The sequence below is a fragment of the Pseudomonas sp. B22129 genome (assembly GCF_044218875.1).
Classification (GTDB): Bacteria; Pseudomonadota; Gammaproteobacteria; order Pseudomonadales; family Pseudomonadaceae; genus Aquipseudomonas.
Genome location: NZ_CP162592.1, coordinates 6074649 through 6531278 on the forward strand (window position 1 = coordinate 6074649; position 456630 = coordinate 6531278).

The window sequence follows — 456630 nt, forward strand, 5'->3', positions numbered from 1 at the left end:
TGTTTCGCCGTAGCGGCTGGCTAGGTCGCCAAGCACGCGCATGGTCAAGGCCTCGCCGGACGCCGTGCGCATGTGGCAGAACGTGTCGCTGCCCAGATGTTCACCGACGTCGGCAGTGACCTGCAAGGTGCAGTCACCAGGCATGGCCAGTTCTAAATGCTCCGGGCGAATACCTTGAGTCACCGCGCCACTGACACTCAGGCTGGCGCAGCTCACTCGCAATGTGATGCGGGTGCCGGCATCCAGCAAAACTTCACAGCCCTGGCGCTCGACAAGGCTGACGCTGCTCTTGAGAAATCCCTTTTTCGGCGTGCCGAGAAAACCGGCGACGACCAGGTTGGCCGGCTGGTGGTAACGGTCCAGACGCAAGCTGACCTGCTCGATCCTGCCACCATTGAACACCACTACCTTATCGGCCATGGTCATCGCTTCGACCTGATCGTGGGTCACGTAGATCATGGTCGCTTGCAAATCCTTGTGCAGGCGTAGCAGTTCAAGGTGCATCTGCACCCGCAGCGCGGCGTCGAGACTGGACAGTGGTTCATCGAACAGGAAAATTTTCGGGTTGCGCACGATGGCCCGGCCAATCGCAACGCGTTGCCGCTCGCCACCGGACAGTTGCTTCGGCTTAAGCTCAAGCATCGGCCCGAGTTCGAGAATACGTGCCGCTTCACTGACTTTTTTTAACACTTCGGCTTTTGGCACCCCGGCTAGGTCGAGGGCAAAGGACATGTTCTTGCGCACGCTCATGTGCGGATACAGGCCGTAGGCCTGGAACACCATCGCTAGGTCGCGCTTGGCCGGGCTGACTTCGGTGATGTCGCGGCCAAGCGCGATGGTGCCGCCGCAGACTTCCTCAAGGCCGGCAATCAGCCGCAACAGGGTGGACTTGCCGCAGCCCGCGGGGGCGACGAAGACCACAAACTCCTTGTCGGTCACTTCCAGGCCGATGCCCTTGATGATGGAAAAGCCTTCGAAACGTTTTTGCAGATTCTTGATTTTCAGTTTGGCCATGGTGGGCCTCCATTTGAACTTATTTGGTGCGCCGTGCAGGATTTTTGTGGGGGCGAGCCTGCTCGCGACTATCCTTCAGACAACGGGTTATCATTGACATCTATTGCGAGCAAGCCCATTCCCACAAGGGGATTTATGAACAGCGGGCTTATTTCACTGCGCCGAAGGACAAACCGCGCATTAGCTGTTTCTGGCTGATCCAGCCAAAATTCAGGATCGGCGCGCAAGCCAGGGACGACACGGCGGACAACTTGGCCCAGAACAAGTCTTCGGGGCTGGAGTTGGAGGCGATCAGCGCAGTTAACGGCGCAACGGCCAACGAAGTCAGGCTCAGGACTAAAATGCCTCGTTCCAGCACAGGATCAGCGACAGCAACACGGTGGAGGCCAGGCCGCCCTTGGCAATCGGCAGCAGAACGCGGACCATCTCCTGCCAGAGTGTGCGCAATCCAGGGGGCAGCTTCGAGGATGTCCTTGAAGTAGGTGTAAACCATCCACACCACAATCGGCAGGTTGATCGGGTCGTAGGGGGTCAGCGAAAAGTACAGGGTCATGCCCAGCGGCACGATCATCCACAACAGCAACAAGGCCACCGAGGGACTGACCAGAAACCGGCCAAGTTTGGCCACGCGACTTGATATCCGGGTGAGCTTTGGCATTTGAAATATTCATGGCGTAAGAACCGAGTCGTGTAGACCAGTGAAGTTCCAATGTGGGAGCGGGACTGCGTGGTTATTTCGGGTACCCGGCGCGCTTCATCTCCCGTTCGGTGGCCTGCTGGGCAGCGGCCAGGGCCTGGTCGATCAGCGCCGAGAACAACAATTTGCCGACCTAGATGCCAATGCCCAGGAACTCCGGGATGATCACTAACTGAATGCCGATGTACTGCACCGGTTTGGCGCTCGGCTTGCTCGGGGCCGCGGCTATGAGCAACTCCAGCGTGACTCTGACAAATGGCGCGGCGTTCAAGCACGCCTCGCTGTAGGCCGAGGCTCGGCTACCGGGCGGCTCGTTGGCGACGCCATCTTTTCCGCGACCAACGCCCCGAACTCCTTGAACGTAGCCCAGGCACTGAAGGTTTTTGCCGCCTCCTTGGCCTTGTAGCTGGTAGGGATCGCCAATGCCCAGAAGTACAACCAGGCCGAGCCTTTGTCGGTAACCTCGTGGGGCGCATGGCTCAAGCCGACGTGGTCGCTGACCTTGCTTTGGATCTTGTCGGTGACGAACGAGCCGGCGACACTGGCATCGACCCAGATTACGCATTTTTCGCTGTTGAACAGCGCAAGGTTTTCGTTGAGATCGTTGCTTGACGCCACCTGTGTGCCGGATTTTTTCATGGTGTTGACGTTGTTTTCGTATCTTTCGACGGTTGGCAGAATATGCGCTAATTACAGACTTCAATTGCGGGCAAAACAAATCATCCTTCGCATTTAGATTGATATTATTTTGCACTTAATTTTACAGCGAACGACACAGGGAAGGGCTGTACAGCGATGACAGACGATCGAATTCGTATAGGTTATCGGGTTGAAATACAGCACTCGTGGGAGCGAACTCAACTTTGGTTTTGCTCGGTCAACCGCTGCACCACCAACCGCCGGTAATGCGAAGGCGTCATGCCCTTCTGCTGCTGAAAGCGCCGGTTGAAATTGGAGATATTGTTGAAGCCTGATTCGAAGCACACGTCAGTTACCGATTTAACGCCATCGGCCAGTAGCTCGCAAGACTTGCTGATTCGCAGGCGATTGACAAACTCGATGAAACAGCGCCCGGTGGCCTGCCTGAACACCCGGCTGAAGTAGGTCGGTTTCATGCCCAGGTGCTCAGCCACTTCCTCCAGCGACAGATCCCGGGCGTAATGGGCAAAGATGTAATCCACCGCTCGATTGGTACGATCGATGTGGTGCTCGTCGGCCAATTGCAGCGTCGTCGCACCTGATAAAAGTTGATAATCTTCGCAGGCGGCGAGCAACTCCAGGAGTATGAAAAAGTGTCCGAGGCGGGTCATACCTCGGGTGCTGGCAATGCATTGCATCAGGTCCATCGCCATGCCAATCGTGTGCTTGCAACGAAACTCGATGCCGTACTGCGCACGCTTCAACAGCGGCACCAGGATCTTGAGCTCGGCAAACACCTGATGGCCTTTGTCGAACAGTTCATCGGAAAAGTTGACCAACATGTCGCGCTTGGGCACCACTTCACCTTCGACAATCTGGCTGATCCAGTTGTGAGGTAGGTTGGGGCCAGTCAGGAACAGGGTTTGCGGATAGAAATTGCCGATGTAATCGCCGATGAACACCTTGCCGGAGCTCGCGACTATCAGGTGCAGTTCGTACTCCTTGTGGAAATGCCAACGCACCAGCGGGCAGGGAAATCCGTGCTGGCGATAGATGATGGACAACCCGTTGTGGTCGTCCATCAGCTCGAAGGAAGGGTCAGTAATTTTCGCTGAGCGGTTCACATTAGACTGCTTTTTGTTTTATTGCATCTTACAAGGTCTATTTTCGCGACAGTTATAGCCACACCATTCGTCCAATCGCGCATATGCCACAGAGTAACAACGCTTAGCCTAACGGGCTAACAAGCATGATAAACTATAGGAGAGCCTCTAGGGATAGCCTGAAACAGCCAAGCATTTCTAGCTTTCTTCAGATACCGTCAGCTTTGAACACAACGATGGATCAAAGACGATCAGATCACCGGTTAATTTCTGGATTTTTTAGCCACCGCAAGCGCCTCGTAGACACACCTCACCAACACCCGCCAGTAAATATCTACGCTTTATGAACGGCGGCACCAACAGTGCCGCAGCTTTGCCCATACCACGAAAAAGCTCCTCGCATGACTGAATTTGCACCTAATTGCCCAGAACGGAGCTCAACCTTCGCTCTGACGGCACTAGCTTTGCTTCTTTAATTTAGCATTTGGTTTCGTACGGAATCAGCGTTTGCCCAGCTTTCCCGTACACGCCACGCCGGGCGTCAATCTACCACATGGCGACCTTAACGCTCAGAGCGCGTTCTACTCCGGTTCCAGCAACCGACGGAAGTTGAAAATAATAATTTCATACGCGCCTCCTTCAACGCCAGAACGCTGTAGCCGACCAGTTTTGCATCAAATGAATACGCAGCATCATCATCAGGGGATAGGTCGGACGCTAACCACTCCCCTTCGGATGATGCGGCTCGATCAGGGCAAATAAATCCTTACACAGGACGATCCTATCCATCTCGGCGGGAATAATACTTTGCGGCCTGCTTGCGCACTCCAAAGTACTCGGCAGGGGCAAAGGCAATTTGCTTCATCGGAGAGGTAGCGGGTGAAGCCCCGCCATTTTGCCAAGCTCAAGAAATCTTCATCAGAGTTCCCCTAGGAACCTGCCGTCCAATACTTGGGCACGTCATCGCATTTTTCAACCGACGATCAACGGGACATACTATTTCCTCGCGGCGTCTAATCTTCTTTGCAAAAAACTCTGATTGCGCGCATTAGCTCCAGCAAAAGCCGCGCTTGGGCGCGGAAATCCGCACGCTAGCTAGCTGTCAGTATTCGACCAGTATAGCTCGCGACAAACGCATGACGCAGAAGAGATCGCAGATCATCCTCCACTACATTGAACCATCGCACTATACCTTAGCCCCCGAGCAACGCCAGCAGATCAGCAACAAGCTGATCATGCGTCCGCAACCATTTCCTTGCACGGGATGACGAAGGAGCAGGGCCTGTATAAGGGCATGCAATTATGGAGCGGCTCCAATTCCACAACTACAAAATAGTATCAGTTTTCGTGCTCATACTTAGTAGCAGTTATCTTTTACACGATGAGATCCTTGCAGTATTACCTGCCGATTTCGCTACAGCCTCTTCGGCGTTGTTTAACTTACAAATACAATAAAGGAAAGCGTTATGGCCACTCGCCAAGCGTCCCGAGGGCTGCTGTTCGGCATGCCTATATGTCTTATCTGGGGTTACGTCGCCATTGCCCTATTTATGTCTGGGGATGGCATTGAACTCGCCTTCCTGTCTCGTTACATTGTCGATCTCGGCTTCTCCCCCACCCGAGCATCCTTTCTTTTTACTGTTTATGGTCTGCTCGCCGCTTTGTCCAGCTGGAGTTCCGGCGTGCTGGCCGAAACCTTCGGTCCGCGTCGAATCATGTTGATCGGCGTCGTGGCCTGGCTGATCTTCCATGCGCTATTTCTGACGCTCGGCCTGAGCGCACAGAACTACCCATTAATGGTGCTTTTTTATGGAATTCGTGGGCTTGCTTACCCCTTGTTCATCTACGCATTCCTGGTCTGGATTGCTCAAGTGACGCCCGGGGCCCGCCTTGCTTCAGCGATGGGTTGGTATTGGACCATGTATTCCATCGGTATCGGTTTTCTCGGAATGTATCTGCCGAGCCTGAGCATTTCGCGGATTGGCTTTATCGGTACACTTTGGATGGCAACATTGTGGGTCGCGCTGGCTGCGGTATTGATTGTGTTCGCAGTTGAGGATCAAGGCAAGGCACGGGAAGGCACGCCGGCAAGCTTCGCCGACCGTTTGCGCGACCTGAGCCGAGGGGTGACCATCCTCTTCGATCAACGCAGCATTTTGATTGCAGCCATTGTACGGGTCATCTGCAACCTGACCTTGTTTGGATTCCCTGTGATTATGCCGCTTTACCTCACTTCGGAAGCCGTAGGCTTCACCATGGAGCAATGGTTGTATCTGTGGGGGCTGATGTTCGTTGTCACCATTTTCACTAACGTGATGTGGGGATGGATCGGGGACCGAATCGGCTGGCTATGGCAGATGCGTTGGTTCGGCTGTGTTGGCTGCGCGCTGGCGACCCTGGCTTTCTATTACTTGCCTCTGATGTATGGCGCTCACTTCGGACTGGCCAGTACCGCCGCAATTGCACTGGGTATTTGCGTCTCAGCGTTCGTTCCCATTGGACCTGTATTTCTTGCCATTGCCCCGGAGCAGCAAGGGGCGGCTATGTCCGCCCACAACCTCGCCGCTGGAATGTCGAACTTTATGGGGCCGGCCATTGCAACGCTAACGATTTCCTGGCTTGGAGTCCAAGGGGTGGTGTGGGTCTATGCTTTGCTGTATCTGGTGGGCGCGGTATTGACATGTTGTATTCGAATCGACCAGCCAAAGCTTCAGACGGACGAGGAGCCAGACCGTCATTTTTCAACTCACGCCACTGCCAACGAAGTTATTTTAACGAGGAAATAGTGCCAAGCAGTTATAATCTTCAATAAACAGAGCTAAAAAGAAGAGAAGAGTTATATTGACCTAGCTGCAATTATGAAGACACTAGTAAATACTATATCTATGCGACGTAATGGCAAAAACTTATGCACCCAACAATCACGCCTTACGCGATTAAACCGGTTGCCATTTGTGCGGCAACAACTAATCGATCTCACACGCCAACTGAGAGGCAGGCGTGTGAGCCATAAGCATATGGATGATACTCACTCACGAAGGACTTCAATCAACTTGCCGCAAAACGTCGCAAAGTCGAAAGTTCGTCTGAATGCATCAGTATTTTCGAAAAACAGGTTTGATAGCATCTCGACGAGCGTGCTCGCTGGCTTTTCTGTTTTGAGCGCGCAGCTCGCCCGCCCCATCAGCTGTTTTCGAGCCATCCATGGTTTTGCTGGGCGTACAGTGTGCTCAACTGAGCCGTATTCTTCGTCAGGTAAGAAAGCTTCGGACAAGTTGATCAAGAACATTGGTCGTCCGTTCCACCCAATCCAACGAGCCATCGCAGCGACGCCCGGGCCGACGGTTTTATGTCGCCATCGCCAACAAATGTAGTCACTAAGGTGCGTTTCGTGTTCAGCTGGATATTCAACATTACTTCGTCAAGGATGAGCGAGCATTTCTGCCCACCTGTAGCTCCTACGGTGAGGTAAACAACCAAGGGGGCACTCTATTGACTGATCACGCACTCATAAATATCCATTGCTGATGGTGATTTACAGCAGCCTACTTCAAAAGGCCTCCGTCACCACCGCATCACGTCAAAGGTCGCGTCGCGAAGTCGAAAAAACCACTGATTTTAGGTGTCAATCTGCGGTCGGGTGTGAAGAGTAAATGCAAGGGCCGACTCGGCGGCGGGTAGTCGGGCGGCAACGCGCTCAGTTCACTTTGCTGCTATGATTTGCGCATAAGCTCCACGGGTTGAAGCATTCTACCCAATCCGGCCAGCGCATAGAAGTGGCTCGCCGCGATAAACCGGCTGCCCGCCGGAACAGTAACCTTCCCTTCAGCTGCGTTAAACATCCAATGGGTACGCAGCTCAATATATGAAAACCCCGGGCACTCATGGGACTGAGGGTCCCACGGTATTTCAATCGCAGGCTTGCCTTTCGAGTAAGACGGCACGCCACACAGAATGAACCTTTAGGGCGTCGACGGCCTACGACCAGGCCGCTGTCCGAGAGCCACCCATCGGCCGCCCCCCCCCTCCTTTGATCTATTGCCATGCCGACTGGACAGAACAATAGCGACTGGAAGCAGGGGTTTTCACCACCTCGCCTGAACGCATGATCGCGCCCGCGTCAACATGGCGCCTACCAGCAGATGATTTCGGAAAGCCGGAGCGGGATTGAGCGGGCCACGGCCCAAGGATCACCCTACTTTCACACGTCGTAAGCCTGAGGCAGGCTTTGTGAACGTCGACATGGCGCTTGCGGAGCCATGCTTTTTGATCATACCACGAACGATTGGCGAGACGTCATTCAATTCAAAATTGATGTTTCAACGGCGATTTTCACAGGGAAGTACAGCGATTGGCTGGGCAGTCTGCAATGGATGAGCCATGCCATCAATGACGCGGCGCTGAATGTTTACAGCAAAGCCGAACCAGGCAACCTTCAAGAATCCGGAGAAATTCCCGCCGATCTGTTGGCGCTTCTGGACACTCCCTGAGTCAAGCCCGAGCCCTCTCCTAAAAGCAGCGCGGTCGCAAGAAAAGTCCGCGACAACACCTTGTACGCCAAGAGTGCGACGCTCTATTGCCCAGCTGAATGCTCCTTTTTATCAACCGGGATTTTTTTGAGCCACTGTAGTGGCCAATCCATCCCGGACACAGTTTTGAGTTTTTCTTCAGCTTTCGCCGGAGCCAGTCCATCGTTGAAATGATGAAGTCGGATCCAGTTTTAGTGGCTCATCAGGTATTGGCCAATGTCTCGTTGAGCTTGCTGCCCGGTCAGGTAGCCCGTGGTCGGTATCCACACTGATTTCAAGCTGCGAAATACGCGCTCCATCGGTGCATTTTCCCAGCAGTTGCGTCGGCGGCTCATGCCCTGGCGAATGCGGTAGCGCCACAGTCTCTGGCGGAACTGGCGGCTGCCATATTGCGATCCCTGATCGGAGTGGGACATTAGCCCTTGAGGCTTTCCACGTTGTTCGTAAGCGACATCCAGCGCTTTGACCACCTGGCCTCCATCCGGCTTTTCTGATAAGGCCCAGTCAACCACTCTGCGTGCATAGAGATCCAAGACAACTGCCAGATAGTGCCATTTGCCCTGTGCCCAGACGTAAGTGATGTCTCCACACCAGACCTGATTTGGCGCTTCGACATCAATCGCTCGGTTCAAGGTATTCGGAATATCTGGCCGCTCCGCTGTGGCCATTTTGTACGCATGTGATCCTGGCTGCTTGCTGATCAACGCCAGCACACGCATCAGGCTGCGTACCTTGAACCGCCCGATTTGCTTACCCTCTTCTTGCATCATTGCCATGATGGTACGGCTGCCGGACGCACTTCGACTTCTCGTGAACAACTCATTCACTCGACTGGGCAACCGCAGTCGCTCAACGTCCGGAGTTCGCCTTAATTAACGGGCTCATGATCGTTGAGCTGGCGGATCAGCGCGTACGCTCGAGATCTTCCGACATCAAGAGCGCGGTAGCCTTTTTTAGTATCGATTTCTCGCGTTCAAGGCGCGTGATTCGGGCTTCCAACTCTTAAATTTTTTGCTGCTCTGGCGTCAACGCTTTGCTGGCCGGCGTAACGCCGCCGCGCTCCTGCTGAAGCTAATTACCCCATCGGCGCAGTGCCGACTCGACCAAACCGAGCGAACGGGCCGCTTCGGCATGGCTGTAACCTTGATCGAGCACCAAGCAGGCAGCTTCGCGCTTGAACTCAGGGGTAAAGGTACGGTGCTGCTTGGTCATCGGAAACCTCTCTGTGGCGAGCATTCTTGCCTAAATGGGTGTCCGGGGTTAGTAGACCGCTACAAATATCGTTATCTGAGTTCCGAGCCCCCCCTTTAAGACCGCTCCTCCCATCGCGGGCATTTCTTTGTCTGAAATTCGCCAAAGGCGCTTGTGGCCAGGTGATCTAAGCTTCATCAATGAATAGGTCAGGCTCCCCTGAATACTCACCGCACGGCATCCCTTTGTAATGGTCAAGCCGAACTCTAGACTGGCGGTCCTAGCTTGTTGGGTGTCACTAGATAATAATCGCTATACTTAACAATGCCTTAACATTGGATGGCTGTAATGCAATCTCCTTTGGAAGCATCCCTTTTGCCCGTTCCCGCGGGCTTTTTTTTGAGCTCTATTAGTAAATGCACGAGCAAACCGTCTTGCAGGATTAAGCCGGAAGCCACCTTTGCGGCGGCAGCGCTGCAATCTCACCTGTCCGCTGCGTAGGCGGGCGTGTCGGTACATCCTTCAGGTAGGCATCGGGATCATGCCCACGGCTCCGGACCGATTGAATCAAACTTATGATCGCATCGCCGCGCTTGCCGCTGCGTAGCGACCCTGCAAAGAGCCAGGCCTTACGCCCCGGCGCCCAAGGCAGTACCTGGTTCTTACACCAATTATTATCAATGGGCACGGCCCGGTCATCGCGGTAGCGCCATAGCGCCATCCAGCGTTTCAAGCTGTTATCCAAGGCTTTGCCATTGGTCGAACCGTTGTGCACGGTATCGCGCAGGGCAACCATCAAGGCACACAACACACCCATCACCGGAACTGCCTTTTCTTGCAGTATTCGGCGGCATATGTCCGACTCCAGACCCTTGATTTCCTCCTCGCTCTATTACAGCGGCTGCATGTAACGCAACTTGCAGCGACTCCAGTTCCGCCTCAATGGCAGCGAAATCGGTATCGATCAGATCGTCTGAGTCAACCAACCTGTTCCGGGCTCATTTGCTCCTTACGTTTGGCGAACTTGGAGTGCTTGAGCTGGGCGATCTCGTGGCTGAATTTTTCGATCACCGTTTTGTCGTGATCGCTCTTCTTGTCCATGACCTGGGAGGTCTTGCCCATCGTTTCGAACTGCTCGTCGAGCCCCGAGACGCGTTGCAGCAAATGCTCCGCAAATGCACGCAATTGTTCGGGGTTCAGTTGGTAGAGGTAGGGGACCAAAGTTATGCAGCCGATCTTGCCAGATCAGCGTAAACACAACGATAGGCTGATCAGACAATTACGCAACCGGATAGGGCATGGTTCAGCTTAGAGGATGGAAATTGCGTTTCCGAGGCCAACTCTCTGCCTTGGCAGACCCAGTATCAAAGCGTGCAGCTGTCAGGTGCTCAGCTCCATTTGTGAACCGTGAGGCATACTAGACCAAGCGAGTTTGCCCAGGTGGAGCCGCCGTGCCGCCAACCCGATGCCCAATCCGTTGCGCACCAGGTCTTTCATGCGGTTAGCGCGGCAATTGGCGAACAGATAAGCATAGTGCGGCTGCGCCGCACCGAACACTGAAATCACTCGGGCACTGACGGCGCCGGTGCCTGCATGCATGTCCATCGGCTCGGTGGTGAGCCAGGTGATACCGATGCGAATCATCGCAACAGCTCTCGAAGAAAGTTCGTGCAGGTGGCAGCTTTTTCCACTGGCCAATTCATCTTTATGGGAGTGGGCGGTGCAGGATTGGAAAACTGATACCGGACGGCTGAGCACGCGTTCCAGCATCAAGCACCTGAGGATGCAGCGGGATGAACGTAGGCTGAAGAGCCAAGGCTTTTTGATTCTACAACCGAATCCATTTGTGGACGACGTTGGCATTGAGGCTGTAGCTCAAGACGATGTTTGCGGTGGAGGCCTGGGTTCGGAGCACTTCCAATGACCTGGGCTTTGAAAGATTTGCTGTAGGTACGGCGTTGAGGGCGCATAAAAAATTCGCTTGATGGATCAAATATAATGTCCACTTAAGTGGACACCAAGGCTTTCGGCGGTTGTGTCAGGAAGATGTTTTGGTCGGACGGATACCTCTATTTACCGTTCTCATCCCAATAGATCGTGGGGCTCCGCTTTGACTGCGCTAGTCATGTCCAGGCAGTGACAGCGGGCCGATAAGACAGTACTCGATGCAGGATAAACCTTCTCCATTCATTCCCAGTAACATATCCCGCAAGCCCCATATCGTCCGCTACACCATGTCTTTGCTTTTTGCGGCTGGGTAGAGGACTTGGTCGGACGGCTACGTATTTCCTGCTGAAACAGAATCATAGTTTCGCGAGGGTTTACTCGATCTCGTGCCCCCCATAAAATGACCGATCCGTGATATCCGCCCATTGCTGCGGGGCCGCTCATTCTGCGCGCTATCATCGCGCTCCGAGTACCAGTTGCCGACTCTGTCTCGCACCCTGATGGACCCTCAGAGAAAGTGTCCATCGACGCCCTCCAGAGCAGTGTGAGTACGATCGACGATGGACTCGACATGGCGTATGGCAGCCAGCAAGCGCTATCGAGCCGCATCGACGCTGTGTAAAGCAGGACAACGCAGGCCCAAGAAGCTGCAACTTACGTCATTCGTTCATTCGAAACTGCTGGCGATCTCTTGGTAGTGGAAGCCAACCTTGAGTCGCTTGACGGCAAACTGCAGAAAATGAGCATACCTCAGGCTCAAGCGATCCCAACCGCCCTCAAAGCCCCTCCCTATAAATCGAAACTCGCACCGATAGAAGCCCCGCCCATCCTGCAAGACCCTCAGCCTTTCAGCTGGTCGGTCTCGAACACCGAGGCGCAGGGCCCTTCCTGTCTATTACCCCCACCGGAAGCACGCGATTGATTAATATCTACCTGACTCGGCCAGGCGAGGTGATCAGTGACAGCACCTGACGCCTCAAGGTAGTAGATGAGCGAAGAGAAAACCTTCGACCCCGGCGGGACAACCAGAACCCAGTGCATCCGGCCATGAGTACAGCGTCATGAAGCTACCGATCGTTCGAACCATCATTTACGTCAAGCATTCACTGCAGTGGGCATTGGGCCCACACGATACGTATCGCACCATGGGTGGCGACCGCTAGTGTTCAACAGTTCACTACCAAAAGCACGCTGTCCCCGGACAACCTTCATGATCAATCAGCGCCGGAGTGGGGCATGGCTGAGGCATCAATTTAATAGAGTGCCGATGTCCGGAATGTGGGGTCAAGTCCACTTCGATGATCCGATAGAACCCCGGCATCGCCTCCAATCGGTCAAATTCCACTGTACGAATTTCCGTAAGAATAAAACGGGCCGGCGGGGTTTATCCAGTGGCGGTTTTTTCCTAAAGTGCGCCACAGCACACGCAGAGTCGCCCACGGGAGCTCGTACCAGAGTGGCCACGAATGGACTGTAGGGCATTAGCTTAAGTGCCGGCAGGCAAAACGCAGATAGCTAATCGCGGGATTTTTTAAAGCCAAAGTGGCGCCGATTGGTCAGCGAGTTTTGTCAGAAATTTGCTATAGGTATAACCGAACAGACGCCTACTATTGCCCACCTCGCCGCCTGGCGAGGCGCCATTATCCAGGAGACCCTAACCCTCTTACCTTACCTGTACACCTGAATAAACCGAACTTCGCTGCGAACTGAATTCAATTTAGCGCCTCACTGTGCGCGTCATTTGAGAAGACCGATGAATACAATTCCTAAGTTGGCTGCTGTGCTTATTTGCACATTCCCTATCTTCGCCCACGCTTCCGATGGCGCCGAAGCCTTGGAACGCTTTCACGAAAGAACCCGGGCGATGTTCGCCAGGCAACTTGAAGACACCCAGCAACAACCCGCTCAACAACAGGATGTTAGTAAACAGGAAGTCAGCAAACAGGAAGTCAGCAAACAGGAAACGGAAAAGAAACAGGCCCCCGGCATAAATCCATTCAACGACAGACTTCCCAGCCACTAACACTATTATTCCATACACTATGAGTTAGGATGATCCTGTGCGCGTCAATTCAGCCAGCATTCCCGTAATCATCACCACCGCGCTGTTGCTCAGTGCTTGCAACCAAAAACCCAACCCGCCCACCACCAACAGTGCCCCAGTCGTCGAGGCCAAACACGTCCGCCTGCAGAAGGTCATGACCTGGGACAGCTTCAATGGTCGGGTTAGCGCCGTGGAAACCGTGGCCATCCTGCCACGGGTGGATGGTTATATAACTCAAGTGGGCTACCGCGAGGGTAGCGAGGTGAAAAAGGGCGACCTGCTATTCGTGATCGACCAGCGTCCCTACCGCTCCGCGCTGGACAGCGCCCGAGCCCAACTAGAACGGGCCCGCGCCGCGCTGGCCTTCGCCGACCAGCAAGACGGACGGGCCCAACAACTGCTCAAGAGCAATGCGGTATCCCGAGAAGAAGCTGAGCAGAAGCATACCGCCCACGAGCTAGGTCTGGCGGAGGTGCACGCCGCCGAGGCGGCGGTGGCCAATGCCACGCTGAACCTGCAGTTCACCGAGGTGCGCGCTCCCATCGATGGCCGCACCAGCCGAGCCCAGTTGACCCTTGGCAACTTGGCCGTAGCAAATCAGTCGGTACTGACATCATTGGTGTCGCAAAATCCGGTACATGTCGATTTCGACCCTGACGAACACAGTTACCTCAACTATCAGCAGGCGCTGAAAAACTCTGGAAAGGCCTCAGTGAGGATTGGCCTGGCCAACAGCGAAGACTTCCCGTACCAAGGTGAGCTGAGCTTTATCGACAACCAGGTCAATGCGAGCACTGGTACGGTACATGCCCGCGCGACAGTAAACAATGCCGATCGCCTACTAATTCCGGGCCTGTACGCCAGGGTGCAACTGTCCGTTGGTGAGCCTGCAGTGGCCATGCTAATCCCCGACCGTGCGATCCTGACCGACCAGGACAAGCATTATGTTTACGTCTTAGGCAAGGACAACACGGCGGAAAAACGTTATGTCAAAACCGGAAATCTGATCGACCGGCAACGCGTCATCACAGCTGACCTAGAACCCGACGACAGCGTAATCGTCTCCGGCCTGCAGAACATCCATGCCAGCGGCACGACCGTCATACCCCATGTCATGCCAGCAGACAAAAGCGAACTCAACATTCCCAGCTTCGCGCCAAGCGCTAAGTAACAGTCAAGGGTTCCAGCCATGGACTTTTCCAAGTTTTTCATCGACAGGCCGATCTTCGCGATAGTCCTGTCGATCATCATTTTTGCCGCGGGCTTGGTGGCAATTCCGCTGTTGCCAGTGGGTGAATACCCCGAAGTGGTGCCCGCCACCGTGGTAGTGAAGGCCACCTACCCTGGTGCCAATCCCAAGGAAATTGCCGACTCGGTCGCCGTGCCCCTCGAAGAGGCGATCACCGGCGTAGAAGACATGATCTACATGAAGTCCGTCTCCAGCTCCAACGGCACCCTGCAGGTGGTCGCCACCTTCAATGCCAAGGTCGATCCGGATACCGCCGCGGTGCGGGTGCAGAACCGCGTCAGCCAGGCACTGTCGCGCCTGCCCGAGTCAGTGCGCCAGTATGGTGTCACTACCCAAAAACAGTCGCCGACGCCACTGATGTACATCGACTTGTTCTCGAACAGCGACAAGTATGATGAATTATACCTACGCAACTACCTGCGCCTAAATGTCAGGGACGAACTGTCGCGCATCCCCGGCATCGGCGATGTGATGCTCTTTGGTGGCGGCGACTATGCAATGCGCATCTGGCTGGATCCGAACAAACTGGCCGCGCGCGACCTCACTGCGCAGGACGCAATTAACGCGGTCCGCCAGCAGAATGTGCAGGTTTCTGCCGGTCAGCTGGGCGCTGAACCATCGCCGCAGGATAACGAATTCCTGATTTCCATCAACGTCCAGGGACGCCTCAAGACCGAGAAGGAATTCGGCGACGTCATAATCAAGACCGGCAGCGACGGCCAGGTTACCCGGCTCTCGGATGTGGCACGAGTGCAGCTGGATTCGGGCGATTACACGATGCGCGTGTTCCGCGGCAAGGAACAGGAAGTAGCGGTAGGCATCTTCCTCACCCCAGGTGCCAATGCCCTCGAAGTGGCCAGTGCGGTGTACACCAAACTCGATAGCCTGTCCAAGGACTTTCCCGAAGGTGTGCAGTACAAGAGCGTCTGGGACCCCACGGTGTTTGTGCGCGAGTCGATCAACTCCGTGCAGCATACCCTGCTCGAAGCAATGATGCTGATCGTGCTGGTGGTGGTACTGTTCCTGCAGACCTGGCGGGCATCGATAATCCCACTAATTGCGGTACCGGTGTCGATCGTAGGTACATTCGCGTTCCTTTATCTGCTGGGATATTCGATCAACACGCTGACGCTGTTCGGGTTGGTGCTGGCGGTCGGCATCGTAGTTGACGATGCCATCGTGGTAGTAGAGAACGTCGAACGTAACATTGAATTGGGCTTCAAGCCACTAAAGGCGGCCCACCAGGCTATGCGCGAAGTTTCGGGACCGATCCTAGCCATCGGGCTGGTGTTGTGTGCGGTGTTCGTTCCGATGGCGTTCATGAGCGGCGTCACCGGTCAGTTTTACAAGCAGTTCGCCGTGACCATCGCAATTTCGACGGTGATCTCTACGATCAATTCGTTGACCTTGTCGCCGGCACTCGCAGCCAAGCTGCTACGTGGCCATGACGTACCACCGGACCGCCTGACGCGCTGGATGAACGTTGCCCTGGGCTGGCTGCTGCACCCGTTCAACCGTTTCTTCAACCGCAGTTCGCACCGCTATGAGGGCTGCATTGCTCGAATCCTGCCACGGCGCGGACTGGTGTTCGCGATCTATGCTGTATTGCTGCTCGCAACCGGTGCGCTGTTCAACGCAATCCCCAGCGGCTTCATCCCGAACCAGGACAAGCTTTACCTATTCGCTGGCGCCACGCTCCCTCCAGGGGCTTCGCTGGCCCGCTCTGAAGCGGTCGCCCGTGAAATGGCGGAAATAGCCTCGACCGTCGACGGGGTAGACTTTACCAAATCCAGCGTTGGCATGAATGCGATACAAAGCACCACAACGCCCAACCTAGTGTCTTCCTATATATTGCTCAAGCCGTTCTCGGAGCGTAAGCGTACTGCGGAGGACATCAATGCCGAACTCAACCGAAAGTTCGCTCAGATCAAGGACGGCAGTGCCTATGCACTGTTGCCGCCACCGATCGAGGGCCTCGGCAACGGCTCGGGCTATTCGTTGTTTCTGATAGACCGCGGCGGACTTGGTTATGCGGCCCTACAGAAAGCACTGGAGGCATTCCAAGCAGAGGTGAGCAGGACGCCGGGAATGACCTTTCCAGTAAGTTCCTATCAGTCGAACATTCCGCAACTTGAAGTAAAGCTGGACCGCACCAAGGCGCAGGCTCAGGGGGTGGAGTTGACCGCAATCTTCGAGACCCTGCAAACCTATCTGGGCTCGGTCTACGTCAACGACTTCAACATACTCGGTCGCGTGTATCGGGTAGTGGCACAGGCTGACAGCCGCTTCCGCCAGACCCCAGCCGACATCGGTAACTTGCGGGTGCGCAATGTGCACGGGGAGATGGTACCGATCAGCGCCGTTGTCGATATCGTACCAACATTTGGCCCCGATCCAGTGATGCGTTACAACGGCTTTCCCGCAGCGGACCTGATCGGTGACGCCGACCCCCACGTATTATCCTCCGGTGAAGTCATCGAGAAGCTGCAGGAGATCGCCGCGCTTACGCTGCCCAAAGGCATTGAACTGGAGTGGACCGACCTGAGCTACCAGCAGGTGAACCAGCGCAACACAGCAGTGATCGTTTTCCCAATTGCGGTGCTGCTGGCCTTCTTGGTATTGGCCGCTCTCTATGAGAGCTGGACGTTACCGCTCGCGGTGATCCTGATCGTACCGGTCTGTATGTTCGCGGCTCTCAGCGGCGTCTGGCTGGTGGGCGGTGACAACAACGTCTTCGTACAGGTGGGTCTGTTGGTGCTAATGGGCTTAGCCTGCAAGAACGCCATCCTGATCGTCGAGTTCGCCCGCGAACTGGAGATGCAGGGTCAGAACACCGTTGCCGCAGCGCTGCAGGCCTGTAACCTGCGCCTGCGACCGATCGTAATGACCTCGGTGGCCTTCATCGCCGGCGCCGTCCCCCTGCTGGTCAGCAGCGGTGCCGGCAGCGAGGTACGCCATGTCACCGGTGTCACGGTGTTCTGCGGCATGCTCGGGGTGACACTATTCGGCCTGTTCCTGACGCCGGTATTCTACGTGGTGCTGCGCAAGCTTGGCGCCACCCTGCCCGACCATCCTTCCAACCTGACGCCATATCCCGAGGAGGAACCGAGCCATGGCTAAGAAGCATAGCGTCCTGCCGCTGCTGCTGGTCCTGCTGCAGAGCTGCACGGTGGGACCCAACTTTCACCGGCCCAAGCTTCCGGAGCTACCCAATGCCTTTGCCCACGAGGACAATTCGACTAAAGTGCAGGCACCGACCACCGCAGCCGACGACGCATTCTGGCAGCGCTTTGCCGACCCGCAGCTCTCGGGGTTGGTAAAGGCCGCACTAGCGGCCAACCCCGACCTGCGCACGGCCCTGGCCCACTACGATGCGGCCAATGCGTTGCTGCGCGAGGTCCGATTCGACGAGATTCCCACGGTCACCATGTCGGCCCAGGCCGGTCATCAGCGAGTCAGCAAAGACGAGGCCAATGACGCGGCCCGCAGCCATGATCTCTATGGCAACAAAAGTTCGCTAACCTGGGAACTGGACCTGCTAGGGCGGGTACGCCGCTCGGTGGAATCACAACGCTCCGAGGTCGCGGCCCGGGCCAACGAACTGCAAGCCATGCAGGTCACTGTGGTCAGCGACGTGGCCAACAGCTATATCGACCTACGGGCCGCGCAGAAAATGCTCAGACTCTCTAGGGCCAATGCCGACAGCCAGCGGCAGACGCTGGCTATCGTGCAGGGCCGGCTGGATGCCGGGCGCAGCTCGACCTACGACCTGTCCCGGACCCAGGCACAACTGGAGACCACGCTGTCGCGCATCCCGCAGTTGCAGGCGCGGATTGCGGTGGATCGCCACCGCCTGGCGGTACTTGCCGGGCTGACACCGACAGCGCCGGATGCGCAGTTGCAGCAAGACAGCGACATGCCAGCGATCCCGGAGGATATCGAGCCCGGCACCCCTGCTGAGATCATCCGGCGCCGACCGGATGTCGCCGCCGCCGAGCACCGGTTGCACGCCGCCACCGCGCGGGTCGGCGTGGCCACCGCCGACCTTTTCCCCCGCGTCAGCCTTGGGGCGGCCCTAGGCACTTACGCGTTCCACGGTGGTGGCCTATATGCCGCTGGCAGCGAGTCGAACCTAGCGTTGCTGGGCATCGACTGGTCGTTCCTCGATGTCGGCCGGGTCAGGAGCCGTATCGCCGCCGCCGATGCAGAGGCCGCCGCCCAACTGGCCAGCTACCAGAAGACCGTGCTGGGGGCGCTGGAGGATGTCGACAATGCCCAGGCGCGGTTTGCCAGAAACAAGGAGGAAAATGCCCGGCGCCTAAGCGCGGCGAACGATTGGAAAACCGCCGCGACTCTCTCCAACGCCCGCTACCAAGCCGGTGCCATCGAGTTGTTCGAGTTGCTGGATGTACAGCGTTCGATGTACGACGCCCAGCTCTCGCAAGCCGATAGCCAGGCTCGCAGCACTTCCAGCGCCGTGGACCTGTTCGTCGCCCTAGCCGGCGGCTGGCCGCAGTACCTGCCAAGCCAGCACTGACCCACCGGCTCTGCGTGCGATACCCAACTACCGAACGCAGCAGTTGCCGTTATAGCCCACTGGCCACTTTCCTCGAACCAGGATCGTGGCCTTATGAGCACCCTGCCAGCCCCCTTGGGCCCCCTTCAGCACTAAGCAAATACAGGCCGGATTCCTGTTCGCCGCGCCCCACCCATCGTGTAGGTGTCACAGGAACTGGTACTGCGGCGCGCGACATCCAAGCAGCCGCATTGCTGCTCAAGGGCCAGAACACGCCCACTAAAAGCCTCTGGCCGAGAAAACCGGATACGCTGCAAGGCTAACGCTAGACCCACCTGTCCGATCTTCAGTTGCATCGTTTTCCCGAAGCTCGCAACTCATCCTGCTCAAGGCTGATCAGACGCGTGCAGGGAACGTTGCGGGACACACCCCTGCCAGCGGTGGACCTCAGCGCCCTGGCCACGACGATCAATCACTACGGCGACGCCATACTCAAAGTGTTTAAATCAAAGCTGGTGGCGTTCTGGGACGAGCCGGTGCCCGAATCTGCACGCAATGTCCCAGGATCGGATACCTAGCTGCCTGACTGGGACAGGCATTCGTCAGCAGTGTCAAGCCGCTGCGCGGCTCTCTCCAACCTGCAGTTCGCTGTCATGTGCGGCAACTGCGGCTATCCCAACACCCAGGCCTTCAGGCCAGTTAACTATCGCTCAAGGCACTGGTCAGAGAGAATGAGGTGATGCGCAATAGCCTGCTCGGCCTGCATCTAACTCGTGCCAGAATTCAACACAAAAGCAGTCAGTCAAACCATTGAAACCGGACAATCAGTCGGGTATCTGTTTCAGTGCTTTTACTGCATGAAACACTGGGTCGTGTTAGGCCTAACCTTGCTCTATCAACCCGCACTCATCAAGAGCGGCTTTCTGGTCGCAGACCTAGCGGTGTCGTGGTTCTTCACCGTTACTGTCCGCTGCTTTGTTAGCGGGATTGTGTTCAAAGTCTTCCTTCTTGCGATGGGATCGAAGATCGAAGAAAAAGAGCTTATGGCGCTGTTGGCTACAGATAAAAGCCAGCAGCAACCCTGATTCCTGGCCCACGCATTGCACCTGCCGACAGAGCTGCGCACGTGAGCAGTGAGCAGTGAGCATGCCTAGCTCATTGAATTGGCATCCGTTAATGCGGCAATAGTTGCTCAATCTCACTGGCTTTCTGCGTCGGCAACCGCATCAGCACATCCTTGAGATATGCATACGGATCATGCCCGTTTATGCGCGCCGACTGTATCAGGCTCATGATCGCCTCAGCTCGCTTACCGCTGCGCAGCGATCCAGCGAAGAGCCAGTTCGACCTACCGAGCGCCCACGGCCTGATTTGGTTCTCCACGGCGTTGTTGTCAATAGGCCCAGCACCATGATTCAGGTAGCGCGTCAGCGCTACCCAGCATTTCAGGCTGTAATCCAAAGCCTTAGCTGTAGCCGATCCTTCAGGCACAAGCTCGCGTTGAGCCAGCATCCATTCATGCAGTTTCTTTGCGATGGGCGCTGCCATTTCCTAGCGTAATCGCCTGCGATCTTCATCGCCCATTTCCTTGGCTTGCCGCTCAACCTCGTACAAACCGCCAATCGAGTGCAGTGCCTGCTCTGCCAGTTGGCTTTTGTTCGCCACATGCAGGTCGAAGAACTTGCGGCGGGCGTGGGCCATGCAGCCGATTTCGGTGATGCCCAGCTCGAAGCTGCCTTGTAACCCGTGAAGTCATCGCAGACCAGTTTGCCGTTCTACGTGCCAAGGAAGTTACGCGCATGCTCACCAGCGCGGCTGGGGCTGAAGTCGTAGACCACCGCTTTCAGTGCCGAGCACGGGGTGGTGCAGTAGGCCCAGACATACGCCCGGTGCGTTTTCTTTTCGCCCGGTGCCAACATCTGCACCGGTGTTTCATCGGCATGGACGACTTGCTGGGCCAGCACTGCTTCGCGCAATGCATCTACCAGCGGTTGCAGTTGTGCGGCGGTTTGGCCGACCCACCGAGCCAGCGTCGAGCGCGGGATTGCCAGGCCGGCACGGCCGAAGATCTTTTCCAGCCGGTACAACGGAAGGTAGTCGGCGAACTTGGCCACCATCACGTGGGCCAACAAGCCGGCAGTGGGGATGCCTTTGTCGATCACCTGTGCCGGCACCGGCGCTTGAGTCAGTGTTTCGCACTGACGGGAGACCCACTTGCCACGCACGTGCTGCTCGACGGTGAACACGCCTAGCGTGTAATCCAGTTTCTCGCTGACGTCTTCGCCGATGCGTTGAAGCTGGCAGCCGCAGGTACACTCGGTGTTCTCCGGCTCGTGATGGATAACGGTACGTGGGAACTGCGGTGGCAACGGCGCGCGCTTGGGCTGTTGGCGTGAATCGTCCGGTGCCGGGGCAGGACGAAGGGCTTTCAACTCGGCGCCGATGGCTTCAAGGTCGGTGTTGAGCACGTCATCCAGCAAGCTGCCTTGCGCCGGGCTGATCTACTCACTGCGCTTGGCGAACTTGTGGCGTTTGAGGGTGGCGATCTTGTGAGAGAGCTGCTCGATGATCGTCTCGTCGCGTTGGATCTTTCTGCCCATGGTATCGACCTTCGACAGCAACTGCATAGCGAGTGCGCGCAGTTGATCGGGCGTCATCTGGTCGAGATTGGGCGAGGAGGTCATGCTGTGGATTTTACCAAAGCAACTCATCCGCCACCGCTGAAAGGCAGGACTAAATCAAGGTAATTACGCCGCTTGTACCGACCCGTTGCCACGGCAAACCAAGCACCAACGTTTGCAGTTGTTCGGTGTAGAGTTCAACTTCATGACCTCGATGCGCGCCAGGCCAATGGAACTTGCCCTGGTTCAGGCGGCGTGCGGCCAGCCAGATACCCACGCCGTCGTGCACAAGTACCTTCATCCGATTGGCGCGGCGATTGGCGAACAGATAAACGCAGTGTGGCTTCGCAGCCCCGAATACGGCGACCACGCGGGCAAGGGCTGTGTCCGTGCCGGCGCGCATGTTCATGGGTTCGGTGGCGAGCCAGATGGCGTCGATGCGCATCATCGGGAGAGGCTGCTGATGAAGCGGGCGCAGCCGTCCGGGTCGGAGGTCGGCCAGTTCACAGTGAATGTTCGCTGCCCGGAAGAAATATCGATGCGGGCTACATCCTGCCGAGCAGGCGTCGCCGCAGCGGTCTCAAGTTTCAACGATACAAATGCAGGCAAGGCGCAAGCCTGCTGGTCACGATAGATAGGTATCCACTTGCGAACTAGATTAGCGTTGATGCCGTGCCGCAGTGCCACGCTGGCAATGGATACATCGGGGCCCAGGCATTCCTGGACAAATTGGGCCTTGAAGGGTCTGGGATAAGGGGTGCGCTGACGCGTGGTGTTCCTTGAATTAAGGGCGATGGTGTCCACGTATTTTTGAACTGACCCCCAAAGGCTGGACACAACCTTTGGGGGCGTCATGGGTAAGTACACAGAGCAAGCAAAACTCGCAGCAGTGCAGGATTATTGTTCCGGTGGCGCGGGTTTGAGGGATGTTGCACACCGTCACAATGTGGACTTTTCATCCCTTCGCCAATGGGTTGCGGCCTATCAGGTACATGGCGCTGCTGGGCTGAAACAGAAAAGGCTGCAGCGCTACAGCAACAACTTCAAACTGTCTGTTTTGAAGCGTATGCGTGAGGAGCAGCTGTCCTATCGACAGACGGCGGCCTTGTTCGATATCCGTAAATTCGACATCATCGGTCTCTGGGAGCGCCGCTATGATGAGGGCGGTTTTGATGCCCTTACCAAGCAGCCTGATAGAGCCGGACGTCCGAAAAAAATGCCAACCTCCATTCCTCCTGTTCAACCCAACTCACCTGATGACGAGTCGCGCTCACGCGATGAATTGCTTGCTGAAGTGAAGCAGTTGCGGATGGAAAACGACTACCTAAAAAAGCTCGATGCCTTGGTCCAGGAGAAGAAACGAGTAGCGCAGCAGAAAAAGCGCAAATCGTAATAGGACTGAGGCCGCTGCACTCTCTAGAAAGTCTGCTGACGTTTGCCGGTTTGGCACGCAGCACCTTTTACTATCAGCAAAAGGCGCTGCAAGCGGCTGATAAGTACGCCGAGCTGAAAGACAAGATTCGTTCTACGTTCGATGAGCACAAGGGCCGGTATGGCTATCGTCGGATAACGGCTGCGGTACGAAGCGCCGGCCATCTCGTCAATCACAAGACGGTTCAGCGACTGATGGCACAACTTCAGCTCAAGAGCTTAGTGCGTGTGAAAAAATACCGAGCTTACAAAGGCGAGGTAGGCAAGGCAGCGCCTAATCTTTTGAAGCGAGAGTTTGAAGCGCCGTCCCCCAATCAAAAGTGGGTGACCGACGTTACTGAGTTCAAAGTTGGAGGTCAGAAGCTTTATCTGTCTCCCGTTTTGGATCTGTACAACGGCGAAATCATTTCCTACGAGATTGCCAGAAAGCCGCTGTTCGACATGATCGGGAAGATGCTCAAAGGTGCATTCAAGCGGCTTCAGCCGCATGAAAAACCGGTTTTGCATTCAGACCAGGGCTGGCAGTATCGAATGCCAATTTATCTAAAGGCTCTTAAGGAACGCTCAATCACGCCAAGCATGTCGAGAAAAGGTAACTGCTACGACAATGCGGCCATGGAGAGTTTCTTCGGTACGCTGAAGTCAGAGTTTTTTTATCTAAATAGATTTAGCGATCTGGATGAGCTTCAGACAGGCATCGACGAGTACATCCAGTATTACAATCACTCGCGTATCAAGCTGAAGCTAAACGGCCTGAGCCCTGTTGCATATAGAACTCAGGCCGTTCAGGTATAGGCATGTAATCGTCCAGCTTTGTGGGGTCAGTTCATTTTTAGGTGGACACCATCGCCTTTGGCGTCGGGGCCAGGAAGGTGAGTTGGCCGGGCGCTTACGCGGCAGCGTACTAAATAGACCATTTACCTTATACAAACGTGTGGATTGAAATCAATCGCATGACTTATCTGCATTAATTAACTGCATTGACATATGAAATTTCGGGAGTTACTGGAGCCACAGCAAACGTCTAGGCTTGAAATCCAGCAGCTCTTTAGCGCGCAAATTTGAGGCACCACGAATTGCTTCATTGTAGAATAAAGCTTCTGAGCCAACGGTGCGCAAGGCTTGTTCTGCTGTTATGGAGCCAGGTAATGGCGCTCCCACCCACTTACTGAACGCCGGTAGCCACTCACTAACTGGGAGTGGGTTATCATCGACGATATTGTATACTCCGCACTCACTGTGTAGCGCTGCCACGGTCGCTTCGATTGCATCATCCAGGTGAACAAATGACCACACTCCGTTCCCTCGGCCGATGATCACCGACTCACCCTTCCTCGCTTGCTCTGCAATAGCGCCTGTCGGGTGGTACCAAGTACCAGGTCCGTAGAAGAATCCGTACCGCAGCACTACCCCGGTCAGAGCTTGGCTTGCCAAAATCTCGTCTTCATATGCCTGAAAGGTTCTTGCACTTTCTCCAACGACGCCAGGTGCATCAATGCACAACTTGGCGTCTTCAGCAGCTAACTCGCCTTCTGCCGCTTGGAGATAGAACCCGCGCGATTGCATGATGTAACGCTTAACCCCAAACTCTTCAGCTGCAGAGAGCAAATTCTTCCCACCTATTTGATGCAGCCGAGTGTCATTCGGCATGTACTTAATGAGTTCGGCAGGATCTGCAGGGAGGAGAGTCAATTGGTCAATGACTACGTCAGGCTTGGCGTCCCGGATAGCGTCACGCACTGATTCCGTGTTAAATACATCAACGACGACGGGTTTTGCGCCGATCCCTCGAAGAATATCTACCCCAGCACCTGCTCGGGTGATGCCAGTAACTTCATGACCAGCTGCGCAAAGCAGCCGAGTCAGTGGGACACCTACAGCGCCAGTTGCTCCAGCGATCAAGATTTTCATAGTTCGTATCCTCAGTGATGGTCCAGCAAGGCTTGCGGTATGTTCCGGAAGCTAATAGCCATTCTGTTGTAGGAATTCATCAAGCTGACAGCGATTGTGAGATCCACCAGCTCACGCTCCTCAAACACTTTCCTTACTGCAACATATGCAGAGTCAGAAACCCCCGTATCTGCGACCTTAGTGACCTGCTCAGCCCACGCTAGAGCTGCTTGCTCACGGGTGTCGAAAAGATTACCTGCCTCAGTCCACGCTTGGACTAACGCTATTTTTTCGACCTTAACGCTTTTTTTGATCAGGTCGCGGGTATGCATATCCAAGCAGTAAGCGCAGTTGTTGATTTGCGAAACGCGCAGATAGACCAGATCAACAAGTACCTCATCCAAGCCACTTTGCATGACGTAGCCGTAGACACTGCCCAGCGCTTTCACTCCTGCAGGGGCGAGTTGGTTGTAGTCGAGCCGCCTAGTCATGAGGTTACTCCTCACCCTGGTTTTTAACGGGGGTTGTGAGCGCTTTGTCATTGGAGTCAACGACGAATACCGCAAGTAGTTTGGCCGGTTCGGTCTTGCTTGCGTTCCGGCTCACAGGATGACGGGAGCCTGGATTTTCAAACCAGCTTTCGCCTGCTTTAAAGATCTGTTTAGGTCCGTCATTCACCTGCGACTCGATCGACCCCGACACTACGTAGGCGTAGATGAAAGCGGATTTCGCATGAACATGGGATGGCGAGGCAGCTCCTGGGGCGTATTCAACCTCAACTGCGACCAACGATTTTCCTGGAATATTCGGTATGGCGTGCTCAAAGTTTGGCTTCACCACTTCACTCTGGCCATGCGCTTGAGCCGACATCGCGCTTATGAGCAAAACGCCACTGAAAAGAGCAACTGTGAGATTGAAATGCTTCATTATTGCGTCCTCATGGACTGGGTGGAAGCTCAGTATTCACACTAGCTGGTGTATGAAAAAGCCCCAAAAAAGCATTATTTTTTTGTACCACGCCGACCTCCCAGGTCTAACGGAACGGAACGCATGACTCTAAATTTTCAGCTCGACCGAACCATACGCACACCACTGACCGAGCAAATCCAGCGATCAATCACAAAAGCCATTGAGTCAGGAGTATTGTCTCCAGGTGCACGGCTTCCCTCTTGGGTTGACCTAGCAGCGCAGCTTGGGGTGTCGCGAGGCACAGTGCGCGCTGCGTATGAAATGCTAATGGATGCACAGTTGGTGGTTGCATCCAGAAGCGCTGGAACGAGGGTTTCTGATCGCCCGGCTATTCTTTTGAAGGAAACTATACAGCCGCCTGATACAGGGTTCATGGAACTCTACAAGGAGTTTACGGCAGGTCCGGCCATCTTCCAGTTAGGTGTTCCGGCTCATGAAACCGTACCTGCGAAGCTGTTCAGTCAAATTCGGTCCCATGCAATGCACTCAGAGCGTCGCGGTTCGGCCCTGTACCCGGATCCACGCGGTGAGTTCGAATTACGACGGGTGATCGCGGCATACCTTGCCATTGCTCGAGGCATCGAGTGTCTTCCATCTCAGATCATCATTACCAACGGCTTTGCCGGGGGGCTAGGTTTGGCATTACAAGCGCTGGATCTAAGAGGCCGTAGCGCCTGGATTGAGGACCCATGTTTCCCATTTTCTCGAAAAGGTTTAGAGCTTGCCGGTCTTAAGCCCATTGCCATCCCAGTAGATTCGGAAGGCCTAGATGTCGAACAGGCGAGGAAGCTCGAAAGTGATGTCGCATTGGCGCTATTGACCCCTGGCCAGCAGGCTCCTTTGGGTATGACGCTTTCATTAGCTAGACGCCTGAGTCTGCTGAGGTGGGCAACAGAATCTGGTGGTTGGATCATTGAAGATGACTACCTAAGCGAGCTGCAGCTGGAGAGCCGAGCCGCTTCTGCGCTCGCTTCGCTGGACCGCGATGGCCGTGTCATTCACATCGGCTCCTTCAGCAAAACGTTGAGCCCAACGATTCGCTTGGGATTCGTGGTAGCGCCTCCAACTTTGGCTCCGAGATTGAGTGAAATTGCTACATGTCTTAGCCCAGCACCAGGACCCGCCGTCCAGCTCGCCACGGCGAAATTCATCCACCAAGGCCATTACCTCCGACATCTGCGTCGGGCCAAAAGGCTTTACTGCACCCAAAGAGATGAGCTGCTGAAAACAATTGCCAACAGCGACGTACGTGCTGAGATCTCCACCGCAGGCTTAGCTGTGCTACTGAAACTGCCAACAGGGTCTCCAGATCTTAAAATCGCTCGGGAGGCATCAATCTTTGGGATGTCTCCAGGAGCCCTTAGCCCTTGGTACTCATGTCCAGAGCGTGCTGAGGCAGCTTTAATGCTCGGCATTACAACCAGCTCGAACCGACACTTAAAAGTGTCTTGCGATCGACTCAGTGAACTCATTCGTCGCCACACTTGAGCTCACGTTCATTCCGATAGCGACCATAATGGGTCGTTGGCCATAAGCGTGGTCACCCAATCGGTAAACGCACGAACTCTAGCAGAGAGATGCCGGGTGTAAGGGTACACTATCGATATAGGCATGCTAGTCATATGCCAGTCAGCCAGCACTCTTACCAGGGCCCCAGTATTGAAGTGAGGGACGGCCTCAGCGGTGGGAAGAAATGCGATACCCAGTCCCGCGACGGCTGCGGCGGCTGTTGCGCTGCCATTGTTGAAATACATGGATGGTTGGTGATCTAGGGTGAAGCTTTCGTCTCCCCGCGTAAGAGTTGGGATAAAACGCTTATCTGTCGCCGGAAACTTGAAGCCCAAGTGCTTGTGATGTGGCAACTCTGCCGGACTCTGGATAGGACCAACGCCAGCTAAGTATGTTGGAGAGGCGCAAAAACAGAATCTCATCTGCCCAATCGCGCGAGATACGAGATCCTGGTCCATAATCATTCCAGCTCGGATGGCGCAGTCTACGCCTTCTTGGACCAAATCGACGACACGTTCGCTACAGCCTATATCGAGGCGAATCTCGGGAAACTCTGAAGCGAAATTCGAGAGTGCAGGGATTAAGAAGAAGATCCCAACGGGAGACGCCATCTCGACACGCACTCGGCCCCTCACGACATATCGGCTCTGTGATGTCGACGCCTCCAGTTCGTCTACATCGTCTATCACCGCTCGCGCTCTTACGTAGTAGGCAGCACCCTCTGGTGTCGAGGATACCTTTCGGGTGGTGCGGTGCAAGAGCTTGACACCAAGCAGAGTTTCCAGGGCCAGCACCTGACCCGAAATGGTCGTCTTGGCAAGGGACAAGGAGTCTGCTGCTCCACTGAAGCTTCCAACCTCTATTATGCGGCAGAACGCTCGCATCGCTGCCAGTCGATCTAGCGCCATTGTCTGTCCATCCGTACAAATAAAACGATTTTACCTAGTTTATCCGAGATCATGGTTTTACTAAACTTTCCCTATGCCATCGATGTGGCGGATAACTGGAGTATATTATGAGCAACAAACGTATCAATTACTATGAAGCTGCCCCTCAGGCAATGAAAGCCATGATGGGTCTGGAAAAGGCGGTCTCCCAATCTATACTGCCAGCGTCGTTGCGAGAATTGGTTCGGATTCGCGCTTCGCAGATCAACAGCTGCGCCTACTGCATCGATATGCACACTGCCGATGCTTCGAAAGCAGGTGAAACCACACGCCGCCTGATGGCAGTGAGTGCCTGGAAAGAGACTCCTTTCTTCGATGCCCGCGAGCGCGCTGCACTGCTGTGGACCGAAACACTCACCCTTGTCGCGGAAAAGCATGCGCCCGACGAGATTTACGATGAGGTGGCCGCTCACTTCAACGAGCAGGAGTTGTCAGAGTTGACGTTTGTGATTGCAGCTATCAACGCTTGGAACCGTTTCGGCGTCGGCTTCGCCATGCAGCCGAAGTAATACCCTCTCCAAAATTTAGGGTGTTTGGTAGTTCACGATAACTTTCCTTCCTGCCAATAGCTATCAAACACTTTCTATAACATAATTTTTTTGATTTTGCGTACTTCTGTGAGCAAAATTTTTATTGAGTTATTATGCAAATTATTGCTAAAACATTCGCTGTTATTGTCTTGGCGCTGCCAGTGTTTGCACACGCATCAGACGGTGCAGAAGCCGCAGAGCGCTTCAAAGAGCAAAAAAAAGCCACTTTCGCTCAACACGCGAAAGTTCGGGCGGATCGCGAAAAGCGTGAACTGAAAGTTTCTAAAGAATTGACCAAGAATGCTAGCAGCGCAAGCAGCCAGCGTGAAGGAAGCTCTGCTGAGTAATTTTAAATTTTTGATCACCCTATCGATGTAAAAAGGAAAACTCCGTGCGTGCCTCCTCAGTCGCAGCTACTAGCTTAGCTGCCACTTTTCTGCTTATCAGTGGTTGTAATAAAGAAGCTGAATCAAAACTACTAGCAGCCTCTCCGGCTGTTGATGTGGTCAGTGTAACCGTCCAGCAAGTAAAACCATGGGATAAATTTAATGGCCGTGTTGGAGCTGTGGAGACGGTTTCGATCCTCCCTCACGTCAGTGGTTATATCACTAAGGTCGCGTACCAAGAAGGAAGCGAAGTAAAAAAAGGGGACCTTCTTTTCATCGTTGACCAGCGACCATATCGAGCCGCATTGGCCAGTGCCCAAGCTCGATTGGAGCAGTCCCGCGCCTCCCTCGCTTTTGCGAAGCAGCAGAATCATCGAGCTCAACAGCTCGTCAAAACTAATGCCATTTCCACGGAAGAGGCTGAGCAGAAGCTTGCAGCCTATGAGCAAGGCGTCGCAGAAGTGCATGCTGCTGAAGCCGCAGTAACAACTGCAACCTTGGATCTTGAGTTCACCGAGGTCCGTTCGCCTATTAACGGGCGCACGAGCCGAGCACAGCTGACAGTAGGGAATTTGGCGGTCGCCGACCAGTCAGTTTTAACGTCTGTAGTTTCTCAAGACCCTGTCTATGTTTATTTTGATCCAGATGAGCAGAGCTTCCTGAGTTACCAGAAGCGGCTTAAAGCGTCTCAGGCAACCAGCGTGCGCATTGGTCTGACAAGCGATGAGAACTACCCGTATGAAGGCGACCTCACGTTTGTCGATAATCAAGTTGATTCCGCCACCGGTACTATCCGAGCCCGAGCGACTTTGAAAAATCCAGACAGAATGTTGACACCTGGCCTTTACGCCAAAGTCGAGCTTTCCGTTGGCGGCTCTGAAGAGATGGCGTTGGTGCCCGAGCGAGCGATCTTGAGTGATCAAGATAAGAAATACGTCTATACATTGAGCGACGACAATAAAGCCGAGAAGCGCTATGTCGAGCTTGGAAAGCTAGTTGGGCATAAGCGTGTTATCACCTCCGGTCTAGAAAAGACTGATCGAGTGGTGGTTTCCGGCCTTCAACAGATTTATGCAACCGGAACACCTGTCTCTCCCAATTTACTTGGTCCCGAAAATATCGGCATAAAAGTTTCTAGTGCCAACGAAAGCTCGAAATAAACTGCAAAGGCCAGCCCCATGGATTTCTCAAAATTCTTTATTGACAGGCCAATCTTCGCGATTGTCCTGTCGATCGTTATTTTCGCAGCTGGGTTGATAGCAATCCCGCTGTTGCCGGTTGGCGAATACCCAGAAGTTGTTCCGCCGACCGTGGTGGTCAAGGCGACATATCCAGGTGCTAACCCCAAAGAGATCGCGGAATCGGTGGCGGTGCCGCTGGAGGAAGCCATCAATGGTGTGGAGGACATGGTGTACCTGAAATCGGTTGCCAGTTCCGATGGCACGCTGCAGGTTGTCGTCACCTTCAATTCAAAGGTGGACCCTGACACGGCCGCTGTGCGCGTCCAGAACAGGGTAAGCCAGGCTCTTTCACGTCTGCCCGAATCGGTGCGCCAATACGGTATAACTACGCAGAAACAATCTCCGACACCGCTAATGTACGTGGACATGTATTCCAGCAGTGAGAAATACGACGCTCTGTATCTGCGAAATTATCTCCGCCTACATGTGAAGGATGAGCTGGCTCGTATCCCGGGGATTGGCGATGTTGTGCTTTATGGCTCCGGTGATTATGCAATGCGGATCTGGCTTGATCCAAATAAGCTCGCAACACGCGGCATCACTGCTCAAGACGCGATCAATGCCATTCGCCAGCAGAACGTCCAGGTCTCAGCGGGGCAACTCGGTGCTGAACCTTCTCCACAAAATACGGATTTTCTGATTTCCATCAACGTCCAGGGCAGGCTGAAAACGGAGCAGGAGTTTTCCGATATCGTCCTGAAATCAGGACGTGATGGCCAGATTTCTCGGCTCTCCGATGTCGCACGTATTCAAGTGGATTCTGGCGATTACACGATGCGAGTATTCCGGGGGAAAAATGAAGAGGTTGCAGTCGGAATATTCTTGACACCTGGGGCTAACGCAATTGACGTCGCCAACAAGGTCTACTCGAAACTTGACGCGTTGTCGAAAGACTTCCCAGAGGGGGTCAAATACGTGAGTGTTTGGGACCCAACTTTGTTCGTACGCGACTCGATTAGCGCGGTACAGCACACGCTGTTCGAGGCCATGATCCTGATCGTTTTGGTAGTAGTAATCTTCCTGCAAACGTGGCGAGCCTCGATCATTCCATTGATCGCTGTGCCTGTGTCGATCGTTGGCACCTTCGCCTTCTTGTACCTGTTCGGCTACTCAATTAACACACTCACACTGTTTGGCATGGTTTTGGCGATTGGCATCGTCGTCGACGACGCAATCGTGGTAGTCGAAAACGTTGAGCGAAATATCGAGCTTGGCCAGACGCCGCTACAAGCCGCGCACCAAGCTATGCGGGAGGTTTCGGGTCCGATTCTGGCGATCGGCCTAGTTCTGTGTGCAGTCTTCATACCCATGGCATTCATGAGCGGAGTGACAGGCCAGTTCTACAAGCAGTTCGCTGTCACCATCGCAATTTCAACGGTGATATCGACGGTCAACTCCCTGACCCTTTCCCCAGCACTCGCAGCCAAGCTGTTGCGCCATCACGATAGCCCGAAAGATAGGCTGACCCGATGGATGGATTTTTCTTTGGGTTGGCTGCTGCGGCCGTTCAATCGATTTTTCAATCACAGCTCGGAGCGTTATGAGAGCAGCATCGCCAGGTTGCTTCCGCGCAAAGGACCAGTTTTCGTTGTTTACGCCGCACTATTAGGTGTGACTGGACTGCTCTTCAACACAATCCCGACCGGCTTCATTCCCAATCAGGACAAGCTTTATCTCTTTGCAGGTGCGACTCTACCTCCCGGAGCATCGCTCTCTCGCTCTGACGCTGTGGCCCGAGAGATGGCTGCAATCGCTATGACTGTTGATGGAGTGGACTATGCCAACTCGTATGTTGGCTCCAATGCGCTGCAGAATACTGCAACGCCGAACCTGGTAACGTCCTATGTCCTCCTCAAGCCTTTCAGTGAGCGCACACGAAGCGCAGAGGACATCAACGCGGAACTGAACACAAAGTTTGCAGCGATCAAAGACGGTGCCGCCTATGCGCTATTGCCCCCGCCAATCCAGGGTTTAGGTAATGGTTCGGGATATTCGCTGTTCCTGACGGACCGTGGTGGCCTAGGGTATGCCGCGCTGCAGGAGGCGCTGGATAAATTTCAAGCTGAAGTAGCTAGCACTCCGGGCATGACTTTCCCAGTCAGTTCCTACCAATCCAATATCCCTCAATTGGAGGTGAAGGTTGATCGCATTAAAGCTCAAGCTCAGGGCTTAGAGCTGCCTGCAATTTTTGACACTCTTCAGACCTATCTGGGATCCGTTTACGTAAATGACTTCAACATGTTTGGACGGGTCTACCGCGTCGTTGCTCAGGCCGATTCCAGCTTCCGACAAACCGCTGAAGACGTCGGTAACCTTCGCGTTCGTAATGCTCAAGGGGGCATGGTGCCACTGAGCGCAGTAGTTAATATTTCTTCGACGTTTGGGCCCGACCCGGTCATGCGCTTCAACGGTTTCCCCGCAGCTGATTTGATTGGCGATGCAGATCCCAAAGTCATGTCATCCGGCGACGTTATCAAGAAGCTTGAAGAAATCGCCGCTCGCACCTTACCTCGAGGCATCGACCTAGAGTGGACGGACCTCAGCTATCAGCAAGTAACCCAGAGCAACACAGCCATCATTGTGTTCCCCATTGCAGTATTGCTTGCATTCCTGGTGCTGGCTGCACTATACGAAAGCTGGACGTTGCCATTAGCAGTCATTCTGATTGTGCCGGTCTGTATGTTCGCTGCACTTGTAGGCGTCTGGCTTGCGGGTGGAGATAACAACGTCTTCGTCCAAGTCGGCCTAGTAGTACTAATGGGGCTGGCGTGCAAGAACGCGATTTTGATCGTCGAATTTGCTCGCGAGCTGGAAATGCAGGGACGTGGGACCATCGAAGCGGCGCTAGAAGCATGTCGACTGCGCTTGCGACCCATCGTCATGACATCGATCGCGTTCATTGCCGGCGCCGTACCGCTCTTAATCGGGGCCGGAGCAGGTAGTGAAGTTCGTCACGCGACAGGCGTAACTGTTTTCGGTGGGATGCTGGGTGTGACCATTTTCGGCCTTTTCCTGACCCCAGTGTTCTATGTGGCGATGAGGAAGCTTGGTGCAACTATTCCTGACCACCCATCAAGCATGGCGGCACATGAGAAGGAGAGCCTCACTCATGGTTAATCTCAAAAGCTACTCACTCCCAGTGCTGTTAGTGTTGTTAGCCGGATGCACCGTGGGGCCAGATTTCTCCCGGCCCGAAACTACTGCTTTGCCACAGTCCTTTACAAATATAAGCGGTCCGAACGTGGCCTCGCGCGATGAGGCCGCAGACTACCAGTTCTGGAGGCAATTCAATGACCCCCAGTTGACTGAACTGGTGGAGCAAGCTTTGTCTCAGAACTACGACCTTCGCACGGCGTTAGCGAACTTTGATGCGGCAAATGCTCTATTACGCGCCGCCAAGTTTGACCAGATACCAACCGTCACAATGTCGGCAGATGCGGGGCATCAGCGACTGAGCTCAGATGAAGCCAACGGGACCTCCCGCAGTAATGATGTTTACTCCCACAAAGCCTCACTTAGTTGGGAGCTAGATTTCTTTGGCCGAGTAAGGCGGTCATTGGAGTCGAAGCGATCGGAGGTGGAAGCCAAGGCGAGTGATCTCAAGGCAATTCAGGTCGTGGTGGTAAGCAATGTAGCCACGACTTATATAGATTTGCGTGCGGCCCAACGGATGCTCGAACTGTCGAAGGCTAACGCAGTAAGTCAGCGACAAACTTTGGATATCGTTAAGGGACGGTTGGATGCAGGGCGGGGATCAACTTACGAGCTGTCTAGAGCGCAGGCTCAGTTGGATACTACCCTTGCGCGCATTCCACAGTTCGAGGTGAAAATCGCCATCGATAAGCACAGGCTTGCAGTTCTGACTGGTATGAGTCCTGCTTCGTATGATTCGTTATTGCCAGGTGAGGCTGCTATGCCGTCAGTGCCTGAGACAATAAAAGCAGATACCCCAGCGAACGTCATCCGCAGGCGTCCTGACGTCGCTTCGGCCGAACATACTCTACACGCCGCTACAGCACAGATCGGGGTAACCACTGCCGATCTGTTCCCAAGGGTTACCCTAGGAGCCGCTATCGGTACGTATGCTTTTAACGGAAGTTCGCTCTACTCTAACTCCGCAGAGTCCAACCTAACCTTGCTTGGTATTGACTGGTCGTTTCTCGACGCGGGGCGAGTGAAGAGTCGAATCGAGGCCGCGGACGCTGAAGCAGCCGGTCGGCTGGCGAATTACCAACAAACCGTGTTGATGGCTCTTGAGGACGTGGAAAATGCAATCGTAGGCTTCTCACGGATTAAGGATGAAGATGCCCGCTTGACTAGCGCTGCCGTTGAATTGAAACGGGCCTCGGATCTCGCTGGTGACAAATATCGGGCTGGCGCTATCGAATTATCCGAGCGATTGGATGTTCAGCGTGAGCTATACAGCGCACAAATAGAGCAGACCTCCAGTCATGCGAGGAATGCAGCTGCTGCAGTGAATTTGTTCATCTCGATAGCTGGAGGTTGGTCTTGGAACGTCAAAAAGAGCTAGTGTCACTGATGTAAACCTGTATGCAGCCCGGGTGCGTCGACACCATTCCGGGCTGCAGTCCACGTATCCTTAGCCGCGCGTGCGCCTACACTTGATATAAGGCCTTCATTAACTTCAATTGAATCGCCTCGGTTTTTTTAGATATGCTGCAAGCTCATTGCACTGTCCCCACGACATTATAGACATTTCTAGCCTACGCTTTGAGCATAGGAGGAAGTTTAGAGCACTTAACGATTCATGCCGGAATTCAAAGCAGAAGCCGTCAGGCAAGTCATTGAACGCAGATATTCCGTTGCGGAAACGTAACCGTCTGGCCAACTCACCTCTCAGCACGCAGACCAGCTCAGACAAAAACGGGTGGAAAACAAAGCCTTGCCCGCAGGTATACCCATTGAATAAGCCTGTATCTGACGTAGCTCATGCAGAGCCTGCCAGCGGGTCGCAATCGACGATGGCTTCATTGTATACTTTTGCTCCGCATACCCCTTGAGCTACAGGAACATCAGCATGACTGTACTCCAAACGATCTACTGGCAGCCTACGCCGCCTTAGCGCTACGCCCCCTCGCAACAACCTGCTTCCGCTAGCCTCGCTTGCGGGTGCGCACTGCTGTACGCCTGGTTTACACCTTAAGCGCACAGCAAAAAAATCCTCAAAATTTGAATTTGTATCGATTCGCTCGCCATTTCCTTGGCGTGCGCGATGCTTTGCCTTGGATATTCATATGCTGCAAAAACTTAGACAAACGTGGTTTTCCAACGTCCGTGCCGACGTGCTCGCGGGGCTGGTGGTCGCACTCGCGCTGATCCCGGAAGCCATCGCCTTTTCCATCATCGCCGGGGTAGATCCCAAAGTCGGTCTCTACGCCTCCTTCTGTATCTGTGCTGTCATCGCCTTTGTCGGCGGGCGCCCCGGAATGATCTCGGCGGCGACAGGCGCCATGGCACTGCTGATGGTTACGCTGGTAAAAGAGCATGGACTCCAGTACCTGCTGGCCGCGACTCTACTATGTGGTGTACTTCAAATCCTTGCCGGCTACCTGAAGCTTGGCTCGTTGATGCGCTTTGTTTCACGCTCGGTAGTCACCGGCTTCGTAAACGCATTGGCGATTCTGATTTTTATGGCGCAATTGCCTGAGCTGACCAATGTCACCTGGCATGTCTATGCCATGACCGCTGCGGGCCTGGGAATCATCTACCTGTTTCCGTATGTACCGAAAATCGGCAAGCTGATTCCCTCTCCATTGGTGTGCATTCTGACGCTGACTGCCATCGCCATTTACCTCGGTTTGGATATCCGCACCGTCGGTGACATGGGCCAACTGCCTGATACGCTCCCGATCTTCCTCTGGCCTGAAGTTCCGCTGAATTTTGAAACCCTGCGCATCATTTTCCCGTACTCGGCTGCGTTGGCAGTAGTGGGGCTACTCGAATCAATGATGACCGCGACCATCGTCGACGACCTGACCGATACCACCAGCAACAAAAACCGCGAGTGCAAAGGCCAGGGTGTGGCCAACATCGCTGCCGGCATGCTTGGCGGCATGGCAGGTTGCGCCATGATCGGCCAGTCGATCATCAACGTGAAGTCTGGTGGCCGCACCCGTCTCTCGACATTGTGTGCCGGCGTTTTCCTGCTGCTGATGGTGGTATTTCTTGGCGAATGGCTCTCCAAAATCCCTATGGCGGCACTCGTGGCTGTGATGATTATGGTGTCCATCGGCACCTTTAGCTGGGATTCCTTGCGCAATCTGAAAGAGCATCCGCTGTCGACCAACCTCGTCATGGTGGCGACCGTCGTGGTCGTCGTGGCCACTCACAACCTAGCCTACGGCGTACTGCTAGGTGTGCTGCTGGCTTCGCTGTTCTTCGCCAATAAGGTTGGGCACTACCTGGATATCAAGAGCACTCTGGAAGAGACGGAATCGCATCGGACTTACCACGTCGTGGGCCAGGTGTTCTTTAGCTCTGCGGACAAGTTCACTGAAGTTTTTGACTTCAAGGAAGCGCTCAACAAAGTCACCATCGATCTCACACAGGCGCATTTCTGGGATATCACCGCCGTAGCAGCGCTGGATAAGGTCGTGATCAAGTTCCGCCGTGAAGGCGCGGAGGTTGAAGTGCTCGGTCTCAATGAAGCCAGCGCAACAATCGTTGACCGCTTCGGCGTGCATGACAAACCCGGTGCCATCGACAAGCTCATGAGCCACTAAGGAGAACGACAATGACCCACGTAATGGCATGCATTGATAACTCACAATCCTCATTGACGGTCTGCGATTACGCAGCATGGGCCTCGCAACGACTCAGCGCCCCCCTGACCTTGCTTCATGTGCTGGATAAGGAGAAATATCCTGCATCCGCTGACCTCAGCGGAAATATCGGTCTCGGTAGCAGAGAACATCTACTGGAAGAGTTGGCCACGCTGGATGCGCAGCGTGCAAAACTGGCCTTGGAGCATGGGCAGCATATGCTTGAAAAAGCTCGCGAGCGAACAGTCATCTGTGGCGCCATGTCACCTGATTTGAAGCAGCGCCATGGCCATCTCGTCGAGAGCCTGAGCGATCTCCAAGACGATATTCGATTACTGGTGATTGGAAGAGTCGGTGAGGACAGCACGCGCAGTGCCCAAAGTCTTGGCAGCCAGATTGAAGCGGTAGTCCGAACTATCCACCGCCCCATCCTGATTACAACCAGCCACTTCAGGAAACCTGAAACGGTCATGGTGGCATTTGACGGCAGCGCTACAGGCCACAAGACCGTACAGATGCTTGCTTCAAGCCCGCTGTGCGAAGGCCTGCCAATTCATATCGTCATGGTTGGTACGGACTCTGAAGAAAATCAGAACGAGCTGGAGAAAGCACGAGCCACACTTGCCTCTTTTGGCTCGCTGGTGCATGCCGAGATCCGCTCAGGCGAAGTAGAGTCGTTACTGCATGCGTATCAGGCAGAGCACGGCATTGACCTCTTGGTCATGGGGGCGTACGGGCACTCACGCATCAGGCAGTTTCTGGTAGGCAGCACGACCACGACGATGCTGCGTACATCCACCGTACCCGTATCGCTGCTTCGCTGAGCCAGTTCCACTGGCCAAAGTATTTCCAGGGCTGCGGAAATACCGCGGCCACCCTGACGATGACTAACTGATTTTGTCGTAACGAGACCACATGCAACTCATAACTGAAATTGTTTACCCCCAGCTGAAATCCAAGCAGGACAGAGTATTCCGTCGACATGCATCTCGCAGCATCGTGATGCGGGGTGAACAGATCCTGTTGCTGTTCACCAAGCGCTATAACGACTTCAGCTTTCCTAGAGGCAGCCTTGATGGTGACGAGGACATGTCACAGGCCTGAAGCGCGAGCGTGAGGAAGAGTTTGGTGCTCGTGAAATACAGGTGCTCCAGCGCTACGGTTAAATCGAGGATGTGCCGTCCTACTGGAAGCCACAGTACGATCTGATGCAAATGACCTCGGATTATTATCAATGCGAAGTAGCGCCCCCCCCGCCAGAGCCCGTGAGAATGGAAAGCCACGAAATCGCTAATGGTATGCGGCCAGCATGGATCAGAGGCGCATACGAGCGAGGAATAATGGCGGTACATTCTGCCGCGGGGAAACCCTGAAAGTCATACAAAGTAAACAACCTTAAATACCGAAACCATAATTATCCTGAAGTGGTACTATTAGTTACATCTAAAGATTGCTGATGCCTCACTAAAACTATCTACTTTATGAATGCGGTTGAAAGCACACACTGAGATCGACCAGTCAAGCATCATTGTACGATTTTCCGTAAGGACAAAACGAATTGGGCCAGTTTATCTAAGTGCCTAGAGCTCCTAAAATGCTGCTTATAACATGAGGGAACGGTATCAGTAGCTAACATCAAGCCAATCACCGACCTGTAGTATAGTAAAAAAATCTGTGTATACCGATGCCGATTATACGGAAGTCGACAAGCAGGATGAGGATTTGACCGAACAGCTATCTGGGAGGACGGACGACACCGTAACTATTCTAAATAGGGAGTGGAGCCTGGCCCCTAAAGCGAAGCGTAGTAGTGGGTGCTTGAGACATATACGCAAACTAAGAAAAAGCCCAAAAGTCGGTTTCGGGGTAAGGAGAAGGGTCAGGTCAGCCATATGAATGTGCGACTTTTCGGATTGACCTAACACGTTGATTGCGCCGTACATCCCATGAGTGGCAAGTAAGCAGCTGTTAGGCACAGGTAGTGGCGCCAGTAAACGCGCAAATCGCGCCGAAAAGTGGGGTGATAACCATGTACAGCCTATCGGACGCTTCAAATTGATAACGCTCTGCGTTAGCGCGCTTAGGCTGAAACCGCGGATTTTATCGGAGCTCCCCTAGTTCCAAATATGGGCCTACGAAATCAAGGTGTGCAATCTAACTGCAAAGACTGGGTATTAGCGGTGTCTAAAATTCATTGAAGACGTTTGTTTGAAAACCGATACATTATCTAAAAATCAATAACGCACAGTAAAATGTTGGTACATAACTGTTTTTTGGGGGATCCCTAATGAAACTAGGTACATTCTGCACACTAGCCATAATATGTATACTAACCGGTTGTTCAACTCCTGTCGCACCACCAGCAATTGTGCTACCAGATAATGTTCTGGGCATTTCTATGAACCGCACTAAAGAAGACTTCATACCGACTGGCGATCAGATTTCTATAGGAGTGATACTTAGCGAAAATACCCAAACCAATCTAACGTATCTACGACAATACCATAACAGCGCGGGTACTGGCTTCGGCAAGAATCTCCTAGTAGAGTCGATTCGTGACGCATACATATCAACATCAGACCCTCGTCTGGCGGTAGACTGGCTAAAGGCCTCTCTTCGACGGGAGTTCGGCCAAGTGAAAGAATATCCGGATGTGCTGAGCCTAAAAGCAGCGAAACCCGATATTTTGGTAGTGGTCGACTTTCGTTTTCAACTTATCACCTCTCGAAACTCCGAGATTAAGGCGAATGTAGCGGCACATTTCTACGATAGAAGCTACAATCATCTCGGAACGGCAAAAGGAATTGATGAAAAAATACTCTCCCCTATTTGGGCAGGCAACAAACGCACCGAAGAAATTGTTTCTGACATTTATGAGCAAAAGAAGGTGCAAATCAGCGCACTACAAAAATTTGATCGCTCACTGAAAGACTTGTTAGCGCATAAGAGTGATAAGATCTAAACAAATAGCGCCTTTTTTACACGAGCACGGTAAGTGCCTATTACTTCAAAAATATTGCAACGCTACGCCTTAACGGTTGAGAAGGATCGTTAAAACCACAAACTCAAAAGATTCACTGTTAGCTCCAGCGACGCTCGAAATCATTCCTCAAAAAGTGGTCAGTTAAGGCATCAACGAAAACTCTGACCTTGTTAGGGAGGTACTGCCGTGTCTGATAGGCGATATTCATAGTAAGGCGCGGCAAGTCCCAATCATTAAGTAATGTAATAAGCTCTCCCCTCTCAATATGATCATAAATAGCATATTTTGGCTGTGCCAAGATACCCATTCCATGCAAAGCTGCATTAATGGCTATTTGGCCATCATTCGTACGCAACGAAGAGTTAACATTCACGATTACTTTTTGATTACCCTTTTCAAAAGGCAACTCATTGGGATTGTTCGCATAACTGTAAATTAACATTTTATGTTTGGTTAGATCCTCTGGTATAACAGGCATACCATACGTAGAGAGATATTCTCGAGAGGCAGCAAGAACTCGTTTTGTTACAGCAAGCTTTCTGATGGTCAAATTGCTGTCTGCTTCAAATTCACGTGTACGAATTGCCAAATCCACATTATTTTCCACAACGTCTAAGTACTGATTAGCTGCGATAATATCGACACTAATATCTGGATAGGCTTTATTAAACTCAGGTAAAAGCGGCTCAATATGCAACAAGCAAAAAGAAAGGGACGCAGTGATTCTTAATGTTCCACGAGGATTACCAACCGCATCCTTTGCAACTGCTTCAGCCTCGCCTAGGTCGGACAAAACGTCCTTGCAACGACGATAAAATTCCATACCGACCTCTGTCAACGCAAGGGAGCGAGTGGTGCGATGTACCAGGCGCACTCCGAGCCGCGTCTCAAGCATGCTTAGGTGGCGGCTAGCACTGGATACCGGTAGGCCCAGGACGTCAGCAGCACGACTAATGCTTGCTGCCTCTGCCACGCGTACAAAAAGTTCAATTTCGCGAAAACGGTCCATGCCAGTATTCCACTGAGTAGAAAGGTGTTTGCCAGAACTCTGTCTGTTTCTGCGTGTTTAGAAAGAATAACATTGCGGTGCGCCTTGCAAAAGAGCTACTCGCGAGTCATTGCAAATGATGTATCTTACAAAAATTACAGGAGGCAACAATGATATGCGTTAAGCACCATGTGCTCATCGGAGGCTTTCTGAGCTATATGTTCGATGCATTAGAGATAGTTATACTGGCCATTGCGCTACCTTCAATCATAATCGATACAGGGATATCGCGGACAGACGCGGGGCTGCTAGTAACAGCTACTTTATTAGGGATAGGCCTGAGTAGCGTTACAGTCGGATGGATGTCAGATAAATTTGGAAGAAGGCGAGCCCTCCTGTCATCGTTAACCTTCTTTGGATTATGCACCTGCATTATGGCAGAGCTTCACTCCTGGGAACAAATGTTAGTGCTAAGGTTCGCCGCAGGACTCGGGCTCGGTGGTGTCTGGAGCATTGTGTCCGCTTACATCTCCGAAACCTGGCCAAAGGAGAAACAGGCTAGAGCCACGTCGTTAGTGTTGAGTTCATTCCCTCTAGGCGCCGGGTTTGCCGCAGTGCTCTCAGCGCTTATTTTACCTGATTACGGCTGGAGAGCACTGTTCTTCACCTGCGGTGTTTCTACGATCATTCCAATCATATACGTTTTCTATTTTGTACCAGAATCGCCAAAATGGATTTCCGAGCGTGACGTTACTGCGACCGTTGAAAACACTTCTGGACCACTTGAGATTTTCAGTGGAAATTTTTTGCGCCAGACAATGTTCGCCACGTTATCAGCATCATCTTCACTCCTCGCGTACTGGGGGGTAACATCTTGGTTACCAACCTACTTGGCAGCAGAGCGAGGCTTTGATCTCAAATCAATGTCGGGATATTTATTTGTATTGAACGCATCCACATTCATAGGTTATTTGATTTTTGGTTTTTTTGCAGACCGTTATGGAAAGCGTTTATTAGTCGTGCTTTCGCTGCTCGCGACCGCCATGGTTCTTCCATTCTTTGCGTATGCTGAAGATCGAGCGACCCTCATGGCGCTAGGAGTTACTTACGCTTTCTTTCTAGTGTTCCCAGGGCTTTATGGCTCCTACTTTGCGTCACTATATCCGACTCATATCAGAACGACTGGTGCAGGATTTTGTTTCAACATAGGTCGTGGCATTTCAGCGCTGGCACCGTTTGCGCTGGGTTCTCTTTCGAACCAGATCGGCTTTTCATTGGCACTTTGCCTATGTGCGGCGCTTTACTGCGCCGGAGCAATTTTCGCGTTTTTTTTGCCCAGCAAGCCAAGCTGGTAAACCGAAGAGCTCTATAAATCAATTAAATTTACGAAACCCCATAATGCAGCTAAAACCGGTCCGTTTACCGTCAATGGGAACACAAACGAATTTAACGTCCACTTATTTAGTCTGTTCAAAACGATAATTTTTTTGCAAATCATCCGCAGGCTGATCAAGAATTAACGAGCTTTCAGCTCCCCAAAACAATACTAAGGATTCAGCGATGAAAAAAAATAGTAACTCAAACTATGAAAGTACGTTATTAGAAAATTTTACATATGCAACGTTTCCACAACGTGTTCTATTCGGTGCTGGACGCTTAAGCGAACTCCGCGCAGAAATCGATGTTTTAGGGTTTACACGTCCGTTACTCATTAGCACACCTCGCCAGAGGCCACTGGCCGAAATGGTGAGTGTAATCCTCGGAGCCCAAAGGGTGGCAGGTATCTTTGACCGCGCGGCAATGCACGTTCCCCTCGAATTAGTGCGTGAGGCATGTGCGTTAGTGAAAAGAATAGGAGCTGATGGTCTAATCACCATCGGTGGCGGTTCTACCATAGGTTTGGGAAAAGCCATTGCCCGTGAGTTAGGCATTCCAACGGTAGCGATTCCCACAACGTATTCAGGGTCGGAAATGACCGCGATATACGGTATAACTGAGGCTGGGATAAAAAAAACTGGCACAGATCCAAAAGTATTACCTCGGACCGTTTTGTACGACGCTGATTTGACTTTAGAGTTACCGATAGACATTAGCATCACCAGCGCCTTAAACGCTATTGCTCACGGCGCTGAGGGTCTGTATGCCAAAAATCGAAATCCAGTCACGAATATAATGGCTGAAGCGGGTATAGCCGCTCTGGCTCGCGCAATTCCCAAATTCCGCAAAAATGATGGCAACTTCTGCAGCACTGGTGAAATGAGAGTTGCACGTTCCGATGCACTCTATGGGGCTTGGTTATGCGGGGGTGTACTCGGCAGTGTGACAATGGCCCTCCACCACAAACTGTGTCATACCCTCGGTGGCAGTTTTAACTTACCACATGCTGAAGTTCATTCCGTCATTCTGCCACACGCACTCGCCTATAACGCAGAAGCCGCGCCAGAGGCGATGGAAATTATCGCACGGGCCATCGGCACCGAAAGTGCCCCTGCCGGAATATACGATTTAGCTTCAAAAAACGGCGCGCCAACATCACTTCGGGATATTGGCATGCATGAATCAAATCTTTCACTGGCTTGCGAGCTAGTTCTGAGTAATCAATATCCGAATCCACGCCGCCTCGAAGCCGAACCAATACACCGGCTACTCCGCGACGCATTTGAAGGTAACGCACCCTCTCCTACTACATGATGACGAACATAAAACATCAAGAATAATTCGAAATACTCAGCGTAGAATCCTCACCCAAAACTAGTGCTTCAACCACCGAAAAAGGTAATACAAAATGAGCCGTATTTATTCTATCGCGATTTTAATTGGAAGCTTAAGAAGAGACTCTACTAATCGAAAGATTGCTACCGCACTTAATGAACTGACAGCCGGAAAACTGACCCTCAACATCGTGGAAATCGGAGACCTGCCACTCTACAACCAAGATTTAGATGGAGATATTCCACCACCCTCTTACACATCATTTCGAAATGCACTGTATAACGCTGATGGCTTCTTGTTCATAACGCCGGAATATAATCGATCAATACCAGGAGCGTTAAAAAACGCTATTGATGTAGGATCACGGCCTTACGGCAAAAGTGCGTGGGGTGCCGCAAAACCCGCTGCCATCATTACTACTTCGCCTGGTCAAATCGGTGGGTTCGGAGCGAATCATCATCTTCGCCAGTGCTTCGTTTTTCTTAACCTACTATGTATGCAGCAACCCGAGGCCTATCTAGGTAATGCAGGTAGTTTCTTCGATGAACACGGAATCCTGAATGAAAACATCAAGTCCTTTTTACAAAACATAATGGACGCTTTTTTCACTCATATCGAGTCCTCTTTAAATTCATAATATGCCGCGAAAACATCCCTAACACGCGACACTTAAGGGCGATAGTACCACAAACATCTGACTGACTTACCCTCTTCAACTCATGAAATTCTGTGGACACCAAAGTCGCCCTTAATTACACGCAACGCTTAAAAGCTATACACTTAAAAGCCTAGAGCACGAAACACAACGCACGTAAAAGAGATCACATCACAATCAGCTTTCAAATTAAAAATTGGATACTTCATATTTTTTGAGTCAACACATCAACCCTGCCCCCCTTCCCTTACCACAAACTTAAGATTTGAGGATTATCATGAACACTACTGAACAAATCGAGTCAACTATTCGCGCTTTGGAAAATAAGCGCTATGATGCAGTAATGAACAAAAATCTTGAGGAGCTCGCCAAACTTGCACATCCAAAACTTTCCTACGCTCATTCTTCTGGCGGAGTAGACACTTTAGAAGAATACCTTCAAAAAATTAACACAGGCTTCTATGTATACAAAAAAATCGAACATCCAATTGATTCTTTTACCATCCTAAACAATATAGTATTGGTTCGCGGAGAAATGAATGGAGAGATAATTGTAGGGGGTGAAAAGAAAACTCTAAAAAATAAAACACTGACTGTATGGGTATATATAGCTGAAGAGTGGAGGTTCCTTTCATACCAACCTACGCCAACTATCCGAATGCCATTCATATCATAAACAACTCCCGAGCCACATTATGATACTTTTTTAGACTTTATGGCGATGGACACACGCTCATACCCATTGCCATATTTAATATAACCCACCTAATTGCAAATTTTAGCGGCGAGAGAGAGCCGATCTTCACTCAGCGCATCCAATAACGCTCGTAGCGTTCTTTTTGAAATCTATTTGCCAGAAACTCAATAAACAACCTCGTTTTTGCAGGCATATAACGCCGCTCTTGAAAGGCTATATTTATAGTCAACGTGGGAAGACTCCAGTCGTCCAGCACCGGAATTAAACGTCCTGCTATTAAATCGTCATGAACTATATATTTCGGCTGCACGAGGATGCCCGCACCAAAAATTGCCGCGGATCGTACAATCTGGCCATCGTTAGTTTCTAGAGTCGGATCTATCTTTATAGACTTGCTCACCCCTTCTTTCGAAAAATTCAAAATCCGAGGTTGATATGCATGGTTATATAAGAGCATATTGTGATTGTACAGATCTTCCACATCCGTAGGAGCACCTCGACTTCTTAGGTAGTCAGGGGAGGCGGCAAGTATTCGGCGAGTATGTGCTAAACGTCGAATAGTTATGTTTGAGTCTATCTCAAACTCCCTTATCCTTATAGCCAAATCAATACCACTATCGATGATATCGCAATAATGATTCTCCCCAAGAATTTTAACATTTATTTTTGGATAAGCCCTTTTAAATTCAACCAACAGTGGTGAAATATGAAGCACCGCGAAAGAAATTGATGACGTAATTGTTAAAGTACCCATTGGCTCAGCTAACGAAGTAGTGAGAGACGCCTCAGCATCACGAAGTTGACCTAGCAGGCTCTTACAGTGACTGTAAAACTCATGCCCTGCCGGAGTAAGCGATAATCTTCGCGTATTCCGTTCTATTAGCCTCACACTTAAACGTTTTTCCAGTGCGGCGAGGTGACGCGTAGCTGACGCTGTAGATATATCAAGCAACTCTGCAGCTTTACTCAACGTACCCAGTTCTGCAGTATGAACGAGTACTTCGAGTTCAGTTAGTCGATCCATATCTTGACTCCTTACAGACGGCTTGCTGCTTCAGATGTGAAATTGACAATTTCGATTTTACTATTTTATTTGCGTGATGGACACTATAATTTATTAGAGCTTTTTCAAACTGCTTTTCCGATAAAACATTATTTACCCACCGAAACGACGAATCAGCAATTTAACAAAAATATTAGTAGGAGTGGCCTCATGCGAAACCTAGATGAACAAACCATCACCCAAGCTGTGCTTGCGCGTAATGCAAGCACTGAAGATCACCGCCTTCATCAAGTGATGACTAGCTTAGTTCAGCATATGCATTCTTTCGCAAGAGAGGTTAATCTTACTGAGGGTGAATGGCTTAAAGGTATAGAGTTTCTCACTGCGATAGGCAAGATATGCTCCCCCACAAGGCAAGAATTTATTTTGCTTTCCGACACTCTAGGTCTCTCCACGCTAGTCGTCGCTCAGAATCATAAAAAGCCAGAAGGCTGTACTGAGGCAACGGTATTTGGCCCTTTCCATGTCACTGGCGCCCCCCGCTATGAACTCGGTGCTGATATCAGCAACGGAATGCCAGGTACTTCTTGGTGGGTCAGCGGAGTGATTCGGAATCTAGATAACGAGCCAATCCCTTATGCGGAGTTAGAGGTTTGGCAGGCAGACGATCTTGGATTCTATGATGTACAAAACGTTGAATTTACGGAATATCAAGGCCGTGCAGTATTGCGTGCTGACGCTCAAGGAGCCTACCGATTTCGGACCATAGTTCCTAACGCCTACCCGATTCCGCATGATGGTCCAGTTGGAGTAATGTTAAAAGCTCTGAATCGTCATCCTTGGAGGCCTGCCCATTTGCATTTTATGATTTCGGCTAAAGGTTATGAGCGTTTAGTGACGCATGTGTTTCGCGAATCCGGTGAATACTTAGACTCTGATGCTGTTTTCGGTGTCCGTTCATCCCTCATTGCCGAGTGGCAATACCATGGCACGGGAGTAACGCCCGATGGTCGAAACTCTGACACCCCCTATTACACTTTAGAATTTGATTTTGTACTCAATGCGACAGGCCTAGAACAGTGAATGACACAAAAACCACTCGACAAATCAAACGATGCCATCAACATTACAAAAAACTTACTGATCTATAATTGTTGAGTTGTGATCGCCAACCATTTAGGCTGGCTTTCCTGCCTATCACTGCAATGTCAACAAACGTGTCATACTAAACTCCGAAGACCACTAAGATTGAGTTTAACGAAGTGTACCACTGAGCATCCACATAAGGCATACGGACAATCCTCCACAACTCTTAGATTATAAAAAATATACAGATAAAATTGCTAACAAATACTAATAATTCCAGATTCATATACTTATTTAAAGAGGAAAATATAAAATGAATATGAATATTCCCCCTGCCATCGGAGAACTATGGAAAAGTCAAGGCGGTGTTTATGCTGGCGTGATACGTGGAGAGATAGGGAAACTGGATTATCATTTAATTATACCAACACAGTGGTCTCTAGTTAATAAAATATCTGCTTATGGTGGTTACGACATCGATGAGCCAAAAGCTGCTAGTCGTTTTGACGGACTCGCTAATACGCGTTATTTAATTAATAGCGCTCAAGGAAATCATCCAGCTGCTAGGTTATGCGCTGGCTTGGTATTGGAGGGCCATAATGATTTTTACTTGCCATCAATTAATGAGCTCGCGCTATGTATGGCTAACGTTCCGGATTTGTTTGAAAAAAAATGGCATCTAAGTAGTTCACAGCTTTCAGCAACACACGCATTGGCACTATCTTTCGACGGTGGTTCCCAGATCGGACTAGACAAATTCCTTGAATTACAGGTCCGACCTGTTCGAAAGTATACTCTTGATTATCTTTTCAGCGAAAAAATTCAGGGTGCGAAATTAGTTTAATCCGATACAACCGAAAAAATCTTCCGATCACGCTTAATTTCACTTCGCTCTAGCATACGCGAATAACTATTAAGCATAATAGACCCGCTACGCACTATAGAAGCTAGTTGACTCTAAGCTCAGCAGTTACAAATTCCACAAATTCTCGCACAATTGTAGATCTTCGCATATTAGGGTGATAAAGCACCCAAAGATCATGCCCAAAGTTTGTTGGTGGACCATCAAGCTTTACTAAAGATGCCCTAGCATTACCGACAAAACACGGTAGATAGCCAATACCAAATCCGGATTCGATGCTGTCTGCAAGCGCTAATACGGAATTAACCGAAAAAGTTATTCGTTCAGCCGACACATTTTTTTTAACAAATTTTGATGAACGCAGTGAGGAAAGGTTATCGCAGAGCGTAACCCAGTCACATTGAAATAATTCAGTATCTCGCGGCTGGTGGGAGTTGATGTAGTCTAGCGCTCGTCCGTACAAAGCCCATTCAGTACGCCCTAAGCAGCGCCCCACTAAGTTCTCCGGTGGCGCATCAGTCGCTCGCAAAGCTAAATCGGAATCGGAAGTTGATAAATTTAAAGCGCTATTATCAATTGTTACTTTTACTTTAATTTTTGGCTTCCGTAGTTTGAATATCTCGAGCATCGGCATTAATATATGGAAAAGTAATGTATCATTTGTGGTCAAGCGAAGCTCGCCTGCAGGGTGAGCGTTTTGGTTAGACAAACTTTGCACCACACCGTCGATGTCCTCATCTATTCGATGAGCAAGCTCCACAATCGCGATACCAGCAGCAGTGAGCTCATAACCTCCTCTGTGGCGCTGGAAAAGAGGCGTTGCCAGCTGAATTTCAAGCTGTCGTAGTCGCCTGAATACTGTCGAAGAATTGACTGCAAGTCTCGTCGAAGCCCTCGCTAAACTTCCTGTTTCAGCGACGGCCATGACGAGCTTTAGATCGTTCCAACCTAACCTGTGTGAAAGACTACTCATCATGCCCCACATTCAGAATGTGAATAAACCTAGATAGTAGAGCATGTTCGACATATCTGTGTAGTATTTTATGGGCATATTTTCAGCCTTAAACGACATACGAGATATTAACATTTAGCTTATGATTCCAGTAATTCCCCGGCTGCAGCGCGAATTCGCCGGGCCGAGTTCTGAGCGTCATTGATTATTCTAGTCTCGTCGTAACCTATGAGCCGCCCACCACGCTTCACAATTTTACCGTCAACAATAACCGTATCCACATTATTGGCTGTTGCGCTTTGAACTACTGCAGTCTCGAAATTGCTGACTGGTGCTATATTTAAATCATTCGATCTAAGCATGATAATATCAGCGCGTTTACCCTCGCTAATAGAACCAACCATGTCGCCTAATCCGAGCGCAATCGCTCCATTAAGTGTAGCCATCTGAATTACTTCATGCACACTGATTTTACTAGCACCGGAATTTTCCGTTCCTACCCAAGGGACACCTAAATTCCATGTAAATCGCATCATTTCAAACATGTCCGGCGGAGCGATTGAAGTAGCATCGGATGAAAGAGATATACAAAGTCCTGCTTCACGCATCTTCATAATCACGGCTCGCGCATCTCCCGTGCTGCTCAGCCTGAGCTCCGAATGAGTTGCTATCGTGATTGGCGTTTTGGTCCTGGCCATGGCTGCAAGATCGTCGTTACTGGCAGATATGTAGTGTGCAATCAAAAAGTCCGGCCCGAGGTATCCGCGACGCTCGTATTCAACCGCATCTGCTGTGTTAGGAGTTTCTTGCGGTGCATGGATGGCTACTGGAAGCCCTACTCGCTTCGCATACTCCATCTCCTTATAAAAAGTTGCCTTGTCACTTTGAAGTGTACCTCTTAGATTTAACCCCAGGTGCACCATCCCTTCAAATTTGTCATTCCTGCCGAACCATTGACTTTGAACCCTATCAATATCGTTGTAAGGGTTTACTTTATCAGGCCCGAGACGATCAACATGGCCGTATGAGTATCTGGCCCTCATGTGAGAATTTTCGAGGGCCTGTAACTCTGCATCCGCATGTTCGGGCGACCTAGTATTATGGGACCAGTTATGTACCGTTGTAGTTCCCCCATTCACTAACTCTACCGATGCCAACATAACACTGTTATAAAAATCAGTTGGTGTGTAAAGTGCTGAAGTAGCAAACTTTGCGGGATAGTAAGAAAACCCTTCTTTCCTAGCCGTAAAGCTTCTCCCAATAGCGCTCCACATATGATAGTGCGAATTAACAAAGCCAGGCATTACTATCATGTTCGTTGCGTCGATAATATCGGCATCTTTTTCTGTAAGGTTTTGCCCTACACGTTCGATTATGCCATTTCTAATCAGTATATCGGCGTTGGGAAGAGTTCCGATATCTGGATCAACCGTTATAACCGCCGCATTTTTTATCAAATATAATCCGCGCTTAATTTGTTTTTTGCTGCTGATCCTGCTGGGCTTACCCAGCGCAGTTGTAGAAAAAAGGGGACCTGCGAAGCTAGCAAGTGCACCTACGCCTATGATTTTCGAAAAATTTCTTCTACTGAAATTCATGCTATATCTCTTTTTTAGATTTATTGGATATAAATGAAATCAACCAAACGATTGCATGAGGTCATAGAGCTTAAAACTCAGCCATCCTTTGATGGCGTTCCACCGTATTTATACACTAGATGTGATCTCTCAAATTTGCATTTCTGCAATTTTCGTTTTGCATTAATGTAGGACGCGACTTCGTGATCAAGGAACTGCTATACCCTCCCTATCTCTGTGGAGGAATCACAGCACCGCCCACGGAAAGGCGCAGCACGCTGATATAGACACATTTAGATTCTCGAAATCGGGTGGTACCGAACCGTGGCATGCATCTAGTATCAGGTCAGCATCCAGGTGGCTTACAACACAACAAAACTTCGACCGAGCTTTCAATCAGGTATGTCAAATGCATCATGCATCCTCCCGTCGATAAGTGGCCGTTAATACTGTTTCTATCCGACCAGAGATTTTCTCCGACTCAAGCTTTGATTGGGGAGGTTAACGACTCGGGAAGTGGCGAAAAACAATGCTTTAACTATGAAACACAACGCAGTCGGCGCGTGGTATTTAAACCAACGCTGATGTGGTGCTCGGGCAATGGGGCATACATGACACCAGTGAGCTGATAGAATAACGTACGACAATCTTGCCCCCCGCTCGGGGTCGACCTCAGATCAGAAGCAAAATTCTTAGTCTGCAATCTGCCTCCAATAGCTGCCGGGTGATTTTTCCAGTTTGGTCGACACACAGACTTGGGCTACGGCTTTATTCGGAGTCACAACAACGATCTTCGGCGTCAAAGCATCCGATTCAGCATGCGGCTTGAGCGAAATCGATCAAGGCCCAGTTAATTGCACGCGGATTGGAAGCTGCAGATCGAGAAAATGAAGAACAGAGTCGCTTGGCAGATGTGACAACCAGATTTACAGGAGATAAAACCTTCCGACCAAAACACCTTTTCGGCACAGTGATTTGAGTTGACAAACCCAACCCAAACGACACAAAACCAGACTCATTAACTGAACAGTGAGCGACCACCGAGTCGTGCTTTGAGAAAGAGCTTGAGCTCTATACGCTACAAGGTGGGCGTCCCTCAAAGGCATTGCGTAGCAACACGCTAAAAGCATTTATTTCAAGCCCGCGCAGATTCACATGCTCACTCATCATGACTAGTTCCCGCGCGCGTATTAGATCCGATTCTCGCATGCCAATATCGCGTAAGGCTGTAGGGGCACAGTTACTGAATGCCAAATCGTACATCCCCTGAGGAGCATGCGGCGCGCTGATGGCATTCACAATGTTATCCATGGCCTCTGGCTCGAAGATTTCGTTGTAGGCTAGCACATGAGGAACAATCACTGAGTGAACATCAACATAAGATAAGTTGAAGCCTCGACAAAGTATTTGGCACAGTTGGTAATGCAGGGACATCGTAACTTTATTACGCACACTTCCACATAACCAGGCACCATAAAGTGCATTGGTGCGTGCCGCCAGAATATCGCCCATTTCACTGATACCGTCGCCGTACCTACGCAATGTAGGTATCGCACGAGCAAGGGCTTTTATACCAGCTTGTGCAATCAACTTAGTTACTGGATCATGGCTTTTTGAATATAGACCTTCGGCCCCGTGAGCGATTGCGCTAATAGCGCTAGAAATGCTAAAATCTAAAGGTAAATCAGCGGTCAACTCTGGATCATACAAAACTGTACGAGGCAAAATCTCGTTATTTGATATAGTTTTTGTAGTTTCCCTGTCATTTAAGTCGAACGCATTAATCATTTCTGATCCAGAGTACGTTGTTGGAATTGCGAGAGTGGGTAAATTTAACTCTAGGGCAATAGATTTACCGACATCAATAGCTGCGTCGCCCCCCTATGGCAACTACTCCATTCGCTACACATTTCTTTGCCAAAGAACATGCTTCGCGAACATTTTCTGTAGATATATTCGTTGTAGGCTGGTCAAAAATACCAGCTACTTGTTCGGAGCCGATTGTTACCTTTACTAATTCAGCGAGTGCTCGCAGATTAGACGTGCAAAGAATCAGTACTCGCGTAATCCCCAATGCTTCAATTTCAACTCTTAGTTTCCTTATGCTGCCTGCGCCAAAGACAACACGCTGTGCATTTTTTTTGTGATCAGAATCTGCTACCGAACGCTTTTCGCTGCTGTGGCGATCTAAAGTTTCCACTATGTACTCTCTGGGCCCACAATCAGTGCCAGTTTGGGATCTTTGCGCGAAATGACCGAAGCCCTCTCACGATGGGGCTAAATTCTTATGGCTGGTCACTTCAAATCCAGTGGATATCACGCCTCGATTATCTGAACATTAAAAATATCGCCCCAACAAACCCATCAGGTCTTCTGTCTTAGCAAGCCCCTCCATTGACGGACCTCCCCCATCAGAGAAGAGGCGATAATTAGCACAGCCCCATGAAATGTCCGTGTTAACGATTATATTTTTTGCCCGCTCTCTATTCAGCATATTACTCACCTCGAGCGATATCCAGACAAACCGTGAGGACACTAACTCCGCTTTAAACACTATTTCGGAGCCCACAGAGGATCTTTCGCGATTAAGGTAGTAGCCCAGTCGGCAAAAGCCCGAACTCTTGCCGAAAGGTCACGGGTCGCGGGATATACCAATGAGACAGGCAGGCTCGCCATTTGCCAGTCAGCCAACACTTCGACCAGACTTCCTATTCTCAGATGTGAATCGGCTTGCGCCCTAGGAAGAAACGCCACACCTAGTCCCGCCACAGCGGCTGCAGCTGCAGCTGCGCCGTTGTTGAAATACACCGTTGGAGGGTGATCAAGAGTGAAACGCTCTTCTCCGCGCACAAGTGTAGGCAGATGCCGCCTATTAGTAGCCGGGAACTTGAAACCTAGGTGTTTATGCTCAGCAAGATGGGAGGGGACATCAAGGTTCGGGGCGCGAATCAGATAGGAAGGAGAAGCGCAAAAACAGTAACGCATCACTCCGATTGGGCGGGAGATCAGATTTTGATCCGAAACGCGCCCGACGCGAATGGCGCAATCCACGCCCTCCTCTACAAGATCTATGACGCGCTCATTGCAACTGATCTCCAGGTGTATCTCAGGAAACCTGGCAGCGAAGTCCGGTAATGAGGGAGCTATCAACAAAATACCTACTGGGGACGGCATTTCGATCTTGATATGACCGCGAATTGCGTTGCGATTTCGAGAAACAGAAGCTTCAAGCTCGCTGACGTCCTCCAGGACAATTCGAGCGCGGCGGTAGTAGGCCGCGCCTTCGGCAGTCGTGGAAACCTTTCGGGTCGTCCGATGCAGTAACTTTATACCAAGTAGGTTCTCTAGAGCCTGAACCTGACCTGAAATCGTCGTCTTGGCCAGATTCAACGACTCAGCAGCGCGACTGAAACTGCCCACTTCAACGATTCGACAAAATGCTCGCATCGCTTCCAATCGGTCAAATGCCATTGTACGGGTTTCCGTAAAAACAAAACGTATCATCCAGTTTATCTGAGTATCGTTTTTTTCTAAAGTACACGTATCCACAGCTCGATCGAACACCCAGCCCATACGTAGAAACCGCCGTGCATCTTTCTAACGTAAAGCCCAACGAGGGCATAGGTACAAAACACTTCGATTGGATCAGGCCGCCTCGCTAATAGCACTAAGATACACAGTCTAAATTAACCGCTGTACCTAGTCATGTACGCTAATGGCATACCGTGAGCACGGCTGAATTCCACGAAAGCTGCTGCTCGTCATCCACGCAAAAAAGAAGCCTTATAACGACAATCAGCGCGCTAGTATTGACTCACAACCATGAACCTTACCAACATCACAGTAGAGATAACGTTGCGTTAATACCGTACAGACAAAAATCCAGAACTAAGACCCCGTAAACTTCTACTCGAATGCATCTTCCCTCTTTGAACTTAACACTTTCTCTCAGGAGAGGTTTCCCGTACTCGCTTATTGAGCCTTGATTACAAACCTACACCAAGTGCATATCCAACCTGAATTTTATCTGGCGCTTCATTGCGCATCAAACCTGAGGAGACACCATGAAATATTTTCTAAAGATTGTTGCAATGCTAATTTTAACCCTCCCTTTTTTCGCTTATGCTTCTGACGGCGCGGAAGCACTGCAGATCTTTCATGAAAGGACTAGGGCATTTTTCGTTCAACAACAGGCGGAAATTGCAAAGCACGAAGAGAAAGATCGCGAAAAGGCTGAACAAGAAAAAAAGAAGCAACTAGCGCCAATCAATCGACCGACGAGAAATCCCAAAATTGGAAACTAGCCTACTCGTGAATAAATATTAGAAATGTACTTCTGTTCGTGCCAATTTAATAACCATAAACGGAGTTCTCGCGACTATATTGTTAATCCGTGGTTGCCGTATGAAGCCCGATCAAGCCCCCTTCCCTGTCGCGATGACCAGCGCATCCCTTCAAATGGTAAGAACCTGGTATAATTTCAATAGACGAGTAGCTGCTATTGAAACAGTAGAGATTCGCCCTCGTGCTAATGGCGACATCACTCAGACAGATTACCGGGAAGGCTTTGAGGTCAACAACGGTCACCTGTTTTTCGTCACCGATTAACGCCCTTTGCATCGAGTTAGTATAGAACACGAACACAGCTAGCACGTGCTCGTGCTTCGATTACACTCGCCAGCCAACAGGACCTACGCGCAAAACAGCTGGTCATCGGCGCTGTATCGAAAGAAAAAGCGCAACAAAAGAGTGGCGCTAACGTTCAGAGCCTTGCCGAGGTGCATGCGAACGAATCCATGTTGACCGCCGCCGCAATAAACCTCGAGTTTACTAAGGCCCGCCCGCCAATTGACGGCCGCATCAGCCGGGCGCAACTCACACTCGGTAGCCTCGCCGTTGGCGATCAGTCCGTTCTTACATCAGCCGTATCTCAACACTCGGTTTATGCTTAATTCAATCCGAACGAACATATTTTCTTGAATTACCAGAGCACATTGAAACATTCCGAAAAACCGCCGTGCGAATTGTTTGTTGGCGCTGATTGAAAACTGCGCCAGGGGGATGCAGCGAAAATCTTGGACTACTTGGAAGTAGCTCATGTATTCATACGGAGACTCCATTCGAGCGGTCGAGCTCTACATAAAAGTGGGAAAACGCATTGGGGTAACGATTCTTCAGTTGGGCTACTCTGCGAAGAACTTTTTGAAGAGCTGATATGCAGAGTATTAGTGATGTCTCGACCTGGCGCGTGGCTACGAAACCTCGAAGTCGAAGTACTTACTGGTCCAAAGGAACAGGCTGTCGAGTACATTCTCGAACACAGCTGCAACATCGTCGCTACAGTCCAGGCGCTGGGCTACCCGGCACGGGATTCGTTGCGTGCCCGGATTTACGAATTGCACCCCCGAGTTACATATGCGTGTTGTTGGGCGATCTGACGGGTTGACTCGCCCGCCAACGATGAAGCAAGCGGCGGTTATCGCGCTGTGCACGCGAAAAGAAAGTGCGAAAGCCCTGGCTGAAAAACTATGCGTATGTAGGCCGACCTTGTACAACCGAAAAAAAACCAACGACTCGGCCCAGACGTATCTGCATCCATGAAGCGCCGACTAGAATCTCCATCCTCACCGGACCGGAGGAATTATAACGACAACTCGAATCTCTCAGGCTCGACTTGCGCGGCTGTGGCTTGAACACGACCTGTTGATGAGGGCGAATAAACTCATAAAAAAGACACGGGGGTCGACCAGAAAATCCTGACCAACCGGGAGAAGACATTGATGGCTGATGTACTGAGGCAGACACACTCCTTTTCTGTAGTGGTCAACAATTCCCGGACACGGAATTGAGTTTTTCCTCAGCAACCGCCGGCGGCACAAAACCGTTGTACTGATGTGGCCGCGTCCAGTTATATCGCTGCATGAGGTATCGACCAATGTCCTGCTCGGCCAACGCCGTCGTCATGTACCCGACCGTCGGCACCCACTCGGTTTTCAGGCTACGAAACAGCCGTTCCATTGGCGAGTTGTCGTAGCAATTTCCCCGTCTACTCATGCTTTGAGTCATCCGATAGCGCCACAGTCGCTGGCGGAAACTGCGGCTGCCGTATTGGCTTCCCTGATCACTATGAAACATGACATCTCGTGGCCTGCCACGCATTTCATAGGCTCTGTCGAGCGCCTTGATGACCAGATCGGCATCGGGTCTGGAAGACATCGCCCAACCCACCACCCTGCGACTATACAAATCCAACACAACGGCCAGGTAATGCCATCGCCCTTGCGCCCAGATGTAGGTGATGTCGCCGCACCAGGCCCTGTTCGGTGCTGCCACGGTGAACTGCCGATCAAGGAGGTTGGGAATGTCAGGACGTTCAACTGTCGCTTTCTTGTACGCATGAGAGCCGGGCTGCTTGCTGATCAATCCTTGCTCCTTCATCAAACCTCTGACCTTGAAGCGTCCCACCTCGATGCCCTCGTCGCGAAGCATGGCAGCGATACTGCGGCTACCGGCAGAACTACGGCTTTGGCTGAACAGTTCGTTGATGTGGCTGCGCAGGCTCACCCGGCGAACATCGATACGACGCCGCCGGGCCAAATGGGCGTAATAACAGGATCGGGGCAGCTCGAACACTGAACACAACAGTTGAACGGGATAGTGCTTGGCCAACTGCCGAATCGACCTCAACGTCTGCGCCCGTGTTCCTCGGCCATCAAGAGCGCAGTGGCCTCCTTTAAGATTTTCTTCTCAAGCTCCAGCCGGTTGATGCGGGCCTGAAGCTCCTGAATCGTCTGCTGCTCCGGTGTGAGCGCCTTGGCAGTCGGCGTAACTCCTCCACGCTCCAGCTGCAACTGGGCGACCCAGCGCCGTAATGCCGTTTCCCCTACATCAAGGGGTTTGGCGGCCTCAGGGCAGCTATAGCCTTGGTCGAGCACCAGGCTGGCAGCCTCGCGCTTGAAGGCAGGGGTGAAAGTACGTCGTTGTCTGCTCATTGAACACCTCTGTGTGGCGATCATCTTCGCCTAAAAAGGTGTCCGGGGTTAGTAGACCACTACATTTCTGAGCTGCTTAGCCCGAAATCCCTATTACTATCATCGAGCCCGAATGCAGGGCGCGGAAAACTACACTGAAGTACATCGCGCCATGGCAGAAATCTTCGTGCATAATCATCGCTGCTATGGCTACCGGCGTATGAGGGCTTCGCTGAACCGGCAACGGTGTGTCTGCCAGATAAGGTTATGCAGCGCTTGATGAAGCAGGATTGCCTGGCCGTCGTCAAGGCAAAACGGTCTCGATACGGTTTCTACCTCGGGGAGATCATTCGCGCGTCGGAAAATCTCGCGAACCGCGACTCCACAGCTGTTGCTCCGAATGAGAAAAGACTAAATGACATCTCAGAGTTCCAGATCCCGGCTGACAAGGTGTACCTGCCTCCCGTCATCGACTGCTTCGATGGGAGGTCCATCAATTGATCGATCGGCACGCGTCCCGACGCCGAACTTGTGAGCACGATGCTAGACGCTGCCGTCGAAATGGTGGCGGGCAACGATAAACGGCCTGTGGTTCACTCCGACCGTGGAGCGCACTACCGCTGGCCCGGCTTGTTATTCCGCATCGCTGATGCGAAGCTGATTCGTTCGATGTCGCGCAAGGGCTGCCAACCTGATAACGCAGCTTGTTTGACCGGCTGAAAACAGAGCTGCTCTATCCTCGCAACTGGCAGTCAACGAGCATCGAGCAGTTCATTCAGGCCCTGAACTCATACATTCGCTGGTATAATCAATATTTCCCCTCGGCGCTCTCAGTCCCGTTGAGTATCATGAGAGCCTGGAGTTCGTTGCATAAACAGTGCAGATTTTGTCCCCCCTGGGTCAGTTTTCGGTCAGCGGCAACACATGCTAGTTTTAAGGTGCAGAGGTACAGTCCTTAGGCTCCATGAGATGTCGTGCGAGTAAGCCCGCATGCGGCGTGAGCGTTGAAAAATCACGCGCACAAAGATGGAGTTCCCTAAGCGCCCAACTGTCTTGCAGCGGCACCATCGTCAACGCAAAGCCTTCCAAATCCCCTACAGAAGCCCTTGAAAAAATAGCGATACCAATACCAGACGCGACCATCATTGCCATGTGCTCGATTCGTCTGAGTTGAATACGGTAGTGAATTTGCAGTCCTAACCGAGTTGCACGTTCCTCTAAGTACGCTTCCAACGCCGCATCGGACAAGCCGACAAAAGGCTCACCCACAACCTCTGCAAAAGCAAGCGAAGGTCGTTTGCAGAGATGATGCTTTTTGCTCACTGCAACAACTAGCTGGTCTTGTTTAATCATTCGTGTCTGCAATGATGCCAAACCCGCCGTGTAGGTTACGACGCCTAGATCGGCACGCCCCTCCAGAATGGCCCGGACAATTTCTGTGCTTGGCCGCTCATAGAGATCAACAGACAAGTCTGGATGAGCCACTAAAAAACTGCTGAGTCGACGCGGCAGGAAAGCAGCCAGTCCAGCAGTGTTCGACAAGAGCCTAATACGCCCTTTCAGACCAGCGCCGTAGCTACGCAGCTCTCCACGCATCTGGTCAACTTGAGCAAGGATCAGACGAGCATGGCGGACCAAGGCATCACCGGCCGCAGTTGTTGTTACCCCGCGACTGTTTCGCTCCAAAAGCAGTGCACCCAATAAAGACTCCATTCCGGAAATGCGTTGGCTTACGGAAGCAATCGCTAAATTCATGGCTTCGGCGCCCTTTGTGAGGCTCCCTTGTTCAGCCACGGCCAGGAACAACCGCAGATCCGTCAAATCAAAGCGCATTTTTCTTCCTTCGGTTTTACCGAACGTTAAAATCGGAAATTCCCAATTGTGGCATAAAAGCGGCGAGAATAGACTGGATTACGAAATAGCCCTTCGTTTCGGTCAGAAAAATAATTCTTCATGCTTTTTTGCGTGATTTTTTAAATATTTGTAACCTTAAACACATGCTAGTTTGCCATCAATTTATTTAAACATACACACAACAGAATCCAATTGGGTGTCAAAATGTTCGATTACCTTTCGCCACATGTACTGATTGTCGTAGCAACATTCTTCTTTGCCGGCATCGTTAAAGGCGCGTCCGGAATGGGCCTGCCAACTGTTGCCATGGGGGTCCTTAGTGCCATTATGCCGCCGGTCAGCGCAGCTTCGCTTTTGGTAATTCCCTCATTCGTCACCAATTTTTGGCAGCTATTCACAGGGCCCGATTTTTTAGTCCTGGTGAAGAGACTTTGGTTGATGATGCTCGGAATCGTGGTTGGCACGCTCGCGGGCTCGTGGCTTCTAACACATGCCAATACGAGTTATACAAGCATAGGGTTGGGCTCCGCCCTGATTTTCTATGCAATACACGGTCTGTGGGCCAAACCATTATCGGTCCCTGCGCGCATTGAGCGCCCCCTATCGCCTGTAGTCGGATTGCTCACCGGAGTAATAAACGGAGGCACTGGGATTTTCACACTTCCCGCAGTTCCTTATCTCCAAGCCCTTGGTTTTTCCAAAGATGAACTAATCCAGGCATTAGGACTATCGTTCACTGTATCTACAGTTGCACTCACAGCGGGCTTAGTTCACGGCGGAATATTCCAACTTGACAACATCTTGCTGTCTACTCTCGCAGTTATTCCCGCATTGATTGGCATGTCCGTTGGAACAACTGTACGGAAGCGTATAAATCAAGCGACTTTCCGGCGATGGTTTCTGATCTTCATCGCAATCCTTGGTTTGGAACTCGTGCTTCATCCTTTCTTACTTTGAAGGGGAAGACGTTTCGATAGCAACGCAACCATGCAGGAAGTAATTTTATTAAGCGGGAGCAGCGATGTTCTCCCCGCAGAAAGGCGTTATAACAATTAACTTTTCGTGAGTTATCATTCCCTATTCAAGTATCTCATTACCAAACATTCCGCTCAGCACCCCAGACCCTATAAAACACACACCATCTGGTTTACGTACTTCCACTTTCGCGCCCCCAAGAGCAATCGATTCACAGGAATTACTTCTGAAGCTATGCTACCCATTACACAGTTATAATGTCACACAAAAAACTAAATTACATTACCTCCAAAACTTATAAGCCTATTTTGCCAAAACACTTAAAAGCCCATAACTTAATAAGGCCCTTGCTGTGCGTGCGGGATGACGCCCTCCCCTAGGATGATACAACTTTTACTCAACTGAGGCAAACTCTTCATGCAAATCATAGATGCGACACCGCTAGTTTCACACCTAAAATCTATTGACGCTTCTTATGAGAACTTGATCAAGCGAATTAGAGCTGCCGATAATAAGGCCGCACAATTGTCGAGTGCCCAGCATAGCGAACTTATGGATGCGATTGTCAAAGCTCGCGAAGACTATATAGCAAAACTGGTTGCGCTATCATATTTAGTCAGAATCCAGCTGAAAAACCGGTAACTATCATACGCCTTTCTCCAAGAGTGCGATTACACCATCCAATTCAGTGCGCCATATAATTACTGATGACGACATTTCAAGTAATAATATGGACAGTAGCTTTAGATGAGTTAAGATTTGTGAGCGCACTTCCACAAGAGGTAGCACGCCGCATAAAAAGCCCATCACCCACTAACAGCCACCGATAATAAAATCCCACCCTTGATATTTTCCACAAGCCACAAATTTCAAATACATGATATAGCGCGATGAACAAAAATAAACTTCCACGCCGCATTGCATATGGGATAATTTCGGGAGTAGTTGTGGGATGCGCATGTCATTTTTTGGCTAATAGCCCAGACCCAGCTAAAGAAATCGCCTCTTATTTCTCCCTCATTACTGATATCATTCTTGCGGATGATCAAGATGATCATCGGCCCGTTTGTATTTGCAACTTTGGTTGGCGGAATGGCCAGCATGGGCACTTCACGCTCAGTGGAACGAGTGGGCGCGCGCGATGGTGTGGCTCATTATCGCCTCTTTTTCTTCAATTCTGACAAGCATAATTCAGGCCAACTTTTTCAAGCCAGGGGCCGAACTCAATCTGTCTGCTATTTCTGAGGCTGGCAGTGCTACATCCGTTGCAGGGAGCGACCTGAGCATCAAGGTTTTTATCAGTCATGTGTTCCCTCGCAACTTTGCCGGGTCACTAGCTAACAACGAAATTTCTCAGATCGTAGTGTTTTCAATTTTCTTTGGTTTCGCCACCGTGGCCCTCAAACGTGCGAGCCATTCGGAGGTGGCAGATTGCATTGACGAACTGGCCAAAATCATGCCAAAACTCACTGAGCTATACCATGAGTTTCGCGCTATTTTGGGGTGTTTGCGACGATCGCATCAGCATTGTCGACTGAAGGCGCCTCGCTGTTATGGGCTACGGAAAACTTATCGCGCAGTTCTAATTGGGAATTTCCGCACTGTGCCTTTCTCACTTTTGTCGCGGGCTATTTCTTCCTCGGCAATTCAATCTTCAAACTAGCAAATCTCATTCGCAGCCAATGCTGCAGGCGTTCTCCACTGCGAGCAGCGAATCGGCCTATCCAAAGACTATGGAGACACTTGAAAAGTTCGGAAACCCAAAGCGGGTTTCCAGCTTTGTGTTGTCCGTGGGTTACTCATTCAACCCTGACGGCTCGATGATGTACCAGGCGTTTGCAATACTCTTTATCGCCCAAGCTTATAACATTGAACTGAGTATAATGCAGCAGTTCCTGATCCTGTTGACCTTGATGGTAACGAGCGAAGGGATAGCCGATATCGCGCGTGCGGCATTCGTTGTCGCGACCTCTAGTCTAGCTATGTTCCACACCCCCGAGGCAGACCTATTGCTCATCCTTGGTGTGGAGCAATTCTTGGACATCGGGCGGACAGCTACCAGTGTTGTAGGTAACAGTGTCGCTACTGCTGTCACTGCCTAGTTTGAGCCAGAAAAACGGCAAGACTCACCGCCAGAAACCATACAGCCACGCCAATAAAAACAATCTAAAGATACACTTACCAGATACAAGACAAATTCAAACACCCGAATTAATCTTCCAAAAAATAGAGACAAAATCAAATAAATCAAATAAATCAAATAAATCAACATGCAAGTCAGAAAATACACCGACAACAAAATTAAATCATAGGTAAATTCCCACACAACCTAAAGCGCACTACAACGAGCTCGCAATGAATATAACAAAACAACAAAACTAGCCCTACTAATTCTCCTGATAACAGTAACGGGTAACTGCTCGTCTAAGACAAACAACAGCACCACTCCACCACCAACCACTTTAGATCTAGCCGACTCTCACTTTCACATTTCAAACTATTCTTTTCAGAGTACAACTTTACGGAACCTGGCAAGCAAATACATGACGACCCGCATTGCTCGCTCCGTCGTCATGCCACTCCCATTGCTACAAAAATTGGACAGCTTCGAAAGTTACTAAGCCGACTCCAAAGGAGCTGCATTTGGAACTAACCATTATACCAGACCAAAATACAGACTCTATTATTATTCATTGGCCGACGCCATGTACGCTAAAGAACATCTTGAATTACGTGAAAATTATCAAGAGCGACTAAACCTCATAATCACCCGATTTAACCCGATGGGCCGTCATGCTAACCAACACTTAAAGATAGCAATATCTTACATACCCAGGTTCACTTTTTGGAGTTAGTGAATTTACAATCCACACAGAATTAGTCTCAATATAATCGCTGAAGACCCAGTCTAACTCACTGCAAAGGAGCACACTCCAAGTGGCATTCACCGCGCTGATGGGACAATGTCTTTATCGGCCGAATCGCTTTCTGATCTACTTTAGGAGGCAGGCAAGATACGTCTTGTTGCGACTCTTCATAATGTCATATATAACTCTGATGGAACCCACACCGGCGAGATAAAAACACTTCATCTTGAACGAAATTATGAAGCAGAGTTAACATCACTTTTTCGAACGCACCTGACACGGTTACGATTTTTGCTCACACAGGCTTGGGACGGTTTGTAAAACCAACCAAAGCCCCCTTGAAAACTGTTAGTCGGGTATTAGAGAGCTGTAATAACTGGGTGGTAATCATTTCATGGTACCGTGCAGGAAACAACTATTCACCCTAGTCCAACAATGCCTTCTACTGATGAGTGGGTCGTATTTTAAGAAAAACATCAGGACCGAGCGCCTTGTGGATCTGACACTGTTATTTTTGGACGAAACAAATTTGATGGCATTGCTGAGCCCGATATCGCAGTCATACCCGATAAGTTGATGAAAGCCACGGACTATGGGAGCGTTTCTCATATTCCCGAGTCGGTATTTTCAAAGCTATCACCCCAGGCCTCCTCGAAGACAAGGTTTGATAATTATGTTCGCATTTTTAACATGCTCGTCCAAAGGTGCGTAATTGGGAGCACCTCCACAAAAAGGATGAAGTATCCCAGCGATTCAGCAGGCTCGGAGCTTGGCCGGCTTCTCAGGCTGCCTGGCGGCAGTAGGCTTCTGAGCGACAGGCCGTATCGATAGCCTTCCATTTGGAGTCGGGACTGTGTTTCATACTTTGGACACGAACACTCCTTCGGCTCGATCTGAGCTTACTCGAAGTGTTGTTGTTAACGGGGTGGACCCCCTACTTGATGGGAACGCCATCCATTACCTACTGTTGGGCGAACTTACCGCGTTTTCCTGACCTTGAATCATCTGAGAAACAGACACTTCTATGGAAAGAGAACTGAACGAAGCTCAACGCCTCAGCGAGATGAGGGCTGAAGCTAAGCACCCTGCCGCAGGCAGTTCACCCCAAGGGCCTGCAGCGAGTAATTTCTGTAGGGACTGTGAAAAGGACCGAGGTCAACGGTTCGTATTACCCTGCCTTCTCTAGTGGCGCGACGCCGACACGCGAGTTTCTTAGACATTGCACCGTGCACCTGAAGGATTGCGATTCGATCAACGGTTACACCGTCAGTCCATAAAATGGAGATCCGTCACAACCAGACACTTCGACTATATGTAACAGCATGCGCTACGAACCGCTCAAGATGCCGGCGAGAGTGTAATAGTAGATCGCGAACGACCAGGTCTACCTCCAAGAGTAGAGCCGGTTGTATAAGGCCTAAATATGCACTGCCGGCCTTTTTTTTGGGCGCAGAGCTCTAGTTTTGGTCCCATTGAGCAAAACTCTGCTCCCTGCCCAGCTCCACCATCCGAGAGCGCTCTGTTCCGTTACTATAGTCTGCAGAAAACCCTAGAGAATACCGCAAATCCTCGGTTTCAAGGCGCCCCTCACAGTAAGCGAGGCTGGCCACCACTCGACGACAACGGATGGTATTCACCGAGCGAGACCTTTGGAGCCATTCACCGCAACGCACGGGCACATTCTATTTCGTGATCGCCTGGCCACTCCAGGTTTGCCTTACGGCTCGCGGGAGTTTGGTATGCGGACTCTACGGCTATTTTCTGACATTAACCCAGGCGCGCTGAGTCTCAGCCTGCCTCTGACTTTCCGCAAGCCTCACGCAACAGCGCCATGGCATCCGGCGCCATGGGCGCGGTCATCAACGATCTGTAGGTCCAGCACGCATCGCTCTGCTGGCGCGCAGGACGCAGCTCCGAGGGGCTGTCGGAGCAACCCGCGAGCTTGGCCAACAGGGCCGGTGCGATCCATGGCCTCATGCCATTGCTCAAATGTCTGGTGTCGGACGGATGATAAGTCATGTTTCAGGGATGCACTGGTGTCCATGATCCGGAACAGCGCGTCCCGATTTCGGTGCTATTCTTCTCTCGTCGCCCCAGCGAGAATATCCGCTCCTTCCCTGCTCGGATTCAACTCTCATGCCTATGCTGCTGACCTCGGACACCGTTTCCCTGCACTACAATGACTGGGGCCACGGCCGCCCCGTGGTGCTGATCCATGGCTGGCCGATGTCGTCTGCCAGTTGGGATCACCATGCCACCCGCCTGGCCGAGTCCGGTTACCGCGTAATCAGTTATGACCGCCGCGGTTTCGGACGCTCCGACCAGCCTTGGAGCGGCTATGACTACAACACACTCAGCGACGACCTCGCGCAACTGATTGAGCACTTGGACCTGCAAGATGTCACGCTGGTGGGGTATTCGATGGGGGCCGGCGAAGTGGCACGTTACCTGACCCGTCACGGCGACCGCCGCATCGCAGCGATCGTGCTGCTGGCTGGGGTGACACCGCAACTGGCCAGTTCCCCAGGCAACCCCGACGGCATGCCGCCGGCAGCCTTCGACGGTTTGATGCAGGCGTTGCGTCAGGATCGACAGCGCTTCTTTGGGGACTATGCGCAGGCCTCGTTCTCGGAGCCGGGGCTGCGCAACTGGTATCTGGCCCAGACTTACCAGTCCTCTGAGCACGCTATCGCAGCCTGCGCCCAAGCCTGGTACGCCACCGATTTTCGCCAGGACTTGGCTGGAATCAAGGTGCCGACCTTGATCCTGCATGGCGCCCGCGATGAGAGCGCCCCACCTGCGACTACCGGCCGGCTGGCAGCGCAGATGATCGGGCATTCGCAGTACCTCGAATATCCCGAAGCCGGCCATTACCTAATGATCGAGCAAAAGGGCGCCGTGCTCCGCGATCTGCTGGCGTTTCTTGCGGGCGACAGGTCAATCGACTGAGAATCCGTGACTGAGCGTCTGATCGGGGAAGGCTTCGCACAGGTAATCGGTGAACGCCGAGACTTTGCGACTAACCAGCCGACGCGAGGCATGCAGGGCCCATAGCTCGATCGGCCTGTCGGGCATGCGCCCCCAGATCGACAGCTTCGCCAATTGCTCATCGCGCAGCAACAAGGATCGAGGGATCAACGCGGCCCCCGCGCCGGCGAGCACCGCATCCCGGATCATGATCAACGATGACAGGCGCAGGCGCACATTAGGCATCACCGCGCCTAGTGCGTCACCGTCCTGGTAGTACCAGGGCCCGTTATCGAACCGGTTGGCCAACGCCACGACCGGTACCTCGGCAATCTCGCCGCTGCTATATGCGGTGGGTCGAGGCAAAGCTGCCGGCGCCACGAGCAGCATGTCATCGCGGGCAAAACAGCGCCCCACCAGCAGTGCGTCCGCCCTGGGATTGACGCGGATCACTACGTCGTAACCTTCCTCGACCAGATCGACATTGCGGTCTTCGGCGGTGATATCCAAGCGTACTTGCGGATAGCGTTGGGCAAAACCTACAGCCAGGCGCCCAAGCAAGGTATGGGAGAACAGTACCGGGGCACTGACCCGCAGGTGACCGCGTGGACCGCTCTGCCCTGCCGACACAAGTTCACCCGCCTCGACGATATCGTCGAGCAAGCCTTGGGTGCGGTCGTGCAGCACCTGTCCCTCCTCAGTCAGGCGCAAAGACCGTGCCCCGCGCTCCAGAAGCCGAACGCCCAAGCTTAGCTCGAGGTCCATGACACGCCGCGAAAGCGTGGCCTTGGGACGTCCACTGAGGCGGCTGGCCTTGCCGAAACCGCCATGGGCTGCAACGAGGTTGAAGTCCGCCAAGGCTGAAAGGTCCATCACTGATCCATTTATGAGACATTAAGTCCAAATATTAAACCCTACTCACAGAATACGGAACAGAATAATCTGTGTCTCACGCGTACGCTTCACCTCAACTCATCCGCAGGAGATACCTTATGACCTCGCTCTGGGACCCTATCCAGCTCGGCAACCTCAACCTGACACATCGCCTGGCCATGTCACCCTTGACCCGCAGCCGTGCGCTGCCCGGCGGCACTCCAGGCCCGTTGGCCGCGGAATACTACGGCCAGCGCGCCTCACTGGGGCTGTTGATCAGCGAAGGAACACAACCCAGTGCCGATGGCCAGGGCTTTCTCGACTCCCCGGGGCTGCACAGCGATGCTCACGTGGCTGGCTGGCGTCAGGTCAGCGATGCGGTGCATGACGGCGGTGGCCATCTGTTCATCCAACTGATGCATGCCGGCCGCATGTCAAATCCATCCAACACCGCCCACGGCCGTCAGGCTCTGGCGCCATCGGCGATCGCTCCAGACGCGCAGATCTTTACACCCCAGGGCATGCAGCAAGTGCCAGCGCCGCGCGCCATGAGTGAGCAGGACATTCGTACTACTGTGAGCGATTTCCGTCAGGCTGCAGCCCGTGCCATCGAAGCGGGTGCTGACGGCGTGGAGATACACGGCGCCAATGGTTACCTGATCCAGCAGTTCCTGGCTGTCAATGCCAACCAGCGGGACGACGCCTACGGCGGCTCGATCCTGCGACGCCTGCGCTTCGCGCTCGAAGTGATTGATGCCGTGGTGGCCGAGATCGGCGCCGAGCGTACGGGAATTCGTCTATCGCCGGGTTCAGCACTGGGTGGTATCGCAGAAGGGCCGGAGCACGCCGAGCTATATCGTACGCTGGTTGCCGAGTTGGCACAACGCAACCTGGCGTACCTGCACCTAGCCCACAACGGGGATGACGTCCTACTCAAGACGCTGCGCCAGGCATGGCCAGGCGTACTGCTGGTCAATCGGGTGAACCGCGCCCGCGAACACCTGGCAGCCGACATCGAGGCCGGGCTTGCCGATATGGCACCTGTCGGGCGCTGGGCGCTGGCGAACCCAGATCTGGTACAGCGTCTGCGTGATGAGCTACCGCTGAACGAAGCCGACCCGCAAACCTTCTACGGGGGCGGCGCGAAAGGGTATACGGATTATCCGTTACTGGAGACCTAATCAGACGGCTCGAGGATCATGGGAAGTCCGTATTTCTCTGCTCGGTATACGGACTTGCATGGATAGTCATAGCTTCTCCACCAACACCGTATCGACCATTACCGTGAAAAGATGGATGATCAACTCCCTGGCATAGTCCTTACTGAAAGAGGTGTAACATTAATAGAATAGCCGATCAGTTTGTGGACTAGGACCTGGCGCTGGCGATCCGGGGATCGTTGCTAGTGAGATCAGATTGCCAGTCGGACCGTCGAAGTAGATTGGGAAATTGCTCGACGGCTTTGACGACCACGGCCTCGCTCGAACGACAGGAGAGGAAGTGGAACAGCATCCAATTGCGGTGCAATTCGTAGAGCGTTGTCTGGATGACCAGCATATCTCGAATGAGCGGGGAGCCCTCGAAAGTGTAACTGCTCAGGATGGTGTCGATAGTCGCGCCTCGTATGAGCGCCGCCATCATATGGGGCTTCTGGCGCAGAACCTCCGTTAGGGCATCGGAGATCGTCGGATGGGCGAACGTCCATTTTGATCCGGGAAGCTTCAAGAACAAGCCCTTCAGCTCAGCGAAACAATCCTGAATCTTAGTGAGAGTGTATCCAGTCAGCTCAGCGACCGCCTGTGCGGCCGAAGGATCATGATCGCTAGGATCTAATCAGGCCTGATGGACATACACGAGGATGAGCGCGGCCTGCAGGATCATCTAAGGCGTTGACGGTAACAATAAGCGCTCTGTCGGCTCCCTCATAAAGCGCACGAGTGAGCTTTCGCTGGGCGCTAGGCCCTAGGTGAAGCTTGGGCCGCCAAGACGTGCGGCGACCCAAGGGGGGGGAAATCGCGAACCGTAGCGACAGCGGTTAGATTCTCGAACGCCAGCTCTGGCTTTGCTCACCAAAATTTACATGATTATAGAGAATCTGCGTCTTCTCTTCGAACGTCGACTCGCCGTCATCCACCACGGCGCTAAGGCCTGCGAATTAGGCAAGGTTGCGCTGCCCGAGCTGGCGCCGCGCCGCTTCATAGATATGTTTTCGGAAAGTTAGAAGAAATCGATTGCCATGCTTGATCGCGGCCCGCAACTTGGAGAAGGCAGACGTCCAGTCCTGCACATATTCGTCGCGCAGCACACTGGGGCCGAAGGCATCGTCGATCCAGAAGAAGCGCTCTGGATCATTAGGATTCCAACCGGCCTCAAAGTCGCGCGGTCCGGTTAGAGCAAGTACGGTATTGTCTGGATTTTCCGACGCCATGGTCGACACGATGGCGCCAATCGCGGATCTACCGGGATTACCGAGTAGCAGTACAACTCCGTGCTCAGAGCTCGCGTCAACCGCATCCCGATGAGCCTAGGTAGGAACATAGGTGCGAAGCTTTGGAATTCAGCTGTCAAGCAACGCCCGGCTCTGTTCGCTGAGCCGCTCATCTACGATCGAGGTGAGGTCGCCTAGGCCGTAGACCTGCGGAAAGAGGGCCCGGAGGCGCGAGCTGCTCCTGATAATACGTACGACATACTAGCGACCGAGAATGTGCGGCTTACGCACACCAATCGCGCGGAATTTAGCACGCATTGCGGCTGCCACGGGCGCATCTACACTCATGTTCGTCATGAAGGCGTAGGCCTCGGCTTGACCGGCTTTGACCAGCTCCTCGACATGGGCAATTTCGGTAGCGATATCACTGAGCTTCAATGCCTTTGTTGCATCGGACGCTGACCGCCGTCTTGATCTTCGCGGAAGATTTCCACGGGCCGGCCAAGCACGACTTCGCATACCCGGGAGCATAGATGCTGAAATGCGCACCAGCCGATGGTGTGAAGTGCTAGGTCGCTCCAAGGACCGTTTGCTCTACGTTCGGGCAGTACAGGAGACCTGATTAACAGAGTCTCTCCCGTCATGATGTGGCAACAACACGAGAAATGCCAAGCGGCGCAAGAGAGATTCGCCCGCCTGCGGGGACGCAATCGGCATCCAAACTAAAACGATATTTACAGAAGCAACGCAATGCCACCTCTCTAGCTGACGGCAGACTATTAGGAGGATCCATGAAAAGCCTAACGCCGCACGCTAGTAGTCGAGTGATTGTCTCAGGCGCCAAGCAACCCCACGGAGAAATACCTCCCCTTTGATTCGTATGCGATTTCGTCGCACCAGTTGATCGCATTGGTAGCACTCACCGGTGCTCCACACTTTGGCTTTCTCGAAGCCCCTCTTCCCCGATCGGCGACCAGCCGCAGTATGTGAATCATTGGTCTTATCAAATCTATCCTCCCTGACCTTGATCGCATAGCCTGAATCGGACTGCTAATCAGCAGCTACGCGCTTCAAGCTCATACAATCAGTTGAATGTCGTCCGATTTCCGACATGTAAGCTTCAGGTTCAGGGAGCGGAACGCCTACCTCCAGCGCATCTAATAAGTCCGCCCAGTATTGCATCATCCTACGTCTCGGCTCGACGTATTCTGCATGATTGTAAGCAGCCCGAATTTGGTTGGCATCAGCGTGGGAAAGCTGCGCCTCAATCCACTCTTCTACAAAGCCAACCTCGTTGAGCGCCGTCGAGATGGTGGCTCTGATGCCATGACCGGTGAGCCTTCCTTTGAAACCCATCCGACCAATCGCGGTGTTAAGGGTATTTTCACTAATCATTTCCTGCGGCTCGTATCGGTGAACCAGGAGATACCGTGCGCCGCGCATCCTTAATTGCATCAGCCGCCGCACGATTGTAATTGCTTGAATAGACAGCGGAATCACATAAGGCGGAATCTCATTTCCCTGAGTTCGCACACGACTTCGGAGCTGCTTCACCCCCTCCGGCGGCACTAGCCAGATCCCCCTATCGAAGTCGAATTGGTCTGGCGTCGACGCCCGCAGCTCTCCTGTACGCACGCCCGTCAGAAGCAATAGACGAATACCAAGCCGTGTCTTTTCCGCACACTCACAGTGGGTGACGGCTCTGAGCAATCCTGGAAGTTCATTAACTTGGAGGAAGGGATTATGGCGGATCGGCCTCGGCGTCTCGGCAACGATATCAAGGTCTGCTGCTGGGTTCACATTAATAAGCCCTTCCGCCATAGCAAAACGAAAGATATGGTTGAGCCAGGTCCGCACCTTTCGAGCAGACACCAGCGCTCCTCTGCGCTCAATTCGTCGAATGAGCTCCAGCACGTCGCCACGAGAAATATCCGCGATCGGAAGATCGCCCAAACACGGCAACATGTCCTTCTTTAGGTATTTGCTGGCTTGCTCCGCACTGCCCTTCTTGCTTTTCGTCAGCTTTTTACTTCGGAACTCATGCCAACGATCAGCAACCGCTTCAAACGTGTTGTTGGCGGCACGGGAGGCTCTCTGCCTCTCGGCACGACGATGCGATCGGGGATCGATATTGTTGGCCACCAGCACACGTGCAGCCTCTCTCCGCTGACGAGCCTCCTTTAGACTCACGTCGGGATAGATGCCGAGGGAAATACGCAATTGTTTGTCATGCCAATAGAAACGGAAATGCCAACGCTTCGAACCCGTCGGGGGCACTTGCAGAGATAAGCCATCCCCATCAGTTAACGTATAAGGCTTGCTGGCGGGCTTGGCTTGCTTGATCGCTGTATCTGTCAGAGCCATCAGACACCTCCTTTTGCATCAAGGAGGGGAATACAACCCAGTGGTAGACGAACCAATACGAAAATTGATGCGCAAGGAATCGTAAAAGGCTGTGCCAGCGGTGTACTTAAATGTGTACTTAAAAACCGTGGCTGGAGATGGATCCCAATGGAATTCAGAAAACGAAAAAAGCGACTCAAAGCCGCTATTTCCGGCACTTCCAAGCGCTCAGTGAGCCTTAGTGGAAGCAAATGTGGCGCAGCGGACGGGACTCGAACCCGCGACCCCCGGCGTGACAGGCCGGTATTCTAACCGACTGAACTACCGCTGCGCGTAACACATGAAGCGAATGGTGGGTGATGACGGGATCGAACCGCCGACATTCTGCTTGTAAGGCAGACGCTCTCCCAGCTGAGCTAATCACCCTTCGTTTCGGTGTGGGCGGCATCATACACCAAAAATCTGCAATGTCTTGATTTAAATGCACTTTATTTGAAATATTTTGCATGAGGCCGCCAATACCCCCGAAAACACGGATTTATGCCGGCCAAACGCGAATCTATTGCGTTCACCAGGCGCTTGCCCGCACAATTAAAAACCATTCTCAATAACGCCTGAGCCACGCCTATGTCTGTGGGTGAACCGCCATTTCAACGGGAAATAACCCTGCTCTACAGCGAGCATCATGGCTGGCTGCTGGCGTGGCTGCGGCGCAAGCTGGGTTGTCGCCAGAACGCGGCCGACCTGGCGCAAGACACCTTCGCGCGCCTTCTCAATGCGCGCGAATCCGTGGCGGCCATTCGCGAACCACGGGCGTATTTGAGTACGACGGCCCGGCGCCTGATTATCGACCAGGCCCGACGCAGGCAAATAGAGCAGGCCTACCTGAATGAACTGGCACTGACGATGGATGCCCTTGAGGGCTTCCAGTCTCCCGAGCAGATCCACGCCACCCTCGAAGCGCTTGAGCACATCGCGTTTATCCTCGAAGGCATGCCTGTGTATTCGCGCCAGGCGTTTGTGCTGTATTACCTCGAAGACATGACCCAACAGCAAATCGCCCGGCAGCTCAAACTGTCGGAACGTACGGTGCGCAAATACCTGATCCAGGCTTTGATGCATTGCGGCCACAGCATGGATACTTGACCCGGCCATGCCCGAACAGATCGAAGAACAAGCCGCCGAATGGATGCTGCGCTTGAGCGAAGGTGAATTGAGCGAAGCCCAGCGCCAGGCATTCGAGCGCTGGAAACAGCAAGGCCCGCAATACGCCTCAGCCGCCGCGCGCATGGAAGCGGTCATCTCACGGATGCAAGCGCTGCGTGGGCATAAAGCCCCGGCGCGAGCCGCATTGGGCGCGGCATTCGCTCATCAGCACGCGCGACGCCGCAAAAACACTGTGCGCGCCCTGCTGCTCGCCGCCAGCCTCGCGATTCCGGCGGCAGCGGTGGTTGTCAGCCCGTATCCGCAACGGTGGATGGCGGATGTGCGCAATGGCCCCGGCCAATGGCAAACCCTGCACTTGGCTGACGGCTCCACCCTGAGCCTGAATGGCATCAGCGCAGCGAACCTGCATTTCGACGGCGAACAAAGGCGCATCGAATTGCTGCAAGGCGAGATCTTGGTCGACGTGGCCCACGATCCCGCACGGCCGTTTATCGTGCAGACTGCTCAAGGCACCTTGCGGGCATTGGGCACGCGATTTGTCGTCAAGCGCGAGGGCGATGTCACGGTGCTGAGCATGCTGCAGTCACGCGTCGCCGCGCACAGCACCCGTGGCCGGCAGACACTGGAGGTCGATGCCGGCGCCCGGGCCTTGATGAGTGCTGACAACGTGCAACTGGCGGGCACCGTCGATCCGTCGAGCATCAACGATGCCTGGCGGCGCCATCAGTTGGTGGTGGAAAACCGGCCCCTGCCCGAAATCCTGGATGAAATCGGGCGACATCGTTCCGGCCGCCTGCAGTTCGATCGTGCCGCACTGCAAGGCCTGCGCGTGTCAGCGGTGATTCCTCTGGACGACAGCGACCACGCCTTGCAATTGCTCGCTCAAACCTTGCCGATCACGCTGCGCAGCTTCACGCCGTGGCTGATGGTTGTGAGCCCGGCAGGCATCGCCAATAAATAATTATTCGCATTGGCTTCCGGTTTTTTTGAGGCTGCCCGTCAAGAGTGGTAATTCGACACCTAAAGGATTGCCTTCAACCATGCACACCCCTTCCTACTCCCGCGGTCGCTTTAGCCTGCTGAAAGGCGCGCCATTGTCCCTGGCCATCTTCACCGCCACGGCGTTGAGCAGCCTTGTGGCCCAAGCGGACACGACCACTACCGCCGCCCAGGTTTATGACATTCCAGCCGGACCGTTGGGCGCCTCGCTTAACCGGTTTGCCCAACAGGCGGGCGTGGCCATTGTGTTCCAGGCCCAGGCACTGCAAGGCCTCAATGGCCCCGATCTGAAGGGTCACTACGCGATACAGGACGGCTTTGACCGCTTGCTGCAAGGCAGTGGTTATCGCGCGGTGAAAGGCGATCAGGTCTACGCCTTGCAACCCGCCCCGGTTGCCGGCGACGGCCCCATGGAGTTGAACCCCACCGAGGTCACCGCCAACCAGTTGGGCAACGTCACCGAAGGCACCGGCTCCTACACGCCAGGCACTATTGCGACGTCCACTCGACTTATTCTGACCCCAAAGCAAACACCCCAATCGGTCACCGTTGTGACCCGCCAACACATGGATGACTTTGGCCTGAACAATGTCGACGATGTGATGCGCCATACACCCGGCATCACCGTGTCGGCCTTCGACACCGAGCGCAGCAACTATTACGCCCGGGGTTTCTCCATCAATAACTTTCAGTACGACGGCATTCCTTCCACCGCGCGCAACGTCGCCTACTCGGCAGGCAACACGCTGAGCGACATGGCGATCTACGACCGTGTGGAGGTGCTCAAGGGCGCCACCGGCCTGCTGACCGGCGCCGGTTCGCTAGGCGCGACAATCAACCTGGTGCGCAAAAAACCTACCGCAGATTTCCAGGGCCATGCCAGCCTGGGTGCCGGCTCCTGGGACAATTACCGCAGCGAGCTCGACGTAAGCGGCCCAATGACCGAAAACGGCAATGTGCGTGGCCGGGCGGTCGCCGCCTACCAGGACAAGCAATCGTTCATGGACCACTACTCGCGCAAGAGCCCGACCTACTACGGCATCCTCGAATTCGACCTGTCGCCCGACACCCTGCTGACCGTCGGCGGCGACTACCAGGACAGCCTGCCCAAAGGCTCCTCCTGGTCCGGCAGCTTCCCGCTGATCAATGCCAACGGCGATCGCAACAGCGTAAAACGCTCGTTCAACAACGCCGCCACCTGGAGCAGTTGGGAGCAATACACCCGCACCGTGTTCGCCATGCTCGAACACGACCTGGGCAATGGCTGGGTGACCAAGCTGCAACTGGACCACAAGATCAACGGTTACCACGCGCTGATGGGCTCGATTCAGGGCGACGAGCCGCGCGCCGACGGCACAGCGAATATCACGTCGGGCAAATACACCGGCGACACGGTCAGCGACTCGGCGGACCTGTATGCCAGCGGGCCCTTCAGCCTCGGTGGTCGCGAGCATGAACTGGTACTGGGCGGCTCGATCAGCGCGTCCGAATGGAAAGGCAAAGGTTACTGGAACCTCGCGCCCAACATGGTCGACTTCAACAACTGGCACGGCCACGCCACGATGCCGGACTGGGGCCAGGCGCAATCGCGGATCGACGACACCGTGCGCCAGACGGGCGTGTACATGACCACCCGCCTGAACCTGGCCGATGACCTCAAGCTGCTGCTCGGCGGGCGCGTGGTCAATTATCAGGTCACCGGCTACAACCCCAATTACCGCGAGTCCGGGCGGTTCGTGCCTTACGTCGGTGCGATCTACGACCTCAACGAGACCTACTCGGTCTATGCCAGCTACACCGACATCTTCATGCCGCAGGAAAGCTACAACCGCGACCGCAACAACAAACTGCTTGAGCCCGACGAAGGCCAGAACTACGAGCTGGGCCTGAAAGCCGACTTCTTCGACGGCCGCCTGAACGCCAGCGCCGCGTATTTTGAAATCCACGAAACCAACCGCTCGCTGTCCGACGACGACTACAACAACCAGAAGCCGACCCCGAGCAACTATGCGTTCAAGGGTACCAAGGCGGTGACCAAGGGCTACGAGCTGGAAGTCTCCGGCGAGCTGGCGCCCGGGTGGCAGTTGCAGGCCGGCTACACCCACAAGATCGTGCGCGACGACAAAGACGAGAAGATTTCCACGTTCGAACCTGAAGACCAGGTCAGCCTGTACACCACCTACAAACTCAAGGGCGACCTGGACAAGCTGACGGTTGGCGGCGGCGTGCGCTGGCAGAGTGTGGGCTGGCAGGACATCTACAACACACCGCACAAAGGTTATGAAGAGTTTTCCCAGGACGCGTACTGGCTGGTAGACCTGATGACCCGCTACCAGATCACCAAGAACGTGTCGGCAACGCTGAACATCAACAATATCTTCGACAAGTCCTACTACACCAATATCGGCTTCTATAACTCCGCCGCTTATGGCGAACCGCGCAACGTCATGGTGAGCACGCGCTGGGATTTCTGACCCGCCAATAAAAAACGCCGCCGATCATCGGAAATGATCGGCGGCGTTTTTGATATCGACGGGCTTTTGCGAACCCCGGACAGCAAAAAGCCCGCTCAATGAGCGGGCTTTCCGTGGTGACCTGGCGTTCAGTGTTCCAGGTTACCGAATATGGCGCAGCGGACGGGACTCGAACCCGCGACCCCCGGCGTGACAGGCCGGTATTCTAACCGACTGAACTACCGCTGCGCGTAACACATGAAGCGAATGGTGGGTGATGACGGGATCGAACCGCCGACATTCTGCTTGTAAGGCAGACGCTCTCCCAGCTGAGCTAATCACCCTTCGTTTCGGTGTGGCGCGCATTCTACGGAGCGACCTTAAGTCTGGCAAGCACTTTCTTAAATCTTTTTTTTGAGGCCTTCCAATGGCTTAGGCAGGGTTGGCCTCAGCCCGGATCAAGAGAATAATGCCCCCCTTTGTATAAAGGAGAGACTCACCCCATGTGGTTCAAGAACCTGCTTATCTATCGCCTGACCCAAGATCTGCCTGTTGATGCCGAGGCGTTGGAAGCGGCCATGGCCACCAAGCTGGCGCGCCCTTGTGCAAGCCAGGAGTTGACCACTTACGGTTTCGTCGCCCCTTTTGGTAAAGGTGAGGACGCTCCCCTGGTTCACGTCAGCGGTGACTTCCTGCTGATCGCCGCGCGCAAGGAAGAACGCATCCTGCCGGGTAGCGTGGTGCGTGACGCACTGAAAGAGAAAGTCGAAGAAATCGAGGCCGAGCAGATGCGCAAGGTCTATAAGAAGGAACGCGACCAGATCAAGGATGAAATCATCCAGGCCTTCCTGCCGCGCGCCTTTATCCGTCGTTCGTCGACCTTCGCCGCCATCGCGCCGAAACAGGGCCTGATCCTGGTCAACTCGGCCAGCCCGAAACGCGCCGAAGACTTGCTGTCCACCCTGCGTGAAGTGATCGGCACCCTGCCGGTTCGCCCACTCACCGTAAAAACCGCACCAACCGCAATCATGACCGACTGGGTCACCACCCAGAAACCGGCCGACGACTTCTTCGTCCTTGACGAGTGCGAGCTGCGCGACACCCACGAAGACGGCGGCATCGTGCGCTGCAAGCGCCAGGACCTGACCGGCGAAGAAATCCAGCTGCACCTGACCACCGGCAAAGTCGTGACCCAATTGTCGCTGGCCTGGCAGGACAAGCTGTCGTTCATGCTCGACGACAAGATGACCGTCAAGCGCCTGAAATTCGAAGACCTGCTGCAGGATCAGGCCGAACAGGACGGTGGTGATGAAGCGCTGGGCCAACTGGATGCCAGCTTTACCTTGATGATGCTGACGTTCGGCGAATTCCTGCCGGCGCTGGTTGAAGCACTCGGCGGCGAAGAAACCCCGCAAGGCATCTAAGCCCTGTGAAGATCAAACTGTGGGAGCGGGCTTGCTCGCGAATGCGGTGGATCAGTCAATGTATCTGGTGACTGACACTCCGCATTCGCGAGCAAGCCCGCTCCCACATTTGATTGCATTCCACTTCCACAAACTAATAGCAAGGACATCCCCATGCGCGCACTCGCCGCCCTGAGCCGCTTCGTCGGCAATACCTTCGCCTACTGGGTATTGATTTTTGCGGTGCTCGCCTTCCTTGAGCCCGGCTGGTTCATCGGCTTGAAAGGCGCCATCGTGCCGCTGCTCGGCCTGGTGATGTTCGGCATGGGGCTGACCCTCAAACTTGAAGACTTCGCCGAAGTCGCTCGCCATCCGTGGCGCGTGGCACTGGGCGTGGTCGCGCATTTCGTGATCATGCCGGGCGTGGCCTGGTTGTTGTGCCAGGCCTTCCACCTGCCGCCGGAAATTGCCGTCGGCGTGATCCTGGTCGGTTGCTGCCCGAGCGGCACTTCGTCCAACGTGATGACCTGGCTGGCCCGGGGCGACCTGGCGTTGTCGGTGGCCATCGCTGCCGTCACCACCCTCCTCGCCCCGCTGCTGACGCCCGCGCTGATCTGGCTGCTGGCCTCGGCCTGGCTGCCGGTATCGTTCATGGAATTGTTCTGGTCGATCCTGCAGGTGGTACTGCTGCCGATCGTGCTCGGCGTTATCGCCCAGCGCGTGTTGGGCGAGCGCGTTCGCCATGCGGTGGAGGTGCTGCCGCTGGTGTCGGTGGTGAGCATCGTGATCATCGTCGCCGCAGTGGTGGCGGCGAGCCAGGCGAAGATTGCCGAGTCGGGCCTGTTGATCATGGCCGTGGTGATGCTGCACAACAGTTTCGGTTACTTGCTGGGCTACTTCACCGGCCGGCTGTTCAAATTGCCGCTGGCGCAACGCAAGTCGCTGGCGCTGGAAGTGGGCATGCAGAACTCCGGGCTGGGCGCCGCATTGGCCAGCGCGCACTTCTCGCCTCTGGCGGCAGTGCCGAGTGCGCTGTTCAGCGTCTGGCACAATATTTCCGGGGCTTTGCTGTCGACCTACTTCCGCCGCATGAGCGAAAAGGAAGACCGCCGCATCTTGGAAAACACGCCGCAAACTTGATCGTCCGATCAATATTCGGCACTCTACCGGGCTTCGCGGGGACGACCCCGCGACGCTCTCAAGCGCCTAATCCGGGGACGACCCCACGTCTATTTTATAGAGAGGGTCAGCATGTCCTGGATCATTCTGTTTTTTGCCGGGTTGTTTGAAGTCGGCTGGGCCGTCGGCCTGAAGTACACCGACGGTTTCAGCAAGCCACTGCCCACCGCCCTGACGATTGCCGCCATGGCCATCAGCCTCGGCCTGCTCGGGCTGGCCATGAAGGAACTGCCGCTGGGCACCGCCTATGCAATCTGGACCGGTGTGGGCGCCGTGGGCACGGTGATTGCGGGGATTATTCTGTTTGGGGAGTCCATGGCGTTGTTCCGGTTGGCGAGTGTGGCGTTGATCATTTGCGGGCTGGTTGGCCTCAAGATCAGCGCTTAGGCCACTACCGCTATCGCAGGCAAGCCAGCTCCCACATTGAACTGTGAACACGGTCCAATGTGGGAGCTGGCTTGCCTGCGATGAGGCCCTCAGGCCTTACCTTTTACTCCCGCGCAACACACCTACCACCTCCTGCAACCGCGCCGGCGTCGGCCCCTCGACCGGCTCACCCGCCACCAGCACCACCCGCGACCAGATCCGATGAAAAACCCCTTTGTTCGGATCGCGGCTGAAGAAACTCCCCCACAACCCCTGCAACGCCAGCGGAATCACCGGCACCGGCGTTTCCTCCAGAATGCGCGTCACGCCACCGCGAAACTCATTCATCTCACCATCAGCCGTCAGCTTGCCCTCGGGGAAGATGCACACCAACTCGCCGTCCTTCAGGTACTGCGCAATCCGCGTGAAGGCCTTTTCGTAAATCTGGATATCCTCGTTGCGCCCGGCAATCGGAATCGCCCCCGCTGTACGGAAGATGAAATTGAGCACCGGCAAACGGTAGATCTTGTAGTACATGACAAAGCGAATCGGCCTGCGTACCGCGCCACCGATCAACAGCGCGTCGACAAAGGAAACGTGGTTGCACACCAGCAACGCCGCGCCTTCATCCGGAATTGCTTCCAGGTTGCGATGCTCCACCCGGTACATGGAATGGCTGAGCAGCCAGATCATGAAACGCATGGTGAATTCGGGGACGATCCTGAAGATATAGGTGTTGACCGCGATGTTGAGCAGCGACACCACCAGGAACAATTCGGGGATCGACAGCTTGGCCACGCTTAACAGCAGGATCGACACGATGGCCGAGACCACCATGAACAACGCGTTGAGAATATTGTTGGCCGCGATCACCCGCGCCCGCTCGTTCTCGGCGGTGCGCGACTGGATCAGTGCGTACAGCGGCACGATATAGAAGCCGCCGAACACGCCCAGGCCAAGAATGTCGAACAGTACCCACCAGGCTTTGCCGTAGCTGAGCACGGCCAGCCAGTCGTTGGCCTGCACGTTCTGCGGGAAGCCGCCGGAATGCCACCACAGCAGCAGGCCAAACACGGTCAGGCCAAAGGAGCCAAACGGCACCAGGCCGATTTCCACCTTACGCCCGGACAGCTTTTCGCAGAGCATCGAGCCCAGTGCAATGCCCACCGAGAACACCGTGAGAATCAGCGTCACCACGGTTTCGTCGCCGTACAACCATTCCTTGGCGTAGGCCGGAATCTGCGTCAGGTAAATCGCCCCGACAAACCAGAACCACGAGTTACCGACGATGGAGCGCGAAACGGCCGGCGTCTGCCCCAGGCCCAGGCGCAAGGTGGCCCAGGATTCACTGAAGATATTCCAGTTCAGGCGCAACCCCGGCGTGGACGCCGCCGCCCGCGGAATGCTGCGGCTGGCCAGATAACCCAGCACCGCCACACCAACAATCGCACCCGCCACAACCGGTGCGTAATGGGTGGATGACATCATGATCCCGGCGCCGATGGTGCCCGCCAGAATCGCCAGGAACGTGCCCATTTCCACCAGGCCGTTGCCGCCCACCAACTCGTCCTCATGCAGGGCTTGCGGCATAATCGAGTACTTCACTGGCCCGAATAGCGCGGAGTGCGTGCCCATGGCAAACAGTGCCAGCAGCATCAGCTCCAGGTGGTTGGTGAGGAACCCCGTGGCCCCCACGGCCATGATCACGATCTCGCCGATCTTGATCGCGCGGATCAGCGCATCCTTGTTGAATTTCTCGCCAAACTGCCCGGCCAGCGCCGAGAACAGGAAGAACGGCAGGATAAACAACAGCGCACAGAGGTTGACCCAAATAGAGCGGTCACCGTCGATGGTGAGTTTGTAGAGAATCGCCAGGATCAGCGATTGCTTGAAGATGTTGTCGTTGAAGGCGCCCAGCAACTGGGTAATGAAAAACGGCAGGAAACGCCGTGTGCGCAGCAAGGTGAATTGTGAGGGGTGGCTCATCGTCCGTGTTCCTGCGTGGCCTGAAGGCTTTTGTGTTTTTTCAGGCCACGACTTTACCTAATCCCGCTTACTTATTCGCTAGTCCTGCAATGCATGGCGAAACAAAAAGCTCACCTTTATAGGCACCTTGTACGGTGCGCTTGGCCACGATCAGCCACATCAACGCCAACGCCACCACCAGCACGCTGCCCAAGACACTGAAAAACCCCAAGTGCAGCAGGCTCGCCAGCTTCAGCGTGGCCAGCGCGTACACACCCAACGGAAAGGTGAAACCCCACCAGCCGAGGTTGAACGGGATACCGGCGCGCAGGTAGCGCAGGGTGATCAGCACCGCGATCAACATCCACCACAAGCCGAAGCCCCACAGCGTGATGCCCGCCACCAGGCCGAGGCCGTTGGCCATTTCACCCACACCGGGCAGGCCATTGGCAGCGAAGATCGCCGGCGCGTCGCCGCCCAGCAACAACATCCCCAAGGCGCCGGTGCCGATAGGGCCAAGGGCCAGCCAGCTCGACGCGGCCATATTGGCGTGGGGCAGTTTATGCAGGGCCATGCGCAGCATCAGGATGGTCAGGATGCTGAACGCCACCGGCAGGGAAAACGCCCACAGCACGTAACTGGTCACCAGCATCACCAGTTGCGAATGCGCGCCCGCCAAGTGCGGCGCCAGCAGGCCACCGCTGGCGGCCGCGACTTCAGCGGCGACCACCGGCAGCAGCCACACGGCGGTCATCTGGTCGATGCTGTGTTCCTGGCGCGTGAACATCATGAACGGGATCAATACGCCGCAGGCCAGGGCCATCGCCACGTCCAGCCACCACAAGGTTTCGGCCAGCGGCACCACATCGCTGCCCCAGCGCGGCAGGCCGAACAACAGCAAGCCGTTGAGAATGGTCGCCAGGCCCATGGGGATGGTGCCAAAGAACATCGAAACCGTGGAGTGCCCGAAGATCCGCCGTGCCTCGTGGAAGAACATCACCCAGCGCGCGGCATACAGCACGCTGAACAGCACAAACAGGCCAATGGTGAAAAACCACAGCCCTTCGGCGACGGCGTGCAGGCCAGGCAGATTGACCGGCAGTTGGGCCAGTGCCAACGCCAGCACGCCGGTGCCCATGGTGGCGGCGAACCAGTTGGGGGTAAACTGGCGGATCACTTCCCGTGGACGGGTCAGGTGACTGAAGGGTTTGTAGCGAATGGTATTCGAGCAGGTCATGATGGCAATCCTCTTCCTCGCATGAGGTTGAGACCATGGTAGAACCCTATCGAATATCTATATAACGGGTAATATCTCTATCTGTTATCTACTTTACCGATATTAACGCCAGCTAAACCGTTGCCTTGGCTCGCGCCGCTCCCTGCATCAGCAAGCCTGCCAGCGCGCCGACCGCTAACAAAATGAGCACTGCGCCATAACCGTCGGTGGTGGCGATCAGGCCAAACACTCGGCTCAGGTTACCCGCCAACAGGGCCGGTACGCAGAACGCCAGATAGCTCAGCACATAGAACGCCGACATCAACCCGGCCCGTTCATGGGGCAACGCCAAGCCGACGATACTGCGCACACTGCCCATGAACCCGCCACCGAAGCCAAAACCTGCAACCACACTGGCGGCAAAGAACAGCCACAGGCTGGCGCTCTGCACCGCGACCAGCAACACCGCCACGCCCACGGCCAGCAGGGCCGCCGAAAGGCGCATGACTTTGTCTGCCGGGTGATTACGCAGGCTGTAGATCATCACCGCGCCACTCAAGGTCACCACTGCAACCAGGCCGCCGCCGATCAAATGCGAGGTCGAGCCGGTCGCAGCCCGCACCAGCGACGGCGCCAGGGACGAAAAGAACCCGCCCAGCGCCCACACCGCCACATTCAGCGGCATCGCCAGCCACAAGGCCCGACGCGCCTGCGCGGGTACATGCAGGGTGGGCGCCAGCGACTTCAAGGCACCCGGTAGGCGGCTGACGGTTTCAGGCAAGCGCCACACATAAAGCGCCTGCAGCACCATCAGGCCCAGCAGGGTGAAGTAGATCAATTGGGTCGGGCGTGGCGCGTATTCCACCAGCAAGCCACTGCCCGAGGCGCCGCAAGCCATACCCAACAGCGGCGCGAGGCTATTGAGCATCGGCCCGCGCAGGCGGTCGGTGTCCAGCAGCGTCGCCGCCAGCACCGCGGTAGCCGTGCCTGTGGCGAAACCTTGCAGCGCCCGGGCGGCAATCAGGTAGCCAGTGCTGTCAGCATTGATAAACAGCAACATCGCCACACTATTGAGCAGCAGCGCGACGAAAATCACCGGCTTGCGCCCCACGTGGTCTGACAGCGAACCGACAGTCAGCAGCGCGGCCAGCAAGCACACTGCGTACACGCCGAAGATCACCGTGAGCATGGCTGCGGAGAAATGCAGGCTGTCCTGATAGACCTGATACAACGGCGTCGGTGCGCTGGATGCAGCCAGGAAGGTCAACATCGTGATGACCAGGAACGCCAGGCTGGAACGTTGAGAAATGACGCTAGGCATGTGCACACTCCGCTAAAGCTAATATTTTGCTTTTGCAGAGTGTGCTACCCATAAGCGCTTAAAGCAAATTCTTTGTGTTAAGGTTTTACCCATGGCGATTAAAGAAGGCCTTCGCCCGGGGGGCCGCAGTGCCCGGGTTCAAGAATCAGTGCATAACGCCGCGCGCGAATTGCTGGAAGCCCACGAGCGTTCCAGCGTTACCGTGCCGATGATTGCTGCGCGCGCGGGCGTCACGCCCTCGACTATCTACCGCCGCTGGGGCGACTTGTCTGCGCTGCTCGCCGACGTGGCGCTGGAACGCCTGCGCCCGGACAGCGAGCCTGCCGACACCGGCAGCCTGCGCGGCGACTTGCGCGCGTGGGGCGAGCAATACCTGGACGAAATGAGTTCGGAGCTTGGGCGCAACATGATGCGCGACGTGCAGTGCAGCCGCCCCAGGGACTATTGCAGCCAGATCCTGATGGGCCAGTTGCAGATTATTCTCGACCGTTACCAAAGCAGCGTTGATGTGCGACCGACCGTGGACAGGTTGTTGAATCTGATTGCTGCGCCCACGGTGTATCGCAGTCTGTTTTCGAGTGAGCAACTGCCGGTAGAGGAGTTGCACGCATTGATCGAGTTGGCGCTGAAAACCTGAGCAGAAAGGTTAAGGACCAGACACCGATAAACATGTGGGAGCTGGCTTGCCTGCTCCCACATTGCCCTGCGTATATTCAATAAAAAACGGCCTCACAGGGAGGCCGTTTTTTATGGCGGATCTGCGCTTAAGTGCGCATCCCGCGTCCGCTCACCAGCAACCGTGCGCAACCGATGTAGAGCACGACGGTGGCCACCAGCATGAAGGTGATCGCCACGCTGATCTTGATATCCGACACGCCCAGAATGCCGTAACGGAAGGCGTTGACCATGTGCAGCACCGGGTTGGCCAGCGACACGGTCTGCCAGAATGGCGGCAGCAAGGTGATGGAATAGAACACCCCGCCCAGGTAGGTCAGCGGCGTCAGCACGAAGGTCGGGATGATCGAGATGTCATCGAAGTTGCGTGCGAAAACGGCGTTGATGAACCCCAGCAGCGAAAAGATCGTCGCCGTCAGTACCACCACCAGAATAGTGACCCCGAGGTGATGCACCTGCAGGTGGGTGAAGAACAGCGACAGCAGGGTCACGATCACACCGACCATCAAGCCGCGCAGCACACCGCCCAGGGTGTAGCCGATCAGGATGGTATGGGGCGACACCGGCGACACCATCAGCTCCTCGATGGAACGCTGGAACTTGCTGCCAAAGAAACTGGAGACCACGTTGCCGTAGGAGTTGGTGATCACCGACATCATGATCAGGCCCGGCACGATGTACTCCATGTAGGTGAAGCCACCCATGTCGCCGATCTGCCGGCCGATCAGGTTACCGAAGATCACGAAGTACAAGACCATGGTGATCGCCGGCGGCAGCAGGGTCTGCGGCCAGATTCGGGTAAAGCGCTTCACTTCGCGATAGACGATGGTTTGCAGCGCGACGAGGTTGGGTTGCAGTTCGGAACTCATACCGCCACCTTCGCCAGATTTTTCTCCACCAGGGACACGAACAACTCCTCAAGGCGATTGGTTTTGTTACGCAGGCTCAGCACTTCAATGTTCTGGGCCGCCAGTTGAGTGAACAGCGCGGTGATGCCCATGGCCTTGTCCACCTGCACTTCCAGCGTGTGGCTGTCCACCAGGCGGCTTGGGTAGCCGAGCAATTGCGGCGGCGCCGACAGGTTGTTTTTCAGGTCAAGCAGGAAGGTTTCCACATGCAGCTGGCCCAGCAGGTTACGCATGCTGGTGTTCTCGACGATGGTGCCGTGGTCGATGATGCCGATGTTGCGGCACAGCTGCTCAGCCTCTTCCAGGTAGTGGGTAGTGAGGATGATGGTGATGCCCTTCTCGTTCAGCTCGGTGAGAAAGGTCCACATCGAGCGACGCAGTTCGATATCCACACCCGCCGTCGGCTCATCGAGGATCAGCAGGCGTGGCTCGTGGACCAGAGCGCGGGCGATCATCAAACGGCGTTTCATGCCGCCGGACAGCGAACGAGACGGCACATCGCGCTTGTCCCACAGCCCCAGCTGGGTCAGGTACTGCTCGGCGCGTTCCTTGGCGACTTTCGCCGGGATGCCGTAATAACCGGCCTGGGTCACGACGATGTCGAAGGTCTTTTCAAACTGGTTGAAGTTGAATTCCTGGGGCACCACGCCGATGGAACGCTTGAGCGCCGCCGGGGACTTGTCCAGGTCATGGCCAAAAATATTCACCGAGCCGCTGGTCTTGTTGACCAGGGTCGAGAGGATGCCGATGGTGGTGGATTTGCCGGCACCGTTGGGGCCGAGCAAAGCGAAGAAGTCACCTTCGGCCACGTCCAGATCGATACCACTCAGGGCCTGGAAACCGTTGCCGTAGGTTTTGGTTAGCTGCCGGATGGACAGAGCGGAACTCATATCGGAATACGCACCAAAGAAGGGAATAGAAAGAGTAGATGACGGCGCAGCCCACGTAGTTCAACGGCGGCGCATGACAAGCATGGTGCTTGCCCGCGCCGCACAAGTACAGTCACCCGTATTAATAGTGGGTATTAAGTCAACGCGGTCATCACGGCTTTGCGGTACGCCGGACGCTGCTGCAGACGCTGGTACCACGCCTCCAGATGAGGCATCGACGGACGCTCGATGGGCATTTCGAACCAGGCGTAGATGAAGCAGCCCAGCGGGATATCGCCCATGCCGAACTCGCTGCCCGACAGGTAGGGCTGATCGGCGAGCGCCTTGTCCACCGTGCCGAGGGCGTCGATGCAGGCCTGGCGCCCGGCGTTGATGCTGTCCCAGTTCTGCTTTTCAGGAGGGGTGCGCAGGATGCCCCAGAACACTGCCTTGAAAGGTTCGGCGAGCGTCGAGGTGGTCCAGTCCATCCACTTTTCCGCATTGGCGCGGGCTTGCAGGTCGGCGGGGTAAAAACCTGACGCCTGCTTGGCGCAAAGGTAGCGCACGATGGTGTTGGATTCCCACAGCACAAAGTCGCCGTCTTCGATCATCGGCACCCGGCCATTGGGGTTCAAGGCCCTGTATTGCGGGGTGTCGACCACACCAAAAGCCCCGCCCGCATCAATTGCTTCATAGTCCAGGCCGAGTTCCTCGGCGCACCACAGTGCCTTCCTGACGTTTGACGAATTTTTACGACCCCAGATTTTCAGCATGACCGCGCCTTATTGTTGATGAACATGGCTTGATGAACGCAGCAGCATACGCCGGTTCACGTGCGGCTTAAATCACTCTGCATGTCGCCCAGCAACGCCGGCATGTCCTCGGCGAACAAGTGCGGGTAACACGCCTGAATATGGGCGAAGAAAAACGCCTCCGGCACGTCAGGAAATTGCCCATGATCGGTCACGTATTCCATGGAACGCAGGCCTTGGCGATTGAACGCGTGAAATACGCTGTCATTGATCCCGTCGAATGCCAACGGCGGCACGTCGAACAGTTCACACAATTGGCTATTGAAGGCTGGGGTGGCCTTGACCCAACGCCCGCGCAGGTACAGCTCGGTGTAGCCGTGCATGGCGAACACATCGCTTTTGAGCAGCGCGATCAGCCGGGGCGTCGACAGGTGATTGCGCACATCCGCCAGGCCGATGCGCGCCGCAATCCCGCAATGGCGGGCGCAGGCGGCCAGCAAGGTGGCCTTGGGCACACAGTAGCTCTCGCCGGTCGCCAGCGCGAAGCTGGCCTTGAGCGTGCCTGGATCGCGGCTGAAGGTGTACGGGTTATAGCGAATCGCCTCACGCACCGCGTAGTAAAGACTGACTGCCTGGTCACGAAAATCCGCGCTGGAGCCGCGATGTTTTTCCGCGAACTCCACCACCGCAGGGTGGTCACTATCGATGAAGCGGCTGGGACTCAGGTACGTATCCATGAGCTTTATCTCCAAGACAAGCCTTGAGTGTAACGACAGGCCTGCCAGGGAGATAACGACGATTCGGCCAAATCTCGTTACACCCTGATCACCGCGCTTTTTCGGATGCCGACTAAGCTCCATGGTGGTTTCGCCCCTGGTTTCACGGAGGATTGAATATGCTGTTGTTGTGGATACTGGTGCTGGTGGTCGGCATTGCCTACCTCGCACACCGCCGCGTCGCCCCCCTGCCCGCCCTGGGCGTGATCGCCGTTTACCTGCTGGCGATGGGCGCCTGGAGCCACGCACCGGGTTGGCTGCTGCTGATCTTCTGGGTGTTGATCGCCCTTGTGGCGGCCCCCTTGCTGTTGCCCGACCTGCGCCGCCAATACTTCACCAAACCGCTGTTCAGCTGGTTTCAGAAAGTCCTCCCGCCGATGTCCGAAACCGAGCGTGATGCCATCGACGCCGGCACCGTGTGGTGGGATGGCGAGCTGTTCAGCGGCCGTCCCGACTGGGACAAGCTGCTGGCCTACCCCAAGGCGCAACTGACCGAAGAAGAGCAGGCGTTTATCGACGGCCCCACCGAAGAACTCTGCGCCATGGTCAGCGACTGGGAAATCGGCCAGGCCATGGACCTGCCGCCCGCCGCCTGGGAGCACATCAAGACCCACGGCTTCTTTGCGCTGATCATTCCCAAGGAATACGGCGGCAAGGGTTTCTCTGCCTACGCCCACTCCCAGGTCGCGATGAAACTCGCCACCCGCAGCGGTGACCTGGCCTCCACGGTGATGGTGCCCAACTCCCTCGGCCCGGCCGAGCTGTTGCTGCATTACGGCACCGAAGAACAACGCAATCACTACCTGCCGCGCCTGGCGCGTGGCGATGATATTCCGTGTTTCGCCCTGACCGGCCCGCTCGCTGGCTCCGACGCCGGCGCCATGCCCGACACCGGCGTGATCTGCAAAGGCGAATGGGAAGGTAAGGAAACCCTCGGCCTGCGCCTGAACTGGGAAAAACGCTATATCACCCTCGGCCCGGTCGCGACCTTGCTGGGTCTGGCCTTCAAGGCACATGACCCGGACCATCTGCTGGGCGAAGAAGAAGACCTGGGCATCAGCCTTGCGCTGATCCCCACCGACACCCCCGGCGTGGAAATCGGCCGCCGCCACCTGCCGCTCGGCGCCGCGTTCATGAACGGCCCCAACTCCGGCAAAGACGTGTTCATCCCCCTGCAATTCCTTATCGGCGGCCAGGAGATGCTCGGCAAGGGCTGGATGATGTTGATGAACTGCCTGTCGGTGGGCCGTTCGATTTCCCTGCCTGCCGTGGGCACCGGCGCGGCCAAGTTCACCAGCCTGGTCACCGGCCAATACGCTCAGGTGCGCGAACAGTTCAACGTGCCGCTGTCAGCCTTCGAAGGTATCCAGGAAGCCCTGGCCCGCATCGGCGGCAATGCCTGGCTGATGGACAGCGCGCGGATGCTCACCGCGAATGCCGTAGACCTGGGGGAAAAACCCTCGGTGCTGTCGGCCATCCTCAAGTACCACCTCACCGAGCGCGGCCGCGAGTGCATCAGCCACGCCATGGATGTGCACGGCGGCAAGGGCATCATCATGGGCCCGAACAACTACCTGGGCCGCAACTGGCAAGGGGCGCCGATCTTCATCACCGTGGAAGGCGCGAATATCCTGTCGCGCAACCTGATGATCTTCGGCCAGGGTGCCATCCGCTGCCATCCCTTCGTGCTCAAGGAAATGGCGTTGGCCGGTCGCGAAGACCATGACCAGGCACTGAAAGAGTTCGATGGTTTGCTGATGCAACACATCGGTTTCGCCGTGAGCAACGCCGCCAGCACCCTGGTGCTGAACCTCGGCTTCGGCCACTTCGAGAAGGCGCCAGGCAACCGTCTGAGCCAAGGCTACTTCCGTGCGCTGAACCGTCAAGCCGCTGCGTTCGCCCTGCTGGCCGACCTGAGCATGATGCTGCTGGGGGGCGAGTTGAAACGTCGCGAACGCCTGTCCGCGCGCCTGGGTGATGTATTGAGCCACATGTACCTGGCGTCGGCGGCACTCAAGCGCTACCACGACCTGGATTCGCCCGACCACCTGGAGCCGCTGTTCGCCTGGGCCATGGAAGAAAGCCTCGGCGAGTCGGAACGCGCGCTGGATGAGTTGCTGAGCAACTTCCCGAACAAGATCCTCGGCTGCTTGCTGCGGGTAATCGTGTTCCCGTTCGGGCGTCGGCATACCGGGCCGTCCGATGCGCTGGATGCTGAAGTCGCTGCCGTGATCGGCCGCGCCAAGGGCGACCCGACCCTCGAAGAACTGCTGGCGGGCTGCTACCGCCCGCAATCGGCGGAAGATCCGGTGGGCGCCCTGCAACATGCCTATGACCTGCTTGGCGCCAGCCACCCGCTGCAGAAAAAACTGCACAGTGCGCTGAAAAGCGGCCAGATCAAACCGACTGCCGGCGAGCATGCCATCGACGCGGCATTGCACGCGGGCGTGCTGCAACCGGCCGAAGCGCAGACCCTGCGTAACGCCGAGGCAGCGCGGCGCAAAGTGATCGACGTGGATGATTTCAGCAAGGAAGAGCTGACCCACACTGAAGGCAAAGTCCGCTGATACCAGCGGTCATATAAATACGGGCGCGGGGGCTATATACTCTCGCGCCCGTTTTTGCTTTAGAGGACTTATCTCGTGTCCAACGTCGTTGCCGATCATCTCGTCTTGCTCGACCACCTGCGCAGCATCCTGGTTGCCGTCGGCGAAGCCGAACAGGTGCCCGAGGAAAGCCACACCCTGTTCCTGGAACGTTTCGACGAATTGCGCGCCCTGCTGCCGATCGACCCGATCGAAAGCCAGTACCTGGGCCAGGACCTGATGAGCCAGGTCATCCTGCGCTACCCGCAAATTGCCCACTTGGTCCCGCGCGACCTGCTGTGGTTCTTTGGCGGCGACTGCCTGCACTTCATGCCCGACGAAGAACTGGACCTGTACCAGGCCCTGGAAGAGCGGCGTTTTGAAGCTGAGCAGAACGACGAACCGTTCGACTGGAACCAGGAAAAACAGCTGCTGGCCATGCCGCAGGACCAGAGCAAGCACTGATTTTCAGACCTGCACAAAACCAAATGTGGGAGCTGGCTTGCCTGCGATGCGGGCAACTCGGTCTGTCAGCCAAACCGGGGTGATGCCATCGCAGGCAAGCCAGCTCCCACATTGCACCGCATTGCAACCCTACCTTCGGCGCAGTGTGGGTTCACGCGCCATACACTCCACCAGATAATCAATAAACACCCGCAACTTGGGGGGCAAGTACCGCGTCGGCGAGTGCAGCAACCACGCCTCGCCAGTGTAAGACGCAATAAAATCCCACGCCGGCAACACCTGCACCAACTGCCCCGTCTCCAAGGCATGGCGCGCGGTGAAGTACGGCAGGCTGCCAATCCCCACATGTTGCAGCACCGCATCCAGCCGTACGCCCGTGTGGTTCGCCGCATACCGCCCACGCACGCCCACCGTTACGGCCTTGGCGCCCTGGCGGAATTTCCAGCGTGAATCCCCTGGGGTTTCTCCGAGATAAATACAACTGTGCTCCAGCAAATCATGGGGGTGGCTGGGTGTGCCGTGCTCGGCCAGGTAGTGCGGCGTCGCGCACAGCAAATGCTCGATGGGCAATAATTGACGGCCAACCAACCCCGGCGGCGGGCTGTCGGTGATGCGGATACTCAGGTCGACATTGTCATCGATCAAATCCACATGCCTGTCCTCAAGGATCAATTGCACATCAACCTTCGGATAGCGCCGCAAGAACTCGGGCATATGCGGGTGCACCACAAAGCGCCCTACCGCCTTGGGCACACTGACCCGCACCAACCCCTCGGCCTCATGCGTGAACTGGCCACTGATTTCCATCACCGAACGCGCCGCGTTGACCATCTCCTGGCAACGCTTGAACACCTCTTCACCGCCTTCGCTCAAGCGCAACTTGCGTGTGGTGCGTTGCAGCAAGCGCGTGGCCAAGGCCTTTTCCAGGCGTGAAATGCTGCGGCTCACCGCCGAAGGCGAAACGTTCAGTTGCCGCGCGGCCTCGGAGAAGTTACCGGTTTCCACCACTTTGACGAAAACCGCCATTTCACCCAACAGCGGCAAAGGAAGATTGATGCTCATGACGCACAGGTCCATTGATAATTGAACGGATTATCACCCATCTACGCACTATTTATACTGCCCGTAGAACCCTGATGCGGATGTAAATGATGACCGAGCGCCTGTTTTTCACCCACGACCACCTGACCGCCGAGCTTGAAGTGCTGGCCTGCACGCCGCACGAAGGCCAGTTTGCGGTCACCCTTCAATCAACGATTTTCCATCCCCAGGGCGGCGGTCAGCCGTTCGACACCGGCTGGCTCGGCGACAGCAAGGTCATCCGCGTTATTCAGGAAGCAGACCGGGTGGTGCACTACGTGGACCAGCCCGTGGAGCCCGGCGCGATCATTGCGCGGGTCGATGAGCAGCGCCGCGCCCTGCACACGCGCCTGCATTCCGCCGGGCATTTGATCGGCAATGCCGGGGAAGCCTTGGGCTGGATGCCGATCAAGGCCCATCACTGGCCGGGCGAAGGCAAAGTCACTTTCATTCGTGGGGAGGCCGCCCGAAGCATGGATGCCGAGGTGATTCAGCAGCAGATCAACCAGTGGATCGCCGCTGGCTATCCACGGCATATGAACCTGGAAGACGGCAAACGGGAAGTCGGCTTTGGCGAGTTGCCCGCCTATGCATGTGGTGGCACTCATGTGCAGGCGTTGAGCGAGTTGGGCCAGGTGACAATTCTGGCCCTGTCGGAGAAAAAGGGCGCGCTGTCGGTGCGCTATGAAGTCGACTGACAGCGCGCACTCGCTGTTGTGACTACAGGAACGCTGAAGCCGAACTCGGCCGAATGTGGGAGCTGGCTTGCCTGCGATGGCATCAACCGGGTGTGTCTGATGTACCGAGGTGCCAGCATCGCAGCGGTGCGACGATTCGACAAGCCAGCTCCCACAGAAAGGCGCAGAAACCTATACCGCTATCGCCCCTGCCCGCCCCGCCTCCACCACAAACGACTTGAGTGTGGACACCGGGGCCAATGGATCACGCGGGTCCGTAATCACGCGAAAATCCGTCAGCATCTTCTGTTCAGTCAACGCCACCGATACATACCCGCGCTGGCGGCTGTCGAAAAACTTCACATGCGGGTTGAGCGGCAGCAACTGCGAGAACGCATCAAAAGGCGGGCCGTCCGAGGTGACCGACGAGCCGACAAACTCAGTGGCGACCACCGGCGAGTTCAAGTTATTGGCGTCGGCATGCAAATCCGTGGTCCAGAACGAATGGATATCACCGCCCCAGAACACCGGGTTTTTCACCTGCCTGCGCGTAATGGAGGCCAGCATCCGCTCACGATTGGCCATGTAGCCATCCCAACCATCGGTCCAACGCCCGGGCTCCTGAGTGACCGGGTCACGCTGGGTCAGCGGCGCTACCAGCAGGTCCTGGGCGATCACGTTCCACTGCGCCGACGACTCGGCAAACCCCCGGTCAAGCCAGGCTTCCTGTTCCCACCCGAGCATGGTGCGGCGCGGGTCGCGCAAGTCGGTGCAGGTGTTGTCGGCGATATGCCCCTGATGGCTGCCATTGGCTGGAATGCACGGTTGCTCGGAGCGGTATTGGCGGCCATCGAGCACGTGAAAACGTGCCAGGCGGCCGTAGTCCAGCCGCCGGTAAACGCGCATGTCCGGCCCCTTCGGCAGGCTGCTGGTGCGCAACGGCATGTGCTCGTAAAACGCCTGATAGGCCGCCGCCCGCTGCTTGAGAAATTGCGCCACCGGGATTTTCGGGTCCTGGGACCAGCGGTTGGCGTAGTCATTCTGCACTTCGTGGTCATCCCAGGTCGCCACACTGGGCGCGGCGGCATGCAGCGCCTGCAAATCCGGGTCGGTTTTGTACAGCGCGTAACGGTTGCGGTAATCGCGCAAGCTCACCGCATTGCCGCTGCCGTGGGGCCGGATGATCTTGCCCGAATCCAGCGCGTAGGAACTGTCGTAGATATAGTCGCCGAGGAAGAACACCAGGTCGGGCTGCTCCGCCGCCAGATGACGATAGGCGCTGAAGTAACCGCGTTCCCAGTGGGAGCAGGACACAAACCCCAACCGCGCCGAGGCCATGGCCTGCAAGGGCGGCGTGGTACGTGCCTGCCCCACCGGGCTTTGCGCGCCCAAGCCTTCAAACTGATACCAATACGGCCTGCCCGCCTCCAGCCCCGCAACCTCCACATGCACCGAATGGGCGAAACGTTCGCTCGCCGTGGCCTCGCCCTGGCGCACGATGCGCGTCATCGCCGCATCGCTGGCGACTCGCCAACGCACCGGCACCGCCTGGCGCAACCCGCCACGGCCGTCTGCGGCGTTGAACAAGGGGGCCAGGCGCGTCCAGATCACAAAGCCGTCGGGTAACGGGTCGCCCGACGCCACGCCCAAGGTGAAGGGGTAATCGATGCCGGCACTGCGCGCAAACGGGCTGAGGATCGAAAACGCCGTGGCAACCGCCAGCCCGCCCAGTACGCGGCGCCGGCCATGATCCACGCCACTCACAAGCAGCGCTCCCAGTCTTCGCGCACGGTGGCAAAGCCCAGCAAATCCTCATACACACCGTTTTTGAGAAAGGCCTGGCGCAGGCATCCCTCAAAACGCAGGCCGATTTTCTCCATGACCCGCGCCGATTCCTTGTTGCGGCCAAAGCATTGGCTGCCCACGCGTTGCAACCCCAACTGAGTGAACCCGAACGCCATCATCGCGCTCGCCGCCTCAGCGGCGTATCCCCGGTTTCGACAGTGTGCCGCCACCCAGCCACCGAGGTGGCCATAGTGATGGCGCGCATTGATCCGCAAGCTGACGATACCCACAAACTCACCGGTTTCGTGCACATGCATGCCCAGGTTGAGCAATTCGCCCGCACGGTATTTTTCCTCGATCGCGGCAATAAAGCTTTGCGCCGTTTCCAGGGTATAGGGCGATGGAATATTCGCCGTGTTATCCGCAATGTTCGGTCCGTTGGCGAGGGTAAAAAGCGCCTCGGCCTGGTCGCTTTCCAGCGCCCGCAAGAGTAGTCGCGATGTGGTCAATCGAGGCAATGCAGTCGGCATACGAGGTGGCTCGGAAAGTAAATTCTCCGAGAATGTACGTTCATTGTGTCAATTTCACTACGTCACAAAACTGCAAGGTAAATCTCCTGAAAGACGTTTCCTAGAGCCTTCAAAACGTAAATTAAAGTTAACCAATCGGTCATTTTTGGTTGTTAGCGTGTCGCCCCTAATTCAATGACGGGGTAACGGAATGAGAACCTGGGACGAACCCAAAAAACGCAAGGCGCACATCGAACTGATCCCGATGATCGACGTGATGATGTTCCTTTTGGTGTTTTTCGTACTGGTGAGCCTGAACGTGATTCCGGCCCTCGGCATGAAGACTCAGCTGCCCAGCGCCAGCAGTTCGCAGCAGCTCAAACCACAGAACAAATTCATCCTGACCCTGGGCCTGGAAGGCCAGCTGCAACTGGATGGCAAAGACCTCACGGTGGATGCCTTGGTACCGGCGTTGAAGGCGGCCGAGAAGCCGGACACCAAGTCGACGATCATCGTCAATAGTGACAAGGGCGTCGAGGTTTCGCGCCTGGTGGAAGTGATGGACACCCTGCGCCTGGGTGGCTTCACCTCCGTGTCCATTGCCACGCGTAAGTCCTGATCATGTACGCCTTGTTTCGTGCGCGACAGCTGCTGGGCAGTGTCCCGGCCCTGATCGCCCTGGTGCTGATTGCAATGGGCATCCAGTCACAGACATTGAAGGTCGAGCCGGTCTACGACGAGTCGGCAGTCGAGCTGGCGCTGGTCGAGCCCGAGCCGGAAGTGGTCCCGGAGCCGGTGGTGGAACAGGAGCCGCCACCGCCGGTGATCGAGGATGAAGAGGCCGAGCCGGCGCCTCCTCCACCGCCGCCCAAACCACTGCCTAAACCCAAGCCTGAGCCCAAACCCAAACCCGTGCCCAAGCCCGTGGTTGCCAAGCCAGCCCCAACGCCGACGCCGCCCCCGGTTGCCGCCAAACCGGCCCCCGCCGCTGTGGCACAGACCGCGCCGGCACCTGCACCGCCAGCGCCGCCGAAGGTCGATGGCCAGGCGCTCGAAGGCGGTTACCTCAAAGGCCTGCGCAACGAGCTGGACACCTACAAGCAATATCCCACCGGGCGCCAGGCGTCCCTCGAACGCCCCAGCGGCGAGGTGGTGGTGTGGTTGTTGGTAGACCGCCAGGGCCGGGTGCTGGACTCCGGCATACAAACCCAGACGTCAAGCATGCTGCTCAACCGGGCCGCTACCACCAGCTTGCGTCGCATCAAGCAAGTCAAGCCGTTCCCCGAGCAAGCCTTCGGGGGGCGCAATGAGCAGCGCTTCACCGCCACCTTCAACTACAGCGTGCAATAAGCACCCGACACCAGGACGACAGTGATGAGGTTCACACGGATTCATCTGGCACTCGTTGCCGCAAGCATGGGCCATGGGTTCGCCATGGCAGACACCGGCGACAGTGACGTCGGCACGATTGGCGTGCAGGGCAAGGCCACCTCCGGCGGCGGCTACATGGTGCAGGAAGAAAGCATCAAGGGCCGCTCCACCGTGACCAAGGAAGCGCTGGATAAACAGACCGCCACCGGCAACGCGATCGACAAGCTCAAGTACACCCCGGGCCTGAACATCTCCAGCGAAGACAACACCGGGCTGTCGGGCTTTCGCTTCACCATGCGCGGGCTCAACTCCGACCAGGTCGGGATGTCGGTGGACGGCATGCCGATCAACGACTCCGGCAACTACGCGCTGTATTCCAACCTGCTGGGCGACCCGGAAAACATCGACCAGATCTTTGTCACCCAAGGCTCGTCCGAGGCCGACGGCCCGCACATCGGCTCCAGCGGCGGCAACATCGGCATCGTGACCATTCGCCCGACCAAGGAAACCGGGGCGTTCGTCAAACAGATCGTCGGCAGCAACGCTACCCGCAAGACTTTTGCGCGGCTCAACACCGGCGAGGTCAATGGCCTGAGCAACTGGCTGTCGGTGTCGCACACCGAAGGTGACATGTGGCGCGGTTCGGGCGCGGTGCGTGCGGACAAGGTCGAGTGGAACAGCTTCTTCGACGCCGGCAACGGCAATACCGCCAACCTGATCCTCAAATACCACGAGCAGGACAACAACAGTTACAGCCAGCTGACCAAGGCGCAGTTCCAACAGTACGGGCGCAAGTACGACCCCTACCCCGCCAACCCGGCCCTGGGCAGCAACGGCAAGGTCAACAGCTACTACGCCTTGGCGCAGAACCCGTTCCAGACCTTTACCGGCGTGCTCAACACCCAATTCAAACTGGCCGACAACCTGGCCCTGTCCGTCATCCCGTATTACTACTGGGGCAACGGCAGTGGCGTGGGTTCGTCCAGCTATGCGCTGAACCGCGGCTCGAACCAGGGCGGCGTTTTCGACCTGGGTAACCTGCCCACCGCCGCGCAATACAACGCCGACGGCTCCTCGACCACTGGCGTGTACTACCGCCCTTCGCGCACCCAGACTTGGCGCCCGGGCATCACCACCAAACTGAACTGGGACCTGGGCGACCACAGCCTGCAATTCGGCTACTGGTATGAGCGCGCGCGCCAAAGCCAGACCCAGCCGTTCATTGCCCTGAAGAACAGCGGCAAACCAAGCGACACCTGGCCTGACGGCAACGCCGTGGTCGACGCCAATGGCAACACCGTGCAGGGCCGCGACCGCTTCACCATCACCCCGGCGCAAAAGGTCTGGGCCCAGGACACCTGGTACATCAATTCGGACTGGACCCTGATTGCGGGCCTGGCCTACATGAACGTCAAACGTGACGGCACCAACCACGGCAGCCTCACCGAGCAGCCGGAAAAACGTAACCAGAGCTACAACAAACTGCTGCCCAACGCGGGCCTGAAATACCAGCTGGATGAGCGTGACCAGTTGTTCTACAGCCTGTCTCGCAACATGCGGATTCCGCAGAACTACGTGCTGTACGACAAGGGCCTGGACTCGATCAACTCCAAGCCGGAAACCAGCTGGAACCATGAACTGGGCTGGCGCTTTACCGATGAAGACATGACGGTCGCGGCTACCTTGTTCTACATGCAGTTCAAGGATCGCCAGGTCTCGTCCAAGGACATCAACGGTGACTTCGCCGACATCAACGCCGGCTCCGTCAACAACAGCGGCCTGGAACTGGAGTGGAGCGGCCTGCTGCCCAACCACTTCAACTACTACACCTCCTACACCTACACCAAGGCCGAGCAGCAGGACGATTTGACCGTCTACAACGCCGGTAAGGCCATCGTGTTGCCCACCAGCGGCAAGCAGTTTGCCAACGTGCCGAAGAACATGCTGGCGGCCAACATCGGCTACGACGACGGCCGCTTCTACGGCACCTTCGGCGGCAAATACACCAGCAAGCTTTTTGGTGACTTGACCAACGATGAGGCGATTTCCGGCCGCACCATTTTCAACCTCGGCGCCGGTATCTACCTGCCCGTGGACAAGAAAGTGGTCAAGGACGCGACCCTGCGCCTGAACGTCGACAACCTGTTCGACAAGAAATACCTGGACGGCGTGTACACCACCAAGACCAACGCGGCCTCCTACAGCGGCTTCCGCGACGGCGACCCGGCGTACATCGTTGGCCTGGACCGCACGGTAACGGTTTCCCTGGAAGCCAATTTCTAATTGCGAGGTTAAGCAAACATGGACATGAACCTGCTCCACGACATCACCTTCTATGTGATGTACGCCGCCATGGCGATTGCGATCTTTATCAGCATCGAGCGCGGTATCTACTTCGCCTATGTGCGGCGCCAGGCCCGCGCACTGACCGAAGTGCTCGGCGCCAACGTGCACAGCGAGCGCGACCTGCCGGAAAGCCTGACCCGTCGCGACAGCCTGCCGCTGAACATGGTGCGCCCGATCCTCGCGCAAAAGGCCAGCCATGGCTCGCGCAAGGACCTGGACGATGAAATCGAAACCCAGTACCTGAAGACCCGCGCACCGCTGTCGCGCAGCCTGTGGATCATCGAAACCATCACCACGGCCGCGCCGCTGTTGGGTTTGCTGGGCACCATCCTCGGCATCATCGACACCTTCAAGGCACTGGCGTCGGCTGGCGTGTCCGACCCGGGCCAGATCTCCGGTGGCATCGGTACGGCCCTGTTCGCCACAGGCCTGGGGATTGCCATCGCGCTGTTCTGCGTGGTGTTCCACAACTTCTTCCAGGACAGCCTGGAGCGCATCAACGACCAGCTGAAAATCCTGCTGATCCGCGCTGCCACCGGTGCCCGTGTGCAGGGTGAAGTGCCGCACCTGGTGCCGACCCCGCTGCACAGCCGCACCGCCTGACCCCCATGTGGTGAGCGGGCCTGTTGTGGTGAGCGGGCTTGCCCCGCGTTGGAGTGCGAAGCGCTCCCAATTCAAACGACGCGGTGCAACTGGTAAACCGCGTCGTCAGGTTTTAGGGCTGCTTCGCAGCCCAACGCGGGGCAAGCCCGCTCACCACAGATGCTTCGTTCACCGCGTGATCTTAAGTAATTCACCCGCCTTTTTACCCGATGAGACGCCCCATGCCCCTCTCGATGAAGTTGCGTATCGCAGGCCTCGCCGCCTCTCTCCTCAGTCCGCTGGCCCAGGCGGACTTTTCGATTCCGGGGTTTGAACTGGTGCACACCGTGCCGGTGGACACCGCGCTTGCCAGCGCCGATTTGCGCCAGCCGGGGCCCGTCTGGATAGAGCTGTTCGATGGCGCAAAAAGCCACATTGATATCGGCCAGTTCTACGCCGCCGACCACCCCGGCTCAGTGATGGACACGGTGATCGAACACCTGGAAGCCGCCGGCAAACGCGGTGTGAAGATTCGCTTTCTGCTGGAAGAAAAAGGCATCAAATTGTCGGACGCTTCCACTCTGGAACGCTTGCGCGCAATCCCCAACCTGACCTTTCGCGTGTTGCCCTACAGCCAGTTGAGCGGCGGAATCATCCACGCCAAATACATGGTCGTCGACGGCAAGCAGGCGTTTGTCGGCAGCCAGAATTTCGACTGGCGCTCGCTGGAACATATCCACGAAACCGGGCTGCGCATCAGCGATGCCACCGTGGTCGGCCAGGTGCAGGCGATCTTCGATCAGGACTGGAATGCCCAGGCGGCGCTGAGCGCCAACACACCCGTGCCGCTGCCGGCAGCAGGCCAAGAACCTGCGCGCACCGGCAATTATCTGGTGGCCAGCCCGCAACGCTACAACCCGCCCGGCGTGGGCGACTCACAACTGGAACTGCCGCGTCTGCTGGGCGAAGCGAAAAAGGAAGTGCGCGTACAGCTGCTGGACTATGCGCCCCTGTCCTACGGGCCCGATAAAACCCGCCCCTACTACGCCGTAATCGACAACGCCGTGCGCGCCGCCGCTGCACGCGGGGTGTCGGTCAAGCTGATGGTGTCCAATTGGAACACCGACGCGCTGGAACTGCCCTACCTCAAGAGCCTCGCGGTGCTGCCCAATATCGAGGTCAAGATCGTCACCCTGCCCGAAGCCAAACAAGGGTTTATCCCGTACGCGCGGGTGATTCACAGCAAGACCCTGGAAATCGACGGGCAAGTGGCGTGGGTCGGCACCAGCAACTGGCTGGGCGGCTACCTGGATAACTCGCGCAACCTGGAAGTGGTGATGCGCAGCGAGGCGATGGCCAAGCGTATCGGGGAACTGCATGAGCAGTTGTGGGATGGGCCGTATGCCAAGGCGCTGGACGTAGCGGCGCAGTATCCGGAGCCACATCCCGGCAAGCCTTAATCCTTCATGCACCACAAATCCCCAGTGGGAGCTTTTGTGGCGAGGGAGCTTGCTCCCGCTGGGTGCGCAGCGCCCCCAAAAGCTTGCGACTGCTACGCAGCCGAGCGGGAGCAAGCTCCCTCGCCACAACAAGCCCGCTCCCACATTTGGACATTCGACATTCCTGGCATTCGAGTACGACATTTCCCACACCAACGTCTCCCAATCCCGAGCGTGGTGATGGTAGTGTGTGAAAATGTTTCTGACAGTTCGATCAGAAACCCCTTACTCACGACCTGCAAAGGAATGCTCTATCCATGCACTTCCCACTGAAAAAAATCGTGGCGGCCACCTTGTTCGCCGCCAGCCTGTCGGCCGTCGCCAGCCCTGCTTTCGCCAACATCACCGAGCAGCAAAGCGCAGCGATTTTGAAGAGCTTCAGCGAAACACCCGTCACTGATTTCCGTGTTTTCCTCGGCACCCTGGCCAAGGGCGACCTGGGCAAAACCGCTGACGTGGCACCGGCCATCAGCGCCTTTCTCGACAACAAAACCCTGAACGCCGACCAGCAGAACGAAATCAACCGCCTGCTCGGTATTTATACCCGCGTGAAATACGGCAAGGCCGCCCTCGAAACCCTGCGCGAACTGGTGGAAATCCCGACGTTCAACGTCGACGGGCTGCCGCAGTACAAGAACCCGGAATTCCTCAAGATCGCCGCAAAGATTGAAGCCTTGGCCAAAGCCTTTAACCTGACCTTCCGCAACATCGATAACCGCGTCTACGAGATCAGCCTGGAAGGCAGCGGCGATGAAGTGGTGGGCATTCACGCCCACGCCGACGTGGTGCCGGTCACCCCGGAAAACTGGGTGCTCAAGGACGGCACCAAACTTGACCCGTTCAAGGTCACGCTGATCGGCGACCGCATGTACGGTCGTGGCACCGAGGATGACAAAAACGGCATCGTCGTGGCGATGTATGCGATGAAAGTGATCAAGGAAGAGAAGCTGCCGCTGGCGCGCAACTTCAAACTGCTGGTGGACACCACCGAAGAAACCTCCGGCGACGCGATCCCCTACTACTTCGAACACAACCCGACGCCGCAATACAACCTGGCGCTGGACGGCGGCTACCCGGTGGTGATCGCCGAGAAAGGCTACGGCACCGTCATGGCCACCTTCCCGGTGCGCAAGGGCGAAGGCAAGGGCGCGGAGATCATTTCGATGACCGGCGGCATGGCGACCAACCAGATTCCTTCGGTGTCGGTTGCGACCCTGGTCAGCGACAAACCGGCTGAATTGGCGGCCAGCCTGGAGAAAGCCGGGGCGGATTACGCCAAGGCCAACGGTGGCGATTTTGAAGTCGCCGCCACCGTGGTCGGCAAAGACGTCAAGCTGACGGTCACCGGTGTGTCGGCGCACTCGTCCGCGCCGCAAACGGGCGTCAACCCGGTCGCGCGCATGCTGGAGCTGATCCACAGCGTTGACGGCAAGATCGCCCTCAAGCACAACCACATCACCGACGCCGCGCGTTATGCCGCCGACAACTGGGGCCTGGACTACCTGGGCGGCAAACTGGGTGTGGGCTTCTCCGACGATTTCATGGGGCCGCTGACCACCTCGCTGACCTTTGTCGGTCAGGATGCCAAAGCGTTCAAACTGGCGGTGAACCTGCGCGTGCCGAAGGGCAAGTCGCCGGAGAAACTCAAGGCTGAAATCGCCGACAAGCTCAGCGCCTGGGACAAAAAGTCCAAGGTGAAAGTGGGCTTCACCTACTCGGTGGCCGCGCCGATGTACCGCAACCCGGAAGGCGAATGGGTCAAAGCCCTGCTGGCCGTTGCCACTGAAAACCTCGGCATGGAGCACAAGTTCGGCACCTCCGCCGGCGCGACCTCCGTGCATGAGCTGCCCAACGGCGTGCAATTCGGCCTGGCGCGCCCGGAAGAGAAATACACCGGGCACACCGACGGTGAGTTCAAGACCGTCAACCAGTTCCTGCTGGACCTGCAAATCGTCACCGAAATGATGGGCCGCGTCGGGCAGTTACCGAAGCTCTGACACCTTTTGAGCCCGCCGCAATGGCGGGCTCATCGCATCAGGATATCTTCGAAAAACGCGCCGATCGGCAAAGTGGGGTGGCAGAGTTGAATCTCCAGTACCCACACCATTTCACTGGGTGTTATCTCAAGGTCAGCCAAATCCGTATTGCCGAACAACGCATGGGGAAAGTCCGCGATGCGGTGGCCTGCGAGGTTGCGTGACAGGCGCCAGCCTTTGGACACGGCGCGGTCTTCGGCAAAGTCGTAGAGCTCGCAACCGGTCATGCCATGCAGCCAGGCTTCGCGGGTTTCATCAAAGACTTCATGCAACGCCTTGCGGCAAGCCAGGTGCAGCGGCGCCTCACCGAAGATGAAGGTATCGCCGTAGTCACCCTCGTAGCCATCCCACACCGGGCCAAGGTCCACCACCACGATGTCACTGGGGCGCAGGGTGCGCAGCGGGTCGATCCCTTCCCGGGGCGGGCGCACCGTGTCGTCGCCAAAGCGGATGTAGGTCGGGTGCCAGGTATGCGAGGCGCCCATGGCTTGCAGCGTTTGGCTGGCCATTTCCAGGGCGGCGCCGGTGGTCATGCCGACCTTCAAGTGGCTGGCGATGGCGGCCAGCGCGCGCACGGTTTTTTCACGGGCGGCGAGCATGCCGTCCAGAGAATAGCGGGGCCCGACTTTTTCCCAGGTTTCATCCAGTGAATCGAGCAGCGTGCCGACGCTCTCCTGGCCGCTCGGTACAAAGGCTTCGGCGACAAACCGATGGCTCGGCAGACCAGCGGCCAGGCAGTCCGTGCGTGCCTGAGCAATCATGGCGCCGTTACCGCAGGCATACACCTGGGCTGCGGCCCAGTGATGGCCGTGGCTCAGCGCAACTTCCTGCAGCCGACCTTCGGATGCCAATACCGGGTGCCAATGAAAACGCGGGTGGTCGATCACCGATTGGTCGAGAAATGCGCGGTCGTAAAAGTCAGACGCCTGCGCACCGCCCCAGTAAAACGTCACCTCCACATCGCGTTTCAAGGCCGTCTGCAGAATCGGCTTGATACCCGCGTAGCCGGTGCCCGTGGCGAACAGTACGACGGGCGCGGCGTCATCGTCCTGCCAGGTGCAGGCACCAAACGGCCCTTCCAGTTGCAGCAGGTCGCCCGCCTCAAGGTCGCCCAGAATGGCCTCGGAAAACAGGCCGCCGCTCACCCGGCGAATCTGAAACACCAGGCGCCCGTCGCCCTCGGCCGGCAGGTTGGCGATGGAGAAGCAGCGCGAGTCGCCACCGGCCAGGCGGAACTTGAGGTACTGGCCCGCCCGCACGGCCAACGGCAAATCCGGCATCACCACCAGCTCAATGATGCCGGGGCTGAGTGCGCGTTTGCTCAACACCGTTGCTTCGACGACCAGCGCGGGCGTGTCCAGCGACCAGCCGGGAATCTCCAGGCGCATGTCGCCGCAGGCGTGGCTTTGGCACAGCAGCATTTCATTCGCCGCCAAGGGGTAGCTGGGTGCCGGGGCGCCCGGTGCCAGTGGCTTGGCCCGGTATTCGCCCTGCGCGACCACGACCTTGCAGGAACCACACGCCCCGCGCCGGCAAGAGAACGGCACAGGCAGACCGCTGGCGAGCATGGCGTCCAGCAACAGTTCGTCGCCCGCCTCAAAGGTCGTGCCCGAGGGGGAGAGTTCGATGACATGGTGTGGGTTCATAAAGACCTCGGGATGGGTGAGGCCTTGATTGTTGCGCTAGACTGGGCCCATTAGAACCTCCAGTTTTGGATACTTCAGATGGTCCAGATGCGAAAATGGCGCCCCTTGCTCAAGCTGGATGAAGGCGCAGCCCAGGCGACCTATCGCAAGATCACCGAAGGCCTGGTGGCCGCGATTGTCGAGGGGCGCCTGCCGCCGGGCACCCTGCTGCCGGGCACGCGGGAAATGGCGCAGCTGCTCGACGTCAACCGCAAGACCGTGATCCTGGCCTACGAAGAAGCCTTGACCAAAGGCTGGCTGGTCAGCGAGCCGCGTCGCGGTACGTTCGTCAATACGCAACTGGCCGCCAAGCCCGCTGCCCGCCCCGCGCAGCAGTCCTTTGCACCGCGAATCCTGGACCAGGCCGTCGTCCCGTATTTCACCCAGAACGCCCAGGTGATTGCCTTGCAGCATCGGCATGATGCGCTGTTTTTCGACAACGGCGCCTGCGACCATCGGCTGTTGCCGCAAGCCGTTTTGCATCGTTATTACCGCAATGCCCTGCGCAGCAGTTTTGCCTCCAACACTGTGCGCTATGGCAGTGAAGGCACGGGCTATCACTTGCGTTGCGCGCTGGCCGAGATGCTGCGCAGCAACCGTGGGCTGGCGGTCAGCGCCGAGAATATCTGCCTGACCCCGGGCACCCAGGTGTCGCTGTTCCTGACCGCCAGCCTGCTGATCAAACCCGGTGACGTGGTGCTGGTGGAGCGCCTGAGCTATCCGCCGGCGTGGGAGATTTTCCGCAGGCTCGGCGCGCAATTGGTCACCGTCGACATGGACGAGGAAGGCTGCCGCACCGACCACGTTGAACAGCTGTGCCAAACCCACGAAGTAAAGCTGATTTACCTCACCCCGCACCATCAGTTTCCCACCACCGTGAGCCTGCACGCGGCGCGTCGGCAGCAGCTGTTGGCGCTGGCGGCACGGCACAATTTCTGTGTGATCGAGGAAGACTACGACCACGAATATCACTTCAACGGGCGACCGTACCTGCCACTGGCCAGCGACAACGCGCAGCGCCATGTGGTCTATATCGGCTCGCTGTCCAAGGCCCTGGGTTCGACGTTTCGCTGCAGCTACGTGGTCGCCCCCACGGATGTGATCGAGGCCCTGCAAGGCAGCGCCGCACTGGTCGTCGGCGACACCGACGCCGTCGCACAGAAAATGCTGGCTGACTTGATCAACGACGGTGAATTGAAGAAGCACCTGCGCCGGGTGTCGAAAGAGTACGCGGCACGCCGCGAAGTGTTGCAGGGCTGCCTGCATGAAGGCTTCGGCGAGCGTATCCAGGTGCGTGAGCCGGAAGGAGGCCTCGCGTTGTGGGTGCGCTTGCGGGATGCAACCGATGTGGACCCGTGGGTGACACGCGCCCTGGACCACGGGGTGGTGGTGCGCAGCGCCCGCCAGTTTTCGCCCTTGGGGTTACCGGAAAATGCACTGCGCCTGGGCTTTGCTTCGCTGGACCGGGATGAGATTCGCCAAGCCACGCTGCGCCTGGCGAGGGCGCTGGACGCGCGTTGAAGGTACCGATAAACAAAAACGCCGGTCATCACTGACCGGCGTTTTTGTTTAGAGAGGGAGCAGGAACCGCGACTTCTCTTCGGCCCGGGCGAGTTCGGGGAACTCCAGCAACAACGCTCTGTTGCCCCGGCCAATGTGCGCCATCACCGCCCGGGTAATGTACTCACGCACCATACCGGTGGAGACGTAATACATGGCCCAGGCTTGTTCGGGCGTACAGTGACCGATCTGTTCCTCAATCTCCGAGTACGCGTTGTCATCATCCGGCTGCACGCCGCGCTGATAATCGATTTGGCCCATGCTTTCTCCCCCTCACTGGCGCGCCTGAATCAGTCGCCGATCACGTACCGCTCTTCACCTTGGTCCAGACACGTGTGCGGATCCGCTCCAGTTTCAACGGCAGCGGTTCCAGTGGAACCAGCGTGGCGATGGTTTCTTTGGAGGGATAAATCCAGGGGTTGTCGCGCAACTTCTGTTCGACAAGCACCGTGGCATCCTTGTTGGCGTTCGGGTAAAGCGTGTGGTTTGAGCTCTTGGCGATCACTTGCGGTTCAAGCATGTAGTTGATGAACGCCAGCCCCTGCCGGGCATGTGGAGCGTCTTTGAGCAGCACAAAGTTTTCAGACCATACCAGCCCGCCTTCGCGAGGCAGGCTGTAGGCAATCTTGCGCCCGGTGTTGTTTTTTTCGTTGATGGCCTGCGCCGTCAGCGCCCCGCTCGCCCAGCCCACGACCACACAAATATTGCCATCGGCAAAGTCAGCGTCGGTTCTGGAGGAGTCGAAATAGAGAACGTAGGGGCGGATTTTCAACAGCAGCGCCTGGGCCTTCTGGTAATCCTCAGGGTTCTGGCTGTTGCTCGGCAGCCCGAGGTAATGCAAGGCGATGGAAATGATTTCGCTCGGTGAGTCGAGCATCGCCACGCCACACGACTTGAGCTTGCTGATGTTCTCTTCCTTGAAGATCAGGTCCCAGCTGTCCACGGGGGCGTTATCGCCCAGTGCGGCTTTGACTTTATCAACGTCGTAACCAATGCCGGTGGTGCCCCACAAATAAGGCACGGCGTACTTGTTACCAGGATCGTTGGTCGCCAGCAGGGCGAGCATTTCCGGGTCGATGTGGGAGAAGTTGCTCAACTGGCTACGGTCCAGCGGCGCCAGCACGCCCGCCTGGATCAGGCTTGGCAGTACATTTGAAGTGGCGACTACGACGTCATACCCGGTGCGCCCGGCCATGACTTTGCTCTGCATGATTTCGGCGCTGTCGAAGGTATCGATGTGGATTCGAGTACCGTCTTTTTGCTCGAATTCCTTGGGCGTTTCCGGCGCGATCAACCCGAACCAGTTGTACAGATTCACCCTGGATTCAGCCGCCCTGGCGGGCGCACTCACAGCAACGCAAACAAGCGAGGCCAATAAAATGGCTCGCAAATGTGATTGACTCATCCAACTTTCCTTGTCAAAACGACAGGCCTTCATGGCCCTTATCCATTGGGTGGTGAATATACCCGGCAGCGTCGAATAGTAAATACCTACAAATACTTAGCTTTGAGCCAAGAACACCTAACCCTAAAGGGGTAGAACATGTCACTCGACCTTCATAACCTCGCCTGGCATCGATCCGCCGGGATGCTGATCATGCAGTTGAACCGCCCCGCCTTCTGGAGCTCGCTGGTTCGCGTGCTGAATGAATATGTGCAGATCGATAACTGGGTTGTCCTGGTGTTCAGCGATCAACAAGTCAACGTTGTCAGCGTGACTGAGGTCGCCGACGCGGAGGAGCTGGACGCCCTGACGCAACGCTATGTCAAAGGCCTTTATCTGCTGGATCCCTTTTACATTGCCAACCGCGAGAACCCCCAGAGCGGTTTTTTCCACCTGTCCGACATTGCGCCCGAGCACTTCATCACCACCGAGTACTACCATCAGTATTTCGCCCAATACATCAGCGCGGATGAAGTGCAATACAACGTGCAACTCGACGCAGATAGAACCCTGTGTATTTCATTTGGCAGCAACGCGCGATTCAGCCCGGAGCAGATCGCCACACTGGAGATCATCAAGCCCTGGGTGCTGGCCTTGATGCATCAGCGTATGTGCTTTGAGATTGACGTCGAAAAAAACCTCAACGAGCCGCCCCCCTGGTCGGAAGCGATCCTTCAACTGGGCACGCAGATCACCGCTCGTGAAAAGGACGTCCTTAAATTATTGCTGAGCGGTTTCTCAAATAAAGAGATTGCCGGCAAATTGTCGCTCTCGGCCGAAACCGTAAAGGTGCACCGGCGTAACCTCTACAACAAGCTGAGCATCAAGTCACAGTCCGAATTGTTCGCACGTTTTTTCATGCCGAAACAAGATGCCCACGCGGTGAATTAAATTCGCTTCATTCAGTTCGCCGCGCCAAGGAACGGCAGCGCCAGGTACAACTTGATCACAATCGCGTTGGTGATATCGATGAAAAACGCCCCCACCATCGGCACCACCAGAAAGGCAATCTGCGAAGGGCCGAAGCGTTGCGTCACCGCCTGCATATTGGCAATGGCGGTGGGGGTGGCACCCAACCCGAAGCCGCAGTGCCCTGCCGCCAAAACGGCTGCGTCGTAGTGGCTGCCCATGACCCGGAAGGTGACGAAAATCGCGAACAGGGCCATCAGCAACGCCTGCGCTGCCAGCAGAATGACAATGGGCAAGGCCAGTGCAGCCAGATCCCAGAGCTTGAGCGACATCAGGGCCATCGCCAGGAACAACGACAAACTGATATTGCCCAGCAGCGACACCTCACGCTCGAACACCTGATGCCAGCCGAGTGCCGACAAACCGTTGCGCAGCACCACACCCACAAACAGCACACAGACAAAGGTTGGCAGCTCCCACGCCGAGCCTTGAATCAACCCGCTCAGGAAGGTACCGACCTGCAAGCTGATCGCCAGCAAGGCCAGTGTTTCGATAAAAGAGAATGAGGTGATCATGCGTTCCTGATGAGGTTGTTCAAACCCCTTTGGCAGGCGCGGTTGTGCATTCTCGACACCGGGTACCCGGACCCGTTTTATCAGCAGGCGCGCCACTGGGCCGCCGATCAGGCCACCCAATACCAGCCCAAAGGTCGCCGAGGCAATGGCCAGTTCAGAGGCCGAAGCCAGGCCATACTTCTCACTGAAGACTGCCGCCCACGCGGCGCCGGTGCCATGCCCACCCGACAAGGTGACAGAGCCTGCCAACAACCCCATCAACGGATCCAGGCCCAGCACCTGTGCGAGTGCAATGCCCATGGCGTTTTGCATCACCAGCAAACCCGTCACGACCAACAGGAAAACCCCCAGCACCCGCCCGCCTTGTTTCAGGCTTGCGAAGTCAGCGTTGAGGCCAATCGTGGCAAAAAACGCCAACATCAGGGGGGCCTGCAACGAAGCGTCGAACCGGACTTCGATACCTGCCAGCACGCGCAACGCCAACAGTAACGCAGCGACCAACAACCCTCCCGCCACAGGCTCGGGAATGCTGTAGGTGCGCAAAAAACCGATTCGGCCAACCAGCCAGCGCCCCAGCAACAGCACCAGGGAGGCCGCGACCAGCGTGGAATAGAAATCAAGTTGAAGCATGTGGGCAGCTCTCTGGTGTCAGCAAACAAAAGAAGCTGGCCAGAGTAGAGATCATGAAGCAGGCGCACACCTGCACAACTGTAAGTACAGATTATTTCCAGGCACCTGGAAATCAGTCCTACACGCGAGTCAGATAAAAAGTCAGCACAAACAAAAACGCCGATCATTGCTGATCGGCGTTTTCGTTAAATATGGAGCGGGAAACGAGACTCGAACTCGCGACCCCGACCTTGGCAAGGTCGTGCTCTACCAACTGAGCTATTCCCGCAAATGGCGTCCCCTAGGGGACTCGAACCCCTGTTACCGCCGTGAAAGGGCGGTGTCCTAGGCCACTAGACGAAGGGGACACACAACTGAAACACATGGTATGTATTTCAGTGTCCAGAGATTAAATCCGAAGATTATGCCCTGGTTTCACTCAGTGCCACCCTAGGGCAACACTGCTTAAATTTGGAGCGGGAAACGAGACTCGAACTCGCGACCCCGACCTTGGCAAGGTCGTGCTCTACCAACTGAGCTATTCCCGCATATTGGCGTCCCCTAGGGGACTCGAACCCCTGTTACCGCCGTGAAAGGGCGGTGTCCTAGGCCACTAGACGAAGGGGACACACGTACAACATTCACTCCCTACCGCGTTTCGCTGTGTGCTTTACGCTGTAAGTGGCGCGCATTCTATGGATGGATTGAAAGGTCGTCAACCCCCAAGGATAAATTTATTTAAATCAATGACTTCGCCCCTCTTTCCGGGCCTTTGCGCCACGTTGCCCTGTCCGGACCTTGACGCCTATATTCTGGCGCCCGACAAGGCGCTATAGTTCGCTCGGGCAAATGATGGCAATGTGCATCCACACGGATAACGCCTACCTATATAGAAGAAACTCCCTGGGCAACTGGTCGAACAGTCCTATCCGCCAGGTGGCCCAGTCACTACACTCAACAGCAAACCCTATAAAGAGGTCACACCGGTGACACCACTCATGATCACCCTGCTGGTAATAGCCGGGATCGTAATACTGATCGCCATTGGCTACATGAACCACGTGGTGGAAAACAACAAGCTGGAAAAGAAACGCACCGAGATCGAGCTTAATGATCGGCTGCGTCGTTGCGGGGAAATCACCGAGACCTTCCCTGGCCAGTTGATGACTCCAGCGCTCAAGTTGTTGCTCACTCGTCTGGAACTCAACGTCAACCAGCGCCTGCTGGCCCTCAACAAGTCCAGTGCACCGCTCAAGGCGCGCATCACCGAATTGAATACGCTGGTGGCTCAGGGCGAATCGATCCCCGTCACCAACCCGCCCTCCCCGATCCAGACCGAAGCCAAGGCCAAGGACGTGCGTTTCCTGCTGGAAGCGCTGCACGGCCAGGTAACCCGTGCCGCCCAGGACGGTTTCCTGCCGGCCAACGAGGCCAAGCACTGGATCAAGGAAATTCGTCATATTCTGGTATTGCTGCACATCGAGTTCTTCAACAACCTCGGCCAGCACGCCCTGCAACAGGGCCAGCCGGGCCAGGCGCGCCTGGCCTTTGAACGTGGCGTGCAGTACTTGCGCAAGCAGGCGGAACCGGTGGTCTACAGCGCCCAGCTGCAATTGCTCGAGAAACAACTGGCCCGGGCCAATTCGACCGTGCTGACCAACAGCAAACCGGCGGAAGATGAGGTCAACGAGCTGACCGAAGGCCTGAAAGTGGTAGACACCGACGCAGACTGGAAGAAAAAAGCCATCTACGACTGATCGCCCTTCCCCCAATGTGGCGAGTTCCTCGCCACATGCCATCAAATTGCACCTATCCCCTCGCCCCCGACTAGCGTAAAAAAGTGCCCCTCACTCCGTGAAGTTAGAGGCCTGCTATGCCCGTCGCCGTGATTGATGGACAACCGCTGCATTATCTCGACCAGGGCACCGGCCCGGTCGTTCTGCTGGGTTCAAGTTACCTGTGGGGCCATGAGATGTGGGCCCCGCAAATCGAGGCTTTGTCGCAACAGTATCGTGTAATCGTTCCCGAACTATGGGGGCATGGCGAATCCGGCCCGCTGCCTGCGCAAACAAGCTCCCTGGACGATCTGGCGCGCCAGGCCCTGGCCCTGCTGGATCAGTTGGACATTGCCCAGGTCAACCTTGTAGGCCTTTCGGTCGGCGGCATGTGGGGCGCACGCCTGGCACTGCTGGCCCCCGAGCGCGTCAACAGCCTGGTGTTGATGGACACTCATTTGGGTGCCGAGCCCGAGGCCACGCGCCAGTACTATTTTTCGCTGTTCAAGATGATCGAAGATGCCGGCGCCATTCCTGAGCCGTTGCTGGATGTGGTCGCACCCATCTTCTTCCGCCCGGGTATCGACCGCGAATCGGCGCTGTATCAGGATTACCGCCAGTCGTTACAGGCATATTCCCGGGAGCGCCTGCTGCACAGCATCGTGCCCCTGGGCCGTGTGATCTTCAGCCGCGCCGATATCCTGGACCAGCTGCCGCACCTGGACGCCGACACCACGCTGGTCATGTGCGGCGAGCAAGACAAGCCCCGCCCACCCGCCGAATCACAGGAAATGGCCGAGCTGATCGGCTGCAGCCTGATTCTGATTCCCGAAGCCGGGCATATCAGCGCCAGGGAGAACCCGGACTTCGTCAATGAAGCACTGCTGACCTTCCTCGCCAACAACGCCTGACACGCTCCCCTGTGACCGCTGCATTCAAGCGGCGATCACAGGCGGAAATGCCCCACCATCCCCTTGAGCTCGGCCCCCAACTGCGCCAGTTGGATGCTCGACGCGGCATTGCCCTGCATGCTCAACGCCGACTGGTCGGCACTGGCGCGAATGCTGGTGACGCTGCGGTTGATCTCTTCGGCCACTGAGCTTTGCTCTTCAGCGGCAGCGGCAATCTGCTGGTTCATCTGCTGGATCAACGACACGGCGGCGGCGATGCTGCCCAAGGCACTTTCGGTTTCCAGCGCATCACTGACCGCCAGTTTCACCAGTTCACCGCTGTGCTGGATTTGCTGAACGGACGATTGCGCGGCATTGCGCAAGGTACTGACCAGGCGTTCGATTTCTTCGGTCGATTGCTGGGTGCGCTTGGCCAACGCACGCACTTCATCGGCCACCACCGCAAAGCCACGGCCCTGTTCACCGGCACGGGCGGCTTCAATGGCTGCGTTAAGGGCGAGCAAATTGGTCTGTTCGGCCACGCTTTTGATCACACTCAACACGGTGCCAATGTTCTGTATCTCCGTACTCAAGCTTTCGATGCTGGCACTGGCGCTGGTGCTGGAGGTAGCAAGCAACTCGATACGCTGCAGGCTCTGGCGCACCACCTGCTGACCGCTGTCGACCTTGTCGTCGGCTGTCTGCGCGGCTTGCGCGGCCTCTTCGGCATTGCGCGCCACGTCGTGCACGGTGGCGGTCATCTGGTTCATCGCCGTGGCGACCTGTTCGGTTTCTTCCTTCTGGCTGCTGACCTCGACGTTGGTCTGCTCCGTCACGCTGGACAGCGAATGCGCCGAGCTGGCCAATTGCTCAATACCCGCCTGCAACCCGCTGACCATATGGCTCAGGCCGTTGCCCATCTGCTGCATCGCCTGCATCAACTGGCCGATTTCATCACGCCGATTGACCTCCATGCGCCCACTCAAGTCGCCGGAAGCAATTTGCCGGGCGACGGCGATAACGCTGCGCAGGGGCGCGACAATCAACCGGGTGATGACCCACGCCGCAATCAGGCCCACCAATAACGCCAGGGCCGAGGAGCCGATGATCAGCAGCGCGCTTTTCTTCAATTGCGCCTGCATCGACTCATCTTCAGCGGTATAGGCCTGGTTGACCCGGCTGACCACGTCGTCAGCGCGATCATGCAACTGTTTGTAGACCGCCTTTTCCTGTGCCAGCAGCCCGGTGTACTCGCCAAGTTTTTCGCTGAATGAGGCGATATGCCCGGACACTTCATTGAGCACGGTCTGGTAACCGGCATCCTTGACCGAGGTTTTCAGCAGTTCCACCTGAGCCAGGGCCTGGTCAGCCTGCTCGATCTTGCCCTGCCCGGCATCGTCGGCATCCGCCTTGCGGCTCTGGTCCAGGCGCACCCGCGCCTCGTTCATGGCTTGCAACATCAACCGCGAAACCTGGCTGACCTGGCCCGCCTGTTCGATAAACTCGGCGCCGTCCTTGCCCTGGCTTTCCTTGAGGCCATAGGCACCATCGTCTGCCAGGCCGGCCTGCAATACATCAAGGTTGTTGGCCACGCTGGACACCGACCAACTGGCCATTTCCAACGCGAGGTCTTTGGTCTGGGTCAATTCGACAAACTCGTCGAACGCCTTTCGATAAGCCGCCAGCGCGTGTTCGACGTCGGTCATCACCGGCACGTTGGCCGCAGACTGCGCCTTGAGGCTGGCGGCCAGCGCCGCGAGGGCATCCACATTTTCATGCAAGGCATCGACGGACTTGGGGTCAGCGTGCAGCGCGTAATCCTGCTCGATCAAGCGCACCTTGAGCAGGCCGCTGTTGAGCGAAGACATCGCCTTGAGCCCTTCGAAACGCTGGCCAACCGTTTGCAGGGACCACACGCCGATGGCGGCCACCAAAGCCGTCAGCATCAATACCAACAAGAAGCCCAAGCCCAGTTTTTTCGCCATACCGAGGTTGGCGAAGCGTCGTTGCACGGCCGAAATCATTGCACTTGATCCTCTTGCAATGGCAGATGCCATCAAGCCCGGTTTCCATGAGGCGAGATTCGCAACCACGCGCCACCGACACAAGGGATTGGCGCCACAATAATGGCAAAAAGCTACACGCCCGTCGTTTTCAGAATGGTCGAGGTCGATCTGGCGGGCCCCATGGCGCGGAACAGCGCGAGTGCCCGCTGATCATCCGCGCAGGCCACATTGATGCGTAACCAATCGCTGTGTTCGCCCGTTGGGCTGAACAGGGCTGCGGGCGACAACAGGACGCAAAGTCGCCGGGCGCTGGCCTGCAGGCGTGTGCGGTCGCCAGCGCCAGGGCGGGCCCATACAAACATGCCCCCCGCAGGCTCGGCAAACACTTCCCACTCCTCGTCCTCCAGCACCTGCAAGGTAGCGGCCATTTGTGCATTCAAACGCTTGCGCAAGCGTTGCACCCACTTACGGTAAGTGCCATTGGCCAGCAGCGTAGCCACCACCGATTCGGCAAAGCGTGATGTGCTGATGCCCGTCAATGTCTTGAGGCTGGCAATTTGCGCAATGAGTGTGGCATTCGCGCTGAGGTAGCCCACGCGCAAGGCGCTGCTGAGGGTCTTGGAGAAACTTGAGACGTAGATCACCCGCTCCTCATGGGCCAGTGCCGACAGCCGCGTGCAACTCGCGTGCTGGAGGTCGCCGTAGACGTCCTCTTCGATAATCAGGAAGTCGTCACTGTGCGCCAGTTGCAGCAAACGCTCGGCGACAGGCCGGCACAGGCTGGTCCCCGTAGGGTTGTGATACAGGCTGTTGATGAACAGGCATCTGGGACGATGGCGTTGCAGCAGGGCCTCCAGTACCCGGATATCCGGGCCGCCCGGGATACGCGGCACTTCCAGCAGTTTGACGCCATGGCGCTCCAGTTGGCGATACAGGTTGGCATAGCCCGGGGTCTCGACCACGACAGTATCGCCGGCCTTGAGCAGTGTGCGTATCAACAGGTCCTGCGCATGGCTGGCACCGTGGGTGGTGAGGATGCGATCAAGGCTGGTGGTCACGTTCATCCGGGTCAGCCGCTTGAGCAGTTGTTCGCGCAGCGCGGGCAGCCCCAACGGCGTGCTGTAGCCGAACAGCCCGGCCGTATCGGTACGGCTGACTTCGCGGATCGCGTAACAGAGGTCATCGCTTTCGCGCCAGGCGTCCGGCAGCCAGCCACAGCCGAGTTTCAACTCGCCCAGCGGGCTGTCGAGGTAGGCCCCCCACCCCAGTTCCGCACCTTCATACCACTGGCTTTCCTGGAAGACCGGCGGCTGAGCCACCACGAACCCTGACCCCTGCTTGGGCTCCAATACCCCTTGGGCCACCATTCGCTCGAACGCCTCGATCACACTCGACTGGCTGAGCAAATTGTCGAGGGCCAATTGCCGGATAGACGGCAAGCGGGTACCGGGCCCTGCCCCGCTAGTGCGAATCCATTGCGCCACTGCACTGACGATTTGCTGAACCACCGGTACAAGGGCCTGTCGATCGATCCCTAAATCCATGCGCCACTCACTTCAACTGTCTGTTATTCAACCTCAAACAGTTAAGCACAGAAGCCCGGTTCAGCCGGCCGCCAACATTTATTAAAGTATTGATTTTGCTTGATTATTTACCTACTGATACACATTCTGAACAGGCCATGTGCCAGCCATGGAAAGGCCCCACAACCTCCCTATCCTTTTTCGAACAGGGAGCGATACACAGTCCTAGATAGCCGTCGCGCCACCGTCCACGGCCAGTGCCTGGCCAGTGGTGAACGCCGCGCCATCGCTGCATAGATACAGCACGGCACTGGCGATTTCTTCGACTTTGCCGATCCGCCCAACCGGGTGCATGGCGGCAGCGAATTCGGCTTTGCGCGGATCGGCTTCATAGGCACGGCGGAACATATCGGTGTCGATCACCGCCGGGCACACCGCGTTGACGCGGATCTTCTTCTTGGCGTACTCAATCGCCGCCGATTTGGTCAGGCCGATCACGGCATGCTTGGACGCCGCATAAATACTCATCTTCGGCGCCGCCCCCAACCCAGCTACCGACGCGGTGTTGACGATCGCCCCACCGCCCTGAGCCAGCAACAGCGGCAACTGGTGCTTCATGCACAGCCATACACCCTTGACGTTAACGCCCATGATCGCGTCGAACTCATCCAGGCTGCCATCCGCCAGTTTGCCCTTCTCGATCTCGATCCCGGCGTTGTTGAAGGCGTAATCGAGGCGGCCGTAGGCGGCCACGGTCTGTGCCATCAATTGCTGCACGTCGGCCTCGAGGGTGACGTTGCACCGCACGAACAGCGCCTCCCCGCCGGCTTGCAGGATCTGCGCGACCGTCCCCTCGCCGCCCGCCACATCCAGGTCGGCAACCACTACTTTCAAGCCTTCAGCGGCGAACGCCAGCGCGGTGGCGCGGCCAATACCGGCGGCGGCGCCAGTCACCAGGGCAACCTGGCCGGAAAACGTCATGCTCATGGGGGAGTCCTATGGAAGAAATAGCCGTGGGCCGAGTCTAGCCAACCCCGGGGCGAGCGTGGCAGCACTATCAGAACACCGGTTGGCACCCCATGAATCACAGTGATAAAGCGCCGGGGCTTATTATCATTCAGAGCTATCGACGGGCATTCGCGCCTCCGGCACCACCTTGTGTCCAGGGCGTTGAGGGTCTATCACTCAAGGTTCATTTCTAAAGAGTCCCTGCCATGACTGCCCAGACCAACCGCCAATTCCTCCTCGCCAAACGTCCGGTCGGCGCGGCCACGCGGGAAACGTTCACCTATCAGGAAGTGCCGGTGGGCCCCCCCGGCGATGGGCAAGTCCTGGTGCATAACGAATACCTGTCGCTCGACCCGGCCATGCGCGGCTGGATGAATGAAGGCAAGTCCTACATTCCGCCGGTCGGCATTGGCGAAGTGATGCGCGCGCTGGGCGTTGGCAAGGTGATCGCGTCCAACAACCCGAAATTTGCCGTCGGGGATTACGTCAACGGCGCCCTGGGCGTGCAGGATTACTTCCTCGGCGAGCCGCGCGGTTTCTACAAAGTCGATCCGAAACTCGCGCCACTGCCGCGCTACCTCTCAGCCCTGGGCATGACCGGCATGACCGCCTACTTCGCCCTGCTCGACACCGGCGCACCCAAGGCAGGTGAAACCGTGGTGATCTCCGGCGCCGCTGGCGCAGTGGGCAGCATTGCCGGGCAGATTGCCAAAATCAAAGGCTGCCGTGTGGTCGGCATTGCCGGCGGTGCCGACAAGTGCAAGTTCCTGGTGGATGAGTTGGGTTTCGACGCTGCCATCGACTACAAGAGTGAAGACGTGCCCGCCGCGCTCAAACGCGAATGCCCCAAAGGGGTCGATGTGTATTTCGATAACGTCGGCGGCGACATTCTTGACGCGGTGCTCAGCCGCCTGGCACTGAAGGCCCGTGTGGTGATTTGCGGCGCGATCAGCCAATACAACAATAAGGAAGCCGTGAAAGGCCCGGCCAACTACCTGTCGTTGCTGGTCAATCGCGCGCGCATGGAAGGTTTTGTGGTGATGGACCATGCGGCGAATTTCGCTGCGGCCGGGCAGGAAATGGCCGGCTGGATGGCGCAAGGCAAGCTCAAGAGCAAGGAAGACATCGTGGAGGGGCTGCAGACGTTCCCGGAGACACTGATGAAGTTGTTCAACGGTGAGAACTTCGGGAAGCTGGTGCTTAAAGTCAGTTAATCCACGCTGGATCTAAATGTGGGAGCTGGCTTGCCTGCTCCCACACTTTTTAGGGTGTTCGCCCTGGAATCAGGCGATCTCGGCGACCACTGCCGCCAACGCCTTGGCCGGATCCGCCGCCTGGCTGATCGGGCGACCGATCACCAGGTAATCAGAGCCCGCGTCCAGCGCCTGGCGCGGGGTCAGGATGCGGCGTTGGTCATCCACCGCACTGCCCGCCGGGCGAATCCCCGGTGTTACCAACTGCAGCGACGGGTGCGCAGCTTTCAGGGCCTGGGCTTCCAGCGCCGAACACACAAGGCCGTCCAGGCCGGCTTTCTGGGCCAGCGCCGCCAGGCGCAACACCTGCTCCTGCGGCTCGATATCCAGGCCGATGCCCGCAAGGTCTTCGCGTTCCATGCTGGTCAGCACGGTCACACCGATCAACAAGGGTTTCGGGCCGCTGCGCTGTTCCAGCACTTCACGGCAGGCGTTCATCATGCGCAGGCCGCCGGAGCAGTGCACATTGACCATCCACACGCCCATCTCGGCGGCGGCCTTGACCGCCATGGCCGTGGTGTTGGGGATATCGTGGAATTTCAGGTCGAGGAACACCTCGAAGCCTTTGTCACGCAGGGTGCCGACGATTTCTGCGGCGCAGCTGGTGAACAGTTCCTTGCCGACCTTGACCCGGCAAAGCGTGGGGTCCAACTGGTCAGCCAGCTTCAGTGCGGCGTCACGAGTGGGGTAATCCAGGGCGACGATGATAGGAGTCTGGCAGACGGACATTGGAATGGGCTCTCAGGCAAGTCGAAATCGGCGCGGATTGTAGCGCAAGCGACGGCTTTGCGGGATCCGATGATCGGTAAATACTGACAGGCCGCCTTGGGGCGGCGATTTCGGCCTATTGTATCGATCCCGATACATTCACGACATGCCCCCAACACGCCCCGCCGCTAGCCTCGCGCACATGACCGACCGTCCAGCACTTCCAGCCATGGGGCTGGGCGCCTATGCTGACAGCAACAACCAGGCAGATGATCGCACTATGCATATTTCTTCAGTCTCTGTGAACGACGAGCAAAAAGGCGCGGTGATCGCCGATGAGAAGCGCTGGAACACCCGCGCGCTGATCGTTGACGACGACGTGCCGATCCGCGAACTGCTGATCGATTACCTGGCACGCTTCAATATTCTCGCCGTCGGCGTGACGGACGGCGCGGCCATGCGCACGGCCATGCAGGCGGAAACCTTCGATGTGGTGGTGCTCGACCTGATGTTGCCGGGCGAAGACGGCCTGTCGCTGTGCCGCTGGTTGCGCGGCGAATCGGACATCCCGATCCTGATGCTCACCGCCCGCTGCGAACCCACCGACCGCATCATCGGCCTGGAACTGGGCGCCGACGACTATATGTCCAAGCCGTTCGAGCCGCGCGAGCTGGTAGCCCGCATCCAGACGATCCTGCGCCGGGTGCGCGATGACCGCACCGAGCAGCGCGCCAACATCCGCTTCGACAACTGGCGCCTCAATAGCGTGCTGCGCCAACTGGTCGCCGACGATGGCTTGGTGGTGCCGTTGTCCAACGCCGAATTCCGGCTGTTGTGGGTGTTTATCGAGCGTCCGCGCCGCGTGTTAAGCCGCGAACAACTGCTGGATGCCGCCCGTGGCCGCTCCATCGAAGCCTTTGATCGCAGCATCGACCTGCTGGTCTCGCGCCTGCGCCAGAAACTGGGGGATGACCCCAAGGCCCCGCAGCTGATCAAGACCGTACGAGGCGAAGGCTACTTGTTCGACGCCCGGGATATCGGCTGATGCGCAACGGCTTCAATACGCTGTTCGGAAGGTTGTTCGGCGTATTGCTGATCGCCATTGTGCTGGCTCACGTGTTGGCGATCTTCTGGTTTCACCATTACGGCCCGCAACCCCCACCTCCCGGTGAAATGTTTGTGCAGCAAGCAGACGGCACGTTTACCCCACTGCATAAAAAACACCCGCGCCCCTGGTTCGGCGGGCCGGTGGTGCCGCTGACCTTTCAGTTCATTTCACTGATCATTGCTGCCTGGTACGGCGCCAAACTGCTGAGCCGGCCGATCCAGCGCCTGAGTGCGGCGGCGGAACGCTTGAGCGTCGACCTCGACAGCCCGCCGCTCAATGAGTCCGGGCCCCGGGAGGCGCGCCAGGCCGCCTCGACTTTCAATCTGATGCAAAAACGCATCCGCGAACAGGTCAGCCAGCGTGCGCGCATGCTCGGCGCGGTTTCCCATGACTTGCGCACCCCGTTGTCGCGCCTCAAGCTGCGCCTGGAACAGATCGAAGACACCAAGCTGCAAGGCCAGATGCGCCAGGACCTCGACGACATGATCGGCATGCTCGACGCCACCCTCAGCTACCTGCACGAACAACGCACCAGCGAGACCCGCCACTGGCTCGACGTGCAGGCGCTGGTGGAGTCCTTGAGCGAAAACGCCCAGGACCAGGGCTCCGATGTGCAGTTTTCGGGCACCTGCGCGCCCTTGCAGGTGCAGCCGATGGCATTGCGCTCATGCCTCAATAACCTGATCGACAATGCCCTGCGTTATGCCGGCACGGCGCGTGTGGAACTGGCTGACAGCCGTGGCGCCCTGGTGATTCGCGTGATCGACCATGGCCCGGGGATTGCCGCCGATAAGCGCGAAGCGGTATTCGAACCGTTCTTTCGCCTGGAAGGCTCACGCAATCGCAACTCCGGTGGCGTCGGCCTGGGCATGACGATTTCCAAGGAAGCCGTGGAACGCCTCGGCGGCCACCTCAGCCTGGAAGACACCCCAGGCGGCGGCTTGACCGCCGTGATGTGGTTGCCGAGGGCTTAAAGCGGTTTGTCTTCGCGGCGCACTTGCGCCTGGGTGGCGCTCCAGTCCGTCAACAGGCTGTAGGCCACTGCCAGCAAGGTCGGGCCGATAAACAGGCCGATAAAGCCGAAAGCGATCAACCCGCCGAACACCCCCAACAGCACAATCACCAGCGGCAGGTTGCCGCCCCGGCTGATCAGGTAGGGTTTGAGCACGTTGTCCACGCCGCTGATGATGAACGTGCCCCACACCCCCAGGAATACCGCGTAGGTGTAATCACCCTTCCACGCCAGCCAGGCCGTGGCCGGTATCCACACCAGCGGCGGGCCCATGGGGATCAGGCTGAGCAGGAAGGTGACAATGCCCAGCACCAGCGCACCCGGCACACCGGCGATCAGGAAGCCGATCAGCGCCAGCAGGGCCTGGGCGGCGGCGGTGCCGATCACGCCATTGACCACCCGCTGCACGGTGCCCGCCACCAGTTCGATGTAGTAACCGGCGCGATCGCCGATCAGGCGTTCCAGCAGACGATGCACAAAAGTCGCCAGGCGTGGCCCGTCGCGGTAGAAGAAAAACACGAACACCAGGCTCAGGGTCAGCTCAAGAATGCCGCCGCCGATTTGCGCACTGCGCGCCAGCAGCCAGTTACCGACCTGCCCCAGGTAGGGCTTGATGCTGACCATCAGCGCCGCGCCTTGCTGGTCGATGCTGTCCCACGTCGCCACCAGCCGCTCGCCCACAAAGGGGATCGACCCCAGCCAGGTCGGCGCGGCAGGCAAGCCGTCCACCTGGATATCCTTGATCAGCCCCACGGCATCGCGAACATGATCGGCCAGGTTGAAACCCAGCCACACCAACGGCACCGCCACCAGCAACATCCAGCCCAACGTGAGGATGCCCGCCGCCAGGGATTCGCGGCCGCCGAGCCAACGTGTCAACAAACGCATCAGCGGCCAACTGGCAAACGCCAGCACCGCGCCCCAGAACAGTGCCGACCAGAACGGCGCCATCACCCAGAAGCTCGCACCAAACAGCACCAGCAGCAGGATTTGCACCAGCAGGCGATCGTTATTGAGCATCGGGTATCTCGAAAAGTAGGCTGTAGGAAGAGAGCTTAGGCGAACGGCACGGGTCCGTTCGCCTTGAGGTGCCTAGCGTATCAGATGCAGGTGCAGGCCTTTGGCGGCATCGGTACCGGTTTCCAGGCGCGCGGCGCGCACACCGCTGTCGATCAGGCCCTGGCGCCAGGCTTCAGCGGTGGGCCCGGTCAGGCTGACGCGCAACGTGGCGTCGAGGTTCAGCCCACGGGAAATCAGGGTCAGCCAGGTGGCGTCCGGTTCCGCACCGAGTGTGGGGAAGTCCAGCTCGCCGGTGCTTTTCAATTCACGCAGTAAGGTGGCCGAGGTCGGCAACAGCGCTCCCAATGGCGCGCCCGCATCCAGTTGCTCCACATGCAGATAGGCGCGGCGGTTGCCACGGGTGATGCCGTACAGCGCCACCAGGGAATTATCCTGGGGTGCGGCCAGGCGCAACAGCAAGTATTCCTGCTGACCGTCGGCGCCCACCAGCTTGGCGTTGCCGAACACTTCATTGGCCCACAAGCTGCTTTCGCCGCAATCGCGCGCCTGGCACCAGAACAACAGTTGCGCGCCCTTGGCTTGCAACGCTTCGCGCGTCGCGGTAAAGGCAGCGCTGGACGTGTGCTCCGGTGGCAGCTCATAGGTAATGGCCGTGGCTTGGCCGCGCGCGGTGGCCTGGCCTTCGTAGCGCAACTGGCCGCTGATCTTGCGGATCGCGCCCATGGGGTAGATGCGTTCTTTTTCTTCAGCGGGGCGGTAATCGACGATCTGTGCGTCGACCTGGCGGGAAACGGCGGGTAAATCCTGACTGCCCGGCACGTCGGCGGCGAACACCAAGGGGCTCAAACAGCACAGCCCGAAGGCACGTATACAGCCTTTACGCAGGCTCATCGGATGAGTGAGCCCTGGCCATTGGAGGTCGCAGCAGTGTTGAGGTGGTTCATGGTTGACTCCCTTTCAATCCGCCCAGCCTCGGCAGTTGACCCCGCCAAGTCAAGGCGTGGAGAAGAACCGATTGAAACAGTCTGCAACAAGAGCTGCGCCGGGCTCATCATTCAGGTGTAAATGATGGCCGCCTGGCAGCGTGGTCACCGTGAAGGGTAGCTGAGAAAGCAATTCGGAATGTTTCGCCAGCATACCGTCAGCCGCGACCACCAACTGTGTAGGGCACCCCACGCGCTTCACGAAAGCCATCGCCTGTTCATCAGTCAGACGTATCGGCGACGCCAATGTCAGGCGGCTGTCCGTGCGCCAGGTATAACCCCCCGGCACCGGCATCAAACCGCGCTGGGCCAGCAGTTCGGCGGCTTCGCGGCTCACGGCCACCACACCTTTCATGCGTGCTTCTACCGCGCGATCGAGGGTGTTGTAGACCGGTTTCTTTTTATCGCGCAGGTTCAATTGCGCCTGCAACGCCATGCCAAGACGCTCGGCGGCGTTCTCGCCACTGGCGGTCGGCGGGATCACGCCGTCGATTAAACCCAGGTGCGTTATCCGCTCCGGCAAGGCACCGGCTAACACCAGGGACACGATGGCGCCGAGGGAATGGCCAAGTAATGCAAAACGTTTCCAGCCCAGTTGTTCGGCCACCTGCAGCACATCAGAGACGTAATCCCACAAGGCATAACCGGCCCCCGCAGGGCGATGTGCGGAATGCCCGTGCCCGGCCATGTCCAGGGCAACAATGCGCAAACCCGTCAGCTTAGGCGCCAGCCGCGCAAAGCTGTTGGCATTGTCCAGCCATCCATGCAGGGCGATCACCGGCAAACCGTCCTCGGGGCCAAACAAGTGAGCCGCCAACTCGATGTGCGGCAGGCTCAGGCGCACTTCCTCCACCGGCGTACTCATGCGCAATCGCGCTCACGGGCTGCCCAGCGGAAGAACAGGTTTTTGATCAAGGTGGCGGTGTCCTGCGGGCGTTCAAGGGGAAACATATGGCCACCGGGCATGGTGAGCATTTCGCCCATCGGCAGGCGGTCGACGCCACTGGCATGGTGACGCATCACCACGCGGCTCTGGCGGCCCCGCACCACCGCCAACGGCACTTTCAACTGGCGCACCTGGCCCGGGCTGGTGTGAGGCACGCCCCGGTAAATGCTGATTTCGGTGGCCGGGTCAAAACGCAGGCGCAAGCGGTCGCCCACTTGTTGCAGGCCGTGTTGCAGGTACGCGTCAAAGCATTCCGGGTCGAACCCGCGAAACAGGGTTTTACCGGCAAAGTAGCTGCGTGCGCTGGCCAGGTCGGTGAACTCTTCACGACGGCCCAGGGTGCGCCCGGCCGGGGTCAGGCGGTCGATAAAGCCGAAGCGTTTGGCGGCGCGGATCACCCAGCGGTCGGCGCGGGTCAGCACGGGCGAATCGAGCATCACCACGCCACGGTACAGCTGCGGGCAACGCATGGCCGCGTGCAAGTGCAGCACGCCACCCAGCGAATGGCCAACCCCCCACACCGGTTCCGGCTGTTGCTCCAAATGGTGGATCAGTTCGTCCACCAGGTTCTGCCAGTTGTCATCCACAGGAAACCTGGGGTCGTGACCGTGCTGCGGCAAGTGAGCCACCGCATATTCCGGGGCCAGGGCGGCAAACAACTTGCCGTAGGTGGCTGAGGGGAAGCCATTGGCGTGGGCAAAAAACACGTGCTGCGACATACCGGATCCATCAACAAAAACAGAAGTGGATTGTCACCAGCTCCGGGCAGCTCAGCAATGACTGTAACTGCCAGGAATGATGACACTCACGCCACGCCTATCGCGCCGGCGGGTTCTCGCCCAGCGGCACCACGGCCATGGTCAGGCGCGACACGCAACTGGCCTTGCCGTCATCACTGGTCAGGCGGATGTCCCACACCTGAGTGGTACGGCCGATGTGAATCGCCCGCGCCACCGCCGTGACCCGCCCGCTGCGCACACCACGCAGGTGGTTGGCGTTGACCTCGAGCCCCACGCAATAGAACTTGCTGGCATCGATGCACAGATAAGCCGCCATGGAGCCGACACTTTCGGCCAGCACCACCGACGCGCCGCCATGCAACAGGCCGTAAGGCTGATGGGTACGATGGTCGACCACCATGCTGGCCGTCAGGGATTGATCGTCGAAGCTTTCGAAGCGGATATCCAGCAATTCACCGATGGTGTTTTTCTGGATGGCGTTGAGTTGCTCGATATTCGGTTGGGTGCGCCACAGGCTCATGCAAGTGTCCTTATTGGTTTTATTACGGCCCTAATCCTGCCACAAAATGGATTCGCTGCGCTCGCTCCACGCGCGAAACTCTGCGCCGTAGGTCGACTCGATAATGTTGCGCTTGATCTTCAAGGTCGGGGTCAGAAAGCCGTTGTCCACTGCCCAGCTGTCTTTGACCACCACCAGTTGGCGTAAACGCTCATGTTTATCCAGTGCCCCGTTGACCTGTTCCAGCAGGCGTTCAAGGCTGGTGCGCAGCGCGTGCCGGTCTTGCTCACCCGCCGACAGCACGCACAGCCCCATTGGCGCAGACAAACCATCGCCCACCACACACACCTGCTCGATGCGCGGGTGTTCAGCCAAACGGTTTTCAATCGGCGCAGGGGCGACGTACTTGCCCTTGCTGGTCTTGAAGATTTCCTTGAGGCGCCCGGTCAGACGCAAGCGGCCGTCGGCGTCCTGCTCGCCTTTGTCGCCGGTGCGCAAAAAGCCGTCATGGGTGAGGGTTTCGGCGGTTTTCTGCGGGTCCTTGAAATAGCCGAGCATCGTCGCGCCGCTGCGCACCTGTACTTCGCCGCTGGCATCAATGCGCACCTCAACGCCGGGGCATGGCAAGCCGATCCAGCCGAGGGTTTGCTGGCCCGGGCGGCACACGTGAGAATAACCGCAGGCTTCGGTCATGCCGTACACCTCCAGCACGTCCAGCCCCAGCCGCTGATACCAACGCAGCAAGGTTTCAGGCACGGGCGCAGCGCCGGACAGTGCAATGCGCAGTTCGTCCAGCCCCAGGCCGGCGAGGACTTTATGCCCCACGCGCTTGCCGATAAAAGGCAGGCGCAACAGCCTGTCCAAGCGTTTTTCCGGGATTTTGGCGTACACGCCCATCTGAAATTTGGTCCAGATCCGTGGCACACCAAACAACGCGGTGGGCCGTGCCCGGCGCAAGTCAGCCAGAAACGTGTCGAGGCTCTCGGCAAAAAACACGGTTTGCCCGGTGTAGATCGACGCCAATTCCACGAACATCCGCTCCGCCACATGGCACAGCGGCAGGTAGGACAAAAGGCGGTCGCCCTCCCCCAAACCAAACAGCTCGGTACCGCGCGTGGCGGCAAAACCCAGGGCGCCAAAGGTTTGCATCACGCCTTTGGGCAACCCCGTTGTGCCGGAGGTGTAGACGATGGTGGCCAGGTTCGAGGCCTCAGGCACGGGGTTGTCCTGAATGGGTGAACAGGCTTGAAGGTCGGCCCAGGTGAAATCAAACGCCCCTGCCGGGCACAGCGGCAGGCTGACGGTCGGTAAGCCTTGCGGGATGCCCGGCGCCATGGCCGGCCAGTCGTCCAACTTGCCGACCAGCACCAGCGCCGCCTCGGAGTGGGTCAGCACATGGGCCACGGAATCCGCGGTGAGGTTGGGGTACAGCGGCACCGAGACGTGCCCGGCCATCCAGATCGCAAGGTCGGCAATGATCCAGTGGGCAGCGTTTTTCGAGATCAGGGCAATGTGCGAGCCCTGGGGCAACTCGCGGGCGCGCAGCCAGTGTGCAGCCCGGCGAGCTTGCTGGCCGACGTCTTCCCACGTGAGGGTCTGCACTTCGCCGCCGCCGATGGGCTGTACGAGGAAAGGTTTGCGCGGGTGCCGCGCTTCACGTTCGAAGAACACCTGCAACGGCAAACGAAAAGCGACGGGCATTGGACGCGCTCCTGTGTGATCCGATGATAGCCAACCAAGCACTTGCTTGGTTGACTATATAGCACACAAAAAAGCCGCGATCGTTCCTACGGATTCTTCACACTGACCAGGCTCATCAGCCCCGCCAGCGGAAAGTCGCCTTCAAGCTCCGCCAGGCTGGCGGTGTGCATCGGCTGCGGCTGGCGCACATGGCCATGCTGCAAAAAGCTGATCAGGCTGCCCACCAATGGCTGGTGGCTGACCAGCAGCACGTTGTCATCGGTGTCGAGTTTATCGAGCACCTGAAGCGGGCTGCCTTCGGGCGTCAGCCAAGGCACCGTGCGGATTTGCGGTTCGAACCCCAGCGCGTCGCGCACCAACTGCGCGGTTTGCTGCGCCCGAACATAAGGGCTGGCGATGATCGCCTGGATGGGCTGGCCGATCAGGTGCGCAGCACTGCGCAACACTTCGCCACGCCCATGTTCCGTGAGGTTGCGTTCGGCATCGGTGCGCGCCTGCCCTTCTGCCTCACCGTGGCGCAGTATCCACAGCTTCACAGTTTTGGCTCTTCATCACGCACCGGGTGCGGTGCCGGCGGCACGCTGTGGGCGGCTTCGCCTTCGGGTGCACGCGGGGTTGGCCAATCGGCAAATGGCCAGGGTTTCTGATCACTGTGGAAGCTGCCGAAGCGGCCGATCTGCGCGAGGAACTGGCTGAGGCTGTCGCCGAAATTCATCAAGCCCAGGTTCGGTGCACCGTAGATCGGGCGGTAAATCAGCTGCACCACCACCAGCGCGCCGAGCAGGAATTGGGCCACTTGCCACACCAGGGCAAATACCAGCATCCACAGAATGCGCAGCAGAATGGACTCATATTTGGGCGCTGCTTTCGGATCGTTCATGGCGCGTTCCTCAGTTGAAACCGCTGGTGGAAATAAAGTCGACATCGGTTTTCGGCTCGGCGCGCATCAGCAGCTCGATCACCTGGTTCAAGGTGCGCCCTTCAAACAGGATCGCGTGCAGCCCGGCGACCAGCGGCATGTACACGCCCACTTCCTGGGCCTTGGCCTTCAGCACTTTAAGCGTATTCACGCCTTCGGCCACTTCACCCAGGCGCGTGACGGCATCGTCCAGGCTCAAGCCCTGGCCCAAGGCGAAACCGACCTGGTAGTTGCGGCTTTTCGGCGACGAGCAGGTCACGATCAAATCGCCTACGCCCGCCAAACCGAGGAAGGTCATCGGGTTGGCACCCTGGTTCACCGCAAAGCGGGTCATCTCGGCCAACGCGCGGGTGATCAGCATGCTCTTGGTGTTTTCGCCCATGCCCAGTGCCACGGCCATGCCGGCAATGATCGCGTAGACGTTTTTCAACGCACCACCCAGCTCAACGCCGAAACGGTCGCCACTGGCATACACACGGAATGTGCGGCCATGCAGCACAGCCTGGACGCGTTCGCAAAGCGCTTCATCTTCACTGGCAACCACGGTGGCCGTCAGCGCGTGCTCGGCCACTTCCCGCGCCAGGTTCGGCCCGGACAACACGCCGATGCGCGCCTGCGGAGCGATTTCCTCAAGGATTTCGCTCATCAGCTTGAAGGTCTGCGCCTCGATACCTTTGGTCAGGCTGACCAGCAACTTGCCCGCCAGGCGTTCGGCGTGGGGCGCCAGCACCGAGCGCAAGGCGCTGGAAGGCAGCGCCACGAAACACAAGTCGCAGGCGGTGAGGGTTTCGAGCAAATCGGTGACCGGCTCGACCGCCGGGTGAATTTTGATGCCTTTGAGGTAGCGCGGGTTTTCCCGGTGGACGCGAATGGCCTCGGCCTGTTCGGGATCACGCATCCACTGGCGCACCGCGTGGCCGTTCTCGGCCAGCAGGTTAGCCACGGCGGTACCAAAACTTCCGCCTCCCAGGACCGCAATCGGGCGCTGTTCAGTCATATGCAATCCGTTAATCCATACCAGTGGCGATGGCGGCATTATACGGGGCGACCCGCTTGCGGCCAGCCCCCGTGTCAATTCATACGTTTGTCGGAAAATGCGACAGTTGTGTGAAGTAATAGCCAGTACGACGACTGGCAAATGGCCGGTCCTCAGTTAACATGGGCGGCTATCCGTAATTATCAAGGCCGTGCCGTGTATCTGGGCCCTCCTCCCCGTTCATCCCTATTGTTGATGCTGTTAGGCATGCCGTTGTGCAGTAGCCCTGCGCTGGCTGATGATTTGTTCCTCGACAGCCAGCCGCTGCCGCAAGTGCTGACCGCCACGCGCCTCAAACAATCGGCCGCCGCCGTGCCCGGCAGCATGACGGTGATCGACAGCGAACTGATCAAGGCCAGCGGCGCGCGGGATATTGCCGAACTGTTGCGGCTGGTGCCGGGGATGATGGTCGGCTACACCACCGGCAACCAGGCGGCGGTGAATTACCACGGTACCAGCGCCAGCGATGCACGGCGCATGCAGGTGTTGATCGACGGGCGGTCGGTGTACCGCGCAGGCCTGGCGACCGTGGACTGGAGCGACATTCCGGTGGCCATGGAGGATATCGAGCGGATCGAAGTGTTCCGTGGCCCCAACACCGTCAGCTACGGCGCCAATGCGCTGATGGCGGTGGTCAATATCCTTACGCGCTCACCCGCCAACAGCCAGGGCTCGCGGGTGAAGGTCATCCGTGGCGCGCGCGGGATCAACGATTTTTATGCCAGCCAGGGCGTGGGCTGGGAGACCGGTGACTTGCGCCTGTCCCTGTCCGGGCAACAGGACGACGGGTTTGACAGCGACGCCGCCGGCGCCGACCGCCGGGACAGTCGGCGCCTCAGCCGATTCAGCCTGGCGGTGAGCCAGATCCTGAACGCAGAACAGAGTCTCGACTGGCAGTTCGATGCCAAGGAAGGCAGCAATCAGCGGCCTTATACCTACACCCCGGTATTTGCCGGGATTACCGAAGGCGGTACCAATTCCGACGTGACGGCGAAGGACTATGCCGGCTCGGTGCGCTGGAACTACGAGTTCAACCCGGAACACAGCCTGTATATCCAGGGTTCGGCCCAGCAATGGGACCGCCAGCAAGTCTGGAAGGCGTGTGATGCCAAGGTGTCGTTCAGCCCGGAGCTGACCCAGTTGTGGCAGATCAACCCCAACTATGCCGAACAGTTGGCCCGGCACATGGACACCTACAGCCAAGGCACCGCCCCACCTGGCACCGCTGCCGAGCAAGCACTGGGCAACCAAGTGCTGGATCAGTGGCGCAATGGGGCCAGCCAGAGCGTGTGCGGCGATATCGACCAGAGCACCCGCGAAAGCCGCTACGACATCGAAATCCAGGACACCCTCAGCCTGTCCGACAGCCTGCGCCTGGTCAGCGGCATGAATTATCGCTACGACCGCGCCGACTCCGACACTTACTTCAACGGCACCCTCGACGACACCACTTGGCGCCTGTTCGGCCACCTGGAGTGGCGCGCCAGCGAGCACTGGCTGCTGCAAGGCGGTGCGATGTATGAAGACACGCACCTGAGCGGCAACTCGCTGACACCGCGGGTGGCCGTCAACTATTTGATCAACCCGCGCCACGGCCTGCGCGCGGTGTACTCCGAGGCGATTCGCTCGCCGGACATGTTTGAGAACAACGTCAACTGGAGCTATCGCGTCACCAACCTCAGCTCGCCGGCCTATGGGCAGAACTCCGGGCAATATTTTGTGGTAACGCGCGGCCCCGGCAACCTTGATAAAGAGTTGATGCGCTCGCGAGAGCTGGGCTACAACGGCTTCTTTGCCGACCTCGGATTGAATGTCGACGTGAAACTGTTCTATGACGAAATCACCGACATGATCAGTTCGCCGCTGCGCAATAACCAATACATTGCCAGCAACGCCAACAGCGCACGCTTTACCGGGGCCGAGTCGCAATTCGACTGGCGCATGAGCAACGCCGACCGCTTGCGGCTGACCTATGCTTACGTCGACGCCACCGCCAGCAACCCCAAGGACAAAGCGCAAACCGCGCGCAACAGCGGCTCCGCCGGCTGGTTGCGTGAGTGGGGCCAGGGCTGGTCCAGCGCGCTGTTCTACTATGGTGACGACGCACTCAATCAGTATCGCTTCGAACGGGTCGACCTGCGGGTGGCCAAGCGCATTGCCTTGGGCAAAGCCAACGTGGAGCTGGCCGGCATGCTGCAACAACGCCTTGATCACCAGCCCACCACTTGGGCCGACAACAATTACGACAGTCGCCATGTCCTCTATTTCAGCGCGGAGCTGGAATTCTGATATGGGCGATCAGTCACGGATGACCCTCCATTACCTCTCACGCTGCTGGCGACGCGGCCTGTTACTGGTGTGCCTGCTGCTGACGGCGCCCGCGTGGAGCGCCGACATCCTGCTGACCGCTGCCGAAGACGGCGCCGGCGTGCAAGCCTTCGCCCAAGCCCTGGCCCGACAACGCCCGCAGGACCACGTCACCTTCACCGCGCTCAAGGACCTGCCCGCCCCGAGCCAACTGCCGGCCAGCACCCGCCTGATCCTGCTGGACCTGCCCGGCCTCGACTGGCGGCTGCAAGATAACCAGGGCCCGCCAACCCTGGTGCTGCGTATCAGCCGCTTGCAAGCCCGCCAGCGCCTGGGCAATGCACACCCGGCAAAAATCAGCCTGTTGTGGAGCGACCCGCCGCTGGAGCGCCAACTGAACCTGATCGTCGGTATCCTGCCTCAGGCCCGGCGCATCGGCGTGCTCTACGGCAGTGACAGCGAGTTCCTGCTGCGTGAGTTGACCCAATACGCCGCGCCTTTGGGGCTCGAGATCGTGCCGCAGCTGTGGGACAACACCAATGACAGCCGCCCGCTGCAGAACCTGTTCAAGAACAGTGACGTGCTGCTCGGCCTCGATGACCCGCAACTGTACAACCCGAAAACCGTGAAGAACCTGTTGCTCAGCAGCTATGCCCAGCAGTTGCCGCTGGTGGGCCCCAATGCCGGGTTCGTCAAGGCCGGCGCCCTGGCCAGCACCTACAGCGACCAGGCTGACTGGCTGGATGTACTCGGCCGCCTGCTGGACCATTCACCGGCCAGTTGGCCACGCACCTTGTACCCGGAACACTTCAAAGTCGTGGGCAACCCGCAAGTCGCGCGCTCACTGGGAATCGAACAGGTGGACGAAGCCGCCGTCGCCGCCCGATTGGCTGAAGGAGAGAAACGCCCATGACCTTGCGTCGTCGTTGGGACATCAACACCCGCACCCAGCTCATCACCCTGGGCCCGGCGCTGTTGCTGACGTTGCTGTTGATCAGCTTCTTTACCTTCGTGCGCATTCAGGACCTGCGTCAGGAACTGGACCACACCGGCCAACTGATCGCCAACCAGCTCGCACCCGCCACCGAATACGGCGTGATTTCCGGCAACAACGACGTGCTCGAGAGCCTGCTGCGCGCCACCTTGGCCACCCCGCATGTACGTTTCCTGGAGATTCAGGACAGCGCCGAAAATATTCTGGTGTACGTCGAGCAGCCCTCGGAGAAGCATGACCGCTCGTTATCGGTGAAAGTGTTCCAGGCACCGATCCGCTTGCAGCATATCCAGCTGGGCACCGATTTTTTCCAGGACAACCTCAACGAACCCAAGGCGCCGCGTGCGGACTACCTGGGCCGGGTGATCGTCGGCATGTCCAACGACGCCTTCAGCCAACGCCAACAGGAAATCCTCTTCAAGGCCGGCATCCTCGCCCTCTTCGCCCTGCTGTTTACCTTTCTGCTGGCGCGGCGCCTGGCCGCAAGCCTGTCGCAGCCGATCAGCGCCATGGGCCACGCGGTAAAAGCCATCCAGCAGGGCGACTACAAAACACCGCTGCCGATTGTCGATGACTCTGAGCTGGGCGACCTGTCGCGGCATATCAACAACCTCGCCGAAGGCCTCAACCAGGCCAGCCGTGAACAACAGCAAGCCATGGCCCAATTGATCCAGACGCGCGAGGAAGCCGAACGGGCGAACAATGCGAAGTCGGACTTCCTGGCGATGATGAGCCACGAGCTGCGCACGCCCATGAACGGCGTGCTGGGCATGTTGCAGTTGCTGGAAACCACCGAAATGACCGAGGAGCAGACCGAGTACGCCGCACTGGCCTCGGAGTCCACCGAGCACCTGCTCAAGGTGATCAATGACATTCTCGACTTCTCGCGTATCGAGCGCGCCGCGCTGGAGCTGGAACATATTTCGTTCAACCTGGCGGACCTGATCAGCAGTTGCGCCCAAGCCTTTCAACACAGCGCCCAGCAACGCGGCCTGGCGCTGGAACTGCCAATCCCCCTGGGCATGGACGCCTTGCGGGTGCAGGGCGACCCGACGCGTATCCGGCAGATTCTGGTGAACCTGATCGGCAACGCGCTCAAATTCACCGAGCACGGCACCGTCACCGTCGAGCCCCATTGGCAAACCCTGGACCATGAGCTGGTGTGGTTCACCTGCACCGTAAGCGACAGCGGCATCGGCATTTCCGCCGAGCGCCTGGAGCTGATGTTCGACGCGTTCCAGCAGGCCGACAGTTCCATTTCAAGACGTTACGGCGGCACCGGCCTGGGCCTGCCCATCGCCCGCACTTTGGCCGAACGCATGGGGGGCACCCTGCGCGCCCAAAGCGAAGAAGGCCGTGGCTCGGTGTTCACCCTGGAAATCCCGTTGGCCATTGACCAGCAAAGCCTGCCGGCGATTGCGCTGGACGCCGAAGGCAAAACCGGCGCGGGTGATGGCCGCCACGTATTGCTGGTGGAGGACAACCCGGTCAACCGCACGGTGGTCGAAGCCATGCTGCGCAGCCTGGGGTTTGAAGTGAGCCTGGCCACCGACGGCGCCGAAGCAATCCGCAGCGCCGAAAGCCTGATTTTCACAGCTATCCTGATGGACTGCCGTTTGCCGTTGATCGACGGCTACGAGGCCACGCGGCAGATTCGCCAACTGCCCGGCTGCGCCGATCTGCCGATCATTGCACTGACGGCCAACGCGTTGCAGGGCGACCGTGAAGCCTGCCTGGCAGCTGGAATGAACGATTACCTGGCCAAGCCGTTCAAACGTACGGATTTGCAACAAATACTGCAGCGCTGGGTGCAATAGCGCCACGCCATCAACCAACTGCGACTGGCGTGAAAGACGAAAGTGCGGCAGTCTTAGGCACCCGAACGGACCTATAAACAGGCCCGGTTTAAAATTTCAGTGAACAAGTGTACATTCAGTGCCTTGACGCTGTGACTTTCACTACAACGCAATAGTCTACGTGTAGGCTGCTGACCTGAGGCATGAACGCTTCAGTCGGTTGGGAAGATTTGCCCTGCCCCGCCGCATGGGATTATTGAGGAGCTCGCATGACCAAACAAAACGCCTTTACTCGGGAAGACCTGCTGCGCTGCAGTCGCGGTGAGCTGTTCGGCCCAGGTAACGCGCAACTGCCCGCCCCGAACATGCTGATGGTGGATCGCATCACCCATATCAGCGAAGAGGGTGGCAAGTACGGCAAAGGTGAATTGGTCGCCGAGCTGGATATCACCCCTGACCTGTGGTTCTTCGCCTGCCATTTCGAAGGCGACCCCGTAATGCCGGGCTGCCTGGGCCTCGACGCCATGTGGCAACTCGTCGGCTTCTACCTGGGCTGGCAAGGCCTGCCGGGTCGCGGCCGCGCCCTGGGTTCGGGCGAAGTGAAGTTCTTTGGCCAGGTCCTGCCGACCGCCAAGAAAGTCACCTACAACATTCAAATCAAGCGCGTCCTCAAGGGCAAGCTGAACCTGGCCATCGCCGACGGTTCGGTGACTGTCGACGGTCGCGAGATCTATACTGCCGAAGGCCTTCGGGTCGGCGTATTCACTTCCACTGACAACTTTTAAGGGTTATCCGCATGCGCCGCGTCGTTATCACTGGTCTGGGCATCGTTTCTTGCCTGGGCAATGACAAAGAGACCGTCACCGCTAACCTGCGTGCAAGTCGCCCTGGCATCCGCTTCAACCCGGAATATGCCGAAATGGGTCTGCGTAGCCAGGTTTCCGGCTCCATCGACCTGCCCCTCGAAGAACTGATTGATCGCAAGATCTACCGCTTCGTCGGCCACGCTGCCGCCTACGCCTACCTGGCCATGAAAGACGCGATCGCCGACTCAGGCCTGAGCGAAGACCAGGTATCGAACGTACGCACCGGCCTGATCGCCGGCTCGGGCGGCGCATCGACCCTCAACCAGATGGAAGCGCTGGACATCCTGCGCGAAAAAGGCGTGAAGCGCGTCGGCCCGTACCGTGTTACGCGGACCATGGGCAGCACCGTTTCCGCCTGCCTGGCCACGCCGTTCCAGATCAAGGGCGTGAACTACTCGATCTCCTCGGCTTGCGCCACCAGTGCTCACTGCATCGGTACCGCCGTTGAGCAGATCCAGCTGGGCAAACAGGACATCGTCTTCGCCGGCGGCGGTGAAGAAGAACACTGGAGCCAATCGTTCCTGTTCGATGCCATGGGCGCGCTGTCCACCCAGTACAACGAAACCCCGGAAAAGGCCTCCCGCGCCTACGACGCCAAGCGTGACGGTTTCGTCATCGCCGGCGGTGGCGGCATGGTGGTGGTCGAGGAGCTGGAACACGCTCTGGCCCGTGGCGCGAAGATCTACGCGGAAATCGTCGGCTACGGCGCCACGTCCGATGGCTACGACATGGTTGCGCCAAGCGGCGAAGGCGCCATCCGTTGCATGCAGATGGCCATGTCCACCGTGGATACCCCAATCGACTACCTGAACACCCACGGCACCTCGACTCCGGTCGGCGACGCCAAGGAAATGGAAGGTGTGCGTGCGGTCTTCGGTGACAAGGCGCCGGCCATCAGCTCCACCAAGAGCCTGTCGGGTCACTCCTTGGGCGCCGCCGGTGTTCACGAAGCGATCTACTGCCTGCTGATGATGGAAGGCAACTTCATGGCCGGTTCGGCCAACATCGACGAAATTGATCCGGTTGTGGCTGACATGCCAATCCTGACCAAGACCGTTGAGAATGCAAAAATCGACACCGTGATGAGCAACAGCTTTGGCTTTGGTGGCACCAACGCCACGCTGGTGCTGAAACGCTGGCAGGGTCAGTAAGACCTGCAGGTTGATCACCTGAAAAAGCCCCGACTGGTTCGGGGCTTTTTTGTGGGCAACTGGATGAGACCGAGCCGCCTGCTTCGCGAGCAAGCCCGCTCCCACATTTGACCGAGTACGTCCTGAATAAATGCGATCAAGTGTGGGAGCGGGCTTGCTCGCGAAGGGGCCACCTCGGTTTCAAGCCCTACACCGAAAACCGCGCCACCATCGTGTTCAAATCCACCGCCAACCGCGACAGCTCCTGGCTCGCTGCACTGGTCTGGTTCGCCCCGGTCGACGTCTGATGCGCCAGATCGCGAATATTCATCAAATTGCGATCCACCTCCCGCGCCACTGCTGCCTGCTGCTCCGACGCACTGGCAATCACCAGGTTGCGCTCATTGATCAACGTAAACGCCGACGCAATCTCCTCCAACGCCATGCCTGCCGACTTGGCGATATCCAGCGTGGAGCGTGCGCGGCTGTTGCTCAGTTGCATGGAACTTACGGCCTGATCCGTGCCCTGCTGAATCCCGCTGATCATCACCTCGATTTCCTGGGTCGACTGCTGCGTACGATGGGCCAGCGCCCGCACCTCATCCGCCACCACCGCAAACCCGCGTCCGGCGTCCCCGGCCCGCGCGGCTTCAATCGCCGCGTTCAGCGCCAGCAAATTGGTTTGCTCGGCAATCGAGCGAATCACATCCAGCACCTTGCTAATGCCATACACCTTGTGTGCCAGGTCCTCGACCTGAGCCGCGTTGGCAGTAACATCGGTGGCCAATGCCTCAATCGATTCCACGGTTTGATGCACCTGCTCACGCCCCTGCTGGGCAATCCGGTCGGACTCTCGCGAGGCCTGCGACGTGGCCACGGCATTGCTCGCCACCTCCTCCACCGCCGCCGTCATCTGGTTAACGGCCGTGGCGGCCTGTTCAATCTCTTGATTTTGCTGGTGCAGGCCGCGTGTGGCGTCCTCGGTGACGCAGCTAAGTTCTTCGGAAGCCGACGCCAGTTGGTTTGACGACTCGGCAATGCGCCGAATGGTGTCGCGCAGGTTTTCCTGCATGCCTTTGAGCGCCTGCTGCAAACGCGCAGGCTCATCATTGCCGGACACGCTGATCTCGCCCGTCAGATCGCCGCTGGCGACGCCCTGGGCGACTTTCAGCGACTGCGCCAGCGGCAACACGATGCTGCGCGTCAGCCACAGCGCAAGCCCGATGGTGACCAGCGCCGTGAGCACAATCATGCCGACCACCCAGGTGCGCGACTGCGTGAACACGCTTTGCGCCAGATTCGCCGCATGGTTGGCATTGGTTTTATTCAACTCGACCAGATCGTGCAGGGTGCCAGCCATTTCGTCGGCGAGTTGATTCATCTCGCCATTGACCACCCTCACCGCTTCTTCCAACTGGTTGGCCCCGGAAAACCCCATGACTTGTTCCTGGCGTTGCAGATATTGCTGCTCCTGAGCCTTGAAGCGATCGAACAGCGCACGCTCTTCGGGCAGCACGATCAGCGCCTCGTAAAGCGTTTGCGCCTTGTGCAGGCCGCTTTTGAGTTCGGTGAGTTTTTGCTCGTTTTGCGCCAGTGCCTGTGGGTCGCGGTTGACCAGCAGGCGCAGGGTCAGCGCGCGCACCCGCAGCAGGTCCTGGCTCATCTCCCCCACCGCCATCACGCTGGGTAGCCAGTTGTTTTCCACCTGGTCCGACTGCTGGCGCATATTGGCCATCTGCAGCAGGGCAAAGCCGCCCAGGGCGAACACCATCAACGCCAGCACGCCAAAGCCCAAGCCGGCGCGGGGGGCGATATTCAAACTGCGGATACTCATGCCCGGATTCCTTTCATGTGCGCTGCATCCACCTGCAGCAGGTCTCATCAACGGTATCGGCCCTTGTCCTTTTTTGCGTAAGACGAAAACGCGATATCAATACGCAGCGCAATCGCGACGGCATTGAATGGATAAATACGGAACACCCAAGTGCCAGCATGCTCTATAACTTCATGACCCTTTCTCCTGCCGCCCTGTGAGGTTCACCATGCCTGTTACCGTCAATACCCTGAACCACGACAACTTTCGCCACAGCGTGAATATCAATAACCACGAACTGTTCACCGACCTGCCCAAGAGCCTGGGCGGCGACGACTCGGCGCCCTCCCCTCATGACTATTTCGATGCCGCCCTGGCGTCGTGCAAGGCCCTGACCGTCAAGCTCTACGCCCAGAAGAAAGACATCCCCCTCACCGGCGTCACCGTGGAAGTCACCCACGACAGCACCGAGGAGCAAAAGGGCAAATACAAGCTCAACGTCAAGCTGACGCTCAAGGGCGTGCTCACCGATGAGCAGCGTGATGAACTGCACCGCGTGGCCGATCGCTGCCCGGTGCACAAGCTGATGACCACTGCAGAAGTGACCATCGAAACCCAATTGTCCGAAGGCGCTTTCAGCCAATAACGCCAACTGCCTGTCGGGCGGGTTATGCTCAGTCACATCTAACCCGCTCAGACAGGGATGCCCATGACCACCGTGATCCGCCCCCGCGCCGAAGATGTTGAAGGCCAACCCATCCTGCGCCCGCTGCCCTCGCGCGAATGCCGCAGCGTTGGGCCTTTTGTCTTTTTCGACCACATGTTGCTCACCCGCTATGCGCCGGGGGCAGGCATGAATATCCGCCAGCACCCGCATATCGGGCTGTCTACGCTGACGTACCTGTTTGAAGGCGCGTTGCAACACAAAGACAGCCTCGGTTCGGACCAGGTGGTAGAGGCCGGTGATGTGAGCTGGATGACCGCCGGCAGCGCGATTGCCCACGTCGAACGTACACCCGAGGCGCTCAAGGCCAGTGGGTTCAGCCTGCACGGGCTGCAAGTGTGGCTCGCGTCACCCAGGGATCACGAAACCGGGCCAGGGCATTACAGCCATCACCCGGCGGCGAGCCTGCCGGTGAGCGACAACCTGGGTGTGCAGATTCGCCTGATCGCAGGCAACGGGTTTTGCCTCAAGTCGCCGGTGCCTGTGTTGTCGCCCACGCTGTACGCCGAGGTGCGGATGCAGACTGCCACCACTCTGCTGATCGCGGATGAGCATGAGGAACGGGCGGTGTATGTGCTGGAAGGCGAGGCACAGCTGGATGGCGAAGCGCTGGAGGTGCACAGCCTGGTGGTTTTGCCGGCCGGCCAGGAAATGACGCTGTTCGCCGAGAGCGACTGCCATTTGGTGGTGTTTGGCGGCGCGCCACTGGATGGGCCACGGCGAATCAACTGGAATTTTGTGGCGAGTGATCCGGCGGTGATCGAGCAGGCCAGGCAGCGCTGGGCGGCCGGGGATTGGCCGACGGTGCCGGGTGAATCAGAAAGGATTGAGTTGCCGGTGAAATAGCCTTCGCGAGCAAGCCCGCTCCCACATTTTGATTTGTGAATACATTCAAATGTGGGAGCGGGCTTGCTCGCGAAGAGGCCAGAACAGACGCTAAAACTTTAGCCCCCGAACACTTCATCCAGCAAATCATGCATCGACTTGAACGCCCGCGTGGCGGTCTTCGCGTCGTACATCGCCTTGCCCGGCACATTCGCGTGCGGGTCGGTGAAGGAATGCACCGCGCCACCGTAGCTCAGCAATTGCCAATCCACACCGGCAGCGTTCATTTCAGCTTCGAACGCCGGCAGTTGCTCTTTCGGCACCAGAGGGTCGGATGCGCCGTGCAACACCAGCACCGAGCCCTTGACGTGCTTCGCACCTGCCGGGTTCTGCGTGTCGATGGTGCCGTGGAACGATACGGCAGCTTTCAGCGGCGCACCGGTACGCGCCAGCTCCAGGGAGCAGAAACCGCCAAAGCAGAAACCGAAGGTCGCCAGCTTCGAGGTATCGACTTCGGCCTGACCCTGCAGCTGTTCAAACGCCGCCTGCAACAGTTTGAGCAGCTTGGCGTTGTCATCCTTCAACGGCATCATCGCCGCGCCGGCTTCATCGCCATTCGAGGGGCGCACAGCCTGCCCGTACAGGTCGGCGATCAGCACCACGTAGCCTTTGCCGGCCACGCTCTTGGCAATCTCTTCGGCACCCGCACTCACGCCCATCCAGTTCGGCGCCATCAGCAGACCCGGCAGCGGGCCTTTGTGGCTGGCATCGAACGCGAGGCGGCTTTCATAAGACTGGCCATCAATCTGATAGACCACGGAACGCACAGTGACTTGGCTCATCATTTACTCCAGTTGAGGTGCACGAGAACAAAAAAACCCGCCGAAGCGGGTTTTTCTACAACGGTGTCAGACCGACAGTTCCACCAACAGCTTGTTCAGTCGGCGCACGTAGGCAGCCGGGTCTTTCAAGCTGTCGCCAGCGGCCAGGGCCGCCTGGTCGAAGAGGATGTGCGACAAGTCGCCAAAACGCTCTTCGCTCTGCTCGCCGTCGAGCTTTTCGATCAGCGGGTGAGCCGGGTTGAATTCGAAGATCGGCTTGGAATCCGGAACCTTCTGGCCGCTGGCCTCGAGGATCTGGCGCATCTGCATGCCCAGGTCCGCTTCGCCGATAGCCAAAATCGCCGGGGAATCGGTCAGACGGTGGGAAACCCGCACTTCGCTGACAGCCTCGCCCAGGGATGCCTTGATGCGCTCAACCAAACCTTCTTTGGCCTTGGCGACTTCTTCGGCTTCTTTCTTCTCTTCCTCGGAGTCCAGGTTACCCAGGTCCAGGTCACCACGGGCCACGTCGACGAAGGATTTGCCGTCGAACTCGTTGAGGTAGCTCATCAGCCACTCATCGATGCGGTCGGTCAGCAGCAGCACTTCGATGCCTTTCTTGCGGAAGACTTCCAGGTGCGGGCTGTTCTTGACCTGGGCGTAGGTTTCGCCGGTCAGGTAGTAAATCTTGTCCTGACCTTCCTTGGCGCGTGCCAGGTATTCGGCCAGAGACACCACCTGCTCGCCGCCCTCTTCGTGGGTCGAAGCAAAGCGCAGCAGGCCGGCGATTTTTTCCTTGTTGGCGAAATCTTCAGCCGGGCCTTCTTTCATGACCTGGCCGAAGTTTTTCCAGAAGCCCTTGTATTGCTCAGGCTCGTTCTTCGCCAGTTTTTCCAGCATGTCGAGCACGCGCTTGGTCAGCGCCGACTTCATGGAGTCAATGATCGGGTCTTTCTGCAGGATTTCCCGCGACACGTTCAGCGACAAATCGTTGGAATCGACCACACCCTTGATGAAGCGCAGGTACAGCGGCAGGAAGGATTCTGCCTGGTCCATCACGAACACGCGCTGCACGTAAAGCTTCAGGCCTTTCGGCGCTTCACGCTGGTACAGGTCGAACGGCGCACGGGCCGGTACGTAGAGCAGCGAGCTGTATTCCAGCTTGCCTTCAACCTTGTTGTGGCTCCAGCTCAGCGGGTTCTCGTAGTCGTGCCCGATGTGCTTGTAGAACTCCTGGTATTCCTCGTCCTTGATTTCGGTACGCGGACGAGTCCACAGCGCGCTGGCGCGGTTGACGGTTTCCCATTCCAGCGCAGGCTGCTCTTCGCCTTCGGCAGCGGCCTGCTCTTTAGGCAGCTCGATCGGCAGAGCGATGTGGTCGGAGTACTTCTTGATGATGTTGCGCAGGCGGTAGCCGTCAGCGAACTCATCTTCTGCGGATTTGAGGTGCAGCACGATACGGGTGCCACGGTCAGCCTTGTCGACAGTGGCGATTTCGAATTCGCCCTCGCCTTTGGACGACCAATGCACACCTTCGCTGGCGGCAAGGCCGGCACGGCGGCTGAATACTTCAACCTTGTCGGCCACGATAAAGGCCGAGTAGAAGCCCACGCCGAATTGGCCGATCAGGTGCGAATCTTTTTTCTGATCGCCCGACAGGTTCTTCATGAAATCTGCGGTGCCGGATTTGGCGATGGTACCCAAGTGGGTAATCGCGTCTTCGCGGCTCATGCCGATGCCGTTGTCTTCGAGGGTGACGGTCTTGGCGTCCTTGTCGAAGCTCACACGGATTTTCAGTTCGGCGCCACCTTCCAGCAACTCGGGCTTGGACAGGGCTTCGAAACGTAATTTATCGACAGCGTCAGAGGCGTTCGAGATCAATTCGCGAAGGAAAATTTCCTTGTTGGAATACAGCGAATGGATCATGAGGTGCAGCAGTTGCTTCACCTCGGTCTGGAAGCCCAGGGTTTCCTTTTGAGTTTCCACACTCATGGTCATCAAACTCCAATTGGATGGCAGTGGCCGCGCCCTTAAGGGTTGGCGGCGGGTTGTCATCAAAGTTGGGGGCTAAGACAGGGATTTCAAGGGCGTGCCAATTCCTCAATCTTGAAATGTGCGCGGGCGGTGGCAATCGGCTCGGCCGGGGTGCTCTGCCAGGCGGTGATCGCCACGTTCGCGACGCGCCGGCCCTGGCGCCACACCTGGCACGTGGCGTAGGTGTCGCGAAACTGCCCGGCACGCAGGTAATCCAGGGAAAAATCGATGATTTTCGGAATGCCGGGGGCCCCCGTAAAAACCAGCAGGTGCAGCGCTGCCGACACCTCCATGAAGCCTGCAATCACCCCGCCATGGAGCGCCGGCAAAATTGGGTTACCAATGTTGTCCTTGTTGGCCGGCATCCTGAACAGCAATTCATCGCCCAGCCGGGTGCATTCAATGCCGATCAGTTTGGCGTAGGGGATAAGGTCCAGCAGGGCTGTGTAATCACCGCGCGCGTGGGCTTGTTCGAGGCGGGTCTTGAATCGGTGCGTCATGCCCGGTCTCCCTTGATGGTGCTGCCCAGCCCCTGCGTGCCTTTGAGCCGCTTGCCCATGCGCATGAACGTGCCGACCACATGGGCAATCGGCTGTTGCGGATCGTCCTGGTAGGCAAAGCCGCGGGTGAAGATCACGTCAGTGGTCACGCGATAGCATTGGGCGAAACCGTAGACCGGTTTATGCGGCTCGGCGGCATGCATGTAGTCGACGCGCAGGTCGAGGGTCGGGCACACCTCGAATTCCGGCAACACGCACAGGGTGGCCATGCCGCAGGCGGTGTCCATCAGGGAGGTCAACGCGCCGCCATGAATGACGCCGGTTTGCGGGTCTCCGACGATGCACTCGTCATACGGCAGAAGCAGCGTCATGCCCTCCTCGCTCGCCGCATGCACAGAAATGCCCAACACCTGGCAATGGCGCAAGGCTGAAACGAAGCGTGTGGCACGCTCTAACAAGGGGTTTTCGGTCATTGTTTGCAGACTCTTATTAGTGTGATTTCGGCTGAAAGTGGCGACCGAGGAAAGTTCCTTTTCAAAAACCTTTATATATCTGTTGGATAAAAGGAACTAATGCTGGCCCCTCAAGCTCGAAAGGCCAGTAGATATATCCATAAGGAGAAACACCCCATGCGCAAGACTCTCGCTATTTCCATGATGCTGGCCGCTGCCCTCGGTCTCGCTGCCTGCGATAAAAAATCCGAAGACAAAGCCCAAGACGCCGCTGCACATTCCGAGCAAGCTCAGAAAGACATGGCGAAGGCTCAGGATAAAGTGAACGACGCTGCGAAAGAAAACGCCGATGCTGCCAAAGCTCAGGCTGAATCGAACGAAGCCGCCGCGAAAGAAGCAGCACCTGCCGCTCCAGCAGAACCAGCCAAGAACTAATCAGCTGGCTGTCGCTGCAAAAAGAAAGCCCGCTTACATAGCGGGCTTTTCTTTGCCTGCTGTTTTGTCAGGCAAACAAGTTGGACTAACCCTGGCGCGCCTTAATCAAGTCACGGCCTCTTTAGGCGCTTCCGGGCTGTCAGTCGGCGTGTACACCATCACCTGCAGTACGTCGGAATGAAACTCCCGACGATACAGAACCAACACCACCGCGCTACTCATCAACATGAATAACCACGGGCTGACGAACCAGGCCAGCATGGTCATGCCGAAGTAATAAGAACGCAGGCCAAAGTTGAATTGGTTCGCCGCCATCGAAATCACACGCGCTGCCCGCAGTGCGAATGCCTTGCGCTCCTGCTCCGACACCTGCCGCTCCCCGATCATCGGCGCCGAGCCCACCAGCACCGCCGCAAAATTGTATTGGCGCATGCACCAGCTGAACGTAAAAAACGCGTAGACGAACACCAGCGCGAGGCACAGCAGCTTGATCTCCGACATGCCCTGGGAGGCCTGCTGCACCAGCGGAATGTCCGCCAGCAACGACACAGCCCTCTCCGAAGCGCCGAGCACGGTGAGAATGCCCGCGAGGATAATCAAGGTGCTGGACGCAAAGAACGAGGCGTTGCGCTCCAGGTTGCCGATCACGCTGGCGTCGGCAATGCGGTTATCACGCAGCAGCATGCGGCGCATCCAGTCTTCACGGTACAGGTGCAGCACACTGGCCAGGCACGCGGTATCACGGGCTTTCCAGGTGGCGTAACGGGTATAGCCGCCCCAACAGAGGGCAAACCAGAACGCGGCGAGCAAGTGGATCTGGTTGGTTTCGATGAACGACATGCGGGTCCTGTTACACAATGAAAGAGAGCGAGCACGGACTAAATGTGGGAGCGGGCTTGCTCGCGAAGGCGGCGTGTCAATTTATACATCTGGCACTGCCGCATCGCTTTCGCGAGCAAGCCCGCTCCCACATTTACAGAGTTCCAACTGTAGAACGTATAGCCTCGCAGACATAAAAAATGCCCCGTATCGATTGATACGGGGCATTTCGGTAAAACGCGAAAACCGTATTACGCGATGGCTTCGCTGCGCTTGCCGAGCATGCGGTCAACCACCACCGCCACGACCAGCGTCATCACCGACGGCACCAGCCACGCCAGGCCCTGCTCGCTCAGCGGCAAGTGCGCCAACTGCGAAGGCATCCAGTCTGCGAGCCCTGCGCCCTTGAGCGCGTCGATGCAGCCGAAGATGAACGACACCAGCATCACCGGGCCGACGATACGGCCCTGCTCCTGCCAGAAGTCTTTGCAGAAGCTCAGGGCCACCAGCACGATGCACGGCGGGTAGATAGCGGTCAGCACCGGGATCGAGAACGCGATCAGCTTGGTCAACCCCAGGTTGGACACGAACAACGAGAACAACGCCAGGATGACCACCAGCGTCTTGTAGGACAGTGGCAGGATTCGGCTGAAATACTCGGCGCAGGCACAGGTCAGGCCCACCGCTGTGACCAGGCACGCCAGGGAGATCAGCACAGCCAGAAAACCGCTGCCCAACGAACCAAAGGTGTGTTGCACATAGGCGTGCAGCACCGCAGCGCCGTTGCTGGCACCAGCGGCCACCGCGTGGCTGCCCGAGCCCAGGCGGAACAGGCTGACATACACCAGCGCCAGGCCCACACCGGCAATCAGCCCGGCAATGATGGCGTAGCGAGTGATCAGCTTCGGCGATTCAACACCACGGGAACGAATGGCGTTGACGATCACGATGCCGAACACCAGCGCGCCCAGGGTATCCATGGTCAGGTAACCATTGATAAACCCTTGGGAGAACGGCGCAGCGACGTATTCCGGGGTGGCAACCCCCACTTCACCGGCTGGCAAGGCAAACGCAGCGATGCCGAGAATGGCCAGCGCGATGATTTTCAGCGGTGCCAGGAAACGGCCGACGGTGTCGAGCAACCGGCCCGGGTACAGGGAGACAAAGAACACCACCAGGAAGTACACCGAGCTGTAGAGGAACAGCGCCAGCGGGCTTTCGCCGGTCAGCGGCGCCAGGCCCACTTCAAACGAAACGGTCGCGGTACGCGGGGTGGCGAACAGCGGCCCTACCGCCAGGTACGCCGCCGCCGCGAGCACGCCACCGGCGATCTTGCCGATCGGGCTGCTCAACGCGTCCATGCCGCCACCGACCTTGGCCAGTGCGATCACGGTGACCACCGGCAAACCCACTGCGGTGATCAGGAAACCCAGCGCAGCCATCCAGACATGAGGCCCGGACTGCAAACCAACGATGGGCGGAAAGATGATGTTGCCGGCGCCAACAAACAGCGCAAAAGTCATAAAGCCCAGCGCCAGGATGTCCTGGCTTTTCAACACTTTCATTTGAGGAAATACCACACTGCTGAATCGGAATTTAGAGAGGGCTTCCCTATGGATGAGGGAAATGCTGCCGGCCCTTTTGGGAGCCGACCGGTCTAGCGCGGGGCTTCCTTTTGGGATGCGCACGCATAAAGAGGCGGACAGGGTACAGAAATAGGCTGACAAACGCACTGTTGCGGGGCGTACTGTCCGATAAGCGACATTCTTATGTCGCGTTTTCATACTTAATTTGGCAATCCAATCCAATGTGGGAGCTGGCTTGCCTGCGATGCAGCCACCTCGGTCTTCCATTTACACCGCGGTGATGCCATCGCAGGCAAGCCAGCTCCCACATTGAACCGAGTACCCTTCCGAAAATGGGTATACCCAGAATGCACAAAGGCCACCCGAAGGTGGCCTTTGTGTTGGTGTAGCGTCAGCTAAGCGCGAGGCTTATTTGACAGCCCAACCGGTCAGCTCGGACAAAGCCTTGCCGATGTCTGCCAGCGAACGCACGGTTTTAACGCCTGCGTCTTCCAGGGCAGCAAACTTCTCGTCTGCAGTGCCCTTGCCGCCAGAGATGATTGCGCCAGCATGGCCCATGCGCTTGCCAGCAGGGGCAGTCACACCAGCGATGTAGGAAACAACCGGCTTGGTCACGTGTGCCTTGATGTAGGCAGCCGCTTCTTCTTCAGCCGAACCGCCGATCTCACCGATCATGACGATCGCTTCGGTCTTCGGGTCTTCCTGGAACAGCTTCAGGATGTCGATGAAGTTCGAACCCGGAATCGGGTCACCACCGATGCCGACGCAAGTCGACTGACCGAAACCGGCGTCAGTAGTTTGCTTAACAGCTTCGTAGGTCAGGGTGCCGGAACGGGAAACGATACCGACCTTGCCTGGCAAGTGAATGTGACCTGGCATGATGCCGATCTTGCATTCGCCTGGGGTGATCACGCCTGGGCAGTTAGGGCCGATCAGGGTAACACCCAGCTCGTCGCACTTAACTTTAGCGTCCAGCATGTCCAGGGTAGGAATGCCTTCGGTGATGCAGACGATCAGCTTGATGCCGCCGAACGCCGCTTCCAGGATCGAGTCCTTGCAGAAAGGAGCTGGAACGTAGATCACGCTGGCGGTGGCGCCAGTGGCAGCTACAGCATCTTTCACGGTGTTGAACACTGGCAGGCCCAGGTGCTCGGTGCCGCCTTTGCCTGGAGTTACGCCGCCAACCATCTTGGTGCCGTATTCGATGGCTTGCTGGGTGTGGAAACTACCTTGCGAACCGGTAATACCCTGGCAGATAACTTTGGTGTCTTTATTGATCAGGACGCTCATTATTTGCCCTCCGCAGCTTTGACAACTTGTTGAGCAGCGTCGGTCAGGCTGGTAGCCGCGATGATGTTCAAACCGCTTTCTGCCAGTACTTTAGCGCCCAGTTCAGCGTTGTTACCTTCAAGGCGAACAACAACCGGGATTTTAACGCCAACTTCTTTCACTGCACCGATGATGCCTTCGGCAATCATGTCGCAACGAACGATGCCGCCGAAGATGTTGACCAGTACTGCAGCGACGTTGGAGTCGGACAGGATGATCTTGAACGCTTCGGTAACACGTTCTTTGGTAGCACCGCCGCCTACGTCGAGGAAGTTGGCTGGTTTGCCGCCATGCAGGTTGACGATGTCCATGGTACCCATGGCCAAGCCGGCACCGTTGACCATGCAACCGATGTTACCTTCCAGGGCTACGTAGTTCAGTTCGAACTTGGCAGCGTGCGCTTCGCGCGGATCGTCTTGCGACGGATCGTGGAAAGTCTTCAGCTTAGGCTGACGGTACATGGCGTTGGCGTCGATGTTGATCTTGGCGTCCAGGCAGTGCAGATCGCCGTCAGCCTTGATCACCAGCGGGTTCACTTCCAGCAGGGCCAGATCGTGATCCTGGAACAGTTTGGCCAGACCTACGAAGATCTTGGCGAACTGGGCAACTTGCTTGCCTTCCAGGCCCAGCTGGAAAGCCAGCTCGCGACCCTGGAATGGCTGAGCGCCAACCAGTGGATCGATGGTGGCTTTCAGAATTTTTTCTGGGGTTTCTTCGGCGATCTTCTCAATGTCCACGCCACCTTCGGTGGAGGCCATGAACACGATACGACGGCTCGAACGGTCAACGACAGCGCCCAGGTACAGCTCTTTAGCGATATCAGTGCACGATTCAACCAGGATCTTGGTGACTGGCTGGCCATTGGCATCAGTCTGGTAAGTCACCAGACGCTTGCCCAGCCACTGCTGTGCGAAGGCCTTGGCGTCTTCTTTGCTGCGAACCAGCTTAACGCCGCCCGCTTTACCGCGACCACCAGCGTGGACCTGGGCTTTGACAACCCACTCAGTGCCGCCGATTTTGTCGCAAGCTTCTGCTGCTGCTTCCGGGGTGTCTACTGCGTAGCCCTTGGAAACTGGCAGGCCGTATTCAGCGAACAGCTGCTTACCCTGATACTCGTGAAGATTCATGCTTTTTACCGTCTTCGTTAGGTACTGCGCATTCGGCGCTGCGCTCGTTATGAGTGCCGCGCCACCTGTGACTGCTGCTCGCGCAACTTGCGGGGCTTAATGCCCGTAAAGCTGCGCAAGGCTGCGTCCGGCGGATATTCCGCGGTGAGTCTTGCGCGCAAGGCTCACGACGGGCAACTCCGCCGTGGTTTCTTATTATCTTGCTTAGCGCTTCTTGCGGTTGGCGATGTGGATGGCGCCGCCATTCACTGCCAACGCTGCTTCGTGCAACGCTTCGGACAGGGTCGGATGGGAGAAGACCATCATGCCCAGGTCTTCGGCACTGGTGCCGAATTCCATACCGATCGCGCCTTGCTGAACCAGTTCTGCAGCGCTCGGGCCAATCACGTGGACGCCCAATACGCGGTCAGTCTTGGCATCAGCGATGACTTTGACAAAACCACCGGTGTCGTTGGCTGCCATGGCACGGCCAGAAGCGGCGAACGGGAAGGTGCCGACGTTAACTTCAACGCCTTCAGCTTTCAACTGCTGTTCGTTCTTGCCGACCCATGCAATTTCCGGGTGGGTGTAGATAACCGATGGGATCAGGTCGTAGTTCATCTGGGTTTTGTGGCCCTTGATGCGCTCGACAACCATGATGCCTTCTTCGGAAGCCTTGTGCGCCAGCATCATGCCGCGAACCACGTCGCCGATGGCGTATACGCCAGGCACGGTGGTCGCGCAGTGATCGTCAACGTGCACATAGCCGCGCTCGTCGAGGGTCACACCGCTGTCGGAAGCCAGCAGGTCGGTCGTCACTGGACGGCGACCAACAGCTACGATCAGCTTGTCGAAAGTGATGGTTTTTTCGCCATCCTTGTCGGTGTAGTTAACAACGACTTCTTCGCCGTTAACTTTCGAACCGGTTACGCGAGCGCCCAGCTTGATGTCCAGACCTTGTTTGGTCAGGGTTTTCAGCGCTTCTTTGGACACGGCGGTGTCGGCAGCCAGCAGGAACGTGTCCAGGGCTTCCAGGACAGTCACTTCAGCACCCAGACGGGACCATACCGAACCCAGTTCCAGGCCGATCACGCCAGCGCCGATCACGCCCAGACGTTTTGGAACCGATTGGAATTCCAGGGCGCCGGTCGAATCAACGATGACGTTGTTGTCGACTGGAGCAGGCGGAATGTCGATTGGGCGCGAACCTGGCGCCAGGATCACGTTTTCAGCTTCGATGACTTCAACCGAACCGTCTGGCTTGGTGATTTCGATCTTCTTGCCGGCCAGCAGTTTGCCGTGGCCTTGCAGGGAAGTCACACCGTTGGCCTTGAACAAGGTCGCAACGCCAGACGTCAGGCCCTTAACGATGTTGGCTTTACGGCCGACCATTGCTGGCACGTCCATGGTCACGCCAGCATGGTTGATGCCGTGGATCGCGAAGCCGTCTTGGGCTTCGTGGAATTTCCAGGAGCTGTCCAGCAGCGCCTTGGAAGGAATGCAACCGACGTTCAGGCAGGTACCGCCCAGTGCCAGTTTGCCTTCCTTGTCGGTGTATTTTTCGATGCAAGCAGTCGAGAGGCCCAGTTGTGCGGCCTTGATGGCGGCAACATAGCCGCCAGGACCTGCACCAATCACTACAACGTCAAATTTCTGCGACATGAAAATAGTTCCTCTATTTAGCAGCAAGCTTTCAAGCCGCAAGCCCAGGGTCAAGCTGCCTTGACTGGCAGTTTGCCCCAGGGCCTGCAGCTGCTTCTATCAGATATCCAGCAGCAGACGAGCCGGGTCTTCCAGCAGGTTCTTGATGGTCACCAGGAAAGTCACGGCTTCTTTACCATCGATCAGGCGGTGATCGTAGGACAGCGCCAGGTACATCATCGGGCGGATCACGACCTGGCCGTTGATGGCCATAGGACGCTGGATGATGTTGTGCATGCCCAGGATCGCAGCTTGCGGTGGGTTGACGATCGGGGTCGACATCATCGAACCGAAGGTACCACCGTTGGTGATGGTGAAGGTACCGCCGGTCATCTCGTCGATGGTCAGCTTGCCGTCACGGGCTTTCTTGCCGAAGCCGGCGATGCCGCCTTCGATTTCAGCCAGGCTCATCAGCTCGGCGTTACGCAGAACCGGTACCACCAGGCCACGGTCGCTGGACACGGCAACGCCGATGTCTGCATAGCCGTGGTAAACGATGTCGCTGCCGTCGATCGAAGCGTTGACGGCCGGGAAGCGCTTCAGCGCTTCGGTGGCCGCTTTCACGAAGAAGGACATGAAGCCCAAACGTACGCCGTTATGGCTCTTCTCAAAGAGATCCTTGTACTTCGAACGCAACGCCATGACTTCGGTCATGTCGACTTCGTTGAAAGTCGTCAGCATCGCCATGTTCGACTGTGCTTCAACCAGACGCTTGGCCACTGTGGCACGTACGCGGGTCATCGGTACGCGCTTCTCGGTGCGGTCGCCAGCGGCGAACACAGGTGCAGCGGCAGCCGGGGCAGCAGCCTTGGCAGGTGCGGCAGCTGGAGCGTTTTTCTTGGCTTCAACAGCAGCAACCACGTCTTCCTTGGTGATGCGACCGTCTTTGCCGGTGCCTTTTACGGAAGCCAGGTTGATGCCGTTCTCTTCAGCCAGCTGACGGGCAGCCGGTGCAGCGATCGGGTCTTCAGCGCCAGCAGCCGGAGCAGCGGCGGGTGCAGCGGCGGCAGCCGGAGCAGCAGCGGCTGGAGCGGCAGCAGCAGCGCCGCCCTCTTCGATCGAGCCCAGTACCTGGTTCGACAGGACGGTGGCGCCCTCTTCAGCAACGATCGCGCCCAGCACGCCGTCAGCTTCGGCCAACACTTCCAGAACGACTTTGTCGGTCTCGATGTCGACGATCAGGTCGTCACGCTTGACGGCCTCGCCTGGTTTCTTGTGCCAGGTGGCAACGGTGCCATCGGCAACCGATTCCGGGAATGACGGGGCTTTGATTTCGATAGCCATTATCTGTGGGTCCTTAAAATTCGGTTTCAGTCAGCGCGAAGGCGTTAAACAGTGAAAGCATCTTGCAGCAGTTTTTCCTGCTGCTCGGCGTGCATCGACGCATAACCACACGCAGGTGCAGCAGAAGCATCACGACCGGCGTACTCCAGGCCAAGACCTGTTTTGTGGTTACCGATGCTGCGACGCAAATGATGCTGGCTGCTGTACCAAGCGCCCTGGTTCATCGGTTCTTCCTGACACCACACGGCATTCGTGAGGTTGGTGTAAGGCGCGATGGCCTCCATCAGGTCGTCTTCCGGGAACGGGTAAAGCTGCTCGATACGCACGATGGCGATGTCTTCGCGGCCTTCCGCACGGCGTTTTTCCAGCAAGTCGTAGTAAACCTTGCCGCTGCACAGGATCAGGCGAGTGACCTTGGCGGCGTCCAGCGTGTCGATTTCTGGAATAACGGTCTGGAACGAACCATCCGCCAGATCTTCCAGGGTCGAGATGGCCAATTTATGACGCAACAGCGACTTCGGCGTCAGCACTACCAGCGGTTTGCGCAGCGGGCGGATCACCTGGCGACGCAGCAAGTGGTAGATCTGGGCCGGGGTAGTCGGCACGCACACCTGGATGTTGTGCTCGGCGCACAGCTGCAGGTAACGCTCCAGACGGGCCGAGGAGTGCTCAGGACCCTGACCTTCATAACCGTGTGGCAGCAACATGGTCAGACCGCACAGACGGCCCCACTTGTGCTCGCCGCTGGTGATGAACTGGTCGATCACCACCTGAGCACCGTTGGCGAAGTCGCCGAACTGGGCTTCCCAGATCACCAGCGCGTTAGGCGTGGTGGTCGAGTAGCCGTATTCGAACGCCAGCACGGCTTCTTCGGACAGGAACGAATCGTACAGGTCGAAACGTGGCTGGCCTTCGTACAGGTTCTGCAACGGGATGTAGGTGCCCGCATCTTTCTGGTTGTGCAGCACAGCATGACGGTGCGAGAACGTACCACGGCCGATGTCCTGGCCGGTCATGCGGATCGGGTGACCTTCGAACGCCAGGGTCGCGTACGCCATGGTTTCAGCGTAACCCCAGTTGATCGGCAGGCCGCCGGCTTGCATCTTCTGACGGTCTTCGTAGATCTTCGCAACCTGGCGCTGAACCACGAAGCCTTCCGGAATTTCCAGCAGCTTGGCGGACAGTTCCTGCAGGGTCTTCAGATCGAACGAGGTGTCGTGACGTGCAGTCCAGGTGTGACCCAAGTACGGACGCCAGTCAACGAACAGCTCTTTGTTCGGCTCTTTAACCAGGCTTTTCACGACGTGCAGGCCGTTATCCAGCGCGTTGCGGTATTCATCGATCTTCGCCTGAACACGCGCATCGTCAACCACACCGGCCTTGATCAGGCTGTCGGCGTACAGCTCACGGGTAGTGCGCTGCTTGGTGATTTGCTGGTACATCAACGGTTGGGTGCCGCTAGGCTCATCCGCTTCGTTGTGACCGCGACGGCGGTAGCAGACCAGGTCGATGACCACGTCACGCTTGAACTGCATGCGGTAGTCGATGGCGAGCTGGGTCACGAACAACACGGCTTCCGGATCATCACCATTCACATGGAGGATCGGTGCCTGGATCATCTTGGCAACGTCGGTCGCGTACTCGGTAGAGCGCGCGTCCAGCGGGTTGCTGATGGTGAAGCCCACCTGGTTGTTGATGACGATGTGAACGGTACCGCCGGTCTTGAAGCCGCGAGTCTGCGACATCTGGAACGTTTCCAGGACCACGCCTTGGCCGGCGAATGCCGCGTCACCGTGGATGGAAATCGGCAGAACCTTCTCACCGGTAGAATCGTTGCGACGATCCTGGCGAGCACGTACCGAACCCTCGACCACCGGGGAAACAATTTCCAGGTGGGATGGGTTGAAGGCCATGGCCAGGTGAACTTCACCGCCGGTGGTCATCACGTTGGACGAGAAGCCCTGGTGGTATTTAACGTCACCGGAACCCAACTCAACCTTCTTCTTGCCTTCGAACTCGTCGAACAGCTCGCGCGGGTTCTTGCCGAAGGTGTTGACCAACACGTTCAGGCGACCACGGTGAGCCATGCCGATCACGATTTCCTTGGTGCCGTAGGAACCGGAACGCTGGATCAGCTCGTCGAGCATTGGAATCAGGCTTTCGCCGCCTTCCAGGCCAAAACGCTTGGTGCCCGGGTATTTAGTACCCAGGTATTTCTCGAGACCTTCAGCTGCGGTCACGCGCTCCAGCAAGTGGCTGCGTACATCGGCAGACAAAACCGGACGGCCACGCACACCTTCCAGGCGATGCTGGAACCAGTGGCGCTGCTCGGAATCGGTGATGTGCGTAAATTCAGCGCCGATGGTGCGGCAATATGTCTGCTGCAACGCTTCGTGAATTTCGCGTAGGCTCGCTTCCTCTTTGCCGATGAACAGGTCGCCGGCACGGAAGGTCGTATCAAGATCGGCATTGGTCAAGCCGTAATGATTGATCGACAGGTCTGCAGGTGCAGGACGCTTCCAGAGCCCCAGCGGGTCAAGCTGGGCCGCCTGGTGGCCGCGCATCCGGTAGGCCTGGATCAGTCGCAATACTTCAACTTGCTTCTTCTCGTGCTCGCTGCTCACGCTACCGGCGGAAACCGGTTGGGCGCGGCGCTGGTTCTTTGCCAGCAGCACAAACTGATCGCGAATTGTTGCGTGCGATACATCGGTGGCAGCGTTGCCGTCTGAAGACAACGTCTGAAATTTGGTGCGCCATTCTTCTGGCACAGCGTTAGGGTCGTGCAGGTAGAGCTCATAAAGCTCTTCCACATAGGCAGCGTTACCACCTGAAAGATAGCCGCTGTTCCACATGCGCTGCATCACGCTTTCTTGCATGCTTGGTCACCCTCGATTTGGGGACACCACCGGCGAAAACACCGAGTTTGCTTGCAAAAGGCCAAGTGCAGCGACCAAAACAAGCCACTTAGGATCACGCTGATAGTTCGGGTACCAACCCGAATGCCCCTGCTTGTCTCATTTCTTCAAAATAAGAGCTGCGGCTTTGTAAGTCGCTGCTCAAGTTAAAACTACGGCGCCGGTTGAAGCCTGCGCCGTAGCATTTACGGGCACAACGGTCCTGCTTTTACCACAACGCCAGTTACACGCCGCTCTGCAGCAGCATGTTACGGATGTGACCAATGGCCTTAGTCGGGTTCAGGCCTTTGGGACATACGTTGACGCAGTTCATGATCCCGCGGCAGCGGAATACGCTGAACGGGTCATCCAGTGAAGCCAGGCGCTCGGACGTCTTGGTGTCACGGCTGTCTGCCAGGAAGCGGTACGCTTGCAGCAGGGCAGCCGGGCCCAGGAACTTGTCCGGGTTCCACCAGAAGGACGGGCACGAGGTCGAGCAGCAAGCGCACAGGATGCACTCGTACAGACCGTCGAGCTTTTCACGCTCTTCAGGGGACTGCAGACGCTCGATGGCCGGAGCCGGCGTGTCGTTCTGCAGGAATGGCTTAACTTTCTCGTATTGCTTGTAGAAGATGCTCATATCGACAACCAGGTCACGGATAACCGGCAAACCTGGCAGTGGACGAACGATCAGCTTGTTGCCTTTCACAACAGCGGACAGCGGCGTGATGCACGCCAGGCCGTTTTTGCCGTTGATGTTCATGCCGTCGGAACCGCAAACACCTTCACGGCAAGAGCGACGATAGGAGAAACCCTCGTCCTGCTCTTTGATCAGGGCCAGCACGTCCAGCACCATCAGGTCTTTACCACCGGTATCGACCTGGAATTCCTGCATGAACGGCGCGGCGTCCTGATCAGGGTTGTAGCGGTAAACACTGACTTTCAACATGGCAGCCACCCTTAGTAAGTCCGAATCTTCGGTTCAAACGTCGGAACCGTCTTCGGTGAGAAGTTCACGGCACGCTTGGTTACGCGCTTGTCACCCGGGAAGTACAGGGTGTGGCACAACCAGTTTTCGTCGTCGCGGTCTTCAAAGTCTTCACGAGCGTGAGCACCACGGGATTCTTTACGAACCTCGGCGGCAATCGCAGTCGCTTCAGCCACTTCCAGCAGGTTTTGCAATTCAAGGGCTTCGATACGAGCGGTGTTGAACGCCTGGCTCTTATCGTTGATCTTGACGTTGGCGATGCGCTTGCGCAGGTCAGCCAGTTGGGCAATACCCTTCTGCATGTATTCGCCGGTACGGAACACACCGAAGTAGTTCTGCATGCAGCTTTGCAGCTCGCGACGCAGGGTAGCTACGTCTTCGCCATCAGTGCGCTCGTTCAGAGCGTTCAGACGGGCCAGTGCAGCTTCGATATTGGCGTCGGTCGCGTCATCGTATTCGATGCCGTCGGTCAGCGCTTTTTCGAGGTGCAGGCCGGCAGCACGGCCGAATACCACCAGGTCGAGCAGCGAGTTGCCGCCCAGACGGTTGGCACCGTGTACCGATACGCACGCCACTTCACCTACCGCGAACAGACCGTGAATGATCTCGTCCTGGCCATCGGCGTTCTGGGTGATCGCCTGGCCATGGATGTTGGTCGGCACGCCGCCCATCATGTAGTGGCAAGTCGGAACAACCGGAACCGGAGCAACCACCGGGTCAACGTGAGCAAAGGTCTTGGACAGCTCGCAGATACCAGGCAGGCGGCTGTGCAGTACTTCTTCACCCAGGTGATCGAGTTTGAGCAGTACGTGGTCGCCGTTCGGGCCGCAGCCGTTGCCGGCGATGATCTCTTTAACCATCGAACGGGCTACAACGTCACGACCGGCCAGGTCTTTGGCGTTCGGAGCATAACGCTCCATGAAACGCTCGCCGTGCTTGTTGATCAGGTAACCACCTTCACCACGGCAACCTTCGGTCACCAGTACACCGGCGCCGGCGATGCCGGTCGGGTGGAACTGCCACATTTCGATGTCTTGTACCGGTACGCCGGCACGCAGTGCCATGCCGACGCCGTCACCGGTGTTGATCAAGGCGTTGGTGGTCGACGCGTAGATACGGCCTGCACCGCCGGTCGCCAGAACAGTAGCCTTGGCGCGGATGTAGGTGGTTTCACCGGTTTCGATGCAGATGGCGATCACACCGACGAACTCGCCTTGTGCGTTCTTCACCAGATCGACAGCGTAGTACTCGTTCAGGAACGTGGTACCGGCTTTCAGGTTGCCCTGATAGAGGGTGTGCAGCAGCGCGTGACCGGTACGGTCGGATGCAGCACAGGTACGGGCAGCCTGGCCGCCTTTACCGTAATCCTTCGACTGGCCGCCGAATGGACGCTGGTAGATACGGCCTTGCTCGGTACGCGAGAACGGCAGACCCATGTGGTCCAGCTCGAACACGGCGGCCGGGCCTTCCTGACACATGTATTCGATAGCGTCCTGGTCACCGATATAGTCGGAACCCTTGACGGTATCGTACATGTGCCAGCGCCAGTCATCGTTCGGGTCGGCAGAGGCGATGGCGCAGGTGATGCCACCCTGGGCCGAAACGGTGTGGGAACGTGTCGGGAACACCTTGGTGATCACGGCAGTCTTGTGACCACCCTGCGCCAGCTGCAGCGCTGCGCGCATGCCGGCACCGCCGCCACCAATAATGATGGCGTCGAAGGAAATAGTTGGAATGTTAGCCATGAATCAGATACCCCAAAGAATCTGCACACCCCAGACGAAGTAAGCGAACATCGCGACGCCGCATACTGCCTGGAAGAGGAAACGGACTGCAGTCGCGGACTTGCCCAGCGCCATCGGCGTCAGGTAGTCGGTCGCGATGGTCCACATGCCGACCCAGGCGTGTGCGCCCAGGGCTACAAGGGCCAGCAGACTGAAGATTCGCATCGCATTGTGGGCGAACAGGCCATGCCATTGTTCAAAGGTGATGCCCGGGTGTGCGACGAGGTATCCGATCAGGAAAATGAAATAAGCCGCGAGAACGACCGCAGACACACGTTGTGCCATCCAGTCATAGAGGCCCGAACGCGAAAGGTTCGTAACGCTGGTTACCATATCCAAACTCCTGCCAGAACGATCAGCACCACGGAAATGGCGATGATGATTTTCGAGCCCAGGCGGCCGCCTTCCAGCGTCTCACCGATACCCGCATCCATGATCAAGTGGCGCACACCGGCAACCAGGTGATACAGCAGAGCGGACAGGAGGCCCCATGCTACGAACTTGGCCAGCGGGCTGGTCAAGCATGCCTTCACCTCGGCGTAACCTTCCGCGGAACCCAGGGATTTGCTCAATGCATAAAGCATGATGCCCAGGCCCAGGAACAGGATGATGCCGGAAACACGGTGCAGGAACGACGTAACGCCGGTGATGGGGAGTTTGATGGTCCTTAGGTCTAGGTTTACAGGTCGTTGGCTATTCACGGCTTTTTTTCACACTGAAGAGCCCCTAACAATCAGGGCAAAGTTGTTGGGGAGTGCACTGGTCAGGTAAGCACCACCCAGGGAGTGCGACCCCCAATGAAAGCAAGCCCAAAAGCCCTTGGCGGTCGGTGGCCGAGTATAGACAGTTAGGTTACTAATGACAACGCGCGCTCCTCACCCTAATAGCTGATTGCGTTAGCGGGATAAAAGGCGTAAATGGCAGGCAATTTCGACGAAAAAGTACGGTTAAAGCCTTCTGGAGCAAGACTTTAGGCAAATTGACATCTGGATTTATATCAATATAGTGGTGCGGGCCCTGCGTGGGGGGTCTGTCTGATGATTTGAAGCATAAATAGGAGGCCACATGGCTGACAAAAAAGCGCAGTTGATCATCGAGGGCGCAGCCCCCGTCGAGCTGCCCATTTTAACCGGCACCGTTGGTCCCGATGTTATCGACGTACGGGGCCTGACGGCCACGGGCCGTTTCACATTCGACCCAGGCTTCATGTCGACCGCCTCTTGCGAGTCGAAGATCACCTATATCGATGGTGACAATGGCATTCTGCTGCACCGCGGCTACCCGATCGAGCAACTGGCCGAGAAGTCGGACTACCTGGAAACCTGCTACCTGCTGCTCAATGGCGAACTGCCAACGGCCGAGCAGAAAGCCAAGTTTGTCAGCAATGTGAAGAACCACACCATGGTTCACGAGCAGTTGAAGACCTTCTTCAACGGCTTCCGTCGCGACGCCCACCCGATGGCCGTCATGTGCGGCGTGGTCGGCGCCCTGTCGGCCTTCTATCACGACTCCCTGGACATCAATAACCCGCAGCATCGCGAAATCTCCGCGATCCGCCTGGTTGCCAAGATGCCGACCCTGGCCGCGATGGTTTACAAGTACTCCATGGGCCAGCCCATGATGTACCCGCGCAACGACCTGTCGTACGCGGAAAACTTCCTGCACATGATGTTCAACACGCCGTGCGAGATCAAACCGATCAGCCCGACACTCGCCAAGGCCATGGACCGGATCTTCATCCTCCACGCCGACCACGAGCAGAACGCCTCGACTTCTACCGTACGTCTGGCGGGCTCTTCGGGTGCCAACCCGTTCGCCTGTATCGCCGCCGGTATCGCTGCACTGTGGGGCCCTGCCCACGGCGGTGCGAACGAAGCCGTATTGACCATGCTCGATGAAATCGGCGATGTCTCGAACATCGACAAATTCATCGCCAAGGCCAAGGACAAGAACGATCCGTTCAAGTTGATGGGCTTCGGTCACCGGGTCTACAAGAACCGCGACCCGCGTGCCACCGTGATGAAGCAGACCTGCGACGAAGTACTGAAAGAACTGGGCATCAAGAACGATCCGCAGCTCGAACTGGCCATGCGCCTGGAAGAGATCGCCCTGACCGATCCGTACTTCATCGAACGCTCGCTGTACCCGAACGTCGACTTCTACTCGGGGATCATCCTCAAGGCGATCGGCATTCCAACCAGCATGTTCACCGTGATCTTCGCCCTCGCACGTACCGTCGGCTGGATCTCGCACTGGAAAGAAATGCTCTCCAGCCCGTACAAGATTGGCCGCCCACGCCAGCTGTACACCGGCTACGAGTCGCGTGATATCACCAAACTGGAAGATCGCAAGTAAGCATCTAACTATTTGGTCTTAAAAACGGCCTCCTTTTACAAGGAGGCCGTTTTTATTTGTGCAGATTCTGAGAAACAGTTTTGTGATATCGACTCACAATAAAAGCAAAAAAATGCCCCGATCTCACGACCGGGGCATTTTTTTTGTAACGGTTACAACGTTTAGTGGTTAACCGCCCCGCTCGCCCCCAGGCCAGTCTGCGAACGCACAAACTGCGGGAAGTACAACGCACGCTCTTTCTCAGCCGCCGCCGACTTGTCGGTGATGGAGAAGAACCAGATGCCGACGAACGCAATGATCATCGAGAACAGCGCCGGGTACTCGTACGGGAAGATGGCTTTTTCATGGTGCAGGATCGAGACCCAGATGGTCGGGCCAAGGATCATCAGGCCGACGGCACTGATCAAGCCCAGCCAGCCGCCAATCATCGCGCCACGGGTGGTGAGGTTTTTCCAGTACATGGAAAGCAGCAACACGGGGAAGTTACAGCTGGCTGCAATGGAGAACGCCAGGCCCACCATGAATGCGATGTTCTGGCTTTCGAACAGGATACCCAGGCCGATTGCCAATACACCCAAGGCCACGGTGGTGATCTTCGAGACGCGAATCTCATCCTTGTCGTTGGCCTTGCCCTTCTTGATCACGCTGGCATACAGGTCGTGAGACACCGCCGAAGCACCGGCCAGGGTCAGACCGGCGACCACCGCGAGAATGGTGGCAAACGCCACAGCCGAGATGAAGCCCAGGAAAATACTGCCACCCACTGCGTTGGCCAGGTGCACCGCCGCCATGTTGTTACCGCCCAGCAAGGCGCCTGCCGCATCCTTGAACGCCGGGTTGGTGCTGACCAACAGGATCGCGCCAAAACCGATGATGAACGTCAGGATATAGAAGTAGCCGATGAAGCCAGTGGCATACAGCACGCTCTTGCGCGCTTCCTTGGCGTCGCTCACGGTGAAGAAGCGCATCAGGATGTGCGGCAGGCCAGCGGTACCGAACATCAGTGCCAGGCCCAGGGAGAATGCCGAGATCGGGTCTTTCACCAGGCCGCCAGGGCTCATGATCGCTTCACCTTTAGGGTGAACCTTGATCGCCTCGGAGAACAGCATGTTGAAGTCGAAGTTGACGTGCTTCATCACCATCAGCGCCATGAACGAGGCGCCGGACAGCAACAGCACAGCCTTGATGATCTGCACCCAGGTGGTCGCCAGCATGCCGCCGAACAACACGTACATGCACATCAGGATACCCACCAGAATCACCGCAACGTGGTAGTCCAGGCCGAACAGCAGCTGAATCAGCTTGCCCGCGCCCACCATCTGCGCGATCAGGTAGAACGCCACCACCACCAGCGAGCCACAGGCCGACAGGCTGCGGATCTGGGTTTGCCCGAGGCGATAGGAAGCCACGTCGGCAAAGGTGTACTTACCCAGGTTACGCAGGCGCTCGGCGATCAGGAACAGAATGATCGGCCAGCCCACCAGGAAGCCGATCGAGTAGATCAGGCCATCGTAGCCGGAGGTGAACACCAGCGCGGAAATCCCCAGGAAGGACGCCGCCGACATGTAGTCGCCGGCAATCGCCAGGCCATTCTGGAAGCCGGTGATCTTGCCGCCCGCCGCATAGTAGTCTGCCGCCGACTTGTTGCGCTTGGACGCCCAGTAGGTAATGCACAGGGTGGCGCCGACAAACGCGATAAACATCACGATGGCCGAGATGTTCAGCGGTTGCTTATGCACTTCACCGGTCAATGCATCCGCCGCCCAAACGGCCGGAGCAAACAGCGAAGCGCCGAATACAGCCAATAGACGCCGGATCATTGCGCAGCCTCCTTGAGAATCGCATTGTTCAGGTCGTCAAATTCGCCGTTGGCCCGGCGTACATAGATACCGGTCAGGATGAAGGCGGACACAATCAGTCCGACGCCCAGGGGAATGCCCCAGGTAATCGAGGAACCGGGGCTGATCTTGGCCCCCAGCACTTGTGGCCCGTAGGCGATCAACAGGATGAAAGCGGAGTAAAGCCCTAGCATGATCGCCGAGAGAATCCAGGCGAACCTTTCCCTTTTTCTGACCAGCTCCTTGAAACGCGGGCTGTTTTGAATCGAGAGGTAAATGCTGTCGTTCATTGTTTTTATCCTCGCAGCACAGCTTTTTATTATTTTGGAACGTATCCACTGTATGCGGCTGCCGTAGAGGTTCCAGACGACCTTAGTCTTAGATCGAGTGTAGCGAGGGATTGTCAGAGCGCAGGAGGATTTGCAGGCGGTGAAAGTCATGTGGGAGCGGGCTTGTGTGGGAGCGGGCTTGCTCGCGAAGGCGTAGTGCCAGTCAATACATCTGGTGACTGAACCACCGTATTCGCGAGCAAGCCCGCTCCCACACAAGCCCGCTCCCACATCAGGTTACAGGTGAATGGTTATTTGGCGGTCCATTCGGCTACACGCTCAGGGTGCTTGGCCACCCAGTCTTTGGCCGCCGCGTCAGGCTTGGCGCCCTCTTGGATTGCCAGCATGACTTCGCCGATTTCGTCCTTGGAGGCCCACTGGAATTTCTTCAGGAAGGCCGCAACTTCCGGCGCTTTCTTCTCCAGGTCCTTGCTGCCGATGCTGTTCACGGTTTCAGCAGCACCATAAATCCCTTTTGGATCGTCGAGGAAACGCAGTTTCCACTTGGCGAACATCCAGTGTGGCACCCAGCCGGTGACCGCGATGGATTCCTGTTTGTCTTCGGCACGGGTCAGTTCAGCGATCATTGCCGCGCCGGAGCTGGCTTGCAGCTTGTAGTCCAGACCGTAAGCCTTGATGGCCTCATCCGTCTTGAGCATCACGCCTGAACCGGCGTCGATGCCGACGATTTTGTTCTTGAAGGTGGTGTCGGTCTTGAGGTCTTCGATGGACTTGGCCTTGACGTACTCCGGCACGATCAGGCCGATCTTCGCGTCCTTGAAGTTGGGGCCGTAGTCGACCACCTTGTCCTTGTTCTTGGCCCAGTACTCACCGTGGGTCACGGGCAGCCAGGCGGAGAGCATGGCGTCGAGCTTGCCGGTGGCCACGCCCTGCCACATGATCCCGGTGGCGACGGCCTGCAGTTTCACGTCATAACCGAGCTTTTGCTTGATCACTTCCGCCGCTACGTGGGTGGTGGCCACGCTGTCGGACCAGCCATCTACATAGCCGATGCTCAGGGTTTTGCTGTCGGCGCTGGCCAGTGTGGAGCTCATCGCAACTACCAGAGTGGCAGCTGCGCCCAAGAGTCGTCGCATCTTCATCGTACTTCCCCGAAAGTGCTGCGCCCGGCGGATGCCGAGCGACGTCAACCTAGTTGTTATGGTGGTGCACCGCGCCCCCTTCACGCGCATCGATCCGGCTGCTGCCCCATCAGTGGAGTGCTGATGCTTTGATCATCAACCTGACGGGGCTTGCAACCTGCTCTGACTGCGACCTCAGGTAAGCAAGAAACGACATCACATCGCCAGCAGGACGCTTCGTAGGACTTGGCGTCAAAATCCCGCCCGAACTTTGCATGTCAAAATTATGCAGCCCCACTGGGAGGGGACAAATCCGGGTAAGATGCGCGCCTTTGCTCCCCCAGATAAGCCGACCATGCCCGCGAATGCCCGCTTTCCTGCCCTGCCCTATTTTTTCGCCCTGATCCTCGGTGTGCTGGCCCTTGTCGGCTATTGGTATGGCCTCGGCCGGCCGGTGGTGCTGCCGGATGTCGCCAGCGCCAGCCACAAGATGCAATGCGCGTCCTACACGCCGTTCGACAAGGACCAATCGCCCTTCGACCAGCCGTTCAAGCTGCGCCCCGAGCGCATGGACGCCGACCTCGCACTGCTGGCCACCCGCTTTGAGTGCATTCGCACCTACTCCATGACCGGCCTGGAAGCGTTGCCAGACCTGGCCCGCAAGCACGGCGTGAAGTTGATGATCGGCGCCTGGGTCAGCAGCGACCCGGTGGCGACTGAGAACGAGGTCGACCAATTGATTGCCTCGGCCAATGCCAACCCGGATGTCGTGACCTCGGTGATCGTCGGCAACGAAGCGCTGCTGCGCAAGGAAGTCACCGCCAAACAGTTGGTGAGGTTGATCCACAAGGTCAAAAGCCACATCCAGCAACCGGTGACCTACGCAGACGTGTGGGAGTTCTGGCTGAAACACCCGGAAATCGCTCCGGCGGTGGACTTCCTGACCATTCACCTGCTGCCGTACTGGGAAGACGACCCGTCGGGCATCGACCAGGCGCTCAAGCATGTGGGCGAAGTGCGCCAGACCTTCGGCAATAAATTCGCCCCCAAGGATGTGCTGATCGGCGAAACCGGCTGGCCCAGCGAAGGCCGCCAGCGTGAAACCGCCGTGCCGAGCCGGGTCAACGAAGCCAAATTCATGCGCGGTTTTGTGGCCATGGCCGAAGCCAATGGCTGGCGTTACAACCTGATCGAAGCGTTTGACCAGCCGTGGAAGCGTGCGAGTGAGGGTGCGGTCGGGGGTTACTGGGGACTGTTCGATGCAGACCGCCAGGACAAGGGCATTCTCGCCGGGCCGGTAACCAATCTGCCGTACTGGCCGCTGTGGCTGGGCGTTGGCGGGATCATCCTGCTCGGTACGCTGGTGCTCGGTGGTCGCGTACGCAGCACCCGTGCCGCCATGGCCTTGCCGTTGCTCGGCGCTGTCGCTGCCTGCTCCATCGGCACTTGGGCCGAGCTGACCCGTGTGACCGCGCGCTTCAATGATGAATGGGTCTGGGCCGGCTTGCTGGTGGTGCTGAACCTGCTGGTGCTGGCCCACGCGGCGCTGGCCTTGAGCTCACGGGAAGGCTGGCGCGAGCGCGCCTTCAACTGGCTGGAGAAACGCGCAGGCTGGCTGGTGGCGATTGCCGGCTTCGCCGGTGCGGTAATGATGCTGGCGCTGGTATTTGACCCGCGCTATCGCAGCTTTCCGAGTGCCGCACTGGTGTTGCCGGCGCTGGTGTACCTGGTTCGCCCGGTGGCCGGGCCGCGTCGGGAAATTGCGCTGCTGGCCTTTATCATCGGTGCCGGCATTGCGCCGCAGTTGTACCGTGAAGGCCTGTTGAACCAGCAGGCTTGGGGTTGGGCAGTGGTGAGTGTGCTGATGGTTGCAGCTTTGTGGCGTTGCTTGCGGGTGCGCAAGGCTTGACACCGCTTTCGCGAGCAAGCCCGCTCCCACATTTGACCGTGTTCACAAATAGAACTATGTAAACCCAATCAAATGTGGGAGCGGGCTTGCTCGCGAAGAGGCCCTGTCAGGCTGCCCTTGGCTTCCTGACCAACCGCAACCCCGCAATCACCACCGCAAACACCGCAAACGTGGTGTTGTACAACGCCAGCGCCGGCAACCCGAACACCATCCCCAGTACCGCCAGCCCCCAGCCCGCACGGCCAGGCACAAAAAACGCCAGCACTGCCGTAACCAGCGCCGCCCAACCCAGCACCTTGAAGTGGATCATCAGCCCCAGGTTCGAGCGCAACTGGCATTCCCAGCGGCTGGCCTCATCGGCGCAGATGCCGACCCACTGACCGTCCTCCATAAAGCCATAACGTGCGCCATAACTGGCAGCCAGCCATAGCGGCAGGGCAATAAGCAGCAGGATCCAGGGCAAACGACGGGACATTGGAGTACTCCGAAAGGCAAAAACGGCGCTCAGCTTAATCCCCCGGCGGCCATTGGCAAGGTGCGTACGCAGATAAGTGTTCAACAAAGCGTCGCAAAGTGTATCGTCTGGCTACTATTACCCCGAATCCGACGTTTATTTCCGACTTTTCGTGCCGAGTGCTGGCACTTCGGCGATAGCGCGGTGGTCATAGCCTGCGAACTTCATTCAGCACCTTTCCTCTTAGGGATTAAGTCATGCTCCGTTCCTTGCGCTGTGTTGCCCTGTTGGGCAGCCTTTTTCTGAGTGCGTCAGCACTGGCGGTCGACATAGACCAAGCCACCTATGGCTACCCTTTGACGAACCCGTTCGAAGCGACCATCGCGACCACGCCACCGGACCTTCGGCCCAAATTGCCGAGCGACGACGAAATCAACCAGTCCGACTACACCCTGAACATGCGCCCCGAGCGCGAGTTCAGCCTGCCGGATAACTTCTGGGCAGTGAAAAAGCTCACCTACCGCATCGCCAAGCAGGACCACGCTGCGCCGCTGATCTTCCTGATCGCAGGCACCGGCGCGCGGTTTGACAGCAGCATCAACGAATACCTGAAAAAGCTGTATTACCAGGCCGGCTACCACGTCGTGCAACTGTCGTCGCCGACCAGCTTCGACTTCATCAGTGCCGCTTCACGCTACGCCACGCCTGGCGTGACGCAGGAAGACGCCGAAGACATGTACCGCGTCATGCAAGCCGTGCGTGCGCAAAATGCTTCACTGCCGATCACCGACTTCTACCTCACCGGCTATAGCCTGGGCGGCCTGGATGCGGCATTTGTGAGCAAGCTCGACGAGACCCGCCGCAGCTTCAACTTCAAGAAAGTGTTGCTGCTTAACCCGCCGGTCAACCTCTATACCTCGATCACCAACCTCGACAAGCTGGTGCAGACCGAAGTCAAAGGCATCAACAACACCACCACCTTCTATGAGCTGGTGTTGAACAAATTGACCCGCTACTTCCAGCAGAAAGGCTACATCGACCTCAACGACGCCCTGCTCTACGACTTCCAGAACTCCAAGCAGCACCTGACCAACGAACAAATGGCCATGCTGATCGGCACCTCGTTCCGCTTCTCGGCGGCCGACATCGCCTTCACCTCGGACCTGATCAACCGTCGCGGCCTGATCATCCCGCCCAAATACCCGATCACCGAAGGCACCAGCCTCACGCCCTTCCTCAAGCGTGCACTGCAATGCGACTTCGATTGCTACCTCACCGAACAAGTGATCCCGATGTGGCGCGCCCGCACCGACGGCGGCAGCCTGTTGCAACTGGTTGACCAGGTCAGCCTGTACGCCCTCAAGGACTACCTGCACAGCAGCCCGAAAATCGCCGTGATGCACAACGCCGACGACGTGATCCTGGGCCCCGGCGACCTCGGTTTCCTGCGTAAAACCTTCGGCGATCGCTTGACCGTCTACCCGCTGGGCGGCCACTGCGGCAACCTCAATTACCGCGTCAACGCCGACGCCATGCTGGAGTTCTTCCGTGGCTAAATATCTTCTGCTGCTCGCTGCCCTGATGTGCGCAGGCGTTGCCAATGCCGACAACAGCAAGGCCCACGAACCGGTCAAGGTTGACTCTGACGGCTTCAAGGAACCACTGACCAAGCTCAAGTTCAACCCGGGCCTGGACCAGCGTGAGTTCGAACGTTCGTCGCTGACCGCGCTCAACGTCTACGACCCGCTGGAGTCGTGGAACCGTCGCGTGTACCACTTCAACTACCGCTTCGACCAATGGGTGTTCCTGCCGGTGGTCGACGGTTACCGCTACGTCACGCCGAGCTTTCTGCGTACCGGCGTGAGCAACTTCTTCAACAACCTGGGCGACGTGCCCAACCTGTTGAACAGCCTGCTGCAACTCAAGGGCCATCGCTCCCTGGAAACCACCGGGCGCCTGCTGCTCAACACCACCATCGGCATCGCCGGCCTGTGGGACCCGGCCACCGCCATGGGCCTGCCGCGCCAAAGCGAAGATTTCGGCCAGACCCTGGGCTTCTACGGCGTGCCCGGCGGCGCCTACCTCGTGCTGCCGATCTTCGGCCCCTCGAACCTGCGCGACACCACCGGCTTGGTCGTCGACTACGGCGCGGAAACCGAGGTCAACTTCCTCAACGTATCGAAAGTCAGCGAAAACCACCCGGAAATCTGGGCCCTGCGCGCCGTCGACAAGCGCTACCAGACCAGCTTCCGCTACGGTCAGATGAACTCGCCGTTTGAGTACGAAAAAGTGCGCTACATCTATACGGAATCGCGTAAGTTGCAGATTGCCGAGTAAACCGGGCGCCACAAAAAAAGGCCATTCGAATGAATGGCCTTTTTTATTGCCTGCAATTATTCAAGCCTTCAGGGCTTTCCAGGCTTTGCCGGTTACGCTGACCACCGCCAATACAAGCGCCCCCGCAGCGACCCCCGCCACCGCATTCAGCAAGGTCGGCATCAACCACGCCAGCCCGCCAGTGTTCTGGCTCACTGCGTCAATCCAGTGATGCACCGCCGGCACGCCGTGGGTCAGAATGCCGCCGCCGACCATAAACATCGCCGCCGTGCCGATCACCGACAGGCTTTTCATCATGTAAGGCGCTGCGCGCAAAATCGCCCCGCCGATACTTCGCGCGGCCTGGCCGGGCTTTTGTGTCAGCCACAGGCCTAGGTCATCCAGCTTGACGATACCGGCCACCAGCCCGTAAACGCCGATCGTCATGACGATGGCAATGCCCGACAGTACGATGACCTGTTGCATCAGTGGCGCATCGGCCACAGTGCCGAGGGTGATGGCGATAATTTCGGCCGAGAGGATAAAGTCAGTGCGGATCGCGCCTTTGATCTTGTCCTTCTCAAACGCCACCAAGTCAGTCGCCGGGTCAGCCACGGCCTCAACCAGATGTGCCTGCTCTTCGGTGCGCTTATGCAAAAAGCTATGCGCGAGCTTCTCAAAGCCCTCAAAACACAAATACGCACCACCGAGCATCAACAACGGCGTCACCGCCCAGGGCGCAAACGCACTGATCAACAGCGCAGCCGGTACCAGAATCAACTTGTTAACAAACGAGCCCTTGGCCACCGCCCACACCACGGGAATCTCCCGCTCGGCCCGCACCCCGGACACCTGCTGGGCATTGAGCGCCAAGTCATCACCGAGGACACCGGCGGTTTTCTTGGCCGCCATTTTGGTCATCAACGCCACATCGTCGAGCACGGCGGCGATATCGTCGATCAGTGCCAACAAGCTGCTTCCTGCCATGATTCGGGCATCCTGCGTTTAAAGTGCCGCGAATATAACGCGAGCGTTACAACGGAATATAGATACCCACACAAACAACGGACGCTGTTGCTCTGCTTTTGATCTGGCTTTTGATCTCAGACGCCCCGTTAACCACGCTGGCCGCACGCCGAGCCTAAGCGAGGTGCCGAGTGGTGGGGCGGAGCGTTTTTGGTTACTTTTTGCGCTCTTCAAAAAGTGACCCGCTGTAAAAGCGGAACCAATTCCAGCCGTTACCGCAGCAATGGATATGTACTCCGCCCCAAGAGATGTAGCGCCTGCTACACCGCCTTCGCGAGCAAGTCGAATCGTCGCACCGCCGCTCCCACATTTGGATCGTGGGGCATCAGCAAGACAGTGGGCGATCTGAAGGCCACCATCGCAGGCAAGCCAGCTCCCACATGGGGGCACCGGTGAATCAGGGTTGCCAGCCGCCGCCCAGGCTCTGGATCAACGCCACACTCCCCTGACTCAACTGCCCCTGGGTATCGCGCAAATTCTGCTCGGCTTGCAGGAGCACAAGCTGCTGAGTCAACACAGCCTCCCGGCTGACAGTGCCCGCCCGCAACTGCGCCTGCTGGCTACCAAACAACTGCTGATTGCGCGCAAACACCTGCCCAAACGCATCAGCCTGCGCCTGCAGATGATTGATCGCCGACAAGTTGTCCTCCACATTCTGCAACGCACTGAGCACCGTGCCACGGTAGTTGGCCGCAATCTGGTCATAACTCGCCTCAGCCTGCTTGACCGCCGCCTCGCGGGCGCCACCATCAAAAATCGTCTCAGCCAGCGCAGGCCCAAGGGTCCAGATGCGATTGGGCAACGAAAACAACCCACCCAACGCACTGCCGCGATAGCCCGCCGACGCCGTAAGGTCCAGCGTCGGAAAAAACGCCGCCTGCGCTACTCCGATCTTGGCGTTCGCCGCCGCTGCCGAACGTTCGGCCGCCACCACATCCGGCCGCCGTTGCAGTAACGTCGACGGCAACGACAACGGCGGGCGCGGCACCACGAAAGCAAAATCGGTACGCGGCGCCACACTGAACTCACTCGGCGCCACGCCCACCAGCACCGCCAGCGCATGCTCGTATTGTTCACGGTCACGCAGCGACGTCTGCAAGTCGGCAATCGAAGTGGTCAGTTGGTCCTGCGCCACCAGCAACTGGTCGTTGGTCGCCACGCCCTGGGTAAACTGCGCCTGAATCATGTCGAGCAATTGTTGATTGATCGTCTGCTGCTGTTGCAGCAAGCGCACATCGATATCCATCTGCCGCAGCGCCAGATAGTTACTCGCTACGCTGGAACTGATCGACAGGCGGACACCGGCCAGCAACGCATCCGATTGCTGGGCGGTGGCCTGGCTCGACTCAATCCCCCGGCGCACCAGCCCCCATAAATCCGGTTCCCAACTGGCCGTCAGGGTCGCGCTTACGCTGTTTTTCACACCGGTCGACGCGGTGGTGCCGGAACTGCTGCTGCCATCACCGCCCTCCCCCCGCGAGCCCGACAACCCCACGCCCACCGTCGGCCACAACCCGGCGCGGCTCGACGCCACCTGCGCCTGGGCCAGCCGGTACGCTGCCTCCGCCGCGATAATCGACTGGTTGGCTTTGGCCGAGCGCGCCACCAAATCGTTCAACACCGGGTCCTGATAGGCCAGCCACCACTGGCTGTCCAGCGCGCCTTGCGGGTTGGACGCCGCGCGCTGCCACTGCGCGCCTTCCTTGAACGACTGCGGCAGTTCCATGGCGGGCTTTTGATAGTCCGGCCCAACCATGCAACCACCCAGCATCAGGCTGACCACCAGCACGCTAACTCTGAATTTCATGACCTTGCTTCCTTGTGCCGCCCCAGGCGTTGCGACGCCCGGTCGAGCCAGAGGTAAATCACCGGGGTGGTGTAGAGCGTCAGCACCTGGCTGAGCAGCAACCCGCCAATAATCGAAATGCCCAAGGGCCGGCGCAGTTCCGAGCCATAGCCCGTGCCGAGCACCAGCGGCAACGCGCCGAGAATTGCCGCCAGCGTGGTCATCATGATCGGCCGGAAGCGGATCAGGCACGCGCGGCGAATCGCCTCTTTGGCACTGAGGCCAAACTCACGCCGCTCAGTGATCGCGAAGTCGATCATCATGATTGCGTTCTTCTTCACGATACCAATCAACAGAATCACCCCCACCAGCGCAATGATCGACAACTCAGTGCCCGTCAGCAGCAAGGCAATCAACGCGCCGACACCCGCCGAGGGCAAGGTGGAAAGAATGGTCAGCGGGTGCATCAGGTTTTCATACAGAATGCCCAGCACGATGTACACCGAGAGCAACGCGGCAACGATCAACAACGGCTCACTGGCCACCGAGGACTGGAACACCTGGGCCGTCCCGGCAAACTGCCCGGTGACGCTGGCCGGCATGCGCAACTGCTTCACCGCGTCATCCACCAGTTCGGTGGCCTGGCCGATGGACGTGCCGGGCGCCAGGTTGAACGAGACAGTGACCGCCGGAAACGTGCTTTGGTGACTGATGGAAATAGCGGTGCGTGCCACTGCGTTATCCGCCAGCGCCGACAGCGGCACCAAGGGGGCCGGGCTGGCCAGATTCGGCACGGCGGTGGTGCCCCTGGCCGACACTGCCTGGCTGCCGCTCGGCACGTAAATGCCCTTGAGCGCTTGAGGGTCGGTCCAGTATTCGGGGGCGATTTCCATCACCACGTGGTACTGGTTGGCGGCGCGATAAAGCGTCGACACCTGACGCTGGCCAAAGGCGTCATAAAGGGTTTGATCCACCGCCGACATCCCCACGCCGAGCCGCGCGGCCGTGTCACGGTTGATGTGCACATTGGCCAACAGGCTGTTGTCCTGCTGGTCGGTGTTGAGGTCCGTCAATTGCGGCAGCTTGTGCAGCACGGCCACCACCTTGGGCACCCATTCGTCCAGCGAGGACTGGTCGTCGGCGGTGAGCGTGTATTGATATTGCGCCCCACTTTGCCGCCCACCCACGGTGATGTCCTGGGCCGACTGCAGGAACAGCTTGGTCCCTGGCAAATCACCGAGGGTACGGCGGATCTGCGCGATCACTTCGGTGGCGCCGTCCTTGCGCTCGCCCAATGGCTTGAGCAACACAAACATCTGCGCACTGTTGACCGCCCCGCCGCCACCGCCCCCACCGCCGACAAACCCGGCAGCGGTTTCCACGTTGGGGTTTTTCATGACCTTGCGATTGATCTCGGTGAAGTCCTTTTGCATTGCCCCGTAGGAAATGCTCTGCGCCGCAATGATGCTGCCCTGCAGGCGCCCGGTGTCTTCCTGGGGGAAGAAACCCTTGGGCACCAGCACGTACAACACCCCCGCCAGCACGATGACCAGCACCGTCACCAGGCCCATCAGGATTGAGTGGTCGATGACCCAACCCAGCGTGCGGTCATAGAAGCGATGAAAGCGCGAATCCGGGTGTTCGTTACCCTCATGAACCTCCTTCGGCGCGCGCAGCAACACGCTGGCAAGCATCGGCGTGACCGTCAGCGAAATCACCATCGAAATCACGATGGCCACCGACAACGACACCGAAAACTCGCGAAACAGCCGCCCGACAATCCCGCCCATCAGCAGCAAAGGAATAAACACTGCCACCAGCGACACACTGATGGTCATCACCGTGAACCCGACCTCCTGCGCCCCGGCCATTGCGGCTTCCACCCGCGTCTTGCCGCGCTCCAGGTGACGCATGATGTTTTCCACCACCACGATGGCGTCGTCCACCACAAAACCAGTGGAAATGGTCAGCGCCATCAGCGACAGGTTGTTCAGGCTGTAGCCGAGGAAATACATCGCGCCAAAGGTACCGAGTAACGACAACGGCACCACGATGGCCGGCACCAGCGTGCTGCGCCAGTCGCGGAAGAAACCGAAGGTCACCAGCGTGACCAGCAGGATTGACGCCAGCAACGTCATTTCCACGTCATGCAGCGAGGCGCGGATAGTGGTGGTGCGGTCCATCAGCAGGTCCAGCTTGATCGACGCCGGAATCGAGCTTTGCAGAAACGGCAACGAGGCTTTCACCGCGTCCACGGTGTCGATCACGTTCGCGCCCGGCTGCTTGAACACCACCAGCAGCACCGCCGGCTTGCCGTTGGACAGGCCGAAGTTGCGCAGGTCCTGCACGTCTTCGCGCACGTAGCCCAGGTCCGAGATGTGGATCAGGTCGCCGTTGTGCGCCTTGACCACCAGCGGCCCGTAATCATTGCTGTCGAGCAGTTGATCATTGGCGCTGATGCCGTAGGAGCGGTCGCCCACCGCCACATTGCCTTTGGGCAAGTTGGCGTTGGAGGCACTGATGACCTGACGCACTTGCTCCAGGCTCACGCCATATTGATTAAGCCGGTCCGGGTTCAGCTCCACACGCACCGCCGGCAGCGCACCGCCGCCCACGGTCACATCGCCGACGCCGGTGGTTTGCAGCAAACGCTGTTCCAGCACGGTCGAGGCCGCGTCGTACATCTGGCCGGGCGTGGCGCTGTCGGAGGTCAGGCTGATGATCAGAATCGGCGAGTCCGCCGGGTTGACCTTGCGGTAGGTCGGGTTGCCGGACAAGTCACTCGGCAAGTTGCTGCGCGCGGCATTGATGGCGGCCTGCACGTCCCGCGCGGCGCCGTCGATGTCGCGGCTCAAGTCAAATTGCATGGTGATCCGCGTCGAGCCGAGGCTACTGGCGGAGGTCATTTGCGTCACGCCGGCAATCTGCCCGAACTGGCGCTCCAGCGGGGTGGCCACGGAGCTGGCGACGGTGGTCGGGTCGGCGCCGGGCAACGAGGCGCTGACGCTGATGGTCGGGAAATCCACTTCCGGCAGCGGCGCCACCGGCAACAAATTGAAGGCCAACACCCCAAACAGCGCGAGCCCGGCCGCCAGCAGCGTGGTGGCGATGGGGCGGCGGATAAACGGCGCGCTGAGGTTCATCGCATCAATCCACGGCAACCGGACGACGGCTGAAACGCTCGCCCAGGCCGTGCATGGCGAGGAAAATCACCGGCGTGGAAAACAGCGTGAGCAACTGGCTCAGCAACAGGCCGCCGATGATCGCGATGCCCAGCGGGTGGCGCAGCTCAGAGCCGATCCCGGTGCCCAATGCCAACGGCACCGCGCCGAACAGCGAAGCCATACTGGTCATCAGGATGGGTCGGAAACGCAGCTCCGCCGCCTGGCGTATCGCCTGAACCGGGCTCAAGCCGCCCTCACGCAACAGCTCGAGGGCAAAGTCGACCATCATGATGCCGTTTTTCATGACGATGCCGATCAGCAACACAATGCCGATCAGGCCGATGATGTCGAACTGCGTGCCCGTGACCAGCAGCGCCAGCAAGGCGCCGAGGGCCGCCGAGAGCAGGGTCGACAGAATCGTCACCGGGTGCACGAAGCTTTCGTACAGAATCCCCAGCATCAAATACACCACCACAATCGCCGCCAGCACCAGAAACACCTGGTTGGACAACGACGCCTGGAAGGTCGCCGCCGCGCCTTCGAGGTTGGCCTGCACCGACAGCGGCAGCCCGACTTTCGCCTCAATAGCCTGCAAGCGCGTCACCGCTGCGCCCAGCGTCTGGCCGGGCGCGAGGTTGAACGACACGTCCGCGTAGGGAAATTGCCCCAGCCGGTTGATGGTCACCGGCGCGCGCACCACGTCCATGGTCGCCATGCTCGACAGCGGTGCCACGCCGCCGCCGGGAATGTCCACGTACAAACCGGTCAGCAAATCCGGCAGGTTGCGCGGCGGATGGTCGGTGGCGATCACCACGTGGTACTGGTTGAGCTGGGTGTAGATGGTCGAGACCTGGCGCTGGCCGAAAGCGTCGTAGAGCACGTCGTCGATGGCCTGCGGCGTGATACCAAGACGCGAGGCCGTGGCGCGGTCGAAGGTCAGCTTGATCTGGTTGCCGAACTGCATCGCCTGGCTTTGCACGTCGGTGAACATCGGGTCTTTTTTGATCGCGGCGAGCAGCTTGGTGGTCCACTGCTCCAGCTCGTCCGGGTCGGTGGCTTGCAGGCCGAGGCGGTAGCTGGTGGTGGACACGGTGGCGTCCAGCGTCAGGTCCTGAACTGAATGCAGGTACAAACGGATGCCGGCGTCGTCGGCATTCGCGTCGGCCAGGCGGCGGATCACTTCGGTGCTGCTGTCGCGCTCGCCACGGGGCTTGAGGTTGATCAGCAAATTGCCTTGGTTGATAGTCGGGTTGGTCTGGTCGATACCGACGAACGAGGACAGACTCGCCACGGCCGGGTCCTTGAGAATGCGCGCCGCCAGGCGTTGTTGCTCGGCCTGCATCTGCTGGAACGACACGGTCGGCGCGGCCTGGGAAATGCCCTGGATCAGGCCCGTATCCTGATCGGGGAAAAAGCCCTTGGGCATGATCACCAGCGTGAACAGGGTCAGCGCGGCGGTGAGCACCACCGAAATCAGCGTGAGGGTGCGGTGCGCCAACACCCAATCCAGCCCGCGTACGTAATGACCGTTGATACGGTCGAAGAAGTCCGCGCGGCGTTCCTCGTGCCTGGACTTGAGCATGCGCGCGCACATCATTGGCGTGAGCGTCAGGGAAATCACCGCCGAAATCACAATGGTCACCGCCACGGTCATGGCGAATTCACGGAACAGCCGCCCGACCACATCGCCCATGAACAGCAGCGGGATCATCACCGCAATCAGCGCGATGGACAGCGAAATAATCGTGAAACCAATCTGCTCCGCGCCCTTGAGCGCGGCTTGCAACGGCGTGTCGCCCGCTTCCAGGTAGCGCGTGATGTTTTCGATCATCACGATGGCATCGTCCACCACAAAACCGATGGCAATGGTCAGCGCCATCAGCGTCAGGTTGTTCAGGGAAAAGCCCAACGCATAGGCCACTGCCAGTGTGCCGATCAGCGTCAGCGGAATGGTCACCGCTGGAATGATCGTGGCCGGCACGTTGCGCAGGAACGCGAAAATCACGATCACCACCAGCAAAATCGCCAGCCCCAGTTCGTACTGCACATCGGTGACCGAGGCGCGGATGGTTTGGGTGCGGTCGGTCAGCACCGCCACCTTCAAAGTGCCCGGCAAACTGGCGCGCAATTTGGGCAGCAGTTGCTGCACGCGGTCGACCACTTCAATCACGTTGGCGCCGGGCTGGCGCTGGATATTCAGCACAATCGACGGCGTATCATCTGTCCACGCCGCTTGCCTGGGGTTTTCCGGGCCCTGGGTGGACGTGGCGATTTGCGACAGGCGGATGGGCGCACCGTTTTTGTAGGCAATCACCAAGTCGCGGTATTCCTCGGCCGACTGCAACTGGTCGTTGGCGCCGATGGAATAGGCCTGGAACTTGCCGTCGATATTGCCTTTGGCCTGGTTGACGTTGGCAGTGCCCAAGGAGGTGCGCAGGTCATCCAGTGACAGGCCCAGATTATTCAACGCCGAGGTGTTGGCCTCGACCCGCACCGCCGGGCGCTGGCCGCCGCTGATGGTGACCAGGCCGACGCCGGTGATCTGCGAAATTTTCTGCGCCAGCCGTGTGTCCGCCAGGTCTTCGACCTTGGTCAGCGGCAGCACGTCGGACGTCAGCGACAGGGTCAGCACCGGCGCATCCGCCGGGTTGACCTTGCTGTACACCGGCGGGTACGGCAGGTTGGCAGGCAGGAAGGTGCCCGCCGCGTTGATCGCCGCCTGCACTTCCTGCTCGGCCACATCCAGGGACAGCGACAGGTCAAATTGCAGGGTCACCACCGAGGCGCCGTCGGAGCTGGTGGAGTTCATCGACTTGAGCCCCGGCATCTCGCCGAGCTGGCGCTCCAGCGGCGCGGTGATCGAGGAACTGACGACGTCCGGGCTCGCGCCCGGGTATTGGGTGAACACCTGAATGGTCGGGTAGTCCACTTCCGGCAACGCCGACACCGATAACAAGTGGTAACCCAACAGGCCGAGCAACAGCACCGCCACCATCATCAGCGTGGTGGCAACGGGGCGTTCGATAAAGGGCCGCGAAATATTCATGCTCGGCAGCTCCTCACTGGGCGACGACTTTTACCGAGGAACCATCATCGAGTTTGTCGGCGCCCTCAGTGATCACCTGCTCACCGGCCTTGACCCCGTTGTCGAGCACCGCCGAGACATCGCCGGTGGAAGGCCCCGTCTTGATCGTGCGCAGACTGGCCTTGCTGCCGTTGACCACAAACACAAAGTCACCCTTGCTGCCGTGCTGGATCGCACGGGTTGGCACCACGGCAATCTGGCTCAATGTGTCGGCCTTCAGCCGCGCGTTGACGAACTGGTTGGGGAACAGCGCGTTGCCCGAATCATCGAACTGCGCCTTGACCTTGATCGTGCCGGTGCTGGTGTCCACTTGGTTATCCAGGGCCAGCAGACTGCCGGTAGCCAGCAGGGATTTTTTATTGCGGTCGTAAGCCAGCACGGTGACGGTGCCACGGGCCAGGACCTGATTGATCGCGCCGAGGTCATCTTCGGGCACGGCGAACACCACCGTGGCCGGGTTCATTTGGGTGATGACCACAATGCCGGTGGTGCTGGCCGTGGTGACGTAGTTGCCGGGGTCGACCAGGCGCAAACCGACCACGCCATCCACCGGCGAGGTGATCGTGCAGTAACTCAGTTGTACTTCGAGGTTTTGCACATTGCCCTGGTCGGCGGCGACGGTCCCTTGTTGCTGCTGGACCAGCGAGGCCTGGGTGTCGAGGGTTTGCTGGCTGGTGGAGCCGGCCTTGACCAGATCGCGGTAGCGCGCCAGGTCGCGCTGGGCGTTGCTCAACACCGCTTGATCGTGAGCGAGCGTGCCTTTGGCGACCGCCAGTTGCGCCTTGAGCGCACGGTCGTCGATGCGGGCGATCACCTGGCCTTTACTGACGTGCTGGCCTTCCTTGAATTCCACGCTGCTGAGAATGCCATCGACCTGGCTCACCACCGTGACGCTGCGGGTGGGGATGACCGTGCCGAGGGCGTCGATGTACACCGGTACATCCTGCAAGGCCACCGGCACCACGGCGACCGGCTCACCGGGAGAAGGCGGCCGGCCCTTGTGGGCCCCGCCAAAAAAGAAGTGCATGCCCAAAACCATCACCAACGCCACCAGCAGCAACACGCCAATGACCCAGGCAAACGTACGTCGTCTGCTTTTCTCCACGGTTTCTCACTCGAACGCCGAATACAGGACAAAACGACCGACGTTATCGCCGTGTCGCTGACCTGAACTCTAGCAGTGCGCCCGGCGCAAGCCTGTACTACCGTGAATGCGTTCAGCATCAAGACAGACAAACTCTCTGTAACGCCCGTGATACAAGGGCTGCACCTGTATTCTTGAGCGCTGCGTCAAGCCGGTGCTACCATGCCCGACCGCCTGTCATGGCAAGGAAATTCCTGGTTTATGAGCACCATTCGCGAGCGCAACAAACAAATGATCCTGCGGGCGGCCAGCGAGGAGTTTGCCGACAAGGGCTTCGCCGCGACCAAAACCAGCGACATCGCCGCCAAGGCCGGGCTGCCCAAGCCCAATGTCTATTACTACTTCAAGTCCAAGGACAACCTCTACCGCGAGGTGCTCGAAAGCATTATCGAGCCGATCCTTGCCGCTTCCACGCCGTTCAACCCCGACGGCGAACCGTCGGTCGTGCTGAGCAACTACATCCGCTCGAAAATCCGCATCTCCCGCGACCTGCCATTTGCCTCCAAAGTGTTCGCCAGCGAAATCATGCACGGCGCGCCGCACCTCAGCGCCGAGCAGGTTGAACAACTGAATGCCCAGGCCAAGCACAACATCGACTGCATCCAAAGCTGGGTGGACCGCGGGTTGATCGCGGCCATTGACCCTAATCACCTGATGTTCAGCATCTGGGCAGCGACGCAGACGTACGCGGATTTTGACTGGCAGATTTCGGCGGTGACGGGAAAGGCGAAGCTGGATGAGGCGGATTATGAAGCGGCGGCGCAGACGATCATTCGGTTGGTGCTGAAAGGGTGTGAGCCGGACTGAAAGACCTAGGTGTCTGCAAGATTCGCGAGCAAGCCCGCTCCCACAATTAATCCTCGCAAGACATAAATTGTATGAACACTGCAAAGCCCCTGTGGGAGCGGGCTTGCTCGCGAAAGCGCCCTCCCGGACACATCCTGCCAAAAGCCTGCCGATCAGCATCAGCCACAGAGATCTAGCCTCTCAGAACACCATCTGAACAGAGGCCAAGGAATGCCTGATCTAGCCCAATCACACCGCCTGCGCATCGGGCGGTTCAGTGAGCCGAACTGCACTTACCTGATCACCACCAACACCCACGAACGCGTGCCGATATTCAATGACTTTCATCTGGGCCGCCTGGTGGTCTGGCAATTCAGACTTGCCCAGTATCAGGGGCTGGCTAACTCACTGGCTTGGGTAGTGATGCCTGACCATTTCCACTGGTTGGTGGAACTGCAAAAGGGTTCGCTGGGGGATTTGATGTGCCAGGTGAAATCCAAGAGCACGCGAACTGTGAATGGGGCGACTGGTCGCAAGGGCCGGTTATGGCAAACCAGTTTTCATGATCGTGCACTGCGCAAAGAGGATGATCTGGTGAAGATGGCCAGGTATGTGGTGGCCAATCCACTGCGCGCCAAGCTGGTCGAGCGGATTGGCGACTATCCGTTGTGGGATGCGGTTTGGGTTTAGCGCTGAGACCGAGTTGCCGCCTTCGCGAGCAAGCCCGCTCCCACATTTTGAACTGTGAACACGGTCAAAAATGTGGGAGCGGGCTTGCTCGCGAAGAGGCCCTAACAGTCAATAAAGATCAAGCCGACCCCCCCGCATCCGCCAACAACCCCACCCCCTCAATCGCCGTAATTGCACACTGCTCATCAATATCCGACGTATCCCCGCTGATCCCGATCGCCCCCAGCACCACGCCCTCCTGGCTTCGGATCAACACCCCACCCGGTGCCGGCACCACGCTGCCCTGCCCCAGGCTGTTCAACGCGGCAATAAACGCCGGGCGCTGCTGCGCGTCCAGCGCCAGCAAACGCGAGCCTTTGCCCATGGCAATCGCGCCCCAGGCCTTGCCGATGGCGATTTGTGGGCGCAGCAGGCTGGCGCCGTCTTCACGTTGCAGGGTGATCAGGTGGCCGCCGCTGTCGAGCACCGCGATGGTCAGCGGCGCCGCTGCGATCGTGCGGCCTGCGGTGAGGGCCTGGCTGGCCAGTTGGGTGGCGAGTTTCAAGGTTAAAGCGCTCATGGTGCCGTCCTTCTTTTGTTATTGGGAAAGCGGTGGAGGTCTGAAGAATCAGATGCTCGATCAAACAAATAGAACACAATGACATTTGTTTTTGTATACAATAATTTCAAACAAAGTCTCCACATGTCGAAAAAAGCGTTTCAGACGAACGTAAACGCAGGTTTATAAAATCCATTGACCTGCGCCGCTCGCCGTGAATACACTTTGACCAGACACAACTTGTATACAATTACAAAACGCAAGAGGCACCAAAACCATGAGCAAAATGAGAGCAATCGAAGCCGCAGTCCTGGTGATGCGCCGTGAAGGTGTCGATACCGCCTTCGGTATCCCGGGCGCCGCGATCAACCCGCTGTATTCGGCCTTGCAGAAGGTCGGTGGCATCGATCACGTCCTTGCTCGCCACGTTGAAGGCGCCTCGCACATGGCCGAGGGCTACACGCGTACAAAGGCCGGCAATATCGGCGTGTGCATCGGCACGTCGGGCCCGGCGGGCACCGACATGGTCACCGGCCTTTACAGCGCCTGGGCCGACTCGATCCCGATCCTGTGCATCACCGGCCAGGCACCGCGGGCCCGGATGCACAAGGAAGACTTCCAGGCCGTGGACATCACCAGCATCGTCAAGCCGGTGACCAAGTGGGCGACCATGGTGATGGAGCCCGGCCAAGTGCCATATGCGTTCCAGAAAGCCTTCCATGAAATGCGCTCCGGCCGCCCTGGCCCGGTGCTGATCGACCTGCCGTTCGATGTGCAGATGGCCGAGATCGAATTCGACATCGACGCTTACCAGCCGCTGCCGCTGGCCAAGCCACTGGCCACACGCATCCAGGTTGAAAAAGCCCTGACCCTGCTGGACCAGGCCGAACGCCCGTTGTTGGTCAGCGGTGGCGGCGTGATCAATGCCGATGCCAGCGAGCTGCTGGTCGAGTTTGCTGAACTGACCGGCATTCCGGTGATCCCGACCCTGATGGGCTGGGGCACCATCCCCGACGATCACCCACAAATGGTCGGCATGGTCGGCCTGCAAACCTCGCACCGTTACGGCAACGCGACGCTGCTCAAGTCCGACGTGGTGCTCGGCATCGGCAACCGCTGGGCCAACCGCCACACCGGTTCGGTGGACGTTTACACCGAAGGCCGCAAATTCATTCACGTCGACATCGAGCCAACGCAGATTGGCCGCGTCTTCACCCCGGACCTGGGCATCGTCTCCGACGCGGGTTCCGCACTGACCATGTTCATTGAAGTGGCCCGCGAGTGGAAAGCCGCCGGCAAGCTCAAGGACCGCAGCGCCTGGCTCAATGACTGCCAGCAGCGCAAGGCCACCCTGCACCGCAAGACCCACTTCGATAACGTGCCGGTCAAACCGCAGCGCGTGTATGAAGAGATGAACCAGGTGTTCGGCAAAGACACCTGCTACGTCAGCACCATCGGCCTGTCGCAGATTGCCGGCGCGCAATTTCTGCACGTGTACAAGCCACGTCACTGGATCAACTGCGGCCAGGCCGGCCCCTTGGGCTGGACGATTCCGGCAGCGCTCGGCGTGGTCAAGGCGGACCCGACGCGCAAAGTCGTGGCGCTGTCCGGCGACTATGACTTCCAGTTCATGATCGAAGAGCTGGCCGTGGGCGCGCAGTTCAAGCTGCCATACATCCACGTGGTGGTGAACAACTCCTACCTGGGCTTGATCCGCCAGGCCCAGCGCGGTTTCGAGATGGACTACTGCGTGCAGCTGTCCTTCGACAACCTCAACGCCCCGGAACTCAACGGTTATGGCGTGGACCACGTCGCCGTCGCCGAAGGCCTGGGTTGCAAGGCCCTGCGCGTGTTCGAGCCAAGCCAGATCGCGCCGGCCCTGCGCCGCGCCGAGGAATTGATCGAAGAATTCAAGGTTCCGGTGATCGTTGAGATTATTCTGGAGCGCGTGACCAATATTTCCATGGGCACCGAGATCAACGCCGTCAACGAATTCGAAGATCTGGCACTGGTCGGCAACGATGCGCCGACTGCCATTTCCCTGCTCGATTAAGGAGAACCCTATGCCGCGTTTTGCTGCCAACCTGTCCATGCTGTTTACCGAGCAGGACTTTCTCGCCCGTTTCAAAGCGGCCGCCGATGCGGGCTTCCAGGGTGTGGAATATTTGTTTCCGTACGAGTTCAGCTCCGCCGAGATCAAGGCGCAACTGGACGCCAACGGCCTGACCCAAGTGCTGTTCAACCTGCCGGCCGGTGACTGGGCCAAGGGCGAACGCGGCCTGGCCTGCCACCCGGACCGGGTCGAGGAGTTCCGCGCCGGGGTCAAGCTGGCCATCGCTTACGCCGAGGTGCTGGGCAATACCCAGATCAACTGCCTGGCGGGGATTCGCCCCGCCGGTGTGGATGACGAGACCGTGGAAAAAACCTTCGTCACCAACCTCAAGTACGCCGCCGAAAAGCTGCAGGCGGCGGGCATCAAGTTGGTGATGGAGATGATCAACACCCGCGACATCCCGGGTTTTTACCTGAACAACACGGCGCAGGCCCTGTCGATTCGCGAGCAGGTGGGCAGCGCCAACTTGTTCCTGCAATACGACATCTACCACATGCAAATCATGGAAGGCGACCTGGCGCGGACGATGGCCGCGCACCTGGGTGAGATCAATCACATCCAACTGGCCGATAACCCGGGGCGCAACGAGCCGGGGACCGGGGAGATCAACTATCGCTTTCTGTTCGAGCATTTGGACCGGATTGGCTACACGGGCTGGGTCGGCTGTGAGTACAAGCCGTTGACCACCACGGAAGCGGGCTTGGGTTGGCTCAAAACCCACAACGCGATCTAACAGAACAAACACAGAACTAAATGTGGGAGCTGGCTTGCCTGCGATAGCGGTCATTCAGTCACAGATTGATTGCCTGACACACCGCTATCGCAGGCAAGCCAGCTCCCACATTAGATCTTCTGTGTCTTGGCTGGCTGAGACAGGCCTGCCTACCTAATAAAAAGAGGATTTTGATCATGGCTAAAATCGGCTTTATCGGCACCGGCATCATGGGCGAACCCATGGCCGCCAACCTGCAGAAAGCAGGCCACCAACTGTTCCTTTCCGAGCACCACGGCAAGGCCCCGCACGCCCTGATCGACGCAGGCGCCGTGGCGTTGGCCAACCCTCAGCAGGTCGCACAGGAAGCCGAGTTCATCATCGTGATGGTACCGGATACCCCGCAAGTCGACGACGTGCTGTTCCGCAAAGACGGCGTGGCCGCTGGCCTGTCGCCAAACAAGGTGGTGATCGACATGAGCTCGATCTCCCCTACCGCCACCAAAGCCTTCGCCGCGAAGATCAACGAGACCGGCGCGCAGTACCTCGATGCGCCGGTGTCCGGTGGTGAGGTCGGTGCCAAGGCGGGCACCTTGAGCATCATGGTCGGTGGCGAGCCGCAGACCTTCGAACGCGCCCTGCCGCTGTTCCAGAGCATGGGCAAGAACATCACCTTGGTGGGCAGCAATGGCGACGGCCAGACGGCCAAGGTCGCCAACCAGATCATCGTCGCGCTGAACATCCAGGCGGTGGCCGAAGCGCTGCTGTTTGCTTCGAAAAACGGCGCCGATCCGGCCAAGGTACGTGAAGCGCTGATGGGCGGCTTCGCTTCTTCGAAGATCCTGGAAGTACACGGCGAGCGCATGATCAAGGGCACCTTTGATCCCGGTTTCCGCATCAACCTGCACCAGAAGGATTTGAACCTGGCGCTGGCCGGGGCCAAGGAGCTGGGGATCAACCTGCCGAACACCGCCGGCACCCAGCAAGTGTTCAGCACCTGCACCGCGCTGGGCGGCGGCAACTGGGACCACTCGGCGCTGATCAAGGGCCTGGAGCATATGGCGAATTTTTCGATTCGCGATAAGTAACCCAACACCGCTCTCCCTTTGAAATGCACTCCAAATGTGGGAGCGGGCTTGCTCGCGAAAGCGGTGTGTCAGTCAGCACGGATGCCGAATGGTAGACCGCTTTCGCGAGCAAGCCCGCTCCCACATTTTTGATCGCATTTCATATTGAAATTGCTGCACCTCTAATAACAAGAATCCCCCCGGGAGCCCGCTTATGTCGGTCGATCCGCAACACCTGCTTCGCGAGCTGTTTGCCACAGCCATCGACGCCGCCCACCCCCGGCTCGTCCTTGAACCCTACCTGCCCGCTGACCGCAGCGGCCGCGTGATCGTGATCGGCGCCGGCAAAGCAGCCGCCGCCATGGCGCTGGTCGTGGAAAACAGCTGGCAGGGCGAAGTCACTGGCCTGGTCGTGACCCGCTACGGCCACGGCGCGCCCTGCAAAAAAATCGAAGTGGTCGAAGCCGCCCACCCGGTGCCCGATGCCGCCGGCCTGGCCGTGGCCAAGCGCGTGCTGGAGCTGATCAGCAACCTGGGCGAAGACGACCGCGTGATCTTCCTGCTCTCCGGCGGCGGCTCTGCATTGCTCGCGCTGCCCGCCGAAGGCATTACCCTGGCCGACAAACAGGCCGTCAACAAAGCCTTGCTCAAATCCGGTGCGACCATTGGTGAGATGAACTGTGTGCGCAAGCACCTTTCCGCCATCAAGGGCGGCCGGTTGGCGAAGGCTGCATGGCCGGCGACCGTCTACACCTACGCGATTTCCGACGTGCCGGGCGACCAGGCCACGGTGATTGCCTCCGGCCCCACGGTCGGTGATCCGAGCACGTCGCAACAGGCGTTGGCGATTCTCAAGCGCTACAACATCGACGCTCCCGCTTCGGTGCGCAGCTGGCTGCAAAACCCCGCCTCGGAGACCGTCAAACCTGGCGACCCGGTACTTTCCCGCAGCCACTTCCAATTAATCGCGCGCCCGCAGCAATCCCTCGAAGCCGTGGCCGTCAAAGTCCGCCAGGCCGGGTTCAGCCCGCTGATCCTCGGCGACCTGGAAGGCGAAGCCCGCGACGTGGCCAAGGTCCACGCCGGTATCGCAAGGCAGATCGTGCAACACGGCCAGCCACTCGCGGCGCCGTGCGTGATCCTCTCCGGCGGCGAAACCACCGTGACCGTGCGCGGCAATGGCCGTGGCGGGCGCAACGCCGAATTCCTGCTGAGCCTCACCGACAGCCTCAAGGGCCTGCCGGGGGTGTATGCCTTGGCTGGTGACACCGACGGCATCGACGGTTCCGAAGACAACGCCGGCGCGATCATGACGCCGTGCAGTTACTCGCGCGCCGAAGCCCTGGGCCTGTCGGCCAGCGACGAACTGGACAACAACAATGGCTACGGCTACTTCGCCGCCCTCGACGGTTTGATCGTCACTGAGCCGACGCGCACCAACGTCAACGACTTCCGCGCCATTCTGATCCTTGAGAGCTCCGCACATGACGCCTGACAAGAAAGTCAAAATCCTCGCCACCCTGGGCCCGGCCACCGACGGTATCGATGACATCCGCGAGCTGGTGGAAGCCGGGGTGAATATTTTTCGCCTCAACTTCAGCCACGGTGACCATGCCGATCACGCCCAGCGTTACCAGTGGATTCGCCAGGTGGAGCGCCAGCTGAATTATCCGCTGGGCATCCTCATGGACCTGCAAGGGCCGAAGCTGCGTGTCGGCCAGTTTGCCGAAGGCAAGGTGCAACTGGTGCGTGGCCAGGCGTTGCGCCTGGACCTGGACCCGACGCCGGGTGACCAGTGCCGGGTCAACCTGCCCCACCCGGAAATCATCGCGGCGCTGGAACCGGGCATGGACCTGCTGCTGGACGACGGCAAGCTGCGCCTGCGCGTGATCACCAAGCACGCCGACGCCATCGACACCACGGTGCTCAATGGCGGCGAGCTGTCTGACCGCAAAGGCGTGAACGTGCCACAAGCGCTGCTGGAACTCAGCCCGTTGACCGCCAAGGACCGCCGCGACCTGAGCTTCGGCCTGGAGCTGGGCGTGGACTGGGTGGCGTTGTCATTCGTGCAACGCCCGGAAGACATCCGCGAGGCCCGCGAGCTGATCGGCGACAAGGCCTTTCTGATGGCCAAGATCGAGAAGCCTTCCGCCGTGCAGCGCCTGCAGGAAATCGCCGAGTTGAGCGACGCAATCATGGTGGCCAGAGGGGATCTGGGGGTGGAAGTGCCCGCCGAAAGCGTGCCGCAGATCCAGAAAGACATCATCAGCACCTGCCGCCAACTGGGCAAGCCGGTGGTGGTCGCCACGCAGATGCTCGAATCCATGCGCTTCTCTCCAGCGCCCACCCGCGCTGAAGTCACGGATGTGGCCAACGCAGTCGCCGAAGGCGCGGACGCGGTGATGCTGTCGGCGGAAACGGCCTCGGGCGACTACCCGCTGGAAGCCGTGCAGATGATGAGCAAGATCATCCGCCAAGTGGAAAACGGCCCGGATTACCAGACCCAGCTGGACGTGAGCCGGCCCAGGGCGGACGCCACGGTGTCGGACGCCATCAGCTGCGCGATCCGCCGTATCAGCAGCATCCTGCCGGTGGCCGTGCTGGTGAACTACAGCGAGTCCGGCAGCTCCAGCCTGCGCGCAGCGCGGGAGCGGCCGGTGGCGCCGATCCTCAACCTCACGCCGAACCTGTCCACGGCGCGGCGTTTGAGCGTGGCGTGGGGCGTGCATTCGGTGGTCAATGACCGGCTGCGGCAAGTGGATGAAGTGTGTTCCACGGCGCTGGAGATTGCCCAGGCTCAAGGCATGGCGCAGCGCGGGGATACGTTGGTGATTACCGCCGGGGTGCCGTTCGGGCAGCCGGGGTCCACTAATTCGCTGCGCATAGAGACGTTGATTTAGCGTCTGCTCGGGCCTCTTCGCGGGCAAGCCCGCTCCCACATTTTGATGTGTGAATACATTTAGATGTGGGAGCTGGCTTGCCTGCGATTGGGGGGCAACTCGGTATCACTGACTCACACAAAATGCACAACCAAACCTGCCCCGACTGGGCCGAAGCCCTGCTCAATGGCTTCAGCCAGATCTTCCTGCAGCGCCAGCCCCTGTGCGGCCTGCTGTGCCTGCTGGCCATCCTGATCGGCGCCCCGGCGCTGCTCGGCGGCGCACTGCTGGGCGGTGTCGCGGGTTTGCTCACGGCCCAGCGCCGGGGTTATCCCAAGGCCGAGCGCCAGGCCGGGCTGTACAGCTATAACGGCGTGCTGCTGGGTTTGTTGATAAGCCAGCATTTCGCCTGGTCGGCCCTGCTGCCGCCACTGATTCTCGCGTGCGGTGGCTTGAGCGCAATTCTCACGCGCCAATGGTTGAAACACACCACCCGGCCCGATGACTTGCCGGCCTACACCGCACCGTTTGTCGGCCTGGGCTGGTTGCTGATGGGCACGGTACCCGAAAGCACCTTTGCCCTGACCGATCCCGATACCCTGGGCATCCTCGTGGCACCCTTTACCGGCCTTGCGCAAATCATGCTGCTGGACCAGCCCCTCGCCGGCGCGCTGATTGCGCTGGGCGTGCTGCTCGCCAACCGTCGCGCCGCCTTATGGGCGTTGACCGGCGCCAGCGCGGGCGTGTTCGTTGCCCTGCTGCTCGGCGAGCCCGCCAGCGCCCTCCTCGGCCTGCACAGCTATAACCCGGCGCTGGCGGCTTTGGCGTTGAGCCAGTCGCGCCGCCAACCCTGGCTGCCACTGCTTGGCATCCTTTTAGCGATCATCCTCACCCCCGGTTTTGCCGCGCTGCACCTGCCCGCGCTGACCGCGCCGTTTATCCTCGCCTGCTGGCTGGTGCGCGCCAGCGGGCGGATGTTCAAAGCCCGCGTGGACAGCCGGTTCGAATCCCCCTAGGCTCTCTCGATATTCGATTCGGGCGGGCTTTATGGACAGCAACAACGACTGGCGTCAGCGGCTCTACGTCATGGTTTTCCAGAGTGACACGGTCGCCGGGCGGCGCTTTGACGGCATCTTGCTGCTGATCATCCTCGCCAGCATCGTGATCGTGATGCTCGACAGCATCGACCAGATCCACCAGAACTACGCGAACCTGCTGGCCTACATCGAGTGGGGTTTCACGCTGATCTTCGCCATCGAGTACGGCTTGCGCCTGTATTGCTCGCCCAAACCGTTACGCTATGCCTTCAGCTTTTATGGGTTGGTGGACTTGCTCGCCATCGTGCCGGGCATTCTCGCCCTGTATTACAGCGACGCGCAGTACCTGTTGATTATCCGCATCATCCGGATGCTGCGGATTTTCCGCGTGCTCAAGCTCAGCCCCTACCTCAAGCAAGCCAATTACCTGATGGCCGCGTTGCGCGGCAGCAAGCAGAAGATCGTGGTGTTCCTGGTCAGCGTGTGCACGCTGGTCACGGTGTTCGGTACCTTGATGTACGTGATCGAAGGCCCGGAACACGGCTTTACCAGTATCCCCAAGGGCATCTATTGGGCCATCGTGACCCTGACCACCGTAGGCTTTGGCGATATCGTGCCGAAGACGCCGCTGGGCCAGGTGATTTCGTCGCTGGTGATGATCACCGGTTACTCGATCATCGCCGTGCCCACCGGGATTTTCACCGCCGAACTGGCAAGTGCCATGCGCGGTGAACAGCTGCAGCACGACTGCCCGGTGTGCAAGAAAAACAGCCATGAACCCAACGCGGCATTCTGTTCGCGCTGTGGCAACAACCTTTTCCGCAAATTGGAATAAGCACAGAGCGTTTTAATCTTTAAACGTCTATGCGGTGCCCGTTATAGTCGATGGCAAATTGCCCCCACTCAACCGATCACCTTCTCGAACAACAAGGAATGAGCAGTGAAAAAACTCGTTAGCGCCTCTCTCCTGGCCGCCGGCCTTGCCCTGGCGGGCGCCGTTCAGGCTGCCCCCGTCACACTGCTCAACGTCTCTTACGACGTGATGCGCGATTTCTACAAGGACTACAACGCCGCCTTCCAGAAGCACTGGGAAGCTGAGCACCCGGACGACAAGCTGACCTTGCAGATGTCTTTCGGTGGCTCCAGCAAACAAGCGCGTTCAGTGATCGACGGCCTGCCGGCTGACGTGATCACCATGAACATGGCCACCGACATCAACGCCCTCGCCGACAACGGCAAACTGGTGCCGGACAACTGGGTCACCCGCCTGCCGAACAACAGCGCGCCGTTCACCTCCGCCACAGTTTTCATTGTGCGCAAAGGCAACCCCAAAGCCCTGAAAGACTGGCCGGACCTGCTCAAAGACGGCGTGCAAGTGATCGTGCCCAACCCAAAAACCTCGGGTAACGGCCGCTACACCTACCTGTCGGCCTGGGGCTATGTGCTGAAGAACGGCGGCGATGAAGACAAGGCGAAGAAATTCGTCGGCGACTTGTTCAAACACGCGCCAGTGCTGGACACCGGTGGCCGTGCTGCCACAACGACCTTCATGACCAACCAGATCGGCGACGTACTGGTGACCTTCGAGAACGAAGCCGAAATGATCGCTCGTGAATTTGGCCGTGATCAGTTCGAAGTGATTTACCCAAGCGTCTCGGCTGAAGCTGAGCCGCCGGTGTCGGTGGTCGACAAGGTGGTCGAGAAGAAAGGCACCCGCGCCGCTGCCGAGGATTACCTGAAGTACCTGTGGTCGCCAGAAGGCCAGGAAATCGCCGCCAATAACTACCTGCGCCCGCGTGATCCGAAAGTGCTGGCCAAGTACACCGACCGCTTCCCGAAAGTTGACTTCCTGTCGGTGGAGAAGACCTTTGGTGACTGGCGCACCGTGCAGAAGACCCACTTCAATGATGGTGGGGTGTTTGACCAGATCTACAGCGGCCAGTAACTGAGCGAACGCAGTAAAAACTGTGGGAGCGGGCTTGCTCGCGAAAGCGGTGGTTCAGTCGATTGATTCGGTGACTGACACTCCGCATTCGCGAGCAAGCCCGCTCCCACATTTGTATCTGCGCCAGACTTTACATCGGCGGGGTTACGCCATCCTTGCCCGCCGAGATAGCCTGAGCCGTCACCGTCCCATCCGCCGCCTGCGCCGCAAACAACACCACCTTCGTGCCCACCTTGAGCAAGCTGCGATCCCCCGGTTCCAGGTTCACAATCGGCACATCATCCGGTACTACGATCTTCTGCTCGCCGCCTTTGTATTTGACGGTCAGGGTGCGCCCGTTGCTGACCACCAGGTCGCCGACGGTGCCGTTGGTCATGCTGCTGCCTTCTTTCAAGTCAAACGCGCGGTGCCCGTCGCCGGTACCCGCCATGGCCGGGGGGAACACGTGAACTTCCAGCGCCGTCAGGGTGCCGTCGGCATTGGGCATCGCAGCGGAGCCAATGTAGCTGCCGGGCTTGATCTCGTCGATTTTGGCCAGGGTCACGGCACGTACCTGGGTGTCTTTGGTGAGGTGCACGGTGACGTCTTCGCCACTGTTGACCTTGACGTGGATCGCGTCACCGTCGACCGCCGTGATGGCGCCGCGCACGCCGACGCGCGGGGCTTCGGCGGCGTTGGCCAGGCCAATCGCCATGGCGGCGGCAAGGGTTGAGGCCAGGATCATCTTGTTCAGCGTGATTTTCATGAAAGTGGATTTCCTGTTTCGGCAGTTGTGGCTGAATGTATCATTGCCGTTCGACCCGAAAGTTAACGATTCAGTCATTAATTTGCGGCATGAGTGATATCACTGTCAGCGCTCTACCCCGGCCACGGCGTTGTCTTTACTCTGCCACGCCCTCCTCCTTCGCTTTAACGAGAACACCATGACCGCTACCCCACACGCTGCGAGCACCATGACCCGAGGCATGGTGATGCTGTTTGCGTTCTGCTGCGGCGCCATTGTTGCCAACATTTACTATGCCCAGCCGATCATCGAATTGATCGCCCCGGACATCGGCCTGACCCCGGCGATGGCCAGCCTGATCGTATCGCTGACCCAGATCGGTTATGCCCTGGGCCTGTTCTTCCTGGTGCCGTTGGGCGACCTGTTGGAAAACCGCAAGCTGATGATCACCACCACCGTGGTTGCCATTGCCAGCTTGTTGGGCGCAGCGTTCACCCAACAGCCGAACCTGTTTCTGCTGGTGTCGCTGTTGATCGGTTTCAGTTCGGTGTCGGTGCAGATTTTGATCCCGCTGGCCGCGCACCTGGCGCCCGCCGAGTCCCGTGGCCGTGTGGTGGGCAGCATCATGGGCGGTTTGCTGCTGGGCATTCTGCTGGCTCGACCTGTGTCGAGCGTAGTAGCGGACCACTTCGGCTGGCGCGCGATGTTCATGGCAGCGGCTGCGCTGATGGCGTTTATCAGCGTGGTGTTGCTGCTGACCATCCCCAAACGCCAGCCGGACCACAGCGCCAGCTACGGCCAACTGCTGCGCTCACTTGGCACCCTGCTGCGCAAGCAACCGGTACTGCGCCAGCGCGCGTTTTACCAGGGCTGCATGTTTGCCACCTTCAGCCTGTTCTGGACCGCCGCCCCACTGGAGCTGGCGCGTAACCACGGCCTGAGCCAGAGCGAGATCGCGCTCTTTGCGCTGGTGGGTGCCCTGGGCGCGATTGCCGCACCAATCGCCGGCCGCCTCGCCGATGCCGGCCACACCCACCGCGCCTCTTTGCTGGCAATGCTGTTTGGCGCCTTGAGTTTCCTGCCGGCCTTGGTGCACCCGCTGTACAGCGTGATCGGCCTGGCGGTGACCGGCGTGATCCTGGACTTCTGCGTGCAGATGAACATGGTCCTCGGCCAACGCGCCATCTACGCCCTCGACGCCAACAGCCGCAGCCGCCTGAACGCGCTGTACATGACCAGCATCTTCATCGGCGGTGCCTTCGGCTCGGCAATTGCCAGCAGCGTGTACGAACACGGCGGCTGGCTGGGCGTGATGCTGGTGGGCAGCGCGTTCCCGCTGGTGGCCTTGTTGCGCTTCCTGAGCGCTTCGCGCCAGGCCGCACCGGCGGTGGCATAACGGGATCTTGTGGGAGCTGGCAGATCCAGGGCAAGCCAGCTCCCACATGGATCGCGTTACGAACGCACCAACTTCTCCAACGCCGCATCCGCCAGAAAGGACGAGCGGCTTTTGACCTTGTGCTCGCGCACATAGCGGTCGATGCGCTGGATCACATAACCGGGCAAGGTCACATTGACCTTCTCGGTCTTACCCAGATAGGGCGAGATGTCCAGCTCCAGCATGCCCCAGCCCATGCCCGCGTAGTCCTCATGGGCGTGGTGATTGGCGACTGACGTTGGCATCGGAATCGGCCCACCCTCTGCCGCAATCTCCTGCAACATGATGTGCGCCACTTCCACGGCGGCGTTGTACGCCTCTTCAAAACTGTCCCCGGCGGTGACGGCGCCCGGAATGTCAGGGATCTGAATGCCGGTGGCGGTGAAGTCATCGCCCCATTCGATACAGATTGGGTATTGCATGGATACTCTCCTTAAAACTCAAACAAGCCGGCGCGTTTCTTGATGCTTCGAACAGTGCCCAACGGCAAGTCCTTCTTGGGATGGGGCACCGGGATCGTGTACGGGCTGTAACGGTGAGTGAAAATATGATGACTGCCGGTAACCCGATCCAGCACCCAACCCGCCTCTTGCAGTTCCTTGATCAATAACCTGCTTTGCACCCCAGCCTCCTTGGCTTGGCCTGAATAAAAGTAACCCTAGAGTTATATTTACTCAAGCACAGAATGCGTGACTCTGATCGACGGTTGTTTTGCGGGATGTGAACCAGTACACCTGAGAACGAAGCAGATCAAAATGTGGGAGCGGGCTTGCTCGCGAAAGCGGAGTGCCAGTCACTGAATCTATCGACTGAACCTCCGCTTTCGCGAGCAAGCCCGCTCCCACATTTGAACCGCAGTAACTTCCGGAACGTGGCTAAATCACACGGCCGTCCCAGCCGACGGTGACGTGGCTGGGCAACTCGCGCCGATGCTGCAACAACCACGCATCCAGCGTATGCCCCACATGAGTCAGCACACCCAGCTCAGCCCCCAGGTCCTCAATACTCTGCAACGCCAGCGTCAGGTCATTGTGATTGCGCGGCGGTTGGGGCTGGGGCGGCATGGAACAGTCCAGCACCAGCACATCCAGCGGTTTGCGCTGCAGCCAGGCGAGGGTGTCCGGCGGCAGGCCAACCGTGTCGGTGAGGTAGGCGATGCGCCGCCCTTCGCCTTCAAACAGGTAACCCAGGGTCAGTTTGGAATGCTGCAATGGCAACGCGGTGACGCTCAGTTCGCCGAACTGCCGCGTTTCAAACGCGGCGAACGGCTGGCTGAAATCCAGGATGCCGGGGTGTTTGTAGAGGTCTGAAAGCCCCTCCGGGTCCGCCGGGCCGTGCACCGGAATCACCAGCCCCTGGCCCCAACGCAGGTGCAGCAGACCCTGCGCGTGATCGGCGTGGTAGTGGGTCTGGAAAATCCCGTTGAAGCTGCGCGGCGGGAAGCGTTCGGTGAGGTCGGGCAAGCCGCTGTCGACCAGCCAGCGCTGGTCACCGCATTCGATCAACGCGCTGCACGGGCGGCGGCGCAGGTGTTCGTCATGGCGGGCCAAGGCGCAAGCGGGGCAGTCACAGCCGTACACCGGGACTTGCCGCGCGTCACCGGTGCCGAGCAAGGTCAGGCGCATGCCGAGTGCCCGTGATCAAGGCAGCACAGCAGGCGCTCGACGGTGTGTTCCAACGGGCCGGAGTTGTCCAGCACGAACAAGCCCGCAGCATTGCCCGAAATCAGTTCGGCGGTGAAACGCGCATTGCGCGCTAGGCGCTGGTCGATATCCGCCAGCGACTCACGCCCTCGCGCAATCAGGCGCTGGCGCAACACGGCTTGATCCACCGTCAGCAACAGCGCCAATGAGGTTGGGTAGCGCTCGCGGGTCTGCGCCAGGTGCGCGCGGGAGCCGTTGACCAGCACGTCTTCCCCCGCCGCCAGCCAGTCGTCGATCTCGCGCGGGATGCCGTAGGAGAGCCCATTGGCATACCAGCTGAGGGCAAACGCGCCCTCGGCTTCCATCACCGCGAACTGTTCCGGGCTCACGCCTTGCGCCGCCTCGCCCACGGCTTCCGCCGAGCGGGTGATGACGCGGCGCACAATCCGGCAACCGCGCTCGGCCAAACGTGGGCGCGCAGCGTCCAGCAGGCTGTCTTTGCCCGAACCGGAAGGCCCGATGAGATAGATCAACCTGCCTGCCATCAAAACACCCTCTTCGCCTGTCGCCAGACTTGTTGCACCACAGGAAGCCCTTCGCGGCTACGGGCCTGTACCAGGTCCGCACGCAGGCCAACGGCAATTTCACCGCGATCATGCAGGCCCGCCGCTTGGGCGGGCGCCAGGCTGATCATCTTGACCGCCCGCGACAAGTCGCCGCCGTCCTGCTGGTCGGCCAGCACAAAGGCGGCTTGCAACAGGCTGGCCGGGTAGTAGTCGCTGGAAAGTATATCCAGCAATCCGTCGGCGGCCAGGCCGGCGGCGGCCACATTACCCGAGTGCGACCCACCGCGCACCACGTTCGGCGCGCCCATCAGCACTTTCATGCCCAGCGCCTGGCAGCCCCGCGCCGCTTCCACGGTGGTGGGGAATTCGGCGATGGTCATGCCGTAGCGCGCCGACTCTTCCACATGCGCCAGGGTTGCATCGTCGTGGCTGGCCACCGACAAGCCGCGCTCCACGCAATGGGCGACGATAGCCGAACGGTAGCGGTCGCTGTACTCCTTGGAGTTGGCCATTTGCAGCACGATGAATGCGTCCATGGTTTCGTCGTTCAGGTGGTACTTGCCCATGTAGTACTCACGGTACTTGGACTCGAGCACGAACTGGCGCTGGCCCGGCGAGTGGTCCATCACCGACACCAGGCGCACCAGCGGGTTTTCCACCAGGTCGCGGAACACGCTGAGGGTGTCGGGGTGGCACAGCTCGCAGCGCAGGTGCAGGTGGTGCTCGGCACGGGTCAAGCCGGCGTCTTCCGCCGAGGCGATGGCATCGAGCATCGCCGGCAGTTTCTTCATGCGGTTGCCCTTGGGGTTCACATCACCGATGGACACCGCGTCGAACACCGTGGTGATACCGGCCGCAATGATCTGTGCGTCATGGCTGAGCACGGCCGAAATCGACGGCCAGTCCACGCCGGGGCGAGGGGTCATGTGTTTTTCCAGGTTGTCGGTGTGCAGTTCCACCAGGCCCGGCAACAGGAAATCACCCTCCAAGTCCTGCGCCTGGGGCAAGTGGCTGCGGCCCTCGGCGAGGTCGACGATCTTGCCGCCGCGCAGCACCACCGAGCCCAGGAACATGCGATCAGCCGTGACGATCCGGGCATTACTGAGGATTTGTTCAACGGGCATGGGCGTATTCCTCTTGGGCAACAGGCGATGGGGTCATGTCGAAATGGCGGTCGGCGACCGCTTCACGGGCGGCGCGGTCGTGGAAGATGCCGATCAGCGCGGCACCGGCCGTCTTGGCTTCGTTCATCAGTTCCAGCACCACCTGGCGGTTGTTGTCATCGAGGGATGCGGTGGGTTCATCCAGCAACATCACCGGCCACTCCACCATGAAGCCACGGGCGATGTTGACGCGCTGCTGCTCGCCCCCGGAAAAGGTGCCGGGCGCCAGTTGCCACAGGCGTTGCGGAATGTTCAGGCGGGTCAGCAAGTGTTCGGCGCGGGACTGCGCATTGGCCTTCGACCAGCCACGCGCCAGTGCGGGCTCCATCACCACGTCCAGGCAGGCCACACGCGGGATCACCCGCAGAAATTGGCTGACGTAACCCAGCGTCTGCTGACGCACCTGCAAAATATCGCGCGGCTCGGCGCCGACCAACTCCAGCCACTCGCCTGCGTGCTGCACACGAATGCTGCCGCCCGCCGGCAGGTAGTTGCCGTACAGCGTGCGCAGCAAGGTGCTTTTACCCGCGCCCGACTGGCCGTGCAGCACCAGGCATTCGCCGCCCTGCACGCTGAACTCCACGCCGCGCAGCACGTTGAGCACCACGCCGTGTTGCTGGTGCAGGGTGAAGGTTTTCGAGAGGTCACGGACCTCAATCAGAGCATTCGTCATGGCTGCAATACCGAAGACACCAGCAGTTGAGAGTAAGGGTGCTGTGGATCGTCGAGGATCTGGTCCGTCAGCCCGGTTTCCACCACATGGGAGCGGCGCATCACCATCAGGCGGTCGGCCAGCAGGCGTGCTACGGCGAGGTCGTGCGTGACGATCACCACCGCCAGATCCAGCTCGCGCACCAGCCCGCGCAGCAGGTCGAGCAAGCGTGCCTGCACCGACACATCAAGGCCGCCGGTGGGTTCGTCCATAAACACAAGACGCGGGCTGGAGACCAGGTTGCGGGCGATTTGCAGGCGCTGCTGCATGCCGCCCGAGAACGTGCGCGGCAAGTCATCAATACGCTGCGGGTCGATTTCCACCTGGCCCAGCCAATCCAGCCCGGCGCCGCGCAGTTGCTCGTAATTGCGCACGCCCTGGGCCATCAAACGCTCGCCGATATTCGCCCCGGCCGACACACCCATGCGCAAACCGTCACGCGGGTTTTGCTCGACAAAGCCCCACTCGGTGCGCAGCAAGGTGCGGCGCTCGGCTTCGCTGGCGCTGTAGAGGTCCAGCCATTCGCCGTCCTTGCTGCGGTAGCCGATGCTGCCGGCCTGCGGCGGCAAACGCCCGCTCAACAGCGAGAGCAAGGTGGACTTGCCCGAGCCGGACTCGCCGACGATGCCCAGCACTTCGCCGGGGTAAAGATCGAAGCTGACGCCCTGGCAACCCTTCTCCGGGCCGTAGAGCAACGACAAGTCGCGTACTTGAAGCAATGGCTGGCTCACTGGTTGTTCTCCTTCACCCGTTGGGCGCAGTACCAGGTGTCGGAACACACGAAACTCTGGGTACCCGCATCGTCGAGAATCAGCTCATCGAGGAACGATTCATGGCTGCCGCAGATGGCGCAGTTGTGTTCCCACTTCTGCACTTCGAACGGGTGGTCTTCAAAGTCCAGGCTGTGGACCTGGGTGTAGGGTGGCACCGCGTAGAGGCGCTTTTCACGACCGGCGCCAAACAGCATCAACGCCGGGCTCATGTCGAGTTTGGGGTTGTCGAATTTGGGGATCGGCGAGGGGTCCATCACGTAGCGCTCGTCGACCATCACCGGATAGGCATACGCCGTGGCGATATGGCCGAAGGTGGCGATGTCTTCGTAGAGTTTTACGTGCATCACCCCGTAATCATTCAGGGCGTGCATGGTGCGGGTCTCGGTTTCCGACGGCTCGATAAAACGCAACGGCTCGGGAATCGGCACCTGGTAGACCATGATCTGGCCGGCCTGCAGCGGGGTTTCCGGAACGCGGTGGCGGGTCTGGATCACCGTGGCGTCCGGCGTGGCCTCGGTGGTGGCGACGCCTGCGGTGCGCGCAAAAAAGCGCCGGATGGACACGGCATTGGTGGTGTCATCCGCGCCTTGGTCGATGACCTTGAGCACGTCGTCATCCCCCAGGATCGCGGCGGTCAACTGCATGCCGCCGGTGCCCCAGCCATAGGGCAGCGGCATCTCGCGACCGCCAAACGGCACCTGGTAACCGGGGATCGCCACGGCCTTGAGCAAGGCGCGGCGGATCATGCGTTTGGTCTGTTCGTCGAGGTAGGCGAAGTTGTACGCCGCATCGCGCACGGCCGGTTGGGTCAAGTCATTCATGGCGGGTGCCCTCGGCCGGTTGGCGCAGTTTGCGGATCAGTTCCAGTTCGGCCTGGAAGTCCACGTAGTGAGGCAATTTGAGGTGCGAGACAAAACCCGCCGCCTCGACGTTGTCGCAGTGGGCCAGCACGAATTCCTCGCGCTGGGCCGGCGACACCACTTCTTCGTTGTATTCCCCGGCGCGCAGCGAGCGGTCCACCAGCGCCATGCCCATGGCCTTGCGCTCGGCGTGCCCGAACGCCAAGCCGTAGCCGCGGGTGAACTGCGCCAGCTCGGTGGCCGAGCCGACAAACTGGTTGACCATCTCGCACTCGGTCACTTCGATGCTGCCCAGGCAAATCGGGAAGCCCAGCTCTTCAGGGTCGATCCACACTTCCACGTCGCCGATGCGAATCTCACCGGCAAACGGGTGGTTGCGGCCGTAGCCGCGCTGGGTCGAATACCCCAGCGCTAGCAGAAAACCTTCGTCGCCACGAGCCAGCGCTTGCAGGCGTTCGGCGCGGCTGGCCGGGTATTCCAGCGGGTCGCGGGTGATGTCGGCGATGCTGGCGTTGTCGTCGGTTTCGTTCTTGATCAGGCCTTCTTTGGCGAGCAAACCGAGCACACGCGGGCAGGCGTCAATGCGCGCTTCAGGCGTGGTCTGCGGGCCGGGGTATTCACCTTCGGCGAGCAGGGAAAAATCCAGCAGGCGGTGGGTGTAGTCGAAGGTCGGGCCGAGCAACTGCCCGCCGGGCACGTCCTTGAACGTGGCTGACAGGCGCCGGCTCAAGGACATTTGCGAGGTATCAATCGGCAGGCTCGGGCTGAAGCGCGGCAACGTGGTGCGGTAGGCGCGCAGCAGGAAGATGGCTTCGACCAAATCCCCCGCCGCTTGCTTGATCGCCAGCGCAGCGAGTTCTTCATCGAACAGCGAGCCTTCGGTCATCACCCGCGCCACGGCCAGCGGCAGTTGCTCGCGGATTTGCGCCACGCTCAGTTCAGGAACAGCGGTATCGCCCCGGCGCTTTTTCGCCAGCAGGCGGTGGGCATTGTCGATGGCCTGTTCGCCACCTTTGACGGCTACGTACATCAGGCACGCTCCTGTGCGACACGGCTGCTGCGCGGCAGGCCGATCAAGTGATTGCCGGCGGTGAACAACAGGTCCAGGCCACGCGGGAAGGCCTCACGGCGTTGACGCTCCAGCCAGAACGCTTGCGGCACCGGCAGGTGCACCTCGCGCTGGGTTTTGATGCCCGGGCCGCGCCAGAGCAGGCCGCGGCCGGCTTCCAGGTCAGTGAGCTGCACGATCAACGTGCAAGACTGGTCGGGGTAGCGGTCGTTGCCGTGGTCGAAGCCGCTGAGGTCGAGCAGGTCCGGTTCGCCGAGCAGCGCAAACGCGGCGTCTTCACGCTTCGTGGTCAGCGGGCAGCCGCAATGGAACGCCAGGTTGGCGCGGATCAGTGGCGTGTCAAAACTCGGCGCCAGCCACAGCGGTGTGTCCATATCGAGCATGGCCAGGCACAGGGCGTAAGTGGCGGGCGCGAGGCCGTCCAGGCGTGGCGCGGACGGCAGGTACTGGATCAAACCCGGTTCGGCCAGGGCCTTGAGCGCGGCGCGAAAACCGCGCTGGGCGTCCAGAACCGGGTCGACGAACGCCGGTTGCAACAGGTGCGCATTCATCAGTTTTCTCCTCGAACCAGGGTGAAGAACTCGACCTTGGTGGCGGCGGTGTCGGCTTCTTTTTGCGTGCGGCGGGCGGCCTGGGCGTTGGCCAGCGCGGTGATCAGGTCGCTGAGCCACAGGCTTGGCTGCGTGCCTTGCAGGTGGGCGTCAGCCAGGGCGGCCAGCTCGGCGTGCAGCTTGTCGCGCCCTGCCAGGTAGCTGTAGCCGGTGCGGCCGTCGGCCAGGCGTACCACGCAGCGGGTCACGCTCATTTCACCGACGTTAAACGGCGCGCCGTTGCCGCCCATGCGGCCACGCACCAGGGTCATGCCTATTTCCGGGGCGCGGATCAGTTGGTAGTCGGCGTCCTTCAAGGCCGCTTCATGGGGTTGCAGTTCACTGAGTTGGGCGCGGGCGAGCACGCCGATCCAGTGTTGACGCGGGGACAAGCTCATTGAGGACTCCATTCAAGTCACCACTTGGTACTGGAAGCGATCCGAACGGCTGGTGGACTGCGCCAGCTCCACCGGGCGGCCGTCGCGATCGCAGGAAAGAGTGAATACGGTGAGGGCCGGCAAGTGCCGAGGCATCATCAGCAGCGCGGCTTCATCACGGTTGGGCAAACGCGCACCGATCAGGCTTTGGGTGCGGGTCAGCGGCAGGTCACGCTCGCGCAGGTACTGGCGCAACGAGCCGCCGTTGTAGTCGGCCAGCAACGGCGCGCGGCTGGCGCAGTAGCGATGGCGGATCAGGCTGACGGGCTGGTGGTCGAGCTTGCGCAGGGTTTGCAGTTCGATCATCGGCGCCATTTCGGCGATGCCCAGGTGCTGGGCTTCGTCGCGGCTGGCGTAGCAGTAGCGGCGTTTGAGCAACACCGCCTGCACACCGACGCCCTGGGCCGACAGCGATTGGCTGTAGGAGGTCTCGGCGCCCATCGAATAAATCAGCGGGCGGTCGAGCACCTGGGTGCCCTTGCCCTGGCGGCGCAACAGGCTGCCTTCGAACACCAACTCGTCGATGGCGCGGCGCAGGGTGTGACGGTTCACACCGAAGCGCTCGGCCATGTGCACCTCGCCGGGCAGGAAGTCGCCGGCGCTGTAGCTGCTCAGTTCGCGGCGCAAAATATCCGCAAGTTCGCGGTACACCGGCTCATCTTGTCTAGACAACTGCATGCTTAAAAAAAGCGCCTCGCGGGCACCCCTCCGGCGTCAGATGAACTGCTTGCGCAGGCGTTGGGACAGCACGTCGATACAGCTCACCACCACGATGATCACCAGCAGCACCGCGCAGGTTTGTACGAACTGGAAGGCGCGGATGTTTTCCCAGAGGATCACGCCGATACCGCCCGCACCGACCATCCCGACCACCGTGGCCGAACGCACGTTGGCTTCGAAGCGGTAGAGCGCGTAGCTCACCCACAGCGGCATCACTTGGGGGATCACGCCGTAGATCACTTCCTGCAAGGCGCTGGCGCCGGTGGCACGCACACCCTCAACCGGGCCCGGGTCGATGGCTTCGACGGCTTCGGCAAACAGCTTGGCGAGCACGCCGGTGGTGCTGATCCACAGGGCCAGAACGCCGGCAAAAGGACCGAGGCCGACGGCGACCACGAACAGCATCGCGAACACCATTTCATTGATGGAACGGAAGGCATCCATCACACGGCGCAGCGGTTGGTGGATCCACCACGGGGTGATGTTTTCAGAGCAAAGGATGCCCAGCGGCACCGAGCAGACGATCGCCAACACCGTGCCCCAGAGGGCGATTTGCACGGTGACGATCATCTCGGTGAGGTAGGAGCGCCATTCGTGGAAGTCCGGCGGGAAGAAGTCGGCGGCGAAGGTCGCCATGTTGCCGGAGTCGCGGTACAGCGCCAGCGGGTTCATTTCAGCGCCGCGCCAGGCCCAGGCCAGCAGGAGCAGGAACAGGCCCCAGCCGAGGTATTGCGGCCAGGTTCTTTTACCCACTGCTTCAGCGTGCAAGGTTGTCATTGGATCGCCTCAATCTAAGTGTGGGAGCAAGGTTTATGTGGGAGCCGGGCTTGCCCGCGATAGAATCGACTCGGTTTTACTGTCAGACCGAGTTGCCTGCATCGCGGGCAAGCCCGGCTCCCACAAAAGCCAGGGCCCACAGGGGTTAGCCGTTTGCTGCAGTTTTCTTGTCGAGCTCGGAGATGCGCTGTTGCAGCTTCGCCAGGTCGGCGTCGATGTCAGCCAGCTTCTTGGCCTTGTCGGCCGCTTCCAGGTGGTCATCCGCGCTGATGGTGGTGCGCTGCTTGAACAGTTCCAGTTGGCGGATCGGCAGCAACTGATCGTCGTTCGAGGCCAGGAACTTGCCGAGCTGCATGTTCTTCAGCACCGCTTTCTCTTCATCGGTGTTGCCGTAGTTGGCGAAGAAATCACGGATCTTGGTCTTCTCGCTGTCGCTCAGCGCCTTGCTCCACACCATCGGGTCAGCGGGGATCAGCGGGGATTTCCAGATCACTTTGAGCATCGCGGCCTTGTCCGGCTGGGTCACTTCCAAGCGGTCCCAGCTTTCGGTGTTGAAGGTGGCCACGTCCAACTGCCCTTTGGCCACGCTCAAGGCGTTCACTTCATGGCTGGAGTTGAGGGTGCGTTTGAACGCGGTGGCGGCGTCCACATGGTTCTTGGCGAACACGTAGTAGCCCGGTACCAGGTAGCCCGAGGTGGAGTTCGGGTCACCGTTGCCGAAGGTCAGGTTCTTGGCGTTCTTGAGCATGTCGTCGACGTTGTTGATCGGGCTGTCCTTGCGCACGATCAGCACGCTCCAGTAACCGGCGGCGCCGTTGGCGGCGGCGGTCTGGGCGAAGATTTCGCCGTTGGAACGGTCCACCGCTTCCATCGCGGCCTTGTTGCCCAGCCAGGCCACGTCGACCTTGTTGAAGCGCATGCCCTGAATCAGGCCGGCGTAGTCAGAGGCGAAGGTGGCGTTGATGGTCAGGCCGGTCTTCTTGTGCATGTCATCCAGAAACGGCTGCCAGATGCTCTTGAGGTTCTGCGAAGACTCGGTGGACATGATGCCGAAGTTGATGGCTTTATCCGCCGCATAGGCATTGCCCATCGCGACACTGGCCAACAAGGCGGCTGACAAAAACACGTGGCCGATACGGTTCAACATGGAAGGCGTTCCTGTGGGTCGTGAGTAGGGTTTCAAGCGCGCGCCAGGGCCAGCCGGGGCATGGCTTCGGCGTGGCGGGTCTGGTCGGAAAACATCAGGCTGGTGTCGACGTCGGCACCGTACAAATCGTTGAGGAACTGGCTGCTCATGGCGCTGCCCTGCCCGTCGAAATGAATGCGCCCACCTTTAAGGGCCACGGCACGCGGGCAATAACGCATGGCGTAATCGACTTGATGCAGGGTCACCACCACGGTCTTGCCGTCGCGGCGGTTGATGTCGGCGAGGATCTCCATGACCTTGCGCGCCGACTCCGGGTCCAGCGAGGCGATGGGTTCGTCGGCGAGAATCACTTCGGCGCGCTGGGTCAAGGCGCGGGCAATCGCCACACGCTGCTGCTGGCCACCGGACAAGGTGGAAGCGCGCTGCCCGGCCAGGTCAGCCAGGCCGACGCGGGCCAGGGACTCCAGGGCAAACGCCTTTTCCTCGGCATTGAACAACCCCAGGTTGCCACGCCAGCGCGGCATGCGGCCCAGGCAACCGAGCAGCACGTTGTCGAGCACGCTCAGGCGGTTGACCAGGTTGAACTGCTGGAAGATGTAACCGATGTCCGCACGCAACCGCCGCACTTTGCCATTCAACCGTCCACTGGCCTGCACCTCCCGGCCCAGCACCTTGATGCTGCCGCCGTTGCTCTTGTCGCAACAGGCCAGGCCCGCCAAGTGACGCAACAACGTGGACTTGCCCGACCCGGAAGCGCCAATCAGCGCGACCATCTCACCGGCAGCAATGGTGAGTTCGAGGTCGACCAGTGCGGATTTCTTCGCAAAGGTCTTGTTCAAGTGATCGACATGAATAGCGTGAGTCATGGGCTTCTCTGTCTGGTTTGAACAGCCTTGGGAGGGCTGCGTTTGAGTTCAAACGACAGTAGGCGCGCCAGGTGTCAGTGCTATTACTTGCACATGACTGCCGGGCGGCGGTTTGATGAAGGTTTTGTGAAAGGTTGCAAAGCCACCGCAACCTTATGTGGCGAGGGAGCTTGCTCCCGCTGGGCTGCGAAGCGGCCCCAAACCGACCGGCGCGGTGTGTCAGGGGTAATTGTGGTAACTGGATTGGGACTGCTGCGCAGTCCAGCGGGAGCAAGCTCCCTCGCCACAGGGGGTTGGTGTCGCTTCAGACAACTCAGGACCTTTCCTACAACCTCTGTGGGTTGCGGTTGCTATAACCCACCGTTAGCCTCTCGCAGTCGCTGCTCATCAGCGATCGGGCTTGGTCGCCTGGGTTAGAATGGCGCACAGTGCCGCGCAAGCGGCATTATTGTGTTCGCGTTATGGCGAGCTGTGCGTGGGAGGGCTTAGGCCCTGCCGGGTTTCCATTCCCTGGTCGACCAACCTGCGTACAGCTCGCCACCCTTCTGCTTGGTCGCGGACGTGGTGAGCTCCAATTGAATGGAGATTTACTGCATGAAAAAAGTCACGCCCAATCCCCCGTCATCCACCCCGGATCAAACCCCACCCGACATCATCTTCACCGTCCGTCCCGGCCTCAGTACTGAAGTTGCCTTGAGCAACGCCAGCGAGATACTTGAGTCGGCAACTGTCTGTGCGTACGACTGCGCTGAACGCGTGGAAGGTTCAAACCGCAAGCAGGTATTGGCGGTGGTGCAGATGATTGAAATCGCGCAGTTGTTGGTGAATGAAACGCTGAATCAGGAGTGTCCCGTGGCTTGATAGCACAGTGATCCCCTGTGGGAGCTGGCTTGCCTGCGATGGCGGTGGGTCAGCTGACAGATAGTTGGCTGACACAATGCTATCGCAGGCAAGCCAGCTCCCACACAAGCCAGTGCCCACATTTGTTCCGCGTACATTAACGCAGGCGCGGGGCTACGAAATCCAGGAATGCGCGCACTTTCAAGGGCAGCGGCGCCTGCCCTTTGTGTACCAGGCTGATGGGCAAGGCGGCTGATTCGTAGGGCTGCAGCACCACCTGTAGATCGCTCTTTTGCAACGCATCCGCCACTTGATACGACAACACGCGAATCACGCCGACGCCCAGCGTCGCTGCGGTAATCGCGGCTTCCGCGGTGTTCACCGACAGCCGCGAATGCACCGGCACGGTCTGTTGCGATTTGCCACTTCCAAACACCCAGGCCCCCACCGAGGCCAGCACGTCGAAGGTGATGCAGTCGTGGGCGGCCAAATCCTGCGGCGTGGCCGGTTCGCCGTGGGTTTGCAGGTAGCCGGGGCTGGCACACACCACGCGCCGTACATTGCCCACGTTGACAGCCTTGAGTGAACTGTCCGGCAAGTCACCGATGCGCACGGCCACATCACATTGCTCTTCCATCAGATGCACCACGCGATCGGTGAGCATCAGGTTGACGCTGATCTCGGGGTATTGCGCCAGAAACTGCGCCACCACCGGCACGATGTGCAAACGCCCGAACACGATGGGCGCGGTCACCCTCAACTCGCCTTTGGGCACGGCATATTCGCCGGTTGCCGCACGCTCCGCCTCACCAATCTCTTCCAGAATCCGACGGCACGCCGCCAGGTAGGAAACGCCCACGTCCGTGAGCGACAGCTGCCGCGTGGTGCGGTGCAACAGACGCGTGTTCAGGTGGGTTTCCAGCTCCGTCACTTTGCGGCTGACGGTGGCCAGCGGCATGTCCAGCGCGCGCGCCGCCGCCGACAGGCTGCCCGCGTCCACCACCGTAACGAACACTGACATCGACTCAAGACGGTTCATGGCGCCCTATCAAATTATGGAAGGATGATTCCCGATCCTAGGGGATTATCGACATAAACGCGACTGCGTAAGGTTGGTCACTCTTCCCCTGCCCCCTAAGGAGCGCGCCATGAGCACAGCCGAGAGTCACCCGCCGCGAGGCAAGATCATCATGATGGCGGTGATCGCCGGCGCGGTGGTTACCAACATTTATTGCACTCAACCCGTGTTGCCGCTGATTGCTTCGGACATGGGCGTGGCGGTGTCGACGGTCAACCTGGTGGCGGGCGCGGCACTGCTGGGGTTTGCCACCGGCCTGGCCCTGTTGCTGCCGATGGGCGACCGTTTTGACCGGCGCAAACTGGTGCTGGGCCAGATCGCGTTGGCGTTCTGCTTTGCACTGGCGGCAGCATTTGCGCCGAGCATCTGGGCGCTGATCGGCGCGTCATTCGGCTTGGGTATCGTGTGTTGCGTGCCGCAACAACTGGTGCCGTTTGCGGCGGTGATGTCCCAGCCCCATGAACGCGGGCGCAATGTGGGCACGGTGGTCAGCGGGATCATGCTGGGGATTTTGCTCGGGCGCACCATCAGCGGCGTGGTCGGTGAGGCGTATGGCTGGCGCGCGGTGTACGGCATGGAAGCCGCCTTCATGATTCCGGTGTGGTTGATCGCGGCCAAACTGTTGCCGCCTGGGGTGCCGAGCAGCACGTTGTCCTACCCTCGCCTGCTGGCTTCACTGTGGCCGTTGATGCGCGATAACAGCCCGATCCGTCAATCGATGATGGTGCAGGCCTTGTTGTGGGCATGCTTCAACGCGTTTTGGGTGAATCTGGCCGGGTTGCTCGCCAATGGGCCATGGCAATTGGGCAGCGCCTGGGCCGGCGGCTTCGGGATTATCGGTGCGGTGGGCGCGTTCGCAGCGTCGTACGGTGGGCGCGCGGCGGACAAGGTGGGGTGTCGCAAGGTGATCGGGGCCAGTGTCGGCATTGTGACGTTGGCGTTTCTGTTACTTGCCGGGGCGCAGACTTCGCTGATCTTGCTGGTTTTGGGAGTGATCGTGCTGGATATCGGCGTGCAGGCAGGGTTGGTCGCGAACCAGACCCGCGCGTTTGCGGTGGACCCGAAGGCGCAGGGGCGGATCAACAGTTTGTACATGACCGCGACGTTTGTGGGCGGGGCGATTGGGGCGACGGTGAGTGGGTGGTTGATGGCGCAGTTTGGCTGGGTGGGAATTGTAGAATTTGGGGTTATGCTGGGGGTGCTTGCGGGGTGTATCCATTGGCTGGGTGCGCCGCGCAGGGCTCAAGAGCTGGCATAAACTCCGGATCAAAAGGCGATTAAAACTGTGGGAGCGGGCTTGCTCGCGAATGCGGTGTATCAGTCAACCTATTCAGTAGCTGACACTCCGCCTTCGCGAGCAAGCCCGCTCCCACATTTGATCTCCAGTGTTTGAGAGATTGGATTCCAAAGCGCAAAAAAGGCGACCTGTAATTGGTCGCCTTTTGTCATTGCGCGTATTGCTTGCTCAACCCCGGCGGCACGCCTTGCACGTTGGTCTCTTCCCACGGCCCGTTCGGGCTGATCGAGCGGCTCCAGCCGTTGCTCCAGCGGTAGTAGGTGCGCTGGCGGTAGAAGGTGTCGGGCTGTTCTTCCAGCACATACACCTGCATCTTGCCGTCCCAGTGGCTGGCGGCGCCCGGTGGCGGGGCGAAGGTCGGCGAGGAGCTTGGTACCGGCTTCGGCGCCGGGGTCACCGGGCCGGAAGGTTTGGTGCTCGGCTGGGTCGACGGGCCTGACGGCGGGATGGTCGGCCCGGTTGGCCCGGTGGGTGGCCGGTGGACCGCACAAGCGCTCAGGCCGAGTACCAGGCTGAGCAGGGTGATGCGTGCGAGTGCGGGCATGGGCGTTTCCTCGATTTACTTGTCCGGACTGTCGATGGTCAGCTGCTGCAGTGCAGTGGTGCTGCTGGCCAAGGGTTGGCTGCGGCCGATCCACTCGCCAGTGGTCGGCTGACCGGCCCGGGATATGCGCGCAACCAGTTGGACTTCGGGGAAGTTCGACAGTTTCAACTGCGGCATCATTGCATCGCTATCGCCCAGTTCGACGGTGATCGGCAGCTGGGCGACGGTGACGCGTTTGGCCGCCAGCGGTGCCGGTGGGCCGTTCACCGCACGGGCGAAGATGAACACGCTGTCGCTCGGCAAAGCCTTTGCCTTCACGTCAGCGCTCAGGTCCACACGCACTTTCATCGCGGATTTTTGAGGCGCGACGGTGCCGCCACTTTCCTTGAGTTTCTCGGCTGCGCGGTCAATACCGCCTTGCAGCGCTGCGCGGGAGTTGTCGTCTGGTGGCAATTGGGCCAGCAGGCGGTTCCAGTAGTCGATGGCCTCTTGGTAACGCTGACCTTCAAAGGCGGCGATACCGAGCAGGCCAAGGCTGGTGACTTCCTTCGGATCGAGCTTCAACGCTTCGTCCGTCAGCGCCTGCACTTTGGGCGACCACTGTTTGTTGTCGGCAAAGTACTGCGCCTGGGCCCACTGGCCGAGCAGTTCCGGCTGACGCCCGGCCAGGGCCACGGTGCGTTCGAAGATTTTCGCCGCATCGGCCGAACGGTCTTGAGCCATGTAGGCGCGGCCGAGGAAGTACAGGCCTTCCGGCGAATCCGGCTGGGCGGCGGCGGCGCGTTCCAGGCGGCGGGTCATGTCTTCCATGGACACCGGCGGCTGGGAGAATTCGCGGGTCAGCTCGACCTTGTCGCTGGCGCCGTAATGCAGGTACAGCGCCACGCCGAGCACCGGCACCAGAAATGCCGCCAGAAACGGCAGTGGTTTGCCGAGACGCGATTCACGGGGTTTTTCCACACCTTCGGTGTCGGCGAGCAATTCGCGCGCGGCTTCGGCGCGGCCGGTGTCGAGTTGCGCGGGGTTCAGTACGCCTTCGTCCTGCTGCACTTGCAACTCGGCGACGCGTTCCTGATACAGCGCCACGTTCAGCGCGGTGCGGTCCTCTTCACGCTGGGCACGGCGGTCGCGCAACACAGGAATCAACAGGAAACTCAGGGCAATCAGGAGCAGCAACCCTGCTGCGAGCCAGAAATCAATCATCAGTCTTGGTGTCCAGCAATTGGTCGAGGCGTTTGCGCTCGTCAGGGGATAGCGCGTCGGAACCATCAGTCGGCGCGGCGCGGCGGCGGCGCACGATCACGGCCATCACCACCACACCGGCCAGCAACAGCCCGGCAGGGCCGAACCAGAGCAGCGCGGTCTTGCCGGTGAGGGCCGGTTTGTAGCGCACGAAATCACCGTAGCGGTCGACCATGAAGTCGATGATCTGCTGGTTGTCCTTGCCCTCCCCCAGCATGCGGAAGATCTCTTTGCGCAAGTCGGCGGCGATGGGCGCGTTGGAATCGGCAATGTCCTGGTTCTGGCATTTGGGACAGCGCAGTTCCTTGGTCAATTCGCGAAAACGCTCACGGTCACCCTCTTTGGCGAATTCGTAGGTATCGATGGCGGCGTGGGCCACACCGACCAGACCCAGCGCCAGCACAGCAGCCGCTAACAGACGCTTCATGGTTTGGCCTCGTCGACCAGGGCCTGGTACTTGGCGGCCAGTTGTTCGCGCCAGACCACTTCGTCGATCACGCCGACGTACTTGTCGCGGATCACGCCTTTGGCGTCGACAAAGAAGGTTTCCGGGGCGCCGTACACACCGAGGTTCAGGCCGAGGTTGCCGTCTTCGTCGCGGATATCCAGCTGATACGGGTTGTGGAATTCCGCCAGCCATTTCAGCGCGGCGGCGTTGTCATCCTTGTAGTTGATGCCGTAGATCACCACGCCTTTTTCGGCGAGCTTGTTCAGCACCGGGTGTTCAACGCGGCAGGAAATGCACCAGGTGCCCCACACGTTGACCAGCGCCGGCTTGCCCAACAAATCCGCTTGGGTCAGGGTCTTGTCGCCCTGCACCGTCGGCAGTGAAAACGCCGGGAATTGTTTGCCGATCATCGCCGAGGGCAATTCCGCCGGGTCCAAGTACAAGCCGCGATACAGGAACACCGCCACCACCAGAAACGCCGCCAGCGGCACTACCATCAACCAACGCTTCATACTGGCGCTCCTTGCAGGCCGAGGGCTTCGCGCACCCGGCTTTTCACCTTGACCCGATAACGCCGGTCCAGCGCAGCCAACAAACCACCGAAACCGGTGAGCAGGCCGCCGAACCAGATCCAGCGCACAAACGGTTTCACGTGCACGCGCACGGCCCAGGCGCCGTCACCCAAGGGTTCACCCAGCGCTACGTAAAGGTCACGGGTGAAACCGGCGTCGATGCCCGCTTCGGTCATCATCGAACTTTGCACGGTGTACAGGCGTTTTTCCGGGTGCAGCACGGCCACCTCCTTGCCGTTGCGCACGACGCGCACGGTGCCTTTGTCCGAGGTGAAGTTCGGGCCTTCGAAGTGCTTGGCGCCTTCGAAGATGAAGTGGTAACCGGCCAGGTCCATGGACTCACCCGGCGCCAGGCGCAGGTCGCGCTCGGCGCTGTTCTGGCTGGAGAGCACCACGCCCAGGGCGCACACGGCAATGCCGATGTGGGCGATTTGCATGCCCCAGTAGCTGCGGGTCAGGCTTGGCAGGCCTTTGATCAGGCCCTTGTGGCGGGTCTTGTCGACGATGTCACGCACACCGGCCAGCAACACCCAGGCGGCGAGCAGGAAGGTCGCGAGGACCGCCCAGTTGAAATCGCCATAAGCGAACCCGGCGATCACCGCCAACGCCACGCTGCCCAGCAGCACCGGCATCAGCATGCCCGCCAGCCATTTCACCGGAGTGTCTTTCCAGCGCACCAGCACGCCGACAGCCATCACCACCATCAACAGGCCCATCAGCGGGATGAATAACGCGTTGAAATACGGCGGACCGACGGACAGTTTGGCGCCGCTCAGCGCATCCAGCACCAAGGGATACAGGGTGCCGAGCAGGATCATCGACGCGGCCACCACCAGCACCAGGTTGTTGCCCAGCAACAGGGTTTCCCGCGACCACAGGTTGAAGCCGACCTGGCTTTTGACCACGGGCGCGCGCAGGGCGAACAAGGTCAGCGAGCCGCCGACCACAAACAGCAGGAAGATCAGAATGAACACGCCGCGCTCCGGGTCGGAGGCGAACGCATGCACCGAGGTCAACACGCCCGAGCGCACGAGGAAGGTGCCGAGCAGGCTGAGGGAAAATGCAGCGATGGCCAGCAACACCGTCCAGCTTTTGAACACGCCGCGTTTTTCGGTGACGGCCAGCGAGTGAATCAATGCAGTACCGACCAGCCAGGGCATGAACGAGGCGTTTTCCACCGGGTCCCAGAACCACCAGCCACCCCAGCCGAGTTCGTAGTAAGCCCACCACGACCCCAAGGTAATGCCGATGCCGAGGAAGGCCCAGGCGACGATGGTCCATGGCCGCGACCAGCGCGCCCAGGCGGCATCGAGACGCCCGCCGAGCAAGGCCGCGATGGCAAAGGCGAAGGCCACGGAGAAACCCACATACCCCATGTAGAGCATCGGCGGGTGCACGATCAGGCCGATGTCTTGCAGCAAGGGGTTGAGGTCGTGCCCGTCCACCGGAATCTGCGGCAGGATGCGGGTGAACGGGTTGGAAGTCATGATCAGGAACAGCAGGAAACCGATGCTGATCATGCCCATCACCGCCAATACGCGAGCCAGCATGACCTGCGGCAGTTGCCGCGAGAACACCGACACGGCGAAGGTCCAGCCACCGAGGATCAAGGCCCACAGCAGCAACGAGCCTTCGTGGGCGCCCCATACCGCGCTGAACTTGTAATACCAGGGCAACGCGCTGTTGGAGTTATTGGCCACATAGGCGACGGAAAAGTCGTCGGTCATGAAGGCGTAGGTCAGACAGCCAAACGCGAAGACCAGAAACGCAAACTGGCCCCAGGCGGCTGGCTGCGCCAGGCTCATCCACAGGCGGTCGCCGCGCCAGGCGCCGAGTAATGGCACCACGGCCTGCACCACGGCAAAACACAGGGCGAGGATCATCGCCAACTGGCCCAACTCGGGAATAAACAGTGCTGAGGTCATGGCTTAGCCCTCCTTGGCTGGGGTCGGGGCAGTGTGGCCGCTGTCTTTCAACGCTTTGGTGACTTCCGGCGGCATGTATTTCTCGTCGTGCTTGGCCAGCACTTCATCGGCCACCACCACGCCGTCGGCGTTGAGCTTGCCCAGGGCGACGATGCCCTGGCCTTCGCGGAACAGGTCCGGGAGGATGCCGCGGTAGGTGATGGTCACGGCTTTGTTGAAATCGGTGACCACGAAGGTCACGTCGAGGGAGTCGGACGAACGTTTCAGCGAGCCCTTTTCCACCATGCCGCCGGCGCGGATGCGCGTGCCCACCGGGGCTTCGCCGCTGGCGATTTGCGTCGGGGTGTAGAACAGGTTGATGTTCTCCCGCAGGGCGCTCATCGCCAGGGCCACGGCAATACTCACACCGGCCAGAATGGCCAGGATGATCAACAGACGCTTTCTACGCAGCGGATTCACTTATCGGTCTCCCGGCGCAAACGGCGCGCCTCTTGTTGCAAGTAACGCTTGCGGGCCAGGATCGGCGCGGCGACGTTGAGGGCCAGCACCGTCAGGCAGATGCCATAGGCCGTCCAGACATACAGGCCATGATGGCCCATGGCGAGAAAATCACTGAAAGACGCAAAGCTCATCCACGGGCTCCCAGGCAGGCTTGCACTTCGGCCTTGACCCAACTGGCGCGGGCTTCACGCTTGAGCACTTCGAGGCGCATGCGCATCAGCAGCACGGCGCCGAAGAAGCAGTAGAACCCCAGCACCATCAGCAGCAACGGCGCCCACATTTCCACGGGCATCGCCGGTTTTTCGGTGAGGGTGAAGGTGGCGCCCTGGTGCAGGGTGTTCCACCACTCCACCGAGTATTTGATGATCGGGATGTTGATCACGCCGACGATGGCCAGCACGGCGCAGGCCTTGGCGGCGCTGTCGCGGTTGCTGATGGCATTGCCCAGCGCGATCAGCCCGAAGTACAGGAACAGCAGGATCAGCATGGAGGTCAGGCGCGCGTCCCATACCCACCACGAACCCCAGGTCGGCTTGCCCCAGATGGCGCCGGTGACCAGCGCCACGGCGGTCATCCACGCGCCGATGGGCGCGGCGCATTGCAGGGCGACGTCGGCGATTTTCATCTTCCACACCAGGCCAACCACGCCGCACACCGCCATCATCACATAGCAGGACTGGGCCAGCATGGCGGCGGGCACGTGGATATAGATGATGCGAAAGCTGTTGCCTTGCTGGTAGTCCGGCGGCGCAAAGGCCAGGCCCCAGACCAGGCCGATGCCGATCAGCAAAATGGCAGCGATGCTCAGCCACGGCAGCAGCTTGCCGCTGATGCCGTAAAACCATTTGGGCGAGCCGAGCTTGTGAAACCAGGTCCAGTTCATTGCTGTTTCCATCACGGTGGCCTCCTGTCTTGGCAGGAGGCTCTCAGGGTCTTTACTGGCTAAGACATAACGCTTGGCCAGACCTCATTATTCGCCGACGCTGATCTTCAGGCCAGCCGCTATAGCAAAGGGTGTCAGGGTTACCGCCAGGGCGGTCAGGCTGCCAAGCCACAGGAGGTAACCGGTCGCCGGCATGCCCATGAGCGCGGCCTGCAAGGCGCCGCTGCCCAGGATCAACACCGGGATGTACAAAGGCAAAATCAGCAGGGCCAGCAACAGGCCGCCCCGTTTCAAACCGACGGTCAACGCTGCGCCCACCGCCCCCAACAGGCTGAGCACCGGCGTACCGAGCAACAAAGACAGGAGCAACACGGGCAGGCATTCAAACGGCAAGCCCAGCATCATTGCCAACAGCGGCGAGAGCAAGACTAGCGCCAAGCCGGAAAAAACCCAGTGTGCCAGCACCTTGGCCAGTACCAGAAGTGGCAAAGGGTGCGACGAAAGGACCCACTGTTCAAGGGAACCGTCTTCGAAATCACTGCGAAACAGCCCGTCCAGCGAGAGCAGAACCGATAAAAGCGCGGCCACCCACACCAGTCCCGGGGACAAGGTTTGCAACAGTTTAGTCTCGGGGCCGACCGCCAGCGGGAACAGGGCGATGACGATGGCGAAGAATACCAGCGGGTTGGCCAGCTCGGCCGGGCGACGGCACAACAGCCGCGCTTCGCGGGCGACCAACAGGGCGAAGACACTCATGCCGACCACCGCCCTAAATCCAGGTCGCGGTAGCCGGCAGGCATGCGCGCCAGCGTGTGGTGAGTAGTAAGGACGACTAAACCGCCGCTCTCGCAGTGCCGGGCCAGGTGTTCTTCGAGCTGGGCGACGCCTTGTTTGTCGAGGGCGGTGAACGGTTCGTCGAGAATCCACAGCGGCGGGCCTGGCAAATACAAACGCGCCAGGGCTACGCGACGCTGCTGGCCGGCGGACAGGGTGTGGCAGGGAACGTCTTCAAACCCTTTGAGGCCAACGGCGCCCAGCGCTTGCCAGATGGCGTCACGGGAAGCCGGGTGATGCAGGGCGCTGAGCCAGCTAAGGTTTTCTTCCGGTGTGAGCACGTCCTTGATGCCGGCGGCGTGGCCGATCCAGATCAGGTTGCGTGCGAGTTCGGTGCGCTGCTCGCTCAAGGGTTTGCCGTTGAGTCGCACCTCACCGGCCGTCGGCTGCATCAACCCGGCCAGCAGGCGCAGCAAACTGGTCTTGCCGCTGCCATTGGGGCCGCTGACTTGCACCATGTCGCCGCCCGTCAGCCGCAGCTCGAGGTGCTCGAACAGCAGGCGCAGGTCGCGTTCACAGGAGAGCGCTACGGCTTCAAGAAGAGGGCTGGTCAAAAGATCGCGGGCCTTTACGGTTCAAGTCGGCGGTGCAGCAGCCGTTATAGAGAAAAGCACAATAACGGCTTTGGCGACCGATTTTAGAGAGCTGGATCAAATAGTTGTGAGGTTTTTACCGCTCTCGTTGCAGACGGGCGGCATTATACATGTGATGCCCTACTCTAAAGAGGGCAATTTCCCCCGAGACGACGCGCACGATGACCGGTGAAATCAACCTTCCTCCGCTGCCTCCCGCTCCAGTGGCCGGGCCTGCCCCGCTGCCGCCGACCGGCGAGCTGCTCAAACTGCTGGAGCCGCAGACAGGCCTGATCGACCCGGGAAAAACCGTAAACGCCGAGGTCATCGCGCTTAAACAGGGCGGCGATGCCTTTCAGTTGTTGCTCAAGCTGACCCTCGAAGGAGGCCGCCAGACACTGGTTCAGGCCAGCAGCGCCCAACCGTTGCCACTGGGCAGCAATGTGGCAGTCAGCCAGACGCCCACCGGCAACCTGACCATCAGCCTGCAGCAAGCCTTAAGCGCCAACGTGGCCGCCCTCACCCGCATCGACACCACGCAAATGCCGGTGGGCACGCTGTTGCAAGCCAAGGTGCTGACCACCCAGATGCTGCCTCAGGGCACCACGCAGCCGGCGATCTACCGCTCGTTGGTGACCGTGTTGACCAATGCCATGGCCGGCGCGACGCTGACCGTCGAAAGCCCGCAACCGCTGCGTGTCGGCAGCTTGCTCAGTGCCGTGGTACAGAATGCGCAGACTCTGAATTTCGTGCCGTTGAGCGGCCGTCAGGATCAGCTGGCGGTGAGCCAACAGTTGGCCACCCAGCAAAGCCGCCAAGGTTCACTGGACGCCGTGTTCACTGCCATCCAGAACCTGCCCGCCGACGACACCACCTCCGCCGACCTGCGCGCCGCCGCCGACCGCTTGCTCGCCGCCCTGCCCGACCTGGCCCAGGTGAGCAACCCGAAGGTGCTGGCGCAAGTGATCCAGAACAGCGGCGTGTTTCTTGAAGCCAAATTACTCGCCGGGCAAAACCCGCAGATACCGCCGCTGGACATGAAAGGCGCGCTGCTGCGACTGGTCGCGGACTTGTTGCCCGCCCTGCCCGCCGGCACCAACCTGAATGCCATTCTTGCTGCGAATACCCTGGCCCAGGTGTTGCCCAACTTTGTGCGTAACCCGTTGAGCACACTGGGCCAGATCAGCGCCCGCCCGGCGCCCGCAGGTTTCCCGCTGCCCGATCGGTTGATGGCAAAACTCGAAGGCGAAGGCGACCTGGAAAACCTGCTGCGCCTGGCCGCCGCCGCGATTTCCCGCCTGCAAAGCCACCAGTTGTCGAGCCTGGAACAAACCGGCACCACCGCCGATGGCCGCCTGCAAACCACCTGGCAGCTGGAAATCCCCATGCGCACCTTGCAGGACATCGTGCCGCTGCAGGTCAAGTTCCAGCGCGAGGAGCCGGCGCCGGACAAGGACCAGCCCGAACGCAAAACCCAGAAAGACCCCAAGCAGATGCTCTGGCGCGTCGAACTGGCCTTCGACATGGAGCCGCTGGGACCATTGCAGGTTCAGGCGCAATTGACCCAGGGCAAACTCTCCAGCCAGCTGTGGGCGACACGGGCGTTTACCGCCAGCCTGATCGAAAGCCACTTGGGCAGCCTGCGCGAACGGTTGGTGACCTCGGGCATCAACGTGGGCGACCTGGATTGCCACCTCGGCACCCCGCCGCGCGGGCCGCGAACCGGGCTGGAGCAACGCTGGGTGGATGAAACCGCATGAAGAACCAAAGCCCGCCGCGCCAAGCCATTGCCCTCAAATACGACGGCCAGCAAGCGCCCACCCTGACCGCCAAGGGCGACGATGCCCTGGCCGAAGCCATTTTGAAGCTGGCACGGGAAAATGAAGTACCGATTTATGAAAACGCCGAGCTGGTGAAGCTGCTGGCGCGCATGGAATTGGGGGACAGCATTCCGGAGGAGTTATACCGCACGGTGGCGGAGATTATTGCGTTTGCCTGGACGCTCAAAGGCAAGTTCCCGGTGGGGTATGACCCGAATGCCGAGCCGGTGGAGCGGGATGTGACGGCGCGTGGCGACGACTACTGAGTAACCCAAGCCCTACACAAAACCAAATGTGGGAGCGGGCTTGCTCGCGAACGCGGTGTATCAGCCAGTACATTCATCAACTGACCCTCCGCATTCGCGAGCAAGCCCGCTCCCACACAAGCCCATCCCACAAAGGATTCGTGTTTAGTTGAGGACTTCGCTTAGGGGAATGAAATTGACCCGGTCACCCATCGTCAGCGTCGTGCCTTCCAACACCTCCACAAACCCTTCCGCCCACGCCGCGCTGCGCAGCACGCCGGAGCTCTGGTTGCGGTAGATGATCGCCTTGCCGTTCTCGATTCGCCCACGCAAGTACTCGCGGCGGTTGCCTGCCTTGGGCCACACAAAACCTACCGGTACTTCAAAACGCAGCGGCTCCACATCCGCCACACCCTGGCGGCGCAGCAGATACGGCCGCGCGAGCAGCGCAAAGGTCACCAGCGTAGACGCCGGGTTGCCGGGCAGGCCGATCACCGGCACGCCACGGAAATGGCCGAAGGTCAGGGGCTTGCCGGGCTTGATCGCCAGCTTCCACAGCGCCAGCTCGCCCTCTTCGCGCAGGGCGATACCAAGGAAGTCCGCCTCGCCCACCGACACACCGCCGGTGGACAGGATCAGGTCGGCATCTCCCAGGCCCGCCAGCCGCGTGCGGGTCTTTTCCAGGTCATCCGGCAAAATGCCCGCGTCGATCACTTCACAGCCCATGCGCGTCAGCCAGGAGCAGAGCACGCGGCGGTTGCTGTTGTAGATCTGCCCCGGGCCCAGCGGCAGGCCGGGTTCGATCAGCTCATCGCCGGTGGACAGCACGGCCACACGCACGCGGCGCACCACGTTCAGGCGGTCATGACCCAGTGAGGCGGCGAGGCCCAGTTCAATCGGGCCCAAGCGGGTGCCGGCGTTCAGCACCAACTCGCCGACGGTGGTTTCCTGGCCTTGCGGGCGGATGTTCTGGTTAACCTGCAACGGCTCGGTAAAGCTCACCCGCTCGTCCGCCTGGACCACAGCGTTTTCCTGCATCTCTACACAGTCCGCGCCTTCGGGTACCGGCGCGCCGGTAAAGATGCGCGCACAGGTGCCGGCGGCCAGCGGCTGCGGCACCTGGCCGGCGAAAATGCGCTGGCTGACGGGCAGCGGCTCGCCGGCCCAGTCCGCCAGGCGCAACGCGTAACCGTCCATGGCACTGTTGGGCCAGGGCGGCAGGTCGAGGGTGGAGACCAGATCCTGCGCCAGCACGCGGCCATCGCAGTCAGCCAGCGCCAGGGTTTCCTGCTCGCGGATCGGCGCGGCTTCGGCCATGTCCAGCAACTGCTTGAGCGCTTGTTCGACCGGCATCAACGCGCCGGTTTTGCCGGGCTTATCCACGGGTTTCGCAGGGTTCGGCCTGCTTCAAGTGGGGCACGAAATTGCACGGGCGGTGACGGTTGTCGAGTTGCTCGGCGAGGATGCCGTCCCAACCGGTGCGCACGGCATTGGTGGAACCCGGCAGGCAGCACACCAGCGTGCCATTGGCCAGGCCGGCCAAAGCGCGGGACTGCACGGTGGAGGTGCCGATATCGGCCACGGAAATCTGGCGGAACAGTTCACCAAAACCATCGACCTGTTTGTCCAGCAGGCAACTCACGGCTTCCGGCGTGCTGTCACGGCCGGTGAAGCCGGTGCCGCCGGTGATCAGCACCACTTGCACCACGTCTTCGGCGATCCAGTGGGCGACCTGGGCGCGAATTTTATAGAGGTCGTCCTTGAGCAGCACGCGCTCGGCGAGGTTATGGCCGGCGGCGGTGAGGCGGTCGACGAAGGTCTGCCCGGAGGTATCGGTGTCGAGGGTGCGGGTGTCGCTGACGGTCAGTACAGCAATGTTCAGGGGTACGAAGGGCGCATCTGCCTTGGCTTTCATGGCACGGTCCGGTTGTCGAAGGAACAGCCCGATGTTATATCACAGGGCCCTGTTTACCTGCTGCTGCGGAACCGCCATGTCTCTCGATTCTTCGCTTTTGCCTTGTTCGATTTTGCTGCTGGCCGGTGGTCGTGGCCAGCGCATGGGTGGCCAGGATAAAGGCCTGCTGCCGTGGCACGGCGAGCCTCTGATTGCGCATTTACACCGCCTGACGCGGCCACAGACGGATGACCTGATCATCTCGTGCAACCGCAACCATGACATTTACGCGCCCTATGCCGACCAGTTGGTGAGCGATGACAGCCCGGACTTTCCTGGGCCATTGGCGGGTATTCGCGCAGGTTTGGCGGCTGCGCGGCACGAACACTTATTGATATTGCCGTGCGATGTGCCGCAGATCGATGCGCCCTTGTTAGCCGAGCTGCGCGCAACAGCGCTGCGCAACCCGCAACTGCCACTGATGGTGCGCCATGGCGAATTCTGGGAACCCTTGCTCTGCATCATCCCCACCCGCCTGCGAACCGAGGTAGAACAGGCGTGGGACGCGGGGGAACGCAGCCCGCGCAAAATCTTCATGCGATTGGGGGGAACAGGCCTGGAATGCCCGGCAAATGACCCGCGCTTTGCCAACCTGAACACACCCGAGCTGTTGCACCCGGGGTCCGGCGTGTCAGAATGAACCTCGCACAAGGAACTTTGTCGACGCCACGCGCGTCACAGAGTCAGCACTTCAAAAAGTATTCTCTCGGAGACAAACTCATGACTCAACGGACCATCGCCGCTCTCATGCTTGCACTGGGCCTGGCTACTCTCGCCGGTTGCGCTTCGCCTACAGTGATCACCCTGAATGACGGTCGCGAAATCCAGGCCGTCGACACCCCTAAATACGACAAGGCTTCGGGCTTCTACGAGTTCGAACAACTTGACGGCAAGCAGACCCGCATCAACAAGGATCAGGTTCGTACCGTTAAAGACCTGTAAGTCTTGACGCTGGACCCACAAGGCCCGCCTCGCGCGGGCCTTGTCGTTTCCGGGGTTTACCAGTCGAGGGTAATGTGGCTGCGAAAACTGCGCTCTTCGCCTGTTACCGGGTCGATAAAACGTACGCCCTGGGCCAGCAGTTTGAGCGGGTTGGCGTAGTCGTCTTCAACGTCCTTGAGCACGTCGGGGTAGAAAGGGTCATTGCAGATGCTCGCCCCCAGCGCGGTCATGTGCACACGCAACTGATGCTTCTTGCCGGTCACCGGGAACAGGCCGTAGCGCCATAAATCGCCGTTTTTTTCGCGCACTTCCACCGCCGTTTCAGTGTTGCTGGCGCCGGGCCCCTCTTGCATTCGGAAGAACGGCTCGCCATCCACCAGACGGCTTTTGTGCACCCTGGGAAACGTCAGCTCAGGCAAGGCCGGGGCGATGGCCTCGTAGAATTTGTCGATACGTCGCGTGGGAAACAGCTGTTGATACGCCGAGCGAGTGGCCGGGTTGGCCGAAAACAGCACCAGCCCAGCAGTGTGCCGGTCTATTCGGTGCAGGGGGACCAGCGAAGGGTTATCGAAACGGCGAATCAGGCGGCGCAGCAAGGTTTGCTCGACGTACTCACCGGCCGGCGTCACCGGCAGAAAATGCGGTTTGTCTGCGACCACCAGATGCTCGTCGGCGTACAGGATGGTTTCCTCGACCGGAATCACTTTCTCATTCGGCACTTCGCGAAAGTAATAAATGCACAGGCCTTCCTTGTAGGCCAGGACCGGCGCGATAGGGCTTCCGTTGATATCCAGAACACGGCCACGGGCGATGCGGTCCAGCCAGTGTTCGCGGCTGATGGCCGGAAAATGCTCACACAGGCAGTCCAGCACAGTCGCCCAAGGGCCAGGTGGCAAATACAAAGTACTGGCTTGGTGCCGGGACGCGGAAAAACCGGAAGTGGACATGAAATGCTCGAAGCCTGAAAAACAGGCGGGCATTATCCCGCATCAAGCGGGATGCAGCCTAGGGCGGATCTCAGGCCTTGGCCAATTGCGTGCGCAGGACCGGCGAGGCACTGGCCGCCTCGGTGAACTCCTTGAGCCAGCGCAACACGTCCACCGCTTCCCAGCGGCCCGGATCGTATAAGGCGTACAACAAGCCCTGGTAACCCACTACATCCAGCTGTTTGTGATAACCGGCGCGCTGGAACAACGCTTCGATCTCGGCGAAGCAGGTATTGAAATGCACTTTGTTAAACGGCGTCTTGCCTTCCGTGACCAGGCCGTCGAGGCGCAGCTCGTTCACCGCGTCGCGCACGACGTCGGCGGACATGCGATTGACGCTGCTTTTCAGTTGTTCAACATTCACCACGGGCGTTCCCTCTATTCAATCACTGTACAAACATACAGTAACGTAATATTTGGAAACCCGCTATCGGATAAAGCCTAAAGCAAGAAGGACACCACCTGCTCAGTGTCGAATGGCCAATCCAGTTCGGCCCCGGTGTCTACCCGGCGAAGCACCGGAATACGCAGGCCGTAAGCCTCGGTCAGATCATCGGGATCGGTGATATCCACCAGTTCCACCAACAACCCATGCTCGACCAACGGCATGAGGACGGCCTCGGCAACTTCGCAAAGATGACAGCCCAGGGTGCCGAACAGCTGGCATTCAGGAGGCATGGCTAAGAGACCCGATCAGAAGTAGGTGATCATTCTAAGCCTGCCAAATTCCCGTGGCGAGCCGATCAATCCTGGCTGACGGCGCCAATCTTGTGGATGGACAGGTCTGCGCCGTAATACTCCTGCTCCTGGCTCAGACGCAGCCCGTGCACGCGCTTGATCACGCCGTACACCAGCAGCCCGCCGATCAATGCCACCGCCACGCCGAGAGCGGTGCCGATGAGTTGGCTGATCAGGCTGACCCCACCCAGGCCGCCTAGCGCGGTCTGACCGAAAATGCCACAGGCGATGCCGCCCCACACGCCACACAGGCCATGCAGTGGCCACACACCCAGCACGTCATCGATTTTCCAGCGATCTTGGGCGGCGATAAAAAACCACACGAACAAACCGCCAGCCACCACGCCTGTCACCAGCGCGCCGACCGGGTGCATCAGGTCGGACCCGGCACAAATTGCCACCAGCCCGGCCAATGGACCGTTATGCAGGAAGCCCGGGTCATTGCGGCCAATAATCAGCGCAGCAACGGTGCCGCCCACCATGGCCATCAGCGAGTTGACTGCCACCAGACCGCTGACGCCATTCAGGGTTTGCGCGCTCATTACGTTGAAGCCAAACCAGCCGACAATCAAAATCCACGAGCCCAACGCGAGGAACGGAATACTCGAGGGGGCGAACGCCACCAAACGCCCTTCCCGGTAGCGCCCGTTACGCGGCCCGAGCAACAGCACCGCCGCCAGCGCCAGCCAGCCGCCCATGGCGTGCACGACCACGGAACCGGCGAAGTCATGGAAGCTGGCACCAAACTTCGCCAGCAGCCAGGCTTGCAGGCCGAAGTTGCCGTTCCACACCATGCCTTCGAAAAACGGGTAGATAAACGCCACGATCAACGCAGTGGCGCACAGCTGCGGAGCAAACTTTGCACGCTCGGCAATGCCGCCGGAAATGATCGCCGGGATCGCAGCGGCAAACGTCAGCAAGAAAAAGAATTTCACCAGCCCGTAGCCGTGATCGGCGCTGATGACCGCCGCCGGCTGCAGGAAGCTCACGCCGTAAGAGATCCAATAGCCTATAAAGAAGTAGGCCAATGTAGAGATCGCGAAGTCGCTGAGAATCTTCGACAGTGCGTTGACCTGGTTTTTCTGGCGCACCGTACCAACTTCCAGAAACGCAAAACCGGCGTGCATGGCCAGGACCATGACCGCACCGATCAGAATAAACAGGGTGTTGGAACTGTGGACAAGGGTGTCCACCGCACTTTGCAAATTTTCCATGGAGGTTGGCAGGCCTGCATTAAAGGCAAAAAGCACCAAAGCGGTTCAAGCCAGGGTTGAGCGCACTAAATTGGCACCTGCGGCTGCGCCCCTCTTCAGAGGGCGTGAACCGCTTTAGCGCAGCGATCAACACCAGAGGCCGTGGCCGACAGGGTTTTTCCGCGAGTTTCAATTATTTAGGGTAAGGTTTTTCAAGGTTTTAGCCCCGACCGCCCGGATTCAGCGCATGCCACGGGGCGTGCGCACCAAGGCAAAGCAAAAGCTGTACCACACGATTGCACTGAACCTTCGCCGATGCCGGTGACTCGAAACCACATCGACCTACACACGTACACATCAGCCACTCACGGAGATAACCATGGCCAGAAAAACAGCAAAGACTGCTCAAGAGATCCTGCTGGAAGATTTTCAAACCCTGGTAAGTGACACCGAAAAGCTGCTGGACGACACCGCCGTCCTGGCCGGCGACCAGGCAGACGAGCTGCGCACCAAGATCCATGACAGCCTGCTCAAAGCCCGTGAAACCCTGCAACTGACCGAAGATTCCCTGCGCGAACGCGGCCAGGCGGCAGTGACCGCCACCGAAGATTATGTGCAGGCCAACCCTTGGCAGTCCGTGGGCATAGCGGCCGGCGTGGGCTTTTTGATCGGCCTGCTGGCTACAAGGCGCTAAATCATGTCTATCGGCGAATCCGGCTCGACTACGGGCTCTACCTCAAGGCGTCTGGGCGCAGCGGTGTTGGGCTTGCTGCACAGTCACGTCGAGTTGTTTGGCATCGAACTGCAGGAGCAGAAGGCCCGTACCGTCAGCCTGCTGCTGTTTGCCGGTTTGGCGTTGGTATTTGCCCTGCTGCTGTTGGTGGGGCTGTCGACGCTGGTGATGATCCTCGTGTGGGACACCGGCTACCGGCTGACCGGGATTATCTGCCTCTGCGTGTTCTACACCCTGGCCGCCGCCTTCTGCGGTGTGCGTTTGAAAGCGGCGGTGTTCGATGAGTCCACGCCTTTCCACGCCACCCTCGAAGAGCTGGCCAATGACCGGGAGCGCCTGCTGCCATGAGCCTGACTGAAGTTCCGCAAACCACCTCGCGCCGGGAAATGCGCAAGGCGTTGATTCGCCTGCGCATGGAAATGCACCGCCAGGAAATCCGCCACGAGTCCCAGCAACTGATGGCACCGCTGCACAAGGTGCGCAATATGGGCAGCAACTGGCAGGACAGCCTGGGTATCAAGCACGCGCCACTGTGGGGTGTGGCGGCGGTGACGCTGATGGGCTTTTTTACCGGCAAAGGTGCCAAGGGCGGCGGTATCAGCAGCCTGACGCGCCTGGTGCGGCTGGGTGCAGGTTTGATCCCACTGATCAAATTAGCCATGGCTGGCCGCAAAGGTTAATCGCCGCTGGCTGCATTCTTGCAAACAGAATTGGCCCGGCCTTCGTCATTGAAGGGCGGGCCTTTTTTTTCGCCGACGCTTCCAAGGAGGCCCCGTGATCGACGGGCAACCGCTCGCCTGCTTCCAACCCTTTATCGACACCGCCACCGGGCGCATCGCCGGCGTCGAAGCCTTGGGCCGCCTGCGTCAGGCCGACGGCCGCTTGCAGTCTGTGGGGCCGCTGTTTGCCGACCCGCGCACACCGGGCCTGACCCTGCGCCGTCTTGACCGGCAAATCCGCGACAACGCCTTGAGCCGCCTGCATGAAGCCCCGCGAGACTGGTTTCTCAGCCTGAATATCTCGCCGCGCTGGATTAACCGCCTGCGCCCCGGCCAAGCCTTGCCCAGCCTCAAGCAAGTGCAGGCGCATGGTGTCGACCCACAGCGCATTGTGTTTGAGATCACCGAATTGGGCGGCGATATTCAGCGCTTGGCCGATGTCGTGGCGCGTTATCGCCAGGCAGGTGCGCGTATTGCCATCGATGACTTCGGCGCCGGTTATTCCCAGCTTGACCGAGTGCTGGCGTTGCAACCGGATATTCTGAAGCTGGACATGCGCTTGTTCCAGGAAGCGGCGCGCGGCGGCCCGAGCAGTGAAGTCGTGCGTGCCCTGGCACAAATGGCCGAGAAAACCGGCTGCTGGATCATTGCCGAAGGCGTGGAGACCGAGGCGCAATTGAGCTTCGCCCTGGAATGTGGCGCGCGCTATGTGCAGGGTTATCTGTTTGCCCAGGCCCAACTGGACTGGTTTGCCACGGACGCCTTCGTACCGCGTTTCGCCCAGTTGCGCACCGCCTATGTGCAGCAAAAACTCGCAGAGCGTGGGCGTGTCATGCAACTGCGCCTGCAACTGGTGGCGTTGATGAAGATTTTGCAAAGCTGGGCCCAAGGCCGCGCACCGCTCAATCAGTTACCACAATTGCCAGACTTTCCCTGGCTGCTGCGTTTCTATCAGTGCGACCGCCATGGCACCCAGCTGACACCCAACTTCGAATGGCGCCAGGACGCCTGGCAAGCCGACAGCCGCTACCTGGGTCACAACTGGTCGTGGCGCCCCTATTTCTACCACCTGCTTGCTGAAGGCTGGGAAGAACGTCGCCTGATTCTGTCTTCAACCTATCGAGATGCCACGACGAACCAATACTGCCTGACCGCAGGACAATTCTTCGATAACGGTCAGCGTTTGCTGTTAATCGATATCGACGCGGCCGGTCTGTAGATTTTCGCTTGCCCCACCGCAGCGGAACCGGGAAGCTGGGGGATGTCATTCACAGCACGGAGAGTACTCGCCTTGGATTGGCCCACCCTGCTTACCCGCGAACGTCTTGGAAAGCCCCTGCACAGCCCGGAAGAACTGGGCCGCAGCCCGTTTCACAAGGATCACGACCGTATTATCTTCTCCGGCGCATTTCGTCGCCTGGGCCGCAAGACCCAAGTACACCCGGTGTCGAGCAACGACCATATCCACACCCGCCTGACCCATTCGCTGGAAGTCAGTTGTGTCGGCCGCTCCCTGGGCATGCGTGTGGGCGAAACATTGCGCAGCGCCCTGCCCGACTGGTGTGACCCCAGCGACCTGGGCATGGTCGTGCAGTCCGCTTGCCTGGCACATGACATCGGCAACCCTCCTTTCGGGCATTCCGGCGAAGATGCCATTCGCCACTGGTTCCAACAGGCCGCCGGACGCGGCTGGCTGGACGACATGAGCAGTGCCGAGCGCAATGACTTTCTGAACTTCGAGGGCAACGCCCAGGGGTTTCGCGTGCTCACCCAGCTCGAATACCACCAGTTCGATGGCGGCACGCGGCTGACTTACGCCACACTCGGCACCTACCTGAAGTACCCGTGGACTGCGCGCCATGCGGATTCCCTGGGCTACAAGAAACACAAGTTCGGCTGCTACCAGAGCGAGTTGCCGATTCTTGAGCAAATCGCCAGCAAGCTCGGCTTGCCGCAATTGGAGGAGCAGCGCTGGGCGCGCCACCCGCTGGTGTACCTGATGGAGGCGGCAGACGATATCTGTTACGCCTTGATCGACCTCGAGGACGGCCTGGAAATGGAGCTGCTGGAGTACGCCGAGGTCGAATCACTGCTGCTCGACCTGGTCGGCGACGACTTGCCACAGACCTATCGGCAACTGGGCCCGCAAGACTCCCGCCGGCGCAAGCTGGCAATCCTGCGTGGCAAGGCCATCGAGCACCTGACCAACGCGGCCGCAAGGGCCTTTGTCGAACAGCAGGATGCTTTGCTCGCAGGAACCCTCCCGGGCGATCTCGTGGAGCACATGCACGGCCCGGCCAAGCGCTGCGTGCTGGACGCCAAAGACATGGCGCGCAAGAAGATCTTTCAGGACAAACGCAAGACCCTGCATGAAATCGGCGCTTACACCACGCTGGAAATCCTGCTGAATGCCTTCTGCGGTGCGGCGCTGGAACAGCATGGCGGGCGCACGCCGTCGTTCAAAAACCGTCGCATCCTCGACTTGCTCGGCAATAGCGCGCCAGACCCGGCGTGGCCCCTGCACGCTTCGTTCCTGCGCATGATCGACTTTATCGCCGGGATGACGGACAGCTACGCCACCGAAATGGCACGCGAGATGACCGGGCGCTCCAGCCCGCAATGAACAAGCCGGTCACGCCGCCTGTTGCCCGAACAGAATATGCCTACGACGGGAACAGAGCGGCCTGATCGAATTCGCACAACCATTCGAAGAATAATCGCGCACGCTTCTGGCGGACCTGGCGAGCAGTTCCTACACCCCCCATCGACGCTTGACTGACCCGTGTACCTTATATGCGCAGAAACCCCCTTCGAATCCTGTTGGTGGAGGATCACCCTTTTCAACTCCTGGCCACTCAGTGCCTGCTCAAAAGCTTCGGCTTCGACCAATTGACCTTCGCAGAGAATGCGGAGCAAGCCATCCGCTCAATGTCCCAGTCACATGAGCCGTTCGACCTCTTGCTATGCGATCAGTGCCTGCCGGACTTGCCAGGGCTGGAGCTGGTGGAAATTGCCAGCCGTCGGCACTTTATAGTCGGCGCCATTATCTTGAGCGGGCTCCCTCAGGGCGAGCTTCTCTGCCTGGCAGCCCAGGCCTTGCAGCGAGGCCTGCCACTGCTGGGCTGTTTATCAAAACCGCTGAACAAAGACGAACTGTTCAGGCTGACAGCCCCCCTGTGAATACAAGATTCAAACACTGCAAACCTGCAAACGTTTATTTAAAACCACTGCCTTAGCACCCCTCAATGATTACCGTCATTAAAGGCCAGCTTACATCTAACGTAACAATGCCTTATCAGCCGGTAGGTCATTACCTTTTTTATTGTGGGAATTTTCCTGTTTTATATTTACTCGCCCCAAGGCTCATGCTCCTCCCGCATCTTCTGAGCTAATGTGCCCGCTTTATTTGCACTTGCATGGAATGTGATTATGAACACGGTTTTTATCATTGATGACCATCCTGTTATCAGGTTGGCGATTCGAATGTTGCTGGAGCACGAAGGTTATAAGGTTGTCGGCGAAACGGATAACGGCTGTGACGCAATACAAATGGTTCGCGAATGCCTTCCAGACCTGATCATTCTGGATATCAGCATTCCGAAACTGGACGGGCTTGAAGTGCTCTGCCGATTCAACGCCATGAGCACCCAGATGAAAACGCTCATCCTGACCGCACAGTGCCCAACCCTCTTCGCTACGCGTTGCATGCGTTCTGGCGCTGACGGCTATGTGTGCAAGGAAGGAGACTTGAGTGAACTGCTCAGCGCGATTCGCGCCGTATTATCCGGCTACAACTACTTCCCCAGCCAGGCGCTGAATACGAGCGGGCCGGAAAGCAACTCCGAGGAACTGGAACTGTTCAGGGCGGTGAATGACCGAGAGCTAATGGTTTTGCAACTTTTCGCGCAAGGCCGAACAAACAAGGAAATTGCCAAAGGCATGTTTCTAAGTAATAAAACCGTCAGCACTTACAAAAAGAGGCTCATGCAAAAACTCAAAGCCAAATCCTTGGTAGAACTTATCGAGATGGCAAAACGAAACGCGCTAGTGTGAGAAAGCGGATGCCCAGGCGTATAAAGGACTATTTGATTATATTGGTTGCCGGTATGTGCATCAGTACTGCCGTGCCCGCGGGCCCTCCAGCCAGCCCGGAACTTTTCACCTTATTGAGTCGTGAGAGTGCCGTTCAACTGGACATTCAACTGGACAAGGCTCAACGCCAGTGGTTGCAGAACAAACGCGAGTTGGTGCTAGGCACTGCGATTCCCGATTACCCTCCCTTCGACCTGACCTCCAGCGGCCGCGACTACGAGGGCCTTACCGCCGATTACGCAGGATTGCTGGCCAAGGTCCTGTCCTTGCCGATAAAAGTGTTGCGCTACCCTACGCGTGAGGCGGCGATTCGTGCCCTGGAAACCGGCGATATCGACTTGCTGGGTTCATCCAACGGTTATGAGGCTTCCAACCCAAACCTCACACTGTCAGAACCCTACGCCGTGGATCAACCGGTACTGGTCACCCGTGAAGGCGAAACACGCAGCCTCGCTGATGGCCTGGCCGGGTTACGCGTGAGTCTTGTCTATCACTACCTGCCGCTCAATGAAGTGGAGAAGTTGTACCCCCGTGCGGTCATCCGCGCTTACCCCTCCTATCAGAATGCGTTGAATGCAGTCGCGTTCGACCAGGCTGATGTCTTCCTGGGCGATACCATTTCCACCCACTACATGATCAACAAGGGTTACCTGAAGAACATCCGCATGGCCAATTTCGGCAAGCATGAGGCTTATGGATTCAGCTTCGCCATGCGCCAGGATCAGCGCACGCTCCTGAGCATTGTCGACACGGTGCTGATGGCCGTGCCCTCCAACAAGCGGGACAGTATCGCCAAGCGCTGGAGCGCGGGCAGCGACATTCTGTTGACTGACCAGAAGTTGCAACTGACACAACGCGAAGAACGCTGGTTGCAAGACCATCCGGTCGTGAAGGTCATCGTCAACGAAACGCTTGCACCGCTGACATTCTTCGACAGCGACGGCAACTTTCGTGGCATCACCGCAGACCTGCTGGAATTGATTCGCCTGCGCACCGGGCTGCGTTTCGAAACCGAGCGTGCCCGGGATGTGAATACGATGATCGAGCAGGTGGACAGTGGAAGAGCCGACATCATCGGGGCCATCGTGCCGAGCATCGAGCGCGAAGCACAACTGAATTTCAGCCGCCCGTATCTTGAAAACTCCTACGTATTGCTGACACGTAAAGAGCTGGGCGCCCCTTTAAACCTGGAACAGATGAACGACAAGCGCCTGGCCATTACCCAGGGCAACCCGTTGAGCAAACCGCTGCGTGAGAACTTTCCCAACATTCATCTAGTGGAAATCAGCGACACCTTCAAGGCCTCGGAGCTGCTGGCTCAAGGACAGGTGGACGGCGCGGTGAACTCTCTGGTCATCGCCAATTACTTTCTCTCATCGCAAGTGTTCCAGGACAAGTTGCAGATCAGCGCCAGCGTGGGCACGCTGCCAGCCACTTTCGCCTTGGCAACCTCTCGCCGGGCGACTGAATTAAGCTCGATCCTTGACAAGGCACTGCTCAGCATCGCCCCGGATGAGCTGGGCATCATCAATAGCCGTTGGCGAGGCTACACCGCCGCCCACGATAGCTACTGGCGCAATTACCATCAGCTGATTGCACAAATCATCATGGGCACCGGGCTGCTTTTGCTGATTTCCCTGACCTGGAACGCCTACATGCGCCGCCAGATCAAGCACCGGAAAATGGCCGAACGAGCCCTCAACGACCAATTCGAGTTCATGCGAGCACTGGTCAACGAGACCCCGCATCCGATCTACGTGCGTGATCGCCGGGGCTTGCTGCAAACCTGCAATGACAGTTACCTGCAAGTGTTCAACGTCAAGCGCGAAGACGTGATCGGTAAAAGTGTGATTCAGATGGACATGGCCCTCGAAAAGGAAGCGTCGCAATACCACGCCGACTACCAACGGGTGGTGGCCGAAGGCAACCCGCTGATTCTCGATCGCACCCTGCATATCCATGGAAAAAAACTGACGATCTACCACTGGATCCTGCCCTACCGAGACTCTGTAGGCGAAGTTCAGGGCATCATCGGTGGCTGGATCGACATCAGTGAACGGCGCCAGCTGTTTGATGAGCTGCGCGCAGCCAAGGAAAGGGCCGACGAGGCCAACCGCGCCAAAAGCACCTTCCTTGCCACCATGAGCCATGAAATCCGTACGCCGATGAACGCAGTGATCGGCATGCTGGAGTTGACGCTCAAGCGAGCCGACCAGGGCCACCTCGATCGCCCGGCCATCGAAGTGGCCTACAACTCCGCCAAGGACCTGCTGGAGCTGATCGGCGACATTCTGGACATTGCTCGCATCGAGTCAGGCCGCCTGAGCCTGGCGCCGGAGCGTGTGAACCTGCGGGAAGTCATCGAGTCGGTGGCGCGCGTCTTCGACGGCCTGGCACGCCAGAAAACCCTCAGCCTGTTGCTTGAGTTCAAGCCGGAGCTGGACGATACCGACGTATTGATCGACCCGCTGCGCTTCAAGCAGGTGCTGTCCAACCTGGTCAGCAATGCCATCAAGTTCACCGAGCGCGGGCAGGTCAAAATCAGGGTCGATGTGCAAACCACAGAGCTGCCGCAACAAGTCGAGATGAAACTCGTGGTGGAGGACACCGGCATCGGCATCAGCCGTGATGACCAGTTACGCCTGTTCGAACCCTTTGCCCAAGCCGACAACTCCGGGCAACTGGCCCGCAGCGGCGCAGGCCTGGGCCTGGTGATCTGCCGCAGCCTGTGCGAAATGATGGGCGGGCAGCTAAGCCTGAGCAGCGTCCCCATGGTCGGCACCCAGGTGCATGTCGATTTGAAAATGACTCGCTTGCTGCCGATTCAGCCCCAGAATGAGCAAAAACCGGTAGTGCCTGCTCTTGCGCCGGTACTCAACGTATTGGTCGTGGATGACCACCCGGCGAACCGGCTGTTGATGTGCCAGCAACTGGGCTACCTGGGGCACCAATTCACTGCGGCCCCGCATGGCGCTGCGGGCTTCCATGCCTGGCGCCAGGAACGCTTCGACCTGGTCATTGCCGACTGCAACATGCCCATCATGAACGGCTACGAGCTGAGCCGCTCGATCCGTGAATATGAACAGCGGGAACAACTGCCCCCCTGCGTCGTACTGGGTTTCACCGCCAACGCACAACCGGAAGAGAAACTGCGTTGCGCCGAAGCAGGGATGAACGACTGCCTGTTCAAACCGATCAGCCTCACGGCGCTGGAGCGCCAATTGGCCCAGATCAAGCCGCAGCCTTGCGGCATACAGCTGGACCTTGGCAGCCTGGATGCGCTGACAGGAGGCGACCCACAGCTGAGCCGCCGTCTGCTTGAAGAGCTATTGAGCAGCAGCTGTCACGACCGTCAGGAATTGATGGCCTTGCTGGCTCGGCAGGCTTCACCGCAAGAAATCATTGACCAGGCCCACAAGATCAAGGGCGCCGCACGCATCGTGCAGGCAGGCGTGCTGGCCAGCGAATGTGAAGCGCTGGAGCAGGCGTGTACCCAGGGACTTGATCAGCCGGCAATCGAGACCGGCATCAAAACCCTGGAAAAATGCATGCTTGAACTGGAGAGGATGCTGCAGTTGCGCCTCGATAGTCTGGGCGCCACACCGTAAGCAGGAGCGAATGTATCCATTCGCCCCTGCAACCGTTGATCAACAGTCGGTCAAGCGCAGAAAGATCGCCGCCAATTGCTCGATACCCGCCTGGTCCTGCTGGGTGAAGCGGGCCAGCGAAGGGCTGTCCAGGTCGAGGACGCCAATCAGCTGGCCATCTTTGACCAACGGGACGACCAACTCGCTGTTGGAAGCGCTGTCACAGGCGATGTGCCCCGGGAAAGCATGCACATCCTCAACGCGCTGGGTTTGCCGGGTGGCCGCCGCCGCTCCGCAAACGCCACGACCAAAGGGTATGCGCACGCAAGCGATCTGGCCCTGAAAGGGGCCAAGCACCAACTCTTCATTGCGATTGAGATAGAAACCCGCCCAGTTCAAGTCGTCCAACTGGTTGAATAAAAACGCGGAGAACTGCGCGCTGTTGGCGATGAAGTCACGCTCATCGGCCAACAGTGATTCAAGCTGCGCACACAGCATGGCATAGCCATCCAGGCCCGTACCGGCTTGTTGTAAATCGATCATGCCTGACGCTCCAGCAATTTGAGGCCCACCCAGTAACGGGCGAATTGATAGGCGCAGCGGCCGTTGCGGTTGCCGCGCCCGGTCGCCCAGCGTACCGCAAGGATGTCGAGCTGTTCATCGCGCTGCCACTGCAAACCGGCCTTGGTGGCCAGCTCGCCGATCCAGTGCTCCACCACGTCCAGGAAATGCTCCTGGGTAAATGGGTAGAACGACAGCCACAAGCCGAAGCGGTCCGACAGGGCAATCTTGTCTTCTACCGCTTCGCTTGGGTGCAATTCGCCATCCACGCGCTTCCAGTTGTCGTTGTCGCTCTGGTTTTCCGGCACCAGGTGACGACGGTTGGACGTGGCATACAACAACACGTTTTCCGGCGCCTGCTCCAGCGAGCCGTCCAACACACTCTTGAGTACGCGGTAGTCACCCTCACCCGCTTCAAACGACAGGTCATCGCAGAACAGGATAAAGCGTTGCGGCAACTTGAGCAGTTGCTCGACAACCCGCGGCAGATCGGCCAGATGGTCGCGCTCAATCTCGATCAGGCGCAAGCCGGCCTTGGCGTGCTGAGCGAGCAAGGCACGCACCATCGACGATTTGCCGGTGCCCCGTGAGCCCCACAGCAACGCGTGGTTGGCAGGCAAGCCGTCGAGAAACTGTTGGGTATTGCGGGCCAGTGTTTCACGCTGCTTGTCCACGCCGATCAAATCGGACAGGCGCATGTCCAGGCTCACTTCCAGCGGAAGCAAATAGCCACTGCGGCCTTCTCGCTGCCAGCGGGCAGCCAGGCATTGATTCCAGTCGATGGCCGGACGCAGCGCGGGCAACAAGGGTTCCAGTCGAGCAAGTACCGCATCGGCACGCTCAAGAAAGGCATTCAATCGAGAATCCACGATTATTCCTCTGGCAAGTTCTTGCAAAAGATGGCGTATTGGCAACCCTGCGGCAGACCGCAGAAGGCTGCGTAAAAAATCGATTCATGCCGGGCAAGCCAGAGCCTGTGGATGTTCAGCTATGCTTGCCGGGCGAAGGAAAACGTGAAGTGGTTCAACACCCAATGGATATCAAGTTCGCCCACCGCTTGTCTTATAAACAAGCCCGATTGACTGTGCTGGTCGGTTTCGTCTTGGGAACCTTGCTCAGCCTGATCCAAATCGGCATTGATTATGCCAGTGAAGACGCATCCATCAACCGTGAAATACGCTCGCTGATCGAAATCAGCCATAACCCCGCCTCACGTATCGCCTACAACATAGATGCCGAACTCGCCCAGGAACTGACGCTGGGCCTGCTGCACTCCCCGGCGATTACGCGCGCGCAGTTGATCGACAACAATGGCGTGGTGCTGGCCGACGTCAATCGCCCACGCAAGGAAAGCACCTACCGGCCTATCAGCGACTTCCTGTTTGGCGCCAACCGTGAATTTGAAGACCGCCTCTATCTGAGCCACATGCCCAATGACGCCCTCGGCGTGTTGCGTCTGGACGTGGATACCTACGCCTTCGGCAGCCGCTTCCTGCACCGCGCCGAGATCACCCTGCTCAACGGCTTCGCCCGCAGCCTGCTGTTGACGGGGATCTTGCTGGGCCTGTTCTACGTGATGCTCACCCAACCGCTGGTGCGCATTATCCGCGCGCTGAGCACCAGCAAGCAGGCCAAACTGGACTGCCCGCCCGGGCATGAACACGATGAAATCGGCGTATTGGTCAGCGTCGCCAACCAGCAATTCGAAAACATGGAGACCGAAATCCAGCAGCGGCGCCACGCCGAAGACCGCCTCACCGAATACCTGGGGCAACTGGAAGATATTGTTTCCGCACGCACCCTTGAGCTCAAAACCAGCAACCAACGGCTGAGCCAATCCAATGATGAGCTGGAAGCCGCGAAGATGACCGCCGTGGGCATGGCCCAGGCGCGAGCGGCATTCCTGGCCAATATGAGCCATGAAATCCGCACCCCCCTCAATGGCTTGCTGGGGATGATTGCGCTGTCACTGGATAGCCCGCTAAACGCCGAGCAACGCCAGCAACTGTCGATTGCCCATGACTCCGGCAAAGTGCTGGTGGAGTTGCTCAACGATATCCTGGACCTGTCCAAGTTCGACGCTGGCCAGCTGGAACTGGAGAAGATCCCGTTCGACCTCGGTTCATTGGTGGAAGATACCGCCAACCTGCTGTCGCAAAACGCCGCACCGAGCGTGGAGCTGACCTGCCTGATTGACCCGCTGTTTCCTGCACAGGTGATTGGCGACCCTACCCGCGTGCGGCAAATCGTCAGTAACTTGCTGTCCAACGCCTTGAAGTTCACCCGCTTCGGCCGGGTCGACGTACGCCTGAGCGCCCACGAGGGCCGGGTAAAAATCGAAGTGTGCGACACCGGTATCGGCATCGCCCAGGATGCCCAGGTAAAGATTTTCCAACCCTTCACCCAGGCGGGTGCCGGCATCACCCGCCAGTTTGGCGGCACGGGGCTGGGCCTGGCGTTGACGCACAACCTGTGCGAAGCAATGAAGGGCCGCCTGAGCATCAGCTCGGAAGTCGGCTTTGGCAGCCAGTTCTGCGCCGACCTGCCGCTGCCTGTCCATTTGCCTGCCGCCCGGTTGGCGCCTTTGGCGGGTGAAGTCATCGCGATCACCAGTGCCGACAGCGGCCTGACGGAACTGCTGACCACCCTGCTGCCCCATTGGGGGCTGACGCCTCGCTGCTACGCCCGCGATGCAGACCTGAGCGGGCAAACGCCTGACCTGTTGATTACGGACTGCCCGGAATGCCTGTTCCGTTTACGCCCCACGATCAGCGCGCCAATCCTGCTGGTCACCGCCTACGGCAATTTCATGCCCAGCGAGGAAGTCGCAGCCCTGGGGCCACTGCAGCAGCAGGCGCGACCCTTGAGCCGTAATGCGCTGTACCAGATTCTGCAACGCACCCTGCGCAGCGACGAACAGTTGATCCTCGACCCCATCCAGATGGAGGCCGCGCCCCTCGCCCACCGCGCGCGTATTTTGCTGGTGGAGGACAACCCGGTTAACCAACTGGTGGCCAAAGGCATGCTCGGCAAGCTTGGGTGTGAGGTGATCGTGGCCGCCCACGGTGGCGAAGCGCTTAAACGCCTCGAAGAACAGCGCTACGACATGGTGCTGATGGACTGCAACATGCCAGTCATGGACGGTTACGAAGCCAGCCGGCAGATTCGTCGCAGCGGGCGCTGGCCCGAGCTGCCCATCGTCGCCTTGACCGCCAATGCCCTGTCGGAAGAGCGTGAACGCTGCCGTGCGGCGGGTATGGACGACTACCTGGCCAAGCCTTTTCGCCGCGAAGAACTCAAAGCCTTGCTGGACCTGTGGGTGCCTAAGACGACAAGCCTTTGATCTGTGCCAGCAACTGATCCAGGCCGCTTCGCAGGGCATCGGCCCGATTCAGGTCGACGCCGGCGTCACAGAGCAGCCGGGTTTTCAGGCTGTGGGCTTTATCGTGCAGCCTCGCGCCCGCCTCGCTGACGTCCAGATGCACTTCGCGCTCGTCTATCGCACTGCGCTGGCGCCTGACCAACCCCAGTTGCTCAAGGCGTTTGAGCAACGGAGTCAGGGTGCCCGAGTCAAGCATCAGCCGCTCGCCCAGCGCCTTGACCGTGGGTTGCGCAGGCTGTGCGGCCTGCCATTCCCACAACACCAGCATGGCCACATATTGCGGGTAGGTCAGGCCCAATTGATCAAGCATCGGTTTGTAGGCTCGGGTCACCGCCCGTGAGGCAGCGTAGAGCTTGAAACACAGCTGATCGTCCAGAGCCAGGGACACGATGGGAGCGTCGGTCATTTGAGCAGGGCTTCGATCTCTTGGGTCAGGTCCTGGGGCTTGGTGGTCGGGGCGAAGCGCTTGACCACCTGGCCATCGCGGCCGATCAGGAACTTGGTGAAATTCCACTTGATGCCCTTGGAGCCCAGCAGGCCCGGTGCCTGTTTTTTCAACTGCACGAACAGTGGGTGGGCGCCGTCGCCGTTGACGTCAATCTTCTTGAACAATGGGAAGCTGACACCATAGTTCAGCTCGCAAAACTCGGAAATCGCGCCTTCGTTGCCGGGCTCCTGCTTGCCGAACTGGTTGCAGGGGAAGCCCAGTACGACCAGGCCCTGGTCCTTGTACTGCTGCCAGAGTTGTTCCAGGCCTTTGTACTGTGGGGTGAAGCCACACTTGCTGGCGGTGTTGACCACCAAAATGGCCTTGCCGGCGAAGTCGGCCAGGGTCTTTTGCTCGCCCTTGATGGTGGTGCACGGGATGCTCAGCAGTTTGTCGCTCATGGCAGTGCCTCGACTCTGGATGAAGAAGGGGAAAACATAGCTTGCGATTCAATTGTGTGCAATTCAATTGATCACAGTGATAGGGCGTACTCGGTTCAAATGTGGGAGCCGGGCTTGCCCGCGATGCAGGCACCTCGGTCTCTCAGCCGCACCGGGGTGCCCGCATCGCAGCATAGATCTCTACACAACTTTGGACATTGCGCTGGACCGGTGGCGAGAGAGCTTGCTCTCGTGTCGGCCTGGCAGTCGAGCGAGTTTTACCGGGTGTACATCGGTTCAAGTGTGGGAGCGGGCTTGCTCGCGAAGGCTCCCTATCATGCGGCCAAGTCTTATCGGGTGTACGCGGGCCTAATGTGAGGGCTGGCTTGTCAGGTCCCCGCATCGCTGCGATAGCGATGTGTTAGGCGCTGAGGCTTTTTGACCGGAGTACATATCCGTTATTTAGGTAACGGCTGATTAGGGTTCCGCCCTGACGGCGGCTCACTTTTGAACAGCGCAAAAGTAAGCAAAACGCTCTTGCCCCACCACTCGGCACCTCGCCTAGGCTCGGTGTGCCCGAACGCAGGCTTGAATCCGTGGGCCGCCGCCATGGGCCATCCCTGGCCCATCGCGGCTAACCCGGCGTCCTGCCGGGTTACCCACGGATTCAAGCCTGCGTTCGGCCAGCGTGGTTTAACGGGGCGCCTAAGATCAAGATCAAAAGCTAAATCAAGTGCCAGAGCAGAACCTACAGGCTTTGCCAGGACCAATAGTTGTGTAGATACCTATGCGCATCGCAGGCAAGCCAGTTTCCACACCCGCCATCTGCCCTAGCGCGGCACGAGGTCCAGGCACACCGAATTGATGCAATACCGCAGGCCGGTCGGCGGCGGGCCGTCCGGGAACACATGCCCCAGGTGCGCATCGCACTTGGCACAGGTGACTTCGGTGCGGATCATGCCGTGGCTGACGTCACGGATCTCGATCATCGCGCTGTCGGCAATCGGCGCGTAGAAGCTCGGCCAACCGCAGCCGGAATCAAATTTGGTGGTCGAATCGAACAGCGCTTCGTTACAACAGATGCAGTGGTACACGCCATCGGTCTTGGTGGCGTTGTACTTGCCGGAAAACGGGCGCTCGGTGCCCTTCAGCCGACAGACCTGATATTGGGCGGGGTCGAGCATTTCCCGCCATTCCTCCAGCGTTTTATCCAACTTTTCCATCGGTACACCTCGGCAACTGAAAAACCCTGATCTGTGTCTTTTCCATGGATCAGGCGGCACGTATGATTGCGCCTCTTCAAAACGCCAGTCTGGCACCCGCGCTACCGGCATTCAAACGTATTTATGGGTGCGGGCCCCGCAGGTTTCGCAGTACGGTAGTGTCCACACCGTCTGGATCGTTCATTTTCAGGATCACATCGCCATGCAGGTCAGCAAATCGAACAAGCTCGCCAACGTCTGCTACGACATTCGCGGCCCGGTGCTCAAGCACGCCAAACGCCTGGAAGAGGAAGGCCATCGCATCCTCAAGCTGAACATCGGCAACCCGGCGCCTTTTGGTTTCGAAGCGCCGGACGAAATCCTCCAGGACGTGATCCGCAACCTGCCGACCGCCCAGGGCTACAGCGATTCCAAAGGCCTGTTCAGCGCGCGCAAAGCCGTGATGCAGTACTACCAGCAAAAGCAGGTCGAAGGCGTCGGCATCGAAGACATCTACCTGGGCAACGGCGTGTCCGAGCTGATCGTGATGTCCATGCAGGCCCTGCTCAACAACGGCGACGAAGTGCTGGTGCCGGCACCCGACTATCCACTGTGGACCGCCGCCGTGACCCTGGCCGGTGGCCACCCGGTGCACTACCTGTGTGACGAAGGCGCCGACTGGTTCCCGGACCTGGCCGACATCAAGGCCAAGATCACTCCGAACACCAAGGCCCTGGTGATCATCAACCCGAACAACCCGACCGGCGCGGTGTACTCCAAGGAAGTGCTGCTGGGCATGCTCGAACTGGCGCGCCAGCACAACCTGGTGGTGTTCTCCGACGAGATCTATGACAAGATCCTCTACGATGATGCCGTGCACGTGTGCACCGCCTCGCTGGCGCCGGACCTGCTGTGCCTGACCTTCAACGGCCTGTCCAAGTCCTACCGCGTGGCGGGTTTCCGCTCCGGCTGGATCGCCATCTCGGGGCCCAAGCACAACGCCCAGAGCTACATCGAAGGCATCGACATGCTGGCCAATATGCGCCTGTGTGCCAACGTGCCGAGCCAGCACGCCATCCAGACCGCACTCGGTGGCTACCAGAGCATCAACGACCTGGTATTGCCCCAGGGCCGCCTGCTGGAGCAGCGCAACCGGACTTGGGAATTGCTCAATGCAATCCCGGGCGTCAGCTGCGTGAAACCCATGGGCGCGCTGTACGCCTTCCCGCGGATCGACCCGAAAGTCTGCCCGATTCTGAACGACGAGAAGTTCGTGCTCGACCTCCTGCTGTCAGAGAAGTTGTTGGTCGTTCAAGGAACAGCGTTCAACTGGCCGTGGCCTGACCACTTCCGCGTCGTTACCTTGCCGCGTGTGGATGACCTGGACATGGCCATTGGTCGCATCGGTAACTTCCTGAAATCCTATCGCCAGTAACGAATATTGCGCTGTACGACCGGCATTCGGTCGTACAGCGATTATCTGGCAACACTTCTCTGCCCTTCACCTCTGCTTCCCCGCTGCAGCACGCCAAGGATCGGTCAGCCCCTATAATTGCGGGACGGCAAGGCAAAAACCCGGTGAAATCGGTCGATTTTCCAGGTCGGAAAATCCCTTCAAGGCTCTACATTCAGGCTGTAGGACACAGTTTGAAATAGTCGCTCGGTTGAATCACCCCAAGGCGCACCTTATATACCCCGCAGTACGCGACATATTAAGCATGAGGAGAACTCTACAACCATGATGCGCATCCTGCTGTTCTTGGCCACTAACCTGGCGGTCGTGCTGATTGCCAGCATCACCCTGAGCCTTTTCGGCTTCAACGGGTTCATGGCGGCCAACGGGGTTGACCTGAACCTCAATCAGCTGCTGGTTTTCTGTGCGGTCTTTGGTTTTGCCGGCTCGCTGTTCTCGCTGTTCATCTCCAAGTGGATGGCGAAGATGAGCACCAGCACCCAGGTCATCACCCAGCCACGCACCCGTCATGAGCAATGGTTGCTGCAGACCGTGGAGCAATTGTCCCGCGAGGCCGGCATCAAGATGCCTGAGGTCGGGATTTTCCCGGCCTATGAGGCCAACGCCTTTGCCACCGGCTGGAACAAGAACGACGCGCTCGTAGCGGTCAGCCAGGGCATGCTGGAACGCTTCTCCTACGATGAAGTGAAGGCCGTGCTGGCCCACGAGATCGGCCACGTGGCCAACGGTGACATGGTCACCCTCGCGCTGGTACAGGGCGTGGTGAACACCTTCGTGATGTTCTTTGCACGAATCATCGGTAACTTCGTCGACAAGGTGATCTTCAAGAACGAAGAAGGCCGTGGCATTGCCTACTTCGTGGCGACTATCTTCGCCGAAGTGGTACTGGGCTTCCTGGCGAGCGCAATCACCATGTGGTTCTCGCGCAAGCGCGAGTTCCGCGCAGACGAAGCCGGCGCCCGCCTGGCCGGTACCGGGGCGATGATCGCGGCGCTGCAACACCTGCGCTCCGAACAAGGCCTGCCGGTGCACATGCCGGACAGCCTGACGGCGTTCGGCATCAACGGCGGCATCAAGCAGGGCATGGCGCGCCTGTTCATGAGCCACCCGCCGCTGGAAGAGCGCATCGACGCACTGCGTCGTCGGGGCTGATAAGCCACGGGTGACACAAAAAGGGGCGATCTTATCGCCCTTTTTTGTGGGTGCTGATATCGCCATCGCAGGCAAGCCAGCTCCCACAGGGGACTGCATTTCAACCGGGGAATGCAGCCAATGTGGGAGCGGCGGTGCGACGATTCGACTTGCCCGCGAAGGCGCCAGCAAATTCAGCGCTTGACCAACTGATACACGCGCTCTTCAAGCCGCGTAACGCCATCCTGCACAAACTTCCAGCTCTCACCCAGAATGTCCTGCTCTTCCAACACATCCAGCGTCCATCGCACGCCGAACAACAGCCTCACTTCATCATCCGTAACAGCAAACGGCGGGCCGGCCTTCTGCGTCTGGTCGTAATCGAGGGTGATCAACAGCCCCTGACAACCAGAACCCAGCACCTTATCGAGATGCGCCACATACTTCGCACGCATCAGTGGCGGCAAAGCGATCAGCGCGGCGCGATCGTAAAGTGCCGTGCACTGCGCCACTGCATCAGCGTGCAGCGCAAAAAAGTCACCGCACCAAAGCTCGATCTGCTCCGTCTGGTAGACCTTGAAAGCGCCCTGCTGGCTGATCCGCGGCACGAGTCCCTGCTCATCGAAAACCGCCTGTACAGCCTGTTCCGACAGTTCTACGCCCATCACCCGATGGCCAACACTTGCCAGCCAGACCAGATCCAGGCTTTTGCCACACAGAGGCACCAGTACCTTCGAGCCTTGCGCCAATGCCAGTTGCGACCAATGCCTTTGCAGATAAGGGTTAACCTCAGGCAAATGAAAGCCGATCTGATTACTCGCCCAGCGCTCCTGCCAAAATTTAGGCTCCATAAATCACTCTGAAAATTCGATCAAAAAGGGTTAAAACTTATATTAGATTTAGATCAATGATCTGATTGAAGATGGGCCCATATTAACGCTCAGGACCCCGATTATGCTCCCCAGCCTGTTTATCTCCCACGGCTCCCCCATGCTGGCCCTGCAGCCCGGCGCCAGCGGCCCTGCGTTGCAGCGCCTGGCGGCCGAACTGCCGCGCCCGAAAGCGATTGTGGTGGTGTCGGCTCATTGGGAAAGCCACGAACTATTGGTCAGCGGCAGTGCCGCCCCAGAAACCTGGCACGACTTTGGCGGCTTCCCTCGCGAACTGTTTGCCGTGCAGTACCCGGCCCCGGGCGACCCGCAACTGGCCGGCGATATTGTCGAACTGCTTCACGCGGACGGTTTGAGCGCACGTATCGATGATCGCCGCCCCTTTGACCACGGCACCTGGGTCCCGCTGTCGCTGATGTACCCGGCGGCGGATATCCCGGTGGTGCAGGTTTCCCTGCCCAGCCGCATGGGCCCCGCCCTGCAGACACGCGTCGGCCATGCCCTGGCCAGCCTGCGCGAGAAAGGCATGCTGTTGATCGGCTCCGGCAGCATCACCCACAACCTGGGCGAGCTGAACTGGCACGCGGGGCCTGAGAGCATCGAGCCCTGGGCGCGAGACTTTCGCGATTGGGTGGTGGATAAACTCGCTGCCAACGATGAAACCGCCCTGCACGACTATCGCCGCCAGGCACCCCACGCCGTGCGCAGCCATCCCAGTGATGAGCATTTGCTGCCGCTGTATTTCGCGCGCGGGGCCGGTGGTGATTTCAGCGTGGCGCACCAGGGGTTCACCATGGGCGCCCTCGGGATGGATATCTACCGTTTTGGCTGACACAGATCTAAATGTGGGAGCGGGCTTGCTCGCGAAGGCGGTGTGCCAGCAAAAAATGTTTCGACTGACACAACGCTTTCGCGAGCAAGCCCGCTCCCACACTTGATAGAGGTTGATCCTGAATTGAGCAGGCAAAAAAAATCCCCGAACAGGTCGGGGATTTTTTATGTGCGATCAATCAGCCCAAGGGCGGATCAATCCTCGCGGTAGCGACGCAGCTTCAGCTGCTTACCGGCAACGCGAGTGTCTTTCAGCTTGGCCAGCAGTTTCTCCAGGCCATCTTCCGGCAGCTCCACCAGGGAGAAGCTGTCACGCACCTGGATGCGACCGATCGCTTCACGTGCCAGGCCACCCTCGTTGAGGATAGCGCCCAGCAGGTTCTTGGCAGCGATACCGTCACGCGCGCCCAGCGCGGTACGGCAGCGAGCACGGCCTTCAGCCAATGGAACCGGAGCGCGACGCTCACGATCACCACGGTCCGGACGGTCGCCGGAACGCTCTGGACGATCACCGCGTGGCGCGCTGTTCGGGACCAGTGGGCGTTCTTTCTCGATGGCTGCCAGGGTCAGGGCCTGACCGTTGGTAGCTTTGCGCAGCAAGGCTGCAGCCAGGGCACGCGGGGTGCAACCGATATCGGCGGTCAGGCGGTCCAGCAGGTCGCCGTGGGTCGATTCAGCATCAGCCACCAGTGGCGCCAGGCTGTTGGTCAGTTTCTTGATGCGGGCATCCAGAACAGCCTGGGCATCCGGCAGGCGGACTTCAGCAACTTTCTGACCGGTTACACGCTCGATCACTTGCAGCATGCGGCGCTCACGTGGAGTCACCAGCAGCAGTGCACGACCTTCGCGACCCGCACGGCCGGTACGGCCGATACGGTGAACGTAGGACTCTGGATCGTAAGGCATGTCAACGTTGAACACGTGGGTGATACGTGGAACGTCGAGGCCACGAGCGGCAACGTCGGTCGCTACAACGATGTCCAGACGGCCATCTTTGAGGGAGTCGATCACGCGCTCACGCTGGTTCTGGGCAATGTCACCGTTCAGCGCAGCGGCTTTGTAGCCTTTGGCTTCCAGGGCGCTGGCCAGGTCCAGGGTCGCTTGCTTGGTGCGCACGAACATGATCAGGGCGTCGAAGTCTTCGACTTCCAGCAGGCTCAATACAGCCGAGGTCTTCTGGTCAGCGTGAACCAACAGGTGAGCCTGTTCGATCGCGGTAACGGTCTGAGTCTTGGTCTGGATCTTCACGTGTTGCGGATCGCGCAGGTGGCGCTCGGCAATGGCACGGATCGACTGTGGCAGGGTGGCCGAGAACAGTACGGTCTGACGGGTCGGTGGCAGTGCCTTGAAGATGACTTCCAGGTCATCCATGAAGCCCAGCTTCAACATTTCGTCAGCTTCGTCGAGAACCAGGTGGTTCACGGTCGCCAGAACTTTTTCGTCACGACGCAGGTGGTCGCACAGACGGCCCGGCGTGGCGACAACGATCTGTGCGCCATTACGGATTGCTTTCAGTTGTGGGCCCATAGGCGCGCCGCCGTAAACGGCCACAACGGTTACGCCCGGCATTTGCTTGGCGTAGGTTTCAAAAGCGGTTGCTACTTGCAGCGCCAACTCACGGGTTGGCGCCAGGATCAGGGCTTGCGGCTCGCGCTTGGCAGGATCGATGCAGTGCAGGATTGGCAGAGCGAACGCGGCGGTTTTACCGGTACCGGTTTGCGCCTGGCCAATCATGTCTTGGCCGGCCATGATGATCGGGATCGATTGCTGCTGAATAGCCGAAGGTTCTTCGTAGCCAGTCGCGATGACGGCAGCAAGAATGTTCGGGTTAAGATTAAAAGCGGCGAAGCCGCCGGTTTCCTGGGTCATGGGTCTGCCTCTAAGTGCATCCGCAAAGACCCATGCTCCAAAGCTGCGCATGCCGTGTTGAGACTCAAGAGTCGCCCTGGCTGCTTTGTCGGCGGGGATTTGCGAAAACGAATGAATGAAAAAGATTCGTCAAGGAAGAGTCCGCTGTGCGGACGTGCAGCCGAAGCTGACTTCGGGGAATTGCGCTACCTAAACGCGGCCCGGTTAAAGGCCGGCGCGCACTATACCGGAAATACCTGAAAAAGGGAGCTTTTTTTATCGCAAAGCACCGATAAACCGCGCTGCGTCACAGCCTTTGCAGATAACGGTGCCAGGGTCTATTTTTCAGAAGCCCGGCCCTGTTGGCCCTATAGCTTAAACGCTTCACCTACCGCTCAAGACCTTTGGTCTGAAACCCTACCCGCGCCCGAGGGCACACCCGATGAATCAAGCCAGCAGCAGTCGTGTCAGCCGTGAATTACAGGGTCATGTCTTGCTGTTGGGCCTGGACCGGGTCGCCAAGCGCAACGCCTTCGACCTGGACTTGCTCAATGAACTGAGCCTGGCCTATGGCGAATTTGATCGAAACGACCAAGCGCGGGTGGCGGTGGTGTTTGCCCACGGCGACCACTTCACCGCCGGGCTGGACCTGGCGAATGTCAGCGGCGTGATGTCGGGAGGCTGGCAACCGCCGCTGGGCGGTTGCGACCCATGGGGCGTGTTCGCCGGCCCCAGAGTCAGCAAACCGGTGATTGTGGCCGCGAAGGGTTACTGCCTGACCATCGGCATCGAGTTGATGCTGGCCGCGGACATCAATATTTGCGCGAGCAACACACGCTTTGCGCAGATGGAGGTGCAGCGCGGGATCTTTCCTTTCGGCGGCGCGACCCTGCGTTTTCATCAAATTGCCGGCTGGGGCAATGCCATGCGCTGGTTGCTGACCGGCGACGAATTTGACGCCCATGAAGCGCTGCGTCTGGGATTGGTGCAGGAAGTGATGGCCAGCGAAGACTTACTGCCGCGCGCGATCGAACTGGCCAATCGCATTGCACGCCAGGCGCCGCTGGGCGTGCAGGCCACGTTGATGTCAGCACGCTTGGCGAGAATGGAGGGTGAGGCCGTGGCGGCGGCCGCGTTGCAGCCTGTTGTCGAGAAGCTGTTGGACAGTGAGGATGCCAAGGAAGGTGTGCGGGCGATGATCGAGAAGCGGCCCGGTGTCTTCAAAGGTATTTGACCGACTTGAAGATGCCATCGAGGGCAAGCCCGCGAAGGCGTCCGCCCGGGCAACTAAGTCGCCGGGCGAATCACCTTGATCAGCGACTGCAACGAGTAACCCAGGCGCGGCGCCAAGGCTTCTGCGCGGGCCGACAGCGCCGGAATATCAAGCTCCTGATCAAGCTCCGAAGGCACCAGCAGAATCACATTGCCCTCCTTCACCGGCAGCTCCCAGTAATGCCGGTGGTACAACCCGCGCAGCAATGCCGCCCCCAACGGTTTGCCATCGTCGGTCGCCCACTGGTTGATCACCAGCCAGCCACCGGGGTTGAGTTTCTTCTGGCAGTTTTCCAGGAAGGTCCAGGCCAGGTGCCCGACGCCCGGGCCGACGTCGGTGTAAAGGTCGACGAAAATCAGGTCGGCCGATTCGGCGCTATCCAGCAATTGCAGGGCGTCACCGACCCGAATGTACAAGCGCGGATCGTCATCCAGGCCAAGGTATTCAATGGCCAGGCGCGGCACGTCGGGGCGCAACTCGATCGCTTCGACATCTTCCAGCGCCAGGAACTTGAGGCATGCCTGGGTCAGCGTGCCGGCGCCCAGCCCGAGGAACAGCGCGCTTTCCGGCTGCTCATGGCACAACGCGCCGATCAGCATCGCGCGGGTGTAGTCGTACTCCAGCCAGCTCGGGTCGGCGGTGAATACGCAGCTTTGCTCGATGGCGTCGCCGAACTCGAGAAAACGGTAATCGGCCACTTCGAGCACACGGATCATGCCGAAGTCATCATGGACTTCAGCCAGCAGGCGCTCGACACGCTCCTCGGTCATCACTACTCCTAAAAGGTTTACCGCACGGCAAAGGCGCGATTGTCGGCCAACCGGCGGCAACAGGTCACGCACTAATTGCTGATAACATTGGCGCCCGACCGTCAATCAACCTATCGAGTTCATGATGAGCCAACCCTGGAGCCCCGACAGCTGGCGCGCCCTGCCGATCCAGCAACAACCCCAGTACCCGGACGCTGCGCACTTGCTGCAAGTGGAGCAGAACCTGGCCAGCTACCCGCCGCTGGTGTTTGCCGGGGAAGCCCGCGAGTTGCGCCGTCAGTTTGCCGAAGTGACCCAGGGTCGCGCCTTCCTGTTGCAAGGTGGCGACTGCGCCGAAAGTTTTGCCGAGTTCTCCGCCGCGAAAATCCGCGACACCTTCAAAGTGCTGCTGCAGATGGCCATCGTGATGACTTTCGCTGCCGGCTGCCCGGTAGTGAAAGTCGGGCGCATGGCCGGCCAGTTCGCCAAGCCGCGCTCGGCCAATGACGAAACCATCGACGGCGTGACCCTGCCCGCCTACCGGGGCGATATCGTCAACGGCATCGGCTTCGACCTGAAAAGCCGCGTGCCGGACCCGGACCGCTTGCTGCAGTCCTATCACCAGTCCACCGCCACCCTCAACCTGCTGCGCGCCTTTGCCCAGGGCGGTTTCGCCGACCTGCATCAAGTGCACAAGTGGAACCTGGACTTTATCGCCAACTCCGCATTGGCCGAGAAATACAGCCAGTTGGCCGATCGCATCGACGAAACCCTGGCCTTCATGCGCGCCTGCGGCATGGACAGCTCGCCGCAACTGCGCGAAACCAGTTTCTTCACCGCCCACGAAGCGCTGTTGCTCAATTACGAGCAGGCCTTTGTACGCCGCGACAGCCTGACCAACGACTACTACGACTGCTCGGCCCACATGCTGTGGATCGGCGACCGTACCCGTCAGCTGGACGGCGCCCACGTCGAATTCCTGCGCGGGGTGAATAACCCGATTGGCGTGAAAGTCGGCCCGAGCATGAACCCCGACGACCTGATCCGCCTCATCGACATCCTCAACCCGGACAACGACCCCGGCCGCCTCAACCTGATCGCGCGCATGGGCGCCGGCAAGGTCGGCGACCACCTCCCCGGCCTGATCCGCGCGGTGCAGCGCGAGGGCAAGCAAGTGCTGTGGAGTTCAGATCCGATGCACGGCAACACCATCAAGGCCAGCAGCGGCTACAAGACCCGCGATTTTGCGCAGATCCTTGGCGAGGTGAAGGCGTTCTTCCAGGTGCATCAGGCCGAGGGCAGTTACGCCGGCGGGATTCATATCGAGATGACCGGGCAGAACGTCACCGAATGCATCGGCGGCGCGCGGCCGATCACCGAAGACGGTTTGTCGGACCGCTACCACACCCATTGCGACCCGCGAATGAATGCCGATCAGTCGCTGGAGCTGGCATTTTTGATTGCCGAGACGTTGAAGCAGGTCAAACGCTGAGATTTTGGTTGTCTGGGCTGACGCCTTCGCGGGCAAGCCCGCTCCCACATTTGTACGCGTACATCCTTTGAAATGCGGTCGAATGTGGGAGCGGGCTTGCTCGCGAAGAGGCCCTAAAAACCACTATCCATGTTAGTCAGTGCCACCCTTAATCGGTCAGCACTTGGCCGCAGACAGTTGAGCTGAACCTGTTCCAGCCCCAACCAGCCAGCCATCTGCCGCAGGCGCAACGCCAACGCCAACATGCCCTCGTCATCCAGCCCCGACTCTTCCTCATGCACCGCATGCACCGCCAACCGCCCGTTGGCACGTTCGGCGCGCAGGTCGATGCGCGCGGCGATCCGTTCGTTGTGCAAAAACGGCAACACGTAATAGCCGAATACCCGCTTGTCTTGCGGGGTATAGATCTCCAGCCGGTAGCGGAAATCGAACAACCGCTCAGTGCGGCTGCGCTCCCAGATCAGCGAATCGAAGGGCGACAGCAAGGCGCTGGCGGGCACTTTGCGCGGTACTTTTGGATCAGGCAGACAGAACGCCGGCGCTTTCCAGCCCTGCACCCGACACGCCAGTAACTGGCCGTCTTCGACCAATTCGGCAAGGCGGTTGCGGCTATCCGCGGGGTCGAGGCGAAAATAGTCGCGCAGGTCTTTTTCGGTCGCTACGCCCAACGCCGTTGCGCTGTGCAACAGCAAACCGCGCTGCGCCTCGGCTTCGGTCAATGCGGTTTGTTGAAGGATTTCGTGAGGAATGACTCGCTCCGGCAAATCATAAAGCCGCTCAAAACCACGCCGCCCCGCGACGGTGACCAAACCTGCGGCAAACAACCATTCCAGCGCGTGTTTTTCATCACTCCAGTCCCACCAGGGCCCGGCGCGTTCCTCGCGGGTCGACAAGCTGCCGGCGCCCAACGCGCCCTGCTGTTCGACAGCCTGTAACACCCGCTGAATCGTGGCCTGCTGCTCACGGCCAAAACGCGCCATCTGCGAATAGAAGCCCTGGCCGCGCTGCGCCCGCTCCATGCGCCAGCGCATCAAGGGGTACAGCGCCATCGGCAGCAGCGAGGCCTCATGCCCCCAGTACTCAAACAACGAACGCCGACGCCCCTGGCTCCAGGCGGCTTGTTCAAGCTGTACCGCAGGGTAGTTGCCCAGACGGGAAAACAGCGGCAGGTAATGGGAGCGAACAACCGCATTGACTGAATCGATCTGCAACACGCCCAAACGCTCGATCATGCGGTTCAGATGGGCGGCCTTGATCATTGCAGGCGGCTGGCGCCCGGAAAAACCCTGGGCCGCCAGCGCCATGCGGCGTGCTTGCTTGAGTGAAAAAGACAGGTCGGCGGGCATGCGTTTCTCCTTGTGGGCGCGCCGACCACCCTACCCCATCGCGGCTCATTTTCGCAGCGGGTCTTGCCAGAAATGCTGGTGGCGCTCCTGCTCGACATCGCCACGGTTGAGCCCGATGTCCTTGAGCGCCTCATCGCTCAGGCTGGCCAACAACTGGCGTTCATGGTGCAGTGTCTGCCACCGGGCAATCGTGTGAAACAGCCCGGCAAACGGACGTTTCGCCATCAATACAAAACCTTTCTGACCTTTCATCTTCTCGCCCTCCAGTGGGGATGACGCGAGTGTGTGCCTTACCCTATGATCAATCCAACGAATGTTTCTTATGCAATACATCTCGGAGATTGATCAATTGTCCAGCTACCCGAGCATCGACACCGACGTGCTGCGCACCTTCGTCGCCATCGCCGATCAGGGCGGTTTTACCCGCGCAGGCGAATTGGTCAACCGCACCCAATCAGCGGTGAGCATGCAGATGAAGCGCCTGGAAGAAGACGTGCTGCAACGCAAGCTGTTCGAGCGCGACGGCCGCCAGGTTCGCCTCACGCCCGAGGGCCAGGTGTTGCTGGGCTATGCGCGGCGCATCCTGAAACTGCACAGCGAAGTGTTCAATACCCTGCGCGAGCCACACATGGTCGGGTTGGTGCGCATCGGCACGCCGGACGACTACGTGATGCGTTTTTTGCCGGGGATTCTCAAGCGGTTTTCCAAGGCCTACCCGCTGATCCAGATCGAGATGCACTGCGAGTCATCGCACGTGCTGATGCAGCGCCGGGACCTGGCATTGACCGTGATCAGCCGTGAGCCCGGCAATGAACACGGCGAACTGTTGCGTACCGAGCGCATGGTGTGGGCGGCGGCGCCGTGCTTTTGCGTGGACGAACACGACGCCCTGCCCCTGGCGATTTCCGGTGTCGACAGCTTCTGCACCCAGTGGACTCGCGCGGCGCTGGATGCCGCAGGGCGCGACTATCGCCTGGCCTACCACAGTTCCAACGTGGCGGCGATTCAGGCGGTGGTCAGCTCGGGCCTTGCGGTGATGGTCAGCATGGAAAGCCTGGTGACAGAGGACCTGCGTGTACTCGGCACTGAGGAGGGTTTTCCGCCGCTGCCGTCGATGAACCTGCGCCTGTTGCGCAACCCGGCCATGACCTCGCCGATTACCGACTGCCTGGCGGAATACATCATTGAAGGCTTCAGACTTTAAAGGTCAGCATCACCGCGCAGATCGCCAGAAAGCCGCAAAACAACCCGCGTAATACACGTTCGGGCAACGCGTGGGCGACCTTGACGCCCCAACTGATACTCAGCAGGCCGCCGACGGCCAAGGGCACGCCGATCGTCCAGTCCACTTCGTGGTGCCAGGCGTAGGTCACAAGCGTCACGCTGGTGCTGGGCAACGCCAACGCCAGTGACAAGCCTTGTGCGACCACCTGCGTGGTGCCGAACAAACTGGTCAACACGGGCGTGGCAACCACTGCGCCGCCAACACCAAACAAGCCGCCCATCGACCCGGAAGCCGCGCCAAGCACACCGAGCCATGGCCAGGAATAACGCATCTCGGCCGTCGGCGGCGCGTTGCGCGTAAACATGCGCAGCAAATTGTAGGCCGCCAGCGTGAGCAGAAACGCGATAAAGCCAACGCGCATGGCCCCCGCGTCCAGGCCCACCGCCCAGATCGAACCCAGCCACGCAAAGCTGAAACCCATCACGCCCAGCGGCAGCGCGTGGCGCAATTCGATGCGGTTGCGCTGGTGGTAACGCCACAGGGCGAGCATCACGTTGGGCACCACCATCACCAACGCCGTGCCTTGGGCAAGCTGTTGGTCCAGGCCGAACAATACGCCCAGCACCGGAATGGCGATCAGCCCGCCGCCAATGCCGAACAGGCCGCCCACTGTGCCGAGGGCCGCGCCCAAAATCAGGTAAATCGCCAGATCCAACACCGCTCGCCACTCCAAAAGCCCAGACCCTGCATGCTACGCAGTCGGCTCTGGCGCGGAAACGCACAGCAACGCACAATGGCTGTGCCGACCTCGCATAAGCACCCGCCATGAACCCAAATACGCTGACCGATCAACTCGGCCTGTTTCTCGATGTACTGGAAACCGGCAGCTTTTCCGCCGCCGCACGGCGTCACCCGCTGACGCCCTCCGCAGTCGCCAGGCGCATCGATAGCCTGGAAAGCTCAGTGGGCAGCCGCCTGTTTCAGCGCAGCACCCACGCCGTAGTCGCGACCCCGGCAGGGTTGGCGTTTGCCGAACGGGCGCGGCGGATCGTCAGCGAACTGCAATTGGCGCGGGCCGAGGCCGTGTCCCTCAGCCACGCGCCGGAGGGGTTGATTCGTGTGGATGCGCCGGCAGCCTTCGGCCGACGGCATCTGGCGCCAGTGATTGCCGACTTCCTGAACGTGTATCCGGGGCTGGATGTGCACCTGCACCTGATTGACAGCTTTGTCGATATGCAGGGCGCCCACCTGGGCAAGGTTGATCTGGTATTGCGCGCCGGGCATATCGTCGACACCCGGCTGATCGCCACGCCACTGGCCAGCATTGTGCGCATCGCCTGTGCGAGCCCGGCCTACCTGAAGAGCCGTGGTACGCCGACCCATCCCCGCGAGCTGAGCGAGCACGACGGCCTGGATTGGGACGGCCTGGCACCGATGTTCGCCTGGCGCTTCGAGCTGGATGGGCGTCGCGCCACCTATCGGCCACGGCGCATTCGCATGAGCGCGAACAACGCCGAAGCGCTGCTCTCGGGCGCCCTCGCCGGGCTCGGGATCGCACATTTGCCGACCTGGTTGGCCAGCGAATACCTGGTGCGGGGTGAACTGCTGCCGCTGTTTTGCGAAAACGGTTTGCCCAGCCCGGAGACCAGTGGCATCTACGCGTTGCGCCTGGAGCAACACGCCAACGCGCGCAGCCGTCTGCTGCTGGAATACCTGAAGTCACGTTTCAGCCCCGTACCGCCTTGGGATCTGGCGCTGCAAAGCGGCTTGGTCTGACCGCCGGGGCAGAATTATCTGGCGCATTAAAGGTTTGCCCGCTAGATTCCAGCCAAGACACGCTTTTTTAAGGCAGCGCCATGAGCAAAAACCCTGACCCGTGCGAATCCCTGATGCTGGATAACCAGCTGTGCTTCGCCCTGCACTCCACCTCGCTGTTGATGACCAAGGTCTACAAGCCATTGCTGCAAGCCCTCGGCCTGACCTACCCGCAATACCTGGCCATGATGGTGTTGTGGGAAGAGGATGGTTTGACCGTCGGCGAAATCAGCAGCCGCCTGCTCACTGACCCCGGTTCGCTGACGCCGCTGCTCAAGCGCCTGGAAGCCGAAGGCCTGCTCAGCCGCACCCGCAGCCGTGAAGACGAACGGGTGGTGGTGGTGGAACTGACTGACGCCGGGCGTGCCTTGCAGGAAAAAGCCATGGGCATTCCGCAGTGCATCCTGGGGGCAAGCGGCCTGCAGCTGGAGCAATTGCGCAAGCTGCAGAGCGACCTGGTCGCGCTGCGCAGTAACCTGCAGGCCAACGTCTGACGCGATAGAACCCGCCGCCCAATCTCTAATGTGGGAGCTGGCTTGCCTGCGATTACGGTACATCAGCGATGAATGAATCGACTGACACACCGCTATCGCAGGCAAGCCAGCTCCCACATTTTGGTTGTGGGGACTAAAAAATTTGTAAATTTATCTTGCGCGCTAATTATTAGCGCTATACATTCACCTCACCAACTACTTAGCGCGCAAACATTTAGCGCTAACAACCCAAGAGGAAAACGCCATGCAAACTCTCTACACCGCAGTAGCCACCGCCACCGGCGGCCGTGATGGTCGTGCCGTATCCAGCGACAACATCCTCGACGTCAAACTCTCCACCCCCAAAGAACTGGGCGGCGCCGGCGGTCAGGCGACCAACCCGGAACAGCTGTTCGCCGCCGGTTACTCGGCCTGCTTTATCGGCGCACTGAAATTCGTCGCCAGCCAGACCAAACGCAAAATCCCGGATGACGCTTCGATCACGGCCCACGTGGGTATCGGTCAAATCCCCGGCGGTTTCGGTTTGGACATCGACCTGAATATCAGCCTGCCAGGACTGGCTCAGGACGATGCGCAAAGCCTGGTCGACGCCGCTCACCAAGTCTGCCCGTACTCCAATGCCACCCGCGGCAACGTGGATGTACGCCTGCACGTGACTGTCTAATGCCCTCTGCCGCCCCAGGAGAAGAAAATGAACACAATTGGTAAAGCGCTCACCGGCACCCTGCTCGCCCTGTCCATCACCCAGGCCTTCGCGGCAAACGGTGACGTAGAGCACAACACCCAGGCCTTTCTGGACGTGTTGAACGCCGGAACCGGCAAGCCGATGGAACAACTGACGCCAAAAGACGCCCGCGCGGTTTTGACGGGGGCACAGGCCGGCGTGAAGCTGACCTTGCCTGCGGCGGATGTGAGCCAGAAGACCATTCAAGTGGATGGCAAGCCGCTGGACCTGACCATCGTGCGTCCGGCCGGGGTCAAGGGCACATTGCCGGTGTTCATGTTCTTCCACGGTGGCGGCTGGGTGCTGGGGGATTACCCGACCCACGAACGCCTGGTGCGGGACCTGGTCGTGGGTTCGGGTGCGGCCGCAGTGTTCGTCAACTACACGCCATCACCCGAAGCGCATTACCCGGTGGCGATCAACCAGGCTTACGGCGCCACCCGATGGGTGGCCGAGCATGGCAAAGAAATCAACGTGGATGGCAAGCGCCTGGCAGTGGCGGGCAACAGTGTCGGTGGCAATATGGCGGCCGTGGTCAGCCTGATGGCCAAGGACAAAGGCACGCCGGCGATCAAATTCCAGCTGCTGTTGTGGCCGGTGACTGACGCCAACTTCGATACGGGGTCCTACAACCAGTTTGCCGAAGGTCACTTCCTCACTAGAAACATGATGAAGTGGTTCTGGGACAACTACACCACCAACGCCAACCAACGCGCCGAGGTCTACGCTTCGCCGCTGCGCGCGACCACTGACCAGTTGAAAGGCTTGCCGCCTGCGCTGGTCCAGACCGCCGGCGCCGACGTGCTGCGTGACGAAGGCGAGGCGTATGCCCGCAAGCTGGATGCCGCCGGTGTACCGGTGACCGCCGTGCGCTACAACGGCATGATCCACGACTACGGTTTGCTCAACGTCGTCAGCCAGGTGCCCGAGGTACGTTCAGCCCTGCTGCAAGCGTCACAAGAACTCAAACAACACTTGAAATAAAACGCAGCGCCCATAAAAAAGCCCGACGCATGGTCGGGCTTTTTCATTCGTACGGTTTGGCCAGAATTACTTCTTGGCGCGACCTTTGTACGAACCACCTTCGCGGGTGTCGATCTCGATCAGGTCGTCGATTTCGATGAAATCGGCTACTTGCAGTTCGGTACCGTTGCTCAGCTTGGCAGGCTTCATCACCTTGCCCGACGTGTCGCCGCGAGCGGAACCTTCGGTGTAGGCCACTTTACGCACGATGGTGGTCGGCAGCTCTACGGAAACCAGGCGCTCTTCGAAGAAGATAGCTTCGCAGACGTCTTCCATGCCTTCTTCGATGAACGGCAGAACGGCTTCGATATCTTCAGCGTTCAGCTCGTACATGGTGTAGTCGGTGGTGTCCATGAACGTGTAGGTGTCGCCGCTGATGAAGGACAGGGTCGCTTCTTTGCGGTCCAGGATCACGTCGTCCAGTTTGTCGTCGGCGCTGTAAACGATCTCGGTCTTGTAACCGGTCAGCAGGTTCTTCAGCTTGGTCTTCATGATTGCGCTGTTACGACCAGACTTGGTGAACTCAGCTTTCTGAACCAGCCAAGGGTCGTTTTCGAGACGGATCACTGTACCGGGTTTCAGTTCTTTACCAGTTTTCATTGCATATATCCGAAATTTGGATGGGATTTACAAAAATCAAGGTGGCGTATCATATCCAACTTTCATAAAACTGTACCAGCGCCGTCGCAAGATCGGCCTGCAAGCCTTGTTCCAGAGACCACGCCTGCGCGTGCCGGCTGACCTCAGGCCAGTGTTCCAACAGCATTTTCCACGGCTGAGCCATGTCGCCCTCCGTGTTCCAGGCTTGCCAAAGGGCGATCAGCGCGGCCCTTGCACCCGGCGATAAGGCAGCGGTGTACAACGCCAGGAACGCATCGAGCTTGTCCAGGTGGATGTCTTCGTCCTGGCGATAGATGTGCCACAGCAACGGCCGCCCGGCCCATTGGGCACGTACGAAAGAGTCTTCGCCGCGCACGGCGTTGAATTCGCAGCACCACAGCAGACGGTCATATTCTTCCTGGCGCACGAACGCAATGACCTGCACGACCAGCGCATCACGCTGATGGACGTCACCCGCCACCAGCCCTTCCACACCCAGCCAGCGCTGAACGTCGCCGAGTACCCGCCCTTCCGGTACCAGCAAATGCGTGGCACGCCCGTCCGTCGCCAGCGCATCCAGCCAACTGGCGAGGCCGGCGTTTTCGTAGGCAAACAACGACATCAAGCGCGAACCCGCTGCAGGAAAAACCCCAAGGTCTTGCAGGAATTCCTGTTGCGCACTGCCATCCTGCTGAAATGCCTGACGCTGCTCCAGTAAACCTGTCTCGCGCAACAAACCGCCGGTTCCCGCACGAAAACCAGGGAAGAAGAAGTACTTTTGCACCCCCTTGAACTTCACCGAAGGCAGGCGATGGCAACCCACCACCCACTCTTCGGCGCTGAGGTAATCCAGGTTCATCCATAACGGCGTGCCTTCGCGCGCGGCCATAGCCTCCATGTAATCAGGCGGCAACTGGCAGGCGAATGCGGCAATCACCACATCGGCGGATCGGGTTTCAGACCATTCGGCCGGCCAGTGGCGCACTTCAACGCCCTCTTGCCATTGCTGATCCCGTTGCACATCAATCTCGGGGCACATGCGCTCGAACGCTCGCAGGTCATCGACCCACAAACGCACGTCACACCCGTGGTCCACCACCAATTGCCGGGCCAGGCGCCAGGTCACGCCGATGTCGCCAAAGTTATCGACGACGCTGCAAAAAATATCCCAGCGGGCTTTCATTGCGGGCTCCAACACTCAAAGGCTCGATTGTCCGCATAAATGCGCCGATGCAGAAGGCTTGATCGCGATTATTCTCTACAGCGGCTGTGCGACAATCGCCGCCACGCTGCAAATGCCTGCCAGGAGGCCACTATGTCTGACCGTCCGCTGTCGCTGTTCAAACTGTGTCTTGCCATTGCGTTCGGCCTCTGGCTGGGGTTTATCGCCATTGTGCTGACCACGTGGCTGGCCTCACGCTACCTGTTCCCGCAAAGCCTGGCACCTGTCGCGCAGGCCGTTCAGCAACTGGGCAAACCGGCCGCCGTTGCACCAGAGCCGCCGAACCGGATGTTCGAGCAGTACACCGACAACCTGCGCAAACAGGAGCAACAGCAAGCTCTGGATCAGGCTCGAAACAATGCGCGCAACCTGTCCAACCCCAAATGCCAGTTCTGGTTGCAACAGGACCAGAACGCGCCCAACGAAAAGACCCGGGCCAATGTCCTGCAATTCTGTGATTGATGACCATGAATAAACACGCCGTCCACCACTTGGTCCTGGAAAAACTGAGCGTCGACCTGGACATCGCCCAACGTGCTGCCCAGACCGCCTACGAAACCGCGACCCACGAAGAAAACATCGCGGAAAACAAATACGACACGTTGGGGCTGGAGGCTTCTTATCTGGCGGCCGGGCAAGCCAAACGCGTTGAAGAAATCAAGCAGGCGCTGACGCTTTGCCAGAACATGCAACTGCGGCCCTACGATGACCAGCGAGGTATAGAGGTGGGCGCATTGCTGGGGCTGGAAGACGAGAACGGTCGCCAACAGTGGCTGTTTCTGGCGCCGGATGCGGCGGGCTTGAAAGTCGACGTGGTGGGGCAACCAGTGACCGTCATCACCCCGCGCTCACCGCTGGGCAAAAGCCTGCTGGGCAAGTTTGAAGGTGATGAGGTGGAGATTCGGGTGGCCGGCGCCCGGCAACACTTCACGGTTACCGAGGCTAAATAGCCGAGGCGCTTTTGTGGCGAGGGAGCTTGCTCCCTCGCCACATTTTACGGTGTCAGTGGACGGGCAGTTCTACGCCATCGAACAGCTCTTCCAGTTCCTGCTTGTTATGACACTGGATCGCCTTGGCCATGACTTCGCGGGTCAGGTGCGGCGCGAATTTTTCGATGAAATCGCACATGAAGCCACGCAGGAAAGTGCCGCGACGGAAGCCGATCTTGGTCACGCTGGACTCGAACAGCTCGCTGGCATCGAGCACCACCAGGTCTTTGTCCAGCGCCGTATCCACTGCCATCTTGGCAACGATGCCCACGCCCAGGCCCAGGCGCACGTAAGTCTTGATCACGTCGGCGTCGGCGGCGGTGAACACCACTTTTGGCGTCAGGCCACGGTGGCTGAAGGCTTCGTCGAGCTTGGAGCGGCCGGTGAAACCGAATACGTAAGTCACGATCGGGTATTCAGCCAGGGCTTCCAGAGTCAGCTTCGGCAGCTTGGCCAGCGGGTGGCCTTGAGGCACGACCACGCAACGGTTCCAGCGGTAGCACGGCATCATCACCAAGTCACCGAACAACTCCAGGGCTTCGGTAGCGATGGCAAAATCGACGGTACCGTCTGCGGCCATCTCGGCGATCTGCATCGGCGAACCCTGGTGCATGTGCAGCGCCACGTCAGGGTATTGCTTGATGAAGTCGCGGATCACCGGCGGCAGCGCATAACGCGCCTGGGTATGGGTGGTCGCGATCGACAGGGTGCCCTTCTTCTCGTTGGAGAATTCCTGGGCGATCTGCTTGATGCTTTCAACTTTGCGCAGGATTTCGCCGGCGGTGGTGATGATGCGCTCACCGGCCGGAGTGACACGGGTCAGGTGCTTGCCGCTGCGCGCGAACACTTCCACACCCAGCTCGTCTTCGAGCAGGCGGATCTGCTTGCTGATACCGGGTTGCGAGGTGTAAAGGCTTTGAGCAGTAGCGGAAACGTTGAGGTCGTGGTGCGCCACTTCCCAGATGTAGCGCAGTTGTTGAAGCTTCATATGTGTCCCTCAAAGCAGATAGACGCCACGGGTATCAGCGACGGTATATAACTATATTAAAGGTAAGACGGATAAATCTAGAACTTTTTATCGTTTTCTACCATCATATGTCATCGCTGCGTCGCCGCTGTAAGGAGGGCACCAGATAAACCGGCACCGTAGACAGTTGCAACACCCGTGCAGCGGTGCGTCCGAGCGGTGTGGCCGCTGCGGTTGCATGGCTATGACTACCTACGATCAACAGGTCGACGGAAAGTTTACGCAGCTGGTCGAGAATCACCTCGCACGGGTCCCCCTGGATCACCCGCACCGAGCGAATCAACTGCAAGTCCTGCTCCCCTTCCCCCAACTCCTCGCGAAAACTGTCCAGCACGCGTTGCTCAATCGTCGCCATCACGGTGGTCAGCCCCTGGCTCTGCCACTCACTCAAGGCCTTTTCATCAAGGTAGCTCTGCAACACCGATTCGGCGAACAGCCCGATCGGCTCCACCACATGTATCACATACAAATCCGCCTTGAACGTTCGGGCCAGTGCCAGCGCATGTTGCATCACATAAGGCGCATACAGACCAAGGTCCGTGGCGTACAGCATCGAACGGATCATAGAACCTCCTGGGCAGCCAGGATGGCGGAGATTGAATGAGCTTAGCAGTGCCTTGGAAAGTTCGGCTCAGCTCTCGGTCTGGATTTTCAACTCGTTGCTGATGCCATGAGGCACATGCCCGGTGGCGACCACTTCCCTGGCTTTCTCACAATGACCCGCCTGGTCATCGAAAAATACATCGGCAGCGAAGGCTTCCAGAAACGCGGCTTTTTCCAGGCCACCGAGAAACAGCGATTCGTCGAGGCGAATATCCCATTCGCGCAAGGTACGAATCACACGCTCGTGGGACGGTGCCGAGCGCGCAGTGACCAGCGCCGTGCGAATCGGGCAGGCGTCGTCTGCGAACTCACGTTGCAACAGGTTAAGCGCCGCCAGGAAACCTTTGAATGGCCCACCGTGCAAAGGCTCACGCGCCGACTCCCGCTCGCTGGCCTGAAACGCCGCCAGACCACCCGCTTGATAAACACGCTCCGACTCATCGGAAAACAACACCGCATCGCCGTCGAAGGCAATCCTCAGTTCCTCACTCGACGCCCGTCGCGCTCCGCCCGATAAAATCGTCGCCGCTGCAAAGCCGGCGTCGAGTGCACTGCGCACGTCTTCAGCATGGGTGGAAAGAAACAGATGGCAACCGAACGCGGCCAGGTAAGGATAAGGGCTGCGCCCGCCCACGAACGCAGCGCGGGAAATATCCAGGCCGTAATGCTGGATGGAATTGAACACACGCAAGCCGGTATCGGCGCTGTTGCGTGACACCAGCACCACTTCAACACGCGCACGCCCCAGGCTGGCGTTGAGGCTCAGCAGTTTCTTCACCAGCGGGAAGGCATCGCCGGGCTCGAGGGTTTCTTCCTCGTGTTCGATCTGGTACTTGCGGTAGGCCTCAACACCCTCGGCCTCGTAGACCTTGTGGCTGTCACTCAAGTCAAACAGCGCCCGCGACGAAATCGCCAGCACCAGCTTGTCGCCCAATCCCTTCGCCATGGTGTTTCCCCCCGGGCCCGCAACAATCAACGATTGTGCCGATCAATAAAGCTCAACGCCTGATACAGCGCCTGCATGCGCGGCAATTCACAACCCGCCGCTTTGGCCGCCGCGAGCGGCCGGGCATAGATGGCCGCCAGTTCCAGCGGGCGTTTATGCACGTGGTCGTGATACATGCTGGGCAGGTAGTCGTCCATGGTTTCGGTCATGGTGAACATCTGCCCGGCGTAACTGGCGGGAATTTCATGACCGCAGGCATGGGCGCCTTTTACCACTTCGGCCATCAGTGCCTGGATCAACTCACGGCTCGATTCATCGGCCATCATTGCCGTGGTACCGGTACCGAGCAATACCGAAAGGCCGTTGTAGGGCACGTTCCACACCAGCTTGTGCCAGCGCGCCTGATGCACATTGGCCATGGCCTGGGAATCGATACCAGCCTTGTGAAACAGTGCGGCGCCTTCTTCGACGATGGCTTTCTGGCGCGCCTCATCGTCGGCTGCAGTGCCACTGTGGTAGCCCAAATTGACCCGGCCGAGTGCCTGATGCTCGACAACACCCGGCGCGGAGCGATGCACGCCGATATAGCACAGACCGCCCAGCAGATGCAGCGAGGACGGCAGGTGTTCACGCAGGCTGTCTTCAACGTCAAGACCGTTTTGCAGCAGCACGACTTTGGCATCCGGCGCGGCGACCTGGGCGATGGTTGGGGCGAGGTCCACGTTACCGGTGGACTTGGTGCCCACCAGCAGCCAATCGCACCGCGGCATGTCGGCGGCACGGGCATAGGCTTGCACAGGATGCAGGTGTAATTTGCCGTGCAACCTACTGTTGAGGTGCAGGCCCTGTTCGCTGACCGCTGCGTATTCACTGCGCAGCAGGAAATGCACGTCGAACCCGGCACGCGCCAGCATCACGCCGTAGAACCCACCGATGGCGCCGGTGCCGATGATGCCAATGCGTGGCGACTGGGATGCAACTGCGGTCATGGCAAATCCTCTGGTGTGCGGGTAAGGGCTTGATTCACGGCGTGGGTCAGGTCAGCAAGCGTAAGACGTGTCTGTAGTTGCCCAAAGAATTGACCCTCGCACACCACGAACAACGCGGGCAAATGAAAGATCTCGTAGCGCTCGACGGCTCCGCCGTTGTGCCCGGCATCCACCCAGCACACACGGTCCACCGGCAAACGCCAGCCTGGCAACTGCTGGCGTGCCCACCGGCAACTCGAACAGCCTACGCTTGTAAACACCAGGAGCGAAATACCTGGCAATCCCAGCAATTGCTGGTCAATATCCAGGTCGGTCAATTCCAGTTCCTTCACTATACTGCTGCCACCGCCGTCAACTGGACGGTGCTCGGAGTCCGTGTACATGGGTCGTTTTTTACCTCACCCTGATGATGTCGCTGTCGAGTTAATCCAACGCCCCGCTCCTGCCATTCCCCGCCAACGCCTGCACACTATCGGCCTGGGCGGCGTCGCCTGCAATTGCCCGCGCGCCTGGCGCCAGGGCACTGCGGTGGACTTGCGCATTCCGTCCCTGGGCGTCAGCGCCCGCTATCCGGGCTATGTCGCCTGGTGCCGCAAGGTAGACAACGGCTACCGCATCGGTATCTCGTTTACCGATGAGCACGCCTTGTTCGGTGCGCGAATGGGCGAGCAAGTGTGCCAGATCGAACGCTACTGCCGCTTGCACGAGCATACTGAACCTACGCCTGCTCAACTTGAAACCCTGGCCCGCGAGTGGGTCTCGCGCCATGCCGGCGAGTTCGCCCATGAGACGTTTGTGCAGCCGGTGCTGGATTAAACCCGGCTTTGCCCATTGTCGCGGGCCCGTGTTACGCGCTAAGGTTCCTCCCCCCTGCATTCAAATCATGCTGTGCTCCGCCGCACGGGGATGGCTGGCGGCCGGCACCCGTGACCCTGACGAGTAACACGATGGCTGATTTACCGATCAACGACCTTAACGTCGAATCCAACGAGACCCTGATCACGCCCGATCAGCTCAAACGCGAAATCCCCCTGAGCGACGCTGCCCTGCAGACCGTCACCAAGGGCCGCGAAGTCATCCGTGACATCCTCGACGGCACCGACCACCGCCTCTTCGTAGTGATCGGCCCGTGCTCGATCCACGACCTCAAGGCCGCCCACGAATACGCCGAGCGCCTGAAAGTGCTGGCCGCCGAAGTGTCCGACACCCTGTACCTGGTGATGCGCGTCTATTTCGAAAAACCGCGTACCACTGTCGGCTGGAAAGGCTTGATCAACGACCCGTACCTGGATGACTCCTTCAAGATCCAGGACGGTCTGCACATTGGTCGCCAGTTGTTGCTGGACCTGGCCGAAATGGGCCTGCCTACCGCCACCGAAGCGCTCGACCCGATCTCCCCGCAATACCTGCAGGACCTGATCAGCTGGTCGGCCATCGGCGCGCGTACCACCGAATCGCAGACCCACCGCGAAATGGCCTCCGGCCTGTCTTCGGCAGTAGGCTTCAAGAACGGCACCGATGGCGGCCTGACGGTTGCGATCAACGCACTGCAATCGGTGTCGAGCCCGCACCGCTTCCTGGGGATCAACCAGGAAGGTGGCGTGTCCATCGTCACCACCAAGGGCAACGCCTACGGCCACGTGGTATTGCGCGGCGGTAACGGCAAGCCCAACTATGACTCGGTCAGCGTTGCGCTGTGCGAACAGGCACTGAACAAAGCCAAGATCAAGCCGAACATCATGGTCGACTGCAGCCACGCCAACTCCAACAAAGACCCGGCCTTGCAGCCGCTGGTGATGGAGAACGTGGCCAACCAGATTTTGGAAGGCAACCAGTCGATCATCGGCCTGATGGTCGAAAGTCATCTGAACTGGGGCTGTCAGGCCATTCCAAAGGATCTCGCCGACCTGCAATATGGTGTGTCGATCACCGATGCCTGCATCGACTGGTCCGCCACCGAGACCACCCTGCGCAGCATGCACGCCAAGCTCAAGGACGTATTGCCTAAACGCAAGCGCACCTGAGCCCGCAGCTGCATGTGAATCAAGCGCACACAAAAACGCCGGGCCAAGCCCGGCGTTTTTGTGTGCGGCTGTTTAATGCTTACAGCTTCGCGGCATGGCGCTGGTGACGCTCCATGTAGCGCTCCACATAGGAGCACGAAGGGATCACGGTGTAGCCGGACTCTTCTGCGAACTTCAAGGCCTCTTCGGTCAACGCGGCAGCGATGCCACGCCCACGCAGTGCGTTGGGCACGAAGGTGCGATAGATATCCAGGGTCTGCTTCCCGAGGTCCATGTAGGTCAGGTAGGCACGATGACCGTCCACATTGGTCTCGAACTGATGACCTGCCTGGTCATGGTGGATGGACAACGCCTCGCTCATCACTACTCCTCGCGGGTCTTGAATTTCGACCCCTACCTTACCGATGTTTTTCCGGCGAAGGAACATCTACGCCACCCCGTGCCGGTTTCGACAACGAGAAAACCCATAGCGCTCACAACCAGCACGTAGGGAATAGTAAGCACCAATGCTGCAATAGCTCAAGACGCGCTCGTCATCCCCTGCCGCTGGAGGTTACAGAAAGGGCTTCGATCAACCTGAGATCGATAGCCTGAACATTGCCGGCAGTTGAAGCTTGAGACGAACTGCCGCTCTTAAAGTCACCTCTACATGCGCGAAAGATGCCGGAGGTGGTAAAGGCAGGTGTTAGAAAAGTGTCATCGTCGATATATAAATTTTCACCTGATTACCCGCCCCGGCACATGCGGGCCGGACCTTTCAGCTTGGATCCAGTTCCCGAAAAAATGAAAAAATCTGAACAGTTTTTATACAAACCTCCAAAAGATTAGCCAAAATAGATTCGGCACAAGAATTTTTTTTGCTTCTTGCGCTACGTCAGTTTACTTACTACAAGTAATGAGTAGTATGTACGCCGGCTATCAGCTCACTCTGAGAAAGTAGCCATTTAATAGAAAGTCCTTGAAGGGGAACACGATGAACAACGTTCTGAAATTCTCTGCTCTGGCTCTGGCCGCAGTTCTGGCTACCGGTTGCAGCAGCGTCTCCAAAGAAACCGAAGCTCGTCTGACTGCAACTGAAGACGCAGCAGCTCGCTCCCAGGCTCGTGCAGACGAAGCCTACCGTAAAGCTGATGAAGCTCTGGCTGCTGCTCAAAAAGCACAACAGACTGCTGACGAAGCTAACGAGCGCGCTCTGCGTATGCTTGAAAAAGCAAGCCGCAAGTAATAATCCCTCGGGGTTGTTATCAAGCCGATCCATTCTTGGGTCGGCTTTTTTATTGCCTGCGATATCCTGAATCCGGGCAATAAAAAGCCCGCCGCAGCACCAGGCCGGAGCGGGCTCTTGATCGGGTAGCTTATTGCTGCAGATCAACCGGCGTGCTGGACGCCACCGGCGCATTACCACCCGGAACGCCAATCTCGGTCGGCAGGCCATCTTCAGCTGCAACCACGTCACGCACCTGATCCCAATTCACTCGCAGGTTATTAGCCAGGTCTTCACGCTTGAGCAAGGCGTTGATCACCGCTGTGTGCTTGTCGACCACCGACGGCGTGCCATCGTCGTTGAGCGGTGTGTGCGCTTCGAGGTAAACCTTGCCGCCGCTGCTGCCGAACTTGTAGGCATCGTTAAGAATGCGCACCGAGGTCCCCACAGGCACCATGTCGGCCATTTCCAGCACATTGTTGTTGAACATGCGGAAGCAGCCGTGGCTTGTACGCGTGCCGATACCAAATTTCATGTTGGAACCATGAATCAGGTAACCCGGCGTGCCGAGGGTGAACTTGAACGGCCCGAGCGGGTTATCCGGACCAGCCGGTACCACGTTGGGCAAGGGGTCACCATTGGCGGCGTGTTCAGCTTTGATCGAGGCGGGTGGCGTCCATGTCGGGTTGGGGATCTTGCCGGTGATGGTGGTGTGCGCAATCGGTGAGCCCCAGCCCTCACGGCCAATCCCCAAAGGGAACGTATAGACGACGTTCTGCCCCTTCGGATAGTAATAGAGGCGGTATTCAGCCAGGTTGATCACGATGCCTTCACGCGGGCCGGGCGGCAGGATGAAACGCGTCGGCAACACAATCTCGGTACCGGCGCCGGGCAACCAGGCATCGACGCCGGGGTTGGCCGCGACCATTTCCGAATAGCCCAGGTCATAGGTAGTGCCCAGGTCGGCAAAGGTGTCTTCGTACTTGGCCTTGATCACCTGGACCTGACCGACAATGTCTTCACCGGGAGGCGGCAAGGGCAACTGCAAGGCTGACGCCGAACCGGCCGCGCAGAGGGCAGCGAAAGACAGGCAGCAGGTGACGACGGAGAGGCGCGACAACATCCGGAAAATCCTTCGCAGAACGACGGGTAGGAAAAAACTGATTGTATACGTGAAGCGCCCTTCAAGCATCAAGCGGCCCGCGTTTACAGCTCGAAGCGCAGCTCCGGCCAGATCGGCGGCGTGCCGCGCTTTTGCGATTCGAGAATGGCCCGACACAAGGGGCATAGCCGCTGGTCCTGGAAGATCGAGCGATCCACCGACGACCAGCGTGGTTGCGCCGGCAACAGTGTGCCGCACAACGTGCGATCGATCGAGCCGCCCAATTCCAGTTGACGCGCCACCAGATGCACCCTGACTTCCTGGCAGGCGAACAGATCCAGCTGCTCGTCCGGCTCGATCAGTTGGTAGTTAAACAGGGACCAGGCAGGACGCGACATCGGGGGCTCCAAATCGGGGGGGCGCCACCTTAGCCGAAAGCCCGCTGCGAGAGAAGCGTCATAGCAGCGGTTTTAGCGTCGGCCAGACATTTTCCAGCAACTTGCCCTGGGCACCGACCGCCGGGTGAAGCTGGTCGGCCTGCATCAACTCCGGATGCCCGCCAATGCCTTCCAGGAAAAACGGTACCAACGGGATATTTTTTTCTTCTGCCAGCGTGCCATAGACCTTGGCAAACGCGGTGGTGTAGCGCGGGCCATAGTTGGGCGGCAGTTGCATGCCCAACAGCAATACCTTGGCGCCGCCCGCCCTGGACTGATCAATCATCGAAGCAAGATTTTGTTGCAATTGAGCCGGTGGCTGGCCGCGCAGGCCGTCGTTGCCCCCCAACTCAAGGATGACGACATCCGGTTTATGCTCTGCAAGCGCCGCCGGCAGCCGCGCCAGGCCCCCGGCGCTGGTGTCGCCACTGATGGAAGCGTTGACGACTTTATCGTCAAAACCTTCCTTCTTGAGCCGTTGTTCCAGGAGCGCTACCCACCCTTTGCTGGTATCCAGGCCGAAACCGGCACTGATACTATCGCCAACGATCAGGACTGTACCCGCCGCTGCGTTCTGGGCCATGCACATCAAGGCCAGGCCAGCACTCAAAAACCACATTCGCATTGGATTCTCCATGGGCGCAAGCATTCTCACCGCGCGAAACCTTAGCAAAGTGGTTCCCAGCGCGGAAGGTGAACTGACTATCCTGCACGAACTGAGCCTGGAACTGAACAAGGGCGATAGCCTGGCTATTGTCGGCAGCTCCGGTTCCGGCAAATCCACCCTCCTCGGCCTGCTGGCCGGCCTCGACCTGCCCAGCAGCGGCGAAGTCACCCTCGCCGGCCAGGCCCTCAGCACCCTTGATGAAGACCAGCGCGCACGCATCCGCGCCGAGCATGTAGGCTTTGTCTTTCAATCTTTCCAGTTGCTCGACAGCCTCAATGCCCTGGAAAACGTCATGCTGCCGCTGGAGCTGGACGGCCGCAAAGACGCCCGCGAACGCGCCAGGCACCTGCTGGAACGTGTAGGCCTGGGCCAGCGTCTGACCCATTCGCCGCGCCAGCTCTCCGGCGGCGAGCAACAACGCGTCGCCATTGCCCGGGCATTCGCCGCCGAACCGGACGTGCTGTTTGCCGATGAACCCACCGGCAACCTCGACAGCCACACTGGCGAGCGCATCAGCGACCTGCTGTTTGAACTCAACAAAGAAAGCGGCACGACCCTGGTGCTGGTCACCCACGACGAGCGCCTGGCCCACCGTTGCCGACGCCTGATCCGCCTTGAAGCCGGCCTGATGGTCGCGCCCCTGGAGCCTTGATGGCACGTTTGCCGCTATTGCGCCTGTTCAGCCTTGCCATGCGTCAATTGCTGCGCGATGCCCGCGCCGGCGAATTGCGCGTGTTGTTCTTCGCCCTGGTGGTGGCCGTGGCCGCCAGCACAGCGATTGGTTACTTCGGCGCGCGCCTCAATGGCGCCATGCTGTTGCGTGCCACCGAATTTCTCGGCGCCGACCTGGTGCTCGAAGGCAGCTCACCGGCCCGGCCCGAGCAAATAAAATCCGGCACCGAACTGGGCCTGGATCACGCACGCATTGTCGAATTTTCAAGCGTGATCGCCACGGACAATGGCATTCAGCTTTCCAGCATCAAGGCGGTGAACGAGCACTATCCGCTGCGCGGAGAACTGAAAAGCGCTGCCGAGCCTTTCGGCCCTGAAACCTCAGGCGGCGGCCCCAAGCCCGGCGAGGCCTGGGTTGAAGCGCGGCTATTGCCGGCGCTGAACCTGAAGGTCGGTGACAGCATTGATGTCGGCATGAAGACACTGCGCCTGGCACGCATCCTGACCTACGAGCCGGATCGTGCCGGCAACTTCTACAGCCTGACCCCACGGGTGATGATCAACCTCGCGGACCTGGACGCCACCGGCGTGGTCCAGCCCGGCAGCCGCGTCAGCTATCGCGAACTGTGGCGCGCGCCACCAGGCACGACCGTGCTGCAAACCTATCGCGACCTGGTCAAACCCGGCCTTGCCGCCAACCAGCGCTTGCAGGATTCGCGGGACGGCAACCAGCAAATCGGCGGTGCCTTGGGCAAGGCCGAGCGCTACCTGAACATGGCCAGCCTCGTTGCGGTGTTGCTGGCCGGCGTGGCCGTGGCACTGTCCGCCAACCGTTTCGCCAGCCGACGCTTCGACGCCAGTGCCTTATTGCGCTGCCTGGGGCTGTCACGGCGCGAAGCGATGCTGCTGTTCAGCCTGCAACTGAGCGTGCTGGGCCTGTTGGCGAGCCTGGCTGGCGCCCTGCTCGGCTGGCTGGCGCAGTTTGGCCTGTTTTACTTCCTGCACGATTTGCTGCCGGCCGATGTACCCCCCGGCGGGCTGCTGCCGGCGGTTGCAGGCATCGGCACCGGGCTTGTCGCCCTCGCCGGCTTTGCCCTGCCCCCTTTGGCAGCGCTGGGCCGCGTGCCACCGCTGCGGGTGTTGCGCCGCGACTTGCTGCCTATCCCTTCCAGCACCTGGATGGTTTACGGTGCAGCGCTGTTCGCGCTCGGCCTGATCATGTGGCGTCTGAGCCTGGATCTAATCCTGACCTTCGCGTTGCTGGGCGGCGGTGTGGTGGCTGCGCTAATCCTCGGCGGGTTGCTGTTGTTGCTGCTGCAAAGCCTGCGGCGTTTATTGGCGCGCGCGTCTCTGCCCTGGCGTCTGGGTCTGGGCCAATTGCTGCGCCACCCATTGGCGGCGGCCGGGCAGTCCCTGGCGTTTGGCCTGATCTTGCTGTCCATGGGACTGATCGCCCTGCTGCGCGGCGAGTTGCTCGACACTTGGCAAAATCAGCTGCCAAAGGACGCGCCCAACTATTTCGCCCTGAACATTCTGCCCGCCGACAAGGATGCGTTTGGAGCCCGGCTTCTGGAGTTGCAAGCGCAGGCAGCGCCTTTGTACCCGGTGGTACCGGGTCGACTGATCAGCATCAATGGTGCGCCCGTGCAGGAAATTGTCAGTAAAGACTCCAGCGGAGACCGTGCCGTACAACGCGATTTGAGCCTGACCTGGGCCGCCGACCTGCCACCGGGAAATGTCCTGACCGCTGGTTCCTGGTGGTCGCAGCAACCAGGCGATGAAATCCCGGGCGTGTCGGTGGAGGCCAAGGTGGCCGAAAGCCTCAAGCTAAAACTCAATGACCATCTGGTGTTCACGGTCGGCGGTGAAAACCGCGAGGCCCGGGTCACAAGCCTGCGGACGATCAACTGGGACAACTTCCAGCCCAACTTTTTCATGATTTTCCAACCCGGCACCCTGAAGGACCTGCCCGCGACCTATCTGACCAGCTTCTATCTGGCACCTGGGCATGACCAGCAGATCGTCGACCTGTCCCGGGCTTTCCCGGCGGTCACCATCTTGCAAGTCGAAGCCTTGCTGGAGCAATTGCGCAGCATCCTTGCCCAAGTGACCCTGGCGGTGGAATACGTGCTGTTGTTTGTGTTGGCTGCGGGAATGGCCGTGCTGTTCTCCGGCTTGCAGGCCACGCTCGATGAGCGGATTCGCCAAGGCGCGCTGCTGCGGGCACTGGGCGCCGAGCGCAAGTTGCTGGTCAAGGCCCGGCGCATTGAATTCGGCTTGCTGGGTGCCGTCAGCGGTCTGCTGGCTGCACTGGGCACCGAGTTGGTGACAGGGGTGCTGTACCGCTACGCGTTTGATCTGGTCTGGCACCCTCATCCATGGCTGCTGGTGCTACCCGTGATCGGCGCGGTGCTGATCGGCGGTGCCGGGGTATTCGGTACTCGCCGTGCACTGAACGCCAGCCCGTTGACGGTACTGCGCGAAGGCTGAAACGCCAACGGCCCGCCTCTATGCGTAGAGTGCGGGCCGTCATCACCTACTTCACATATTCGATACGGGTGATCCACCAGCACACGTCTCCGCCAGGCGTCTGCACGATGGCCTCGTCGTCGACTTCCTTGCGCAACAACGCCCGGGCCATGGGCGAGTCGATAGAGATGTAATCCATTCGTTCGTAAATCTCATCGTACCCCACGATGCGAAAACGCTTGGTCTCACCCTGTTCATTTTCGATATCGACCCAGGCGCCGAAGAACACTTTGCCCTCCTGCTCCGGCATGTACTCCACCACGCGCATGTCTTCGAGGCGTTTGCGCAAATAGCGCACCCGGCGATCAATCTCGCGCAACAGTTTCTTGTTGTACTGGTAATCCGCGTTTTCACTGCGGTCACCCAAGGAAGCCGCCCAAGTCACTTTGCGCGTGGTGTCCGGGCGTTTTTCACGCCACAAGTAATCCAGCTCCTTTTTCAGCGCTTCGTGACCCTCTTTGGTAATCAGCTTGGTACTCAAACGCTCACATCCCCGGGCAGTGTCCAATGGTGCCGATACGCTGAGGTATCAATCCTTGGCGTCGGCTGGCAGGGGTGATGATAAATGAACCCGCAAAAGTAGCCAGACCACACAGCGCCTCTCTTCAACCCTGAACATCCAGTGCCTGGTCCAGCTCAAGAAGCGAGCCTCGCAAACGCTGGCGCATGACGGTCAGGTTTGACATCGCCAGCGCCAGCTTCTCGGCCTTTTGCCCAGCTTCCAGTTTCTGGTCCCGCAATTGCGCATCGCGTCTCTCGAACTCAAAACTCTTCTCATCCAGTTCGCTTTGCGCCTGCTGCAGGCGAGCCTGCCACTGCTCAAGCTCTTGTTCTCGCTCGATGAGCGCACGTTTTTGTTGCGTAAGCTCCTGAGCAACCTTTGCAAGATTGGTGAGTGTGCTGTCTACCTCCAGCAATGAGGCCTGTTCCATCGGGGCAATCTGTTTCGGCGACGGGGGCCCGCTGCGCTCAACCTGAGCCGGTGGAGTGTTGACTTCAACCGGCTCTTGCTCAGGCGGCTCTTGCTCAAGGGCCGCGACCACTGAGTCCATCGGTTCCTTATCGGCAGGCTCCTCATATTCGGGTTGCTGAGTTGGCTGAGGCAGGCTCGCGGGTCTGGTCGGCACCACCGTTTGCGAGGAGAAGCGAATGGACGGCACGATCAACGCAGCGCTTTCGATTGCCGGCGACGCGGGAGCAGTCATACCCAGGGTAATCACCTTCATCACCAGGGCCTTCTTGATAATCACTGAGTGGTGATCCTCAGGCCTGGCCGGCGGTAACTTGCAGCCTTTCAATTCAACGAAATGAAAGGGAATCGAACGCTCTGCAACCACCTCGGCCTTCGTGCCGGAAGCTGCAGCCATTGTCAGAATTTGCTTGAAGACCTGCATGGCCACTTGCAGATCATCCTTGGACTCGACCCCCCCTAAAAAATACCGATCGAGTTTTTTACGCATGGCAGCGATATAAACCCTGGAGTTACCGGGTTCGGTTTCTTCATCCAGGCTGTAAACCAGAAAGTTGGACGCGGTTTGAGCGACAGCAAACCCACAGAGGAGTGCACCATTGACCGGCGCATCCTGCCCGCTGTGTTCAAGAACAAGAGTACGTAGAAGCATCATGGTAATCGGGCCTCATTACAAAAGAGCAAACCTTACATAACCGTCGGATAAACATCCGACTATCTATAAGCCTCGAAACAGCGCAATTGTTTCAGCAAGTTATCCGTTTGGGCGTAGGACTTTTCTGTTAAACGTGTCCCTACGTTCCCAAAAGCCGTTATTAAAAGTAGGCTTTTTAAAGCTCATCCGTTCAACGCGAGCATGTTTCCTACACCTTGCCAAATTCACCCGGTAAAAAAATGCTCGAAGTAAGCGGCCTGACAAAAACACTGGGCAAGAAAAGCCTGATCGCCAACCTTTCATTTTCCGTTCAACAGCAGGAGTGCATCAGCCTCTTCGGAGAGAGCGGCGCCGGCAAAACAACGCTGCTGAATCTGATTTCGGGACTGGCAAAACCTTCCGCAGGACAGATCAATATCCAGGGAATCAATACCCAGTCCCACCCGGCTCAAGCAAGAAAAGCACTGGGATACCAGCTTCAAGACGGCCTCAATCATCACTTGATGTCTGTCAAAAACACCCTGGACTACATTGCCGCCATCCGGGGGTTCAGCGGGGCAGAAAAGCGCCGTCGTGTCGATCGGGCAGCGAATCGCCTGGAGTTGTTGCCTGCGTTGAATGCTCCAATCGATGCACTCCCCATCAGCATGAAGCGCAAAGTAGCCATCGCTCAGGCCATCCTGCATACACCGGATCTGCTATTGCTGGACGAGCCGACTGAAGGCCTGCCGCCTGATAAGCGACGCAAGTTCAGAACAATGATTCAATCCTTGGCCGAAGAGATGACTGTCATCATTGCCTCGCGTCATGCCGACGAGCTCTCCAGCCTTTGCACGCGAGCACTGGTCATCGCAAGTGGTGCGCTGGTCTCTGATACTCCGATGTCTGAATTACAGCGCAACTCTCGGCACTTCCAGGCCGTTACCCTCGCTGCAAGCACCCCACTGGACCTGCTGGCGCTTGCTGTATTGCCCGGCGTTGCAGGCATAGAAGAGGACCGGCATGCGCCCGGCACGGTGACCGTGCTCGCCATGCCGGGGCACTCCATTTATCCCCATGTAAACGCACTCATCACCCACCGCGGCTGGAACATAACCTCCATGAGCCTGGAATCGGGCCGCCTGGACGAAGTCGTTCGCCATCTGAGCCAAGAGGTGTCGATTTGAAACGGCTGCCTATCATTTTCAAACGTCAACTTGCCAGTTATGCCTGTGCACCGGGCACCTACGTGAGTGTTGCTGTCTTCCTTTTTCTGTGCACTGCGCTGGGGCTCTATACAAACCAATGGATGGAGCGCAGTAACAGTGACATGCATATCTTCTTTGAATTACATCCCTGGCTGTATTTGTTGCTGATACCCACACTCTCCACACACCTGTGGTCAGACGAACAAAACACAAGCCTGCGCGACCTCATGAAAACACTGCCGATCACCGCTGCCGAAATCGTGATCGGAAAATTCCTGGCGGCTTGGACTGTGTGTGGAATTGCATTAACGTTGATGTTCCCAGTTGTCATTGTCGCCAACTACCTGGGTACCGCCGACAATATCGTTATCGCCTCGCAATATTTTGGAAGTTGGTTGTTGGCGGGCAGTTATGTGTCCGTCGGTTGTTTTATTAGCGTGGTCACGCGCCAACGCGTTGCCATTTTCTTGCTGACATCGGGTTTATTACTCACCATCAGCGGACTTGCTTCGATACTGGATGCTCTTGATCACCAGGCACCCATTTGGATCATCGACAGTTTGATTTCGCTCAATCCGCTCTCTCGCTTCGGCAGTATCGACAATGGAAAACTGACACTTCGTGACAGTTTGTATTTCACGAGCATGATCCTCGCGTTTCTCAGTGCAACGATCGTCACGCTCAACCACAAGTCCAGTTGAGAAGGAAAGCGTCGTATGCGCTCCACTTTACTCACCGGTATGACGCTTATCGTCATGTCGCTGCTTTTCCTGGCATTTAATCTGGTCTGGATCAACAGCCTTCCCGATGTTCGCTGGGACTTTTCAGCGCATAAAAAGTACACCCTATCGCTACCGGCGCGGCAATTGCTGAAGGTCATGGACGGCCCGCTGGACCTGTATTACTTCAATTCACGCAATAGCCCCAAAAGAAGCCAGGCGATGAAACGCTATGGCGAGCACGTAGAGGACATGCTCAAGGAGTATGAGAAAGCGGCCAAAGGCATGATTAACCTGCATATAGTCGATCCTGCTCCATTTTCAGAGGACGCCTACAAGGCCGGGTTATTCGGCCTTGATGACAAGCAAGGTTTCCTTGGCTTGATTGGTACCCGCGCGGGCCAGGTCACACAGCGCATTGACGTCTTCAACCCTGAGCAGGAGGACGTACTTGAGTATCAAATCAGCCATCTGATCTACAAGTTGGTACATCCTCAGGCCCCCACTGTCGGCTTGTTATCCGGGCTGGCCCTGGATAAACCTGCAAGCCTGTTGCTGGAGCAATTGCATCAGCACTTTAACGTTGTAGACCTGAAACCGGATATCGAACAGATTCCTGGGTCGATAGGCACGCTAATGGTCGTGCATCCACACGCGTTGCCCGAGCGGGCCTTGTATGCGATCGAACAGTTTGTATTGAGGGGGGCCAAGTTAATGGTCTTCATCGACCCAATGAGCGAGATGGCAGCCAACACCGGGCCAATGGACTCAAAGCTTGATGGTCTGTTGACTGCTTGGGGGATACAGATGCCGAATGACCAACTGCTGGTCGACAGCCTTTACGCAACGTCCGCTTCATTCGGCCCTGGCAAGCCAGCAGTCGTGCACCCAGCCAGGCTGAATTTGCCGCGCCAGGCGATGGCAGCAAACGATATCAGCACCTGGGCGCTCAACTCGGTGCTCGTATCGAGCAGTGGCGCGCTTTCACGCATCAGGAAAAGCCGTACTGTGTTGACCCCCCTGTTGTTTAGCTCCAAGCAATCCGCGTTGCTGGACGCCGGGCAATTTGCATCAGCAACTGCAGTTGATTCACTCATCAAAGAGGTCTCAGCGCCTGCACAACCGTATCTGATAGCCGCTCGCCTCGAAGGGCCCGCGTACTCAGCATTTCCCGGTGGCATCCCGGGGCAACCGCCTGGCTTGCAGAAAGCCGCAAATATCCAGGTCGTAGTGGTTGCCGACACTGATTTGCTCGCAGATGCGGTCATCCGTTCTGCGCCCAACGACAACGCGCTGTTTGTCTTGAATACGCTGGATAATCTGGCGGCACCGGAGGTGCTTGCGAACGTGCGCGCCCTCCCGATAACCGACCAATCTCTACACCCGCTGGAACAAATGCGCGAGGCAGCGGCACAGGCCTACGCGCAAAAAGCCGGTGAAAGGCAGCGACAGCTTCAGCAGACGGAACAGGAATGGCAGCGGTTACCCCCAAGGAACACTGGCGTTGTCACCCAGACTGTTGATACCAGCACGCAGTTGCAAGCGCTCAACAAAGAACGCCTGCGGCTCCCCATGGAGTTGCAGGCGTTGAAGGTCGAGGCTTTTGCGCAAGTGCATCGCGCAGAGCGCAACCTGAAACTGCTGATGACACTCCCGGTACCACTGCTGTTATGCCTGATTGCCTGGAGACTGTTTCTGAACCAGCGACGGCGCCGAGCAGCATTTGCCAGCGCATTTCATTGATCGCTCAACGACGGGCAATCAACCCTTGCCGGGCGATGCGCGTGAGTTGGCGTATGACTTCTTCAGCGTTGTCGGCACTGGGTGCCTGGATGACCGCAAGGTCAAAGCTGTTATTGGCAAAACGAGCCAAGGAATCGCCATCCTCAACAAACTGGATGAGGAATGCCGAAGGTCGCCCTGTGCGGCGTGGCCATCCATCGAGGTAACGCAACAGCGTCGGCTGATGCTTGCCGCCCAGAAGGATTTTCGGATTGCGTTGAGTCAGGTCCGCAGTGATCGGGGCCAGGCGTATGAGGGGGCGTAGTGCATTCATCGTGTCGTGTCTCTGCCTCAAAAGTCTGCGGGCAGGTGAGAGGCAACACCGAACCAGCGCTTTAGCGGAATTTCGAAACCTGCACTGGCAAGTGCGTGTTTCTGTCGGGCTGCTTCGAGTCCCTGTGGCGCCCCGCAATTAGCTGTTTAAATCGGCGCATGAGAGGCATCCTAGAGAAGCCGATGGTGCCGTGTCAAGAATCACGAGCAACGAAAAGGCCCGCTCACGGCGGGCCTTTTCAGGTGTTGCGTAAAGACTTTGCGCAATATTCAGTGAGCGATGGCACGGTCGACGGACAGCTTGCCAGCACCTTCGAACAACACCGCCAATGCCCCCCCAAGCAAGGCCAGTGCGAACTCATAACCGTTGTTGGCCATGAACAGCCCGTTATGGATATGCACCGAAAAGATTGCAACCAGCGACAAAAAGGCCAGACCCAGCGCTGCAGGGCGCGCCAACAGGCCGATGATCAAGGCCAGGCCTGCGAAAAACTCAGTGCCTCCCGACAACACTGCCATCAGGGTGCCCGGCGCCAGGCCGATGCTTTCCATCCATTGCGCGGTGCCTGCCAAGCCGCCGCCGCCAAACCAGCCGAAGAGTTTTTGCGAACCGTGGGCCGCGAAGATGATGCCGACAAAAATACGCAGGACAGTCAGGCCATATCCGGCACGGGTGGACAGGACGCGGTTGATCAGTGGGCTCATGGTGATAATCCTTTTCAAAGTAGGGGTGGGTTGGCCGCTATATTAATCGGATTAAACAATGATAAAAGCGTAAAAAATGCCGAATAAATATCTATATTTTCGATTATTTCCGTGAGGCAATTTTCGCCGCTGGCGGCTCAAGGGACTCCCTTTCCCGATCAAACGCCAAATAGTATTTGTTGACGCTATTCACATAGCTGACGCCGCCCATTCCCACTTGCTCCATTGCAATGCGTTCAACCTGGAAAAACCATTGATTCGGGTTCAACCCCCGGCGACGGGCCTCCGCACGCATGCCCTGCACCCGCTCCGGCCCCATGTTGTACGCCGCCAGCACAAAGGCCATGCGCTCACGCTCGTTCAATTTTGGGCTGGAGAAAAATTTGCGACGGATCATCGCCAGATAGCGGGCGCCCGCCTGCACATTGCTGTCAAGGTTCTCGATATTGTTCACACCCACCCGCTGCGCTGCGGACGGCGTGATCTGCATCAGGCCGGTCGGGCCACCGCTGTTGCGCGCGCCGGGGTCCAGCGCAGACTCCTTAAACGCCAGCGCGGCGAGGTTCAACCAATCCATACCCTGCTCGCGGGCATGCTTTTGCAGCACCGGGCGCAGCTTTTCGAGGCGCTGGCGGTCGGCGCGGGCCAGAGGATTACGCACTTGGTAGAGGCGACGATAGATGCGTTGAAAGGCCACATCCTGGTCGGAGGGCGTTCGATAGGTCTTGAGGAATCGATCAATACTGGCGCGCAGCATCGAGGCATCCTGGCGCACGAACCAGTATTCATCACCCGGCTCGCTGATTGCCACCTGCCTGTCAAAACGCAGCTTGGGCAAGATTTTCGACCAGCGTTCGGCGATGGGTTTTTCGACGATGGTCAGGTGGAAGATCCCGGCCTGGACCATCTCCAGAACATCTTCCACGGCCAGGGTCGGGTCGACCCACTCCACTTTTACTGGTGGCCGCTTGTGCAAGGCCAACTGTTGGTTGACCTGGCTGATCGCATCAGCCGCCGCACTGCCAGTGGTCAGCGCCAGGGTGCGCCCGGACAGTTGCTCCAGCCGGGTAAAGCGCCGCTCACCCTTCACGCCCACCAGCCACAACGGCACGTCGCTGGCAATCGGGTCGCTGGTGCTGATCTTGTGCGCGGCTTTCACATCCAGCAATTCACCTGGGGCTACCAGGTCGCCTTCCCCACGGGCCAGCGCGCCAAGTAGCTGGTCTTTGGCCTTGGGAATGATCTTGAGGCTGATTTCCTCACCATCACGGGCGTGGCCGTTCAGGTACTGCTCAAAGGCACGCAGGCGATGGTATTCAATACCAATGGCCTGGCCCTGGACTTCACCGGAACTGTTTCGGCTCTGGTTGACCAACACACGCAGAGTGCGACTTGAGCGAATTTGCGCCAAATCGCGCACTTTACCGGGCTTGGTCACTTCCAGCGGCCCGTCCAGACGTGCGACCGCCGCCATGGGCAGCAATAACGTCAGGCACAACATAAGCAACGCCGAGGGTCGGATCATCCGCTCTCCGGAAAGAATACTGGCCAGTGCCGTCGTGAAAAACGAGACGCTGGAGGTCAGAAACAGAGCGCTTTATGCGCAGGCTTTGCGTGCAACGGCGGCAGGGTGGAAGACTTTCGGTAAACCACAATGTCGCTTGCGACGTTCAAAGACAGCTATAACTCGTTGTAGTTCTTAGTTTTTCTTATAAATCTACAGCTCTGATATGCTTTCCGGCCGCAGGCGGAGATAGCACCATGCAACTCATTGATATCGGCGTCAACCTGACCAACCCCAGTTTCGACGAGAGGCACCAGGCCGTTCTCGACCGCGCCTACTCCGCCGGCGTGCAACAATTGGTGCTCACTGGCACCAGTGTCGACGGCAGCGAACAGGCGCTGGAACTGTGCGAAAAACTCGACGAAAGCGGCCAACGCCTGTTCAGTACCGCCGGCATCCACCCCCACTCCGCCAGCGACTGGAACAGCGACAGCGCGCGACGCTTGCGCGGCTTGCTCAACGAAACACGCGTGCGGGCCGTGGGTGAGTGCGGGCTGGACTTCAATCGCGATTTTTCACCACGCCCGCAGCAGGAAAAAGTCCTCGAAGAACATCTGGCCCTGGCCGTTGAGCTGAAGCTGCCAGTGTTCCTGCACGAACGCGATGCCAATCAGCGCTTGCTGGAAATTTTGAAGGGCTACCGCGACCACCTGACTGCCGCCGTCGTGCATTGCTTCACGGGCGAGCAACCGGCGCTGTTCAGCTACCTCGACCTCGACCTGCACATTGGTATTACCGGCTGGATTTGCGACGAGCGCCGTGGGACTCACCTGCATCCGCTTGTCAGGGAAATCCCCCGTGGGCGTCTGATGCTGGAAAGCGATGCGCCCTACCTGCTGCCCCGTACCTTGCGCCCCAAGCCGAAAAATGGCCGCAATGAACCGGCCTATCTGCCTGAAGTGCTGCGCGAAGTGGCCCTGCATCGCAACGAGACGGTTGAAGACCTGGCCACACACAGTACCGCCTGTGCCCGCACGTTTTTCGGGCTGCCTGCCGTGGATTGATGCGGCGCATTGACCCATGTCAAAACCGGCGTCCTGAGTAGCGGCACAATAATGGCACCTTGCCAATGCTGTTTCCGCTATCAGAGAAAACCTTCCATGGGTGCCTGGCTTAGCAATATCTCACTGAAATACAAATTCTGGGCCGTCAACGCGGTCGCTTTCATCACCACGTTGCTGCTGGTGCTGTACGCCGTGCAGCTTGAACAACAGGCGCGCAGCGATGCGTCCCAAACGTCCGCGCAGGCACAGGGGCGATTGCTCAATGCCTGGCCTGCCGACAAGCCGCTGCCCAAGGGCGAGCACTGGCTGACGTTTGCGCGTGGCCAAATCCCACAGATTGAAAACCAGGATCTGTCAGCCCTGAGCACAGCCAACGGCTGGGTCGAACTCAATCGCATGCCACTGTTGGGTGAAAACCCGCTGATCGGTGCCGAATTGATCACCCGTGCCGATGGGCAACAGATCGCCGTGCTGGCCTATGGCGCCAGTTTGGGCCAGGTGTTCGGCGAGCGCTTCGCCAACTACGCCGTGGCAGTGTTGATTTTGATGCTGGCGATGCTCGGCGCCTCGCAGTTGTTGATCCGCTTCCTGCTCAGCCAGCTCAATACGCTCAAGGACGTGATGCTGCACGTCGAAAAAACCGGCGACCTGTCGGCTCGTGTGCCTTTGGCGTGCAAGGACGAGGTCGGTCAAATGGCCAGCGCCTTCAACGCCATGCAGGCCGGCTACCAGCGCGTGGTCAACACCGTGGCACGCACCGCGCGCCAACTGGACGAAGGCGCCGCGCGCTTGGCCACCAGCATGAACGAGGTGCAGCACGGCATGCTCGGCCAGCAGAGTGAAACCGACCAGGCGGCCACCGCGATCAATGAAATGACCGCCACCGTCTACCATATCGCCCAGCACGCCGGCGCCACCCGCGACCTGTCCCAAACCGCCGACACCCTCGCCGGCAGCGGCCAGGCAGTGGTAACCCGCGTGCAACGCTCCATCGCCGGGCTGTCCACTGGCGTGCAGCAAACGGCCGAAATGATCCAGAAACTCGCCGAGGACAGTCAGAAAATCAACGGCGTCGTCGGCGTGATCCACAGCATCGCCGAACAGACCAACCTGCTCGCCCTCAACGCAGCCATCGAAGCCGCCCGCGCCGGCGAAATGGGCCGTGGTTTTGCCGTGGTCGCCGACGAAGTGCGCAACCTCGCCAAGCGCGTGCAAAGCTCCACCGACGAAATCACCCGTATGGTCTCGGCGCTGCAAGCCGGCACCCGCGACGCGGTGGACTTCATGCAGGAGAGCTCATTCAAGGCCGACGACTGTGTGCAACAAGCCCAGGAAGCCGGCGCGGCCCTCGCCGAAATCACCGGCGCCGTGGCGCAGATGCGCGAGAGCAACACCCAGATCGCCGTCGCCGCCGAACAGCAAAGCCACGTCGCCGAAGAAATGAATCGTGCCGTGGTCAGCATTCGCGATGTGACGGAAAACACGGTGCAGCAAACCGTGGACTCGGCGACCACCAGCAATGAGCTGGCGACCCTGGCTGGAGAGTTGAGCAAGGCGATTGGGCAATTGAAGCTGTAAGACCTTTTAACCTGAAATCCTGCACCTACACCCGCCCTTCCATTTGCCGAAGTTTTCGGCGAAACGCCCTACTCGCTTGCGCGATTAGCGCTGACTTCTTTTCCTTACGAACCTCTGCAAAGTCCTCCGCCTGATCACACAGTGCGAGGGATTGCAGATGGTTTTTTTCGTTAGAGCCTTGGGCGTCACCGCTCTTCCCCTGTGGAGGCGCTGCGAATGACCAACGCTGCCCACATCACCTTTATCGAACACGAACTCAACGGCTTTCATCAGAGCCTGGCCGAGTATCGCCAGCAGATGAACGCCTGGTATTCGCGCGCGCTGGATGCCGCCAGCCATGCCGCGGATTTGCCCTCGCTGCTCGGAATGGAGCGGGTGTTACGGGTGGGTGACTCACAGACCGTGGTCAGCACCACCGACCCGGATGTTTTGGGCACCGTGGTCATGTGCCCACTGGGCGGCGAACTGAAGATCGAGAGCACGTTTGAATCGGTGTATGACGTGCCGATTGGCAATATCCCGGTGGAAGTGATCGGGCTGGATGACGGCAGCTCCACCGTGATCATGCTGGACGAACATGGCAAGGGTTCGCACCACTGCTCGGCGGGCAAACGCTATCAGGTGCGGGTGCAAGGCGGCGTTTCCGAGCAGCAGGTGGACGCGCTGTTTGCCTCCTACGCCGGGCTGACGGCGGACCTGGAACAGTGGCTGCGCGAGCAATGGAAAGACTTCAAACCCTATTGGCAGCAGTCGACCGCCAGCGCGATCGGCAGCGGTGTGTTGGCCGGCAGTTGGGCGGCGATCAAGGACGTGTGGGACAGCATCAAACTGGTGCAGGCGATTCTTGAAGACCCGTTGAAGTTCGGCGAGCAACTCGGTGACCAAGCCGCCCAGTTGGCGCAACTGGCCACCGACGCGCCTCAGGTCATGGAAAAAGCCATGTTGCTGGCCAGTGACGAGGCCGCGCTGTACCTGATGGTACGCACCGCAATGCTCTGGCTCGACGCGCTGCCACCCGGCGAGATGGCCGAGGTGGGGGCCGGGTTTGTGGTGTCGCTGCTGATCGATCTGGTGATTGGTGCGGTGCTGACTATCGCGCTGCCGGCGGCGGGCGTGGCTTATCTGGGGTTGCGGCTGGTCAAGCATGGCGCGCGGATTCTGGAGGCGGCGGTGGGCTTTGTCCGCAGCCTGCTCGGGATTCTGACGAAGTTCATGCAGGCGGTGGATCGCTACAAGGCCGTGGCGGTTCGCGGCGTGGTCGGCGGGCTGAAGCAAGGCACGATGCAGATGCGCTGGCGGGCGCGGCAGAACGCGGTGTTGAGGCAGAAAGAGCACGTGGATGATGTGCCTGCCTCGGGGAAAAACCCCGCAGGCGACGCAGCGGCTCCGGCTGATAAAACCGTGACTAACGGTTGCCCGGTGTCGATGGTGACGGGCGAGGAATTGCTGACCCTGACCGACGGCACGCTGGACGGGATTTTGCCGTTTGAGTGGACGCGGTTGTATCGCACCAGTGCGGTGGAAGTGGATTGCGGGTTGGGGTTTGGCTGGAGCCATTCACTGGCGCAGCGGCTGGCGGTGGCCGGTGATTCGGTGGTGTGGACGGATCACGAAAATCGGTCGACGGCGTTTCCGTTGCCGACGGCTTCGCGGCCTGCGATCACCAACAGCCTGGCTGAAGCGGCGATCTATCTGGGAACACTCCCCGATGAACTGGTGCTGGCACAGGACTCGCGGTTTTACCACTTTCGCGACGGTGCCCTGACGGCGATCAGTGATGCGTATGACAACCGCCTGCGGGTTTTTCGGGATCGGTTGGGGCGGGTTGAGCGGCTGGACAATGGCGTGGGGCGCTCGCTGTTTCTGCGCTATGAGCGTGGCCGCATTGTGGCGGTGGAGTACCAGATTGAGCGAGCCGAGGGGCCGGGCGAGTTTGTTTGGGTCACTGAGCAAACCGTCGTTTCCTACGCCTATGACGCAGTGGGTCAGTTAGTTTCGGCGACCAATGCGGTAGGCGAAAGCGAGGTTTATCGGTACGACGATCAGCACGTCATTCTTGAACGCCAACTGGCCGGTGGGGCGAGTTTCTTCTGGGCCTGGGAACGGTCCGGCAAGGCGGCGCGGTGTGTCCGGCACTGGGCCAGCTTTTCGCAGATGGATACACGGTATGCCTGGGGTGATGACGGCCAAGTCACGGTTCGCAACGCCGACGGTAGCCAGGAAGTCTACGTGCATGACAAGCGTGCGCGGCTGGTGCAGCGCATTGATCCGGATGGCGCCGAGCACTTCAAGTCCTACGACGAAAAGGGCCGGTTGACGGTTGAGCAGGACCCGCTGGGGGCGGTGACGGCGTATCAGTACGACGAAGCCGGGCGTTTGGTGGCGTTGTTTCCCGGCGAGGACGAGCCGACTTCCTACGAGCATGACAACGGTTTCGTACGGGTTGTGCGGCGTGGTGGGGCCGTCTGGAAGTATGAGCGCAATGATCAGGGCGATGTCACCCGTAAAACTGATCCTGATGGCAGCGTTACCGACTACAGCTACAACAAATACGGGCAACTGGCCGGGGTTTGGTATCCCGACCACAGTTGTCATCGGTTGGTGTGGAATGGGCGTGGGCAGCTGGTTGAGGAACAGCTGCCCAATGGTGGAGTTAAGCGTTATCGCTATGACGAACTGGGGAGGCAGGTTGCGCGTGAGGATGAATATGGCGCGCTGACGCAGTACCAGCTGGACAGTGTCGGTCGGCTGATTCGTGTGGTTCTGCCGGGCGGCACCACGCGGGAATACAGCTACAACCCGTACGGAAAAATCACCGCTGAACGTGATGAGCTGGGGCACGTCACCCGTTACGAATACGGCGACGGGCTGCATCTGATCAGTCGTCGTATTAATTCCGACGGCAGTCAGGTCAAGTATCGCTACGACAACACGCGGTTATTGCTGACCGAGATCGAAAACGAGGTCGGCGAAACCTATCAGCTGGATTACCACCCCAACGGCCTGATCCAGCAGGAAACCGGCTTTGACGGCCAGCGCACCGCCTACGTCTACGACCTCAACGGCAACCTGCAGGAAAAGACCGAACACGGCGACGATGGCAGTCAGCTGATTACCCGCTACACGCGAGACCACGCCGGTCGCCTCGTACGAAAAACCCTCCCCGACGGCAAAACCGTCGATTACACCTACGACCGCCAGGGCAACCTCCTCGGCGTCAACGACGGCCACTGGGCGCTGGCCTACGAATACGACCGCCAAAACCGCCTCACCGCCGAACACCAGGGCTGGGGCACCCTGCGCTACGGCTACGACGCCTGCGGCCAACTGAAAAACCTGCGCCTGCCGGACAACAACCGGCTCACCTTCAACCATGGGAAAGGTGGCGATCTAAGTACCGTCGAACTGAACGGCACCCCGCTCACCTCTCACCTGTTCAAGGCAGGCCGCGAGCGACAGCGCCAGCAAGGCCAGCTCATCAGCCACTACGGGTACGACGAACAAAACCGCCTGCACGCCCATGCCGTCACCCAGCAAAGAGATGATCTCTATCAGCGCCACTACGACTACGACAAAACCGGCAACCTCAGCCGAATTTTCGACACCCGCAAAGGCGAGCACCACTACCGCTATGACCCCCTCGCCCGCCTGACCCGCGTCGATCACTCACAGGACGAACAGGAACGCTTCGGCCACGACCCGGCGGGCAACCTGCTGATGCAGGATCGCCCCGGGCCGGACATCGTGGCGGGTAACCGGCTGGCGATTCAGGGGGATCATCATTACGACTATGACGCGTTCGGCAATCTGATTCGCGAACGGCGTGGCAAAGACCACAAACTCGTCACCGAATACCGCTACGACTGCCAACACCGGCTGATCGGCATCACCCGACCGGACGGCCAAACCGCCAGCTATCGCTACGACCCGTTCGGCCGACGCATCAGCAAAACCGTCGACGGCAAAACCACCGAATTTTTCTGGCAAGGCGACAAACTCATCGCCGAACACCACGCCGATCGCCACCGTAGCTACATCTACGAGCCGGACAGCTTCCGCCCGCTGGCCCTACTGGAAGGCTTTGGCGCAGAAGAAACCAAGCCCTTCTATTACCAACTCGACCACCTCGGCACCCCACAGGAACTCACCGCCCCCAGCGGCGAGATCGTGTGGTCGGCGCACTGCAAGGCCTACGGCAAAATCAGTCGGCTGGACGCAAGCAAAATCGACAACCCGCTGCGCTTCCAGGGCCAATACTTCGACGCGGAAAGCGGCCTGCACTACAACCGCCATCGCTACTACAATCCGGATCTGGGTCGTTACCTGACGCCGGACCCGGTGAAGCTGGCGGGTGGGATCAATGCGTTCCAGTACGTGCCTAATCCGACGGGATGGGTAGACCCACTGGGGTTGAGCGCAAACTGCCCACCGAAAGATAGGAAAAATCCAGAATGTGACAGACCTGAAGAACTGTCTGCACCGGAGGTTTCAAGGAATGGTGCTTTCAAACAAGCTAAAGCCGATGCGGGAATTCCGCGTACGCAACACCCTGACCCGGCATTTGACCCTAGGTTGGGGAAAACAAGGCAATATTCATTGGTATCTATGAGGGACAAGCAAAATAATGAAGTTGTAAATGAGCGAGGCATGCCAGTAATGACGCGAGAGTATGAATTCACTCGAGCTAACGGCACTAAAGTTTTGATTCAAGATCACGGAGCTGGGCATAAATTTTTTGGACCTGAAGGACATGGCGATCAACCGCCACATTTCAACCTTCGACCAAAAGAAAGGCCAAAAAATGGCAAATTAGAGGGTGCCAAAGACCACTACTACTTTCGAGGTAAGAAATGAAATTTTGGAACGAGCTTGAGAATTCTATTTTTTTTAACAAGGTATTTACCTATCCTGTAGAAATAGGGGAAATAACACTTTTCTCTGTAACCATTAACAATGACAGACCCAATATCGGTTTAGGGTTCGATATTTCCGAGCTTCCCGATGCACCGCCAAAGAAATGGATTATGGAGGGTTTCAATACATGCAGGATAGGTTTGGATTGCGGAGGCCTGAGCGATATAAAGATCATTAATATCCCTACTGGCGAAGCACTGAGAATGGTGATAACCAAATGCGAAAATTTTTATGACTTACGAGCTAACTCCAAAACGTCAGCCATTGAATTCAAAGCCAAGTATATTTCGCTTTGCGGACCCTCCGTATATATCAACGACCCGGACTCAGCTTGCTATTGATACGAGAAGAAGCGCACATAATCTGATTAATCCACGCGAATCAGATTATGTTTATGCAAAAAGGCACGTAGATACTATGGACCTCATAGCCAGGCTTGATTCGCCGCCCCGCCCACCCCCACCTAAACTCTGCCCATAGCATTTCAACGGACAGAGGACACACCACCATGGGCAAACGTCACCCCAACCTCCCCGCCTGGCAATGGCGCAACTACCCGCAAAACCATCAGCACCCGACCAACCTGGCGCTGCACCTGATCGCCGTGCCGCTGTTCATCATCGGGTTTCTGCTGATTGTTTCCGGGGTGTTCAGCCTGAGCCTGGTCAGTTTCGCCGTCGGTGTGATCGGCATCTTGGCTGGCCTGACGTTGCAGCGTCATGGCCACAGCCTGGAGGCCCTGGCCAGTGAGCCGTTCAGTGATCGTAAGGATGCCGTGCAGCGGTTGGTGGTCGAGCAGTTCGTGACCTTTCCGCGCTTTGTGCTCAGTGGTGGCTGGTGGCGGGCTTGGCGCCAACGCCACCGGCATTGAGGGTCAGGCGAAGACCACTACGGTTTGGCGGCTGATGGCGATCAGTTCGCCGGTCGGGCTCCAAAGGGCGGCGGCGGCGTGGCCGTAGCCGTCGCGGGCGTGTTCGATATTGACGTAGTACTGGCACCAGTCGAGGGTGGTCAGGTTTTGCAGGGGCTGGATGAATTCGATGGTCCAGGTCAGTGTGCTGCCCGGTGCCGGTTTTTTCAGGTGCGGCAGCAGGGCCGGGGGCCAGGCGTCGACCAGTGCAAGAATATGTGATTCGGTCAGCGGCTCTTCCTTCACATCACCGCGCAAACGCACCCAACCGCCCATGTCGCGGGATTTATTGCCGGTGAACGGCAGCCCGCCGACACTCCAGCGCATCGCCACGTGCTTCATGAATTCAGGCGTGACGCCCTTGATGTAGGGCAGTTCCTGGCATTCGTCCCAGTGTTTGAAGGTGGGCGGCGCTTCGCTGGCGACGTCAATTTCCGACTCGCGACTCGCGCCAAAGCTGGCCTGAACCAATGTGGCCACTTCACCGTTCTGCACCACACGGCCAAGCAGTTGGCTGACCGCCTTGCCTTCGCGCAACACTTCCACCTGATAACTGGCGGGCACATCCGGCGCCACCGGGCCGACAAAAGTGACGGCGAGGGAGCGCAAAGGACGACCTTGCGGCACCTGAGCGCGCAAGGCCTCGTATTGCAAGGCGGCCACCAAGCCACCAAAGGTGGCACGGCCCTGCGCCCATTCGGCGGGGATGGTCACCTCCAGCGGGTTGCGACGGGCGGCGTCGAGCAAATCAAAGAAGCGCATGGCGACCTCACATCAAGAAAACAGATGCACCGATCTTAACCAGCGAGCCTGCACGGCACAGCGCCTATTCCGGCCAAAAGCCGGACCGTTTCAGAAACAATCCTCTCTGAGCTTGTCCAGCACCCGGTCCGCCTGCCCCTCGGCTTTGGCCATGGTGCGAAGCCAAACGGCAACACAAGGTTGCAGGTCGGCTTGCAGTTCAGCCTGCGCCAGCCATTGCCAGCAATCATGCCAGTCCCCCAGCGCGCCTTGGGCTTTCTTCAAGCGCGACATGGCATTGGCGGGGAGTTTGTCCAGTTCAGGATAGGCCTCGGCGGCGTAACGCACGCGCTTGATCAACAAGCGCAGGCGATGGCGGTCGTGGCCGGGATCTTTCAAGGCTTCGTCGAGTTTCTGCCATTGCTTGCGCAGGCGTTTTTCGATGCGCGGACGCAGGCCCTTGAGCAATTTCTGATGTTCAGAGGCGCGGATAAAGCGAGGAAAAGCATCAAGGATCAACAACAGGTGCGCCAGCTCCGGGCTTTGCGCCACCTGGCGATACGCCTCGGGCTGCAGGCGCAGACGCCGGTCGGCCGCTTCGTGATAACCCTGCTCATGCAAGTACGCCGCCAGCACCTCACGGTCACGCAGCGGCGTGGTCAATTGGCCGACCGTGCTGGCGGCCAATTCGAGCTGCTCGACACCCGGCAGCCCGCGCAAAGGGCGCAACAAACTGCGCAGGCGCCGCACGGTGGTGCGCAGGTCGTGCAAGGCTTCATCGTCGGTAACGGCAGCGAGGCGAGCCTGGCAGCTCAGTAACCCTACTTCCAGGCCAATGACCTGAGCGACTAACTGATCGACCAAAGCTGACATCCCTTCCTCCCCTGACGATGAAAACCCCTGCACGGCGCTACGGTTTAACGCCCGGCGCGTGACTCACGAATATAGAAGCGCGCTTTCTCGGCCTTGTTGGAACAGCCTTCAAACGCTTCGAATTGCTGCTGGGTCTTGGCGCCCGTCAACAAAGACAGGGCCTTGGAGTAGCTCACCGTACCGGCAAAACCTTCGGCCTTGGCCAGGTCCAGTTCATGCCAAGCGGCATCCAGTTGCGTGCCACAGCTGTCGCGGTACGCGGTTTTCCCGGCACAACCGGCCAGGGCCAACACGATCACAGGCACACACATCCAGGCTTTCATCGATGACACCTCAAATAAAGAAAAACAGTCGTAGGCTGTAGACGTTGCCTACAGAAAAAAGTGCCTTGTCAGTCAGCCTCGAATCTAAAGCGCCTATCGCCAGAGCATACCCGAGCGCCGTGGCATTCCTGGAAAAAATATTGCCGGCCTTTGAAGATTGAAGCGCCCCCCTCAATGGGTGCATTGTGGGCACCTGCCTTGGAAGGGACATCGACCATGAAGAAACGTGTTGCCTTGGTACTGGGTTCGGGTGGGGCCCGGGGTTACGCCCATATCGGCGTGATCGAGGAAATCGAACGGCGCGGCTACGACATCGCCTGTATCGCAGGCTGCTCCATGGGCGCTGTAGTGGGCGGAATCTACGCCGCCGGCAAGCTGGATGAATACCGCAACTGGATCGAAAGCCTCGACTATCTGGACGTGCTGCGCCTGGTGGATGTGAGCTTTCGCCTCGGCGCGATTCGTGGCGAAAAGGTCTTCGGGCAAATCCGCAAAATCGTCGGCGAAATCAATATCGAAGAGTTGCGCATCCCCTACACCGCCGTCGCCACCGACCTTACCAACCAACAGGAAATCTGGTTCCAGGAAGGCTGCCTGCACCAGGCCATGCGCGCATCGGCAGCGATTCCCAGCCTGTTTACACCGGTGATGCAAGGCAACCGCATGCTGGTGGACGGCGGCCTGCTTAACCCGCTGCCCATCGTGCCGGTAGTGTCGAGCCACTGCGACCTGATCATCGCGGTCAACCTCAACGCCACCAACCAGAAACACTACCATTTGCCGGTGATCCCACGCCCGCCGGCATTCAAAAGCCGTTTCAACAGCCTGGCGAAATCATTGGGCTCACACCTGCCATTTCGGCGCAAACAGGCCGAGCAGTTGATGAAACTGGAGCAGGAGGCGTTGCACGCCCAGGCCGCCGAGATCAACCCGTGGCTGGACTCGGCCGAGCCCGAAGCCCAGCAGCCCGCTGCTGCACCGGAAAAAGAAGGCGCCCCCAAATCGGCGACCGGCTCGTTCATCATCGACAACGTGGGGCCGGCGTCACTGCTGGACCTGATCAACCAGAGTTTCGAAGTGATGCAGACGTCATTGGCACAGTACAAAATCGCGGGCTACCCGCCGGATGTGCTGATCAACGTACCGAAACGGGTGTGCCGGTTTTTCGAGTTTTACAAGGCGCCGGAGCTGATCGCCCTGGGGCGGGAAATTGCGAGTGACACGCTGGACCGGTATGAGAGTGAGCAGCGCTGAGAGTGTGAGTGTTGCTGATGACCCTTTCGCGAGCAAGCCCGCTCCCACATTTTGACCGGGTTCCATACTTGAAATGCGGTCAAAATGTGGGAGCGGGCTTGAACTGGCCTAATGATTTTGGACACTTCAATCGGGCGCTATGATAGCGCCCAAATCTGAGGTGTTTGGATATGCGTAAATCTTATTCGAGTGAGTTCAAGCTCAAGGCTGCCAGCATGGTGCTGGATGAAGGTCAGCCGGTTACCGAGGTCTGTGCCAGCCTGGATATTGGCCCTACTGCTCTGCGCCGTTGGGTCGATCAAGTGCAAAAAGAACGCTTGGGCTCGACTCCGGTGGGAGCCAAAGCAATTACGGCTGATCAACGAGAGATCCAGAGACTCAAAGCCCTGCTCAGGGAGAAAGACCTGGACATTGAAATCTTAAAAAAGGCCAGTGCTCTCCTGCTTTTGGACGCCAAAGATCATTCACGCTGATCGATGAGCTGGACGAGCAGTACGGCGTTAAAAGGTGTTGCCGGGCGTTCGGGGTTAACCGCAGCAGCTTCTATGCCTGGCGCCAGCGCCAAGGCAGAGCAAATCCTGAGCGGGAAAAGCTCAAAGCCGCGCTGGTCAGGTACCACAAGGCGTCGAGAGAGTCGGCGGGCGCACGTACCTTGTCCAAGGAGCTGCAAGCCAAAGGACATCGTGTCGGACGTTATATGGCTCGCAACTTGATGCGCGAAGCTGGCATCGCTAGTCGTCAGCGCAGGCGCCATAAGTACAAGTCGCCGGGCGTGGAGGCCTTGGTGGCGCCGCATATGCTCAAGCGAAAGTTTGATGTGACGGCGGTTAATCAGGTGTGGTGTGGCGACGTAACGTACATCAAGGTCGGCAAGCGTTGGATGTACTTCGCCGCCGTTCTGGATCTGTACGCTCGCAGGATCGTAGGCTGGTCGTTCTCGATGATTTCTGATGCCAACCTGACCTGCGAAGCACTACGCATGGCGGTGGAGTTGCGTGGCCATCCCCAGGATGTGCTGTTTCATTCTGACCAAGGTTGCCAGTACACCAGCCATAAATTCAGAAACGCGCTTGTGAAACATGGATTTAGGCAAAGCATGAGCCGTAAAGGCGAGTGCTGGGACAACGCCCCGATGGAGCGTTTCTTTGGTAGTTTGAAATCCGAGTGGGTTCCTGAAACGGGCTACAAACTGGAACATGAGGCCCGGGCAGACGTGCAGCGCTATGTCTCGCGCTACAACATCAGCAGGCCTCACAGCTATAACGACTACAGGTCGCCGGTCGTGAAGGAAAGGGTGGCGGCGTGAACCGTAATCAGTGTCCAAGATTACTTGACCAGTTCAGCTTGCTCGCGAAGAGGCCGGAGCAGACGCCAAAAATCTAAGTATTCAACAACCGATACCCAACCCCCGCCTCGGTCACGATAAACCGCGGCTGGGTCGGATCATCCGCCAGCTTCTGGCGCAGGTGCCCCACGACGATGCGCAGGTAATGGCTGTCTTCGGTATGGGTCGGCCCCCAGATATCCTTCAGCAATTGCTGTTGGGTGATCACCCGCCCGGGATGCCGCGCCAATTGCGCCAGCACCGCGTATTCCTTGCGGGTGAGGGCCACTTCGGCGCCGTCCAGCAACACCCGGCGATAAGCCAGGTCCACGGTTAACGGGCCAAAACGCAAGGCGGCTTCCTGAGCCTCGCCCGCTGGCGCCTGGCGCAGTAACGCGCGGACCCGCGCGAGAAATTCCTGGATACCAAACGGCTTGGTCACGTAGTCATTGGCGCCGCCGTCCAGGGCTTCCACTTTCTGCCCCTCACTCGCCCGCACCGACAGCACCAATACCGGCACCGTCGACCACTCACGAAATTCGCGCAGCACTTGCTGGCCGTCCATGTCGGGCAGGCCGAGGTCGAGCACCAGCAAATCCGGTTTGCTCAGCGCCGCTTGGGCCAGGCCTTCGTTGCCAGTGCCGGCCTCGATCACCTTGTAGCCCTGGGAGGCCAGGCTGATACGCAAGAATTTGCGGATCTGCGGTTCGTCATCAATGACCAAAATCGTCGCGGTCTGGCTCATGGTGTCCAATCAAAATCTGTGGAGAAAAGAGGGTAGCTCAAGGCTCGCGCTCCAGGCCAGGCTGAGTCGGCAAAGGCAGGAACAAAGTAATGCAGGTGCCGCGCCCCTCGATTCCGTCGGCCACACTGATACGCCCACCGTGGGCGCCGACCATGCCCTGACAGATCGCCAGCCCCAGACCGGTGCCCTGCCCGCCTCGATCACCGCGCGCGGCGGTGTAAAACATGTCGAAAATCTTCGCGCGCTCGTCTTCTGGAATCCCTGGCCCCTCATCGGCCACAGCGAAATACAGCTGGTCGTCCGACACGCCCGCATTCAACTGCAAACGACCGTGAGGCGGTGAAAACCGCGCAGCGTTTTCCAGCACATTGACCAGCGCTTGCTCGATCAACGCCGCGTGCACATAGAGCAACGGCAATTCAGGCGGAACGTCGGTGGTGACCTGCAACGGCGCCAGCACTGCGCGCAAGCGGCCGAGGGCGCTGCCGACGATATCGCCCGGCGACACCCAATCGCGCGCCAGCTTGAGCGCGCCGTGGCCCAGGCGTGTCATGTCCAGCAGGTTCTGGATATAACGATCCAGGCGCTCGGCTTCATCGCGGGTGCCTTCGAGCAATTCGCGGCGGTCTTCCAGCGGGATGGCCTCACCCAGCGCCAGCAGGCTATCAATGCTGCCGCGCATGGAGGTCAGCGGCGTGCGCAAATCATGGGACACCGAGGCGAGCAAGGCACTGCGCAGTTGTTCGGTTTCGCCGTGCAAGCGTGCTGATTCCAGCTCTTGCCCCAACTGTGCGCGAGCCAGGGCCTGGGCCAGCGGCTGGCTCAATGCGGTGAGCAAACGACGACGTTGACCACTCAATTCCAGACCCGGCTTTGGACTGACGCCCAACAAGCCCAGCGGTCCCTCTTCACCCGACAGCGGCCACCACCACCAACGCCCGAACGGCAAAGTGCCGGTGCCCATGCCGGCCGGCTGGTCATGTTGCCACGCCCAATCGGCGGCGGCGCGCTCGGCCTCAGTCAGGTTCAGTGCAGCGCCGGTCTCGACCTTCCAGCCACCCTGCCCGTCGCGGTTGACCAGGCACAAATCGAGGTCGCTCCAGCCTTCCAAATGGTGGGCCGCGGCGCTGACCACCGCTTGGCGGTCGGTGGCCGCCGTGAGTTTGCGCGACAGGTCCAGCAGTTCGCTGGTTTCTTCCTGGGTGTCGCGCAACGCCTGCAACTGCCGGCGCTGGCGCGCGGCGAGGTTGCCGGTCAAAGCCGCCATCAGCAGGAAGAACAACAGGGTCAGCACGTCTTCTTCGCGTTGGATGGCGAAGGAGAAATTTGGCGGGATAAACAGGAAGTCGTAGGTCAGGAACGACAACGCCGCACACGCCAGGGAGGGCCCGAGGCTGCTGCGTACCGCCACCAGCAACACGGCGGCGAGAAACACCAGCGAGATATTCGGCAGCGGCAGAATGCTCGACACGGCCCACGCCAGTGCGGCGGCGACTACGGTCGCTACCACCGCCAGGCCGTAATCGAACCACACCAGCCCCCGCACGTCCGGCAAACGCGGCGGCGCAGGAATGTCGTCGCTGTCGAGCACGTTGATCTCAAGGCCCCGCGCATTGCGCAGCAGGCGCGCCGCCAAGCCGCCGCCGAACAAGCGGCGGCGCCAACGCATCCGCGATTGCCCCACCAACAGCAGGCTGGCGCGGCGCTCGGCAGCATGCTGGATCAGCGTCTTGGCCACCTCGCCGGCACGCAGCAACACCACTTCCCCGCCAAGCCGCTCGGCCAGTTGCTGTGCGTTCTGCAGACGCAGCCGCGACTGCTCATCGCGCGCGCGGCCGTTGTCGATATGCACCAGGCTCCAGGGCAAATGCCGCCGCTGGGCCACGCGGCTGGCGTGACGAACCAGGCGCTCGGCCTGGGCATCGCCATCCACGCCCACCAGCAGGCGGCCGCGCACCGCCGGTGCGGCTTGGCCGAGCTGACGATAGCCTTGGGCCAAATCGTCATCAACATGGGCGGCGGCGGTCTGCATCGCCAGCTCGCGCAGGGCCATCAGGTTGGTCTGGGTGAAAAAGGCGTCGATGGCCGCGCGGGCCTGTTCCGGCACGTAGACTTTGCCGTCGCGCAGGCGCTCCAGCAACTCTCGCGACGGCAAGTCGATCAGCAACAATTCATCGGCTTCTTGAAGCACCCAGTCCGGCAAGGTTTCACGCACCTGCACGCCGGTGATGCCACGCACCTGATCGTTGAGGCTTTCCAAGTGCTGGACGTTAACCGTGGTGAACACATTGATGCCGGCGGCGAGCAATTCCTGGATGTCTTGCCAACGCTTTTCATGGCGGCTGCCGGGCGCATTGCTGTGGGCCAGTTCGTCGACCAGCACCAGTTTGGGTTTGGCCGCGAGCAGGCCGTCGAGGTCCATTTCTTCGAGCATCACGCCGCGGTATTCGCTGCGCAGCAAAGGTTGCTGCGCCAAGCCGCTGAGCAAGGCTTCAGTCTCGGCACGGCCGTGGGTTTCAACCACCCCGGCGATCAGGCGTACGCCCTGGCGCAGTTGAGTGTGGGCCGCCTGAAGCATGGCGTAAGTCTTGCCCACGCCCGGCGCGGCGCCGAGGAAGACTTTGAGCCGGCCACGGCCGTCCCGTGGCAGTTCGGCTAACAGGGCATCGGCGCGGCCGGAGTCGCTCATGCTTTGCGGTTCCTTCAGGTGTTCATTTGGAGTCTTTCAGGCCGCCATCACGGGCAAGCCCGGCTCCCACAGGGAAATGCATTCCAAAGGTGGGAGCGGGCTTGCCCGCGATGACGGCATCACTGCTTACAACTTTTCCAGAGCCATGTTCAGTGCCAGCACGTTCACCACCGGCGGGCCCACCAGCGGGCTTTCGATGTGCTCATCCAGCAAACGTTGCAGTGTAGCCACCGGCACATTCCGCGCCGCCGCTACCCGCGCCAGTTGATAGGCAATCGCCTGTGGTGGCAAGTGTGGATCAAGACCGCTGCCGGAGGTAGTCAGCGAAGCCAGCGGCACCGGGCCCTGGCCGGGGACCAGCTGTTTGTTGGCATCGTCAAAGATGCGTGTGGCCAGGGCCGGGTTGCTGGGGCCCAGGTTGCTGGCGCTGCTGGAAACCGTGGCAAACGCGCCAGCGGATGGGCGTGGGTGGAACCAGCTGTCACCCGTGAAATCCTGGGCGATCAGGCTGGAGCCGCGCACCTTGCCGCTGGCGTCACGTACCAGGCTGCCATTGGCCTGGTCCGGGAAGGCGACTTGCGCCACGCCGGTCACCACCAGCGGGTAGGCCACGCCAGTGATCAGGGTCATCAGAACCAGCAGGCTCAGGGCCGGGCGGATCATGTTAGTCATCTTGAATTCCTCAATAAATCGAGTAACCACTGTGGCGAGGGAGCTTGCTCCCGTTCGGCTGCGTAGCGGCCGTAGAATCTGGGACCGCTACGCGGTCCAGCGGGAGCAAGCTCCCTCGCCACAAAAAAATACGCCTCAGTTACACCAGGTGCAGCGCAGTCAGCAGCATGTCGATGGCCTTGATGCCCACGAACGGCACCAGAATCCCGCCCAGCCCGTAGATCAGCAGGTTGCGACGCAGCAACGCTGCCGCACTCGCCGCCTGCACGCGCACACCGCGCAACGCCAGAGGAATCAGCACCACGATGATCAGCGCGTTGAACACAATGGCCGAAAGGATCGCGCTCTGCGGGCTTTGCAAATGCATCACGTTGAGCACGCCCAATTGCGGGTAGATCGAGGCGAACAGCGCCGGCAGGATCGCAAAGTACTTGGCCACGTCGTTGGCGATGGAGAACGTGGTCAGCGCGCCACGGGTCACCAACAGCTCTTTACCAATCTGCACCACGTCCAGCAGCTTGGTCGGGTCGCTGTCGAGGTCGACCATGTTGGCGGCTTCACGGGCGGCCTGGGTGCCGTCGTTCATCGCCATGCCGACGTCAGCCTGGGCCAGCGCCGGGGCGTCGTTGGCGCCGTCGCCGCACATCGCAACCAGGCGGCCGTCGTTTTGCTCGTGGCGAATGCGCGCGAGTTTTTTCTCCGGAGTCGCTTCCGCCAGCACGTCATCCACGCCCGCTTCGGCAGCAATGGCAGCGGCGGTCAGCGGGTTGTCGCCCGTCACCATCACGGTGCGGATCCCCAGTTTGCGCAGTTCGGCGAAACGCTCGCGGATACCGGGTTTGACCACGTCCTTGAGGTGGATCGCACCGAGCAACTTGCCATCGGCACACACCAGCAAGGGGGTGCCGCCGCTTTGGGCGATCTTGTCGATTTCACGGGACAGCGCCGGTTGCAAATCACGGCGCTGTTGGCCGATGAAAGCCAGCAGCGAATCCACGGCGCCTTTACGGAACACGCGGCCCTGGTAATCAACACCGGACAAACGGGTTTCGGCACTGAACGGCACGGAGGTCAGTTGATCAAGCGTCGGCTCGGCCTGAGGGTGCAAGGCGCGCAGGTATTCAACGATGGATTTGCCTTCCGCCGTGTCATCCGCCAGGGACGCCAGCAGCGCGCCTTCGGCCAGGTCACGACCGCTGACGCCAGGCGCGGCAATCACCGCCGCGCAGCGACGGTTACCAAAGGTGATGGTGCCGGTCTTGTCGAGCAGCAGCACATGCACGTCGCCCGCCGCTTCCACCGCACGACCGGATTTGGCGATCACGTTGAGCCGCACCAGGCGGTCCATGCCGGCGATGCCGATGGCCGACAACAAGCCGCCGATGGTGGTAGGAATCAAGGTCACCAGCAGTGCGACCAGGAACACCAGCGGCAAGCTGCCATTGGCGAAGTGGGCGAACGGTTGCAGGGTGACCACCACCAGCAGAAAGATCAGGGTCAGGCCGATCAGCAGGATATCCAGCGCGACTTCGTTGGGGGTTTTCTGGCGTTTGGCGCCTTCCACCAACGCGATCATGCGGTCCAGTGTGGATTCGCCGGGGTTGACGGTGATGCGGATCAGCAGCCAGTCCGAGACCAGGCGGGTGTTGCCGGTGACGGCCGAACGGTCGCCGCCGGACTCGCGGATCACCGGTGCGGATTCGCCGGTGATCGCCGCTTCGTTGACCGCCGCGATGCCTTCGATGACCTCGCCGTCACCGGGGATCATTTCCCCGGCGGCGACGCGTACCACATCGCCTTTGCGCAGGCTGGTGGCCGGCACGACCTTGAAGGTGCCGTCGGCTTCCTTGCGGCGTGCGCTGAGGCCTTCGCTGCCGGCCTTGAGGCTGTCGGCGCGGGCCTTGCCGCGACCTTCAGCCAGGGCTTCAGCAAAGTTGGCAAACAACACGGTGAACCACAGCCACACCGCGATTTGCACGGCAACATACGTCGGTACGGCCGTGTCGGGCACAAAGCACAACACGGTGGTGAGGATGGCGGTCAGTTCGACCACCAGCATCACCGGCGAGCGTTGCAGCTGGCGTGGGTCCAGCTTGACGAACGCCTGGACCAGCGCCGGGCGCCACAAGGCGGAGATGGCGGTTTTGGCAGGCTCCTGGGTGGTTACAGGGGCGGCATTTTTTGCAGGCATATTCATTTTCATATCCCCTTAGAAGCCCATGCTCAAATGTTCAGCGATTGGGCCCAGTGCCAGCGTTGGCAGGAAGGTCAGGCCGCCCACCAGCAAAATGGTCACGGTCAACAGGGTCACGAACAGCGGGCCATGGGTCGGGAAGCTGTTCTGGCCGATCGGTGCGGTTTTCTTCATCGCCAGGCTGCCGGCCAGGGCCAGAACCGGGAGGATGTAGCCGAAGCGGCCGATCAACATGCCCAGGCCCAGCATCAGGTTGTGGAACGCGGTGTTGGCACTGAAACCACCAAATGCCGAGCCGTTGTTGGCACTGGCCGAGGTGTAGGCGTAGAGCAACTGGCTGAAGCCATGGGGGCCGGGGTTACTGATGGCACCGGCCGGGCCAGGCAGGCTGGCGGCGATGGCGCCGAGCACCAGCACGCCAACCGGCATCACCAACAGGGTCACCACGAGCAATTGCACCTCCTTGGCCTGGAGTTTCTTGCCCAGGTATTCCGGGGTGCGGCCGATCATCAGCCCGGCGAGGAACACCGCGATCAACACGTTGAGCAACATGCCGTACATACCGGCGCCGACACCGCCGAAGATCACTTCGCCGACCATCATGTTGACCAGCGCCACCATGCCGCTCAGCGGGTTGAGGCTGTCCTGCATGCCGTTGACCGAGCCGTTGGACGCCGCCGTGGTGGTCACCGACCACAACACAGTGCCGGTGGTGCCGAAGCGCGCTTCCTTGCCTTCCAGTGGCGCGGTTTGCTCGACGGCCGGGTTGTTCAGCGTCGGGTTGGGCTGGTATTCGGCCCACAGCGAAGTCGCGCCGCCGATCAGGAACAAAGCGAGCATGCAACCCAGGATGGCGCGGCTCTGACGCAGGTCTTTGACGTAATGGCCGAAGGTGAACACCAGCGCCACCGGGATCAGGATGATCGCCGCCAGCTCGAACAGGTTGGCCCATGCGGTCGGGTCTTCAAACGGATGCGCCGAGTTGACACCGAAGAAGCCGCCGCCGTTGGTACCCAGTTGCTTGATCGCAATCTGGCTGGCCGCCGGGCCCAGTGGAATCACTTGATCCACGCCCTGCATGGTCACCGCGTCGACATAGTGCGCGAAGGTTTGCGGCACGCCCTGCCATACGAGGAACAACGCCAGCACCAGGCACAACGGCAGCAGGCCGTAGAGGGTGGCGCGGGTCATGTCGACCCAGAAGTTGCCCAGGGTCTTGGTGGATTTGCGACCGATCCCACGGCACAAAGCGACCAGAACTGCGAGGCCGGTAGCGGCGCTGACGAAGTTCTGCACGGTCAGGCCGACCATCTGGCTGAGGTAGCTCAGGGAGGCTTCACCGCTGTAGGACTGCCAGTTGGTGTTGGTCATGAAACTGATCGCGGTGTTGAAGGCCAGCGTCCATTCCTGGCCCGGCAATTTCTGCGGGTTCAGTGGGAGATAATCCTGAAACAGCAGGATCGCGAACAACAGCACAAAACCTGCAAGGTTGAACGCCAGCAAAGCCAGCGTGTATTTCTGCCAGCTTTGTTCCTGATGCTCGTCCACGCCCGACAGGCGATAACACGCGCGCTCCACGGGGCCGAACACGGGCGTGAGCCAAGTGCGCTGGCCTTCCATCACGTTGTAGTAGAACCGCCCCAGGGCCGGGGCCGGGATCAGCACCAAGGCAAAGAAGGCAATGATCAGCCAATAGTCATAACTGTGCATGGCCAGCTCCTAGTTCCGATCCGCGCGTAACAGCGCAACCAGCAGATAAATGAACAGCGCCACGGCCAATAGCAGTGACACCCCGTCCAGAACGCTCATGGAAGTCTCTCCGAATTGCGGCGATTGCCGCGTGTAGGGCAATTGTCGGCAGGAGTGGCGTAAAGGAACGAGAGCGAGGGTATGGGCGGGGCGTAAAGACGGCGTAAAGAGTGGGTTTATGCGGGGTTTACAGGGGGATTTGCAGTGGGTTGGAGGGCCTCATCGCGGGCAAGCCCGGCTCCCACACTTGACTGTGTTTAAGCAAGGCATGCGCGCTCCACTGTGGGAGCGGGCTTGCCCGCGAAGGCGCCAGCTCAGTCACCACAGCACTTATCTGGTGCAAAGCAGGCAAAATTCAAACGCAAAACCGTCGCACTGGCGACAGTTACGCCGCTTTACGACAATGATTCTCAGGCTGGCATGGCCACTGCAACACCCTGACTCATTCCAACCGGTTCAGGGAGAGCAGCACAATGAACACACAACTCAAACCCACCTTGGGCACCTTGCACCTGTGGGGCATTGCCGTCGGGCTGGTGATTTCCGGCGAGTACTTTGGCTGGAGCTACGGCTGGGGCGTCGCCGGTACCTTGGGCTTTTTGGTCACTTCGCTGATGGTCGCGGCGATGTACACCTGCTTTATCTTCAGTTTCACCGAGCTGACTACCGCAATTCCCCATGCGGGTGGGCCATTTGCCTACAGCCGACGCGCCTTTGGAGAGAAAGGCGGCTTGATCGCCGGCCTGGCGACATTGATCGAATTTGTCTTCGCCCCGCCAGCGATTGCCCTGGCAATCGGCGCCTATCTCAATGTGCAGTTTCCGGCACTGGACCCCAAGCACGCGGCCGTCGGCGCCTACATCGTGTTCATGGGCCTTAATATCCTCGGCGTGAAACTGGCGGCCACCTTTGAACTGGTAGTGTGCGTGCTCGCCGTCGCCGAGTTGCTGGTGTTCATGGGCGTGGTCGCCCCCGCCTTCAGCTTCAGCAACTTTGCGCTCAATGGCTGGGCCGGCTCCGACACCTTTGGCGCACCGGCGATTGCCGGGATGTTTGCCGCGATTCCGTTTGCCATCTGGTTCTTCCTCGCCATCGAAGGCGCAGCCATGGCGGCCGAGGAAGCGAAAGACCCCAAGCGCACCATTCCAAAAGCCTACATCAGCGGCATCCTCACCCTTGTAGTCCTGGCCATGGGCGTGATGTTCTTCGCCGGTGGCGTGGGCGACTGGCGCACCCTGTCGAACATCAACGACCCGCTGCCACAAGCCATGAAAACCGTGGTGGGCGACAGCTCCGGCTGGCTGCACATGCTGGTGTGGATCGGCCTGTTTGGCCTGGTAGCCAGCTTCCACGGCATTATCCTTGGCTACTCGCGCCAGTTCTTCGCCCTGGCACGCGCCGGTTACTTGCCATCTTTCCTCGCCAAACTGTCGCGCTTTCAGACACCTCACCGGGCAATCATCGCCGGCGGTGTGGTCGGCATTGCCGCGATCTACAGCGACGGCTTGATCAACCTGGGCGGCATGACGCTGACCGCAGCAATGATCACCATGGCGGTGTTCGGTGCCATCGTCATGTACATCATGAGCATGCTCAGCCTGTTCAAGCTGCGCAAAACCGAGCCGCTGCTGGAACGGACCTTCCGCGCGCCGGGCTACCCGATCGTGCCGGGTATCGCGTTGGTGTTGGCTGTGGTGTGCCTGGTGGCGATGGCGTGGTTCAATGCGCTGATCGGTTTGATTTTCTTGGGCTTCATGCTGGTCGGCTTTGTGTACTTCCAGATGACAGCGCAAGACCGTGCCGACGCGCCAGCGGATGCGATGTTGACCGGGCTCTGAGGTTAACGAGGCGGAACAGGCCTACACTGAACTACTCAGAAAGCCTGTGACTCAAAGCTGTTATTACCGTGGGAAAACTCTCCCCCGGTAGTCCGCCTCAAGGAGAGCCTTATGCCGTGGTATGCGTGGTTGATTTTAGTGGTAGCGATCGGGTCGATCGTCGGTGGGCTGTTGATGCTGCGTGACAGCGCCAACAAGGTGGAACTCACCGACGAACAACGTAAACGCGTGGCCGAGCGCAACGCCCAGGCAGACGCCAAGGATGCGCAGGACCGCTAGGGCGTTTTACTCCCACGCCGCCTTGGCAATGTGCAAGCCGTGCTGCCCCTTGTAGGCGGCACGCTCAGGCTGGCTCCAGCCGTTGAGCAACTCATCCTCCAATCGATAGATCTCTACGCCCAGTGGACGGCACACCGTCAACGGGTCCTGCGCGTCCGGCCCCCACATCGGCAGCGACAGATCGCCCCCCGGGCAGGTCGACAACGCACACAGCAGATCAATCTCGGCAAAGAACTCCAGGTAATCGCCCTTCTGCGCCGGGCAGGCTTTCATGAAATACATGTCGTCATGATTGAGGCCGGTGCACTGGAAAATGTTCAGCACGTCATGCACATCGAATTCGGTCAGGCCGTGAGGCAGCACGGCGCGGGTCAGGTTCGAGTGGCAATGATGGTGGAAGTCTTCCCCGGTCAGCATGCGGTTCACATAAGGGTCGCAGCGTGTGCCAAGCAAATCGTGCAGGCGGCCGCCATGTTCATCGATGCCGTAGCTGGCCAGGCTGTCATCCGTAATGGTTACCAAAGGACGCAAAAACGGCAGGTTCGACCACAGACGGTCATGGGTGCTGACATGGGCGCCCTGCAACTGGCGCGTTCTCGCAGCCCACAGGCGTTCGCGAGGGTCGTTGGCGTTCCACACGTTGAAATCACCCACCTGCGGACCTACAGGCGTGGTGACGCGAAATACATGCCCGGCCGGCACCTTCCACGCCCTGCCCGTGCGGATCGGCACCTCGAACTGCTCGATCAGCGTGCGCTGGTCCGGCCGGTCACGAATGCGCTCGTAGAACGCCTTGTCCACCTGCAGCGCGGAGCCTTTGCTGACCTGATAAGCGGCCGGGTAATCTTTGTACATGGGGCAATCCTCCATCAAGGGTGATCAAACAGGGCAAGGGAAAGGCGTTCCGAATCGTCAAGGTAGGAGCTCATCGCCTCCTCGGCCGCCAATTTATTTGCTTGAGCCAGCAACTGGTAAATCTCAAGGTCGCGCTCCAGCCATGGCGATTGGAAACGCTGTTCATCAGGAGCGGCACAGAACACCAGCCGCAGTTGGGCTATCACCTGGGCAAAAAACTCATCAAATAACGGGCTGTGCATCAACCCGACAATCTGCTGGTGAAACACCAGGCTGTGGGTGGCGACTGCTCGCCAGTCCTCACGCTCCCGCGCCAGGCCTGTCGCCTCGATGGCGTTTTGCATGCGCTCGGCTTGATCCTGCGTCAGCGCGTGGCTCTGCGAGATTGCCCGCAGCTCCAGGGTCCGGCGTACGACGAACAGGTCGCGCACCTCTTCACGCTCCAATCGACGGACCATCACGCCTTTATTGCGCACATAGCGTGTGAGCCCCTCTTGCCCCAGGCGATGCAAGGCCTCTCGGATAGTGTTGCGCGAGGCGTTATAGGCTTTCACCAGGTCCGCCTCGACCAATGGCATGCCCGGCAGCAAACGCCCGCCGATGATGTCGGCACGTAATTCCAACGCGATCTGGTCAGCCAGGGACAAACTGAGTGTCATCACCACCTCAAGATTGTTGAACAATGTCTGAACCAAACGTAATCACTTTTCATGCCAACGCAGACGGGCACTTTTCTGAGTGGGTAAACCCCTCAATTTAGTTAACATGTGCGCTCGTCCCCGAGGCAGTCCTATGCGTTACTCACAAGACCATAAAGCCCAGACCCACCAACGCATCATCAAAGAAGCGTCCGTACGCTTTCGTCGCGATGGCATTGGTGCCACTGGCCTGCAGCCGTTGATGAAGGCGCTGAACCTGACGCATGGTGGCTTTTATGCGCACTTCAAATCCAAAGACGAACTGGTGGAAAAGGCTCTGCAAGCGGCGGCAGCGGAACTGGATGCGCATTGCGAGATGCTGTTCAACCAGGAACGGCCGTTGGATGCATTTATCGACAGCTACCTGTCGGAATGGCACCTGACCTCGCCGGACCAAGGCTGCCCACTGCCGACCATGTCCTCCGAATTGGGGCTGCGCGGTCAGCATAGCTCGACGACAGATGCGGTACTCGAGGCGCGGTTGAAGCAGGTTGAGTCAGTATTGAAAATCGACAACGCTGATGAAAAAAGCCTGGTATTGATGTCGACCCTGGTGGGGGCGCTGGTACTGGCAAGAAGCGTCGAAAATCCCGAGCTGGCAACACGCATCCTTGAAGTGGTACGCGGGACATTGAAAGATCAAGTTTCTGATGAGGAAAAGACCGGTCAATGACCGGCCTCTTGCATTGCACTCAAATTCTCAGTTGATTGCGAGCCTGTCGCGGTTCTTCTCGAGCAATGCCTTGCCGATACCCTTTACTTCCAACAACTCGTCAACCGCAGTGAACGGGCCATTGCTGTCGCGGTAGGCGACAATCGCCTTGGCCTTTGCAGCTCCGATACCGAAAAGGTCACGGCGCAGGGTTTCGGCATCGGCGGCGTTGAGATTGACCTTGGCCGATTCTTCGCTTTTGGTCATTTGGGTGGCGACCGGAGCAGGACCTTCCGGCTTGACTGCCGGCGCCGCGGTGGCACCCACTGAAATGCTGGTGAGCAAGGCGAAGATAAGGGAAGAAATGTAGGTGTTTTGCATTGGTGACGCTCCATGACATCGGTAAGAGAAAAGCAGCTTTCCGAAGCTGCCTTTCTAACTTAGATGATGCTGGGAGAGAGTCAAAAATGGGTGGGTTACAGGGTATTACCCATTCGCCCGATGCAAACTCAAAGCCTGAAATCAACAACTGATTCCAGGATGAGGCTCGGGCGATAGCCCGACAACGCCTTGGTCGTCATAAATCCCGTCAACACCGCACAGGTTTTAATCCCGAGAGCCTGGCCAACCTGAATATCTTTGCCTGTATCGCCAATCATCCAATCGCCTGGAGTTAAATTCGAGACGTTTTGAATGATTAATGACTCTTTGGACTTGTTTTGCTCGGTAATCATTACATTAGTAAAATACTCTAGCAAACCCAGCGACTCCAGTTGTGCAAAAACCGGACTAACATGCTGGCGAGCCGTGCACACATGCAGAGTGGCCGAACGTTTTAATTCCTCCAATGCCTGGTGCATGCCTGAAAAATTGGTATCGATCTCAAGCATTGTTTGGCTCTCAATCAAATCCATCCATTCCTGGCGAAACTCCACTACCTTACGCTCATCGAACCCAAAGTGATTACTCACTATTGTTTCATTGGAAAGCCCAGAAAACTTAAAGTCCCAATACTGATCAAATGTAAGCGTAGACTGCGGGACCAATAATTGAAAGAGCCGGTGCAAGCGCGCCTTGGAATCGATAAGCGTCCCATCCAGATCAAAAATGATATTCATCCGAGACTCTTAAAATGAAGAAATTCAACACCCAAGCCGATATCAAAATCCGTCTCATCAGGCAACAAATATTTCTTTAACCGAAACGTATCAAAAACAAAATCCCGCTTGACCCCATTAAAATCTCGCTGCACTACCTCTACTGGGCCGTCACTGAGGGCAATCAACTTATCCAAAAGAGTTTTGATAGACACGGGGTAGCCACCAACGAGGTTTATTACGTCGACGGTATCTTCTAACTCTACAGCGGCTAGTATTGCACGAACAACATCATCGATGTAGATGAAGCTCCTCAGCTCAGCACCGTCACCATATAACTCAACAGGCTGTGCTTCAAGAATACGCCTAATCGTTTTAGGTAGAAACTTTTCGTACTTTTCCTCGCCTGGACCGTAAACATGACCAACACGCAGAATATGTCGTGCCAGTTTTTTCTCAGCGGTGTATACCGAAATCATTTGTTCGCAGTAAAGTTTCGACCAACCATACAATGTAGATGGCAGCGTCGCCGTTGACTCCGAAATAATCGTATCCACCGCATACACATCAAGTGTGCTCGTAAACACAATCTTGCGCAATGAGTCGAACGGAAGATTCAGCAACTTCTCCGTAAACGAAATATTCCCATTACAACCGGCAATGACATTAGCCTCTGCACCTGTTTTTGGCGTGTAGGCCCCAGCATGAATTACGATTTGAACCGTTTTTATTTTAGTTATATCATCTGGTCCAAGTCCTAAATCGAGTAACTTATTATTATAAACAATGCTATGGCATTTACGGGTAGGCTCCGAACTGAAGGCGATCACATTGGCACTTCCCCACTTTGCCAATGCAGCATCCAGCAAACGCCCCCCAATAAAACCAGTGACCCCAGTAATCATGACAATCATGGGAATATAATCTCGTCGCGAATACCTTGTTCGGTGGTGAGCACCGGCCGAGTGTCCATACCGCGAAGCCACATCAAGCCATCGGGCAAAGGGTTAATTGTACGGTCGAGCTGCGGAAGCTCGCCATACAGTGCAATATCCTTGAAAATTTCCGGCATGTTCAAACCGGCCTCGGTGAAAAACTGAACAGTTGTAAAGAAACGTGAAATATTAATTTCTGTGGGGTTGGGTACGCCATCAAACCCATAGGCCATGTCTACACCGAAAATACCGTGTGGCTTTGACGAAACTGATTTAACGCAGTTGATAGCAATTTCGGTTGCTTGATCGTTGGTACACGTTACTCCAACTTTTGTAACGCCGGTCACACCGGAAATGCTTCTGTTCCCATGAGTCCAGCTTCGACGTTCACGGGATTGAGCAACAACCAGCTCACCATGATTCCAAATGGAAAGCCACGTAATGGTGTCAGGCGTTAGTAGCTCTGCCGCCACAAAATCCCCCCAGCCTTTATAATGGTCAATCCAAGCCTTCGCGAGGGTGAAATCATTTGTTGGTATAGCGCCCTTGCCACCGCCACCAATAGAAGATGCGCGAAGCCAAATCTTCCCGTCAGCATTACCAAGCTCTTTAAACGCCTCTTTCAGATCATGCTCATTATTAATCATGATATTACGAGGCACGGGCACACCCGCGCGCTTGAACGCTTCATACGATTTATGCTTATGCACACAAGTGTCGATAACATCATGCTCTGGCATGAAAATTTTTGTGCCGGTCGCCTGAATGTCGTCGCGGATCAAAGACGCGTGAAAAATTTCGAGATCATTCTGAAAGTGCACCAAATCTGGCTTTTCAGCATTAAGCAACTGAATAAGCTTTTCTTTGTACTCAGGAGCATTAGCGTAAGGAATATAGAATTTCTTGCTCGCCTTCGACAAGGCGAGGTCTGAAGGTTCGGACCCCATGCCAATAACGACTTCTCCTTTTCGGCCCATCAAAAGGGAGTTGATTACGCCTTCGGAAGGAGCACCACCGGCCCCTGCGATAAGTATTTTAGACATTCGAAACTCCCTATGAAATATAATATTGAAACTGTGCAAAAAAATTATTTAATGACCAGAATATAAGCCCGTGCCGCTTTCCGTAAGCTGTTTAGCTGGAACAAGCGTTCAACAAATCACATCATTCCAAACACTAACCCCTGAAAAATCAAGGTTCGAGTCGACGCTGTAGATAAATCCAGTCAACGATTTCACCATCCGGGCTGTAACCGCTGACCGTGTCACGCAACAATTGGCGGACGCGGTTATAGTCGTCCTGATCGACGGCGGCGAGCAGTTCGGAGAGTTTTAACTTGAGAGCCTCCCACGGCAGGTGATCTTCGTTGGCACTCATGATCATCGGGTGTGGGGTGGCAACCACATTGTCACCAATCAACAGCTCTTCGTAGAGCTTCTCCCCCGGACGTAATCCCGAGAACTCGATAGCGATATCACCGTGAGGATTTTTGTCGGAGCGCACGCTCAAGCCGGACAAATGGATCATTTTCTCGGCCAATTCGACAATCTTGACGGGTTCGCCCATATCCAGCACGAACACATCTCCGCCTTGGCCCATTGAGCCCGCCTGTATAACCAGTTGAGCGGCTTCCGGAATCGTCATGAAATAGCGGGTAATTTTCGGATGAGTGACTGTAAGCGGCCCACCCGACTTGATCTGCTTGTGAAACAACGGGATAACCGAACCGGAAGAACCCAGAACATTGCCAAAACGCACCATCGTGAAACGGGTCTTGTTGACGCGTGAAACGTTGGATTTATCACCAAATAGAACCGGGGCGAGCTCCCGGCTCAAGGCCTGGAGCGTCAGTTCAGCAAGGCGCTTGGTGCTACCCATTACATTGGTTGGGCGTACGGCTTTGTCCGTAGAAATCAAGACAAAGTTGGAGGCGCCTGCCTGAAGTGCTGCCTGAGCTGTATTAAGTGTGCCAATCACATTATTGAGCACACCTTCCGCAATATTATGTTCGACGATAGGAACATGTTTATAGGCAGCCGCATGATAAACAGTGTCTACGTGCCAGGTTTTCATAACATCAAGCAGCTTCGACTGATCACGTACAGATCCCAGTATCGGCAGTAACTTGACCGGCAACGAGTTTCGAGTAATACGCTGTTCCAGTTCAGACAGAATACTGTAGAGGTTAAACTCGCTGTGTTCGAACAACAACAGGGTCGTAGGTTTCAACTCCAGAATCTGCCGACACAGCTCAGAGCCAATAGACCCGCCCGCCCCGGTCACCAAAACACTTTGCCCCTTGATGCAATGTTCAAGCAATTCATCTTGAGCTGGCACAGAATCACGACCGAGCAAGTCAGCAATATCGACTTCCTGAATATCGTCAACCTTGACCCGTCCGCTGGCGAGGTCCATGAAACCAGGGACGCTGCGGACATGGAGCGGAAAACCTTCCAGGAAACCGAGCACTTCACGACGCCGACCGCGGCTAGAAGACGGGATCGCCAAGAGAATTTCCTGAGCCCCGGTAACATCGATCATTCGCTGAATATGCTTGGGTTTATAGACCTGGAGACCGGAAATAACACGATCCGAGATAGTGGTATCGTCATCGATGAATGCGACAGGCCGCATGACGCGCCCCATACGCAGTGCCGCAACCAATTGGTTACCTGCCGCTCCGGCCCCATAAATGGCTACACGTGGTAATCCATCCTCACGGCTGGTAAATGGCACATGTTGGGCAGCAGCAAACCAATCGCCCAGGAAATACTGGCGCATGGTCAAGCGCAGGCCGCCTACCATGATCAGGCTCAACCACCAGTAGTTAAAAATAATTGAACGAGGAACGACATTCTGATGGTTGCTGTACCAGTAGACGACCACTCCCAGGATCAGTGATGAGAGGCTGACGGCTTTGATAATAGCGACCAGTGCATCATTGCCGAAATACCGCATTACAGCGCGGTACATGCCGAAGCGAATGAAGAGCGGAATTGCGATCACCGGTGCGGCCAAAAATAGCCAAAGATGCATTTTGACAGGGTTGATCATCTCATCGATACCGAGGCGAACAACAAACGCCATCCACAGTGCTAAAAAGACCAGGACAACATCCGCACATACCTGAATCAATCGTTTTTGATGACGAGGTAGTTTCAATAGCCAAGTGCGCAACCGGTTAATCATGATTCACCTACGGTCCATGCGTTAGATCAAAAATTCTTGTCGACCGCGCAATAAACGCAGAACAAAAAGCACATTACACAATGCCTGCCAAAACAGACCATTCGTCGACGTCACCCTAAATTCAATGGGAAACACCGTCCCGTTTGAGCACCTTCAAGGCTGTCAAAAACAGGATTTTCAGATCAAAAAAGAAATTCATATTTTTGGCGTAATAAGCATCATAGCCAACCTTAACCGGTATCGGCAACTCATCACGCCCGTTCACCTGCGCCCACCCGGTGAGTCCCGGACGGATCAGGTGTACTCCTTGTTCTGTACGTAACTCTATCAGGTCAGCCTGGTTGAAAAGCGCGGGGCGCGGCCCGACAAAACTCATATCGCCTGCAATGATACTCCACAATTGAGGCAGTTCATCCAAGCTGGACTTTCGAAGAAAGTTTCCAATTGGCGTCAGATACTGAGAAGGGTCCGATAACAAGTGCGTAGCCACTGCAGGCGTACCGGTGCGCATTGAGCGAAACTTGGGCATCCTGAATACCGCGTTATTGGCACCCACGCGATCCGACCAATACAACGCGGGGCCCTTCGACGTCAATTTAACTGCCACCGTAACAAGCACAATTGGGATCAACAGTATGAGCAGGGTAAACAAGCTCAATACAAGATCAAAAAAACGCTTCATCTTAAGCACCAACCTTTCAATTCAGAGCTATTTAGTTGAGTATCTATTAAAAATTCTTGAGCATCGTTCAAGGGACTGAGACAACCGCTGCGCGACAGCCCTTTTACGCAAAATGCAAGGATGCTCAATAAAATGCCAGGACAACACGGCTGGAATAAGTGCAAAAGCGAAAGCCACAAAAATCATGGTAATCGGAGATATCCCCTTCCAGAGGTGAGCCAGGATTTCTTGAGTTGGAAACGCATAGATGTAGAGACCGTAAGAATAGTCACCCAACTTATTGTACTGCCGGGCAAACCACTGCGTATTGAAGCCAACAAAAAAAACGGAATAACTCCAGGCCATCACGAACGCTTCGACAAAAACAGGGGTCTTGAACAACAACAACGCCCCCAACCAAAGCCCTGCCATAACGCGATAGTCCAATCGAATGTTAGATTTGTATGAATACAAGACCATCCCGACTACAAATGCAAAACTCCATTGCACCCACATACGAAGCTGCAGGCCGGGTTGGATATAATCTTTCTCCAAAAGAAATTTGAATGAAAAATAGAATAAAACATACGCGACAAAAAACAACGAGATCCAGCGTACGCGCCTGAAAAAGCCAACAACGCCAAGCACTAAAACCATGGCATACAGCGTAGCTTCATAATACAAGGTCCATAATGACCCGTTTATCCCCGGGTAAGGATTATCTTGAAAAAGCCCGGGCAGCTGAAAGTGAATATCCTTCAGTTTCAAATTAGCTGTTATATAACGGTATACTTCCTTTGAGGAAAAGTAGTCACGCGCATTCATATCAGTAAAAAGCGGACCAATTACCAAAGCGCTTAGCACCAGAACAACCAATAGCGCTGGGTACAGCCTCAAAATCCTTGCGACTACAAAGTCAATATTCGTTTTCGAGCGCTCGTAGCTCAACGAAATAAAAAACCCTGAGATACAGAAAAAGGTGAATACACCCAGGCCACCCAGGGAAATCCCAATCTGCGCTACAAGCGGTTCGACTTCGCTGGCGCCGCGGGAAAGCGGATAAGCGTGGGAAACCAGTACAAAAAGCGCCGCGACCATGCGGATAAAATTAAAGTTATTATCCCTCGACTTCAGCAATTCAGACAGATTACCCATGGCTCACTCCGGCTTTTTGAGCACGATAATGACTTGCCGTAATAGCAAAAGCCCGGTCAACGCTAACGGGTGGTACCCAACCCAGGCGCTCCCGCGTATCGGTGATATCAACCTGAAGCGAGCCGCATAAACGCTGCAGGAAGTCCTTCTTACCCACAAGAGAGGCAGCCAGGGACAAAAGAAATTGTGGAAACGCAAACAGGCGAGACTTCTTGTTCATGGCCACTGCCAGCTTTTCTAAAATCTGAGCGATCGATAAGTCTTCACCATCACTCACCAGAAAGACCCGGTTTGCCGCAGCGGGATGATGAATGCAGAGGCAAATCAGGTCGACCAGGTTATCAATAAAAACCAGGCTTCTGCGATTGTTAATGGTACGAAATGGCAGAGGCAGCCCTTTGTCGACCGTCGCTATCATCCTCTCAAAGTTCGCTTTTACGCCCGGCCCGTATACCAGCACAGGCCTGATAATCACAACGTCCATTGAAACCTGGTTGGCCAATGCCAAAAGCGCTTGTTCCGCTTCCATCTTGGACACACCATAAGCGTCAAGAGGAGCAGGTGCGTCTGAGGAGCTAAATGCCCGGCTCACCTCGGTCTCTTCACCATTGACCTTGACAGAGCTTATAAAAACAAACCGCTTTACCCCTGCCGCTGCTGCTTGCCGGGCAAGGTTCAGCGTGGCGTCTACATTGACCTCACGAAACGCCTGCAAAGGGTTGGCATGCGTTTCGTTCATGATATGCGCCCGTCCCGCCGAGTGAATCACTGCATCCACCCCCTTTAACGGAGCAGCCCAGTCATTTTCTCCCGACAATGACTCAACCCTATGATCCTCTACACCTGGCAGCGTCGTGGCAGCAGATTTACGAGTCACGTTGACGACCTGATACTTGGCGCCCACGAGAGCACCCAAAATCGAGCGCCCCACAAAACCAGTGCTTCCAGTAAGAAGCACCTTGGGCATTTCAGACGTGGGCGCGCCGTTCAAATCATCGAGCATATTCAAGCCTTATCAGACGACAGCAATTGTTTGAACAATTTATCATATTGAGCAGAAACCCCTTCCCAACGATAACGACGCACCGCTATCTCATGCATTGTTTCACTCAGCACCTTGCGCTCGGACTCATCACCAAAAAGACGAGTTGCATGGTTTGTCAGCTCTTGGCAGGAAGAAAAGAATTTGGCGCTGTCTTCGGTCGAGGCTCGATTGAAGGACACATCAAAAGCGATAATCGGCAAACTCAACCACATTGCTTCCACAAGCGAAGGGTTGGTTCCACCTGCACTGTGACCGTGAAGGTAAATAGTGGCATTACTGCGCAACGGGCTCAGTTCATCGCCATTGTAGATCGGGTCCAGCAGATGCAGGTTGGCTGCACTTGAGTACTTGTCCTGAAGCGCCTTCCCGTATTCACTTTGCTTCCAATTCCCCACAATCACCAAGGGCAGGCCACTGGCATGAAAAGCCTCGACAATGATGTGAATGTTGTTTTCAGGCTCAATCCTGCACACGGAAAATGCATAGGGCTCACGAAGGAACGGGTAACGTTCCCTATCGGACTCGTCCAGCACACGCGTCTTCGCCTGATCCCCACCGTAGGCAATAAGGGTGCTTTCACGGCCGTATTCACTGCGCACATAGTCCTGAAGCACCTGATTATCCGTCACCACGGCATCAGAGTACTTGACGGCGACGGCCTCTGAAAACTTCAAGAACTTTTTCGCAAGCGGCGACCATTTCGCGCGCTTCCACTCATATCCATCGATATTTACGACAATTTTCTTTTTTGTCAGCATCTTGATGAATGGAAGTGCAATGCAACCCGACACCCCCAAAATCACCAATACGTCGTTCTTACGATAGGCATGCAGCATGCTGACAATATCATAAGGGATACTTTGTACACCGTTGGCCTTTAACGGTACGTAAATCAGATCAGCATTGCCGTATTTCTTGGGCTGAGACGAGTAGGACTTTGAACTGCAATACACCGAAATATCGTAATCGCGATCCAGGTAGGTTACCAACTGCTCAGACAGGGTCTCCCAACCACCATACTGTGCAGGAAGACCGACCGTGCCAATAATTGCAAATTTAGTTCCCATCAAACACCCCAAGCACACCACTTTCGAATTTTTCACTTGAGAAACTAAGTGACTTCAACTTTGCCGCTTCAGACAAGCTATAACACACTTCAGGATTGCTCTGGAGGTATTCAAGTTTATCGGCTATATCTTTGACACGGTCAGAAGACATCAAATACCCTTCAACGCCATCCGAGACAAGTTCAACTGGCCCACCTACAGGAGGAACAATGCACGGAATACCAAAAGAAAGCCCTTCGAGAATTGTCAAACCAAATGTTTCGACCCATTCATCCGGCTTTGAAAGACTGAGTAAAACACTCGCCCTTTGATAATGAGGGACAACATCTGAACAACTTGAAATAATTTCCAAATTGCCGGAAAGGGTAATACCTGAAAAAAAATCAGCCACTTCAGCGTCAGTCGCCCCAAGCACCAACTTCATCTGGATAGCCGGGTTATTACTCAGCAATTTAGCAAGCTCGACAAACTCATTGACTCCTTTGTAGGATTTCAAAGAGCAGATCATCAACACATTAAATTTGTCTTCCGTGAGAGCCTGATAGACGTGACGTTGAGCTGCAGCCTCCATAGCATAGGGAACTGAATTATAGATCACGCGGCTGTCTACATTTGAAAAGCCCTCAGTTCGCGCAAGAAAATGTGAAACAAAAATATTTTCACTTGAACATTTTTGAACGACCCAACGCAAAAAAACCTTTAGCGGCTTTGGGCGAATTGATGTTTCATGAATATGATAAACAACCTTTATTCCAAGCACCTTGCCTGCCAAAGCGGCACCAAAGGGAAGCAAGGTATTAACATAAAAGACTGCCGATTTATTTTTATACCGCAGTAACTTAAGAAACAGAACAAGTTGCGAAGCACTGTAGCTAATCAGCGTCAGCAGTTTATTATCAAAGCGCTTATAAAAATAACGCCTCTGAATACAAGACACTGAAGACAAAAACCCAGCACTCCCCTTGCCCCCCAAGAATAGCTCGGCCTCAAATCCTTTTTTTGACACTGCTTCAACAACCTGGGAAAGAACTTTCGGACTTCCACTGTAGTCATTCAACAAATGAAAAAATATAATTTTTTTCACTACACATCCTTTTAGCTACGTTCTTTAATACGCTTTGCCGGGACGCCCGCATAGATCGAATTAGCGGCGTATCGCCCTGCTTTTAAAACTGCCCCGGCTGCGACAACGCAACCCTCTTCCAGGACCACTCCATCCAGCACCGTGACTTTGGCACCAATCCAACAATTATTACCTATCTGTATACCTTCATTGTTGACACCCTGAAGGCGGATAGGCATTGAGGGATCAGAAAAATTATGGTTTTCAGAGTGAAAGGAAACGTAGTTCCCAATGATTGTATCATCACCGATGGTGATGCCTCCGGCGCAACCAAGAAAGCTACCGCTGCCTATGCCCACATCATTACCCACCGACAAGCCCACGCCCAGCTTTGTCAAACTGCCGGTACATTCAATAATAACATTTTTCTTCAAGGAAACCCCGCGACCAAACGTAATCCCGTTGACCGCCAAAGCATCGATAAAGCAACCGTCATCTACCACCAGCCCTCTACCTGCCTGAATCATCGAACGAGCCTTCACGGTGACGCCTTTCCCCACCAGAATGACAGACAGTTTTCTAAACTTTAAAAAACCATTGACCGCCATGAGTGCTTTTGACACTGCAAAATTAAATAGGTAACCGCCAGGAATTCTATTATCTATTCTTATGGCTCTCTTCCTCACTTTCAAAGAAAGAAACTCGACCAGCTTTATCAACATGATTATCACTCTTTAAAGGACGAAAAATATGAACGAAGGAAGCCAGAGTGCTTATACGAAATGCTCTTTCTAAGAGCCGATACAGCCAAGTACGCCTCCATCACCCAACGAAAGAGAAAACCTTTTCGCTCAAAAACAACCCTAAATCCTCGAATCATTTCCTGAAAGCGAAAAATTGCGCGCTCTGGGCTATCAGACGTATGCTCGGATAGATCATGCTGCAGAGCAGTGTCAAGCACATAAAAGTGAGAATAATAAGATTCATACCTTACAAAAAAGGCAGTGTCTGTGACATAAAATTTTAATCGCTCATCGAACAAGGGTGACATCTTTTCATAGCATGTTTTTCTGAATATGACGCCACTATTAATCGCAAGCTTGTTAACTGAAGAGTTTAGCCCCGCATCGACCGCGGATGAGAGACGGCCGAGGAACCAAAACCGCTCGCCCGGACTTACGAGCCTTTCCCCTGAGTAAATCTTGGGCAGTATCACACCAAATGTGTCAGCGGGCGATGTCCCTTCAAACTCTAACGCACTCGCAATAGCATCGACATAATTTTGACTGGAGTAATCTGTGTCATCATCAGAAATCATGAAATGCGTTGCACCACCGGCAAAAGCCTTATCGGCGACTGTATTATAAATCTCGGACAAGCCATTATTACTGCCTTCCAGCCACGTCAAGCCATCTCTTACAAGGCAGGGAGAGCACTCTGGTGTGTTATTCCACACAAAATATTCAACCTCAACTCCTTTACCTTGGAAATAATCAAAATTTTCCAATAAAGTTGTTACAGCAGCAGAATTCTCATAATGCCTTTTATAAAGAACAATCAATATCGAAAGTTTAGTTTTTACGATATTTTGAGTCATACATCACCACCACTATAACCAGCGCAAAAAGGTACAAGACGACACTATTGGTATATGACTGAAAGAAGAAGCTACTCAGAAAGAACGGGTAACTGATGATCAGGTAGTCCGCAACACCCGCCATGAAGGGACTGTTGCCAAGTCGCAATTGCTGGGCAACCGCGACAATTTTGCTGTAAAAGAACACGAGGCCGATCATGATTGCCAGCCCTATGTAACCAGAGGAAGACAACAGGTTCAGCCAAAATGAATCAAACCAGTAGGCTTGCCCCGGCCCGATCGCACCGAATCCCAAACCCAATGGCATCGAACCTAACGAGCCCAAGACTTCCGACCACTGACGCACCCGATCCAACGCAGACAGGTCTTCGGTATAGCCCAATGCGAGGTAAATAAATATTGAGCACGTAAAAAAGAGAAGATAACAGTACCCCAAAAATGAGATAAGCCCCCTTCTCTTGAAACACTGCAGTACCGCAAGAAAAAATACAGCGGACACCATTCCAATTGCTGCGGTTCTGACCGAGCCATATATAATCAGCGCAGTCGAAAAAAGCGCTACGACCAGGTAAATCAAAAAGCTTAGGTTATATGCCTTCTTCCTGATAGCCTGCACAAACAGGCAACACGCGAAGAGTGCCGTATTAAGTACAAAGGCATTAAATTCAAGCGTGCCAGTAAAAAAACCCGACATTCTTGCATTGCCGTCCCGCATGGAATTATAAACTTCTAGCTCAAAGCCTTTCTCAGACAGTAATGGCCAATACCAAAACTGTTCCGCATCACTGATACTCAGATACTGATAAACGCCATAACCGCCCGAAACAAACGTCATCGTCGCAAGCGTAAAAAAGACCAGTCGCAGTTTGGTTTCCAAATTCAGCTTCCTGCACACTGCGTTCAGCATCAATGCAAAGAGTACAGGCATGGCAAATGAACGAAACATCCGAAATGACGCGTCGGATAGTTCTCCACACATCGAATAAAAGAAAATGAAAAATACGAAAACAAAGAGCTGTTCTTGGTACTGTTTGGGTATCGAATGGCGAGTTCCGGCTTGAAAAAACGCGATCAACACTGTGAGAAGAACGTAATACAAGACTGCACCTTCGCGCCATGCACCAACGGCGGAAGGGGCATGAAGCGTCAAGATTACATAATCCGAGAGGACCAACATTATTATAAAAAAGCGCAGCCCCAGCGCCCTCATGACTTACCTGACCTTACATTATTTACAGCAATCTTTTTCAGCCTCAGCACTGCCAACTTCACAATCACTTTCATTTTCTGCACAGCATTCAATTCAAGCAGCAAGCTATACAAAAACCGTTTATCGAAATCCATCAACTTCGAGACAACCAGTGGCGGAATAGCCGAGCTAATCTTCCCCAGCTGCTCATAGACAGCAACATCTCCCGTCCAAGTCACATACTTTTCCATTTCGTTAACACTTACAGCCCCGTCGTACAGACACGCTCTATAGCGTGATTTGACAGCCTCGTAACCATTCACGGCGAACACTGCCGCAATAGTCTCTTCGTCATTATCACGCAGTAAAATGCTTTCGATGAGTTCGTCGACACTTACATCTTTCAGGTTATCCGCTGGCGAGTAGCCTTGTATGGGGGCCCGCAGCCCAACGCACCGACGACCACTGACCAGTTGCTCCGCAAAGGCGGTGCCTCCTGGTGTAGGATAACTATCAACGTAAAAGTCAGCATCCTCCAAAAGCTTTAAATAGCTTTCATAGGGTACTGACGACAAAATCCTGAACCGGTTGCCGTACCGAAACTTAAGTGGCCACCACCAAAAATTAGTGTAGGGGTTGGCACCCACTATCCAGAACTTCGCATTTTTAAACTCAGATAGAACCCGATCGATCGCCGGCCGTAGATCGTAGTTTTTAACAGGTTTGAACTTGAACGGTGAGGCCGCGCTGAAAAAATTCAGTGCGTCCGTTTTCGCTGGCAAGCGATGCTTTTTTGATAAGCGTTGACTGGCCAGCGGAATTCCAAGAAATGACTTTTCTCCAGAGATATTTTTTTTCATGTCCCGGTGTCGCCCGAACGTACTTATTTCAAAATATACGTCTGCAACCGAACTACCATAAGTAAACACATGGTCGGCATGATTGACGAAAAATATCTTTGTACTGCTAACATTTTTTACTATGGCGCATGCGATAACAGAAACCATGTCATCGGGATGGATATGTAACACCACCCTATTATAAATCTTTAAACAGCCAACAATTTCAGCAATCATCTCCAGCGGAGTGCCTGGCTTCACGCCTCTGCATTCCTCAAAAAACTTCTGGGTACGCTCAATAGCCTTTTCGTCGCTTACCCGGGTAATTAAAAGATCCGGTTTATCCACGTGCATGGTCGAAAGTTGTTCCATGAGCCGGGTGTGCCCACCGATCAGATAAGGCTCCGAGATCACATGAATACAATCCTTAACAGCCGCTTGAAACTCGCCTTTCGGTAGGATGGCCACGCAGCGCTCAGTTAATTCAGTCTCCAGCTCGGGATCGTCGTAGATTCCTTTGTCGACAGACCATAAAATAGCGCCATACACTTCCGCAAGCTGGATGCTTTTATTGATATCTTTTTGCGTTAAAATTAAATCGCGAATTGAAGATAGCAAGCGACTCATAGGCAAAAAGACCTCACACTTCAGTATTTTTATTTAGCTTTCTATAAATTAGAAAGTACATAACAATCAGGTAGATACCATAGTTGAGCGCGTGAGCCCATGTCACCCCAATCGGGCCGCCCAATTTTGTAAGCACCACCGTCAAAAAATAGAACCCAAACGCAAAAATAACTTCTGTCAAGATGTACATCTTGACCATAGCCTTACCCAGCATCAGATAAGCCAGTATCCAACTTGCAATTTTTAGAGTATCGCCCAACATCTGCCAGGCGAAAAAGTCTCTCATCGGGCTGAACGCGCTGGTGAAGAGCAGGCCAATGATAAAGTCCCTTAATAGGTAGATTGTCAAACCACACACCATTGCTACCGGCAGGATCAACTTATAACCTTGAAGAATCTCCCTCTTGATCTCCTGAGGGCTTACCAACTCTGACAGCTTCGGAAGGAAATAAAGACCCAGCGTGGTTGTCACGACCAGCAGATAAGCCGTGCTTAACCGCCACATGGCCTCCCAATACCCAGCCGTTTCCCAGCCAAACTCCGCCCCCAAATAGTTCCGTACCAGAATATGGCTGACCGGTACGCTAGCGGCTGTAGTCAGTGCCATAGCGGTAAATTTCGTCAAATTTATCGCTGTCTGCTTATCCATACGTCCCAGAAAGTTAGACATCCGAAACCACGGTGTTCTGTAGCACAACAAGCAGGTTACGAAAAAAGCAATCGACTGATAGAGCACTAACGAGATCAAGGCACCATATAGGCCAAATTGCATAACCATAATAATGGTCACTGCCAGGGAAAGCAGGCTTCCGCCGATATTGGCCAATATATACCGGTTGATTTCTTTTTTGCCGTTAAGAATAGCGAGCAACAAAGAATTAAAGGAGAAGAATATGACCGTGGCCGCACACCAGATAAAAACACTATAGAACGACTCATCATTGAAGCACCAGACCGCCAGCGGTTTGCTAAATATGACGATTAAAGCAGATGTCACAATCGACCCAACGAAAGCGATAGTACCTGCGGTACGCCACACGCGACGCTGCGCGCCTTCATCCTCTTGATACTCGGCAGTGTATTTGGTCACGCCGGTGCTGATAGCACCGGTAGAAAATGTCGTCACCATTTGAACAGCATTTTGAAACTGGCCTAACGCGGCATACCCAGACGGCCCTACATAAATGGCGAGCATCTTGTTAATGCCCAACAATGTGAGCATTTTAATAATGACAGCAATGCCGTTGAGAAAGCTTGTTCGAAGCAGTGTCATATCAGGCTTCTACAGAAAAGCTGTTACAGGCATCAACGACTTGCTGAGCCTCGGCATCTGTCATCACCGGGCTAATTGGCAAACTTAATACTTCCCGATGAATGCATTCGGTAATAGGGAATGATTTATTATAAAAGTCAGCCCCCACGTAGGCTTGCTGCTGATGCGGCGGGATAGGATAGTGAATCAGTGTTTGAACACCGGATGCCGCCAGGTGGGTCTGCAGCGCCTCGCGGACCTTCGAGCGCACGACAAACAGGTGCCACACGTGTGAGGTATGGTTCATGACATCCGTGCCTGAATCCAATGGCATTTTGATTAAAGGATTCTTTATTCCCGCCATATAGATCGCGGCTACACGCCGGCGCGCTTCGGTCTGTGCCTGCAAGTATTTGAGTTTTACACTCAACATGGCAGCTTGTATTTCGTCCAAACGGCTATTCACACCCCGTACAAGATTCTTGTATTTCTCGTGTGAACCGTAGTTTCGCAACGCCTGAATCATACGGACCAACTCTGCGTCACTGGACGTAATGGCGCCAGCATCGCCCAAAGCCCCCAGGTTTTTACCTGGATAAAAACTGAAGCCGGATGCATCACCCCAATGTCCCGCACTTTTACCAGCCACTTGCGCACCATGCGCCTGAGCGGAATCTTCAAGTACGAGCAGCTTCTCACGCTTTGCAATCGCGTCAATGGCAGGCATGTCCGCCAACTGTCCATAGAGGTGGACAGGCATGATCACTCGGGTTTTTTCGGTTAGTGCGCGCTCGACGTTCCGGGGGCATAGATTGTAGGTATCGACATCAGGCTCAACCAAGATCGGTTTCAGGTTATTTTCCGTCACGGCCAGCACCGTCGCGATATAGGTATTGGCGGGGACAATTACCTCGTCGCCGTCCTTGAGTTTACCCATTTCTTTCCAGGCGCGAATCGTCAGTATCAGCGCGTCCAACCCATTTGCTACGCCAACGCAATGACGCGCACCGGTATAGGCCGAAAACTCCTCTTCAAAGCGCTTGAGGTGCTCACCTTGAATATACCAACCAGAATCAATGACACGTGTTGCAGCTTCCACGAGCTCTTCGCGGTAAGCCGAGTTCAATGATTTAAGATCGAGAAATGGGATCATCAAAAATACCTGGTGTCAGTACTTCGTTATTAGGTGTAGGAAGGCGCAGGCAGATCTGCGCCATCGAAATTAAGCTGGCGGCTCAATCAAGCGTATCGTTTCGCCGCGAGAAGAAAGTCATCGTAGTTTCGCAAGTAATCACTTTCATCATAATGATTGCTGGCAAATACCAGGAGGACGCAATCTTCGCTGAAGTCGTGCATCTCACGCCAGATCAGGTTCTTGATGTGGATAGCCTTGTTCGGAGCATCCAGCCATATGGACCGTTTCTCCAAACCGTCATCAATCAGAATCCTGCACTTTCCTGACAGACAGACAATGTACTGTTCCAATCGATGGTGCGCATGCGCCCCCCGGCTGACACCGGACTTGGTATTGAAGATGTAGTAGGCTCGCCTGACGTCAAAGGGAATGTCGCGCCCCTGCTCCAGAGCGATCAAACTGCCGCGGTCATCACCGATTACCTTCAACTCGTGCGACGTCACATCGCCCGTCAAAACCGATATTGAAGACATCACGTCCGAAAGCAACGGCGCTTCATTGTCCTTCTGACTGACGGTCAACCCTTCAGTAACCGGCCACTCAATAGCGATGGCGGGATCGCTCCAATTAATCGAAGCCTCGCATGCCTTGGAGTAGATATCCGTAGTCTTGTAAAGAAACTCCGTGTTGTCTTCCAACGCTAAAAATCCGTGGGCAAAACCTTCTGGAATCCAAAGCATCCGTCCATTCTTGGCGGAAAGCTCGACACCCACCCACTGGCCAAACGTCTCTGAGCCTTTTCTAATGTCAACCGCAACGTCATAGGCACTGCCTGAGGTAACCCGTACCAGCTTGCCCTGCGCATGAGGTGCGCGTTGAAAGTGAAGCCCTCTCAGCACATTCTTTTTTGAGCAGGAGTGGTTGTCCTGTACGAAAGAACGCGGAATGGGGTGGCCCAGTGCGGCAAGTTGCTCATGAAACAAAGGCTCATTAAAGCTCTCCATAAACCATCCGCGGTCGTCTGCGAAGATTTTTGGTTCAATGACAACAACGCCAGCCAGCTTGGTTTCTATAAACTTCATCAGCTCTTATGCTCTGTCAAAATCTTTTGTAAATACTGGCCGTAGCCTGTTTTGCTCAGGTGCCGTACTTGATCAGCCAATTGTTCTGGTGTAATCCAGCCAGCATGGAAAGCGATCTCTTCCAGGCACGCCACTTTCAAACCCTGACGATGCTCGATGGTGTGCACAAATTGACTTGCCTCCAGAAGCGACTCGTGGGTTCCTGTGTCCAGCCAGGCGAAGCCTCGCCCCAACATTTCAACGTTCAAGCTTTTCCGCTCGAGGTACGCACTATTTACATCGGTAATTTCAAGCTCGCCACGGGGTGAGGGGCGAATGCTCTTGGCAATATCCACGACCTGATTGTCATAAAAATACAGCCCTGTAACGGCATAATTCGACTTCGGCTTGGCAGGCTTTTCCTCAATACTCAAGACTCGCCCGGCACTGTCAAACTCAACAACCCCAAAGCGCTCTGGGTCTGAAACGTGATAACCAAAAACCGTGGCACCGCAAACCTGAGACATGGCTGAACGCAAGTTGTCGGAAAAATGCTGCCCATAAAAAATATTGTCGCCCAGGATCAGGCACACCGGATCCTCGCCGATGAACTCCTCGCCAATGATAAACGCCTGCGCCAAACCGTCAGGGCTAGGCTGTTCGGCATAGCTCAACTGCACACCGTACTGGCTGCCGTCACCCAGCAACTTCCTGAAGCCAGGCAAGTCATCAGGCGTCGAGATAATCAAAATTTCACGGATGCCTGCCAGCATTAACACCGACAAGGGATAGAAAATCATCGGTTTGTCATAGATAGGGAGCATTTGCTTCGACACCCCCAGCGTCAACGGATAGAGACGGGTGCCCGCGCCTCCGGCAAGAATAATCCCCTTACGCTTCAACATTGTCATACCTGAAACACATCCTTTACCGTTGATTCCCCCACCGTTCCGACAGAGGCTTGCTTAAGGTTTCCGTAAATCACTTGCTATTCGAGCTATAACCATTGGCAGCCTTGCAGCGACCAGCGTAAAGCTAACACTGTAGAAGGCTCACGACTGCTCTCTGCCGGCGCTTGTTTATCGCTCAATGAAGGCGGCTGAAGGGACCTGAGCACATGACCGCAACGCAGAATGCACGAGGGTTGCAGAGCCGTGATGATACAGCGCTCGCCTCTCATTTCAATGAAACACATCGTGAAAAGACTGCATGGCTTCGACAGCAGGCACGCTAGAAGTACATCGTATTTTTTGAGTGACTGATAAACGGCTAAGGCTGACTGTTAGAACCTGACCAAAAATCAAGCCGGAACACCCTGCCTATTGAACGCGGGAGAACGTAACGTAGCGCTCCCCCTTTCCCAGGCAGCCTGAATTTATGCGCTTCATCGCTGATGCGCATTAACGAACACCACTACCCGATTAGGCTATTACACAAATGCCAGGAAACGCGCGAATGGCCCTTGGCAGAAATCCGAAAATAACGAGCCAAGGTGCTCACACCACCATGGCTCGTTATGTGTTTCAACTATCGCTGGATTGAAGCGCAGCGCGCCCCTTCGATGGTTTACCTACAGCAGCCGGGAGCGAAGGCATGGCACTTTGCGTCATTCGTCGAGCGCTGACCACAAAGTGCCTGACCAGAGCAGCCAGGACACCTAAAATCACACCCACTATTCCCCCAACAACCAAGATCAAAAGTTTTTTGGGATTGGTGGGTGCCAGCGGCTCCAAAGCCTTGCGATCAATTGTCACCAACTTCATATTGCTGATGTCTAGATTACCTAAGTTTTGCAAGCGCACGACTTCAGCTCTCAGCGGCTCTACACCCGACAGAAAAAGATCTTCATTTTGGCGCTGCTTGAGCACCTCAATTTCACGATTGCTCTGCAACAACTGAAGCTCACGCGCAATTTGAGCAACTCGACCTTCAGTAAAATCATCAGACTTGCGCTGCAGTAATGCGTTGCGCTCGGCCGTCAGCGCCTCGACCCCCATGAAGTAGAGAGGTACTTGCTGATTATTAATCTCTGTTCGCATTACACTGCTGTCACCTGCTCGAGCAGTTTTCTCTCCCAACGCGGAGGGGGTCGTCGGTTTTTCGATATCCAGAGACTTGGCAATTGTGATTGCCTCTCCTAATAAAGCGATCCGATCTTGCCGTGCGGTCTTGATTTGCTGGCGCAAGGCTTTCAATTCATCCTGCAACTGAGCACGCTTGAGGTTATCCGACTCTTGAAGTGTCGCTATTCGCGCATCTTTGTCCGTCTTATAGCTGGATCGAGCAGCCTCAATCTTACCCTCCAACTCAGCCAGGCGGTTTTTAACGATGACCTTCAGATCGGCAGCGATTTGCTGACGTTCAGCGTCAATCGCAAAATCGACAAATTTATTAAGGACACTGACACCATCGATGCCTTTAGGATAATTGAGCCCAAGGCCAATATATGCGCTCAGAGAATCGGACTTTTTCGGATCAGGAAGAACCAACTTCAAAGAGTCGCGATTAAAGGCATCAAAGCTTTGCTCAAGCGTTCTACCCGGGCGCTCGAACGGTTTGAACAGCGCTTGATTCGCCCTGAAAAAACTCAGCCGGGTCTCATAGGACTCCAGAGAAGCCCCCACCTTGATCAGCGCTTCACCCGGTGGCAGTCGATACACTTCTGAACGATTCAGTGCATCGAGCTCATTAATAGCCGCAGGGCGCAGCACACTGCTTACCTGGTATTCTGGCGTTGCAGTAAAAGCATAAGCTGCCGCAATCAGGGTTACCCCGGCAGTTACAAGAAGAACAAGTGTTTTTTGCTGCCAAACCGCCTTAAAGACGGCGGTGATATCAATTTCACCGTACGGCGGCGCAGGGGGAACGCGGAAACTACTACTCACAACAAAAACCTGCCTTCAATGAGAAACTGCGGGCTCGTTATGCAGACAAAATTGTGGATTTTTTATTTTAATTGAATGACCGCCGAAGCACAGCGTCGCTGCCGAGCTTGGGGCGCACAAAATGTCCGTTTCGAGAACAGGCCTCATTTTGCCATCTCTCTGACATATTACAAGGCTTGACAAGGCTGTAGGCTGAATCCTACAAGACGAAAAATATCGTTTACGTGGCTTTCCAGAAACGTTTCGGCAGATGCCGGGCAAGAAAAACGAGCAACTCTAAAGCTCGTCAGCGGATAAGCCATTCGTCAGAATACCGTCATTTCGGTCAGACTCAGGTCAGCCTGGAAGATGGCCGCACGAAAGATATCCGGAAGGTCAAGGTCAATGACGATCTCAACCTTTATTATTCGCGCCTTGCAGAAAGGCGTTGCTTACGCCACAAACGAACACCCAGCAAGGGCCCAATCATCATCCCGCCGATCAAAGCGAGCACAATATAGACAGCCACTGGCATCTGCGGGGTATTAAAGCCCAGAAACGACAGAGAGATCGCTTGTTGGTTTTCCAGAACAAAACCTAGAACCACCAGCGCCACAACCAATACCGTCAGCACCAGGACGACACGCTTAACCCCACGCATAAATTTCTCCTACCCCAAAAACACTCAGACGCCCTCTTCCTCCTCTTCGTTCACCCGATCGCGCAATTCCTTGCCCGGCTTGAAGTGAGGCACGAATTTTCCGTCGAGGCTGACGGACTGACCGGTCTTTGGATTGCGACCTACGCGCGGTGCCCGGTAATGCAGAGAGAAGCTGCCGAAACCACGGATCTCGATACGATCTCCGGTAGCCAGGCACTGGGACATTTGCTCAAGCATGGTCTTGATAGCCAGCTCCACATCCTTGGATGAAAGCAGCCCTTGATGGGTGACAATTCGTTCGATCAACTCCGACTTCGTCATATTTTTCCCTTCTTTTTCAAGCAGCTAGGAAAAGCGCTTCGAAGGTTTTAGCACGACTTGATGAATTTGAACAGCCCACTCACCCACTTATCTACCAGATAAATCCATACCCGCAAACACACTTACAACCTCAATTACAAATGACCAGCATGGTACGAGTTACCGCACCGGCAGGGTTCCAACCAAACAGGTAGTCACCCTCTTCATCCTTGGCATCGCTTGACCGGGCAATGACCTTGTAGCCTTGCATCTTGCATTCTCGCGCAGCGCGCCTCTCGCACTTATCCCAACCCGAACCAAGACCGGAACAGTCGATCTCGATGCCACTGACGCCACGCTTGGCATGGGTCTTGGCGCTGGTGGCGGAACAGCCCGCAAGCACGATCACTGCAAATACTACGATCAGCCTCTTCATCAGAATCCTTATTGAAACAACAGCACGAAAAATCACCTCTCTGAAACTATAGTCAGTTCCATGTCCAAGCTGTAGACCTCCCTTCCCAACTGTTGATTCAACGAATTTCAGGCACAAAAAAGGGCGACCGAAGTCGCCCTTTTTCTACAGCTTTACAGAACTTAGTTCTGCTTGGCCATTGCTTGACGCAACAGAGCAGCCATAGTGGTGTCAGCTGCTGCTTCGCCTTCCGGAGCAGTTTTCAGGCTCTGGATTGCTTCTTTCTCTTCAGCATCATCTTTCGACTTGATGGAGAGTTGGATCACGCGGCTCTTGCGATCAACGCTGATGATCTTGGCTTCTACTTCCTGGCCTTCTTTCAGAACGTTGCGCGCGTCTTCAACGCGGTCACGGCTGATTTCGGAGGCTTTCAGAGTCGCTTCGATATCGTCGGCCAGAGTGATGATGGCGCCTTTAGCGTCAACTTCCTTCACGATGCCTTTAACGATTGCGCCTTTGTCGTTGTCCTGAACGTATTCAGAGAACGGGTCGCTTTCCAGCTGCTTGATACCCAGGGAGATGCGCTCGCGCTCTGGGTCAACCGACAGGATAACGGTGTCCAGCTCGTCGCCCTTCTTGAAACGACGAACAGCTTCTTCGCCAACTTCGTTCCAGGAGATATCGGACAGGTGAACCAGGCCGTCGATGCCGCCGTCCAGACCAATGAAGATACCGAAATCGGTGATCGACTTGATGGTGCCGGAGATTTTATCGCCCTTGTTGAACTGGCCAGAGAAATCTTCCCATGGGTTAGATTTGCACTGCTTGATGCCCAGGGAGATACGACGACGCTCTTCGTCGATGTCCAGAACCATAACTTCCACTTCGTCGCCGACTTGTACGACTTTCGAAGGGTGGATGTTTTTGTTGGTCCAGTCCATTTCGGAAACGTGTACCAGACCTTCAACGCCTTCTTCCAGCTCAGCGAAGCAGCCGTAGTCGGTCAGGTTGGTAACACGCGCGGTTACGCGAGTGCTTTCCGGGTAACGGGCTTTGATAGCAACCCATGGATCTTCACCCAGTTGCTTCAGGCCCAGGGAAACACGGTTGCGTTCGCGATCGTATTTCAGAACCTTGACATCGATCTCGTCGCCAACGTTGACGATTTCGGAAGGATGCTTGATACGCTTCCAAGCCATGTCGGTAATGTGCAGCAGGCCATCCACGCCACCCAGGTCGACGAATGCGCCGTAGTCGGTGAGGTTTTTGACGATACCTTTGACTTGTTGGCCTTCCTGCAGGGATTCCAGCAGAGCTTCACGCTCGGCGGAGTTCTCTGCTTCCAGGACGCTGCGACGGGAAACGACAACGTTGTTGCGCTTCTGGTCGAGTTTGATGACCTTGAATTCGAGTTCTTTGCCTTCCAGGTGCGTGGTGTCGCGCACAGGACGAACGTCGACCAAAGAACCTGGCAGGAACGCACGGATGCCGTTAACGTCGACAGTGAAGCCGCCTTTAACCTTACCGTTGATAACGCCCTTGACCACTTCTTCAGCTGCGAAGGCTGCTTCGAGAACAATCCAGCATTCAGCGCGCTTGGCTTTTTCACGGGACAGCTTGGTTTCACCGAAACCGTCTTCAACCGAGTCCAGAGCAACGTGAACTTCGTCACCGACATTGATTGTCAGATCGCCAGCATCGTTGTAGAACTGTTCCAGCGGGATCAGAGCTTCAGACTTCAGACCAGCGTGAACGGTTACCCAGCGAGCTTGGTAATCGATATCAACGATAACACCGGTGATGATGGAGCCAGCCTGAAGGTTCAGGGTTTTTAGGCTTTCTTCAAAGAGTTCCGCAAAGCTTTCGCTCATTTTAATTCCTGTTGATAAGGGCGAAGAATACGCCCATCTCCACACCCCAGACGGTGTGGGTCAGTTTCAGTTAAAAGAAGCCACCGCAGGACTATGACTGGTCCCCTGCGGCCTTCTTGATCATCCGGCGATATCGCGAATGGCGATTTCACTCAAGATGCGTTCCAGCACCTGCTCGATGGACAACTCCGTGGAATCCAGCTGTATGGCGTCAGCCGCCGGCTTAAGCGGGGCCACCGCACGCTGGGTATCACGCTCATCGCGTGCACGGATCTCATCTAGCAGACTCGACAGACTAACACCATCGACTTTGCCCTTCAACTGCAAGTAGCGGCGGCGAGCCCGCTCCTCGGCGCTGGCGGTCAGGAAAATCTTCAGCGGCGCCTCGGGAAAAACCACGGTGCCCATGTCACGGCCATCGGCCACCAACCCCGGCGGCTCCTGAAAGGCCCGCTGACGCTGCAGTAATGCGTCACGCACGGCCGGCAGCGCGGCAACCTGAGACGCCCAGGAACCCACCTGCTCATTACGCAAGTCATCGGTCACGTCATCCCCTTCGAGGATAATGCGTTGCGGATGACCTTCCGTCGCCCCGACGAACTGCACATCAAGATGTGCCGCCAGCAGCTTCAGGGATTCTTCATTGGTCAGGTCGACGCCATGGTTACGTGCGGCAAAAGCCAGCAAGCGGTACAGCGCGCCGGAATCCAGCAGGCACCAGCCCAGGCGCTTGGCCAGAATGCCGGCGATCGTGCCTTTGCCCGAGCCACTTGGCCCGTCGATGGTAATCACCGGTGCTTTGATATTCACAATTGAGCCTCTTGGGCAACACGGATGCCGACTTGGGCACACAGTGTAAGAAAGTTCGGAAAAGATGTAGCTACGTTGGCGCAGTCACGGATACGAATCGGCGCCGTTGCTCGCAGGGAAGCCACGCTGAACGCCATGGCAATGCGGTGATCGCCATGGGCATGCACCTCTCCACCACCCATCGGGCCACCCTCAATGATAATCCCATCAGGGGTCGGTTCACACTTCACGCCCAACGCCAGCAGACCATCGGCCATCACCTGGATACGGTCGGACTCCTTCACGCGCAGCTCTGAAGCGCCACGCAACACCGTTCGCCCTTCAGCACAGGCCGCCGCGACGAACAACACCGGAAATTCATCGATCGCCAACGGCACCAGCGCTTCGGGAATCTCGATACCCTTCAGCGGTGCCGCTCGTACGCGCAGATCCGCGACGGGCTCACCACCTACCTCACGCTGGTTCTCCAGGGTGATATCCGCGCCCATCAGCCGCAGGATATCGATCACGCCGGTGCGCGTGGGATTAACGCCCACATGCTCCAGCAGCATCTCAGAACCCTCGGCAATCGAAGCTGCCACCAGAAAGAACGCTGAAGAAGAAATATCCCCCGGCACTTCTATATGGGCAGCAGTCAGCGCATGACCGGACTCCACCGACGCCGTCGCACCCTCCACCGCCACCGCATAACCAAAGCCACGCAACATGCGCTCGGTGTGGTCACGGGTCGGCGCAGGCTCGGTCACCGCGGTTTTACCTTCAGCGTACAACCCGGCCAGCAATAGGCAGGATTTGACCTGGGCACTGGCCATCGGCATTGCATAAGCCAGGCCTTTCAACGACTGGCCACCCCGAATGGTCAGCGGCGGACGCCCTTCCGGTCCCGTCTCGATCACCGCCCCCATTTCCCGCAGCGGCTTAGCCACACGATTCATCGGGCGCTTGGACAGGGACGCGTCACCAGTCAGCACACTGTCGAAGCTCTGCGCTGCCAGCAAACCGGACAGCAAACGCATGGAAGTACCGGAGTTACCGAGATAAATCGGCCCCGGCGCTGGCTTCAGGCCATTCAGCCCGACACCATGAATCGTCACGCGCCCATGGTGCGGCCCTTCAATTACCACGCCCATGTCGCGAAACGCTTGCAGGGTGGCCAAGGCATCTTCGCCCTCGAGAAACCCCTCAACCTCGGTCACGCCATCAGCCAATGAACCCAACATGATCGAGCGATGAGAGATCGACTTGTCGCCCGGCACCCGGATCTGCCCGCTCAAGCGGCCACCCGGATTGGCGAGAAAGGTCAGCTCATCAGCGTTCACAGCTGTTTCCATATAGGCCCGGCGCGCCAGGATCTTGCTGAAATGTTCGCGCGCCACCCGCGCACGGGTGAACACGCCCAATAACTGATGACCATCCCCGGCATCGACCGCGTCGCGCAAGGCGTCGAGATCACTGCGGAAAGTGTCCAGCGTGCGCAACACCGCCTCGCGATTGGCCAGAAAGATGTCGTGCCACATCACCGGGTCGCTGCCGGCAATCCGCGTAAAATCGCGAAAGCCGCCGGCGGCGTAACGGAAGATATCGAGGTTCTCGTTGCGCTTGGCCAACGAGTCCACCAAGCCAAATGCCAGCAAGTGCGGCAGATGACTGGTCGCCGCCAACACTTCATCGTGGCGCTCGACCTGCATATGCTCGACATCGGCCCCCAGCTCGCGCCAAAGACGATCCACCACGGCCAAGGCCGCCGGGTCCGTTTCTTCCAGCGGCGTCAAAATCACCTTATGGCGACGGAACAGCTGCGCATTGGACGCCTCGACCCCGCTCTGCTCGGAGCCGGCAATCGGATGCCCCGGCACAAACCGCGCTGGCATGCCACCAAACGCCACTTGGGCCGCACGCACCACATTGCCCTTGGCGCTGCCGACATCCGTGAGAATCGCCTGGCCAAGGTCCATGCCAGCCAACAACGCCAACATTTTTTCCATGGCCAGGATCGGCACCGCCAGTTGGATCACATCCGCACCCTGACACGCGAGCGCCAGGTCCGCCTCACAACGATCCACCACGCCCAACTCAACCGCCAGCTTGCGCGATTGCGGGTCCAGGTCCACACCGACCACTTCGCCGCACAGCCCGCTTTCGCGCAGGCCTTTGGCGAAGGAGCCGCCGATCAAACCCAAGCCGACCACCACCAGGCGACCGATCATAGGCACAGCAGATTGCAATGCAGTGACATCAACCACGGGCCAGAACCTTGGCCAACGCCTCCAGGAAGCGGGCGTTTTCAGCCGGCAAGCCGATGGTGATACGCAGGTGATTCGGCATGCCGTAATTGGCGGTCGGGCGCACGATCACGCCTTCACGCAACAGGCCCTGGAACACCGGCGCAGCCACTTGGCCGAGGTCGACACAAATGAAGTTGCCCTTGGACGGGATCCAGCCCAGGCCCAGCTCACGGAAGCCTTCCTGCAGTTGCAGCATGCCGCTTTCGTTGATACGCCGACCTTCTTCCAGGTACTCGGCATCCTTCACCGCCGCACAGGCCGCCGCCAGGGCGAGGCTGTTGACGTTGAACGGCTGGCGCACGCGGTTCAGCACGTCGGCCACCACGGCAGTGGACAAGCCGTAACCCACCCGCAGCGACGCCAAGCCATACGCCTTGGAGAAGGTGCGCGAAACCAGCAGGTTCGGGTACGCCGCCAGGAAATCCAGGCCATCCGGCAGGTCACCGCCTTCGGCGTACTCGATGTAGGCCTCGTCCAACACCACCAACACCTGTTCCGGCACGTCTTGCAGGAAATCATTCAGCGCCTGGGCATCGAACCAGGTGCCCGTCGGGTTGTTCGGGTTGGCAATGAACACCACGCGGGTCTGCGCGTCGATAGCGGCCAGCATCGCCGGCAGGTCGTGGCCCCACTCTTTCGCAGGAACCACCTTCGCATCAGCGCCGACCGCTTGAGTAACGATGGGATAGACCGCAAACGCATGCTCGCTGAAGACTGCATTCAAGCCCGGCGCCAGATACGCACGACCGACCAGTTCGAGAATGTCATTGGACCCGTTACCCAGTGTCACTTGACTCAGCTCGACCCGGCACTTTTCTGCCAGCAGGGTCTTGAGAGCAAAACCATTGCCATCGGGATAGCGCGTGAGCTCGGCCAATTCGTCGCGAATCGCCGCCAACACCTTCGGGCTTGGGCCCAGCGGGTTTTCGTTACTGGCCAGCTTGACGATGTTCGCCGGATCCAGGTTCAACTCACGCGCCAGTTCGTCCACGGGCTTGCCCGGAACGTAAGGCGACAGTTGTTGCACGCCCGGCTGTGCCAGGGCGAGGAAGTTGCCACTCATGTTAAAGCCTCACAAAACCGCTTTCGGGTAAGAGCCCAGCACCTTGAGTGCCACGGCTTCCTGACTGATTTTCTCCAGCACACCTTTGACCAGCGGGTCACGATGATGGCCAATGAAGTCGATAAAGAACACATAAGTCCATTTACCGCTGCGCGAAGGGCGAGTCTCGATGCGCGTCAGGTCAATCCCGTTATCGTGGAACGGCACCAGCAGCTCATGCAGCGCGCCGGGCTTGTTGCTCATGGAGACGATGATCGAGGTCTTGTCGTCGCCAGTCGGCGGCACTTCCTGGCTGCCGATCATCAGGAAACGCGTGGAGTTGTCCGGGCGATCCTCGATTTTCTCGGCCAGACGCGTCAGGCCGTACAGGCCCGCCGCCATGTCACCGGCGATGGCTGCCGAATTCCACTCACCTTTAACTCGCTTGGCCGCTTCGGCGTTGCTGGACACTGCCACGCGCTCGACATTCGGGTAGTGCGCGTCCAGCCACTTGCGGCACTGGGCCAGCGATTGGGCGTGGGAATAGATGCGGCTGATGCTGTCGGTCTTGGTGTTTTCACCCACCAGCAGATGATGGTGGATGCGCAGCTCGACTTCGCCACAGATCACCATGTCGTGCTCAAGGAAGCTGTCCAGCGTGTGGTTGACCGCGCCTTCGGTGGAGTTTTCCACCGGCACCACACCAAAATTCACCGCACCGGCCGCCACTTCACGGAACACTTCGTCGATCGCCGCCATAGGCTTGCTGATCACCGCGTGGCCGAAGTGCTTCATGGCCGCCGCCTGGGTGAAGGTGCCCTCAGGACCGAGGTAAGCCACTTTCAGCGGCTGCTCCAAAGCCAGGCACGACGACATGATTTCGCGGAACAACCGCGCCATTTCTTCGTTACCCAGCGGACCCTTGTTGCGCTCCATCACGCGCTTGAGCACCTGGGCTTCACGCTCGGGGCGGTAGAACACCGGCACTTCGCCTTCCGCCAGGGACGCCATTTTCACTCGGGCCACTTCTTGGGCGCAGCGCGCACGCTCACTGATCAGTTCCAGGACTTTCTCGTCCAGGCTGTCAATGCGTACGCGCAGGGCCTTGAGTTCTTGCTCAGACATTAGCCGTGTTCCTTTTCGAACTCTGCCATGTAGGCAACCAGCGCATTGATGGCGTGGATGTCGACGGCGTTGTAGATAGAGGCGCGCATGCCACCAACCGAACGGTGACCCTTGAGGTTCAGCAGGCCGCGCTCTTCAGCACCGACCAGGAACGGCTTGTCGAGACGGTCGTCAGCCAGGCGGAATGGCACGTTCATCCACGAGCGGTCCGTCAGGTTGATCGGGTTGCTGTACAAACCGCTGGCGTCGATGAAGTCGTACAGGACGCGCTTTTTCTCTTCGTTCAGCTTGCCCATCGCGGCGACACCGCCCTGCTCTTTCAGCCACTCGAACACCAGGCCGGAGAGGTACCAGGCAAACGCCGGCGGCGTGTTGTACATCGAGCCGTTATCGGCCGCGACTTTGTAGTTGAGCATGGTCGGGCACAGCGAGCGCGCGCGACCCAGCAGGTCTTCACGGATGATGTTGACCAAAATACCGCTTGGGCCGATGTTCTTCTGCGCGCCGGCGTAGATCATGCCGTATTTGGACACGTCGATCGGGCGCGAGAGAATGTCCGAAGACATGTCGCACACCAACGGCACGTCGCCGACTTCCGGCACCCAGTCAAATTCCAGGCCGCCGATGGTTTCGTTCGCGACGTAATGCACGTAGGCCGCGTCCTTCGACAGCTTCCACTCGTTCTGACCTGGAATCGCGAAGTAATCGTAAGGCTTGGCAGTGCCCGCCACGTTGACGTTGCCGTAACGGGAGGCCTCTTCAATAGCCTTCTGCCCCCAGATACCTGTGTCGATATAGTCAGCGGTGCCGTCTTCCGGCAGCAGGTTCAGCGGGATCTGTGCGAACTGCTGGCTGGCGCCGCCTTGCAGGAACAGCACTTTGTAATGGGAGGGGATGTCCAGCAAGTCGCGCAGATCCTGCTCGGCCTTGGTGGCGATTGATACAAACTCATCGCTGCGATGGCTCATTTCCATCACGGAGAGGCCTTTTCCATGCCAGTCGAGGAGTTCACCCTGCGCACGCTGCAGGACTGCTTCAGGAAGCGCCGCGGGACCGGCACAGAAGTTATAGGCTCTCTTGCTCACATCCAATCTCACTCTGATCTGGTGGGGCTGCAATCATGTTCGGCAACAACCGTTCTCTGGAGCGAACCCTTGTGGGAGCTGGCTTGCCTGCGATACAGGCACCTCGGTAGCTCAGTGATACCGCGGTGATGCTATCGCAGGCAAGCCAGCTCCCACAGGGGCCGCGCCCGGACACAGTTGTGTATTTCATAAGGGACAAACAACAAGGGGGCGAATCTTCATCCGCCCCCTGTGTGTCCGCTTATTCCTGCGGTTCTTCTTCGTCTGCGGCAGCGTCGAGGGTCGGCTCGTCGACGTTGTCATCGCCTGCTGCGATCACCTCGCCTTCAAACTCCTCACCTTCCAGCTCTTCGCCTTCAACTTCCGACGGCTCCTGCACACGCTCCAAGCCGACGAGTTTTTCGTCCTTGGCCAGCTTGATCAGGGTCACGCCCTGAGTGTTACGGCCCAGGCTCGACACTTCAGCCACTCGGGTACGTACCAGGGTGCCCTGGTCGGAAATCAGCATGATTTCCTCGCCATCGAGTACCTGTACCGCGCCGACCAGACGGCCGTTGCGGTCGTTGCTGACCATGGCGATCACGCCCTGGCCGCCACGCTTGTACTCCGGGAACTCGCTGATAGCGGTACGCTTGCCATAACCACGCTCGGAAGCGGTGAGGATCTGGCTGCCTTCTTCCGGGATCAGCATCGAAATCAGCTTCTGCCCTTCCGGCAGGCGCATGCCGCGCACACCGCGGGCGGTACGGCCCATGGCACGCACGTCGGATTCCTTGAAGCGCGTGACCTTGCCGCCATCGGAGAACAGCATGACTTCACGCTCGCCATCGGTGATGGCAGCCGAAATCAGCACGTCGCCTTCGTCCAGTTCCAGGGCGATCAGGCCCACGCTGCGTTGACGGCTGAAGGATTCCAGCGGGGTCTTTTTCACGGTGCCTTTGGCGGTGGCCATGAAGATGTAGTGACCTTCGGTGTATTCCTCGACCGGCAGCATGGTGGTGATGTATTCATCACTGTCCAGCGGCAGCAGGTTGACCAGCGGGCGACCACGGGCAGCGCGGGACGCTTCCGGGATTTCATAGGTTTTCAGCCAGTACACCTTGCCCTTGCTGGAGAACAGCAACAGCGTGGTGTGGCTGTTGGCGACCAGCAGGTGAGCGATGTAGTCCTCATCCTTCACGCCGGTAGCCGACTTGCCTTTACCGCCACGACGCTGAGCCTGGTACGCAGCCAATGGCTGGGTCTTGGCATAGCCGCCGTGGGAGATGGTTACGACGCGCTCTTCTTCCGGGATCATGTCACCCAGGGTCAGGTCGAGGCGGGCATCGAGAATCTCGGTGCGGCGCACATCGCCATATTCGGCGCGGATCACTTCGAGCTCTTCGCGGATCACTTCCATCAGGCGCACGGCGCTGTTGAGGATGCGGATCAGCTCGCCGATCTGGTTCAGGATCTCCTGGTACTCGGCCAGCAGCTTCTCGTGCTCCAGGCCGGTCAGGCGGTGCAGGCGCAGCTCGAGGATGGCCTGGGCCTGTTCCGGCGACAGGAAGTACTTGCCTTCGCGCAAGCCGTATTGCGGGTCCAGGGTCTCCGGACGGCACGAATCGGCGCCGGCACGCTCAACCATGGCCACCACGGCGCTGGATTCCCAAGGCGTGCTGATCAGCGCTTCCTTGGCTTCCGACGGGGTTGGCGAGGCCTTGATCAGGGCAATGACCGGGTCGATGTTCGACAGCGCAACCGCCTGGCCTTCCAGGATGTGGCCGCGTTCGCGGGCCTTGCGCAGTTCGAACACGGTACGGCGGGTCACTACTTCACGACGGTGACGGACGAAGGCTTCCAGCAGATCCTTGAGGTTCAGGATGCGTGGGCGGCCGTCGATCAGTGCCACCACGTTGATGCCGAACACGCTTTGCAGTTGGGTCTGGGCGTAGAGGTTGTTGAGGATCACCTCAGGCACTTCGCCACGACGCAGCTCGATCACCACGCGCATACCGTCTTTGTCGGACTCGTCGCGCAGTTCGGTGATGCCTTCGAGCTTCTTCTCTTTAACCAGCTCGGCGATCTTCTCGATCAGACGCGCCTTGTTCAACTGGTAAGGGAGTTCGGTGATGACGATCTGCTGACGGCCACCGACCTTGTCGATGTCCTCGATCATCGAGCGGGCGCGCATGTAAATGCGGCCGCGACCGGTGCGGTAGGCTTCGATGATGCCGGCGCGACCGTTGATGATCGCCGCTGTCGGGAAGTCCGGACCCGGGATGTATTGCATCAGCTCATCGACGGTCAGCTCAGGGTTGTCGATGAGGGCCAGGCAACCGTCGATGACTTCACCGAGGTTGTGCGGCGGGATGTTGGTGGCCATGCCCACGGCGATACCGCTGGAGCCGTTGACCAGCAGGTTGGGAATACGGGTCGGCATGACCGCCGGGATCATTTCGGTGCCGTCGTAGTTCGGCACCCAGTCCACGGTTTCTTTATGCAGGTCAGCCAGCAGCTCGTGCGCCAGCTTGGTCATGCGCACTTCGGTGTATCGCATGGCCGCGGCGTTGTCGCCGTCGACCGAACCGAAGTTACCCTGGCCGTCTACCAGCAGGTAGCGCAGGGAAAACGGCTGAGCCATCCGAACGATGGTGTCGTACACCGCAGTGTCGCCGTGGGGGTGATACTTACCGATCACGTCACCGACAACACGGGCAGATTTCTTGTACGGCTTGTTCCAGTCGTTACCCAGCTCGCTCATCGCGAACAGCACACGCCGGTGCACGGGCTTCAAGCCATCGCGCGCATCAGGCAGTGCCCGACCGACAATTACGCTCATCGCGTAGTCGAGGTAGGACTGTTTCAGCTCGTCTTCGATATTGACCGGGAGGATTTCTTTGGCCAGTTCGCCCATGAGAAGCCTGATTCCTTTTTCGGGTGAAACCTCGTCACATCCTATGGGACGAACGAAGCTCGCCGTTGCCGACAAAGTGCCTGACAACGACTTACGACAAATCAACGAGTTATGACACGGATCTGCACGTTTAAGGCAACCCCTCGGGGCAACCCTGGAAACCGCCGGATGTTATCACAATCGCCGCCACGCACCTATCCCCCTGATGCGCATGGAGGCTAGTAATTTGACGGATGACAGGCTTGAAGGGGACGAGAGAGGCTCAGAGCTGGGTCGGTGCCGTTTTTTGAGGGTGGATCCAAGGGTTTTATTGACTTAAAAGACCAATCGCGAGCAAGCCCGCTCCCACATTTGATTTGTGAACACATTCAAAATGTGGGAGCGGGCTTGCTCGCGAAGGCGATCCCACAGACACCGAAGCTTTTAATGCAGGCGCTTACGGCACATCAACTTGGCCAATTTGGCCGTATCCGGCCGCTCGACGATGCCCTTTTCAGTCACGATCACATCAATCAAGTCCGCCGGCGTCACATCAAACACCGGGTTATAGGCTTGAACATCCGCGGCAAACCGCTGACCAGCCACCTCCAACAACTCCCCCGAATCACGCTCTTCCAGCGCCACGTCATCGCCAGTGGCCATCATCAGATCCAGCGTCGAACTCGGCGCCACCACCATAAAGCGCACACCATGATGCATGGCGCACACCGCCAACTGATAGGTGCCGATCTTGCTGATCACATCACCGTTGGCGGCAATGCAGTCGGCGCCGACGATCACCCAGGTCACGCCTTTGGTCTTGAGAATATGTGCACCCGCAGAATCGGCATTCACCGTCACCGGAATGCCCTCGCCCGCCAATTCCCAGGCGGTCAGCCGCGAACCTTGCAGCCACGGGCGGGTTTCATTGGCGTAGACCTGCTCAATCATGCCTTCCAGGTAGGCCGCGCGAATCACCCCAAGGGCCGTCCCCACGCCGCCCGTCGCCAGCGCACCGGCATTGCCGTGGGTCAGGATCGCCTGGGCATTGCCCTGATGCTTGCGGATCAGCTCCACACCCAACTGCGCCATAGTCAGATTGGCCTCGCGGTCACTTTCATGGATCGCAATGGCTTCGGCTTCGAGCACCGCGAGCGGGTCGGCGTGCTTCTTGACGCGGTCCAGACGGTCGCGCATGCGCTTCAAGGCCCAGAACAGATTGGACGCCGTGGGGCGGCTATCGGCCAGCAGTGCGTAGTCTTCTTCCCACGCGGCCTGCCAGTCACCGCCCTCGGCGATACGTTCACGGGCGGCGAGCACCAAGCCATAAGCCGCACTGATGCCGATGGCCGGCGCGCCACGCACGACCATCGCACGAATCGCCGCCCCCACTTCCTCCGCCGTGGTGCAGGCCACCCAGCTTTCCCGGGACGGCAAGGCACGCTGATCGAGCAGGTACAGCGCGCCATCACGCCAGTCGATGGCCTTCACTTTCTCTGCAGCCAACAGTCGGTCGCGCATCCCTTACCCCGCAATCATGAACAAAAGCCGCCGATTATAGCGATCCGCCAACGGGGACGCTCGGGTATACTTCGCCCTTCTTTTATAGCTGCCCGGGAAGAAGCCTGCGATGACCTCCACTGCCGCCCCGCTCGACTTGCTGCTGCTGCCCACCTGGCTGGTACCTGTCGAACCTGCCGGTGTGGTGCTCAAAGACCACGGTTTGGGCATCCGCGACGGGCGCATCGCCTTTATCGGGCCACGGGCGGCGGCCCTGAAGCTGGCGGCCAGCGAAGTGCGCGAACTGCCCGGCATGCTGCTCAGCCCCGGCCTGATCAACGCCCACGGCCATGCAGCCATGACCCTGTTTCGCGGCCTGGCCGACGATTTGCCGCTGATGACCTGGCTCGAAAAGCACATCTGGCCCGCCGAAGCCAAATGGGTCGATGAAGCCTTTGTGCGCGACGGCACCGATCTGGCCATCGCCGAGCAGCTCAAAGGTGGGATCACCTGTTTCTCCGACATGTATTTCTACCCCAAGGTCGCCAGTGACTGCGTGCACAACAGCGGCATGCGCGCGCAGATTGCGTTGCCGATCCTCGACTTCCCGATTCCCGGCGCCGCCAGCGCCGACGAGGCGATCCGCCAGGGCGTCGAGCTGTTCGGCGACCTCAAGCACCACCCGCGCATCAAGATCACCTTCGGCCCCCACGCGCCCTACACCGTCTGCGATGAAAACCTGGAGAAAATCCGCATCATCGCCGAAGAGCTGGACGCATCGATCCATATGCACGTGCACGAAACCGCCTTCGAGGTGCAGCAAGCCGTCGAGCAGACCGGCGAGCGCCCGCTGGCACGCCTGGGCCGCCTCGGCCTGCTGGGCCCGCGCTTCCAGGCCGTTCACATGACCCAAATCAGCGAAGAGGACCTGGCTTTGCTGGTAGAAAGCAACACCAGCGTCATTCATTGCCCGGAATCGAACCTGAAACTGGCCAGCGGCTTTTGCCCGGTAGAGCGTCTGTGGCAGGCTGGCGTCAATGTGGCCATCGGCACCGATGGCGCCGCCAGCAACAATGACCTCGACCTGTTGGGTGAAACCCGTACTGCCGCCATGCTGGCCAAGGCCGTTGCCGGCTCGGCCACGGCCCTGGACGCCCACCGCGCCTTGCGCATGGCGACGCTCAACGGCGCACGCGCCATGGGCCTGGAAAGCGAGATTGGCTCGCTGGAAGTCGGCAAGGCGGCCGATGTCGTTGCCTTTGATCTGTCGGGGCTCGCGCAACAACCGATCTACGATCCGGTCTCACAGCTTATATATGCCACCGGGCGCGATTGCGTGAAACACCTTTGGGTCGCCGGCAAGCAGTTGCTCGACGACCGGCAACTGACCCGCATGGATGAACAGCAGTTGATCGCCACGGCCATTGCCTGGGGCAAACGCATCAGCGGGCACACCGAATAACGACGGCCTTGAACCTGTGCGTTCAGAGCTGACACACCGATTTATCAGATTTAGAGGATTCACCATGAGCAACGTCGACCACGCCGAGATCGCCAAATTCGAAGCCCTGGCCCATCGCTGGTGGGACCGCGAGAGCGAGTTCAAGCCGCTGCACGACATCAACCCGCTGCGCGTCAACTGGATTGACGAACGCGTCAACCTGGCCGGCAAAAAGGTGCTGGACGTCGGCTGCGGCGGCGGCATCCTCAGCGAAGCCATGGCCCAGCGCGGCGCTACCGTGATGGGTATCGACATGGGCGAAGCGCCACTGGCCGTGGCCCAGCTGCACCAGCTGGAATCCGGCGTGAGCGTTGAATACCGCCAGATCACCGCCGAAGCCCTGGCCGAAGAAATGCCCGAGCAGTTCGACGTGGTCACCTGCCTGGAGATGCTCGAACACGTACCGGACCCGTCCTCGGTGATCCGCGCCTGCTTCCGCATGGTCAAGCCAGGTGGCCAGGTGTTCTTCTCCACCATCAACCGCAACCCCAAGGCTTACCTGTTCGCGATCATCGGCGCCGAATACATCATGAAGCTGCTGCCGCGCGGCACCCATGACTTCAAGAAATTCATCCGCCCGTCCGAGCTGGGTGCGTGGAGCCGCCAGGCCGGCCTGACCGTCAAGGACATCATCGGCCTGACCTACAACCCGCTGACCAAGCACTACAAGCTGGCCAGCGACGTTGACGTCAACTACATGATCCAGACCCTGCGCGAGGAGTAAGCCTGTGAAGTTGCGAGCAGTTCTCTTCGATATGGATGGCACCCTGCTGGACACCGCGCCGGACTTTATCGCCATCTGCCAGGCCATGCGCAGCGACCGGGGCCTTGAGCCGATCAACCCGCAGCACATCCGCGATGAAATTTCCGGTGGTGCGCGGGCGATGGTCGCCGTGACCTTCTCGATGGACCCGGAATCTCCAGGCTTTGAAGAATTGCGCCAGGAATTCCTGGAGCGCTACCTCAAGGGCTGCGCGATCCACAGCCAGTTGTTCGACGGGATGGCCGAGTTGCTGGCGGACATCGAGAAGTCCAACCTGGTGTGGGGTGTGGTTACCAACAAGCCGCTGCGCTTTGCCGAACCGATCATGCGGCAACTGGGCCTGGCCGAGCGCTCGGCACTGCTGATCTGCCCGGACCACGTGAAAAACAGCAAGCCGGACCCGGAGCCGTTGATCCTGGCGTGCAAGATGCTCGACCTCGACCCGGCCAGCGTGCTGTTCGTGGGCGACGACCTGCGCGACATCGAGTCCGGCCGCGATGCCGGCACGCGCACTGCGGCGGTGACGTTTGGCTACATCCACCCCGACGACAACCCGCGTAACTGGGGCGCCGACGTGGTGGTGGACCACCCGCTGGAACTGCGCAAGGTGCTCGATAGCGCGCTGTGCAGTTGCTGATAAAACACTGAGCCTACAGGTCAATGAAGATCCAAATGTGGGAGCGGGCTTGCTCGCGAATGCGGTGTATCAGGACCAGATTTGCTGGCTGACACTCCGCATTCGCGAGCAAGCCCGCTCCCACAGGGGATCTTCACTGCTTTCAAGTCTGGTGTTTGCAACCTGTTGAATTCTGTCGAGGCTATTTATGTTTGATTACTCCGCACGCCCGGAACTGCTCAAAGGCCGTGTCATCCTGGTGACCGGCGCCGGTCGCGGGATCGGCGCAGCCGCCGCGAAAACCTACGCCGCCCACGGCGCGACCGTGCTGTTGCTGGGCAAGACCGAAGCCAACCTGGCGCAGGTGTATGACGAGATCGAGGCCGCCGGCCAGCCGCAACCGGTGGTGATCCCGTTCAACCTGGAGACTGCCCTGCCCCATCAATACGATGAGCTGGCCGCGATGATCGAAAAAGAATTCGGCCACCTCGATGGCCTGCTGCACAACGCCTCAATCATCGGCCCGCGCACGCCGCTCGAGCAGTTGTCCGGTGAGAATTTCATGCGGGTGATGCACGTGAACGTCAACGCGATGTTCATGCTGACCAACACCTTGCTGCCGCTGCTCAAGCTGTCCCAGGATGCGTCGGTGGTGTTTACCTCCAGCAGCGTAGGGCGCAAGGGCCGGGCTTATTGGGGCGCTTATGGCGTGTCGAAGTTTGCAACCGAGGGCTTGATGCAGACGCTGGCTGACGAACTTGAGGATGTGGCGTCGGTGCGTTCCAACAGCATCAACCCAGGCGGCACGCGTACCAGCATGCGGGCCCAGGCGTATCCAGGGGAAAACCCGATGGAAAGGCCGGCGCCGGAGGAGATCATGCCGGTGTACCTGTACCTGATGGGGCCGGACAGTGCGGGCATCAATGGCCAGGCCTTCGACGCGCAGTAATCTGACACAACAGCAAACCAAATGTGGGAGCGGGCTTGCTCGCGAAGGCGGTGGATCAGTCAATACATCTGTTGACTGACACTCCGTCTTCGCGAGCAAGCCCGCTCCCACATTTGTTTAGCAGTGGCCGTTAGTTTTTCACCACTTCCTCAAGGGTGAACCGCCCCAACGGGTTTTGCAGGAAGTTGCTCACGTTCTTGCGTGAGATGTTGATGTACGGGCTGTAGTACAGGTCAATCCAGTTCACGTCCTGTTTCGCCAGTTTCTGCAACTCCACATACATCTGCTCACGCTTGACCGGGTCGGCCTCGATTCGCGCAGCGGCTACCAGTTCCTTGACCTTGTCATTCTTGTAACGGGTCATGTAGTTCTGGTTGGTGTCGTGGCCCAGCACGAAGGTAGTTTTCTGGTCCGGATCAAGAATGTCGTTGGTCCAGTACATCACCGAAATATCGTACTCACCGTCCACCAGCATCTGCCAGCTTTGGGTCGGGTCGACTTTCTGCAGGTTGGCGGTCACGCCGACCTTGGCCAACTGGTCCTTGATGATCACCGCAATCTGCTCGTCGGCTTCGTTGCCGGCGTTGACCACGTAGTTGAGCTTCAAGTCCTTGGCGCCCGCCTCTTCCAGTAGCTTCCTGGCGGCAGTCGGGTCATACGGGCGTTGCAGGTTGTTGGCGTAGTGGTACAGCGAACCTTTCGGAATGTAGGAATAGGCCACAGTGCCCTGACCGTAAGTGGCGGTCTTGACTAGCGATTGTTTATCGATGGCCATGTCCAGCGCTTCACGTACTTCTTTTTTGGCCAGCAGCCCGTGGGCGTGGTTGATCAGCAGATGATCTTCACGGGTGGACGGGTCGGCGTGAATGACTACGTTCTTGTCTTTCTTCAGCTCTTCAACCCGGGAAAACGGTACGAAGATCGCCGTGTCGAGCTCGTTGTTCTGCACCATGCGCATGCGCGTGTTGTCGTCGGTCACCGAGACCCACTCCACGCCGTCCAGGCTGACGTTTTTGGCCTGCCAGAAATTCGGGTTCTTCTTGAGAATCACCCGGTCACCCTTGCGCCATTCCTCCACGGTGAACGCGCCGGAGGTCACCGGGTTTTCCGAATAGGCGTCTTCGCCCATCTTGGTCATGGCCTTTTCCGACAGGATCGACACCGTCGGCGACGCCAGTTGCGAGAGGAAGGCTACAGCCGGGGTTTTCAGGGTGACCACCAGGGTTCTCGGGTCCGACGCCTTGGCCGTACTGATCAAGTTAAACGGGTCGGCCCACAAGGAGGCTTTGTTGTCGCGGATGCGCAGCAAGCTGAACGCGGCATCGTCGGCCGTGATCACCGAACCGTCCGAGAACTTCGCGTCACGCAGTTTGAAGGTGTAGGTCAGGCCGTCCTTGGAGATGTCCCAACTTTCCGCCAGGCCCGGTTCCATTTTTGTGCCCAGGTTATCCACGCGCACCAGGGTGTCGTAGACGTTGGCGAACACCCAAGTGTCGCGGTTTTGCGCGCTTTTGATCGGGTCGAACGTGGTGCTGTCTTCACGGCAACCGATGGTCAGGACACCAGCGGCCTGTGCCAGCCCGGCGGTCAGCGACCACGCGGTAAGCGTGGCGGCGGCGAGTAGCTTCAAGTGGCGCGATTGCATATCACAACTCCTTGTTAATGAATGGCAGAGGGTTAGAGCAACGGTTCTTCAAGCACGCAACTGTATCGATGCTCGTGCAGAAAATGGGTAGGCGGCAACACCACGGAACACATCGTCCGGGCATGCCGGCAACGCGGGTGAAAGGCGCAACCTGTGGGCAAATTCAGCGGGCTGGGTGGCTCACCGGGCAAAGGTTCTGCCGGCAAAGGCCGATGCGGATCAATTTCGGGAATCGCCTCGATCAACGCCGCCGTATACGGATGGCGCGGCGAAGTGAACACCGCCTCCACCGGCCCTTCCTCAACAATCTTGCCCAGGTACATCACCGCCACGCGGTCGCACAGGCGGCGCACAATGGCCAGGTCATGGGCGATAAACAGGATCGCCAGGTTCATGCGCTGTTGCAGTTCCAGCAGCAGGTTGATGATCTGGCCCTGGATCGATACATCCAGCGCCGCCACGCACTCGTCGGCGATGATCAGGCGCGGCTCCACCGCCAAAGCCCGGGCGATGCCGACGCGCTGGCACTGGCCGCCGCTGAGTAAACCCGGTTTGCGACTCGCCAGCTCGGGGCGCAGGCCCACCAGGTCGAGCAGCTCGTTCACGCGCGCAGGGATCTGCGCAGCCGCGACCTTGCGCTGCACCCGCAACACTTCGGCAATGGTTTCACCAATGGTGTGGCGCGGGTTCAGCGCGGCGTAAGGGTCTTGAAAGATCATCGCGGTTTCATGGCGCAGCCGGGCGATGTCGATGGGGCTGCCGTGGGCCATGTCGATGCCGTCGAACAACACCTGCCCGGCGCTGATCGGGTTGAGGTGCAAAATCGCCCGGCCCAGTGTGCTCTTGCCGCTGCCGGACTCGCCGACCAGCCCAAGGGTTTCGCCTGCCGCCAGGTTCAGCGACACCCCGTTCACCGCCCTCACCCACTGCTTGTTCAGGCCGAGGAAGCCCGTACCGGAAGCGGCAAAGCGCACCTCAAGGTCCTTGATCTGCAACAGGCTCATGAACGGGCTCCCAGCGGATAGTGACAGGCCACGCGCACGCCCTCGGGCAGCAACTCGGTGCACAAGGCGCCCACCTGCGGGCAGCGCGGGTTGAAGCGGCAACCGGCGGGCAATGCGTCCAGCAACGGCGGCTGGCCGGGGATGGTGCGTAGCAAGGCGTGGCCGCTGCTGCGGGCCGGTTGGCAGTCGATCAACCCGGCGGTGTACGGATGCTGCGGATGGGCCAGCAGGTCGTCCTTGCTGCCGTGTTCACACAGGCGCCCGGCATACATCACCGCAATCGAATCACAGGTCTGCGCTACCACGCCGAGGTCATGGGTAATCATGATGATCGACAAACCGCGCCTATCGCGCAGGTCCAGCAGCAGCCGCAGGATTTGCGCCTGCACCGTCACATCCAACGCCGTGGTCGGCTCGTCGGCGATCAACACGTTCGGGTTGCAGCCCAAGGCAACTGCGATCATCGCGCGCTGGCGCATGCCACCGGAAAACTCGTGGGGGTAGTTGTCGACCCGCGCTTGCGGGTCGGGAATGCCGACCTGGCGCAGCACATCGATCGCTTGCAGGCGTGCGTCTTTTTTCGACGCACCTTGATGCAAACGAATGCCCTCGGCGATCTGGTCACCGATGCGCATCAGAGGGTCGAGATGGCTGCTGGGGTTCTGGAAGATCATGCCCAGTTGCCCGCCTCGGACCTCGCGCATGCCAGCGTCGTCCAGCGTCAACAGCCCTTTACCGGCCAGGCACACCGAACCACCCTGCACACGCAGGCTGGGCGACGGCAACAAGCGCATCAGCCCGCGACAGGCCAGGGTCTTGCCCGAACCGCTTTCGCCGACCAGCCCGAGAATTTCCCCCTCGGCAAGGTCGAAAGACACGCGATCAACCAACGTCACATCGCGCCCGGCGTTGTTGGCGATCACGCTGAGATCACGCACTTGCAGCAGGCTCATGAGCGATCCCCCAGCACTTGCGCCACACCGTCGGCGAGCAGGCTGAAGCCCATGGCCAGGGTCACGATGGCCAGGCCCGGAAACGTGCAGATCCACCACGCGGTCGTGATAAACGCCTGCCCTTCGGCGACCATCGTGCCCCACTCGGCGGTCGGCGGTTGCACGCCCAGGCCCAGGTAACTCACGGCCGCGCCATTGAGCAGCACCAGCACTGCATCAGACATGGAAAACACAATCGAGCCGAACATCGCATTCGGCAACAAATGCCGGAACAGAATGCGCCCGTGGCCAAAGCCCAGGCTCTTGGCGGCCAGGGCAAACTCGCTTTCCTTGAGCACCAGGATTTGCGAGCGGATCAGCCGCGCATACGACACCCAGCCCACCAGCGCCATGGCGATGTAAAAACTCTTCAAGCCCGGCCCGAGGATCGCCATGATCGCCAGCATCAGCACCAGGAACGGGAAGGCCAGAATCACGTCGATCACGCGCATGCAGAAGCTGTCGAAACGCCCGCCGATATAACCGGAGATCGCGCCCACGAAGGTGCCGATCATGAACGGAAAGATTACGCCGATGATCGCCAGTTGCAGGTCGATGCGCGCGCCCCAGATCACCCTCGACAGAATGTCTCGTCCGTAATTGTCGGTGCCAAAGGGGTGGGCCAGGCTGGGCGCCAACAAGCTGAAATCAGTGTTCTGCGCAATCGGATCATAGGGCGCAACCCACGGCGCGAACAGCGCCAGGGCCAACCAGGTGAACAGGATCAGCAAGCCCCATGCGGCGGTCAGCCGGCCGTTGCGAAAGCCAAAGCGCAGGCGCAAACGCCAAGGGGCAATCAGTGGGCGGCCGCTCATTGCATCTTCACCCGCGGGTCGAGGGCAACCGTTGCCACGTCAGCCAGGAAGTTGACCACCACCGTCGCGCAGGCCAGCACCATCGCCACGCCCTGCACCACCATGTAGTCGCGCGTGAAAATCCCGCGCACCAGCAATTGGCCGATGCCGGGAATGGCAAACAGGCTTTCAATCACCACCGTGCCACTGATCAGCCAGCCGATATTCACCGCCAGCAGGTTGACGGCCGGCACCAGGGAATTGGGCAGCACATGGCGACGGAACACGGCGGCTTCCGACAACCCGCGCGCCCGGGCGGCGGTGACGTGGTCGGCCTGCAACTCCATCAACATGCTCGCGCGCAAATTGCGCACCAACACCGCCGACAGCGCCAGTGCGATGGTCAGGCACGGCAAGACCATGTGGTGGGCCTTGTCGAGAAAGGTGCGCCCGTAACCGGACACCGGAAACAAGCCCCACTGCACACTCAGCAATAAAATCAGCATCAAGCCCAGCCAGAACGCGGGCATGCCCAACCCCACCGTGGTGAACACGCGGATCAGGTTATCCGCCCAGCCGCCTTTATTGCGCGCCGCCACCGTCGCCAACGGCACCGCGATCAACAGCGCCAACACCACGCTGCCAAGCACCAAGACGAGCGTCGGCTCGATGCGGGTGACGATCAGTTTCAAGGCATCGACTTTATAGAGCAGTGACTGGCCGAGGTCGCCCTTGAGCAGGTTTTTCAGGAAGTAGAAATATTGCAGCCACAGCGGCTGATCAAGGCCGTACTGCGCGCGGATTTTCAGCAAGGCGTCCGGCGTGCTGCGCGAGCCCAGCAGCGCGCGAGCCGGGTCGCCGGGAATCGAGCGCACCAGCACAAAGGTGATCAGGCTGATGCCAAACAATACCGGCAGCAATTGCAGCGGCCGGGACAGCACAAAACGATACCGCGACAGGTTCATCCGTCAGCCCCGGTGGCGCGCGAGGAAGTCCAGCAGCACCGGGAAGTACGCCTGAGGCTCTTCGTAAAACGGCATGTGGCTGCTGTTGGGGAACACGTGCAATTCGGCGTGCCGCGCGGCCAGTTTCATGCGGTGGGCGCAGGCCGGCGTGAGTTCGTCGTGCTGGCCGGTGGTGATCAGAATCGGCATCTTGAAACCGGCCATTTCGGGAATGCGGTTCCAGTCCTTGAGGTTGCCGATGTAGAGAAACTCGTTGGGGCCTTGCATCGTCTCGTAAGGGCCCATGTTCCAATCGCCGAGAGAACGTTTGACCGGTGCCGGCCACTCGTCCAGGCGGCACACGTGGCGGTAATTGAGCAAGGTGATGGCGGCCTGGTATTGCGGGTGATCCAGGGTGCCCATGGCTTCATGGCGCTGCATCATTGCCACGGTCTCGCTGCCGAGCGCGCCGCGCAGGCGTTCGAGTTCTTGAGAGAGGTGCGGAATGTCGCCGACGGTGTTTTCCAGGATCAGGCTTTTCAGCGCATCGGGGTAATGGATGGCGTATTCAATGCCGAGCCAGCCGCCCCAGGAATGCCCCAGCAAATGCACGCGGCCAAGGTTCAGCGCCTGGCGAACGGTTTCGACTTCTTCGACATAACGGCGGATTTCCCACAGAGAAACGTCAGTGGGTCTGGCTGATGCGCCGGTGCCAAGCTGGTCGAATGCAACCACTCGCAGGTTATGGTCCTGGAGCCAGCCATGGGCGTCACGCAAGTAGTCACACGGCAGGCCCGGGCCGCCGTTGAGGCACAGCAGCACCTCATCGCCTTCGCCAAAGCTGTAGACCACGATGTTGTGGCCGTCGACACTCACGTTGTGTTGCTGGTCGGGGGCAATTTCACGCCACATGCATACATTCCTTGTGTTGTATCGGCCTGGCAGGCAGCGGCCGTTTATCAGGCCACACTACCGAGGATGCCGTGCGTCCATAACCTAGTATTTCTTATAGGTTTGGCCTGGCAGTCCTTCGCCGGGGCGTGGCATTCTACTTGCCGCAAGTCGAGATTCAAATGAATTCGGGAGCAGAACGGATGCTGGCCAGGCTAGCTGCCTTCAATAGTCGACTCATGCCGGGCAGGAGCCTGGATGAGCAGATGGACAACACCTTCATCCTCGCCCAGCAGTTGGGTTTCGACGCGCTGGTGTATGACTACACCCCGGTGCCACTGGACCATGACGGCGCCCTGATCACCCCCTCGGTGCTGGAGTTGCGCAACACGCCCACCGACTGGCACGCCTTGTGGTGCAGCGAAGGGTTTTACCAGATCGACCCGGTGCAGCATCTGGCCCTGAGCACGGTGTCGCCGTTCGTGTGGTCGTACGAGGCAAAGGCCGATACCGCGCTGCAAAAGATCATCGACCCTTGCCATGCGCCGGTCTCTTCTTATCTGCATGAGCGCCAACTGACGTGCGGCGTCAGCGTGCCGATTCATCTGCCCCGGGGCGGCTTCGCCTCGCTGACCGGTTTGCGCACCGGCAAGGCCCACACGGTATTGAAGGACGCGCAGCAGACGCTCGCCGATTTCAGCCTGATCACCCATGCCTTGCAGGAAGCGGCCTACCCGCTGTTCAGCAAAGAGCTACGCACCTACCCGCATATTCACCTGACCAAACGCGAGCGCGAGTGCCTGAAATGGGCCGCCGACGGCCTGACCGCCGCCGAAATCGCCACGCAATTGAGCCGTTCGCTGGCAGTGGTCACCCTGCACCTCGCATCGGCGATGCACAAACTCGGCGCCAAGAACCGGGTACAGGCGGTCGTGCGCGCCACCCATTACCGCCTGCTGGAAGATTGACCGCTCGGTAAAACCTAGCTGTTTTGCTAGTTACCTAAAACGTGCGCGACGACTATCGTGTCTCTGATCCTTTTTTTTCAGAGCAGGGTACGAAATGGAGTTCATTGAAAACATCCGCGAAGGTTTTGCAACCTTTGGCGCCTACCAGACCTGGTACCGCGTCACCGGCGACCTGGCCAGCGGCCACACTCCGCTGGTGATCATCCACGGCGGGCCCGGCTGCACCCATGACTACGTCGATGCCTTCAAAGACGTCGCCGCCAGCGGCCATGCGGTGGTTCACTACGACCAACTGGGCAACGGCCGCTCGACTCATCTGCCGGATAAAGACCCGTCTTTCTGGACGGTCAGCCTGTTTCTCGAAGAGCTGAACAACCTGTTGGACCACCTGCAAATCAGCGACAACTACGCGATTCTCGGGCAATCCTGGGGCGGCATGCTCGGCAGCGAGCACGCGATTTTGCAACCCAAGGGCCTGCGCGCGTTCATCCCCGCCAACTCACCCACTTGCATGCGCACCTGGGTCAGCGAAGCCAACCGCCTGCGTAAATTGTTGCCCGAAGGTGTGCATGAAACCCTGCTCAAGTACGAAGAAACCGGCGACTACCAAAACCCCGAATACCTCGCCGCCTCGCGGATTTTCTACGATCAGCACGTGTGCCGGGTCAACCCATGGCCGGAAGAAGTGGCGCGCACCTTTGCCGCCGTGGACGCCGACCCGACGGTGTACCACGCCATGAGCGGCCCGACGGAATTCCACGTCATTGGGAGTTTGAAAGACTGGAACGTAATTGGCCGCCTGGCAGCCATCAACGTGCCGACGCTGGTGATTTCCGGCCGCCACGACGAAGCCACGCCGCTGGTGGTCAAGCCGTTCCTGGATGAGATTGCCGATGTGAGATGGGCGCTGTTTGAAGACTCCAGCCACATGCCCCATGTGGAAGAGCGTCAGGCGTGCATGGGCACCGTGGTGAAGTTTCTGGATGAGGCGTGCTCCATACCTCATAAAACACTCAAGGCTGGCTGAGTTCTCAATGTGGGAGCGGGCTTGCTCGCGAAGGCGGCGTGTCAGCTACAAATGTGTTGACTGACACACTGCATTCGCGAGCAAGCCCGCTCCCACATTTCAGACCTCAGTGGTTTCAGTCTTTGGGGTTTTCCTGGGCACCTCAGCCACCAACGGAATCTCTTTTCCTTCGGCATCAAACAACTTGCCGCCGCGGAAATAATCCCCGTCGCGCAACGCCGCCACATCGTGGAAGCACAGGCTGCGCTCGGTCCCCGCCACAAACACCGACTGCTGGTCCGAATTACCGGCTGTGAAATGGTTGAACGCCAGGTTCAGCAGGATCGCCATGATCGCCGACGAACTGATCCCCGAGTGGAAAATGGTCGCAAACCAGGTCGGAAAGTGATCATAAAAATTGGGCGCGGCGATGGGAATCATGCCAAAACTGATCGAAGTAGCCACGATGATCAGGTTCATGTTGTTGCGATAATCCACCTTGGACAGCGTGCGAATACCGCTCGCCGCCACGGTGCCGAACAACACAATCCCGGCCCCGCCCAACACGGAAGTCGGCACCGCTGCGATCACCCGCCCCATGAACGGCAACAAGCCGAGCACCACCAGGAATACGCCGCCGGTCGCCACCACAAAACGGCTCTTAACCCCAGTTACCGCCACCAGGCCAACGTTCTGGGCGAACGCACTTTGGGTGAACGAGCCGAAGATCGGCGCGAACATACTCGACAGCATGTCAGCGCGCAGGCCATTGCCCAGGCGCTTTGAGTCGACCTTGGTGTCGATGATCTCGCCCACCGCCAGGATGTCCGCCGAGGTTTCCACCAGCGTCACCATGACCACGATGCACATGGAAATGATCGCCGCCACATGGAAGGTGGGCATGCCGAAATGGAATGGCGTGGGGAAACCGAACATGGGGCCTTGGGCCACACCGGAGAAGTCGGCCATGCCCAGGAATACCGCGATCACGGTGCCGATCACCATCGCCAGCAGGATCGACAGGCGTGAAATGGTCGCGCTGCCGATCTTGCTCAGCAGCAGCACCAGCACCAGGGTCAGCGCCGCCAAACCGATATTCGACATGCTGCCAAAATCCGCCGCACGGCTGTTGCCGCCCATGGCCCAGCGCGCCGCAACAGGCATCAGCGTCAAGCCGATGGTAGTGATCACGATACCGGTGACCAACGGCGGGAAGAATTTGGTGATCCGCGAGAACACCGGCGTGATCAACAAACCGATGAAGGACGCGGCCATCACCGCGCCGAGTATCGCTGGCACCCCGCCGGCGCCGTCACTGCCGACAATCGCCACCATGGTTGCCACGCCGGCAAACGACACACCCTGCACCAGCGGCAACTGGCAGCCGAAAAACGGCAGGCCGAGGGTTTGCAACAGGGTCGCCAGGCCACCGGCAAACAGCGAAGCGGCGATCAACAGGCCGATGTCCGCCGGCGACAACCCGGCCGCCTGGCCGACGATCAAGGGTACCGCGACGATGCCGCCGTACATGGTGAGCACATGCTGCAGGCCGTAAGCCATGTTGGCTGCGACGCCGAGATTCTCATCTTCTGGCCGCTGCGGTGACGCCTTCGGGATAGTCATGGTGAGGGGGTTCTCTGTTTTTGTTGTGCAGCCACTGTATGCAAAGGAAAGCCGGGATGTCCATAGAGTTGTATACAATCAATTTCACAATAACTGCGACAGCGGCGTTACAAAAAACCATTCAGCCGCCCTGCCCCGTGGCTTGAACCCCTACGCAAAAGGACCTGAAAAAAAATGCTCAACCGCAAGCTGCGCATTCACGCTCCGGCCATCTACTACTTCGACATGGTCCGGCGCTGCCACTCGATCCGCGAAGCTGCGCGGCGCCTGAACGTGGCGTCGTCCGCGGTGAACCGGCAAATCCTCAAGCTGGAAGACGAACTGGGCGCGACGCTGTTCGACCGACTCCCCGGTGGCCTGCGGGTGACGGCGGCAGGCGAGATCCTCACGCGCCACATCACGCTGTTGTTGCAGGATGTGGAGCGGGTGCGCGGCGAACTGGATGGCCTGCACGGCGTACACACCGGCCATGTGGAAATCGCCACGGTGGAAGGTGCCGCCGTCGAGTTGCTTCCCGCCGCACTCAAGCGCATGCGCCAGCGTTATCCGAAGGTGACGATAGGCGTCACGGTGCAGGGTTCGCAGTCGATTCCTGGCGCGGTGATCAATGGCCAGGCGGATTTGGGGCTGGCGTTTGCCTTGCCGCGCAGCAGCGAAATCAGCCAGTTGTGCGTCGGCCATTTCCGTTTGGGTGCGCTGATGTCGCCAGAGCATCCGTTGGCCGGCGAGGCCCGCGTCAGCTACGGGCAGTGTTGCGAACACGGGGTGATTCAGGCCAAGAGCGAGCTGTCGGTGCATCACCTGATTGCGCCGCTGCACAAACGCGCGGTGGCCCACAAGCCGCTGTTGCAGAGCAATTCCATGGAACTGGCGCGTCAGCTGGCACGCCAGCAATTGGGCATCGCCTTCCAGACGCGCATCGGCATCGAGGCGGACCTGGCGCGGGGCGAATTGCTGCACATCCCGTTGAGTGACCAGGGCGGGATTTTCAGTGACCTTGGCGTTTACGCTCGCAAAGACCGCGAACTGCCCGTGGCAGTGCAGGCCCTTACCCACCTGCTGGGTGAAGAAATCGCCCTGCGTGAGCGGGAGGAAATGCCCGCAACGCCACGTATTTCCTGACTCATAAGACAAGCGCCGCGCTGCCGATTCGGCATCGGCCCAGGCGAGATTCTGTTCTTTGGTGCGCGCAAGGCTTGTGCTGATACTGCGCCCGGCGACCCCTGCAAGGTCGCCATGAGCCAAACGCCAAAGGAATTAAAACAATGAAAAAGGCACTGCACGGCGCAACTGTATTTCTGTCACTGCTGGGCGGCGGGGAGGCCGTTGCGGTGGAATGGATGAACAACAGCGCAGGATTCCGTTACGGCCAGCACTTCACCAACCCGAACAACCCCGACGACTTCAGCAAGCGCATCTACAGCTTCACCCACGCCAGCGGTTATCAATACGGCAGCAATTACCTGAACCTCGACGTGTTCCTGTCCGACAGCAGTGACCCGCGCAAGGGCACCGACCATGGCGGCAGCGAGGTCTATGCCGTGTACCGGCACCAACTGTACGCCTCACGGGTATTTGATGTGCCGCTCGGCACCGGTCTGATCAAGGATTACGCGTTGACCCTGGGGTTTGATGCCAACCGCAACAACAACGTCGCCTCGGCAAAAAAGCGCGCACTGGTGATCGGCCCAACGTTGAAGTTCAACACCGTCGGCGTGCTGGACCTGAGCCTGATGTACTACAAGGAAAAGAACCACACCGGTATCCCCGGCGCACAGGAGTCGAACCACACCTTCGACGACACCTACATGGTGAACCTGACCTGGATGCGCCCGTTCGAGATCGCCAACCACGCGGCAAAATTCCAGGGGTTTATCAATTACGTCGGGGAGAAAGGCGAGGACTACCATGGCCGCGACACTGCGCCGGAAGCGTTGATGCGTACCGCGTTGATGGTGGCGGTGCGGCCGGGTAAAAGCGTGAAGCCGAACCTGTATCTGGGGGTGGGTTACGAGTACTGGCACAACAAGTTTGGTGTGGATGGCGGCAGGGGTACCCGGACTTCCACACCCACGGTGAATATGGAAATTACCTTCTAGGGCATACCGTTTGAACCCTGAAGAAACCGACTGCAAATGTGGGAGCGGGCTTGCTCGCGAATGCGGCGGAACAGTCAGCACTTTGGGTGCTGATAGACCGCATTCGCGAGCAAGCCCGCTCCCACATTTTTTACCCTATTGTCAGCTCAGGCCCTTGCCAGCTCGGAAGGATCAGCCTTTGGCCGCGCCAGCCAATAACCCAACACCGCCAGCGGCGCCGTTGCGAGCATCACAATCACGGTGATCAGCAGCGGCTGCTCGATCATCGACGACACCAACAGGCTGGCAAGAAAACACAGGCCCAATTGCAGGGTGTTTTGCAGCGCTGCCGCCTTGCCGGAGTTTTCTGCAAAAGGCATCAGCGCATTCGCCACCACGATGGGGTAACTGGCGCCGTTCACCAGGGCCATCAGGCAGAACGGAATCAGCAAGGTCGTCAGGGTCGGCACCGTCAACGTGGCGACGAGGTACAACGCCAGCATGCTGATGCAATAGGCCACCAGCAACCACGGCAGCAGGGTTTTGCCCGGGCAGTGCTGCAACGCGCTGCGGCAGCTGTAACCACCGATCAAAAAGGCCAGCGTCGGCAGTACATAACTCAGGCCGATATCATTCGGGCTGTAGCCCATATCGCCAAGAATGAACGGCGAAGCGGTCAGCCAGGCGAAGAAACTCGCGGAGCACGCCGCGAAGATCATCACATTGCCGGTGAACACGCGGGAGCCCAGCAACTGGCCATAACCCAGGCGTGCGGGTTCACCTTCTGTCGTCAGGCGTTTCGGCACGGAGCGCAGGAACAATGTCGGTAACAGCAACAGCAGCGACACACCGAGCAACACGCCGAAGATCGCCTGCCAGCCAAAGTGATTCAACACCATCGCGCCCAACAGCGGCGCCAGGGCCGGCGACAGCGACATCAGCGGCATGATGCTGGCGAACACGCGGTGCGCCTTGTCGGCCGGGTAACGGTCGATCACCAGCGCCTGCCAACTCACGGCGGCGGAACACACGCCAATCGCCTGCATAAAGCGTAGCGCCAGCAGTTGCGGTGCGGTCTCGACCCAGAACATGCCCAGGCAGCCCAACACGAACAGGCCCAGGCCTGCGAGCAACACCGGTTTACGCCCCAGCCGGTCAGACAACGGCCCCCACAACAACTGCCCCACGGCAAACCCGGCGAGGAAGATACTCAAGCTGGCGCCCACCGCGCCCGCGCCGATCTGCAACTGCTCGCCCATGGCGCCGAACGCCGGCAAGTACATGTCCATGGCCAGATAACCGAGCATGCTCAGCCCCGCCAGGTACCCAGTGAAACCAAAAGAATTTTTCATTGAAGCCTTGTAAAAACTGCCATCAAACTATTTGCTGACTGGCGCCCATTATGAAGCTGACAGTTTTGCTGTGAAGCGATAATAATTGGACACTCATATCAAATATTTTGAAGGCAACAGCCATGTGGTCCGAATACTCCCTGGATGTCGTGGATGCCGTCGCGCGTCACGGCAGCTTCAGCGCCGCCGCGCAGGAACTGCACCGCGTGCCCTCGGCCATCAGCTACACGGTGCGTCAAATTGAAGAGTGGCTGGCTGTTCCCCTCTTTGTGCGCAGGCATCGCGATGTCGAACTGACCCCTGCCGGCCGGCTCTTTATAGAAGAAGCCCGTGGCGTGATGAAAAAAATGCTCGGCACCCGGCGCTTGTGCCAGCAGGTGGCCAATGGCTGGAGCGGCCAGCTCAAGGTCGCGGTGGACTCCATCGTCAAACCCCAGCGCTGCCGCCAGTTGGTGCTGGATTTTTATCGGCAGTTTCCCGAAGTGGAGTTGTTGCTGGAGTACGAGGTCTACAACGGCGTGTGGGATGCGCTGGCCGACGAGCGCACCGACATCGTGATCGGGGCCACCAGCGCGGTGCCGGTGGCCAGCCGCTTCACGTTTCGCGACATGGGTTTGTTGAACTGGCTGTGTGTGGTCAGCGCGAAACATCCGCTGGCGCGGGTTGAGGGTTTGCTGACAGACGATCAACTGCGCCCGTTCGCCTCCCTGTGCATGACCGACACGTCGCGCAACCTGCCCAAGCGCGACACCTGGACGCTGGATAACCAACGGCGGCTGGTGGTGCCCAACTGGGCATCGGCGATTGATTGTTTGCGCGACGGTTTGTGTGTGGGCATGGCGCCGGCGCATCAGGTGTTGCCGTGGATCGAGCGTGGCGAGTTGGTGGCATTGCAGTTGAGCCGGCCGTTTCCGGCGAGCCCGTCGTGTGTGGCGTGGGCGCAGGACAAGTTGTCCCCGGCCATGGCGTGGTTGTTGGAGTACCTGGGGGATACGGAAACGATGAACCAGGAATGGCTGAATGGAACGGATTTCTGAATCAAATGGAGATCCACTGTGGGAGCGGGCTTGCTCGCGAAAGCGGTGTACCAGCCAACTAATCTATTAACTGACACACCGCATTCGCGAGCAAGCCCGCTCCCACACTTTGATTGCATTTCAATCCAGTAAGCGGGTGATGGCGCGCACAATCATCTCGACCTCCTTGGCCACCAGCGTCAGCGGCGGCAGCAGCCGGATGATCTTGCCCCGGGTCACGTTGATCAGCAGCCCATGTTCCCTGGCCGCGCGTTCGGCCAGGTCGCGATACGGGCTGGCCAGTTCAATGCCGATCATCAAACCCTGGCCGCGAATCGCAACGACCTGCGGATGTTCGTCCAGCTCCATGTGCAGCCGCGCCAGCAACCGTGCGCCCTGTTGCTTGGCGTTCAGCAACAAACCCTGCTCTTCAATAATTTCCAGAACGGTGCAGCCCACACGGCAGGCCAGCGGGTTGCCACCGAAGGTACTGCCGTGGCTGCCCGGTGTGAACATTTGCGCGACTGCGGCGCGGGCCAGGCAGGCGCCAATGGGCACGCCGTTGCCAAGGCCTTTGGCCAGGGTCATCACGTCGGGCACGATGCCTTCATGCTGGAAGGCAAACCAGGCGCCGGTACGGCCGATGCCGGTCTGGATTTCATCGAGCATCATCAACCAGCCGTGGCGCGTGCAGTGTTCACGCAGCGCTTTCAGATAACCGGGCGGCGCAGGCAGCACGCCGCTTTCGCCCTGAATCGGCTCCAGCAAGACGGCGGCGATGCGCGGGCCGAACTGCTCGGTGATGGCCTGCAGCGCAGCCAAATCACCAAAGCGTACTTTGACGAAATCCCCGGGCAAGCGCTGAAAACCCAAGCGTACCGACGGTCCGTCACTCGCCGCCATGGTGCCGAGGGTGCGCCCATGAAAGGCGTTTTCCATCACCACCACCAAGGGCTCTTCGATGCCCTTTTTCCAGCCATGCAGCCGGGCGAGTTTCAGTGCGGTTTCGTTGGCTTCCGCACCGGAGTTATTGAAGAACGCACGGTCCAGGCCGGACAGCTGTGCCAAGCGCTGCGCCAACCGGTGTTGCCAATCAATGCTGTAAAGGTTGGAGGTGTGCAGCAGCAACCCCGCCTGCTCGCTGATGGCCGTTACCAGTTTGGGATGGGAGTGGCCGACATTGGTCACCGCCACACCGGCCACCGCGTCCAGGTATTCGCGGCCTTGCTGGTCCCACAGGCGCGTGCCCAGGCCGTGGGTAAAGCTCAGGGCCGAGGGTTGATAAGTGGTCATCAGGCAGGCGGCAGTCATGGCGGCAAACTCCAGTGCATCGTTGTGATGGGTGCAGTATCGTTAACCACCACAGCTGGATAAACTGCGCTTTCCTGCAATGACTTTGAACCAGGGCTTGATAATGGATCTGTTCCAGGCAATGACGGTTTACGTGAAAGTCGTGGAGGCCGGCAGCATGACCGCCGCCGCGCAGGAGTGCGGGATGTCGACCACCATGGTCGGCAACCACCTGCGTGCCCTGGAGCAACGGTTGGGGGTCAGCCTGCTCAAACGCACCACACGCAAACAAAGCCTGACGGAGTTTGGCAGGCAGTATTATCAGCGTTGCCTGGAAGTGCTGGGGCTGGTGGCCGACTCCGAGTTGCTGGCGGAACAGACCCACGGCGAAACCCCGAGAGGCACCCTGCGCATCACCGCGCCCCCCGTGTTCGGCACCGAACGCCTGGTGCCGGCCTTGAGCGAATTTTCCCGGCGCTACCCGCTGATCAACCTCTACGTGGTGCTGAGTAACGAGCGGATGGACTTGGTCGACAGCGATTTCGACGTGGCGATCCGTCTCGGCGACCTGGAAAGCTCCAGCCTGATTGCCCGGCCCATGCAGCCCTACACCCTGACCCTCTGCGCATCACCTGAATACCTGGCACGGCGCGGCACGCCGCTTACACCCGCAGACCTTCAGCAGCACGATTGCCTGGCGTTCGCCTACCCGGCGAACGACAACTGGCGCGATACCGACAAACTATGGCGCATGAGGGGCGATGCCGGCGAGGTGGAAGTCGCGGTGTCCGGCTCATTGACCATCAACAGCTCGCAAGGCTTGCGCCAGGCGGCCGTCAACGGCATGGGCATCATCATGCTGGCCGATGCCCTGGTACAACCAGACCTGGAAAGCGGCAAGCTGGTGGCCTTGCTGACCCCCTACAAACTGCCCAGCCGCCCCATGCACCTGCTGTATCGCCAGGACCGCTACCGCCTGCCCAAACTGCGCGCGTTTGTCGACTTTGTGATGGAGCAGTGGGCGCTTTAAAACGCCACACCCAACTCACGCAGGCGCGCGGCGGTGCGCTCGGCTGACACATGGTGAATGCCCTGCCAGCCAAGGGCCACGGCCGCGTCGATATTGCCGGCCACATCATCGATAAATACGACTTCAGCGGGCTGGATATCCGGCAGATGAGCGCGGACCTGGCCGAGGCTGGCATGGTAGATAGCCGGGTCCGGCTTGATCAGCTTCAGCTCACCGGACACCACGATGTCGCGAAAATGCTGCAAGAAGGGATAGTTGGCGCGGGCATAGGGGAAGGTTTCGGCTGACCAGTTGGTGAGACCGAATAACGGCACATCGGCGTGATGCAATGCCTCCAGGATCGCCACGCCTTCGGGTAGCGGGCCACGCAGCATTTCGTGCCAGCGGTCGTAGTAAGACTGGATCAGGGTTTCATGCTGGGGGTATTGGGCGATCAGGCTGCGAGTACCGTCGGCCAGCGTGCGGCCGGCGTCCTGCTCGGTGTTCCAGGCTTGGGTGCAGACGGTGTCGAGAAAGTGTTGCCGCTCGTGATCGTCAGCAATCAGCTTGCGGTAGAGGTGCTGCGGGCTCCAGTCGAACAGAACACCGCCGAAATCAAAAACTACTGCACGAATCGTCATCAGATCCTCCGTAAGTGTGGCTTGATAGCCCAGGGAGTCTGGCAGATTGTGAGCAAGGGCGGGAGCGTGGGGTTGTAACGCCAAGCAAATGTGGGAGCTGGCTTGCCTGCGATGCAGTCACCTCGGTGTATCAGTTGCACCGCGGCGATGCTATCGCAGGCAAGCCAGCTCCCACACAAGCCGGCTGCCACATTCTTTGACTGTGTTTTAGGCCTGAATCAAGCCATTGATCTTCACGGTCGGGTTTACGTCAGCTTCGTAATCAACGCCGTCGATTTCAAAGCCGAACAAGCGCAGGAACTCCGCCTTGTAACCGGCAAAATCGCTGATCTCGTTGACGTTGTCGTCGGTCACCTGGTTCCACAGGGCAGCAACGGCGTCCTGAACCTTCGGCTCCAGCTCGGCCAGGTCGGCGCGCAGGCGGCCGTCGGCGTCCAGCTTCGGCGTTTGGCCATACAGGCTGTCCTTGAACAGGCCGTAGACCTGCTCGATGCAGCCTTCGTGAGTGCCCTGCTCTTTCATCACTTTGAACAGCAGCGACAGGTACAGCGGCATGATCGGAATCGCCGAGCTCGCCTGAGTCACCACGGCCTTGAGTACCGACACACGGGCGTCGCCCTTCAGTGCGGCGAGGTTGTCGCGCAGGGTCAGGACTTTCTTGTCCAGGTCTTTCTTGGCTTCGCCGATGGAGCCGTTCCAGTAGATGTCCTGGGTCAGCTTTTCACCGAGGTAGGTGAACGCGGTGGTTTTGGCGCCTTCGGCCAGTACATCGGCGTCACGCAGGGCGTCGATCCACAGCTGCCAGTCTTCGCCGCCCATCACTTTGACGGTGCCGTCGATTTCTTCCTGGGTGGCCGGCTCAAGGGTGGTGTCGACCACAACGCCTTTGTCGGTGTTGATACCGCGCAGGGTCACAGCCTTGCCGATTGGCTTGAGGGTAGAGTTATGCACCACGCCTTGCGGGTCGGTACGGCGTGGCGCGGCCAGGCTGTAGACCACCAGGTCGATCTTGCCCAGGTCTTTCTTGATGGTTTCGATGGTCAGGCGCTTGATCTCGTCGGAGAACGCGTCGCCGTTGATGCTCTTGGCGTACAGGCCTTTTTCAACGGCAAACTTCTCGAACGCCGCGCTGTTGTACCAGCCGGCGGAGCTCAGCTTGCCTTCTTCGCCTTCTTTCTCAAAAAACACGCCCAGGGTGTCGGCGCCGCAGCCAAACGCAGCACTGATGCGCGCGGCCAGGCCGTAACCGGTGGAAGCGCCGAGGACCAGCACCTTCTTTGGGCCGCCTTCGATGGCGCCGTGTTGGGTGACGTAGTCGATCTGTTCCTTGACGTTCGCTTCACAGCCAACAGGGTGAGCGGTCACACAGATAAAGCCACGAACCCGCGGTTTGATGATCATAAAATTTCTGCCTCTTCCAAGGGGTCGACGGCCAGTGGTGGCCATTCAACTTCATTCGTACCGGTCTATGACGCCTGAAAAACCGAAGCGTCACGATAGTCGCAAATCTTCCGTTTACAAAATCCAATCCACAAAACGGCCAAGTGACCGCAGGCGCGGGTTAAAGCCTGTAGCTGACCTTCACAAATTTGCACTATTAAAAACGCCCGGCATCGCTATAACCCACTATCATGGCAGCGATGTTTCACTATGTTTCAGGTCCGGAGCCTCGTTTCATGAGTAATAGTGCTGTTCGCAAGAAGCTGATCTCGGCCGCCTGGGTGCTCGGGGTATTGCTGTTCATCTACTGCTTCCCGCGCACGACCCTGGTGTTTTTGCTGCTGGTGGTGGTGTGTGGCGTTTACGACTTCCTGCGTAACGGCCTGTACGACCGTGACACGATCAAGAAATACTTTATCGGCAACGGCCGCAACACCTGGATTCTGGCGCCCTTCAACACCCTGTTCGACCTGGTCAGCAGCCGTAACCGCCACGTCTACACCATGCGCGACCTGCCGCCCGCCTGGCGTGAAGACCTGCAACAGGTGATCGACGACGCCATGGCGCAAAAGGACGAAATCATCAGCTACCTGGACGAGCGCATGGCCGAGAAGAAGCGCGGCATGTTGTTCTTCCAGTGGTATGGCCGCCCGATCGAAACCACCCTCGACATCCCGCAACTGCGCAAAAAGCTGCCATTTGTGAAGACCATCGGCGTGTCGGTGTTCAACGAAAACCGTTCCACGTCTTTCCACTTCGGCCCGCTGCGCATGATGTTCCGTGTGCTCTACAACATGGCACCGGCACCGCACCACGAAGGCGTGTACATCCAGGTGGGCAAGCACAAGCACTACTGGCACGACGACCCGCTGTTTATCTTCGATGACACGCTGATGCACGCGTCTTTCAACAAAAACGACGCCAAACGTTACTGCCTGTTCATCGACATCGTGCGCCCGACCCCGCTGCCGGGTTTACTCAACGCGGTGATCTCGGGTTTTGCCGGGCTGGTGTATACCCTGCGTCGGGTTTTCTACAAAAACTGGAAGCTGATTCAGTAAGTTCTGCGGCATGATGGTGCTGGACGGTGTTTGCGCCCTGCCCGCTTGGCGGCCAAACTAACTGTCTCGTGCGACCGGATTCGGCGCTCACCATTTTCAAGCCATCGCCGCCCCTGGCGGGTGCGATGGCTGTGCTTTCAAGGAACCAGAATGCCGCAACGTCAAGTCATCAATGCCTCCGTCAGCCCCAAGGGCAGCCTCGAAACCCTGTCCCAGCGTGAAGTCCAGCAACTGAGTGAAGCCGGTTCCGGCAGCATCTACACCCTGTTCCGCCAATGCGCCCTGGCCATCCTCAACACCGGCGCGCACATCGACAACGCCAAGACCATCCTCGACGCCTATAAAGATTTTGAAGTGCGTATCCACCAGCAGGACCGTGGCGTGCGCCTGGAGTTGCTGAATGCTCCCGCCGACGCATTCGTCGATGGCGAAATGATCGCCAGCACCCGCGAAATGCTGTTCAGCGCCCTGCGCGACATCGTCTATACCGAGAACGAGCTGGACAGCCAGCGCATCGACCTGAGCAACTCCCAGGGCATCACCGACTACGTGTTCCACCTGCTGCGCAATGCCCGCACGCTGCGCCCGGGTGTGGAGCCGAAAATCGTGGTGTGCTGGGGCGGGCACTCGATCAATACCGAAGAATACAAATACACCAAGAAGGTCGGCCACGAGCTGGGCCTGCGCAGCCTCGACGTGTGCACCGGTTGCGGCCCCGGCGTGATGAAAGGTCCGATGAAAGGCGCGACCATTTCCCACGCCAAGCAACGCATCACCGGCGGTCGCTACCTGGGCCTGACCGAGCCGGGCATCATCGCCGCCGAAGCGCCGAATCCGATCGTAAATGAACTGGTGATTTTGCCGGACATCGAAAAACGTCTGGAAGCCTTTGTGCGCGTCGGCCACGGCATCATCATCTTCCCGGGCGGCGCCGGTACGGCGGAAGAGTTTCTGTACCTGTTGGGCATTCTGATGCACCCGGACAACCGCGACGTGCCGTTCCCGGTCATCCTTACCGGGCCGAAACAGGCCGCGCCGTACCTGCAACAGTTGCACGCGTTCGTTGGCGCCACCCTGGGTGAAGCAGCCCAGGCGCACTACCAGATCATCATCGACGACCCGGCTGAAGTGGCGCGCCAGATGACAGCCGGGCTCAAGGCCGTGAAGCAGTTCCGCCGCGAGCGCAACGATGCGTTTCATTTCAACTGGTTGCTGAAGATCGACGAAGGCTTCCAGCGCCCGTTCGACCCGACCCACGAAAACATGGCCAGCCTGCAACTGAGCCACGCCCTGCCAGCCCACGAGCTGGCGGCCAACCTGCGCCGTGCGTTCTCCGGGATTGTGGCGGGCAACGTCAAGGACAAGGGTATTCGCTTGATCGAACAGCACGGCCCGTATGAAATTCACGGCGACCCGGCGATCATGAAACCGCTGGACGAGCTGCTACAGGCCTTCGTCGCCCAGCACCGCATGAAGTTGCCGGGCGGCGCGGCCTATGTGCCGTGCTACCGAGTGGTGCAATAACTAGCGTTGCACCGCCACGCATTTGATTTCCACGAGCAATCCGGGGTGCGCCAGCTCTGACACCCCGATGGTCGTCCAGGCGCAATGCCCGCGTGGGAACAGGCGGTTTTTCACTTCACGAAAAACCGCCATGTGCTGGCTCATGTTCACGTGGTAGGTGGTCATGTCCACCACGTCGTCAAAACTGCACCCCCCCTCCTCCAATACCTCCCGCAGGTTCTCCCAAGCGGCGATGAACTGCGCCTCGGGGTCTTCGATGACCGCCAGCTGTGGTGTGCGCCCGACCTGCCCGGCGCAGTAGAGGGTCTTGCCGACTTTGACGGCGGGCACGTAGCCAGCGCGTTCGACAATGGATTGCATGGCGGGCGGGATGATGAGGTGGCGGTCGGTCATATGCGGTATCTCTTTGTCGTCGTTTTCAGGCGTGTTGAGGGGAAGAGTCGGGCTATGGTTTTACCAACAGCCGCGACTCATTGCATCCACAAAAAACTTCAGGGAATCTTGATCAGTGAAAGACCATCACCTACCGAAAGAGAACAACCGGCCGATTAATATCGCGCACAGCAGAACCGCAGACCTGAGTGTTATGGCGCTCAAAGGCTTGATTAAACGGCCTGAAACCTCAGTCAGCCTCCGACAGATGACGCAAGCCTGCGCCGACGCTGCATCGAAAGCAGATTAAGCGGGCTGGCACTCTATTTCCCGATTCGCGTAACCTTTAGGCCTCTCACGTCATCTGCGTGAACGCCGATCAACCTCCGGGAAATCAACGTGCGAACAGCCCTGACCCTTTGCCTGACATTGGTACCGACCTTGGCACTGGCCGACGCCATTGTCTGGCCCGACCTGCCGAAAACCTGCTTCGTCAGCGGCCGCCCCGCCACCAGCCAGGATATCGACACCGGCTGCGCGGCGTTTTTGATCAATGTGCAAGGCAAGCCGGCGGGAACGCCGATCAACGTGGATGTTCCGCAGTACGCGCTGCACGTCGATGAGGCCACCGGCAAGGAAACGCCGGTGATCATCATTCAAGCGGAAGGGAACGGTGCGACAGAGGTGGTGGGCTATCAGGAGCTGGGCAGCGATCAGCTCGGTGCCGCGCTGCTGCGGGAGGTTCGGCTACTGGGTACCCAGAAGCCGATCTAGGCTTCAGCGAACCCAGCCACCACCCTGCCAGTGGTAACCGTCATTGCGCTGCACCCAATGCGGGTGCACATAACGGTAGCCTTCACGCACCGCTTCCCAATGGCCGTGCACCGCCACGTAACGCCCGCCTTCCCAACGCCAGTAACCGCGCGACCATACATAGCCGTAACGCGCAGCGGGCTCGACTTCGATTATCTGCACCGGCGGCGGTTGCGGCGCGACGACTTCCACATATTCACGCTGCACCGGCCCGCGCTCATGCACCACACGCTCTTGCACACACCCGGATGCCGCGACGACTACCGCCGCCATTGCCGCATAACGTAGCAACATACAAAACCCTCGGGCGTCAGCGCCCAACAAATACACCAGTAAAAAATGCCCCCTTGTCTCAGCCTCGCTCCTGCTCGGCTCTGGGTTCTTTTTAACAGGTGCTGACTGTCCGGTTGCTGAACCCACGAGGCTCAAGACGCACAGACGACGGCCGGTCGCTTCAGGCGCACCAGCAGCAGCCCCGCGACAACGACCGCAATCCCGGCATAAGTCGACGCATGAATCACATCGCCAAACATGAGCGCCGCCCACACCAGCGTGACCGGCGGCTCCAGATAGACCAGCGCAGCCACGTGGGTCGCGGTCATTACACGCAGCAACATCCACAGGCTCAAGTAGGCGACAAGGGTGGACAACACCGTGAGCCAGACAATCGAAATCAGCACGTCTGGCGCACGGGGAATGCTCAGCGTACCGGTGTAAAGCACCGTGCCGGTGAACCCGATCAACGTCAGCAGTGACTGGATGAACAACGGCAACACCAGGCCACCGCCCTTGGGCTGTACGGTGCGGCGCTCATACAAGGTCGCCAGCGTCAGCCCCAACGCGGCCGCCAGCGGCAGACAGTACATGACCAGGCCGACCCGTTGCCCGCTGCTGTACTGGCCGGCGATCACCACCGCCACGCCGACAAAACTGATCATCAGCCCCGCCCACTGCCAGCCACCGCTGCGCTCGGTTGCGCTGCCCGTGGACAGGGCCGCCGTCATCAGCGGTTGCAGCGCTGCAATGATCGCCGCGATGCCAGGGGGCAAGCCGTTCTGGATCGCCACATACAGGCAGCTCAAGTATAAAAACTGCGAAAGAAAACCGACTACCGCGTAGTGGCGCACCTGCGCCCACGTCACCTGGAGCAACCTGACATTCAAGTACACGCCCAGGCACACCACCACCAACAGAAACCGCCAGAACAGCAGGTTGAACGCCCCTGCGTCCTGCGTGCCCAGCTTGGCGCCGATGTAGCCTGAACTCCACGACAGCACAAATGCACCTTGCAGCAAAAACCGCCCCAGGGTCGATCGCTTCATGCCGCCTCCCGTCTGTGTAAATTGACGCCAAGGCTAGGGGCCGCGCATGCTTCTGTATATTTGAATAATTGGCAGCACTAATCCGTAAAAATAGAATCATGGCCAAACAACTGAATATCGACCTGTTGAGAACCTTCCACGCGGTGGCGCGCTTTCAGCGTTTCAATGAAGCGGCCGAACACGTGCACCGCAGTGCCTCCACCGTCACCACGCAGATTCAAAAGCTGGAAGAACAGATCGGCCAGCGCCTGTTCAGCCGCAATAATCAAGGCGTGGAGCTGACGCCGTACGGCAGGAAACTGCTGGGTGAAACCACCGAATTTCTCAAAAGCCATGACCGCCTGCTGATCTCGCTGATGCCCCAGCGCATGCAGGGCAAGATCCGCCTGGGCGTGCCGGACACCTATGCGCCGGCCTTTATCCAGGCATTTTTGCCTCGGTTGATTGCTGACAACCCACTGTTGGAGCTGGAAGTCGAAGCCCGCACCAGCGGCCAATTGCTGAACCTGTTCACGGCCAACCATCTGGACCTGACCATCATCGTCAGCGCCCAGCCGCTGGCTCAGGGTGAACGCCTGGGCGCCGTGCAACCCCTGTGGGTGGCAGCCGAACACTTCGACTACCCGTCTAACGCGCCGCTGCCCGTCACCGTGCCCATTGTCGGTTGCCCGTATCGCGCAGCGGCCCTGCAGGCGCTGAAGGATCACGGGATTTACCATCGACTGCTGCTGGAAAGCCCCAATTCATCCGCCGTCGAAGCCTGCGTGCGCAGTGGTGTGGCCGTGGGGTTGATGGAGCCAAGCCGCATGGGCGAAGGGCTCAAGCATCTGCCGGACCTCCCGCCTTTGCCCGCGCAACATCTGTATTTGCTGTGCGATACCGGCAACGCACTGGCCCTGCACCTGCACGAGCAAATCCGGCACTTCAAGGTCTGAATGCCGGGTACAAAAAAGCACGCTGACCGTTACCGGTTCAGCGGGCTTTTCACATCAGGCTTGGCTTACAGCGCCAGGTCAGATGCCGGCTTGCTCGGCTCAGCCGCAGGCTTGGCAGCCTCGGTGGCCTGAGGCGCCGCCAGTTGCGGAATGGCTGGCGGTGGCGTCAGTTGCAGGACACCAGCGGTGTAGGCCCATTCCTTGGCAACGGCTTCCGGGCTGTCGTTCAGCTTGGTGCCGTAGCTCGGGACGATCTGGTGCAGTTTGGCCTGCCACTCAGGGGTCGCGACCTTGTCTTTGAAGATCTTCTGCAGCACGGTCAGCATGATCGGAGCCGCGGTGGACGCGCCTGGCGATGCACCCAACAGGCCGGCGATGGAGTTGTCGGCGGAGCTGACCACTTCAGTGCCGAGTTTCAGGACGCCGCCCAGTTCCTCGTCACGCTTGATGATCTGCACGCGCTGACCGGCTTGCCACAGGCGCCAGTCTTCTTTCTTGGCGTTCGGGAAGTACTCTTTCAGGGCGTTGTAGCGGTCGTCATCCGACAGCATCAGTTGGCCAGCAAGGTACTCGACCAGCGGGTATTCACGCACGCCAACACGGGTCATCGGCCAGATGTTGTGGGTGGTGGTGCTGGTCAGCAGGTCCAGGTACGAGCCTTCTTTCAGGAACTTGGTCGAGAAGGTCGCGAATGGGCCAAACAGGATCACGCGCTTGCCATCCAGCACGCGGGTGTCCAGGTGCGGAACCGACATCGGCGGTGCGCCTACCGAAGCTTTACCGTAGGCCTTGGCCAGGTGCTGCTCGGCGATGGTTGGGTTATCGGTGACCAGGAACGAACCACCGACCGGGAAGGCCGCGTAGTCCTTGGCTTCCGGAATGCCCGACTTCTGCAGCAGGTGCAGTGCACCGCCGCCGGCGCCGATGAACACGAACTTGGCGTCGGTTTCAGTCTTGGTGCCGTCTTTCAGGTTTTTGTAGCTCACACGCCACGAACCGTCGGCGTTACGGGTGATGTCCTGCACTTCGCTCGACAGTTTCAGGTCGAAATTCGGCGTGGTTTGCAGGTGAGCAACGAACTGGCGGGTGATCTCGCCGAAGTTCACGTCGGTGCCGATCGGGGTCCAGGTGGCCGCGATTTTCTGGTTCGGGTCACGCCCTTCCATCATCAGCGGAACCCACTTCTTGATCACAGCCGGGTCTTCGGAGTACTGCATGCCGGCGAACAGCGGGCTCGCTTGCAGGGCTTCATAGCGTTTTTTCAGGAACTTGATGTTGTCATCGCCCCACACAAAGCTCATGTGCGGAGTGGAGTTGATGAACGAACGCGGGTTCTTCAACACGCCCTGCTGGACCTGCCAGGACCAGAACTGACGGGAGATCTGGAACGCTTCGTTGATCTCGACCGCTTTCGGGATCTCAACGTTGCCGTTCTTGTCTTCCGGGGTGTAGTTCAGCTCAGCCAGGGCCGAGTGACCGGTACCGGCGTTGTTCCAGCCGTTGGAGCTTTCTTCGGCCACGCCATCAAGGCGCTCGACCATCTCCATCGACCAGTCCGGCTGCAGCTCGTTGAGCCATACACCCAGGGTTGCACTCATGATGCCGCCGCCGATCAGCAGCACATCGACTTTCTTTGCCTCTTCCGCGTGAACGGACGTGATCCCCATCGACAAAGCCAGCCCCAGCAGGGCAGTGTTTACTTTTTTAAACATCAGTAGCACCTATGATAAAACGCCATCCGCCCTACCGCCCGATTCCTCAAGGCCGCAGGGTGGGCACACAAGGCCGACGAGTCGACCTCACTGTTTTTGTCCCTTCTGCGCTGACTTCTTATCATTATTGGCTTCAGCTACCTGGGCGACAGCCAACCACCGGGACGTATACGGGTGTACGCACCGGAGAAAGACTAGACCAAGACGGCGCGCAGAATATCACGCTGAACAACGTTTATGCGTCGTTTGGCCAATTGACAGCTCTAAAACGGGACTTTTCCGAGCCAGTGTCAAGCCTGACAGGCGCGACCTGGGGTCACAGGCCCGGAACTCTCGGGTAAAAGGCTGTTCTAGACACCTTCGCCACCGCTTGCGTAGCATCGGCAGCTGTCCTTCGTGCAACCCCCTCACACAGAGTTACCCATGACTATCCAGCAAACACCCGGGCCTGTGCTGCCCGCGCGCAGCGCCGCCAAAATGGAAGCTGCCATGGCCGTGGGCGCCTTCGCGATCGGTACCGGCGAGTTCGCCATCATGGGCCTGATGCCCGAGATCGCGCACAATTTGAACTTGAGTGAGCCGCAAGTCGGCCACGCCATCAGCGCCTACGCCTTGGGCGTGATGGTCGGCGCGCCGTTGCTGGCCATCCTTGGCGCCAAGCTGCTGCGCAAACACATGCTGCTGTGGCTGATGGGCCTGTATGCCCTCGGCAACTTCGCCACCGCCTTCACCCCGAGCTTCGGTTCGCTGGTAGCCTTCCGCTTTATCAGCGGCTTGCCCCACGGCGCTTACTTCGGCATCGCTGCCGTCGTCGCCTCGAGCATGGTGCCGGGCGACAAACGCGCCGGCGCCGTGGCCCGCGTGATGATGGGCCTGACCCTCGCTATGCTGCTCGGCAACCCCATCGCCACCTTCCTCGGCCAGTACTTCGGCTGGCGTTCGGCGTTTGCACTGGTCAGCGTGATCGCCCTGTGCACCATCGCCTTGGTCTGGCAATTCGTGCCCCACCGCCACGACGAACAACGCAGCGACCCGCGCAAAGAACTGCGCGCCTTCACCAAACCCCAGGTGTGGATGGCCCTGTCCATTGGCGCCATCGGTTTTGCCGGGATGTTCTGCGTGTTCAGCTACTTGGCGCCGACCATGCTCGAAGTGACCAAAGTCTCGCCGCAATGGATCCCGGCCGGCCTCGCCGCGTTCGGCGCGGGCGCCATCATCGGTAACATCGCCGGCGGCAAGCTGTTCGACCGCCTGCAATTTCGCGCCGTGGGCTGGATTCTGGTGTGGTCGATGGCCGTGCTGCTGTTCTTCACCTTCGCCGCCAGCTCGCTGTGGGGCGTACTGCTCGGCATCGCCCTGGTCGGCACCATGATCTCCATGGCCGCACCGCTGCAAATCCGCCTGATGGACATCGCCCACGAAGCCCCGAGCCTGGCGGCGGCGTCCAACCACGCCGCGTTTAACCTGGCCAATGCGCTGGGCCCGTGGCTGGGCGGCATGGCGATCACCGCCGGGTTGGGCTGGACCAGCACCGGCTACATCGGCGCCGCTACCGCGCTGATCGGGCTGGGCCTCTTTCTGATCGCAAGGCGCATGAAAGGCGGGCACTGATGGAATAAACACGGGCCCTGACGCGTTTTGTTGATTCAACAACCACAAATCAACGAAGGGCCCCATGGACATCACACTCCCCCTGCTCAGCATTCTCGGCGCCATCGCCATCGGCGCTGCCAGCCCAGGCCCCAGCTTCGTCTTCGTCACCCGCACCGCCATCGCCCTGTCGCGCCGCGACGCACTCGCGGCGGCCATGGGCATGGGCGTCGGCGGCGTGGTGTACGGCGGGCTCGGCCTGTTCGGCCTGCAAACCCTGCTGGCCAAGGTTGAATGGCTGTACGTGATCCTGAAAATACTCGGCGGCGCCTACCTGGTCTGGCTGGCCGTGCAACTGTGGCGCTCGGCGAAAAGCCCCATCGTCGTCCCCACCACCGCCGACGGCCGCCCACAAAGCGCGCGCAAATCCTTCACCCTCGCGGCCGTGACGCAACTGAGTAATCCAAAAGCGGCGATTGTGTACGGCAGTATTTCCGCGGCGTTCCTGCCGGCGCACGCCCCGGTCTGGACATTCGCCGTGTTGCTGCCGGCAATCTTTGCGATCGAGGCCGGTTGGTACACCGTAGTGGCGCTGGCGTTCTCATCGGAACGGCCGCGCGCGGCATACCTGCGATCAAAGCACTGGTTTGACCGCACCGCAGGCCTCGTCATGGGCGCGCTAGGCCTGCGGCTGATCCTCGGCTCAGCCCACGTCCAAGCCTAAATATCAGGGTTCAGCTCCCCCACCTGTGGCGAGGGAGCTTGCTCCCGCTGGGCTGCGCAGCAGCCCTACGATCTATCAGTCGTCATGCATCAACCCCGCCCCATACTCCCCAAAACTGCTCCCCAACCCACTCCCGCCACCAAAACTCATCTTGGCCGCCTTGTTCGGGCTGTGATCCCCAAACGCCTGGCACCCCTGAGCAAAACAAGGGTCACTGCTCACGGCGGACGAAGACGAACAGCCGCTCAACAGCACAGCACCGGCAATCATCACCACTTTGACGAGATTCGAGATCATGTTTTCAACTCCCTATGGACTGGGGGTGCGAGGGTCCCCTCTTGAGAGTGATCGTAGGCCTCAAATGGGCGGGAGATGATGAAACTTTGCAGGGGGACAGGACGAGTTCAGGTTGCCGCCTTGGGATAAGGCGGCGGGGTGCGGTGTCAGTCGATTGTCGCGCAGATGGCAGGCGCGACTTGCTCCTGGGCTCGGTCGACGAGTAGAGCGCTTAAATCGATGATCTGCTGGATGCCGAGGACGATGGCACGTTGGGCGTCGTCGAGGTCGAAAGCCAGGGTGGCGGCCATTTGGTTGGCGGACGCTAGGTTTTCGGAGGCGTTGGCGAGCAGGGTTTCGGTGTCGGTGTTGGGGTTGACGGAGAAGAGGTTGGTGGTTGGGGGGTCGACAGGTTCGTCGGCGTCTTCGTCAGAGGGAGGCAGGTAATGATGGATTGCTCGTTGGGCTGCGGCTTGAAGCTTGGCGTCGACGGATGCAGTTGAAGCATGCGGCGGATTAGGTGTGACCTTGTACATGGCGGAGCTCCTTTAGAATGTCAGGAACTACCAATCTCACTTCCACATGAGGGTGGCAGCTGTACGCAGGTGTGGAAGACCAGGGCTAAAGGACCCGGCGCACCGAAGTGCCCCGCGCACAGCCGCCATAAGCAATCATACAGACGTAAAAATACGCCGGTAGGTGTTTATGGGCGATTGAGCGCCTTCAGCTTGGTCGGACTTCCACATCCGGCCGCTGGGTTGGCAGCGGCCAGAGAAGGTTAGTGACGGGAGGTCTGAGGGGCAAGCCGAGAAAAGCGTAGGAAATATCCTCACAGATATTTTTTCCTACCCCACCTTCAACAAATTACGCATTCAAAGGCCATGAACAGCTTCGTACATAGAATCTACTTTTGATCGAATATAGTCAAAACTAGGCATATCCGTATGTTGCATTGCAAATATCTTTAAATTCTTCCCGCTAATTCCATCTTTTAGTTTATATAGACATTGTTCATGAGCGACAGCAACGCAAAATTGACATTTAGCAACCGCACCAGCCTTGCAGGATGCAGGCAATTCTAAAATTGCCCTTTCAACCTCTTCACAAAACACGGACAAGAGCCACTTACCTCTCGACATCATTCTCAGCGAGTGCAAATCAAATTGAAGACCATGAAGCTCAGCAAAGTTAAGAAGATCTGCTTCTTTTTGCTTTATCTTTTTTATAAGCGCCAAGTCCTTCACTCGCCCATAAGGATACGAATAACTAACATCAGAAAAATAAGTTGGATCCAGCGCACCTTTTAATGCTTCAAGTGAAGCTAAATATAAAACCTCAAAAGATCGACCAACGCAATCAGCAATAGACGATATCAACGCGGGAGATCGAAGATCAGAGGTTGTACGAGTAGAATATGCAAGAAGGCTTTCCAAAATATCAGGAAATACAAAGTGACTTTCTATCGAATAATGCCTCAATACAAACACCAGATCATTTCGTGGAATTTCCCCTCGAAAATCTCGCACATCCTTATCAATCATGCCAGCAATGAAATCTTGCGGATCAAACTTCGACTCAGGCAACCCCTTGACTTTATCCATTGCCTTTATAAGGCTTATACAGCCTTGACCAAAGCCTTCTAAAGTCTCTACAGCAAATACTGACGCTCGCTTTGACTTACTATTACAAATTCGATCATACAGAGGCACATCGTCAACACCTTCAACTATTATTATCGGCATCTTAGTCATAATTGACTGAGAATAAACCTCCTCAACATCATAAAGCATTGCAGCCTTCAAGGCAGCACCTCAACCGACAACTCAGTCAAGTAGTCCTGATTATGTCTAACAAGAGAAGGGCTATGTGATGCGACAATAATCTGCGTATTGGGAACCAACTTGGAAAATAAACCCATCAACTCGCGCTGCCAAGTTATATTTAGAGAGATTTCTGGCTCATCAATAATAAGAAAGTCACGACCATCGCCCTGAAATAAAACCAAAGACAAAAACGTCAGGATATGTCTCTCACCACTAGAAAGGTCGTTAATACTGTGCTCAGCACCAGAAACAACAATTTTGGCTTCCTTCCCACTAACGACCAAACGTTTCCCCTCAATCAAATAACTATTGAAAGTATCAATCAAGAAATTAATAGAACTCAGCTTTAATTTTTCCATTTCAAGCTCCTCGATAATATTGAGGAATAACTGACTCAAAATTGGATGCCGTCTAATCTTATCAATCCCGTCGCTATGAGATATAGTATCTAGCGTTTCTATAACCTTTGATTTAAATTGGTTTTCAGATCCATCGTCTAGCGCCTCAATAATGCGCGCACGATTTTCTACTAAGCGCTGCTCAAAATCCAAAGGTAATTTTTCATTTCGCGAGGGCTGCTCATCCAAACTAATAGCTACTGACAAAGTATCGAACAAAGCACTTTGAATTTTTCGCGTGGCCATCATCCGAGCTATCCTAAACCGATCTACTAGCAGCTCTTCGATATTTTCAATTTTTATGTTTTGAAGGTACAGGTGACGCTTCTCATAATCTACCTCATTATTTCTAGAGCGATACCTTGCAGCTTGTGCGTGTCGTAGATAACCTGCCAAGTCCTCCGCGACCTGAAACATTGGAAACTCCGAAGAAAGATAAGCTCGACGTCTTGGATGTCTAAAAAATTCTAGAATCAGTGCAGGATCCGTTTTAACTGCCTGATTAGTAATCCCCCGATCCACACCAAGAGAAAGAGACTTGGTAAATCCCAGAGCAGAATTTAATATTTCATCCCAAACGAAAGCGCCTTCCGCATTCTTTACGACCGAAATCGCACTTTCGTCCCCATACGTAGATATTACAATGCGGACCGACTCGACAGAATTCTGTGTAAGTGCAGTATCATCCTGAGCCATTACCCCATGTAAAACTTTTAAAAAGCTTGTCTTACCACACCCATTGGGACCGTAAACTACTGAGACATTCGCTTCGGAAAATACAGCTCTAGCTATGCGATTACTAGACTTAAAGCCAAATATCTCAATACTCTTTAAACGAACCACATGCACCTCCATGCATAGAAACAGCCCTAGCCCAGATGAAAAATAAATCTAAATATAAATACAGTGGTGGTATTGGGATCAGTCCGGCCCTCTCCCCTAATTTTAAAACGCCTCAATCGGCTTCTTCAACGCCTCAGCAACCTTATTCGTTTCCAACTTCGGCATACTAAACCTGATCAACACAACCATCTCACTCCCCTCACCACTCACCATCAAATCCGCCGCCCGAACATTATCCGGCAGTGCGCCAAGCTGGCTGGTCGCCGTCGAGTACCTCTTACCCTTATCGACGCCTTCAAAGAAAGTGTAGGTAATTGACCCGCCGTTTGTTGTAGCGGCACCTTCAAAGTTATCAAGCTTCGCAGACAGTTCATCCTGGGTACGTGCCTGGGCCGTTGCTTGAACGACGTCGAACTGTGATCGGTCATCGGACAGTAGAGAAAGTTTGAAGGTTTTTGCCAAAGAACCAATGGCCGTCGAATGCAAATCAGAATCGTAGGGGCTGACCAAGGTAACGGAGATCAGCTTTGCGCTCGAAAAGGCCAGGGCTGCCGTAAATTTGTGCCCGATAAAATCCACATCATCAATGCAGAAAGCCACCCCGCCGACGTCCTCAGAACAATCGTAGTAGCTTTCAGCGTTTTCGTAATTCGCGAGAGGAGCGCCATACAAGTAGTTTTTGAACAAGGTGTCCGCCGCTACCGCACTCAGAGAACTCGTCAGCATTCCCACGCCTGCAAGAACGCCCGCTATCCATTTTTTGCTCATCAGCTCACTTCCCTATGCTGTCGTAAATTGGCTAGTGGCTGAATGCTACCAATCTCACCCAATTCTGTCTTCTTCAATCCCGGCGGATATCAAGCCCAGACGATTCCTTGACTGCTGCGCCCCAAGTGCATCCTGGAAAAGGGATAAGAGTCACGCCTGATCCAGATACTCACGAATCCCCCGCACCAGTTCCCCAACCGCGCCACTCGCCGTCCCTTTTGCCCTCACCAACGAAATCACAAACGGCGGCAACTCCGGCAATTGCGCCTGCGCAGGCAACACCTCCAACCCCAACGGCACCGCCGACTTCAACCACGCCGACACGGCCAGGTCACTGCCCACCATCGCTCGCGTGGTCTCAAGGTTGCCGTTATCAAAGACCATCTTCCACTGTCGGTCCTGCCCGTCCAAAGCCGCAATCACAGGCTCGCGAAATGCACAGGTCTCGGCGACGAGGGAGACCGCCAACGGTTCATTCAGGTAAGCCGTGCCACCACTGGCGCCCACCCATACCAGGCGATCGATCACAAGGCATTCGCCGCTGGCGCTGGCGGCGGCTTCTTCAATGATGGCCAGGTCCAATGTGCCTTTGTCGACTTCCGCTCTCAGCTCTACCGATGAGGCGCATTTGAGTGTCAGCTCCACTTGCGCATTCGCTTCGATAAACGCCTTGAGGATTGGCGCAATCCAATCGCCGGCGAGGTCGTAAGGCACGCCGAGGCGCACTCGCCCTTGAAGGGTGCTGCCCTTTACCTCCGCCAAAATCTGCTGGTTGAGGGCGAGCATTTGCTGGGCCTTGGTATACAGGCGCTCGCCGAGTGGCGCGAGGCGCAGCGTGCGACGATCGCGGATGAACAATGCTGCGCCCAGTACTTCTTCCAGTCGGCGCATCTGCTGGCTGACCGCGCCCTGGCTCACGTGCAGGTGCTGCGCCGCCACTGTCATGCTGCGCTTTTCGGCGACTACGATGAAACTGCGCAGGAGTACCAAGTCGAGCGTCTGCATAGCATTAGCTTTCCTAATTTAAAGCATCACAAACATTAGCTTTCGTGCTACGTGGCATCGGGCTATTAAGTCGAGAACCTCTTAAGGAATCTCTTGATGCCTGGCTCAATACTCCCCCTTCTACTCTTCGTGATGGTCGCCACCTTCAGCCCCGGCGGCGCAACCACATTGGCGACAGCCTCCGGCGCGAACTTCGGTTGGGTGCGCTCACTTCCACTGTTGGCAGGCATCTCGTTCGGCCTGGCACTGATGGCTGTAGCCGCAGCTGGCGGGCTCGGCAGCCTGATCCTGGCCGCTCCGGCGCTGCAATTGGCGATGAAACTGATGGGGTCGCTTTATCTGCTGTGGCTCGCCTGGCAGATCGCCAAACGAGGAAAACCGGGCAGCGCTACGGTCAGCGAACAACCTGCGAGTTTTCTGACGGGCATCTGGATGCTCTTGCAAAACCCCAAAGGCTGGGCAATGACGCTCAGTGCTGCCGCGTCTTTTGCTTCGCTGACACAGGGGCCTGCATCGCTGGCGCTGCTGCTGAGCCTGGTGTTTGGCGTGTCGTGCATGTGTTCGCTGGCGCTATGGTGCGGCGCCGGGCTGGCGCTGTCGCGGCAGCTGAAAAGCGAACGGCAATGGCGGGTGCTGAACAGGCTGTTGGGGGCGCTGCTGGTGGCGTCCATTGTGCCGATCTGGATCTAGAGCCCCCTCACTGCCGCCACATCGCCTAATGGAATAAAGGGTCGCACGCACGTGTTATTCCAGTAGACATTTCATGCTTATAAGGAACAGCGGTGATGATCCAAAACTACAGCTCTTTCCCGAACATCACCCTGGAATCAGCCAGCCTGGAGTTTATGAACCATCTGATTTCAGCGCTGCAAACGATCGAGTCGAGAAACACGGGTCGCGACCTGCTCAGGGAAATCAACGAACTCTGCGGCCCAAGTTCCGGTAAGACCATCAAGATAACGGCCATCGCCAGCGACTATTCGGAGACTGCTAACACGTGCGCCTCCGTGGGCAATGCCACCGATGCGTTGAAAAAGTGGATTTTCAAGGGGCCGGGCACCAGTGTCGAAGTGACCTGGAACCCCTACTCCAGCCTTGCGCTGAACGCCCAAGGGATTCCGACCGGGATGAGTTATCAGGACGACTCAACGAGTTTTATTGGCTTGGCCCACGAGTTGGTGCATGCCTATCGCATTCTGCGCGGCACTTACCTGGGTGGCAGCAATATCAAGGAAGAAAACCGCGCCACGGGCCTTGGTGATTCGGCGAGCAAGAAATTCAGTGAGAACAGCATTCGCGCCGAACACAGTTTGCCGCGACGTAATGCTTATTCGAGGTGAACTCAGCCAACACACAACTTGATGGGAGGCGCGATATACGCCTCTCCCGCCGCCATCCGCCTGCACCACTCTCGTACCAACACGATATCCACGCACTGACGCCCTGCCGCTTCTTCGCCGGCTCCAGCAATCCCGAGAATGGCCAATGCTATGCTGGATTTTTTCAAATCGAGTCGCCTGGCAGGCGTTAGGTGTATACGAGATAAATATGAGCTATCACGTCACTCACAGATACGGCGCCATGAACTCAAGCCCTGGCACGCACACGTTCCCTGAACTGCTTGCCGAACTGAAAACGCGTCCGGAAGATGAAGAGCATGGGGAGGTTTCGGTAACTGACGAGTCAGACTGGTGCATTTCTGTGCGCCTGTCAGGAATAGTAATCTTTGAGAATCTGGAGTCCGGCGAGCCTCGTCACATGAAGCACGTTCCAGAGGGGAAGATCCTGGAGTTGTGGCGTTTATTGGCCGAGGGAGACGTTACAGCAATCGAGCAAGAGCCTTGGTTGCCTGGTTATGCCTGAGACCGTGTGTCCAACAGGCGCTGCTGGCCAGCCGGCACCATGGGCCAAAATCAGCCATGGGGTGTATACGAAACTCAAGGCGATTCAAGGCGCAGCACACGGCTCTCCCACACCCAATAAGCATCCCTGATAAACTGCGCCCCATTCGCCCCGCCAACTCAGATTGCCCCCATGCCCTTACAAGCCGCTCCACTCTCCCGCCGCTTCTCCGTCGCCCCGATGATGGATTGGACCGACCGCCACTGCCGCTACTTCCTGCGCTTGCTCTCCAAACACGCCCTGCTCTACACCGAGATGGTCACCACCGGCGCAATCCTGCATGGCGACCACGAGCGTTTCCTGCGCCACAACGAAGCCGAGCACCCGCTTGCGTTGCAGTTGGGCGGCAGCGTCCCCGCCGACCTGGCCGCGTGTGCGCGCATGGCTGAATCGGCGGGTTACGACGAAGTGAACCTGAACGTCGGCTGCCCCAGCGACCGGGTGCAGAACAATATGATCGGCGCGATCTTGATGGCGCACCCGGCGTTGGTGGCCGATTGCGTGAAGGCGATGCGGGATGCGGTGTCGATTCCGGTGACGGTGAAGCATCGTATCGGGATCAATGGGCGGGACAGTTATGCCGAGCTGTGTGATTTTGTCGGGACGGTGAAGGACGCGGGCTGTACCAGTTTTACCGTGCATGCGCGGATTGCGATTCTGGAGGGGTTGTCGCCGAAGGAGAATCGGGACATTCCGCCGTTGCGTTATGACGTGGCGGCGCAGTTGAAGCGGGATTTTCCTAAGCTTGAGTTCATTCTCAACGGCGGGATCAAGACGCTGGAGCAGTGCCAGGAACATTTGCAGACGTTTGATGGGGTGATGCTGGGCCGGGAGGCTTATCACAACCCGTATTTGCTGGCTGAGGTGGATCAGCAGTTGTTTGGCAGCGAGGCGCCGGTGATCAGCCGGGCCGAGGCGTTGGCGCAGTTGCGGCCTTACATAGCCGAGCATTTGGCCAGTGGCGGGACAATGCATCACATCACGCGGCATGTGCTGGGGCTGGGCACCGGTTTCCCAGGGGCGCGCAAGTTTCGGCAGTTGTTGTCGGTGGATATTCACAAGGCAAGTGATCCGCTGGCGTTGCTGGATCAGGCCGGGGCGTTGCTGGAAGGTCGCTGATCGGCCTCAGTTGACCGCCTTAAGGCAGGCAATCAAGGTCTCGATAAACCGCTGCAATGAGGGTGGCAGTGTGCGTTTGGGCATGGTCAGGACTTGAATGGTGCGGTCGGCAAACCGGGGGTTGGTCAGCGGCACCGAGACCAGCTCATCACTGCCATTGACTCGCTGGCTGATGGCGCCGCCCAGCGCGACGGTGTCGGTGTGGCGGACGAACTCGTGGATGGCCCCGGAGTAGTTGCAGGTCATGACGTGGTTGAAGGCCAGCCCCTCCATTTCGCACACCAGGTCGAACAGCTGCCGCTGGGTCGTGCCCTTGGGGGTAAGCGCCAAGGGGAACGGCGCAAGCGCGTTCAGGGGCAATTGCTTGTGCGCCGCCAACGGATGGCCGGCGCGCATGATCGCGCGAATCGCCGAGCGGCCTGAATAGAGAATCTCGACACCGTCGGTAGGTTCTGTGCTGAACGTCAGCCCCACGTCGGCATCTCCGCGTTTGATTTTCTCTGCGCATTCAAACGGTGACATCACTTCCAACACGTACTGGAAGTCCGGGTGTTGGTGGTAATGCTGGATCAATACGTTCGGCAAAAAATACCGCGAGAGCCCTTCTGTGGACACCAGGCGAATGACCCGCGCACCGGGATAATCACCGCCGCGCAATTCCGACAGCAAGGCCTGTTCTTCCAGCGAGGCGCGCCTGGCGTGGTGGGCCAATGCGCTGCCCGCCGCCGTCGGTTCCATGCCCCGTGGCCGTCGCTCGAACAGGGCTACGCCGACACTCTCCTCCAGCAAAGCTATCTGGCGGCTGACCGCGCTGGGTGCGATGTGCAAGCGCTCACCGGCGGCAGCCAGTGAACCTGAATCAAACACGGCCAGAAAATAACGATAGTCCATGATTTTTGCGCTCATTAAGGCTTCTATTAATTAGATGTCAGCCTTGAAAAAACAGCAATATACAGTGCGATGGGTGACTTCTATATTGGCCTGAATCTGTCAGCCCTAATCGGAATGGTCATGTCCAAGCAACAAGCACTCGCCAGTGTTCGCCACCACTTCGCCGACGGCCATTTCGAAGCCGACTTGCGTCGCCGGGTCGCTATCCGCAGTGAAAGCCAGGCCCCGGGCCAGGCGCCGGAATTGACACGCTACCTGCAAGAAGAAATACAACCGGCGCTGGAGCGGATGGGCTTTGAATGCCAGCCGCTCGAAAACCCAAAGGGCGCGGGCCCACTGTTGTTTGCGTCGCGTCACGAAGGTGCAGACCTGCCGACAGTGCTGACCTACGGCCACGGCGACGTCGTACTCGGTTACGCCGACCAATGGCGTGAAGGCCTCGACCCCTGGATGCTGACGGTGGAAGGCGACCGTTGGTACGGGCGCGGCACCGCCGACAACAAAGGCCAGCACAGCATTAACCTGGCGGCGCTGGAAGCAGTGATCGAGGCCCGCGGGGGGCGCTTGGGGTTTAACGTCAAGGTGCTGTTCGAGACTGGCGAAGAATGTGGCTCGCCCGGATTGCGCGAGGTCTGCACTGAGCATCGCCAACTGCTGCAAGCCGATGTATTTATTGCCTCTGACGGGCCGCGCTTGAGTGACAACCGCCCGACAATTTTTCTCGGTTCTCGGGGCTCGGCGCTGTTTTCCCTTGAGGTGCAGGCGCGCGACAAGGGTTTGCACTCTGGAAACTGGGGCGGCGTGATGTCCAACCCGGCCGTGGTGCTGGCCAATGCACTGGCCAGCCTGGTGGATCAGAACGGCCGTATTCTATGCCGGGGGCTGGTGCCCTCTTCCATTCCCGACTCCGTACGTGAGGCCATCCACGACCTGGGCATCCATCAACACTCCCTCGGCCGCGCCCTGGACGTTGACTGGGGCGAGCCGGGCCTCACCCTGGGGGAACGGCTGTTTGCGTGGAATACCCTGGAAATCCTCGCGTTCACGGCGGGCAACCCGGCCAAGCCGGTGAATGCCATTCCTCCGTCGGCGATTGCCCATTGCCAATTGCGCTTTGTAGTCGGCACGGACTGGAAGCACCTGGAACCGCTGCTGCGCCAGCATCTGGATGCTTCGGGCTTCCATGGCGTCAACATCGTGATGGACCGTTGCACGCCCAGCACTCGGCTGGACCCTGACAACCCATGGGTCAGCTTCGCGAAAAAGGTCATCAGCGACACCACACCGAGGCAGCTCGCGGTATTGCCTAACCTTGCCGGTACGCTGCCCAACGATATTTTCGCGGATGTGCTGGGGCTGCCGACTTTGTGGATCCCGCACTCCTACCCCGGCTGCTCGCAACATGCGCCCGATGAACATCTGCTCGGTTCAGTGGTGCTGGAAGGCCTGCAAATCATGACCGCGCTGTTCTGGGAACTGGGCGATATGGCAAAAGCCAACGCATAAAAACAGGGCCGTGATCCTGAAACCCGTCAGTTAAGAAGAAACACAGTCACTGTGGCGAGGGAGCTTGCTCCCGCTGGACTGCGTAGCAGTCCCATTTTTCAGGGCTGCGTCGCGCTGGAGCGCCAGCCCGGCCCAGCGGGAGCAAGCTCCCTCGCCACAGGTTGCCGGCTCTATTAGCCTTTTATCTGCCGCTCACACACTTACAAAAACCCGGAGCGTCGAACATGACAGCGTTGTCGTCCACCCCCGTTACACCTGCCGCCGAGCAGGCCCAGCCCTTATGGAAACCGGTCGGCGCCGCCTTGATCGGCAACACCCTTGAATGGTTTGACCTGTCGGTTTACGCCTACTTTGCGTTAACCATCAGCAAGGTATTTTTCCCCGCAGCAGACCCGGCAGTCTCGCTGTTTCTGGCATTCGCGACGTTCGGCATTTCGTTTCTGATTCGCCCACTGGGTGCTGCGGTGCTGGGTTCTTATGCCGACCGGCAAGGCCGCAAGAAAGCCTTGAGCCTGTCCATTTTGCTGATGCTGATCGGTACGGCGATGATCGCGGTGATGCCCGCCTATGCTGCCATCGGGGTCATCGCCCCCATCGGCATTCTGTTTGCGCGTTTGCTGCAAGGCTTCTCCGCCGGTGGTGAGTTCGGCAGTTCAACCGCGTTCATGATGGAACACGCCCCGCAAAAGACCCGCAACTTTGTCGCGAGCCTGCAATTTGCGAGTCAGGGCTTTGGCGTGGTGATCGCCTCGTTGTTCGGCTATTTCCTGACGACTAACCTGAATGATCAACAGATGCTCGCGTGGGGTTGGCGGGTGCCGTTTTTCTTTGGTTTGATTCTGGGCCCCGTGGGGCTGTATATCCGCCGTACGGTGGATGAGTCGCCTGACTTCAAGGAGAGCGAGCCGGGTTCGCAGCCGTTGAGGGAGGTGCTTCTTTCCCAGAAGACATTGCTGTTGGTGGCCATGGGCGTGCTGATCGTGTCGACAGCCTCCAATTTCATGATGAAGTACATGCCGTCCTATGCCTCAACCACGCTGAATATTCCACAGTCTTCGGGCTTTCTGGCGACGCTGACGGGCGGCCTGATCCTGACCCTGGTGACGCCCATTGTCGGTTTCATCGCCGGGTTCGTCAGCCGTATCAAGATCATGCTCTGGGCGTCGATCATCTACATCCTGAGTATTTTTCCGGCGTTCGTCTGGCTGAACAAAGTACCCAGTGCCACGTCGTTATTGCTCGTTGTGTCGATGATGGCGTTGATCAAGGCTGTTTACTTCGCACCGCTGGCTTCACTGATGGCGGATGTGTTCCCCATCCGGACCCGGGTGACGGGCATGTCGCTGAGCTACAACCTGTCGGTGACGATCTTCGGTGGCTTTGCGCCCGTGATTGCCACGGGGCTGATCGCGTTGACGGGATCGCAGCTGGCGCCCAGTTTTTATCTGATTCTGGCGGCGGCGCTCAGTATCAGTGCCTTGTGGGTGGCCAAGCGTAAGCTGAAGCTGGCGTAACTCAGCCGCTGTGATTGCGGCGGTGATGCTGCCGGCGCTATCGCAGGCAAGCCAGCTCCCACAGGCTGGGTGGCAGTTGGGTTGAACCTGCTGGCCGAATTGGCCTCCTATTGTGCAGGTAGGCCGGTGATTCAAACGGCTGTTTTCAGGATGTTGCCCTCGCAAACGATCGAACGCATTTGCGCCCTTGAGCGCCCGTCGGCGCTCGGGTAATGTCATCAGACCCACAGGACAGAGCACGCCCATGACTTCCAAGCTGGAACAACTCAAGCAATTCACCACCGTCGTAGCCGATACCGGCGATTTTTCCACCCTCGCCAAGCTCAAGCCACAAGACGCCACCACCAACCCATCCCTGCTGCTCAAGGCCGCGTCGATTTCGGCGTATGCACCTTTGCTGGATGCGGCCGTGAAGGACTGTAACGGCGATGTAGGCCTGGCCAGCGACCGTTTTGCAGTGGCGGTAGGCCAAGAGATTCTTAAAGTCGTGCCGGGCCGTATTTCCACCGAAGTGGATGCCCGCCTGTCGTTCGATGAAGCGGCCATTCTCAAGCGTGCGCACCGCCTGATCGACCTGTACGACAAAGCCAGCGTAGGCCGTGACCGCGTGCTGATCAAGATCGCCTCCACCTGGGAAGGCATCCGCGCGGCGGAAAAACTGGAAAAAGAAGGCATCCAGACCAACCTGACCCTGCTGTTCTCGTTTGCCCAGGCGGTGGCTTGCGCTGAAGCCGGCGTATTCCTGATTTCGCCGTTCGTGGGCCGTATCTACGACTGGTACAAAAAGGCCAACGGCAACGACTACACCGGTTCCGATGACCCGGGCGTGCAGTCGGTGACGCGCATCTACAACTACTACAAGGCCAATGGCTACAAGACGGTCGTGATGGGCGCGAGCTTCCGTAACCTGAGCCAGATCGAAGAGCTGGCCGGCTGTGATCGCCTGACCATCAGCCCGGACCTGCTGGAGAAACTGGCGGCCGATGAAGGCAAGCTGGAGCGCAAGCTGGCGCCAGGCGACGCCGGTGAAGCGCGGGTGCATTTGACTGAAGCGCAGTTCCGCTGGGAGTCCAACGAGGACGCGATGGCGACCGAGAAGCTGGCGGAGGGGATTCGTCAGTTTGCCCGCGACCAGGAGAAACTGGAGGCGCTGTTGACTGCCAAGTTGTAAGGCAGGCAGTGGCAAAAAGGGCGGCACCCTTACGGGTGCCGCCCTTTTTTGTGGTTGCTGGTCTCAAGCCAGTAACCGTTCAAACTGTAGAAGCTGGCCTGTTGTGGCGAGGGAGCTTGCTCCCGTTCGGCTGCGCAGCAGCCGCCGGCTTCTGGGGGCGCTTCGCACCCCAGCGGGAGCAAGCTCCCTCGCCACAAGAGCTCGCTCCCACATTTGGATTGTGTTTCAAGCCGGGATCAGTGGCGCTCGAGGGCATTCACGAGGTCGTGAAACGCTTCGCGGTTGGACTCGTTCAAGCCCATCAGGATCTTGTGCGCTTCCAGCACCTTGACCCGCACGACTTCTTCGGACTGGTCCTGAGAAGGCAGGTCGGTCAGGCATTCCGGGCACGGGATCGGGCGGTCAACAATGTTGAACACCTGATCGAAGCCCATGGACTGCAACAGACGGGTGATGTCTTCGTGGGTGGTGACGACGGTCGGCAACAGGCCGACCTTCTGCCGAGACAGAATGGACAACTTGGCCAGCAAGCCAAGGGTGGTGCTATCGATGCTGCGGGTTTCGGTCAGATCGATCACGATCGCCGAGAAGTTCAGCGCTGTGAAGATCCGCTCAATCGTCGCATCCAGCGCTGAACACAAGGTCAGGCGCACTTCACCGACAAATTTCAGGACGAAGGTCCCGTCTTGCTCGGCGAACTGGATTCTTCCGGTACTCATCAAAGATTCCTGCTCAACACCAATAGGGCGATATCATCCGGCATCTCCCCTAGCGTGGCCAATCCAAAAACCTGCCGCAGGCCATCCAGGCTGCCGCCCGCCGACTTGACCTTTTGGGGCAAGGCGGCTTCTTTCTCTTTGAGTGTAGGCTCTGTCAGAAGGTCCAGGATGCCATCGGACATCAGCGTCAGGCTGAAGGTCGGCGGCAGTTCCAGGATGTGGTCTTCGTAGGTGGCTTCATTGAACAAGCCCACCGGCAAACCACGCCCTTCCAGGTAGCGCACACTGTCTGGAGTGTATAAAACCGGCATCGGCAGGTGACCGCCGATGCTGTAGGTCAAAAGACCGGTTTCTTCATCAATCACGCCGCCGACCATCGTTACGTGCTTGCCCAGCTTGCAGCTGATCAAGCCCCGGTTGATGTGGCCCAGCACCTCGGAGGGGGTGAACTCCGGCAAGGTGCCATTGCGCTTGGATTCAAACAACAGCCGTGTGGTCATGAACTTCAACAACACGGTGACAAAAGCGGAAGAAGCGCCATGGCCGGACACGTCGGCCAGGTAGAACGCCACGCGCCGCTCGTCCACACGGAAATAATCGACAAAGTCACCCGACAGGTATAACGACGGGATGATCTGGTGCGCGAACTTGAACTCGTCAACCGTCCACGGGTTGACCGGCAGCATGTTCATCTGCACCTGGCGACCGGCGTTCTGGTCTTCCTGGAGCAGGTTGAGGCTGGCTTCGAGTTCGCGGTTGGCGGTTTCCAGCTTTTCGCGGTAGCGCTGGTTTTCGACCAGCAGGCGTGCACGGTCCAGCGCGCGGCGCACGGAATGCTCCAGCACCGCAAGGTCTTCCAAAGGCTTGATCAGGTAGTCGGCGGCGCCCAGGCGCAGGGCCTCGACGGCATCGTTCATCACGCCGGCACCGGACACGACAATCACCGGCGTCTGCGGGGCGAGCTCGGTCACCTGGCGAATCAGCTCCAGGCCGCCCATCTGGGGCATGCGCAGGTCGCAGATCACGAGGTCGGGCTTGTCGCGCTCGAACACCTGGAGACCCTGTTGGCCATTGCTGGCCTGCAGGACGCTGAAGCCACTGTCTTCCAAATAGGCCGCGAGGCTCGCGCGCACTACTTCGTCGTCATCGATTATCAGCAGCGTGGCACTGGTTTTTTGCATGTGGGCAAACGGCGCCAGAATTAGGTTGGCGTAGGCGGCTCGGCTATGGCCGGGCGCACGTACTGGATTCGCTTTCTAGCCTCTCTGTCCTACAAAGCGCGGGCTTTTGACCTACGCACAACGGTAAAGCAGAGGTGCCCTTCTAAGGCGCAGACGGTACTCCCATCCGTCAGGGGTTTCAAGCTCATGCCGATGGTCGCCGGGCGTCTTTACACCGCAAATCACCGGGAGTTATAAGAACAGCCACCACCACAACACAAAGTAAGGATGGAACCGATGAGCGAACACGAGCGCGACTACGCCGAAAAACGCGATTTCATCCGCATGCGCGTGGATGCCGATGTGTCGCTGATCCACGCAGGGCAAGAGATTGCGGGGGTTTGCGTGGACCTTTCCAGCTCCGGCATGCAAGTTGAGGCCCCTCGCCAGTTTCAAGTGGGTGACGCACTCACCGTACGCATCGACTCGGAACACGCCGCCCTCGCCGGCCTTGAAGCAGACACCGAAGTGGTGTGGGCCAGGAACGAAGGCGAGCGTCAGCACCTGGGCCTCAAGATCTTGAAAATGCACTAAAAAATCGCACGCATGAAAAAGGCGACCCTGAGGTCGCCTTTTTTCATTTCAAAACGTCACGCCTTAAAAGTCGTCGACAACCTTGCCGTCTTTTACCTTGAACTCACGGTTCTGCAGGTAAGCGTTACGGATAAAGGTGTATTTGTCGCCGGTGATCAGCTTCTCGCTGTCGAGCAGGCTGGCGCGGGTATCGACAATGTTCAGGCCGAAGGTGCTGTTGCGCCAGCCGATATCGTTCATGTAGCGATACGGTTGGGTGTAGCTGTCGACGTATTTGGACGGCGCATCACGCAGGGTGCTTGGGCCCAGCAGCGGCAGCATCACGTAAGGGCCGCTGCCCACGCCCCAGTAGCCGAGGGTCTGGCCGAAGTCTTCATCATTGCGGTGCAGGCCCATTTTGGTGCCGACATCAATGAAACCCAGCACGCCGAAGGTGGTGTTCACCAGCAGACGCGCAGTGTCGACACCCGCCGCATGCGGCTTGAGCTGCAACACGTCGTTGGCAAAGTTGCCCACGTCGCCGATGTTGCGGAAGAAGTTATGGATGCCCGTCTGCACGAATTGCGGCGTGACGAACTGATAGCCTTGGGCCAATGGCTTCAGGGCATAGGTATCAACGGTGTCGTTGAACGTGAAGATCGGGCGGTTGACGCTTTCCCACGGGTCATCTTCCGAGGCTGCCTGGGCGGCGAACGGCACCAGCAGGACAGTGGCACACACAGATAGCTGAGCGAGGTAGTGGCTCCAGCGCATAGCTTTGGCTCCTTGAATGGTCTGTCATGGGCGCTATGCCCTGAATAAGAACGTGAGTATATGACGGAAGTGTCAAATTAGGCAGCCAGTAGCAAAGGCCAGATGGAAAATGCACAAAATTCCTACAATTACATGTAAGTGTCACGCGCTTGTCATCCTGACCGGATAGCGTCATAGCTATTTCAGGGATGTCGAGATGCCTCACGCCGAAACTGCCGTCGCCAGCGCCCCGTCTTTGACCGCAGTGCTGTTTGGCCTGAGTGGCTGCCTGGTGGATTTCGGTTCCCTGGCGCGCACCGACACGCCGCCCCCCGACGCCCAAGCCACGCCGGGCGCGTTGAAAATCCTGCGCAGCCTCAAGGATCAAGGCGTGCCCTGCGCCTGGCTGGACGAACTCCCCACCACCGTCACCACCCCGCTGGCGGCCGTCCTGCCGGACTGGCTCAGGGCAGCCTCGCCCTCCCCCATCCGCTGGCCCGCCCCACATGCTTGCTGGCAGGCGTTGATGGAACTCAACATCGAACGCCTGGAAGGCTGCGTGCTGGTCAGCGGCGAGCCACGTTTGTTGCAAGCAGGCTTGAACGCCGGGATGTGGACCATTGGCCTGGCGTCCTGCGGTTCACTTTGCGGCCTGGCGCCCGATCAGTGGCAAGCGTTGACCGAACAGCAGCGCGAACACAAACGCGGCAGGGCCACGGTGGCGCTGTATGGGCTGGGGGTGCATTCGGTGATCGATCACCTCGGCGAGCTCGGCACCTGCCTGGCGGATATCAGCCTGCGCCAGCTCAAAGGCGAGAAGCCCTGATAGAGATCATGCACTGAAGGCGCCGGTGGATTAATCTACAGGTCAGCCCGTAGACCTTTCCCGGCGTGCCGCGGTCTATGCCAGTGCCTATCGATAAAAGGAAACACGTCATGCCTGATCGCAAAAAACTGGAAGAACAGGTCGAAATCCTGCGCGGGCAGTTGCAACAGGAACCGCCGCTGTCGGAAGAGAAACGTGAAGCGCTGGAAGCGTTGATTGCCAAGTTTGAATTACAACTTGAACTGGAACCGGCTACTCAGACGCCCAGTATTTCCGACGATGTGAATAAAGCAGCCATTGAGTTCGACGATGAGCACCCGGTCATTTCCGGGACGTTGCGCAATATCATGATCACTCTGGGCAACATCGGGATCTGATCCCGATTGAAACCCAAACGCCGAACCCAATGTGGGAGCTGGCTTGTGTGGGAGCTGGCTTGCCTGCGATGCAAACACCTCGGTGTTTCAGATGTACCGGGGTGATGCTATCGCAGGCAAGCCAGCTCCCACATAAGCCAGCTCCCACAGTCAGTTTTTGCGTGAAAGCTACTGCCGTGCCAGGCGAACGTTCTGGAACTGCACATCTTCAGTACTGCGGTACGGGTTGATATCCAGCCCACCCCGCCGCACATACCGCGCATACACGGTCAACTTCTGCGGCTTCAGCAAGCGCTGCAAGTCCAGGAAGATTCGCTCCACACACTGCTCATGAAAGTCCGAGTGCTGGCGGAAGCTCACGATGTATTCGAGCAAACTCGCATGATCCAGCGCGTGACCACGGTACTCCACCACCACGCTGCCCCAATCCGGCTGGCTGGTGACCGGGCAGTTGGATTTGAGCAGATGGCTGTGCACGCTCTCCTCAACAACGCGTGATTCATCGCAACGCAACAGCTCCGGGCGTGGGTGTTCGTAGTTGCTCACACTGATGTCCAGGTCATCAATGCACACGCCCGGCAACGCCATCACGCCGTCGGCCTCGATCTCGGCCAGGCTGCGGATCCGCACGGTCACCGGCTTGCCGGCAGCGGCGCTGAGGTCGGTGCGCAGGGTCGTTTCCAGGCTTGCCGTATCGGCAAACGCGGTCTGGTTCAACGAGTTGAGGTACAGCTTGAAGGACTTGGACTCGATGATGTTCGGCGAGTCAGCCGGAATGCTGAACTCACCGATGGCCACCACCGGTTTACCCGAGGGCAGCAGCCAGGACAGTTCGAAGCAGTTCCAGAAATCCACACCCTTGTAAGGCAGGGTTTCGGCGCTCAGGCCCAGCTCGGCCCACTTGGCGGCGCGAGGGATCGGGAACAGCAACGATGGGGTGTAAGTGGAGATGTATTCACTGGACTTGCCCAGCGGCGAATGTTCGGCTGCGGGATGCATGGCGGAAACCTGGCTAAATAAACCGCGCCAGTCTACCAGCCTTTGCCCCCGCCCTTAAGAAGCGCCTCACTCAACGGTCAGCGTGCCGACCATGCCCGCCTGATAGTGCCCGGGAATGTTGCAGGCAAACTCCAGGCCCGTGGCTTTGGTGAAGGTCCAGGTCAGCTCGGCGGTTTTGCCGGGTTCAACCAATACGCTGTTGGGGTCATCGTGTTTCATCGCGCCATGGCCCATGGCCGCGTGGTCCATGCTGCCCATGCCAGTGGCGGTGAGCATGCCGCTGGCTTGCATCTGTAACATTTCCTTCTGGTGTTCGGCATGCATCGCCGCATCGCCCAGGTTGAATTCGTGCAGCAACTGGCCTTTGTTCACCAACACAAAGCGCACGGTCTCACCGGCTTTGACGTCCAGGGACTTGGGCGAGAAGGAAATGTCATGCAACGTCACTTCCACGGTGCGCGTGGCTTTGCTCGCCGGCGCCGGCTGGCCGAACGCGTAGGTGTGGGCCGCATCAGCCACCGCATCGAAACTCAACGCCAGCAGGCACGCCGCCAGCAACAGGGGGTTACGCAAAGCCATTTCTATTCTCCAAAGTGTGTAACACGCTTGGGAAGCACTCTAAGATCGAGCCGCTGCCAGCCAGCTGACTGCTAGATTACAACTTTGTCAGCTTGCGCCCTGGCCCGGATAGCCACGGTATAAAGCCCCTCGTCACCTGTTGCCAAGAGTTGCCCATGAAACTGCTGATCGTCGAAGACCAACCGAAAACCGGCCACTACCTGCGCCAGGGCCTGGCCGAGGCCGGGTTTACCACTGAACTGGTGGCGGACGGCTCCACGGGGCAGCATCTGGCGCTGACGGGGGATTATGACCTGTTGATTCTGGACGTGATGCTGCCGGGCCGTGATGGCTGGCAAATCCTACAGGCGGTACGCAGTGCCGGGCTGGATATCCCGGTATTGTTCCTCACCGCCCGCGACGCCGTGGAAGACCGTGTCCATGGCCTGGAACTCGGCGCCGACGATTATCTGGTCAAGCCCTTCGCCTTCTCCGAACTGCTGGCCCGGGTGCGCAGCCTGTTACGCCGTGGCAGCAGCGCGCCGCAGGACACTGCGCTGCAACTGGCCGACTTGCGGCTGGACCTGATCCGTCGGCGAGTCGAGCGTGACGGCCAGCGCATCGACCTTACTGCCAAGGAGTTCTCGCTGCTGGAGTTGCTGCTTCGTCGCCAGGGCGAGGTGCTGCCCAAATCGCTGATTGCCTCCCAGGTGTGGGACATGAACTTCGACAGCGACACCAACATCATCGAAGTGGCGATCCGCCGCCTGCGCCTGAAAGTCGACGACAACTACTCCAACAAGCTGATCCACACCGTGCGCGGCATGGGTTACGTGCTGGAGGAGCGCTTCAATTGATCAAGCGCCTGTCCCTGGCCAGCCGCCTGGCGCTGTTGTTTGCCGCCTGCACGGCTGTGGTTTCGTTGATCGCCGGGGTGTTGTTCAACCACGCCAGCGAAGCGCATTTTGTCGAGCTGGACCAGCAACTGCTCGACGGCAAGCTGGTGGCCCTGCGCAGCACCTTGCAGGGCGTGGACACCCCGCAGCTATTCGCCAGGCGTGAAGTGCAACTGCGTGCCGAACTCAATCGCCAACCGGACCTGGCCCTGCGCATCACGGCAGGTGGCCAGCGCTGGTATGACGCTGCGCCCGGCGTCGCCTTGCCCGAGGCCCCCGGCCTGCACAGCCTGCAAAACGCCGGTACCGAATACCGCGTGTACAACGTGCCGCTGCAACCCGGCCAGCCGGGCTCGCCGCAACTGAGCCTGATGCTCGACATCACTCACCACCAACACTTTCTGCAACGCATGCAGCACCTGATCTGGCTCACGGTAGGTTTGTCGGCCCTGGCCACCGCGTTGCTCGGTGCCTGGGCTGCACGCAGCGGGCTGCGGCCGTTGCGGCGGATGGGCGAAGTGGCGGCCGGTGTGTCGGCACACTCCCTCACCCAACGCCTGCCCCAGCAACAAATGCCATCAGAACTGGCCGAACTGGCCCAGACCTTCAACGCCATGCTGGGTCGCCTGGACGATGCCTTCCAGCGCCTCTCGGCATTCTCGGCCGACATCGCCCACGAATTGCGCACGCCCCTGTCAAACCTGCTGACCCAGACCCAGGTCATCCTCACCCAACCGCGCCCGCTGGAGGATTACCGCGAGGCGCTGCACAGCAACCTCGAAGAGCTGCAATGGATGGCGCAACTGGTGAATGACATGTTGTATCTGGCCAAGGCCGACCACGGCTTGCTGACGCCCAAGCGTGAGGCGTTGGCGCTGGAGGATGAAGTGGACGCGCTGCTGGAGTTCTTCGCACTGCTGGCGGAGGACGCGCAGGTCAGCCTGGTGCGCGAGGGCACGGCGCATACCCAAGGCGACCGCGGGATGTTGCGCCGGGCGCTGTCGAACCTGCTGGATAACGCGCTGCGCTTTACCCCCGCAGGCGGCGAAGTGCGGGTGCGGCTGGAAAACGGCGTGAGGCTTTCAGTCGAGAACACCGGCGAAGGCATTCCACCTGAGTTATTGCCGAAGCTGTTTGATCGCTTCTACCGGGCAGACCCGGCGCGCCATGAAGGCAGCAGCGAGCACGCGGGGCTGGGGCTGGCGATTACCCAGTCGATCGTGCGGGCGCATGGGGGGAGGATTTTTTGTGAATCCGGGGCGGGTTGGACCAGGTTTGTGATTGAGTTGCCCGAGGTAGATTGATGCAAGCTGGACCGGCCTCATCGCAGGCAAGCCAGCTCCCACAGTTTTGATTTGTGAATACATTCAAAATGTGGGAGCTGGCTTGCCTGCGATAGCGGCCTCAGAGGTTACGAATATCTGAGGGCATGCGCCGGCTCGATCTTCGCCGCCCGATACGCCGGATACAGCGTCGCCAAAAAGCTCAACACAAAACCCGCCGAGCAAATCAGCAGCACATCGCCGCCCTGCAGTTCCGAGGGCAGGTTGCTGACGAAATACACGTCCGAACTGAAGATGTGCTGCCCGGTCACGCGCTCCAGCCAGCCCACCAACTCACTCACGTTCAGCGCCGCAATCACGCCGAGCACGCCGCCAATCAGGGTGCCGACGATACCAATCACCGTGCCCTGCACCATGAAGATCGCCATGATCTGCCGCGGCGTGGCGCCGATGGTGCGCAGAATCGCGATGTCTGCGCCTTTGTCATTCACCACCATAATCAGCGTGGCGATGATGTTGAACGCGGCTACAGCGACGATCATCAGCAACAGCAGGCCGATCATGGTCTTTTCCATTTTCATCGCACTGAACAGGCTGCCCTGGGTATGGGTCCAGTCGTCAGGCTTGTAGGCTGCGCCCAGGCTGGCGGCGATGTCTGCCGAGACTTTGGGCGCCGCGTACAGGTCTTTCACTGCCAGGCGCACGCTTTGCACCTGGTTCGGTTGCCAATGCTGGATCTCTGCCGCGTCGGCCATGTGGATCAGAGCCATGGAACCATCCAGCTCGGCGCCGACCTTGAAGATGCCGACCACGTTCAAACGCTGCATGCGCGGGGTGATGCCGCCCGGCGCCTCCTTACTGACTTCCGGCACGATCAGCGTCAGTTTGTCGCCCACGTTCAGGCGAAAGCGCCGCGCGGTAATGTCGCCGACCACCACACCGAACTCGCCCGGTTTCAGGTCATCGAGTTTGCCGCGCACGATGTGCTGGGCCACGATGGACACCTTGCCTTCCTGGGCCGGGTCGACGCCGCTGATCTCGATTGGCTGCATGGAGCCTTTGTAGGAGAACATGCCGTCCATCTGCGTGAAAGGTACGGCGGCCGTGACTTCCGGGTTCTTCATCGCGGCGTCGGCCACGGGCTGCCAATTGTCGATAGGGTTCACGCCGACGATGGTCGCGTGGGGCACCATGCCGAGGATGCGCGAGCTCATTTCGCGCTGGAAGCCGTTCATCACCGACAACACCACGATCATTGCCAGCACGCCCAGGGCGAGGCCGATCATTGAGGTCATCGAGATAAACGAGACAAAACGGTTGCGGCGCTTGGCGCGGGTATAGCGCGTGCCGATGAAAATCGATAACGGTCTGAACATTCGCTTGCACCGCCTGAAAAAATGAAAAAGCCCGGCGCATGAAGCGCCGGGCTTGAAACGGGTCAGATGGCGACCAGATGACCTTCCTGCAGGTGCAGCACGCGGTCCATCTGGCGGGCCATGCTCATGTCATGGGTCACCACCAGAAACGCGGTGCGCATCTGGGTGCTCAGCTCCAGCATCAAATCCTTGATGCCCTGGGCGGTGTGGGAGTCGAGGTTGCCGGTGGGCTCGTCGAGCATCACCAGCCCCGGGTTGTTGACCAGGGCGCGGGCGATGGCCACACGCTGGCGCTCGCCGCCGGACAGCTCGGCCGGTTTGTGTTCCAGGCGATGGCCCAGGCCGACGCGCTCCAGCAAGGCTTTGGCACGCTGGCGCGCTTCCGGGATCGCGGTCTTGCCGATCAACAGCGGCATGCACACGTTTTCCAGCGCGGTGAATTCCGGCAGCAGGTGGTGGAACTGGTACACAAAACCGAGCGAACGGTTGCGCAGTTGGCCACGGGCCTTTTCACCCAGAGCCGACAGTTCTTCGCCCGCCAGCCAGACACTGCCCTGGGACGGCGTATCAAGGCCACCCAGCAGGTTCAGCAAGGTACTTTTGCCGGAACCGGAACTGCCGACGATCGCCACGCGCTCGCCCGGGTGCAGTTCCAACTGCAGGTTTGACAGCACCACCACCGACTCCGGGCCTTCCTCGTAGGATTTGCCCAGGTTGCGGCAGCTCAGGATTGCTTTTTCACTCATGCCCGATTCACTCATAACGTAAGGCCTGTGCTGGCTGGGTACGTGCCGCGCGCCAGGCTGGATACAGGGTGGCAAGGAAACTCAGGACCAGCGCGGCGCCGCCCACCATCAACACGTCCTGGGCCTGAACCTGGGACGGCAAGTAGTCGATGAAGTAGACGTCGGCGTTGAGAAACTTGTGCCCGATGACTTTTTCCAGCGCGGCGATGGCGGCGCTGACGTTCAACGCAGCCAGGATGCCGACGGCGGTGCCGATCAGGGTGCCGACCACACCGATCACGGTGCCTTGCACCATGAAGATCGCCATGATCTGCCCCGGCGTGGCGCCAAGGGTGCGCAGGATGGCGATGTCGCCCTTCTTGTCGTTCACCACCATCACCAGCGTGGAGATGATGTTGAAGGCCGCCACGGCGACGATCAGCAGCAACAGCAGGCCGATCATGGCTTTTTCCATGCGGATGGCCTGGTAGAGGTTACCGTGGGTGCGGGTCCAGTCGCGGGCGTAGTACTGGGATTCGCCCAAGTGCTGGGCGATTTCCCACGCGGCGCGCGGGGCGTCGAACAGGTCGTTGAACTTCAGGCGCAGGCCTTGCACCTGATCCGGCTGCCAGCGGTGCAGGCGCGCCAGATCGGTGAGGTTGGTCAGGCCGATATAGCCATCGATCTCACCGGCGCCGACGTGAAAGGTGCCGACCACGGTAAAGCGCTTCATGCGCGGGAACATACCGGCCGGGGTCACAGTGACTTCCGGCGCGACGAAGGTCAGCTTGTCGCCGATGTTCACGCCGAGCTTGGCCGCGGCCTTGTCGCCGATCACGATGCCGAAGCTGCCCGGCGACAGGTCGTCGAGTTTGCCCTGCAACATGAACTTGTCGATGATCGAGACGTTGCGCTCCTGGGCCGGGTCAATGCCATTGAGCAGGATCTTCTGCACCTTGCCGTCATTCGTCAGCAGCCCCTGCATCTGGGTAAACGGCGCGACGGCCACCACCTTGGGGTTCTGCTTGACCTTGGCGGCCAGGGCTTGCCAGTCATTGATCGGCGCATCGCCTTCAATGGTCGCGTGGGGCACCATGCCCAGCACGCGGGTGCGCATCTCATGATCGAAGCCGTTCATCACCGACAGCACCACGATCATCACGACCACGCCCAAGGCGAGCCCGATCATCGAGGTCAAGGAAATGAACGACACAAAATGATTGCGGCGCTTTGCACGGGTATAACGCGTGCCGATAAATACGAAGAGAGGTCTGAACATGTCGGGGCTTGTTCGGAGGAAAAGAAGACGTCCCGGTGGCGGGGTCTGGTAAGCAGCTTTACACTCTGACCATTACCGTTACCTGGGGTTCGCCATGTCGACATTAGATGAAGAAGAACGCCGCGAATACTACCGTATCGACGACATGATCGCACTCCAAATCAGCAGCCTTTCCGGGCCTGACGCAATGAGCAAGGAAGTGTTGCTGGATGATTCCCCGCTGTTCAATCTGCTCAGCGAATTGCACCTCAGCGAATTCGAAGCCCAACACCTGTTGCGCCAGATCAGCGAGAAAGATCGCAGCCTGGCCGCCTTCCTCAAAGTGCAGAACAAACGCCTGGATTTGCTCAGCCAGGTGATGGCGCGCGGGCTGCTAAGCGAGGTCGGCGAGCCACAGCCGGTGATCATTTCCGAAGGCGGCATCGACTTCCAGCACCCCACCCCGCTGGCGCCCGACACCCACCTGGCCGTCAAGCTGGTGCTGATGCCCCAGGCGCTCGGCTTGCTGCTGCGGGCGCGGGTCACCCATTGCGACCCCAAGGGCGACGGCTTTGACGTGGGCACCGAGTTCGAGTCCATGACCGACGCCCAACGCCAATTGCTGGCCCGCTACATCCTGCAAAAACAAGCCCAGGAACGCCGCCTGGCGCGGGAACAAAGCGACGCCCTGGACACCTGAATTCGTATTATCCCGCCAGATCACCTGGCGCAAAGGAGCAACTGTGACCCTGATTTACGGCCACCGCGGTGCCAAAGGCGAAGCACCGGAAAACACCCTGACCAGCTTTCAGGAGTGCCTCAAGCATGGCGTACGCCGCTGCGAACTGGATTTGCACCTGTCCATGGACGGCGAGTTGATGGTCATCCACGACCCGACCCTCAAACGCACCGCCGACCGGCGCGGCAAGGTCGTCGAGTATTCGGCGGCGGACCTGGTGAAGATGGACGCGCGCAAAGGCGGCCCGGGCTGGGTCAAGCCGTGCCCGATTCCTCGCCTGGAAGAGTTGTTTGAGCAGTGTGATTTCGATCACTGGCAGCTGGAAGTCAAAAGCGCTTCGCGCACGCGTGCTGCAACCACCGTGCTGGCGATTCGCGAGATGGCCGTGCGCCACGGTCTGATGGACAAGGTCACCGTGACGTCAAGTTCGCGGGAAGTGCTTAAAGCGGCGGTTGAACTGACCCCGGATCTGTCACGCGGCCTGGTGGCCGAATACGCCTGGCTCGACCCGCTGAAAGTCGCGCAGAACTACGGCTGTGAGTATTTGGCGTTGAACTGGACGCTGTGCACCCCTGAACGTCTGGAAAAAGCCCAGCGCCAGGGCTTGCACGTGTCCGTGTGGACGGTCAACGAACCTGCGCTGATGCGCAGGCTCGCCGACTTCGGCGTAGATAGCCTGATTACAGACTTTCCCGGTTTGGCCACTGCCACCCTCGAGAATTACTGAAATCGGTCTCCCCGGCCGGCTCAGGCCACCGGCCGGAGCCGCTCAAAAAAGCCGGTTGAGGCCGTCGTAGGCCGCTACCCGATAGGCTTCAGCCATGGTCGGGTAGTTGAACGTGGTGTTCACAAAATACTTGAGGGTATTTTGCTCGCCCGGCTGGTTCATGATGGCCTGGCCGATGTGCACGATCTCCGAGGCCTGGTAGCCGAAGCAATGCACGCCGAGGACTTCCAGGGTTTCGCGGTGGAACAGGATCTTCAGCATGCCTTGCGGCTCACCGGCGATCTGCGCACGTGCCATGCTCTTGAAGAACGCTTTGCCCACTTCATAAGGCACCTTGGCCTTGGTCAGTTCGTGCTCGTTCTTGCCGATGGAGCTGATCTCGGGAATCGTGTAGATCCCGGTCGGCACGTCGTTCACGTAGCGCCAGCTGCCATTGTCGACGATGCTGCCTGCGGCCGAACGGCCCTGGTCGTGCGCGGCACTGGCCAGGCTCGGCCAGCCGATCACGTCACCGGCGCCGTAGATGTTCGGCACGCAGGTGCGGTAGTTCTCGTCCACCTCGATCTGGCCACGGCTGTTGACCTTGACCCCGATGTTCTCCATGCCCAGCTTGTCGGTGTTGCCGGTACGGCCGTTGCACCACAGCAAGGCGTCGGCCTTGATCTTCTTGCCGGACTTGAGGTGCAGGATCACCCCGTTGTCCAGGCCTTCAACCCGCTCGTACTCTTCGTTGTGGCGCACGGTGATGTTGTTGTTGCTGAAGTGGTAGCTCAACGCCTGGGAAATTTCCGAGTCGAGGAAGCTCAGCAATTGGTCGCGGTTATCCACCAGCTCAACCAGTACGCCCAGGCCGCTGAAGATCGAGGCGTATTCACAGCCGATCACGCCGGCACCATAGATGATCAGTTTGCGCGGGGTGTGGCCCAGGCTCAGGATGGTGTCGCTATCGTAGATACGCGGGTGGTGAAAATCGATATCGGCCGGGCGATAAGGGCGCGAACCGGTGGCGATGATGATGTGCTTGGCCACCAGTTTTTCGACCACGCCGTTGGCGCAGACCACTTCGACGGTTTGCTCGTCGGCAAAGCTGCCGGTGCCGAAGAACAGGTCGACGCGGTTACGCGCGTAGTAGCCGGTACGCGACGCGACTTGTTTGGAGATGACTTTCTCGGCGCTTTTCAACACGTCCGGAAACGAGAACCAGCGCGGCTCACCAATGGCCCGGAACATCGGGTTGGTGTTGAACTGCATGATCTGACGCACCGAGTGACGCAACGCCTTGGACGGGATGGTACCCAGGTGGGTGCAGTTACCGCCGACCTGGCGACGGCTATCGACCATCGCCACTTTGCGCCCCGCTTTGGCAGCGTTCATCGCCGCACCTTCTCCAGCCGGGCCGGAACCCAGTACTACCACGTCGTAGTTGTAGACAGCCATGCGTACTCCTCAGAACAGGCCAGGCGCACGGTTGGACGCCTGGCTAAATCATGCCGCGGCCAGCGGGCATGAAGGAAATTTTTGGCTCAAGTGTGTGAGCCGGGGCACAGTCTATATAAGGCTCAAGCCCGCGCACATTAACCCTTGGTCGCGTCGTAGGCCAGTATTGCGTTTACTACAGCATCAGGAAAATGCAATTACACTCCCGCTACCCACCCTCGCAGGACGAGCCATTATGCGGCATGTCGTTTTCTGTTTAATGTTGATGTTGTCGATCACGGTGCAGGCCAGTGAAGCGGACCGGCTCAAGCAGGCGAACTTCCCGGCGCAGTCCCATGAACTGCTACTGAAAAACCAGGCCGTGCTGGTCTATCTATGGGCGGATGTGTACGCCGCTGCGCTCTACACCCCGGCTGACGTCAGCGCGAAACGGGCCTGGAACCAGCAAAAAGACCTGCGGTTGGCGCTTTATTACTTTCGCGACATCGACCGCAGCGATGTGATCAAGGCAGCCACTACCGCCCTCGAACGCCAGCAACCCACTGCCACCCTCGCCCGCCTGAAGCCGGAACTGGACCAACTGCACGCCCGCTTTCGGGACATCCGCAGTGGCGATCGCTATGCCCTGGATTTTCGCCCCGGTCGCGGCTTGAACCTTGAGATCAATGACCAGGTGGTGTTCAACAGCCGAGATGATGAGCTGGCGAGGGCTTACCTCGGCATCTGGCTCGCACCCAAAGGCCTGTCCGACAGCCTGCGCAATACCCTCCTGAATTAACACAAATCCCCTGTGGGAGCGGGCTTGCTCGCGAAAGCGGTGTGCCAGATAGCTCATGAGCTGCCTGACACATCGCATTCGCGAGCAAGCCCGCTCCCACATTGGGATTTCTATCGCCCACAGATCTTGTGGCATTTAGTCAGCTTGCTATCAATTTTTATTGCCGATGGTGGCCAATACACATATGGTTACAAAACGGCAGCAAGGACGAAAGATAACCAGGGATCACTAATAAAATAGCCAAGATGAGTGCATGACATGTCCACTTCAACGGGCAAGGGCAAGGCGATTTTTCGCGTTGTCAGCGGTAACTTCCTCGAAATGTTCGACTTCATGGTCTACGGCTTCTACGCCACGGCCATTGCCAAAACCTTCTTCCCCAGCGACAGCGCCTTTGCCTCGCTGATGCTGTCCCTGGCCACCTTCGGCGCAGGCTTCCTGATGAGGCCGCTGGGCGCAATCTTCCTTGGTGCCTACATCGACCGCCATGGCCGCAAGAAAGGCCTGGTGATCACCCTCGCCCTGATGGCCGCCGGCACCATCCTCATCGCCTGCGTGCCCGGCTACGCCACCCTGGGCGTCGCCGCGCCGTTGCTGGTGCTGTTTGGCCGCTTGCTGCAAGGTTTCTCGGCGGGCGTCGAGCTGGGCGGTGTGTCGGTGTACCTGGCGGAAATCGCCACCCCGGGCCGCAAAGGCTTTTTCGTCAGTTGGCAGTCAGCGAGCCAGCAAGCGGCGGTGGTGTTCGCCGGTTTGCTCGGTGTAGGCCTGAACCACTGGCTGAGCCCCGAAGAAATGGGTGACTGGGGCTGGCGTGTGCCGTTCCTGATCGGCTGCCTGATCGTGCCGGTGATCTTCGTGATTCGTCGCTCGCTGGAGGAAACCCCTGAATTCCAGGCGCGTAAACACCGCCCCACCCTGCAGGAAATCGTCCGCTCAATCGGTCAGAACTTCGGCGTGGTGATTGCAGGCATGGCGCTGGTGGTGATGACCACCGTGTCGTTCTACCTGATCACCGCCTACACCCCGACGTTTGGCAAGGCTGAACTGCACTTGTCCGACTTCGACGCGTTGCTGGTGACGGTGTGCGTGGGCATTTCCAACTTTATCTGGCTGCCGGTGATGGGCGCGGTGTCCGACGAGATCGGGCGTAAACCCCTGCTGCTCGGCGCGACCATTCTGGCGATCCTCACCGCGTATCCGGCATTGTCGTGGCTGGTGGCCAACCCGAGTTTCAGCCATCTGCTGATTGTGCTGCTGTGGCTGTCGTTCCTGTATGGCTCGTATAACGGGGCGATGGTGGTGGCGCTGACCGAGATTATGCCGATTGAGGTGCGCACCACAGGATTCTCGCTGGCCTACAGCCTGGCCACGGCGACCTTTGGCGGGTTTACACCGGCGGCGTGCACCTATCTGATTCATGTTTTGGATAACAAGGCGGCGCCCGGCATTTGGTTGAGTGGTGCGGCGGTGCTGGGGTTGATTGCGACGTTGGTGTTGTTTAAAGGCAATCGGCATGAGCTGAGGACGGCGCAGGCTTCGGTGGTAGGCGGCGCCTGATGGATCGCTTTCGCGAGCAAGCCCGCTCCCACATTTTGACCGCGTTCTTCCTGTATAAACGCGGTCAAAATGTGGGAGCGGGCTTGCTCGCGAAGAGGCCCTGATAATCACTACAAAACTCACAGCCACAAAAAAGCCCCGAACCAGTCGGGGCTTTTTCATTGGCCGCTAAGGCTTAGCGCGGGAACGACGGCGGGTTAACCCCGGCCATGTCTTCCATCACGCGAACCACCTGGCAGCTGTAGCCGAACTCGTTGTCGTACCACACGTACAGCACAACACGGTTGTCCTGGGTGATGGTCGCCTCGGCGTCCACCACACCGGCGTGGCGCGAGCCCACGAAGTCGGTAGAGACCACTTCCTGCGAATTGACGAAGTCGATTTGCTTGTGCAGATCGGAGTGCAGCGCCATATAGCGCAGGTACTCGTTCATCTCTTCACGGGTGGCGGCTTTCTCAAGGTTCAGGTTGAGGATGGCCATCGACACGTTTGGCGTCGGAACGCGGATCGCGTTACCGGTCAGCTTGCCGGCCAGCTCAGGCAGGGCCTTGGCAGCAGCGGTGGCGGCACCGGTCTCGGTGATCACCATGTTCAACGCGGCGCTGCGACCACGGCGATCGCCCTTGTGGAAGTTGTCGATCAGGTTCTGGTCGTTGGTGTACGAGTGAACGGTCTCAACGTGGCCGTTAACGATGCCGAACTTGTCATTCACGGCTTTCAGCACCGGCACGATGGCGTTGGTGGTGCAGGAAGCGGCGGACACGATCTTGTCGTCAGCGGTGATTTCACCGTGGTTGATACCGTGCACGATATTCTTCAACTTGCCTTTACCCGGCGCGGTCAGAACAACGCGGTCGATCCCCGGGCAAGCCAGGTGCTGGCCCAGGCCCTCGGCGTCACGCCATACACCGGTGTTGTCCACCAGCAGTGCGTCTTTGATGCCGTACTGGGTGTAGTCCACCTCAGCCGGGTTCTTCGCGTAGATCACCTGGATCAGGTTACCGTTGGCGGTGATGGTGTTGTTTTCTTCGTCGATGACGATGGTGCCGTTGAACGGACCGTGTACCGAGTCGCGACGCAAGAGGCTCGCGCGTTTGGTCAGGTCGTTCTCGGCGCCCTTGCGCACCACGATGGCACGCAGGCGCAGGCCGTCGCCGCCACCGGTTTTTTCGATCAGGATGCGCGCCAACAGGCGGCCGATACGACCGAAGCCGTACAGCACCACGTCAGTGCCTTTGCGGGCAGCAGCGTTTTGCTGGCCAACCACATCAGCCATCTCTTCACGCACGAACTGCTCGGCGCTGCGGCCGGCACCTTCCTTGCGGAATTTATAGGCCAGCTTGCCCAGGTCTACCGAAGCCGCACCGAGCTTGAGCTCGCTCATGGCTTTAAGCAGCGGGAATGTTTCGTGGACGGAGAGTTCGCTGTCGTCGGCGGAACGGTGACGCGCAAAGCGGTGGGCTTTGAGAATCGCGATGACAGACTGGTTGATCAGGCTGCGGCCATAGATCGAGCTCACCACATTGTTATTGCGGTACAGCTGACCGATAAGCGGAATCATCGCTTCAGCGAGCGCTTCACGGTCGATCCATTCACCAAGACACTGGTCGGGCTTCTGAGTCACGGGAACCTTCCACATGTAGGGGCAGAAAAAAGGGGCTACATTATGCCGCCCGACCGCCCTCTGAGCAATGCACGCCAACCAACAAAAAGTGCTTGCGAAAAATTGACGCCCCGCTGCAAGCCAGTAAATACGCGGCTTCCAGAGGGCCACCTTTTACAGGAGCAACGCAACTTGTCCGTAACTCTCCGAAAACCTCATGCTTTTTGACACTACATATTGAGTCAAAACCCGCCATTGTTTGTCTTAGCCACTACATTTCCTGCAAACCGTAATAGGCTCAGTCAGCAACTGACAGGCGGCACCTCGGGCCGTTACAATTACCGACTTTGTCGCAACGCTTGGAGCTCAACCTTCCGTGCCCGTTCTGCGTCTACCGCTTCTCCCTGCCGCGGCAGGTAAACAGCACTGGGGCAACCTGCCCGGTGCCGCCCTGAGCCTGGCCATCGCCGAGGCTGCCAGCGCAGCCAAGCGCTTTACCCTGCTGCTCACCGCCGACAGCCAAAGCGCCGAGCGGCTGGAGCAGGAGCTGAGCTTCTTCGCCCCGGATTTGCCGGTGCTGCATTTCCCCGATTGGGAAACCCTGCCCTACGATCTGTTCTCGCCGCACCAGGACATCATCTCCCAGCGCATCGCCAGCCTGTACCGGTTGCCGGAACTGGCCCACGGCGTGTTGGTGGTGCCGATCACCACGGCCCTGCACCGCCTGGCGCCGACCAAGTTCCTGCTCGGCAGCAGCCTGGTGCTGGATGTCGGCCAGAAGCTCGATGTAGAGCAGATGCGCACGCGCCTGGAAGCCAGCGGTTACCGCTGCGTCGACACCGTGTACGAGCACGGCGAATTCGCGGTACGCGGTGCCTTGATCGACCTGTTCCCGATGGGCAGCAAACTGCCGTTTCGCATTGACCTGTTCGATGACGAAATCGAGACCCTGCGTACCTTCGATCCGGAAAACCAGCGCTCCATCGATAAAGTGGACTCGGTCAAGCTGCTGCCCGCGCGGGAATTCCCGCTGCAAAAGGACGCGGTCACGCGCTTCAAGGCGCGCTTTCGCGAACGCTTCGACGTCGACTTCCGCCGTTGCCCGATCTTTCAGGATTTGAGCAGCGGGATTACACCGGCGGGTATCGAGTACTACCTGCCGCTCTTCTTCGACGAAACCTCCACGCTGTTCGATTACCTGCCCCAGGACACCCAAGTGTTCTCGCTGCCGGGCATTGAGCAAGCGGCGGAAAACTTCTGGAACGACGTGCGCAACCGCTATGAAGAGCGCCGCGTCGATCCGGCCCGGCCATTGTTGCCGCCCGCCGAGCTGTTCCTGCCGGTGGAGGACTGCTTCGCACGCCTGAAAAACTGGCCGCGCGTAGTCGCCAGCCAGCAGGATGTGGAAAGCGGCGCTGGACGCGAGCGCTTCCCCGCGCAAACGCTGCCGGACCTGGCCATTCAGGCCAAGGCCACGCAGCCACTGGAAGCGCTGTCGAATTTTCTCGGCGACTTCCCCGGTCGCGTGCTGTTCACCGCCGAATCCGCCGGCCGCCGCGAAGTGCTGCTGGAGTTGCTGGAACGCCTGAAGCTGCGCCCCAAAACCGTCGACAGCTGGCCGGACTTTGTGAAAAGCAAAGACCGCCTGGCGATCACCATCGCGCCACTGGATGAAGGCTTGTTGCTGGACGACCCGGCGCTGGCGCTGATCGCCGAGAGCCCGCTGTTTGGCCAGCGCGTGATGCAGCGCCGTCGCCGTGAAAAGCGCGCCGACGCCAACAATGATGCAGTGATCAAGAACCTCACCGAGCTGCGCGAAGGCGCGCCGGTGGTGCATATCGACCACGGTGTGGGCCGCTACCTCGGCCTGCAAACCCTGGAAATCGACAACCAGGCCGCCGAATTCCTCACCATGGAATACGCCGAAGGCGCCAAGCTCTACGTGCCGGTCGCCAGCCTGCACCTGATCGCGCGCTACACCGGCAGCGACGACGCCCTGGCGCCATTGCACCGCCTGGGCTCCGAGACCTGGCAGAAAGCCAAGCGCAAAGCCGCCGAACAGGTGCGCGATGTGGCCGCCGAACTGCTCGACATCTATGCCCGCCGCGCTGCCCGCGAAGGCTATGCGTTCGCCGACCCGAAAGCCGACTACGCCACCTTCAGCGCCGGTTTTGCCTTCGAAGAAACCCCGGACCAGCAAACCACCATCGAAGCCGTGCGTGCCGACATGCTCGCGCCCAAGCCGATGGACCGCCTGGTGTGTGGCGACGTAGGCTTCGGCAAGACCGAAGTGGCGATGCGCGCCGCCTTTATTGCAGTGCACGGCGGCAAGCAAGTGGCGATCCTGGTCCCCACCACCCTGCTCGCCCAGCAGCATTACAACAGCTTCCGCGACCGCTTCGCCGACTGGCCCGTGAGCGTGGAAGTGATGAGCCGCTTCAAGTCCGCCAAGGAGGTGAACGCTGCCGTTGCCGACCTGGCGGAAGGCAAGATCGATATCGTCATCGGCACGCACAAGCTGCTGTCGGATGACGTGAAGATCAAAAACCTCGGTTTAGTGATCATCGACGAAGAACACCGCTTTGGCGTGCGCCAGAAAGAACAGCTGAAAAACCTGCGCAGCGAAGTCGATATCCTGACCCTCACCGCCACGCCGATCCCGCGCACGCTGAACATGGCGGTGTCGGGCATGCGCGACCTGTCGATCATTGCCACACCGCCGGCGCGCCGCCTGTCGGTGCGCACCTTCGTGATGGAGCAGAACAAAAGCACGGTCAAGGAAGCGCTGTTGCGCGAACTGCTGCGCGGTGGGCAGGTGTACTACCTGCACAACGACGTGAAGACCATCGAGAAATGCGCCGCCGACCTCGCCGAACTGGTACCGGAAGCGCGTATCGCCATCGGCCACGGGCAGATGCGCGAGCGCGAACTCGAACAGGTGATGAGCGACTTCTACCACAAGCGCTTCAACGTGCTGATCGCCTCGACCATTATCGAGACCGGCATCGACGTGCCGAGCGCCAACACCATCATCATCGAGCGTGCCGACAAGTTCGGCCTGGCCCAGTTGCACCAGTTGCGCGGCCGGGTCGGGCGCAGTCACCACCAGGCGTATGCCTATTTGCTGACGCCGCCACGCCAACAGATTACGTCCGACGCCGAAAAGCGCCTGGAAGCCATCGCCAATACACAGGACCTCGGCGCCGGTTTTGTACTGGCCACCAACGACCTGGAAATCCGTGGCGCCGGCGAGTTGCTCGGCGACGGCCAGAGCGGGCAGATTCAGGCCGTGGGTTTCACCCTGTATATGGAGATGCTCGAACGCGCGGTGAAAGCCATCCGCAAGGGCGAGCAACCGAACCTTGATCAACCGCTGGGCGGCGGGCCGGAAATCAACCTGCGCTTGCCGGCGTTGATCCCCGAGGATTACCTGCCGGACGTGCACGCGCGGTTGATCCTGTACAAGCGCATTGCCTCGGCCACCGACGAAGAAGGCTTGAAAGACCTGCAGGTGGAAATGATCGACCGCTTCGGCCTGTTGCCGGAACCGACCAAAAACCTGGTGCGCCTGACCCTGCTCAAGTTGCAGGCCGAGCAGCTGGGCATCAAGAAAGTTGACGCAGGGCCGCAGGGCGGGCGCATCGAGTTCGAAGCGCAAACGCCGGTGGACCCTTTGGTGCTGATCAAGCTGATTCAGGGCCAGCCCAACCGCTATAAGTTTGAAGGGGCTACGCTGTTCAAATTCATGGTACCGATGGAACGTGCCGAAGAACGCTTTAACACCCTGGAGGCGCTGTTTGAGCGCCTCATCCCGAAATCTGTTTGAAGGACGCCCCCATGCGCCTGTTCCGCATTCTGAGCTTGTTGTTGGTGGTCGTGGCGCCTGCGGCATTTGCCGACAGCCCGTACCAGGTGGAAATGATCCTGGTACGCCAGAATGCGGAGCCGGTGATCAACAGCCGGCCCGCGCCGGAAAACTGGGATGCGGGAGCCCAACGCCTGGGTGACAAACTGAGCCCGCCGCGCCTGTCCAACATCGTCGACAAGCTGCGCGCCGACAACAGTTACACGGTGCTGGCGCACAAGGCCTGGGAGCAAAATCTCGGCGAGCAGCCAGTGAAAATCGCCATCACCGACGGCCAGGAACAATTCGGCCAGTTCCCCATCGAAGGCGTGTTGAACCTGCAATTGGGCCGCTTCACCGACATCGACGCTGACTTCTGGATCAACCAGTTCGACAGCAATGGCAGCGTGGTAGCCAGCGAACACCTGAGCCAGACCGACGTGCGCACCAAGAACAACCAGCTTAATTACCTGGACGGCGGCCACCTCGCGCTGCTGATCAAGATCACCTCGCTGACCGCCAAGCCACCCAGCGCTCCGCCGCCCGACATTCAGGACTGATCCAGCGCCATGCCCCTGACGTCGCCGTTGACCAAACCCCTGGCCCCTTCGTGGGCCAATCGCTTTAAAGAGCAGAGCCTTGAGCGCGGGCGGCGTTATGCCCTGGAAAACCGCGTGCGCATCGTCGAGTCGGGCGACAGCACCATCATCGCCAGTTGCGAAGGTTCGGGCGGCAACGTCTATCGGCAGACCATCTCGCTGCGCGAGTCGGCCAAGGGCACGCTGATTCTGGTAGACAGCCGCTGCACCTGCCCGGTGCACACCAACTGCAAACACATTGCAGCGGTGTTGCTCAAAGTCCAGGAAACCCTGGCCTACCCGGCCGCAGCCCAGGATGCCGAACTCCTGGAAAAGCTCCAGGCCGTACTGGATAACCGCGTGGTGCTGCCGCAAGTGCTAATGGAGGACGTGCTGCCCGTGCCGCGCCTGTGGATGGCCAGCGTGGAGTTCAGCGCGTTTGAGCCGCGCAACGGCAAGATGCAGCGCTATATCCAGCACCGCGCAGCGCTGTCGTTCAATTACTTGGGCAACTATGTCAGCGGGCAGAAGAATGCCGACATCATTGTGCGCCAGGAAACCCAGAGCCTGCGCATCAAGCGCCATCCCGAGGTGGAACAACGCTATCGTGAACAGCTACGGTTGCTGGGTTTCAAGATCGCCACGCGCCAGAGCAAGGCACTGCCCGAAAGCGCCGGCGAATTGTTCGAGATGGTCAATGACAGCGCCTGGCTGACGTTCACGCTCAACGCCACGCCGACGTTGCGGGCCGAGGGCTGGGAGTTGTTGATCGATGATGATTTCGGCTTCGACCTGAGCGCCGTCGATGACTGGTACGCCACTGTCGATGAAGGCCCGGAGCGTGACTGGTTTGATCTGGAGCTGGGCATTATCGTCAACGGCGAGCGCCTGAGCTTGCTGCCGATTCTGTTGAACCTGATGCGCTCCCATACCGAGATTCTCAACCCCGAAAAGCTCGCGCGGCGTCGGGATGATGAGCTGATCCTGGTGAACATTCCGGGCCTGCCAAATGGCCATGGCCCGATCCAAGTGGCGTTGCCCTACGGCCGACTGAAACCCGTTCTGGCCACCCTCGGCGAGTTTTACCTGCAGGAAACCGGCACCACCACGCTGCGCCTGGCCAAGGCCGATGCGATTCGCCTGAACCCGCTGGAAGACCTGCCACTGCAATGGGAAGGCGGCGAAAAAATCCGCAACTTTGCCCAGCGCCTGCGGGATATCAAGGACTTCACCTGCGTGGTGCCCGAGGGCTTGAACGCGACACTGCGTCCGTATCAGTTGGAAGGCTTGAGCTGGATGCAGTCGCTGCGCCAGCTGGATGTTGGCGGGATTCTTGCGGATGACATGGGCCTGGGCAAAACCCTGCAAACCCTGGCGCATATTCTCACCGAGAAAATCGCCGGACGCCTGGATCGGCCCTGCATGGTGGTGATGCCCACCAGCCTGATCCCCAATTGGCTCGACGAGGCAGCGCACTTCACCCCGCAACTCAAGGTGCTGGCGTTGTACGGTGCAACGCGCAAAAAGCATTTCCCGAACCTTCAGGACTACGACCTGCTGCTGACCACCTACGCCCTGCTGCCCAAGGACATCGAACAGCTCGCCGGCCTGCCCTTGCATGTGCTGATTCTCGATGAAGCCCAGTACATCAAGAACCCCAACAGCAAGGCCGCCCAGGCTGCGCGCGAGTTGAATGCGCGACAACGCCTGTGCCTGAGCGGCACGCCGCTGGAAAACCACCTGGGTGAACTATGGTCGTTGTTTCACTTCCTGCTGCCGGGCTGGCTGGGCGACGTGAAAAGCTTCAACCGCGATTACCGTGTGCCCATCGAAAAACGCGCCAGTGACGTGCGATTGCAGCACCTCAATGGCCGGATAAAACCTTTCCTGCTGCGCCGCACCAAGGAACAGGTGGCCACGGAACTGCCGCCCAAGACCGAAATCATCCACTGGGTCGACCTGAATGAAGCCCAGCGCGACGTGTACGAAACCATGCGCCTGGCCATGGACAAGAAGGTGCGCGACGAGATCACCCGCAAGGGCGTGGCGCGCAGCCAGATCATCATTCTTGAAGCGCTGTTGAAGCTGCGTCAGGTGTGCTGCGACCTGCGCCTGGTCAACGACGCCGCCCTGCCCGCCCGTGGCAGCAGTTCGGGCAAGCTCGACAGCCTGATGGAAATGCTGGAAGAGTTGTTTGCGGAGGGCCGGCGGATTTTGCTGTTTTCCCAGTTCACCTCAATGCTGAGCCTGATTGAAATCGAGCTGAAAAAACGCGGCGTCGCCTATGCGTTGCTGACGGGCCAGACACGGGATCGGCGCACGCCGGTGAAGGACTTCCAGAGCGGCAAGCTGCAGATTTTTCTGATCAGCCTGAAGGCTGGCGGCGTGGGCCTGAACCTCACGGAAGCGGACACGGTGATCCACTACGATCCATGGTGGAACCCGGCCACGGAAAACCAGGCCACTGACCGCGCGTATCGCATCGGGCAGGAGAAGCCGGTGTTTGTTTACAAGATGATTGCGCGAGGCACGGTGGAGGAGAAAATCCAACATCTGCAGAAGGAAAAGTCCGACTTGGCAGCGGGCGTGTTGGATGGGCGCACCACCGGGGACTGGCAATTGGGTAATGACGATATTGAGGCGTTGTTTGCGCCGTTGCCCAATAAGCAAGAGAAGCGCTGACTGTTAGACCGCTATCGCGGGCAAGCCCGCTCCCACATTTGATTGCATTCCAAAGTTGGAACTCGGTCGAATGTGGGAGCTGGCTTGCCTGCGATGGCAGCAACACGGCTTTCAGTCGATCAACTGCGCATCCCGCAACGCAGTCAGCGCCGCCAACCACCGCGGGTCTTGCTTGTAATCCGTCGAAGCAATCGCCTGCCCACGCATCCGCGCAATCCGCGCCGACGGCGTGACCTTCATCCGCTGTGCAGCGCTCAATGCTAGCTCCGCAGCCGCACGGTCGTTGCACACCAGCCCCATGTCACAACCCGCCGTCAGTGCAGCCTCAATCCGACTGGCGGCATCACCGACCACATGGGCACCGGCCATGGACAGGTCATCGCTGAAAATTACCCCGTCAAACTGCAATTCGCCGCGCAGGATGTCTTGCAACCAGCGCCGCGAGAAACCGGCAGGCTGGGCATCGACTTGCGGGTAGATCACGTGGGCCGGCATAACCGCCGCCAGTTGCTTGCTCAGCCGTGCGAAAGGCACCAGGTCATGGGAGCGAATCTGCTCCAGGCTGCGCTCGTCATTGGGAATGGCGACGTGGGAATCCGCCTCAGCCCAACCATGGCCCGGAAAGTGTTTTCCGGTAGCGGCCATGCCGGCGCTGTTCATGCCACGGATAAAGGCACCGGCGAGCACGGCAGCGCGTTCGGGGTCGCCTTCAAAAGAGCGGGTGCCAACGACGGCACTGCGTTGGTAGTCCAGGTCCAGCACCGGGGCGAAGCTCAGGTCGAGGCCCACGGCCAGGACTTCAGTGGCCATGATCCAGCCGCACTGCTCGGCCAGGTATTCGGCATTGGTGTTATCCGCTAGTGCGCGCATGGCCGGCAGCCGCACGAAACCCTGGCGCAGACGTTGCACACGGCCACCTTCCTGATCGACGGCCAACAGCAGGTCCGGGCGCACCGCACGGATCGACGCACTCAACTCACGCACTTGGCGGGGATGCTCGATATTGCGCGCAAAAATGATCAGCCCACCGACTTCAGGCTGGCGCAACAGGTGGCGATCCTCAGCCGTCAGCCAGGTACCGGCAACGTCGACCATCAAAGAACCTTGCAGGGCAGCAGTCATAAACCTTCCTTAAATAACGCACACAACCCGCTGCCCTCAGCCTGCGCGATGGGCGCAGCGAGTGCAGCGGGTTGTGAGTAAATAGCTGAAATCGGCATGGCGGCTAGCTTAGCGGCCGCGCACACAGGGGGCAATCATGCCTTGGCGATGGCGGGCGTCGACTTGCTGCGTGGGCGCAATTGGGCGGCGGCCATGGACGGGTCGGTGACGCCGGTTTCGGCGCGCATGCCGGCGGCGAGGAATGGCACCATCAGGCGCATCACCTGCTCAATCGACGTATTCACGCCGAAATCAGTCTCGGCAATCGCACGCAACGCCTTGATCCCGGACATGCTGAACGCGGCCGCACCGAGCATGAAATGCACGCGCCAGAACAGCTCGATCGGTGGAATGCGTGGGGCGGCCTCATTGACCAGCAACATATAGCGACGGAAAACCTTGCCGTACATGTCTTCCAGGTAACGGCGCAGGTGACCCTGGCTCTGGCTGAACGCCAGGCCCAGCAGGCGCATGAAAATCGACAAGTCGTTGCCGCTGCGCGGTTGAACCACCAGCGCTTGCTCGACCAGTATTTCCAGCAGCTCTTCCAGGCCGGGCTTGTTCTCGGGTTTGGTCTGGCGACGCTCCAGCTCACGGTCAAGGCTAGCGCAGAAAGGCCCCAGGAAACGCGAGAACACCGCCTGGATCAGGGCCTTTTTCGAGCCAAAGTGGTAGTTCACTGCCGCAAGGTTGACCCCAGCCTTGCTGGTGATCAGGCGCAATGAAGTTTCAGCAAATCCTTTTTCCGCGAACAATTGCTCGGCAGCATCGAGAATGCGTTCAACGGTTTCCGACTGGGCCATGGCTACTCCGCCTGACAAACACTTGTTTGAAACATACGTTTCAGAGTATGTCTTGTCAAGCCTGCGGGTCCGTTTTCCGGCCGGGCAGTCATCAATTTCATCGCTATTTAATCACATCCGTATCGGTCTGTAGGCAGCGCTATCTCTGCCTTGTAGGACGGCTGACGAATGACCGTCCAGCGGAGTGCCCGAAAAGGATGATTGCCAAGTACAGTTCACTGTATATAATCCCAGTCACTGTATAAAAAGACAGAGCGATCAACATGCTAAAACTGACGCCACGCCAAGCTGAGATTCTGGCTTTTATCAAGCGCTGCCTCGATGACAACGGCTACCCGCCGACACGAGCGGAAATTGCGCTGGAGCTGGGGTTCAAATCCCCCAACGCCGCCGAGGAACACCTCAAGGCCCTCGCCCGCAAAGGCGCGATCGAGATGACCCCGGGTGCTTCACGCGGTATTCGCATCCCTGGCTTCGAAGCCAAGGCCGACGAATCCACACTGCCGATCATCGGTCGCGTCGCGGCCGGTGCGCCGATCCTGGCGCAGCAGCACGTCGAGGAATCTTGCAACATCAACCCGACTTTCTTCCATCCGCGCGCCGACTACCTGTTGCGCGTACACGGCATGAGCATGAAGGACGTGGGCATTTTCGACGGCGACCTGCTGGCCGTCCATACCACGCGTGAAGCCCGTAATGGCCAGATCGTCGTCGCACGTATCGGCGATGAAGTCACCGTCAAACGCTTCAAGCGCGAAGGCAGCAAGGTCTGGTTACTGGCCGAGAACCCTGAGTTCGCCCCGATTGAAGTGAACCTGAAAGATCAGGACCTGGTGATCGAAGGTTTGAGCGTCGGCGTCATTCGCCGCTAGAGGAGGCACCATGCAGTTCATGCACCCCCCGCAACAGGCACAATTGTCGCTGTTCGAGGCCTTTATGGCCCAACCCCTTGCGCCCATTCTCAAGGAAACGGTCGAAGCGCCCTGGAGCGCTGAACCTGAGGCGTTCAGTGAACTGTCGTTGCGTGGTGCTGCAGGAAGCTGCCTGAGCCTCCTGGCGCCGATCCTTCGCGAGTTGAGCGAAGAACAGGATGCGCGCTGGCTGACACTGATCGCCCCGCCCGCCAGCCTGACGCAGGCGTGGCTGCGGGACGCCGGCCTTAACCGTGAGCGCATTCTGCTGCTGCAACCCCGTGGCGCTCAAAGTGCACAGCAGTTGACCTGCGAAGCGTTGCGCCTGGGCCGTAGCCATACGGTAGTAAGTTGGTTGAACCCGTTGAATGCAAGCGCAAAGCAGCAACTGATCAGCGCGGCACGTACGGGCGATGCTCAGAGTTTGAATATTCGGTTGGGATAAAACACAGGCTGGCTTGTGGCGGGCGAGCTTACTGTGGCGAGCGAGCTTGCTCGCGCTGGGCTGCGAAGCGGCCCCAAAACCAGACACCGTGGAATGCCTGATATACCGTATCAATCCATTTAAGGCCGCTTCGCAGCCCAGCGCGAGCAAGCTCGCTCGCCACAAAAGCTCGCTCACCACAGGAGCCATAATGGCCGCCTTTGTGTGTCAGTGAAGCACCCGCGGCCCATCGTCCTTCTCTGGCTCACCTTCCGCCAGACGACCCGCCATCTGCACACCCACGCTCAACATGGCTTTAGCCACTTCCACGTGTTGGCCCTGCAGGAACGCTTTTGCGTCCTCGGAAAAATCCAGAATAACCAGAGAACCCTCGTCCTCAGCCCGGCGCAGCTCGATTCGGCCGTCAGGCAGTTCAACAATTTCCAGAAAGGACGTTGGCATAAAAGTCTGTTCTCCACGAAAGGCCGAAATTATATCAGTCATCCACCCGGCCTCGCTGAGGATCTGAGCAAGTTTCTTTACGGCTTGATGAATGGTGCCTTTTGAGCCCAGCACCGGACTATCTATCTAACTCGGTTCAAATGTGGGAGCGGGCTTGCTCGCGAATGCGGTAGATCAGAAGTGAATCTGTCGACTGATACTCCACTTTCGCGAGCAAGCCCGCTCCCACATTTTGATCGGTGTATATCAACGACGCCGTCTCAGCACTCGTTCAAACCCTCACGAAAGCGCAGCGCCATCTTTTTCAGCTCCTGGCGCCAGCTTTCCAGCTCTTCCCGACTCAATGGCTTGGGCTCGTCCTCTTCCAGAGCAAGCGCCACAATCAACGGCTGGGTTACATCGCCCTTGGGCACATGGGGAATGCGTGGCGGCTGAAACATATCGGAATGGGCTTTAAGCAAACGTGCAACCCAACTATCGGGGCTCTGGGCCATCTCCACCAATTCAGCCAGCTCGGGAATGGCCATGCTCTCCAGCACTTCGCGGGTCATGATCATTTCCGCACGGGGCGAACCCGCCTGAGGTAAACGGTAGAACCCGGCGATTTCATGACACAAGCCCAACAAGGCACCGTACAAGTGGAACAACGCCGCCTCACGCCCCGCCTGAACCAGCGCAATGGCGTTCATCTCTTTCCCTTCCTCGGCACGGCCAAGGGCTTCCAGGGATAAACCCGCGAAGTAAATTTTCTGATTGGTACGGGTATAGAGTTCGTTGGCCATAACGGCAGTCTCCACAACGAAAAAGCGTGATGCTGGCTGAACAGTGTCACGGATCAGCCGAACGTACTGCAAGTGCAAAAAAAGGCCGCCTGTTAAGGCGGCCTTCGTATAGGGCTGATTAGCCGATCAAGCGCCCTGGCGCTTGTCCTCGACTTTCCACTTGCCGCCGTCGTAGAACGCTTTCCAGCCGGTAGGCTTGCCGTCCACTTCAGTCTGCACGTACTGCTCCTTGGTCTTGCGGCTGTAGCGGATCACAGCCGGGCGGCCGTCCGGATCCTTCTTCGGCGCTTCACACAGGAAGTGGTACTTCGGATCGATCTCGTCCTTGTGCGGCACGATCTCCAGCACCAGCGGTGCACGGGTTTCGCGGTTTTTCGGGAACTGGCTGGCGGCCAGGAACAGGCCCGAAGCGCCGTCACGCAGGATATAGGTGTCGTTGACCTTCTCGCACTTGAGCTCGGGCATCTTCACCGGGTCCATCTTCGGTGGTGCCGCGTCACCGCTTTTCAGCAGTTTGCGGGTGTTCTTGCAGGTCGGGTTGGTGCAACCGAAGAACTTGCCGAAACGGCCAGTCTTGAGCTGCATCTCACTGCCACACTTGTCGCATTCCAGGCTCGGACCTTCGTAGCCCTTGATGCGGTAAGTGCCTTCTTCGATCTCGTAGCCGTTGCAATCCGGGTTATTACCGCAGATGTGCAGCTTGTGCTTCTCGTCGAGCAGGTAAGCGTCCATTGCCGTGCTGCAGATCGGGCAACGGTGCTTGCCACGCAGAACCAGCGACTCGGATTCGCCCTCGTCGTCAGCCGCAATTTCATCGCCCGGCACCAGGTTAACGGTAGCCTTACAGCGCTCTTTCGGCGGCAGGCTATAGCCCGAGCAACCGAGGAACACGCCGGTAGACGCCGTACGAATCTGCATCGGGCGGCCGCACGTCAGGCACGGGATGTCAGTCATCACCGGCTGGTTGGCACGCATGCCGCTCTCCGGGCTTTCGGCCACTTCGAGCTTTTTCTTGAAGTCGCCGTAGAACTCGTCCAGCACGTTTTTCCAGTCGCGTTCGCCCTGGGCCACGTCATCGAGGTTCTCTTCCATGCCGGCGGTGAAGCCGTAGTCCATCAGGTTGGAGAAGCTCTCGGACAGGCGTTCGGTGACGATGTCGCCCATCTTTTCCGAGTAGAAACGACGGTTGTGCAGCGCCACGTAACCACGATCCTGAATGGTCGAGATGATCGCGGCGTAGGTCGAAGGACGACCGATACCGCGCTTTTCCATCTCTTTCACCAGGCTGGCTTCCGAGTAACGCGCCGGCGGCTTGGTAAAGTGCTGGGACGGGTCGAGCTTGATCAGCTTCAACGTGTCGCCCTGAGCCATGTCCGGCAACACATCATCATCACCAGGCTTGGCGATTTGCGGCATCACACGGGTATAGCCGTCGAACTTGAGGATACGGCCCTTGGCACGCAGCTCGAAGTCGCCAGCACCCACGCTGACGGTGGTGGACAGGTATTGCGCCGGCAGCATCTGGCACGCCAGGAACTGACGCCAGATCAGCTCGTAGAGGCGCTCAGCGTCGCGCTCCATGCCGCTCAGCTTGGCAGGCGTGGTGTTGGCGTCGGAAGGACGAATCGCTTCGTGAGCCTCCTGGGCGCCTTCCTTGCTGCTGTAGACGTTTGGTTTCTCCGGCAGGTACTTCTTGCCGAATTCGCCTTCAATATAAGTACGCGCCATCGCCACCGCGTCTTGCGACAGGTTGGTGGAGTCGGTACGCATATAAGTGATGTAGCCGGCTTCGTACAAGCGCTGGGCCATCATCATGGTCTTCTTCACACCAAAGCCCAGGCGGTTGCTCGCGGCCTGCTGCAGGGTGGAGGTGATGAACGGCGCCGACGGCTTGCTGCTGGTCGGTTTGTCTTCACGCTTGACGATGCTGTAGCTGGAAGCCTTGAGCTTCTCCAGCGCGGCCATAGCCTGGGCTTCGTTCAGCGGCTTGAAGGCCTCGCCTTTCTCGCGGGCCACTTCAAAGCGCACGTTGGCGCCCTTGGCGGTGCCAAGGTCAGCATGGACTTCCCAATACTCTTCGGGGTTGAACGCTCGGATCTCGCGCTCACGCTCCACCACCAGTTTTACCGCAACCGACTGCACACGGCCGGCGGACAGGCCACGGGCGATCTTGGCCCACAGCAGTGGCGAGACCATGTAACCCACGACACGGTCGAGGAAACGACGGGCCTGTTGGGCGTTTACACGGTCGATATCCAGTTCGCCCGGCTTGGAGAAGGCTTCCTGAATGGCTTTCTTGGTGATTTCGTTGAACACCACACGCTTGTAGCGGCTGTCGTCGCCGCCAATGGCTTCGCGCAGGTGCCAGGCAATGGCTTCCCCTTCGCGGTCCAAGTCCGTTGCGAGATAGATGGTGTCGGCATCTTTGGCGAGCCGGCGCAGCTCTTCGATGACCTTTTCCTTGCCTGGAAGGATTTCGTACTTGGCCTTCCAGCCATGATCCGGGTCCACACCCATACGCGAGACCAGCTGCTTGCGCGCTTTCTCTTTAGGCGTGAGCACCGGACCTTCGCCCGCAGCCGCCTTGCCGCGCTTGGCGGCTGGCTCCTTGCTGGCGCTAGCCGAACCGCTGGTGGGCAGGTCTCGGATATGGCCGATACTCGACTTCACCACGTACTCGTTGCCCAAGTACTTGTTGATGGTCTTGGCCTTAGCCGGGGATTCCACAATGACCAGCGATTTGCCCATGGATCGGAAAATTCCTGAATTCGAGAAGAGAAAGGCAGTTGGCGCCTGTCGCGGCAACGCTATATATAGTGGCAACAAGGTGAGGTCAAGCGCAGCATTCTGCGCGGCCTGCCGTTATTGCCCTGAAAAAAGACTGGGTTCGGCCTGGACCAAAGCAAAGCGCGGGACCTGCTCGCCGTCAACTTCGACGGTTTCCAGGAACATGCTCAATGGACGCACCCAAAAGCCGTAATCGCCATACAGTGCTTGGTAAAACACCACTTCTTCTTCGGTCTCGGAATGCCGTGCCACATTAAAAACACGGTACTGCGGACCTTTATAATGCTGGTAGAGCCCTGGTTCGACTTTCATGCTCTGGCCCTCTTACAAAATGTCTTGAAAAAAAACATTAAAAATTCCAAAAAACAAAAACCGGGGCACTGGGCCCCGGCTTCCGTCAACGGAACGCTTAAACGCGTTCGAAGACGGTGGAAATGCCTTGGCCGAGACCAATGCACATGGTTGCAACCCCAAGGTTGCCGCCATTTTGCTTCATCACGTTAAGCAAAGTGCCGGAAATACGTGCACCAGAGCAACCGAATGGGTGGCCCAGGGCAATCGCACCGCCGTGCAGGTTAACCTTCTCGTTCATCTTGTCGAGTACTTTCAAATCTTTCAGCACGGGCAGGGCCTGTGCAGCGAAAGCTTCGTTGAGCTCAAAGAAGTCGATGTCGTTGATGGTCAGGCCCGCGCGCTTCAAGGCTTTTTGTGTGGCCGGTACTGGACCATAGCCCATGATTGCCGGGTCCACACCCGCCACCGCCATCGAACGGATCACGGCCAGCGGCTGGATACCCAGGTCCTGGGCACGCTGCGCCGACATTACGATCATGCACGAGGCGCCGTCGGTGATTTGCGACGAAGTACCGGCTGTCACGGTGCCGCCCTTTGGATTGAAAGCAGGCTTGAGGGCCGCCAGGCTTTCCAGGGTGGTGTCCGGACGAATGGTCTCGTCGTAGTCGAACAGTTTCAGGAAACCGTTCTCGTCGTAGCCGTTCATCGGGATGATTTCATCCTTGAACTTGCCTTCCACGGTCGCCTTGTGGGCGAGCTGGTGGGAGCGCAAGCCAAACGCGTCCTGGGCTTCGCGGGTAATGCCGTGCATTTTGCCGAGCATTTCCGCAGTCAGGCCCATCATGCCCGAGGCTTTTGCCGCGTACAGCGACATGTGCGGGTTAGGGTCGACGCCGTGCATCATGCTGACGTGGCCCATGTGCTCCACGCCACCGACCACGAACACATCACCGTTGCCGGTCATGATCGCTTGCGCAGCGGTGTGCAGCGCGCTCATCGACGAACCGCACAGGCGGCTCACGGTCTGGCCGGCGGCCGTGTGCGGGATCTGGGTCATCAGCGACGCCATGCGCGCGATGTTCCAGCCCTGCTCCAGGGTCTGGTTGACACAGCCCCAAATCACGTCCTCGACTTCGTTCGGGTCGACCTTGACGTTGCGTTCCAGCAGTTTGCTGATCAAGTGCGCCGACATGTCCTCGGCACGGGTGTTGCGGTGCATGCCGCCCTTGGAGCGGCCCATCGGCGTGCGACCGAAGTCGACAATCACGACGTCTCTTGGATTCAAGCTCATAAATATTCTCGCTCTAGTCGTCTGGGCACTTAACCGAAGAAGCGCTGGCCAGTTTTGGCCATCTCGCGCAGCTTTTCAGTCGGGTGGTACAGCGGGCCCAAATCAGCGTATTTGTCAGCCAGGGCAACGAACTCAGCCACACCGATCGAGTCGATGTAACGCAGCGCACCACCACGGAATGGAGGGAAACCAATACCGTACACCAGGCCCATATCGGCTTCGGCGGCGGTTTCGACGATGCCGTCTTCCAGGCAACGCACGGTTTCCAGGCACAGGGCGATCATCATCCAGTTGATGATGTCTTCGTCCGACACTTCACGCTGTTCGTAGATGACCGGAGCCAGCACTTCGTGAACCGACGGGTCGGCAACTTTCTTCTGCTTGCCCTTCTTGTCGGCCTCGTAGGCGTAGAAGCCCTTGCCGTTCTTCTGGCCCAGGCGCTTGGCTTCGTAGAGCGCGTCGATCGCCGAACGGCGGTCGTCTTTCATGCGGTCCGGGAAGCCTTCAGCCATCACATCGCGGCCGTGGTGGCCAGTGTCGATGCCGACCACGTCCATCAGGTACGCCGGGCCCATTGGCCAGCCGAATTTTTCCATGACTTTGTCGATGCGCACGAAGTCCACACCGGCGCTGACCAGCTTGGCGAAACCGCCGAAGTAGGGGAACAGCACGCGGTTGACCAGGAAGCCCGGGCAGTCGTTAACGACAATCGGGTTCTTGCCCATTTTCTTGGCGTAGGCAACGGTGGTGGCCACGGCCAGTTCGCTGGACTTCTCGCCACGGATCACTTCCACCAGCGGCATCATGTGCACCGGGTTGAAGAAGTGCATGCCGACGAAGTTTTCCGGACGCTTGAGGGCCTTGGCCAGCAGCGAGATGGAAATGGTCGAAGTGTTGGAGGCCAGGATGGTGTCGTCTTTGACCTGGGCTTCCACTTCGGCCAGTACGGCTTGCTTGACCTTCGGGTTCTCGACAACTGCTTCGACCACCAGGTCGACGTGGCCGAAATCGCCGTAGGACAGCGTAGGACGAATGCCGTTAAGCACTTCAGCCATCTTCGCGGCGGTCATGCGGCCTTTGTCCACGCGGCCGACGAGCAGCTTGGCGGCTTCCGCCAGGCCTTGCTCGATACCGTGCTCGTTGATGTCTTTCATCAGGATCGGCGTGCCTTTGGACGCCGACTGATAAGCGATACCACCGCCCATGATACCGGCGCCGAGTACGGCAGCCTGTTTCACGTCCTTGGCGATTTCGTCGTAGGCCTTGGCCTTTTTCTTCAATTCCTGATCGTTCAGGAACAGGCCGATCAGGCTCTGGGCAGCGGAGGTTTTCGCCAGTTTGACGAAGCCTGCAGCTTCCACTTCCAGGGCTTTGTCGCGACCAAAGTTCGCGGCCTTCTGGATAGTCTTGATCGCTTCAACCGGCGCCGGGTAGTTCGGGCCGGCCTGGCCTGCCACGAAACCTTTGGCGGTTTCGAACGACATCATTTGCTCGATGGCGTTGAGCTTGAGTTTTTCCAGCTTCGGCTGACGCTTGGCCTTGTAGTCAAATTCGCCGCTGATGGCGCCCTTGATCAGGTTCAGCGCGGCTTCGGCGAGTTTTTCCGGGGCAACCACAGCGTCGACAGCACCGACTTTCAGCGCGTCTTCAGCACGGTTTTCCTTGCCGGCGGCGATCCACTCGATGGCATTGTCGGCACCGATCAGGCGCGGCAAGCGCACAGTGCCGCCGAAGCCCGGGTAGATACCCAGTTTGACTTCAGGCAGGCCGATTTTGGCAGTGGCCGACATCACACGGAAGTCTGCCGCCAGGCACATTTCCAGGCCGCCGCCCAGCGCGATGCCATTGATGGCAGCCACGGTTGGCACGTTGAGGTCTTCGAAATCGCTGAAAATCTTGTTGGCTTCGAGGTTGCCGGCCACAAGCTCTGCATCGGGCAGCTTGAAGTTGTCGACGAATTCGGTGATGTCAGCGCCGACGATAAACACGTCCTTGCCGCTGGAGACGATCACGCCCTTGACCGAAGCATCTGCTTTGATGGTGTCTACGGCCTGACGCAATTCATTCAGGGTTAGACGGTTGAACTTGTTGACGGACTCACCCTTGAGGTCGAACTTCAGTTCGACGATGCCACTTTCAAGAGCCTTAACCGTGATGGCTTTACCTTCGTAAATCATCAACTGATCTCCACGATATGGAAGCTGAACAGTACACACTGGACGCTGGCCTCTGGTTTGACACTGACGATTGCGTCAATGCTCAAGCCAATCCGCCAGGCACACCCGCCAATGCGATAGTCGGGGTTATGTATGAGCGGTCTGACAGACAAACGCTCAATTCATACGCCCGTTTGATTTGGGTACGCCACCTTCATCCAATTCCAGGCAATTGTCAATCGCTCGAAAGGCTAGGAAAAACGCGACTTTCCAGTCATTTCAGAACCCCAACCCTAAGCCCGCGACTCATCAATATTCAACTATTCATAAAATCAATAATGGAAAAGATGTGGGAAAAGGCTGTACAGAATGGGATATGCCGCTAGGCTAGCGACAACCGTAACGCGCCAGGATGAACATCCGACGCGGGTACCACAGATTTACCGGCCTGCCTGGCCAACTCCAGCCCGATGATGATGTCGGGCTTTTTATTGCCTGGTTTTTATCGCAAAGGCATCACGCTAGGGCTTTGAGCAATTTATCAATGTCCTGCAACACACTCACCTCGCCCTTCTCGCCCCAATACAGGGCGATCATTTGCTTGTCGGCCTCGACCTTGTAGACGTTCGCCGGCAGCGTTGCAAAATGCGGCAACAACTTCTCATCCACGCACACTTCGCGCCATTGGTTGACCCACACGCCGGGCTCCAGTTGCCAATAACTCCACAGGGCTGGCGAACTGCCGCGCCGTGGCCGGCAGTACTGCGCGCAGGGGCTCGGCGGCTCCTGTTTGAGCCAGTGCGGCCACTCCTGGGGCGACAATTGCATGGCCAAACCGATGCGGCGCGCCTCCATCCGCAAGGCCATGCGCCCACTCTGATGGCGCGACGGGCGCAGCCATGCCAGGGGGCTCAGAACCACCAGAAGGATTGACACCACTATCCAGACCGTCATATGTGTACTCCCGAATTTCCAGATGAGCGGATTTGATCTGACGCAACCCCATCCGCTTGAAAGCAGCCATACTGAATTTATTGCAGTCCCCTGGAGGAACGCCCCATGTCATACGAACATATTCTGGTCGCGGTAGACCTGACCGAAGAGTGCGATCCAGTGATCAAGCGCGCCCGCGCTTTCGCCGTCGCCAGCAACGCCAAACTGTCGCTGGTGCACATCGTCGAGCCCATGGCCATGGCCTTTGGCGGCGACGTTCCCATGGACCTTTCCCAGCTGCAGCAACAACAGTTCGACCAGGCCAAAGAGCGCCTTGACAAGCTGATCCTCAAATACCCTGAGGTGACCAAGGAAAACTCCCACCTGACTTACGGCCAACCACGCCAGGAAATCCACCACCTGGCCAAGGAACAGCATTGCGACCTGATCGTGGTCGGCAGCCATGGCCGGCATGGTCTGGCGCTGTTACTGGGCTCTACCGCCAATGATGTGTTGCACGGCGCGCCGTGTGATGTGCTGGCGGTGAAGCTGGTCAAAGCCCCTTAAGCCTAACGAAGATCAAATGTGGGAGCGGGCTTGCTCGCGAAAGCGGTGTATCAGTCACCAGATGCATCAACTGACAGACTGCTTTCGCGAGCAAGCCCGCTCCCACATTTTGAACTGTATTGGCCTATAAAAAACCCGGTGTTCATCCAAGTGAACACCGGGTTTTTTAATGCTCTGGAATCACTCAGGCATCCAGCTCGGCCCAACGCTCAACCAGCGCTTCCAGCTCCTGGTTCAAGGTTTCCAGGGACGCGATAACCTTGGCGGTTTCCGCCGCAGGGCGCAGGTAGAAGCCCGCATCAGCCATGTCCGCCTCGACGGCGGCGATCTGCTGTTCCTTGGCGTCGATATCGCCCGGCAAGGCTTCCAGCTCGCGCTGCAGCTTGTAGCTGAGCTTTTTCTTGTTGCTGGTAGCCGGCGCGGCCTCCTGAGCCGGTGCAGCAGCGACCGGCGTCACCACCGCCGACGTCAGGTCGGCCTTGCCGGACTTGCTCTCGGTCACGCCCAGCAGGCGCGGCGAGCCACCCTGGCGCAGCCAGTCCTGATAACCACCGACGTACTCGCGCACCTTGCCTTCGCCTTCGAAGACCAGGGTGCTGGTGACCACGTTGTCGAGGAATGCCCGGTCGTGGCTGACCATCAGCACGGTGCCGTTGAAGGTCAACAGCACCTCTTCCAGCAGTTCCAGGGTTTCCACGTCGAGGTCGTTGGTCGGCTCATCGAGCACCAGCAGGTTGGCCGGCTTGCTGAACAGCTTGGCCAGCAGCAAACGCGCACGCTCACCACCGGACAAGGCCTTCACCGGCGTACGGGCACGCTGCGGGCTGAACAGGAAGTCACCCAGGTAGCTGAGCACGTGGCGGCTCTGGCCGTCGATGTCGATGAAGTCACGACCTTCGGCGACGTTGTCGATCACGGTCTTCTCCAGATCCAACTGATGGCGCAGCTGGTCGAAGTAGGCCACGTCGATCTTGGTGCCCTCTTCGACCTTGCCTTGGGTCGGCTGCAGGCCATTGAGCATCAGCTTGAGCAAGGTGGTCTTGCCGGTGCCGTTGGCGCCCAGCAGGCCGATACGGTCGCCGCGCTGCAGGACCATGGAGAAGTCCTTGATCAGGAACGGGCCGTCCGGGTGATGGAAGCTGACGTTTTCCAGCACCATCACTTGCTTGCCCGACTTGTCGGCGGTATCCAGCTGAATATTCGCCTTGCCGGCGCGCTCACGACGCTCGCCACGCTCAACGCGCAGGGCTTTCAACGCACGCACACGGCCTTCGTTACGGGTGCGACGGGCCTTGATGCCCTGGCGGATCCAGACTTCTTCCTGGGCCAGTTTCTTGTCGAACAGCGCGTTGGCGGTTTCTTCAGCCGCCAGCGCGGCCTCTTTGTGTACCAGGAAGCTGGCGTAGTCGCCGTTCCAGTCGATCAGGCCGCCACGGTCCAGTTCGAGGATGCGCGTGGCCAGGCTCTGCAGGAAGGCACGGTCGTGCGTGATGAACAGCACGGCGCCCTGGAAGTCCTTGATGGCCTCTTCCAGCCAGGCAATCGCGCCGATGTCCAAGTGGTTGGTCGGTTCGTCGAGCAGCAGCAAATCCGGTTCGGAAACCAGTGCCTGGGCCAGCAGCACACGACGGCGCCAGCCGCCGGACAATTCGGCGAGAGTCTTGTCAGGTGGCAACTGCAGGCGGCTCAGGGTGCTGTCGACCAGTTGCTGCAAGCGCCAGCCATCACGGGCTTCGAGGTCCTGCTGAACGTGCATCAGCTTGTTCAGGTCTTCCTCGGTGACGCAGTTCTGCGCCAGGTGATGGTATTCGGCGAGCAACGCGCCAACGCCGTCCAGGCCTTCGGCAACCACGTCGAACACTGTCCGTCCGTCGGCCACCGGCAACTCTTGCGGCAATTCGCCGATCTTCAGGCCCGGCGCGCGCCAGACAGAGCCGTCATCGGGCTTCTGGTCGCCTTTGACCAGCTTCATCATGCTCGACTTGCCGGTACCGTTACGGCCAATGATGCACACCCGCTCACCACGGGCGATCTGCCAGGACACCTTGTCCAACAACGGCGTAGCGCCGAAAGCAAGGGACACATCGCTGAATTTGAGCAGGGTCATACGTTTCTCCAAAAACCGGGCGCGCATTCTACCTGAGTTGAGGGTGGGATGCGGTCGGCATTTTCGTGGCTGACACGTTCTGTAGGACATTTACAGGGAACTTCAGCCAGCGGGCCGGCAAAGCTTTCGCCGGCCGCCGGCAAAAGGCTAAGCTAGGGGCAATCAGTGTCGGCCGAGCCGGCACTAGTCGTGATTTCTCTGCACGGACGTCTCATGCGCAGTCGCCTTTTCAACTTTTTATCCTGTCTGCTTCTTTCCGCCACCGCCGTTCAATCCGCCCAGGCCGTGGACCTCACCACCCAACGTCAATATTACGATGAAGCCAAACGCGCCCTCGCCAAAGGCGACAGCGGCCCCTACATGCAATACAGCGCGGCCCTGGCCGACTACCCGCTTACGCCCTACCTGGCCTATGACGAGCTGACCGCGCGCCTGAAAACCGCGAGCAACGAAGAAATCGAACAATTCCTCGCCAAAAACGGCGACCTGCCCCAGGCCAACTGGATGAAGCTGCGTTGGCTGCGCTGGCTGGCCGACCGTGGCGACTGGCAGACCTTTGAAAAGTACTACGACGCCAAGCTCAATTTCGTCGAACTGGACTGCCTGCACGCTCAGTACCAGCTCACCCACAACCTGAAAGCCGAAGGCTACAAGAACACCGAAAAACTCTGGCTTACCGGCAAATCCCAACCGGCCGCCTGTGACGCGACCTTCGGCCAGTGGGCCGCCGATGGCCAACTCACCGAACAGAAAATCTGGGACCGCGCCAAACTCGCAGCCGAAGCGCGCAACTACGCGCTGGCCAACAGCCTGGTGAAAACCCTGCCGACCCTCGGCGCCCAGGGCCGCCTGATGGTGGACGTGGCCCAGAACCCCAACCTGCTTGGCGACCCGTCGCGCTTTCTGCCGGCCAACGAGGCCATGTCGGATGCCGTCGGCCTGGGCCTGCGCCGCCTGGCACGCCAGGACCCGGACAAGGCCATGGCCCTGCTCGACGGCTATGCCAGCAGCATGCACTTTTCCCGTGACGAAAAAGTGTCGATCGCCCGTGAAATCGGCCTGACGCTGGCACGCCGCTATGACCCGCGCGCCCTCGACGTGATGACCCAGTACGACCCGGAGCTACGTGACAACACCGTCTCCGAATGGCGCCTGCGCCTGCTGCTGCGCCTGGCCCGCTGGGAAGATGCCTACCAGTTGACCCGCAAGCTCCCACAGGATCTGGCGACCACCAACCGCTGGCGCTACTGGCAGGCACGCAGCCTGGAACTGGCCGAGCCGAAGAACCCGCAAGCCCTGGTCCTGTACAAGAATGTGGCCAAGGAGCGTGATTTCTATGGCTTCCTCGCCGCCGACCGCTCCAAGTCCCCGTATCAGCTCACCAACAAGCCGCTGGTGATGAGCCAGGCGTTGATGAACAAGGTGCGCAACACACCCGGCGTGCGCCGCGCCCTGGAGTTCTATGCGCGTGGCCAGGTGGTGGACGGCCGCCGTGAGTGGTACCACGTCAGCCGCCACTTCAACCGCGATGAAATGGTCGCCCAGGCCAAGCTGGCCTACGACATGAAGTGGTACTTCCCGGCGATCCGCACCATCAGTCAGGCGCAGTATTGGGATGACCTGGACATTCGCTTCCCGATGGCCCACCGCGACACGCTGGTGCGCGAGGCCAAGGTGCGCGGCCTGCATTCGAGCTGGGTATTTGCCATCACTCGCCAGGAAAGCGCCTTTATGGACGACGCCCGCTCCGGCGTCGGCGCCAGCGGCCTGATGCAACTGATGCCCGGCACCGCCAAGGAAACTGCACGCAAGTTCAGCATTCCCCTGGCCTCCCCGGCCCAAGTGCTGGACCCGGACAAAAACATCCAGCTCGGCGCGGCCTACCTTAGCCAGGTGCACAGCCAGTTCAACGGCAACCGCGTGCTCGCCTCCGCCGCTTACAACGCAGGCCCCGGCCGCGTGCGGCAGTGGTTGCGCGGCGCCGATCACCTGAGTTTCGACGTGTGGGTGGAAAGCATCCCGTTCGACGAAACCCGCCAGTATGTGCAGAACGTGCTGTCTTATTCGGTGATCTACGGGCAGAAGCTCAACTCACCGCAGCCGCTGGTGGATTGGCATGAACGCTATTTTGATGATCAGTAAGGTTGGCTAAAGGCCCTGTGGCAAGCACGCTTGCCACATGAATCTCACTGGCCTTCACGTTCACCCTCACTGAACTGCAACGCCGCCAGCCGTGCATACAACGGGTTGCTCGCAATCAACTGTTGATGCGTGCCCACTGCCACCAGCTTGCCCTGGTCCATCACCGCAATCCGGTCGGCATTCTTCACGGTGGCCAGCCGGTGGGCGATGACCAGCGTAGTGCGCCCCTGCATCAACTGCGGCAGGGCTTGCTGGATCAAATGTTCACTCTGCGCATCCAGGGCACTGGTGGCCTCGTCGAGCAGCAGGATCGGCGCGTCCACCAGCAACGCGCGGGCGATGGCCAGGCGCTGGCGTTGGCCGCCGGAGAGGCCCATGCCGCCATCCCCGAGGTGGGTCTGGTAGCCGTCAGGCATTTGCAGAATGAAATCATGGGCGTGGGCAATGCGCGCGGCCGCTTCGACCTGCTCGCGGGTGGCGGACGGGTTGCCGTAGCGGATGTTTTCTTCGACGCTGCCGAAAAACAGCGCCGGGCTCTGAGACACCAGCGCGAAATGGCGGCGCAGGTCCATGGGGTCGAGTTCGGTCAGCGGTTGGCCTTCGAGCAGGATCCGGCCTTGCTGGGGGTCGTAGAAGCGCAGCAGCAAGTCGAAAATCGTTGATTTACCGGCGCCGGAAGGGCCCACCAGCGCCAGGGTCTCACCGGGGTTGACGGTCAGGTTCAAACCATCGATGGCATAACTGTCTGGCCGCGAGGGGTAGGAAAAACGCAGGTCTTGCAGCTCCATGCGGCCGCTGACGCGCTCCGGTAGTTGCACGCAGCCTGCGGCAGGCGCCTGGATCTCGTTGCTCGACTGCAGCAGCTCACCGATACGCTCGGCGGCACCGGCAGCGCGTTGCAGCTCGCCGAGCACTTCACTCAAGGTACCGACGGCGCTGCCGACGATCAGGCTATAGAACACAAACGCCGCCAGCTCACCGCCGGAAATCCGCCCGCCAATCACGTCCATGCCACCGACCCACAACATCACGCCCACGGCCCCCAGCACCAGCATGATCACCAGGGTAATCAGCCAGGCACGCTGCACAATGCGCTTGCGTGCCGTGGCGAAAGCGTCTTCCACGGTGACGGCGAAGCGCTGCTCGTCCTGCACTTGGTGGTTATAGGCCTGTACGGTCTTGATCTGGCCGAGGGTCTCGGAAACATAACTGCCAACGTCGGCAATGCGATCCTGGCTCAGGCGCGACAGGCTGCGCACCCGGCGCCCGAATATCAGAATCGGCGCCAGCACCAGCGGCAGCGCCACTACCACGATGCTGGTGAGCTTGGGGTTGGTGACAAACAGCAACACGATGCCGCCGATGACCATCAACGCATTGCGCAGAAACAGTGACAGTGACGAACCGATCACCGATTGCAACAACGTGGTGTCGGTAGTCAGCCGCGACTGGATTTCCGAGCTGCGGTTGTTCTCGTAGAAGCCTGGGTGCAGGTAGATCAGGTGGTTGAAGACCTGCCGGCGAATGTCCGCCACGACCCGCTCGCCGATCCACGACACCAGGTAAAACCGCGCAAAGGTGCCCACCGCCAGCCCCAGCACCAGCACCATGAACAGCCCGATGGATTGGTTGAGCAGGTGCGGCGATTGGGTCATGAAACCCTGGTCGACCAGCAGGCGAATGCCCTGCCCCATGGACAAGGTAATGCCGGCGGTGACGATCAGCGCAAGCAAGGCACCCAGCGCCTGCCAGCGATAAGGCGCAACAAAGCGGCTGGCGAGACGGATCGCGCGGCGTTGACGGACTGAAAACATGGAGGGCATCACCTGATGAGCGCAGATAGGTACACCACAACATTGGGGGAACTTGAGTAAATAACAATGAGTCAGGTTAATTATGCCCACCGATGCTGGCCCCTAGAGGCTATCGGTCTAACGCCTGGCTGGAAATTTGTATCGGTTTCTGGTGCACTTGGGGTTCGAACCGGTGATCTTGTAAGGAGTTGTAATAGCTCGGTCACGCGGGGGAATTAAGGTAGGTACACAACCTGATGAGGAGACAGGCCATGACCTTGCAAAACAGCAGCGAAGCCAAGATTAAAGTAATTCGCCAGCCGCAGCAGTTGCCTTGCTCGTATATCGATGCCAAAGGCCGCGAAGTGCAAATTACCGAAGAAATGATCCAGCAGTCGTGCCGCGAGCTGGAACAGAGATTGGTCAAGCCTGCCCAGCGAGGCTGAAGCGCCCACGCTCTTTCAAACCCGGCCCAGGTGGCCGGGTTTTTTATGCGCCGTTAGACCGTCTGAGCACCCAGGGCAGCCACGATATTCGACATTACGGCCGACTCACCGTTGATACGCACCTTCAAGCCATCAATCTCACGGCGTTCCGGGTAGTGTTTGCGCAGCAGGTCGAACGCCTTGCGCTGTTCTTCCACGGTGCCCACCAGGCTGCGGCGGAAATCCGCATCATCGCGTCGCGGGTCGTACACGCTGCGGCACAAAGTGGCCAACGCCCAGGCCGGATCGGTCGATGCATTCAAATGCACTTCGGCCAGCCAAGGCTGCGGCAGCAAGTCACTCAGTTGAATGCCCGGTTCCTGGCCCACGTGCGCACAGAACGCCTGATAGATCTGCGCCGTGCCGCGCTGCTTGCCGTCCAGGCTGTAACCGGCGATATGCGGGGTGGCCAGTACACACAGGTCGGCCAGGTCGACGTCCACCTGCGGCTCGCCTTCCCACACGTCCAGCACCGCTTGCAGGTCTTCGCGCTCCAGCAACACCTCACGCAAGGCGGCGTTGTCCACCACCGGGCCACGGCTCGCGTTGATCAGCCAGGTGCCGGGCTTGAGGCTGTTGAGGCGTTGACGGTCGAACAGGTGCCAGGTGGAGCCATTACCGGATTTGGTCAGTGGCGTGTGCAGGCTGATCACGTCGCACTGTTCGATAATCTGCTCCAGGCTCACATAGCCGCCGTCTTCAGCGATCTGACGCGGCGGGTCGCACACCAGCACGTTCCAGCCCAGGCCCTTGAGCACCTTGACCAAGCGCCCGCCCACCTCACCCGCGCCCACGACGCCGTAAGTGCGCCGACTCAGGTCGACGCCTTCGATTTCGGCCAGGGTCTGCAGGCTGCCCAGCACATAATCCACCACGCCACGGGCATTGCAGCCTGGCGCGCTGGACCATTGAATCCCGGCCTGCTTGAAGTAATCCAGGTCCAGGTGATCGGTGCCAATGGTGCAAGTGCCGACAAAACGCACTTTCGTGCCGTCCAGCAAAGCGCGGTTCACATTGGTCACCGAGCGCACCAGCAGCACATCCGCCTGCTCGACCGTGGCACGGTCGATGGAACGGCCGGGCACCCGGCGAATCTCGCCAAACCCTTCGAAGAATGCATCGAGCAGCGGGATATTTTCGTCGGCAACAATCAACATGGCAGGCTCCTTTCGCGGACTCGCAGTGTACAGGTGTGGGAGCTGGCTTGCCTGCGATGCTGACACCTCGGTCTATCAGCTGTACCGAGCTGATGCTATCGCAGGCAAGCCAGCTCCCACACAAGCCGGCCCCACAGGGGGTCAGCGTCTGCGAGAGAGGCGCTTACAAATCGCTAACACAGGTTTTTTCCTGACCACTGCGTCAACGCGTAGACTTCGCCGTCCTTTGCAACACTTTTACTGGACACTCGCACGTGAACATCGCCACCCCCGCCCTCTCCCGCCCCGCCCGCGTCAGCCGCGAGGTGCGCAGCCTGTTGAGCCTGGCCCTGCCGATCATGATCGGGCAACTGGCGACCACCGCCATGGGCTTTGTCGATGCGGTGATGGCCGGGCGCGTGAGCTCTCGGGACCTGGCGGCTGTGGCCCTGGGCAACTCGATCTGGATTCCGGTGTACCTGCTGATGACCGGCACGCTGCTGGCCACCACGCCGAAAGTTGCCCAGCGTTTCGGTGCCGGCCAGCACACCGACATTGGCCCGCTGGTGCGCCAATCCTTGTGGCTGGCAGTGATGGTTGGCCTTACGGCGCTGCTGATGCTGATCAGCGCCGAACCGATCCTGCACGCGATGAACGTCGACCCTGAACTGATCAAACCCTGCATGGCCTACCTGCACGGCATTGCCTCGGGCATGCCGGCCATCGCCCTGTATTACGTGCTGCGCTGCTTCAGCGATGGCCTGGGGCGCACGCGGCCGAGCATGGTCATGGGCTTGTGCGGGCTGGCGTTGAATATTCCGCTGAACTACGTGTTCATCTATGGCCACTTCGGCGTGCCGGCCATGGGCGGTGTAGGTTGTGGCTGGGCCACGGCCATCGTGATGTGGGTGATGATGCTCGGCCTGGCCGCGTGGACCCGCTGGGCACCGGTTTATCAAAGCAGCGAGTTGTTCAAGCGTTTCGACTGGCCGCAATGGGCAGTGATCAAGCGCGTACTGAGCATCGGTTTACCGATTGGTATCGCGGTGTTCGCCGAGTCGAGCATCTTCGCGGTGATCGCCCTGTTGATCGGCAGCCTGGGGGCCAACGTGGTGGCCGGCCACCAGATCGCGCTGAACTTCAGCTCGCTGGTGTTCATGATTCCCTACTCTTTGAGCATGGCGGTCACCGTGCGCGTCGGCCAGGCGCTGGGCCGTGGCGAACCGCGTGAAGCGCGCTTTGCCGCCGGGGTCGGCATGGGCACCGCACTGACCTACGCCTGCCTGTCGTGCAGCCTGATGCTGTTGTTTCGCGAACAGATCGCGGCCATCTATACACCCGACCCGCTGGTGATCCACGTCGCCTCAATGCTGATCGTGTTTGCCGCGCTGTTCCAGTTCTCCGACGCGATCCAGGTCACTGCCGCCGGTGCCCTGCGAGGTTACCAGGACACACGGGTGACCATGGTGCTGACGCTGTTTGCGTATTGGGGTGTCGGGTTGCCGGTAGGTTACGCCCTGGGGCTGACCGAATGGCTGGGCGCCGCCAGCGGGCCGAGTGGCCTGTGGCAAGGGCTGATAGTGGGCTTGAGCTGCGCGGCGGCGATGTTGGTGATCCGCCTGGCACGCAGTGCGCGCCGGCGGATTCGCCTGGCTTAAGCAGACTTCTTGCGAATCCAGTACAGGTACGTACCGGCCTGCTCCTGTTGATCCACCAGTTCGTGGTCGAGAAACACACAGAACTTGGGGATATCGCGGCGGGTCGAGGGGTCGGTCGCGATCACCTTGAGCAAGCCGCCGGGGGGCAGGTCGCGGATGTGCTGGTGCAGCATCATTACTGGTTCCGGGCAGTTGAGGCCGGTGGCGTCGAGGGTGGCGTCTATTGGCAAATCGAGAGGCTGACTCATACATCACTCCTGAATCGGGCGCCGCTTAAAATGTGGGAGCGGGCTTGCTCGCGAAGACGCGGGCACATTCAACATAAATTTCGACTGTTATACCGCTTTCGCGGGCAAGCCCGCTCCCACATTTTGACTTGTGTCATTAGCGGGATTTGGGTTTCTTCGCGTTATCCAACCGGCGCAAATGACACGTCACTTCCTCACGGTCGTGATACAGCTGCTTGCAGCCAATCTCCACGCGAATACCCCGCGCCTTGAAACCGTCCTCAATGCGCTCCAGCAAGCGTTTCACCTCTGCGTAACGCTGCTTCATCGGCAACTTCAGGTTCACCACCGCCTCGCGGCAATGCCCTTCACCGATCCAGGTTTCAAGCAGGGCGGCGTTGCGCGCGGGCTTCTCGACGATGTCACACACCATCCAGTCCACCGGCTGCTTGGGCACGAAGGTAAAGCCGTCAGCCATCAAGTGCTGCACCAGGCCGGTGTCCATCAGGCTTTCGGCCATGGGGCCGTTGTCGATGGCGGTCACCAGCATGCCACGGTTGACCAACTGCCAAGTCCAGCCGCCGGGGGCTGCGCCGAGGTCAACGCCGGTCATGTCGCCGTGCAGGCGCTCGTCCCACTGGTCGCGGGGGATGAAGTGGTGCCAGGCCTCTTCAAGCTTCAGCGTCGAACGGCTTGGGGCTTCACGCGGGAATTTCAGGCGCGGAATGCCCATGGGCCACATCGCCGAGTTGTTCGACTCAGCCAGGCCCATGAACACTTCGCGGCCACTTTTGAAGGTCAGCAGCAGGCGCGGCTTGCTCGGGTCGTCCACCAGCTTGCCAGCGTTGAGCAAGGCCTTGCGCAGGTGCACTTCGAATTTCTTGCAGAAATTCGACAGCTCCTTGCCGTCGTTGGTGTCGACCATTTCCAGCCACAGGCTGCCGCACACCGGAAATTCGCGCAGGTGGGCGAGGATCACGCTGATGCGGTCGGTTTCCGGCAGGTCGATAAACACCCCGCGCGCCCACTGCCGCGGGAAGATCAGCTCGGCAAAGCGCTGGCCGTGCATCAAGCGCTGGGCGCCGTCTTCTTCGGTGCAGACAAATTCGGCGCAGGCGCTGCCGGTCTTGGCTTTGGCGTAGCCGGATACGTTCAGGCGCGCGGCATGCTCCGCGATCTCGGAACAGACTTCGCCTTCAAAACCCGGGCGGCAGTGCATAAAAAGGGTGTTCATCAACTCTCCAAGTGAATCAACCGGCCTTGCGCTGTCGCAATGCCTGTCATGAAAACCCGCGCATGATAACGGAGTTCGGAACCTTGGACTTAACGATAGAGTCCAGTTATTAGCCTGCTAATGAAAACAGGGCTAAGTTAAAAGCTCTGTTCGTCCCGTCAGGTCCGTAGCCGTGCGGACCATAAGGAGTCATGTAATGTCATCCGTTGATAGCCTGAGAACCCTTAAAACACTGGAAATAGACAGCAAGACCTACCACTACTTCAGCTTGCCCGAAGCCGCCAAGAGCCTGGGTGACCTGGGCAAGCTGCCAATGTCGCTCAAGGTGCTGCTGGAAAACCTGCTGCGCTGGGAAGACAACAAAACCGTCACCGGCGCCGACCTCAAGGCCATTGCCGCCTGGCTCAAAGAGCGCCAGTCCGACCGAGAAATCCAGTACCGCCCCGCCCGCGTGCTGATGCAAGACTTTACCGGCGTACCCGCCGTGGTCGACCTGGCCGCCATGCGCGCCGCCGTGGCCAAGGCCGGTGGCGACCCGCAGCGCATCAACCCGCTGTCGCCGGTAGACCTGGTGATTGACCATTCGGTGATGGTCGACAAGTTCGGCAATGCCGACGCCTTCGAGCAAAACGTCGACATCGAAATGCAGCGCAACGGCGAACGCTACGCCTTCCTGCGCTGGGGCCAGAGCGCTTTCGACAACTTCAGCGTGGTGCCGCCAGGTACCGGTATCTGCCACCAGGTCAACCTGGAATACCTGGGCCGCACCGTCTGGACCAAAGACGAAGACGGCCGCACCTACGCCTTCCCCGACACCCTGGTCGGCACCGACTCCCACACCACCATGATCAACGGCCTCGGCGTTCTGGGCTGGGGCGTGGGCGGGATCGAAGCCGAAGCGGCGATGCTCGGCCAGCCGGTGTCGATGCTGATCCCGGAAGTGATCGGCTTCAAACTCACCGGCAAGCTCAAGGAAGGCATCACGGCCACCGACCTGGTGCTGACCGTGACCCAAATGCTGCGCAAGAAAGGCGTGGTGGGCAAGTTCGTCGAGTTCTACGGCGACGGCCTGGCCGACCTGCCGCTGGCTGACCGCGCGACTATCGCCAACATGGCCCCGGAATACGGCGCCACGTGCGGCTTTTTCCCGGTGGATGACGTCACCCTGGACTATCTGCGCCTGTCCGGCCGCCCTGCCGAAACCGTCAAACTGGTGGAGGCCTACACCAAGGCCCAGGGCCTGTGGCGCAACGCCGGCCAGGAGCCGGTGTTCACCGACACCCTGGCGCTGGACATGGGCAGCGTCGAAGCCAGCCTCGCCGGCCCCAAACGCCCACAGGACCGCGTGGCCCTGCCAAACGTCGGTCAGGCGTTCAGCGACTTCCTCGACCTGCAATTCAAACCGACCAACAAAGAAGAAGGCCGCCTGGAAAGTGAAGGCGGTGGCGGCGTCGCCGTGGGCAATGCCGATTTGGTGGGCGAAACCGACTACGAGTATGACGGCCACACCTATCGCCTGAAAAACGGCGCCGTGGTGATTGCGGCCATTACCTCCTGCACCAACACCTCCAACCCCAGCGTGATGATGGCGGCGGGGCTGGTGGCGAAAAAGGCCGTGGAAAAAGGCCTCACCCGCAAGCCATGGGTGAAAACCTCCCTGGCGCCGGGCTCCAAAGTGGTCACCGACTATTACAAGGCGGCGGGCCTGACCCAATACCTCGACAAGCTCGGCTTCGACCTCGTTGGCTACGGCTGCACCACGTGTATCGGCAACTCCGGGCCGCTGCCCGAGCCGATCGAAAAAGCCATCCAGAAAGCCGACCTCGCCGTCGCCTCGGTGTTGTCCGGCAACCGTAACTTCGAGGGCCGCGTGCACCCGCTGGTGAAAACCAACTGGCTGGCCTCGCCGCCGCTGGTCGTCGCGTATGCCCTGGCAGGCACAGTGCGTATCGACATCAGCAGCGAGCCATTGGGTAACGATCAAGACGGCAAGCCGGTGTATCTCAAAGACATCTGGCCGAGCAGCAAAGAGATTGCCGACGCCGTAGCCCAGGTCAGCACCGGCATGTTCCACAAGGAATACGCCGAGGTGTTTGCCGGTGACGAGCAGTGGCAGGCCATTGAAGTGCCGCAGGCAGCGACTTACGTATGGCAGAAGGACTCCACCTACATCCAGCATCCGCCGTTCTTTGACGATATTTCCGGGCCGTTGCCGGAAATCAAAGACGTCAAAGGCGCGAACGTGCTGGCCTTGCTGGGCGATTCGGTGACCACCGACCACATCTCCCCCGCCGGCAATATCAAGACCGACAGCCCCGCCGGGCGCTACTTGCGCGAGCAAGGCGTGGAACCGCGAGACTTCAACTCCTACGGCTCACGCCGCGGCAACCACGAAGTGATGATGCGCGGCACCTTTGCCAACATCCGGATCCGCAATGAAATGCTCGGCGGTGAGGAAGGCGGCAACACGCTCTATATCCCGACCGGTGAAAAAATGGCGATCTACGACGCGGCCATGAAATACCAGGCCTCGGGCACGCCGCTGGTGGTCATTGCCGGGCAAGAATACGGCACGGGCTCGAGCCGCGACTGGGCGGCCAAGGGCACCAACCTGCTGGGCGTGAAGGCGGTGATCGCCGAGAGCTTCGAGCGGATCCACCGTTCCAACCTGGTGGGCATGGGCGTGCTGCCGTTGCAGTTCAAGCTGGATCAGAACCGCAAGGCGCTCAAGCTGACCGGCAAGGAGAAGATCGACATTCTTGGGCTCACAAATGCCGAGATCGAGCCGCGGATGAACCTGACGCTGGTGATTACACGGGAGGATGGCAGCAGCGAGAAGGTTGAGGTGCTGTGCCGGATTGATACGTTGAACGAGGTGGAGTACTTCAAGGCGGGGGGGATTTTGCACTACGTGCTGCGCCAACTGATTGCTTCCTAAGCAACACTGCAAGCTCAATGTGGGAGCTGGCTTGCCTGCGATAGCGGTGGGTCAGCTAATCAAATGTTGACTGGCCTGCCGCCATCGCAGGCAAGCCAGCTCCCACATTTTTTGACCGTGTTTCAAGTCAACCGAACAACCACTTCCACAGCAGTACCAGAACCACAACCGCCAACACCGGCCGCGCAATGCGGTACGCCTTCGGATGCTTGCGCTTCCACTGTTTGACCTTGCCACTGAACTTGTCGCTGAACGTCTTGCTCCAGGCATACGCCTGGTTGATCCCGCCAACGCGCTCGTCGTCCAGATTCTGCGGCGCCGTCGCGCGGCCCAGCTGCTTGCTGACCCAACGGTTAACGCGGGTCATCAGGCGGTTGCTCAACGGACGCTCGATGTCGCAGAAGAGAATCACACGGGTGTGTTCGGTCTCGTTCTTCACCCAGTGCACGTAGGTTTCGTCGAACATCACGTCTTCGCCGTCACGCCAGGCATAAACCTGGCCATCAACAAAGATTCGGCAATCGTCGGAGTTCGGCGTGGACAACCCCAGGTGATAACGCAGGGAACCGGCAAACGGGTCGCGGTGCGGGTTGAGGTGGCTGCCGCCCGGCAACAGCGCGAACATCGCACCTTTGACGTTGGGAATGCTGCTGACCAATGCCACGGTTTTCGGGCACAGCGCCTCGGCCGACGGCAGCGGTTTGTCGTACCACTTGAGGTAGAAGCGCTTCCAGCCTTTCTTGAAGAACGAACCGAAACCGGCGTCGTTGTTCTTTTCAGCGGCGCGGATGTAACCCTCGTCGAACAGGTGCATGGCCTCTTCGCGGATCACTTCCCAGTTGTCCTTGAGCACATCCAGTTCCGGGAACTTGCTGCGGTCCAGGTACGGCTTGGACGGCACGGCGGAAAACAGGTACATCAAGGCGTTATACGGGGCGAACAGCGCCGAATGGTTGACGAACTGGCGCAACACCGGCAAACGCGCCTTGCCGCGCAAATGCACATACAGAATGCTGCCGATAAATAGCAGCAACACCGACAGTTTGGCGGCCAAAGAAAAGGTCATGCAGCAACTCCTGAAAATATGCGCCTGGCCAACAGCAGACGTAGCAGCCGGCCATGATAAACACTTGGGCCATTATGCAGAAGGCCCAGGCCGACCGGCTGACTTACATCAAGCCTGGTTTTCCTGCTCGGTAAACAAATCGCTGAACAGCATGCTCGATAGGTAGCGTTCACCGGAGTCCGGCAGGATCACCACAATGGTCTTGCCCTGCATTTCCGGCTTCTCGGCCAGGCGCACCGCCACGGCCATCGCGGCGCCGCAGGAGATGCCGCACAAAATCCCCTCTTCCTGCATCAAACGCAGGGCCATGGCCTTGGATTCGTCGTCAGTCACCAGCTCAACGCGGTCCACCATCGATAAATCGAGGTTTTTCGGCACAAAGCCGGCGCCAATCCCCTGGATCTTGTGCGGGCTCGGCTTGATCTCTTCACCGGCCAGCGCCTGGGTGATCACCGGCGACACAACAGGCTCGACAGCGACCGACAGAATCGGCTTGCCCGCAATATTTTTGATATAGCGCGACACCCCGGTGATGGTGCCGCCGGTGCCCACGCCCGCTACCAGCACGTCTACCGCGCCGTCGGTGTCGTTCCAGATTTCCGGGCCGGTGGTTTTCTCATGGATCGCCGGGTTGGCCGGGTTTTCGAACTGGGCCGGCATAAAGTACTGAGCCGGGTCACTGGCGACGATTTCGCCAGCCTTTTCAATGGCGCCTTTCATGCCTTTGGCCGGTTCGGTCAGCACCAGTTCGGCGCCCAAGGCCTTGAGCACTTTACGTCGCTCGATGCTCATCGACGCCGGCATGGTCAGCAGCAGCTTGTAGCCCCGCGCGGCGGCGACAAACGCCAGGCCAATCCCGGTGTTGCCCGACGTCGGTTCGACAATGGTCATGCCCGGTTTGAGTTTGCCGCTGCTTTCGGCGTCCCAGATCATGTTTGCGCCAATGCGGCACTTCACCGAGTAACCCGGGTTGCGCCCTTCGATCTTGGCCAGGATGGTCACGCCGCGCGGGGCAATGCGGTTGATCTGAACCAGGGGCGTGTTACCGATGGAGTGCGCGTTGTCTGCAAAAATGCGGCTCATGACGGGTCCTTAAGGCGATTTCAAGAAGGCCCCAAGGGTATGCCTCAGGCCTTTGGGCGTCCAGTCAGAGGAACGTTGCGCCCGCGCGTGCGGTCCATCGCCTATACCGTTGGAGAGCATTGACATGAAACGTCGCTACAGTGGGCTGCTATGGATCGTCGCCGTACTGGTGGTATTGCTGATCGCCCTGGACCTGGCCCTGCCCTATCTGGTGCGCAATTACCTGAACGACAAACTCGCCGACATGGGCGACTACCGGGGCCAGGTCACGGACGTGGACGTGGCCCTGTGGCGCGGTGCGTACCGCATCAACGGCCTGAAAATCGTCAAGGTCGACGGCAAGGTACCGGTACCGTTCGTCAATGCGCCATTGATTGAATTTGCTGTCAGCTGGCACTCCCTGTGGTACGACCACGCCGTGGTTGCCGAAGGCCATTTCGTACGGCCTGAAATCAACTTCGTCGACGGCGGCGCCAACAAACAGGCGTCCCAGACGGGTAAAGGCACGGATTGGCAGCAACAACTGAAAAAACTATTGCCGATCACGCTCAATGAAGTGCGCATCGAAGACGGCAAGATCGCCTTTCACAACTTCAGCTCCAAACCGGTGGTGAATATCAGGGCCACTGAGGTCAACGCCAGCCTCTACAACCTGACGAACGTGGTGGACCTCAAGGGCAAACGCGACGCACGGTTCGAGGGCAAAGCCCTGCTTCAAGGCCAGGCGCCACTGGAAGCTACCGCCACCTTTGACCCGTTGAATGACTTCGAAGATTTCGAATTCCGTTTCCGCGCCCGTGACCTGGAGCTCAAACGCATGAATGACTTCGCTTCGGCCTATGGCAAGTTCGACTTCAAGGCCGGTACGGGCGACGTGGTGATTGAAGCACAGGCCGAAAAAGGCCAGCTCACCGGTTACATCAAGCCGCTGCTGCGCAATGTTGAAGTGTTTGACTGGCAGCAGGACGTCGAGAACAAAGATAAAAATATCTTTCGCTCAATCTGGGAAGCCGTCGTCGGCGTCAGCGAAACCGTGCTGAAAAACCAGAACAAAAACCAGTTTGCCACCCGGGTGGAACTCAGTGGCAGCGTGCACCAGCAAAATATCAGCGCGTTCTCGGCTTTTTTGGCGATTTTGCGTAACGGTTTCATCCAGGCCTTTAATGCCCGCTATGAACAGCCCAAGCCTAGCGCCGATTAAATGTTGGAGCTGGCCCTTGTGGGAGCGGGCTTGCTCGCGAAGGCGGGGTGTCAGCCACCGGATACTGCGACTGATACACCGCTTTCGCGAGCAAGCCCGCTCCCACACTGGCCAGCTCGTGCACCTGTGGCGTGACCGGCCATTCAGAGACTGAATAACCCGTCTGCGTTCACAGTCGCCGGGGCTGCGCGGTATAGTCGGGCATTGCTGATTTTCGAGGAATGACCGATGAAGTTCGAAGGCACCCAGGCCTATGTGGCTACCGATGACCTGAAACTGGCCGTCAACGCCGCCATCACCCTGGAGCGGCCTTTGCTGGTCAAGGGCGAGCCGGGCACCGGCAAGACCATGCTGGCCGAGCAATTGGCCGAGTCCTTTGGCGCCAAGCTGATCACCTGGCACATCAAATCCACCACCAAGGCCCATCAAGGCCTCTACGAGTACGACGCGGTCAGCCGCCTGCGCGACTCGCAGCTGGGCGTGGACAAAGTGCACGACGTGCGCAACTACCTTAAGAAAGGCAAACTCTGGGAAGCGTTCGAATCCGAAGAGCGGGTGATTCTGCTGATCGATGAAATCGACAAGGCCGACATCGAATTCCCCAACGACCTGCTGCAAGAACTCGACAAGATGGAGTTCTACGTCTACGAAATCGACGAGACCATCAAGGCCAAGAAGCGCCCGATCATCATCATTACCTCCAACAACGAAAAAGAGCTGCCGGACGCCTTCCTGCGCCGCTGCTTCTTCCATTACATCGCCTTCCCCGACCGCACCACCCTGCAAAAAATCGTCGATGTGCACTACCCCGACATCAAGAAAGACCTGGTCAGCGAAGCGCTGGACGTGTTCTTTGATGTGCGCAAAGTACCGGGCCTGAAGAAAAAGCCGTCCACCTCCGAACTGGTCGACTGGCTCAAGTTGCTGATGGCCGACAACATCGGCGAAGCCGTGCTGCGCGAGCGCGACCCGACCAAGGCGATTCCGCCGCTGGCCGGTGCCCTGGTGAAGAACGAGCAAGACGTGCAGTTGCTGGAGCGTCTGGCGTTCATGAGCCGTCGCGGTAACCGCTGATGCTGCTCAACCTGTTCAATGAAATGCGCGCCGCCAAGGTGCCGGTGTCGGTGCGCGAGCTGCTCGACCTGATCAACGCGCTGAAAATGCGCGTGACCTTCGCCGACATGGACGAGTTTTATTACTTGGCCCGGGCAATCCTGGTGAAGGACGAACGGCATTTCGACAAATTTGACCGGGCGTTCGGCGCCTACTTCAATGGCCTGGAAAAACTCGACGACCACCTGCAGGCGCTGATCCCCGAAGACTGGCTGCGCAAGGAGTTCGAACGTTCGCTGACCGATGAAGAGCGCGCGCAAATCCAGTCCCTCGGCGGCCTCGACAAACTGATCGAGGAATTCAAAAAACGCCTCGAAGAACAGAAAGAACGTCACGCCGGCGGCAACAAGTGGATCGGCACCGGCGGCACCAGCCCGTTCGGCTCCGGCGGCTATAACCCGGAAGGCATCCGCGTCGGCGACGCGGGCAAGCGGCAGGGCAAAGCCGTGAAGGTGTGGGACCAGCGCGAGTACAAGAACCTGGATGATCAGGTGGAACTGGGCACGCGCAATATCAAGATCGCCCTGCGCCGCCTGCGCAAATTTGCGCGCCAGGGTGCGGCTGAAGAGCTGGACATCGACGGCACCATCGACCACACCGCCCGCGACGCCGGGCTGCTAAACATCCAGATGCGCCCGGAACGGCGCAACACCATCAAGCTGTTGCTGCTGTTCGATATCGGCGGCTCGATGGACGCCCATGTGAAGATCTGCGAAGAGCTGTTCTCGGCCTGCAAAACCGAGTTCAAGCATTTGGAGTATTTCTACTTCCACAACTTCGTGTACGAATCGGTGTGGAAGAACAACCAGCGCCGCACCTCGGAACGCACCTCGACCCAGGATTTGCTGCACAAATACGGTGCCGATTACAAAGTGATCTTTATTGGTGACGCATCGATGGCGCCCTACGAAATCACCCAGGCGGGCGGCAGTGTGGAGCACTGGAACGAGGAACCTGGCTATGTGTGGATGCAGCGTTTCATGGCCAAGTACAAGAAGCTGATCTGGATTAACCCGTACCCGAAAGACACCTGGGGGTATACCGCGTCGACGGGGATTGTGCGGGAGTTGGTGGAGGATCAGATGTATCCGCTGACATTGCGCGGATTGGAAGAAGGGATGCGTTTTCTCTCCAAGTAAATGGAGATCCAAATGTGGGAGCGGGCTTGCTCGCGAATGCGGCGGGCCAGTTAACGATGTGCTGGCTGACCCACCGCATTCGCGAGCAAGCCCGCTCCCACATTTTGGATTGTGGCGTTAGTTAAACCGCTGTAGATATTCGAGGTGCTGCCGGTGCGCCGTCTCCTGCACCACCGGCGCCAACCTCACCTTTTCCCCCGGCAAACACTGCGCCAGCCGCGCCAGCGCCAAGGGCGTCAATGCACCCAACCGCGGGTACCCACCAATCGTCTGCCGGTCATTGAGCAATACAATCGGCTGCCCGTCCGGTGGCACCTGGATCGCCCCCAAGGGAATGCCCTCGGAAATCAATGACGGCCCCTGATATTGCAAGGGCGTGCCCAGCAGGCGCATGCCCATGCGGTCGGCGCGACTGTCCAGCGCCCACTCGGTGTTGAACGCATCGAACAGGCTTTGGCCGCTGAACTGGCCAATTTGCGCACCGACGATCACGTCCAATGGCGCCTTGGCCGGCAAATCCGGCGTACTCAATACTTTCATCGCCCCGCCCACCCCGGAATACGCCAGGCGCCCGCCTTCGGCCAACGCCTTGCCAGAACCGTCCACCCCGCCCAGTTCCTCGCGAACCACCGTGGCACAACTGCCCAGCACGTGCGGCGCATCAAACCCGCCCGGCGCCGCCAAGTAAGCCCGCGCACCGTTGAACGGTTGGGTAAAGCGCAAACGCTGGCCCTTTTGCAGGATAAAACTGCGCCCCGGGCTGATGGCTCGCTCGTCGATGTACGCGCCCAGGTCCGCACCGGCCAGCGCCAGCAAACAATAGTCCTCGGCCTGCACGGTAAAGCCGCCCAGGGTGATTTCCACCACCGGCGCATCCAGCGCATTGCCCAGCAGCCAGTTGGCCCAGGACATCGACACCCAATCCAGCGCGCCGCCCTGGGTCACGCCCAAATGGCGCACGCCGAAACGCCCGGCGTCCTGCAGCAGGCACAGCGGCGTGCTGGCCTCGATGATCAAGCGGCTCATGCCTGCGCCTCCAACGGCGTGTCGTCGCCACCTGATTTGATGAATTCAGCGTGATCGACGGGTTCGAAGCGCACGGTGTCGCCGGGTTGCATCAGGCTGTAGCCGTCGCGCTCGCGGTCGAAGAGTTTGGCCGGGGTGCGGCCGATCAGGTTCCAGCCGCCCGGCGAAACCACTGGGTAAGCGGCGGTTTGCCGCTCGGCGATGCCGACGCTGCCGGCCGCCACGCGTTTGCGCGGCGTATTGAGGCGCGGCGTGGCGAGGCGTTCATCCACCAGCCCCATGAAAGCAAAGCCCGGCGCAAAGCCGAGGGCGAACACCTGGTATTCATGGGCGCTGTGACGGCGGATCACGTCGTCTATCGACAGCCCGCTGCGCTGGCTGAGCAGCGTCAGCTCGGGGCCGACACTCAGGTCGTACCACACCGGCAGCACATGGCACTGGCCGCTGCCCTGCGCCTGGGGTTGCAGGTCGGTCAGCGCCTGTTCGATCAGCTCGCGGGCCTGGGCCGGGTTCAGAGCCGTGAGGTCGTAATGCACCATCAACGTGGTGTAGGACGGCACCAGATCCACCAGCGCCGCGCCAAAACCTTCACGCAAACGCCGGGTGGCAGCGAGCATCCATGGCATGTTGGTTTCAGCGATCACCTCAAACAGGCGCACCATCAGGCAGTCGATGGCCACCACTTCAATCCGCGCCTTCATGCTGGCTTCAACGCCTCGCGAATGCGCTGCACGGCGGCAATCGAACTGGCGTTGTCGCCGTGTACGCACAGGGTGTTGGCCTGCAGCAGCAAGGCGCTGCCGTCGCTGGCAGTCAGCGGTTCTCCACGGGAAATGGTCAGCGCTTGTTGCACGATGGTGTCGGCGTCGTGGTGCACGGCGCCCGGCAGCTGACGGGACACCAGGTGGCCCTTGGCATCGTAAGCGCGGTCGGCGAAGGCTTCGAACCACAGGCTGACGCCGTACTCATCGCCCAATGCTTGCGCGGCGCTGTTGTCGCGGGTGGCCAGCAGCATCAATGGCAGGTCGCCATAAGCCGCAACAGCCTGGATCACTGCACGCAATTGCGCCGGGTTGGCCATCATGTCGTTGTACATTGCGCCGTGGGGTTTGACGTAGCTGACCCGCGCCCCCTGAGCACGGCAGATGCCGTCGAGGGCGCCGATCTGGTAGTGCAGCAGGTCCTGGATTTCCTGGGGCGTGTAGTTCATGGAACGACGGCCGAAGCCTTGCAGGTCCTGATACGCCGGGTGCGCCCCTACTTGCACGCCGTGCTTGAGGGCCAGGCTGACGGTCTTGCGCATGATGCTCGGGTCGCCGGCATGAAAGCCGCACGCCACGTTGGCGCAATCAATGAACGGCATGACCTCGGCGTCCAGACCCATTGTCCAGTTGCCAAAGCTTTCGCCAATATCGCAATTCAATAGCAGACGGCTCACGGCGGGTGCTCCTGTAGGCTTTATAGTTTTTGTAGTGTGGGATTTTTCACACAGAACTCGCAACTTGTCCTGACACCCCAACGACGCTTATCGTGGAATAGCTCGATTTTTGGCGCTGGCCCGGTACGGCGTCCAACTAATAAAAACCGATCCATGCATAAGAAAAGTTGATCCCATGAATTTGAAGTTCCTCGAAACCTTCGTCTGGGTGGCCAAGCTCAAGAGCTTTCGCTTGACCGCCGAGAAGCTGTTCACCACGCAGGCGTCGATTTCCAGCCGCATCGCCGTGCTCGAAAGCGAGTTGGGCGTGAAGCTGTTTCTGCGCGACTCACGCGGCGTGAGCCTGACCCCGGAAGGCTTGAAGGTGCTCGATTATGCCGAGCAGATGATGGTGACCATGCAGGGTTTGAAGCAGTCCCTGGAAACCACCAGCAGCAAGGTCGGGCGCATCCGCATCGGCGCCATGGACACGGTCATCCACACTTGGCTGAGCTCCTTCGTGGCGGAACTGATGGACCATTTCCCGCTGGTGGAAATCGAATTGGTCGCCGATACCGCACTGAACCTCAGCGATCAACTGCAAAAAGGCTTTCTCGACCTGATCCTGCAAACCGACCTGCTGCGCCTCGAAACCGTACGCAGCCAGGAATTGTGCAGCCACCCCATGGCCTGGATCGTCGCCAGCCATTCGATCTACAACCGTGACTACGCCTCCCTCGCCGAGTTGGCCCAGGAGCGCATCATCACCTACTCGAAAAACTCCCATCCGCACCAGGACGTGCTGAGCCTGATGCAGGCCAACGGTGTGGCTGCGCCGCGGATGAACTGCGTGAATTCGGTGTCGGCGATCACCCGGTTGCTGCGCGATGGCTTCGGTATTGGTGCGTTGCCGCCGGTACTGGTCAGCGAGGAATTGGCGCGCGGGGAATTGGTGATGTTGCCGATGGCGCAGAAGCTGCCGAATCTGCAGGTGGTGGTGTCGTGGCGGGTGGGGGTGGAATTGGTGGAGGAGATTGTGGGGCTGTGCCAGAAGGTGGTGGCGCGGTATGCCGAAGAAGTCGGCCCAGAGCGGATGCTACTGGCAAAACCCGATTAAACCTGTGGGAGCTGGCTTGCTCGCGAAAGCGGTGGTTCAGTAAATACAACTGTGACTGGCACACCGCATTCGCGAGCAAGCCCGCTCCCACACTTTGATCTCTGTATGACTTAGAGGCCCTTCAAATCGCGCTCTTCGATGGGCCGGCTCTGACGCAAACGCTTGCCGCCCAGCACCACCCAGTCGATCAAGCGGAACAGGCATTCCAGCCCGAACGACAACAGCATCGCCCCGCCCAACCCCCAGCCCATGGCTTCAGGCGTCAGCAGAATCTGGTAGCTGTAACCGTTCCAGGTTTCCCGGCGGATGTCCGGGTCGGCCGCCACCGCCACTTGCAGCACGCGGATGTACCACGGGCCCTGCATGGCCTGGAATTGCTTGTCCAGCGCCACCTGGCGATCCAGCAAAGTGCCAAGGCTGTTGGCATCGCTGCGAAACACCGGGTCATCGCTGGCGCGGTAGTGCGCCACCAACGCCTGCAAATCACCGTTGAAGAACTGCTGCGCGGTGGCATCAAACCCGCGCAGGCCGGTCTGGGCCTCGATCAAATGGGCTTCGACGCGCTTGGCGTAATCGTTGATAAACCCCGGCACTTGCACACCGACCAACAGGCCAATGGCAAACAGCACCAACCGCAGATAACTGAGCAACATGGTCGATATCCTTACTCGGTGATGCCCTGGCTGACGCATTCGCCGCGTCGCCACAGGCTCCATTGGCCCGGTTCGTAGCGGGTCCAGTTTTCGTTGTCGGTCAACGGCTCGGTGGCGATCACCGTCACCACGTCATTGGGGGTGGTTTCGGCCTGAAAATCGACGATCACGTCGACATCTTTCAGCCGCGCCGGGCCAAACGGTGCGCGCCGGGTGATTTGCGCGAGCTTGGTCGAGCAATAGCAGAACAGCCAGTCGCCGTCACTAAGCATGCAGTTGAACACGCCTTTGCTGCGGTATTCGGCGCAGGCGGCGATCAAATCCGGCAGCACTTGCTCGATCTCCACCGGCTCCGGGAAGGCTTCACGCACGCGGTTAAGCAGGTCGCAGAACGCGGCTTCGCTGTCGGTATCGCCAACCGGGCGGTAGAAGGTCGCGCGGGGGTTGAAGTCGGCCAACTGGCCGTTGTGGGCGAAACACCAATTGCGCCCCCACAGCTCGCGCACGAACGGGTGGGTGTTGGCCAGGCTGACCTTGCCCACATTGGCCTGGCGGATATGGCCGATCACCACTTCGCTTTTAATAGGGTAACGCTGTACCAGCAACGCGACTTCCGACTCGCTGCTGGCCGCCGGGTCCTGGAACAGGCGCAGGCCACGGCCCTCGTAAAACGCGATGCCCCAACCGTCGCGGTGGGGACCGGTACGCCCGCCCCGCTGCATCAGCCCGGTAAAGCTGAACACGATATCGGTGGGGACGTTGGCACTCATGCCCAATAATTCACACATGCCAGGGCTCTCGCTGCAGGGCGTACAACGTTAAAGGCGCGGTTCGACCCGCCGGCCACTGACCGGTGCCGGGCGACGCAAAGGCTCGTCGTCCTCCACCGGCTCGGCGGCCAAGGCCGCGTCGTTTGCGGCCTTGCGCTCGCGACGGGCGTTGGCGGCGCGCTCGATGGGCCAGCGGATCAACACGAACACGACATACACGGCGAGCGCGATCATCGTGTACATGAACAAATCAGAGATGGCCCGCCAGGCGTTATTGCCCACATGCAGCACCAGGTCCAGCGCCGTGATCGCCACGGCCGGTGCGAACTGCGTCTTGACCGGGTCGACGATGGTCGGGCTGAACAACAGCACCGCCATCAACAACTGCAGCGGCTCGCGCAGCCAGCGCCAGATCCAGCGGGTCATGCGCCACCATACCAACAGGCAGCCCAAAGCGGCGAAGGCGTAAAGGCCCCAAGCGATCAGATAGTCGTTCTCGGTCATGGTGTCCATGGCAAGGCTGGCAAAGAGGCGGCTATGATAACGGCTTTTGCGTGTCGCGGCTGCAATGCCTGCGGCAAACCGCCAGACAGAGAGGGATCCATGCCTACATCGACCGCTCCGATTGCCCACAAGGCCCCAGGCCAGGATCCGTACGCTTGGCTGCAAGAACGTGATAGCAGCGAGGTGCTGGATTACCTCAAGGCGGAAAACGCCTGGCAGGAAGCGCAACTCGCCGATCAGCAGGCGCTGCGTGAGACCCTGTTCGAGGAAATCAAAGGCCGCATCCTCGAAACCGACCTGTCCCTGCCCTCACCGTGGGGCCCGTACCTGTATTACACACGTACCACTGCCGGTGACGAATACGCCCGCCACTACCGCTGCCGCCGCCCGGCGGATGACAGCCATGCCGTGGACGAAAGCAGTGAAGAACTGCTGCTGGACCCGAACGTGCTGGCCAATGGCGGGTTTTTCTCCCTCGGCGCGTTCAGCATCAGCCCCGACCACCAGCGCCTGGCCTACAGCCTCGACACCAGCGGTGATGAGATCTACACCCTGTACGTGAAGGAATTGGCCACCGGTAAGGTCAGCGAACTGGAATTCGAGGACTGCGACGGCAGCATGACCTGGGCCAATGACAGCCTGACCCTGTTCTTTGGTGAGCTGGACGATACCCATCGCCCGCACAAGCTTTATCGCTATCGCCTCGACGGCACAGCGGCGCAGGAAGTGTTCCACGAACCCGACGGCCGGTTCTTTCTGCATTGCTACCGTTCCAGCTCCGAGCGCCAGTTGCTGCTGGCGTTGGGCAGCAAGACCACTAGCGAAATCTGGGCGCTGGACGCCGACCAGCCGCAGTTGGACTTCACCTGCCTGGCGCCACGGGTCGAGGACCACGAATACGATGTGGACCACGGCGCGCTCAACGGCGAATGGACCTGGTTTATCCGCAGCAACCGCGACGGCATCAACTACGCACTGTTCGTTGCGCCAGACACCGGCAGCGTGCCGACCGAAGATCAGTGGCAGAACCTGATTCCCCACAGCGACGAGGTGATGCTCGACGGCGTGAGCCTCAACGTCGGCGCCATGACCCTGAGCCTGCGCATCGGTGGCCTGCCGGTGATTGAAGTGCACCCGCAGGATGTACCGGCTTATCGTGTTGAATTGCCTGACGCTGCCTACAGCCTCTACGTACAGAACAGCCTGGAATTTGCGAGCGACAAGATTCGCCTGCGCTACGAAGCCCTGAACCGTCCGGCCCAGGTGCGCCAGCTTGAGCTGGCGACAGGCGCGCAGGCCGTACTCAAGGAAACCCCGGTACTCGGCGTGTTCAATGCCGACGACTACGTGAGCCAGCGCCTGTGGGCCACTTCCGCCGACGGCACCCAGGTGCCGATCAGCCTCGTGGTCAAGCGCGACCAACTCGGCAAACCGACGCCGCTGTACCTCTACGGCTACGGCGCTTACGGCCACAGCCTCGACCCGTGGTTCTCCCACGCGCGCCTGAGCCTGCTGGACCGGGGCGTGGCATTTGCCATCGCCCATGTGCGCGGCGGCGGCGAACTGGGCGAAGCCTGGTACCGCAACGGCAAACAGGAACACAAGCAGAACACCTTCAGCGACTTTATCGCCTGCGCCGAACACTTGATCGCCGAGGGCCTGACCACTTCCAAACAACTGGCGATCAGCGGCGGAAGCGCCGGTGGCCTGTTGATCGGCGCCGTGCTCAACCAGCGCCCGGAGCTGTTCCAGGCGGCGATTGCCGAGGTGCCGTTTGTCGACGTGCTCAACACCATGCTCGACCCGGAACTGCCGCTGACCATCACCGAGTACGACGAGTGGGGCAACCCCGAAGAGCCCGAGGTGTATGAGCGCATCAAGGCCTACGCGCCGTATGAAAACGTCAGCGCCCAGGCCTACCCGAACCTGCTGGTGATCGCCGGCTACAACGACAGCCGCGTGCAGTATTGGGAAGCAGCCAAGTGGGTGGCCAAATTGCGTGACACCAAAACCGACGACAACCTGCTGTTGCTCAAGACCGAACTTGGCGCCGGCCATGGCGGAATGAGCGGTCGTTACCAGGGATTACGTGACGTAGCACTCGAATATGGATTTGTGTTCAAGGCGCTCGGCCTGATTTAGGAACTAAGTGCGGCGGTTTTGTCTGAACACAGAACCGCCCTACTGGATTGACGGACCAAGATTGCAGCCATGCCATTACCAACCCTGATGAACAACGAAATCCGCGACATGCTCATGGATTGCGGCCTGTTCGACCCCCTGTTGCCGGAAGACTTTCACGTCGCCGCCGGCTACTTCAATATCAGCAGCATTGCCCGCGATGAGGTGATTTTCCTTGAGGGCGATGCGGGTACTTTCATGTGCATCATCCACAGCGGCCAGGTGGCGGTGCAAAAAACCAACCATGCAGGCCAGCGCCTGACCATCGCCACCCTGCGCAGTGGCCGGGCATTCGGCGAAATGGCGGTGCTTGATGGCGAGCGGCGCTCAGCCAGTTGTGTGGCGGCCAGTGACTGCGTGCTGTTGAACCTGGGCAAGGATTCCCTGGAAAAAATGCTCAACGAAGCACCGCGGGTGGCGGCCAAGATCATCCGCGCCATCGCGATTGCCCTGTCCAAACGCCTGCGCATGGCCGACGGGCAACTGCTATCCCAACAGTTTTAACCGCCCGGGGTTTTCGGTTTGCTGTCGTTTTGCAACAGGCCGGGCACCGTTTGATCCTTCGGCGGTGTTGGCAACACGATCGGCACCAGCGCCGGTGAGCCGTTGGCCGTGGCCTTGGGTGCGACGGGCGGGGTGACTTGCGGGTACAACGTCGGCGTCGGCGTGCCCGGCGCGCCGGGGGTTGGCGCGGGTGCGACCGGCACGGTTTGCACCTCTTGAGCCTGCGCCGTACCCAATGCGAGCGCGCCGAGCACAATGACCGTTAGAATGCTGCACTTCATCGATGGCTCCATGGCCTGACCGGAATGTCGTAAGGCTACTCCCAACCGCGCAAGAATGCCCTTCCCAATGAGATTTCCATGAAACGTTTCGTTCTGCTGGACACCACCCCGATCCCCGACAACGGCGGTGCCCTGTGCCTGTTCGAATACGGTGAGGATTTTGTCATCAAGATTCAGGGCGGCGACGGCGGCCAGTTGATGAACACGCGCATGCACGGTTCCGAAGACGCGCTGGCCGAAATCCCCTGCCGCAAGGTTGCCGGGCGCCCGAACTCGCGGGTGTTGATCGGCGGGCTGGGCATGGGCTTTACCCTGGCCTCGGCGCTCAAGCATTTGGGCAAGGCGGCCGAAGTGGTCGTCGCCGAACTGGTGCCAGGCGTTGTGGAGTGGAACCGTGGGCCGCTGGGGGAAAAGTCCGGCCGCCCATTGCTGGACCCACGCACAGTGATCCGCATGGAAGACGTGGCCAAAGTGCTGCAGGCCGAGCCCCAGGGCTTTGACGCGATCATGCTCGACGTCGACAACGGCCCCGAAGGCCTGACGCAAAAAGCCAACAGTTGGCTGTATTCTGCTGGAGGCCTGGCCGCGTGCGCCAAGGCGCTGCGCCCGAAAGGCGTGTTGGCCGTGTGGTCGGCCAGCGCCGACAAACTGTTCAGCGACAAACTGCGCAAGGCCGGTTTCAAGGCCGAAGAAGTGCAGGTGTTTGCCCATGGCAACAAAGGCACCCGGCACACCATCTGGATTGCAGAGAAGCTCAAAGGCTGAACATGACTTCCAAAACAACATAGATCCAAATGTGGGAGCGGGCTTGCTCGCGAATGCGGTGGATCAGTCAATGATGTAGTGACTGATCCACCGCATTCGCGAGCAAGTCGAATCGTCGCACCGCCGCTCCCACAGTTTTTGTACTGCGTCAGTGTTGAGTTTTGCGGTAATCAATCACATACGGCACTTTTTTGTCGAAGGTCTTATCCAACTCGCCCTGGTCGAGTTTGGTCATACCGCCCAACTGATGAGCAGTAAAACCGCTGTCGCCCACCTGGTTACCCGGCGCCAGGCTGACCATCCGCTTGGCCACCGCCTCAATGGCATCCTTGTAACCGCCTTTCTTGTTCAGGTTGAACGCACTCAGGTCAATCTGGCTGCGCAGCCAGTTACCCCAGTAAAACTCGAGGAATTCCGGCGCAATCTCGCCGTCGTCCGGCTTGCCGTAGGCGGCTTTGCGCGTGAAGTACACCAGGCTGCGGAAGGTGTCGTCCTGCAGGTTCTTGAAGCCCAGGTGCGCCGGCAACTGCTCGGGTGGCAGGGTCTGGCCCTTGTTGTCCTTGAGCCAGACTTTGCGCGCCGCCTCCATGCGCTGCCAAAAGGTCGCCATGTTCGGGCTGTTGCTGAAATCGTCGGTGACTTTGACCCACATCTTCAGTTGGGAGCCACCACCGGGCACTTCCCACAAGGTGGTGAAACTGTGGTGACCGTCGGTCAGGTACAGCTGGCCACCGGGGCCGACCACCACGGTTTTCATGTCATCGGGATGGGTGCCTACCGGGTCCTTGCAGGTGAAGCTGGACGGTTGGTGCAGGTCAGCCTTTTTCGGCACGTTGTCGGCGGTGCCCTGGCCGTTGGTCTCGCAGTATTCGTCGAAGACTTTGGCGGGTTTGTCGGCGAACAGCCCGAGGCTGTAGTAGATCTGGTCAAAGCCCACCACGGCCTGGGTCGGATGCAGCTGTTCGAGGGCCACCTCGATCACCTGCCCCGGCTTGGGCGTGGAGAACGCCTGGGCCTGGGCCGTCAGAAGGCTCAGTAAAAGTGCCGCTGTCCATGTGTGCAAACGCATAGGTTTCAGATCCTTGTGAATGGAATGAGCCGATACTACAAACGAATGCCAAGGCCAGGCTGTACCGCAGCTGAAAAAGCCAGCGGTCATTTGCAGCGCGAGCGGCTAGAATCAACCCTATCCGTGAACCCCAAAATAGCCAGGAGCCATGATGAGCTCGACCAACCCGCCCTCCCACACCGCCAAGCTGGACCGCATCCTCGCCGACGCCCAGCGTGACCGGGAAATGGGCTACCGCGACAAAGCCCTGAAAATGTACCCCCACGTGTGCGGCCGCTGCACACGCGAGTTTTCCGGCAAACGCTTGAGTGAACTGACGGTACATCACCGTAACCATAATCATGATGACAACCCGCAGGATGGCTCGAATTGGGAGTTGTTGTGCTTGTATTGCCACGACAATGAGCACTCGCGGTATACCGACCAGCAATACTTTAGCGAAGGCTCCACCAGCAGCCCGACGATTGCCAAAGCCACGCACAACCCGTTTGCGGCGTTGGCCGGCCTGATGAAGAAAGACGACTGAAAGTTTTTGTCGTTCTTATTGGCCTCATCGCAGGCAAGCCAGCTCCCACATTTTGATGTGTGAATACCTCAAATGTGGGAGCTGGCTTGCCTGCGATGGCGATCCCCCAAACACTGCATGACTTGCAGGCCGTATAATCGCCGCTTTTCCTCCAAGGCACCCTTCCCCGTGGGCAATAAACGCTACAGCTGCATCGGTCTGTATAACCCCAAATCCCCCGAAAACGTCGGCTCGGTGATGCGCGCCGCCGGCTGCTACGGCGTGGCCTCGGTGTTCTACACCGGCGTGCGTTACGAGCGCGCGCGGGATTTCGTCACCGACACCAAGAAAGTCCACCACGATATTCCGCTGATCGGCATTGATGACCTGAAGAAAATCCTGCCGCTGGGCTGCATCCCGGTCGCCGTGGAACTGGTGGAAGGCGCCCGCCCGTTGCCCGAATACACCCACCCCGACCGCGCGCTGTACATCTTCGGCCCGGAAGATGGCTCGCTGGATAAAGAGATTCGCGACTGGTGTGAAGACGTGGTGTATATCCCGACCACCGGCTGCATGAACCTGGCGGCCACCGTCAACGTGGTGTTGTACGACCGCCTGGCCAAGGGCAACAACACCCGTTCGGGCCCAAAGTACTGATTGTTCGGGAACATCCGGCGCTTGCTGGCAGTCAGCTACATATCACTAGTCCATGTTGGAGACAGATCATGAGCGACAGCAAAATCCTGCGACCTATCATCGAACACGACCCGCGCGAACCTCAGCCCACCCAGAACGTGCACGGCTGGGAGCGTATCGGCTCGGTGGCCGGCGGCGTGATGATGGTCGGCAAAGGCCTGCGCCGTGGCGGGATTTTCGGGTTGATCCAGGTGGCGATCGGCGGCGTGGCACTGGCCCGTGGTTTTACCGGCCACAGCTCGCTCAAGGACAAGCTGGAACAGGGCCGCCAGGAAATGAACAGCGTGCGCACGAAGATTGAGCGCGCGGGGGCGGAGCTGAAGAACTTGAAGACCAAGGCGGAAGTGGCGGCTGAGAAAGCGACCAAAACTACAGCCTGACTCCCCTCTCCAGAATATTGGAGATCCAAGTGTGGGAGCTGGCTTGCCTGCGATGCTGGCAACTCGGTGGGTCTGTTGGACCGAGGTGATGCTATCGCAGGCAAGCCAGCTCCCACATTTTGTTTGGTGTATGGCTTGAGGTCAGTGCAGCAGCTTGTTATCCAGCACCACTGAAGACTCGCCGATGATGCTTTCGGCCAACTGCACAAACTCCGACGTGGTGATGCTGTTCGCCCGCATCACCGCCTGCGCCAAATCATCAAGAGACCGCTTGTTGTGGGTTTTCACACGGATCTCGCGGTCCAGCTCCTGCAACAACAACACGGCCTGCGCCACAGTGGCCGGGCTGACGTGTTCGCCGCGCAATGTGGTGACACCCTTGCCCTCCTTGCCAAGCCGCGTCTGAATCGCTGCATACCGCTCATCGGTGATGCCGCCGGCCCGTCGCACCAGTTCAATGGCGTAATACTCGCCCAGCCCCTCGCTGATCCAGTCACTGCTCTCGTGGTCGTTGAAACGGCCAATGGCCTGCACCACTTCGCGGATCAACGGGCTGCTGCCGTTTTCGCTGACCAGTGGCGTGCGGCTGTTGAGGTAGATCGAATCGCGGGACGAAAACACGCCACGGCGCATCGGGTCACTGGCGCCCACCACCAGCAGTTTCGCCGGGTGGCGCGGGAATGCCGCCTCGATTTGCGGCCAGACGAAGGTCAGCAACGTCAGCACATCCATGCGGCGCATCGCCTGGCCTTTGGGCGAGGCCACGGTGACTTCGGTCTCGCCCAGGCGCACGCGACGGCTGCCGAGGTTGCCGGCGAGCATCCAGCCGGTAGGCCGGTCGAACAGCCGGGAAACGTTGTCGATACGGAACTTGTTCTTGCCGATGCGCGGCCAGGCGGTTTCGACGCTTTTCCAGCCGGCGGGCAACTCGAACACCAACCGCGAAACCAGCTCGACGCCGTCCTGCTGGTCGAGCCGTGCGGCTGGAACCAGGTCTTCGCCGCGAAACAGCGCCCAGTTCGGCGTCATCCGTGCTTCATAGATGCCCGGTTTGCGCGCGTGGGTCAGGCGAACGCGGTAGGTCAGGCTGGCCTGATCGGCGCCCGGTTGCCACAGGCCACGGCTGCCGGTGACTTTCCACTGGCCGTCGGCCTTGAAATCGCTGTAGTCACCGGCACGCCCCAGGTCGAAGTCCAGGCTGCGTACCGCAGAACCGTGGGACAGGCTCACGCGCACTTCAGCCTGCTCGGTTTGCGGCAGCAACTTGACGTGATAATCCAGGTCGACTTTCTTCGCACACCAACCGGGCCCGCTGAACGCCAACAACATCAGGCTCGCGGCCAGCTTGACTCCCACCCTCATGCCCATTCCTTTTTCAGCCCGCGCGGAAGATCAGGTAATCCTCCCAGTCGTCTTCGGGCACGCTGCCTTCGCTGAGCATGCGCCCGGACTGGGAAATGCGTTCGTGGTGCACGGCGTCGCGGTCGCCGCAGACCAGGTGGTGCCACAACGGCAGGTCTTTGCGCTCGCTGACCAGGCGGTAGCCGCAGGTCGGCGGCAGCCATTTGAACTGGTCGGCCTGGCCCGGGGTGAGCTGGATGCAATCGGGCACCGACGCGCGACGGTTGGGGTAGTCGGTGCACTGGCAGGTTTTCAGGTCCAGCAGTTTGCAGGCGATGCGCGTGTAATAGACGCTGTTGTCGTCTTCATCCTCGAGCTTTTGCAGGCAGCACAGGCCGCAGCCGTCGCACAACGACTCCCACTCCTCCTGATCGAGGTGTTCGAGGGTTTTGCGTATCCAGAAAGGTTCGACTTTGGCGGCCATGGCTCTACATCAGTATCGGTCGGTGAAAAGGCCGCCAGTCTAGTGCCACAGGCCCGTGGGGCCAAGCGCTTACGACCTGCGGTGTAACAACACTTGTCAGTCTAGCGGCCGCGCAGTAGCTTTGAACGCCGAATTGACGATCAGGAACTGCTCCATGACACGTGTTGCCGACTATCCGATCCACACCCAGTTCACTGAACGCTGGTCGCCTCGTGCCTTCACCGGCGAGAGCATTTCGAAGGACACCCTGCTGAGTTTCTTTGAAGCCGCGCGCTGGGCGCCGTCTGCCTACAACTCGCAACCATGGCGTTTTCTCTACGCGCGCCGTGACACGCCGGACTGGGAGCGCTTCCTGGGCCTGCTGAATGAATTCAATCGCAACTGGGCGCAACACGCCTCGGCGCTGGTGATCATCGCCTCGAAAACCGACTTCACCGCCCCTGGCGCCACTGAAGAAACCCCGGCGCTGTGGCACACCTTCGACACCGGCTCGGCCTGGGGCCACCTGGCATTGCAAGCCAGCCTCAGCGGCTGGCACACCCACGGCATGGCCGGCTTTGATCAAGAGCTGACCCGCAAGGAGCTGAAGATTCCAGAAGGCTATGCACTGCACGCGGCCGTGGCCGTGGGCAAACTGGGTGACAAATCGAGCCTGCCGGAATACCTGCAGGGCCGTGAAGCGCCGAGCCCGCGCAAGCCGTTGAGCGAGCTGGTTTCCGAGGGTGATTTCAGCCTGTAAGGCTTACACAGATCCCATGTGGGAGCGGGCTTGCCCGCGATTGCGGTGTGTCAGCCACTGATTTATTGACTGACATAAGGCTATCGCGGGCAAGCCCGCTCCCACATTTTGATTTGCGGTGGTGTCAGTATCCGCGCTCGAAACTCACTTCCCCGCGCAACGCTTCCTTGGCCTGATACGCCCGCAGGTTCTGCACAAACAACGCCACCATCATCGACGGCGAGGTCGGCGCCGAGCTGTGCCCGGTCAGCAGCAAGCCCCAGGCGGTCCAGAACGGATGGCGCTGCGGCAACGGTTCCTGGCGGCACACATCGATCACCGCGCCAGCCAGGTGCCCTTCTTTCAAAGCCTCGACCAGATCGGCATCCACCACCGCCACACCGCGCCCGACGTTAATGAACAGCCCGGTCGGCTTGAATTGCTTGAACAGCGCTGCGTCGTACAGATCGTGGGTCTCGGGCGTGTTGGGCAGCAGGTTGATCACGTAATCCACCTCGCCCACCAGGCGGCCCAGTTGGTCCAGCCCGGCGACTTCGATAAACGGCGCCTGCTCACGCGCAGTGCTGGCAATGCCGTACAGCGTCACGCCAAACGGCAGCAGGAAATCCGCGACACTCTGGCCAATATCACCGGTGCCCACGATCAACGCCTTGCGCCCCGCCAGGCTCTGGCCCATGCGGTTGTCCCACTTGCGCTCGACCTGGCTGACCAGCCGCGCCAGCACTTCGCGCTCGTGGCCGAGCATGTAGGTGAGGACAAACTCGGCCATGACCTGGCCAAAAATGCCGACCGCACGGGTCAGGCGATAGTCGCGGGGCAAGCCTTCGGCGAGTAGCGGTGTGATGCCCGCCCAGGTCGATTGCAGCCATTGCGGCGTGTGGCCCTGGCGTAACAAAGTGGCAAGCAGGTCCGGCTGGCCGAGCCAGATCGGGCAGTCAGCGGCCAGGCGCGACAGCTCGGCCGAGTCGCCGCTGGTCAATACTTCCAGGTCCGGCGCCGCTTCGCTCAGGAGTTGGGCGTAGAGCGGGTGATCCTGTTCAGCAATCAGAACACGCATGGTTCAAACCTTTCAAAAACAATGCAGACGGCCGCCCGCTTCCTTACGGCCACCGCCAAACGAATACGTTTTCCTGGATGAAAGTGCCCGGGACAGAGCACCCACCGATCACATCGGGTCGTTGCGGCGCAGCAGCTCTTCGGGCAAGTGCTCGATGTACTCGTCCTCGGCCGGCGGCATTTGCAGGTGGTAGCCCTGCTTGTCGAGGTTTTCCAATACCACGGTGATGTCTTCGCGCGACAGTTTGCGCTCCGGGGTCAACACCATGTCGAACGCGTGGTGGGCTTTGCCGAACGCGATCATCAGCGGTTCCGGCACGCGCTCCAGGGCATCGCTTTTGAGCACATAAAGGTACATGCCGTCTTTTTTCAAGCTGCGATAAATGGAGCAAATACGTTTCAAGGCTGTTCTCCGGCAGTGGCCAGGCTGTCGAGCAGCGCTTGGCCCATCAACTCGCGGCGCCAGCCACGCAGCGAGTCTGGCAATTGGTAAGGCCCATCGGGGTAGCCACTTTTGACCAGGGCTTCGAGGGTTTTCTTGCGCAGCATCAGTTCCGGCGCCATGTTCAGGCGTTCGGCTTCGGTTTGGCCATAGGCACGCAGTTGCTTGATCAGCGTGGCGGCGTCAACCGGCAGCGGCTCGGCAACGGCAGGCGGCCATTGGTCCATGGGCACGCTGCCAGCACGTTTGATCAGGTCCAGCAGAAACTGGCCGTCCTGACGCACGGTGCGCGGGTGCATGTCTTCGATTTTGCCCAGGGCGGCGAGGTTATCCGGCTGGGATTTGGCCAATGGCCACAACGAGTGTTCACGAATGATGCGGTTGCGCGGCAAGTCACGGGCCCGGGCTTGCTGCTCGCGCCAGGCGCACAGTTCGCGCAGCACGGCAAGTTGGGCGCGCGAGAGCTTCCACGCCAGCTTGGCGTCGCGGTACACCTCGTACGGGTCCACTTCGCGGCGCAGGTTGGCGACCAACTCGGCGCCGTCTTCCAGCACCCAGGCGTATTTGTCGTCCGACAATTGCGGGCGCAGGCGGGTGTAGACCTCGGCCAGATGCACCGCATCTTCGGCGGCGTAGCTCACCTGGGTTTCGGACAGTGGCCGCTGCAGCCAGTCCGAGCGGGTTTCACCCTTGGGCAACTCGATATCGAGCACGGCTTGCACCAGGCGCGAATAGCCCATGGAGAAACCGAGGTTCAGGTAAGCCGCCGCCAATTGGGTGTCAAACAGCGGCACCGGCAGGCTGCCGGTCAGGCGCAACAGCACTTCGAGGTCTTCGCTGCAGGCGTGCACCACCTTGATCACTGCCGGGTTCTCCAGCAAGGCGGCCAAGGGTTGCCAGTTGTCGATGGTCAGGGGGTCGATCAGGTAAGCGCGTTTGCCATCGCCGATCTGGATCAGCCCGGCAATGGGATAAAAGGTGTCGACCCGCATGAATTCGGTGTCGAGGGCGACGAATGGCAACTGCTGCCATTCGGCGCAATGCTGGCCGAGGCTATCGTTGTCGCAGATCCAGTGAATATCGATGGCCACACGGCTCTCCCTTGAAGAATGGCGCGCAGTATATATCGCGAAAGGGAGTTGCGAGCATCCGCAGTGCACACGCCTTCATGAAAACTCCGACAAGAGTTGAAGAATAGTCCGACGAGCGGGACTTATCCTCTCTTACGCAAAACGTAGACGCGCCACAGCTTGGAACCCGGCAGGAATTCCTGCTGGTTCAAGACCTTGAAGCCCGCCTCGCGGAACTCGCTTTCCATGGGTGTGCTGGAGTTGACCGAGACAATCACCGTGTCACGGCTGACCCGGTGAAACTCGCGCAACAGCATCAGACGCACGTCAGTGGCGGGCACATGGCGAAACAGTTCCAGGCAAAAAATGCAGTCCACTGCATTCGCGGACAACCCGATGGAAAACGCCGAGCCCTGGAAGGTTTTGACGCGTTTGAGCAATGAAGCCGGGTGATGGGTCAGCGCGTGGTCGAGCATTGCCTGGGAATTATCCGAGGCCAGGATCACCCGGTTGACGTGTTCGGCCAACACCGGCCAGAAGCGCCCCGAGCCGCAGGCCAGGTCGAGGATCAGCCCCGGCTCGCCTGCCACTTTCAGCGCCTGGCGCACCAACCGTTCATCGCGCCAGGCACCCAGGCGCTTGAGCAGCGCCGGCGGGCGCGCGTCACCGCAGACCCG

General features: G+C 58.5%; 415 protein-coding genes, 8 tRNA genes and 15 pseudogenes (2 of these 438 running past the window's edge). 178 read left to right on the forward strand and 260 right to left on the reverse strand.

The window, feature by feature from the left end:
• From AB4P94_RS27545 to AB4P94_RS27570, 6 genes and pseudogenes are all read right to left on the reverse strand, one after another.
• Nucleotides 1–1014 carry the 5' portion of an ABC transporter ATP-binding protein gene (locus AB4P94_RS27545; RefSeq protein ID WP_016968897.1) on the reverse strand. Its footprint begins 87 nt before the window's first position, so only the first 1014 of its 1101 coding nucleotides appear in the window; its start codon is at nucleotides 1012–1014; its stop codon lies beyond the left edge, outside the window.
• A 148-nt stretch (nucleotides 1015–1162) separates the two neighbouring features.
• A pseudogene (locus AB4P94_RS27550) lies at nucleotides 1163–1540 on the reverse strand (carbohydrate ABC transporter permease); the annotation flags it as partial.
• Nucleotides 1535–1672, reverse strand: a pseudogene (locus tag AB4P94_RS27555) (sugar ABC transporter permease); the annotation flags it as partial. The pseudogenes AB4P94_RS27555 and AB4P94_RS27550, both read right to left, overlap by 6 nt.
• Before the next feature lie 73 nt (nucleotides 1673–1745).
• Nucleotides 1746–2359, reverse strand: a pseudogene (locus tag AB4P94_RS27560) (extracellular solute-binding protein); the annotation flags it as partial.
• 209 nt (nucleotides 2360–2568) lie between these two features.
• On the reverse strand, nucleotides 2569–3474 hold the full coding sequence (locus AB4P94_RS27565; protein ID WP_395608337.1) for an AraC family transcriptional regulator: 906 nt from the start codon (nucleotides 3472–3474) through the stop codon (nucleotides 2569–2571).
• Between the two features lie 580 nt (nucleotides 3475–4054).
• Nucleotides 4055–4318: pseudogene (locus tag AB4P94_RS27570) on the reverse strand (IS5/IS1182 family transposase); the annotation flags it as partial.
• Between the two features lie 205 nt (nucleotides 4319–4523).
• Here AB4P94_RS27570 and AB4P94_RS27575 point away from each other — a divergent pair.
• A pseudogene (locus AB4P94_RS27575) lies at nucleotides 4524–4765 on the forward strand (glucose-6-phosphate dehydrogenase); the annotation flags it as partial.
• Between the two features lie 154 nt (nucleotides 4766–4919).
• Complete coding sequence (locus AB4P94_RS27580; RefSeq protein WP_395608338.1) at nucleotides 4920–6239, forward strand: MFS transporter; 1320 nt, start codon at nucleotides 4920–4922, stop codon at nucleotides 6237–6239.
• A 242-nt stretch (nucleotides 6240–6481) separates the two neighbouring features.
• Here the strand turns inward: AB4P94_RS27580 and AB4P94_RS27585 are convergent, their stop codons facing one another.
• Nucleotides 6482–6742: a hypothetical protein gene (locus AB4P94_RS27585; RefSeq protein ID WP_016968914.1), complete on the reverse strand. Its 261-nt coding sequence runs from the start codon at nucleotides 6740–6742 to the stop codon at nucleotides 6482–6484.
• A 970-nt stretch (nucleotides 6743–7712) separates the two neighbouring features.
• On the opposite strand from AB4P94_RS27585, the gene AB4P94_RS27590 reads away from it, so the two are divergent.
• On the forward strand, nucleotides 7713–7943 hold the full coding sequence (locus AB4P94_RS27590; RefSeq protein WP_016968915.1) for a hypothetical protein: 231 nt from the start codon (nucleotides 7713–7715) through the stop codon (nucleotides 7941–7943).
• Nucleotides 7944–8089: 146 nt separating this feature from the next.
• Here AB4P94_RS27590 and AB4P94_RS27595 read toward each other — a convergent pair.
• The 4 genes and pseudogenes from AB4P94_RS27595 to tnpB (AB4P94_RS27610) form a co-directional block, all read right to left on the reverse strand.
• Nucleotides 8090–9194 (reverse strand): annotated as a pseudogene (locus AB4P94_RS27595) (IS3 family transposase); the annotation flags it as partial.
• Between the two features lie 421 nt (nucleotides 9195–9615).
• Nucleotides 9616–10059 (reverse strand): annotated as a pseudogene (locus AB4P94_RS27600) (transposase); the annotation flags it as partial.
• A gap of 92 nt (nucleotides 10060–10151) precedes the next feature.
• On the reverse strand, nucleotides 10152–10394 hold the full coding sequence (locus AB4P94_RS27605; protein ID WP_016968919.1) for a hypothetical protein: 243 nt from the start codon (nucleotides 10392–10394) through the stop codon (nucleotides 10152–10154).
• A 159-nt stretch (nucleotides 10395–10553) separates the two neighbouring features.
• A complete protein-coding gene (tnpB, locus tag AB4P94_RS27610) occupies nucleotides 10554–10943 on the reverse strand; it encodes an IS66 family insertion sequence element accessory protein TnpB (protein ID WP_232620206.1) in 390 nt (129 codons plus the stop codon).
• Between the two features lie 1930 nt (nucleotides 10944–12873).
• Here tnpB (AB4P94_RS27610) and AB4P94_RS27615 point away from each other — a divergent pair.
• The 5 genes from AB4P94_RS27615 to AB4P94_RS27635 all read left to right on the forward strand — a co-directional run bounded on the left by AB4P94_RS27615 (nucleotide 12874) and on the right by AB4P94_RS27635 (nucleotide 20014).
• Nucleotides 12874–13143 carry a hypothetical protein gene (locus tag AB4P94_RS27615; protein ID WP_016968922.1) on the forward strand — a complete coding sequence of 90 codons (270 nt, stop codon included), beginning with the start codon at nucleotides 12874–12876 and terminating at the stop codon, nucleotides 13141–13143.
• A 37-nt stretch (nucleotides 13144–13180) separates the two neighbouring features.
• The gene (locus AB4P94_RS27620; protein WP_016968923.1) at nucleotides 13181–14335 is read left to right on the forward strand and encodes an efflux RND transporter periplasmic adaptor subunit; all 1155 of its coding nucleotides are present in this window, start codon (nucleotides 13181–13183) and stop codon (nucleotides 14333–14335) included.
• Nucleotides 14336–14353: 18 nt separating this feature from the next.
• Nucleotides 14354–17533 carry an efflux RND transporter permease subunit gene (locus AB4P94_RS27625; protein ID WP_016978935.1) on the forward strand — a complete coding sequence of 1060 codons (3180 nt, stop codon included), beginning with the start codon at nucleotides 14354–14356 and terminating at the stop codon, nucleotides 17531–17533.
• Complete coding sequence (locus AB4P94_RS27630; protein ID WP_016970291.1) at nucleotides 17526–18950, forward strand: efflux transporter outer membrane subunit; 1425 nt, start codon at nucleotides 17526–17528, stop codon at nucleotides 18948–18950. Before AB4P94_RS27625 ends, AB4P94_RS27630 begins: the two co-directional genes overlap by 8 nt.
• A gap of 752 nt (nucleotides 18951–19702) precedes the next feature.
• Nucleotides 19703–20014, forward strand: coding sequence for a DUF1360 domain-containing protein (locus AB4P94_RS27635; RefSeq protein WP_157786652.1), 312 nt, complete (start codon nucleotides 19703–19705; stop codon nucleotides 20012–20014).
• An 88-nt stretch (nucleotides 20015–20102) separates the two neighbouring features.
• Here the strand turns inward: AB4P94_RS27635 and tnpC are convergent.
• From tnpC to tnpA, 3 genes and pseudogenes are all read right to left on the reverse strand, one after another.
• A pseudogene (gene tnpC, locus AB4P94_RS27640) lies at nucleotides 20103–21613 on the reverse strand (IS66 family transposase).
• Nucleotides 21614–21662: 49 nt separating this feature from the next.
• Nucleotides 21663–21998, reverse strand: a complete 336-nt coding sequence (gene tnpB / locus AB4P94_RS27645) for an IS66 family insertion sequence element accessory protein TnpB (RefSeq protein WP_016970285.1) — start codon at nucleotides 21996–21998, stop codon at nucleotides 21663–21665.
• Nucleotides 21995–22354, reverse strand: coding sequence for an IS66-like element accessory protein TnpA (gene tnpA / locus AB4P94_RS27650; RefSeq protein ID WP_157786651.1), 360 nt, complete (start codon nucleotides 22352–22354; stop codon nucleotides 21995–21997). Before tnpA ends, tnpB (AB4P94_RS27645) begins: the two co-directional genes overlap by 4 nt.
• Nucleotides 22355–22403: 49 nt before the next feature.
• Between tnpA and AB4P94_RS27655 the strand changes: the two genes are divergently transcribed.
• A protein-coding gene (locus tag AB4P94_RS27655) for an IS3 family transposase (protein ID WP_100831525.1) occupies nucleotides 22404–23776 on the forward strand; the annotation gives its coding sequence in 2 pieces (ribosomal slippage) (nucleotides 22404–22875 and nucleotides 22875–23776; 1374 coding nt in all).
• Between the two features lie 207 nt (nucleotides 23777–23983).
• Here the strand turns inward: AB4P94_RS27655 and AB4P94_RS27660 are convergent.
• Genes AB4P94_RS27660 through AB4P94_RS27670 form a run of 3 tightly spaced genes read right to left on the reverse strand, consistent with a single transcriptional unit; the run spans nucleotide 23984 to nucleotide 25798 of the window.
• The gene (locus AB4P94_RS27660; protein WP_016970282.1) at nucleotides 23984–24892 is read right to left on the reverse strand and encodes an NAD(P)-dependent oxidoreductase; all 909 of its coding nucleotides are present in this window, start codon (nucleotides 24890–24892) and stop codon (nucleotides 23984–23986) included.
• 11 nt (nucleotides 24893–24903) lie between these two features.
• Nucleotides 24904–25362, reverse strand: coding sequence for a carboxymuconolactone decarboxylase family protein (locus AB4P94_RS27665; protein WP_016970281.1), 459 nt, complete (start codon nucleotides 25360–25362; stop codon nucleotides 24904–24906).
• 4 nt (nucleotides 25363–25366) lie between these two features.
• Entirely contained in the window at nucleotides 25367–25798 is a 432-nt protein-coding gene (locus AB4P94_RS27670; protein ID WP_016970280.1) for a cupin domain-containing protein, read from the reverse strand.
• A 123-nt stretch (nucleotides 25799–25921) separates the two neighbouring features.
• On the opposite strand from AB4P94_RS27670, the gene AB4P94_RS27675 reads away from it, so the two are divergent.
• Nucleotides 25922–27328 carry a PLP-dependent aminotransferase family protein gene (locus AB4P94_RS27675; RefSeq protein WP_025999953.1) on the forward strand — a complete coding sequence of 469 codons (1407 nt, stop codon included), beginning with the start codon at nucleotides 25922–25924 and terminating at the stop codon, nucleotides 27326–27328.
• 8 nt (nucleotides 27329–27336) lie between these two features.
• Here AB4P94_RS27675 and AB4P94_RS27680 read toward each other — a convergent pair whose 3' ends face one another.
• Nucleotides 27337–28257, reverse strand: a complete 921-nt coding sequence (locus AB4P94_RS27680) for a LysR substrate-binding domain-containing protein (protein ID WP_016970278.1) — start codon at nucleotides 28255–28257, stop codon at nucleotides 27337–27339.
• 107 nt (nucleotides 28258–28364) lie between these two features.
• Between AB4P94_RS27680 and AB4P94_RS27685 the strand changes: the two genes are divergently transcribed.
• The 9 genes and pseudogenes from AB4P94_RS27685 (at nucleotide 28365) to AB4P94_RS27725 (ending at nucleotide 40197) form a co-directional block, all read left to right on the forward strand.
• A complete protein-coding gene (locus tag AB4P94_RS27685; RefSeq protein ID WP_016970277.1) occupies nucleotides 28365–28805 on the forward strand; it encodes a carboxymuconolactone decarboxylase family protein in 441 nt (146 codons plus the stop codon).
• Nucleotides 28806–28939: 134 nt separating this feature from the next.
• Entirely contained in the window at nucleotides 28940–29173 is a 234-nt protein-coding gene (locus tag AB4P94_RS27690; protein ID WP_016970276.1) for a hypothetical protein, read from the forward strand.
• A gap of 44 nt (nucleotides 29174–29217) precedes the next feature.
• Nucleotides 29218–30372 carry an efflux RND transporter periplasmic adaptor subunit gene (locus tag AB4P94_RS27695; protein WP_080519966.1) on the forward strand — a complete coding sequence of 385 codons (1155 nt, stop codon included), beginning with the start codon at nucleotides 29218–29220 and terminating at the stop codon, nucleotides 30370–30372.
• 18 nt (nucleotides 30373–30390) lie between these two features.
• Nucleotides 30391–33570: an efflux RND transporter permease subunit gene (locus AB4P94_RS27700; protein WP_016970274.1), complete on the forward strand. Its 3180-nt coding sequence runs from the start codon at nucleotides 30391–30393 to the stop codon at nucleotides 33568–33570.
• Nucleotides 33563–34984, forward strand: coding sequence for an efflux transporter outer membrane subunit (locus tag AB4P94_RS27705; protein WP_016970273.1), 1422 nt, complete (start codon nucleotides 33563–33565; stop codon nucleotides 34982–34984). Before AB4P94_RS27700 ends, AB4P94_RS27705 begins: the two co-directional genes overlap by 8 nt.
• A gap of 724 nt (nucleotides 34985–35708) precedes the next feature.
• The gene (locus AB4P94_RS27710) at nucleotides 35709–37196 is read left to right on the forward strand and encodes a SulP family inorganic anion transporter (protein ID WP_016970272.1); all 1488 of its coding nucleotides are present in this window, start codon (nucleotides 35709–35711) and stop codon (nucleotides 37194–37196) included.
• Between the two features lie 11 nt (nucleotides 37197–37207).
• Nucleotides 37208–38059, forward strand: a complete 852-nt coding sequence (locus AB4P94_RS27715; protein ID WP_016970271.1) for a universal stress protein — start codon at nucleotides 37208–37210, stop codon at nucleotides 38057–38059.
• Between the two features lie 91 nt (nucleotides 38060–38150).
• Nucleotides 38151–38551 (forward strand): annotated as a pseudogene (locus AB4P94_RS27720) (NUDIX hydrolase); the annotation flags it as partial.
• A 971-nt stretch (nucleotides 38552–39522) separates the two neighbouring features.
• On the forward strand, nucleotides 39523–40197 hold the full coding sequence (locus AB4P94_RS27725) for a hypothetical protein (RefSeq protein ID WP_031319643.1): 675 nt from the start codon (nucleotides 39523–39525) through the stop codon (nucleotides 40195–40197).
• A 118-nt stretch (nucleotides 40198–40315) separates the two neighbouring features.
• Here the strand turns inward: AB4P94_RS27725 and AB4P94_RS27730 are convergent, their stop codons facing one another.
• A complete protein-coding gene (locus tag AB4P94_RS27730) occupies nucleotides 40316–41227 on the reverse strand; it encodes a LysR family transcriptional regulator (protein ID WP_016970268.1) in 912 nt (303 codons plus the stop codon).
• Between the two features lie 197 nt (nucleotides 41228–41424).
• Here AB4P94_RS27730 and AB4P94_RS27735 point away from each other — a divergent pair, with 197 nt between their 5' ends.
• From AB4P94_RS27735 to AB4P94_RS27750, 4 genes are all read left to right on the forward strand, one after another.
• Nucleotides 41425–42561, forward strand: coding sequence for an MFS transporter (locus AB4P94_RS27735; RefSeq protein ID WP_232620249.1), 1137 nt, complete (start codon nucleotides 41425–41427; stop codon nucleotides 42559–42561).
• Nucleotides 42562–42766: 205 nt separating this feature from the next.
• On the forward strand, nucleotides 42767–43897 hold the full coding sequence (locus AB4P94_RS27740; RefSeq protein WP_081493164.1) for a maleylacetate reductase: 1131 nt from the start codon (nucleotides 42767–42769) through the stop codon (nucleotides 43895–43897).
• A gap of 94 nt (nucleotides 43898–43991) precedes the next feature.
• Complete coding sequence (locus AB4P94_RS27745; protein ID WP_016970266.1) at nucleotides 43992–44555, forward strand: NADPH-dependent FMN reductase; 564 nt, start codon at nucleotides 43992–43994, stop codon at nucleotides 44553–44555.
• Nucleotides 44556–44850: 295 nt separating this feature from the next.
• Nucleotides 44851–45249 (forward strand): nuclear transport factor 2 family protein, encoded by a 399-nt coding sequence (locus AB4P94_RS27750; RefSeq protein WP_080519962.1) that lies wholly within the window; start codon nucleotides 44851–44853, stop codon nucleotides 45247–45249.
• 130 nt (nucleotides 45250–45379) lie between these two features.
• Here the strand turns inward: AB4P94_RS27750 and AB4P94_RS27755 are convergent, their stop codons facing one another.
• Nucleotides 45380–46294 carry a LysR family transcriptional regulator gene (locus AB4P94_RS27755; protein ID WP_031319642.1) on the reverse strand — a complete coding sequence of 305 codons (915 nt, stop codon included), beginning with the start codon at nucleotides 46292–46294 and terminating at the stop codon, nucleotides 45380–45382.
• A 189-nt stretch (nucleotides 46295–46483) separates the two neighbouring features.
• On the opposite strand from AB4P94_RS27755, the gene AB4P94_RS27760 reads away from it, so the two are divergent.
• Both AB4P94_RS27760 and AB4P94_RS27765 read left to right on the forward strand, forming a co-directional pair.
• Nucleotides 46484–47356, forward strand: a complete 873-nt coding sequence (locus tag AB4P94_RS27760; RefSeq protein ID WP_080519961.1) for an intradiol ring-cleavage dioxygenase — start codon at nucleotides 46484–46486, stop codon at nucleotides 47354–47356.
• 316 nt (nucleotides 47357–47672) lie between these two features.
• Nucleotides 47673–48203 carry a DUF1566 domain-containing protein gene (locus tag AB4P94_RS27765; protein WP_130886734.1) on the forward strand — a complete coding sequence of 177 codons (531 nt, stop codon included), beginning with the start codon at nucleotides 47673–47675 and terminating at the stop codon, nucleotides 48201–48203.
• Between the two features lie 103 nt (nucleotides 48204–48306).
• On the opposite strand, the gene AB4P94_RS27770 is transcribed toward AB4P94_RS27765, so the two are convergent.
• The 5 genes from AB4P94_RS27770 to AB4P94_RS27790 all read right to left on the reverse strand — a co-directional run bounded on the left by AB4P94_RS27770 (nucleotide 48307) and on the right by AB4P94_RS27790 (nucleotide 54221).
• Nucleotides 48307–49146, reverse strand: coding sequence for a LysR family transcriptional regulator (locus tag AB4P94_RS27770; protein WP_177007486.1), 840 nt, complete (start codon nucleotides 49144–49146; stop codon nucleotides 48307–48309).
• Between the two features lie 167 nt (nucleotides 49147–49313).
• The gene (locus tag AB4P94_RS27775; RefSeq protein WP_016976645.1) at nucleotides 49314–50771 is read right to left on the reverse strand and encodes an amidohydrolase family protein; all 1458 of its coding nucleotides are present in this window, start codon (nucleotides 50769–50771) and stop codon (nucleotides 49314–49316) included.
• 1050 nt (nucleotides 50772–51821) lie between these two features.
• The gene (locus AB4P94_RS27780) at nucleotides 51822–52616 is read right to left on the reverse strand and encodes an iron-containing alcohol dehydrogenase (RefSeq protein WP_080519959.1); all 795 of its coding nucleotides are present in this window, start codon (nucleotides 52614–52616) and stop codon (nucleotides 51822–51824) included.
• Entirely contained in the window at nucleotides 52612–52950 is a 339-nt protein-coding gene (locus tag AB4P94_RS27785) for an iron-containing alcohol dehydrogenase (protein WP_157786650.1), read from the reverse strand. Before AB4P94_RS27785 ends, AB4P94_RS27780 begins: the two co-directional genes overlap by 5 nt.
• 353 nt (nucleotides 52951–53303) lie before the next feature.
• Complete coding sequence (locus AB4P94_RS27790; RefSeq protein WP_016970263.1) at nucleotides 53304–54221, reverse strand: LysR family transcriptional regulator; 918 nt, start codon at nucleotides 54219–54221, stop codon at nucleotides 53304–53306.
• Between the two features lie 593 nt (nucleotides 54222–54814).
• Here AB4P94_RS27790 and AB4P94_RS27795 point away from each other — a divergent pair.
• The 3 genes and pseudogenes from AB4P94_RS27795 to AB4P94_RS27805 form a co-directional block, all read left to right on the forward strand.
• Complete coding sequence (locus AB4P94_RS27795; protein WP_395608339.1) at nucleotides 54815–55054, forward strand: hypothetical protein; 240 nt, start codon at nucleotides 54815–54817, stop codon at nucleotides 55052–55054.
• A 100-nt stretch (nucleotides 55055–55154) separates the two neighbouring features.
• Nucleotides 55155–55358: a hypothetical protein gene (locus tag AB4P94_RS27800; RefSeq protein WP_130886733.1), complete on the forward strand. Its 204-nt coding sequence runs from the start codon at nucleotides 55155–55157 to the stop codon at nucleotides 55356–55358.
• A gap of 489 nt (nucleotides 55359–55847) precedes the next feature.
• Nucleotides 55848–56566: pseudogene (locus tag AB4P94_RS27805) on the forward strand (IS3 family transposase); the annotation flags it as partial.
• A 7-nt stretch (nucleotides 56567–56573) separates the two neighbouring features.
• On the opposite strand, the gene AB4P94_RS27810 reads toward AB4P94_RS27805, so the two are convergent.
• Nucleotides 56574–57742 (reverse strand): IS3 family transposase gene (locus AB4P94_RS27810; protein WP_395608340.1). Its coding sequence is split into 2 segments (ribosomal slippage): nucleotides 56574–57481 and nucleotides 57481–57742, totalling 1170 coding nucleotides; the frame shifts between segments, so codons are not numbered across the junction.
• Between the two features lie 76 nt (nucleotides 57743–57818).
• Here AB4P94_RS27810 and AB4P94_RS27815 point away from each other — a divergent pair.
• A pseudogene (locus AB4P94_RS27815) lies at nucleotides 57819–58595 on the forward strand (IS3 family transposase); the annotation flags it as partial.
• Nucleotides 58596–58654: 59 nt separating this feature from the next.
• On the opposite strand, the gene AB4P94_RS27820 reads toward AB4P94_RS27815, so the two are convergent.
• Nucleotides 58655–59554, reverse strand: coding sequence for a LysR substrate-binding domain-containing protein (locus tag AB4P94_RS27820; protein ID WP_016970256.1), 900 nt, complete (start codon nucleotides 59552–59554; stop codon nucleotides 58655–58657).
• A 225-nt stretch (nucleotides 59555–59779) separates the two neighbouring features.
• Here AB4P94_RS27820 and AB4P94_RS27825 point away from each other — a divergent pair, with 225 nt between their 5' ends.
• Nucleotides 59780–60532: a sulfite exporter TauE/SafE family protein gene (locus AB4P94_RS27825; protein WP_016970255.1), complete on the forward strand. Its 753-nt coding sequence runs from the start codon at nucleotides 59780–59782 to the stop codon at nucleotides 60530–60532.
• Between the two features lie 908 nt (nucleotides 60533–61440).
• Nucleotides 61441–62652 (forward strand): annotated as a pseudogene (locus AB4P94_RS27830) (dicarboxylate/amino acid:cation symporter).
• 2553 nt (nucleotides 62653–65205) lie between these two features.
• Here the strand turns inward: AB4P94_RS27830 and AB4P94_RS27835 are convergent.
• Nucleotides 65206–65394: a hypothetical protein gene (locus AB4P94_RS27835; RefSeq protein WP_016970252.1), complete on the reverse strand. Its 189-nt coding sequence runs from the start codon at nucleotides 65392–65394 to the stop codon at nucleotides 65206–65208.
• 159 nt (nucleotides 65395–65553) lie between these two features.
• Here AB4P94_RS27835 and AB4P94_RS27840 point away from each other — a divergent pair, with 159 nt between their 5' ends.
• Nucleotides 65554–66366, forward strand: coding sequence for an alpha/beta fold hydrolase (locus AB4P94_RS27840; RefSeq protein ID WP_016970251.1), 813 nt, complete (start codon nucleotides 65554–65556; stop codon nucleotides 66364–66366).
• On the opposite strand, the gene AB4P94_RS27845 is transcribed toward AB4P94_RS27840, so the two are convergent.
• Complete coding sequence (locus AB4P94_RS27845; protein ID WP_016970250.1) at nucleotides 66355–67257, reverse strand: LysR family transcriptional regulator; 903 nt, start codon at nucleotides 67255–67257, stop codon at nucleotides 66355–66357. The genes AB4P94_RS27840 and AB4P94_RS27845 overlap by 12 nt on opposite strands.
• A 119-nt stretch (nucleotides 67258–67376) precedes the next feature.
• On the opposite strand from AB4P94_RS27845, the gene AB4P94_RS27850 reads away from it, so the two are divergent.
• On the forward strand, nucleotides 67377–68438 hold the full coding sequence (locus AB4P94_RS27850; RefSeq protein ID WP_395608341.1) for an alkene reductase: 1062 nt from the start codon (nucleotides 67377–67379) through the stop codon (nucleotides 68436–68438).
• A 187-nt stretch (nucleotides 68439–68625) separates the two neighbouring features.
• On the opposite strand, the gene AB4P94_RS27855 is transcribed toward AB4P94_RS27850, so the two are convergent.
• From AB4P94_RS27855 to AB4P94_RS27880, 6 genes are all read right to left on the reverse strand, one after another.
• Entirely contained in the window at nucleotides 68626–68982 is a 357-nt protein-coding gene (locus tag AB4P94_RS27855; RefSeq protein WP_196775080.1) for a hypothetical protein, read from the reverse strand.
• Between the two features lie 430 nt (nucleotides 68983–69412).
• Complete coding sequence (locus AB4P94_RS27860) at nucleotides 69413–69736, reverse strand: hypothetical protein (protein WP_335739932.1); 324 nt, start codon at nucleotides 69734–69736, stop codon at nucleotides 69413–69415.
• Between the two features lie 210 nt (nucleotides 69737–69946).
• Entirely contained in the window at nucleotides 69947–70123 is a 177-nt protein-coding gene (locus AB4P94_RS27865) for a hypothetical protein (protein ID WP_016970246.1), read from the reverse strand.
• Between the two features lie 612 nt (nucleotides 70124–70735).
• Nucleotides 70736–72049 (reverse strand): integrase arm-type DNA-binding domain-containing protein, encoded by a 1314-nt coding sequence (locus AB4P94_RS27870; protein WP_016970244.1) that lies wholly within the window; start codon nucleotides 72047–72049, stop codon nucleotides 70736–70738.
• Nucleotides 72050–72282: 233 nt separating this feature from the next.
• Nucleotides 72283–72359, reverse strand: a tRNA-Asp gene (locus AB4P94_RS27875).
• A gap of 19 nt (nucleotides 72360–72378) precedes the next feature.
• A tRNA-Val gene (locus AB4P94_RS27880) sits at nucleotides 72379–72454 on the reverse strand.
• Between the two features lie 201 nt (nucleotides 72455–72655).
• On the opposite strand from AB4P94_RS27880, the gene AB4P94_RS27885 reads away from it, so the two are divergent.
• The 3 genes from AB4P94_RS27885 (at nucleotide 72656) to AB4P94_RS27895 (ending at nucleotide 76668) form a co-directional block, all read left to right on the forward strand.
• Complete coding sequence (locus AB4P94_RS27885; protein ID WP_395608342.1) at nucleotides 72656–73174, forward strand: sigma-70 family RNA polymerase sigma factor; 519 nt, start codon at nucleotides 72656–72658, stop codon at nucleotides 73172–73174.
• Nucleotides 73175–73181: 7 nt separating this feature from the next.
• The gene (locus AB4P94_RS27890) at nucleotides 73182–74156 is read left to right on the forward strand and encodes a FecR family protein (protein ID WP_395608343.1); all 975 of its coding nucleotides are present in this window, start codon (nucleotides 73182–73184) and stop codon (nucleotides 74154–74156) included.
• 79 nt (nucleotides 74157–74235) lie between these two features.
• The gene (locus tag AB4P94_RS27895; protein ID WP_395608344.1) at nucleotides 74236–76668 is read left to right on the forward strand and encodes a TonB-dependent siderophore receptor; all 2433 of its coding nucleotides are present in this window, start codon (nucleotides 74236–74238) and stop codon (nucleotides 76666–76668) included.
• 151 nt (nucleotides 76669–76819) lie between these two features.
• Here AB4P94_RS27895 and AB4P94_RS27900 read toward each other — a convergent pair.
• A tRNA-Asp gene (locus AB4P94_RS27900) sits at nucleotides 76820–76896 on the reverse strand.
• A gap of 19 nt (nucleotides 76897–76915) precedes the next feature.
• Nucleotides 76916–76991, reverse strand: a tRNA-Val gene (locus AB4P94_RS27905).
• 159 nt (nucleotides 76992–77150) lie between these two features.
• Here AB4P94_RS27905 and rdgC point away from each other — a divergent pair.
• The 3 genes from rdgC to sugE all read left to right on the forward strand — a co-directional run bounded on the left by rdgC (nucleotide 77151) and on the right by sugE (nucleotide 79616).
• Nucleotides 77151–78071 carry a recombination-associated protein RdgC gene (gene rdgC, locus AB4P94_RS27910; protein WP_003172886.1) on the forward strand — a complete coding sequence of 307 codons (921 nt, stop codon included), beginning with the start codon at nucleotides 77151–77153 and terminating at the stop codon, nucleotides 78069–78071.
• 153 nt (nucleotides 78072–78224) lie between these two features.
• Complete coding sequence (locus tag AB4P94_RS27915; RefSeq protein WP_395608345.1) at nucleotides 78225–79190, forward strand: bile acid:sodium symporter family protein; 966 nt, start codon at nucleotides 78225–78227, stop codon at nucleotides 79188–79190.
• A 111-nt stretch (nucleotides 79191–79301) separates the two neighbouring features.
• Nucleotides 79302–79616, forward strand: a complete 315-nt coding sequence (gene sugE, locus AB4P94_RS27920) for a quaternary ammonium compound efflux SMR transporter SugE (protein ID WP_017136389.1) — start codon at nucleotides 79302–79304, stop codon at nucleotides 79614–79616.
• Between the two features lie 96 nt (nucleotides 79617–79712).
• Here sugE and AB4P94_RS27925 read toward each other — a convergent pair whose 3' ends face one another.
• The 3 genes from AB4P94_RS27925 to AB4P94_RS27935 all read right to left on the reverse strand — a co-directional run bounded on the left by AB4P94_RS27925 (nucleotide 79713) and on the right by AB4P94_RS27935 (nucleotide 84097).
• On the reverse strand, nucleotides 79713–81581 hold the full coding sequence (locus AB4P94_RS27925) for an MFS transporter (RefSeq protein ID WP_395608346.1): 1869 nt from the start codon (nucleotides 81579–81581) through the stop codon (nucleotides 79713–79715).
• A gap of 67 nt (nucleotides 81582–81648) precedes the next feature.
• Nucleotides 81649–82797, reverse strand: a complete 1149-nt coding sequence (locus AB4P94_RS27930; protein WP_395608347.1) for a TDT family transporter — start codon at nucleotides 82795–82797, stop codon at nucleotides 81649–81651.
• Between the two features lie 112 nt (nucleotides 82798–82909).
• On the reverse strand, nucleotides 82910–84097 hold the full coding sequence (locus tag AB4P94_RS27935) for an MFS transporter (protein WP_395608348.1): 1188 nt from the start codon (nucleotides 84095–84097) through the stop codon (nucleotides 82910–82912).
• A gap of 91 nt (nucleotides 84098–84188) precedes the next feature.
• On the opposite strand from AB4P94_RS27935, the gene AB4P94_RS27940 reads away from it, so the two are divergent.
• Nucleotides 84189–84734, forward strand: a complete 546-nt coding sequence (locus AB4P94_RS27940; RefSeq protein ID WP_395608349.1) for a TetR/AcrR family transcriptional regulator — start codon at nucleotides 84189–84191, stop codon at nucleotides 84732–84734.
• 127 nt (nucleotides 84735–84861) lie between these two features.
• Here the strand turns inward: AB4P94_RS27940 and AB4P94_RS27945 are convergent, their stop codons facing one another.
• From AB4P94_RS27945 to AB4P94_RS27960, 4 genes are all read right to left on the reverse strand, one after another.
• Nucleotides 84862–85641 carry an ABC transporter permease gene (locus AB4P94_RS27945; protein WP_053128662.1) on the reverse strand — a complete coding sequence of 260 codons (780 nt, stop codon included), beginning with the start codon at nucleotides 85639–85641 and terminating at the stop codon, nucleotides 84862–84864.
• Nucleotides 85638–86570, reverse strand: coding sequence for an ABC transporter ATP-binding protein (locus AB4P94_RS27950; RefSeq protein WP_395608350.1), 933 nt, complete (start codon nucleotides 86568–86570; stop codon nucleotides 85638–85640). The genes AB4P94_RS27945 and AB4P94_RS27950 overlap by 4 nt, the downstream gene beginning before the upstream one ends.
• A gap of 134 nt (nucleotides 86571–86704) precedes the next feature.
• Nucleotides 86705–87322: a glutathione S-transferase family protein gene (locus AB4P94_RS27955; RefSeq protein ID WP_395608351.1), complete on the reverse strand. Its 618-nt coding sequence runs from the start codon at nucleotides 87320–87322 to the stop codon at nucleotides 86705–86707.
• A gap of 56 nt (nucleotides 87323–87378) precedes the next feature.
• Nucleotides 87379–88038, reverse strand: a complete 660-nt coding sequence (locus AB4P94_RS27960; RefSeq protein ID WP_395608352.1) for a transglutaminase family protein — start codon at nucleotides 88036–88038, stop codon at nucleotides 87379–87381.
• A 158-nt stretch (nucleotides 88039–88196) separates the two neighbouring features.
• Here AB4P94_RS27960 and AB4P94_RS27965 point away from each other — a divergent pair, with 158 nt between their 5' ends.
• Entirely contained in the window at nucleotides 88197–90644 is a 2448-nt protein-coding gene (locus AB4P94_RS27965) for an acyl-CoA dehydrogenase (RefSeq protein WP_395608353.1), read from the forward strand.
• A 75-nt stretch (nucleotides 90645–90719) separates the two neighbouring features.
• On the forward strand, nucleotides 90720–91127 hold the full coding sequence (locus tag AB4P94_RS27970; protein ID WP_010567536.1) for a PA2817 family protein: 408 nt from the start codon (nucleotides 90720–90722) through the stop codon (nucleotides 91125–91127).
• 129 nt (nucleotides 91128–91256) lie between these two features.
• Here AB4P94_RS27970 and AB4P94_RS27975 read toward each other — a convergent pair whose 3' ends face one another.
• Entirely contained in the window at nucleotides 91257–92189 is a 933-nt protein-coding gene (locus tag AB4P94_RS27975) for a LysR substrate-binding domain-containing protein (RefSeq protein WP_395608354.1), read from the reverse strand.
• Nucleotides 92190–92278: 89 nt separating this feature from the next.
• Between AB4P94_RS27975 and AB4P94_RS27980 the strand changes: the two genes are divergently transcribed.
• Nucleotides 92279–92905: an alanyl-tRNA editing protein gene (locus AB4P94_RS27980; protein ID WP_395608355.1), complete on the forward strand. Its 627-nt coding sequence runs from the start codon at nucleotides 92279–92281 to the stop codon at nucleotides 92903–92905.
• Between the two features lie 171 nt (nucleotides 92906–93076).
• Here the strand turns inward: AB4P94_RS27980 and AB4P94_RS27985 are convergent, their stop codons facing one another.
• Both AB4P94_RS27985 and AB4P94_RS27990 read right to left on the reverse strand, forming a co-directional pair.
• On the reverse strand, nucleotides 93077–94648 hold the full coding sequence (locus AB4P94_RS27985; RefSeq protein WP_395608356.1) for an alkaline phosphatase D family protein: 1572 nt from the start codon (nucleotides 94646–94648) through the stop codon (nucleotides 93077–93079).
• Nucleotides 94645–95199: a GNAT family N-acetyltransferase gene (locus AB4P94_RS27990; RefSeq protein WP_395608357.1), complete on the reverse strand. Its 555-nt coding sequence runs from the start codon at nucleotides 95197–95199 to the stop codon at nucleotides 94645–94647. Before AB4P94_RS27990 ends, AB4P94_RS27985 begins: the two co-directional genes overlap by 4 nt.
• A gap of 190 nt (nucleotides 95200–95389) precedes the next feature.
• Between AB4P94_RS27990 and AB4P94_RS27995 the strand changes: the two genes are divergently transcribed.
• The 6 genes from AB4P94_RS27995 to AB4P94_RS28020 all read left to right on the forward strand — a co-directional run bounded on the left by AB4P94_RS27995 (nucleotide 95390) and on the right by AB4P94_RS28020 (nucleotide 102973).
• Nucleotides 95390–95797 carry a biopolymer transporter ExbD gene (locus tag AB4P94_RS27995; protein WP_005786670.1) on the forward strand — a complete coding sequence of 136 codons (408 nt, stop codon included), beginning with the start codon at nucleotides 95390–95392 and terminating at the stop codon, nucleotides 95795–95797.
• A 2-nt stretch (nucleotides 95798–95799) separates the two neighbouring features.
• A complete protein-coding gene (locus AB4P94_RS28000) occupies nucleotides 95800–96528 on the forward strand; it encodes an energy transducer TonB (RefSeq protein ID WP_395608358.1) in 729 nt (242 codons plus the stop codon).
• A gap of 24 nt (nucleotides 96529–96552) precedes the next feature.
• The gene (locus AB4P94_RS28005) at nucleotides 96553–98832 is read left to right on the forward strand and encodes a TonB-dependent receptor (RefSeq protein ID WP_395608359.1); all 2280 of its coding nucleotides are present in this window, start codon (nucleotides 96553–96555) and stop codon (nucleotides 98830–98832) included.
• A gap of 18 nt (nucleotides 98833–98850) precedes the next feature.
• Nucleotides 98851–99498, forward strand: a complete 648-nt coding sequence (locus tag AB4P94_RS28010; RefSeq protein ID WP_395608360.1) for a MotA/TolQ/ExbB proton channel family protein — start codon at nucleotides 98851–98853, stop codon at nucleotides 99496–99498.
• A 221-nt stretch (nucleotides 99499–99719) separates the two neighbouring features.
• The gene (locus tag AB4P94_RS28015) at nucleotides 99720–100937 is read left to right on the forward strand and encodes a phospholipase D-like domain-containing protein (RefSeq protein WP_395608361.1); all 1218 of its coding nucleotides are present in this window, start codon (nucleotides 99720–99722) and stop codon (nucleotides 100935–100937) included.
• Nucleotides 100938–101233: 296 nt separating this feature from the next.
• Nucleotides 101234–102973, forward strand: coding sequence for a dipeptidase (locus AB4P94_RS28020; protein ID WP_395608362.1), 1740 nt, complete (start codon nucleotides 101234–101236; stop codon nucleotides 102971–102973).
• Nucleotides 102974–103002: 29 nt separating this feature from the next.
• Here the strand turns inward: AB4P94_RS28020 and AB4P94_RS28025 are convergent, their stop codons facing one another.
• Nucleotides 103003–104658: a M24 family metallopeptidase gene (locus tag AB4P94_RS28025; RefSeq protein WP_395608363.1), complete on the reverse strand. Its 1656-nt coding sequence runs from the start codon at nucleotides 104656–104658 to the stop codon at nucleotides 103003–103005.
• 78 nt (nucleotides 104659–104736) lie between these two features.
• Here AB4P94_RS28025 and AB4P94_RS28030 point away from each other — a divergent pair, with 78 nt between their 5' ends.
• Nucleotides 104737–106218, forward strand: a complete 1482-nt coding sequence (locus AB4P94_RS28030) for a PLP-dependent aminotransferase family protein (protein WP_395608364.1) — start codon at nucleotides 104737–104739, stop codon at nucleotides 106216–106218.
• Between the two features lie 48 nt (nucleotides 106219–106266).
• On the opposite strand, the gene AB4P94_RS28035 is transcribed toward AB4P94_RS28030, so the two are convergent.
• Complete coding sequence (locus AB4P94_RS28035; RefSeq protein ID WP_395608365.1) at nucleotides 106267–106518, reverse strand: hypothetical protein; 252 nt, start codon at nucleotides 106516–106518, stop codon at nucleotides 106267–106269.
• A gap of 40 nt (nucleotides 106519–106558) precedes the next feature.
• Complete coding sequence (locus AB4P94_RS28040) at nucleotides 106559–107662, reverse strand: polyamine ABC transporter substrate-binding protein (RefSeq protein ID WP_395608366.1); 1104 nt, start codon at nucleotides 107660–107662, stop codon at nucleotides 106559–106561.
• Nucleotides 107663–107800: 138 nt separating this feature from the next.
• Between AB4P94_RS28040 and AB4P94_RS28045 the strand changes: the two genes are divergently transcribed.
• The gene (locus AB4P94_RS28045) at nucleotides 107801–108592 is read left to right on the forward strand and encodes a response regulator transcription factor (RefSeq protein WP_395608367.1); all 792 of its coding nucleotides are present in this window, start codon (nucleotides 107801–107803) and stop codon (nucleotides 108590–108592) included.
• 11 nt (nucleotides 108593–108603) lie between these two features.
• On the opposite strand, the gene gltS is transcribed toward AB4P94_RS28045, so the two are convergent.
• From gltS to AB4P94_RS28070, 5 genes are all read right to left on the reverse strand, one after another.
• Complete coding sequence (gene gltS / locus AB4P94_RS28050; RefSeq protein ID WP_395608368.1) at nucleotides 108604–109815, reverse strand: sodium/glutamate symporter; 1212 nt, start codon at nucleotides 109813–109815, stop codon at nucleotides 108604–108606.
• Between the two features lie 192 nt (nucleotides 109816–110007).
• A tRNA-Gly gene (locus tag AB4P94_RS28055) sits at nucleotides 110008–110083 on the reverse strand.
• Nucleotides 110084–110086: 3 nt separating this feature from the next.
• Nucleotides 110087–110162, reverse strand: a tRNA-Glu gene (locus AB4P94_RS28060).
• Between the two features lie 104 nt (nucleotides 110163–110266).
• Nucleotides 110267–110342 (reverse strand) — tRNA-Gly (locus AB4P94_RS28065).
• A gap of 4 nt (nucleotides 110343–110346) precedes the next feature.
• Nucleotides 110347–110422, reverse strand: a tRNA-Glu gene (locus AB4P94_RS28070).
• A gap of 370 nt (nucleotides 110423–110792) precedes the next feature.
• Between AB4P94_RS28070 and AB4P94_RS28075 the strand changes: the two genes are divergently transcribed.
• Together AB4P94_RS28075 and AB4P94_RS28080 are read left to right on the forward strand one after the other, a co-directional pair.
• Nucleotides 110793–111551, forward strand: coding sequence for a hypothetical protein (locus tag AB4P94_RS28075; protein ID WP_395608369.1), 759 nt, complete (start codon nucleotides 110793–110795; stop codon nucleotides 111549–111551).
• A 116-nt stretch (nucleotides 111552–111667) separates the two neighbouring features.
• Entirely contained in the window at nucleotides 111668–112480 is an 813-nt protein-coding gene (locus AB4P94_RS28080; RefSeq protein WP_395608370.1) for an alpha/beta fold hydrolase, read from the forward strand.
• A 35-nt stretch (nucleotides 112481–112515) separates the two neighbouring features.
• Here AB4P94_RS28080 and AB4P94_RS28085 read toward each other — a convergent pair whose 3' ends face one another.
• From AB4P94_RS28085 to AB4P94_RS28100, 4 genes and pseudogenes are all read right to left on the reverse strand, one after another.
• Nucleotides 112516–113433: a methyl-accepting chemotaxis protein gene (locus AB4P94_RS28085; protein WP_395611397.1), complete on the reverse strand. Its 918-nt coding sequence runs from the start codon at nucleotides 113431–113433 to the stop codon at nucleotides 112516–112518.
• Nucleotides 113425–114516, reverse strand: a pseudogene (locus AB4P94_RS28090) (HAMP domain-containing protein); the annotation flags it as partial. The gene AB4P94_RS28085 and the pseudogene AB4P94_RS28090, both read right to left, overlap by 9 nt.
• Nucleotides 114517–114596: 80 nt before the next feature.
• Nucleotides 114597–116009, reverse strand: a complete 1413-nt coding sequence (locus tag AB4P94_RS28095; RefSeq protein ID WP_395608371.1) for a PLP-dependent aminotransferase family protein — start codon at nucleotides 116007–116009, stop codon at nucleotides 114597–114599.
• A gap of 204 nt (nucleotides 116010–116213) precedes the next feature.
• Complete coding sequence (locus tag AB4P94_RS28100) at nucleotides 116214–116975, reverse strand: SDR family oxidoreductase (RefSeq protein ID WP_078741636.1); 762 nt, start codon at nucleotides 116973–116975, stop codon at nucleotides 116214–116216.
• A 227-nt stretch (nucleotides 116976–117202) separates the two neighbouring features.
• Here AB4P94_RS28100 and AB4P94_RS28105 point away from each other — a divergent pair, with 227 nt between their 5' ends.
• Nucleotides 117203–118210, forward strand: a complete 1008-nt coding sequence (locus AB4P94_RS28105; RefSeq protein ID WP_395608372.1) for an NADP-dependent oxidoreductase — start codon at nucleotides 117203–117205, stop codon at nucleotides 118208–118210.
• A gap of 69 nt (nucleotides 118211–118279) precedes the next feature.
• Here AB4P94_RS28105 and pyrF read toward each other — a convergent pair whose 3' ends face one another.
• Nucleotides 118280–118978 carry an orotidine-5'-phosphate decarboxylase gene (gene pyrF, locus AB4P94_RS28110; RefSeq protein ID WP_395608373.1) on the reverse strand — a complete coding sequence of 233 codons (699 nt, stop codon included), beginning with the start codon at nucleotides 118976–118978 and terminating at the stop codon, nucleotides 118280–118282.
• A 259-nt stretch (nucleotides 118979–119237) separates the two neighbouring features.
• Here pyrF and AB4P94_RS28115 point away from each other — a divergent pair, with 259 nt between their 5' ends.
• A complete protein-coding gene (locus tag AB4P94_RS28115) occupies nucleotides 119238–120002 on the forward strand; it encodes a response regulator (protein WP_395608374.1) in 765 nt (254 codons plus the stop codon).
• Nucleotides 120002–121039, forward strand: a complete 1038-nt coding sequence (locus tag AB4P94_RS28120) for a sensor histidine kinase (RefSeq protein ID WP_395608375.1) — start codon at nucleotides 120002–120004, stop codon at nucleotides 121037–121039. The genes AB4P94_RS28115 and AB4P94_RS28120 overlap by 1 nt, the downstream gene beginning before the upstream one ends.
• Here the strand turns inward: AB4P94_RS28120 and AB4P94_RS28125 are convergent.
• From AB4P94_RS28125 to AB4P94_RS28165, 9 genes are all read right to left on the reverse strand, one after another.
• Nucleotides 121036–122097, reverse strand: a complete 1062-nt coding sequence (locus AB4P94_RS28125) for an AI-2E family transporter (protein ID WP_395608376.1) — start codon at nucleotides 122095–122097, stop codon at nucleotides 121036–121038. The two genes, AB4P94_RS28120 and AB4P94_RS28125, sit on opposite strands and share 4 nt — an antisense overlap.
• Nucleotides 122098–122169: 72 nt before the next feature.
• Nucleotides 122170–122988 (reverse strand): DUF4892 domain-containing protein, encoded by an 819-nt coding sequence (locus tag AB4P94_RS28130; RefSeq protein WP_395608377.1) that lies wholly within the window; start codon nucleotides 122986–122988, stop codon nucleotides 122170–122172.
• Between the two features lie 102 nt (nucleotides 122989–123090).
• Complete coding sequence (locus tag AB4P94_RS28135) at nucleotides 123091–123945, reverse strand: alpha/beta hydrolase (protein WP_395608378.1); 855 nt, start codon at nucleotides 123943–123945, stop codon at nucleotides 123091–123093.
• Nucleotides 123942–124745: an alpha/beta fold hydrolase gene (locus AB4P94_RS28140; RefSeq protein ID WP_395608379.1), complete on the reverse strand. Its 804-nt coding sequence runs from the start codon at nucleotides 124743–124745 to the stop codon at nucleotides 123942–123944. The genes AB4P94_RS28135 and AB4P94_RS28140 overlap by 4 nt, the downstream gene beginning before the upstream one ends.
• Nucleotides 124746–124842: 97 nt before the next feature.
• Nucleotides 124843–125286 carry a hotdog fold thioesterase gene (locus AB4P94_RS28145; protein WP_094953674.1) on the reverse strand — a complete coding sequence of 148 codons (444 nt, stop codon included), beginning with the start codon at nucleotides 125284–125286 and terminating at the stop codon, nucleotides 124843–124845.
• Between the two features lie 30 nt (nucleotides 125287–125316).
• Complete coding sequence (locus tag AB4P94_RS28150) at nucleotides 125317–126966, reverse strand: AMP-binding protein (RefSeq protein ID WP_395608380.1); 1650 nt, start codon at nucleotides 126964–126966, stop codon at nucleotides 125317–125319.
• Nucleotides 126967–127052: 86 nt separating this feature from the next.
• A complete protein-coding gene (gene sixA, locus AB4P94_RS28155; protein WP_395608381.1) occupies nucleotides 127053–127502 on the reverse strand; it encodes a phosphohistidine phosphatase SixA in 450 nt (149 codons plus the stop codon).
• A complete protein-coding gene (locus AB4P94_RS28160) occupies nucleotides 127499–127846 on the reverse strand; it encodes a DUF4389 domain-containing protein (RefSeq protein WP_395608382.1) in 348 nt (115 codons plus the stop codon). The genes sixA and AB4P94_RS28160 overlap by 4 nt, the downstream gene beginning before the upstream one ends.
• Nucleotides 127847–127856: 10 nt before the next feature.
• Nucleotides 127857–128882, reverse strand: coding sequence for an NAD(P)H-dependent glycerol-3-phosphate dehydrogenase (locus tag AB4P94_RS28165; RefSeq protein ID WP_395608383.1), 1026 nt, complete (start codon nucleotides 128880–128882; stop codon nucleotides 127857–127859).
• A 195-nt stretch (nucleotides 128883–129077) separates the two neighbouring features.
• On the opposite strand from AB4P94_RS28165, the gene AB4P94_RS28170 reads away from it, so the two are divergent.
• The 5 genes from AB4P94_RS28170 to fabB all read left to right on the forward strand — a co-directional run bounded on the left by AB4P94_RS28170 (nucleotide 129078) and on the right by fabB (nucleotide 136035).
• Nucleotides 129078–131210, forward strand: coding sequence for a TonB-dependent receptor plug domain-containing protein (locus AB4P94_RS28170; protein ID WP_395608384.1), 2133 nt, complete (start codon nucleotides 129078–129080; stop codon nucleotides 131208–131210).
• Nucleotide 131211: 1 nt separating this feature from the next.
• A complete protein-coding gene (locus AB4P94_RS28175; protein WP_395608385.1) occupies nucleotides 131212–132141 on the forward strand; it encodes an ABC transporter substrate-binding protein in 930 nt (309 codons plus the stop codon).
• Nucleotides 132138–134039: an ATP-binding protein gene (locus AB4P94_RS28180; RefSeq protein ID WP_395608386.1), complete on the forward strand. Its 1902-nt coding sequence runs from the start codon at nucleotides 132138–132140 to the stop codon at nucleotides 134037–134039. The genes AB4P94_RS28175 and AB4P94_RS28180 overlap by 4 nt, the downstream gene beginning before the upstream one ends.
• 248 nt (nucleotides 134040–134287) lie before the next feature.
• Entirely contained in the window at nucleotides 134288–134803 is a 516-nt protein-coding gene (gene fabA, locus AB4P94_RS28185) for a 3-hydroxyacyl-[acyl-carrier-protein] dehydratase FabA (RefSeq protein WP_003210552.1), read from the forward strand.
• Between the two features lie 11 nt (nucleotides 134804–134814).
• A complete protein-coding gene (gene fabB, locus AB4P94_RS28190; RefSeq protein ID WP_016979549.1) occupies nucleotides 134815–136035 on the forward strand; it encodes a beta-ketoacyl-ACP synthase I in 1221 nt (406 codons plus the stop codon).
• Nucleotides 136036–136222: 187 nt separating this feature from the next.
• On the opposite strand, the gene AB4P94_RS28195 is transcribed toward fabB, so the two are convergent.
• Nucleotides 136223–137086, reverse strand: coding sequence for a methyl-accepting chemotaxis protein (locus tag AB4P94_RS28195; protein WP_371132218.1), 864 nt, complete (start codon nucleotides 137084–137086; stop codon nucleotides 136223–136225).
• A 39-nt stretch (nucleotides 137087–137125) separates the two neighbouring features.
• Nucleotides 137126–137896, reverse strand: a pseudogene (locus AB4P94_RS28200) (MCP four helix bundle domain-containing protein); the annotation flags it as partial.
• A 160-nt stretch (nucleotides 137897–138056) separates the two neighbouring features.
• Between AB4P94_RS28200 and AB4P94_RS28205 the strand changes: the two are divergent.
• Both AB4P94_RS28205 and AB4P94_RS28210 read left to right on the forward strand, forming a co-directional pair.
• On the forward strand, nucleotides 138057–138473 hold the full coding sequence (locus AB4P94_RS28205) for an OsmC family protein (protein WP_395608387.1): 417 nt from the start codon (nucleotides 138057–138059) through the stop codon (nucleotides 138471–138473).
• 57 nt (nucleotides 138474–138530) lie between these two features.
• Nucleotides 138531–139397: a pirin family protein gene (locus tag AB4P94_RS28210; protein ID WP_395608388.1), complete on the forward strand. Its 867-nt coding sequence runs from the start codon at nucleotides 138531–138533 to the stop codon at nucleotides 139395–139397.
• A 98-nt stretch (nucleotides 139398–139495) separates the two neighbouring features.
• On the opposite strand, the gene AB4P94_RS28215 is transcribed toward AB4P94_RS28210, so the two are convergent.
• From AB4P94_RS28215 to AB4P94_RS28230, 4 genes are all read right to left on the reverse strand, one after another.
• On the reverse strand, nucleotides 139496–140218 hold the full coding sequence (locus AB4P94_RS28215) for a dienelactone hydrolase family protein (RefSeq protein ID WP_395608389.1): 723 nt from the start codon (nucleotides 140216–140218) through the stop codon (nucleotides 139496–139498).
• 66 nt (nucleotides 140219–140284) lie between these two features.
• On the reverse strand, nucleotides 140285–142189 hold the full coding sequence (gene htpG, locus AB4P94_RS28220; protein WP_395608390.1) for a molecular chaperone HtpG: 1905 nt from the start codon (nucleotides 142187–142189) through the stop codon (nucleotides 140285–140287).
• A gap of 89 nt (nucleotides 142190–142278) precedes the next feature.
• Nucleotides 142279–142731, reverse strand: coding sequence for a PaaI family thioesterase (locus tag AB4P94_RS28225; protein ID WP_395608391.1), 453 nt, complete (start codon nucleotides 142729–142731; stop codon nucleotides 142279–142281).
• Nucleotides 142728–143204 (reverse strand): PaaI family thioesterase, encoded by a 477-nt coding sequence (locus AB4P94_RS28230; protein WP_395608392.1) that lies wholly within the window; start codon nucleotides 143202–143204, stop codon nucleotides 142728–142730. Before AB4P94_RS28230 ends, AB4P94_RS28225 begins: the two co-directional genes overlap by 4 nt.
• A gap of 156 nt (nucleotides 143205–143360) precedes the next feature.
• On the opposite strand from AB4P94_RS28230, the gene AB4P94_RS28235 reads away from it, so the two are divergent.
• Complete coding sequence (locus tag AB4P94_RS28235; RefSeq protein WP_017134478.1) at nucleotides 143361–143618, forward strand: hypothetical protein; 258 nt, start codon at nucleotides 143361–143363, stop codon at nucleotides 143616–143618.
• A gap of 105 nt (nucleotides 143619–143723) precedes the next feature.
• On the opposite strand, the gene AB4P94_RS28240 is transcribed toward AB4P94_RS28235, so the two are convergent.
• From AB4P94_RS28240 to sdhC, 11 genes are all read right to left on the reverse strand, one after another.
• Nucleotides 143724–144458, reverse strand: a complete 735-nt coding sequence (locus tag AB4P94_RS28240; protein WP_395608393.1) for a DUF599 domain-containing protein — start codon at nucleotides 144456–144458, stop codon at nucleotides 143724–143726.
• Nucleotides 144459–144688: 230 nt separating this feature from the next.
• Nucleotides 144689–146002, reverse strand: coding sequence for a branched-chain amino acid transport system II carrier protein (gene brnQ / locus AB4P94_RS28245; RefSeq protein WP_395608394.1), 1314 nt, complete (start codon nucleotides 146000–146002; stop codon nucleotides 144689–144691).
• 429 nt (nucleotides 146003–146431) lie between these two features.
• Nucleotides 146432–147313, reverse strand: coding sequence for a succinate--CoA ligase subunit alpha (gene sucD, locus AB4P94_RS28250; protein WP_010166265.1), 882 nt, complete (start codon nucleotides 147311–147313; stop codon nucleotides 146432–146434).
• A complete protein-coding gene (gene sucC / locus AB4P94_RS28255) occupies nucleotides 147313–148479 on the reverse strand; it encodes an ADP-forming succinate--CoA ligase subunit beta (RefSeq protein ID WP_003210567.1) in 1167 nt (388 codons plus the stop codon). Before sucC ends, sucD begins: the two co-directional genes overlap by 1 nt.
• A 204-nt stretch (nucleotides 148480–148683) precedes the next feature.
• On the reverse strand, nucleotides 148684–150120 hold the full coding sequence (gene lpdA / locus AB4P94_RS28260) for a dihydrolipoyl dehydrogenase (RefSeq protein ID WP_395608395.1): 1437 nt from the start codon (nucleotides 150118–150120) through the stop codon (nucleotides 148684–148686).
• Nucleotides 150121–150219: 99 nt separating this feature from the next.
• Complete coding sequence (gene odhB / locus AB4P94_RS28265; protein WP_395608396.1) at nucleotides 150220–151443, reverse strand: 2-oxoglutarate dehydrogenase complex dihydrolipoyllysine-residue succinyltransferase; 1224 nt, start codon at nucleotides 151441–151443, stop codon at nucleotides 150220–150222.
• 44 nt (nucleotides 151444–151487) lie between these two features.
• Nucleotides 151488–154319 (reverse strand): 2-oxoglutarate dehydrogenase E1 component, encoded by a 2832-nt coding sequence (locus AB4P94_RS28270; protein WP_395608397.1) that lies wholly within the window; start codon nucleotides 154317–154319, stop codon nucleotides 151488–151490.
• 262 nt (nucleotides 154320–154581) lie between these two features.
• Nucleotides 154582–155286, reverse strand: coding sequence for a succinate dehydrogenase iron-sulfur subunit (locus AB4P94_RS28275; RefSeq protein ID WP_003172807.1), 705 nt, complete (start codon nucleotides 155284–155286; stop codon nucleotides 154582–154584).
• A gap of 11 nt (nucleotides 155287–155297) precedes the next feature.
• Nucleotides 155298–157070: a succinate dehydrogenase flavoprotein subunit gene (sdhA, locus tag AB4P94_RS28280; RefSeq protein WP_186608062.1), complete on the reverse strand. Its 1773-nt coding sequence runs from the start codon at nucleotides 157068–157070 to the stop codon at nucleotides 155298–155300.
• A gap of 3 nt (nucleotides 157071–157073) precedes the next feature.
• A complete protein-coding gene (gene sdhD, locus AB4P94_RS28285) occupies nucleotides 157074–157442 on the reverse strand; it encodes a succinate dehydrogenase, hydrophobic membrane anchor protein (RefSeq protein WP_078741603.1) in 369 nt (122 codons plus the stop codon).
• Entirely contained in the window at nucleotides 157436–157810 is a 375-nt protein-coding gene (gene sdhC / locus AB4P94_RS28290; protein ID WP_016974691.1) for a succinate dehydrogenase, cytochrome b556 subunit, read from the reverse strand. Before sdhC ends, sdhD begins: the two co-directional genes overlap by 7 nt.
• A gap of 364 nt (nucleotides 157811–158174) precedes the next feature.
• Here sdhC and gltA point away from each other — a divergent pair, with 364 nt between their 5' ends.
• On the forward strand, nucleotides 158175–159464 hold the full coding sequence (gene gltA / locus AB4P94_RS28295) for a citrate synthase (RefSeq protein WP_395608398.1): 1290 nt from the start codon (nucleotides 158175–158177) through the stop codon (nucleotides 159462–159464).
• A 161-nt stretch (nucleotides 159465–159625) separates the two neighbouring features.
• Here gltA and AB4P94_RS28300 read toward each other — a convergent pair whose 3' ends face one another.
• The 3 genes from AB4P94_RS28300 to AB4P94_RS28310 all read right to left on the reverse strand — a co-directional run bounded on the left by AB4P94_RS28300 (nucleotide 159626) and on the right by AB4P94_RS28310 (nucleotide 162734).
• Complete coding sequence (locus AB4P94_RS28300; protein ID WP_395608399.1) at nucleotides 159626–161284, reverse strand: cation acetate symporter; 1659 nt, start codon at nucleotides 161282–161284, stop codon at nucleotides 159626–159628.
• A complete protein-coding gene (locus tag AB4P94_RS28305) occupies nucleotides 161281–161592 on the reverse strand; it encodes a DUF485 domain-containing protein (RefSeq protein WP_003190001.1) in 312 nt (103 codons plus the stop codon). The genes AB4P94_RS28300 and AB4P94_RS28305 overlap by 4 nt, the downstream gene beginning before the upstream one ends.
• A gap of 290 nt (nucleotides 161593–161882) precedes the next feature.
• The gene (locus AB4P94_RS28310; RefSeq protein WP_395608400.1) at nucleotides 161883–162734 is read right to left on the reverse strand and encodes a glycine betaine ABC transporter substrate-binding protein; all 852 of its coding nucleotides are present in this window, start codon (nucleotides 162732–162734) and stop codon (nucleotides 161883–161885) included.
• 334 nt (nucleotides 162735–163068) lie between these two features.
• On the opposite strand from AB4P94_RS28310, the gene AB4P94_RS28315 reads away from it, so the two are divergent.
• The gene (locus AB4P94_RS28315) at nucleotides 163069–164622 is read left to right on the forward strand and encodes a glycosyl hydrolase family 17 protein (protein WP_395608401.1); all 1554 of its coding nucleotides are present in this window, start codon (nucleotides 163069–163071) and stop codon (nucleotides 164620–164622) included.
• 106 nt (nucleotides 164623–164728) lie between these two features.
• On the opposite strand, the gene AB4P94_RS28320 is transcribed toward AB4P94_RS28315, so the two are convergent.
• A complete protein-coding gene (locus AB4P94_RS28320) occupies nucleotides 164729–165097 on the reverse strand; it encodes a hypothetical protein (protein WP_395608402.1) in 369 nt (122 codons plus the stop codon).
• Nucleotides 165098–165333: 236 nt separating this feature from the next.
• Here AB4P94_RS28320 and AB4P94_RS28325 point away from each other — a divergent pair, with 236 nt between their 5' ends.
• Together AB4P94_RS28325 and AB4P94_RS28330 are read left to right on the forward strand one after the other, a co-directional pair.
• Nucleotides 165334–166632 (forward strand): serine/threonine protein kinase, encoded by a 1299-nt coding sequence (locus AB4P94_RS28325; protein ID WP_395608403.1) that lies wholly within the window; start codon nucleotides 165334–165336, stop codon nucleotides 166630–166632.
• On the forward strand, nucleotides 166625–167413 hold the full coding sequence (locus AB4P94_RS28330) for a VacJ family lipoprotein (RefSeq protein WP_395608404.1): 789 nt from the start codon (nucleotides 166625–166627) through the stop codon (nucleotides 167411–167413). The genes AB4P94_RS28325 and AB4P94_RS28330 overlap by 8 nt, the downstream gene beginning before the upstream one ends.
• A gap of 60 nt (nucleotides 167414–167473) precedes the next feature.
• On the opposite strand, the gene AB4P94_RS28335 is transcribed toward AB4P94_RS28330, so the two are convergent.
• The 5 genes from AB4P94_RS28335 to AB4P94_RS28355 all read right to left on the reverse strand — a co-directional run bounded on the left by AB4P94_RS28335 (nucleotide 167474) and on the right by AB4P94_RS28355 (nucleotide 177558).
• Nucleotides 167474–168379, reverse strand: a complete 906-nt coding sequence (locus tag AB4P94_RS28335; RefSeq protein ID WP_395608405.1) for a DUF808 domain-containing protein — start codon at nucleotides 168377–168379, stop codon at nucleotides 167474–167476.
• A 436-nt stretch (nucleotides 168380–168815) separates the two neighbouring features.
• Nucleotides 168816–170225 carry an efflux transporter outer membrane subunit gene (locus tag AB4P94_RS28340; RefSeq protein WP_395608406.1) on the reverse strand — a complete coding sequence of 470 codons (1410 nt, stop codon included), beginning with the start codon at nucleotides 170223–170225 and terminating at the stop codon, nucleotides 168816–168818.
• Nucleotides 170222–173347, reverse strand: a complete 3126-nt coding sequence (locus AB4P94_RS28345; RefSeq protein ID WP_395608407.1) for an efflux RND transporter permease subunit — start codon at nucleotides 173345–173347, stop codon at nucleotides 170222–170224. Before AB4P94_RS28345 ends, AB4P94_RS28340 begins: the two co-directional genes overlap by 4 nt.
• Nucleotides 173348–173351: 4 nt before the next feature.
• Nucleotides 173352–176414, reverse strand: coding sequence for an efflux RND transporter permease subunit (locus AB4P94_RS28350; protein WP_395608408.1), 3063 nt, complete (start codon nucleotides 176412–176414; stop codon nucleotides 173352–173354).
• A gap of 13 nt (nucleotides 176415–176427) precedes the next feature.
• Nucleotides 176428–177558 (reverse strand): efflux RND transporter periplasmic adaptor subunit, encoded by a 1131-nt coding sequence (locus tag AB4P94_RS28355; RefSeq protein WP_395608409.1) that lies wholly within the window; start codon nucleotides 177556–177558, stop codon nucleotides 176428–176430.
• A 240-nt stretch (nucleotides 177559–177798) separates the two neighbouring features.
• Here AB4P94_RS28355 and AB4P94_RS28360 point away from each other — a divergent pair, with 240 nt between their 5' ends.
• Entirely contained in the window at nucleotides 177799–178404 is a 606-nt protein-coding gene (locus tag AB4P94_RS28360; RefSeq protein WP_395608410.1) for a TetR/AcrR family transcriptional regulator, read from the forward strand.
• Between the two features lie 210 nt (nucleotides 178405–178614).
• Nucleotides 178615–179073, forward strand: coding sequence for an REP-associated tyrosine transposase (locus AB4P94_RS28365; protein WP_395608411.1), 459 nt, complete (start codon nucleotides 178615–178617; stop codon nucleotides 179071–179073).
• 118 nt (nucleotides 179074–179191) lie between these two features.
• Here the strand turns inward: AB4P94_RS28365 and AB4P94_RS28370 are convergent, their stop codons facing one another.
• Nucleotides 179192–179632, reverse strand: coding sequence for a heme-binding protein (locus AB4P94_RS28370; protein ID WP_395608412.1), 441 nt, complete (start codon nucleotides 179630–179632; stop codon nucleotides 179192–179194).
• A gap of 256 nt (nucleotides 179633–179888) precedes the next feature.
• On the opposite strand from AB4P94_RS28370, the gene gcl reads away from it, so the two are divergent.
• From gcl to AB4P94_RS28410, 8 genes are all read left to right on the forward strand, one after another.
• The gene (gene gcl, locus AB4P94_RS28375; RefSeq protein ID WP_395608413.1) at nucleotides 179889–181664 is read left to right on the forward strand and encodes a glyoxylate carboligase; all 1776 of its coding nucleotides are present in this window, start codon (nucleotides 179889–179891) and stop codon (nucleotides 181662–181664) included.
• Between the two features lie 10 nt (nucleotides 181665–181674).
• Nucleotides 181675–182457, forward strand: coding sequence for a hydroxypyruvate isomerase (hyi, locus tag AB4P94_RS28380; protein ID WP_395608414.1), 783 nt, complete (start codon nucleotides 181675–181677; stop codon nucleotides 182455–182457).
• Nucleotides 182458–182633: 176 nt separating this feature from the next.
• Complete coding sequence (locus tag AB4P94_RS28385) at nucleotides 182634–183524, forward strand: 2-hydroxy-3-oxopropionate reductase (RefSeq protein ID WP_395608415.1); 891 nt, start codon at nucleotides 182634–182636, stop codon at nucleotides 183522–183524.
• A 193-nt stretch (nucleotides 183525–183717) separates the two neighbouring features.
• Nucleotides 183718–184998, forward strand: coding sequence for a glycerate kinase (locus AB4P94_RS28390; protein ID WP_395608416.1), 1281 nt, complete (start codon nucleotides 183718–183720; stop codon nucleotides 184996–184998).
• Entirely contained in the window at nucleotides 184988–186403 is a 1416-nt protein-coding gene (gene pyk, locus AB4P94_RS28395; RefSeq protein ID WP_395608417.1) for a pyruvate kinase, read from the forward strand. The genes AB4P94_RS28390 and pyk overlap by 11 nt, the downstream gene beginning before the upstream one ends.
• A gap of 122 nt (nucleotides 186404–186525) precedes the next feature.
• The gene (locus tag AB4P94_RS28400; protein ID WP_395608418.1) at nucleotides 186526–187398 is read left to right on the forward strand and encodes an urea transporter; all 873 of its coding nucleotides are present in this window, start codon (nucleotides 186526–186528) and stop codon (nucleotides 187396–187398) included.
• A 31-nt stretch (nucleotides 187399–187429) separates the two neighbouring features.
• Nucleotides 187430–188254 (forward strand): ion transporter, encoded by an 825-nt coding sequence (locus AB4P94_RS28405; protein WP_395608419.1) that lies wholly within the window; start codon nucleotides 187430–187432, stop codon nucleotides 188252–188254.
• A gap of 105 nt (nucleotides 188255–188359) precedes the next feature.
• A complete protein-coding gene (locus AB4P94_RS28410; protein ID WP_395608420.1) occupies nucleotides 188360–189364 on the forward strand; it encodes a sulfate ABC transporter substrate-binding protein in 1005 nt (334 codons plus the stop codon).
• A gap of 130 nt (nucleotides 189365–189494) precedes the next feature.
• Here the strand turns inward: AB4P94_RS28410 and AB4P94_RS28415 are convergent, their stop codons facing one another.
• A complete protein-coding gene (locus AB4P94_RS28415; protein ID WP_395608421.1) occupies nucleotides 189495–190109 on the reverse strand; it encodes a DUF5666 domain-containing protein in 615 nt (204 codons plus the stop codon).
• A gap of 178 nt (nucleotides 190110–190287) precedes the next feature.
• On the opposite strand from AB4P94_RS28415, the gene AB4P94_RS28420 reads away from it, so the two are divergent.
• Nucleotides 190288–191484 (forward strand): MFS transporter, encoded by a 1197-nt coding sequence (locus AB4P94_RS28420; protein ID WP_395608422.1) that lies wholly within the window; start codon nucleotides 190288–190290, stop codon nucleotides 191482–191484.
• A 56-nt stretch (nucleotides 191485–191540) separates the two neighbouring features.
• Here AB4P94_RS28420 and AB4P94_RS28425 read toward each other — a convergent pair whose 3' ends face one another.
• The 15 genes from AB4P94_RS28425 to phnC all read right to left on the reverse strand — a co-directional run bounded on the left by AB4P94_RS28425 (nucleotide 191541) and on the right by phnC (nucleotide 202846).
• Nucleotides 191541–191945 carry a type II toxin-antitoxin system HicB family antitoxin gene (locus tag AB4P94_RS28425; RefSeq protein WP_016978509.1) on the reverse strand — a complete coding sequence of 135 codons (405 nt, stop codon included), beginning with the start codon at nucleotides 191943–191945 and terminating at the stop codon, nucleotides 191541–191543.
• An 11-nt stretch (nucleotides 191946–191956) separates the two neighbouring features.
• Nucleotides 191957–192145, reverse strand: a complete 189-nt coding sequence (locus AB4P94_RS28430) for a type II toxin-antitoxin system HicA family toxin (RefSeq protein WP_348054556.1) — start codon at nucleotides 192143–192145, stop codon at nucleotides 191957–191959.
• A gap of 253 nt (nucleotides 192146–192398) precedes the next feature.
• Nucleotides 192399–193148 carry a phosphonate metabolism protein PhnP gene (gene phnP, locus AB4P94_RS28435; RefSeq protein WP_395608423.1) on the reverse strand — a complete coding sequence of 250 codons (750 nt, stop codon included), beginning with the start codon at nucleotides 193146–193148 and terminating at the stop codon, nucleotides 192399–192401.
• Entirely contained in the window at nucleotides 193139–193711 is a 573-nt protein-coding gene (gene phnN, locus AB4P94_RS28440; RefSeq protein WP_395608424.1) for a phosphonate metabolism protein/1,5-bisphosphokinase (PRPP-forming) PhnN, read from the reverse strand. Before phnN ends, phnP begins: the two co-directional genes overlap by 10 nt.
• Nucleotides 193711–194856 (reverse strand): alpha-D-ribose 1-methylphosphonate 5-triphosphate diphosphatase, encoded by a 1146-nt coding sequence (locus tag AB4P94_RS28445; RefSeq protein ID WP_395608425.1) that lies wholly within the window; start codon nucleotides 194854–194856, stop codon nucleotides 193711–193713. Before AB4P94_RS28445 ends, phnN begins: the two co-directional genes overlap by 1 nt.
• Nucleotides 194846–195568 (reverse strand): phosphonate C-P lyase system protein PhnL, encoded by a 723-nt coding sequence (phnL, locus tag AB4P94_RS28450; RefSeq protein ID WP_395608426.1) that lies wholly within the window; start codon nucleotides 195566–195568, stop codon nucleotides 194846–194848. Before phnL ends, AB4P94_RS28445 begins: the two co-directional genes overlap by 11 nt.
• Nucleotides 195565–196374: a phosphonate C-P lyase system protein PhnK gene (gene phnK / locus AB4P94_RS28455; protein WP_176159794.1), complete on the reverse strand. Its 810-nt coding sequence runs from the start codon at nucleotides 196372–196374 to the stop codon at nucleotides 195565–195567. Before phnK ends, phnL begins: the two co-directional genes overlap by 4 nt.
• Nucleotides 196335–197201 (reverse strand): alpha-D-ribose 1-methylphosphonate 5-phosphate C-P-lyase PhnJ, encoded by an 867-nt coding sequence (locus AB4P94_RS28460; RefSeq protein WP_395608427.1) that lies wholly within the window; start codon nucleotides 197199–197201, stop codon nucleotides 196335–196337. The genes phnK and AB4P94_RS28460 overlap by 40 nt, the downstream gene beginning before the upstream one ends.
• Complete coding sequence (locus tag AB4P94_RS28465) at nucleotides 197194–198270, reverse strand: carbon-phosphorus lyase complex subunit PhnI (RefSeq protein WP_395608428.1); 1077 nt, start codon at nucleotides 198268–198270, stop codon at nucleotides 197194–197196. The genes AB4P94_RS28460 and AB4P94_RS28465 overlap by 8 nt, the downstream gene beginning before the upstream one ends.
• Nucleotides 198270–198860 (reverse strand): phosphonate C-P lyase system protein PhnH, encoded by a 591-nt coding sequence (phnH, locus tag AB4P94_RS28470; RefSeq protein ID WP_395608429.1) that lies wholly within the window; start codon nucleotides 198858–198860, stop codon nucleotides 198270–198272. The genes AB4P94_RS28465 and phnH overlap by 1 nt, the downstream gene beginning before the upstream one ends.
• A complete protein-coding gene (gene phnG, locus AB4P94_RS28475) occupies nucleotides 198860–199297 on the reverse strand; it encodes a phosphonate C-P lyase system protein PhnG (RefSeq protein ID WP_395608430.1) in 438 nt (145 codons plus the stop codon). The genes phnH and phnG overlap by 1 nt, the downstream gene beginning before the upstream one ends.
• A gap of 12 nt (nucleotides 199298–199309) precedes the next feature.
• On the reverse strand, nucleotides 199310–200014 hold the full coding sequence (gene phnF / locus AB4P94_RS28480) for a phosphonate metabolism transcriptional regulator PhnF (RefSeq protein ID WP_395608431.1): 705 nt from the start codon (nucleotides 200012–200014) through the stop codon (nucleotides 199310–199312).
• 36 nt (nucleotides 200015–200050) lie between these two features.
• The gene (phnE, locus tag AB4P94_RS28485; protein ID WP_395608432.1) at nucleotides 200051–200833 is read right to left on the reverse strand and encodes a phosphonate ABC transporter, permease protein PhnE; all 783 of its coding nucleotides are present in this window, start codon (nucleotides 200831–200833) and stop codon (nucleotides 200051–200053) included.
• Nucleotides 200834–200978: 145 nt separating this feature from the next.
• Nucleotides 200979–201980 carry a phosphonate ABC transporter substrate-binding protein gene (gene phnD / locus AB4P94_RS28490; RefSeq protein WP_395608433.1) on the reverse strand — a complete coding sequence of 334 codons (1002 nt, stop codon included), beginning with the start codon at nucleotides 201978–201980 and terminating at the stop codon, nucleotides 200979–200981.
• A 32-nt stretch (nucleotides 201981–202012) separates the two neighbouring features.
• The gene (phnC, locus tag AB4P94_RS28495; protein WP_395608434.1) at nucleotides 202013–202846 is read right to left on the reverse strand and encodes a phosphonate ABC transporter ATP-binding protein; all 834 of its coding nucleotides are present in this window, start codon (nucleotides 202844–202846) and stop codon (nucleotides 202013–202015) included.
• Nucleotides 202847–203440: 594 nt separating this feature from the next.
• Between phnC and AB4P94_RS28500 the strand changes: the two genes are divergently transcribed.
• Nucleotides 203441–203707 carry a DUF6124 family protein gene (locus AB4P94_RS28500; protein WP_395608435.1) on the forward strand — a complete coding sequence of 89 codons (267 nt, stop codon included), beginning with the start codon at nucleotides 203441–203443 and terminating at the stop codon, nucleotides 203705–203707.
• Between the two features lie 136 nt (nucleotides 203708–203843).
• Here the strand turns inward: AB4P94_RS28500 and AB4P94_RS28505 are convergent, their stop codons facing one another.
• Nucleotides 203844–204725 carry a LysR family transcriptional regulator gene (locus tag AB4P94_RS28505; protein ID WP_395608436.1) on the reverse strand — a complete coding sequence of 294 codons (882 nt, stop codon included), beginning with the start codon at nucleotides 204723–204725 and terminating at the stop codon, nucleotides 203844–203846.
• A gap of 109 nt (nucleotides 204726–204834) precedes the next feature.
• On the opposite strand from AB4P94_RS28505, the gene AB4P94_RS28510 reads away from it, so the two are divergent.
• A complete protein-coding gene (locus AB4P94_RS28510) occupies nucleotides 204835–206022 on the forward strand; it encodes an MFS transporter (RefSeq protein ID WP_395608437.1) in 1188 nt (395 codons plus the stop codon).
• A gap of 187 nt (nucleotides 206023–206209) precedes the next feature.
• Here the strand turns inward: AB4P94_RS28510 and AB4P94_RS28515 are convergent, their stop codons facing one another.
• From AB4P94_RS28515 to ccmA, 10 genes are all read right to left on the reverse strand, one after another.
• Nucleotides 206210–206605 carry a hypothetical protein gene (locus tag AB4P94_RS28515; protein ID WP_395608438.1) on the reverse strand — a complete coding sequence of 132 codons (396 nt, stop codon included), beginning with the start codon at nucleotides 206603–206605 and terminating at the stop codon, nucleotides 206210–206212.
• A 15-nt stretch (nucleotides 206606–206620) separates the two neighbouring features.
• Nucleotides 206621–207808, reverse strand: a complete 1188-nt coding sequence (ccmI, locus tag AB4P94_RS28520) for a c-type cytochrome biogenesis protein CcmI (RefSeq protein WP_395608439.1) — start codon at nucleotides 207806–207808, stop codon at nucleotides 206621–206623.
• Nucleotides 207801–208274, reverse strand: a complete 474-nt coding sequence (locus AB4P94_RS28525; RefSeq protein WP_056857146.1) for a cytochrome c-type biogenesis protein — start codon at nucleotides 208272–208274, stop codon at nucleotides 207801–207803. Before AB4P94_RS28525 ends, ccmI begins: the two co-directional genes overlap by 8 nt.
• Nucleotides 208271–208807, reverse strand: coding sequence for a DsbE family thiol:disulfide interchange protein (locus AB4P94_RS28530; RefSeq protein WP_395608440.1), 537 nt, complete (start codon nucleotides 208805–208807; stop codon nucleotides 208271–208273). Before AB4P94_RS28530 ends, AB4P94_RS28525 begins: the two co-directional genes overlap by 4 nt.
• Complete coding sequence (locus tag AB4P94_RS28535; RefSeq protein ID WP_395608441.1) at nucleotides 208804–210792, reverse strand: heme lyase CcmF/NrfE family subunit; 1989 nt, start codon at nucleotides 210790–210792, stop codon at nucleotides 208804–208806. Before AB4P94_RS28535 ends, AB4P94_RS28530 begins: the two co-directional genes overlap by 4 nt.
• 3 nt (nucleotides 210793–210795) lie before the next feature.
• Complete coding sequence (gene ccmE / locus AB4P94_RS28540; protein ID WP_395608442.1) at nucleotides 210796–211251, reverse strand: cytochrome c maturation protein CcmE; 456 nt, start codon at nucleotides 211249–211251, stop codon at nucleotides 210796–210798.
• Entirely contained in the window at nucleotides 211248–211424 is a 177-nt protein-coding gene (gene ccmD / locus AB4P94_RS28545; RefSeq protein ID WP_016972110.1) for a heme exporter protein CcmD, read from the reverse strand. The genes ccmE and ccmD overlap by 4 nt, the downstream gene beginning before the upstream one ends.
• Nucleotides 211421–212176: a heme ABC transporter permease gene (locus AB4P94_RS28550; protein WP_395611398.1), complete on the reverse strand. Its 756-nt coding sequence runs from the start codon at nucleotides 212174–212176 to the stop codon at nucleotides 211421–211423. Before AB4P94_RS28550 ends, ccmD begins: the two co-directional genes overlap by 4 nt.
• An 87-nt stretch (nucleotides 212177–212263) precedes the next feature.
• On the reverse strand, nucleotides 212264–212932 hold the full coding sequence (ccmB, locus tag AB4P94_RS28555) for a heme exporter protein CcmB (protein ID WP_078741591.1): 669 nt from the start codon (nucleotides 212930–212932) through the stop codon (nucleotides 212264–212266).
• Nucleotides 212929–213564, reverse strand: a complete 636-nt coding sequence (gene ccmA, locus AB4P94_RS28560; protein WP_395608443.1) for a cytochrome c biogenesis heme-transporting ATPase CcmA — start codon at nucleotides 213562–213564, stop codon at nucleotides 212929–212931. Before ccmA ends, ccmB begins: the two co-directional genes overlap by 4 nt.
• 200 nt (nucleotides 213565–213764) lie before the next feature.
• Here ccmA and AB4P94_RS28565 point away from each other — a divergent pair, with 200 nt between their 5' ends.
• Together AB4P94_RS28565 and AB4P94_RS28570 are read left to right on the forward strand one after the other, a co-directional pair.
• The gene (locus AB4P94_RS28565; RefSeq protein WP_395608444.1) at nucleotides 213765–215342 is read left to right on the forward strand and encodes a flagellar hook-length control protein FliK; all 1578 of its coding nucleotides are present in this window, start codon (nucleotides 213765–213767) and stop codon (nucleotides 215340–215342) included.
• A complete protein-coding gene (locus tag AB4P94_RS28570; protein WP_395608445.1) occupies nucleotides 215339–215668 on the forward strand; it encodes an EscU/YscU/HrcU family type III secretion system export apparatus switch protein in 330 nt (109 codons plus the stop codon). The genes AB4P94_RS28565 and AB4P94_RS28570 overlap by 4 nt, the downstream gene beginning before the upstream one ends.
• 144 nt (nucleotides 215669–215812) lie before the next feature.
• On the opposite strand, the gene glp is transcribed toward AB4P94_RS28570, so the two are convergent.
• Both glp and moaB read right to left on the reverse strand, forming a co-directional pair.
• Complete coding sequence (glp, locus tag AB4P94_RS28575) at nucleotides 215813–217000, reverse strand: gephyrin-like molybdotransferase Glp (protein ID WP_395611399.1); 1188 nt, start codon at nucleotides 216998–217000, stop codon at nucleotides 215813–215815.
• Nucleotides 217001–217022: 22 nt separating this feature from the next.
• Nucleotides 217023–217562, reverse strand: coding sequence for a molybdenum cofactor biosynthesis protein B (gene moaB, locus AB4P94_RS28580; RefSeq protein WP_395608446.1), 540 nt, complete (start codon nucleotides 217560–217562; stop codon nucleotides 217023–217025).
• A gap of 76 nt (nucleotides 217563–217638) precedes the next feature.
• Here moaB and mobA point away from each other — a divergent pair, with 76 nt between their 5' ends.
• Both mobA and AB4P94_RS28590 read left to right on the forward strand, forming a co-directional pair.
• Nucleotides 217639–218241: a molybdenum cofactor guanylyltransferase MobA gene (gene mobA / locus AB4P94_RS28585; RefSeq protein WP_395608447.1), complete on the forward strand. Its 603-nt coding sequence runs from the start codon at nucleotides 217639–217641 to the stop codon at nucleotides 218239–218241.
• A gap of 80 nt (nucleotides 218242–218321) precedes the next feature.
• The gene (locus tag AB4P94_RS28590; RefSeq protein WP_017136187.1) at nucleotides 218322–218543 is read left to right on the forward strand and encodes a YgdI/YgdR family lipoprotein; all 222 of its coding nucleotides are present in this window, start codon (nucleotides 218322–218324) and stop codon (nucleotides 218541–218543) included.
• A gap of 56 nt (nucleotides 218544–218599) precedes the next feature.
• On the opposite strand, the gene AB4P94_RS28595 is transcribed toward AB4P94_RS28590, so the two are convergent.
• The 4 genes from AB4P94_RS28595 to AB4P94_RS28610 all read right to left on the reverse strand — a co-directional run bounded on the left by AB4P94_RS28595 (nucleotide 218600) and on the right by AB4P94_RS28610 (nucleotide 221481).
• A complete protein-coding gene (locus AB4P94_RS28595) occupies nucleotides 218600–219490 on the reverse strand; it encodes a pseudouridine synthase (RefSeq protein WP_395608448.1) in 891 nt (296 codons plus the stop codon).
• 70 nt (nucleotides 219491–219560) lie between these two features.
• A complete protein-coding gene (locus AB4P94_RS28600) occupies nucleotides 219561–219896 on the reverse strand; it encodes a transcriptional regulator (protein WP_395608449.1) in 336 nt (111 codons plus the stop codon).
• A 74-nt stretch (nucleotides 219897–219970) separates the two neighbouring features.
• The gene (locus tag AB4P94_RS28605) at nucleotides 219971–220207 is read right to left on the reverse strand and encodes a glutaredoxin family protein (RefSeq protein WP_395608450.1); all 237 of its coding nucleotides are present in this window, start codon (nucleotides 220205–220207) and stop codon (nucleotides 219971–219973) included.
• A 65-nt stretch (nucleotides 220208–220272) separates the two neighbouring features.
• Entirely contained in the window at nucleotides 220273–221481 is a 1209-nt protein-coding gene (locus tag AB4P94_RS28610) for an ammonium transporter (protein ID WP_395608451.1), read from the reverse strand.
• 358 nt (nucleotides 221482–221839) lie between these two features.
• On the opposite strand from AB4P94_RS28610, the gene AB4P94_RS28615 reads away from it, so the two are divergent.
• From AB4P94_RS28615 to AB4P94_RS28650, 8 genes are all read left to right on the forward strand, one after another.
• On the forward strand, nucleotides 221840–222154 hold the full coding sequence (locus AB4P94_RS28615) for a YqjD family protein (RefSeq protein ID WP_071487720.1): 315 nt from the start codon (nucleotides 221840–221842) through the stop codon (nucleotides 222152–222154).
• 3 nt (nucleotides 222155–222157) lie between these two features.
• A complete protein-coding gene (locus AB4P94_RS28620; RefSeq protein WP_395608452.1) occupies nucleotides 222158–222541 on the forward strand; it encodes a phage holin family protein in 384 nt (127 codons plus the stop codon).
• Nucleotides 222538–222873, forward strand: coding sequence for a hypothetical protein (locus tag AB4P94_RS28625; protein WP_016972094.1), 336 nt, complete (start codon nucleotides 222538–222540; stop codon nucleotides 222871–222873). Before AB4P94_RS28620 ends, AB4P94_RS28625 begins: the two co-directional genes overlap by 4 nt.
• A 94-nt stretch (nucleotides 222874–222967) precedes the next feature.
• Entirely contained in the window at nucleotides 222968–224131 is a 1164-nt protein-coding gene (locus tag AB4P94_RS28630) for an EAL domain-containing protein (protein ID WP_395608453.1), read from the forward strand.
• A gap of 72 nt (nucleotides 224132–224203) precedes the next feature.
• Entirely contained in the window at nucleotides 224204–225535 is a 1332-nt protein-coding gene (locus AB4P94_RS28635; protein ID WP_395608454.1) for a deoxyguanosinetriphosphate triphosphohydrolase, read from the forward strand.
• 170 nt (nucleotides 225536–225705) lie between these two features.
• Nucleotides 225706–226092: a response regulator gene (locus tag AB4P94_RS28640; protein WP_395608455.1), complete on the forward strand. Its 387-nt coding sequence runs from the start codon at nucleotides 225706–225708 to the stop codon at nucleotides 226090–226092.
• A 249-nt stretch (nucleotides 226093–226341) separates the two neighbouring features.
• Nucleotides 226342–226965: a response regulator gene (locus tag AB4P94_RS28645; RefSeq protein WP_395608456.1), complete on the forward strand. Its 624-nt coding sequence runs from the start codon at nucleotides 226342–226344 to the stop codon at nucleotides 226963–226965.
• Between the two features lie 8 nt (nucleotides 226966–226973).
• Entirely contained in the window at nucleotides 226974–230612 is a 3639-nt protein-coding gene (locus AB4P94_RS28650; protein WP_395608457.1) for a transporter substrate-binding domain-containing protein, read from the forward strand.
• A gap of 39 nt (nucleotides 230613–230651) precedes the next feature.
• Here AB4P94_RS28650 and AB4P94_RS28655 read toward each other — a convergent pair whose 3' ends face one another.
• Together AB4P94_RS28655 and AB4P94_RS28660 are read right to left on the reverse strand one after the other, a co-directional pair.
• Nucleotides 230652–231134, reverse strand: a complete 483-nt coding sequence (locus AB4P94_RS28655; RefSeq protein WP_395608458.1) for a GAF domain-containing protein — start codon at nucleotides 231132–231134, stop codon at nucleotides 230652–230654.
• Nucleotides 231131–232021, reverse strand: coding sequence for an ATP-binding protein (locus AB4P94_RS28660; RefSeq protein WP_395608459.1), 891 nt, complete (start codon nucleotides 232019–232021; stop codon nucleotides 231131–231133). The genes AB4P94_RS28655 and AB4P94_RS28660 overlap by 4 nt, the downstream gene beginning before the upstream one ends.
• A gap of 164 nt (nucleotides 232022–232185) precedes the next feature.
• Between AB4P94_RS28660 and AB4P94_RS28665 the strand changes: the two genes are divergently transcribed.
• Complete coding sequence (locus AB4P94_RS28665; protein WP_395611400.1) at nucleotides 232186–234495, forward strand: response regulator; 2310 nt, start codon at nucleotides 232186–232188, stop codon at nucleotides 234493–234495.
• On the opposite strand, the gene AB4P94_RS28670 is transcribed toward AB4P94_RS28665, so the two are convergent.
• From AB4P94_RS28670 to msrB, 3 genes are all read right to left on the reverse strand, one after another.
• Nucleotides 234476–234940: a MarR family winged helix-turn-helix transcriptional regulator gene (locus tag AB4P94_RS28670; RefSeq protein WP_395608460.1), complete on the reverse strand. Its 465-nt coding sequence runs from the start codon at nucleotides 234938–234940 to the stop codon at nucleotides 234476–234478. The genes AB4P94_RS28665 and AB4P94_RS28670 overlap by 20 nt on opposite strands.
• Nucleotides 234937–235422: a glutathione peroxidase gene (locus tag AB4P94_RS28675; protein ID WP_395608461.1), complete on the reverse strand. Its 486-nt coding sequence runs from the start codon at nucleotides 235420–235422 to the stop codon at nucleotides 234937–234939. The genes AB4P94_RS28670 and AB4P94_RS28675 overlap by 4 nt, the downstream gene beginning before the upstream one ends.
• 809 nt (nucleotides 235423–236231) lie before the next feature.
• On the reverse strand, nucleotides 236232–236624 hold the full coding sequence (gene msrB / locus AB4P94_RS28680) for a peptide-methionine (R)-S-oxide reductase MsrB (RefSeq protein WP_395608462.1): 393 nt from the start codon (nucleotides 236622–236624) through the stop codon (nucleotides 236232–236234).
• Nucleotides 236625–236826: 202 nt separating this feature from the next.
• Between msrB and AB4P94_RS28685 the strand changes: the two genes are divergently transcribed.
• Nucleotides 236827–238038 (forward strand): pyridoxal phosphate-dependent aminotransferase, encoded by a 1212-nt coding sequence (locus AB4P94_RS28685; protein WP_016978462.1) that lies wholly within the window; start codon nucleotides 236827–236829, stop codon nucleotides 238036–238038.
• 303 nt (nucleotides 238039–238341) lie between these two features.
• On the forward strand, nucleotides 238342–239229 hold the full coding sequence (htpX, locus tag AB4P94_RS28690) for a protease HtpX (protein WP_034102803.1): 888 nt from the start codon (nucleotides 238342–238344) through the stop codon (nucleotides 239227–239229).
• Between the two features lie 173 nt (nucleotides 239230–239402).
• Here the strand turns inward: htpX and AB4P94_RS28695 are convergent, their stop codons facing one another.
• On the reverse strand, nucleotides 239403–240059 hold the full coding sequence (locus tag AB4P94_RS28695; RefSeq protein WP_395608463.1) for a thiopurine S-methyltransferase: 657 nt from the start codon (nucleotides 240057–240059) through the stop codon (nucleotides 239403–239405).
• 103 nt (nucleotides 240060–240162) lie between these two features.
• Here AB4P94_RS28695 and AB4P94_RS28700 point away from each other — a divergent pair, with 103 nt between their 5' ends.
• Nucleotides 240163–240930 (forward strand): DODA-type extradiol aromatic ring-opening family dioxygenase, encoded by a 768-nt coding sequence (locus AB4P94_RS28700; protein ID WP_395608464.1) that lies wholly within the window; start codon nucleotides 240163–240165, stop codon nucleotides 240928–240930.
• 194 nt (nucleotides 240931–241124) lie between these two features.
• Here AB4P94_RS28700 and AB4P94_RS28705 read toward each other — a convergent pair whose 3' ends face one another.
• Nucleotides 241125–242798, reverse strand: coding sequence for a DEAD/DEAH box helicase (locus AB4P94_RS28705; RefSeq protein WP_395608465.1), 1674 nt, complete (start codon nucleotides 242796–242798; stop codon nucleotides 241125–241127).
• Nucleotides 242799–243219: 421 nt separating this feature from the next.
• Between AB4P94_RS28705 and AB4P94_RS28710 the strand changes: the two genes are divergently transcribed.
• Entirely contained in the window at nucleotides 243220–244011 is a 792-nt protein-coding gene (locus AB4P94_RS28710; protein ID WP_395608466.1) for a crotonase/enoyl-CoA hydratase family protein, read from the forward strand.
• A gap of 53 nt (nucleotides 244012–244064) precedes the next feature.
• Here AB4P94_RS28710 and AB4P94_RS28715 read toward each other — a convergent pair whose 3' ends face one another.
• Complete coding sequence (locus AB4P94_RS28715; protein ID WP_395608467.1) at nucleotides 244065–244820, reverse strand: spermidine synthase; 756 nt, start codon at nucleotides 244818–244820, stop codon at nucleotides 244065–244067.
• Nucleotides 244821–244944: 124 nt separating this feature from the next.
• On the opposite strand from AB4P94_RS28715, the gene AB4P94_RS28720 reads away from it, so the two are divergent.
• Nucleotides 244945–246291: a class II 3-deoxy-7-phosphoheptulonate synthase gene (locus AB4P94_RS28720; protein WP_395608468.1), complete on the forward strand. Its 1347-nt coding sequence runs from the start codon at nucleotides 244945–244947 to the stop codon at nucleotides 246289–246291.
• A gap of 113 nt (nucleotides 246292–246404) precedes the next feature.
• Here AB4P94_RS28720 and AB4P94_RS28725 read toward each other — a convergent pair whose 3' ends face one another.
• Nucleotides 246405–247637, reverse strand: coding sequence for a winged helix-turn-helix domain-containing protein (locus tag AB4P94_RS28725; protein WP_395608469.1), 1233 nt, complete (start codon nucleotides 247635–247637; stop codon nucleotides 246405–246407).
• Between the two features lie 45 nt (nucleotides 247638–247682).
• Nucleotides 247683–247889, reverse strand: a complete 207-nt coding sequence (locus tag AB4P94_RS28730; protein ID WP_395608470.1) for a DUF1127 domain-containing protein — start codon at nucleotides 247887–247889, stop codon at nucleotides 247683–247685.
• A 70-nt stretch (nucleotides 247890–247959) separates the two neighbouring features.
• Here AB4P94_RS28730 and AB4P94_RS28735 point away from each other — a divergent pair, with 70 nt between their 5' ends.
• Nucleotides 247960–248841: a LysR family transcriptional regulator gene (locus tag AB4P94_RS28735; protein WP_395608471.1), complete on the forward strand. Its 882-nt coding sequence runs from the start codon at nucleotides 247960–247962 to the stop codon at nucleotides 248839–248841.
• Here the strand turns inward: AB4P94_RS28735 and AB4P94_RS28740 are convergent.
• Nucleotides 248831–249580 carry a sulfite exporter TauE/SafE family protein gene (locus AB4P94_RS28740; protein ID WP_395608472.1) on the reverse strand — a complete coding sequence of 250 codons (750 nt, stop codon included), beginning with the start codon at nucleotides 249578–249580 and terminating at the stop codon, nucleotides 248831–248833. The genes AB4P94_RS28735 and AB4P94_RS28740 overlap by 11 nt on opposite strands.
• A gap of 107 nt (nucleotides 249581–249687) precedes the next feature.
• Here AB4P94_RS28740 and AB4P94_RS28745 point away from each other — a divergent pair, with 107 nt between their 5' ends.
• From AB4P94_RS28745 to AB4P94_RS28760, 4 genes are all read left to right on the forward strand, one after another.
• The gene (locus AB4P94_RS28745; RefSeq protein ID WP_395608473.1) at nucleotides 249688–250638 is read left to right on the forward strand and encodes a LysR family transcriptional regulator; all 951 of its coding nucleotides are present in this window, start codon (nucleotides 249688–249690) and stop codon (nucleotides 250636–250638) included.
• Nucleotides 250639–250718: 80 nt separating this feature from the next.
• Entirely contained in the window at nucleotides 250719–251171 is a 453-nt protein-coding gene (locus AB4P94_RS28750; RefSeq protein ID WP_395608474.1) for a MarR family winged helix-turn-helix transcriptional regulator, read from the forward strand.
• Nucleotides 251172–251415: 244 nt separating this feature from the next.
• Nucleotides 251416–251835: an organic hydroperoxide resistance protein gene (locus tag AB4P94_RS28755; protein ID WP_057710901.1), complete on the forward strand. Its 420-nt coding sequence runs from the start codon at nucleotides 251416–251418 to the stop codon at nucleotides 251833–251835.
• A 27-nt stretch (nucleotides 251836–251862) separates the two neighbouring features.
• Nucleotides 251863–252879 (forward strand): alpha/beta hydrolase fold domain-containing protein, encoded by a 1017-nt coding sequence (locus tag AB4P94_RS28760; RefSeq protein WP_395608475.1) that lies wholly within the window; start codon nucleotides 251863–251865, stop codon nucleotides 252877–252879.
• Nucleotides 252880–252945: 66 nt separating this feature from the next.
• Here AB4P94_RS28760 and AB4P94_RS28765 read toward each other — a convergent pair whose 3' ends face one another.
• Together AB4P94_RS28765 and earP are read right to left on the reverse strand one after the other, a co-directional pair.
• Nucleotides 252946–253518 (reverse strand): elongation factor P, encoded by a 573-nt coding sequence (locus AB4P94_RS28765; RefSeq protein ID WP_003172723.1) that lies wholly within the window; start codon nucleotides 253516–253518, stop codon nucleotides 252946–252948.
• A 49-nt stretch (nucleotides 253519–253567) separates the two neighbouring features.
• The gene (gene earP / locus AB4P94_RS28770) at nucleotides 253568–254701 is read right to left on the reverse strand and encodes an elongation factor P maturation arginine rhamnosyltransferase EarP (RefSeq protein ID WP_395608476.1); all 1134 of its coding nucleotides are present in this window, start codon (nucleotides 254699–254701) and stop codon (nucleotides 253568–253570) included.
• A gap of 132 nt (nucleotides 254702–254833) precedes the next feature.
• On the opposite strand from earP, the gene AB4P94_RS28775 reads away from it, so the two are divergent.
• Nucleotides 254834–255202, forward strand: a complete 369-nt coding sequence (locus AB4P94_RS28775) for a hypothetical protein (RefSeq protein WP_395608477.1) — start codon at nucleotides 254834–254836, stop codon at nucleotides 255200–255202.
• A gap of 5 nt (nucleotides 255203–255207) precedes the next feature.
• The gene (locus tag AB4P94_RS28780; protein WP_395608478.1) at nucleotides 255208–255690 is read left to right on the forward strand and encodes a GreA/GreB family elongation factor; all 483 of its coding nucleotides are present in this window, start codon (nucleotides 255208–255210) and stop codon (nucleotides 255688–255690) included.
• 52 nt (nucleotides 255691–255742) lie between these two features.
• Here AB4P94_RS28780 and cysB read toward each other — a convergent pair whose 3' ends face one another.
• The 5 genes from cysB to AB4P94_RS28805 all read right to left on the reverse strand — a co-directional run bounded on the left by cysB (nucleotide 255743) and on the right by AB4P94_RS28805 (nucleotide 259677).
• Nucleotides 255743–256717 carry an HTH-type transcriptional regulator CysB gene (gene cysB, locus AB4P94_RS28785; RefSeq protein ID WP_012722988.1) on the reverse strand — a complete coding sequence of 325 codons (975 nt, stop codon included), beginning with the start codon at nucleotides 256715–256717 and terminating at the stop codon, nucleotides 255743–255745.
• A gap of 103 nt (nucleotides 256718–256820) precedes the next feature.
• Entirely contained in the window at nucleotides 256821–257321 is a 501-nt protein-coding gene (locus AB4P94_RS28790) for a universal stress protein (RefSeq protein WP_395608479.1), read from the reverse strand.
• A 66-nt stretch (nucleotides 257322–257387) separates the two neighbouring features.
• A complete protein-coding gene (locus AB4P94_RS28795) occupies nucleotides 257388–258305 on the reverse strand; it encodes a 5'-nucleotidase (RefSeq protein WP_395608480.1) in 918 nt (305 codons plus the stop codon).
• A 26-nt stretch (nucleotides 258306–258331) separates the two neighbouring features.
• Nucleotides 258332–259294, reverse strand: coding sequence for a putative 2-dehydropantoate 2-reductase (locus AB4P94_RS28800; RefSeq protein ID WP_395608481.1), 963 nt, complete (start codon nucleotides 259292–259294; stop codon nucleotides 258332–258334).
• Nucleotides 259291–259677 (reverse strand): thioredoxin, encoded by a 387-nt coding sequence (locus tag AB4P94_RS28805; protein ID WP_395608482.1) that lies wholly within the window; start codon nucleotides 259675–259677, stop codon nucleotides 259291–259293. The genes AB4P94_RS28800 and AB4P94_RS28805 overlap by 4 nt, the downstream gene beginning before the upstream one ends.
• Between AB4P94_RS28805 and AB4P94_RS28810 the strand changes: the two genes are divergently transcribed.
• Together AB4P94_RS28810 and AB4P94_RS28815 are read left to right on the forward strand one after the other, a co-directional pair.
• Nucleotides 259676–260110, forward strand: a complete 435-nt coding sequence (locus tag AB4P94_RS28810; RefSeq protein WP_395608483.1) for a PilZ domain-containing protein — start codon at nucleotides 259676–259678, stop codon at nucleotides 260108–260110. The genes AB4P94_RS28805 and AB4P94_RS28810 overlap by 2 nt on opposite strands.
• A 131-nt stretch (nucleotides 260111–260241) precedes the next feature.
• Nucleotides 260242–261318: a 3-deoxy-7-phosphoheptulonate synthase gene (locus AB4P94_RS28815; RefSeq protein ID WP_060753323.1), complete on the forward strand. Its 1077-nt coding sequence runs from the start codon at nucleotides 260242–260244 to the stop codon at nucleotides 261316–261318.
• A 79-nt stretch (nucleotides 261319–261397) separates the two neighbouring features.
• Here the strand turns inward: AB4P94_RS28815 and AB4P94_RS28820 are convergent, their stop codons facing one another.
• Complete coding sequence (locus AB4P94_RS28820; RefSeq protein ID WP_003233387.1) at nucleotides 261398–261679, reverse strand: GNAT family N-acetyltransferase; 282 nt, start codon at nucleotides 261677–261679, stop codon at nucleotides 261398–261400.
• A 612-nt stretch (nucleotides 261680–262291) separates the two neighbouring features.
• On the opposite strand from AB4P94_RS28820, the gene oprI reads away from it, so the two are divergent.
• Nucleotides 262292–262543 carry an outer membrane lipoprotei OprI gene (gene oprI / locus AB4P94_RS28825; protein WP_003172710.1) on the forward strand — a complete coding sequence of 84 codons (252 nt, stop codon included), beginning with the start codon at nucleotides 262292–262294 and terminating at the stop codon, nucleotides 262541–262543.
• A 130-nt stretch (nucleotides 262544–262673) separates the two neighbouring features.
• Here oprI and AB4P94_RS28830 read toward each other — a convergent pair whose 3' ends face one another.
• From AB4P94_RS28830 to AB4P94_RS28840, 3 genes are all read right to left on the reverse strand, one after another.
• Entirely contained in the window at nucleotides 262674–263645 is a 972-nt protein-coding gene (locus AB4P94_RS28830; RefSeq protein WP_395608484.1) for a L,D-transpeptidase family protein, read from the reverse strand.
• 83 nt (nucleotides 263646–263728) lie between these two features.
• Entirely contained in the window at nucleotides 263729–264022 is a 294-nt protein-coding gene (locus AB4P94_RS28835; RefSeq protein ID WP_016972348.1) for a hypothetical protein, read from the reverse strand.
• Nucleotides 264023–264080: 58 nt separating this feature from the next.
• A complete protein-coding gene (locus AB4P94_RS28840) occupies nucleotides 264081–264686 on the reverse strand; it encodes an arylesterase (RefSeq protein ID WP_395608485.1) in 606 nt (201 codons plus the stop codon).
• 10 nt (nucleotides 264687–264696) lie between these two features.
• Between AB4P94_RS28840 and AB4P94_RS28845 the strand changes: the two genes are divergently transcribed.
• Both AB4P94_RS28845 and AB4P94_RS28850 read left to right on the forward strand, forming a co-directional pair.
• Nucleotides 264697–265380, forward strand: a complete 684-nt coding sequence (locus AB4P94_RS28845) for an ABC transporter ATP-binding protein (RefSeq protein WP_005786391.1) — start codon at nucleotides 264697–264699, stop codon at nucleotides 265378–265380.
• Nucleotides 265380–267890 carry an ABC transporter permease gene (locus tag AB4P94_RS28850; protein ID WP_395608486.1) on the forward strand — a complete coding sequence of 837 codons (2511 nt, stop codon included), beginning with the start codon at nucleotides 265380–265382 and terminating at the stop codon, nucleotides 267888–267890. Before AB4P94_RS28845 ends, AB4P94_RS28850 begins: the two co-directional genes overlap by 1 nt.
• 46 nt (nucleotides 267891–267936) lie before the next feature.
• On the opposite strand, the gene greB is transcribed toward AB4P94_RS28850, so the two are convergent.
• A complete protein-coding gene (greB, locus tag AB4P94_RS28855) occupies nucleotides 267937–268410 on the reverse strand; it encodes a transcription elongation factor GreB (RefSeq protein ID WP_395608487.1) in 474 nt (157 codons plus the stop codon).
• 124 nt (nucleotides 268411–268534) lie between these two features.
• Nucleotides 268535–269554, reverse strand: a complete 1020-nt coding sequence (locus tag AB4P94_RS28860; RefSeq protein WP_395608488.1) for a hypothetical protein — start codon at nucleotides 269552–269554, stop codon at nucleotides 268535–268537.
• 239 nt (nucleotides 269555–269793) lie between these two features.
• On the opposite strand from AB4P94_RS28860, the gene AB4P94_RS28865 reads away from it, so the two are divergent.
• From AB4P94_RS28865 to AB4P94_RS28875, 3 genes are read left to right on the forward strand one after another with little or no spacing between them, the layout of a single operon-like run.
• Nucleotides 269794–270720, forward strand: coding sequence for an ABC transporter ATP-binding protein (locus tag AB4P94_RS28865; protein ID WP_395608489.1), 927 nt, complete (start codon nucleotides 269794–269796; stop codon nucleotides 270718–270720).
• The gene (locus AB4P94_RS28870; RefSeq protein WP_395608490.1) at nucleotides 270717–271442 is read left to right on the forward strand and encodes an ABC-2 transporter permease; all 726 of its coding nucleotides are present in this window, start codon (nucleotides 270717–270719) and stop codon (nucleotides 271440–271442) included. Before AB4P94_RS28865 ends, AB4P94_RS28870 begins: the two co-directional genes overlap by 4 nt.
• A gap of 15 nt (nucleotides 271443–271457) precedes the next feature.
• On the forward strand, nucleotides 271458–273203 hold the full coding sequence (locus AB4P94_RS28875) for a Gldg family protein (RefSeq protein WP_395608491.1): 1746 nt from the start codon (nucleotides 271458–271460) through the stop codon (nucleotides 273201–273203).
• A 4-nt stretch (nucleotides 273204–273207) separates the two neighbouring features.
• On the opposite strand, the gene AB4P94_RS28880 is transcribed toward AB4P94_RS28875, so the two are convergent.
• The 3 genes from AB4P94_RS28880 to AB4P94_RS28890 all read right to left on the reverse strand — a co-directional run bounded on the left by AB4P94_RS28880 (nucleotide 273208) and on the right by AB4P94_RS28890 (nucleotide 275745).
• Nucleotides 273208–273516: a class I SAM-dependent methyltransferase gene (locus AB4P94_RS28880; protein WP_395608492.1), complete on the reverse strand. Its 309-nt coding sequence runs from the start codon at nucleotides 273514–273516 to the stop codon at nucleotides 273208–273210.
• Between the two features lie 269 nt (nucleotides 273517–273785).
• Nucleotides 273786–274220, reverse strand: coding sequence for a DoxX family protein (locus AB4P94_RS28885; RefSeq protein ID WP_395608493.1), 435 nt, complete (start codon nucleotides 274218–274220; stop codon nucleotides 273786–273788).
• A gap of 103 nt (nucleotides 274221–274323) precedes the next feature.
• Nucleotides 274324–275745, reverse strand: a complete 1422-nt coding sequence (locus AB4P94_RS28890; RefSeq protein ID WP_395608494.1) for a transglycosylase SLT domain-containing protein — start codon at nucleotides 275743–275745, stop codon at nucleotides 274324–274326.
• A gap of 236 nt (nucleotides 275746–275981) precedes the next feature.
• On the opposite strand from AB4P94_RS28890, the gene AB4P94_RS28895 reads away from it, so the two are divergent.
• The 5 genes from AB4P94_RS28895 to AB4P94_RS28915 all read left to right on the forward strand — a co-directional run bounded on the left by AB4P94_RS28895 (nucleotide 275982) and on the right by AB4P94_RS28915 (nucleotide 284151).
• Complete coding sequence (locus tag AB4P94_RS28895) at nucleotides 275982–276788, forward strand: TatD family hydrolase (RefSeq protein WP_395608495.1); 807 nt, start codon at nucleotides 275982–275984, stop codon at nucleotides 276786–276788.
• 96 nt (nucleotides 276789–276884) lie between these two features.
• On the forward strand, nucleotides 276885–278366 hold the full coding sequence (locus tag AB4P94_RS28900; RefSeq protein ID WP_395608496.1) for a methyl-accepting chemotaxis protein: 1482 nt from the start codon (nucleotides 276885–276887) through the stop codon (nucleotides 278364–278366).
• 216 nt (nucleotides 278367–278582) lie between these two features.
• Complete coding sequence (locus AB4P94_RS28905) at nucleotides 278583–283220, forward strand: RHS repeat-associated core domain-containing protein (protein ID WP_395608497.1); 4638 nt, start codon at nucleotides 278583–278585, stop codon at nucleotides 283218–283220.
• Nucleotides 283217–283621, forward strand: coding sequence for an Imm50 family immunity protein (locus AB4P94_RS28910; protein ID WP_395608498.1), 405 nt, complete (start codon nucleotides 283217–283219; stop codon nucleotides 283619–283621). The genes AB4P94_RS28905 and AB4P94_RS28910 overlap by 4 nt, the downstream gene beginning before the upstream one ends.
• A 167-nt stretch (nucleotides 283622–283788) precedes the next feature.
• Nucleotides 283789–284151, forward strand: a complete 363-nt coding sequence (locus AB4P94_RS28915; protein WP_395608499.1) for an Mpo1-like protein — start codon at nucleotides 283789–283791, stop codon at nucleotides 284149–284151.
• Between the two features lie 3 nt (nucleotides 284152–284154).
• On the opposite strand, the gene AB4P94_RS28920 is transcribed toward AB4P94_RS28915, so the two are convergent.
• From AB4P94_RS28920 to AB4P94_RS28930, 3 genes are all read right to left on the reverse strand, one after another.
• Entirely contained in the window at nucleotides 284155–284952 is a 798-nt protein-coding gene (locus AB4P94_RS28920; RefSeq protein ID WP_395608500.1) for an acyl-CoA thioesterase, read from the reverse strand.
• A gap of 90 nt (nucleotides 284953–285042) precedes the next feature.
• Nucleotides 285043–285804: a CHAD domain-containing protein gene (locus AB4P94_RS28925; protein WP_395608501.1), complete on the reverse strand. Its 762-nt coding sequence runs from the start codon at nucleotides 285802–285804 to the stop codon at nucleotides 285043–285045.
• 44 nt (nucleotides 285805–285848) lie between these two features.
• Nucleotides 285849–286127, reverse strand: coding sequence for a hypothetical protein (locus tag AB4P94_RS28930; RefSeq protein ID WP_010176194.1), 279 nt, complete (start codon nucleotides 286125–286127; stop codon nucleotides 285849–285851).
• Between the two features lie 216 nt (nucleotides 286128–286343).
• On the opposite strand from AB4P94_RS28930, the gene AB4P94_RS28935 reads away from it, so the two are divergent.
• The 3 genes from AB4P94_RS28935 (at nucleotide 286344) to AB4P94_RS28945 (ending at nucleotide 288687) form a co-directional block, all read left to right on the forward strand.
• A complete protein-coding gene (locus tag AB4P94_RS28935; protein ID WP_395608502.1) occupies nucleotides 286344–287381 on the forward strand; it encodes a patatin-like phospholipase family protein in 1038 nt (345 codons plus the stop codon).
• A gap of 170 nt (nucleotides 287382–287551) precedes the next feature.
• Nucleotides 287552–287854, forward strand: coding sequence for a transposase (locus AB4P94_RS28940; RefSeq protein WP_014717988.1), 303 nt, complete (start codon nucleotides 287552–287554; stop codon nucleotides 287852–287854).
• 8 nt (nucleotides 287855–287862) lie between these two features.
• On the forward strand, nucleotides 287863–288687 hold the full coding sequence (locus AB4P94_RS28945; RefSeq protein WP_395611313.1) for an IS3 family transposase: 825 nt from the start codon (nucleotides 287863–287865) through the stop codon (nucleotides 288685–288687).
• A gap of 73 nt (nucleotides 288688–288760) precedes the next feature.
• Here the strand turns inward: AB4P94_RS28945 and AB4P94_RS28950 are convergent, their stop codons facing one another.
• The 6 genes from AB4P94_RS28950 to kdpF all read right to left on the reverse strand — a co-directional run bounded on the left by AB4P94_RS28950 (nucleotide 288761) and on the right by kdpF (nucleotide 296814).
• Entirely contained in the window at nucleotides 288761–289450 is a 690-nt protein-coding gene (locus AB4P94_RS28950) for a response regulator (RefSeq protein ID WP_395608503.1), read from the reverse strand.
• 37 nt (nucleotides 289451–289487) lie between these two features.
• Entirely contained in the window at nucleotides 289488–292139 is a 2652-nt protein-coding gene (locus tag AB4P94_RS28955; protein ID WP_395608504.1) for a DUF4118 domain-containing protein, read from the reverse strand.
• A 126-nt stretch (nucleotides 292140–292265) separates the two neighbouring features.
• Nucleotides 292266–292811 (reverse strand): potassium-transporting ATPase subunit KdpC, encoded by a 546-nt coding sequence (gene kdpC, locus AB4P94_RS28960; RefSeq protein ID WP_395608505.1) that lies wholly within the window; start codon nucleotides 292809–292811, stop codon nucleotides 292266–292268.
• Nucleotides 292812–292950: 139 nt separating this feature from the next.
• Complete coding sequence (gene kdpB, locus AB4P94_RS28965; protein WP_395608506.1) at nucleotides 292951–295008, reverse strand: potassium-transporting ATPase subunit KdpB; 2058 nt, start codon at nucleotides 295006–295008, stop codon at nucleotides 292951–292953.
• A 12-nt stretch (nucleotides 295009–295020) separates the two neighbouring features.
• The gene (kdpA, locus tag AB4P94_RS28970; protein ID WP_395608507.1) at nucleotides 295021–296715 is read right to left on the reverse strand and encodes a potassium-transporting ATPase subunit KdpA; all 1695 of its coding nucleotides are present in this window, start codon (nucleotides 296713–296715) and stop codon (nucleotides 295021–295023) included.
• 9 nt (nucleotides 296716–296724) lie between these two features.
• Nucleotides 296725–296814 (reverse strand): K(+)-transporting ATPase subunit F, encoded by a 90-nt coding sequence (gene kdpF / locus AB4P94_RS28975; protein WP_003218754.1) that lies wholly within the window; start codon nucleotides 296812–296814, stop codon nucleotides 296725–296727.
• A 413-nt stretch (nucleotides 296815–297227) separates the two neighbouring features.
• Between kdpF and eat the strand changes: the two genes are divergently transcribed.
• Nucleotides 297228–298592, forward strand: coding sequence for an ethanolamine permease (eat, locus tag AB4P94_RS28980; protein ID WP_395608508.1), 1365 nt, complete (start codon nucleotides 297228–297230; stop codon nucleotides 298590–298592).
• A 111-nt stretch (nucleotides 298593–298703) separates the two neighbouring features.
• A complete protein-coding gene (locus AB4P94_RS28985; protein ID WP_008437727.1) occupies nucleotides 298704–298871 on the forward strand; it encodes a DUF2897 family protein in 168 nt (55 codons plus the stop codon).
• 6 nt (nucleotides 298872–298877) lie between these two features.
• On the opposite strand, the gene AB4P94_RS28990 is transcribed toward AB4P94_RS28985, so the two are convergent.
• Nucleotides 298878–299726: an urea carboxylase-associated family protein gene (locus tag AB4P94_RS28990; RefSeq protein ID WP_395608509.1), complete on the reverse strand. Its 849-nt coding sequence runs from the start codon at nucleotides 299724–299726 to the stop codon at nucleotides 298878–298880.
• Nucleotides 299727–299740: 14 nt separating this feature from the next.
• Nucleotides 299741–300385: a GntR family transcriptional regulator gene (locus AB4P94_RS28995; protein WP_395608510.1), complete on the reverse strand. Its 645-nt coding sequence runs from the start codon at nucleotides 300383–300385 to the stop codon at nucleotides 299741–299743.
• 133 nt (nucleotides 300386–300518) lie between these two features.
• Here AB4P94_RS28995 and AB4P94_RS29000 point away from each other — a divergent pair, with 133 nt between their 5' ends.
• The gene (locus AB4P94_RS29000; protein WP_395608511.1) at nucleotides 300519–301097 is read left to right on the forward strand and encodes a TetR/AcrR family transcriptional regulator; all 579 of its coding nucleotides are present in this window, start codon (nucleotides 300519–300521) and stop codon (nucleotides 301095–301097) included.
• A gap of 27 nt (nucleotides 301098–301124) precedes the next feature.
• On the opposite strand, the gene AB4P94_RS29005 is transcribed toward AB4P94_RS29000, so the two are convergent.
• The 31 genes and pseudogenes from AB4P94_RS29005 to mtnA form a co-directional block, all read right to left on the reverse strand.
• The gene (locus AB4P94_RS29005) at nucleotides 301125–301457 is read right to left on the reverse strand and encodes a ComEA family DNA-binding protein (RefSeq protein WP_395608512.1); all 333 of its coding nucleotides are present in this window, start codon (nucleotides 301455–301457) and stop codon (nucleotides 301125–301127) included.
• A 128-nt stretch (nucleotides 301458–301585) separates the two neighbouring features.
• The gene (locus AB4P94_RS29010; RefSeq protein WP_395608513.1) at nucleotides 301586–302194 is read right to left on the reverse strand and encodes an HAD family hydrolase; all 609 of its coding nucleotides are present in this window, start codon (nucleotides 302192–302194) and stop codon (nucleotides 301586–301588) included.
• A complete protein-coding gene (locus tag AB4P94_RS29015) occupies nucleotides 302191–303087 on the reverse strand; it encodes an NAD-dependent epimerase/dehydratase family protein (protein ID WP_395608514.1) in 897 nt (298 codons plus the stop codon). Before AB4P94_RS29015 ends, AB4P94_RS29010 begins: the two co-directional genes overlap by 4 nt.
• Nucleotides 303084–304151, reverse strand: coding sequence for a hypothetical protein (locus AB4P94_RS29020; protein WP_395608515.1), 1068 nt, complete (start codon nucleotides 304149–304151; stop codon nucleotides 303084–303086). Before AB4P94_RS29020 ends, AB4P94_RS29015 begins: the two co-directional genes overlap by 4 nt.
• 148 nt (nucleotides 304152–304299) lie before the next feature.
• On the reverse strand, nucleotides 304300–306297 hold the full coding sequence (locus AB4P94_RS29025; RefSeq protein WP_395608516.1) for a polysaccharide biosynthesis protein: 1998 nt from the start codon (nucleotides 306295–306297) through the stop codon (nucleotides 304300–304302).
• A gap of 121 nt (nucleotides 306298–306418) precedes the next feature.
• Nucleotides 306419–306979 carry a sugar transferase gene (locus AB4P94_RS29030; protein WP_395608517.1) on the reverse strand — a complete coding sequence of 187 codons (561 nt, stop codon included), beginning with the start codon at nucleotides 306977–306979 and terminating at the stop codon, nucleotides 306419–306421.
• 27 nt (nucleotides 306980–307006) lie between these two features.
• Nucleotides 307007–308113: an acyltransferase family protein gene (locus AB4P94_RS29035; protein WP_395608518.1), complete on the reverse strand. Its 1107-nt coding sequence runs from the start codon at nucleotides 308111–308113 to the stop codon at nucleotides 307007–307009.
• Entirely contained in the window at nucleotides 308106–309116 is a 1011-nt protein-coding gene (locus tag AB4P94_RS29040; RefSeq protein WP_395608519.1) for a UDP-glucose 4-epimerase family protein, read from the reverse strand. The genes AB4P94_RS29035 and AB4P94_RS29040 overlap by 8 nt, the downstream gene beginning before the upstream one ends.
• A 2-nt stretch (nucleotides 309117–309118) precedes the next feature.
• Complete coding sequence (locus AB4P94_RS29045; RefSeq protein WP_395608520.1) at nucleotides 309119–310225, reverse strand: DUF1972 domain-containing protein; 1107 nt, start codon at nucleotides 310223–310225, stop codon at nucleotides 309119–309121.
• Nucleotides 310215–311309 (reverse strand): glycosyltransferase family 4 protein, encoded by a 1095-nt coding sequence (locus AB4P94_RS29050; RefSeq protein WP_395608521.1) that lies wholly within the window; start codon nucleotides 311307–311309, stop codon nucleotides 310215–310217. Before AB4P94_RS29050 ends, AB4P94_RS29045 begins: the two co-directional genes overlap by 11 nt.
• Before the next feature lie 11 nt (nucleotides 311310–311320).
• Nucleotides 311321–312010, reverse strand: a complete 690-nt coding sequence (locus AB4P94_RS29055) for an acyltransferase (protein WP_395608522.1) — start codon at nucleotides 312008–312010, stop codon at nucleotides 311321–311323.
• Between the two features lie 5 nt (nucleotides 312011–312015).
• The gene (locus AB4P94_RS29060; protein WP_395608523.1) at nucleotides 312016–312885 is read right to left on the reverse strand and encodes a hypothetical protein; all 870 of its coding nucleotides are present in this window, start codon (nucleotides 312883–312885) and stop codon (nucleotides 312016–312018) included.
• Nucleotides 312860–314035 carry a hypothetical protein gene (locus tag AB4P94_RS29065; protein WP_395608524.1) on the reverse strand — a complete coding sequence of 392 codons (1176 nt, stop codon included), beginning with the start codon at nucleotides 314033–314035 and terminating at the stop codon, nucleotides 312860–312862. Before AB4P94_RS29065 ends, AB4P94_RS29060 begins: the two co-directional genes overlap by 26 nt.
• Before the next feature lie 56 nt (nucleotides 314036–314091).
• Nucleotides 314092–315540 (reverse strand): hypothetical protein, encoded by a 1449-nt coding sequence (locus tag AB4P94_RS29070; protein WP_395608525.1) that lies wholly within the window; start codon nucleotides 315538–315540, stop codon nucleotides 314092–314094.
• Between the two features lie 13 nt (nucleotides 315541–315553).
• A complete protein-coding gene (locus tag AB4P94_RS29075; protein ID WP_395608526.1) occupies nucleotides 315554–316813 on the reverse strand; it encodes an O-antigen translocase in 1260 nt (419 codons plus the stop codon).
• A gap of 1 nt (nucleotide 316814) precedes the next feature.
• Complete coding sequence (locus AB4P94_RS29080) at nucleotides 316815–317945, reverse strand: DegT/DnrJ/EryC1/StrS family aminotransferase (RefSeq protein WP_395608527.1); 1131 nt, start codon at nucleotides 317943–317945, stop codon at nucleotides 316815–316817.
• An 86-nt stretch (nucleotides 317946–318031) separates the two neighbouring features.
• Nucleotides 318032–318460 (reverse strand): sugar 3,4-ketoisomerase, encoded by a 429-nt coding sequence (locus AB4P94_RS29085; RefSeq protein WP_395611401.1) that lies wholly within the window; start codon nucleotides 318458–318460, stop codon nucleotides 318032–318034.
• A gap of 3 nt (nucleotides 318461–318463) precedes the next feature.
• A pseudogene (gene rfbC / locus AB4P94_RS29090) lies at nucleotides 318464–319009 on the reverse strand (dTDP-4-dehydrorhamnose 3,5-epimerase); the annotation flags it as partial.
• Nucleotides 319009–319899 carry a glucose-1-phosphate thymidylyltransferase RfbA gene (gene rfbA / locus AB4P94_RS29095; protein WP_395608528.1) on the reverse strand — a complete coding sequence of 297 codons (891 nt, stop codon included), beginning with the start codon at nucleotides 319897–319899 and terminating at the stop codon, nucleotides 319009–319011. The gene rfbA and the pseudogene rfbC, both read right to left, overlap by 1 nt.
• Before the next feature lie 612 nt (nucleotides 319900–320511).
• Nucleotides 320512–321873, reverse strand: a complete 1362-nt coding sequence (locus AB4P94_RS29100; RefSeq protein WP_395608529.1) for a Wzz/FepE/Etk N-terminal domain-containing protein — start codon at nucleotides 321871–321873, stop codon at nucleotides 320512–320514.
• Nucleotides 321874–322276: 403 nt separating this feature from the next.
• A complete protein-coding gene (locus tag AB4P94_RS29105) occupies nucleotides 322277–322513 on the reverse strand; it encodes a LapA family protein (protein ID WP_395608530.1) in 237 nt (78 codons plus the stop codon).
• A 24-nt stretch (nucleotides 322514–322537) separates the two neighbouring features.
• On the reverse strand, nucleotides 322538–322834 hold the full coding sequence (gene ihfB / locus AB4P94_RS29110; protein ID WP_003189779.1) for an integration host factor subunit beta: 297 nt from the start codon (nucleotides 322832–322834) through the stop codon (nucleotides 322538–322540).
• Nucleotides 322835–322964: 130 nt separating this feature from the next.
• Nucleotides 322965–323249: a hypothetical protein gene (locus AB4P94_RS29115; RefSeq protein WP_395608531.1), complete on the reverse strand. Its 285-nt coding sequence runs from the start codon at nucleotides 323247–323249 to the stop codon at nucleotides 322965–322967.
• Between the two features lie 161 nt (nucleotides 323250–323410).
• On the reverse strand, nucleotides 323411–325099 hold the full coding sequence (rpsA, locus tag AB4P94_RS29120) for a 30S ribosomal protein S1 (RefSeq protein WP_395608532.1): 1689 nt from the start codon (nucleotides 325097–325099) through the stop codon (nucleotides 323411–323413).
• 120 nt (nucleotides 325100–325219) lie between these two features.
• Nucleotides 325220–325909 (reverse strand): (d)CMP kinase, encoded by a 690-nt coding sequence (gene cmk, locus AB4P94_RS29125; RefSeq protein ID WP_003172653.1) that lies wholly within the window; start codon nucleotides 325907–325909, stop codon nucleotides 325220–325222.
• Nucleotides 325906–328116: a bifunctional prephenate dehydrogenase/3-phosphoshikimate 1-carboxyvinyltransferase gene (locus AB4P94_RS29130; RefSeq protein WP_395611402.1), complete on the reverse strand. Its 2211-nt coding sequence runs from the start codon at nucleotides 328114–328116 to the stop codon at nucleotides 325906–325908. The genes cmk and AB4P94_RS29130 overlap by 4 nt, the downstream gene beginning before the upstream one ends.
• 28 nt (nucleotides 328117–328144) lie before the next feature.
• A complete protein-coding gene (gene hisC, locus AB4P94_RS29135) occupies nucleotides 328145–329257 on the reverse strand; it encodes a histidinol-phosphate transaminase (RefSeq protein ID WP_395608533.1) in 1113 nt (370 codons plus the stop codon).
• A 9-nt stretch (nucleotides 329258–329266) separates the two neighbouring features.
• The gene (pheA, locus tag AB4P94_RS29140) at nucleotides 329267–330361 is read right to left on the reverse strand and encodes a prephenate dehydratase (protein ID WP_003172650.1); all 1095 of its coding nucleotides are present in this window, start codon (nucleotides 330359–330361) and stop codon (nucleotides 329267–329269) included.
• Nucleotides 330361–331446 carry a 3-phosphoserine/phosphohydroxythreonine transaminase gene (serC, locus tag AB4P94_RS29145; protein WP_395608534.1) on the reverse strand — a complete coding sequence of 362 codons (1086 nt, stop codon included), beginning with the start codon at nucleotides 331444–331446 and terminating at the stop codon, nucleotides 330361–330363. Before serC ends, pheA begins: the two co-directional genes overlap by 1 nt.
• A 241-nt stretch (nucleotides 331447–331687) precedes the next feature.
• Nucleotides 331688–334342 (reverse strand): DNA gyrase subunit A, encoded by a 2655-nt coding sequence (gene gyrA, locus AB4P94_RS29150; RefSeq protein ID WP_395608535.1) that lies wholly within the window; start codon nucleotides 334340–334342, stop codon nucleotides 331688–331690.
• Between the two features lie 423 nt (nucleotides 334343–334765).
• A complete protein-coding gene (mtnA, locus tag AB4P94_RS29155) occupies nucleotides 334766–335842 on the reverse strand; it encodes an S-methyl-5-thioribose-1-phosphate isomerase (RefSeq protein WP_395608536.1) in 1077 nt (358 codons plus the stop codon).
• Nucleotides 335843–335951: 109 nt separating this feature from the next.
• Here mtnA and AB4P94_RS29160 point away from each other — a divergent pair, with 109 nt between their 5' ends.
• The 4 genes from AB4P94_RS29160 to AB4P94_RS29175 all read left to right on the forward strand — a co-directional run bounded on the left by AB4P94_RS29160 (nucleotide 335952) and on the right by AB4P94_RS29175 (nucleotide 339650).
• Complete coding sequence (locus AB4P94_RS29160) at nucleotides 335952–337283, forward strand: TRZ/ATZ family hydrolase (protein WP_395608537.1); 1332 nt, start codon at nucleotides 335952–335954, stop codon at nucleotides 337281–337283.
• Nucleotides 337284–337347: 64 nt separating this feature from the next.
• The gene (gene ubiG, locus AB4P94_RS29165; protein WP_003172645.1) at nucleotides 337348–338046 is read left to right on the forward strand and encodes a bifunctional 2-polyprenyl-6-hydroxyphenol methylase/3-demethylubiquinol 3-O-methyltransferase UbiG; all 699 of its coding nucleotides are present in this window, start codon (nucleotides 337348–337350) and stop codon (nucleotides 338044–338046) included.
• 4 nt (nucleotides 338047–338050) lie between these two features.
• Nucleotides 338051–338722, forward strand: a complete 672-nt coding sequence (mupP, locus tag AB4P94_RS29170; RefSeq protein WP_395608538.1) for an N-acetylmuramic acid 6-phosphate phosphatase MupP — start codon at nucleotides 338051–338053, stop codon at nucleotides 338720–338722.
• 187 nt (nucleotides 338723–338909) lie between these two features.
• Nucleotides 338910–339650, forward strand: coding sequence for a YciK family oxidoreductase (locus AB4P94_RS29175; RefSeq protein WP_395608539.1), 741 nt, complete (start codon nucleotides 338910–338912; stop codon nucleotides 339648–339650).
• Between the two features lie 130 nt (nucleotides 339651–339780).
• On the opposite strand, the gene AB4P94_RS29180 is transcribed toward AB4P94_RS29175, so the two are convergent.
• Genes AB4P94_RS29180 through AB4P94_RS29205 form a run of 6 tightly spaced genes read right to left on the reverse strand, consistent with a single transcriptional unit; the run spans nucleotide 339781 to nucleotide 345941 of the window.
• Nucleotides 339781–341295: an ABC transporter substrate-binding protein gene (locus tag AB4P94_RS29180; protein ID WP_395608540.1), complete on the reverse strand. Its 1515-nt coding sequence runs from the start codon at nucleotides 341293–341295 to the stop codon at nucleotides 339781–339783.
• Between the two features lie 32 nt (nucleotides 341296–341327).
• Nucleotides 341328–342299 (reverse strand): ABC transporter ATP-binding protein, encoded by a 972-nt coding sequence (locus tag AB4P94_RS29185; protein WP_395608541.1) that lies wholly within the window; start codon nucleotides 342297–342299, stop codon nucleotides 341328–341330.
• On the reverse strand, nucleotides 342296–343252 hold the full coding sequence (locus AB4P94_RS29190) for an ABC transporter ATP-binding protein (RefSeq protein ID WP_395608542.1): 957 nt from the start codon (nucleotides 343250–343252) through the stop codon (nucleotides 342296–342298). The genes AB4P94_RS29185 and AB4P94_RS29190 overlap by 4 nt, the downstream gene beginning before the upstream one ends.
• Complete coding sequence (locus AB4P94_RS29195; RefSeq protein ID WP_395608543.1) at nucleotides 343249–344106, reverse strand: ABC transporter permease; 858 nt, start codon at nucleotides 344104–344106, stop codon at nucleotides 343249–343251. The genes AB4P94_RS29190 and AB4P94_RS29195 overlap by 4 nt, the downstream gene beginning before the upstream one ends.
• Complete coding sequence (locus tag AB4P94_RS29200) at nucleotides 344103–345050, reverse strand: ABC transporter permease (RefSeq protein ID WP_395608544.1); 948 nt, start codon at nucleotides 345048–345050, stop codon at nucleotides 344103–344105. The genes AB4P94_RS29195 and AB4P94_RS29200 overlap by 4 nt, the downstream gene beginning before the upstream one ends.
• Nucleotides 345051–345053: 3 nt before the next feature.
• On the reverse strand, nucleotides 345054–345941 hold the full coding sequence (locus AB4P94_RS29205; protein ID WP_395608545.1) for a proline iminopeptidase-family hydrolase: 888 nt from the start codon (nucleotides 345939–345941) through the stop codon (nucleotides 345054–345056).
• A gap of 182 nt (nucleotides 345942–346123) precedes the next feature.
• Here AB4P94_RS29205 and AB4P94_RS29210 point away from each other — a divergent pair, with 182 nt between their 5' ends.
• Together AB4P94_RS29210 and AB4P94_RS29215 are read left to right on the forward strand one after the other, a co-directional pair.
• Nucleotides 346124–346888 carry a LuxR family transcriptional regulator gene (locus AB4P94_RS29210; protein WP_395608546.1) on the forward strand — a complete coding sequence of 255 codons (765 nt, stop codon included), beginning with the start codon at nucleotides 346124–346126 and terminating at the stop codon, nucleotides 346886–346888.
• Nucleotides 346889–346982: 94 nt separating this feature from the next.
• The gene (locus AB4P94_RS29215; RefSeq protein ID WP_395608547.1) at nucleotides 346983–347915 is read left to right on the forward strand and encodes a proline iminopeptidase-family hydrolase; all 933 of its coding nucleotides are present in this window, start codon (nucleotides 346983–346985) and stop codon (nucleotides 347913–347915) included.
• Nucleotides 347916–348014: 99 nt separating this feature from the next.
• Here the strand turns inward: AB4P94_RS29215 and AB4P94_RS29220 are convergent, their stop codons facing one another.
• Nucleotides 348015–349517 (reverse strand): nucleobase:cation symporter-2 family protein, encoded by a 1503-nt coding sequence (locus AB4P94_RS29220; RefSeq protein ID WP_395608548.1) that lies wholly within the window; start codon nucleotides 349515–349517, stop codon nucleotides 348015–348017.
• Nucleotides 349518–349691: 174 nt separating this feature from the next.
• Here AB4P94_RS29220 and AB4P94_RS29225 point away from each other — a divergent pair, with 174 nt between their 5' ends.
• Complete coding sequence (locus AB4P94_RS29225; RefSeq protein ID WP_395608549.1) at nucleotides 349692–350639, forward strand: LysR family transcriptional regulator; 948 nt, start codon at nucleotides 349692–349694, stop codon at nucleotides 350637–350639.
• A 143-nt stretch (nucleotides 350640–350782) separates the two neighbouring features.
• A complete protein-coding gene (locus AB4P94_RS29230) occupies nucleotides 350783–351616 on the forward strand; it encodes a nucleoside-binding protein (protein ID WP_395608550.1) in 834 nt (277 codons plus the stop codon).
• Nucleotides 351617–351762: 146 nt separating this feature from the next.
• On the opposite strand, the gene punC is transcribed toward AB4P94_RS29230, so the two are convergent.
• On the reverse strand, nucleotides 351763–352947 hold the full coding sequence (punC, locus tag AB4P94_RS29235) for a purine nucleoside transporter PunC (protein WP_395608551.1): 1185 nt from the start codon (nucleotides 352945–352947) through the stop codon (nucleotides 351763–351765).
• A 122-nt stretch (nucleotides 352948–353069) separates the two neighbouring features.
• Between punC and punR the strand changes: the two genes are divergently transcribed.
• Nucleotides 353070–353984, forward strand: coding sequence for a DNA-binding transcriptional activator PunR (punR, locus tag AB4P94_RS29240; RefSeq protein ID WP_395608552.1), 915 nt, complete (start codon nucleotides 353070–353072; stop codon nucleotides 353982–353984).
• Between the two features lie 120 nt (nucleotides 353985–354104).
• On the opposite strand, the gene AB4P94_RS29245 is transcribed toward punR, so the two are convergent.
• A complete protein-coding gene (locus AB4P94_RS29245) occupies nucleotides 354105–355274 on the reverse strand; it encodes an aspartate aminotransferase family protein (protein WP_395608553.1) in 1170 nt (389 codons plus the stop codon).
• A 103-nt stretch (nucleotides 355275–355377) separates the two neighbouring features.
• Here AB4P94_RS29245 and AB4P94_RS29250 point away from each other — a divergent pair, with 103 nt between their 5' ends.
• Nucleotides 355378–356283: a LysR family transcriptional regulator gene (locus tag AB4P94_RS29250; protein ID WP_395608554.1), complete on the forward strand. Its 906-nt coding sequence runs from the start codon at nucleotides 355378–355380 to the stop codon at nucleotides 356281–356283.
• On the opposite strand, the gene AB4P94_RS29255 is transcribed toward AB4P94_RS29250, so the two are convergent.
• Both AB4P94_RS29255 and fabV read right to left on the reverse strand, forming a co-directional pair.
• Nucleotides 356280–356903 (reverse strand): HAD family hydrolase, encoded by a 624-nt coding sequence (locus tag AB4P94_RS29255; protein ID WP_395608555.1) that lies wholly within the window; start codon nucleotides 356901–356903, stop codon nucleotides 356280–356282. The two genes, AB4P94_RS29250 and AB4P94_RS29255, sit on opposite strands and share 4 nt — an antisense overlap.
• Before the next feature lie 207 nt (nucleotides 356904–357110).
• On the reverse strand, nucleotides 357111–358304 hold the full coding sequence (fabV, locus tag AB4P94_RS29260; protein WP_395608556.1) for an enoyl-ACP reductase FabV: 1194 nt from the start codon (nucleotides 358302–358304) through the stop codon (nucleotides 357111–357113).
• 275 nt (nucleotides 358305–358579) lie between these two features.
• Here fabV and AB4P94_RS29265 point away from each other — a divergent pair, with 275 nt between their 5' ends.
• Complete coding sequence (locus AB4P94_RS29265) at nucleotides 358580–359404, forward strand: aspartyl/asparaginyl beta-hydroxylase domain-containing protein (protein ID WP_016971461.1); 825 nt, start codon at nucleotides 358580–358582, stop codon at nucleotides 359402–359404.
• Nucleotides 359405–359554: 150 nt separating this feature from the next.
• Entirely contained in the window at nucleotides 359555–360928 is a 1374-nt protein-coding gene (ppnN, locus tag AB4P94_RS29270) for a nucleotide 5'-monophosphate nucleosidase PpnN (RefSeq protein WP_395608557.1), read from the forward strand.
• Here the strand turns inward: ppnN and AB4P94_RS29275 are convergent, their stop codons facing one another.
• Nucleotides 360929–361321, reverse strand: coding sequence for a RidA family protein (locus tag AB4P94_RS29275; protein WP_395608558.1), 393 nt, complete (start codon nucleotides 361319–361321; stop codon nucleotides 360929–360931). It lies immediately after the preceding gene.
• 378 nt (nucleotides 361322–361699) lie between these two features.
• Here AB4P94_RS29275 and AB4P94_RS29280 point away from each other — a divergent pair, with 378 nt between their 5' ends.
• Nucleotides 361700–362074, forward strand: coding sequence for a hypothetical protein (locus tag AB4P94_RS29280; RefSeq protein WP_395608559.1), 375 nt, complete (start codon nucleotides 361700–361702; stop codon nucleotides 362072–362074).
• Between the two features lie 3 nt (nucleotides 362075–362077).
• On the opposite strand, the gene AB4P94_RS29285 is transcribed toward AB4P94_RS29280, so the two are convergent.
• Both AB4P94_RS29285 and AB4P94_RS29290 read right to left on the reverse strand, forming a co-directional pair.
• Complete coding sequence (locus tag AB4P94_RS29285; protein WP_395608560.1) at nucleotides 362078–362407, reverse strand: hypothetical protein; 330 nt, start codon at nucleotides 362405–362407, stop codon at nucleotides 362078–362080.
• Between the two features lie 131 nt (nucleotides 362408–362538).
• Nucleotides 362539–363435, reverse strand: coding sequence for a DMT family transporter (locus AB4P94_RS29290; RefSeq protein ID WP_395608561.1), 897 nt, complete (start codon nucleotides 363433–363435; stop codon nucleotides 362539–362541).
• A 98-nt stretch (nucleotides 363436–363533) separates the two neighbouring features.
• Here AB4P94_RS29290 and AB4P94_RS29295 point away from each other — a divergent pair, with 98 nt between their 5' ends.
• The gene (locus tag AB4P94_RS29295) at nucleotides 363534–364370 is read left to right on the forward strand and encodes a LysR family transcriptional regulator (RefSeq protein WP_395608562.1); all 837 of its coding nucleotides are present in this window, start codon (nucleotides 363534–363536) and stop codon (nucleotides 364368–364370) included.
• A 65-nt stretch (nucleotides 364371–364435) separates the two neighbouring features.
• Here AB4P94_RS29295 and mqo read toward each other — a convergent pair whose 3' ends face one another.
• A complete protein-coding gene (gene mqo / locus AB4P94_RS29300) occupies nucleotides 364436–366082 on the reverse strand; it encodes a malate dehydrogenase (quinone) (protein WP_395608563.1) in 1647 nt (548 codons plus the stop codon).
• A 423-nt stretch (nucleotides 366083–366505) separates the two neighbouring features.
• On the opposite strand from mqo, the gene AB4P94_RS29305 reads away from it, so the two are divergent.
• On the forward strand, nucleotides 366506–367693 hold the full coding sequence (locus tag AB4P94_RS29305; protein WP_395608564.1) for an MFS transporter: 1188 nt from the start codon (nucleotides 366506–366508) through the stop codon (nucleotides 367691–367693).
• Between the two features lie 64 nt (nucleotides 367694–367757).
• Entirely contained in the window at nucleotides 367758–368396 is a 639-nt protein-coding gene (locus AB4P94_RS29310) for a LysE family translocator (protein ID WP_395608565.1), read from the forward strand.
• A gap of 75 nt (nucleotides 368397–368471) precedes the next feature.
• Here the strand turns inward: AB4P94_RS29310 and AB4P94_RS29315 are convergent, their stop codons facing one another.
• The 6 genes from AB4P94_RS29315 to AB4P94_RS29340 form a co-directional block, all read right to left on the reverse strand.
• Nucleotides 368472–368693: a hypothetical protein gene (locus AB4P94_RS29315; protein WP_395608566.1), complete on the reverse strand. Its 222-nt coding sequence runs from the start codon at nucleotides 368691–368693 to the stop codon at nucleotides 368472–368474.
• Between the two features lie 146 nt (nucleotides 368694–368839).
• Complete coding sequence (locus AB4P94_RS29320; RefSeq protein ID WP_395608567.1) at nucleotides 368840–369208, reverse strand: DUF6124 family protein; 369 nt, start codon at nucleotides 369206–369208, stop codon at nucleotides 368840–368842.
• 336 nt (nucleotides 369209–369544) lie between these two features.
• A complete protein-coding gene (locus tag AB4P94_RS29325; protein ID WP_395608568.1) occupies nucleotides 369545–370474 on the reverse strand; it encodes a hypothetical protein in 930 nt (309 codons plus the stop codon).
• Nucleotides 370471–371736, reverse strand: a complete 1266-nt coding sequence (locus AB4P94_RS29330; RefSeq protein ID WP_395608569.1) for an AAA family ATPase — start codon at nucleotides 371734–371736, stop codon at nucleotides 370471–370473. Before AB4P94_RS29330 ends, AB4P94_RS29325 begins: the two co-directional genes overlap by 4 nt.
• Before the next feature lie 102 nt (nucleotides 371737–371838).
• Complete coding sequence (locus AB4P94_RS29335; RefSeq protein WP_395608570.1) at nucleotides 371839–372504, reverse strand: hypothetical protein; 666 nt, start codon at nucleotides 372502–372504, stop codon at nucleotides 371839–371841.
• 150 nt (nucleotides 372505–372654) lie between these two features.
• Nucleotides 372655–373509 carry a LysR family transcriptional regulator gene (locus AB4P94_RS29340; protein ID WP_395608571.1) on the reverse strand — a complete coding sequence of 285 codons (855 nt, stop codon included), beginning with the start codon at nucleotides 373507–373509 and terminating at the stop codon, nucleotides 372655–372657.
• Between the two features lie 96 nt (nucleotides 373510–373605).
• Between AB4P94_RS29340 and AB4P94_RS29345 the strand changes: the two genes are divergently transcribed.
• The 4 genes from AB4P94_RS29345 to dusA all read left to right on the forward strand — a co-directional run bounded on the left by AB4P94_RS29345 (nucleotide 373606) and on the right by dusA (nucleotide 376530).
• Nucleotides 373606–374199 carry a LysE family translocator gene (locus AB4P94_RS29345; RefSeq protein ID WP_078741409.1) on the forward strand — a complete coding sequence of 198 codons (594 nt, stop codon included), beginning with the start codon at nucleotides 373606–373608 and terminating at the stop codon, nucleotides 374197–374199.
• A 95-nt stretch (nucleotides 374200–374294) separates the two neighbouring features.
• Nucleotides 374295–374849 carry a M91 family zinc metallopeptidase gene (locus tag AB4P94_RS29350; RefSeq protein WP_395608572.1) on the forward strand — a complete coding sequence of 185 codons (555 nt, stop codon included), beginning with the start codon at nucleotides 374295–374297 and terminating at the stop codon, nucleotides 374847–374849.
• A 208-nt stretch (nucleotides 374850–375057) separates the two neighbouring features.
• A complete protein-coding gene (locus AB4P94_RS29355) occupies nucleotides 375058–375372 on the forward strand; it encodes a hypothetical protein (protein WP_395608573.1) in 315 nt (104 codons plus the stop codon).
• Between the two features lie 171 nt (nucleotides 375373–375543).
• Nucleotides 375544–376530: a tRNA dihydrouridine(20/20a) synthase DusA gene (gene dusA / locus AB4P94_RS29360; RefSeq protein WP_395608574.1), complete on the forward strand. Its 987-nt coding sequence runs from the start codon at nucleotides 375544–375546 to the stop codon at nucleotides 376528–376530.
• A gap of 6 nt (nucleotides 376531–376536) precedes the next feature.
• On the opposite strand, the gene AB4P94_RS29365 is transcribed toward dusA, so the two are convergent.
• Nucleotides 376537–377421 (reverse strand): LysR family transcriptional regulator, encoded by an 885-nt coding sequence (locus AB4P94_RS29365; protein ID WP_395611403.1) that lies wholly within the window; start codon nucleotides 377419–377421, stop codon nucleotides 376537–376539.
• A 120-nt stretch (nucleotides 377422–377541) separates the two neighbouring features.
• On the opposite strand from AB4P94_RS29365, the gene AB4P94_RS29370 reads away from it, so the two are divergent.
• The 3 genes from AB4P94_RS29370 to tal all read left to right on the forward strand — a co-directional run bounded on the left by AB4P94_RS29370 (nucleotide 377542) and on the right by tal (nucleotide 381612).
• Complete coding sequence (locus AB4P94_RS29370) at nucleotides 377542–378927, forward strand: M20 family metallopeptidase (RefSeq protein ID WP_395608575.1); 1386 nt, start codon at nucleotides 377542–377544, stop codon at nucleotides 378925–378927.
• 224 nt (nucleotides 378928–379151) lie between these two features.
• Nucleotides 379152–380441 carry an MFS transporter gene (locus AB4P94_RS29375; RefSeq protein WP_395608576.1) on the forward strand — a complete coding sequence of 430 codons (1290 nt, stop codon included), beginning with the start codon at nucleotides 379152–379154 and terminating at the stop codon, nucleotides 380439–380441.
• Nucleotides 380442–380685: 244 nt separating this feature from the next.
• Nucleotides 380686–381612: a transaldolase gene (gene tal / locus AB4P94_RS29380; protein ID WP_395608577.1), complete on the forward strand. Its 927-nt coding sequence runs from the start codon at nucleotides 380686–380688 to the stop codon at nucleotides 381610–381612.
• Between the two features lie 236 nt (nucleotides 381613–381848).
• On the opposite strand, the gene rssC is transcribed toward tal, so the two are convergent.
• Both rssC and rssB read right to left on the reverse strand, forming a co-directional pair.
• The gene (gene rssC, locus AB4P94_RS29385) at nucleotides 381849–382331 is read right to left on the reverse strand and encodes an anti-sigma factor antagonist RssC (protein WP_003172602.1); all 483 of its coding nucleotides are present in this window, start codon (nucleotides 382329–382331) and stop codon (nucleotides 381849–381851) included.
• On the reverse strand, nucleotides 382331–383512 hold the full coding sequence (gene rssB, locus AB4P94_RS29390; protein ID WP_395608578.1) for a two-component system response regulator RssB: 1182 nt from the start codon (nucleotides 383510–383512) through the stop codon (nucleotides 382331–382333). The genes rssC and rssB overlap by 1 nt, the downstream gene beginning before the upstream one ends.
• A gap of 276 nt (nucleotides 383513–383788) precedes the next feature.
• Between rssB and AB4P94_RS29395 the strand changes: the two genes are divergently transcribed.
• Complete coding sequence (locus AB4P94_RS29395; protein WP_078741401.1) at nucleotides 383789–384085, forward strand: PilZ domain-containing protein; 297 nt, start codon at nucleotides 383789–383791, stop codon at nucleotides 384083–384085.
• Nucleotides 384086–384148: 63 nt separating this feature from the next.
• Here AB4P94_RS29395 and AB4P94_RS29400 read toward each other — a convergent pair whose 3' ends face one another.
• Nucleotides 384149–384838, reverse strand: a complete 690-nt coding sequence (locus AB4P94_RS29400) for a VacJ family lipoprotein (RefSeq protein WP_395608579.1) — start codon at nucleotides 384836–384838, stop codon at nucleotides 384149–384151.
• A 196-nt stretch (nucleotides 384839–385034) separates the two neighbouring features.
• On the opposite strand from AB4P94_RS29400, the gene AB4P94_RS29405 reads away from it, so the two are divergent.
• Nucleotides 385035–385643, forward strand: a complete 609-nt coding sequence (locus AB4P94_RS29405; RefSeq protein ID WP_395608580.1) for an HAD family phosphatase — start codon at nucleotides 385035–385037, stop codon at nucleotides 385641–385643.
• A gap of 110 nt (nucleotides 385644–385753) precedes the next feature.
• Nucleotides 385754–386020, forward strand: coding sequence for a DUF4404 family protein (locus AB4P94_RS29410; protein ID WP_078741398.1), 267 nt, complete (start codon nucleotides 385754–385756; stop codon nucleotides 386018–386020).
• A 168-nt stretch (nucleotides 386021–386188) separates the two neighbouring features.
• Here AB4P94_RS29410 and queF read toward each other — a convergent pair whose 3' ends face one another.
• Complete coding sequence (gene queF, locus AB4P94_RS29415) at nucleotides 386189–387019, reverse strand: NADPH-dependent 7-cyano-7-deazaguanine reductase QueF (RefSeq protein WP_395608581.1); 831 nt, start codon at nucleotides 387017–387019, stop codon at nucleotides 386189–386191.
• Nucleotides 387020–387085: 66 nt separating this feature from the next.
• The gene (locus AB4P94_RS29420; RefSeq protein WP_395608582.1) at nucleotides 387086–387598 is read right to left on the reverse strand and encodes a plastocyanin/azurin family copper-binding protein; all 513 of its coding nucleotides are present in this window, start codon (nucleotides 387596–387598) and stop codon (nucleotides 387086–387088) included.
• 155 nt (nucleotides 387599–387753) lie between these two features.
• Here AB4P94_RS29420 and AB4P94_RS29425 point away from each other — a divergent pair, with 155 nt between their 5' ends.
• Both AB4P94_RS29425 and AB4P94_RS29430 read left to right on the forward strand, forming a co-directional pair.
• Nucleotides 387754–388434, forward strand: coding sequence for a heavy metal response regulator transcription factor (locus AB4P94_RS29425; protein ID WP_395608583.1), 681 nt, complete (start codon nucleotides 387754–387756; stop codon nucleotides 388432–388434).
• Complete coding sequence (locus AB4P94_RS29430; protein ID WP_395608584.1) at nucleotides 388431–389777, forward strand: heavy metal sensor histidine kinase; 1347 nt, start codon at nucleotides 388431–388433, stop codon at nucleotides 389775–389777. Before AB4P94_RS29425 ends, AB4P94_RS29430 begins: the two co-directional genes overlap by 4 nt.
• A 107-nt stretch (nucleotides 389778–389884) precedes the next feature.
• Here the strand turns inward: AB4P94_RS29430 and AB4P94_RS29435 are convergent, their stop codons facing one another.
• From AB4P94_RS29435 to AB4P94_RS29445, 3 genes are all read right to left on the reverse strand, one after another.
• A complete protein-coding gene (locus AB4P94_RS29435; RefSeq protein WP_395608585.1) occupies nucleotides 389885–391132 on the reverse strand; it encodes a lipoprotein-releasing ABC transporter permease subunit in 1248 nt (415 codons plus the stop codon).
• Nucleotides 391133–391194: 62 nt separating this feature from the next.
• Nucleotides 391195–391878: a lipoprotein-releasing ABC transporter ATP-binding protein LolD gene (lolD, locus tag AB4P94_RS29440; RefSeq protein ID WP_017477213.1), complete on the reverse strand. Its 684-nt coding sequence runs from the start codon at nucleotides 391876–391878 to the stop codon at nucleotides 391195–391197.
• Between the two features lie 7 nt (nucleotides 391879–391885).
• Entirely contained in the window at nucleotides 391886–393136 is a 1251-nt protein-coding gene (locus AB4P94_RS29445; RefSeq protein ID WP_395608586.1) for a lipoprotein-releasing ABC transporter permease subunit, read from the reverse strand.
• Nucleotides 393137–393230: 94 nt separating this feature from the next.
• Between AB4P94_RS29445 and AB4P94_RS29450 the strand changes: the two genes are divergently transcribed.
• Nucleotides 393231–393815, forward strand: coding sequence for a PilZ domain-containing protein (locus AB4P94_RS29450; protein WP_395608587.1), 585 nt, complete (start codon nucleotides 393231–393233; stop codon nucleotides 393813–393815).
• 43 nt (nucleotides 393816–393858) lie between these two features.
• A complete protein-coding gene (locus AB4P94_RS29455) occupies nucleotides 393859–394581 on the forward strand; it encodes a glycerophosphodiester phosphodiesterase (protein ID WP_017137433.1) in 723 nt (240 codons plus the stop codon).
• A gap of 42 nt (nucleotides 394582–394623) precedes the next feature.
• On the opposite strand, the gene sthA is transcribed toward AB4P94_RS29455, so the two are convergent.
• Complete coding sequence (gene sthA, locus AB4P94_RS29460) at nucleotides 394624–396018, reverse strand: Si-specific NAD(P)(+) transhydrogenase (RefSeq protein ID WP_003189670.1); 1395 nt, start codon at nucleotides 396016–396018, stop codon at nucleotides 394624–394626.
• A 235-nt stretch (nucleotides 396019–396253) separates the two neighbouring features.
• Here sthA and AB4P94_RS29465 point away from each other — a divergent pair, with 235 nt between their 5' ends.
• Both AB4P94_RS29465 and AB4P94_RS29470 read left to right on the forward strand, forming a co-directional pair.
• Nucleotides 396254–396796 carry a chalcone isomerase family protein gene (locus AB4P94_RS29465; RefSeq protein ID WP_395608588.1) on the forward strand — a complete coding sequence of 181 codons (543 nt, stop codon included), beginning with the start codon at nucleotides 396254–396256 and terminating at the stop codon, nucleotides 396794–396796.
• A gap of 258 nt (nucleotides 396797–397054) precedes the next feature.
• Nucleotides 397055–398353, forward strand: a complete 1299-nt coding sequence (locus AB4P94_RS29470) for an MFS transporter (RefSeq protein ID WP_395608589.1) — start codon at nucleotides 397055–397057, stop codon at nucleotides 398351–398353.
• A gap of 175 nt (nucleotides 398354–398528) precedes the next feature.
• Here the strand turns inward: AB4P94_RS29470 and AB4P94_RS29475 are convergent, their stop codons facing one another.
• Nucleotides 398529–399992, reverse strand: coding sequence for a glyceraldehyde-3-phosphate dehydrogenase (locus tag AB4P94_RS29475; RefSeq protein ID WP_078741387.1), 1464 nt, complete (start codon nucleotides 399990–399992; stop codon nucleotides 398529–398531).
• 340 nt (nucleotides 399993–400332) lie between these two features.
• Here AB4P94_RS29475 and mfd point away from each other — a divergent pair, with 340 nt between their 5' ends.
• The 3 genes from mfd to AB4P94_RS29490 are packed head-to-tail and all read left to right on the forward strand — an operon-like array spanning nucleotide 400333 to nucleotide 407060.
• Entirely contained in the window at nucleotides 400333–403782 is a 3450-nt protein-coding gene (gene mfd / locus AB4P94_RS29480; RefSeq protein WP_395608590.1) for a transcription-repair coupling factor, read from the forward strand.
• 11 nt (nucleotides 403783–403793) lie between these two features.
• A complete protein-coding gene (locus AB4P94_RS29485) occupies nucleotides 403794–404360 on the forward strand; it encodes a CsiV family protein (RefSeq protein WP_395608591.1) in 567 nt (188 codons plus the stop codon).
• A 9-nt stretch (nucleotides 404361–404369) separates the two neighbouring features.
• The gene (locus tag AB4P94_RS29490) at nucleotides 404370–407060 is read left to right on the forward strand and encodes a DEAD/DEAH box helicase (RefSeq protein ID WP_395608592.1); all 2691 of its coding nucleotides are present in this window, start codon (nucleotides 404370–404372) and stop codon (nucleotides 407058–407060) included.
• A 111-nt stretch (nucleotides 407061–407171) separates the two neighbouring features.
• Here the strand turns inward: AB4P94_RS29490 and nagZ are convergent, their stop codons facing one another.
• Both nagZ and AB4P94_RS29500 read right to left on the reverse strand, forming a co-directional pair.
• On the reverse strand, nucleotides 407172–408182 hold the full coding sequence (gene nagZ / locus AB4P94_RS29495; RefSeq protein WP_395608593.1) for a beta-N-acetylhexosaminidase: 1011 nt from the start codon (nucleotides 408180–408182) through the stop codon (nucleotides 407172–407174).
• A gap of 134 nt (nucleotides 408183–408316) precedes the next feature.
• Complete coding sequence (locus tag AB4P94_RS29500; RefSeq protein WP_395608594.1) at nucleotides 408317–409024, reverse strand: TetR family transcriptional regulator; 708 nt, start codon at nucleotides 409022–409024, stop codon at nucleotides 408317–408319.
• Between the two features lie 263 nt (nucleotides 409025–409287).
• On the opposite strand from AB4P94_RS29500, the gene lexA reads away from it, so the two are divergent.
• Nucleotides 409288–409896 (forward strand): transcriptional repressor LexA, encoded by a 609-nt coding sequence (lexA, locus tag AB4P94_RS29505; protein ID WP_003172575.1) that lies wholly within the window; start codon nucleotides 409288–409290, stop codon nucleotides 409894–409896.
• Between the two features lie 10 nt (nucleotides 409897–409906).
• Nucleotides 409907–410380, forward strand: a complete 474-nt coding sequence (gene sulA / locus AB4P94_RS29510) for an SOS-induced cell division inhibitor SulA (protein ID WP_395608595.1) — start codon at nucleotides 409907–409909, stop codon at nucleotides 410378–410380.
• 207 nt (nucleotides 410381–410587) lie between these two features.
• On the opposite strand, the gene AB4P94_RS29515 is transcribed toward sulA, so the two are convergent.
• The 7 genes from AB4P94_RS29515 to AB4P94_RS29545 all read right to left on the reverse strand — a co-directional run bounded on the left by AB4P94_RS29515 (nucleotide 410588) and on the right by AB4P94_RS29545 (nucleotide 419085).
• The gene (locus tag AB4P94_RS29515) at nucleotides 410588–410821 is read right to left on the reverse strand and encodes a hypothetical protein (RefSeq protein WP_053255041.1); all 234 of its coding nucleotides are present in this window, start codon (nucleotides 410819–410821) and stop codon (nucleotides 410588–410590) included.
• Between the two features lie 260 nt (nucleotides 410822–411081).
• Nucleotides 411082–411603: a DUF6586 family protein gene (locus AB4P94_RS29520; protein ID WP_395608596.1), complete on the reverse strand. Its 522-nt coding sequence runs from the start codon at nucleotides 411601–411603 to the stop codon at nucleotides 411082–411084.
• Nucleotides 411604–411729: 126 nt separating this feature from the next.
• Nucleotides 411730–414351 carry a type I DNA topoisomerase gene (gene topA / locus AB4P94_RS29525; protein WP_395608597.1) on the reverse strand — a complete coding sequence of 874 codons (2622 nt, stop codon included), beginning with the start codon at nucleotides 414349–414351 and terminating at the stop codon, nucleotides 411730–411732.
• 114 nt (nucleotides 414352–414465) lie between these two features.
• Nucleotides 414466–414702 carry a DUF1653 domain-containing protein gene (locus tag AB4P94_RS29530; protein ID WP_021490990.1) on the reverse strand — a complete coding sequence of 79 codons (237 nt, stop codon included), beginning with the start codon at nucleotides 414700–414702 and terminating at the stop codon, nucleotides 414466–414468.
• A 97-nt stretch (nucleotides 414703–414799) separates the two neighbouring features.
• On the reverse strand, nucleotides 414800–415975 hold the full coding sequence (gene fadA, locus AB4P94_RS29535; RefSeq protein ID WP_016975260.1) for an acetyl-CoA C-acyltransferase FadA: 1176 nt from the start codon (nucleotides 415973–415975) through the stop codon (nucleotides 414800–414802).
• Between the two features lie 29 nt (nucleotides 415976–416004).
• A complete protein-coding gene (gene fadB / locus AB4P94_RS29540; protein ID WP_395608598.1) occupies nucleotides 416005–418152 on the reverse strand; it encodes a fatty acid oxidation complex subunit alpha FadB in 2148 nt (715 codons plus the stop codon).
• 495 nt (nucleotides 418153–418647) lie between these two features.
• Nucleotides 418648–419085: a hypothetical protein gene (locus AB4P94_RS29545; RefSeq protein ID WP_395608599.1), complete on the reverse strand. Its 438-nt coding sequence runs from the start codon at nucleotides 419083–419085 to the stop codon at nucleotides 418648–418650.
• A 105-nt stretch (nucleotides 419086–419190) separates the two neighbouring features.
• On the opposite strand from AB4P94_RS29545, the gene AB4P94_RS29550 reads away from it, so the two are divergent.
• Nucleotides 419191–419631 (forward strand): universal stress protein, encoded by a 441-nt coding sequence (locus AB4P94_RS29550; protein ID WP_395608600.1) that lies wholly within the window; start codon nucleotides 419191–419193, stop codon nucleotides 419629–419631.
• Between the two features lie 184 nt (nucleotides 419632–419815).
• Here AB4P94_RS29550 and AB4P94_RS29555 read toward each other — a convergent pair whose 3' ends face one another.
• Nucleotides 419816–421738, reverse strand: a complete 1923-nt coding sequence (locus AB4P94_RS29555) for an ATP-binding cassette domain-containing protein (protein ID WP_395608601.1) — start codon at nucleotides 421736–421738, stop codon at nucleotides 419816–419818.
• Nucleotides 421739–421951: 213 nt separating this feature from the next.
• On the opposite strand from AB4P94_RS29555, the gene AB4P94_RS29560 reads away from it, so the two are divergent.
• Complete coding sequence (locus tag AB4P94_RS29560; protein WP_395608602.1) at nucleotides 421952–423880, forward strand: transglycosylase SLT domain-containing protein; 1929 nt, start codon at nucleotides 421952–421954, stop codon at nucleotides 423878–423880.
• A gap of 44 nt (nucleotides 423881–423924) precedes the next feature.
• Here AB4P94_RS29560 and AB4P94_RS29565 read toward each other — a convergent pair whose 3' ends face one another.
• The gene (locus tag AB4P94_RS29565; protein WP_395608603.1) at nucleotides 423925–425703 is read right to left on the reverse strand and encodes an ABC transporter transmembrane domain-containing protein; all 1779 of its coding nucleotides are present in this window, start codon (nucleotides 425701–425703) and stop codon (nucleotides 423925–423927) included.
• Nucleotides 425704–425945: 242 nt separating this feature from the next.
• Here AB4P94_RS29565 and AB4P94_RS29570 point away from each other — a divergent pair, with 242 nt between their 5' ends.
• Nucleotides 425946–426119, forward strand: coding sequence for a PA1571 family protein (locus AB4P94_RS29570; protein ID WP_395608604.1), 174 nt, complete (start codon nucleotides 425946–425948; stop codon nucleotides 426117–426119).
• A 53-nt stretch (nucleotides 426120–426172) separates the two neighbouring features.
• On the opposite strand, the gene pdxB is transcribed toward AB4P94_RS29570, so the two are convergent.
• Nucleotides 426173–427315, reverse strand: a complete 1143-nt coding sequence (pdxB, locus tag AB4P94_RS29575; RefSeq protein WP_395608605.1) for a 4-phosphoerythronate dehydrogenase PdxB — start codon at nucleotides 427313–427315, stop codon at nucleotides 426173–426175.
• A gap of 254 nt (nucleotides 427316–427569) precedes the next feature.
• Here pdxB and AB4P94_RS29580 point away from each other — a divergent pair, with 254 nt between their 5' ends.
• Nucleotides 427570–428952, forward strand: coding sequence for an MATE family efflux transporter (locus tag AB4P94_RS29580; RefSeq protein WP_395608606.1), 1383 nt, complete (start codon nucleotides 427570–427572; stop codon nucleotides 428950–428952).
• Here AB4P94_RS29580 and tusA read toward each other — a convergent pair.
• A complete protein-coding gene (gene tusA, locus AB4P94_RS29585) occupies nucleotides 428949–429200 on the reverse strand; it encodes a sulfurtransferase TusA (RefSeq protein WP_395608607.1) in 252 nt (83 codons plus the stop codon). The two genes, AB4P94_RS29580 and tusA, sit on opposite strands and share 4 nt — an antisense overlap.
• A 136-nt stretch (nucleotides 429201–429336) precedes the next feature.
• Nucleotides 429337–430413, reverse strand: a complete 1077-nt coding sequence (rlmM, locus tag AB4P94_RS29590) for a 23S rRNA (cytidine(2498)-2'-O)-methyltransferase RlmM (RefSeq protein ID WP_395608608.1) — start codon at nucleotides 430411–430413, stop codon at nucleotides 429337–429339.
• A gap of 196 nt (nucleotides 430414–430609) precedes the next feature.
• Here rlmM and acnA point away from each other — a divergent pair, with 196 nt between their 5' ends.
• Nucleotides 430610–433351 carry an aconitate hydratase AcnA gene (gene acnA, locus AB4P94_RS29595; protein ID WP_395608609.1) on the forward strand — a complete coding sequence of 914 codons (2742 nt, stop codon included), beginning with the start codon at nucleotides 430610–430612 and terminating at the stop codon, nucleotides 433349–433351.
• A 127-nt stretch (nucleotides 433352–433478) separates the two neighbouring features.
• Here acnA and AB4P94_RS29600 read toward each other — a convergent pair whose 3' ends face one another.
• Both AB4P94_RS29600 and cysK read right to left on the reverse strand, forming a co-directional pair.
• Nucleotides 433479–434417 (reverse strand): aspartyl/asparaginyl beta-hydroxylase domain-containing protein, encoded by a 939-nt coding sequence (locus tag AB4P94_RS29600; RefSeq protein WP_395608610.1) that lies wholly within the window; start codon nucleotides 434415–434417, stop codon nucleotides 433479–433481.
• Nucleotides 434418–434525: 108 nt separating this feature from the next.
• A complete protein-coding gene (gene cysK, locus AB4P94_RS29605) occupies nucleotides 434526–435500 on the reverse strand; it encodes a cysteine synthase A (RefSeq protein ID WP_395608611.1) in 975 nt (324 codons plus the stop codon).
• A gap of 124 nt (nucleotides 435501–435624) precedes the next feature.
• Here cysK and AB4P94_RS29610 point away from each other — a divergent pair, with 124 nt between their 5' ends.
• The 3 genes from AB4P94_RS29610 (at nucleotide 435625) to AB4P94_RS29620 (ending at nucleotide 438953) form a co-directional block, all read left to right on the forward strand.
• Nucleotides 435625–436701 carry a DUF748 domain-containing protein gene (locus tag AB4P94_RS29610; RefSeq protein ID WP_395608612.1) on the forward strand — a complete coding sequence of 359 codons (1077 nt, stop codon included), beginning with the start codon at nucleotides 435625–435627 and terminating at the stop codon, nucleotides 436699–436701.
• A gap of 228 nt (nucleotides 436702–436929) precedes the next feature.
• A complete protein-coding gene (locus AB4P94_RS29615; RefSeq protein WP_003210690.1) occupies nucleotides 436930–437775 on the forward strand; it encodes a MoxR family ATPase in 846 nt (281 codons plus the stop codon).
• Nucleotides 437775–438953, forward strand: a complete 1179-nt coding sequence (locus AB4P94_RS29620; protein ID WP_016975243.1) for a VWA domain-containing protein — start codon at nucleotides 437775–437777, stop codon at nucleotides 438951–438953. The genes AB4P94_RS29615 and AB4P94_RS29620 overlap by 1 nt, the downstream gene beginning before the upstream one ends.
• Nucleotides 438954–439070: 117 nt before the next feature.
• On the opposite strand, the gene AB4P94_RS29625 is transcribed toward AB4P94_RS29620, so the two are convergent.
• From AB4P94_RS29625 to AB4P94_RS29635, 3 genes are read right to left on the reverse strand one after another with little or no spacing between them, the layout of a single operon-like run.
• Nucleotides 439071–439979 carry a biotin-dependent carboxyltransferase family protein gene (locus AB4P94_RS29625; RefSeq protein ID WP_395608613.1) on the reverse strand — a complete coding sequence of 303 codons (909 nt, stop codon included), beginning with the start codon at nucleotides 439977–439979 and terminating at the stop codon, nucleotides 439071–439073.
• Nucleotides 439976–440680, reverse strand: a complete 705-nt coding sequence (gene pxpB / locus AB4P94_RS29630; protein WP_395608614.1) for a 5-oxoprolinase subunit PxpB — start codon at nucleotides 440678–440680, stop codon at nucleotides 439976–439978. Before pxpB ends, AB4P94_RS29625 begins: the two co-directional genes overlap by 4 nt.
• A complete protein-coding gene (locus AB4P94_RS29635; protein ID WP_395608615.1) occupies nucleotides 440677–441417 on the reverse strand; it encodes a 5-oxoprolinase subunit PxpA in 741 nt (246 codons plus the stop codon). The genes pxpB and AB4P94_RS29635 overlap by 4 nt, the downstream gene beginning before the upstream one ends.
• A 175-nt stretch (nucleotides 441418–441592) precedes the next feature.
• On the opposite strand from AB4P94_RS29635, the gene AB4P94_RS29640 reads away from it, so the two are divergent.
• Entirely contained in the window at nucleotides 441593–442513 is a 921-nt protein-coding gene (locus tag AB4P94_RS29640; RefSeq protein WP_395608616.1) for a LysR family transcriptional regulator, read from the forward strand.
• 110 nt (nucleotides 442514–442623) lie between these two features.
• Here the strand turns inward: AB4P94_RS29640 and AB4P94_RS29645 are convergent, their stop codons facing one another.
• From AB4P94_RS29645 to AB4P94_RS29655, 3 genes are read right to left on the reverse strand one after another with little or no spacing between them, the layout of a single operon-like run.
• Entirely contained in the window at nucleotides 442624–443166 is a 543-nt protein-coding gene (locus tag AB4P94_RS29645; RefSeq protein ID WP_395608617.1) for a DUF2937 family protein, read from the reverse strand.
• An 11-nt stretch (nucleotides 443167–443177) separates the two neighbouring features.
• On the reverse strand, nucleotides 443178–443954 hold the full coding sequence (locus AB4P94_RS29650) for a class II glutamine amidotransferase (protein WP_395608618.1): 777 nt from the start codon (nucleotides 443952–443954) through the stop codon (nucleotides 443178–443180).
• Nucleotides 443955–443984: 30 nt separating this feature from the next.
• Nucleotides 443985–444449 (reverse strand): MFS transporter, encoded by a 465-nt coding sequence (locus AB4P94_RS29655; RefSeq protein WP_395608619.1) that lies wholly within the window; start codon nucleotides 444447–444449, stop codon nucleotides 443985–443987.
• A gap of 90 nt (nucleotides 444450–444539) precedes the next feature.
• Here AB4P94_RS29655 and AB4P94_RS29660 point away from each other — a divergent pair, with 90 nt between their 5' ends.
• Together AB4P94_RS29660 and AB4P94_RS29665 are read left to right on the forward strand one after the other, a co-directional pair.
• Nucleotides 444540–446582, forward strand: a complete 2043-nt coding sequence (locus AB4P94_RS29660) for a S9 family peptidase (protein WP_395608620.1) — start codon at nucleotides 444540–444542, stop codon at nucleotides 446580–446582.
• A gap of 69 nt (nucleotides 446583–446651) precedes the next feature.
• Nucleotides 446652–447125: a cyclic nucleotide-binding domain-containing protein gene (locus AB4P94_RS29665; protein WP_395608621.1), complete on the forward strand. Its 474-nt coding sequence runs from the start codon at nucleotides 446652–446654 to the stop codon at nucleotides 447123–447125.
• On the opposite strand, the gene AB4P94_RS29670 is transcribed toward AB4P94_RS29665, so the two are convergent.
• Complete coding sequence (locus AB4P94_RS29670) at nucleotides 447122–447406, reverse strand: hypothetical protein (RefSeq protein ID WP_078741355.1); 285 nt, start codon at nucleotides 447404–447406, stop codon at nucleotides 447122–447124. The two genes, AB4P94_RS29665 and AB4P94_RS29670, sit on opposite strands and share 4 nt — an antisense overlap.
• 78 nt (nucleotides 447407–447484) lie before the next feature.
• Between AB4P94_RS29670 and AB4P94_RS29675 the strand changes: the two genes are divergently transcribed.
• A complete protein-coding gene (locus AB4P94_RS29675) occupies nucleotides 447485–448171 on the forward strand; it encodes a spermidine synthase (protein ID WP_395608622.1) in 687 nt (228 codons plus the stop codon).
• Between the two features lie 148 nt (nucleotides 448172–448319).
• Here AB4P94_RS29675 and AB4P94_RS29680 read toward each other — a convergent pair whose 3' ends face one another.
• A complete protein-coding gene (locus AB4P94_RS29680) occupies nucleotides 448320–449240 on the reverse strand; it encodes a ParB/Srx family N-terminal domain-containing protein (protein ID WP_395608623.1) in 921 nt (306 codons plus the stop codon).
• Nucleotides 449241–449391: 151 nt separating this feature from the next.
• Here AB4P94_RS29680 and AB4P94_RS29685 point away from each other — a divergent pair, with 151 nt between their 5' ends.
• The 3 genes from AB4P94_RS29685 to AB4P94_RS29695 all read left to right on the forward strand — a co-directional run bounded on the left by AB4P94_RS29685 (nucleotide 449392) and on the right by AB4P94_RS29695 (nucleotide 450821).
• Entirely contained in the window at nucleotides 449392–449766 is a 375-nt protein-coding gene (locus AB4P94_RS29685; RefSeq protein ID WP_017736286.1) for a YajD family HNH nuclease, read from the forward strand.
• 168 nt (nucleotides 449767–449934) lie between these two features.
• A complete protein-coding gene (locus AB4P94_RS29690; RefSeq protein WP_016971385.1) occupies nucleotides 449935–450402 on the forward strand; it encodes an RNA methyltransferase in 468 nt (155 codons plus the stop codon).
• Between the two features lie 68 nt (nucleotides 450403–450470).
• Nucleotides 450471–450821 carry a DUF2892 domain-containing protein gene (locus AB4P94_RS29695; RefSeq protein ID WP_395608624.1) on the forward strand — a complete coding sequence of 117 codons (351 nt, stop codon included), beginning with the start codon at nucleotides 450471–450473 and terminating at the stop codon, nucleotides 450819–450821.
• 141 nt (nucleotides 450822–450962) lie between these two features.
• Here the strand turns inward: AB4P94_RS29695 and AB4P94_RS29700 are convergent, their stop codons facing one another.
• On the reverse strand, nucleotides 450963–452183 hold the full coding sequence (locus tag AB4P94_RS29700; protein ID WP_395608625.1) for a hypothetical protein: 1221 nt from the start codon (nucleotides 452181–452183) through the stop codon (nucleotides 450963–450965).
• Nucleotides 452184–452196: 13 nt separating this feature from the next.
• Nucleotides 452197–452646, reverse strand: a complete 450-nt coding sequence (locus AB4P94_RS29705; protein ID WP_003172524.1) for a YcgN family cysteine cluster protein — start codon at nucleotides 452644–452646, stop codon at nucleotides 452197–452199.
• Between the two features lie 154 nt (nucleotides 452647–452800).
• Here AB4P94_RS29705 and AB4P94_RS29710 point away from each other — a divergent pair, with 154 nt between their 5' ends.
• Nucleotides 452801–453385: a nitroreductase family protein gene (locus AB4P94_RS29710; RefSeq protein ID WP_395608626.1), complete on the forward strand. Its 585-nt coding sequence runs from the start codon at nucleotides 452801–452803 to the stop codon at nucleotides 453383–453385.
• A gap of 124 nt (nucleotides 453386–453509) precedes the next feature.
• On the opposite strand, the gene AB4P94_RS29715 is transcribed toward AB4P94_RS29710, so the two are convergent.
• The 4 genes from AB4P94_RS29715 to AB4P94_RS29730 all read right to left on the reverse strand — a co-directional run.
• Entirely contained in the window at nucleotides 453510–454442 is a 933-nt protein-coding gene (locus AB4P94_RS29715) for a D-2-hydroxyacid dehydrogenase (protein ID WP_395608627.1), read from the reverse strand.
• Nucleotides 454443–454550: 108 nt separating this feature from the next.
• Nucleotides 454551–454844 (reverse strand): YcgL domain-containing protein, encoded by a 294-nt coding sequence (locus AB4P94_RS29720; RefSeq protein ID WP_395608628.1) that lies wholly within the window; start codon nucleotides 454842–454844, stop codon nucleotides 454551–454553.
• The gene (gene rnd, locus AB4P94_RS29725; RefSeq protein WP_395608629.1) at nucleotides 454841–455974 is read right to left on the reverse strand and encodes a ribonuclease D; all 1134 of its coding nucleotides are present in this window, start codon (nucleotides 455972–455974) and stop codon (nucleotides 454841–454843) included. The genes AB4P94_RS29720 and rnd overlap by 4 nt, the downstream gene beginning before the upstream one ends.
• A gap of 122 nt (nucleotides 455975–456096) precedes the next feature.
• A protein-coding gene (locus tag AB4P94_RS29730) for a class I SAM-dependent methyltransferase (RefSeq protein ID WP_395608630.1) crosses the window boundary here: on the reverse strand, nucleotides 456097–456630 show its 3' portion. 66 nt of this gene lie beyond the right edge of the window; the window shows 534 of its 600 coding nt (coding positions 67–600); the start codon falls outside the window, past its right edge; its stop codon occupies nucleotides 456097–456099.

Excerpts from the sequence above, each read along its gene's own strand:
- AB4P94_RS27580 (WP_395608338.1), top strand. The coding sequence starts at position 4,920 with ATGGCCACTCGCCAAGCGTCCCGAGGGCTGCTGTTCGGCATGCCTATA.
- AB4P94_RS27585 (WP_016968914.1), bottom strand. The coding sequence starts at position 6,742 with ATGTTCTTGATCAACTTGTCCGAAGCTTTCTTACCTGACGAAGAATAC.
- AB4P94_RS27590 (WP_016968915.1), top strand. The coding sequence starts at position 7,713 with ATGCTTTTTGATCATACCACGAACGATTGGCGAGACGTCATTCAATTC.
- tnpB (WP_232620206.1), bottom strand. The coding sequence starts at position 10,943 with ATGCTGGAACGCGTGCTCAGCCGTCCGGTATCAGTTTTCCAATCCTGC.
- AB4P94_RS27615 (WP_016968922.1), top strand. The coding sequence starts at position 12,874 with ATGAATACAATTCCTAAGTTGGCTGCTGTGCTTATTTGCACATTCCCT.
- AB4P94_RS27625 (WP_016978935.1), top strand. The coding sequence starts at position 14,354 with ATGGACTTTTCCAAGTTTTTCATCGACAGGCCGATCTTCGCGATAGTC.
- AB4P94_RS27630 (WP_016970291.1), top strand. The coding sequence starts at position 17,526 with ATGGCTAAGAAGCATAGCGTCCTGCCGCTGCTGCTGGTCCTGCTGCAG.
- tnpB (WP_016970285.1), bottom strand. The coding sequence starts at position 21,998 with ATGATGCGCATCGACGCCATCTGGCTCGCCACCGAACCCATGAACATG.
- AB4P94_RS27660 (WP_016970282.1), bottom strand. The coding sequence starts at position 24,892 with ATGAAAATCTTGATCGCTGGAGCAACTGGCGCTGTAGGTGTCCCACTG.
- AB4P94_RS27665 (WP_016970281.1), bottom strand. The coding sequence starts at position 25,362 with ATGACTAGGCGGCTCGACTACAACCAACTCGCCCCTGCAGGAGTGAAA.
- AB4P94_RS27670 (WP_016970280.1), bottom strand. The coding sequence starts at position 25,798 with ATGAAGCATTTCAATCTCACAGTTGCTCTTTTCAGTGGCGTTTTGCTC.
- AB4P94_RS27675 (WP_025999953.1), top strand. The coding sequence starts at position 25,922 with ATGACTCTAAATTTTCAGCTCGACCGAACCATACGCACACCACTGACC.
- AB4P94_RS27680 (WP_016970278.1), bottom strand. The coding sequence starts at position 28,257 with ATGGCGCTAGATCGACTGGCAGCGATGCGAGCGTTCTGCCGCATAATA.
- AB4P94_RS27685 (WP_016970277.1), top strand. The coding sequence starts at position 28,365 with ATGAGCAACAAACGTATCAATTACTATGAAGCTGCCCCTCAGGCAATG.
- AB4P94_RS27690 (WP_016970276.1), top strand. The coding sequence starts at position 28,940 with ATGCAAATTATTGCTAAAACATTCGCTGTTATTGTCTTGGCGCTGCCA.
- AB4P94_RS27700 (WP_016970274.1), top strand. The coding sequence starts at position 30,391 with ATGGATTTCTCAAAATTCTTTATTGACAGGCCAATCTTCGCGATTGTC.
- AB4P94_RS27705 (WP_016970273.1), top strand. The coding sequence starts at position 33,563 with ATGGTTAATCTCAAAAGCTACTCACTCCCAGTGCTGTTAGTGTTGTTA.
- AB4P94_RS27710 (WP_016970272.1), top strand. The coding sequence starts at position 35,709 with ATGCTGCAAAAACTTAGACAAACGTGGTTTTCCAACGTCCGTGCCGAC.
- AB4P94_RS27715 (WP_016970271.1), top strand. The coding sequence starts at position 37,208 with ATGACCCACGTAATGGCATGCATTGATAACTCACAATCCTCATTGACG.
- AB4P94_RS27725 (WP_031319643.1), top strand. The coding sequence starts at position 39,523 with ATGAAACTAGGTACATTCTGCACACTAGCCATAATATGTATACTAACC.
- AB4P94_RS27730 (WP_016970268.1), bottom strand. The coding sequence starts at position 41,227 with ATGGACCGTTTTCGCGAAATTGAACTTTTTGTACGCGTGGCAGAGGCA.
- AB4P94_RS27735 (WP_232620249.1), top strand. The coding sequence starts at position 41,425 with ATGTTCGATGCATTAGAGATAGTTATACTGGCCATTGCGCTACCTTCA.
- AB4P94_RS27740 (WP_081493164.1), top strand. The coding sequence starts at position 42,767 with ATGAAAAAAAATAGTAACTCAAACTATGAAAGTACGTTATTAGAAAAT.
- AB4P94_RS27745 (WP_016970266.1), top strand. The coding sequence starts at position 43,992 with ATGAGCCGTATTTATTCTATCGCGATTTTAATTGGAAGCTTAAGAAGA.
- AB4P94_RS27750 (WP_080519962.1), top strand. The coding sequence starts at position 44,851 with ATGAACACTACTGAACAAATCGAGTCAACTATTCGCGCTTTGGAAAAT.
- AB4P94_RS27755 (WP_031319642.1), bottom strand. The coding sequence starts at position 46,294 with ATGGATCGACTAACTGAACTCGAAGTACTCGTTCATACTGCAGAACTG.
- AB4P94_RS27760 (WP_080519961.1), top strand. The coding sequence starts at position 46,484 with ATGCGAAACCTAGATGAACAAACCATCACCCAAGCTGTGCTTGCGCGT.
- AB4P94_RS27765 (WP_130886734.1), top strand. The coding sequence starts at position 47,673 with ATGAATATGAATATTCCCCCTGCCATCGGAGAACTATGGAAAAGTCAA.
- AB4P94_RS27770 (WP_177007486.1), bottom strand. The coding sequence starts at position 49,146 with ATGGCCGTCGCTGAAACAGGAAGTTTAGCGAGGGCTTCGACGAGACTT.
- AB4P94_RS27775 (WP_016976645.1), bottom strand. The coding sequence starts at position 50,771 with ATGAATTTCAGTAGAAGAAATTTTTCGAAAATCATAGGCGTAGGTGCA.
- AB4P94_RS27790 (WP_016970263.1), bottom strand. The coding sequence starts at position 54,221 with ATGGCATTTGACCGATTGGAAGCGATGCGAGCATTTTGTCGAATCGTT.
- AB4P94_RS27795 (WP_395608339.1), top strand. The coding sequence starts at position 54,815 with ATGAAATATTTTCTAAAGATTGTTGCAATGCTAATTTTAACCCTCCCT.
- AB4P94_RS27800 (WP_130886733.1), top strand. The coding sequence starts at position 55,155 with ATGAAGCCCGATCAAGCCCCCTTCCCTGTCGCGATGACCAGCGCATCC.
- AB4P94_RS27820 (WP_016970256.1), bottom strand. The coding sequence starts at position 59,554 with ATGCGCTTTGATTTGACGGATCTGCGGTTGTTCCTGGCCGTGGCTGAA.
- AB4P94_RS27825 (WP_016970255.1), top strand. The coding sequence starts at position 59,780 with ATGTTCGATTACCTTTCGCCACATGTACTGATTGTCGTAGCAACATTC.
- AB4P94_RS27835 (WP_016970252.1), bottom strand. The coding sequence starts at position 65,394 with ATGAGGCCATGGATCGCACCGGCCCTGTTGGCCAAGCTCGCGGGTTGC.
- AB4P94_RS27840 (WP_016970251.1), top strand. The coding sequence starts at position 65,554 with ATGCCTATGCTGCTGACCTCGGACACCGTTTCCCTGCACTACAATGAC.
- AB4P94_RS27845 (WP_016970250.1), bottom strand. The coding sequence starts at position 67,257 with ATGGACCTTTCAGCCTTGGCGGACTTCAACCTCGTTGCAGCCCATGGC.
- AB4P94_RS27850 (WP_395608341.1), top strand. The coding sequence starts at position 67,377 with ATGACCTCGCTCTGGGACCCTATCCAGCTCGGCAACCTCAACCTGACA.
- AB4P94_RS27870 (WP_016970244.1), bottom strand. The coding sequence starts at position 72,049 with ATGGCTCTGACAGATACAGCGATCAAGCAAGCCAAGCCCGCCAGCAAG.
- AB4P94_RS27885 (WP_395608342.1), top strand. The coding sequence starts at position 72,656 with ATGTCTGTGGGTGAACCGCCATTTCAACGGGAAATAACCCTGCTCTAC.
- AB4P94_RS27890 (WP_395608343.1), top strand. The coding sequence starts at position 73,182 with ATGCCCGAACAGATCGAAGAACAAGCCGCCGAATGGATGCTGCGCTTG.
- AB4P94_RS27895 (WP_395608344.1), top strand. The coding sequence starts at position 74,236 with ATGCACACCCCTTCCTACTCCCGCGGTCGCTTTAGCCTGCTGAAAGGC.
- rdgC (WP_003172886.1), top strand. The coding sequence starts at position 77,151 with ATGTGGTTCAAGAACCTGCTTATCTATCGCCTGACCCAAGATCTGCCT.
- AB4P94_RS27915 (WP_395608345.1), top strand. The coding sequence starts at position 78,225 with ATGCGCGCACTCGCCGCCCTGAGCCGCTTCGTCGGCAATACCTTCGCC.
- sugE (WP_017136389.1), top strand. The coding sequence starts at position 79,302 with ATGTCCTGGATCATTCTGTTTTTTGCCGGGTTGTTTGAAGTCGGCTGG.
- AB4P94_RS27925 (WP_395608346.1), bottom strand. The coding sequence starts at position 81,581 with ATGAGCCACCCCTCACAATTCACCTTGCTGCGCACACGGCGTTTCCTG.
- AB4P94_RS27930 (WP_395608347.1), bottom strand. The coding sequence starts at position 82,797 with ATGACCTGCTCGAATACCATTCGCTACAAACCCTTCAGTCACCTGACC.
- AB4P94_RS27935 (WP_395608348.1), bottom strand. The coding sequence starts at position 84,097 with ATGCCTAGCGTCATTTCTCAACGTTCCAGCCTGGCGTTCCTGGTCATC.
- AB4P94_RS27940 (WP_395608349.1), top strand. The coding sequence starts at position 84,189 with ATGGCGATTAAAGAAGGCCTTCGCCCGGGGGGCCGCAGTGCCCGGGTT.
- AB4P94_RS27945 (WP_053128662.1), bottom strand. The coding sequence starts at position 85,641 with ATGAGTTCCGAACTGCAACCCAACCTCGTCGCGCTGCAAACCATCGTC.
- AB4P94_RS27950 (WP_395608350.1), bottom strand. The coding sequence starts at position 86,570 with ATGAGTTCCGCTCTGTCCATCCGGCAGCTAACCAAAACCTACGGCAAC.
- AB4P94_RS27955 (WP_395608351.1), bottom strand. The coding sequence starts at position 87,322 with ATGCTGAAAATCTGGGGTCGTAAAAATTCGTCAAACGTCAGGAAGGCA.
- AB4P94_RS27960 (WP_395608352.1), bottom strand. The coding sequence starts at position 88,038 with ATGGATACGTACCTGAGTCCCAGCCGCTTCATCGATAGTGACCACCCT.
- AB4P94_RS27965 (WP_395608353.1), top strand. The coding sequence starts at position 88,197 with ATGCTGTTGTTGTGGATACTGGTGCTGGTGGTCGGCATTGCCTACCTC.
- AB4P94_RS27975 (WP_395608354.1), bottom strand. The coding sequence starts at position 92,189 with ATGAGCATCAATCTTCCTTTGCCGCTGTTGGGTGAAATGGCGGTTTTC.
- AB4P94_RS27980 (WP_395608355.1), top strand. The coding sequence starts at position 92,279 with ATGACCGAGCGCCTGTTTTTCACCCACGACCACCTGACCGCCGAGCTT.
- AB4P94_RS27990 (WP_395608357.1), bottom strand. The coding sequence starts at position 95,199 with ATGCCGACTGCATTGCCTCGATTGACCACATCGCGACTACTCTTGCGG.
- AB4P94_RS27995 (WP_005786670.1), top strand. The coding sequence starts at position 95,390 with ATGAGAACCTGGGACGAACCCAAAAAACGCAAGGCGCACATCGAACTG.
- AB4P94_RS28000 (WP_395608358.1), top strand. The coding sequence starts at position 95,800 with ATGTACGCCTTGTTTCGTGCGCGACAGCTGCTGGGCAGTGTCCCGGCC.
- AB4P94_RS28005 (WP_395608359.1), top strand. The coding sequence starts at position 96,553 with ATGAGGTTCACACGGATTCATCTGGCACTCGTTGCCGCAAGCATGGGC.
- AB4P94_RS28010 (WP_395608360.1), top strand. The coding sequence starts at position 98,851 with ATGGACATGAACCTGCTCCACGACATCACCTTCTATGTGATGTACGCC.
- AB4P94_RS28015 (WP_395608361.1), top strand. The coding sequence starts at position 99,720 with ATGCCCCTCTCGATGAAGTTGCGTATCGCAGGCCTCGCCGCCTCTCTC.
- AB4P94_RS28020 (WP_395608362.1), top strand. The coding sequence starts at position 101,234 with ATGCACTTCCCACTGAAAAAAATCGTGGCGGCCACCTTGTTCGCCGCC.
- AB4P94_RS28025 (WP_395608363.1), bottom strand. The coding sequence starts at position 104,658 with ATGAACCCACACCATGTCATCGAACTCTCCCCCTCGGGCACGACCTTT.
- AB4P94_RS28030 (WP_395608364.1), top strand. The coding sequence starts at position 104,737 with ATGGTCCAGATGCGAAAATGGCGCCCCTTGCTCAAGCTGGATGAAGGC.
- AB4P94_RS28035 (WP_395608365.1), bottom strand. The coding sequence starts at position 106,518 with ATGGGCCAAATCGATTATCAGCGCGGCGTGCAGCCGGATGATGACAAC.
- AB4P94_RS28040 (WP_395608366.1), bottom strand. The coding sequence starts at position 107,662 with ATGAGTCAATCACATTTGCGAGCCATTTTATTGGCCTCGCTTGTTTGC.
- AB4P94_RS28045 (WP_395608367.1), top strand. The coding sequence starts at position 107,801 with ATGTCACTCGACCTTCATAACCTCGCCTGGCATCGATCCGCCGGGATG.
- gltS (WP_395608368.1), bottom strand. The coding sequence starts at position 109,815 with ATGCTTCAACTTGATTTCTATTCCACGCTGGTCGCGGCCTCCCTGGTG.
- AB4P94_RS28075 (WP_395608369.1), top strand. The coding sequence starts at position 110,793 with ATGATCACCCTGCTGGTAATAGCCGGGATCGTAATACTGATCGCCATT.
- AB4P94_RS28080 (WP_395608370.1), top strand. The coding sequence starts at position 111,668 with ATGCCCGTCGCCGTGATTGATGGACAACCGCTGCATTATCTCGACCAG.
- AB4P94_RS28085 (WP_395611397.1), bottom strand. The coding sequence starts at position 113,433 with ATGGAGGTCAATCGGCGTGATGAAATCGGCCAGTTGATGCAGGCGATG.
- AB4P94_RS28095 (WP_395608371.1), bottom strand. The coding sequence starts at position 116,009 with ATGGATTTAGGGATCGATCGACAGGCCCTTGTACCGGTGGTTCAGCAA.
- AB4P94_RS28100 (WP_078741636.1), bottom strand. The coding sequence starts at position 116,975 with ATGAGCATGACGTTTTCCGGCCAGGTTGCCCTGGTGACTGGCGCCGCC.
- AB4P94_RS28105 (WP_395608372.1), top strand. The coding sequence starts at position 117,203 with ATGACTGCCCAGACCAACCGCCAATTCCTCCTCGCCAAACGTCCGGTC.
- pyrF (WP_395608373.1), bottom strand. The coding sequence starts at position 118,978 with ATGTCCGTCTGCCAGACTCCTATCATCGTCGCCCTGGATTACCCCACT.
- AB4P94_RS28115 (WP_395608374.1), top strand. The coding sequence starts at position 119,238 with ATGCATATTTCTTCAGTCTCTGTGAACGACGAGCAAAAAGGCGCGGTG.
- AB4P94_RS28120 (WP_395608375.1), top strand. The coding sequence starts at position 120,002 with ATGCGCAACGGCTTCAATACGCTGTTCGGAAGGTTGTTCGGCGTATTG.
- AB4P94_RS28125 (WP_395608376.1), bottom strand. The coding sequence starts at position 122,097 with ATGCTCAATAACGATCGCCTGCTGGTGCAAATCCTGCTGCTGGTGCTG.
- AB4P94_RS28130 (WP_395608377.1), bottom strand. The coding sequence starts at position 122,988 with ATGAGCCTGCGTAAAGGCTGTATACGTGCCTTCGGGCTGTGCTGTTTG.
- AB4P94_RS28135 (WP_395608378.1), bottom strand. The coding sequence starts at position 123,945 with ATGAGTACGCCGGTGGAGGAAGTGCGCCTGAGCCTGCCGCACATCGAG.
- AB4P94_RS28140 (WP_395608379.1), bottom strand. The coding sequence starts at position 124,745 with ATGTCGCAGCACGTGTTTTTTGCCCACGCCAATGGCTTCCCCTCAGCC.
- AB4P94_RS28145 (WP_094953674.1), bottom strand. The coding sequence starts at position 125,286 with ATGAGCCTGTGGCGCACCCAACCGAATATCGAGCAACTCAACGCCATC.
- AB4P94_RS28150 (WP_395608380.1), bottom strand. The coding sequence starts at position 126,966 with ATGCCCGTCGCTTTTCGTTTGCCGTTGCAGGTGTTCTTCGAACGTGAA.
- AB4P94_RS28160 (WP_395608382.1), bottom strand. The coding sequence starts at position 127,846 with ATGAACGATCCGAAAGCAGCGCCCAAATATGAGTCCATTCTGCTGCGC.
- AB4P94_RS28165 (WP_395608383.1), bottom strand. The coding sequence starts at position 128,882 with ATGACTGAACAGCGCCCGATTGCGGTCCTGGGAGGCGGAAGTTTTGGT.
- AB4P94_RS28175 (WP_395608385.1), top strand. The coding sequence starts at position 131,212 with ATGGGCGATCAGTCACGGATGACCCTCCATTACCTCTCACGCTGCTGG.
- AB4P94_RS28180 (WP_395608386.1), top strand. The coding sequence starts at position 132,138 with ATGACCTTGCGTCGTCGTTGGGACATCAACACCCGCACCCAGCTCATC.
- fabA (WP_003210552.1), top strand. The coding sequence starts at position 134,288 with ATGACCAAACAAAACGCCTTTACTCGGGAAGACCTGCTGCGCTGCAGT.
- fabB (WP_016979549.1), top strand. The coding sequence starts at position 134,815 with ATGCGCCGCGTCGTTATCACTGGTCTGGGCATCGTTTCTTGCCTGGGC.
- AB4P94_RS28195 (WP_371132218.1), bottom strand. The coding sequence starts at position 137,086 with ATGCAGGAAAACCTGCGCGACACCATTCGGCGCATTGCCGAGTCGTCA.
- AB4P94_RS28205 (WP_395608387.1), top strand. The coding sequence starts at position 138,057 with ATGCCTGTTACCGTCAATACCCTGAACCACGACAACTTTCGCCACAGC.
- AB4P94_RS28210 (WP_395608388.1), top strand. The coding sequence starts at position 138,531 with ATGCCCATGACCACCGTGATCCGCCCCCGCGCCGAAGATGTTGAAGGC.
- AB4P94_RS28215 (WP_395608389.1), bottom strand. The coding sequence starts at position 140,218 with ATGAGCCAAGTCACTGTGCGTTCCGTGGTCTATCAGATTGATGGCCAG.
- htpG (WP_395608390.1), bottom strand. The coding sequence starts at position 142,189 with ATGAGTGTGGAAACTCAAAAGGAAACCCTGGGCTTCCAGACCGAGGTG.
- AB4P94_RS28225 (WP_395608391.1), bottom strand. The coding sequence starts at position 142,731 with ATGACGCACCGATTCAAGACCCGCCTCGAACAAGCCCACGCGCGCGGT.
- AB4P94_RS28230 (WP_395608392.1), bottom strand. The coding sequence starts at position 143,204 with ATGACCGAAAACCCCTTGTTAGAGCGTGCCACACGCTTCGTTTCAGCC.
- AB4P94_RS28235 (WP_017134478.1), top strand. The coding sequence starts at position 143,361 with ATGCGCAAGACTCTCGCTATTTCCATGATGCTGGCCGCTGCCCTCGGT.
- AB4P94_RS28240 (WP_395608393.1), bottom strand. The coding sequence starts at position 144,458 with ATGTCGTTCATCGAAACCAACCAGATCCACTTGCTCGCCGCGTTCTGG.
- brnQ (WP_395608394.1), bottom strand. The coding sequence starts at position 146,002 with ATGAAAGTGTTGAAAAGCCAGGACATCCTGGCGCTGGGCTTTATGACT.
- sucD (WP_010166265.1), bottom strand. The coding sequence starts at position 147,313 with ATGAGCGTCCTGATCAATAAAGACACCAAAGTTATCTGCCAGGGTATT.
- sucC (WP_003210567.1), bottom strand. The coding sequence starts at position 148,479 with ATGAATCTTCACGAGTATCAGGGTAAGCAGCTGTTCGCTGAATACGGC.
- lpdA (WP_395608395.1), bottom strand. The coding sequence starts at position 150,120 with ATGTCGCAGAAATTTGACGTTGTAGTGATTGGTGCAGGTCCTGGCGGC.
- odhB (WP_395608396.1), bottom strand. The coding sequence starts at position 151,443 with ATGGCTATCGAAATCAAAGCCCCGTCATTCCCGGAATCGGTTGCCGAT.
- AB4P94_RS28270 (WP_395608397.1), bottom strand. The coding sequence starts at position 154,319 with ATGCAAGAAAGCGTGATGCAGCGCATGTGGAACAGCGGCTATCTTTCA.
- AB4P94_RS28275 (WP_003172807.1), bottom strand. The coding sequence starts at position 155,286 with ATGTTGAAAGTCAGTGTTTACCGCTACAACCCTGATCAGGACGCCGCG.
- sdhA (WP_186608062.1), bottom strand. The coding sequence starts at position 157,070 with ATGGCTAACATTCCAACTATTTCCTTCGACGCCATCATTATTGGTGGC.
- sdhD (WP_078741603.1), bottom strand. The coding sequence starts at position 157,442 with ATGGTAACCAGCGTTACGAACCTTTCGCGTTCGGGCCTCTATGACTGG.
- gltA (WP_395608398.1), top strand. The coding sequence starts at position 158,175 with ATGGCTGACAAAAAAGCGCAGTTGATCATCGAGGGCGCAGCCCCCGTC.
- AB4P94_RS28300 (WP_395608399.1), bottom strand. The coding sequence starts at position 161,284 with ATGATCCGGCGTCTATTGGCTGTATTCGGCGCTTCGCTGTTTGCTCCG.
- AB4P94_RS28305 (WP_003190001.1), bottom strand. The coding sequence starts at position 161,592 with ATGAACGACAGCATTTACCTCTCGATTCAAAACAGCCCGCGTTTCAAG.
- AB4P94_RS28310 (WP_395608400.1), bottom strand. The coding sequence starts at position 162,734 with ATGAAGATGCGACGACTCTTGGGCGCAGCTGCCACTCTGGTAGTTGCG.
- AB4P94_RS28315 (WP_395608401.1), top strand. The coding sequence starts at position 163,069 with ATGCCCGCGAATGCCCGCTTTCCTGCCCTGCCCTATTTTTTCGCCCTG.
- AB4P94_RS28320 (WP_395608402.1), bottom strand. The coding sequence starts at position 165,097 with ATGTCCCGTCGTTTGCCCTGGATCCTGCTGCTTATTGCCCTGCCGCTA.
- AB4P94_RS28325 (WP_395608403.1), top strand. The coding sequence starts at position 165,334 with ATGCTCCGTTCCTTGCGCTGTGTTGCCCTGTTGGGCAGCCTTTTTCTG.
- AB4P94_RS28335 (WP_395608405.1), bottom strand. The coding sequence starts at position 168,379 with ATGGCAGGAAGCAGCTTGTTGGCACTGATCGACGATATCGCCGCCGTG.
- AB4P94_RS28340 (WP_395608406.1), bottom strand. The coding sequence starts at position 170,225 with ATGAAATTCAGAGTTAGCGTGCTGGTGGTCAGCCTGATGCTGGGTGGT.
- AB4P94_RS28345 (WP_395608407.1), bottom strand. The coding sequence starts at position 173,347 with ATGAACCTCAGCGCGCCGTTTATCCGCCGCCCCATCGCCACCACGCTG.
- AB4P94_RS28350 (WP_395608408.1), bottom strand. The coding sequence starts at position 176,414 with ATGAATATTTCGCGGCCCTTTATCGAACGCCCCGTTGCCACCACGCTG.
- AB4P94_RS28360 (WP_395608410.1), top strand. The coding sequence starts at position 177,799 with ATGAGCACCATTCGCGAGCGCAACAAACAAATGATCCTGCGGGCGGCC.
- AB4P94_RS28365 (WP_395608411.1), top strand. The coding sequence starts at position 178,615 with ATGCCTGATCTAGCCCAATCACACCGCCTGCGCATCGGGCGGTTCAGT.
- AB4P94_RS28370 (WP_395608412.1), bottom strand. The coding sequence starts at position 179,632 with ATGAGCGCTTTAACCTTGAAACTCGCCACCCAACTGGCCAGCCAGGCC.
- gcl (WP_395608413.1), top strand. The coding sequence starts at position 179,889 with ATGAGCAAAATGAGAGCAATCGAAGCCGCAGTCCTGGTGATGCGCCGT.
- hyi (WP_395608414.1), top strand. The coding sequence starts at position 181,675 with ATGCCGCGTTTTGCTGCCAACCTGTCCATGCTGTTTACCGAGCAGGAC.
- AB4P94_RS28385 (WP_395608415.1), top strand. The coding sequence starts at position 182,634 with ATGGCTAAAATCGGCTTTATCGGCACCGGCATCATGGGCGAACCCATG.
- AB4P94_RS28390 (WP_395608416.1), top strand. The coding sequence starts at position 183,718 with ATGTCGGTCGATCCGCAACACCTGCTTCGCGAGCTGTTTGCCACAGCC.
- pyk (WP_395608417.1), top strand. The coding sequence starts at position 184,988 with ATGACGCCTGACAAGAAAGTCAAAATCCTCGCCACCCTGGGCCCGGCC.
- AB4P94_RS28400 (WP_395608418.1), top strand. The coding sequence starts at position 186,526 with ATGCACAACCAAACCTGCCCCGACTGGGCCGAAGCCCTGCTCAATGGC.
- AB4P94_RS28405 (WP_395608419.1), top strand. The coding sequence starts at position 187,430 with ATGGACAGCAACAACGACTGGCGTCAGCGGCTCTACGTCATGGTTTTC.
- AB4P94_RS28415 (WP_395608421.1), bottom strand. The coding sequence starts at position 190,109 with ATGAAAATCACGCTGAACAAGATGATCCTGGCCTCAACCCTTGCCGCC.
- AB4P94_RS28420 (WP_395608422.1), top strand. The coding sequence starts at position 190,288 with ATGACCGCTACCCCACACGCTGCGAGCACCATGACCCGAGGCATGGTG.
- AB4P94_RS28425 (WP_016978509.1), bottom strand. The coding sequence starts at position 191,945 with ATGCAATACCCAATCTGTATCGAATGGGGCGATGACTTCACCGCCACC.
- phnP (WP_395608423.1), bottom strand. The coding sequence starts at position 193,148 with ATGCGCCTGACCTTGCTCGGCACCGGTGACGCGCGGCAAGTCCCGGTG.
- phnN (WP_395608424.1), bottom strand. The coding sequence starts at position 193,711 with ATGGCAGGCAGGTTGATCTATCTCATCGGGCCTTCCGGTTCGGGCAAA.
- AB4P94_RS28445 (WP_395608425.1), bottom strand. The coding sequence starts at position 194,856 with ATGCCCGTTGAACAAATCCTCAGTAATGCCCGGATCGTCACGGCTGAT.
- phnL (WP_395608426.1), bottom strand. The coding sequence starts at position 195,568 with ATGACGAATGCTCTGATTGAGGTCCGTGACCTCTCGAAAACCTTCACC.
- AB4P94_RS28460 (WP_395608427.1), bottom strand. The coding sequence starts at position 197,201 with ATGAATGACTTGACCCAACCGGCCGTGCGCGATGCGGCGTACAACTTC.
- AB4P94_RS28465 (WP_395608428.1), bottom strand. The coding sequence starts at position 198,270 with ATGTACGTAGCCGTCAAAGGTGGCGAACAGGCCATCGACAATGCCCAC.
- phnH (WP_395608429.1), bottom strand. The coding sequence starts at position 198,860 with ATGAATGCGCACCTGTTGCAACCGGCGTTCGTCGACCCGGTTCTGGAC.
- phnG (WP_395608430.1), bottom strand. The coding sequence starts at position 199,297 with ATGAGCTTGTCCCCGCGTCAACACTGGATCGGCGTGCTCGCCCGCGCC.
- phnF (WP_395608431.1), bottom strand. The coding sequence starts at position 200,014 with ATGCAGTTGTCTAGACAAGATGAGCCGGTGTACCGCGAACTTGCGGAT.
- phnE (WP_395608432.1), bottom strand. The coding sequence starts at position 200,833 with ATGACAACCTTGCACGCTGAAGCAGTGGGTAAAAGAACCTGGCCGCAA.
- phnD (WP_395608433.1), bottom strand. The coding sequence starts at position 201,980 with ATGTTGAACCGTATCGGCCACGTGTTTTTGTCAGCCGCCTTGTTGGCC.
- phnC (WP_395608434.1), bottom strand. The coding sequence starts at position 202,846 with ATGACTCACGCTATTCATGTCGATCACTTGAACAAGACCTTTGCGAAG.
- AB4P94_RS28500 (WP_395608435.1), top strand. The coding sequence starts at position 203,441 with ATGAAAAAAGTCACGCCCAATCCCCCGTCATCCACCCCGGATCAAACC.
- AB4P94_RS28505 (WP_395608436.1), bottom strand. The coding sequence starts at position 204,725 with ATGAACCGTCTTGAGTCGATGTCAGTGTTCGTTACGGTGGTGGACGCG.
- AB4P94_RS28510 (WP_395608437.1), top strand. The coding sequence starts at position 204,835 with ATGAGCACAGCCGAGAGTCACCCGCCGCGAGGCAAGATCATCATGATG.
- AB4P94_RS28515 (WP_395608438.1), bottom strand. The coding sequence starts at position 206,605 with ATGCCCGCACTCGCACGCATCACCCTGCTCAGCCTGGTACTCGGCCTG.
- ccmI (WP_395608439.1), bottom strand. The coding sequence starts at position 207,808 with ATGATTGATTTCTGGCTCGCAGCAGGGTTGCTGCTCCTGATTGCCCTG.
- AB4P94_RS28525 (WP_056857146.1), bottom strand. The coding sequence starts at position 208,274 with ATGAAGCGTCTGTTAGCGGCTGCTGTGCTGGCGCTGGGTCTGGTCGGT.
- AB4P94_RS28530 (WP_395608440.1), bottom strand. The coding sequence starts at position 208,807 with ATGAAGCGTTGGTTGATGGTAGTGCCGCTGGCGGCGTTTCTGGTGGTG.
- AB4P94_RS28535 (WP_395608441.1), bottom strand. The coding sequence starts at position 210,792 with ATGACCTCAGCACTGTTTATTCCCGAGTTGGGCCAGTTGGCGATGATC.
- ccmD (WP_016972110.1), bottom strand. The coding sequence starts at position 211,424 with ATGAGCTTTGCGTCTTTCAGTGATTTTCTCGCCATGGGCCATCATGGC.
- AB4P94_RS28550 (WP_395611398.1), bottom strand. The coding sequence starts at position 212,176 with ATGAACTGGACCTGGTTTCACAAGCTCGGCTCGCCCAAATGGTTTTAC.
- ccmB (WP_078741591.1), bottom strand. The coding sequence starts at position 212,932 with ATGAGTGTCTTCGCCCTGTTGGTCGCCCGCGAAGCGCGGCTGTTGTGC.
- AB4P94_RS28565 (WP_395608444.1), top strand. The coding sequence starts at position 213,765 with ATGACCGGTGAAATCAACCTTCCTCCGCTGCCTCCCGCTCCAGTGGCC.
- AB4P94_RS28570 (WP_395608445.1), top strand. The coding sequence starts at position 215,339 with ATGAAGAACCAAAGCCCGCCGCGCCAAGCCATTGCCCTCAAATACGAC.
- glp (WP_395611399.1), bottom strand. The coding sequence starts at position 217,000 with ATGCCGGTCGAACAAGCGCTCAAGCAGTTGCTGGACATGGCCGAAGCC.
- moaB (WP_395608446.1), bottom strand. The coding sequence starts at position 217,562 with ATGAAAGCCAAGGCAGATGCGCCCTTCGTACCCCTGAACATTGCTGTA.
- mobA (WP_395608447.1), top strand. The coding sequence starts at position 217,639 with ATGTCTCTCGATTCTTCGCTTTTGCCTTGTTCGATTTTGCTGCTGGCC.
- AB4P94_RS28590 (WP_017136187.1), top strand. The coding sequence starts at position 218,322 with ATGACTCAACGGACCATCGCCGCTCTCATGCTTGCACTGGGCCTGGCT.
- AB4P94_RS28595 (WP_395608448.1), bottom strand. The coding sequence starts at position 219,490 with ATGTCCACTTCCGGTTTTTCCGCGTCCCGGCACCAAGCCAGTACTTTG.
- AB4P94_RS28605 (WP_395608450.1), bottom strand. The coding sequence starts at position 220,207 with ATGCCTCCTGAATGCCAGCTGTTCGGCACCCTGGGCTGTCATCTTTGC.
- AB4P94_RS28610 (WP_395608451.1), bottom strand. The coding sequence starts at position 221,481 with ATGGAAAATTTGCAAAGTGCGGTGGACACCCTTGTCCACAGTTCCAAC.
- AB4P94_RS28615 (WP_071487720.1), top strand. The coding sequence starts at position 221,840 with ATGGCCAGAAAAACAGCAAAGACTGCTCAAGAGATCCTGCTGGAAGAT.
- AB4P94_RS28620 (WP_395608452.1), top strand. The coding sequence starts at position 222,158 with ATGTCTATCGGCGAATCCGGCTCGACTACGGGCTCTACCTCAAGGCGT.
- AB4P94_RS28625 (WP_016972094.1), top strand. The coding sequence starts at position 222,538 with ATGAGCCTGACTGAAGTTCCGCAAACCACCTCGCGCCGGGAAATGCGC.
- AB4P94_RS28640 (WP_395608455.1), top strand. The coding sequence starts at position 225,706 with ATGCGCAGAAACCCCCTTCGAATCCTGTTGGTGGAGGATCACCCTTTT.
- AB4P94_RS28645 (WP_395608456.1), top strand. The coding sequence starts at position 226,342 with ATGAACACGGTTTTTATCATTGATGACCATCCTGTTATCAGGTTGGCG.
- AB4P94_RS28650 (WP_395608457.1), top strand. The coding sequence starts at position 226,974 with ATGCCCAGGCGTATAAAGGACTATTTGATTATATTGGTTGCCGGTATG.
- AB4P94_RS28655 (WP_395608458.1), bottom strand. The coding sequence starts at position 231,134 with ATGATCGATTTACAACAAGCCGGTACGGGCCTGGATGGCTATGCCATG.
- AB4P94_RS28665 (WP_395611400.1), top strand. The coding sequence starts at position 232,186 with ATGGATATCAAGTTCGCCCACCGCTTGTCTTATAAACAAGCCCGATTG.
- AB4P94_RS28670 (WP_395608460.1), bottom strand. The coding sequence starts at position 234,940 with ATGACCGACGCTCCCATCGTGTCCCTGGCTCTGGACGATCAGCTGTGT.
- AB4P94_RS28675 (WP_395608461.1), bottom strand. The coding sequence starts at position 235,422 with ATGAGCGACAAACTGCTGAGCATCCCGTGCACCACCATCAAGGGCGAG.
- msrB (WP_395608462.1), bottom strand. The coding sequence starts at position 236,624 with ATGGAAAAGTTGGATAAAACGCTGGAGGAATGGCGGGAAATGCTCGAC.
- AB4P94_RS28685 (WP_016978462.1), top strand. The coding sequence starts at position 236,827 with ATGCAGGTCAGCAAATCGAACAAGCTCGCCAACGTCTGCTACGACATT.
- htpX (WP_034102803.1), top strand. The coding sequence starts at position 238,342 with ATGATGCGCATCCTGCTGTTCTTGGCCACTAACCTGGCGGTCGTGCTG.
- AB4P94_RS28695 (WP_395608463.1), bottom strand. The coding sequence starts at position 240,059 with ATGGAGCCTAAATTTTGGCAGGAGCGCTGGGCGAGTAATCAGATCGGC.
- AB4P94_RS28700 (WP_395608464.1), top strand. The coding sequence starts at position 240,163 with ATGCTCCCCAGCCTGTTTATCTCCCACGGCTCCCCCATGCTGGCCCTG.
- AB4P94_RS28705 (WP_395608465.1), bottom strand. The coding sequence starts at position 242,798 with ATGACCCAGGAAACCGGCGGCTTCGCCGCTTTTAATCTTAACCCGAAC.
- AB4P94_RS28710 (WP_395608466.1), top strand. The coding sequence starts at position 243,220 with ATGAATCAAGCCAGCAGCAGTCGTGTCAGCCGTGAATTACAGGGTCAT.
- AB4P94_RS28715 (WP_395608467.1), bottom strand. The coding sequence starts at position 244,820 with ATGACCGAGGAGCGTGTCGAGCGCCTGCTGGCTGAAGTCCATGATGAC.
- AB4P94_RS28720 (WP_395608468.1), top strand. The coding sequence starts at position 244,945 with ATGAGCCAACCCTGGAGCCCCGACAGCTGGCGCGCCCTGCCGATCCAG.
- AB4P94_RS28725 (WP_395608469.1), bottom strand. The coding sequence starts at position 247,637 with ATGCCCGCCGACCTGTCTTTTTCACTCAAGCAAGCACGCCGCATGGCG.
- AB4P94_RS28730 (WP_395608470.1), bottom strand. The coding sequence starts at position 247,889 with ATGAAAGGTCAGAAAGGTTTTGTATTGATGGCGAAACGTCCGTTTGCC.
- AB4P94_RS28735 (WP_395608471.1), top strand. The coding sequence starts at position 247,960 with ATGCAATACATCTCGGAGATTGATCAATTGTCCAGCTACCCGAGCATC.
- AB4P94_RS28745 (WP_395608473.1), top strand. The coding sequence starts at position 249,688 with ATGAACCCAAATACGCTGACCGATCAACTCGGCCTGTTTCTCGATGTA.
- AB4P94_RS28750 (WP_395608474.1), top strand. The coding sequence starts at position 250,719 with ATGAGCAAAAACCCTGACCCGTGCGAATCCCTGATGCTGGATAACCAG.
- AB4P94_RS28755 (WP_057710901.1), top strand. The coding sequence starts at position 251,416 with ATGCAAACTCTCTACACCGCAGTAGCCACCGCCACCGGCGGCCGTGAT.
- AB4P94_RS28760 (WP_395608475.1), top strand. The coding sequence starts at position 251,863 with ATGAACACAATTGGTAAAGCGCTCACCGGCACCCTGCTCGCCCTGTCC.
- AB4P94_RS28765 (WP_003172723.1), bottom strand. The coding sequence starts at position 253,518 with ATGAAAACTGGTAAAGAACTGAAACCCGGTACAGTGATCCGTCTCGAA.
- earP (WP_395608476.1), bottom strand. The coding sequence starts at position 254,701 with ATGAAAGCCCGCTGGGATATTTTTTGCAGCGTCGTCGATAACTTTGGC.
- AB4P94_RS28775 (WP_395608477.1), top strand. The coding sequence starts at position 254,834 with ATGTCTGACCGTCCGCTGTCGCTGTTCAAACTGTGTCTTGCCATTGCG.
- AB4P94_RS28780 (WP_395608478.1), top strand. The coding sequence starts at position 255,208 with ATGAATAAACACGCCGTCCACCACTTGGTCCTGGAAAAACTGAGCGTC.
- cysB (WP_012722988.1), bottom strand. The coding sequence starts at position 256,717 with ATGAAGCTTCAACAACTGCGCTACATCTGGGAAGTGGCGCACCACGAC.
- AB4P94_RS28790 (WP_395608479.1), bottom strand. The coding sequence starts at position 257,321 with ATGATCCGTTCGATGCTGTACGCCACGGACCTTGGTCTGTATGCGCCT.
- AB4P94_RS28795 (WP_395608480.1), bottom strand. The coding sequence starts at position 258,305 with ATGGCGAAGGGATTGGGCGACAAGCTGGTGCTGGCGATTTCGTCGCGG.
- AB4P94_RS28800 (WP_395608481.1), bottom strand. The coding sequence starts at position 259,294 with ATGACCGCAGTTGCATCCCAGTCGCCACGCATTGGCATCATCGGCACC.
- AB4P94_RS28810 (WP_395608483.1), top strand. The coding sequence starts at position 259,676 with ATGGGTCGTTTTTTACCTCACCCTGATGATGTCGCTGTCGAGTTAATC.
- AB4P94_RS28805 (WP_395608482.1), bottom strand. The coding sequence starts at position 259,677 with ATGTACACGGACTCCGAGCACCGTCCAGTTGACGGCGGTGGCAGCAGT.
- AB4P94_RS28815 (WP_060753323.1), top strand. The coding sequence starts at position 260,242 with ATGGCTGATTTACCGATCAACGACCTTAACGTCGAATCCAACGAGACC.
- AB4P94_RS28820 (WP_003233387.1), bottom strand. The coding sequence starts at position 261,679 with ATGAGCGAGGCGTTGTCCATCCACCATGACCAGGCAGGTCATCAGTTC.
- oprI (WP_003172710.1), top strand. The coding sequence starts at position 262,292 with ATGAACAACGTTCTGAAATTCTCTGCTCTGGCTCTGGCCGCAGTTCTG.
- AB4P94_RS28830 (WP_395608484.1), bottom strand. The coding sequence starts at position 263,645 with ATGTTGTCGCGCCTCTCCGTCGTCACCTGCTGCCTGTCTTTCGCTGCC.
- AB4P94_RS28835 (WP_016972348.1), bottom strand. The coding sequence starts at position 264,022 with ATGTCGCGTCCTGCCTGGTCCCTGTTTAACTACCAACTGATCGAGCCG.
- AB4P94_RS28840 (WP_395608485.1), bottom strand. The coding sequence starts at position 264,686 with ATGCGAATGTGGTTTTTGAGTGCTGGCCTGGCCTTGATGTGCATGGCC.
- AB4P94_RS28845 (WP_005786391.1), top strand. The coding sequence starts at position 264,697 with ATGGGCGCAAGCATTCTCACCGCGCGAAACCTTAGCAAAGTGGTTCCC.
- AB4P94_RS28850 (WP_395608486.1), top strand. The coding sequence starts at position 265,380 with ATGGCACGTTTGCCGCTATTGCGCCTGTTCAGCCTTGCCATGCGTCAA.
- AB4P94_RS28860 (WP_395608488.1), bottom strand. The coding sequence starts at position 269,554 with ATGATGCTTCTACGTACTCTTGTTCTTGAACACAGCGGGCAGGATGCG.
- AB4P94_RS28865 (WP_395608489.1), top strand. The coding sequence starts at position 269,794 with ATGCTCGAAGTAAGCGGCCTGACAAAAACACTGGGCAAGAAAAGCCTG.
- AB4P94_RS28875 (WP_395608491.1), top strand. The coding sequence starts at position 271,458 with ATGCGCTCCACTTTACTCACCGGTATGACGCTTATCGTCATGTCGCTG.
- AB4P94_RS28880 (WP_395608492.1), bottom strand. The coding sequence starts at position 273,516 with ATGAATGCACTACGCCCCCTCATACGCCTGGCCCCGATCACTGCGGAC.
- AB4P94_RS28885 (WP_395608493.1), bottom strand. The coding sequence starts at position 274,220 with ATGAGCCCACTGATCAACCGCGTCCTGTCCACCCGTGCCGGATATGGC.
- AB4P94_RS28890 (WP_395608494.1), bottom strand. The coding sequence starts at position 275,745 with ATGATCCGACCCTCGGCGTTGCTTATGTTGTGCCTGACGTTATTGCTG.
- AB4P94_RS28895 (WP_395608495.1), top strand. The coding sequence starts at position 275,982 with ATGCAACTCATTGATATCGGCGTCAACCTGACCAACCCCAGTTTCGAC.
- AB4P94_RS28900 (WP_395608496.1), top strand. The coding sequence starts at position 276,885 with ATGGGTGCCTGGCTTAGCAATATCTCACTGAAATACAAATTCTGGGCC.
- AB4P94_RS28905 (WP_395608497.1), top strand. The coding sequence starts at position 278,583 with ATGACCAACGCTGCCCACATCACCTTTATCGAACACGAACTCAACGGC.
- AB4P94_RS28910 (WP_395608498.1), top strand. The coding sequence starts at position 283,217 with ATGAAATTTTGGAACGAGCTTGAGAATTCTATTTTTTTTAACAAGGTA.
- AB4P94_RS28915 (WP_395608499.1), top strand. The coding sequence starts at position 283,789 with ATGGGCAAACGTCACCCCAACCTCCCCGCCTGGCAATGGCGCAACTAC.
- AB4P94_RS28920 (WP_395608500.1), bottom strand. The coding sequence starts at position 284,952 with ATGCGCTTCTTTGATTTGCTCGACGCCGCCCGTCGCAACCCGCTGGAG.
- AB4P94_RS28925 (WP_395608501.1), bottom strand. The coding sequence starts at position 285,804 with ATGTCAGCTTTGGTCGATCAGTTAGTCGCTCAGGTCATTGGCCTGGAA.
- AB4P94_RS28930 (WP_010176194.1), bottom strand. The coding sequence starts at position 286,127 with ATGAAAGCCTGGATGTGTGTGCCTGTGATCGTGTTGGCCCTGGCCGGT.
- AB4P94_RS28935 (WP_395608502.1), top strand. The coding sequence starts at position 286,344 with ATGAAGAAACGTGTTGCCTTGGTACTGGGTTCGGGTGGGGCCCGGGGT.
- AB4P94_RS28940 (WP_014717988.1), top strand. The coding sequence starts at position 287,552 with ATGCGTAAATCTTATTCGAGTGAGTTCAAGCTCAAGGCTGCCAGCATG.
- AB4P94_RS28950 (WP_395608503.1), bottom strand. The coding sequence starts at position 289,450 with ATGAGCCAGACCGCGACGATTTTGGTCATTGATGACGAACCGCAGATC.
- AB4P94_RS28955 (WP_395608504.1), bottom strand. The coding sequence starts at position 292,139 with ATGAGCGACTCCGGCCGCGCCGATGCCCTGTTAGCCGAACTGCCACGG.
- kdpC (WP_395608505.1), bottom strand. The coding sequence starts at position 292,811 with ATGACTAACATGATCCGCCCGGCCCTGAGCCTGCTGGTTCTGATGACC.
- kdpB (WP_395608506.1), bottom strand. The coding sequence starts at position 295,008 with ATGAATATGCCTGCAAAAAATGCCGCCCCTGTAACCACCCAGGAGCCT.
- kdpA (WP_395608507.1), bottom strand. The coding sequence starts at position 296,715 with ATGCACAGTTATGACTATTGGCTGATCATTGCCTTCTTTGCCTTGGTG.
- kdpF (WP_003218754.1), bottom strand. The coding sequence starts at position 296,814 with ATGAGCGTTCTGGACGGGGTGTCACTGCTATTGGCCGTGGCGCTGTTC.
- eat (WP_395608508.1), top strand. The coding sequence starts at position 297,228 with ATGAACACACAACTCAAACCCACCTTGGGCACCTTGCACCTGTGGGGC.
- AB4P94_RS28985 (WP_008437727.1), top strand. The coding sequence starts at position 298,704 with ATGCCGTGGTATGCGTGGTTGATTTTAGTGGTAGCGATCGGGTCGATC.
- AB4P94_RS28990 (WP_395608509.1), bottom strand. The coding sequence starts at position 299,726 with ATGTACAAAGATTACCCGGCCGCTTATCAGGTCAGCAAAGGCTCCGCG.
- AB4P94_RS28995 (WP_395608510.1), bottom strand. The coding sequence starts at position 300,385 with ATGACACTCAGTTTGTCCCTGGCTGACCAGATCGCGTTGGAATTACGT.
- AB4P94_RS29000 (WP_395608511.1), top strand. The coding sequence starts at position 300,519 with ATGCGTTACTCACAAGACCATAAAGCCCAGACCCACCAACGCATCATC.
- AB4P94_RS29005 (WP_395608512.1), bottom strand. The coding sequence starts at position 301,457 with ATGCAAAACACCTACATTTCTTCCCTTATCTTCGCCTTGCTCACCAGC.
- AB4P94_RS29010 (WP_395608513.1), bottom strand. The coding sequence starts at position 302,194 with ATGAATATCATTTTTGATCTGGATGGGACGCTTATCGATTCCAAGGCG.
- AB4P94_RS29015 (WP_395608514.1), bottom strand. The coding sequence starts at position 303,087 with ATGATTGTCATGATTACTGGGGTCACTGGTTTTATTGGGGGGCGTTTG.
- AB4P94_RS29020 (WP_395608515.1), bottom strand. The coding sequence starts at position 304,151 with ATGTCTAAAATACTTATCGCAGGGGCCGGTGGTGCTCCTTCCGAAGGC.
- AB4P94_RS29025 (WP_395608516.1), bottom strand. The coding sequence starts at position 306,297 with ATGATTAACCGGTTGCGCACTTGGCTATTGAAACTACCTCGTCATCAA.
- AB4P94_RS29030 (WP_395608517.1), bottom strand. The coding sequence starts at position 306,979 with ATGAAGCGTTTTTTTGATCTTGTATTGAGCTTGTTTACCCTGCTCATA.
- AB4P94_RS29035 (WP_395608518.1), bottom strand. The coding sequence starts at position 308,113 with ATGGGTAATCTGTCTGAATTGCTGAAGTCGAGGGATAATAACTTTAAT.
- AB4P94_RS29040 (WP_395608519.1), bottom strand. The coding sequence starts at position 309,116 with ATGCTCGATGATTTGAACGGCGCGCCCACGTCTGAAATGCCCAAGGTG.
- AB4P94_RS29045 (WP_395608520.1), bottom strand. The coding sequence starts at position 310,225 with ATGGGAACTAAATTTGCAATTATTGGCACGGTCGGTCTTCCTGCACAG.
- AB4P94_RS29055 (WP_395608522.1), bottom strand. The coding sequence starts at position 312,010 with ATGTTGATAAAGCTGGTCGAGTTTCTTTCTTTGAAAGTGAGGAAGAGA.
- AB4P94_RS29060 (WP_395608523.1), bottom strand. The coding sequence starts at position 312,885 with ATGACTCAAAATATCGTAAAAACTAAACTTTCGATATTGATTGTTCTT.
- AB4P94_RS29070 (WP_395608525.1), bottom strand. The coding sequence starts at position 315,540 with ATGAGTCGCTTGCTATCTTCAATTCGCGATTTAATTTTAACGCAAAAA.
- AB4P94_RS29075 (WP_395608526.1), bottom strand. The coding sequence starts at position 316,813 with ATGACACTGCTTCGAACAAGCTTTCTCAACGGCATTGCTGTCATTATT.
- AB4P94_RS29080 (WP_395608527.1), bottom strand. The coding sequence starts at position 317,945 with ATGATCCCATTTCTCGATCTTAAATCATTGAACTCGGCTTACCGCGAA.
- AB4P94_RS29085 (WP_395611401.1), bottom strand. The coding sequence starts at position 318,460 with ATGTCTTCAATATCGGTTTTGACGGGCGATGTGACGTCGCACGAGTTG.
- rfbA (WP_395608528.1), bottom strand. The coding sequence starts at position 319,899 with ATGACAATGTTGAAGCGTAAGGGGATTATTCTTGCCGGAGGCGCGGGC.
- AB4P94_RS29105 (WP_395608530.1), bottom strand. The coding sequence starts at position 322,513 with ATGCGTGGGGTTAAGCGTGTCGTCCTGGTGCTGACGGTATTGGTTGTG.
- ihfB (WP_003189779.1), bottom strand. The coding sequence starts at position 322,834 with ATGACGAAGTCGGAGTTGATCGAACGAATTGTCACCCATCAAGGGCTG.
- AB4P94_RS29115 (WP_395608531.1), bottom strand. The coding sequence starts at position 323,249 with ATGAAGAGGCTGATCGTAGTATTTGCAGTGATCGTGCTTGCGGGCTGT.
- rpsA (WP_395608532.1), bottom strand. The coding sequence starts at position 325,099 with ATGAGCGAAAGCTTTGCGGAACTCTTTGAAGAAAGCCTAAAAACCCTG.
- AB4P94_RS29130 (WP_395611402.1), bottom strand. The coding sequence starts at position 328,116 with ATGATCGGTCGCCTGGTGGTGGTCGGCTTGGGTTTGATCGGCGGCTCC.
- hisC (WP_395608533.1), bottom strand. The coding sequence starts at position 329,257 with ATGAGTGGCAACTTCCTCGCCCTGGCACAGCCGGGCGTGCAACAACTG.
- pheA (WP_003172650.1), bottom strand. The coding sequence starts at position 330,361 with ATGTCTGAGCAAGAACTCAAGGCCCTGCGCGTACGCATTGACAGCCTG.
- gyrA (WP_395608535.1), bottom strand. The coding sequence starts at position 334,342 with ATGGGCGAACTGGCCAAAGAAATCCTCCCGGTCAATATCGAAGACGAG.
- mtnA (WP_395608536.1), bottom strand. The coding sequence starts at position 335,842 with ATGCGCGACCGACTGTTGGCTGCAGAGAAAGTGAAGGCCATCGACTGG.
- AB4P94_RS29160 (WP_395608537.1), top strand. The coding sequence starts at position 335,952 with ATGACCTCCACTGCCGCCCCGCTCGACTTGCTGCTGCTGCCCACCTGG.
- ubiG (WP_003172645.1), top strand. The coding sequence starts at position 337,348 with ATGAGCAACGTCGACCACGCCGAGATCGCCAAATTCGAAGCCCTGGCC.
- AB4P94_RS29175 (WP_395608539.1), top strand. The coding sequence starts at position 338,910 with ATGTTTGATTACTCCGCACGCCCGGAACTGCTCAAAGGCCGTGTCATC.
- AB4P94_RS29180 (WP_395608540.1), bottom strand. The coding sequence starts at position 341,295 with ATGCAATCGCGCCACTTGAAGCTACTCGCCGCCGCCACGCTTACCGCG.
- AB4P94_RS29185 (WP_395608541.1), bottom strand. The coding sequence starts at position 342,299 with ATGAGCCTGTTGCAGATCAAGGACCTTGAGGTGCGCTTTGCCGCTTCC.
- AB4P94_RS29190 (WP_395608542.1), bottom strand. The coding sequence starts at position 343,252 with ATGAGCCTGCTGCAAGTGCGTGATCTCAGCGTGATCGCCAACAACGCC.
- AB4P94_RS29195 (WP_395608543.1), bottom strand. The coding sequence starts at position 344,106 with ATGAGCGGCCGCCCACTGATTGCCCCTTGGCGTTTGCGCCTGCGCTTT.
- AB4P94_RS29200 (WP_395608544.1), bottom strand. The coding sequence starts at position 345,050 with ATGAACCTGTCGCGGTATCGTTTTGTGCTGTCCCGGCCGCTGCAATTG.
- AB4P94_RS29205 (WP_395608545.1), bottom strand. The coding sequence starts at position 345,941 with ATGTGGCGTGAAATTGCCCCCGACCAGCAACACAACGTGAGTGTCGAC.
- AB4P94_RS29210 (WP_395608546.1), top strand. The coding sequence starts at position 346,124 with ATGCTGGCCAGGCTAGCTGCCTTCAATAGTCGACTCATGCCGGGCAGG.
- AB4P94_RS29215 (WP_395608547.1), top strand. The coding sequence starts at position 346,983 with ATGGAGTTCATTGAAAACATCCGCGAAGGTTTTGCAACCTTTGGCGCC.
- AB4P94_RS29220 (WP_395608548.1), bottom strand. The coding sequence starts at position 349,517 with ATGACTATCCCGAAGGCGTCACCGCAGCGGCCAGAAGATGAGAATCTC.
- AB4P94_RS29225 (WP_395608549.1), top strand. The coding sequence starts at position 349,692 with ATGCTCAACCGCAAGCTGCGCATTCACGCTCCGGCCATCTACTACTTC.
- AB4P94_RS29230 (WP_395608550.1), top strand. The coding sequence starts at position 350,783 with ATGAAAAAGGCACTGCACGGCGCAACTGTATTTCTGTCACTGCTGGGC.
- punC (WP_395608551.1), bottom strand. The coding sequence starts at position 352,947 with ATGAAAAATTCTTTTGGTTTCACTGGGTACCTGGCGGGGCTGAGCATG.
- punR (WP_395608552.1), top strand. The coding sequence starts at position 353,070 with ATGTGGTCCGAATACTCCCTGGATGTCGTGGATGCCGTCGCGCGTCAC.
- AB4P94_RS29245 (WP_395608553.1), bottom strand. The coding sequence starts at position 355,274 with ATGACTGCCGCCTGCCTGATGACCACTTATCAACCCTCGGCCCTGAGC.
- AB4P94_RS29250 (WP_395608554.1), top strand. The coding sequence starts at position 355,378 with ATGGATCTGTTCCAGGCAATGACGGTTTACGTGAAAGTCGTGGAGGCC.
- AB4P94_RS29255 (WP_395608555.1), bottom strand. The coding sequence starts at position 356,903 with ATGACGATTCGTGCAGTAGTTTTTGATTTCGGCGGTGTTCTGTTCGAC.
- fabV (WP_395608556.1), bottom strand. The coding sequence starts at position 358,304 with ATGATCATCAAACCGCGGGTTCGTGGCTTTATCTGTGTGACCGCTCAC.
- AB4P94_RS29265 (WP_016971461.1), top strand. The coding sequence starts at position 358,580 with ATGAGTAATAGTGCTGTTCGCAAGAAGCTGATCTCGGCCGCCTGGGTG.
- ppnN (WP_395608557.1), top strand. The coding sequence starts at position 359,555 with ATGCCGCAACGTCAAGTCATCAATGCCTCCGTCAGCCCCAAGGGCAGC.
- AB4P94_RS29275 (WP_395608558.1), bottom strand. The coding sequence starts at position 361,321 with ATGACCGACCGCCACCTCATCATCCCGCCCGCCATGCAATCCATTGTC.
- AB4P94_RS29285 (WP_395608560.1), bottom strand. The coding sequence starts at position 362,407 with ATGTTGCTACGTTATGCGGCAATGGCGGCGGTAGTCGTCGCGGCATCC.
- AB4P94_RS29290 (WP_395608561.1), bottom strand. The coding sequence starts at position 363,435 with ATGAAGCGATCGACCCTGGGGCGGTTTTTGCTGCAAGGTGCATTTGTG.
- AB4P94_RS29295 (WP_395608562.1), top strand. The coding sequence starts at position 363,534 with ATGGCCAAACAACTGAATATCGACCTGTTGAGAACCTTCCACGCGGTG.
- mqo (WP_395608563.1), bottom strand. The coding sequence starts at position 366,082 with ATGTTTAAAAAAGTAAACACTGCCCTGCTGGGGCTGGCTTTGTCGATG.
- AB4P94_RS29305 (WP_395608564.1), top strand. The coding sequence starts at position 366,506 with ATGACTATCCAGCAAACACCCGGGCCTGTGCTGCCCGCGCGCAGCGCC.
- AB4P94_RS29310 (WP_395608565.1), top strand. The coding sequence starts at position 367,758 with ATGGACATCACACTCCCCCTGCTCAGCATTCTCGGCGCCATCGCCATC.
- AB4P94_RS29315 (WP_395608566.1), bottom strand. The coding sequence starts at position 368,693 with ATGATCTCGAATCTCGTCAAAGTGGTGATGATTGCCGGTGCTGTGCTG.
- AB4P94_RS29320 (WP_395608567.1), bottom strand. The coding sequence starts at position 369,208 with ATGTACAAGGTCACACCTAATCCGCCGCATGCTTCAACTGCATCCGTC.
- AB4P94_RS29335 (WP_395608570.1), bottom strand. The coding sequence starts at position 372,504 with ATGAGCAAAAAATGGATAGCGGGCGTTCTTGCAGGCGTGGGAATGCTG.
- AB4P94_RS29340 (WP_395608571.1), bottom strand. The coding sequence starts at position 373,509 with ATGCAGACGCTCGACTTGGTACTCCTGCGCAGTTTCATCGTAGTCGCC.
- AB4P94_RS29345 (WP_078741409.1), top strand. The coding sequence starts at position 373,606 with ATGCCTGGCTCAATACTCCCCCTTCTACTCTTCGTGATGGTCGCCACC.
- AB4P94_RS29350 (WP_395608572.1), top strand. The coding sequence starts at position 374,295 with ATGATCCAAAACTACAGCTCTTTCCCGAACATCACCCTGGAATCAGCC.
- AB4P94_RS29355 (WP_395608573.1), top strand. The coding sequence starts at position 375,058 with ATGAGCTATCACGTCACTCACAGATACGGCGCCATGAACTCAAGCCCT.
- dusA (WP_395608574.1), top strand. The coding sequence starts at position 375,544 with ATGCCCTTACAAGCCGCTCCACTCTCCCGCCGCTTCTCCGTCGCCCCG.
- AB4P94_RS29365 (WP_395611403.1), bottom strand. The coding sequence starts at position 377,421 with ATGGACTATCGTTATTTTCTGGCCGTGTTTGATTCAGGTTCACTGGCT.
- AB4P94_RS29370 (WP_395608575.1), top strand. The coding sequence starts at position 377,542 with ATGTCCAAGCAACAAGCACTCGCCAGTGTTCGCCACCACTTCGCCGAC.
- AB4P94_RS29375 (WP_395608576.1), top strand. The coding sequence starts at position 379,152 with ATGACAGCGTTGTCGTCCACCCCCGTTACACCTGCCGCCGAGCAGGCC.
- tal (WP_395608577.1), top strand. The coding sequence starts at position 380,686 with ATGACTTCCAAGCTGGAACAACTCAAGCAATTCACCACCGTCGTAGCC.
- rssC (WP_003172602.1), bottom strand. The coding sequence starts at position 382,331 with ATGAGTACCGGAAGAATCCAGTTCGCCGAGCAAGACGGGACCTTCGTC.
- rssB (WP_395608578.1), bottom strand. The coding sequence starts at position 383,512 with ATGCAAAAAACCAGTGCCACGCTGCTGATAATCGATGACGACGAAGTA.
- AB4P94_RS29395 (WP_078741401.1), top strand. The coding sequence starts at position 383,789 with ATGAGCGAACACGAGCGCGACTACGCCGAAAAACGCGATTTCATCCGC.
- AB4P94_RS29400 (WP_395608579.1), bottom strand. The coding sequence starts at position 384,838 with ATGCGCTGGAGCCACTACCTCGCTCAGCTATCTGTGTGTGCCACTGTC.
- AB4P94_RS29405 (WP_395608580.1), top strand. The coding sequence starts at position 385,035 with ATGCCTCACGCCGAAACTGCCGTCGCCAGCGCCCCGTCTTTGACCGCA.
- AB4P94_RS29410 (WP_078741398.1), top strand. The coding sequence starts at position 385,754 with ATGCCTGATCGCAAAAAACTGGAAGAACAGGTCGAAATCCTGCGCGGG.
- queF (WP_395608581.1), bottom strand. The coding sequence starts at position 387,019 with ATGCATCCCGCAGCCGAACATTCGCCGCTGGGCAAGTCCAGTGAATAC.
- AB4P94_RS29420 (WP_395608582.1), bottom strand. The coding sequence starts at position 387,598 with ATGGCTTTGCGTAACCCCCTGTTGCTGGCGGCGTGCCTGCTGGCGTTG.
- AB4P94_RS29425 (WP_395608583.1), top strand. The coding sequence starts at position 387,754 with ATGAAACTGCTGATCGTCGAAGACCAACCGAAAACCGGCCACTACCTG.
- AB4P94_RS29435 (WP_395608585.1), bottom strand. The coding sequence starts at position 391,132 with ATGTTCAGACCGTTATCGATTTTCATCGGCACGCGCTATACCCGCGCC.
- lolD (WP_017477213.1), bottom strand. The coding sequence starts at position 391,878 with ATGAGTGAAAAAGCAATCCTGAGCTGCCGCAACCTGGGCAAATCCTAC.
- AB4P94_RS29445 (WP_395608586.1), bottom strand. The coding sequence starts at position 393,136 with ATGTTCAGACCTCTCTTCGTATTTATCGGCACGCGTTATACCCGTGCA.
- AB4P94_RS29450 (WP_395608587.1), top strand. The coding sequence starts at position 393,231 with ATGTCGACATTAGATGAAGAAGAACGCCGCGAATACTACCGTATCGAC.
- sthA (WP_003189670.1), bottom strand. The coding sequence starts at position 396,018 with ATGGCTGTCTACAACTACGACGTGGTAGTACTGGGTTCCGGCCCGGCT.
- AB4P94_RS29465 (WP_395608588.1), top strand. The coding sequence starts at position 396,254 with ATGCGGCATGTCGTTTTCTGTTTAATGTTGATGTTGTCGATCACGGTG.
- AB4P94_RS29470 (WP_395608589.1), top strand. The coding sequence starts at position 397,055 with ATGTCCACTTCAACGGGCAAGGGCAAGGCGATTTTTCGCGTTGTCAGC.
- AB4P94_RS29475 (WP_078741387.1), bottom strand. The coding sequence starts at position 399,992 with ATGTGGAAGGTTCCCGTGACTCAGAAGCCCGACCAGTGTCTTGGTGAA.
- AB4P94_RS29485 (WP_395608591.1), top strand. The coding sequence starts at position 403,794 with ATGCGCCTGTTCCGCATTCTGAGCTTGTTGTTGGTGGTCGTGGCGCCT.
- AB4P94_RS29490 (WP_395608592.1), top strand. The coding sequence starts at position 404,370 with ATGCCCCTGACGTCGCCGTTGACCAAACCCCTGGCCCCTTCGTGGGCC.
- nagZ (WP_395608593.1), bottom strand. The coding sequence starts at position 408,182 with ATGACTGCTGCCCTGCAAGGTTCTTTGATGGTCGACGTTGCCGGTACC.
- AB4P94_RS29500 (WP_395608594.1), bottom strand. The coding sequence starts at position 409,024 with ATGGCCCAGTCGGAAACCGTTGAACGCATTCTCGATGCTGCCGAGCAA.
- lexA (WP_003172575.1), top strand. The coding sequence starts at position 409,288 with ATGCTAAAACTGACGCCACGCCAAGCTGAGATTCTGGCTTTTATCAAG.
- sulA (WP_395608595.1), top strand. The coding sequence starts at position 409,907 with ATGCAGTTCATGCACCCCCCGCAACAGGCACAATTGTCGCTGTTCGAG.
- AB4P94_RS29515 (WP_053255041.1), bottom strand. The coding sequence starts at position 410,821 with ATGCCAACGTCCTTTCTGGAAATTGTTGAACTGCCTGACGGCCGAATC.
- AB4P94_RS29520 (WP_395608596.1), bottom strand. The coding sequence starts at position 411,603 with ATGGCCAACGAACTCTATACCCGTACCAATCAGAAAATTTACTTCGCG.
- topA (WP_395608597.1), bottom strand. The coding sequence starts at position 414,351 with ATGGGCAAATCGCTGGTCATTGTGGAATCCCCGGCTAAGGCCAAGACC.
- AB4P94_RS29530 (WP_021490990.1), bottom strand. The coding sequence starts at position 414,702 with ATGAAAGTCGAACCAGGGCTCTACCAGCATTATAAAGGTCCGCAGTAC.
- fadA (WP_016975260.1), bottom strand. The coding sequence starts at position 415,975 with ATGAGCTTGAATCCAAGAGACGTCGTGATTGTCGACTTCGGTCGCACG.
- fadB (WP_395608598.1), bottom strand. The coding sequence starts at position 418,152 with ATGATTTACGAAGGTAAAGCCATCACGGTTAAGGCTCTTGAAAGTGGC.
- AB4P94_RS29545 (WP_395608599.1), bottom strand. The coding sequence starts at position 419,085 with ATGACGGTCTGGATAGTGGTGTCAATCCTTCTGGTGGTTCTGAGCCCC.
- AB4P94_RS29550 (WP_395608600.1), top strand. The coding sequence starts at position 419,191 with ATGTCATACGAACATATTCTGGTCGCGGTAGACCTGACCGAAGAGTGC.
- AB4P94_RS29555 (WP_395608601.1), bottom strand. The coding sequence starts at position 421,738 with ATGACCCTGCTCAAATTCAGCGATGTGTCCCTTGCTTTCGGCGCTACG.
- AB4P94_RS29560 (WP_395608602.1), top strand. The coding sequence starts at position 421,952 with ATGCGCAGTCGCCTTTTCAACTTTTTATCCTGTCTGCTTCTTTCCGCC.
- AB4P94_RS29565 (WP_395608603.1), bottom strand. The coding sequence starts at position 425,703 with ATGCCCTCCATGTTTTCAGTCCGTCAACGCCGCGCGATCCGTCTCGCC.
- AB4P94_RS29570 (WP_395608604.1), top strand. The coding sequence starts at position 425,946 with ATGACCTTGCAAAACAGCAGCGAAGCCAAGATTAAAGTAATTCGCCAG.
- pdxB (WP_395608605.1), bottom strand. The coding sequence starts at position 427,315 with ATGTTGATTGTTGCCGACGAAAATATCCCGCTGCTCGATGCATTCTTC.
- tusA (WP_395608607.1), bottom strand. The coding sequence starts at position 429,200 with ATGAGTCAGCCTCTCGATTTGCCAATAGACGCCACCCTCGACGCCACC.
- rlmM (WP_395608608.1), bottom strand. The coding sequence starts at position 430,413 with ATGAACACCCTTTTTATGCACTGCCGCCCGGGTTTTGAAGGCGAAGTC.
- acnA (WP_395608609.1), top strand. The coding sequence starts at position 430,610 with ATGTCATCCGTTGATAGCCTGAGAACCCTTAAAACACTGGAAATAGAC.
- AB4P94_RS29600 (WP_395608610.1), bottom strand. The coding sequence starts at position 434,417 with ATGACCTTTTCTTTGGCCGCCAAACTGTCGGTGTTGCTGCTATTTATC.
- cysK (WP_395608611.1), bottom strand. The coding sequence starts at position 435,500 with ATGAGCCGCATTTTTGCAGACAACGCGCACTCCATCGGTAACACGCCC.
- AB4P94_RS29610 (WP_395608612.1), top strand. The coding sequence starts at position 435,625 with ATGAAACGTCGCTACAGTGGGCTGCTATGGATCGTCGCCGTACTGGTG.
- AB4P94_RS29615 (WP_003210690.1), top strand. The coding sequence starts at position 436,930 with ATGAAGTTCGAAGGCACCCAGGCCTATGTGGCTACCGATGACCTGAAA.
- AB4P94_RS29620 (WP_016975243.1), top strand. The coding sequence starts at position 437,775 with ATGCTGCTCAACCTGTTCAATGAAATGCGCGCCGCCAAGGTGCCGGTG.
- AB4P94_RS29625 (WP_395608613.1), bottom strand. The coding sequence starts at position 439,979 with ATGAGCCGCTTGATCATCGAGGCCAGCACGCCGCTGTGCCTGCTGCAG.
- pxpB (WP_395608614.1), bottom strand. The coding sequence starts at position 440,680 with ATGAAGGCGCGGATTGAAGTGGTGGCCATCGACTGCCTGATGGTGCGC.
- AB4P94_RS29640 (WP_395608616.1), top strand. The coding sequence starts at position 441,593 with ATGAATTTGAAGTTCCTCGAAACCTTCGTCTGGGTGGCCAAGCTCAAG.
- AB4P94_RS29645 (WP_395608617.1), bottom strand. The coding sequence starts at position 443,166 with ATGTTGCTCAGTTATCTGCGGTTGGTGCTGTTTGCCATTGGCCTGTTG.
- AB4P94_RS29650 (WP_395608618.1), bottom strand. The coding sequence starts at position 443,954 with ATGTGTGAATTATTGGGCATGAGTGCCAACGTCCCCACCGATATCGTG.
- AB4P94_RS29655 (WP_395608619.1), bottom strand. The coding sequence starts at position 444,449 with ATGGACACCATGACCGAGAACGACTATCTGATCGCTTGGGGCCTTTAC.
- AB4P94_RS29660 (WP_395608620.1), top strand. The coding sequence starts at position 444,540 with ATGCCTACATCGACCGCTCCGATTGCCCACAAGGCCCCAGGCCAGGAT.
- AB4P94_RS29665 (WP_395608621.1), top strand. The coding sequence starts at position 446,652 with ATGCCATTACCAACCCTGATGAACAACGAAATCCGCGACATGCTCATG.
- AB4P94_RS29670 (WP_078741355.1), bottom strand. The coding sequence starts at position 447,406 with ATGAAGTGCAGCATTCTAACGGTCATTGTGCTCGGCGCGCTCGCATTG.
- AB4P94_RS29675 (WP_395608622.1), top strand. The coding sequence starts at position 447,485 with ATGAAACGTTTCGTTCTGCTGGACACCACCCCGATCCCCGACAACGGC.
- AB4P94_RS29680 (WP_395608623.1), bottom strand. The coding sequence starts at position 449,240 with ATGCGTTTGCACACATGGACAGCGGCACTTTTACTGAGCCTTCTGACG.
- AB4P94_RS29685 (WP_017736286.1), top strand. The coding sequence starts at position 449,392 with ATGAGCTCGACCAACCCGCCCTCCCACACCGCCAAGCTGGACCGCATC.
- AB4P94_RS29695 (WP_395608624.1), top strand. The coding sequence starts at position 450,471 with ATGAGCGACAGCAAAATCCTGCGACCTATCATCGAACACGACCCGCGC.
- AB4P94_RS29700 (WP_395608625.1), bottom strand. The coding sequence starts at position 452,183 with ATGAGGGTGGGAGTCAAGCTGGCCGCGAGCCTGATGTTGTTGGCGTTC.
- AB4P94_RS29705 (WP_003172524.1), bottom strand. The coding sequence starts at position 452,646 with ATGGCCGCCAAAGTCGAACCTTTCTGGATACGCAAAACCCTCGAACAC.
- AB4P94_RS29710 (WP_395608626.1), top strand. The coding sequence starts at position 452,801 with ATGACACGTGTTGCCGACTATCCGATCCACACCCAGTTCACTGAACGC.
- AB4P94_RS29715 (WP_395608627.1), bottom strand. The coding sequence starts at position 454,442 with ATGCGTGTTCTGATTGCTGAACAGGATCACCCGCTCTACGCCCAACTC.